This window comes from Ruegeria sp. BH6 (assembly GCF_056538105.1).
In genome coordinates this window covers 168,622-556,732 of sequence record NZ_JBQFSR010000002.1, presented here as the reverse complement: position 1 = coordinate 556,732, position 388,111 = coordinate 168,622, and the positions used below count along the sequence as shown (strand labels likewise).

403 protein-coding genes, 2 tRNA genes and 2 riboswitches (1 of these 407 cut by a window edge) are annotated in these 388,111 nt (G+C 58.3%); of the genes, 207 read left to right on the top strand and 198 right to left on the bottom strand.

Features of this window, described 5'->3' with window-relative positions:
- On the bottom strand, nt 1–535 hold a 535-nt coding region (locus ACR0B8_RS08025; protein WP_480658015.1), incomplete at its 3' end, for a PLP-dependent aminotransferase family protein.
- A 168-nt stretch (nt 536–703) separates the two neighbouring features.
- Between ACR0B8_RS08025 and ACR0B8_RS08020 the strand changes: the two genes are divergently transcribed.
- Nucleotides 704–1,465 carry an NAD kinase gene (locus ACR0B8_RS08020; protein WP_226688238.1) on the top strand — a complete coding sequence of 254 codons (762 nt, stop codon included), beginning with the start codon at nt 704–706 and terminating at the stop codon, nt 1,463–1,465.
- 258 nt (nt 1,466–1,723) lie between these two features.
- Here ACR0B8_RS08020 and ACR0B8_RS08015 read toward each other — a convergent pair whose 3' ends face one another.
- From ACR0B8_RS08015 to ACR0B8_RS08005, 3 genes are all read right to left on the bottom strand, one after another.
- Complete coding sequence (locus ACR0B8_RS08015; RefSeq protein WP_226688239.1) at nt 1,724–3,163, bottom strand: amidase family protein; 1,440 nt, start codon at nt 3,161–3,163, stop codon at nt 1,724–1,726.
- Nucleotides 3,164–3,257: 94 nt separating this feature from the next.
- A complete protein-coding gene (prpE, locus tag ACR0B8_RS08010; RefSeq protein WP_226688240.1) occupies nt 3,258–5,147 on the bottom strand; it encodes a propionate-CoA ligase PrpE in 1,890 nt (629 codons plus the stop codon).
- A gap of 434 nt (nt 5,148–5,581) precedes the next feature.
- The gene (locus ACR0B8_RS08005) at nt 5,582–7,855 is read right to left on the bottom strand and encodes an NADP-dependent malic enzyme (RefSeq protein ID WP_170349321.1); all 2,274 of its coding nucleotides are present in this window, start codon (nt 7,853–7,855) and stop codon (nt 5,582–5,584) included.
- 180 nt (nt 7,856–8,035) lie between these two features.
- Between ACR0B8_RS08005 and ACR0B8_RS08000 the strand changes: the two genes are divergently transcribed.
- The 7 genes from ACR0B8_RS08000 (at nt 8,036) to upp (ending at nt 14,429) form a co-directional block, all read left to right on the top strand.
- Complete coding sequence (locus ACR0B8_RS08000; RefSeq protein ID WP_226688241.1) at nt 8,036–8,734, top strand: hypothetical protein; 699 nt, start codon at nt 8,036–8,038, stop codon at nt 8,732–8,734.
- Nucleotides 8,703–9,800, top strand: a complete 1,098-nt coding sequence (locus ACR0B8_RS07995) for a cupin domain-containing protein (RefSeq protein ID WP_480658018.1) — start codon at nt 8,703–8,705, stop codon at nt 9,798–9,800. The genes ACR0B8_RS08000 and ACR0B8_RS07995 overlap by 32 nt, the downstream gene beginning before the upstream one ends.
- Before the next feature lie 104 nt (nt 9,801–9,904).
- Nucleotides 9,905–10,297, top strand: a complete 393-nt coding sequence (locus ACR0B8_RS07990; protein ID WP_170359280.1) for a cytidine deaminase — start codon at nt 9,905–9,907, stop codon at nt 10,295–10,297.
- 4 nt (nt 10,298–10,301) lie between these two features.
- Nucleotides 10,302–11,609 carry a thymidine phosphorylase gene (locus tag ACR0B8_RS07985; RefSeq protein ID WP_480658258.1) on the top strand — a complete coding sequence of 436 codons (1,308 nt, stop codon included), beginning with the start codon at nt 10,302–10,304 and terminating at the stop codon, nt 11,607–11,609.
- Entirely contained in the window at nt 11,606–12,817 is a 1,212-nt protein-coding gene (locus tag ACR0B8_RS07980; protein ID WP_226688243.1) for a phosphopentomutase, read from the top strand. The genes ACR0B8_RS07985 and ACR0B8_RS07980 overlap by 4 nt, the downstream gene beginning before the upstream one ends.
- A complete protein-coding gene (locus ACR0B8_RS07975) occupies nt 12,814–13,800 on the top strand; it encodes an adenosine deaminase (RefSeq protein WP_170349315.1) in 987 nt (328 codons plus the stop codon). Before ACR0B8_RS07980 ends, ACR0B8_RS07975 begins: the two co-directional genes overlap by 4 nt.
- A complete protein-coding gene (gene upp / locus ACR0B8_RS07970) occupies nt 13,797–14,429 on the top strand; it encodes a uracil phosphoribosyltransferase (protein WP_226688244.1) in 633 nt (210 codons plus the stop codon). The genes ACR0B8_RS07975 and upp overlap by 4 nt, the downstream gene beginning before the upstream one ends.
- A gap of 1 nt (nt 14,430) precedes the next feature.
- Here upp and ACR0B8_RS07965 read toward each other — a convergent pair whose 3' ends face one another.
- On the bottom strand, nt 14,431–15,447 hold the full coding sequence (locus ACR0B8_RS07965; protein ID WP_170359276.1) for a hypothetical protein: 1,017 nt from the start codon (nt 15,445–15,447) through the stop codon (nt 14,431–14,433).
- Between the two features lie 150 nt (nt 15,448–15,597).
- On the opposite strand from ACR0B8_RS07965, the gene ACR0B8_RS07960 reads away from it, so the two are divergent.
- The 3 genes from ACR0B8_RS07960 to ACR0B8_RS07950 all read left to right on the top strand — a co-directional run bounded on the left by ACR0B8_RS07960 (nt 15,598) and on the right by ACR0B8_RS07950 (nt 18,115).
- Nucleotides 15,598–16,524, top strand: a complete 927-nt coding sequence (locus ACR0B8_RS07960; RefSeq protein ID WP_170359274.1) for a DMT family transporter — start codon at nt 15,598–15,600, stop codon at nt 16,522–16,524.
- Nucleotides 16,521–17,183, top strand: coding sequence for a sulfotransferase family 2 domain-containing protein (locus ACR0B8_RS07955; RefSeq protein ID WP_226688245.1), 663 nt, complete (start codon nt 16,521–16,523; stop codon nt 17,181–17,183). The genes ACR0B8_RS07960 and ACR0B8_RS07955 overlap by 4 nt, the downstream gene beginning before the upstream one ends.
- A 149-nt stretch (nt 17,184–17,332) precedes the next feature.
- Nucleotides 17,333–18,115, top strand: a complete 783-nt coding sequence (locus tag ACR0B8_RS07950) for a Hint domain-containing protein (protein WP_226688246.1) — start codon at nt 17,333–17,335, stop codon at nt 18,113–18,115.
- 66 nt (nt 18,116–18,181) lie between these two features.
- Here the strand turns inward: ACR0B8_RS07950 and ACR0B8_RS07945 are convergent, their stop codons facing one another.
- The 8 genes from ACR0B8_RS07945 to ACR0B8_RS07910 form a co-directional block, all read right to left on the bottom strand.
- A complete protein-coding gene (locus tag ACR0B8_RS07945; RefSeq protein ID WP_226688247.1) occupies nt 18,182–20,383 on the bottom strand; it encodes a 3-hydroxyacyl-CoA dehydrogenase NAD-binding domain-containing protein in 2,202 nt (733 codons plus the stop codon).
- The gene (locus ACR0B8_RS07940; RefSeq protein ID WP_170359268.1) at nt 20,376–20,864 is read right to left on the bottom strand and encodes a cupin domain-containing protein; all 489 of its coding nucleotides are present in this window, start codon (nt 20,862–20,864) and stop codon (nt 20,376–20,378) included. The genes ACR0B8_RS07945 and ACR0B8_RS07940 overlap by 8 nt, the downstream gene beginning before the upstream one ends.
- Nucleotides 20,864–22,075: an acetyl-CoA C-acetyltransferase gene (locus tag ACR0B8_RS07935; RefSeq protein WP_170349305.1), complete on the bottom strand. Its 1,212-nt coding sequence runs from the start codon at nt 22,073–22,075 to the stop codon at nt 20,864–20,866. The genes ACR0B8_RS07940 and ACR0B8_RS07935 overlap by 1 nt, the downstream gene beginning before the upstream one ends.
- Before the next feature lie 11 nt (nt 22,076–22,086).
- The gene (locus ACR0B8_RS07930; protein WP_170359266.1) at nt 22,087–22,725 is read right to left on the bottom strand and encodes a glutathione S-transferase family protein; all 639 of its coding nucleotides are present in this window, start codon (nt 22,723–22,725) and stop codon (nt 22,087–22,089) included.
- A 277-nt stretch (nt 22,726–23,002) separates the two neighbouring features.
- Nucleotides 23,003–23,215, bottom strand: coding sequence for a hypothetical protein (locus ACR0B8_RS07925; protein ID WP_170349301.1), 213 nt, complete (start codon nt 23,213–23,215; stop codon nt 23,003–23,005).
- 55 nt (nt 23,216–23,270) lie between these two features.
- The gene (locus ACR0B8_RS07920; RefSeq protein WP_480658023.1) at nt 23,271–25,052 is read right to left on the bottom strand and encodes an acyl-CoA dehydrogenase C-terminal domain-containing protein; all 1,782 of its coding nucleotides are present in this window, start codon (nt 25,050–25,052) and stop codon (nt 23,271–23,273) included.
- Nucleotides 25,053–25,098: 46 nt separating this feature from the next.
- Complete coding sequence (locus ACR0B8_RS07915; RefSeq protein WP_170349298.1) at nt 25,099–25,500, bottom strand: MerR family transcriptional regulator; 402 nt, start codon at nt 25,498–25,500, stop codon at nt 25,099–25,101.
- Nucleotides 25,501–25,789: 289 nt separating this feature from the next.
- A complete protein-coding gene (locus ACR0B8_RS07910; RefSeq protein ID WP_170349296.1) occupies nt 25,790–26,158 on the bottom strand; it encodes a MerR family transcriptional regulator in 369 nt (122 codons plus the stop codon).
- A 113-nt stretch (nt 26,159–26,271) separates the two neighbouring features.
- Here ACR0B8_RS07910 and ACR0B8_RS07905 point away from each other — a divergent pair, with 113 nt between their 5' ends.
- Genes ACR0B8_RS07905 through ACR0B8_RS07895 form a run of 3 tightly spaced genes read left to right on the top strand, consistent with a single transcriptional unit; the run spans nt 26,272 to nt 28,532 of the window.
- Nucleotides 26,272–26,691 (top strand): PaaI family thioesterase, encoded by a 420-nt coding sequence (locus ACR0B8_RS07905; protein ID WP_170359262.1) that lies wholly within the window; start codon nt 26,272–26,274, stop codon nt 26,689–26,691.
- Nucleotides 26,691–27,209: a PaaI family thioesterase gene (locus ACR0B8_RS07900; protein WP_170359260.1), complete on the top strand. Its 519-nt coding sequence runs from the start codon at nt 26,691–26,693 to the stop codon at nt 27,207–27,209. The genes ACR0B8_RS07905 and ACR0B8_RS07900 overlap by 1 nt, the downstream gene beginning before the upstream one ends.
- Nucleotides 27,210–27,212: 3 nt before the next feature.
- Nucleotides 27,213–28,532 carry an MATE family efflux transporter gene (locus ACR0B8_RS07895; protein ID WP_170359258.1) on the top strand — a complete coding sequence of 440 codons (1,320 nt, stop codon included), beginning with the start codon at nt 27,213–27,215 and terminating at the stop codon, nt 28,530–28,532.
- Here the strand turns inward: ACR0B8_RS07895 and arsC are convergent.
- From arsC to ACR0B8_RS07875, 4 genes are read right to left on the bottom strand one after another with little or no spacing between them, the layout of a single operon-like run.
- The gene (gene arsC / locus ACR0B8_RS07890; protein WP_170359346.1) at nt 28,529–28,870 is read right to left on the bottom strand and encodes an arsenate reductase (glutaredoxin); all 342 of its coding nucleotides are present in this window, start codon (nt 28,868–28,870) and stop codon (nt 28,529–28,531) included. The two genes, ACR0B8_RS07895 and arsC, sit on opposite strands and share 4 nt — an antisense overlap.
- The gene (locus ACR0B8_RS07885) at nt 28,867–29,925 is read right to left on the bottom strand and encodes a quinone-dependent dihydroorotate dehydrogenase (RefSeq protein ID WP_170359257.1); all 1,059 of its coding nucleotides are present in this window, start codon (nt 29,923–29,925) and stop codon (nt 28,867–28,869) included. The genes arsC and ACR0B8_RS07885 overlap by 4 nt, the downstream gene beginning before the upstream one ends.
- Nucleotides 29,922–30,353 (bottom strand): DUF1330 domain-containing protein, encoded by a 432-nt coding sequence (locus ACR0B8_RS07880; protein WP_170359255.1) that lies wholly within the window; start codon nt 30,351–30,353, stop codon nt 29,922–29,924. The genes ACR0B8_RS07885 and ACR0B8_RS07880 overlap by 4 nt, the downstream gene beginning before the upstream one ends.
- Nucleotides 30,350–30,688 (bottom strand): DUF952 domain-containing protein, encoded by a 339-nt coding sequence (locus ACR0B8_RS07875; protein ID WP_170359253.1) that lies wholly within the window; start codon nt 30,686–30,688, stop codon nt 30,350–30,352. The genes ACR0B8_RS07880 and ACR0B8_RS07875 overlap by 4 nt, the downstream gene beginning before the upstream one ends.
- 109 nt (nt 30,689–30,797) lie before the next feature.
- Between ACR0B8_RS07875 and ACR0B8_RS07870 the strand changes: the two genes are divergently transcribed.
- Nucleotides 30,798–32,375 carry a bifunctional metallophosphatase/5'-nucleotidase gene (locus tag ACR0B8_RS07870; RefSeq protein ID WP_226688249.1) on the top strand — a complete coding sequence of 526 codons (1,578 nt, stop codon included), beginning with the start codon at nt 30,798–30,800 and terminating at the stop codon, nt 32,373–32,375.
- Nucleotides 32,376–32,438: 63 nt separating this feature from the next.
- Here the strand turns inward: ACR0B8_RS07870 and ACR0B8_RS07865 are convergent, their stop codons facing one another.
- Entirely contained in the window at nt 32,439–34,091 is a 1,653-nt protein-coding gene (locus ACR0B8_RS07865) for a tetratricopeptide repeat-containing sulfotransferase family protein (RefSeq protein ID WP_170359249.1), read from the bottom strand.
- 55 nt (nt 34,092–34,146) lie between these two features.
- On the opposite strand from ACR0B8_RS07865, the gene ACR0B8_RS07860 reads away from it, so the two are divergent.
- Both ACR0B8_RS07860 and mnmH read left to right on the top strand, forming a co-directional pair.
- The gene (locus ACR0B8_RS07860; RefSeq protein WP_170349278.1) at nt 34,147–34,812 is read left to right on the top strand and encodes an SOS response-associated peptidase; all 666 of its coding nucleotides are present in this window, start codon (nt 34,147–34,149) and stop codon (nt 34,810–34,812) included.
- Nucleotides 34,813–34,856: 44 nt separating this feature from the next.
- Nucleotides 34,857–35,909: a tRNA 2-selenouridine(34) synthase MnmH gene (mnmH, locus tag ACR0B8_RS07855; protein ID WP_170359247.1), complete on the top strand. Its 1,053-nt coding sequence runs from the start codon at nt 34,857–34,859 to the stop codon at nt 35,907–35,909.
- Here the strand turns inward: mnmH and selD are convergent.
- The 7 genes from selD to ACR0B8_RS07820 are packed head-to-tail and all read right to left on the bottom strand — an operon-like array spanning nt 35,900 to nt 43,989.
- Nucleotides 35,900–38,059 (bottom strand): selenide, water dikinase SelD, encoded by a 2,160-nt coding sequence (gene selD, locus ACR0B8_RS07850; RefSeq protein WP_226688250.1) that lies wholly within the window; start codon nt 38,057–38,059, stop codon nt 35,900–35,902. The two genes, mnmH and selD, sit on opposite strands and share 10 nt — an antisense overlap.
- Before the next feature lie 5 nt (nt 38,060–38,064).
- Nucleotides 38,065–38,448, bottom strand: a complete 384-nt coding sequence (locus tag ACR0B8_RS07845; RefSeq protein WP_170349275.1) for a Na+/H+ antiporter subunit G — start codon at nt 38,446–38,448, stop codon at nt 38,065–38,067.
- A 10-nt stretch (nt 38,449–38,458) separates the two neighbouring features.
- Nucleotides 38,459–38,728, bottom strand: coding sequence for a K+/H+ antiporter subunit F (locus ACR0B8_RS07840; protein ID WP_058282485.1), 270 nt, complete (start codon nt 38,726–38,728; stop codon nt 38,459–38,461).
- Nucleotides 38,725–39,222 (bottom strand): Na+/H+ antiporter subunit E, encoded by a 498-nt coding sequence (locus ACR0B8_RS07835; RefSeq protein WP_170349274.1) that lies wholly within the window; start codon nt 39,220–39,222, stop codon nt 38,725–38,727. The genes ACR0B8_RS07840 and ACR0B8_RS07835 overlap by 4 nt, the downstream gene beginning before the upstream one ends.
- Complete coding sequence (locus ACR0B8_RS07830; protein WP_170359243.1) at nt 39,222–40,766, bottom strand: monovalent cation/H+ antiporter subunit D; 1,545 nt, start codon at nt 40,764–40,766, stop codon at nt 39,222–39,224. Before ACR0B8_RS07830 ends, ACR0B8_RS07835 begins: the two co-directional genes overlap by 1 nt.
- Entirely contained in the window at nt 40,763–41,122 is a 360-nt protein-coding gene (locus ACR0B8_RS07825; RefSeq protein ID WP_170349272.1) for a Na+/H+ antiporter subunit C, read from the bottom strand. Before ACR0B8_RS07825 ends, ACR0B8_RS07830 begins: the two co-directional genes overlap by 4 nt.
- Nucleotides 41,122–43,989, bottom strand: a complete 2,868-nt coding sequence (locus tag ACR0B8_RS07820) for a monovalent cation/H+ antiporter subunit A (protein WP_170359240.1) — start codon at nt 43,987–43,989, stop codon at nt 41,122–41,124. The genes ACR0B8_RS07825 and ACR0B8_RS07820 overlap by 1 nt, the downstream gene beginning before the upstream one ends.
- A gap of 212 nt (nt 43,990–44,201) precedes the next feature.
- Here ACR0B8_RS07820 and ACR0B8_RS07815 point away from each other — a divergent pair, with 212 nt between their 5' ends.
- Both ACR0B8_RS07815 and ACR0B8_RS07810 read left to right on the top strand, forming a co-directional pair.
- Complete coding sequence (locus ACR0B8_RS07815) at nt 44,202–44,675, top strand: rhodanese-like domain-containing protein (RefSeq protein WP_170359236.1); 474 nt, start codon at nt 44,202–44,204, stop codon at nt 44,673–44,675.
- The gene (locus ACR0B8_RS07810; protein ID WP_480658028.1) at nt 44,672–45,487 is read left to right on the top strand and encodes a CE1 family esterase; all 816 of its coding nucleotides are present in this window, start codon (nt 44,672–44,674) and stop codon (nt 45,485–45,487) included. The genes ACR0B8_RS07815 and ACR0B8_RS07810 overlap by 4 nt, the downstream gene beginning before the upstream one ends.
- Here ACR0B8_RS07810 and mdoH read toward each other — a convergent pair whose 3' ends face one another.
- The 7 genes from mdoH to ACR0B8_RS07775 form a co-directional block, all read right to left on the bottom strand.
- Nucleotides 45,488–47,356 carry a glucans biosynthesis glucosyltransferase MdoH gene (mdoH, locus tag ACR0B8_RS07805; protein WP_226688251.1) on the bottom strand — a complete coding sequence of 623 codons (1,869 nt, stop codon included), beginning with the start codon at nt 47,354–47,356 and terminating at the stop codon, nt 45,488–45,490.
- Nucleotides 47,353–48,852: an OpgD/OpgG family glucan biosynthesis protein gene (locus ACR0B8_RS07800; RefSeq protein WP_480658030.1), complete on the bottom strand. Its 1,500-nt coding sequence runs from the start codon at nt 48,850–48,852 to the stop codon at nt 47,353–47,355. The genes mdoH and ACR0B8_RS07800 overlap by 4 nt, the downstream gene beginning before the upstream one ends.
- A complete protein-coding gene (locus tag ACR0B8_RS07795; RefSeq protein ID WP_170505392.1) occupies nt 48,849–50,066 on the bottom strand; it encodes an OpgC family protein in 1,218 nt (405 codons plus the stop codon). Before ACR0B8_RS07795 ends, ACR0B8_RS07800 begins: the two co-directional genes overlap by 4 nt.
- A gap of 32 nt (nt 50,067–50,098) precedes the next feature.
- A complete protein-coding gene (locus ACR0B8_RS07790) occupies nt 50,099–51,469 on the bottom strand; it encodes a tetratricopeptide repeat protein (protein WP_226688253.1) in 1,371 nt (456 codons plus the stop codon).
- Between the two features lie 181 nt (nt 51,470–51,650).
- Nucleotides 51,651–52,835 (bottom strand): CaiB/BaiF CoA transferase family protein, encoded by a 1,185-nt coding sequence (locus ACR0B8_RS07785; protein WP_226688254.1) that lies wholly within the window; start codon nt 52,833–52,835, stop codon nt 51,651–51,653.
- Nucleotides 52,822–54,441 (bottom strand): thiamine pyrophosphate-binding protein, encoded by a 1,620-nt coding sequence (locus ACR0B8_RS07780; protein ID WP_226688255.1) that lies wholly within the window; start codon nt 54,439–54,441, stop codon nt 52,822–52,824. The genes ACR0B8_RS07785 and ACR0B8_RS07780 overlap by 14 nt, the downstream gene beginning before the upstream one ends.
- Before the next feature lie 79 nt (nt 54,442–54,520).
- The gene (locus tag ACR0B8_RS07775) at nt 54,521–54,979 is read right to left on the bottom strand and encodes a DUF302 domain-containing protein (protein ID WP_170349262.1); all 459 of its coding nucleotides are present in this window, start codon (nt 54,977–54,979) and stop codon (nt 54,521–54,523) included.
- Between the two features lie 141 nt (nt 54,980–55,120).
- Between ACR0B8_RS07775 and ACR0B8_RS07770 the strand changes: the two genes are divergently transcribed.
- Nucleotides 55,121–55,465 (top strand): DUF1636 family protein, encoded by a 345-nt coding sequence (locus tag ACR0B8_RS07770; RefSeq protein WP_226688257.1) that lies wholly within the window; start codon nt 55,121–55,123, stop codon nt 55,463–55,465.
- Here ACR0B8_RS07770 and ACR0B8_RS07765 read toward each other — a convergent pair.
- The 9 genes from ACR0B8_RS07765 to cbiE form a co-directional block, all read right to left on the bottom strand.
- Nucleotides 55,462–55,956, bottom strand: coding sequence for a hypothetical protein (locus tag ACR0B8_RS07765; protein WP_170359223.1), 495 nt, complete (start codon nt 55,954–55,956; stop codon nt 55,462–55,464). The two genes, ACR0B8_RS07770 and ACR0B8_RS07765, sit on opposite strands and share 4 nt — an antisense overlap.
- Nucleotides 55,957–56,023: 67 nt before the next feature.
- Entirely contained in the window at nt 56,024–56,722 is a 699-nt protein-coding gene (locus ACR0B8_RS07760) for a CbtA family protein (RefSeq protein WP_226688259.1), read from the bottom strand.
- 4 nt (nt 56,723–56,726) lie between these two features.
- Complete coding sequence (locus ACR0B8_RS07755; RefSeq protein ID WP_170349258.1) at nt 56,727–56,897, bottom strand: CbtB domain-containing protein; 171 nt, start codon at nt 56,895–56,897, stop codon at nt 56,727–56,729.
- A gap of 36 nt (nt 56,898–56,933) precedes the next feature.
- A riboswitch (cobalamin riboswitch) is annotated at nt 56,934–57,140 on the bottom strand.
- A 43-nt stretch (nt 57,141–57,183) separates the two neighbouring features.
- Nucleotides 57,184–57,927 carry a precorrin-6A synthase (deacetylating) gene (cobF, locus tag ACR0B8_RS07750; protein WP_170359219.1) on the bottom strand — a complete coding sequence of 248 codons (744 nt, stop codon included), beginning with the start codon at nt 57,925–57,927 and terminating at the stop codon, nt 57,184–57,186.
- Entirely contained in the window at nt 57,920–58,648 is a 729-nt protein-coding gene (gene cobA, locus ACR0B8_RS07745) for a uroporphyrinogen-III C-methyltransferase (protein ID WP_170359217.1), read from the bottom strand. Before cobA ends, cobF begins: the two co-directional genes overlap by 8 nt.
- Nucleotides 58,645–59,961: a cobyrinic acid a,c-diamide synthase CobB gene (locus ACR0B8_RS07740; RefSeq protein ID WP_170359215.1), complete on the bottom strand. Its 1,317-nt coding sequence runs from the start codon at nt 59,959–59,961 to the stop codon at nt 58,645–58,647. Before ACR0B8_RS07740 ends, cobA begins: the two co-directional genes overlap by 4 nt.
- Nucleotides 59,954–60,748, bottom strand: a complete 795-nt coding sequence (gene cobM / locus ACR0B8_RS07735) for a precorrin-4 C(11)-methyltransferase (RefSeq protein WP_170349254.1) — start codon at nt 60,746–60,748, stop codon at nt 59,954–59,956. Before cobM ends, ACR0B8_RS07740 begins: the two co-directional genes overlap by 8 nt.
- Nucleotides 60,745–61,113 carry a cobalamin biosynthesis protein gene (locus ACR0B8_RS07730; RefSeq protein ID WP_170349253.1) on the bottom strand — a complete coding sequence of 123 codons (369 nt, stop codon included), beginning with the start codon at nt 61,111–61,113 and terminating at the stop codon, nt 60,745–60,747. Before ACR0B8_RS07730 ends, cobM begins: the two co-directional genes overlap by 4 nt.
- Entirely contained in the window at nt 61,110–62,309 is a 1,200-nt protein-coding gene (gene cbiE / locus ACR0B8_RS07725; RefSeq protein ID WP_226688260.1) for a precorrin-6y C5,15-methyltransferase (decarboxylating) subunit CbiE, read from the bottom strand. Before cbiE ends, ACR0B8_RS07730 begins: the two co-directional genes overlap by 4 nt.
- On the opposite strand from cbiE, the gene ACR0B8_RS07720 reads away from it, so the two are divergent.
- Nucleotides 62,308–63,057: a cobalt-precorrin-6A reductase gene (locus tag ACR0B8_RS07720; RefSeq protein WP_170359212.1), complete on the top strand. Its 750-nt coding sequence runs from the start codon at nt 62,308–62,310 to the stop codon at nt 63,055–63,057. The two genes, cbiE and ACR0B8_RS07720, sit on opposite strands and share 2 nt — an antisense overlap.
- Here ACR0B8_RS07720 and cobJ read toward each other — a convergent pair.
- The 8 genes from cobJ to ACR0B8_RS07680 form a co-directional block, all read right to left on the bottom strand.
- Entirely contained in the window at nt 63,030–63,782 is a 753-nt protein-coding gene (gene cobJ / locus ACR0B8_RS07715; protein WP_170359210.1) for a precorrin-3B C(17)-methyltransferase, read from the bottom strand. The two genes, ACR0B8_RS07720 and cobJ, sit on opposite strands and share 28 nt — an antisense overlap.
- On the bottom strand, nt 63,779–64,507 hold the full coding sequence (locus tag ACR0B8_RS07710; protein ID WP_170349249.1) for a precorrin-2 C(20)-methyltransferase: 729 nt from the start codon (nt 64,505–64,507) through the stop codon (nt 63,779–63,781). The genes cobJ and ACR0B8_RS07710 overlap by 4 nt, the downstream gene beginning before the upstream one ends.
- The gene (locus tag ACR0B8_RS07705) at nt 64,504–65,133 is read right to left on the bottom strand and encodes a precorrin-8X methylmutase (RefSeq protein ID WP_170349248.1); all 630 of its coding nucleotides are present in this window, start codon (nt 65,131–65,133) and stop codon (nt 64,504–64,506) included. Before ACR0B8_RS07705 ends, ACR0B8_RS07710 begins: the two co-directional genes overlap by 4 nt.
- Nucleotides 65,133–66,272, bottom strand: a complete 1,140-nt coding sequence (gene cobG, locus ACR0B8_RS07700) for a precorrin-3B synthase (protein ID WP_480658036.1) — start codon at nt 66,270–66,272, stop codon at nt 65,133–65,135. Before cobG ends, ACR0B8_RS07705 begins: the two co-directional genes overlap by 1 nt.
- Nucleotides 66,269–69,562, bottom strand: a complete 3,294-nt coding sequence (gene cobN, locus ACR0B8_RS07695) for a cobaltochelatase subunit CobN (RefSeq protein WP_480658038.1) — start codon at nt 69,560–69,562, stop codon at nt 66,269–66,271. Before cobN ends, cobG begins: the two co-directional genes overlap by 4 nt.
- A 3-nt stretch (nt 69,563–69,565) precedes the next feature.
- Nucleotides 69,566–70,621 (bottom strand): cobalamin biosynthesis protein CobW, encoded by a 1,056-nt coding sequence (gene cobW / locus ACR0B8_RS07690; protein WP_170359201.1) that lies wholly within the window; start codon nt 70,619–70,621, stop codon nt 69,566–69,568.
- The gene (locus ACR0B8_RS07685; protein ID WP_480658040.1) at nt 70,618–71,007 is read right to left on the bottom strand and encodes a DUF1636 family protein; all 390 of its coding nucleotides are present in this window, start codon (nt 71,005–71,007) and stop codon (nt 70,618–70,620) included. Before ACR0B8_RS07685 ends, cobW begins: the two co-directional genes overlap by 4 nt.
- Nucleotides 71,008–71,091: 84 nt before the next feature.
- Nucleotides 71,092–71,300, bottom strand: a riboswitch (cobalamin riboswitch).
- A gap of 72 nt (nt 71,301–71,372) precedes the next feature.
- Nucleotides 71,373–72,257, bottom strand: coding sequence for a LysR substrate-binding domain-containing protein (locus ACR0B8_RS07680; RefSeq protein WP_170359198.1), 885 nt, complete (start codon nt 72,255–72,257; stop codon nt 71,373–71,375).
- Between the two features lie 102 nt (nt 72,258–72,359).
- Between ACR0B8_RS07680 and ACR0B8_RS07675 the strand changes: the two genes are divergently transcribed.
- Nucleotides 72,360–73,316 (top strand): NAD(P)-dependent oxidoreductase, encoded by a 957-nt coding sequence (locus tag ACR0B8_RS07675; protein ID WP_226688267.1) that lies wholly within the window; start codon nt 72,360–72,362, stop codon nt 73,314–73,316.
- Nucleotides 73,317–73,360: 44 nt separating this feature from the next.
- Here the strand turns inward: ACR0B8_RS07675 and ACR0B8_RS07670 are convergent.
- Nucleotides 73,361–73,434 (bottom strand) — tRNA-Cys (locus ACR0B8_RS07670).
- A gap of 228 nt (nt 73,435–73,662) precedes the next feature.
- Between ACR0B8_RS07670 and ACR0B8_RS07665 the strand changes: the two genes are divergently transcribed.
- The 3 genes from ACR0B8_RS07665 (at nt 73,663) to ACR0B8_RS07655 (ending at nt 76,784) form a co-directional block, all read left to right on the top strand.
- The gene (locus ACR0B8_RS07665) at nt 73,663–74,316 is read left to right on the top strand and encodes a protein-L-isoaspartate O-methyltransferase family protein (RefSeq protein WP_226688798.1); all 654 of its coding nucleotides are present in this window, start codon (nt 73,663–73,665) and stop codon (nt 74,314–74,316) included.
- Between the two features lie 96 nt (nt 74,317–74,412).
- Nucleotides 74,413–75,831, top strand: coding sequence for a TolC family outer membrane protein (locus ACR0B8_RS07660; RefSeq protein WP_170349192.1), 1,419 nt, complete (start codon nt 74,413–74,415; stop codon nt 75,829–75,831).
- A gap of 74 nt (nt 75,832–75,905) precedes the next feature.
- The gene (locus ACR0B8_RS07655; RefSeq protein ID WP_170547909.1) at nt 75,906–76,784 is read left to right on the top strand and encodes a hypothetical protein; all 879 of its coding nucleotides are present in this window, start codon (nt 75,906–75,908) and stop codon (nt 76,782–76,784) included.
- A gap of 3 nt (nt 76,785–76,787) precedes the next feature.
- On the opposite strand, the gene ACR0B8_RS07650 is transcribed toward ACR0B8_RS07655, so the two are convergent.
- A complete protein-coding gene (locus ACR0B8_RS07650; protein WP_170349191.1) occupies nt 76,788–78,245 on the bottom strand; it encodes a cobyric acid synthase in 1,458 nt (485 codons plus the stop codon).
- A 61-nt stretch (nt 78,246–78,306) separates the two neighbouring features.
- Here ACR0B8_RS07650 and ACR0B8_RS07645 point away from each other — a divergent pair, with 61 nt between their 5' ends.
- Nucleotides 78,307–78,876 (top strand): cobalamin biosynthesis protein CobQ, encoded by a 570-nt coding sequence (locus tag ACR0B8_RS07645; protein WP_226688268.1) that lies wholly within the window; start codon nt 78,307–78,309, stop codon nt 78,874–78,876.
- Between the two features lie 63 nt (nt 78,877–78,939).
- Here the strand turns inward: ACR0B8_RS07645 and ACR0B8_RS07640 are convergent, their stop codons facing one another.
- Complete coding sequence (locus ACR0B8_RS07640) at nt 78,940–79,260, bottom strand: DUF6280 family protein (protein ID WP_008757056.1); 321 nt, start codon at nt 79,258–79,260, stop codon at nt 78,940–78,942.
- Between the two features lie 218 nt (nt 79,261–79,478).
- On the opposite strand from ACR0B8_RS07640, the gene efp reads away from it, so the two are divergent.
- Entirely contained in the window at nt 79,479–80,042 is a 564-nt protein-coding gene (gene efp / locus ACR0B8_RS07635) for an elongation factor P (RefSeq protein WP_170349189.1), read from the top strand.
- A gap of 58 nt (nt 80,043–80,100) precedes the next feature.
- Here the strand turns inward: efp and ACR0B8_RS07630 are convergent, their stop codons facing one another.
- Both ACR0B8_RS07630 and ygfZ read right to left on the bottom strand, forming a co-directional pair.
- On the bottom strand, nt 80,101–81,045 hold the full coding sequence (locus ACR0B8_RS07630; RefSeq protein ID WP_226688269.1) for an ABC transporter transmembrane domain-containing protein: 945 nt from the start codon (nt 81,043–81,045) through the stop codon (nt 80,101–80,103).
- 104 nt (nt 81,046–81,149) lie between these two features.
- Entirely contained in the window at nt 81,150–81,887 is a 738-nt protein-coding gene (gene ygfZ, locus ACR0B8_RS07625; protein WP_170359188.1) for a CAF17-like 4Fe-4S cluster assembly/insertion protein YgfZ, read from the bottom strand.
- 73 nt (nt 81,888–81,960) lie between these two features.
- On the opposite strand from ygfZ, the gene ACR0B8_RS07620 reads away from it, so the two are divergent.
- From ACR0B8_RS07620 to ACR0B8_RS07610, 3 genes are all read left to right on the top strand, one after another.
- On the top strand, nt 81,961–82,635 hold the full coding sequence (locus tag ACR0B8_RS07620; protein WP_226688270.1) for a TIGR04283 family arsenosugar biosynthesis glycosyltransferase: 675 nt from the start codon (nt 81,961–81,963) through the stop codon (nt 82,633–82,635).
- A 1,037-nt stretch (nt 82,636–83,672) separates the two neighbouring features.
- Entirely contained in the window at nt 83,673–84,512 is an 840-nt protein-coding gene (locus tag ACR0B8_RS07615; protein WP_170349185.1) for an EamA family transporter, read from the top strand.
- 72 nt (nt 84,513–84,584) lie between these two features.
- Nucleotides 84,585–85,355 carry an alpha/beta hydrolase gene (locus ACR0B8_RS07610; protein ID WP_170505422.1) on the top strand — a complete coding sequence of 257 codons (771 nt, stop codon included), beginning with the start codon at nt 84,585–84,587 and terminating at the stop codon, nt 85,353–85,355.
- A gap of 18 nt (nt 85,356–85,373) precedes the next feature.
- Here the strand turns inward: ACR0B8_RS07610 and ACR0B8_RS07605 are convergent, their stop codons facing one another.
- From ACR0B8_RS07605 to ACR0B8_RS07585, 5 genes are all read right to left on the bottom strand, one after another.
- On the bottom strand, nt 85,374–85,655 hold the full coding sequence (locus tag ACR0B8_RS07605; protein WP_170505424.1) for a hypothetical protein: 282 nt from the start codon (nt 85,653–85,655) through the stop codon (nt 85,374–85,376).
- Between the two features lie 263 nt (nt 85,656–85,918).
- Nucleotides 85,919–86,524, bottom strand: coding sequence for a hypothetical protein (locus ACR0B8_RS07600; protein ID WP_170577610.1), 606 nt, complete (start codon nt 86,522–86,524; stop codon nt 85,919–85,921).
- Nucleotides 86,525–86,852: 328 nt separating this feature from the next.
- Complete coding sequence (locus ACR0B8_RS07595; RefSeq protein WP_170577612.1) at nt 86,853–87,908, bottom strand: serine hydrolase domain-containing protein; 1,056 nt, start codon at nt 87,906–87,908, stop codon at nt 86,853–86,855.
- A gap of 41 nt (nt 87,909–87,949) precedes the next feature.
- Entirely contained in the window at nt 87,950–89,908 is a 1,959-nt protein-coding gene (parE, locus tag ACR0B8_RS07590; protein ID WP_170359176.1) for a DNA topoisomerase IV subunit B, read from the bottom strand.
- A 132-nt stretch (nt 89,909–90,040) separates the two neighbouring features.
- Nucleotides 90,041–90,871, bottom strand: coding sequence for a class I SAM-dependent methyltransferase (locus ACR0B8_RS07585; RefSeq protein ID WP_170349179.1), 831 nt, complete (start codon nt 90,869–90,871; stop codon nt 90,041–90,043).
- A gap of 134 nt (nt 90,872–91,005) precedes the next feature.
- Between ACR0B8_RS07585 and ACR0B8_RS07580 the strand changes: the two genes are divergently transcribed.
- From ACR0B8_RS07580 to ACR0B8_RS07570, 3 genes are all read left to right on the top strand, one after another.
- Nucleotides 91,006–91,614, top strand: a complete 609-nt coding sequence (locus ACR0B8_RS07580) for a carboxymuconolactone decarboxylase family protein (RefSeq protein WP_170359175.1) — start codon at nt 91,006–91,008, stop codon at nt 91,612–91,614.
- 135 nt (nt 91,615–91,749) lie between these two features.
- On the top strand, nt 91,750–92,673 hold the full coding sequence (gene ppk2, locus ACR0B8_RS07575; RefSeq protein ID WP_170359173.1) for a polyphosphate kinase 2: 924 nt from the start codon (nt 91,750–91,752) through the stop codon (nt 92,671–92,673).
- Between the two features lie 106 nt (nt 92,674–92,779).
- Nucleotides 92,780–94,132: an MATE family efflux transporter gene (locus ACR0B8_RS07570; RefSeq protein ID WP_254429489.1), complete on the top strand. Its 1,353-nt coding sequence runs from the start codon at nt 92,780–92,782 to the stop codon at nt 94,130–94,132.
- Between the two features lie 8 nt (nt 94,133–94,140).
- Here the strand turns inward: ACR0B8_RS07570 and ACR0B8_RS07565 are convergent, their stop codons facing one another.
- Nucleotides 94,141–94,542, bottom strand: a complete 402-nt coding sequence (locus ACR0B8_RS07565; protein ID WP_170549590.1) for a hypothetical protein — start codon at nt 94,540–94,542, stop codon at nt 94,141–94,143.
- Nucleotides 94,543–94,556: 14 nt separating this feature from the next.
- Nucleotides 94,557–95,759, bottom strand: coding sequence for a pyridoxal phosphate-dependent aminotransferase (locus ACR0B8_RS07560; RefSeq protein WP_480658048.1), 1,203 nt, complete (start codon nt 95,757–95,759; stop codon nt 94,557–94,559).
- A 90-nt stretch (nt 95,760–95,849) separates the two neighbouring features.
- Between ACR0B8_RS07560 and ACR0B8_RS07555 the strand changes: the two genes are divergently transcribed.
- The 3 genes from ACR0B8_RS07555 (at nt 95,850) to ACR0B8_RS07545 (ending at nt 97,071) form a co-directional block, all read left to right on the top strand.
- Nucleotides 95,850–96,242 (top strand): helix-turn-helix domain-containing protein, encoded by a 393-nt coding sequence (locus ACR0B8_RS07555; RefSeq protein WP_170349173.1) that lies wholly within the window; start codon nt 95,850–95,852, stop codon nt 96,240–96,242.
- A 29-nt stretch (nt 96,243–96,271) separates the two neighbouring features.
- A complete protein-coding gene (locus ACR0B8_RS07550; protein ID WP_170359163.1) occupies nt 96,272–96,496 on the top strand; it encodes a succinate dehydrogenase assembly factor 2 in 225 nt (74 codons plus the stop codon).
- Between the two features lie 77 nt (nt 96,497–96,573).
- Nucleotides 96,574–97,071 (top strand): MarR family winged helix-turn-helix transcriptional regulator, encoded by a 498-nt coding sequence (locus tag ACR0B8_RS07545; RefSeq protein ID WP_413247476.1) that lies wholly within the window; start codon nt 96,574–96,576, stop codon nt 97,069–97,071.
- Here ACR0B8_RS07545 and ACR0B8_RS07540 read toward each other — a convergent pair whose 3' ends face one another.
- From ACR0B8_RS07540 to ACR0B8_RS07530, 3 genes are read right to left on the bottom strand one after another with little or no spacing between them, the layout of a single operon-like run.
- Complete coding sequence (locus ACR0B8_RS07540) at nt 97,072–97,782, bottom strand: DUF1194 domain-containing protein (RefSeq protein ID WP_226688274.1); 711 nt, start codon at nt 97,780–97,782, stop codon at nt 97,072–97,074.
- Nucleotides 97,779–98,483 carry a DUF1194 domain-containing protein gene (locus ACR0B8_RS07535; protein WP_170349170.1) on the bottom strand — a complete coding sequence of 235 codons (705 nt, stop codon included), beginning with the start codon at nt 98,481–98,483 and terminating at the stop codon, nt 97,779–97,781. The genes ACR0B8_RS07540 and ACR0B8_RS07535 overlap by 4 nt, the downstream gene beginning before the upstream one ends.
- Nucleotides 98,480–98,908 carry a VOC family protein gene (locus tag ACR0B8_RS07530; RefSeq protein ID WP_170349169.1) on the bottom strand — a complete coding sequence of 143 codons (429 nt, stop codon included), beginning with the start codon at nt 98,906–98,908 and terminating at the stop codon, nt 98,480–98,482. The genes ACR0B8_RS07535 and ACR0B8_RS07530 overlap by 4 nt, the downstream gene beginning before the upstream one ends.
- 175 nt (nt 98,909–99,083) lie before the next feature.
- Between ACR0B8_RS07530 and thyX the strand changes: the two genes are divergently transcribed.
- Entirely contained in the window at nt 99,084–99,995 is a 912-nt protein-coding gene (thyX, locus tag ACR0B8_RS07525; RefSeq protein ID WP_170375946.1) for an FAD-dependent thymidylate synthase, read from the top strand.
- Between the two features lie 156 nt (nt 99,996–100,151).
- Here the strand turns inward: thyX and ACR0B8_RS07520 are convergent, their stop codons facing one another.
- Complete coding sequence (locus ACR0B8_RS07520; protein ID WP_010439113.1) at nt 100,152–100,358, bottom strand: cold-shock protein; 207 nt, start codon at nt 100,356–100,358, stop codon at nt 100,152–100,154.
- Nucleotides 100,359–100,409: 51 nt separating this feature from the next.
- Here ACR0B8_RS07520 and ACR0B8_RS07515 point away from each other — a divergent pair, with 51 nt between their 5' ends.
- Genes ACR0B8_RS07515 through ACR0B8_RS07505 form a run of 3 tightly spaced genes read left to right on the top strand, consistent with a single transcriptional unit; the run spans nt 100,410 to nt 101,301 of the window.
- Nucleotides 100,410–100,550 (top strand): hypothetical protein, encoded by a 141-nt coding sequence (locus ACR0B8_RS07515; protein ID WP_170349167.1) that lies wholly within the window; start codon nt 100,410–100,412, stop codon nt 100,548–100,550.
- A gap of 23 nt (nt 100,551–100,573) precedes the next feature.
- A complete protein-coding gene (locus tag ACR0B8_RS07510; RefSeq protein ID WP_170375945.1) occupies nt 100,574–100,891 on the top strand; it encodes an ArsC/Spx/MgsR family protein in 318 nt (105 codons plus the stop codon).
- 41 nt (nt 100,892–100,932) lie between these two features.
- The gene (locus tag ACR0B8_RS07505; RefSeq protein WP_170349165.1) at nt 100,933–101,301 is read left to right on the top strand and encodes a hypothetical protein; all 369 of its coding nucleotides are present in this window, start codon (nt 100,933–100,935) and stop codon (nt 101,299–101,301) included.
- Nucleotide 101,302: 1 nt separating this feature from the next.
- Here ACR0B8_RS07505 and ACR0B8_RS07500 read toward each other — a convergent pair whose 3' ends face one another.
- The 5 genes from ACR0B8_RS07500 to thrS all read right to left on the bottom strand — a co-directional run bounded on the left by ACR0B8_RS07500 (nt 101,303) and on the right by thrS (nt 105,996).
- Nucleotides 101,303–101,830: a DoxX family protein gene (locus ACR0B8_RS07500; RefSeq protein ID WP_170349164.1), complete on the bottom strand. Its 528-nt coding sequence runs from the start codon at nt 101,828–101,830 to the stop codon at nt 101,303–101,305.
- The gene (locus ACR0B8_RS07495; RefSeq protein WP_226688275.1) at nt 101,827–102,588 is read right to left on the bottom strand and encodes an HvfC/BufC N-terminal domain-containing protein; all 762 of its coding nucleotides are present in this window, start codon (nt 102,586–102,588) and stop codon (nt 101,827–101,829) included. Before ACR0B8_RS07495 ends, ACR0B8_RS07500 begins: the two co-directional genes overlap by 4 nt.
- Nucleotides 102,585–103,442, bottom strand: a complete 858-nt coding sequence (gene bufB / locus ACR0B8_RS07490; protein WP_170359150.1) for an MNIO family bufferin maturase — start codon at nt 103,440–103,442, stop codon at nt 102,585–102,587. The genes ACR0B8_RS07495 and bufB overlap by 4 nt, the downstream gene beginning before the upstream one ends.
- Nucleotides 103,443–103,512: 70 nt before the next feature.
- Complete coding sequence (locus ACR0B8_RS07485) at nt 103,513–103,815, bottom strand: BufA1 family periplasmic bufferin-type metallophore (RefSeq protein WP_170349161.1); 303 nt, start codon at nt 103,813–103,815, stop codon at nt 103,513–103,515.
- Between the two features lie 222 nt (nt 103,816–104,037).
- Nucleotides 104,038–105,996 carry a threonine--tRNA ligase gene (gene thrS, locus ACR0B8_RS07480; RefSeq protein ID WP_170349160.1) on the bottom strand — a complete coding sequence of 653 codons (1,959 nt, stop codon included), beginning with the start codon at nt 105,994–105,996 and terminating at the stop codon, nt 104,038–104,040.
- A 192-nt stretch (nt 105,997–106,188) separates the two neighbouring features.
- Between thrS and ACR0B8_RS07475 the strand changes: the two genes are divergently transcribed.
- The 5 genes from ACR0B8_RS07475 (at nt 106,189) to ACR0B8_RS07455 (ending at nt 109,792) form a co-directional block, all read left to right on the top strand.
- A complete protein-coding gene (locus ACR0B8_RS07475; RefSeq protein ID WP_170359148.1) occupies nt 106,189–106,938 on the top strand; it encodes an alpha/beta hydrolase in 750 nt (249 codons plus the stop codon).
- On the top strand, nt 106,938–107,930 hold the full coding sequence (locus ACR0B8_RS07470; RefSeq protein ID WP_170359146.1) for an alpha/beta hydrolase: 993 nt from the start codon (nt 106,938–106,940) through the stop codon (nt 107,928–107,930). Before ACR0B8_RS07475 ends, ACR0B8_RS07470 begins: the two co-directional genes overlap by 1 nt.
- Entirely contained in the window at nt 107,930–108,358 is a 429-nt protein-coding gene (locus ACR0B8_RS07465) for a VOC family protein (RefSeq protein WP_170359144.1), read from the top strand. The genes ACR0B8_RS07470 and ACR0B8_RS07465 overlap by 1 nt, the downstream gene beginning before the upstream one ends.
- Before the next feature lie 17 nt (nt 108,359–108,375).
- The gene (locus tag ACR0B8_RS07460) at nt 108,376–108,990 is read left to right on the top strand and encodes a hypothetical protein (protein WP_226688799.1); all 615 of its coding nucleotides are present in this window, start codon (nt 108,376–108,378) and stop codon (nt 108,988–108,990) included.
- An 85-nt stretch (nt 108,991–109,075) separates the two neighbouring features.
- Nucleotides 109,076–109,792: an alpha/beta fold hydrolase gene (locus tag ACR0B8_RS07455; RefSeq protein ID WP_226688277.1), complete on the top strand. Its 717-nt coding sequence runs from the start codon at nt 109,076–109,078 to the stop codon at nt 109,790–109,792.
- Here the strand turns inward: ACR0B8_RS07455 and ACR0B8_RS07450 are convergent.
- Both ACR0B8_RS07450 and phaZ read right to left on the bottom strand, forming a co-directional pair.
- The gene (locus tag ACR0B8_RS07450) at nt 109,783–110,343 is read right to left on the bottom strand and encodes a DUF6151 family protein (RefSeq protein WP_226688278.1); all 561 of its coding nucleotides are present in this window, start codon (nt 110,341–110,343) and stop codon (nt 109,783–109,785) included. The genes ACR0B8_RS07455 and ACR0B8_RS07450 overlap by 10 nt on opposite strands.
- Before the next feature lie 28 nt (nt 110,344–110,371).
- Nucleotides 110,372–111,643, bottom strand: a complete 1,272-nt coding sequence (gene phaZ / locus ACR0B8_RS07445) for a polyhydroxyalkanoate depolymerase (protein ID WP_170349154.1) — start codon at nt 111,641–111,643, stop codon at nt 110,372–110,374.
- A gap of 114 nt (nt 111,644–111,757) precedes the next feature.
- Between phaZ and ACR0B8_RS07440 the strand changes: the two genes are divergently transcribed.
- The 4 genes from ACR0B8_RS07440 to ACR0B8_RS07425 all read left to right on the top strand — a co-directional run bounded on the left by ACR0B8_RS07440 (nt 111,758) and on the right by ACR0B8_RS07425 (nt 115,598).
- On the top strand, nt 111,758–113,560 hold the full coding sequence (locus ACR0B8_RS07440) for a PHA/PHB synthase family protein (RefSeq protein WP_226688279.1): 1,803 nt from the start codon (nt 111,758–111,760) through the stop codon (nt 113,558–113,560).
- Nucleotides 113,561–113,691: 131 nt separating this feature from the next.
- Nucleotides 113,692–114,138: a phasin family protein gene (locus tag ACR0B8_RS07435; RefSeq protein ID WP_170349152.1), complete on the top strand. Its 447-nt coding sequence runs from the start codon at nt 113,692–113,694 to the stop codon at nt 114,136–114,138.
- A gap of 135 nt (nt 114,139–114,273) precedes the next feature.
- Entirely contained in the window at nt 114,274–114,828 is a 555-nt protein-coding gene (gene phaR / locus ACR0B8_RS07430) for a polyhydroxyalkanoate synthesis repressor PhaR (protein ID WP_170375923.1), read from the top strand.
- Nucleotides 114,829–114,932: 104 nt separating this feature from the next.
- On the top strand, nt 114,933–115,598 hold the full coding sequence (locus tag ACR0B8_RS07425) for a trypsin-like serine peptidase (RefSeq protein WP_480658054.1): 666 nt from the start codon (nt 114,933–114,935) through the stop codon (nt 115,596–115,598).
- A gap of 6 nt (nt 115,599–115,604) precedes the next feature.
- Here ACR0B8_RS07425 and ACR0B8_RS07420 read toward each other — a convergent pair whose 3' ends face one another.
- Nucleotides 115,605–116,819: a DegT/DnrJ/EryC1/StrS family aminotransferase gene (locus ACR0B8_RS07420; RefSeq protein ID WP_480658056.1), complete on the bottom strand. Its 1,215-nt coding sequence runs from the start codon at nt 116,817–116,819 to the stop codon at nt 115,605–115,607.
- A gap of 228 nt (nt 116,820–117,047) precedes the next feature.
- Between ACR0B8_RS07420 and ACR0B8_RS07415 the strand changes: the two genes are divergently transcribed.
- Nucleotides 117,048–118,016: a formylglycine-generating enzyme family protein gene (locus ACR0B8_RS07415; RefSeq protein WP_480658058.1), complete on the top strand. Its 969-nt coding sequence runs from the start codon at nt 117,048–117,050 to the stop codon at nt 118,014–118,016.
- Nucleotides 118,017–118,190: 174 nt separating this feature from the next.
- Here ACR0B8_RS07415 and ACR0B8_RS07410 read toward each other — a convergent pair whose 3' ends face one another.
- The 6 genes from ACR0B8_RS07410 to ACR0B8_RS07385 form a co-directional block, all read right to left on the bottom strand.
- Nucleotides 118,191–119,495 (bottom strand): NAD(P)/FAD-dependent oxidoreductase, encoded by a 1,305-nt coding sequence (locus tag ACR0B8_RS07410; RefSeq protein ID WP_480658060.1) that lies wholly within the window; start codon nt 119,493–119,495, stop codon nt 118,191–118,193.
- Between the two features lie 8 nt (nt 119,496–119,503).
- On the bottom strand, nt 119,504–120,862 hold the full coding sequence (locus ACR0B8_RS07405; protein ID WP_170349147.1) for a glutamine synthetase family protein: 1,359 nt from the start codon (nt 120,860–120,862) through the stop codon (nt 119,504–119,506).
- On the bottom strand, nt 120,862–121,542 hold the full coding sequence (locus ACR0B8_RS07400; RefSeq protein ID WP_170410363.1) for a type 1 glutamine amidotransferase: 681 nt from the start codon (nt 121,540–121,542) through the stop codon (nt 120,862–120,864). The genes ACR0B8_RS07405 and ACR0B8_RS07400 overlap by 1 nt, the downstream gene beginning before the upstream one ends.
- A 58-nt stretch (nt 121,543–121,600) precedes the next feature.
- A complete protein-coding gene (locus ACR0B8_RS07395) occupies nt 121,601–122,920 on the bottom strand; it encodes a glutamine synthetase family protein (protein ID WP_226688283.1) in 1,320 nt (439 codons plus the stop codon).
- Nucleotides 122,921–123,057: 137 nt separating this feature from the next.
- Nucleotides 123,058–125,244: a xanthine dehydrogenase family protein molybdopterin-binding subunit gene (locus tag ACR0B8_RS07390; protein WP_480658062.1), complete on the bottom strand. Its 2,187-nt coding sequence runs from the start codon at nt 125,242–125,244 to the stop codon at nt 123,058–123,060.
- Between the two features lie 3 nt (nt 125,245–125,247).
- Nucleotides 125,248–125,712 carry a (2Fe-2S)-binding protein gene (locus tag ACR0B8_RS07385; RefSeq protein ID WP_170359124.1) on the bottom strand — a complete coding sequence of 155 codons (465 nt, stop codon included), beginning with the start codon at nt 125,710–125,712 and terminating at the stop codon, nt 125,248–125,250.
- Nucleotides 125,713–125,851: 139 nt separating this feature from the next.
- On the opposite strand from ACR0B8_RS07385, the gene ACR0B8_RS07380 reads away from it, so the two are divergent.
- The 5 genes from ACR0B8_RS07380 (at nt 125,852) to ACR0B8_RS07360 (ending at nt 130,040) form a co-directional block, all read left to right on the top strand.
- Nucleotides 125,852–126,454 (top strand): TetR/AcrR family transcriptional regulator, encoded by a 603-nt coding sequence (locus tag ACR0B8_RS07380; RefSeq protein WP_170349142.1) that lies wholly within the window; start codon nt 125,852–125,854, stop codon nt 126,452–126,454.
- Between the two features lie 154 nt (nt 126,455–126,608).
- Nucleotides 126,609–127,634 (top strand): tRNA dihydrouridine(20/20a) synthase DusA, encoded by a 1,026-nt coding sequence (gene dusA / locus ACR0B8_RS07375; protein ID WP_170349141.1) that lies wholly within the window; start codon nt 126,609–126,611, stop codon nt 127,632–127,634.
- A 39-nt stretch (nt 127,635–127,673) separates the two neighbouring features.
- On the top strand, nt 127,674–128,498 hold the full coding sequence (locus tag ACR0B8_RS07370; RefSeq protein WP_170359122.1) for a sulfite exporter TauE/SafE family protein: 825 nt from the start codon (nt 127,674–127,676) through the stop codon (nt 128,496–128,498).
- A complete protein-coding gene (locus ACR0B8_RS07365; protein WP_170359120.1) occupies nt 128,495–129,277 on the top strand; it encodes a hypothetical protein in 783 nt (260 codons plus the stop codon). Before ACR0B8_RS07370 ends, ACR0B8_RS07365 begins: the two co-directional genes overlap by 4 nt.
- 34 nt (nt 129,278–129,311) lie before the next feature.
- Complete coding sequence (locus ACR0B8_RS07360; RefSeq protein ID WP_170359118.1) at nt 129,312–130,040, top strand: SpoIIAA family protein; 729 nt, start codon at nt 129,312–129,314, stop codon at nt 130,038–130,040.
- A gap of 250 nt (nt 130,041–130,290) precedes the next feature.
- Here the strand turns inward: ACR0B8_RS07360 and ACR0B8_RS07355 are convergent, their stop codons facing one another.
- From ACR0B8_RS07355 to ACR0B8_RS07340, 4 genes are read right to left on the bottom strand one after another with little or no spacing between them, the layout of a single operon-like run.
- Complete coding sequence (locus tag ACR0B8_RS07355; RefSeq protein WP_170359116.1) at nt 130,291–130,524, bottom strand: DUF1289 domain-containing protein; 234 nt, start codon at nt 130,522–130,524, stop codon at nt 130,291–130,293.
- Between the two features lie 18 nt (nt 130,525–130,542).
- Nucleotides 130,543–131,007, bottom strand: a complete 465-nt coding sequence (ruvX, locus tag ACR0B8_RS07350) for a Holliday junction resolvase RuvX (protein ID WP_170349136.1) — start codon at nt 131,005–131,007, stop codon at nt 130,543–130,545.
- Entirely contained in the window at nt 131,004–132,224 is a 1,221-nt protein-coding gene (gene ccmI, locus ACR0B8_RS07345; RefSeq protein ID WP_170359114.1) for a c-type cytochrome biogenesis protein CcmI, read from the bottom strand. The genes ruvX and ccmI overlap by 4 nt, the downstream gene beginning before the upstream one ends.
- Before the next feature lie 26 nt (nt 132,225–132,250).
- Nucleotides 132,251–132,421, bottom strand: coding sequence for a hypothetical protein (locus tag ACR0B8_RS07340; protein WP_170349134.1), 171 nt, complete (start codon nt 132,419–132,421; stop codon nt 132,251–132,253).
- Here ACR0B8_RS07340 and ACR0B8_RS07335 point away from each other — a divergent pair.
- From ACR0B8_RS07335 to ACR0B8_RS07315, 5 genes are all read left to right on the top strand, one after another.
- Nucleotides 132,420–133,664, top strand: a complete 1,245-nt coding sequence (locus ACR0B8_RS07335; RefSeq protein ID WP_170349133.1) for a sarcosine oxidase subunit beta family protein — start codon at nt 132,420–132,422, stop codon at nt 133,662–133,664. The two genes, ACR0B8_RS07340 and ACR0B8_RS07335, sit on opposite strands and share 2 nt — an antisense overlap.
- Nucleotides 133,665–133,740: 76 nt before the next feature.
- Nucleotides 133,741–134,070 (top strand): sarcosine oxidase subunit delta, encoded by a 330-nt coding sequence (locus ACR0B8_RS07330; RefSeq protein ID WP_170349132.1) that lies wholly within the window; start codon nt 133,741–133,743, stop codon nt 134,068–134,070.
- 43 nt (nt 134,071–134,113) lie between these two features.
- Entirely contained in the window at nt 134,114–137,128 is a 3,015-nt protein-coding gene (locus tag ACR0B8_RS07325; protein ID WP_226688288.1) for a sarcosine oxidase subunit alpha family protein, read from the top strand.
- Nucleotides 137,121–137,687 (top strand): sarcosine oxidase subunit gamma, encoded by a 567-nt coding sequence (locus tag ACR0B8_RS07320; RefSeq protein ID WP_226688289.1) that lies wholly within the window; start codon nt 137,121–137,123, stop codon nt 137,685–137,687. The genes ACR0B8_RS07325 and ACR0B8_RS07320 overlap by 8 nt, the downstream gene beginning before the upstream one ends.
- A 204-nt stretch (nt 137,688–137,891) precedes the next feature.
- Nucleotides 137,892–138,320, top strand: coding sequence for a hypothetical protein (locus ACR0B8_RS07315; protein ID WP_170396284.1), 429 nt, complete (start codon nt 137,892–137,894; stop codon nt 138,318–138,320).
- A gap of 65 nt (nt 138,321–138,385) precedes the next feature.
- Here the strand turns inward: ACR0B8_RS07315 and ACR0B8_RS07310 are convergent, their stop codons facing one another.
- Together ACR0B8_RS07310 and ACR0B8_RS07305 are read right to left on the bottom strand one after the other, a co-directional pair.
- Nucleotides 138,386–138,835 (bottom strand): hypothetical protein, encoded by a 450-nt coding sequence (locus tag ACR0B8_RS07310; RefSeq protein WP_226688290.1) that lies wholly within the window; start codon nt 138,833–138,835, stop codon nt 138,386–138,388.
- A gap of 40 nt (nt 138,836–138,875) precedes the next feature.
- Nucleotides 138,876–139,637, bottom strand: a complete 762-nt coding sequence (locus ACR0B8_RS07305; RefSeq protein WP_480658066.1) for an FkbM family methyltransferase — start codon at nt 139,635–139,637, stop codon at nt 138,876–138,878.
- 101 nt (nt 139,638–139,738) lie between these two features.
- Between ACR0B8_RS07305 and ACR0B8_RS07300 the strand changes: the two genes are divergently transcribed.
- The 3 genes from ACR0B8_RS07300 to ACR0B8_RS07290 all read left to right on the top strand — a co-directional run bounded on the left by ACR0B8_RS07300 (nt 139,739) and on the right by ACR0B8_RS07290 (nt 141,877).
- Nucleotides 139,739–140,338, top strand: a complete 600-nt coding sequence (locus ACR0B8_RS07300) for a superoxide dismutase (protein ID WP_113789565.1) — start codon at nt 139,739–139,741, stop codon at nt 140,336–140,338.
- A 3-nt stretch (nt 140,339–140,341) separates the two neighbouring features.
- Nucleotides 140,342–141,220: a metallophosphoesterase gene (locus tag ACR0B8_RS07295; RefSeq protein WP_480658068.1), complete on the top strand. Its 879-nt coding sequence runs from the start codon at nt 140,342–140,344 to the stop codon at nt 141,218–141,220.
- A gap of 207 nt (nt 141,221–141,427) precedes the next feature.
- The gene (locus ACR0B8_RS07290; RefSeq protein ID WP_170359099.1) at nt 141,428–141,877 is read left to right on the top strand and encodes a host attachment family protein; all 450 of its coding nucleotides are present in this window, start codon (nt 141,428–141,430) and stop codon (nt 141,875–141,877) included.
- A 44-nt stretch (nt 141,878–141,921) separates the two neighbouring features.
- Here ACR0B8_RS07290 and ACR0B8_RS07285 read toward each other — a convergent pair whose 3' ends face one another.
- The gene (locus ACR0B8_RS07285; protein WP_170359097.1) at nt 141,922–142,473 is read right to left on the bottom strand and encodes an LOG family protein; all 552 of its coding nucleotides are present in this window, start codon (nt 142,471–142,473) and stop codon (nt 141,922–141,924) included.
- Nucleotides 142,474–142,599: 126 nt separating this feature from the next.
- Between ACR0B8_RS07285 and ACR0B8_RS07280 the strand changes: the two genes are divergently transcribed.
- The 4 genes from ACR0B8_RS07280 (at nt 142,600) to ACR0B8_RS07265 (ending at nt 146,775) form a co-directional block, all read left to right on the top strand.
- The gene (locus ACR0B8_RS07280) at nt 142,600–143,946 is read left to right on the top strand and encodes a LysM peptidoglycan-binding domain-containing protein (protein ID WP_226688291.1); all 1,347 of its coding nucleotides are present in this window, start codon (nt 142,600–142,602) and stop codon (nt 143,944–143,946) included.
- A gap of 79 nt (nt 143,947–144,025) precedes the next feature.
- A complete protein-coding gene (locus ACR0B8_RS07275) occupies nt 144,026–145,831 on the top strand; it encodes an ABCB family ABC transporter ATP-binding protein/permease (RefSeq protein WP_217356004.1) in 1,806 nt (601 codons plus the stop codon).
- Nucleotides 145,832–145,895: 64 nt separating this feature from the next.
- Nucleotides 145,896–146,300, top strand: a complete 405-nt coding sequence (locus tag ACR0B8_RS07270; RefSeq protein ID WP_170359090.1) for a DUF2147 domain-containing protein — start codon at nt 145,896–145,898, stop codon at nt 146,298–146,300.
- 151 nt (nt 146,301–146,451) lie between these two features.
- Nucleotides 146,452–146,775, top strand: coding sequence for a hypothetical protein (locus ACR0B8_RS07265; RefSeq protein WP_480658071.1), 324 nt, complete (start codon nt 146,452–146,454; stop codon nt 146,773–146,775).
- A gap of 46 nt (nt 146,776–146,821) precedes the next feature.
- On the opposite strand, the gene ACR0B8_RS07260 is transcribed toward ACR0B8_RS07265, so the two are convergent.
- Nucleotides 146,822–150,598: an efflux RND transporter permease subunit gene (locus ACR0B8_RS07260; RefSeq protein ID WP_480658073.1), complete on the bottom strand. Its 3,777-nt coding sequence runs from the start codon at nt 150,596–150,598 to the stop codon at nt 146,822–146,824.
- On the bottom strand, nt 150,595–151,827 hold the full coding sequence (locus ACR0B8_RS07255; protein WP_170359084.1) for an efflux RND transporter periplasmic adaptor subunit: 1,233 nt from the start codon (nt 151,825–151,827) through the stop codon (nt 150,595–150,597). Before ACR0B8_RS07255 ends, ACR0B8_RS07260 begins: the two co-directional genes overlap by 4 nt.
- A gap of 224 nt (nt 151,828–152,051) precedes the next feature.
- On the opposite strand from ACR0B8_RS07255, the gene ACR0B8_RS07250 reads away from it, so the two are divergent.
- The 5 genes from ACR0B8_RS07250 (at nt 152,052) to ACR0B8_RS07230 (ending at nt 157,460) form a co-directional block, all read left to right on the top strand.
- Entirely contained in the window at nt 152,052–152,723 is a 672-nt protein-coding gene (locus ACR0B8_RS07250; protein WP_170359082.1) for a hypothetical protein, read from the top strand.
- Between the two features lie 39 nt (nt 152,724–152,762).
- On the top strand, nt 152,763–154,085 hold the full coding sequence (locus ACR0B8_RS07245) for a PQQ-like beta-propeller repeat protein (protein ID WP_226688295.1): 1,323 nt from the start codon (nt 152,763–152,765) through the stop codon (nt 154,083–154,085).
- Between the two features lie 48 nt (nt 154,086–154,133).
- Nucleotides 154,134–155,597: a ribosome biogenesis GTPase Der gene (der, locus tag ACR0B8_RS07240; protein ID WP_170359077.1), complete on the top strand. Its 1,464-nt coding sequence runs from the start codon at nt 154,134–154,136 to the stop codon at nt 155,595–155,597.
- Between the two features lie 165 nt (nt 155,598–155,762).
- Nucleotides 155,763–156,749 (top strand): fatty acid desaturase, encoded by a 987-nt coding sequence (locus ACR0B8_RS07235; protein ID WP_170359076.1) that lies wholly within the window; start codon nt 155,763–155,765, stop codon nt 156,747–156,749.
- Nucleotides 156,750–156,845: 96 nt separating this feature from the next.
- A complete protein-coding gene (locus ACR0B8_RS07230; protein WP_170359074.1) occupies nt 156,846–157,460 on the top strand; it encodes a helix-hairpin-helix domain-containing protein in 615 nt (204 codons plus the stop codon).
- A gap of 58 nt (nt 157,461–157,518) precedes the next feature.
- Here ACR0B8_RS07230 and serS read toward each other — a convergent pair whose 3' ends face one another.
- Complete coding sequence (serS, locus tag ACR0B8_RS07225) at nt 157,519–158,811, bottom strand: serine--tRNA ligase (protein WP_170375861.1); 1,293 nt, start codon at nt 158,809–158,811, stop codon at nt 157,519–157,521.
- A gap of 71 nt (nt 158,812–158,882) precedes the next feature.
- Nucleotides 158,883–160,547 carry a mechanosensitive ion channel family protein gene (locus tag ACR0B8_RS07220; RefSeq protein WP_480658076.1) on the bottom strand — a complete coding sequence of 555 codons (1,665 nt, stop codon included), beginning with the start codon at nt 160,545–160,547 and terminating at the stop codon, nt 158,883–158,885.
- A 201-nt stretch (nt 160,548–160,748) separates the two neighbouring features.
- Between ACR0B8_RS07220 and yajC the strand changes: the two genes are divergently transcribed.
- The 10 genes from yajC to ACR0B8_RS07170 all read left to right on the top strand — a co-directional run bounded on the left by yajC (nt 160,749) and on the right by ACR0B8_RS07170 (nt 167,659).
- Nucleotides 160,749–161,036, top strand: a complete 288-nt coding sequence (gene yajC, locus ACR0B8_RS07215) for a preprotein translocase subunit YajC (RefSeq protein WP_058280646.1) — start codon at nt 160,749–160,751, stop codon at nt 161,034–161,036.
- A 33-nt stretch (nt 161,037–161,069) separates the two neighbouring features.
- Nucleotides 161,070–162,731 (top strand): protein translocase subunit SecD, encoded by a 1,662-nt coding sequence (secD, locus tag ACR0B8_RS07210; RefSeq protein ID WP_425080423.1) that lies wholly within the window; start codon nt 161,070–161,072, stop codon nt 162,729–162,731.
- A gap of 1 nt (nt 162,732) precedes the next feature.
- Nucleotides 162,733–163,701 carry a protein translocase subunit SecF gene (secF, locus tag ACR0B8_RS07205; RefSeq protein WP_170349109.1) on the top strand — a complete coding sequence of 323 codons (969 nt, stop codon included), beginning with the start codon at nt 162,733–162,735 and terminating at the stop codon, nt 163,699–163,701.
- 19 nt (nt 163,702–163,720) lie between these two features.
- The gene (locus ACR0B8_RS07200; RefSeq protein ID WP_170376122.1) at nt 163,721–164,440 is read left to right on the top strand and encodes a TSUP family transporter; all 720 of its coding nucleotides are present in this window, start codon (nt 163,721–163,723) and stop codon (nt 164,438–164,440) included.
- Between the two features lie 9 nt (nt 164,441–164,449).
- Nucleotides 164,450–164,803, top strand: coding sequence for an Mth938-like domain-containing protein (locus ACR0B8_RS07195; RefSeq protein WP_170359064.1), 354 nt, complete (start codon nt 164,450–164,452; stop codon nt 164,801–164,803).
- A 66-nt stretch (nt 164,804–164,869) separates the two neighbouring features.
- Nucleotides 164,870–165,484 (top strand): heme ABC exporter ATP-binding protein CcmA, encoded by a 615-nt coding sequence (gene ccmA / locus ACR0B8_RS07190; protein WP_226688298.1) that lies wholly within the window; start codon nt 164,870–164,872, stop codon nt 165,482–165,484.
- Nucleotides 165,481–166,137 (top strand): heme exporter protein CcmB, encoded by a 657-nt coding sequence (ccmB, locus tag ACR0B8_RS07185; RefSeq protein ID WP_170359060.1) that lies wholly within the window; start codon nt 165,481–165,483, stop codon nt 166,135–166,137. Before ccmA ends, ccmB begins: the two co-directional genes overlap by 4 nt.
- Before the next feature lie 61 nt (nt 166,138–166,198).
- Nucleotides 166,199–166,972, top strand: coding sequence for a heme ABC transporter permease (locus ACR0B8_RS07180; RefSeq protein WP_170359058.1), 774 nt, complete (start codon nt 166,199–166,201; stop codon nt 166,970–166,972).
- Nucleotides 166,969–167,127: a heme exporter protein CcmD gene (gene ccmD / locus ACR0B8_RS07175; protein WP_170349104.1), complete on the top strand. Its 159-nt coding sequence runs from the start codon at nt 166,969–166,971 to the stop codon at nt 167,125–167,127. The genes ACR0B8_RS07180 and ccmD overlap by 4 nt, the downstream gene beginning before the upstream one ends.
- Nucleotides 167,120–167,659, top strand: coding sequence for a DsbE family thiol:disulfide interchange protein (locus tag ACR0B8_RS07170; RefSeq protein WP_170349103.1), 540 nt, complete (start codon nt 167,120–167,122; stop codon nt 167,657–167,659). Before ccmD ends, ACR0B8_RS07170 begins: the two co-directional genes overlap by 8 nt.
- 76 nt (nt 167,660–167,735) lie before the next feature.
- On the opposite strand, the gene acnA is transcribed toward ACR0B8_RS07170, so the two are convergent.
- Nucleotides 167,736–170,426, bottom strand: a complete 2,691-nt coding sequence (gene acnA / locus ACR0B8_RS07165; RefSeq protein ID WP_170359056.1) for an aconitate hydratase AcnA — start codon at nt 170,424–170,426, stop codon at nt 167,736–167,738.
- Nucleotides 170,427–170,644: 218 nt separating this feature from the next.
- On the opposite strand from acnA, the gene ACR0B8_RS07160 reads away from it, so the two are divergent.
- On the top strand, nt 170,645–171,346 hold the full coding sequence (locus ACR0B8_RS07160; RefSeq protein ID WP_480658080.1) for a DUF1223 domain-containing protein: 702 nt from the start codon (nt 170,645–170,647) through the stop codon (nt 171,344–171,346).
- Here ACR0B8_RS07160 and ACR0B8_RS07155 read toward each other — a convergent pair whose 3' ends face one another.
- The 4 genes from ACR0B8_RS07155 to purB all read right to left on the bottom strand — a co-directional run bounded on the left by ACR0B8_RS07155 (nt 171,347) and on the right by purB (nt 175,754).
- Entirely contained in the window at nt 171,347–172,270 is a 924-nt protein-coding gene (locus ACR0B8_RS07155; protein ID WP_170359053.1) for a lysophospholipid acyltransferase family protein, read from the bottom strand. It abuts the gene before it with no gap.
- Between the two features lie 97 nt (nt 172,271–172,367).
- On the bottom strand, nt 172,368–173,459 hold the full coding sequence (locus tag ACR0B8_RS07150; RefSeq protein WP_480658082.1) for a flagellar motor switch protein FliG: 1,092 nt from the start codon (nt 173,457–173,459) through the stop codon (nt 172,368–172,370).
- A gap of 68 nt (nt 173,460–173,527) precedes the next feature.
- A complete protein-coding gene (locus ACR0B8_RS07145; RefSeq protein ID WP_170359048.1) occupies nt 173,528–174,070 on the bottom strand; it encodes a tetratricopeptide repeat protein in 543 nt (180 codons plus the stop codon).
- A gap of 379 nt (nt 174,071–174,449) precedes the next feature.
- Nucleotides 174,450–175,754, bottom strand: coding sequence for an adenylosuccinate lyase (purB, locus tag ACR0B8_RS07140; RefSeq protein WP_170359046.1), 1,305 nt, complete (start codon nt 175,752–175,754; stop codon nt 174,450–174,452).
- Nucleotides 175,755–175,842: 88 nt separating this feature from the next.
- On the opposite strand from purB, the gene ACR0B8_RS07135 reads away from it, so the two are divergent.
- The 5 genes from ACR0B8_RS07135 (at nt 175,843) to ACR0B8_RS07115 (ending at nt 178,309) form a co-directional block, all read left to right on the top strand.
- A complete protein-coding gene (locus ACR0B8_RS07135) occupies nt 175,843–176,175 on the top strand; it encodes a hypothetical protein (RefSeq protein ID WP_170349096.1) in 333 nt (110 codons plus the stop codon).
- Nucleotides 176,172–176,594 carry a DUF6314 family protein gene (locus ACR0B8_RS07130; RefSeq protein ID WP_170359044.1) on the top strand — a complete coding sequence of 141 codons (423 nt, stop codon included), beginning with the start codon at nt 176,172–176,174 and terminating at the stop codon, nt 176,592–176,594. Before ACR0B8_RS07135 ends, ACR0B8_RS07130 begins: the two co-directional genes overlap by 4 nt.
- A 76-nt stretch (nt 176,595–176,670) precedes the next feature.
- Nucleotides 176,671–177,258 carry a biotin transporter BioY gene (locus ACR0B8_RS07125; protein ID WP_170359042.1) on the top strand — a complete coding sequence of 196 codons (588 nt, stop codon included), beginning with the start codon at nt 176,671–176,673 and terminating at the stop codon, nt 177,256–177,258.
- A gap of 139 nt (nt 177,259–177,397) precedes the next feature.
- Entirely contained in the window at nt 177,398–177,958 is a 561-nt protein-coding gene (locus ACR0B8_RS07120; RefSeq protein ID WP_226688302.1) for a hypothetical protein, read from the top strand.
- Nucleotides 177,959–177,970: 12 nt separating this feature from the next.
- The gene (locus ACR0B8_RS07115) at nt 177,971–178,309 is read left to right on the top strand and encodes a hypothetical protein (RefSeq protein WP_226688303.1); all 339 of its coding nucleotides are present in this window, start codon (nt 177,971–177,973) and stop codon (nt 178,307–178,309) included.
- 10 nt (nt 178,310–178,319) lie between these two features.
- Here the strand turns inward: ACR0B8_RS07115 and ACR0B8_RS07110 are convergent, their stop codons facing one another.
- Nucleotides 178,320–179,534 (bottom strand): bifunctional alpha/beta hydrolase/OsmC family protein, encoded by a 1,215-nt coding sequence (locus tag ACR0B8_RS07110; protein ID WP_226688304.1) that lies wholly within the window; start codon nt 179,532–179,534, stop codon nt 178,320–178,322.
- 235 nt (nt 179,535–179,769) lie between these two features.
- On the opposite strand from ACR0B8_RS07110, the gene ACR0B8_RS07105 reads away from it, so the two are divergent.
- Nucleotides 179,770–179,961 (top strand): hypothetical protein, encoded by a 192-nt coding sequence (locus ACR0B8_RS07105; protein ID WP_170349091.1) that lies wholly within the window; start codon nt 179,770–179,772, stop codon nt 179,959–179,961.
- A gap of 4 nt (nt 179,962–179,965) precedes the next feature.
- Here ACR0B8_RS07105 and dddP read toward each other — a convergent pair whose 3' ends face one another.
- Nucleotides 179,966–181,309, bottom strand: a complete 1,344-nt coding sequence (dddP, locus tag ACR0B8_RS07100) for a dimethylsulfonioproprionate lyase DddP (RefSeq protein WP_170349090.1) — start codon at nt 181,307–181,309, stop codon at nt 179,966–179,968.
- Nucleotides 181,310–181,431: 122 nt separating this feature from the next.
- Here dddP and ACR0B8_RS07095 point away from each other — a divergent pair, with 122 nt between their 5' ends.
- On the top strand, nt 181,432–182,172 hold the full coding sequence (locus ACR0B8_RS07095) for a heme-dependent oxidative N-demethylase family protein (protein ID WP_170359031.1): 741 nt from the start codon (nt 181,432–181,434) through the stop codon (nt 182,170–182,172).
- A gap of 36 nt (nt 182,173–182,208) precedes the next feature.
- Here ACR0B8_RS07095 and ACR0B8_RS07090 read toward each other — a convergent pair whose 3' ends face one another.
- From ACR0B8_RS07090 to ACR0B8_RS07070, 5 genes are all read right to left on the bottom strand, one after another.
- Nucleotides 182,209–183,120, bottom strand: coding sequence for a hypothetical protein (locus ACR0B8_RS07090; protein ID WP_226688305.1), 912 nt, complete (start codon nt 183,118–183,120; stop codon nt 182,209–182,211).
- A 199-nt stretch (nt 183,121–183,319) separates the two neighbouring features.
- Nucleotides 183,320–184,114 (bottom strand): lytic murein transglycosylase, encoded by a 795-nt coding sequence (locus tag ACR0B8_RS07085; protein WP_170396233.1) that lies wholly within the window; start codon nt 184,112–184,114, stop codon nt 183,320–183,322.
- 54 nt (nt 184,115–184,168) lie between these two features.
- Nucleotides 184,169–184,447 (bottom strand): hypothetical protein, encoded by a 279-nt coding sequence (locus ACR0B8_RS07080; RefSeq protein ID WP_170349086.1) that lies wholly within the window; start codon nt 184,445–184,447, stop codon nt 184,169–184,171.
- Between the two features lie 139 nt (nt 184,448–184,586).
- Nucleotides 184,587–185,993: a type I glutamate--ammonia ligase gene (glnA, locus tag ACR0B8_RS07075; protein WP_170410281.1), complete on the bottom strand. Its 1,407-nt coding sequence runs from the start codon at nt 185,991–185,993 to the stop codon at nt 184,587–184,589.
- A 27-nt stretch (nt 185,994–186,020) separates the two neighbouring features.
- Entirely contained in the window at nt 186,021–186,359 is a 339-nt protein-coding gene (locus ACR0B8_RS07070) for a P-II family nitrogen regulator (protein WP_058280621.1), read from the bottom strand.
- A 169-nt stretch (nt 186,360–186,528) separates the two neighbouring features.
- Between ACR0B8_RS07070 and ACR0B8_RS07065 the strand changes: the two genes are divergently transcribed.
- The 3 genes from ACR0B8_RS07065 (at nt 186,529) to tig (ending at nt 191,073) form a co-directional block, all read left to right on the top strand.
- Entirely contained in the window at nt 186,529–188,130 is a 1,602-nt protein-coding gene (locus tag ACR0B8_RS07065; protein ID WP_226688306.1) for an NAD(P)H-hydrate dehydratase, read from the top strand.
- A gap of 303 nt (nt 188,131–188,433) precedes the next feature.
- Entirely contained in the window at nt 188,434–189,558 is a 1,125-nt protein-coding gene (locus tag ACR0B8_RS07060; protein ID WP_170359019.1) for a porin, read from the top strand.
- A 183-nt stretch (nt 189,559–189,741) separates the two neighbouring features.
- Nucleotides 189,742–191,073, top strand: a complete 1,332-nt coding sequence (gene tig, locus ACR0B8_RS07055; RefSeq protein WP_170359017.1) for a trigger factor — start codon at nt 189,742–189,744, stop codon at nt 191,071–191,073.
- Between the two features lie 100 nt (nt 191,074–191,173).
- Here the strand turns inward: tig and ACR0B8_RS07050 are convergent, their stop codons facing one another.
- The 6 genes from ACR0B8_RS07050 to rpsF all read right to left on the bottom strand — a co-directional run bounded on the left by ACR0B8_RS07050 (nt 191,174) and on the right by rpsF (nt 194,932).
- Nucleotides 191,174–192,022, bottom strand: a complete 849-nt coding sequence (locus ACR0B8_RS07050) for an acyl-homoserine-lactone synthase (protein WP_170349081.1) — start codon at nt 192,020–192,022, stop codon at nt 191,174–191,176.
- 96 nt (nt 192,023–192,118) lie between these two features.
- Complete coding sequence (locus ACR0B8_RS07045; protein ID WP_170349080.1) at nt 192,119–192,820, bottom strand: helix-turn-helix transcriptional regulator; 702 nt, start codon at nt 192,818–192,820, stop codon at nt 192,119–192,121.
- 239 nt (nt 192,821–193,059) lie between these two features.
- Complete coding sequence (locus ACR0B8_RS07040) at nt 193,060–193,500, bottom strand: lytic transglycosylase domain-containing protein (RefSeq protein ID WP_170349429.1); 441 nt, start codon at nt 193,498–193,500, stop codon at nt 193,060–193,062.
- Nucleotides 193,501–193,690: 190 nt separating this feature from the next.
- Nucleotides 193,691–194,311, bottom strand: a complete 621-nt coding sequence (rplI, locus tag ACR0B8_RS07035; protein ID WP_170349079.1) for a 50S ribosomal protein L9 — start codon at nt 194,309–194,311, stop codon at nt 193,691–193,693.
- A gap of 12 nt (nt 194,312–194,323) precedes the next feature.
- The gene (gene rpsR, locus ACR0B8_RS07030) at nt 194,324–194,551 is read right to left on the bottom strand and encodes a 30S ribosomal protein S18 (RefSeq protein WP_005982441.1); all 228 of its coding nucleotides are present in this window, start codon (nt 194,549–194,551) and stop codon (nt 194,324–194,326) included.
- A 27-nt stretch (nt 194,552–194,578) separates the two neighbouring features.
- Nucleotides 194,579–194,932, bottom strand: coding sequence for a 30S ribosomal protein S6 (gene rpsF / locus ACR0B8_RS07025; protein WP_170349078.1), 354 nt, complete (start codon nt 194,930–194,932; stop codon nt 194,579–194,581).
- Between the two features lie 304 nt (nt 194,933–195,236).
- Here rpsF and ACR0B8_RS07020 point away from each other — a divergent pair, with 304 nt between their 5' ends.
- Entirely contained in the window at nt 195,237–195,746 is a 510-nt protein-coding gene (locus ACR0B8_RS07020) for a hypothetical protein (protein ID WP_226688309.1), read from the top strand.
- A 126-nt stretch (nt 195,747–195,872) separates the two neighbouring features.
- Entirely contained in the window at nt 195,873–196,445 is a 573-nt protein-coding gene (locus ACR0B8_RS07015; RefSeq protein WP_170349076.1) for a YceI family protein, read from the top strand.
- Nucleotides 196,446–196,500: 55 nt separating this feature from the next.
- Here the strand turns inward: ACR0B8_RS07015 and ACR0B8_RS07010 are convergent, their stop codons facing one another.
- Entirely contained in the window at nt 196,501–197,727 is a 1,227-nt protein-coding gene (locus ACR0B8_RS07010; protein WP_170359013.1) for a cytochrome b/b6 domain-containing protein, read from the bottom strand.
- A gap of 170 nt (nt 197,728–197,897) precedes the next feature.
- On the opposite strand from ACR0B8_RS07010, the gene fabD reads away from it, so the two are divergent.
- The 7 genes from fabD (at nt 197,898) to mltG (ending at nt 204,229) form a co-directional block, all read left to right on the top strand.
- Nucleotides 197,898–198,836 carry an ACP S-malonyltransferase gene (gene fabD, locus ACR0B8_RS07005; RefSeq protein WP_170349074.1) on the top strand — a complete coding sequence of 313 codons (939 nt, stop codon included), beginning with the start codon at nt 197,898–197,900 and terminating at the stop codon, nt 198,834–198,836.
- Nucleotides 198,837–198,876: 40 nt separating this feature from the next.
- A complete protein-coding gene (gene fabG, locus ACR0B8_RS07000; protein WP_170359008.1) occupies nt 198,877–199,614 on the top strand; it encodes a 3-oxoacyl-[acyl-carrier-protein] reductase in 738 nt (245 codons plus the stop codon).
- Nucleotides 199,615–199,823: 209 nt separating this feature from the next.
- Nucleotides 199,824–200,057: an acyl carrier protein gene (locus ACR0B8_RS06995; RefSeq protein WP_008756330.1), complete on the top strand. Its 234-nt coding sequence runs from the start codon at nt 199,824–199,826 to the stop codon at nt 200,055–200,057.
- 138 nt (nt 200,058–200,195) lie between these two features.
- Complete coding sequence (locus ACR0B8_RS06990) at nt 200,196–200,735, top strand: GNAT family N-acetyltransferase (protein ID WP_170359006.1); 540 nt, start codon at nt 200,196–200,198, stop codon at nt 200,733–200,735.
- Nucleotides 200,736–200,854: 119 nt separating this feature from the next.
- A complete protein-coding gene (locus tag ACR0B8_RS06985; RefSeq protein ID WP_170349071.1) occupies nt 200,855–201,598 on the top strand; it encodes a 1-(5-phosphoribosyl)-5-[(5-phosphoribosylamino)methylideneamino]imidazole-4-carboxamide isomerase in 744 nt (247 codons plus the stop codon).
- Between the two features lie 204 nt (nt 201,599–201,802).
- On the top strand, nt 201,803–203,068 hold the full coding sequence (fabF, locus tag ACR0B8_RS06980) for a beta-ketoacyl-ACP synthase II (RefSeq protein ID WP_170349070.1): 1,266 nt from the start codon (nt 201,803–201,805) through the stop codon (nt 203,066–203,068).
- Nucleotides 203,069–204,229 carry an endolytic transglycosylase MltG gene (gene mltG, locus ACR0B8_RS06975; protein ID WP_480658090.1) on the top strand — a complete coding sequence of 387 codons (1,161 nt, stop codon included), beginning with the start codon at nt 203,069–203,071 and terminating at the stop codon, nt 204,227–204,229. It abuts the gene before it with no gap.
- 39 nt (nt 204,230–204,268) lie between these two features.
- Here the strand turns inward: mltG and ACR0B8_RS06970 are convergent, their stop codons facing one another.
- Complete coding sequence (locus ACR0B8_RS06970) at nt 204,269–205,525, bottom strand: DEAD/DEAH box helicase (protein ID WP_170359002.1); 1,257 nt, start codon at nt 205,523–205,525, stop codon at nt 204,269–204,271.
- A gap of 296 nt (nt 205,526–205,821) precedes the next feature.
- Entirely contained in the window at nt 205,822–206,358 is a 537-nt protein-coding gene (locus ACR0B8_RS06965) for a winged helix-turn-helix transcriptional regulator (protein WP_170359000.1), read from the bottom strand.
- Nucleotides 206,359–206,397: 39 nt separating this feature from the next.
- Here ACR0B8_RS06965 and ACR0B8_RS06960 point away from each other — a divergent pair, with 39 nt between their 5' ends.
- From ACR0B8_RS06960 to ACR0B8_RS06870, 19 genes are all read left to right on the top strand, one after another.
- Nucleotides 206,398–206,772 (top strand): VOC family protein, encoded by a 375-nt coding sequence (locus ACR0B8_RS06960; protein WP_170358997.1) that lies wholly within the window; start codon nt 206,398–206,400, stop codon nt 206,770–206,772.
- Nucleotides 206,773–207,206: 434 nt separating this feature from the next.
- The gene (locus tag ACR0B8_RS06955) at nt 207,207–208,577 is read left to right on the top strand and encodes a DNA-packaging protein (RefSeq protein ID WP_170359340.1); all 1,371 of its coding nucleotides are present in this window, start codon (nt 207,207–207,209) and stop codon (nt 208,575–208,577) included.
- Between the two features lie 80 nt (nt 208,578–208,657).
- Complete coding sequence (locus tag ACR0B8_RS06950) at nt 208,658–209,191, top strand: hypothetical protein (protein ID WP_170358995.1); 534 nt, start codon at nt 208,658–208,660, stop codon at nt 209,189–209,191.
- Nucleotides 209,192–209,401: 210 nt separating this feature from the next.
- On the top strand, nt 209,402–210,571 hold the full coding sequence (locus tag ACR0B8_RS06945; protein ID WP_226688312.1) for a phage portal protein: 1,170 nt from the start codon (nt 209,402–209,404) through the stop codon (nt 210,569–210,571).
- Nucleotides 210,564–210,782, top strand: a complete 219-nt coding sequence (locus ACR0B8_RS06940) for a GTA head formation protein, RCAP_rcc01685 family (protein ID WP_058280601.1) — start codon at nt 210,564–210,566, stop codon at nt 210,780–210,782. Before ACR0B8_RS06945 ends, ACR0B8_RS06940 begins: the two co-directional genes overlap by 8 nt.
- Nucleotides 210,783–210,808: 26 nt before the next feature.
- On the top strand, nt 210,809–211,354 hold the full coding sequence (locus tag ACR0B8_RS06935; RefSeq protein WP_226688313.1) for an HK97 family phage prohead protease: 546 nt from the start codon (nt 210,809–210,811) through the stop codon (nt 211,352–211,354).
- A gap of 34 nt (nt 211,355–211,388) precedes the next feature.
- Nucleotides 211,389–212,567, top strand: a complete 1,179-nt coding sequence (locus tag ACR0B8_RS06930; protein WP_226688314.1) for a phage major capsid protein — start codon at nt 211,389–211,391, stop codon at nt 212,565–212,567.
- Between the two features lie 176 nt (nt 212,568–212,743).
- Nucleotides 212,744–213,343, top strand: a complete 600-nt coding sequence (locus ACR0B8_RS06925; protein WP_170410248.1) for a head-tail connector protein — start codon at nt 212,744–212,746, stop codon at nt 213,341–213,343.
- The gene (locus ACR0B8_RS06920; protein WP_226688315.1) at nt 213,340–213,678 is read left to right on the top strand and encodes a phage head closure protein; all 339 of its coding nucleotides are present in this window, start codon (nt 213,340–213,342) and stop codon (nt 213,676–213,678) included. Before ACR0B8_RS06925 ends, ACR0B8_RS06920 begins: the two co-directional genes overlap by 4 nt.
- Nucleotides 213,675–214,088 carry a DUF3168 domain-containing protein gene (locus ACR0B8_RS06915; protein ID WP_226688316.1) on the top strand — a complete coding sequence of 138 codons (414 nt, stop codon included), beginning with the start codon at nt 213,675–213,677 and terminating at the stop codon, nt 214,086–214,088. Before ACR0B8_RS06920 ends, ACR0B8_RS06915 begins: the two co-directional genes overlap by 4 nt.
- Before the next feature lie 20 nt (nt 214,089–214,108).
- On the top strand, nt 214,109–214,522 hold the full coding sequence (locus ACR0B8_RS06910; RefSeq protein ID WP_058280596.1) for a phage major tail protein, TP901-1 family: 414 nt from the start codon (nt 214,109–214,111) through the stop codon (nt 214,520–214,522).
- Nucleotides 214,523–214,526: 4 nt separating this feature from the next.
- Nucleotides 214,527–214,847, top strand: coding sequence for a gene transfer agent family protein (locus ACR0B8_RS06905; protein WP_226688317.1), 321 nt, complete (start codon nt 214,527–214,529; stop codon nt 214,845–214,847).
- Entirely contained in the window at nt 214,844–215,053 is a 210-nt protein-coding gene (locus ACR0B8_RS06900) for a rcc01693 family protein (protein WP_226688318.1), read from the top strand. Before ACR0B8_RS06905 ends, ACR0B8_RS06900 begins: the two co-directional genes overlap by 4 nt.
- Nucleotides 215,040–215,702: a phage tail tape measure protein gene (locus ACR0B8_RS06895; RefSeq protein WP_170349055.1), complete on the top strand. Its 663-nt coding sequence runs from the start codon at nt 215,040–215,042 to the stop codon at nt 215,700–215,702. The genes ACR0B8_RS06900 and ACR0B8_RS06895 overlap by 14 nt, the downstream gene beginning before the upstream one ends.
- 16 nt (nt 215,703–215,718) lie before the next feature.
- The gene (locus ACR0B8_RS06890; protein WP_480658095.1) at nt 215,719–216,351 is read left to right on the top strand and encodes a phage distal tail protein, Rcc01695 family; all 633 of its coding nucleotides are present in this window, start codon (nt 215,719–215,721) and stop codon (nt 216,349–216,351) included.
- Nucleotides 216,351–217,238 (top strand): DUF2163 domain-containing protein, encoded by an 888-nt coding sequence (locus ACR0B8_RS06885; RefSeq protein WP_226688320.1) that lies wholly within the window; start codon nt 216,351–216,353, stop codon nt 217,236–217,238. Before ACR0B8_RS06890 ends, ACR0B8_RS06885 begins: the two co-directional genes overlap by 1 nt.
- Complete coding sequence (locus ACR0B8_RS06880; protein WP_226688321.1) at nt 217,235–217,681, top strand: NlpC/P60 family protein; 447 nt, start codon at nt 217,235–217,237, stop codon at nt 217,679–217,681. The genes ACR0B8_RS06885 and ACR0B8_RS06880 overlap by 4 nt, the downstream gene beginning before the upstream one ends.
- A complete protein-coding gene (locus ACR0B8_RS06875) occupies nt 217,681–221,643 on the top strand; it encodes a baseplate multidomain protein megatron (RefSeq protein WP_226688322.1) in 3,963 nt (1,320 codons plus the stop codon). The genes ACR0B8_RS06880 and ACR0B8_RS06875 overlap by 1 nt, the downstream gene beginning before the upstream one ends.
- A gap of 8 nt (nt 221,644–221,651) precedes the next feature.
- The gene (locus tag ACR0B8_RS06870; RefSeq protein ID WP_170349050.1) at nt 221,652–221,948 is read left to right on the top strand and encodes a DUF7742 family protein; all 297 of its coding nucleotides are present in this window, start codon (nt 221,652–221,654) and stop codon (nt 221,946–221,948) included.
- On the opposite strand, the gene ACR0B8_RS06865 is transcribed toward ACR0B8_RS06870, so the two are convergent.
- Complete coding sequence (locus ACR0B8_RS06865; protein ID WP_170375790.1) at nt 221,929–222,267, bottom strand: TraR/DksA family transcriptional regulator; 339 nt, start codon at nt 222,265–222,267, stop codon at nt 221,929–221,931. The genes ACR0B8_RS06870 and ACR0B8_RS06865 overlap by 20 nt on opposite strands.
- 84 nt (nt 222,268–222,351) lie before the next feature.
- On the opposite strand from ACR0B8_RS06865, the gene cysE reads away from it, so the two are divergent.
- Nucleotides 222,352–223,161, top strand: coding sequence for a serine O-acetyltransferase (cysE, locus tag ACR0B8_RS06860; protein ID WP_170358963.1), 810 nt, complete (start codon nt 222,352–222,354; stop codon nt 223,159–223,161).
- A 7-nt stretch (nt 223,162–223,168) separates the two neighbouring features.
- Here cysE and ACR0B8_RS06855 read toward each other — a convergent pair whose 3' ends face one another.
- The 7 genes from ACR0B8_RS06855 to ACR0B8_RS06825 form a co-directional block, all read right to left on the bottom strand.
- On the bottom strand, nt 223,169–223,408 hold the full coding sequence (locus tag ACR0B8_RS06855; protein WP_170358960.1) for a hypothetical protein: 240 nt from the start codon (nt 223,406–223,408) through the stop codon (nt 223,169–223,171).
- A gap of 154 nt (nt 223,409–223,562) precedes the next feature.
- The gene (locus ACR0B8_RS06850; protein WP_170358958.1) at nt 223,563–224,867 is read right to left on the bottom strand and encodes a pyruvate dehydrogenase complex dihydrolipoamide acetyltransferase; all 1,305 of its coding nucleotides are present in this window, start codon (nt 224,865–224,867) and stop codon (nt 223,563–223,565) included.
- Between the two features lie 14 nt (nt 224,868–224,881).
- Entirely contained in the window at nt 224,882–226,252 is a 1,371-nt protein-coding gene (locus tag ACR0B8_RS06845) for a pyruvate dehydrogenase complex E1 component subunit beta (RefSeq protein ID WP_226688323.1), read from the bottom strand.
- Between the two features lie 15 nt (nt 226,253–226,267).
- Entirely contained in the window at nt 226,268–227,257 is a 990-nt protein-coding gene (gene pdhA / locus ACR0B8_RS06840; RefSeq protein WP_170349044.1) for a pyruvate dehydrogenase (acetyl-transferring) E1 component subunit alpha, read from the bottom strand.
- A 166-nt stretch (nt 227,258–227,423) separates the two neighbouring features.
- Complete coding sequence (locus tag ACR0B8_RS06835; protein ID WP_170349043.1) at nt 227,424–227,723, bottom strand: FtsB family cell division protein; 300 nt, start codon at nt 227,721–227,723, stop codon at nt 227,424–227,426.
- 132 nt (nt 227,724–227,855) lie between these two features.
- A complete protein-coding gene (locus ACR0B8_RS06830) occupies nt 227,856–228,200 on the bottom strand; it encodes a lysozyme inhibitor LprI family protein (protein ID WP_170349042.1) in 345 nt (114 codons plus the stop codon).
- 64 nt (nt 228,201–228,264) lie between these two features.
- Complete coding sequence (locus ACR0B8_RS06825) at nt 228,265–229,461, bottom strand: phosphoglycerate kinase (RefSeq protein WP_170358954.1); 1,197 nt, start codon at nt 229,459–229,461, stop codon at nt 228,265–228,267.
- Between the two features lie 132 nt (nt 229,462–229,593).
- On the opposite strand from ACR0B8_RS06825, the gene ACR0B8_RS06820 reads away from it, so the two are divergent.
- Both ACR0B8_RS06820 and ACR0B8_RS06815 read left to right on the top strand, forming a co-directional pair.
- Nucleotides 229,594–230,100, top strand: a complete 507-nt coding sequence (locus tag ACR0B8_RS06820) for a peptidylprolyl isomerase (RefSeq protein ID WP_170349040.1) — start codon at nt 229,594–229,596, stop codon at nt 230,098–230,100.
- Entirely contained in the window at nt 230,093–230,641 is a 549-nt protein-coding gene (locus ACR0B8_RS06815; protein ID WP_170358952.1) for a peptidylprolyl isomerase, read from the top strand. The genes ACR0B8_RS06820 and ACR0B8_RS06815 overlap by 8 nt, the downstream gene beginning before the upstream one ends.
- Nucleotides 230,642–230,684: 43 nt before the next feature.
- Here the strand turns inward: ACR0B8_RS06815 and aqpZ are convergent, their stop codons facing one another.
- The 6 genes from aqpZ to ACR0B8_RS06785 form a co-directional block, all read right to left on the bottom strand.
- Nucleotides 230,685–231,371 carry an aquaporin Z gene (gene aqpZ, locus ACR0B8_RS06810; RefSeq protein WP_170358950.1) on the bottom strand — a complete coding sequence of 229 codons (687 nt, stop codon included), beginning with the start codon at nt 231,369–231,371 and terminating at the stop codon, nt 230,685–230,687.
- A 122-nt stretch (nt 231,372–231,493) separates the two neighbouring features.
- Nucleotides 231,494–232,315 (bottom strand): M90 family metallopeptidase, encoded by an 822-nt coding sequence (locus ACR0B8_RS06805; protein ID WP_480658099.1) that lies wholly within the window; start codon nt 232,313–232,315, stop codon nt 231,494–231,496.
- Between the two features lie 97 nt (nt 232,316–232,412).
- Nucleotides 232,413–232,913: a bactofilin family protein gene (locus ACR0B8_RS06800; protein WP_170349036.1), complete on the bottom strand. Its 501-nt coding sequence runs from the start codon at nt 232,911–232,913 to the stop codon at nt 232,413–232,415.
- Nucleotides 232,903–234,228: a DUF5930 domain-containing protein gene (locus ACR0B8_RS06795; RefSeq protein WP_170396172.1), complete on the bottom strand. Its 1,326-nt coding sequence runs from the start codon at nt 234,226–234,228 to the stop codon at nt 232,903–232,905. The genes ACR0B8_RS06800 and ACR0B8_RS06795 overlap by 11 nt, the downstream gene beginning before the upstream one ends.
- A 180-nt stretch (nt 234,229–234,408) precedes the next feature.
- On the bottom strand, nt 234,409–235,248 hold the full coding sequence (locus ACR0B8_RS06790; RefSeq protein WP_226688324.1) for a ferritin-like domain-containing protein: 840 nt from the start codon (nt 235,246–235,248) through the stop codon (nt 234,409–234,411).
- A 61-nt stretch (nt 235,249–235,309) separates the two neighbouring features.
- Entirely contained in the window at nt 235,310–235,771 is a 462-nt protein-coding gene (locus ACR0B8_RS06785) for a peroxiredoxin (protein WP_226688325.1), read from the bottom strand.
- A 68-nt stretch (nt 235,772–235,839) separates the two neighbouring features.
- Here ACR0B8_RS06785 and ACR0B8_RS06780 point away from each other — a divergent pair, with 68 nt between their 5' ends.
- The 4 genes from ACR0B8_RS06780 (at nt 235,840) to ACR0B8_RS06765 (ending at nt 242,376) form a co-directional block, all read left to right on the top strand.
- Nucleotides 235,840–239,226: a YhdP family protein gene (locus ACR0B8_RS06780; RefSeq protein ID WP_226688326.1), complete on the top strand. Its 3,387-nt coding sequence runs from the start codon at nt 235,840–235,842 to the stop codon at nt 239,224–239,226.
- A 31-nt stretch (nt 239,227–239,257) separates the two neighbouring features.
- Entirely contained in the window at nt 239,258–240,304 is a 1,047-nt protein-coding gene (gene queA / locus ACR0B8_RS06775) for a tRNA preQ1(34) S-adenosylmethionine ribosyltransferase-isomerase QueA (protein ID WP_170359338.1), read from the top strand.
- A 112-nt stretch (nt 240,305–240,416) separates the two neighbouring features.
- The gene (locus ACR0B8_RS06770; RefSeq protein ID WP_170349031.1) at nt 240,417–241,688 is read left to right on the top strand and encodes an MFS transporter; all 1,272 of its coding nucleotides are present in this window, start codon (nt 240,417–240,419) and stop codon (nt 241,686–241,688) included.
- Between the two features lie 109 nt (nt 241,689–241,797).
- Entirely contained in the window at nt 241,798–242,376 is a 579-nt protein-coding gene (locus ACR0B8_RS06765) for a DUF924 family protein (protein WP_480658103.1), read from the top strand.
- Here ACR0B8_RS06765 and ACR0B8_RS06760 read toward each other — a convergent pair.
- Nucleotides 242,373–242,807 carry a hypothetical protein gene (locus ACR0B8_RS06760; RefSeq protein ID WP_170358937.1) on the bottom strand — a complete coding sequence of 145 codons (435 nt, stop codon included), beginning with the start codon at nt 242,805–242,807 and terminating at the stop codon, nt 242,373–242,375. The two genes, ACR0B8_RS06765 and ACR0B8_RS06760, sit on opposite strands and share 4 nt — an antisense overlap.
- A 216-nt stretch (nt 242,808–243,023) precedes the next feature.
- Here ACR0B8_RS06760 and lpdA point away from each other — a divergent pair, with 216 nt between their 5' ends.
- Nucleotides 243,024–244,418 (top strand): dihydrolipoyl dehydrogenase, encoded by a 1,395-nt coding sequence (gene lpdA, locus ACR0B8_RS06755; RefSeq protein ID WP_170358935.1) that lies wholly within the window; start codon nt 243,024–243,026, stop codon nt 244,416–244,418.
- A gap of 144 nt (nt 244,419–244,562) precedes the next feature.
- On the opposite strand, the gene ACR0B8_RS06750 is transcribed toward lpdA, so the two are convergent.
- Entirely contained in the window at nt 244,563–245,948 is a 1,386-nt protein-coding gene (locus tag ACR0B8_RS06750; RefSeq protein ID WP_170358934.1) for a M20/M25/M40 family metallo-hydrolase, read from the bottom strand.
- 320 nt (nt 245,949–246,268) lie between these two features.
- Between ACR0B8_RS06750 and hemA the strand changes: the two genes are divergently transcribed.
- The 3 genes from hemA (at nt 246,269) to ispG (ending at nt 250,025) form a co-directional block, all read left to right on the top strand.
- Nucleotides 246,269–247,492 (top strand): 5-aminolevulinate synthase, encoded by a 1,224-nt coding sequence (gene hemA / locus ACR0B8_RS06745; protein WP_170358931.1) that lies wholly within the window; start codon nt 246,269–246,271, stop codon nt 247,490–247,492.
- A gap of 128 nt (nt 247,493–247,620) precedes the next feature.
- Nucleotides 247,621–248,832: a helix-turn-helix domain-containing protein gene (locus tag ACR0B8_RS06740; protein WP_170349025.1), complete on the top strand. Its 1,212-nt coding sequence runs from the start codon at nt 247,621–247,623 to the stop codon at nt 248,830–248,832.
- A gap of 71 nt (nt 248,833–248,903) precedes the next feature.
- Entirely contained in the window at nt 248,904–250,025 is a 1,122-nt protein-coding gene (gene ispG / locus ACR0B8_RS06735) for a flavodoxin-dependent (E)-4-hydroxy-3-methylbut-2-enyl-diphosphate synthase (protein ID WP_480658105.1), read from the top strand.
- A 21-nt stretch (nt 250,026–250,046) separates the two neighbouring features.
- On the opposite strand, the gene ACR0B8_RS06730 is transcribed toward ispG, so the two are convergent.
- The 4 genes from ACR0B8_RS06730 to ACR0B8_RS06715 form a co-directional block, all read right to left on the bottom strand.
- The gene (locus ACR0B8_RS06730; protein WP_480658107.1) at nt 250,047–251,117 is read right to left on the bottom strand and encodes an agmatine deiminase family protein; all 1,071 of its coding nucleotides are present in this window, start codon (nt 251,115–251,117) and stop codon (nt 250,047–250,049) included.
- Between the two features lie 196 nt (nt 251,118–251,313).
- Complete coding sequence (locus tag ACR0B8_RS06725) at nt 251,314–252,201, bottom strand: FkbM family methyltransferase (RefSeq protein WP_480658109.1); 888 nt, start codon at nt 252,199–252,201, stop codon at nt 251,314–251,316.
- Nucleotides 252,202–252,391: 190 nt separating this feature from the next.
- On the bottom strand, nt 252,392–253,150 hold the full coding sequence (locus ACR0B8_RS06720; RefSeq protein WP_226688329.1) for a DsbA family protein: 759 nt from the start codon (nt 253,148–253,150) through the stop codon (nt 252,392–252,394).
- Entirely contained in the window at nt 253,147–254,529 is a 1,383-nt protein-coding gene (locus ACR0B8_RS06715; protein WP_170349020.1) for a M48 family metalloprotease, read from the bottom strand. Before ACR0B8_RS06715 ends, ACR0B8_RS06720 begins: the two co-directional genes overlap by 4 nt.
- Here ACR0B8_RS06715 and ACR0B8_RS06710 point away from each other — a divergent pair.
- From ACR0B8_RS06710 to ACR0B8_RS06685, 6 genes are all read left to right on the top strand, one after another.
- Nucleotides 254,528–255,691 (top strand): pyridoxal phosphate-dependent aminotransferase, encoded by a 1,164-nt coding sequence (locus ACR0B8_RS06710; protein ID WP_480658112.1) that lies wholly within the window; start codon nt 254,528–254,530, stop codon nt 255,689–255,691. The genes ACR0B8_RS06715 and ACR0B8_RS06710 overlap by 2 nt on opposite strands.
- A gap of 66 nt (nt 255,692–255,757) precedes the next feature.
- On the top strand, nt 255,758–256,978 hold the full coding sequence (locus ACR0B8_RS06705) for an N-acetylmuramoyl-L-alanine amidase (protein WP_480658113.1): 1,221 nt from the start codon (nt 255,758–255,760) through the stop codon (nt 256,976–256,978).
- Between the two features lie 95 nt (nt 256,979–257,073).
- The gene (locus tag ACR0B8_RS06700) at nt 257,074–259,560 is read left to right on the top strand and encodes a penicillin-binding protein 1A (protein ID WP_170549366.1); all 2,487 of its coding nucleotides are present in this window, start codon (nt 257,074–257,076) and stop codon (nt 259,558–259,560) included.
- Nucleotides 259,561–259,650: 90 nt separating this feature from the next.
- On the top strand, nt 259,651–260,775 hold the full coding sequence (prfB, locus tag ACR0B8_RS06695) for a peptide chain release factor 2 (protein WP_170349016.1): 1,125 nt from the start codon (nt 259,651–259,653) through the stop codon (nt 260,773–260,775).
- Nucleotides 260,776–260,947: 172 nt separating this feature from the next.
- Nucleotides 260,948–262,348: an amidase gene (locus ACR0B8_RS06690; protein WP_170358913.1), complete on the top strand. Its 1,401-nt coding sequence runs from the start codon at nt 260,948–260,950 to the stop codon at nt 262,346–262,348.
- 25 nt (nt 262,349–262,373) lie between these two features.
- Nucleotides 262,374–263,156, top strand: coding sequence for a DUF2189 domain-containing protein (locus ACR0B8_RS06685; protein ID WP_226688332.1), 783 nt, complete (start codon nt 262,374–262,376; stop codon nt 263,154–263,156).
- A gap of 2 nt (nt 263,157–263,158) precedes the next feature.
- On the opposite strand, the gene ACR0B8_RS06680 is transcribed toward ACR0B8_RS06685, so the two are convergent.
- The 3 genes from ACR0B8_RS06680 to ACR0B8_RS06670 form a co-directional block, all read right to left on the bottom strand.
- A complete protein-coding gene (locus ACR0B8_RS06680; RefSeq protein WP_226688333.1) occupies nt 263,159–263,911 on the bottom strand; it encodes a helix-turn-helix domain-containing protein in 753 nt (250 codons plus the stop codon).
- 290 nt (nt 263,912–264,201) lie between these two features.
- Nucleotides 264,202–264,762: an acetolactate synthase small subunit gene (ilvN, locus tag ACR0B8_RS06675; RefSeq protein ID WP_170349013.1), complete on the bottom strand. Its 561-nt coding sequence runs from the start codon at nt 264,760–264,762 to the stop codon at nt 264,202–264,204.
- Between the two features lie 59 nt (nt 264,763–264,821).
- Nucleotides 264,822–266,573 (bottom strand): acetolactate synthase 3 large subunit, encoded by a 1,752-nt coding sequence (locus tag ACR0B8_RS06670; protein ID WP_480658116.1) that lies wholly within the window; start codon nt 266,571–266,573, stop codon nt 264,822–264,824.
- A 425-nt stretch (nt 266,574–266,998) separates the two neighbouring features.
- Here ACR0B8_RS06670 and ACR0B8_RS06665 point away from each other — a divergent pair, with 425 nt between their 5' ends.
- Together ACR0B8_RS06665 and ACR0B8_RS06660 are read left to right on the top strand one after the other, a co-directional pair.
- Nucleotides 266,999–267,844, top strand: a complete 846-nt coding sequence (locus tag ACR0B8_RS06665; protein ID WP_170349011.1) for a HalD/BesD family halogenase — start codon at nt 266,999–267,001, stop codon at nt 267,842–267,844.
- A 48-nt stretch (nt 267,845–267,892) separates the two neighbouring features.
- The gene (locus ACR0B8_RS06660; RefSeq protein ID WP_170349010.1) at nt 267,893–268,276 is read left to right on the top strand and encodes a bleomycin resistance protein; all 384 of its coding nucleotides are present in this window, start codon (nt 267,893–267,895) and stop codon (nt 268,274–268,276) included.
- A gap of 79 nt (nt 268,277–268,355) precedes the next feature.
- Here the strand turns inward: ACR0B8_RS06660 and ACR0B8_RS06655 are convergent, their stop codons facing one another.
- Together ACR0B8_RS06655 and ACR0B8_RS06650 are read right to left on the bottom strand one after the other, a co-directional pair.
- Nucleotides 268,356–269,003: a response regulator transcription factor gene (locus ACR0B8_RS06655; protein ID WP_170349009.1), complete on the bottom strand. Its 648-nt coding sequence runs from the start codon at nt 269,001–269,003 to the stop codon at nt 268,356–268,358.
- The gene (locus ACR0B8_RS06650) at nt 269,000–270,433 is read right to left on the bottom strand and encodes a cache domain-containing protein (RefSeq protein WP_170349423.1); all 1,434 of its coding nucleotides are present in this window, start codon (nt 270,431–270,433) and stop codon (nt 269,000–269,002) included. The genes ACR0B8_RS06655 and ACR0B8_RS06650 overlap by 4 nt, the downstream gene beginning before the upstream one ends.
- Before the next feature lie 231 nt (nt 270,434–270,664).
- On the opposite strand from ACR0B8_RS06650, the gene ACR0B8_RS06645 reads away from it, so the two are divergent.
- The 3 genes from ACR0B8_RS06645 (at nt 270,665) to ACR0B8_RS06635 (ending at nt 275,179) form a co-directional block, all read left to right on the top strand.
- Nucleotides 270,665–271,750 carry a TRAP transporter substrate-binding protein gene (locus tag ACR0B8_RS06645; RefSeq protein ID WP_170349008.1) on the top strand — a complete coding sequence of 362 codons (1,086 nt, stop codon included), beginning with the start codon at nt 270,665–270,667 and terminating at the stop codon, nt 271,748–271,750.
- Nucleotides 271,751–271,871: 121 nt separating this feature from the next.
- Entirely contained in the window at nt 271,872–272,807 is a 936-nt protein-coding gene (locus ACR0B8_RS06640; protein WP_170358909.1) for a TRAP transporter small permease subunit, read from the top strand.
- Nucleotides 272,808–272,824: 17 nt separating this feature from the next.
- Nucleotides 272,825–275,179: a TRAP transporter large permease subunit gene (locus tag ACR0B8_RS06635; RefSeq protein ID WP_170358907.1), complete on the top strand. Its 2,355-nt coding sequence runs from the start codon at nt 272,825–272,827 to the stop codon at nt 275,177–275,179.
- A gap of 134 nt (nt 275,180–275,313) precedes the next feature.
- Here the strand turns inward: ACR0B8_RS06635 and ACR0B8_RS06630 are convergent, their stop codons facing one another.
- From ACR0B8_RS06630 to ACR0B8_RS06615, 4 genes are all read right to left on the bottom strand, one after another.
- Complete coding sequence (locus ACR0B8_RS06630) at nt 275,314–275,703, bottom strand: VOC family protein (protein ID WP_226688335.1); 390 nt, start codon at nt 275,701–275,703, stop codon at nt 275,314–275,316.
- Nucleotides 275,704–275,709: 6 nt separating this feature from the next.
- Nucleotides 275,710–276,534 (bottom strand): arginyltransferase, encoded by an 825-nt coding sequence (locus ACR0B8_RS06625; protein WP_170349004.1) that lies wholly within the window; start codon nt 276,532–276,534, stop codon nt 275,710–275,712.
- 75 nt (nt 276,535–276,609) lie between these two features.
- A complete protein-coding gene (locus tag ACR0B8_RS06620; RefSeq protein ID WP_170349003.1) occupies nt 276,610–277,041 on the bottom strand; it encodes an RDD family protein in 432 nt (143 codons plus the stop codon).
- Between the two features lie 66 nt (nt 277,042–277,107).
- Nucleotides 277,108–277,530: a DUF2852 domain-containing protein gene (locus ACR0B8_RS06615; RefSeq protein WP_170358903.1), complete on the bottom strand. Its 423-nt coding sequence runs from the start codon at nt 277,528–277,530 to the stop codon at nt 277,108–277,110.
- Between the two features lie 152 nt (nt 277,531–277,682).
- On the opposite strand from ACR0B8_RS06615, the gene ACR0B8_RS06610 reads away from it, so the two are divergent.
- The 5 genes from ACR0B8_RS06610 to ACR0B8_RS06590 are packed head-to-tail and all read left to right on the top strand — an operon-like array spanning nt 277,683 to nt 282,897.
- Nucleotides 277,683–278,072 carry a nuclear transport factor 2 family protein gene (locus ACR0B8_RS06610; protein ID WP_170358901.1) on the top strand — a complete coding sequence of 130 codons (390 nt, stop codon included), beginning with the start codon at nt 277,683–277,685 and terminating at the stop codon, nt 278,070–278,072.
- A complete protein-coding gene (locus ACR0B8_RS06605) occupies nt 278,069–280,858 on the top strand; it encodes a [protein-PII] uridylyltransferase family protein (protein WP_480658119.1) in 2,790 nt (929 codons plus the stop codon). Before ACR0B8_RS06610 ends, ACR0B8_RS06605 begins: the two co-directional genes overlap by 4 nt.
- Nucleotides 280,845–281,117: a hypothetical protein gene (locus tag ACR0B8_RS06600; RefSeq protein WP_170358897.1), complete on the top strand. Its 273-nt coding sequence runs from the start codon at nt 280,845–280,847 to the stop codon at nt 281,115–281,117. The genes ACR0B8_RS06605 and ACR0B8_RS06600 overlap by 14 nt, the downstream gene beginning before the upstream one ends.
- Nucleotides 281,118–281,155: 38 nt before the next feature.
- Nucleotides 281,156–282,358 (top strand): RSP_2647 family RNA methyltransferase, encoded by a 1,203-nt coding sequence (locus ACR0B8_RS06595; RefSeq protein WP_226688337.1) that lies wholly within the window; start codon nt 281,156–281,158, stop codon nt 282,356–282,358.
- Nucleotides 282,355–282,897, top strand: a complete 543-nt coding sequence (locus ACR0B8_RS06590; protein ID WP_170358893.1) for an RSP_2648 family PIN domain-containing protein — start codon at nt 282,355–282,357, stop codon at nt 282,895–282,897. Before ACR0B8_RS06595 ends, ACR0B8_RS06590 begins: the two co-directional genes overlap by 4 nt.
- A gap of 53 nt (nt 282,898–282,950) precedes the next feature.
- Here ACR0B8_RS06590 and ACR0B8_RS06585 read toward each other — a convergent pair whose 3' ends face one another.
- Nucleotides 282,951–283,640, bottom strand: coding sequence for a M48 family metallopeptidase (locus tag ACR0B8_RS06585; protein ID WP_170358891.1), 690 nt, complete (start codon nt 283,638–283,640; stop codon nt 282,951–282,953).
- Nucleotides 283,641–283,895: 255 nt separating this feature from the next.
- On the opposite strand from ACR0B8_RS06585, the gene ACR0B8_RS06580 reads away from it, so the two are divergent.
- Nucleotides 283,896–284,249, top strand: coding sequence for a hypothetical protein (locus ACR0B8_RS06580; RefSeq protein WP_170358889.1), 354 nt, complete (start codon nt 283,896–283,898; stop codon nt 284,247–284,249).
- A gap of 61 nt (nt 284,250–284,310) precedes the next feature.
- On the opposite strand, the gene ACR0B8_RS06575 is transcribed toward ACR0B8_RS06580, so the two are convergent.
- The 5 genes from ACR0B8_RS06575 to ACR0B8_RS06555 form a co-directional block, all read right to left on the bottom strand.
- A complete protein-coding gene (locus ACR0B8_RS06575; RefSeq protein WP_170358887.1) occupies nt 284,311–285,495 on the bottom strand; it encodes a vWA domain-containing protein in 1,185 nt (394 codons plus the stop codon).
- 3 nt (nt 285,496–285,498) lie between these two features.
- Nucleotides 285,499–285,669, bottom strand: a complete 171-nt coding sequence (locus tag ACR0B8_RS06570; protein ID WP_170348993.1) for a hypothetical protein — start codon at nt 285,667–285,669, stop codon at nt 285,499–285,501.
- A 3-nt stretch (nt 285,670–285,672) separates the two neighbouring features.
- On the bottom strand, nt 285,673–287,034 hold the full coding sequence (locus ACR0B8_RS06565) for a DUF2927 domain-containing protein (protein WP_226688800.1): 1,362 nt from the start codon (nt 287,032–287,034) through the stop codon (nt 285,673–285,675).
- The gene (locus ACR0B8_RS06560; protein WP_367647774.1) at nt 287,034–287,483 is read right to left on the bottom strand and encodes a GNAT family N-acetyltransferase; all 450 of its coding nucleotides are present in this window, start codon (nt 287,481–287,483) and stop codon (nt 287,034–287,036) included. Before ACR0B8_RS06560 ends, ACR0B8_RS06565 begins: the two co-directional genes overlap by 1 nt.
- 116 nt (nt 287,484–287,599) lie before the next feature.
- Entirely contained in the window at nt 287,600–288,445 is an 846-nt protein-coding gene (locus ACR0B8_RS06555; RefSeq protein WP_170358883.1) for an AAA family ATPase, read from the bottom strand.
- A gap of 370 nt (nt 288,446–288,815) precedes the next feature.
- Between ACR0B8_RS06555 and dksA the strand changes: the two genes are divergently transcribed.
- Nucleotides 288,816–289,238, top strand: coding sequence for an RNA polymerase-binding protein DksA (gene dksA / locus ACR0B8_RS06550; RefSeq protein WP_170348990.1), 423 nt, complete (start codon nt 288,816–288,818; stop codon nt 289,236–289,238).
- A gap of 71 nt (nt 289,239–289,309) precedes the next feature.
- Nucleotides 289,310–290,461: an FAD-dependent monooxygenase gene (locus ACR0B8_RS06545; protein WP_226688339.1), complete on the top strand. Its 1,152-nt coding sequence runs from the start codon at nt 289,310–289,312 to the stop codon at nt 290,459–290,461.
- 4 nt (nt 290,462–290,465) lie between these two features.
- Here the strand turns inward: ACR0B8_RS06545 and xth are convergent, their stop codons facing one another.
- Entirely contained in the window at nt 290,466–291,245 is a 780-nt protein-coding gene (xth, locus tag ACR0B8_RS06540) for an exodeoxyribonuclease III (RefSeq protein ID WP_170348988.1), read from the bottom strand.
- Between the two features lie 60 nt (nt 291,246–291,305).
- Nucleotides 291,306–291,629 (bottom strand): HesB/IscA family protein, encoded by a 324-nt coding sequence (locus ACR0B8_RS06535; protein ID WP_170348987.1) that lies wholly within the window; start codon nt 291,627–291,629, stop codon nt 291,306–291,308.
- 76 nt (nt 291,630–291,705) lie between these two features.
- On the opposite strand from ACR0B8_RS06535, the gene ACR0B8_RS06530 reads away from it, so the two are divergent.
- Complete coding sequence (locus ACR0B8_RS06530; protein WP_480658123.1) at nt 291,706–292,872, top strand: deoxyguanosinetriphosphate triphosphohydrolase; 1,167 nt, start codon at nt 291,706–291,708, stop codon at nt 292,870–292,872.
- On the opposite strand, the gene ACR0B8_RS06525 is transcribed toward ACR0B8_RS06530, so the two are convergent.
- The gene (locus ACR0B8_RS06525; RefSeq protein ID WP_170375714.1) at nt 292,849–293,400 is read right to left on the bottom strand and encodes a putative pterin-binding protein; all 552 of its coding nucleotides are present in this window, start codon (nt 293,398–293,400) and stop codon (nt 292,849–292,851) included. The genes ACR0B8_RS06530 and ACR0B8_RS06525 overlap by 24 nt on opposite strands.
- Before the next feature lie 134 nt (nt 293,401–293,534).
- Here ACR0B8_RS06525 and argS point away from each other — a divergent pair, with 134 nt between their 5' ends.
- From argS to ACR0B8_RS06495, 6 genes are all read left to right on the top strand, one after another.
- A complete protein-coding gene (gene argS / locus ACR0B8_RS06520; protein WP_480658125.1) occupies nt 293,535–295,280 on the top strand; it encodes an arginine--tRNA ligase in 1,746 nt (581 codons plus the stop codon).
- An 88-nt stretch (nt 295,281–295,368) separates the two neighbouring features.
- The gene (locus ACR0B8_RS06515) at nt 295,369–296,433 is read left to right on the top strand and encodes an SPOR domain-containing protein (protein ID WP_480658127.1); all 1,065 of its coding nucleotides are present in this window, start codon (nt 295,369–295,371) and stop codon (nt 296,431–296,433) included.
- Complete coding sequence (gene nagZ, locus ACR0B8_RS06510) at nt 296,430–297,437, top strand: beta-N-acetylhexosaminidase (protein WP_170358873.1); 1,008 nt, start codon at nt 296,430–296,432, stop codon at nt 297,435–297,437. Before ACR0B8_RS06515 ends, nagZ begins: the two co-directional genes overlap by 4 nt.
- Nucleotides 297,427–298,221 (top strand): segregation and condensation protein A, encoded by a 795-nt coding sequence (locus tag ACR0B8_RS06505; RefSeq protein ID WP_170348981.1) that lies wholly within the window; start codon nt 297,427–297,429, stop codon nt 298,219–298,221. Before nagZ ends, ACR0B8_RS06505 begins: the two co-directional genes overlap by 11 nt.
- Entirely contained in the window at nt 298,214–298,870 is a 657-nt protein-coding gene (gene scpB / locus ACR0B8_RS06500; protein WP_170348980.1) for an SMC-Scp complex subunit ScpB, read from the top strand. Before ACR0B8_RS06505 ends, scpB begins: the two co-directional genes overlap by 8 nt.
- 64 nt (nt 298,871–298,934) lie before the next feature.
- Complete coding sequence (locus tag ACR0B8_RS06495; RefSeq protein WP_170358871.1) at nt 298,935–299,156, top strand: hypothetical protein; 222 nt, start codon at nt 298,935–298,937, stop codon at nt 299,154–299,156.
- On the opposite strand, the gene ACR0B8_RS06490 is transcribed toward ACR0B8_RS06495, so the two are convergent.
- From ACR0B8_RS06490 to ACR0B8_RS06455, 8 genes are all read right to left on the bottom strand, one after another.
- Nucleotides 299,157–300,236: a 2'-deoxycytidine 5'-triphosphate deaminase gene (locus ACR0B8_RS06490; protein WP_170358869.1), complete on the bottom strand. Its 1,080-nt coding sequence runs from the start codon at nt 300,234–300,236 to the stop codon at nt 299,157–299,159.
- A gap of 61 nt (nt 300,237–300,297) precedes the next feature.
- Nucleotides 300,298–300,374, bottom strand: a tRNA-Pro gene (locus tag ACR0B8_RS06485).
- Nucleotides 300,375–300,435: 61 nt separating this feature from the next.
- Nucleotides 300,436–301,044, bottom strand: coding sequence for a MerR family transcriptional regulator (locus ACR0B8_RS06480; RefSeq protein WP_170348977.1), 609 nt, complete (start codon nt 301,042–301,044; stop codon nt 300,436–300,438).
- 18 nt (nt 301,045–301,062) lie between these two features.
- Nucleotides 301,063–301,365 carry an integration host factor subunit alpha gene (gene ihfA, locus ACR0B8_RS06475; RefSeq protein ID WP_008755922.1) on the bottom strand — a complete coding sequence of 101 codons (303 nt, stop codon included), beginning with the start codon at nt 301,363–301,365 and terminating at the stop codon, nt 301,063–301,065.
- 96 nt (nt 301,366–301,461) lie between these two features.
- A complete protein-coding gene (locus tag ACR0B8_RS06470; RefSeq protein ID WP_170358866.1) occupies nt 301,462–302,433 on the bottom strand; it encodes a beta-ketoacyl-ACP synthase III in 972 nt (323 codons plus the stop codon).
- Nucleotides 302,434–302,454: 21 nt separating this feature from the next.
- Complete coding sequence (gene plsX, locus ACR0B8_RS06465) at nt 302,455–303,543, bottom strand: phosphate acyltransferase PlsX (RefSeq protein ID WP_170358864.1); 1,089 nt, start codon at nt 303,541–303,543, stop codon at nt 302,455–302,457.
- A gap of 23 nt (nt 303,544–303,566) precedes the next feature.
- The gene (gene rpmF / locus ACR0B8_RS06460; RefSeq protein ID WP_008756996.1) at nt 303,567–303,773 is read right to left on the bottom strand and encodes a 50S ribosomal protein L32; all 207 of its coding nucleotides are present in this window, start codon (nt 303,771–303,773) and stop codon (nt 303,567–303,569) included.
- A gap of 206 nt (nt 303,774–303,979) precedes the next feature.
- Nucleotides 303,980–304,516, bottom strand: a complete 537-nt coding sequence (locus ACR0B8_RS06455) for a YceD family protein (RefSeq protein ID WP_226688342.1) — start codon at nt 304,514–304,516, stop codon at nt 303,980–303,982.
- 85 nt (nt 304,517–304,601) lie between these two features.
- Between ACR0B8_RS06455 and ACR0B8_RS06450 the strand changes: the two genes are divergently transcribed.
- The 3 genes from ACR0B8_RS06450 to ACR0B8_RS06440 all read left to right on the top strand — a co-directional run bounded on the left by ACR0B8_RS06450 (nt 304,602) and on the right by ACR0B8_RS06440 (nt 307,761).
- Entirely contained in the window at nt 304,602–305,078 is a 477-nt protein-coding gene (locus tag ACR0B8_RS06450) for an outer membrane protein assembly factor BamE (protein ID WP_170348973.1), read from the top strand.
- 98 nt (nt 305,079–305,176) lie between these two features.
- Nucleotides 305,177–305,911: a GNAT family N-acetyltransferase gene (locus ACR0B8_RS06445; protein WP_226688343.1), complete on the top strand. Its 735-nt coding sequence runs from the start codon at nt 305,177–305,179 to the stop codon at nt 305,909–305,911.
- Nucleotides 305,912–305,952: 41 nt separating this feature from the next.
- Nucleotides 305,953–307,761, top strand: a complete 1,809-nt coding sequence (locus ACR0B8_RS06440) for an ABC-F family ATP-binding cassette domain-containing protein (protein WP_226688344.1) — start codon at nt 305,953–305,955, stop codon at nt 307,759–307,761.
- On the opposite strand, the gene ACR0B8_RS06435 is transcribed toward ACR0B8_RS06440, so the two are convergent.
- Both ACR0B8_RS06435 and ACR0B8_RS06430 read right to left on the bottom strand, forming a co-directional pair.
- Nucleotides 307,758–308,309 (bottom strand): sugar O-acetyltransferase, encoded by a 552-nt coding sequence (locus tag ACR0B8_RS06435; RefSeq protein ID WP_170358858.1) that lies wholly within the window; start codon nt 308,307–308,309, stop codon nt 307,758–307,760. The two genes, ACR0B8_RS06440 and ACR0B8_RS06435, sit on opposite strands and share 4 nt — an antisense overlap.
- A gap of 9 nt (nt 308,310–308,318) precedes the next feature.
- Nucleotides 308,319–309,074, bottom strand: coding sequence for an SDR family NAD(P)-dependent oxidoreductase (locus tag ACR0B8_RS06430; RefSeq protein ID WP_170358856.1), 756 nt, complete (start codon nt 309,072–309,074; stop codon nt 308,319–308,321).
- Nucleotides 309,075–309,283: 209 nt separating this feature from the next.
- Between ACR0B8_RS06430 and ACR0B8_RS06425 the strand changes: the two genes are divergently transcribed.
- Entirely contained in the window at nt 309,284–310,273 is a 990-nt protein-coding gene (locus tag ACR0B8_RS06425; RefSeq protein ID WP_226688345.1) for a hypothetical protein, read from the top strand.
- Between the two features lie 84 nt (nt 310,274–310,357).
- Here the strand turns inward: ACR0B8_RS06425 and tyrS are convergent, their stop codons facing one another.
- Nucleotides 310,358–311,611 (bottom strand): tyrosine--tRNA ligase, encoded by a 1,254-nt coding sequence (gene tyrS, locus ACR0B8_RS06420; RefSeq protein WP_170358852.1) that lies wholly within the window; start codon nt 311,609–311,611, stop codon nt 310,358–310,360.
- Between the two features lie 92 nt (nt 311,612–311,703).
- The gene (locus ACR0B8_RS06415) at nt 311,704–312,969 is read right to left on the bottom strand and encodes an MFS transporter (RefSeq protein WP_480658131.1); all 1,266 of its coding nucleotides are present in this window, start codon (nt 312,967–312,969) and stop codon (nt 311,704–311,706) included.
- Between the two features lie 243 nt (nt 312,970–313,212).
- Between ACR0B8_RS06415 and ACR0B8_RS06410 the strand changes: the two genes are divergently transcribed.
- From ACR0B8_RS06410 to ACR0B8_RS06400, 3 genes are read left to right on the top strand one after another with little or no spacing between them, the layout of a single operon-like run.
- Complete coding sequence (locus ACR0B8_RS06410; RefSeq protein ID WP_480658262.1) at nt 313,213–314,274, top strand: anhydro-N-acetylmuramic acid kinase; 1,062 nt, start codon at nt 313,213–313,215, stop codon at nt 314,272–314,274.
- Between the two features lie 39 nt (nt 314,275–314,313).
- Nucleotides 314,314–315,063 (top strand): hypothetical protein, encoded by a 750-nt coding sequence (locus tag ACR0B8_RS06405; RefSeq protein ID WP_480658133.1) that lies wholly within the window; start codon nt 314,314–314,316, stop codon nt 315,061–315,063.
- 2 nt (nt 315,064–315,065) lie between these two features.
- Nucleotides 315,066–315,680 (top strand): hypothetical protein, encoded by a 615-nt coding sequence (locus tag ACR0B8_RS06400; RefSeq protein ID WP_480658135.1) that lies wholly within the window; start codon nt 315,066–315,068, stop codon nt 315,678–315,680.
- 8 nt (nt 315,681–315,688) lie between these two features.
- Here the strand turns inward: ACR0B8_RS06400 and ACR0B8_RS06395 are convergent, their stop codons facing one another.
- Both ACR0B8_RS06395 and ACR0B8_RS06390 read right to left on the bottom strand, forming a co-directional pair.
- On the bottom strand, nt 315,689–316,579 hold the full coding sequence (locus tag ACR0B8_RS06395; protein WP_480658137.1) for a fatty acid desaturase: 891 nt from the start codon (nt 316,577–316,579) through the stop codon (nt 315,689–315,691).
- A gap of 3 nt (nt 316,580–316,582) precedes the next feature.
- Nucleotides 316,583–317,002, bottom strand: coding sequence for a cupin domain-containing protein (locus ACR0B8_RS06390; protein ID WP_170358841.1), 420 nt, complete (start codon nt 317,000–317,002; stop codon nt 316,583–316,585).
- A gap of 87 nt (nt 317,003–317,089) precedes the next feature.
- Here ACR0B8_RS06390 and ACR0B8_RS06385 point away from each other — a divergent pair, with 87 nt between their 5' ends.
- From ACR0B8_RS06385 to ACR0B8_RS06350, 8 genes are all read left to right on the top strand, one after another.
- Nucleotides 317,090–318,508 carry a protein adenylyltransferase SelO gene (locus ACR0B8_RS06385; protein WP_226688349.1) on the top strand — a complete coding sequence of 473 codons (1,419 nt, stop codon included), beginning with the start codon at nt 317,090–317,092 and terminating at the stop codon, nt 318,506–318,508.
- A 155-nt stretch (nt 318,509–318,663) separates the two neighbouring features.
- The gene (locus ACR0B8_RS06380) at nt 318,664–319,029 is read left to right on the top strand and encodes a cupin domain-containing protein (protein WP_170396078.1); all 366 of its coding nucleotides are present in this window, start codon (nt 318,664–318,666) and stop codon (nt 319,027–319,029) included.
- Nucleotides 319,030–319,068: 39 nt separating this feature from the next.
- Entirely contained in the window at nt 319,069–319,779 is a 711-nt protein-coding gene (locus ACR0B8_RS06375; protein WP_226688350.1) for an endonuclease/exonuclease/phosphatase family protein, read from the top strand.
- Nucleotides 319,780–319,852: 73 nt separating this feature from the next.
- Nucleotides 319,853–320,266: a Fur family transcriptional regulator gene (locus ACR0B8_RS06370; RefSeq protein WP_170396076.1), complete on the top strand. Its 414-nt coding sequence runs from the start codon at nt 319,853–319,855 to the stop codon at nt 320,264–320,266.
- Nucleotides 320,267–320,399: 133 nt separating this feature from the next.
- Nucleotides 320,400–321,281, top strand: coding sequence for a DMT family transporter (locus tag ACR0B8_RS06365; RefSeq protein WP_226688351.1), 882 nt, complete (start codon nt 320,400–320,402; stop codon nt 321,279–321,281).
- A gap of 145 nt (nt 321,282–321,426) precedes the next feature.
- The gene (gene eno, locus ACR0B8_RS06360; RefSeq protein WP_170396072.1) at nt 321,427–322,704 is read left to right on the top strand and encodes a phosphopyruvate hydratase; all 1,278 of its coding nucleotides are present in this window, start codon (nt 321,427–321,429) and stop codon (nt 322,702–322,704) included.
- Nucleotides 322,705–322,743: 39 nt separating this feature from the next.
- Nucleotides 322,744–323,250 carry a GNAT family N-acetyltransferase gene (locus ACR0B8_RS06355; protein ID WP_170358835.1) on the top strand — a complete coding sequence of 169 codons (507 nt, stop codon included), beginning with the start codon at nt 322,744–322,746 and terminating at the stop codon, nt 323,248–323,250.
- 182 nt (nt 323,251–323,432) lie between these two features.
- Entirely contained in the window at nt 323,433–323,600 is a 168-nt protein-coding gene (locus ACR0B8_RS06350; RefSeq protein ID WP_165590747.1) for a hypothetical protein, read from the top strand.
- Here the strand turns inward: ACR0B8_RS06350 and ACR0B8_RS06345 are convergent.
- From ACR0B8_RS06345 to mazG, 3 genes are all read right to left on the bottom strand, one after another.
- On the bottom strand, nt 323,597–324,046 hold the full coding sequence (locus ACR0B8_RS06345) for a GNAT family N-acetyltransferase (RefSeq protein WP_170348955.1): 450 nt from the start codon (nt 324,044–324,046) through the stop codon (nt 323,597–323,599). The two genes, ACR0B8_RS06350 and ACR0B8_RS06345, sit on opposite strands and share 4 nt — an antisense overlap.
- A complete protein-coding gene (locus ACR0B8_RS06340) occupies nt 324,043–324,984 on the bottom strand; it encodes a nucleoside hydrolase (protein WP_170358833.1) in 942 nt (313 codons plus the stop codon). The genes ACR0B8_RS06345 and ACR0B8_RS06340 overlap by 4 nt, the downstream gene beginning before the upstream one ends.
- 63 nt (nt 324,985–325,047) lie before the next feature.
- Nucleotides 325,048–325,905, bottom strand: coding sequence for a nucleoside triphosphate pyrophosphohydrolase (mazG, locus tag ACR0B8_RS06335; protein ID WP_226688801.1), 858 nt, complete (start codon nt 325,903–325,905; stop codon nt 325,048–325,050).
- Between the two features lie 66 nt (nt 325,906–325,971).
- On the opposite strand from mazG, the gene ACR0B8_RS06330 reads away from it, so the two are divergent.
- From ACR0B8_RS06330 to ACR0B8_RS06315, 4 genes are all read left to right on the top strand, one after another.
- On the top strand, nt 325,972–327,135 hold the full coding sequence (locus tag ACR0B8_RS06330) for a M20 aminoacylase family protein (RefSeq protein ID WP_480658142.1): 1,164 nt from the start codon (nt 325,972–325,974) through the stop codon (nt 327,133–327,135).
- 12 nt (nt 327,136–327,147) lie between these two features.
- Entirely contained in the window at nt 327,148–328,116 is a 969-nt protein-coding gene (gene speB, locus ACR0B8_RS06325; RefSeq protein ID WP_170348951.1) for an agmatinase, read from the top strand.
- A gap of 77 nt (nt 328,117–328,193) precedes the next feature.
- The gene (gene speB / locus ACR0B8_RS06320; RefSeq protein WP_226688353.1) at nt 328,194–329,141 is read left to right on the top strand and encodes an agmatinase; all 948 of its coding nucleotides are present in this window, start codon (nt 328,194–328,196) and stop codon (nt 329,139–329,141) included.
- Nucleotides 329,142–329,204: 63 nt separating this feature from the next.
- On the top strand, nt 329,205–329,609 hold the full coding sequence (locus ACR0B8_RS06315) for a DUF1499 domain-containing protein (protein WP_480659798.1): 405 nt from the start codon (nt 329,205–329,207) through the stop codon (nt 329,607–329,609).
- On the opposite strand, the gene ACR0B8_RS06310 is transcribed toward ACR0B8_RS06315, so the two are convergent.
- The gene (locus ACR0B8_RS06310) at nt 329,535–329,837 is read right to left on the bottom strand and encodes a hypothetical protein (protein ID WP_226688355.1); all 303 of its coding nucleotides are present in this window, start codon (nt 329,835–329,837) and stop codon (nt 329,535–329,537) included. The genes ACR0B8_RS06315 and ACR0B8_RS06310 overlap by 75 nt on opposite strands.
- Nucleotides 329,838–329,899: 62 nt before the next feature.
- On the opposite strand from ACR0B8_RS06310, the gene prfA reads away from it, so the two are divergent.
- The 3 genes from prfA (at nt 329,900) to ACR0B8_RS06295 (ending at nt 332,628) form a co-directional block, all read left to right on the top strand.
- Nucleotides 329,900–330,955 (top strand): peptide chain release factor 1, encoded by a 1,056-nt coding sequence (prfA, locus tag ACR0B8_RS06305; RefSeq protein ID WP_170358823.1) that lies wholly within the window; start codon nt 329,900–329,902, stop codon nt 330,953–330,955.
- Complete coding sequence (gene prmC, locus ACR0B8_RS06300; protein ID WP_170375656.1) at nt 330,952–331,794, top strand: peptide chain release factor N(5)-glutamine methyltransferase; 843 nt, start codon at nt 330,952–330,954, stop codon at nt 331,792–331,794. Before prfA ends, prmC begins: the two co-directional genes overlap by 4 nt.
- A gap of 243 nt (nt 331,795–332,037) precedes the next feature.
- Nucleotides 332,038–332,628, top strand: coding sequence for a DUF4167 domain-containing protein (locus ACR0B8_RS06295; protein WP_170348945.1), 591 nt, complete (start codon nt 332,038–332,040; stop codon nt 332,626–332,628).
- A gap of 55 nt (nt 332,629–332,683) precedes the next feature.
- Here ACR0B8_RS06295 and rsmA read toward each other — a convergent pair whose 3' ends face one another.
- The 5 genes from rsmA to lptG all read right to left on the bottom strand — a co-directional run bounded on the left by rsmA (nt 332,684) and on the right by lptG (nt 339,068).
- On the bottom strand, nt 332,684–333,526 hold the full coding sequence (gene rsmA, locus ACR0B8_RS06290) for a 16S rRNA (adenine(1518)-N(6)/adenine(1519)-N(6))-dimethyltransferase RsmA (protein ID WP_226688356.1): 843 nt from the start codon (nt 333,524–333,526) through the stop codon (nt 332,684–332,686).
- 73 nt (nt 333,527–333,599) lie between these two features.
- Nucleotides 333,600–334,565, bottom strand: coding sequence for a 4-hydroxythreonine-4-phosphate dehydrogenase PdxA (pdxA, locus tag ACR0B8_RS06285; protein WP_226688357.1), 966 nt, complete (start codon nt 334,563–334,565; stop codon nt 333,600–333,602).
- Complete coding sequence (locus ACR0B8_RS06280) at nt 334,562–335,815, bottom strand: peptidylprolyl isomerase (RefSeq protein WP_170358812.1); 1,254 nt, start codon at nt 335,813–335,815, stop codon at nt 334,562–334,564. Before ACR0B8_RS06280 ends, pdxA begins: the two co-directional genes overlap by 4 nt.
- Nucleotides 335,806–337,968: an LPS-assembly protein LptD gene (locus tag ACR0B8_RS06275; RefSeq protein ID WP_170348941.1), complete on the bottom strand. Its 2,163-nt coding sequence runs from the start codon at nt 337,966–337,968 to the stop codon at nt 335,806–335,808. The genes ACR0B8_RS06280 and ACR0B8_RS06275 overlap by 10 nt, the downstream gene beginning before the upstream one ends.
- Nucleotides 337,968–339,068, bottom strand: coding sequence for an LPS export ABC transporter permease LptG (lptG, locus tag ACR0B8_RS06270; RefSeq protein WP_170348940.1), 1,101 nt, complete (start codon nt 339,066–339,068; stop codon nt 337,968–337,970). The genes ACR0B8_RS06275 and lptG overlap by 1 nt, the downstream gene beginning before the upstream one ends.
- Before the next feature lie 240 nt (nt 339,069–339,308).
- On the opposite strand from lptG, the gene ACR0B8_RS06265 reads away from it, so the two are divergent.
- The 3 genes from ACR0B8_RS06265 to ACR0B8_RS06255 are packed head-to-tail and all read left to right on the top strand — an operon-like array spanning nt 339,309 to nt 342,320.
- Nucleotides 339,309–340,775, top strand: a complete 1,467-nt coding sequence (locus ACR0B8_RS06265; RefSeq protein ID WP_226688358.1) for a leucyl aminopeptidase — start codon at nt 339,309–339,311, stop codon at nt 340,773–340,775.
- Nucleotides 340,776–340,779: 4 nt separating this feature from the next.
- Nucleotides 340,780–341,238 (top strand): DNA polymerase III subunit chi, encoded by a 459-nt coding sequence (locus tag ACR0B8_RS06260; RefSeq protein WP_170358808.1) that lies wholly within the window; start codon nt 340,780–340,782, stop codon nt 341,236–341,238.
- Between the two features lie 35 nt (nt 341,239–341,273).
- Nucleotides 341,274–342,320: an aldo/keto reductase gene (locus tag ACR0B8_RS06255; RefSeq protein WP_226688359.1), complete on the top strand. Its 1,047-nt coding sequence runs from the start codon at nt 341,274–341,276 to the stop codon at nt 342,318–342,320.
- A 67-nt stretch (nt 342,321–342,387) separates the two neighbouring features.
- On the opposite strand, the gene ACR0B8_RS06250 is transcribed toward ACR0B8_RS06255, so the two are convergent.
- Nucleotides 342,388–343,374 (bottom strand): GlxA family transcriptional regulator, encoded by a 987-nt coding sequence (locus tag ACR0B8_RS06250; RefSeq protein ID WP_170348936.1) that lies wholly within the window; start codon nt 343,372–343,374, stop codon nt 342,388–342,390.
- A 132-nt stretch (nt 343,375–343,506) separates the two neighbouring features.
- Here ACR0B8_RS06250 and bcoG point away from each other — a divergent pair, with 132 nt between their 5' ends.
- The 3 genes from bcoG (at nt 343,507) to ACR0B8_RS06235 (ending at nt 346,986) form a co-directional block, all read left to right on the top strand.
- Complete coding sequence (gene bcoG / locus ACR0B8_RS06245; protein ID WP_170358802.1) at nt 343,507–344,424, top strand: 3-dehydrocarnitine:acetyl-CoA trimethylamine transferase BcoG; 918 nt, start codon at nt 343,507–343,509, stop codon at nt 344,422–344,424.
- A gap of 340 nt (nt 344,425–344,764) precedes the next feature.
- Nucleotides 344,765–346,231 carry a carnitine 3-dehydrogenase gene (locus ACR0B8_RS06240; protein WP_170358800.1) on the top strand — a complete coding sequence of 489 codons (1,467 nt, stop codon included), beginning with the start codon at nt 344,765–344,767 and terminating at the stop codon, nt 346,229–346,231.
- The gene (locus ACR0B8_RS06235; RefSeq protein WP_170396033.1) at nt 346,228–346,986 is read left to right on the top strand and encodes an SDR family oxidoreductase; all 759 of its coding nucleotides are present in this window, start codon (nt 346,228–346,230) and stop codon (nt 346,984–346,986) included. Before ACR0B8_RS06240 ends, ACR0B8_RS06235 begins: the two co-directional genes overlap by 4 nt.
- Before the next feature lie 92 nt (nt 346,987–347,078).
- On the opposite strand, the gene ACR0B8_RS06230 is transcribed toward ACR0B8_RS06235, so the two are convergent.
- Nucleotides 347,079–347,261 (bottom strand): hypothetical protein, encoded by a 183-nt coding sequence (locus tag ACR0B8_RS06230; RefSeq protein WP_170348931.1) that lies wholly within the window; start codon nt 347,259–347,261, stop codon nt 347,079–347,081.
- A gap of 82 nt (nt 347,262–347,343) precedes the next feature.
- The gene (locus ACR0B8_RS06225) at nt 347,344–348,210 is read right to left on the bottom strand and encodes a helix-turn-helix domain-containing protein (RefSeq protein ID WP_170375620.1); all 867 of its coding nucleotides are present in this window, start codon (nt 348,208–348,210) and stop codon (nt 347,344–347,346) included.
- A gap of 107 nt (nt 348,211–348,317) precedes the next feature.
- On the opposite strand from ACR0B8_RS06225, the gene ACR0B8_RS06220 reads away from it, so the two are divergent.
- From ACR0B8_RS06220 to ACR0B8_RS06210, 3 genes are read left to right on the top strand one after another with little or no spacing between them, the layout of a single operon-like run.
- Entirely contained in the window at nt 348,318–348,521 is a 204-nt protein-coding gene (locus tag ACR0B8_RS06220) for a DUF2061 domain-containing protein (protein ID WP_170348929.1), read from the top strand.
- The gene (locus ACR0B8_RS06215; protein WP_480658148.1) at nt 348,514–349,398 is read left to right on the top strand and encodes a fatty acid desaturase; all 885 of its coding nucleotides are present in this window, start codon (nt 348,514–348,516) and stop codon (nt 349,396–349,398) included. Before ACR0B8_RS06220 ends, ACR0B8_RS06215 begins: the two co-directional genes overlap by 8 nt.
- Nucleotides 349,399–349,418: 20 nt before the next feature.
- On the top strand, nt 349,419–350,321 hold the full coding sequence (locus ACR0B8_RS06210; protein ID WP_480658150.1) for an EamA family transporter: 903 nt from the start codon (nt 349,419–349,421) through the stop codon (nt 350,319–350,321).
- Here ACR0B8_RS06210 and ACR0B8_RS06205 read toward each other — a convergent pair.
- From ACR0B8_RS06205 to ACR0B8_RS06190, 4 genes are all read right to left on the bottom strand, one after another.
- Entirely contained in the window at nt 350,318–351,676 is a 1,359-nt protein-coding gene (locus tag ACR0B8_RS06205) for a DEAD/DEAH box helicase (protein ID WP_170348926.1), read from the bottom strand. The genes ACR0B8_RS06210 and ACR0B8_RS06205 overlap by 4 nt on opposite strands.
- A 186-nt stretch (nt 351,677–351,862) precedes the next feature.
- On the bottom strand, nt 351,863–352,801 hold the full coding sequence (locus tag ACR0B8_RS06200; RefSeq protein WP_226688363.1) for a glycosyltransferase family 2 protein: 939 nt from the start codon (nt 352,799–352,801) through the stop codon (nt 351,863–351,865).
- Nucleotides 352,794–353,558 (bottom strand): hypothetical protein, encoded by a 765-nt coding sequence (locus ACR0B8_RS06195; protein WP_170410119.1) that lies wholly within the window; start codon nt 353,556–353,558, stop codon nt 352,794–352,796. The genes ACR0B8_RS06200 and ACR0B8_RS06195 overlap by 8 nt, the downstream gene beginning before the upstream one ends.
- Nucleotides 353,559–353,602: 44 nt before the next feature.
- Nucleotides 353,603–355,210 carry a peptide chain release factor 3 gene (locus tag ACR0B8_RS06190; RefSeq protein ID WP_170375608.1) on the bottom strand — a complete coding sequence of 536 codons (1,608 nt, stop codon included), beginning with the start codon at nt 355,208–355,210 and terminating at the stop codon, nt 353,603–353,605.
- A 109-nt stretch (nt 355,211–355,319) separates the two neighbouring features.
- Between ACR0B8_RS06190 and ACR0B8_RS06185 the strand changes: the two genes are divergently transcribed.
- From ACR0B8_RS06185 to ACR0B8_RS06150, 8 genes are all read left to right on the top strand, one after another.
- Nucleotides 355,320–355,682, top strand: a complete 363-nt coding sequence (locus ACR0B8_RS06185; RefSeq protein WP_226688364.1) for a nuclear transport factor 2 family protein — start codon at nt 355,320–355,322, stop codon at nt 355,680–355,682.
- Nucleotides 355,683–355,755: 73 nt separating this feature from the next.
- Nucleotides 355,756–356,535, top strand: a complete 780-nt coding sequence (locus tag ACR0B8_RS06180; RefSeq protein ID WP_226688802.1) for an SDR family oxidoreductase — start codon at nt 355,756–355,758, stop codon at nt 356,533–356,535.
- A 3-nt stretch (nt 356,536–356,538) separates the two neighbouring features.
- On the top strand, nt 356,539–357,651 hold the full coding sequence (locus tag ACR0B8_RS06175) for a DNA alkylation repair protein (protein WP_226688365.1): 1,113 nt from the start codon (nt 356,539–356,541) through the stop codon (nt 357,649–357,651).
- A 100-nt stretch (nt 357,652–357,751) separates the two neighbouring features.
- The gene (locus tag ACR0B8_RS06170; RefSeq protein WP_480658154.1) at nt 357,752–358,822 is read left to right on the top strand and encodes a methyltransferase domain-containing protein; all 1,071 of its coding nucleotides are present in this window, start codon (nt 357,752–357,754) and stop codon (nt 358,820–358,822) included.
- Nucleotides 358,823–358,867: 45 nt separating this feature from the next.
- Nucleotides 358,868–359,989: an ABC transporter ATP-binding protein gene (locus tag ACR0B8_RS06165; protein WP_170358774.1), complete on the top strand. Its 1,122-nt coding sequence runs from the start codon at nt 358,868–358,870 to the stop codon at nt 359,987–359,989.
- Nucleotides 359,990–360,110: 121 nt separating this feature from the next.
- Nucleotides 360,111–360,893 carry a 5'/3'-nucleotidase SurE gene (surE, locus tag ACR0B8_RS06160; RefSeq protein ID WP_170358772.1) on the top strand — a complete coding sequence of 261 codons (783 nt, stop codon included), beginning with the start codon at nt 360,111–360,113 and terminating at the stop codon, nt 360,891–360,893.
- Complete coding sequence (locus ACR0B8_RS06155; RefSeq protein ID WP_170348917.1) at nt 360,890–361,540, top strand: protein-L-isoaspartate(D-aspartate) O-methyltransferase; 651 nt, start codon at nt 360,890–360,892, stop codon at nt 361,538–361,540. Before surE ends, ACR0B8_RS06155 begins: the two co-directional genes overlap by 4 nt.
- 63 nt (nt 361,541–361,603) lie before the next feature.
- Nucleotides 361,604–362,767 carry a peptidoglycan DD-metalloendopeptidase family protein gene (locus ACR0B8_RS06150; protein ID WP_170358770.1) on the top strand — a complete coding sequence of 388 codons (1,164 nt, stop codon included), beginning with the start codon at nt 361,604–361,606 and terminating at the stop codon, nt 362,765–362,767.
- A gap of 41 nt (nt 362,768–362,808) precedes the next feature.
- On the opposite strand, the gene ACR0B8_RS06145 is transcribed toward ACR0B8_RS06150, so the two are convergent.
- Complete coding sequence (locus ACR0B8_RS06145) at nt 362,809–363,480, bottom strand: helix-turn-helix transcriptional regulator (RefSeq protein ID WP_170358768.1); 672 nt, start codon at nt 363,478–363,480, stop codon at nt 362,809–362,811.
- 21 nt (nt 363,481–363,501) lie between these two features.
- Nucleotides 363,502–363,807 (bottom strand): hypothetical protein, encoded by a 306-nt coding sequence (locus ACR0B8_RS06140; RefSeq protein ID WP_170358766.1) that lies wholly within the window; start codon nt 363,805–363,807, stop codon nt 363,502–363,504.
- A 219-nt stretch (nt 363,808–364,026) separates the two neighbouring features.
- Between ACR0B8_RS06140 and ACR0B8_RS06135 the strand changes: the two genes are divergently transcribed.
- The 4 genes from ACR0B8_RS06135 (at nt 364,027) to ACR0B8_RS06120 (ending at nt 366,540) form a co-directional block, all read left to right on the top strand.
- The gene (locus ACR0B8_RS06135; protein WP_170348913.1) at nt 364,027–364,242 is read left to right on the top strand and encodes a twin-arginine translocase TatA/TatE family subunit; all 216 of its coding nucleotides are present in this window, start codon (nt 364,027–364,029) and stop codon (nt 364,240–364,242) included.
- A gap of 6 nt (nt 364,243–364,248) precedes the next feature.
- Nucleotides 364,249–364,707 carry a Sec-independent protein translocase protein TatB gene (gene tatB / locus ACR0B8_RS06130; RefSeq protein WP_170348912.1) on the top strand — a complete coding sequence of 153 codons (459 nt, stop codon included), beginning with the start codon at nt 364,249–364,251 and terminating at the stop codon, nt 364,705–364,707.
- On the top strand, nt 364,704–365,579 hold the full coding sequence (gene tatC, locus ACR0B8_RS06125) for a twin-arginine translocase subunit TatC (RefSeq protein WP_170358764.1): 876 nt from the start codon (nt 364,704–364,706) through the stop codon (nt 365,577–365,579). Before tatB ends, tatC begins: the two co-directional genes overlap by 4 nt.
- Nucleotides 365,580–365,697: 118 nt before the next feature.
- The gene (locus ACR0B8_RS06120) at nt 365,698–366,540 is read left to right on the top strand and encodes an ATP-binding protein (RefSeq protein WP_226688370.1); all 843 of its coding nucleotides are present in this window, start codon (nt 365,698–365,700) and stop codon (nt 366,538–366,540) included.
- Nucleotides 366,541–366,601: 61 nt separating this feature from the next.
- On the opposite strand, the gene ACR0B8_RS06115 is transcribed toward ACR0B8_RS06120, so the two are convergent.
- From ACR0B8_RS06115 to alr, 11 genes are all read right to left on the bottom strand, one after another.
- Complete coding sequence (locus ACR0B8_RS06115; protein WP_170348909.1) at nt 366,602–367,246, bottom strand: SDR family NAD(P)-dependent oxidoreductase; 645 nt, start codon at nt 367,244–367,246, stop codon at nt 366,602–366,604.
- A 41-nt stretch (nt 367,247–367,287) separates the two neighbouring features.
- Nucleotides 367,288–367,536, bottom strand: coding sequence for a hypothetical protein (locus tag ACR0B8_RS06110; protein WP_170348908.1), 249 nt, complete (start codon nt 367,534–367,536; stop codon nt 367,288–367,290).
- Nucleotides 367,537–367,802: 266 nt separating this feature from the next.
- Entirely contained in the window at nt 367,803–369,326 is a 1,524-nt protein-coding gene (purF, locus tag ACR0B8_RS06105; RefSeq protein WP_170348907.1) for an amidophosphoribosyltransferase, read from the bottom strand.
- 631 nt (nt 369,327–369,957) lie between these two features.
- A complete protein-coding gene (locus ACR0B8_RS06100) occupies nt 369,958–370,563 on the bottom strand; it encodes a CvpA family protein (protein WP_170348906.1) in 606 nt (201 codons plus the stop codon).
- 42 nt (nt 370,564–370,605) lie between these two features.
- A complete protein-coding gene (gene radA / locus ACR0B8_RS06095) occupies nt 370,606–371,967 on the bottom strand; it encodes a DNA repair protein RadA (protein WP_170396014.1) in 1,362 nt (453 codons plus the stop codon).
- A gap of 121 nt (nt 371,968–372,088) precedes the next feature.
- Nucleotides 372,089–372,691 carry a DNA repair protein gene (locus ACR0B8_RS06090; protein ID WP_226688372.1) on the bottom strand — a complete coding sequence of 201 codons (603 nt, stop codon included), beginning with the start codon at nt 372,689–372,691 and terminating at the stop codon, nt 372,089–372,091.
- Between the two features lie 329 nt (nt 372,692–373,020).
- Nucleotides 373,021–373,473 carry a paraquat-inducible protein A gene (locus tag ACR0B8_RS06085; RefSeq protein WP_170396011.1) on the bottom strand — a complete coding sequence of 151 codons (453 nt, stop codon included), beginning with the start codon at nt 373,471–373,473 and terminating at the stop codon, nt 373,021–373,023.
- The gene (locus ACR0B8_RS06080) at nt 373,470–373,928 is read right to left on the bottom strand and encodes a hypothetical protein (protein ID WP_170358756.1); all 459 of its coding nucleotides are present in this window, start codon (nt 373,926–373,928) and stop codon (nt 373,470–373,472) included. The genes ACR0B8_RS06085 and ACR0B8_RS06080 overlap by 4 nt, the downstream gene beginning before the upstream one ends.
- A complete protein-coding gene (locus ACR0B8_RS06075; RefSeq protein ID WP_170358754.1) occupies nt 373,925–374,671 on the bottom strand; it encodes an ABC transporter ATP-binding protein in 747 nt (248 codons plus the stop codon). Before ACR0B8_RS06075 ends, ACR0B8_RS06080 begins: the two co-directional genes overlap by 4 nt.
- A complete protein-coding gene (locus tag ACR0B8_RS06070; RefSeq protein WP_170358752.1) occupies nt 374,668–375,450 on the bottom strand; it encodes an MlaE family ABC transporter permease in 783 nt (260 codons plus the stop codon). Before ACR0B8_RS06070 ends, ACR0B8_RS06075 begins: the two co-directional genes overlap by 4 nt.
- Nucleotides 375,447–376,481 (bottom strand): alanine racemase, encoded by a 1,035-nt coding sequence (gene alr, locus ACR0B8_RS06065; protein ID WP_170358750.1) that lies wholly within the window; start codon nt 376,479–376,481, stop codon nt 375,447–375,449. The genes ACR0B8_RS06070 and alr overlap by 4 nt, the downstream gene beginning before the upstream one ends.
- Nucleotides 376,482–376,695: 214 nt before the next feature.
- Here alr and ACR0B8_RS06060 point away from each other — a divergent pair, with 214 nt between their 5' ends.
- Nucleotides 376,696–377,235: a GNAT family N-acetyltransferase gene (locus ACR0B8_RS06060; RefSeq protein ID WP_254437175.1), complete on the top strand. Its 540-nt coding sequence runs from the start codon at nt 376,696–376,698 to the stop codon at nt 377,233–377,235.
- 1 nt (nt 377,236) lies between these two features.
- On the opposite strand, the gene ACR0B8_RS06055 is transcribed toward ACR0B8_RS06060, so the two are convergent.
- From ACR0B8_RS06055 to ACR0B8_RS06045, 3 genes are all read right to left on the bottom strand, one after another.
- Nucleotides 377,237–378,727 (bottom strand): replicative DNA helicase, encoded by a 1,491-nt coding sequence (locus ACR0B8_RS06055; RefSeq protein ID WP_170348898.1) that lies wholly within the window; start codon nt 378,725–378,727, stop codon nt 377,237–377,239.
- A gap of 223 nt (nt 378,728–378,950) precedes the next feature.
- Nucleotides 378,951–379,631: an orotate phosphoribosyltransferase gene (locus ACR0B8_RS06050; RefSeq protein WP_480658159.1), complete on the bottom strand. Its 681-nt coding sequence runs from the start codon at nt 379,629–379,631 to the stop codon at nt 378,951–378,953.
- A 142-nt stretch (nt 379,632–379,773) separates the two neighbouring features.
- Entirely contained in the window at nt 379,774–380,955 is a 1,182-nt protein-coding gene (locus ACR0B8_RS06045) for an ammonium transporter (RefSeq protein WP_480658161.1), read from the bottom strand.
- 340 nt (nt 380,956–381,295) lie between these two features.
- On the opposite strand from ACR0B8_RS06045, the gene ACR0B8_RS06040 reads away from it, so the two are divergent.
- Entirely contained in the window at nt 381,296–381,703 is a 408-nt protein-coding gene (locus tag ACR0B8_RS06040) for an SET domain-containing protein-lysine N-methyltransferase (protein WP_170549197.1), read from the top strand.
- A 130-nt stretch (nt 381,704–381,833) separates the two neighbouring features.
- A complete protein-coding gene (locus ACR0B8_RS06035; RefSeq protein ID WP_226688377.1) occupies nt 381,834–382,934 on the top strand; it encodes a hypothetical protein in 1,101 nt (366 codons plus the stop codon).
- A gap of 17 nt (nt 382,935–382,951) precedes the next feature.
- Here the strand turns inward: ACR0B8_RS06035 and ACR0B8_RS06030 are convergent, their stop codons facing one another.
- From ACR0B8_RS06030 to ACR0B8_RS06020, 3 genes are read right to left on the bottom strand one after another with little or no spacing between them, the layout of a single operon-like run.
- The gene (locus ACR0B8_RS06030) at nt 382,952–383,428 is read right to left on the bottom strand and encodes a CinA family protein (RefSeq protein WP_170358739.1); all 477 of its coding nucleotides are present in this window, start codon (nt 383,426–383,428) and stop codon (nt 382,952–382,954) included.
- Nucleotides 383,425–383,922 carry a phosphatidylglycerophosphatase A family protein gene (locus ACR0B8_RS06025; protein ID WP_170348892.1) on the bottom strand — a complete coding sequence of 166 codons (498 nt, stop codon included), beginning with the start codon at nt 383,920–383,922 and terminating at the stop codon, nt 383,425–383,427. Before ACR0B8_RS06025 ends, ACR0B8_RS06030 begins: the two co-directional genes overlap by 4 nt.
- Nucleotides 383,919–385,049: a bifunctional 2-C-methyl-D-erythritol 4-phosphate cytidylyltransferase/2-C-methyl-D-erythritol 2,4-cyclodiphosphate synthase gene (locus ACR0B8_RS06020; protein ID WP_170358737.1), complete on the bottom strand. Its 1,131-nt coding sequence runs from the start codon at nt 385,047–385,049 to the stop codon at nt 383,919–383,921. The genes ACR0B8_RS06025 and ACR0B8_RS06020 overlap by 4 nt, the downstream gene beginning before the upstream one ends.
- A 184-nt stretch (nt 385,050–385,233) precedes the next feature.
- Between ACR0B8_RS06020 and dusB the strand changes: the two genes are divergently transcribed.
- The 3 genes in view from dusB to ACR0B8_RS06005 are tightly spaced (at most 17 nt apart) and all read left to right on the top strand, a layout consistent with a single transcriptional unit that may run on beyond the window.
- On the top strand, nt 385,234–386,217 hold the full coding sequence (gene dusB, locus ACR0B8_RS06015) for a tRNA dihydrouridine synthase DusB (protein WP_226688378.1): 984 nt from the start codon (nt 385,234–385,236) through the stop codon (nt 386,215–386,217).
- Nucleotides 386,214–387,281 (top strand): two-component system sensor histidine kinase NtrB, encoded by a 1,068-nt coding sequence (locus ACR0B8_RS06010; protein WP_170348889.1) that lies wholly within the window; start codon nt 386,214–386,216, stop codon nt 387,279–387,281. Before dusB ends, ACR0B8_RS06010 begins: the two co-directional genes overlap by 4 nt.
- A gap of 17 nt (nt 387,282–387,298) precedes the next feature.
- Nucleotides 387,299–388,111 carry the 5' portion of a response regulator gene (locus tag ACR0B8_RS06005; protein WP_170358733.1) on the top strand. 555 nt of this gene lie beyond the right edge of the window, so only the first 813 of its 1,368 coding nucleotides appear in the window; it begins with the start codon at nt 387,299–387,301; its stop codon lies off the right edge, out of view.

The following is a 388,111-nucleotide window of genomic DNA, read 5'->3' as shown; positions in this document are numbered from 1 at the left end:
TGATCAGCTTGGGCTGGTGCTCTTTCGCCAGCGCCTCGACCTGATCATAATCCAGCATGTTGTCTTCCTTGCGGACGCCGTACTGCACCGCATTGAACCACTTGCCCGACTGGTTGGGGCGCGCGCCGTGGGTCAGGTGACCGCCGGCATCCAGGCTCATGCCCAGAATGGTGTCGCCGGGTTGGATCAGCGCCTGGAACACGCCCTGGTTGGCCTGGCTGCCCGAGTTCGGCTGCACGTTGGCGAAGTCACACCCAAACAGCTGCTTGGCGCGGTCGATGGCCAGGTTTTCAGCGATATCAACGAATTGGCAGCCGCCGTAATACCGCCGACCAGGATAGCCTTCGGCGTATTTGTTGGTCATCACCGAGCCCTGCGCCTCCATCACGGCGGCAGAGACGATGTTCTCGGACGCAATCAACTCGATCTCGTCGCGCTGGCGGCCCAGCTCAGATGTGATCGAGCCAAAAAGCTCAGGGTCACGGTCGGATAGGGATTGGGTGAAAAAACCGGTGTCACGAAGGTTAGCGTTCATGGGGGCTCCACAGGGCTGGGTAAGAATCTTGCGGATTTCCTATCGGAAACGATTCATATGCAAAAGCTGTAAAGCGACGATTTGGCCCGCTACGGCGTCAAGTCTGGCCTATTGGGGAAAGGTATGTTTGTTTCGGAACCAAATGTACAACACCGGAAACCGGAAAAGATGACAAAGAGAATCGCCTTTCTCGCAAGCGACGTCAAAGTGGCGCAATCTGCACGGGAAAGCCTTGTGAAACGGTATGGCAATGCAGCGCCCCGAGATGCGGATGTAGTGGTCGCGTTGGGGGGCGATGGATTCATGTTGCACACACTGCACAACATGCAGCATCTGGACACGCCCGTTTATGGCATGAATCGCGGCACCATCGGGTTCTTGATGAATGAATTCCACAAGGACGATCTGTTGGATCGTTTGGCAGCGGCTGAAGAAGAGGTGATCAACCCGCTGGCGATGCAGGCCATGGATCAATCCGGCAAAATGCACGAAGCGCTTGCGATCAACGAGGTATCGCTGCTGCGGGCCGGTCCGCAGGCCGCGCGGTTGAAGATCAGTGTCGATGGTCGGGTGCGGATGGATGAGTTGGTCTGCGATGGGGCCTTGCTATCTACGCCCGCCGGATCAACGGCTTACAACTATTCGGCGCACGGGCCGATATTGCCTATTGGGTCGGATGTTCTGGCCTTGACGGCGATTGCCGCGTTCCGTCCACGCCGTTGGCGTGGGGCCCTGTTGCCCAAGATCGCGAAGGTTCGTTTCGACGTGCTGGACGCGGATAAACGTCCAGTCATGGCTGACGCGGATTCTGTTTCCTTTCCGGATATAGACTGGGTTGAGATTCGCTCGGAACCCACGATCCAACACCGTATTCTTTTCGATCCCGGGCACGGATTAGAGGAGCGTTTGATCTCGGAGCAGTTCACCTGATCTCTCAAAAGTGAACTTTTTCGAACTTGTGTGATCCAGTTCACAGGCGTTTGACTCACCCTTTGGTAATCTTAACTTGCCCGGAGAACACGCCAAGGTGGGAGTGAGTGGCCACCAGACGGCGTTTTCGAATGATTGCGCAGTTTTCGCGCCGGCGAGGGTAGGTGGTGCTACGCTCGTTGTCAGATTTCCGGGCTTATTTAAGCAAGCGGACCTCGGGTACAAGAACCCGGGGTCTATTTTTGTGATTGAGCGTATTCAAGCGCGTTCTTCCATATTTTGCCATAGCGGCAGGCACATATGACCCACGCGCGCTTCGATCGCGGCGGCGGCGTCAACTGCCATGTCCTCGCGCCACTGACGTGCAGCGATCTGGATATTGATCGGTTGCGGCCCTTGCGGCAATTCGGCCAGACGCGCCGGCACACTAGCGGCAGGAAGCCCCAGGAAGTTCATTGCGTAGGAATAGACCGCACAACCCAGAACCTCATGCACGCCTTCGGGCCCTTCGGTGTCCCGGTCAGGTTTGAAGAAGGGCTGCGGCAGGAAGGGTGACAGGACCAAAGGGTAATCCTGCATGAACAACGACCATTCCCGCGCATAGTGGCTGCGTTTTGCCATTACCTGCAGCAGTTCGGTGCCGAGAATGGGCGGAAACTCCTGAAAATAAACGTCAAAGATATCACGTATGGTTTCAGATCCGGCGGCCTCGATATCGCTTTTCAAAAGGGTCAGAACTTCGCCCATCAGCGCACGGTACCCGGTTCGGCCACAGTCGAATACGTCCGGCGGCGAGACCTCTTCCACCTGATAGCCCGCGTCATTCAGCGCATCGCGCGCGGTGTCCAGGGCCCTGTCGACCTCGGGATGCAGCGCATAGCCAAAGGTGTCTTTGGTGAAGGCTACCTTGATAGGGCCATCCATCGGCGCACCGCGCCAAGGCATCGGGACGTGAAACGGATCACGCGGGTCTGCTGCAATCAGGCTGGGCATCGACAGGTGAAGGTCGGCAGCAGAGCGAGTGATCAGCCCTTGTACTGACATGGATTGCGCCAATAGTCCGCGCTCGGTTTGTTGGCTTGGGTTCCAGGCAGGCACGCGGCCCAGGCCGGGCTTTACGGTAACCCCACCGTTGGCGGCGGCTGGAAACCGCAAGCTGCCGCCAATGTCGTTGCCATGCGCCAACGCCCCGATTCCGGCCATTACGGCAGCCCCTGCGCCCCCTGACGAGCCGCCGGGCGAGATGTGCCGACCCCAGGGGTTCTGCGTGCGCCCATGCAGCGGGTTGTCTGTGTCAGCGCGGAACGAAAACTCGGGCGTGTTGGTGCGCCCAATCACCACCGCCCCGGCGTTTTGCAAGTTACGGACAATCGGCGCATCATCAGGCGCAATCACGTCTTTCAAGGCCACAACGCCATTTGAGGTGGCATGGCCCTTTTGATCGACATTGATTTTTATTGTGACTGGCACCCCGTGCAGCGGACCGGTTTGTGCGCCCTGTGTCCGCTTCTGGTCAAGTGCGCGTGCGCGCTCCAGCGCCTCGGCGCTCAAGTCCTCGACCACTGCGTTCAGGCCGGGGTTGGCCTGATGCATTCTGTCAACGGCGCTTTGCACCGCGTCCTCTGCGCTCAGATCGCCACTGCGGGTCAGGGCGGTCAGGTCGGTGGCGGTCAGACGCCAGATATCCGTATGTGTCATGGGGCCTCACTGTCTTGAGCAGACAGTAGGGGCCTTGTGTCCGGTTGCAAGGGAAAGCCGTGCAGCGGGCGACCAAAGGCCGCCCGAGGCTTGGCTACTGCGCAAAGCCGATGGATTTCAAAGCCACGGTAATTTCGTCCAGAATGGTCGGATCATCGATGGTTGCGGGCATTTTGAATTCCTTGCTGTCGGCAATCGACACCATTGTCCCGCGCAGAATTTTTCCGGATCGGGTCTTGGGCAGGCGATCCACCACAACGGCTTGTTTGAACGCCGCCACCGGGCCGATCTTTTCGCGCACCAGCTTGACCACATCCTGCACCACCTCGCCGTGGTCGCGATCGCAACCCGTGTTGAGACACAAGAAGCCTACTGGCATCTGACCCTTGAGCTGATCCGAAACACCGATCACTGCGCATTCGGCGACGTCAGGGTGGGCGGCCAGAACCTCTTCCATCCCGCCAGTAGACAGGCGGTGACCAGCCACGTTGATCACGTCATCGGTGCGTGCCATGATGTAGAGGTATCCTTCCTCATCAATCATGCCCGCATCGCCGGTTTCATAGTAGCCGGGGAATTGGTTGAGGTACGAGCTTTTGAACCGCTCTTTCGCATTCCACAGGGTTGGTAGTGTACCCGGGGGTAGCGGCAGCTTCACAGCAATCGCACCCAGTTCGCCGGGCTTCATCGGATGGCCACCTTCGTCCAGAATCTGCACGTCATAACCTGGCATCGGCTTGGCGGGAGACCCTAGCTTGACCGGCAATTCTTCGATCCCCAGCGGGTTTCCGGCAATAGTCCAGCCAGTTTCCGTTTGCCACCAGTGGTCGATCACCGGCACTTTCAGCGCGTCCTGTGCCCACTCGATCGTATCGGGGTCGGCGCGTTCACCGGCCAGAAACAAGGCGCGCAGGTTGGACAGGTCGTATTTTGCGATCAACTCACCCGAGGGATCCTCGCGCTTGACAGCGCGAATGGCGGTGGGGGCGGTGAAGAAGCTTTTGACCTTGTGTTCGGAAATCACCCGCCAGAAGGTGCCCGCATCGGGGGTGCCGACAGGTTTGCCTTCGAATACAATCGTGGTGTTGCCATGGATCAGCGGGGCATAGCAGATATAGGAGTGCCCCACGACCCAACCCACATCCGACGCCGCCCAAAAGACGTCTCCGGGGTCGACGTCATAGATGTTCTTCATCGTCCAGTTCAGTGCCACCAAATGACCAGCGGTGGGGCGCACCACGCCCTTGGGTGCGCCGGTGGTGCCCGAGGTATAGAGGATATAGGCCGGATCGTTCCCATCCACAGGCACACATTCCGCAGGTTCGACCCCGTATTGGAAGCCATGCCAGTTAAAATCACGCCCCTCGATCAATTGCGCCACTTCCTGTTCACGCTGGAAAATCACGCAGAAATCGGGTTTGTGGCTGGCCATGTCGATGGCACCGTCCAGCAACGGTTTGTAGTGAACCACGCGGCCTGGCTCCATCCCGCAGGACGCGGCGATAATTGCTTTGGGCTTGGAATCGTCGATCCGCACCGCCAACTCGTTGCTAGCGAAGCCGCCGAACACCACTGAATGCACGGCCCCCAAACGGGCGCAGGCCAGCATCGCCTCAAGCGCTTCGGGGATCATCGGCATATAGATGATGACCCGGTCGCCTTTTTCGATACCCTTCGCCCGCAATGCCCCTGCCAACGTGGCCACGCGGTTGCGCAGCTCGACATATGAAATCTCGCGCTTGGTGTGGGTAATCGGACTGTCATAGATGATGGCCGTTTGCTCGCCTCGGCCACTTTCGACATGGCGGTCTACTGCATTCCAGCAGGTGTTGACCTTGGCATCGCAGAACCATTCATAAAGCGGCGCGTTCTCGTCAAACAGAGCCTTGGTCGGAGGTTGAACCCAATCGATCCCTTTGGCGGCCTCCATCCAGAACCCTTCTGGGTTGTTCTTCCAGCTTTCATATACGTCCTGATAGGCCATGGCGCCCTCCTCCAACACAGCTTTTGGAATGTGTTAGGCATCCTTAGCAAACCGGGCAAGCCGTGCAGCAGATGGCGCGTCAGTTTATCGCAAAATATTTGCAACTTCGGTCACATTGCTATGCAAATTTTTGCAAAATGCGTGCTTTTGAAAGGTTTGTTGGCAGGCGTGTAACGGTTTTGCAAATGTGCAAACTCTACCATGCAAATCATGCGCTACGCAGGAATCAACTTGGCTGGCGTTTTGGCGGGGCATAGGGTCCTGTTCCTTGGGCCGTCTCTGGCAAGTACCTAGTATAAAAGACACGGCGACACAGCATCAAGCGACGCGATGGCATCTGCAACACTGGTCGCAATACCATAACGTTTCCTGTGCACCGCGTAGCAATGACAGGGCTCTTTAGTCCTGTTCTACAGTTCGACCGGGGGGGCGAACTAGCCGTAATGCGTGACCGGAGTGCCGCCAATCGCGGCCATGTTCAGCAATCCACGCGCGGTGATGGACGGGGTCACGATATGTGCCTTGTTTCCCATGCCCATCAGGATCGGCCCAACCTCTAGCCCGTCTGCTTTCATCTTCAGAATATTGCGCACGCCACTGGCCGCATCCGCATGAGCAAAAATCAACACGTTTGCGGCACCTTCTAGACGTGAGTTCGGGAAGATCCGCTCGCGCAGTTCTGGATCCAAAGCGGTGTCCAGGTTCATCTCGCCCTCATAGATGAAATCGCGGGGTTCGCTGTCCAGGATCGCAATGGCATCGCGCAGTCGCCTGCCGGACCCTTCGGCCTGATTGCCGAATTGCGATTGTGAGCAGAAGGCGATCTTGGGCTCGATTCCGAAACGGCGCACATGGCGGGCCGCACCTATTGTGGTCTCGGCCAGTTCTTCAGGGGTGGGCAGTTGCCGCACATGGGTGTCTGCGATGAATAGGGGGCCATCTTCCAGGATCATCAGCGACAGGGCGCCATGGGGGCGCAAGTCGCCATCGTTGAGAACCTGCTCCACGTAGTTCAAATGCCAGCGGAATTCGCCGAACGTGCCGCAGATCATGCTGTCGGCTTCGTCGCGATGCACCATGATGGCCCCGATGGCCGTGTTGTTGGTGCGCATGATCGCCTTGGCCTGATCTGGGGTGACGCCGCGGCGTTGCATGATCTGGTGGTACGAGGACCAATAGTCGTAATAGCGTGGGTCGTCATGTGGGTTGACGATCTGAAAGTCTTGACCCGGACGTACCGCCAGCCCCAGCCGTTCACAACGGGTCTCGATCACTTCGGGGCGGCCAATCAGGATCGGGGTTTCGGTGGTTTCCTCAAGAATGGCCTGGGCCGCGCGCAGCACCCGCTCGTCCTCGCCCTCGGCAAAGACGATCCGGCGCGAGGCGACCGATGCGGCCTCAAAAACCGGGCGCATCAGCAGGGCGGATTTGAACACGGATTGGTTCAGGCGCTCTTTGTACGCCTCGAGATCGGCGATCGGGCGCTTGGCCACGCCACTTTCCATCGCAGCTTTGGCAACGGCCGAAGAGACCACACCAACAAGGCGGGGGTCAAAGGGCTTCGGGATCAGGTAATCCGGCCCGAATGTCAGTTGCTCACCCTTATAAGCTGCTGCGGCTTCGGCGCTGGTGGTAGCGCGGGCCATTTCCGCGATACCCTCTACGCAGGCAATTTGCATCTCGTCATTGATCTCGGTCGCGCCTACATCCAAGGCACCGCGGAAGATGAATGGGAAACACAGAACATTGTTGACCTGATTGGGAAAGTCACTGCGCCCGGTGGCGATGATGGCATCCGGGGCCACCTCGCGCGCGGCTTGTGGCAAGATTTCCGGTGTCGGGTTCGCCAATGCGAAAATGATTGGGCGCTTGGCCATTTTTTCGACCATTTCCGGCTTAAGGACGTTAGGGCCGCTGAGGCCTAGGAACAGGTCGGCGTCACCGATCACGTCGTCCAGAGTGCGCAGGTCGGATTTCTGCGCGAATTGATCCTTATGCGGATTCATATCTTCGGCGCGGCCCTCATAGACCAGCCCATGAATGTCACACAGCCAGATGTTCTCGCGCTTTACGCCCAGTTTGACCAGCATGCTAAGGCACGCGATCCCTGCCGCTCCGCCGCCGGTCGAGACAACCTTGATGTCCTCGAATTTCTTCCCTGAAACGTGCAGTGCGTTTCTGGCAGCGGCGCCTACCACGATGGCGGTGCCGTGCTGATCGTCGTGAAAGACCGGAATGTTCATCCGCTCACGGCACAGCTTCTCGACGGTAAAGCAATCGGGTGCCTTGATGTCTTCCAGATTGATGGCGCCAAAGGTCGGTTCCAGCGCGCAAACGATATCAGCCAGCTTTTCAGGGTCGGGCTGATCGACCTCAATATCAAAACAGTCGATCCCGGCGAATTTCTTGAACAGAACGGCCTTGCCTTCCATCACCGGCTTGGATGCCAGCGCGCCGATATTGCCTAACCCCAGAACCGCTGTCCCGTTCGAGACGACCGCCACGAGATTGCCGCGTGCCGTATAGTGTTCGGCCTCAGCCGCGTCAGCCTTAATCTCAAGGCAGGCCTCGGCCACGCCAGGGGAATACGCGCGGGCCAGATCACGGCCGTTTGCCATGGGTTTTGTCGCCTTGATCTCCAACTTTCCGGGCTTTGGATAGGCATGGTAATCAAGCGCGGCCTGCCGCAGGCTGGGTGTGTCGGACATGGCGTCTCAGCTCCGTTTTCAAATTTGATTTAGCCTTAAACTATTTTTTTCTGCTTGGCTACGTTGTGCGACTTAATTCGGCAAACAAGGCCGTTTTGTCGCTGTGGTTGCTTTCCGTGGCAAAAGACTTAAACTCCCGCGACTTTCGAACACACCCCCTTCTGGACCGAGAATAACAGCATGCGCTCTAAAGAAAACGGCGAGGTTGATAAGACCCTATCGCTGAATACCGGCAAGTTTGGAACTGAACATTTCGCGTTTCGCGCAGCCCTTGTTCTGGCCGTGTTGGTATTGTGTGCGATTTCTGTGTGGCCGATGCAGGCCGAGGCATTCAACCAGGAAGGCGGTCTGATCGAAACAGGTTCGGCCGCGGCATTGCTGGTGGCTGGTATCGCCGCATTGGTACGGTATCGCGGGATCAGCCGGTTATACATCGGCGTGGTTCTGCTGCTGTTGGCGGAACGAGAGCTTGAGGCTGATATTTATGCCGTAGACAGTGTTCCGTACTTCATTCTGCACGGGATGGATGTTCTTCTGGATATGACGATTGTGCGTGTAACCTTGGCGGTGATCGTGCTGGGCGGGGTCGTCTGGCATGGGGTGCCAAATGGGTGGCGGGCACTGAAAGAACGGGCGCCATTTCTGCTGGTGTTCTTTCTGGCGGGTATGTGTGCTGTCGTGGCGCAGGGTCTGGAAGAGGTCAGCAGCGCCTTGGGTGACCAGATGACGACCATCATGGCAACTCGCCTATTCGTGCTGGAAGAAACGCTGGAGATGTTCTTTTCGATTGGCATTTTGGCCGCCGTTCTGATCGGATGGCCAAAATCCAAACCCGATGGAACATCAGATGAGCAAATCCCAAACTCGGACATGCGCTGAAATCCGCCTGCCCACGCAGGAACTGCGCAACGACATCCCGTTTTATACAAAGGTTCTGGGGATGCGGATGGACATGATCTATCCCGCCGACGATCCGCGCACCGCCGTGTTTTCCGGCCACGGCCTGCGTGTGCGGATCGAAAAAGACGCGCCCGAGTCCCCCGGCACGTTGCGCATCCTGACATACAACCCGGATGAATTTGCAGGTGGCCAGCGCAATCTGGTGGCCCCCAACGGCACACGGATCGAGATTGATGAGTTGAACCCGCCAATGGTCATGCCGGAAACGGTGCATTCTTTCGTGGTGCGCCGGCTCAAGGATCAGGCCCCGTGGATCATCGGGCGGGCCGGAATGCACTACCGTGATTTGGTGCCAGACCGGTTGGGCGGATCGATCATCGCCAGCCATATCCGCATTCCTGACGGCGGGCCGGTGCCGGACATGGTGCATTTTCACAAGGTCGGCTTTCAGCTGATTTTCTGCATCCACGGATGGGTGGATGTGGTTTATGAGGATCAAGGCGACAAGATGCGCCTGACCGCGGGCGATTGCTTTATCCAGCCGCCTGAAATCCGCCACCGCGTGCTTGAGGCCTCGGACAATGTGCAGGTGATCGAAATTGGTGTCCCCGCAGAACACGTCACCGAAATTGATCATGAAATGGATCTGCCCACGCCCCATTACCGCCCTGACCGGGAATGGCAGGGTCAACGGTTTGTCTTCAATCAGGCCGAAGGGGCCGAATGGGCCCCGTTCCGCCTGCCGGGTTATATCTGCCGCGACACAACGATTGCCGAGAACACCAAAGGCGTTGCCGGGGTGCAGGTCGTGCGCAAGGGGCAGGGTGATCCGGTTTGGGCTGCACACAACACCGATATCCATTTTACCTTTGTCATGGGGGGCGAGGTCACGTTGGAGGGCGAAGGCCGTAATCCCTATCGGCTGGAGCAGGGCGACGCCTTTGTCATCCCACCCGGCATGCGCACACGTCTGTCCGACCCGTCCGAGGATATTGAACTGCTCGAGGTCACCTTGCCCGGTACGTTCAACACAACGCTGGACTAAGAGGATTTTGGCCCAGGAATCTGCTGTCCGGGGCTTCAACTCCCCGGTCGGTTTCATTTAGGGTATGACTTTCTGACCAGATGATCAAAAATTGGGGAATCGCCATGACTTTGAAAGATGCAGCTCTGTCTGTCCGGGAAAAAGCCTATGCACCCTATTCCAATTTCAAGGTTGGCGCAGCGATCCGAGCTGCGTCGGGCCAGGTATTTGCGGGCTGTAACGTCGAAAACGTGGCTTATCCCGAAGGCACCTGCGCCGAGGCTGGTGCCATCGCTGCTATGGTCGCGGCAGGCGAACAGGAATTGACCGAAGTCTACGTGGTTGCCTCCTCGCCGCAGCCGGTGCCGCCCTGTGGGGGGTGCCGACAGAAACTGGCCGAGTTCGGCAATCGTGACGTCAAGGTGACCTTGGCTAGCGTCGATGGCGCCGAACTGGAAACCACCATCGGTGACCTTCTGCCGGGTGCATTTGACGCCTCGCACATGGCGGATGTCTGAGGTTATGGACGCCCGTTCGATCATTGCCAAGTTGCGCCGCGAACAAGTGCCCAGCGCGGAGGAACTGACCTGGTTCGCGCAGGGCCTTGCCGACGGTGGTGTCAGCGACGCGCAGGCCGGGGCCTTTGCCATGGCCGTCTGCATGGGTGGGCTGGGCGCGCAGGGCCGCGCCGATCTGACGGTGGCGATGCGGGACAGCGGAGACGTTCTAAGCTGGGATTTCGATGGCCCGGTAATCGACAAACACTCGACCGGAGGGGTCGGCGACAGCGTCAGTTTGGTGCTGGCCCCAGCGCTGGCCGAATTGGGGGCTTTTGTCCCGATGATCTCAGGCCGTGGGTTGGGTCATACCGGCGGTACGCTGGACAAGCTTGAGGCCATTCCGGGCGTCAGTACCCAGATCGGGCAGGATCGTCTGACCCAGATCCTGCGCGATACCGGCGCGGCCATTGTCGGCGCGACCGGGCAGATCGCGCCTGCGGACAAACGGCTTTATGCGATCCGCGACGTAACGGCGACGGTGGAAAGCCTGGACTTGATCACCGCGTCGATCTTGTCCAAGAAACTGGCGGCGAGCCCCGAAGCTTTGGTGCTGGACGTCAAGGTGGGCAGCGGCGCGTTCATGAAAACGCTGGAAGACGCCCGCAAGCTGGCAAAGGCCCTGACGGAAACTGCAAATGCAGCAGGGTGCCGGACGTCGGCGGTGATTACGGACATGCACCAACCTTTGGCTCCGGCGCTGGGCAATGCGTTGGAGGTGGCCGAGGTGATGAATGTCCTGACCCACGACCATTACGCTCCATTGGCTGATATTTCGGCGGAACTGGGCGGGGTTTTGATGGCCGATGCCGGTATGTTCGCAACCGCCGATGAGGGGCGCGACAAGATCACCGGTGTGATCCGCGATGGCCGTGTGGCAGAACGGTTCGGCCGTATGATGGCCGCCGTGGGCGGGCCGCTACAGTTTGTAGACAACTGGTCACGCTACCTGCCCGAAGCAAGCGTGATCCTTGAAATTCCGGCACCGGATGCGGGCTACATTGCGGCAATCGACGGTGAGGCGCTGGGCCTCGCCGTGGTCGCCTTGGGTGGTGGGCGGCAGGTCGAAGACGACGTCATCGACCCCGCGGTTGGCCTGTCGGGCATTGTTCGTCTGGGGGACAAGGTCGACAAAGGCACCCCCTTGGCCGTGGTCCACGCAGCCCGCGAAGACGCGGCACGACAGGCGGCCGACACGGTCCTGCGGGCCATCACGATAGGCAAAGACACAGCCATGACGCCAACGCTTGTGCATGAAAGGATCAGGCCGTGACCCGTGCCTTTCTGGTGGTGATGGACTCGGTGGGCATCGGCGGCGCGCCGGATGCGGACCGCTTTTTTAACGGAGAAACCCCCGATACCGGGGCCAACACGCTGGCCCATATAGCTCAGGCCTGCGCTGACGGGCGGGCGGAAGAGGGGCGCTCAGGACCACTGCACCTGCCGAATCTGGATGCGCTGGGATTGGGGGCCGCGGCGCGCCTGGCCTCGGGCGCAGAAACGCCCGGATTGCAGGTCACTCCCGCAGGTCTATGGGGCTGCGCGCGCGAGCATTCACCGGGCAAGGATACGCCTTCGGGACATTGGGAACTGGCCGGGCTGCCGGTGCCATGGGATTGGTACTACTTCCCGGATAAAACGCCGTCATTCCCGCCTGATTTAGCGCGTGCCGCCGCCGAGGCCGCCGGAACCGGCGGCATTCTGGGTGATTGTCACGCATCGGGTACAGCGATTATCGCCGAACTGGGGGCCGAGCATATGCGGACCGGTTGGCCGATCTGCTACACCTCGGCCGACAGCGTGTTTCAAATCGCGGCGCACGAGGAAAGCTTTGGCCTCGACCGTTTGCTGGAGATGTGCAAGGCGCTGGCACCCCGTCTGCACGAAATGAAAGTTGGGCGCGTTATCGCGCGACCCTTCGTCGGATCGCCAGAAGACGGGTTCACCCGCACCACTAACCGCAAGGATTTCGCCATCCTACCACCCGCGCCGGTTCTGACCAACTGGGCACAAGATGCCGGTCGGCGCGTGCATGCGGTGGGTAAGATAGGTGACATTTTCTCGATGCAGGGGATCGACACTTTACATAAGGGCTCGGATGCCGAATTGATGGGGCATTTGTCCGATCTGGTTGATGACGCCGAAGAGGGCAGCTTGACCTTCGCCAATTTCGTCGAGTTCGACAGCCTTTACGGCCACCGTCGCGACATCAGCGGCTATGCCCGCGCGCTTGAATGGTTCGATCGTGAAATCGGCTTGATCCTGCAAAAGCTGCGCCCCGGAGATCTGATGCTGCTGACCGCTGATCACGGTAACGATCCCAGTTGGATCGGCACGGACCACACGCGCGAACAAGTGCCTGTTCTGATCGCAGGGCAAGGTGCAGGTCAGATTGGTGCGATCAATTTCGCCGACGTCGCCGCCAGCATCGCACACCACCTGAATATTCCGGCACAAGGGCCAGGGAAGAGTTTTCTATGACCGTCGCAGACTTGCCAAAGATCGAGCTACACCTGCATCACGAAGGCGCGGCCCCGCCCGCCTTTATCCGCCAGTTGGCGCATGAAAAGCGCATTGACCTGAGCGGAATTTTCAAGCCCGACGGTAGCTATGACTTCCGCGATTTCGCCCATTTTCTCAGCGTCTATGAGGCCGCTTGCGAAGTATTGAAAACGCCCGAGGATTTCCGCCGTCTCACCCTAGCGATCCTCGAAGAAAGCGCGGCGAATGGTGTAGTGTATTCCGAAACCTTCCTGAGTCCTGATTTCTGCGGTGGCGGGGATTTGGATGCTTGGCGCGATTACCTGAGTGCTATTCAGGACGCGGCGGACGAGGCTGAGCGCAAGTTCGACATCACCTTGCGTGGCGTCGTCACCTGTGTCCGCCATTTTGGGCCGGAGCAGGCCAAGATCAGCGCTCATTGCGCTGCAGAAACCGCCGGAGATTGGATTACGGGTTTCGGCATGGGTGGTAATGAGTCTATTGGCACGCAGAGCGATTACAAATGGGCCTTTGACTGCGCGCGCGAGGCCGGGTTGCGCCTGACCACCCACGCCGGAGAGTTCGGCGGCCCCAAAAGCGTGCGCGATGCGATCCGCGATCTGGGGGTGGAACGGATCGGTCACGGTGTCCGTGCCATCGAAGACCCGGACCTGATCCGCGAACTGGTCGACCGCGAGGTTACGCTCGAGGTTTGCCCAGGTTCAAATGTGGTTCTGGGCCTGTTTCCCGGATTTGACGCTCACCCGATTGCGAAACTGCGCGATGCTGGCGTCAAAGTCACCGTTTCCACCGATGACCCGCCGTTTTTCCATACCACCATGCGGCGTGAATATGAGATGCTGGGCAAAGCCTTCGGTTGGGAGGCCGAGGACTTTGCCGCCCTGAACGACACGGCCCTTGCGGCTGCCTTTTGCGATGATGACACCCGCGCGCGGGTCAAGAAAAGACTGGAGAGATCATGAGCGAACACCTGACCGTCGTTGACCACCCGCTGGTGCAGCACAAACTGACGCTCATGCGGGACAAGGGCACGTCCACTGCCGTTTTCCGGCAGTTGCTGCGCGAGATCACGCTGCTGCTGGCCTATGAGGTCACGCGCGAGCTGAAGCTGACTACCCGCCACATCGAAACCCCGATGGAGGAGATGGACGCCCCCATTCTGGCCGGCAAGAAACTGGCGCTGGTGTCGATCCTGCGCGCCGGGAACGGGATGCTGGACGGGGTGTTGGAATTGATACCCTCGGCCCGCGTTGGGTTTGTTGGTCTCTACCGGGATGAGGAAACGCTGAAACCGGTACAGTACTACTTCAAAGCCCCCGAAGGGCTGAAGGACCGTCTGGTCATCGCCGTTGACCCGATGCTGGCTACCGGCAACAGCTCGGCCGCAGCGATTGATTTGCTGAAAGAGGCCGGGGCCACGGATATCCGGTTCCTGTGCCTGCTGGCCGCACCCGAAGGCGTGGAGCGCATGAAAGAATCCCACCCGGATGTCAAAATCGTCACCGCGGCATTGGATCGGGAATTGAATTCAAAAGGCTATATCATGCCTGGTCTCGGCGATGCGGGTGACCGGATGTTTGGCACCAAGTAAGCTATTCGCCGCAGATATTTTGCAGCCGGACCCAATCGCGGTCCGGCAGTACCTGTTGCAAGGGGCGGCCCGCCATCGGGTCGGCCTCGATCAGGCCCAGAACCGTCTCACCCGTGACATCCACGGCATAGGCGTATGGTGTCGACGGTAGCGCGGCCTGGGCGAACACTTCTAACAGATCATCCTCGGGCAGAGACGGGCGCGGTTCGGACAGAACCTGTTCGGTGTAAGCGTCGATATTCGCCGGCGTCAGCTCTCCGGTCGTCAACAAGCGGAAAGCTGTTGTGGCGCCGGTGCGGTCCAGCAGATCATCCAGCGGGTCCTGCGCCTGCGTGCGGGCACGTTCGGCGATGACGTAGCCAGCTGCGACCGATGGGTCCTCGTGATCTTCGACCAGCGCCCGGTTCAGCAAAACGATCCCACCCGGCAGGCTAAGGCTTGTCTGCACGCCTGCGGGCAGAATGACGATTTTCCGAACGCCGGTGCGCGCGGCCAACTGATCAAGCGCTGCCTGCGCATCTTCGGACGTACAGGCCCGCCCCGAGACCCGCTCGATCCGCTGCAGGATGGTATTCCCGATATCCGCGCGTTTGATGTCAGGCACAACCGAGACGACATGGTTTTGCAGCGCAGCCGGCATCCAAAGCAGCAACAGCGCGGCAACGGCGGCCACCACACCCGCAACACTGAGCCAACGCAACCGGCCGGGATGCGGTCGCGCCCGGTCGATGGCGCGCTGCAGGCGGTCGATGGCCTCAATCATCGTGGTCTCGGTTTCCTCCAGCTCCAGCGTTTCGTCCGGGTCACCATCGGGGTTGAACAGTGCCGGAAAATCGCCGGGGTTCTGGCGCACCAACGCGGCCAGGGACCAATGAGTCAGCGCCTGTTCGTTGAAGTCCGAGATCGTCAGCGTGGCCTCACCAATCGACACCACCACCTCGCGCCGCTGCACATCGGGCGAGGGACGCCACAGACCGGTCGCTTCGATCCGCTGGTACTGTTTAAGTGCTGTCTTCAAGGTGAGGAATGCTCGTACTTATTTTGTTTCAGCTTAGCATGGTAAAATCCAAAGGCGCAAACCTGTTGCGCGCCGATTTGTAATTGTGCTGTATATCGCGACGCGCGGCAGATCAGAGTGTCACGCACCACTTTGCTACTGGGGTGCAAAATGCAGGCAGATACTCAGACCTCACCGATATTGGCCTCGGTCCTGATGGTCAGCGCCATGGCGATCCTTGGGGTCATCGACAACGTGGTGATCTTATTGGCCGAAACGATCGGCCTGTGGCAGTTCCACCTGATCCGCGCCCTGATGATGCTGCCTCTGATCGTCGTCCTGTCTTTGTTGGGAATGGGCAGCTTGCGCCCGCGGCGTTTGGGGCCAGTTATTCTGCGCAGTGTGCTGATTACACTGGCTTTGCTGTTCTATTTTGCATCACTGGCGCTGATGCCGATTGCGCAGGCACTGGCGGGCCTGTTCACATCCCCGATTTTTGTGATGTTGATCTCGGCACTGGCAATGGGGCAGAGGATCGGCCCCTGGCGCATTCTGGCAGTTGTAATCGGGTTCTCGGGGACCTTGTGCGTATTGCAACTCAACCCTTATGAGTTTGACGCCAAGACGCTGCTACCAGTGGCAGGAGGGTTATTTTATGCCCTCAGTTCCCTCGTCACACGCAGCCACTGCGCACAGGAAAGCACAGTCGCCCTGTTGGCGGCCATGATTATCACGCTTGGGCTTGCTGGGGCGATTGGGTTGGCTGTGTTCTCGTTCGTGCCACATTCCTTCCCCGACGGGTTCGTGACGCGCGGTATGGTCTGGCAGATGCAACCCGCGTTGATCTGGGTCGTCATACAGGCGGTCGGCTCAACCATTGCAGTCTTCATGTTGATCAAATCCTATCAGATCGGTGAGACCTCTTATGTAGCTGTGTTCGAATATTCGGTGATGATTTTCGGCCCGCTATTCGCCTGGGTGGCACTGAGTCAGACGATTGGTGTCATGCAAATTTTGGGGATTGGCTTGATCGCGGCAGCGGGTGCGTTGCTGGGCTGGCGCTCAAAGCGCGCGGCCGCGCTGGGAGAGGCGGCGTGATCATCTCGCGCGGGCGCGGCTATGTGTTCGTTCATATTCCCAAAACCGGCGGCACGTCTTTGGCGCAGGCGCTGGAAGCACGGGCGATGAAGGATGACATCCTGATTGGGGATACTCCCAAAGCTGTGAGGCGCCGCAATCGGGCCAAGGCGCTGAAGGGCAGGGGACGGTTATGGAAACATTCGACCCTTACCGACATTGACGGAGTTCTGTCGATCCCTGAATTGCAGGCTCTGACCACTTTCACCATGGTACGCAACCCGTGGGATCGGATCGTCAGCTATTTTCACTGGCTGCGCGCGCAAGGCTTTGACCACCCGGCGGTTTCGCTGGCAAAGGCTCTGACTTTTGACCAGTTTGTCTTGCACCCCGATACGACGCAGTCATTCCGACGGAACCCGGCGCGGCACTATATGACCCGTGCGGATGGAGTCGAACAATGCCGGTTCTACATTCGGCTGGAATACTTCGATCAGGACGCGGCCCCATTGTTCGACCATTTGGGTTTTCACCTAAGCCTACCCAGGCTCAATCGATCCGAGCGATTGGAAGATTACCGCGAGTATTATTCGGATCAGACCGCCAATGCTGTGGCCGAAGCCTGTGCTGAAGACATCGCTAGATTCGGCTATGCATTTGATGCGATTGACCTCGCATAGTTTCCAATTCGAGCCCAATTTTATTAATTTTCGCGGTGTTGTTTGGGTGTAGGTCGTTTATCGACCCCGAAATGTCCCAAATCTGGCCGTAATATGTCAAAAATAAGTCATCCCACTTAATCCTGTGTTAATCATCGAACGAAGTTGTAGTGAGTAAAGAGTGGGTTCGGTTCTTGTTGAAAGTAGAGAGTGTCATTGATTTTGCAGAGCGTTCTGAGTACCAGGGCACCGCTGAACCGCAGGCCGCGTTGAACGCACGCCGGGGCGGTCTGGTACATGGAACCAAGGTTGCAACCAAAGGTGGATGGAAGCTGGTAGAAGAGCTTCAGGTTGGAGACCTCATTCGTACATTGGACAATGGTTTCAAGGCGATAAATCGCATTGCGACGGATTGCATTACGGTGCCGCCCGATGAAACCAATGCCGATAGCATGCCGGTGCGCATACCTTCACATGCGGCCTACAATGGTCGGCCGGTCTGGCTGATGCCGGAACAGGGCGTGGCGTTGGATAACACCAAGCTGGACCATGATCCGATCGCGCTGCCGGTCAGCCTGCCTGTTGTTTCGGCAAGGTTGCTGAGCGGCATGTTTCGCATCACTTCGAATGTGCCTGCGTCCTGTTTCGATATCAGCACCCTGTTCTTCGATCAGGATGAGGTGATCTATATCGAGGGCGGCTTCCGGGCCTTCTGCCCCTCGGGGCGTTTTGGATCACGTAATGTCCATGGTAGGGCGTCATATAAGGTTGTCTCGGCCGAGGCCGCTGCGGATTTAATCTATCTGACCGGAAGACGTCGCGATATTGCCGTTCTGGCAAATTCACTGGGCTCGCTGCCTGCACCGATCTTTGATCACCCGATTGTACCGACCAGACCGGCCAGAGGCGCACGTCGTCCTGGGCGCCCGGGACGGCCCGTCATGATGATCTGACTGGGAAGCTGTATCTGAGACTGCAAAGTAACGCTGGCGCATGGGGGCATGCGCCAGCGTTTTTCTTTAGGCGGCTTTTGCTTCGGGGTTGAAGCGGCCGTAGAAGGATTGGCCTTTCTCAGCCATCTCACGCAGCAGCGGTGGGCAGGCGAAACGTTCGCCATAGGCCTCGGCCAACTGATCACAGCGCTCGGCCGCGTACGGCGTGCCGATGATGTCCAACCAGCTGAGCGGACCACCCGACCAAGGCGCAAAGCCCCAACCAAGGATCGCGCCCACGTCACCTTCGCGAATGTCTTCCAGAACACCTTCTTCCAGCGCGCGGACCGCTTCCAGAACCTGTGCGAACATCAGACGTTCCTGCACTTCGATCAGGTCAGGCTGGTCTTCCGCATGGGGATATTTCTCTTGCAGGCCTTTCCAGTATTCGACGCGCTTTCCCTTGTCGTCATAGTCGAAGAAGCCCGCATTTGCCTTGCGACCCAGACGACCCTGTTCTTCCATCCAGAAGATCAGATCGTCCGAGGGGCTTTCCGGGTAGGCATCGCCCATCGCCGCCTTGGTCGCGCGGGCAATCTTGGCCCCCAGATCGATCGAGGTCTCATCGGTCAGCTGGATTGGCCCCACCGGGAAGCCTAACTGACGTGCGGCATTGTCGATCAGCACAGGGTTTACACCCTCAGCGATCATCCGAACCCCTTCGTTGATGTAAGGAATGATGCACCGGTTGGCATAGAAGAAGCGCGCATCATTGACCACGATCGGCGTCTTCTTGATCTGACGTACATAATCCAGCGCCTTGGCCACCGCGCGATCCCCGGTTTCCTTGCCCTTGATGATTTCGACCAGGAACATCTTCTCGACCGGTGAGAAGAAGTGGATACCGATGAACTGTTCAGGCCGCGAGGATGCTTTGGCCAGATCGGTGATCGGCAGAGTCGAGGTGTTCGAGGCAAAGATACAATCCTCGGGGATGATCGCCTCGACCTTCTGGGTCATCTCGGCCTTCACGCCCGGGTCTTCGAAGACAGCTTCGATGATCAGATCGCAGCCCTTCAGGTGATCAAGATCCGGGGTCGCGGTGATGCGATCCAGCATGGCCTCTTTCTTTTCAGCCGTGACCTTGCCGCGCTTCATACCCTTGTCCAGATAGCTCTCCGTATAGGCCTTGCCCTTTTCAGCGGCTTCCTGATCGCGGTCGACCAGAACCACTTCCATACCTGCTTGAGCGCTGACCAGTGCGATACCAGCCCCCATCATACCAGCGCCCAGAACACCGACCTTTTTCACGCGCTGATCGGGCACATCCTTGGGACGCACCGCGCCTTTCTCCAGTGCCTCTTTGTTCAGGAACAGCGACCGGATCATTGCCGACGATGACGGGTTCATCAGGATCGAAGTGAACCACCGCGCCTCGATCCGCAGGGCGGTGTCGAAATCGACCAGTGCACCTTCGTAGATCGAACTCAGCAATGCTTTGGCTGCCGGGAAAGCACCCTGAGTCTTGCCGTTCACCATGGCGTTGGCACCGACGAATGTCATGAACCCGGCAGGGTGATAGGGCGCACCACCGGGCATTTTGTAGCCCTTGGCATCCCAAGGCTTGACCAGATCGGCGTCCTTGGCGTTCAGAACCCACTCTTTCGCCACAGCAACCGGGTCGTCCGACACAGCGTCGATCAGCTGCGCGCCTTTGGCCTTGGCCGGGTCCATCATCTTGCCTTCCAGCAGGACCGGGGCCGCTGCCATCGCGCCAACCATACGGCTGAAACGCATGGTGCCGCCGCCACCGGGGAAGATGCCAAGCATGATTTCCGGCAGACCAATCTTGGCCTTGGGGTTCGAGGTCATGACGCGGTGGTGACAGGCCAGCGCGATCTCGGTCCCGATACCGGCGCAGGTGCCGTTGATGGCACAGGCGATCGGCTTGCCGCCCTTCTTGGTCTTGGGGTCCATGCCCGCCAATTCCATCTTGCGCAGGATGTGGTGGCCGCCCATGACGAAGTCGAACAACGCTTGCGCTGGTTCCTCGCCCGCTTCCTGACGGATGGTGGCCAGCGTGTTCAGGTCCATACCGCCTGCGAATGAGCCTTCTTTGCCCGAGGTGATGACGATACCTTTGATCTCGTCATCGTTCAGGGCCTTATCGATCAGTTGGCTGACCTCCTGAAAGGCCTCGCGCGTCAGCACGTTCATGGATTTGCCCTGGGCATCCCAGGTAACAAAGGCGACGCCGTCCGCGTCTTTGCTCAGAGTGAAATCAGTCATTGTCATCTCCAATCTGGTCAGCCGTCAGCGGGCTGCCATCCTTGCGGGTGAAGGCGAATCCGTTCTCGTCATCCTTCACCATCATGTCTATGTCGCTGTAATAGCCGGTCTCGGTCGGGGTCCGTGTGCCCACCACCAGAAAGGTCGCGGGCGCACCGGTTTTGTTCACAAGGTGGTGGCCGTTGGCCTCACCTGCTGGCCAAGCGGCGCAGTCGCCGGGCTGCATTTCATGCTCGCCATCGTCATCTATCAGCACGCAGGTGCCGCTGAGCATGATGGCAAACTCGTCCTGCTTCATGTGGTAGTGACGCAGCGAAGACATGCCCTGCGGTTCCAGCCGCACGATGTTGACACCGTATTGGGTCAGCCCGCCCGCATCGCCCACACGCTGCACAAAACGACCGGCGGTCGCCTGCGCCAGTTTGCCGGGATAAGACGAGCCCCCCTTGAACGGGATCTGTGAGAGGTCCAGCTTGGGCATCAGACACGCTCGATAATGGTTGCCGCACCCATGCCGGATGCAATGCAGAGCGTGGCCAGACCGGTTTCCTTGTCCTGACGCTCCAACTCATCCAGCAACGTGCCGATGATCATTGCACCGGTCGCGCCCAGTGGGTGACCCATCGCGATTGAGCCGCCGTTTGGATTAACCAGAGCAGGGTCAACGTCAAAAGCCTGCTGGAACCTCAACACGACCGAAGCGAAGGCTTCGTTCACTTCGAACAGGTCCAGATCGCTAATCTTCATGCCATTGTCGGCCAAAATCTTCTCGGTCACCGGAACCGGGCCGGTCAGCATGATGGTCGGATCGGTACCGATCTTGGCAGTTGCCTTAATGCGCGCACGCGGTTTCAGGCCGTATTTCTCACCGAATTCCTTGTTGCCGATCAGAACAGCGGCAGCGCCGTCCACAATGCCCGAGCTGTTGCCCGCGTGGTGGATGTGGTTGATCCGCTCAAGATGCGGGTATTTCAGCATCGCCACTTTGTCGAAGCCGGGCATCTGCTCACCCATCATCGCGAAGGATGGGTTCAGCGAGCCGAGGCTTTGCATATCGGTTCCGGGGCGCATGTACTCGTCGCGGTCCAGAATGGTCAGGCCGTTCTGGTCCTTGATGGTGATGACCGATTTCTCGAACCGGTTGTCTTCCCATGCCTCTGCTGCACGTCTCTGCGATTCCACCGCCAGCGCGTCGGCGTCGTCGCGGCTGAAACCATACTCGGTCGCGATGATATCGGCCGAGATACCCTGCGGCACGAAATAGGTGTCCATCGCCAGCGTCGGATCAACGGCAATCGCGGCACCGTCACTGCCCATGGCCACACGGCCCATCATCTCAACACCGCCTGCGATATAGGCTTCGCCAGCGCCGCCCTTGACCTGGTTTGCCGCCAGGTTCACGGCTTCCATGCCGGATGCGCAGAAGCGGTTGATTGCCAGACCGGGGATCGACTGATCCAAATCCGATGCCAGAACCGCCGAACGTGCCAGACAGCCGCCTTGCTCCATCACCTGCGTAACGTTGCCCCAGATCACGTCCTCGACGGCGTGACCTTCGAGGTTGTTACGCTCTTTCATCGCGTTCAGGGTCAGGGCGGACAGGCGCACCGAGGTTACCTCGTGCAGGCTGCCATCCTTGCGGCCCTTGCCGCGCGGAGTGCGCAGGGCGTCATAAATGTAAGCTTCGGTCATGGGTCTTCTCCTTAAGCTCGATCCGACGGTTTGCCGGGCATCAGGTCATATGGGTGTTTCCAGCCGGGCTGTTCCGACAAGCGGGTCAGCCAGGCGTCGATATGGGGCCAGTCGGCGCGATCAAAGCCGAATGGTTCGGGGTAATAGAGGTAGCCGCAGCAGCTGATGTCGGCGTTGGTCACGCCATCACCGACGATCCAATCACGGCCGTCCAAATGGTCGTTCAGGATTTGATAGGCCGCTTTCAACCGACCTTGGTTAAAGGCGATGACATCCGGGTTGCGGTGCTGTTCAGGCAAGAAGTTGATCAGAAAGCGGGTCATCCCGGCCATCGAACTGAGCTTGTGATTGTCCCACAGAACCCAACGGAAAATCTCGTAATTCTCGTCGCGATCCTTGCCGCCGAACTTGCCAGATTTCTCGGTTACATAGGCCTGAATGGCACCGGATTGCGTGGTGCGGAAATCGCCATCGATCAGAACGGGTGCTTCGCCCATCTCGTTGACGTCGGCACGGTATTCGGGTGTGCGGGTCTGGCCGTTGAAGAAATCGACAAAGACAGGCTCCCAGTCCAATCCTGACATCTCAAGCGCCAGCGCGGCCTTGTAGGAATTTCCGCTTTCGCCGAAACAGTGCAGTTTGATAGTCATGCGATCACCCCTCCCGTGGTGTGCGTGGTCAGGTCGGATTCGAGTATTTTTGAAAAGATGAAGACTTCGCGTTCACTATTTATCAACCTTGTTCCTTTGATATGGCCGAGCGGTACAGGCTGGAGAGCCGATGACCGTAAAAGGTGAAGTCGTTCCTGTCCTGATGGTGAGTGCGCCCGGTGGCAGGGACGCATCACATTTTCATCTTTTCAAAAATACTCCCGCCGGAGGCGCCCAACCTCGAGTTGAGCGCGTGCAAATATCTGTTGCGCTTTAATCATCGCTTGCGCGCCTCAAGCTCAGAATTGAATTCGCGCAGCCTTCGGGTCAGCTTGTCCTCATTGATCACACTGTTGAAATTCTCGAACAGAAAGGATAGCGCCTCACCTTCGTCCAACCCGGCCTCGCGCGCAAAGCCGCGCAGTTTGCGATAGCTGTCCTCGGTCATAGCGACCGGAAAGCGGCGGGTCAGGCGAAAACGTTTTGGCATTGTCTCTCTTTCGAAAGTCCGGCCTCGGGGGTAGGACCCCAAGGCCGGGCTATGTTCAGAAGTTGGCGGCCTTCAGCGACATGACCGTTTCTGCGCCGGTCTGGATGCGCGCCAGATGCATGCCCGTGGCGGGCAGGCGGCGCGCCATGTAGAATCGACCGGTGTTGAGCTTGGTCTCGTAGAACTCTTTGTCCGACGCACCACCATCCAGCGCGTCCTGCGCCGCCTTGGCCATCTGCGCCCACATCAGGCCCAGGCAGACATGGCCGAACATGTGCATGAAGTCGTACGAACCTGACAAAGCGTTATTGGGGTTCTTCATCCCTTCCTGCATAAAATACATGCCGGCAGCTTGCAGATCCTTGGACGCGGCCTTCAGCGGTTCGATGAACGCTTTATCATAAGCCTCATCCTTGCCGCCGTTTTCCTTGCAGAAGGTTTTCACCATCTCGAAAAACGCCATGACGTGCTTGCCGCCGTCCTGCGCCAGCTTACGACCGACCAGGTCCAGCGCCTGAACGCCATTGGCACCTTCGTAGATCATCGCGATGCGGGCGTCGCGGGTGTATTGCGACATACCCCATTCTTCGATGTATCCGTGGCCGCCATAGACCTGCTGCGCCTGAACGGTCATGTCGTAGCCTTCGTCCGTCAAAAAGCCCTTGATAACCGGCGTCAGCAGCGAGATCAGACCGTCCGCGTCCTTGTCACCTGAGCGGTGCGCCTTGTCGATCATCGTCGCGCCCCACAGGATGAACGCGCGGGCCCCTTCGGTGAAGCTTTTCTGATCCATCAGATTGCGGCGAATATCGGGATGAACGATCAGCGGATCGGCGGGACCGTCCGGGTTCTTCACCCCGGTCACATCGCGACCCTGCAGGCGGTCCTTGGCGTATTCCAAGGCGTTCTGGAACGCAGCCTCGGCCTGAGACAGACCCTGCATGCCGACACCCAAACGCGCCTCGTTCATCATGGTGAACATGGCGCGCATGCCCTTGTGTTCTTCGCCCAGCAACCAGCCGGTGGCCTCGTCATAGTTCATGACGCAGGTCGAGTTGCCGTGGATGCCCATCTTCTCTTCGATCTTGCCGACCGAGACGCCGTTGCGCTCACCCAGTGACCCGTCTTCGTTCACGATGAACTTGGGCACGATGAACAGCGACACGCCCTTGATACCCTCGGGACCGCCGGGAATCTTGGCCAGCACCAGATGGATGATGTTGTCGGCCATGTCGTGATCGCCGGCCGAGATAAAGATTTTCTGGCCGGAAATCTTATAACTGCCATCGCCCTGCGGTTCTGCTTTGGTGCGCATCAGGCCCAGATCGGTGCCGCAATGCGGTTCGGTCAGGTTCATGGTGCCGGTCCATTCGCAACTGACCATGTTGGGCAGGTACTTGTTCTTCTGCTCGTCCGAGCCATGCGCCAGAATGGCCGAGGCCGCGCCATGGGTCAGGCCCTGATACATTGTAAAGGCCTGGTTTGCGCCCGAGAACATCTCGCCCACAGCCGTGCCGATGACGTAGGGCATGTTCTGCCCGCCATACTCTTCGGGCATGTCGAGGCCGGTCCAGCCGCCTTCTTTCATCTGCTCGAACGCGTCCTTGAAGCCTGTGGGCGTGTACACGATGCCATTTTCCAACCGGCACCCTTCGGTGTCACCCACCACGTTCAGCGGGTGCAATACGTTGGTCGCGACCTTGCCGGCCTCTTCCAGAACGGCGCCGGTGAATTCGGCTTCCAGCTCACTATAACCCGGAATATCCGAGTCTGAGATTTTCAGAACATCGTGCAGAATGAACTGAGTGTCTTTTGTAGGCGCGTTATAGACGGGCATTTGAAGCTCCCTTAAATTCAGATGTCCGGGGATTGGGCCGCCAGAGTTACTCGGCGGCTTTGTTCTCGTTCTTCATCGAGGCGATGACTTTTTCGCCCCAGCGCAGCTGTTCTTTCAGATCGTCAATGGCTTGCGTCAGCTCTTCGCGGCGGGCTTCCATATCTGCCAGACGTTCCCGTGCGATTTCAAACGTACGGGTCATCTGGGTCATTTGCTGGTCGCCCACATGGTACAGGTCCAGTAGCTGCCGGATCTCTTCCAGGCTAAAGCCAAAGCGCTTGCCGCGCAGGATCAGTTTAAGGCGCGCCCGGTCACGTTTGGTGAACAGACGTTTCTGGCCCTCGCGGATCGGAAACAAAAGTTCCTTGGCCTCGTAAAATCGCAAAGTGCGCGGCGTGACATCATATGTCTCGCACATTTCACGGATGGTCATCAGATCTTCGGTCATGGTTTCAGCACTCTTGTCACTGGCGTCTATCAAAGTCAGTTGCGCAGTTGATGCGCACGTTACAACACGTAGATGACGTTCACGTAATGCAAACGCTACGTCACTATGAAAGTTGACGTAGCATCCTCTCGCGTCAAGGTACGGTTAACGCCCAATTGAAAACGTTACGTAACGGAATTTAGCTGTGGGGCGGGGGCTGACGCCTAACGGTCAGACAGTAATTCTGACGCAGCGCTGCGCTTGCAGAATGTTCTAAAGGTTAAAAATGGCCAGTTGATCCTGTCGAAGATCAACCCAGAGATTTAGCGGTCTGGTCGCGCAGGCGTTGGAGTTCTTCCATCGCCTCGTCCAGTTGCTGACGCTGTTTTTGCAGTTCAGGCATCTGCCGGTCGGCCAGTTTTATAAACTCGGCCATTTGCGCCTGATCCCCCTGATCTTCATAGATCAGCAGCCACTGGCGAATCTCTTCCAGCGAGAATCCAAACAGGCGCCCACGCATGATCAGTTTCATCCGCGCGCATTCCCGCGGCCCATAATAACGCGAGCGGCCTTCGCGTTCGGGCTGCAGCAGTTCGATATATTCGTAATAACGCAAAGTGCGCTTGGTTACGTCGAACTCTTCGCACATCTCGTTTAATGACAAACGGTTGTCAGTCATTTGTTGTCTCCTCAGCAGCAAACTAGGGCGTCGTGGCGGCAAGCGCAACAGGCGGTCTTGCTCTTTTGCAAAGCGCAGGCTCATAAAGGACGGAATCCAAAGGACACGCATACATGGTCGACAAAGTAGAGATTGCCCGCCAGTTCATTGAGGCGATTCCGCATGCCAACGCACTTGGTCTGAAATTGACGACCATCAGCGATGGCGAGGCTGAAATTTCAATGCCGTATAATGCGGATCTGATCGGAGACCCCAGAACTGGCGTTATCCATGGCGGCGCTGTGTTTGCCGCCCTGGACACATGCTGTGGGGCGGCCGTTATGTCCCATCCGTCTGCTCCGGGCGGGACGGCCACAATTGACCTGAGAATTGACTATATGCGCGCGGCGACGCCGGGGCAGAGCATTACGGCGCGTGCGACCTGCTATCACATTACGCGCAATGTTGCTTTTGTTCGGGCGACCGCGATGGACGACGATCAAGAACGCCCGGTCGCAACAGCGGCAGGCGCCTTTACGGTGGAGGGATTGTAATGGCGCGTCCCCGACCCGAACCCATGCAGGTGGTCAAGCAACGTCGCGACGCGGCCCTGAAGGCGATTGTCGACGGAGTTCCTTACATCCGCTTTCTCAATATCACCTTCGACCGACGCGGCGATGAGCTGACTGGGGTGCTGAACTTTGACGACAAGCTGATCGGAAATCCATTGCTGCCCGCGCTGCATGGCGGGGTTACAGCCGCATTTCTTGAGGTGACGGCCGTCATCACGCTGAGTTGGGAACACTTCTTTCCCCGCATCGAAAGCGGTGAGATCGACGCCGAAGATTTGTTCAAAGCCGATGCGGTGAGATTTCCAAAAACCGTTGATTTCACGGTTGATTACTTACGCTCTGGCCTGCCGCGGGATGCTTATGCGCGCGCCTTTGTCAGCCGGTCCGGCAGGCGCTATGCCTCGGTCCGGGTCGAGGCCTGGCAGGACAATCACGCACGACCCATCGCCCAGGCCACGGGGCATTTCCTGATGCCGCAGCCGAAAGCGGAAAGAGAGTAACCCGTGACGCAGCACGCCTCGGCACCCCTGACACATACGCGGGTGTTGAAAATCGCCGTTCCGATTGTGCTGTCGAATGCCACGGTTCCGATACTTGGCGCTGTGGATACCGGTGTAGTCGGTCAGATGGGGTTGGCTGCGCCCATCGGGGCCGTCGGTATGGGCGCGGTTATCCTGTCCGCGATCTATTGGATCTTTGGCTTTCTGCGCATGGGCACGACCGGTCTGGCGGCGCAGGCGCGCGGGGCAGGGGATACGGCGGAAACCGGTGCGCTATTGATGCGCGGGCTGCTGTTGGGCGGCGCGGCGGGGCTGTTCTTTATTCTCACACAAGTCGGGCTGTTCTGGGGGGCGTTTGCCCTGTCACCCGCCAGCCCCGAGGTTGAGGCGCTGACGCAGGATTACCTGCAAATCCGCATTTGGGGTGCCCCGGCAACCATCGCGCTTTTTGCCGTTACGGGTTGGCTGATCGCGATAGAGCAGACACGGGGCGTGTTCCTCCTGCAGGTTTGGATGAACGGGCTGAACATCTTGCTGGACTTGTGGTTCGTGCTTGGGTTGGGCTGGGGCGTCGAAGGCGTAGCCCTAGCTACCCTGATCGCGGAATGGACCGGGCTGGCGCTGGGCCTGTATCTGTGCCGCGAAGCGTTCACAGGGAACCAATGGCGCGACTGGCCACGTATTTTCGACGCAGCGCGATTGCGCCGGATGATGCAGGTGAATGCTGACATCATGATCCGATCTGTTCTGCTGACGGGCGCGTTCACGACATTTCTGTTCGTTGGGTCCGATCTGGGAGACGTTAACCTGGCTGCCAATCAGGTCTTGCTGCAATTTCTTGAGATCACCGCATTTGCCTTGGACGGCTTCGCCTTTTCCGCCGAGGCTCTGGTCGGCAGTGCCGTGGGCGCGCGGAACCGGTCTCAGGTCCGGCGGGCGTCAATCATGGCGTCCCAATGGGGCGTAGGTGGGGCGTTCCTGCTGGGGGCTGTGTTCTATTTGGCCGGGCCTGCGCTGATCGATCTGATGTCAACCTCGGCCGAGGTGCGCGCGGCGGCGCGAGACTATCTGATCTGGGCCGCGCTGGCCCCGGCAATCGGGGTGGCAAGCTGGATGTTCGACGGCATCTATATTGGGGCCACCTGGACGCGTGCGATGCGCAACGCGATGGTTCAATCAGTTGCGATCTATGTGGCGGCCCTGTTCCTACTGGTGCCGGCCTTTGGTAACCACGGCTTGTGGGCCGCGCTGATGGTTCTGAACATCGCGCGCGGCGTCACCATGGGCTGGCGCTATCCCAGGCTGGAGGCACAGGTGGCCTAAATCAGCGTCAGTAGGTTTTCGGGTGGGCGTCCGATGGCAGCCTTGTCACCTGCGATTGCCAGAGGGCGCTCGATCAAGATGGGGTTCTCGGCCATTGCGGCGATCAATTCATTAGCAGGGGTTGATTTGGTCAGACCCAGTTCTTTGAACTGTTTCTCACCCGTGCGCATCATGTCTATGGCGTTGACGCCGAGTTTGCCCAGCACTGTACGCAGCTCTTCGGTCGAGGGTGCGTCTTCCAGGTATTTCCGAACCTCGACCTGCGCGCCATTCTCTTCCAGCAGAGCCAGCCCGGCGCGGGATTTCGAACAGCGCGGGTTGTGCCAATATGAAATCAAAGCCAATCCTTTCGTTTACTTCCAACTGCTTGCGCGACGTTGTTGAATCCATCTCGTTCCAGCAATTTATCGAGACCTTGCGCGATATCTGCGGCCAGAGAAATACCGCCATACACCAACGCGGTATAAAGCTGCACGGCGGATGCCCCGGCGCAGATCTTGGCATACGCCTGTTCCGCGTTGCTGATACCGCCCACGCCAATCAGCGGGATTTTGCCCTGGGTCAGCTGGCTCAGCTGTGCCAGAACACGTGTCGATTTTTCGAATAAGGGCGCGCCGGACAGGCCGCCGGTTTGACCCTTATGCCCACTGCGCAGCCCATCGCGGGACAATGTAGTGTTGGTTGCAACCACCGCGTCAACGCCTGTTTCCTTCGCCACATCGGCGATGTCCTGCAATTCGGCCTCGGTCAGGTCAGGGGCAATTTTCAGGAAAATGGGTAAAGGCCGGGACAGACCGTTGCGAGTTTCGATCACGCCGCCCAGCAATGCGCCAAGCGCGGCCTTGCCCTGCAGGTCCCGCAGTTTCTCGGTGTTGGGGGATGAGACATTGACCGTGGCGAAATCCAGATGCTCGGCGCAATGGGCCAACACCTTGGCAAAGTCTCCGGGGCGGTCGTCACTTTCCTTGTTCGCACCTAGGTTCAACCCGATGATCGCATTCTTGGGACGGTCGGCCAGACGGCGCGCCATGACCTCCATGCCTTCGTTGTTGAAGCCAAAGCGGTTGATTGCGGCCTTATCTTCGGTCAGGCGGAACAAGCGAGGTTTGGGGTTGCCGGGCTGCGGGCGTGGTGTAACAGCGCCCACTTCGATAAAGCCAAAGCCTGTGCGTGAGAGGGGGGTCAAAACCTCTCCATTCTTGTCAAACCCCGCAGCCAGACCGACCGGGTTGGGCAGGTCCAGTCCAGCTACGTGAGTTTTCAGCCGCGGCGATATGACCGGCCCGGGCATCGGGGCAAGCCCGGCCTTCAACGCCTTGATCGACATGCCATGGGCGGCTTCGGGGTCCATCTTGTGCAGGACCGCCAGCCCCAGTTTCTCGGTCAGTTTCATCCGAAAGTCTCTCCACCTTTGGCCGGGGCGCAGCGGATCAGGCGCGAAGTTGCAACCGCCGCCTGCCTGTGAATAACCGCAGCCTGATAATCCGGGTCGGTCACCATTTCCAAAAACGCATGTGCAGTCGGATAGCGGGCGATAAATACCTCATCCCAATCTTCGTCCTGCGGGCCGATCAGAGTGGTCTGAAACGCGCCGCGCCACAGGATCGACGCCCCAAGGCGCGCAATAATCGGGGCGGTTTCCGCGCCGTAATTTCGATAAGCCTGCGCGCCGGTCAGCCCGGCATCCGCCAGTTCGTGGCCCGTCGGGTATTCGGCCAAGTCGCGAAACTTGACCAGATTCAACATCTCGATCGGATGATCACGGTCCAGGGCCTTGAACGCTTCAAACTGGGTGCGGTCAGGGTCGACGAAAGACCTCATTCCATCCCCTCGGGGAATTGGTGGGCTTGCCCGTCAAAGGGCAGGGGGCGCGACCAGACGACATCTGTCATGCGGATCTGCCGGTAAAGATGCGGGAACAAGGCGTCACCGCGCGAGACCTCCCATTTCAGATCATCGCCCATGGCATCGGCATCGCAGGCCAACAAGGTCAAACCTTCGACACCGGCAAAGTGTTTGGCTGCGGTCTCAGCCGCCTGTTGGGCGGTCGAGAAATGGACATATCCGTCAGACACATCAATCAGTGCGCCGTCCGAGGCACCCTGATCCTGCAGTGCGGCCCATTCCTCGGCCCTGAATATCTTGTAAATCAGCATGAGGTGGTGATGCCCCGCGTGACGGGCAGAATCAAGACGGATTTCCCCCTTTGACTCTTCTTGTTGGCGGGCGCACCATCACGCCAAACAAAAAACAAGGAGTATGAAGATGTTCACCCGCTTTTTGGCGTCTGCTGCAGTTCTGGGCCTAACCGCAGGTATGGCCGCAGCCGATTATAAATTGACGATTCTGCATACCAACGATTTCCACGCGCGTTTTGAGCCGATCAACAAATACGACAGCGCTTGCGATGAGGAAGACCAAGCAGAAGGCAAGTGTTTCGGCGGTTCGGCCCGGTTGGTTACTGCGGTGAATGACGCGCGCGCGCGGGCCGAAAACTCGATCCTGGTCGATGGTGGGGATCAGTTTCAGGGTTCGTTATTCTACACCTATTACAAGGGCAAGGTCGCAGCCGAGTTCATGAACAAGCTGGGGTATGACGCGATGACCGTGGGCAACCACGAATTCGACGATGGCCCCGAAGTGCTGCGCGGTTTCATCGACTCGGTGGAATTTCCGGTATTGATGTCGAACGCGGATATTGCCGACGAAGAGTTGCTGATCGACAAGATCAAGAAATCGACTGTCATCGAAGTGGGCGGGGAAAAGATCGGCCTGATTGGCCTAACACCGGAAGACACGCATGATCTTGCCTCTCCTGGTCCAAATATCAGCTTTTCTGATCCGGCCCCCGCAGTGCAGGCCGAAGTGGACAAGTTGACCGGCGAAGGCGTTAATAAAATCATCGTTCTCAGCCATTCTGGCTATGGTGTTGATCAACGCGTAGCGCAGGAAACCAGCGGGGTGGACGTAATTGTCGGCGGTCATTCGAACACTTACCTGTCGAACGTGTCCGACAAGGCAGCGGGTCCGTACCCGACCGTGGTCAACGGTGTCCAGATCGTCCAGGCCTATGCTTATGGTAAGTTTCTGGGTGAGTTGAAGGTAACCTTCGACGATGACGGCAACGTGCTTGAGGCGGTTGGCGAGCCATTGATCATGGACAATACCGTGACCGAGGATCAGTCCGCGTTGGACCGTATCGCCGAACTGGCCGTACCGCTGGACGAAATCCGCAATAAGGTAGTGGCGAATGCAGCAGACGCCATCGAGGGGGACCGTTCTGTCTGTCGTGTTCAGGAATGTGAGATGGGCAACCTGGTCGCTGACGCCATGTTGGCACGTGTTGCCGATCAAGGCGTGCAGATTGCGATTGCCAACTCAGGCGGGCTGCGGGCCTCAATCGACCCGGGCGAAGTAACCATGGGCGAGGTGCTGACGGTGCTACCATTCCAGAATACCCTGTCTACCTTCGAGATCAGTGGTCAGGGGGTGATCGATGCGCTGGAGAACGGCGTAAGCCAGGTCGAAGATGTAAAGGGCCGCTTTCCGCAGGTTGCGGGTCTGACATTCATCTGGGATCCAATGGTTGCGCCGAACGAAGGGCGCGTGTCCGAGGTCATGGTTGCCGAGGGTGATGGTTTTGCGCCAATTGACCCGGCAGCGACATATCTGGTTGTGACCAACAATTATGTCCGCAACGGCGGCGACGGGTACAACATGTTCGAAGGCGACGACAAGAATGCCTATGACTTTGGTCCGGACCTGGCAGATGTCACGGCTGAGTACTTGGCTGAAAATGCGCCCTATCAGCCTTATCTGGACGGCCGTATCAAGCAGAAGTAACTCTGCGACATAGCAAAGAAAAAGGCCGCATCCCTGATGCGGCCTTTCGTGTTTCGGGCGCACTCAGCCCAAATCGTATTCGGGCCAGAGCGCGGGATCGAACCCGTCAAGCATGGGGCGTAGATGTTCGGACACGCTCTGCCATCCACCAATGGATTTGGTCGAGATCTTATTGCGGACCTGATCGATACTGGCCGTTCTGACCTGCTTGGTGTTTTTCTCGGGATGCATCATGGTTTCGTTCCATTCGATATCGCAGAACGCAGCAACCTGTTGGCTGTAGGTTTTCGGATCGGCCACTAATTTTTCATAAGGAACGGTCAGTATGCGGTCACCGAACACGGTATCCCAATGTGCCATATAGCGGCGGTACATATTCGCCGAATGAGCAATGGCTGTCAGGTTCGACGCATAACGCATCCCACCAGCCGGGAACCGCCGGATCCATTTCGACAACCCCACATCACGGGGGTCACGTAGCATGTTGATGATCTTTGCATTGGGAAAGGCCGCCAACAAGAAACCAACAAGCTGATAGTTGTGTGGCATTTTGTCAACGAACGCGACCGATCCGTCAGGAATCGGTGGCATCAGTTCGCGGAATTGCTGCGCAAATTCAGTGGCTTTTTCAGCGTCAAAACGCTGATTGCCCAATTGGAATTCATGCGACAGGTCAGACGCCAACGTCAACTCACCACACCCGGCGATATCGGGCGCCGAACTTAGCATCATCTCCATCAACGTGGTGCCCGAACGGGGCTGACCCAGAACGAAGATCGGAACTGGCCCATCGCTTAGTCCGGCTGCCCGTAAATCGGTTCCAATGGGGAACAGACCGGTGATCTGGTTCAGCTTTTTCTCTTCCTCAGCGGCGTCGTACGGGTTGCTATCGTGTTGTACCTTGTTGGCTCGCACAAATTGAGGCATGGCGGCATTTAGATCGTCAATTACCGAGATCAGGTGTGCCTTGGCGAACTCCAACTCTTGATAGTCTTCGTCCTTGTTGGCGATTGCGGTCTCGACCGCCTCCATCAGTTTCGGGCCGTCATCCTTGGAGGTTACAAGGGACAACTGCAGCAAAGCGCTCATGTTTTCGGGATCTGTTTCCAGAATACGCTGCAAGATTTCCTTTGACCCGTTTTTGTCACCGCTTTGGTGCAGGTTCACGGCCTTTGCGAAAGCAATCTTTATGTTTTCCGGTTCCAACTCAAAGGCGCGAGAAACATCGCGCGAGTGGTCCTCGACAAATCCAATTTTCGAATAGGCACGAGCCCGTTTGCCCAGAAGGTTCACATCGTCGGGCTCGGCTTGCAGCTTCTTGCTCGCATGTTCAATGACCAGGCGCCAGTTGCTGCCTTTCAGGTGAATCTCATCCAGGACGCGGTTCAGTTCTTTGTTGTTTGGGAACTGTTCCAGCTTTTGTTCAGTATATTCCAGCGCCCTGGGGATCTGTCCGGTCTGCATAAGCGCATTTGCCAGGTTTTCCACGAATTGAGGGTCGTCTGGCTTTATTCGTGACGCTTCTACGAAATGCGGAATAGATTTCTTGTATTGCTTCATTTCGGTCAGCACAAAGCCCGAGATGGCGTGGAAATCAGAATCCTTGGGGAATTTCTTAACGCCCAACTGTGCCTTCTTCAGCGCCTGTTGCAGCTTGCCTGCTTCCAAAGCAGCCACCGCCTTGCCTTTGAGGGTATTCGCTGTTTGATTTTGCATGTGACCCCGTGACACCCTGTGCCTGTATGAAACGATTATTGATGGTTCTTTACCCATGTGCGGACGGTTTGCAATAACCCTTCCAAATGACGCAATGGCGCAGCTGTTTTCAGCACGGCCTGCAAACACGTTGCCTGCTGTGCCGAACTTCAATGTTTGCCCGACAAATCAAGTGCATGTGGTGCGCGTTGGCGAAGGCGGACGCCAGTTGGATTCGCTGCGCTGGGGGTTCCTGCCGCATTGGTACAAGACTGAAACCGCCGGTCCTTTGCTGATCAATGCGCGTGCCGAAACTCTGGCCGAAAAGCCTGCATTTCGCGCCGCCTGCCGCGAACGACGCTGCCTGATCGTGGCAACAGGGTTCTATGAATGGACCAAAACTGAACAGGGAACACGTCTGCCATGGTACATCCACCGCAAAGATGGCGCACCGATTGCATTTGCCGGGGTCTGGCAGGATTGGGGCTTTGAGGGTACGCAGCAGGGCACTTGCGCCATCGTAACAACACCGGCAAATCGCCACCTCAGCGCCGTTCATCATCGGATGCCACTGATCCTTGAGCCTGACGATTGGCCTTTGTGGTTAGGGGAGGCGGGGAAAGGCGCGGCACGTTTGATGCAACCCGGGGCCGAGGGAGTCTTGGAGTTCTACCGCGTTGATCCAGCAGTGAATTCGAACCGGGCCAACGGGCCGGACCTGATTGAACCTGTCCCGGCGTGACTGGGCGCCTTTTCATTTCAAAGATCGCAGGATAGACCGTTGGCATGGCTTTGAAATTTACTGATCTGCCCGGCCTTTATGCGCATGATTTTGACACTGTGATCGACGTGCGCAGCCCTGCTGAATTTGCAGAGGATCATCTGCCCGGCGCCATCAACCTGCCAGTGCTTAATAACGATGAACGCGCGCAGGTAGGTACGATCTACGTGCAGGAAAGTCCGTTTCTGGCCCGCAAGCTTGGCGCAGCGCTGGTGTTTCGGAACGCGGCAAATCACATCGAACACAGCCTGTCGCACCACGAGGGCAGTTGGAAACCTTTGGTCTATTGCTGGCGTGGGGGTCAGAGGTCGGGGTCATTCACATGGATGTTAAAACAGATCGGCTGGCGGGCCGAAGTGGTCGATGGCGGATACCGAGCCTATCGCCGATTGGTGAATCGCTACCTCTATGACGATCCATTGCCGCACCGGTTGGTGGCCCTCGATGGGTATACGGGCACAGCCAAGACTGACCTGCTGCTGCATTTGAAGGCGCGCGGCGTTCAGGTTCTGGACCTCGAAGACCTAGCCAACCACCGGGGATCTTTGCTAGGTGACATGCCGGGCGGGCAGCCCAGCCAGAAAGCCTTCGAGTCCGCTCTATCTGCCGCATTGTGCGGCTTGGACCCAGCGCGCCCGGTGGTTGTCGAGGCTGAATCCTCCAAGATCGGGTCGCTGATCCTGCCGCCAAGCTTGTGGACCGCGTTGCGGACGGCACCGCGGATTCAGGTGTCCGCTTCCCTTAAGGCGCGTACCGCTTATCTGGTCAAGGCTTACGACGATATCCTCTCGGATACCGAGCGCTTGCGCGATCGCCTGACTCCGCTACGGTTCCATCGAGGACACGATGTGGTGGAAGGATGGCTAGCGCTGATCGATGCGGGGGATAAACGGGCGCTGACGCGGGCGTTGATGGAACAGCATTATGACCCGGCCTATGCCAAATCCTCCAAAACACGCGCCGTCAAGATTATCGCGCAAATCGACGTGGCGGCGCTGGACGATGCGGGCCTGAACGCCGCAGCCGTTCGGGTTGAAGAAATTCTGGGTCAGCTCTGAAGCCGCAAACCCGGAGTGTCAGTCAGATGCCCGATGATGATCGCCGGATAGCACGCGTGCCTTAGCTGTTCGCACAATTCGTGCGCCTGATCGGATGCGACGGCGGCCAGTAATCCCCCAGCAGTTTGCGGGTCAAACAGCAGGTCGGCCTTGTCCGAGGATGGAATGCCCGGAACGATTGCGCGGTTGTCCTCGAAGATTGTCGACCGGACACCTTGAGCGGCCAATTCCAGCGCGCCAGTCATCAGAGGGATCGTGTCCAGATCCAAGACTGCACCACAATCCGAGGCTTCGCACATGCCCATCAGATGCCCGGCCAGTCCAAATCCGGTTACATCCGTCATCGCATGTGCCCCGGCCAGAATGCGCGATGCTGCGCCTTGCGGCTGAACCATTTGCCGTAAGGCATCGGCCACCCAACTACCATCAGCTTGCCCCGCCATTTCAGCGGCCATCAACACCCCGCTGCCCAGGGGTTTTGTCAGGATCAATGCATCCCCAGGACGTGCCCCGGACAAAGTGATCGGGTCTTTGTCGCACAGTCCGGTCAGAGTGAAGCCGATGGTCATCTCATCCCCGAGTGAGCTGTGACCGCCCACGATTTCTGCCCCGGCGTGGCGGATGACCTCGGTGGCCGTCGTCATGATCTCGGACAAGGTGCGGTGCTGCAATTGCGGGGACATACGCGGCAGGATGATCGTTGCCGTCGCCGCCTGTGGGTTGGCCCCCATGGCCCAGATATCCCCCAGTGCGTGAACAGCGGCGATGCGCGTCATCAGCCCTGGGTCATCCGTGAATCCGCGCAGGTGGTCCGAGGTCATCACTTGCCGCGCTCCGCCGGTTGTCAGCAGGGCGGCGTCGTCCCCGGGCAAGGGGGTGATGTCGTCCCGGTTCGGCTTTGGCAGGCCACTCAGAACTGTTTGCAACGCGCCGCGTCCAACCTTGGCCCCACAGCCGCCGCACATGGGTTTTTCCCCCAGGGTTTCTTGCATGCCCGCTGCATGGTGGCGCGGTAGGGCGGGGCGTGCCATCTGGGGCAGGTTGCGGAATTTATTTATGAAGCTCTGGTCGATATGGTTCTTCCATCGCCACATCACAGGCCCGCTGAACGAGGTTCCAAGACGTTCGGCCAGTGCCGATTTACCACCCAAAGAGATCAGTTTTAGGTAGTCTTTCTGCGGCTGATATCGCCGCATCTTCCCGGCCCCCAGAGCGACCCGCAGATTGTTGAACAGGACCGGAGCCTCTCGGACCGCATAGACACCGGCCTTGGGACGAGGGTTATCGGCAAGATGGGCGCAATCTCCGGCGGCAAAGATCGCCGGATCGCTGGATTGCAGATGGGCGTCCACGCGGATGTAGCCGTCATGCAGATCAAGGCCCGTCTGGGTGATCCAGTCATAGGGGCGGGCACCGGCAGCCCCGGTTATAAATTCGGCGGGAACCTTGCGGCCATCCTCTAGCAGAACATGATCCTGTTCGATGCGTGAAATCGCGGCATGCTCGATCAGCTCAATCCCCAGATCGGCCATCGCCTTACGAATGGTCGCGCCCGCCTTGGTCCCCGTCGCTGCCAGGGCCCGGGCATTGTCGATCAGTGTCACCTGCGCCGTGCGGGTTTTGGCGCGAAGGGCATGAGCCATGGCCATAACCAGTTCTACCCCCGCGACCCCACCGCCGATCACGGCGACTGAGGCGGGGCCGCTGCCGTCCAGATACTCCGCCCACCTGGAGGCAAACGGTCCCAGCGGCTTGGCGGGAACTGCATGGTCAGCAAATCCGGGCAGGGCCGGCATGTCCGAGGTGATCCCCACATTGACCGACGCCACATCGAAGGCCACGGGTGGTCGGCCAGGCACGTGTATCTGACGCCGGTCGATGTCGATACCATCAACCGGGCCCAGGATCACGCGCGCACCGGCAAATCGGGCAAGGCGCACCAAATCAATGTCCAGCTCCCAACGCTGGTAATGTCCGGCGACGAAGCCTGGTAGCATACCGGAATAGGGGGCATTGGCACCGGGGTTGATCACCGTCACCCGCGCACCGGGCAAAGGGTTCATGCCCCATTTCCGCAGTACAAGCGCGTGGGTATGCCCGCCGCCTATCAGAACCAGATCACGGGTCAGGGGCAGCGGAGGGTGATGCATGGAATTCAGGTCTTTGTGTGGTCTGGTACGTCTTCGACCTGCTCAACCGCGTGAGTGGCCCAAAGCTCATCCTCACCCGCATCTGGCAGATCATCGGGCTTTTCATGGCGATGAATATGCCATTTGGCAATGAACAGGGCCGTGATCGGCGCAGTCAGGAACAGGAAAAGGGTGATCAGCAGCTCGTGCAGGGAAATATGCTGCTCGATTACTGCCGAATGAAAGATCGACGCCAGCAGCACACCACCCACACCTAACGTCGTCGCTTTGGTTGGGGCATGAAGACGCGACATCGGGTCCTTCAACTTTATCATCCCATACGAGCCCACAAAACCGAATATGCCGGATACGATCAGAAAGAAGGCGACTAGAAACTCGATTATGAACATTGGGGCGCCCTCACTCGATGATATTGCCGCGCAGCATAAAGCGCGCATAGGCTACGGTTGAGACAAAACCCAGCATGGCGATGATCATGGCGGCCTCGAAAAAGATCTCGGTCCCCAGAGCCAGCCCGTAAAGAATCATCAGCGCAATTGTGTTGATGACCATCGTGTCCAGCGCCAGAACACGTGTGCCCACACCCTCGGCCGAGATGATCCGATATAGGCACAGCATGATGGCCGCCCCGAAACAGGCGAAGGCAAACCAGATCGCAATCTCGATCATTCGAAAATCTCCTTCAGACGGCGCTCATAGCGTTGTTTGATCTGGTCGCGCACCTCATCCACGTTGGGCGCATCCAGGCAGTGAACCAACAGGTTGTGGCCTTGCGCCGACAGATCGCAACTGACCGTTCCGGGGGTCATGGTGATGGTTCCAGCCAATACAGTGATCGCTTCGGGGGTGCGCAGTTCAAGTGGGATACAGACCCAGTTGGGCTGTCGGTCGGCATCGCGTTTGAACAGGATGATACGGGCCACGGTGATATTGGCCATCACGATATCCCACAGCACCACCAGCATATACTCGATGATCATCGGCCAGTTGCGCAGTTTGGGTCTGTCGGGCCAGTAGGGCTGAGTAATGAAGGGAATGATAATCCCAAGCAGCAACCCGAACACCAGAGAGTTCAGTGAAGGCGAATTCGCCAGAAGCATCCACACCAGCGTCAGCAGGATCGTCAGATGCGGGTGGGGGAATATACGATGCAGAAGTCTCATTATTCCTCTCCTCCCAGAACGGCTGAGATGTAGTTTTCGGGTGTGAACAACTGTTCAGCTGTTTTGCCAGCGTAAGTCAGGGCAGGGCCCGCGAACAAGGTCAGCATCACAAGCCCCATGACCAAGCCAAAAATGGCGGTGAAGGCCAGTCCAGGGTTTGGTTCGGGTGCGGGCAGGGCTGGTGCTTCCTCGTCATCTTCCACCTCGGGCGCCGGGTTGTGTTGTGCGTCATGGCTTTTCCAGAAGATCAGCGTGCCTGCGCGCGCCAACCCGACGATCGTCACGAACGACCCGATCAGGATCACTGCCCAGATTGCGTTTGCATCCGGTGCGTCGCGCGCCGCATCCAGCACTAGGAGCTTGCCGATGAAACCCGACAGTGGGGGCATTCCCGCCATCGCGATTGCCCCAACAAAGAACAGGGCCGAGACCAGCCCGCTTTGCGCCATCGGGGCCGTTGGCGCGATGGCCCCGCCCCGGCGTTCCATCACTAGGTCAGCCACCAGGAACATCAGCGCCGTGGCAAGGGTCGAATGAAAGATGTAGTACAGCGCGGCAGTTGTGGCCGTTTCGGTAAACAGTGAAATTGCGATCAACAATGTGCCCATTGATGCGATGGCACAAAAGGCCGTCATCCGTGCGATGTGCTGCGAGCCCAGAATACCAATGGCACCCACGGCCAGCGTTAGAAGCGCGGCAGGTTGCAGCCAGTCGCCCAGCAATCCTTGCGTTACAGCCACATCGGGCCCAAAGACCAGCGTATCGACGCGTAGGATTGAATAGGCACCCACCTTGGTCATGATCGCAAACAGTGCGGCGACGGGCAAAGGTGCATTGGCGTAACTGGCAGGCAACCAGAAATGCAGTGGCAAGACGGCCGCCTTGATACAAAAGACCAACAGCAACAAAACCGCTCCAACCCGCAATAGGGCGGTATCCTCGGGCGGAATTTCGGCGACTCGAACAGCCAGATCGGCCATGTTAAGCGTTCCGGTCACGGCATAAAGCGTGCCGAGCGCAAACAGGAACAAGGTCGAGCCCAACAGGTTATAGGCCACATATTGCACCCCGGCCTTCAGCCGGACCGACCCGCCCCCATGCGTCATCAAGCCGTAGGAAGCGATCAGCAGCACCTCGAAGAAAACGAACAGGTTGAAGGCATCGCCCGTCAGGAAGGCACCGCAGACGCCCATGAGCTGAAAGTGAAACAGCGCGTGAAAGTGTTTGCCCCTGTCGTCCCACCCGGACGCAATAGCGTATAGCACAATGGGCAAGGCGAGCAGGGCGGTCAGCAAGACCATCATCGCAGACAGGCGGTCTAGCACCAGCACGATGCCGAAGGGCGCAGGCCAATCGCCCAGCTCATAGACCAGAATATCGCCACCTGCGGCCTGCGCGGTGATGGTCAGGGCAATCCCCAGCAACGCCACTACACCGGCGACCGAGAAGATGCGCTGCAGGTCCAAGTGATATCGCAGGACCATGATGATGAACGGGGCCAGGATCGCGGGCAGGACGATCGGCGCTACGATCCAGTGGTTCATGCGTCTTCTCCCGCGCCGTCGACGCTGTCTTGTGCGGTCATGTCGATATGGTCATCCTTCGACGACAGATAAGCGGACAGCGCGATCATCACGATCACCGCCGTCATACCAAAGGAAATCACGATGGCCGTCAGCACCAGCGCTTGTGGCAACGGGTCGGTATAAGGAACCTCTTCGTATTTGTTCAGAACCGCAGGCGCATCCAGCGCCAGCCGCCCGGTGGCGAACAGGAACACGTTCACCGCGTAGGTGATCAGCGACAGCCCCAGAATGACAGGGAATGTGCGGCGGCGCAGGATCAGGAAAATCCCGGCGGCGGTCATGATGCCTACGGCTGAGGCTACGAGCGCTTCCATCAGGCCTGCTCCTTCTTATCTTCGTCTTTCGATTCGTCCCGTAGCGGGTTGATATCCATCGGGAACTCTTGCGCCATGCCCGGCTGCCACGCGAACCGCGACAGGCTGTCCAGCGCCAGCATCACCGCACCCAGCACGGCCAGGAACACGCCGGTGTCAAACAGGATGGCGGTGGCCCATTCGAACTCTTCCAGGGGTGGCCAATGGAGATAGCCGAAGTCGCTGGTCAGGAACGGGCGTTCGTTGAACCATGCTCCAATCCCGGTGGCGGCAGCGATCAGAACACCCCAGCCGATGGTGCCGTGATAGTAGAACCGCTGTCGTTCGATGGCCCATGTGTAGCCACTGGCCATGTATTGCATCAGGAAGGCAATCGCGACGATCAGACCGGCAATGAACCCGCCCCCCGGCTGGTTATGGCCGCGGAAAAAGATATAGGCGCCAACCATCAGGGCAATCGGCATCATCACGCGGGTTGCCACAACCATCATCAGCGGATGTGAATCCCCTGATTGCGGCCAGTGCGGCTTGCGGTTCAACAGATAGCTGCGGACGTTGGTGCCCAGAACGGCCTCGGTCAGGGCAAAGATGATCAGGGCGGCGATGCCCAGCACGATGATCTCGCCAAATGTATCAAAGCCCCGGAAGTCCACCAGGATCACGTTGACCACATTGGTACCGCCACCGCCTTTGTACGAGTTGGCCAAGTGGAACTCGGAAATCGTGGGAAAGGCAAAATCCCGCAGCATCAGCGCATAGATCAGCGCGCCGGTGCCAAGGCCGGCCACCACTGAAATCGCCGCATCCCGCCAACGCCGCGCCGCGCTGCTGTCCCACGGTGTATCCGTGGGCAGGAAGTTCAGCGACAGGAGCAACAGGATCATCGTCACCACCTCGACCGAGATCTGGGTCAACGCCAGATCCGGGGCCGAAAGATAGTTGAACGCCATCGAAACGATCAGGCCTACGACGCCGATCAGCACCAGCGACAGCAGACGATTGCGGTGGAACCACATGATCGCCAGCGTCGCGCCCACCAGGCAAGTCCAGCCGATGAACGGAATGATCTGAATGGGCAGGGGCTCGCGCGTTTCGGGGCCTATCGTGCCGGTTGAATAGGCGTAGTAGCCAAGCCCGACGGTGAACGCGACAAGGATGATGGCGTACCGGCTGATCACACCATTATGTAATGTGTCGGTGATCCAGCGGCTGAGTGCGGTAAACGCGCCGATGACAGCCTCGAAGATGACCTTCGCTTCGGGGCGGGGCAGGGCGTTCCACAGCTGTTCGCCACGACGGTGTAGCGCCAGCAGGAACAGACCGCCTAATGTGGCTACGGCCGACATGTAAAGCGCGGGCGTAAAGCCATGCCAGAGCTTCAGTGAGTAGTAGGGCAGCTTCTCTCCACCAATTACGGCGCTGGATACAACCGCGACCAGAGGCCCAACGAGCGCGGCCGAATACAGCCCGATCAGCACAACCAGCACCACCAGGAAGGCTGGAGCCAGCCACATACCGATAGGCGGATCATGCGGGTGGTGCGGATAATCGTTGCGCTGCGGGCCAAGGAAGACATGCCCGACAAAGCGGAAGGAATAGGCAGCCGAGAACAGTGCCGCCAGCAACGCCAGACCCGGTACCAGATAGTGCGAGTGCAGCCAGGTGGTGTGGACTGTCTCCTCAAGCATCATTTCTTTGGACAGGAAGCCATTCAGCGGAGGCAGACCGGCCATGGACAGCGCGGCAATCGTTCCGATGGTAAATGTGATCGGCATCAACTGACGCAACCCGCCCAGACGTTTGATGTCTCGGGTTCCGGTTTCGTGGTCCACGATCCCGGCGGTCATGAACAGAGCACATTTGAAGGTGGCGTGATTGATAATGTGGAATATCGCCGCCACAACTGCAATCTTGGTGCCAAAGCCCAGCAGCATCGTCACCAAACCCAGATGCGACACGGTCGAAAACGCCAACAGTGCCTTAAGATCGTCTTTGAACAAGGCAATGCAGGCCCCGATCAACATGGTCACCAGACCTGTGGTCGCCACGATATAGAACCACGCATCCGTCCCCGCCAGAACCGGCCACATCCGGGCCATCAGGAACAGTCCGGCCTTCACCATTGTGGCTGAGTGCAGATAGGCAGAAACCGGCGTCGGTGCCGCCATCGCATGTGGCAGCCAGAAATGGAACGGAAACTGCGCCGACTTGGTAAAACAGCCCAACAGGATCAGGACCAGCGCGGGCATGTAATACGGTGAGGCTTGGATCAGCTCTTTGTTTTGCAGGATGACGCTTAGGTCATATGAGCCCACGATATTGCCCAGAATCAGCATCCCCGCGATCATCGCCAGTCCGCCGCCACCGGTGACGGCAAGCGCCATCCGTGCGCCCTGACGTCCCTCGGGCAGATGTTTCCAATACCCGATCAGCAAGAATGAGCTTAGCGAAGTAAGCTCCCAGAAAATAAGCAAAAGAAGGATATTGTCTGAGAGAACGATCCCGACCATCGCGCCCTGAAACAGCAGCAGATAGGTATAGAACTGCCCCATCGGATCTTCGCGTGACAGGTAAAACCGCGCATACAGGATGATCAGCAATCCGATCCCCAGGATCAGCAGGGCAAACAGAAACCCAAGACCGTCCAGCATGAAATTCGCGTTCAGCCCCAGCGCCGGTATCCAGTCGAACCGCGCCGTGACAACCTCTCCGCGCATGACCGACGGAATGTGAATCAACAGCCCCATAAGCGCCAGAAAGGTGGTCAGCCCGGCGGCTGATGCTGCTGCGTTTCGTCCTGCCCGGATCAGAAGGGCTGGGAATACAGCTCCGAGGAAGGGAAGGGCCGCGATGAGGAATAGGGACAAGTGCGATACTCCGATCTGGGCGGTCAAATGTAGTACTGGTTTTTAAGGATAATTTTCTAACTGTCCAGCTATTGCAAGTTTTACCCGCAGTCCTATCGCCATCGATTGGGGTGCGAAACAATGACGCGATCTTGATCTGCCGGTTGAAATTCAACGCGGATTCGAAATTCGGGCTGTGATAAGCACATCCCATCGGATCAGGAGAGAGCTGCGTGGCAGACAAAGCAAACCGAACACGCCGATGGGTTCTGTTGGGCGGTGGCGCCGTCATCGTTGCTGGCTTTGCTGTTCGGGAATATCGTTTGATCCCGCAAGATTACGCGGGTGACAGGCTGAGTGTTCAGGACGCGTATCAGCAAGCGGTGTCTGGGGATGTGTTGTTGGTCGACATTCGCACGCCGCGGGAATGGCAGACCACGGGCGTTGGCCAGGGAGCGCATCCGTTGGATATGCGCCGCGATGATTTCGAACAGGCGCTGGCACAGCTGACCGGCGGTGATCGGAACGCGCCTGTTGCATTGATTTGCGCGCGTGGGGTCAGGTCGGCTCGGCTGAGCAACAGATTGACCGAGGCAGGGTTCACAAACATCATTGACGTCCCAGAGGGTATGCTGGGGTCCGCCGCAGGGCCGGGATGGGTACGGGCCGGTTTGCCGGTTGAACACAATACAGGAGAGACAGGATGATCCGGGCATTTTCCTTGGCAGCGGGTTTGACATTCGCCGGGCAGGCGGGGTTGGCGGCTTGTGCCGATCAGGAAGGCATGTGTGAGACGGCTTCGGGTGGGTACCACATCGAATTGCCCGTAGCGGATAACCCACCGTTGGTTGTCTTTCTGCATGGCTATGGGGGTTCGGCAACCGGTATTTTGAAAAACCGCAGCATGGTCGAGCCTTTGCTGGCGCGCGGTTATGCGGTCATGGCCCCCGAAGGGTCAGAACGAAATGGCCGCCAAAGCTGGAACTTCTTTCCAGGTTGGGAGGGGCGGGATGAAGCCGCCTTTCTGACCGAAGCGGTACAGGATGCCTCGGACCGTTTCGGTGTGGACGCGGATCGGGTGGTTCTGGGCGGTTTCTCGGCCGGGGCGTTCATGGTGTATTACCTGGCCTGCGCGGCACCCGATACGTTTTCGGCCTATGTACCGGTGTCTGGCGGTTTCTGGCGACCGCATCCCGAAAGCTGCGAAGGTCCGGTACGGATGTTCCACACCCACGGCTGGACCGACAATGTGGTGCCGTTAGAAGGACGCATTCTGGGCGGTGGCCGGTTCCATCAAGGCGATATCTTTGCCGGGCTGGAAATCTGGCGGGTTGCCAATGAATGCGTCGATACCAAGCCCAGCGGTTTTTCAACCACCGGTCAGTTCATGCGACGCAGATGGAGCGGGTGTGCCGAAGGCGGCATGCTGGAATTCGCGCTGTTTCCCGGTGGCCACTCAGTGCCCAAGGGTTGGGCGGACATGATGGTGGACTGGTACGAAGGCCTGCCGGGCGGCTAATCACTCGGCAGGGGTCATGACCGTCTTACCCTCGATCAGGCGCTTCAGTTCGTTCCGATGACGCCGGGCGGATTGCGTGATGGCGGGCTCGTGAAAATCCTCTTTCATCCCGACCATGCGCCGCGCGGTACCAGCTGACACACCGCTGAGTGCGGAGAGAGGGATCGCCAGCGCAAGGCTGATGGCAATCGGGGCGAGCCAGATCGACACCAGACCGGACAGGATGCCCACACTCAGTGCGATGCCACTGATGGTTTCCAGCATGTGGCACAAGATCAGCGTTTGCAGGCTATAGCTGCCACCATCCCGCGCCTGCGGAGACCAACCTTTTTGCAGACCAAGCGCCGTCCGGAATACTGCGATCATCTGTTGCACCATCAGGATCGGAGCGTAAAGGATCGACAGGATGACCTCGGCCAGAAACGACGTCAGGAATTTGGAACCGCCGCCGAAATCCGCATAGCGCACTCCGCTGAGGGGCAGCGCCACTACGCCCAGCACCTTGGGGGCCAGCAACATCGCATACATCACCAGAATGATCAGCACATGGCGGGTTTCCGACATCTCGGGCCATTGCGGGAACAGCGGGTTGTCGGGGCTGAAATAATGCAGGACCGAGGCATCCTCGCCCTGACCGATCAGCGCCCACATCACCAGCAAGGCGAACCACAGCGGCGACATTAGATAGCCCACCGCCCCGTGGAACATGTGGAACCGCGACACTGCCCGGAACCCGGCAGACCCCAGCAGCTTCAGGTGCTGCAGGTTGCCCTGGCACCAGCGACGGTCGCGTAGCGCATGGTCGATCAGTGTGGGCGGTGTTTCCTCGTACGAGCCGCGGATGCGCGGCAGGAACCGCACGCCCCAACCGGCGCGACGCATCAGACCGGCCTCGACGAAATCGTGGCTCATGATCAGCTTTTCCTGACCATTCAGGCTGAGCAGTTTTGGTAGACCAGCGCAATTGGCGAAGGCCTTGGTGCGGATAATCGCGTTGTGACCCCAATAGTTGCCCTCTTGCCCACACCAGCGCGCCAGACCTTCGGCGAATGCAATGCCATACACGCCGTTGGCAAACTGCTGCATCCGGGCAAAGACCGATTGCGCGCCGATCAGTTGCGGATAACTTTGGATCAGGCCCGCGCCAGAATCGCGCGCCAGTGAATCCGTCAGGCGTAGGATGGCACGGCCCGTCATCAGACTGTCGGCATCCAGCACCAACATCGCATCCCAATCCGCGCCCCAACGGCTGACCCAGTCGGCGATGTTACCGACCTTGCGGTCCGTGTTTTCTTCGCGACGGCGGTAATACAGTTCTAGACCCGGGGCCAGCGTCGTTCGCAGTGCCTCGATACTGGCCTGTTCCTGTGCTGCGATCTCGGGGTCGCGGGTGTCGGACAGGATAAACATGGCATAGTGGTGTTGACCACCCCGCGCCTGCAAATCCTCGAGCATCGTGCGGGCATTGCCCAGCACGTTCCACGGCACCTCGTTATAAACCGGCATCAACAGCGCCACGCGCAAGGGCTGTGGACGGCCCTCGCGTTTGGGCTGTTCCTGCCGCGACAGGGAAACCATGCCTAGCAGCACGGTGCAGACCGTGAAGGAAATCCAGAAGAAGTTGAACGAGATCAGCGCCAGCAGGATGGCTTCGATCAGGTTGATCCCTTCGGCCCCAAACCAGTCGCTCATTACCCACAGCAGGCCTAAAGTCGCGGCCATCGCAGGCGAAAACGCCAAGGCGCGCCAGAACCCGACTGAGGGGCGCTGACCCTCGGGCACTTGCGCGTCACGGAAGCCCGCGCTGAAATCTTGCGCGGGCATGGCCAGCGGTGCCTCGGGCGGCATGATATGCAAGTCTTCGGTCATACGGTCCAACGGTAGAGCCAGACCTCAGAGGCAGGCTGTTTGTCTTTCAGCAACTGCGCGCGCAGTTCCACGTGGTTCCTGTCACCCGGCTGGAAGGAAAAGGCCAGTCGCAGCCCGCCGGTGTCCGGGTTGCTTTGCAGCACGCCCTCGGACGTTTCGGCGTGGGGTGAGTTGACGAAGATCGTCATCGCCTCGGGGTCTTCGAACAGCTCAGAGGGTTCAAAGTCGATGACGGCCAGGCGCCCTTCGCCAAAGGTGTTTTCACCCATGGCGGTGTTGATCACGCGCGGCATCGGCGTACGCTGCGGCTCGTCCCCCCAGATCAGACGGTAGGACAGGTCGACCTGGCTGCCCGCTGCGTATGGCTCCATCGGACGCCAATAGGCGACGATGTTGTCATAGATCTCCTGATCTGCCGGAATCTCAACCAGCGTTACAGTACCTTTGCCCCAGTCGCCCTTCGGTTCGACCCAAAGGCCGGGGCGTTTGTGGTAATTCGCCTCAAGATCCGCGTAGTCCGAGAACTCGCGTTTCCGCTGCATCAGGCCGAACCCGCGCGGGTTCATGTCAACGAAGGACGAAATCTGCAGACGCGTCGGGTTTGCCAACGGTCGCCACAAAACTTCTCCGGCACCGTTGCGGATCAGCAGACCGTCGCTGTCGTGGACGGCGGGGCGGAAATCGTCGAACCGGCTGTGATTGGTCTGGTCGAACAAGAACATCGAAGTGCCCGGCGCGATTCCGACATGTGTTAGCTCTTCGCGCGGGAACAGGGTGGCCTCGATATCCATGACGCAGTCTGCGCCTGCGGTGACGTTGAACCGATAGGCACCTGTCACGCTGGGGCTGTCCATCAGCGCGTGAACCACCATGTCACGCTGGCCAGGTATTGGGCGCTCCAGCCAGAAGCGGATGAATTCGGGGAATTCCTCACCATCCGGATCGCCGGTTTTCAGCGCCAGACCACGGGCGGAGAGGCCGTAAACCTCGTGCAGGCCGATGGCGCGGAAATAGCTGGCACCCTGCCAGACGCAGAACTCGTCGGTTTTGCCGGGGCGATGCATCTCGGTGCGTAGGCGCAAACCGGAAAAGCCCAGCGTGTCGTCGATCGGAAGTTCAGGCACATCCTCGGATTTGTCGAACATGCTCAGATCAAACGCGACCGGCGTTGCGAAACCATCCTCGACCGTCGACACCTTCACGGTGCGCGGGAAGTATAAGCCGGGTGTGAAGAAATCGACGTTAAAGGGCGTCTCGGTTTCAAACCACAGCGCCCGGTCCAGGCGGAACCGGATCGAGCGGTATTGCTGATAGGTCAGGTCCTGCCATTCCTGGGGCACCATTTCGCGTTCCGCATAGGGGCGGCTGGCAAGATCCCGGGCCATCGCGATGACGTCATTGCGGTCAAAGGGGGTTTCCCCGCCGGTGGCAAATGTGGCAGGCGCAAAGGCAAGCGCCGAAGTCGAGGCCAGAAATGCACGACGTGTAAAATTCATTTCTTTGACTTCCAAGGTTGTGATTTGAACCAAGCGGCCATGTATGCCACCCCGATGATCATCGCAAAGCCAATCATGTTAGCGATGAACACACTGGCAACATCCCGCCCACTCAGGTCCAGTCCGACGCCGATAAGCCGTGCTGCTGCCATGGAAAAAACGAAAACCGCCAGCGATTGCTGCCCGACTTTGGTGATCACGGTCAGCAGGAATTGCCAAATTTTGGCCGCCGCGCCGTGACCGGTGGCGATCAGGCGATGGCCGTGTTCTCCCGCAACGACCCAGCCCAGATAGGCCAGCGACAGGAAGTGCAGATACCGGAACAGGCCAAAATCGGTCTTGTCGCGGAACTCTTTCGTAACGGGCCAAACTTTTCGGATTTCGTCGGCCAGATCGGGGGCTGCTGCGTTGATCCATGTGAACACTTTCCATGAGCCAAACGGCATCGAGAAGATCAGGAACAGCGCCGCTGCCCAGATCAGCGTTTTCGAGACCGGGGGGGCGGGAATCCAGCCGCGCATGAAAGCAAAGCCGGTGAAGAACAGCAGCTGCCAGCCAAAGGGGTTGAAGAACCACTGTCGATCCGACCACGGCTCGGCCGGCAAGTCCAGAACGTCGGTCTGCGCCACGAGCCACAGCGTGACTGAGGCCAAGGCAACCGCCCAGAACCCAATCCGTGACAGGCACATGACCAGCGGCATCATCGCCAGAACCACCAGATACATCGGCAGGATATCGAAGTAATTGGGCACGTAGGTCAGGGTGAACAGCCCGACGATCTGCGGTGCAGGATCGTTAAAGAAATGCTGCAGATTCAGCGAAGAGATATAGTTTTTTTCGAACAATCCGCTTTCATTCAGCGCGGCCATGGACATGGCGACAAAGAAGAACAGTGCGATATGTGCCCAGTAGACTTGCCAGATGCGGAACGCCACGCGGGCGGTGCCCAACCACCAGCCCTTGCGCAGGAACGCCCCGCCGAAGGCGATGGCCGAGGCCATGCCGGAACAGAACACGAAAATTTCGGTCGCGTCGGAAAAGCCGAACCGCGCGGGGATCCATTTGGCCCAGGGGTCATTGGGGATATGTGCGATCAGGATGATGAACATCGCGATGCCGCGGTAAAAATCCAGGCGCGGATCACGCACACGGGCAGGGGCGGCCGCCGAGGCGGCCACAGGCGCAAAATCAGAAGCGGGCGATGCAGTCGCCATACGTGTTCTGTCCTTCTTGGTCTTTGTTTTTGTTATTCAGCCGGGACGCTTTGTGCGTCTCCGTTGTCGCGGGCCGCGTCGATCAATGCGCGGCGCGCAAGTGCGTAATTGTCCTCGCCTCCGGCCCGTTTGGCGCGGCGATCGTCCAAGATGCGCTCGACAGCATCCAGACGGCCCGCGCGCAGGCCCGAATCAATGGTGATGCGCTCGAATACATCACGTTGGGCGTGGCTGCCACCTACCAGTTGCATGCCATTGCGCGCGCTCGACAAAAAGTCGAATGCGGCGGCGTACTGCCCCTCACCAAAAGCCTCAAGCCCTTTGGAGGCTGCAATACCCGGGTCGGACATGCGGACCGGAGTATCGCCTTGATTGCGTTGCGCGTCTTTCTGGATGCGCTGCAACATCTTGCTGGTCGCTTCGTTGCGGTTATCACCAGTCAATGCCAGCAGATAGTGAAGGTCGGCGAAGACCACGCAGCCATCCTCGGTCCGGGCCGCGCTGAGATCGGCCAGCTCTTCCCAGCGATTGCCTACGTCGACGCCTTCCAGCTCTAGGCGCGACAGCAGTGAGGTCGCGTTCGAGATATCGCGGTAATCGTCCGTTTTGTCCTGGCGAACGTGGGTATCGTACAGCTCCATCACCTGGTCGACCTGACCGAGGTCCAGATGCATCAGTGCCTTGTGCCACCAGACGTGATAGCGGAAGTTGTTGCAATGGGTCCAAGCATCCTCGCGTCCGGCCAACCAGTCCAGACCCAATTGCGCATTGCCCTGCATCTCGTGCACGTGGGCCACCGCATGCAGACCCCAGGCATCATCCGAAACCATCCAAAGGGCTTGGCGCCCGGCAATCTCGGCCTTTTGGTATTCGCCCGTTTCCTCCAACGCGAAAGCGTGACAGCCCAGAAGATAGCCACGTCCTGGGTGATCCGGTTCATAAGCGGCCAAGACCCGCTCGATTGACCGGCGCATACCGGTCGGGTCACCCAGAACGAACCGGGTTGCGTGGCTGAGTTTCATCGCCAGAGTATCCTGCGGATGGGAGCGCAGAATCTGCTCAAATTTTTTAATCGCCTGCGAGGGCAGATCTTCCAGATACAGGCCAAGCGCCTCGACATACATGCGCTCACGTTCAGAGATCGGTTGCCGTTCCATCGCGGCTTTGGCCTCTGACAAGGCCTCGACCGCGACCGCCGTCATCTCACGCCGGCCCAGCAGAACCATGAACAGCCCCTTGATGGCGTGACCCAGGGCAAAGTCGGGCTCAAGCTCCAGCACCTTGCCCAGATGTTGCGGAGTAATGGCCGCATGCGCCATGAACCCAAGCAGAACACCGTTCCACGCCTCGACGCTTGCCGAATGGCTGAGGGTGTTCATCTGTCCGAAAACATCCTGTTTCATGCGATTGGTCCGATCCAATTTTAATTTTCTACACTATTCGATGTAGCAGAGACTCTGACGGCGTCGTATCAGTATCGCCTCTGCTCTCGAATTGGTGAAAAGCCGTGTGTGTAAAACGTGAAAAAAACCGCCGATTCAACGGCATGTTTCAGCAACATGCCGCCGAAACGGACACAGTGTTTCAATCTTCGAATGGATTTTTGGCGTTCAAAACGGCCTGAGTGTCCGCCCCGAATTCGGGCGGGGCAGCGCGATAGGTGACCGGAGTGCGTGACAATTTCAGCGGATTCCCGATCAGCTGCACCGGCCCTGGTGCTGCCTGCATGGCGATCTGCATTTGTCGAGCCGCGACCTGATCCGAGGCAAAAACCTGATCCAAAGTCCGCACCGGGCCGACGGGTACTTTGCGGTCTTCCAGCTCGGCGATAACGGTGGCAGTGTCATGGGCTTGAACCGCCGGGCGCAGAACTGCGTTCAAAGCGTCGCGATTTTCCAGGCGCGCCGGGTTGGTCGCAAAGCGCGGATCATCGGCCAGCTCGGGCCGCCCGATAAAGTCGCAGAAACGGCGGAACTGTCCGTCATTGCCCACGGCCAGAATCACATGGCCATCCGAGGTTTCGTAAACGTCATAAGGCACAATGTTGGGATGCCCGTTGCCCCGCCGTTGCGGAACATTGCCCGAGGTCAGGTAATTGACGCCCTCGTTGATCAACCAGGCAACTTGTGAGTCGACCAATGCCAGGTCGATCTGCTGGCCTTCGCCGGTTTGATCCCGGTGGCGCAGAGCGGCTAGAATGCCAACGCAGGCATACATTCCGCACATCACATCAGCGATGCCAACACCCACCTTCATTGGTGCGCCTTCGGGGTCGCCGGTCAGCGACATGATCCCGCCATAACCTTGCGCCATCAGGTCATAGCCGGGCTTGGACGCATTCGGCCCGGTCTGGCCATAGCCCGAGATCGAGCAATAGACGAGGCTCGGGAACTCCGGCGATAGCGTGGCGTAATCCAGCCCGTATTTCGCCAGCCCGCCGGGTTTGAAATTCTCGATCAGGACATCGGCATGCGATGCCAGCCGTTTGATTTCAGCCTGGCCTTCGGGCGTAGTGATGTCGATGGCGACGGATTTCTTGTTGCGGTTGGCCGACATGAAATACGCACTCAGGTCCGAGCGGTTGCCCTGAGCGTCTTCAACGTAAGGAGGGCCCCATTGCCGGGTATCATCGCCGCCACTGGCCGGGTTTTCGATCTTGATGACGTTGGCGCCCAAATCGCCCAGCAGCTGCGTACAGGTTGGCCCAGCCAGAATGCGGCTGAGATCCAGCACCTTGACGCCTTTCAGCGGTCCCTCAGATCCGGCCATCATATCCTCCACGCTCGATTTCTGCAGCGATGACAGTAAAGCGGTCGGCTTTGACCGCCTGCTCCAGCGCCGACCGCAGTTCTGCGCGGTTGCGGACGGTATGTCCATAGCCACCAAAGGCTTGCCCCATGGCGGCAAAGTCGTGGCGGTCGAAATCCACGCCCATATTGCCCATCTGACGCTGGCGCTGTTTCAACTCGATCAGCGCAAGACTGGCGTCGACAAAGACCAGAAAAATCGGATTGCAGCCCATCTCGGCTGCGGTCGACAGCTCTCCGGCAACCATCAGAAAACCAGCATCGCCCGAGAAACTGATGACCGGGCGGTCAGGCTCAGCCAGTTTCAGGCCAATGGCCATCGGTACGGCGCAGCCCATGGTACACAGGGCCGAGGATTGGATCAGCCCGCGTTCTTCGTGGCACTCCCACATCTGGCTCAGCAGGATGCGATGCGCGCCGCTGTCAGCGGTGGCCAGCGTATCAGCGGGCAGGGCGGCGCGAGATTCGGCGATCACGGCCGCCGGGCCCCAGTCATCATCCACGGGGAAGGCCTGCGCTAGCGCGGCCTTAACTTGCGCGGGTTCACCACCCGGCCACGTCGCTCGGGCGGGGTTCCCCTTGGCGATGGCTTCTAGCGTGGCGCCCGTGTGGGCGACCAGATTCAACCCGGCTTGATGCATGTAATGATCGTTGACGACGGCCGAGATATCGATGACGCGCTTTTCCTCGGGGTCCCAGATCTCGCGCCAGCCAGGGCGCATTTCAATCGGGTCATACCCCAGACACAGCACCAGATCGGATTGTTCGACCAACGGCACCAGATGCTTGTCGGCCAAGGGCGACAAACCTGCGCCGCCCAGGCACAAAGGATGATCCTCGGGCACGACGCCCTTAGCTTTGTAGGTGGTCACGAAGGGGATTTTGAAATGTTCCAGAAACGCCTGCACCACATTGCGCGAGTCGTCATAAAGCACGTCCAGACCCACGATCGCGATGGGGCGTTCGGCCTCGGTCACCCAGCGGCGGGCTTTCTCAACACAGTTCCCTTCGGGCGCGACCGCAGCGGGTTTGACCAGACGGCGGCGTTTGCTCCCGGATACGCGCGTATCCGCGACCGAGATCGGCACGTCAATATGAACCGGACCGGGGCGGGGCTGTGTGGCCAGCGAAACCGCTCTGTCAGCAACCACGTCTGCGCCTTGGGCCGTCAGCGTGAACGTGCCCTTGGTGATCGAGCGGTAAACCTGCGCGTGATCCATCACCTGATGAGTATAGGTCAGTGCCTCATCCGCATCGACACAGCCGGTCAGAACGATCATCGGCACCCGGTCCTGCAGCGCGTTGGCCACAACGTTGATCCCGTTCATCGCGCCGGGGCCCAGAGTGGCCACCAGAATAGCAGGCGCGCCATCACGGTGGTGAACCGCCTCTGCCATGAAGCCGGCGGCGTTTTCGTGTTTGGTCAGGTGAAAGGTGATCCCAACCTGTTCCAGAGCATCCACCAGCGTCAGAACCTCTCCGCCTGGCATGCCAAAAGCGTAGCGGCATCCGGCCTCGTATAGTCTTTGGGCCAAAAGGTCAGCCGCGCGGGGGGAGAGGTCCTGCATTCGTTATGCTCCGAAGTTTTCGTTGCTCAGCAGATTGCGGAGGACGTAGCCAGACGCAAGCAGGTTCACGTCAGTGTGACTATTTGGCTGCGGATTCCGCCACTGACTGAAACTTTGTGTCAAGTTCTTGGGCAATATCGCGCAAAGGCTCTCCGCCCTCGTACACATAGGGGGCAAAGACAAAGCTGGGCGTTTTGTAGGACAGGGTGGCGGTGCCGTCGTCGTTCTCAGTCACGTAAAAACGAATGGGCGCTTCGATCATTGCACTGACAGAGGTTTCCAGAACGCGCACGGCATAGTCGTTGTTGAAGGCACCGATCACCAGATTGCCGGGTATAGTGATGCCACGGGCCGCAGCCGCCTTGGTCGGACCAGCCTGCGTGACCACGATCAACCCGTTTTCCTTCACCGCAGCCTTCGTATCCGCGACCAGTTCCTCATAGCTTTTGACGGTTGGATACACTGCCCAACCCGACAATGGTTCCTCGGCCCGGACAGGCAGGGCGAGAAGACAGAGCAAACCCAAAAGCGTGCGCATGACGGTGCCTCGTTCAATGTGACTGTCTGAGTGATGCCAGAAATTCGAGTTCCGCGCACGCACATTTCCGTGCGTATTCAGGATTGCGCCGACGTCCAGAAAGCCGCAGAAACATGCAAACCATCAAACACGAGGCCACACGTGGACCCGATACGCCTATTGATTTGCAGCAGTTGTGCGGGAACGCGTGACCGAGTGGCCGAGAGGCAGGCCGTGGATAACGCGCTGGTGCGTGCAGGGCTGAATGGTCGGGTCGTCATCTCTGATCACGCCTGTTTCAGTGGCTGCGCTGAGCCGACCGCATTGGCATTGCAGGCCGCAGGACGGGCGTCTTACGTGTTTTCGGGGGTCGATATCGTTACCGATGCCGAAGACATCGTCGCGACCTGCAAAGCCTATTTGGACAGTCCCGCAGGTTGGATCGAAGACGCCCGACCCTGCGGGCGACTTCGGATGTGTTTGCGCGCGCGGATACCGGCGCTTTAATCGACCTGAACGGTCACGGCAGCGCTGACCGGTACGTTGTCGACCGTCAGTGCGCTGTGGCTGTTTGCGTTCAGCGAAACCGAAACCTCGACCTCTCCCTTCGGAAGGTCGGGGATGTGTATCCAGTTGCCGTAGAGCCGGGCTAGTTTCTCGCCATTGATGTAAACATGCGCGTGGCCTTCGCCGTCTACGTCGGCTGTTGACGCGTTTTCCGGGGCAAACCGGAAATTCTGCGGCATGACGTGCAGGTTCCACCCGGCCATCGGGTCCTGGGTCAGCGCGATTGCAACGCTGGGGGCGTCCGCCCCTGCGGGCAGGTTTACCGTGGTCGAATGGTCATGGGCCATCGCTTCGGCATGCGCGCCGCCGTGATGGGATGGATCGCCATGATCGTGGCCGTCAAACGTGACGCCATTGGCTGCCGCTAGCACAAAACCAGCACCACCACCGAACACAAGGCCGATTGCAAAAAGGGCAAGTGAGCGTGCCATTTTTTCTTTCCTTTAGGGCAAAAAGAAACGCGCCGGGCAGAACCCGGCGCGTCATTATATAAGAGGATCAGGCCGCTGCTTCGACGCGTTTGCCTTCGCTTTGCCAGAAATACCCGGCAAAGGCACCGACCAGAACCCAGGCCACCAGACCGATGCCAAAGGCGCGAGCGGCGAACAGAGCGCCGATCTCGGTCGGGACGGGGCCGGTGAACACATCCGGTTCGGGCGCACCGATCAGATGGGGTGCCAGCAACAGGGCTGCTGCGATCACATAGCTGATCAGGTTGCCGCCAAACGCAATCAACCACAGCGCAACAAGCGCAGCACCAACAGTGGCAAACCACCAGACCTGTCGGGCATAGACGTCAGCCGCCGCTACACCAGGCACCTCTGGTGCCAGGGTAAAGCCAGGCGCCAGATGAAAGGCGATGAACCCAGCCAGACCCCAAAGCACGCCGGTGCGGCCATCAATCGTGTGGCCCTGGCCTTCGGCCACGGACATCAGGGCAACCATCAGCAGCGCGTAACCGGTATAGGTCAGCATGGTGAAAATGACGCTCAGCGCGTCACGGGTCAGTTCCGAGAACATGTCCGGTAATTCGGGATGCGCCGAAACGGCTTCGGCTCCGAAGTGCACCAACTCGCCGGATTCGTACAGCTCCGCGTGCAACAAAACAGGTTGCACAAAGACCAACTGCAGCAAGGCGGCTATCAGCCCCGCTGCAGCACCAGCGAACAACGCGCTGGTCAGTATACGACTGAACATGGTCTTAGTGGCAGGGGAAGCCGGTCGCGTGGCGCACGTCGTGTGCTGCGTCATGCAGCGCCGCGGCCTGTACGTGACCGGTCAGGGTGATGATACCCAGACCCAGAACCACCGCGAACATGACCGGAAGGATACCAGCGCGCGAGGCGGATGCTGTTTGCGTTTGTGTTGCCATCTTTTATTCTCCTTTGCCGCCGCACCCGACGGCCGGTGTTTCAATTGTCGCCTGGCAGGTCTCCTGGCTTGCGGGTCGATGCCTCTGTTCGCCTTCCCCCTGAGAACAGGAGTGGCTGGTTGAACAGGGGCTCTCCGCTTACAGTCGCGGGGGCGGCTGTGGATTTGGCTGCCATGGCAGTCGCACCACATTCCCTCTTAGCATCCGGATGTCTCCGGCAGGACCAGACGCGTTCATTTAGCCTCTATGGTGCCGCTGGTGCAATCGTCATTTGCGACCTTTTAGGTCAGATCACGCGCTTTTTCAGCAAATAGATATCCATGATCCAGCCATGATCGGCACGTGCCTTGGCGCGGGTGTCCAGAATCTCCTGCGCCACATCGGTCAAAGCGCCTTTGATCAGGATTTCCTCTTTCATGCCGACATAGGCACCCCACCAGATGTCATAATCGGCCATGTCCAGGGATTGAAACGAACACTCGCCATCCAGCATTACCGCTGCTTTCGAGGCATTTGCCGGCCAGCCTTCATCCCTGATCCGCCGTCCGGTGGTCACAACATAAGGCGCGCCCAGATCATTGATCGGGATGGCGTGTGCGGCCGTCAATGCCTGCAGCGCGGTGATGCCAGGGATCACCCGTGTCGTGGGCTCAGGGTCCAGCCGCGACGCGATTCGCAACGAGCTGTCATAAAGCGACGGGTCGCCCCAGATCAGCAGCGCCACTTGTCGCGCATTCGGGTGGGCCGCAATCGCCTCGTGCCAGCGCACTGCAATGGCATCATGCCATTCGTCGACCCCGCGCAGATAACCATCATCGGCCCGACGCTTGGGAATGTCGAAATAGGCGATCTGCGGCGGAGTGTCAGTCACAGCTGCAATGATCTCTTCGCGCAACCCGGCCAGATCAGCCTTGTTCTCGCCCTTGTGCGGGATCAGGATTAGGTCTGCATCGCGGATGGCATTTGCCCCTTGCAAGGTCACGTGATCCGGGTTGCCAGTGCCAATTCCGATCAGAGACAACTCAAACATCGTCGAACTCTGCCAACGGGCCATACAGGATCAGCGCCGGGGCTGTGCCGATCTCGGCCTCCAGCTTTTGCGACAGCGCGCCAATTGTTGCACGGTGCAGGCTCTGGTCGGGAGTCGATACGGATTCGGCTATCAGGGCTGGTGTTTCCAGCGGCAGGCCATGCTCATGCAGTGCATTTACCAACAGGGGAAAGGTCCGCTTGCCCATGAACACCACAGTCGTTGCATCCGGATCGGCCAGCGCGGGCAGGTTCAGATCTTCGGGCAGTTTGCCACTGACATCGTGGCCAGTGACAAATTGCACCCGCCGCGCAGTGAGGCGTCGTGTCAGGGGTATTCCTGCTGCTGCCGCCGCCGCAACCGCCGAGGGGATGCCAGGGATGATTTCATATTCGATCCCGGCCGCGCGCAGGGCAACCAGTTCTTCCTCCAGTCTGCCGAACAACCCGCCATCACCAGATTTCAATCGCACCACGCGAGCACCGGTCTTGGCGTAATCCACCAACAGGCGGCTTACGTGATCCTGCTTGGGTGAGGGTCGCCCGGCCCGTTTGCCCACGCCCACCAGATCTGCATCGTCATGCGCATGACTAAGGATTGGGCCGCTGCTGAGGTCATCAAACAGCACCGCATCTGCTTTTTGCATCCGGTCGACTGCCTTCAGGGTCAAAAGCTCAGGATCGCCGGGGCCGGAACCTATGAAGGATACGAAACCGCTCATGCCGAGGCCTCGGCGATCAGGTGAAAGAACGTACCGGAGACGTTTCCTCGCACAGAACCTGTTTGCGGCCCTTCAGCACCTTCAGCATCAAACACCCGCGCCAGCGGTGCGTCCGGCTGTTCTACGATCGAAGAATAATGGAATTCATGCCCCCGCAGAGCCGTGTCAGCTGCAAAACCGGGCATCGGGGCCAGCAATTCTGCGCGCCGATATCCCAGATTGAACTTGCGCTTTTCATACGAGGTCACCAGCCCCAGCAGGCCTGCCATCTGATGTCGCTCGCCGTCTTTGTCGATCAAGGCCTGTCCCAGCGCCATGTATCCACCGCATTCCCCATGCACGGGTTTGGATTCAGCGTGTTTGCGCAGTCCGGTCTGGAACGTGTCGGCGGCAGCCAGTGTGCCCGCATGCAATTCCGGATAGCCACCGGGCAGCCAGACCAGATCGGCATCGGAAGCAGGTGCCTCGTTCGCCAGAGGTGAAAACGGCAGAATTTCTGCACCCGCCGCGCGCCAGCCTTCCAGCAAATGCGGATAGGTAAAGGAAAACGCGGCATCGCGGGCCAGCGCAATCCGTTGCGCCGGAGGGCGCGGCAACGCGGCTGACGACGGCCCATTGGGGCCTGAGGAGGCCGCCACCTTGACCGCCTCAAGATCCACATGTTCGCGCAGAAACGCGGCATAGCCGACAATTGCGCTTTCCAGATCAGGATGCTCGACCGCCTGTATCAGGCCCAGATGGCGTTCCGGCAGGGTCAGATCACCGCGCCGGGGTAAAACGCCCAGAACCGGCAGACCCGCGCGCTCCATACCCAGACGGGTCAGACGCTCGTGCCGGGGGCTTGCGCAACGGTTCAGGATCACACCGGCAAACGGCAGGTCGGGGTTGTACATCCGAAACCCCAGTGCAGTTGCCGCCGCTGATTGCGCCTGACCGCCCACATCCAGCACCAGCACCACAGGCCAGCCCATGCGCTGGGCAGTTTCGGCGCTGGACCCGTGCCCCAGCTCGCCCGGCTTGGCGACGCCGTCAAACAGCCCCATCGATCCCTCGGCGACCACGATATCCGCACCCTCAGCCTGCGCCGAAATCGCACTCAGCAACGGGTCACCCATAGCCCAACTGTCTAGATTAAACGAGGCCCGCCCGGCTGCTGCCCGGTGAAAGGCAGGATCAATGTAGTCCGGACCGCTCTTGAACGGTTGCACGGTCAGCCCATCCTCGGCCAAGGCCCGCAACAGGCCCAGCATGACCGTTGTTTTACCAGTACCCGACGATGGAGCCGAAATCAGAAGACCCGGGGGGTTAGTCATCACCGTGGCTCCAGCTTGACCACGGGCTATCGGCGCTTTGGGGGCGATAGCGACGGTCGTAATCCTTTGAATACAGGCAGCTTTCATCGAACCCTTCGCCTGCCAGCGCCGGACCCACCATGATCAGTGCGGTGCGCGAGATGCTTTCATCCAGCGCCTCTTTCAAGGTGTCCAGCGTGGCGCGGATGATCCTTTCATCCGGCCAACTGGCGCGATACACCACGGCCACCGGGCAGTCCGCACCATAGGCTGGGGTCAGATCGGCAATCACCTTGTCCAGATTGCCGATCGACAGGTGAATGGCTAAAGTCGCGCCGGTGCGGGCAAAGTTCTCAAGCGTTTCCCCTTCGGGCATCGAGGACGCGCGGCCCGGCGTCCGGGTCAGCACCACAGATTGTGCCAGTCCAGGCAGGGTCAGCTCGGTTCCCAGTGAAGCCGCCGCAGCAGCAAAGGACGGCACGCCCGGTGTCACGCTGACCGGGATGCCCATCTCTTTCAGCCGTCTGATTTGTTCACCCATCGCTGACCAGACCGACAGGTCGCCGGAATGCAGGCGCGCCACATCCTGACCAGCCTGATGTGCGGTCTCGATCTCGGCCATGATCTGATCCAGATCCATCGACGCGGTGTTTATGATCTTTGCGTCCTCGGGACAGTGACCAAGGATTTCCTCGGGCACCAGCGACCCGGCATATAGGCATACCGGGCAAGACGCGATGATATCACGTCCGCGCAGGGTCAGAAGGTCGGCAGCGCCCGGTCCGGCGCCAATGAAATGAACAGTCATGTTTGTCCTCCGATGGCTATGGCGCAGGTGGCCAGCCGGTCGTCTGAGATTTGTCTGGGTGAGGTCAGCCGCGCGCCGGACCCGGCAGCGGCAAGGGCGGATGCTTCGGCCACGCTGCCGGTGCCATACGTGGCGCGGCTGCGGTTCGAGCAGGTGAGCGTGCGCTGCCCGGCCAGATCGGCAGGGGCGACGAAATGCAAGGGCAGTGCGATGGCCGAGGCGAATTCGATCAACGCAGGATGGCCGTCTTTGTCCGCCACCGTGGCCAGCGCATCCACGCGCTGCCCATCGCTGGCCCGATCAAAGGCCGCCCGCAAGCTGTCCAACGTGGCCGTAGATGAGAATCCCAATCCCGCGACGATCATAGGGTGACGCTCCACTGCACCACCGGATAAGCGGACTTCCAGCCGCGCCGGGGACCAAGCGCCGAGGCTTGCGCCAACTCGATCCGCAAAAGCTCTCCGCCCAGCTTGTTCTGCCAGTGCCCCAGCAAAGCCTCGCTTTCCAAAGTCACCGCGTTGGCGACCAGCCTTGTGCCTTTGGGTAGGGCGGCTTGCAGCCATTCCATCAGTTCGGTGCTGAGACCACCGCCGATGAAAACCACGTCCGGCAAGGTCAGACCACCCAGTGAGCCCGGAGCAGTGCCGTGCACAACATTCAATCGGTCCTGGCCCAGCGTATCAGCGTTGCGCCGAATGCGTTCGGCGCGATCTGCGCGGGGTTCGATGGTTGTGGCCGTCAGGGTCGGGTCACACATCAGCCATTCGATGCTGATCGAACCCGTGCCGCCGCCGATATCCCAAAGGTGTTCGCCCCGCTGCGGAGCCAATGCCGACAGAGTTAACGCGCGTACGGGGCGCTTGGTGATTTGACCATCGGTTTCGAATATCTCATCCGGCTTGCCCGACGCCTTTGGAAAGGCGCGACCTTCGCCTGCAACTTCAAGCCCGACGCAGACCGGATGGTCGAATCCGCCCAGCAGCGCTTCGGTCAGCGATACGCTGCGCGCCCGTTCTCGAGGGCCGCCCAGAGCCTCCATCACATGCAGGCGGGTGTCGGGAAATCCAGTTTCGGTTAGGTAGGTCGCCAGTTCCGCCACCGCCTTGCCGTCCCGCAACAGCAGGATGGCGCGTACCCCCGGTGCCAGATCAGGACGCAACCGGGTCAGCGGGGCTGCGTGCAGGCCGAAGGTCAGCGTGGTCTCTAGCGGCCAGCCCAATCGCGCAGCGGCCAGCGAAAAGGTCGATTGGCCGGGCAGGGCAGTCCATTCGCCAGCCTCGAAATTGCGCGCGATAACTGAACCTGCACCAAACCAGAAGGGATCGCCCGAGGCGAGAACCACAGTCGGACGGCCCCGAAAGCCGGCCAGCATCGGAAGGCCATCGGAGAAAGGCACAGGCCACTCAACCCTTTGCGCACCGGCCTCGGGGATCAGCGACAGGTGCCGTGGTGGGCCCATGACGATTTCGGCGCGTTCCAGCACTTGACGGCTTGCCGGTGGCAGGCCATCCAGTCCATCTTCGCCCAAGCCCAGAACGGTCAGCCACGGAGCTTTAAGCATGACACACCTCCTGATCCTTGGCGGTACGACCGAGGCCAACGCGCTGGCTAAGGCGGTGACCGCGCAGGGCGTTCCGGCAACCTATTCCTATGCCGGACGGGTCGATAACCCCCGCCCGCAACCCTTGCCCGTGCGTGTCGGTGGTTTTGGCGGCGCGCACGGGCTGGCGCAGTACCTTTGCGATCACGCGATCACCCACGTGATCGATGCCACTCATCCCTTTGCCGCACAAATGAGCCGGAACGCCATTGCCGCCTGCCGCGATACCGGGCTGCCGCTGGCTGCGCTGACCCGTCCGGCCTGGACGGCGCAAGACGGGGATCGCTGGCAGTACGTTCCCGATATCGGCGGCGCAGTGGCTGCCCTGTCCGGCCTGGCGCAACGTGTCTTTCTGGCGGTAGGGCGGATGCACCTTGAGGACTTCGCCGCCCAGCCCCAACACCACTACCTGCTGCGGCTGGTGGATGAACCCGGTAAATTGCCCTTGCCGAATTGCGATGTGGTTGTGTCGCGCGGGCCGTTTACCGAAGCGGGTGACCGGGCGCTGATGCAACGCCATGAAATCGAATTGGTCGTGTCCAAGAACGCAGGCGGCAGCGGCGCACGCGCCAAGATTGATGCCGCGCGGGCGTTGGGCCTGCCCGTACTGATGATCGACCGTCCGATCCTGCCACAACGACACGAACTGACGAGCGTAACGCAGGTTTTGGACTGGCTGGCTCATTCCGGTGTGAACCTCGGGGTGTAGACGATCGGGGCGCTGTTGCGATCAATCACACGAGTCAGGGATGATCCCACGATAACCACCGTCTGCATGTCCGCCATATCCGGCGTTGCCTCGGCCAGTGTCGAAACCCGGATCGCCTCATCCGCGCGAGATACGGCGCGGGCGAACAGGATCAGACGTTCGGGCTCACATTCCTCGCGCAGGATTTCCAGCGCCTTAACAAAGCCTTCGGGGCGGGATTTTGAGCGCGGGTTGTAAAACGCCATCGCGAAATCACCCTGCGCCGCCAATCGGAGACGTTTCTCGATCAGCGACCAGGGTTTCAGATTGTCGCTGAGGTTGATGGCACAGAAATCATGCCCCAAAGGTGCCCCAGCACGCGCCGATGCGGCCAGCATCGCGGTGATGCCCGGCAGCACGTCGATGGGAATTTCGCGCCATTCGACAGGGCCATTTTCCAGTGCTTCAAACACGGCGGCCGCCATGGCAAACACGCCTGGATCGCCCGAGGACACAACGACCACGCGTTTCCCCTCGGCCGCCATCTGCAACGCGTGCTGCGACCTGTCAATCTCGACCCGATTGTCGCTGGCGTGCAGCGTCAGGCCGGGGCGTTCGGCCACGCGCGCGACGTAAGGGATATAGCCGACGATATCCGTGGCCTCGGCCAATGCGGCGGAAACTTCGGGCGTTACAAGGTCCTCGTTTCCGGGGCCGAGTCCCGCGATCTTGACCCAACCGCTCATGGCCGCCGCCCCTGACCATGCACGATGATGATCGAGAAGTAGGGGGTGACCTTGTCACATGCCTCGGACAGTTTCGTCACGGTCTGGTTCGGCATCTGAGCGTATTCGACGATCCATGCTCGATCATACAGGCCAGCCGTTTTCAGGGCCCGTTTCACCTTTTCGATGTTGCGCCCGATCTTCATCACCACCAAAGCATCGGTCTGCGCCATGCGTTCCGCCAGAGTATCTTCGGGGAGTGTGCCGACCAGAACGGTCAGGACATCATCGCCCCACGTGATCGGGTCACCGGTTGCCGTCCACGCGCCGGACATACCGGTGATGGCGGGAACAACCTCGACGTCAGCTTCGTCACGCAAGCGGCTGTAAAGATGCATGAAAGACCCATAGAAAAATGGGTCACCTTCACACAAAACCACCACATCCTCACCTTCATCCGACAGGGTTTTTAAATGCGCGGCGCAGTCTTTGTAGAAGGCAGACAGCAGCTCGTTATAACGCGGATCGGTTAGGGGGATTTCGGTGGTGACGGGATATTCCATCGGAAATTCCACAGCATCGCCGGGGATCATGCCATTGACGATCTTGCGTGCCTGACCGCTGCGGCCAGGTTTGCGGAAAAACGCCACGTGGCGCGCATTGCGCAGTAGACGGTCGGCCCGAACGCTCATCAGGTCCGGGTCGCCGGGGCCAAGGCCGACGCCGTATATCTTGCCCGCGCTCATTCCGCGCGGCTCGCGATGGCGTTGACGGCGGCGACGGTGATGGCGCTGCCGCCCAGACGACCTTTGACGATACAGGATGGCACCGGTTGCGCCGCCCACAAAGCGTCCTTGGATTCGACCGCGCCGACAAAGCCCACCGGGCAACCGATGATGGCTGCAGGACGCGGGCAGTCGGGATCTTCCAGCATGTTCAACAGGTGGAACAGGGCAGTCGGAGCATTGCCGATGGCCACAACAGCACCTTCAAGATGCGGGCGCCACAACTCCAGCGCTGCGGCCGAGCGCGTGTTGCTCATCTCAGCGGCCAGCGGACGTACGCGTTCGTCATGCAGGGTGCAGATTACCTCATTGTCGGCGGGCAGGCGGAACCGGGTCACGCCCTCGCTGACCATACGCGCGTCACACAGGATCGGCGCGCCGTTTTCCAAAGCGGTGCGGGCAGCAGAGACGAAACCGGGCGAGAAATGCACGAACTCTTCCAGCCCGACCATCCCGGCGGCATGGATCATGCGGACGGCAACCTGCTCTTCGTCGGCGTCGAACCGGGCCAGATCGGCCTCGGACCGAATGGTGGCAAAGCTTTCCTTATAGATCGCTGCGCCATCGGTTTCATATTCATAGGGCATCAGGTCAGGTCCATGGTCATAAGTGTTTCGGGGGTCAGCCCGCGTTGGCAGGGCTCATCCCCTGCGCGGCCGTGTTTGACAAGGTCAAATCGCCCATCGCGACCGACCAAAGTGACATCCGCTGTTCCCATTCGGGCGCATCCTTTTGAGCAGCCCGAGACATGCAGGCTGCCTTCCACATGCGGTGCCAGCGCTCGGGCGACAGCACGGGTTTCTACCTGCGCCTGCGGGCAGAACGGTGCACCGGTGCAGGCGTCGGTGGTCATCAGCGGATCGGTGCCATCTGTGACAAAGGCCGGGGCCGGGATCGCCGCCCCGCCTTCCAGCAGGAACAGCCGCCAGGGGGTCACCCGCAGGGCGGAAGCGCCTGTGTCCTCGATCAAGCTGAACAGACGCCGCGCAGGCAGTTGCCCGAATGCTGCACCATAAAGTGTGCCCAGTTCACAAATGCCAGGTTGTAGCGGTGAGCCAACAGCGTTGGCTGGGCTGCCTTGCCATTCCAGAGGCAAAGCTTGTGCTGCGACCACGCGGGCCATGCGGCGATTGTCCGAGGTTTGGTTTTCGGCAAACCATTCAGCCAACGCGATAAGCTGGTCTATGGCTTCGACTTCTGAGACGGCGCGCCCCGTCTCGCATCCATCGGCGCGAAGGATCAGGCCCTCCGCGCCGGTCTCCAGCCGGATATCCGCAGAATCCGCGGCCATCAGACGGGCCGGGCCAGTGTCGATGGCAAAACCGAATTTCGCAGGCACGGCGGGCAGGTCTGCCAGTCGATGGATCAAAGATTGCGTCAGCCGCGCGGTCAGATCGCCCGTTTCGTAAAGCGGTGAAACCAGAATGTTGCGGCGTACTTCGATGCCCGACTCGGCGTCCAAAAGATCCAGCGCGGAAAGCTCAGAAAGCAACGATTGATGATCGGCCTCTTTCACGCCACGTAATTGCAGGTTGGCTCGGTTGGTCAGGTCGATGGTGCCATTGCCAAACCGCTCGGCCAACTCGCACAAGCCCAAAGCCTGCGTCGCATTCAGACGTGCCAACCGGGGGCGCACCCGCACCACCAGTCCGTCGCCCGACATCATCGGACGATGGGCGCCGGGGCACCAGCCCTGAACAACAGGTTTTGAGGTGGGGGCGCTCATCCCAACCCCTCCAGATCCGCGCGGATCGAGTTCCGGCGTGTGTTCCACAACCCCGCGTCAAGCAATGCGCGGAACCGGTCCTGCATGGCTTGATGTGCTTGCGGATTGGCCTCTTGCAGGAAGGCGTCAACCTCGGCGTCACCCAGTGTGGCATCGTGGTACAGATCGAACAGGTGCGGAGCGACTGTGCCGGACAGGTGGGCAAAAGACGCCATATGGTCCAGCGTCGCCGCGATCTCTGCGGCCCCGCGGAACCCGTGCCGTTGCATCGCTGCAATCCAGCCGGGATTGGCAGCGCGGGCATGAACCACGCGGCTGATTTCTTCGGGCAGGGTACGAGCACGGGGAGTGTCGGGGTTGGTATTGTCGAGGTGGTACAATTGCGCGCTGCCGCCGGTGACGGTCTTGGCAGCGGCAAACCCGGCCTCGTGCGTGGCATAGTCGTTGGCCAGCAGCAGGTCGGTCTCGGTCAGGTCCTGCAGGTGGACAAAGCTGTCGGCATTGGCGACGCGTTCGGTGATGCCGGTGACATCCTGCGCGATATGGTCGCCCTCCAACGCAAAAGAGCTTGCCTGCAGCCATGCTTCACCCGCCTGCGCGCGGGCTTCATCGGTATAGATTTCAGACAGTTGCGTCATATTCACGCCATAGCTGCCGGGCGCGGGGCCAAAGACTCGCGCGGCAGGGGCTTGCCCGGCATAGGGGTTCCAATCCGGGGCTTCATCACGGTCAGACAAGGCACGGACGGCCTGACCGAACAGTGCCGAAAGCGTCGGGAACACGTCGCGGAACAGGCCCGATACGCGCAGGGTCACATCTAGGCGAGGGCGGCTGAGATCGGTGATTGGCAGCACTTCGATGCCTGACACTCGCTCGGACCCCTTGTCCCAGATTGGCTTGACGCCCAACAGGTGCAGCGCCATGGCGAATTCTTCGCCTGCCGTGCGCATGGTGGCCGAGCCCCATAGGTCGACGATCAGGCCCTTGGGATAATCACCTTCCTCTTGCAAATGCCGCCGCACCAGCTCTTCGGCCAGCTTCACGCCTTGGGTATAGGCGGCGCGGGTAGGAACCGAACGCGGATCGGTGGTATAGAGGTTCCGACCGGTAGGCAGCACATCCGACCGCCCACGATAGGGTGAGCCGGACGGTCCGGCCTCGATCCGTTTTCCCGCCAGCGCGTCAAGCAGAGCCCTGCGTTCCGCACGGACGGAAGAGGCGGGGTCAAAATTACCGGTGACCTCAGGCGTGCGACCAAAGATGTGCAACCCGTCACCGAACTGGCTTTCCTTGATATCGCAGACAAACCGGTCGATGCGGGTGATTGCCTCGGCAGTGCAGGTGGCCTGATCCAGACCTAGGTCGTTTTCCAACCCGATGGCCTGCGCCTCATCCCGGATATCTTCTTGCAGGCGGTCCCGGCGCTTGGGGTCCAGCCCGTCGGCGTTCGAAAACTCGTCCAGCAGGGATTCCAGCCGCACCATCCGGTCGGGCGTGCCGCTTTCCTTCATCGGGGGTGGGATATGACCCAGCGTGACCGCCCCGATCCGGCGCTTGGCCTGCGCGGCCTCGCCGGGGTCATTGACGATGAAGGGGTAGATCACCGGCAGATCGCGGATCAGCGCCTCGGGCCAGCAATTCGCCGACAGGGCGACCGATTTGCCAGGCAGCCATTCCAGCGTGCCATGCGCGCCGATATGGATCAGCGCATCCGCACCCAACCCTCTGCGCAGCCACAGATAAAAGGCCACATAGCCGTGGCGTGGGGTGCGTGAGAGGTCGTGGTAATCATCCTCGCGCAACTCGGGCGTGCCGCGTTCGGGTTGCAGCGCGATCAGGGCCTTGCCACGACGCAAAGCGGTGAAATTGAAAGCGCCGTCTGCTAATGCTGGATCATCCTCGGGCCGTCCCCAAACGGTTTCGAGGTCCCTGCGCAATTCATCCGGCAGATCGGCCAGCGCCGCCAGATAATCCGCAAGCGGCCACGATACCCTTGCATCCATAAGGGTTTCGGTAATGGGTTGGGCGGGGGCGGTGTCGTACCCTTCGCCCTGCAGATCGGCCAACATCGCCTCGGCTGAGGCCAGCGCGTCCAACCCCACAGCATGGGCCATCTGCCAGTCCTTACCAGGGTAAGTGGACAGCACCAGCACCGGGGTTTGATCGACCTTGGGCTTGTCATGCAAAGCTAGCCACCCGGTCACCCGGTCGATGATGGCCTCGATCCGTTCATCTTCGGCCCGGTGGGCAAATCGCGAGTATTCCAGATTTGGGTCACGTTTCCCGGGTTCTTTGAATGAGGCGATGCCCGCCGAAATCCGCCCGTCTACCTCGGGCAACACCACATGCATGGCAAGGTCGGCGGGCGAGAGGCCACGTTCCGCCTCGGCCCAGGCCTTGCGGCGTGCAGTTGACAAAGCGACCTGAAACACAGGGACATTGGCCGCGTCCAGCGGAGATGTGCCAGACGCGCCCTTGCCCGAGAATGAAGTGGCGTTGATGATGGCCGACGGCTGCATTGCTACGATATTTCCGCGCAACCACTCGGCGGCGGTTGGGGCTTTCAGCGACGGCGCGAACAGGCCCACGGCTTCGAAACCGCGCGCGCGTAGGTTACGGATCAGGGCCGCGACCGGGGCGGTGTCCGCCGAGGTCAGGTAAGCGCGGTAGAAACTCACGAGAATGCGTTTTGCATCGCCCGTGAACGCCTTTTCCACTGGGATCACGCCACGATCCGGGCACCAGGCGCCGCACTCGGGGATGGTTTTGGCCCCCATCACAGGGCCTGCATAAAGCCCCGCAGCCAGCGCCATCTGTGCCAGCGCGGCCTGCGCAGCAACTTCGCCGCCGGTATCGCACAGATGCGCCAGCCGCCGCAGAGTTGAAACGGGTAGGGTGGAAAAGTCGTCCAACCGCGTATCTTCGCGCCCATCCGCTGGCAGGACAGCCAGCGCGATGCCCTTGTCTTGCGCCAGCGCCAGAACCTGCTGCAGGCCATAGGACCAATAAGGCACGCCGCCGATCAGGCGGATCAGAATGCCTTTCGCACCTTCCAGAGTTTGTTCGACGTAGGTATCGACGGACAGAGGGTGTTTCAGCGCCGTCAGATTGGCCAACCGCATCGTGGGCATCCGCCCCTCAGCTCCGCCACCGCGATGCCAGCCTGCCGCGAAAGCTCCGAGGTCGCTGTCCGAAAAGGACAGCACCACCAGATCCGCCGGGCTTTGGCCCAGATCGGTCGGGGTCTCGGTTTCCTCGAGCCCGTGGCTTTCGCGGAAGACGACGTGCATGGCTTACTCGGCGGCCTCGGTCACACCCACGAGGATCTCGCGGATCGCGGCCTCTTTGATGTCGTCATGTTCGGCAATCACCACCAGACGCGAGCGGCGCTCTTCGCCGGGTTCCCATGGGCGGTCGTACTGATGTCGCACGCGTGCGCCAACCGCCTGGACCAACAAGCGCATCGGTTTGCCCTGGACAGCGGCGTAACCTTTGACCCGCAGGATGTTCAGCTCATTTGCCAAGCGTTCGATATTGGCAACCAGTGCTGCCGGATCGGTCTGTTCCGGCAACTCGACGATAATGCTTTCGAAATCGTCATGTTCATGATCGTGGTGGCCATCGTGGTGCGACGGGCGTGCATCCATGTCATCCTCGGCGGCAGCCTCAAGCCCCAGTACGACGCGCACGTCCACAGCGCCTTCGGCAACTTCGACGACGGGCAGGGGGCGCGGAGCCTCGGCTGCGATCACTTCTTTGGCCTTTGCCACGCCTTCCGGACCAGCCAGATCGGGCTTGGTCAGCAGGATGATGTCGGCGCAGGAGATCTGATCCTCGAAAACCTCGGACAGGGGTGTTTCGTGGTCGATCGAGTCATCGGCCAGGCGCTGGGCGTCCACAGCCTCGACATTCGGGGCGAAGCGACCGGCGGCGACAGCCTCGGCATCGGCCAGAGCGATCACGCCGTCCACGGTGATTTTCGAGCGGATATCGGGCCAGTCAAACGCTTTCAACAGCGGCTTGGGTAGGGCCAGGCCCGAGGTTTCGATCAGGATGTGATCAGGGCGCGGCTCCAGTGCCATCAGCGCCTCGATGGTCGGAATGAAATCATCGGCCACGGTGCAGCAGATGCAGCCATTGGCCAGTTCCATGATATTTTCCGCCGGGCAATCGGGAATGGCGCAGGATTTCAGAATGTCGCCATCCACACCCACATCGCCAAATTCATTGACGACAACGGCCAGACGCTTGCCCTGCGGGTTCTGCATTAGATGTTTGACCAGCGTGGTTTTGCCCGAACCCAGAAAGCCGGTGATCACAGTGACGGGGAGTTTTTCGAGGTTGCTCATTTCAGGGCTCCAATCGGGGGAATACGGGCCGCACAGTTTTTGCGGAAATGTTCGGGACGTTCGCGCCATTTGACCAGACCGTCATCGGCGGCGAGGTACTTGGTGACGCCTTCGACGATGGTGTCGACATGGTCGGTTTCGTTCAGGTTTTCGTACACAAAGGTCCAGCGGGTCGGTCCGCCGCGCAGCACTATGGAGCAACCCTGATCGCAATTTGACAGGCACTCGACCGGCTTCAGCACGATACCTTCGGGCAAATCGGCGTCTTCCAGTGCCTTGTGCAGCAGGGCACCTGGACGTTGCGCATCGTCTTCAATCGGCAGGCCACGCCGACAGGTCGTGCAGACCAGCAGCTCGACTGGTGCAGTCTCGGTCACGTCTCTCATCCCCCCAAAATCCTCTTTGCAGGGGACGGGGTTTCATGCGGGCCACGTCTGCACATGGACCCGACACCGGATCACCCCGTCCGGTTTCAACTTCGGGTGCTGGCAGGTCTCCCGGCTTGCGGATGTCGGGGCGTTTGCCCCGGCAGATGTCCCGCCTTCCCGGCCTTGCGGGCCAGTGGCATTGGGCACCCTCTCCGGTCACGGTCGCGGGGGCGGCTGCGTTTGACGGTTGCCCGCTGACGCATTCCCTTTTCATCCATCCGAAGATGGACACCAACGCATGCGACATGCGGCACGGGCAGGGGGCTTGTCAAGCACGAGGCGCATGGTGAAATCGTTCAAACCAAAAAAGCGACCAGCCTGGGTCAATCCGCGGCATGCGAGGCCAGCCTCTCGCGCAGCCAAGCGCAAAACAACCCTGCCGCAGCGGTCGATTGCGTAGCGCCTAGTGTACTGATCAGGTAATGCGACTGGGCAAAGGGAATCGCAGGTCCCGCAATTGCAATCGGCACAGCCTGCCGGATCGCATTCCTGGCGAACCGTTCCAGAACCGTTGCATAGCCCGCCCCGGCCATCACAAGTTGCAGCGCTGCGACCGAGGTGTCCACCGAATGTCGGGGCGGCTGGTCCGAAAGCGAGAGCCCGTTGGCCTGAAAGTACCGCGCCCAGTTGTCTTCGTATCCAAGGATATGAATCAGAGGGCCTTGCCGCAGTACGTTCAGGGTCGCGGGCGAGTCCCCGGCCCGGCATACCGGTACCAGCATTTCGTCTGTCAGCTTTTCGGACTGAACGCTGGGCCAATCGCCATAACCCAACCGGATTTCCACATCCACATCGCCGGGGGCCACGCTGTCATTCCAGATGTGCGAGACAAGGCGTACGGGGATCTCGGGGTGGCGAGCGGTAAAGTCGGGCAGTTCCGCCGCGACCCAATAGGTGGCTGTCGATATCGCCGCACGGATTGTCAGGGTCTGGCGAGAGGCAGGGCCGAACAGGCTGTTGGTGGACAGGGCGATGTCACCAAGCGCACGCCGCACAGTCAACGAATAAGACTGCCCCAGCTCAGTCAGTTCCAACCGCCGGGCATTCCGGGTGAACAGCTTTTGCCCAAGCTCGGCCTCAAGCGACCGGATATGCAATGAGACCGCCGTCTGCGTCAGGCCCAGCTCTTTTGCTGTGGTGGTAAAATTCAGATGCCGCGCGGCGGTTTCAAAGCTGCGCAACCATGTGGGGTTTGGAAGGCGATCCATATATCACCAAATTATTTTGACCATAATTGGCATTATTAATCATTTTCGTTTCTAACAGACAACACTGATACTCGGCCCGAATACGACCGTCAGGAGGGAAACATGAAAGTCGGATTTATCGGTTTAGGAAATGTGGGCGGCAAACTGTCCGGCTCGCTTCTGCGCAACGGGATTGACCTGACGGTCCACGACCTTAACCCCGATTTGGTGGCCGAGTTTGTGGCCAAAGGGGCCGAAGCCGCGGAAAGCCCGGCGCAGATGATGCGGGACTGCGATGCCGTTATAACCTGCCTGCCGTCCCCGACGGCCTCGGACGCAGTGATGCAAGATATGCTGCCCGAGGTCGGGCCGGGCAAGATCTGGATGGAGATGTCGACCACCGACGAAGCCGAGGTTAAACGACTGGGCGCCATGGTGATCGAGCGTGGAGGCGCGGCTGTGGATTGCCCGGTTTCGGGCGGGTGCCACCGGGCGGCCACTGGCAATATCTCGATTTTCGCCGGATGTGATCGCGAAACCTTTGAGCGGATTCTGCCGTTTTTAACCACGATGGGGCGGCGCGTGCTGCACACGGGGGAGTTGGGCTCAGCCTCGGTCCTAAAAGTTCTGACCAACTATCTGGCGACCGCCAACCTGATCACCTGTGCCGAAGCGCTGGTAACGGCCAAAGCGGCCGGGATGGATTTGAACACCACTTATGAGGCGATAAAGATTTCGTCGGGCACTTCATTCGTGCATGAAACGGAAAGCCAAGTCATTCTGAACGGGTCCCGCGATATCTCTTTCACCATGGACCTTGTCAAAAAGGACATTGGACTGTTCCAAGACGTCGCCGACCGCGCCGGAGTGCCCTTGGAAATCAACCCGGTAATGATCCGCATCTTCGACGACGGTATCGCCCGCTATGGTGAACGCGAACTGTCACCGAATATTATCAAGCGGTTGGAGGACGCGACCGGGCTGGATATCACGGCGCCCGGTTTCCCGACCGAGATGCACGATGATGAACCGGAAGAGCCGGGTTATGAAGTTATCCCACAGAGAGGTCAGGCCGAATAGCGCACACCGAGCGCAGTTGAATACCGGTTAGATAATCAAAGAAGTGGAGGCGAGTACCGGAATCGAACCGGTGTACACGGATTTGCAATCCGCTGCGTCACCACTCCGCCAACTCGCCTTTTCAAGTAAAATCAAATACTTGCTGTGGTGTGGCAGGCGTTTTAACACCTTTCGTCAGGGGCGTCCAGTGGGTTGATTGCAAAAATCCACCTCCATGTGTTGCGGCATGGCGCGGCGCGACACCAAGTCTCTGCGATCTGGTGAAACTTTCGACGTTGCAGCCGTTGCCGGTTTCTTCTGGATGTGGCAAAAGCCGGGAACACTAGGGAAAAACATGGGCGATCCAATGACAGATTTCGCAACCCGGCGCCGCACGATGGTCGATACGCAGATCCGACCTTCGGATGTAACGAAATTCCCCATCATTGACGCCATGCTGACCGTTCAGAGAGAGAATTTTGTACCTGACGCTCAGCGTGAAGCGGCTTACGCCGAAGGCGTGATCGACCTTGGTGGCGACCGTTGCTTGCCCGAACCGCGGACATTGGCCAAAATGCTGGATGCGCTGAATATCTCGAATGACGAGGCTGTTTTGGATATCGCCCCGGCTCTGGGCTATTCCACTGCGGTTGCCGCGCGTATGGCGCAGTTGGTGGTTGCCGTGGAAGAAGATGAAGATATGGCCGCCGAAGCGCAAACGATCTTGATGGAAGCAGACGCCGACAACGCGATTGTACATGTTGGGCCGCTGGTGCAGGGCGCGACCGAACACGGCCCCTATGACGTCATCATGATACAAGGCGGGGTTGAGCAGGTTCCCGAGGCATTGATCGCCCAGTTGAAGGATCACGGACGCATTGCCTGCCTGTTCGTCGAAGGAGAGCTTGGAACCGTTCGGATCGGGCATAAATCCGGCGGTCGGGTGACGTGGCGTCATGCATTCAACGCCAATGCCCCGGTTTTGCAGGCATTTTCCGCCGAGTGTGCATTTTCGCTATAATTTCATCGCTTATTTTTCTGCGACCTTGATTAGTTGAAAACATCGGCGCAAACTACGCTCAGGGCAGCGTAATTTTGATTTGAGAAGGATTTCGACATGCGTTCAAGGACAGGGGGAAAGCTAACAAAGGCGATGGCGCTGACGGCGGGACTCGCGCTCAGTGTTGTACCAGGGCGTGCGGTATGGGCTGATAACCTGACCGACGCGTTTATCGGGGCTTACAATACAAGTGGGCTGCTGGAACAGAACCGCGCCTTGTTGCGCGCGGCTGATGAAGACGTCGCAATCGCGCTGTCGGCGCTGCGCCCGATCATCAACTGGGCGGTCGAGGTCAGTCAGAATTACAATCGCAACAGCACGAGCGCTGGTGTTGTGCGGGATGAGCCAGCCAACTTTTTCACCGGCCTCACCCTGAGCCAGCTGATCTATGATGGCGGCTTCTCGGTTCTGGGCAAGCAATCGGCGCAGGAAACGGTGCTGGCCACACGGCAAACCTTGCTGGACGTCGAACAGGACGTCCTGTTTCGCGGCCTGAACGCGTATTTGGGTGTTCTGCTGCAAGAAGAAACTGTTCAGATTCGCCTGAACAACGTGGATGTGTCTGCCGAAGAATTGCGCGCCTCTCAGGACCGCTTTGATGTGGGTGAGGTGACCCGGACGGACGTCGCGCTGTCCGAAGCACAGCTGGCCAGCTCGCAAGCGGATCTAGCGGTTGCGCGCGGTAACCTGAGCATTGCGCAGGCGGAATATGTGAACGCCGTGGGCAAGGCGCCAGGCCGTACTGCCGGTCAACCAAGCCTGCCGAACCTGCCGCGATCCGAAGGTGAAGCCGTTAGTCTTGCACAGCGCAACCATCCGGCTATTCAGTCAGCGCAACATCAGGTGCGGGCGCTGGATTTGTTCGTTCAACAGCAGCGTGCCAACCTTGGTCCGAATGTCAGGCTGAATGCGGATGCGGGCCTGCGCGAAAGCTATGACAACGATGACAGCCTCGAAGATGCGACTGTCGCGTTGCGCTTTGAACAGCCGATCTATGCCGGTGGCCGTCTGGCCGCCACGGTCCGTCGGGCAATGGCAACACGCGATGCGTCGCGCGCCAATTTGCTGAACGTGCAAAAGGATATCACCCAGGGGGTCGCGGACGCCTATGCAGCTTACCAGGCCGCCAGCGCCAGCCTAAGGGCGTCTACGGAACGGGTTCGGGCCTCGCAAGTGGCGTTTGACGGTATCCGCGAAGAAGCAACCTTGGGTGCGCGGACCACGCTGGACGTGCTGAACGCGCAGCAGGATCTATTGGACGCGCAACTGGCCGAGGTTGCATCGCGCACCGAACGGTCGCGTGCCGCTTATCAACTGCTGGATGCGCAGGGTTTGCTGACGGCTGAACGTCTGGGTCTGGCTGTCCAGATTTATGATCCAACCCTGTATTACAACTTGGTTAAAAAGGCTCCGGCGCAGATCAGCAGACAAAGTCGAGACCTGGATCGCGTCCTCAAAGCGTTGCGTCGCGACTAAGGGCCAATACTACCTGTTGTTAGGACCGGTTTGTTTAGCTACACTCGATCCCGAGGATAGAGCGGTAGAGAACAATGACGGATAAAGTCGTAAAAGCGGGAATCGAGGACGTCTTGTCCTCGATTAAGCGTCTGGTCACCGAAGAAGATCGTAAAATTCCGGGTGTTATGGCGTCATCCAACACGCGAAAGCCCGGCAGGCTGGTTCTGACCGACGCATTGCGAGTCGGTGAAGTGGCCGTGAAAGAGAAGCCTCAGCCAGAAAAAGCGGAACCGATTTACAAGGCCGAAGATTCTGTCAAACCGATGCTTCTGCGGGCTTGTGATATCGTGAAACATGCCGAACCCGCGGTCGAACAGCAAACCACGACTGAGCCAGAGGACGGCCTGACCGGCAGTCTGAGCGCCAAGATCGAAGCGCTGGAAACCGCAATTGCCCGAACCGAAGATCAGTGGGAGCCGGACGGCGACAGCGAAGATGCTTATTCCGGCACGCCGACAAAGCCGCTGGAGTGGGCGGCGGAGGTCGAGACACCGGCAAAACCGCTGGAGTGGGCCGCAGAAGATGAGTTCAACATCACCTACTCGGCAAAGATCAGCCAAGCTGAAACGATACTCGAAGACGTTGACACAGCCACAAAGGCAACCTTCGTCCGGGACCCTGCGGTCGTGGCGTCTGCGCAGGCGGTGAAATCAGAAGCAAAAGAACTGCACGTGCGGCCATCTGGCAAAAATGCGCAGACTGCAGGCAAAGACTTGCCAGTGATGAACACAGCTCCTCTGGCTACCGGACAAGGCGCGCTGACCTTGGACGAAGACGCACTGCGCGGTCTGATCGCGCAGGTCGTTCGGGAAGAGCTGCAAGGCGTTCTGGGCCAGCGTATCACTCGCAACGTTCGCAAGATGGTGCGGCGTGAGATTTACCGCGCACTGGCCGAGCGCGAGGTCGATTAACCCTTAGGGCCGCTTCGGCGGCCGGGCCATACCCAGCAGGCGATCCAGGTCCATATGCTGTTCCAGATGGTCCGCCAGCGCGTCCAGCGTATCCTCGACCCCATCCTCATATGACAGGTCCGATTCTGCGCCCAACTGCTGCAGGTAGCGGGCGCGGAAAGCGTCAGAAGAAAAGATGCCGTGCAGGTAGCTCCCGCGGATGCGGCCTGTGCTGTCAGCAGCACCTTCCGGCCGCTCTTCGATCTCAAGCCAGGCGCGATCGCAATCGGGACCTTCGGTTCGGCCCATGTGAATTTCATACCCGGTGACTGGCTCATGTCCCGGAATGGTGCGTGCCGTGCGCAGGGTGACCTGCTTTTGGCCTGCCATCAGGGTGGTCACGTCCAACAAGCCCAGCCCGTCAACAGTGCCGGGTCGGCCATCGACGCCATCGGGATCGGCGATGGTTTTGCCCAGCATCTGATAGCCACCGCACAGGCCCAGCACATGGCCACCCCGGCGAACATGGGCATATAGGTCGATATCCCAGCCCTGCGCCCGGAAATAGGCCAGATCGCCGATGGTGGATTTGCTGCCGGGTAACAGCACCAGATCGGCATCACCCGGCAAAGGACGCCCGGCTGGGATGATTTCAACGCTGACCCCCGGTTCGGCGGACAGCGGATCAAGATCGTCGAAATTCGCCATGCGTTCCAATTGCGGGACAACCACTTTGCAGGCCCCGCCACTGTGCGAGCGGATGTCCATCATATCCTCAGCGGGTAATTTCCAGGCGTCATGAAACCACGGAACTACGCCCATGCATGGCCATCCTGTACGGGTGGCGATGTCGTCACGTCCCTCATCAAACAGGGAGACGTCGCCTTTGAACCGGTTGACGGCGAAACCTGTGATCATCTCAAGATCACCGGCATCCAAAACCGCCTGCGTGCCAACGATTTGCGCAATGACTCCGCCTCGGTGGATATCGCCCACCAGAACGACCGGTACATCAGCGGCACAGGCAAAGCCCATATTAGCAATGTCGCCCTTGCGCAGGTTGGTTTCAGCCGGGCTGCCGGCACCTTCTATCAGCACCAGATCGGCATCGCTGCACAGCCGGTCAAAGCTTTCAAGCGCGGCATCCAACAGCTTGGACTTGTCTTTGCGATAGTCGCCCGCCTTCATCGTGCCTGCACGCTGGCCCTGAACAATGATCTGAGCGCCGGTGTCCGTTTCCGGTTTCAACAGAATCGGGTTCATATCCGTATGGGTCGGACGCTTGGCAGCACGTGCCTGCAGGGCCTGGGCGCGGCCAATCTCGCCACCATTCTCGGTCACGGCGGCGTTGTTGGACATGTTCTGCGGCTTGAACGGCGCCACTTTCAGCCCGCGCCGCGTATAAGCGCGCGCAAGCCCGGCCACCAAAACTGATTTTCCGACATTGCTGCCGGTGCCCTGAATCATGATGGCGCGAACCATGGTCGTCTCCTATACGTTAGGGCGCAGATGACCTGATTTGACACCAAAGGGAAAGCCCCGGATGAACACGCCCGCGCATCTTTTGATCGGCGCTGCCGCTTTTGCGCGGCCTGCGCGGGGGGCCATTCTGTGGGCTGCGGTGCTGGGCTCGGTTCTGCCCGATCTGTCGCTGTACGTCATGGCTGGGGTGTCCTTGCACGTCTTGAGCATCCCGCCACAGGTTGTCTTTGACGAACTATACTTCTCACCAGCCTGGCAGACGGTGTTTGCCATCGACAACTCGTTCATCCTATGGGGGCTGGCGTTGATGCTTGGGCACTGGCGAGGATGGCGGTTTGTGACTGTTACTGCATCCGCAGGGCTGCTGCATCTGTCGATGGATTTCCTGCTGCATGCCGGTGACGGTCGGCCGCAATTCTGGCCGCTGAGCGATTGGGTCTTCCACAGCCCGGTCAGCTATTGGGACAGTTCGCATCACGCCCTTTGGGTGGCACCTGTTTCCGTCGTCATATGTGCAACGTCTTATGTGGTGCTATGGAACAGGGGGCTGTCAGCGCCCGCCAAGCTATTCTTTACCGCATTGTTGGGGGCCGAGATTTGGGTTACCCGCCAATGGCTGCTGCTTTTCTGACCCGGAAATAGAAAAACGCGCCCGGAAAGTGGGCGCGCTTTTTCCTGCAGATGTCGCCTTGGTTTAAGCGGCTTCTGCCTGCTGAGCGGCATTACGACGCTCGCTTTCTTCACGCGACAGCGCGACCGAGGTACGCACGCCACGACCAACGAACTCCATCAACCCGCCGACAACCCGCTCGTTGGGGTCGATACCTGCGCAGGACAGCACCTCGCGGCCATCGCGCGAGCGGGCCCAACGGGCGATCTGTTCCGGGCCGTTGCCGTATTTCTTGTCATCGGCAATAGCGTCGTCCAGTGCAGCCAGCACAACGGCTGCGAAAAGTTTGCGTGCACGATTGCCTTGCTCATTGTTAAAGGCAGTGCCGTCAACGAAATCTCTCATCTCGTCTTCCTTGTTGTTCTTGCTCTTGCATTTTCGGCGTGACGGTCCTTATGACCTATTAGATGTGATTCGGATACAGCTAAAATGCATAGTTGCGTTGCGTCATTTGCATAGCTTGCTGCAAGTGCAGCACTAGGTCTCGTTGTCTTGTCAGGTGTGGTTACGCCAGATATAGGGACGGGAACTGACGCATCAACCGTTTGTGAAGGATTTATGTGATGCCCAAGATAAATGGGAACGAAATTCGCCCCGGCAACGTGCTTGAGCATAACGACGGGCTGTGGGCTGCTGTTAAGGTCGACCATGTAAAGCCCGGTAAAGGCGGTGCTTTTGCGCAAGTCGAACTGCGCAACCTGCGCAATGGTTCGAAATTGAACGAACGTTTCCGTTCGGCAGACAAGGTCGAACGTGTGCGCCTTGAACAGAAAGATCAGCAGTTCCTGTACGAATCTGACGGCATGCTGGTGTTCATGGATTCTGAGACCTATGAGCAGATCGAACTGCCCGCCGAATTGCTGGGCGAACGTCGCCCGTTTCTGCAGGACGGCATGACCATCGTGGTCGAATTCTATGAAAGCGAAGCACTGAACGCCACATTGCCGCAAAAAGTGACCTGCAAGATCGTCGAGACCGAGCCGGTGGTCAAAGGTCAAACTGCTGCAAACTCGTTCAAGCCAGCCATTCTGGATAACGGCGTCAAGGTCATGGTACCGCCCTTCATCGGTCAGGATGAGATGATCGTGGTGAACACCGAAAGCATGGAATATTCCGAACGCGCGTAAATCGGTGCTTTGGCGAAACACGAAAAGACCGCGACGGCAGGGGCCGCGCGGTCTTTTTTTAGTGCAGTTTTCTGGGTCGGCGATACCGTTCGGGATTGGGGCCGAATAGTTCCAGCATCAATTCATATTTGATGCGGTTGGCACTGACTTGTCGGTAAAAGGCGATCAAAAAGGCCGTGGGGCCCTGAATGCGGCCAAGACCGCTGGTGGCGGCGACCACGGTGCCCACATCCGTTTTGCCATTCAGAACTAGGTACCCGCCCAGCATCAGAACACCTACCGTGCCTGCGCCATTAATTACGCTCAGCAGAAATTTGGCGGACAGCTTCCACAGGAACATGCGGCGGCGCGTGTTGTAGATATCGTCGAACTGAGCCTCGATATCGCGCGCCACAGCGTCAATGTCTTCGGTCGTCAGCCTGTCGGTAGAGCTGCGCAATATGCGGACCCGCTCGGCCACGAAGATGTTCACCTTTCGCTGCGAGACCAGCACAATCACGATCTGCGGCACGATCATTGAAAAGGCGATCATGCCCAGCCCGGGTTGCGTTGATGAGATGTAGCCAATGACGCTGATCAGCGTGCCGATCTGCACAACCGGATCTGAAAAGGCGCCACCGGCGAACTTTCCCAACTCCTCGGCCTCGGCGGAAATAGCCGTGGTCATGGTTCCCGAGCGCATTTTCTCACCGGTTTCACTCAGGTCCGATGAGCGCACCAAAAGCCGCTGGCGGATCATGCGGATCAGATCCTCGCCCAGCGTCCCGGCGCGATAGCCCAGCAGCCACTTTAAGGCGAGGCTCAGCAGGATGACCGACATCATACCTGCACCCAGATATAGCAATCGCTCGGTGCTGATATCGTTCGAGGTCAGATGGTTAACGATATCGCGCTGAAACTCTAATGGCACCGCAGCAAGGCCTGCGATGGCGATGGACAGGACAATAAGAATGATTTGCCGTCCGGCGCTGGCACGCCAGATCGCAGCGTATAACTTAAGCATATGCGCATCCATTCAGTGGACTGACCGCAGTGTGGCAGCGCCCCGAATGGGTTCAAAGGGTACCGGGCCGCGCAACGGTTCAGCCGTGCCGGAATAGCAACATGTTAGGCGTCAAGCGTGACGGTGGCCTGGGCGGCCTGCATATCGTCGTTGGCGCGGTCAAACCTCAGATAGGCGATCCCCTGACCGTTCGATTGGGTGAACAAGGTACCGGCCGATTTGCCGCCCGATGTGATCTCGGTCCCAACGGGCGCGGTGCCATTGACCCGAACGCTACGCAGCCCTTTGCGCAACTCGGTCTTATGCTTCATCCGGGCGGTAACTTCCTGCCCTACATAGCACCCTTTTTTAAAATCGACGCCGTTCAGGCCCTCGAATCCAGATTCAAGGATATAGCTGTCGGGGGTCAGCTCGATACCGGTTTCCGGAATGCAGTGTCGCACGCGGATAGCGTCCCAATCCGTACCATCGTCGCCTGCGGCCTCGACCGTATACGCCCGCCACCCCATATCTGGATGGCGCGGGTCGGGCAGGGCGCCTGCGGGTGCCGGGCCTGTGCCGCGTTGCAGATTCAGGCCGCTATCTTCGATCGAAACATCGGCGCGCAGCTTGTACATGCCCAGCCGTTTGACGAACCCGTCGGCGATATCCTCGGCGACATCCAGTAGCACCGTATCGCCGTCGCGTTTCAGAAAGAAATCCGCCAGATACTTGCCCTGCGGAGTCAGCAGCGCGGCATAGACCAGCCCCTGATCCAGCCCGGAAATATCATTGGTGACCAGCCCTTGAAGAAAGCTGTCAGCGTCCGACCCGCTAAGGCGCAGAATACGGCGATTGGGCATGGGGTGGTCCTCGTCTTTTCCCTTGGCCCCGTGATATAGGAGATTGCGTTGCCATGACCAGAGGATATCCGCCTTGCCAGCACCAATCAGCATCGTCATTCCGACCCTGAACGCGGCTGAGGCTTTGTTGGACTCCTTGCCCGCTTTGATGGAGGGTTTGCACACGGGGTTGGTCCGAGAGCTGATCGTTACCGATGGCGGTTCAACCGACCAGACCCTTGAAATTGCAGAAGAGGCAGGGGCTGAGATTGTGACCGGGCCGCCCTCACGCGGGGGGCAGTTGCTGCGGGGCTGCGCGGTAGCCAAAGGTGAATGGCTTTTGGTCCTGCACGCCGATACCGTCCTGCAAGAAGGGTGGAGCAAGGACGTGGGAGAGCATCTGCCCACGGGCAACCCCGCGGCTTTTCGTCTGACCTTTCAGGCCAGCGGGTTCTGGCCAGCCTGGGTTGCGGGCTGGGCCAACATGCGCAGCCGGGTGTTTAGCTTACCTTATGGTGATCAGGGGCTTCTGGTGTCACGTCGCGCCTATGACAAAGCCGCAGGCTACCCGGACCAGCCGTTGATGGAGGACGTGGCGCTGGTGCGCGCCTTGCCCCACATCACCCTGTTGAACACCCGCGCGGTTACGAGCGCGGACCGCTATGCACGGGCGGGGTGGGTGCGTCGGGGGGCACGGAATCTGTGGACCCTGACACGATATTTTCTTGGGGCTGATCCGGAACGCTTGGCGCAGGCGTACCGACGCTGAGCGTTGTGCGCAGTTCGACAATGGATTTGCCCAACCGGAAGGGCGCGGCAAAGCTGACCAGACACAGGGCGACGATTTGCAACACCAGTATATGCGCGTTTTCCTGCAGGTATTCCCATTCGTCTTTTAGCTTTCCGACCTGTTCAACCAGGTCATCATAGCTTTGGGCAAGGATCAGATAATCCCCGGCAATGGCGGGCACTTTCCGGCGCATGTTGTCGATCGCAACCTGTGTTGCATCGTCCAGCGTGGTGAAAACAAGGAACTGATCGATGCTGAACGCATCGGCCTTGGCGGCCATAGCGCGAATTTCCTGCTGTTCATCTTTCGCTTGCCCACCAAGCAGGAAATGCAATCCCTGCAGCGGCGCCACTTCATTGGTCACAGCGATGAACAAAGGCAGGTCAGCATTACTGGCTGTTGAGGCCGAAAGGAATTCAACCTTTTCGCACAAAACGGCGGTGTCCGGGTCATAGGCCGGATCGCAGAACCGCAGTCGGAACCGCGCGGCGTCGCGGGCAAAAGCAAGCGTCGCGGCATAAGCCACATCGATTTGCCGGTCCAACCGCGAACTGTCCGAGGTGTAGAGTCCGGCCAGAACCGCCACCAGTGCGCCGATCCCGCCCAGAACGACCCAGACAAGGTCGGCCAGCTTCCATGCCCGGTGCCCGGCCGGTTTGCGAAATAGAAACGCGGTGCCAACCGAGCCAATAATAAAGAACAAGATCAGCAGGGTCAGTTGATTTTCGGTCACAAATGTCATGACACCAAAGTGACCGCGCGCCAGCGCGCTGGCAACACTCCTCACGTTCAGTTGTAGAGATTTCGCATCAATAGGGCTTGGCCTGCAGGGCAGCTATCTTGCGCTGGTCAACGGCACAATCACCGCTTCCTCCTGCGGTGGAAACCCAAACAGACTCACCGAAAACATTCTCAAAACACTGATCGAAGCTGCGTTGTGATCGGCCTCAACCTGTGCAAATAACTTGGCCGGTCCGATTTGCAGGACAGTTTCTTCCTTTACGAAAGGTTCGGATGTGACCCTGTTTGTCATTGCCATCATTTTGACGGCGGCGGTGTTGCACGCGGTTTGGAATGCGATTGTCAAAACCGCGGCTGATCGGACCACCACTCTGGGTCTGGTGGCGTTGGGGCACGTCATTCCAGCAACGGTAATGATCCTGTTGCTGCCACTGCCCAGTGCCGAAAGCTTTCCATACATCCTGATCTCAACCGTGGTGCATTTCGGCTATTATTTCATGCTCGGCAAAGCCTATCAGCACGGAGACTTAAGTGTCGTATATCCAATTGCCCGCGGTATCGTTCCGGCGCTTGTATCGCTGTGGGCGATGCTGTTGGTGGGCGAGGTGCTGCCGCTGCAAGCGTGGGGTGGGATCGCGCTGATCGCGGTTGGTATCCAGCTCAGCAGTTGGAAGGCATTGCGCTCTGGTGTGGGCCGTTGGGCCCTTGGATTTGCGCTGGGTACGGGCTTTTGCATCTCGATATATTCGGTCGTGGACGGTATTGGCGTGCGCTTGTCCGGCAATACGCTTAGCTACTGGGCCTGGGGTGCGTTTCTGCATCTGTTTATCGCGGGGTTTGTTGGTATCCGTCGACGGAAGACCCTGGCTGAATTGCCTGCCAAAGTCTGGATGATCGGCATTCTGGGCGGGCTTGTTTCGATGACAGCCTATGGTCTGGTGCTTTATGCCAAGAACTTCGCACCGCTTGGTGCAGTTTCGGCGCTACGGGAAACCTCGGTAATATTCGCGGCGCTGATCGGGTTTGTTTTCCTGAAAGAGGGGAACTGGATGCGGCGGCTTGGTGCAGCGGTTCTTATGGCTGTCGGAGTGGCGCTGATAGGCCTGTCCGTCTGATAGGCCTGCGACACAGCCTTGCTGAAGTCGCCCCCGATCTCTCATAGTAGCGAGAGAAAAGGGAGCGTTTTCATGACCAAAGAGATTGTTCTGATCCACGGTGCCTTTGCAGGGCCATGGTGTATGCAGGATTATGCCGGGTTTTTCCGCGACAGGGGCTGGACGGTACACACCCCCGCGTTGCGCTATCACGGCGGGGACTCAAAGGCCGAACCCGACCCGCGCCTGACCGATACCAGCGTGATGGACTATGCCAACGACATAGCAGAGTTCGTGCAAGGGTTGGACAGCAATCCGGTTCTGTTGGGCCACGCCATTGCCGGAGTTGTGGCGCAGCAGGTGGCCTCACGCGGGTTGGCCAGTGCGATTGTCCTGATCAACCCGAACGCGCCTTGGGGCACCTTGCCCGAAACCGATGACGAACGCGCCATCCCGCGTGCGTTGATGGAGGGCGGGGCGTTCTGGAAACAACCCATGCGGGTCGAGTTCGACCTGATGGCCCCCTTCGCGCTGAACAAAATGCCCGAGGCGCAACAGCACGCGGTGTTCGACCGTTTGGGCGCCGAAAGCGGGCGGGTGATGTTCGAGATGTTTTTTTGGATGTTCGACGATCACCACGCGATGAAGGTCGATATCGACAAGGTCGACTGCCCGGTGCTGGTCGTATCAGGGGCCGAGGACAGGGCGGTGAACCCCAACACCTGCCGCGCACTGGCCGATTTGTATGGTGACCGAGCGACTTTCATGCCCGTCGAGAACCACGCGCATTTCTTGTTTATGGAGCCCGGCTGGGAAAAGCCCGCCGCGCAGATCGCGGACTGGCTGGAGCAGAAGGTGGGCTAGCCCGCCCACCTTAAGCGTTCAGTTATTGGTCGAGAACGTGCTCTGCGGTTTCCACTTCATCGTGCCGTCGTCCTCACGGTGACAACGCAGCAGGCGTTCCTGGATCGTGCTGACCGTCTGGGTAACGGTGTTGTCGCCAACCAGCAGAACAAACGCGTCCTGCGAATAGGCCATGCCGTTGTAGTAGCAGAACTTGGTCTCGGCCCCGTCCGGAATGGGGGATGCGGTGGTCAATGTCTGCTGCGCGGTCGCTTGGCTGGCCAGCAGCGCAACGGCCAGCCCAAGGGTTAGTGTTTTCATGTCGTCCTCCCGTTCGAAAATCTGTAGTTGGTTTCATTGCGTCTTGGACGCTCGGAACCTCAAATGTCGTTCTTGAATGACGGATTGAGGGTAAGTGTGAACGAGATCAACGGGTTAGGCAAGGGGTGTGTTTGTGGGACGCTTGTGGAGAGGTTCCGGGTAATCCACTCAATGCGTGATGCAAGGCAACAAACAAGCACCCGACCCGCCCCCTAGGATGGGAGTGAAGGATGTGGGCGTGGCGCTGTCAATGTGCAACCCCTTTAGTGTTTTCCCGTCCAACTTGCGTCAATGGAAACGATGCGATTGTCTTTGGTCAACCGGATATTGAAGGCGTACCCGCCGATTCCGTAGGCGTTGGCAAAAGTATGGAAAAGCAGGCTTTTGCGCGCCATGTACTGGGCTTTGAATTCCTCCCCGCTCCATTTGGCCGAAAGGGTTTGCATCAGTTGAGTTTCGAATTCCAGTTTGTAGCTTTCGGAAAACGATCTATTCGGCCCATTTACGCTGAAGCCATGGTAATCAAACCAGTCTTTTAGAGGCCCTACGTCCCCTAAACTGCGCGCGATACGAAAAACACAGACTTCGGCAGCGTGATCGAACCTCACTCGATCCCAGTCGACTAACAGGAGGTTCGGGTTTTCTTTGGACTGCTCACTTCTCACAAGACAATCGCGTACGTCGGAAAACTTGCGTATGGATCGCCGATGACTTCGCCACTTGTTGCTGTTTTCGTCGACGACATACCCGGAAGACATGTAGGGATCGGTGGCTTGATTGGCTAAATGACTAAATTCGATTACACAGTTTCTGTTTGGGCGGCAATGCTCCCAAGTATCCTCTAAAGTGCTTTCTGACAGCGCGACCAAAGCACTGCCGAGCAAAAAAATAGTGTTGCACAAACATTTAAAGAAATTAGGAACTTCGCCACCTACTTCACCGACACAACTGAAAGGTTGATGAGCTTGATGTATTCAGCCTAAAGGCGGGGAAAAATGTTGCCAGTCAGGTATACCCGACCGTAGAGGTGAGTAGTTTCAGATTGTAGAGTGACCCATCGAATTTTGAGGAAGAACTGGACCTCATCTTCAAACATCCAACTCCTCTAAAAACCGCGCGTTCTCCTGAATGTACTGGAACCGCAGTTCGGGCTTTTTGTCCATTAGGTGCATGATCTTTAAGCGGTCAATCTAGGTCTCATATATTCGATTTATTCATTATATACAGCGCGTTATGCAGCGACGTAAACGCTTCACTTGGCTCAGCAGGAGAGGCGTTGAACAACACGACAACGGTCTCTCCGTCCGAAAATCGAAAGACGGTTGTGAAGATGCCTCGGACCCCGCCCCAATGGGTCAGGTGCTGGCCGTTATCTTCCGGCCAGACATGCCAGCCCGATGCGTAGAAATCACTTTTGTCGTCCTGTGATGCCGTCGCCTCGAAAAAGGGTTGGGGCGTCGAGGCCATGGCCCAGACCGCCTCGGCAGTGCCGATTGCCCCACCAGCGACACCCAAGCCTGAAAGCCAGCCTTGATCGTCCTCAGAACTCAGAACGCGGGTCCAGCCTTCGTTGCGAAGTTCCCAATTAGCCCCGGCGGGCCCCTCCAAATGAATATCGGCGACCTGCTGCAGGGCGTCTTCAACGTCCGCCCCCAGCAGATCGGTTAGAAGGCAGAAGCCAACATTCGAGTACGCCGTCTTGCTGCCCGGCGTGTGATCCAACGGCATGGTTTGCCACACGGTCCGGGCCACTTTGGCGCAACTGGCCGACCAGTCGAGGCCAAGCCGATCGGGCGCGAAGATCGGATCGAAACTGATAGTTCTATCGAACCCACCCGTATGCGCCAAAAGCTGCCGCGCCGATACTTGTGCGGCCCGCGGGTCATGCGGCGGGGGCAGGTCGGCAAGCTCGGCTATGGGACGATCTAGGTCGATTTGGCCACGTTCCTCGGCTTTGATCAGTGCTCTGGCCGCGATGGGTTTTGTGACCGAGGCCAGGCGAAATGGCTGGTCGGTTGACATGGGCGTGTTCTCAATCGGGTCGGACACGCCGAAGGCTACGATTTTGGGCTCTGCATCCGAGGGGCCGTAGGCCAGCACAGCCCCCGGAATATTATGTGTCGGAAGAAAGGACTCGACGATGTCTTCAACAGTGGCCGGTTCGCGGTAGCGACCCGCGAACATCACAATCACACCAGCGAGAACAAGAATACCAGTTGACCAGCACAGTCTTGCCTTACGTGATTTGAACATTTGGCCTCTGCACTGATTGATGTCTTTCGCGTTCGATCGTCTTAGACGTCCAACTCCTCCACAAACCGCGCGTTTTCCTGAATGTACTGGAACCGCAGTTCGGGTTTTTTGCCCATCAGGCGCTCGACCAGATCGCCGGTCTCGCCGGGTTCGTCCTCGTCGATGGTGACGCGGATTAGCTTGCGCGAGGCCGGGTCCATCGTAGTTTCTTTCAGGTCCTTAGCGTCCATTTCGCCCAGACCCTTGAAGCGTGACACGTCGATCTTGCCCTTGCCGCCCAGACCTTTCTCAAGCCATTCGTCGCGCTCGGCCTCGTCCAGGCAATAGACGCGTTTTGCGCCTTGGGTCAGGCGGTAGAGGGGCGGGCAGGCCAGATACAGGTGTCCCGCGTCGATCATCGGACGCATCTGGGTGAAGAAGAACGTCATCAGCAGCGAGGCGATATGCGCCCCGTCCACATCTGCGTCGGTCATTATGATGACCTTGTCATAGCGCAGGTCGTCGACGTTGAATTTGGTGCCAAGCCCCACTCCCAAAGCCTGCGTCAAATCGTTGATCTCGGCATTGGTGCCCAGTTTCGAACTGGCCGCGCCCAACACGTTCAGGATTTTGCCGCGCAGGGGCAGCAGGGCCTGTGTTTTGCGGTCCCGGCCCATTTTGGCGGACCCGCCCGCCGAGTCCCCCTCGACGATGAATAATTCCGTGCCGTCACGTGTTGAACTAGAGCAGTCCACCAGCTTGCCGGGAAGACGAAGTTTCTTAGTGGCGGACTTGCGTTGTGTTTCCTTCTCGGCCCGTCGGCGCAGGCGTTCCTCAGCCCGCAGGATGAGGAAGTCCAGAATGGCGCCAGCGGATTTCGTGTCGGCAGCCAGCCAGTTGTCGAAATGGTCGCGGACCGAATTCTCGACCAGCCGCTGTGCCTCGACCGTGGCCAGACGGTCTTTGGTCTGACCCACGAATTCAGGTTCACTGATGAAACAAGAGACCAGCGCACAGCCGCCGGTGATCAGGTCGTCGCGGGTGATCTGACCGGCTTTCTTGTTGTTGATCAACTCGCCATAGGCTTTGATCCCCTTGAGGACCGCGGCCCAGAACCCCGCCACATGGGTGCCACCCTCGGGCGTGGGCACGGTGTTACAATAGGACTGGATGAACCCGTCGCGTGAAGGCGTCCAGTTGATCGCCCATTCGACCTTGCCGGGGGTGCCGAATTTCTCGTTAAAGTCCACGGTGCCAGCAAAGGGTTGCTCGGCATAGGTGGACGAGCCATTCATCGTCTCTTTCAGATAATCCGACAGACCACCGGGAAAGTGGAAACTCGCTTCGGTCGGGGTTTCGCCATCGTCGATGGCGGACTTCCAGCGGATTTCGACGCCCGAGAACAGATAGGCCTTGGAGCGGATGGATTTGAACAGCCGCGCCGGTTTGAATTTGTGATGGCCGAAAATCTCGGCATCGGCGTGGAAAGTGACTGTGGTGCCGCGTCGGTTCGGGGCCGCGCCGACCTTTTCCACCGGGCCTAAAGGAATACCGCGTGAGAACCGTTGTTCGAACAGCGTTTTATCTCGCGCCACCTGCACGACCATCGAATCCGACAATGCGTTTACCACAGATGCGCCCACGCCATGCAGACCGCCCGAGGTCTGGTACGCCTTGCCCGAGAATTTGCCACCCGCGTGCAGGGTACACAGGATTACCTCTAGCGCCGATTTGTCCGGGAATTTCGGATGTGGATCGATCGGGATCCCGCGTCCGTTATCCCGCACGGTCAGGGCGTAGTCGGCGTGCAGTTCAACTTCGATCCGGTTGGCATGGCCCGCGACGGCTTCGTCCATCGAGTTGTCGAGGATTTCGGCCACCATATGGTGCAAAGCGCGCTCATCAGTGCCGCCGATATACATACCGGGGCGTTTTCGGACCGGCTCAAGACCTTCCAGTACCTCAATCGAAGAGGCGTCGTAAGTGGTGGTCGCGCTTGGCGTCAACAGATCGTCGGGCATCGGGGCTGCTCTTGTTTTTAGGTTGAGACCCATTATGGCAGGTGATGTGGTCCGGGGGAAGAGGGGCGCGAGGTGTTGTGGGCGATTGGCTGTGATCTTGATGGTTGACACCCCTGCACGAAGCCGAAGTTATTAAGGTTTTTCCGCCGTCAATCGTACCCCGCCGATCCTTCTTTGTTTCACGTCGCTGACAAATTGCGCGTACATTTTCAGGAAAGTATCCCCCTTGGACGGGTTGCCAGCGCGTTCGGCCTCGGCATCCAAGGTTTGATACATGCTAAGCCGACGCGCCAGAATTTCGCCCCAGGACGCCGTTACATCGTTGGCCGAGGCAACCGAGAATCCAGTTTTTTTCAACACAGTTTCGTATTCGGGAATGCTCAGCAGGGACTGGCAGGCAAAACGTTGGTGGTACAATTCCATCTCATCATCGGGCAGGGGCTCATGCATCACCCAATCGGTAAAGGCGAACCGTCCGCCAGTGCGCAGAACGCGGAACACTTCGGATAGGGCTTTGAGCTTGTCGGGGATATGCAAGAAGGATTCCTGACTGACCGCCGCATCGAAATGCGCATCGTCAAAGGGTATGTCCATCGCACTGCCCAGAATTGGATGCACCTGATCCTGTAGTCCGACAAGCGCGTTCAGTTCCTTGGCACCGTCGACGCGGTTGGGGCTGATATCGAGACCAGTGACGTCAACGTCATGCTCAGAGGCGTACCATCGCGCAGGTCCACAAAGCCCGGCACAAACATCCAAAACGCGATCACCAGATTTCATCCGGACCTTGTCCGCCAGTCGGGCGTTGGCATTCAGGCCGTCATAGTGATCCTGATCATAAGGGTAGAGCTCTTGCGGGGTCACATCCTCAAGCGATCCGCGAAGGCTTGTCAGCTTGGTCAGAATATGCGGCGCGGAAATTGGGTGGTTGGCATAGAACTCAGTGACAGTTTTCTCCGCCATTTCCATGAGATACTCCCTTACTTGCGTTTCGTCAGCTTAGCCTGACATGGTGGGGCGATCCAGTTTTGTCTCAGAAGGATACGAGTGCGAAACTGGGAGGCGAAGACGCGACACGACAACAGGGCGAGGACCATATGAGCTGGATTAAGACTGTTCCATTTGACGAAGCCACCGGCAAGCTGAGAAAGCTTTACGAGCGGGTCACCGGGCCTGACAACAACGTGGACAACATAATGATGGTGCATTCTTTGCGGCCGCATTCGATGGAAGGTCACATGGCGCTGTACAAGAACGTCCTGCATCACTCGGCCAATAAAGTACCGAAGTGGTTTCTTGAGGTGCTGGGGGTTTGGGTCAGTTCCCTGAACCAGTGCAGCTATTGCGTCGAGCATCACTTTAGCGGGTTGCAGCGGTTGTTGGCAGACGCGGAACGGGGCGATGCCATCCGCGCCGCGATTGAGGCCGGAACGCCGGATTCTGCACCTCTGGACGACGCCCAGATCGCTGCTATGTGCTATGCGCGCAAGCTAACCGAAGCACCTGCGCAGATGGTTCAGGCTGATGTTCGCGCCCTGCGGGACGCCGGGTGGGACGATGGCGAGATCCTCGAGATCAATCAGGTCTGCGCGTATTTCTCATACGCGAACAGAACGGTTCTTGGGCTTGGATGTTCTACCACAGGCGACGTTCTGGGTCTTTCACCCAACAACTCGGATGATCCGGCGGATTGGGGGCATAGCTAGAAATCTGCCGCAGCGTGTTGAACATCATTAGTGGAAAATTTCCCACGCTACGGCTCAAAAATTTGACCCGTGTCAAAGCGAAAATCTGCACCTTTTGCTAGACGTTCCTGCGGATAGTGAAAAAGGAAAAATTGAATGGAAGCAGCGGCACAAATTGAACAAAAACAATCCTCTGTCAAAATTGTCCCAACACCCAATCCTGAGCCATCGCAACCCAGCCCCGAGCGAATTCGGCAGGCGTTCGAAAGCGGCAAGTATCCCTATGATCGCAAGATGGCGCGGGGCAAGTACGAGGCGCAAAAGGCGCAATTGCAGGCCGAATTGCTTAAGGTGCAGCTTTGGGCGCAAGAGACGGGGCAACGCTTTGTTCTGCTGTTCGAAGGGCGTGATGCAGCAGGCAAAGGCGGTACGATCAAGCGGTTTATGGAACACCTGAACCCAAGGCAAGCCCGCGTCGTGGCCTTGAACAAGCCGACCTGGGAAGAGAAAGGCCAGTGGTATTATCAGCGCTATGTTCAGGAACTGCCTACGGTCGGTGAAATGGTGTTCTACGACCGCTCTTGGTACAACCGTGCGGGCGTTGAGAGGGTCATGGGCTTTTGTTCGCCCAACGAGTACCTTGAGTTCATGCGACAGACGCCCGAGTTGGAGCGGATGTTGGTCCGCTCGGGTATTCAGCTCTACAAATATTGGTTCTCGGTCACGCAGCCGGAACAACAGCGCCGCTTCAAAAGCCGGGAAACCGACCCGTTGAAGCAATGGAAGCTGTCGCCCATCGACAAGGCGAGCCTGGATAAATGGGACGACTATACCGAAGCGAAAGAGGCGATGTTCTTCTATACCGACACCGCCGACGCGCCTTGGACCATCGTCAAGTCGAACGACAAGAAACGTGCGCGTCTGAACTGTATGCGCCACTTTTTGTCGACGCTGGATTACCCGGACAAGGACCACAATATCGTGGGCCAGCCCGATCCCATGATCGTAGGGCAGGCGCATCACGTCATTCATCAGTCCGAGCATATTTTGGGCACCTCCCTGCATCCTGACGCGCGATGAACCAAGCGGCCAATTGCCGGCAGCACTAGTCTCACCTTGAAATTTCACTGATCACCTCTTGTCCCGGCCTCAGGCCGGGCATAAGGCTGGTGAAATGAATAAGGTAATGACATATCGCGCCCACTTCCGGGCCATTGCAGTTCTGGGTCTGCCGCTGGTCGGCGGGCATCTGGCGCAGTTTGCCATTGGTTTGACCGATACGATCATGCTGGGCTGGTACGGGGTCGAGGCTTTGGCCGCAGTGACGCTGGCCAGTAGCTTTTATTTCGTGCTGTTCCTGTTTGGCGGCGGTTTCGGACTAGCGGTGATGCCCATGGTGGCGACTGCGGCCGCCGAAGAGGATGAGACCAGCATTCGCCGCTCGACCCGTATGGGGGTGTGGCTGTCCTTGTTATACGCCGTGCTGGTTATGCCTTTGCTGTGGTGGTCCCACCCGATTTTGATTGCTGCAGGGCAAGATCCGCAGGTGGCTGAAACCGCATCGCAATATCTGCGTGTTGCGGGATGGGGACTGTTCCCGGCGCTGGTGGTTATGGTGCTGAAATCTTATCTGGCCGCTTTGGAGCGCACGCAGATCGTTTTGTGGATCACTGTGACGGCCGCTGTCGTCAACGCACTGACCAACTATGCGCTGATCTTCGGCAATTGGGGTGCGCCCGAACTGGGCGTGATGGGGGCGGCAATTGCCTCGGTGGTGACGCAGATGGTGTCGCTGGTTGCGGTCGTGGTCTACGCCGTGCGCGTATTGCCCGAACATAACCTGTTCCAACGGTTCTGGCGCCCGGATTGGGAGATGCTGTACAGCGTGCTGCGTCTTGGCATTCCCATTGGATTTACATTGCTTGCCGAGGTGTCGCTGTTCGCCATGTCCGCCTTCATGATGGGTTGGATCGGGCCGGTGCCGCTGGCGGCGCATGGGATTGCGCTGAATCTGGCCTCGGCCACGTTCATGGTGCATCTGGGGTTGTCTAACGCGGCCACGATCCGTGCGGGGAACGCCCTTGGGCGCAAGGATCGACCACATCTGGAAAAAGGTGCGAAGGCGGTGACCGTGATGTCTCTGCTGGTGTCTGTTCTGACGATTATCTTGTTTGTGACCTGCGCCGAGCCGCTGATTTCTGTGTTTGTCGAACCCGACGATCCGCAGCGCCCGCAAATCCTGGCCATCGGAACGGGCCTGCTGGCCATGGCCGCTTTGTTCCAGTTGGTCGACGGGGCACAGGTGATTGCACTGGGCCTGTTGCGCGGATTGCAAGATGCCAAGGTGCCGATGGTAATGGCCGGGCTCAGCTATTGGGTGATTGGGATTCCGGCGTCGTACTACTTTGGCTTTATACAGGGGATGGAGGGTATCGGCATCTGGCTGGGCCTTGTGCTGGGGCTTGCCTGTGCGGCTGTCCTGCTGATGGCCCGTTTCTGGATGCGCTCGGTTCAGACCGTAGGGGTGCCTGCGGAATAGCCGCGCCTTCAGCCTTTGCTTAGCCGATCCGCCTTTTTGCGCACCAGTACGGAGCGTAAGTCGTGCATCGCCAGCAACAACCGGTCGGTGACATCCTCAAGCTGTTCGTCCGACGCCTTGGATTGTGCCCATTGCGTGGTCAGATTCAGATAGTCGACCGCGCGGTGAATGTCGTCGATATCCCGTTGCGCCAGCAGGGCTTTGCGCGCGTCCATCCAACGTACGATTTCCGCCTGATCCGCCGCTGTCAGGGTGCGCTGGCCCTGTGGCTTGACCTCGCCATTGCGGATGTTGATGACCGCGATCTGATCCATCTCGATCCGCCGTTGACGGTTTTCGGTATCGATCCGAAAAACCGCTGCGCCATTCTCGCGGACACGAAAGTAGTATTCAGGCAGTTCTGCGGTCATCAGGGGCCTCCGGATCAGGTCAGGGACGCGCAAAAGCGCTGGATGCGGGTGCAGGCCTCGGTCAGCGTCTCGTCCGAGGTCGCATAGCTGACCCGGAAATTCGGTGACAGGCCAAAGGCCGCGCCAAATACAACGGCCACGTCGGCCTCTTCCAGCAGAGCGGTGGCGAAGGCCTCATCCGAGTCAATTCTGGTGCCGGCCGGAGTGGACTTGCCGATCAGTCCTGCGATCGACGGGTAGACATAGAACGCGCCCTCGGGCGTGGGGCAGGTGATACCGTCGATCTGGTTCAGCATGTCAACCACCAGATTGCGGCGACGTTTGAACGTCTCGTTGTTCGGGGCCAGGAACGCTTGCGTTCCGTTCAGCGCCTCGACCGCCGCCCATTGGCTGACCGAGCATGGGTTCGAGGTCGACTGTGATTGAATCTTGCGCATGGCGGCGATGATCTCGACCGGTCCCGCCGCATAGCCAATGCGCCAGCCGGTCATAGCATAGGCTTTCGATACGCCGTTGCAGGTCAAGGTACGGTCATAGAGGCCCGGTTCGATCTCGGCCGGAGTGCAGAATTCGAACCCGTCATAGGCCAGATGCTCGTACATGTCGTCGGACATGATCCATACATGCGGGTGGCGCATCAGTACATCTGTCAGGGCCTTCAATTCCGAACGGCTATAGCCCGCCCCCGTAGGATTCGACGGCGAGTTGAAAATGAACCACTTGGTCTTGGGCGTGATCGCCGCCTCAAGCTGTTCGGCGGTCAGTTTGAAGCTGTTTTCGAGCGTCGTCTCGACCACGACTGGCGTACCTCCGGCCAGCAGAACCATGTCCGGGTAACTGACCCAATATGGCGCGGGGATAACAACCTCGTCCCCGTCGTTCATAGTTGCCATCAGCGCGTTATACAACGTCTGCTTGCCGCCAGTCCCGACCGAGATTTGTGCGGGCGTGTAATCCAGCCCATGATCACGCTTCATCTTGGCGCAGGCGGCTTGTTTCAATTCGGGAATTCCGTCAGGGGCGGTATACTTAGTCTTGCCCGCTGCAATGGCTGCAACAGCCGCGTCCTTGATGTTCTGTGGCGTGTCGAAATCGGGTTCACCCGCGCTCAGGCCGATCACATCACGCCCCGCCGCCTTCAACTCGGCTGCTTTGGCGGTCATCGCGATGGTTGGTGATGGTTTTACGCGTGACAGTGTCGCAGACAGGAAAGTCATGATGGCCTCAGTTTGTATGTTCAACCTGTCTGTCATAGGGTGCGCCCGAATGACGATCAAGCAGTATGAGGCCGAGACATGGAGACCCTGATGACCGACGAAAATGACTGGTATAGTCCAGAGGCAGCGACATTCGGGGACCGGCTGGCAGGCGCGCGCGAAGCCGCTGGTATGACCCAGACCCAACTGGCGCGTCGGCTGGGTGTCAAAAAAGCGACTATTGTGGCTTGGGAAAACGATCTGTCCGAACCGCGTGCCAACCGTTTGTCGATGATGGCGGGTATGATCAACGTTTCGATCATGTGGTTGCTGACCGGCGAAGGCGAAGGTATGGACGCCCCCGTCGAAGACGGCGAGGTCAATATCGAGCTGGCGGATGCGGTGGCCGAGCTACGCGCAATCCGGGGCGAGATGCGCGCCAGTGCCGAACGGGCCGCGCGGCTTGAGAAGAAGCTGCGCTTGATGTCGGAGCAGGGAAAGTGACCGAAACACGGGAAGTCAGGATCAAACGCATGAAAATGCGGTCCATGCGACGCGGGATCAAAGAGATGGATTTGATCCTTTCGGCCTATGCCGAACGTAATCTCGACGCGATGGATACAGCGGGTCTGGATCAGTTCGACGCGCTGCTACACGAAAATGATCAGGATCTGTATCAGTGGGTCACCGGGCAGGCCCAGCCGCCCGAGGGGTTTGTCCATCTGGTTTCGGATATCGCGCAGACCTTTCAAAAATAAAGAAAATCCAGCTTAACCGATTCTTGGGGATTTCGATTCATGCTGCCTGAAACTGCGCGACTGAATCGGAGGATCGGATGAGTATGGAAATGCAGGTCTCCGCGCCGGAAACCAAGGGTTTCATGACCAGCTATCTTGAAGCGCTCGCTTTGGTCGAGCGGCTGCACCGTCTGCTACTGGACGTTATCAAGGATGAGTTCGAGCGGGTGGGCGTGTTGGAAATCAACGCCGTTCAGGCCCTGCTTCTGTTCAATATCGGCGATCATGAGGTGACGGCGGGCGAGTTGAAAAGCCGTGGCTATTATCAGGGCAGCAACGTCAGCTACAACCTCAAGAAGTTGGTCGAAATGGGCTATATGCACCACCAAAGGTGTGAGATCGACAGACGCTCGGTCCGGGTTCGGTTAACGCCACGAGGACGCGAGATTCGGGATATCGTGACCGAGCTGTTCTCGCGCCATGCCGAGGGGCTGCAAACCCGTGGTGTGCTTGGACTGGAGGGGATAGACGACATCACAACCTCTCTGCGCCGGGTGGAACGGTATTGGACGGACCAGATCCGGTATATCTACTGATCAGGGGCGCGCATCGGACAGGATCAGCCCTTCAAGCTCTCGGATCAGCTTGCGGGTCATGGCGTCCTCATAAGCGTCAAACCCCAGGGCAACCTCGACAAAGGCATCTGGCCCCAGGATGACCCAGGCGGTGTAATAGGCAGACAGCTCTCCAACCTGCACATAGCGTTTGTCGCCGTGGCTGGGATCATCCGCGCCGATGACCAGGCCGTTAATGGTGATGCCCGAAGCTTCAAGCGCGCTTTTGGCGTCGCGCGGGTGAGTACCCAGATTGTGTTTGCCGTCGCCGGACAGATCGAGTGTTTGTTTCCAGCAACTTGTTTGGTTGGACAGCAGGTCAGCCCCAAACAGCATCGCTGAGCCAACAGCCGTACCTTGCGGGGCGGCACTGCGCTTGGTTCGGTTCAGTAGAAAGGTGATCTGTTCAAGATCGTTAACAGAACGTATGGCGATCCAGTCTTGCAACAGACGTTGATGGCCCGGCTCGCTCCACTCGAAAATCGCCAGCCGCACAGGGGCAGCAGGGTTTGACAGCAATAGCTGGACCACTTCAGGACGCTGCAAAGCAGCTGCCACACCGTCAAGTTGCAGCCGGTATTCGTGACTGTCCACCGAACCAGAAACATCCAGCCCCAGCGCCAGAGCTTGTCGGCACTCTGCCGTGGCCGAACCAGCGAACAAACTAATGACAAATGCCAATAGTCGCGTCATCTGGGCGCGAAGTCCTGCAGCACGCCGATTTGCAAGCTTGTCAGTTCACGTTCCAGCTTCCGCCGCATGGCGCGTTCGAAATCCTCGAACCCCTGTGCGACTTCTAGAAATGCGCCAGGCCCGTACAGAACATTGTTTTCGAAGTAGGGAATCAGATGAACTTCGCCCTCGAAATCGGCAGCATTGATAACCAGCCCGTTGACCACAATGCCCTCGAACGGAAAGTGGCGATAAGCGGATGCAGGTTGGAAACCATCATTATTTGCGCCGTCCCCAGACAGGTCGATGGTCTGAAACAAACATGGTGGTGCTTGCTGCATCAGGGTCGCACCAAAAGCCAAAGCTTGCCCCATGGCAGTGGCCGAGTCACCGTCAGATCGGACTGAACGCTGTATGGTCTCTGCCGCCGTTAGCAAATCAGCTTGCGTGTTGATCATCGTCCAGTTCAGGATCATGCGCTGGGTCGAGCGGCTGCCCCACTCATACACAGCCAATGCCACGGGCAAAGGAGAGGAAAAGAACGCCTCGGTCACCTCAGGGGCGATCAGGGCAGCGGCCAGGCCCTGCCGCTGCAGGGTATCCTCGGTTGCATCCACCGAGCTTGAGATATCCATAGCCAACGCCAAGGCCAGGCGACAGGTTTCGGCCCGAAGCGGGCTGGCCAGTCCGGCCAGTCCCAGTGCTGTCAGCCATCGGATCACCAGTGTCCGGTGCTTTCCATGCTGACCCAGGGTTCGGCGGCTTCCAGCGCGTCACCGTTCTGTAGCAACTCGACCGAGATATTGTCGGGCGACCGTACAAACGCCATACGGCCGTCGCGGGGCGGGCGGTTGATCACCACACCATTGTCCTGCAAGTGCTGGCAGACCTCGTAAATATTGTCGACGCCATAGGCCAAATGCCCGAAATGCCGACTGTCGCTGGGCAGCGCATCGTCACCATCCCAATTGTGGGTCAGCTCAATTGGGCGATCCTCTTGCCCTGGGGGCGCCATGAAGATCAGCGAAAACCGCCCCGCCTCGCTGTCATAGCGGCGGGTTTCCTTCAGGCCCAGCAACTCAAAAAACGCCATCGACTTTTCCAGATCCTTCACGCGGATCATGGTGTGAAGATATCTCAGCCCCATTGTGGCTTCCTTTCCGTTCAGGTGATGGGCTGCAGCTTAGCGCGCGGAAAATGCGTGTCGAGGGGCAGGGCGGACACAATTTTGAAAATGCACCGCTGGGTGTACATGTCGCGGTTCCGGTCGGGGAATTGCCGATATATAGTGGTGGGCGACTCATTGCTGGAAAGGAACTTTTATGCCGCTGTCCTCTGACCAACTGGCCGAGATCGAAGCGCAACGGGCGCAATCGCATCCAACACGCCGCGTTGTGGCTGCGGGTATGGAAGATCACCTTTATACCGCTCATCAGGTGCTGGACCACGGCTTTGTGCGCGTGATCGACTATATGGGTGACGACGCGGCGATCTGTCAGGCGGCGCGGGTGTCGTATGGCAAAGGCACAAAATCGGTGCAGAACGATGAGGGTCTGATCCGCTATCTGATGCGTCACTGGCATTCGACCCCGTTCGAGATGTGCGAGATCAAGCTGCACGTCAAGCTACCTGTCTTTGTCGCCCGGCAGTGGATTCGTCACCGCACGGCAAATGTGAACGAGTATTCCGCGCGCTATTCGATTCTGGACCGCGAGTTCTATATCCCCGCACCCGATCACGTTGCCGCGCAGTCCGAGGTAAACAACCAAGGCCGGGGTGATGCGTTGCAAGGGGAAGAGGCCGCGCGAGTTCTGGATATCCTCAAGGCCGATAGCGCCCGGTGCTATGACAACTATGAATCGATGATCAACCAAGACGGCCAACAGGGTCTGGCGCGTGAACTGGCGCGGATGAACCTGCCCGCGAATATCTATACGCAGTGGTATTGGAAGGTTGATCTGCACAACCTGTTCCACTTCTTGCGCCTGCGTGCCGACCCGCATGCGCAGTACGAGATCCGGGTCTATGCGGATACCATGTGCAAGATCGTCGCCGACTGGGTACCCTTCGCCTACAAAGCGTTCGAGGATTACCGGCTGGGCGCGGTGAACCTTTCGGCTCAGATGGTCGACAGCCTGCGCCGGATGCTGGCCGGGGAAAATGTCACGCAGGAAAACTCGGGCATGACCGCACGGGAATGGCGCGAGTTCGAAGCGGTCATTCGCAAAAGCTGATCTCGCGCATTGCGCATTATTGTGATGGAAAAAGCTAATCCTCTCGCGCCTAAGCCGACCCGGCGCGAGGGTAAGGTTTCTAACCTTTGAATATTGGTCAACGGCCGGAAATTGGCCGTTGGCCTGTTTTGATCACCCGCAGCATGCGGGACTGTTTTACAGTGGCTTTAAATCAGATGCCATTTGTCGGCCGTCGCGTCCGTCTTCCAACTCATACGAGACTTTCTGATTGTCAGCGAGCCCGGTCAGACCGGACCGTTCAACGGCCGAGATATGAACAAATACGTCCTTGCCGCCCTCATCAGGGGCAATAAACCCGTAGCCTTTCGTGGTATTAAACCATTTCACGGTGCCAGTTGGCATTTCCCGTGTCTCCTTCTACTTACGCGTTGTCCCACATAATTGGTGGGGGCAGTGATTGACGTCGCCGCAATTGATCACCGTATCGCCGTAACGATACAGCGCGAATTGCGAGTTTCGTCTTTTTCAACATTGCATGGTGAAGTAAAAAATCAAGAATTTCTGAAACGTGCAGGCAAATTTGCTGAAAATTGAACCAGATACAGGAGACACCTGAAATGCGCCTTTATGGTCTGAAAAACTGTGACACGTGCCGCAAGGCTTTGAAATCACTTCCAGATACTGAGTTTGTCGACGTTCGGACCGATGGCGTACCCAAAGCGATGCTGACGCAGGCGCTGGATCGCTTCGGCGAGGCTTTGCTCAATACCCGTTCGACAACCTGGCGTGGATTAGACGATGCACAACGCGCGCGGCCTCCGCTGGAACTGCTGGCAGATCACCCGACCCTGATGAAGCGCCCCCTGATCGAGCAAGACGGAACCCTGTATCTGGGATGGACGGCGGAAACGAAGGCAGGGCTTGGCGTTGCGTGATCTGATGACTATCTGAATTGACGCAAGTTAGAGGATTTTGAATGCGTAACGCTGCTATGATTTTGGGTGTCATCGCCGGATTGATCGGGATGATCGTGGGCTTTTTCGGCTATGGCTATGTCGAACTGATTGATCGGTTTGGTGAGATCGACGGGCTGGCCGAGCAGGTGGACAACGCGCAACTCATACAGTTCGCGTCGATCATTGCGCCGCTATTGGCGATTGCTGGCGGTGCAATGGCCCATGCACGGGCCCTGATCGGAGGGGTCTTGTTGCTGATCTCAGCGGCCGGGATGTATTACGCCTTTGGCTTTAACGTGTTCACTATGTTCCCGGTGGCATTTGCGGGTGTTGCGGGCCTCCTTGGACTGGCCGCGGGTAAACCGGACGAGCCCAAGGCGCATTTCTAGATCACTTGATGTGCAGGATGCGATCAACGGACAGCGGCCCTGCGCCGTTGATCACGATCACTGCCAGCAGGAAGGACCAGAGTGTCCGATCATCCAGCAGGCTTACGGCGTTGGTGAAGTAGCTGCCCAATTCCGTACCGTGGCCCGTGACATCTACGATCGTCTGAACCCAGACAAATGCCAGCATACCCAATGCTGCGAACCGCGACAGAAGGCCGATCACGATCAGCGTAGGTAGAAGAAACTCAGCCCAGGTCCCCGCAACAGCAATGGCCCAATGCATGATCCCCAATTGCGAGCTGTCATAGCTGACGGCTTCCATGGCTTTGGGGAAAATCTGCACATAGGCACCGTCGGACGGGAACAGGAACCCAAAAAATCCGCTACCTAGTTTGGTGGTCGCCGAATTCCAATAATACACCAGCAATGTTGCCGCAAAGACCAGCCTGGCCAAGGTCGGTGTCAACCAGCCAGAGGTCATCTCTAACCGTCCCAGGGTGTTGTTGTGCAATGAGATCAGGGCAGTCATGTTGCCAGCCTTTCGATAGTCACAGAGGTTATTGCGCCGCCTTGTAAAAGCAGCGCCAGAGTGGCCCCAAGGTCAAATTCGGGGAAATGGTTTGCAGTATCTTCAAACGCGCCACCAATGGTTTGCCCGGCCTGAAGGCCCGCAATCCAGTGCGCGCCGCCTTCGGGCAGCAGATGTGGAACCGGGTCATACTCGGCCCGGGTGATCAGAACGTCTTGGGCGGCGGGATCGGGTTTGGGGGCGTTGTCTTCGGTGTTGAAACGCCAGATCGAATAAATCGGCCAGTCCGAGCGCAGAACCCGCATCGACGGGGCAAATCCCAGCCGCGCCCGCATGATGTCTTCGGGCGGAACAGCCAGTGCGTCCGCTGGGGCTGGTTCGCTGTCAGCGGCGTGATAGGAACGGCGCAAGGCAAGCTCTAATTGCGCCACGTCAGGCAGGTATCCAATATGCGAGAGCTGCTCCATTCCGGCAAGAAATTCGGGGAATTCTTCACCGTAAAACATCATCAACGGCGATGAGGGGGGATGTTTGCGCAGGAAAATACCCGACAGCCCATCCATGTTCTGAGCCCCCAGCAATTTGGTGATGACCGGAAATGCCTGATGCATCGCTTCGGTCAGCGACACCGCCACGTTGTTGCGATACACACTGAACCGCCGCCCGGCAGGTTGTGCGACCGCGTCCAGCAGTCCTTTGGGGATGGCGGCTGACGGGTTCATCAGCGCGGCGTGAAAACTTTCTTGCGAAACGCTCATGCCGGGACGCGGTCCAGGGCCGCTTGCGCACGGTCTGCTTCGGCCCGCAGCACGGGCCATTCTGGAACGTCCGTGTCCCACTCGACCAACACGGGTTTGGGGCCAGATCGCTCTAGCACGTAGTCCAGCAGCGCCCAAACCGGATCAACGACTTCACGCCCATGGCTGTCAATCAGCAGGGGGCGACCATGGTCGTCCTCATCCTCATCATGCCCGCCTAGATGGATTTCCCCTACCTTCTCAAGAGGGTAGGCATCGATATAGCCCTGCGGAGAGAATTCCAGATTGGTGGCTGAGACAAAGACATTGTTCACATCCAGCAGCAGGCCGCACCCAGTGCGACGTGCAACTTCGCGCAGAAAATCGGGCTCGGACCAGGTGCTTTCTTCGAACGCCAGATAGCTGGACGGATTCTCCAACAACATTTGGCGACCGACGGTTTCCTGTACCTGATCGATATGCTCGCAAATGCGTGCAAGCGAGGCATTAGTATAGGGCAGGGGCAGTAGGTCGTTCAGAAAATGGCTGTCATGGGTCGACCATGCCAGATGTTCCGAGAAACTGGCCGGTTTCAGCCAGCCAACCAGGTGTTTCAATCGTGTCAGATGGTCGGCATCCAGCGGGCCTTCGCTGCCGATGGACAGGCCAACCCCATGGACCGAGATCGGAAACTTTTCCGAGAGATGGCGCAATTGCGCCAGCGGACGACCACCGTCACCCATGTAGTTCTCGGCGTGAATTTCCAGCCAGGCAACTGGCTGTGCGTGTTCAAGGATCTGTGCGAAATGCTGCGGCTTGTACCCGACGCCGGGTGCCAGAGGCAGGCGGTTCGAACGGAGTGTGTCATCCAACATTTGGCAGCTCCTTGTTCTAGAAGTAAGGGGCGGGCGAAGTCGCCCGCCCCCTGACTAGCTTAGGCCAGACTTATGCCGGCAGATCGCGGTCCTGAGCTTCCAGCGAGCCTTTGCGCGGTGTGCCGTCAGCCTCGGCCGGCAGTTCGATATCGGCGCAGGTACCTGCATCGACCAGAGTCCAGGCGTTGCCCTGATAGTCTACGGTCGAGGTGCCCGCGCAGGTTGTGCCGGGGCCCGCGGCGCAGTCGTTCTGACCGGCCAGCGAAATGCCATAGCATTTCTCTTTGGCTTGTGCGGTGGCAGTTGTGGCTGCGCCCGAAACGGCAGCTGCGACTGCGGTTGCGATAACCAGTGATTTTGCGGTGTTCGACATCTCGGTAATCCCTTTTGATGACTGCGTATGTCTGCTTGTGACAATGACAAAGGTAGTGGCTTGCGGCCCAGAGTTGAATTCACGAGCCCGTGTCTCACAAGCCCGTCAGGGCGCACAATGCCCCCTTGTAAGTTAATATACTGTTTTTGAATAAGAAAAGAGGAAATATTTCAATTCGGCCCCAAAAGCGGGGCCGAATTCATGGCAATTCCATGCCGAATGTTACAACAGATCCGGCGGTGTCGCGGCCTGTGAAAGCTCATTTGTTACAGCTTCAAGCGATTGAACCTGCGTTTGTTTTTCGCCCAGCCGGCGAACGCTGACGGTGCGTTCGTCAACTTCGCGATGACCGACGGCCAGAATGACCGGAACCTTGCCGACCGAATGTTCGCGAACCTTGTAGTTGATCTTTTCGTTGCGGATGTCTGCCTCGGCGCGGACACCGGCGGCCTTGAGCGTCTCAACCACTTCGGCCACATAATCATCGGCTTCTGACGTGATCGAGGCGACGACGACCTGACGCGGGGCCAGCCAGAACGGCAGCTTGCCTGCGTGTTCTTCGATAAGAATGCCGATGAAGCGTTCGAACGAACCCAGCGTAGCCCTGTGCAGCATGAACGGGCGGTGCTTGGCGCCGTCGGCACCGATAAAGCTGGCATCCAGCCGCTCGGGCAGGTTGGGGTCCACCTGCAGGGTCCCGCATTGCCATGTCCTGCCGATCGCGTCGGTCAGAGTGAACTCCAGCTTGGGTCCATAAAACGCGCCTTCGCCTTCTAGCAGCTCATACTCATATCCGGCGGCCTTACAGGCATCGCCCAGCGCCTTTTCGACCAGGTCCCAGCTTTCATCCGACCCGATCCGTTTTTCCGGACGAGTAGACAGTTTGATCGTCCAGTCATGGAAGCCCAGATCGGCATAGACCTTAGACAGAAAGGCAATGAACTTGGCGGTCTCGGATTCGATCTGATCCTCGGCACAGAAGATGTGACCATCATCCTGTGTGAATCCACGCACGCGCATGATTCCGTGCAGCGCGCCCGAAGGCTCATAACGGGCACAAGACCCGAATTCAGCCATCCGCAACGGCAGATCACGATAGGATTTCAGGCCCTGATTGAACACCTGCACGTGACAGGGGCAGTTCATCGGTTTCAGCGCGTTGATTGCCTTTTCGCGGGCATGTTCCTCGTCGACTTCGACGATGAACATATTTTCCTGATACTTGTCCCAGTGGCCCGAGGCCTCCCACAGTTTGCGGTCGACAACCTGAGGCGTGTTCACCTCGACATATCCATCGCGCTCCTGCATCCGGCGCATATAGTCCTGTAGGGTGGTGTAGATTTTCCAGCCGTTCGGATGCCAAAAGATTTGGCCGGGGGCCTCTTCCTGCATGTGGAACAGGTTCATCTCGCGGCCCAGCTTGCGGTGGTCGCGCTTGGCGGCCTCTTCCAGCATATGCAGGTGAGCTTTCAGCTTTTCCTTGCCGGTGAAGGCCACGCCATAGATACGCTGCAGCATCGCGCGGTCGCTGTCACCGCGCCAATAGGCTCCGGCGATGGACATCAGCTTGAACGCATCGCCTGGAACCTGACCGGTATGCTGCAGATGCGGGCCGCGGCACAGGTCCTGCCAGTCGCCATGCCAATACATGCGGAGCGGCTCGTCGCCCGGAATGGCGTCGATCAGTTCGACCTTATAGGGCTCGTCATTGGCGGTGTAGAAATCGATCGCACGCTGACGGTCCCAGACTTCGGTGGTCACGGGGTCGCGCTTGTTGATGATTTCCTTCATCTTTTTTTCGATCAGGCCAAGGTCTTCGGGCGTGAAAGGTTCCGCCCGATCAAAGTCATAATACCAGCCATTTTCGATGACGGGGCCGATGGTGACCTTGGTATCGGGCCAGATTTCCTGCACCGCGCGAGCCATGATGTGCGCCAGGTCGTGGCGGATCAGTTCATTAGCCTGAACCTCATCCTTCATGGTGTGAATGGCGATATCGGAATCGGATTCAATGGGCCATTGCAGGTCCCAGTGCTGGCCATTCACCGTGGCCGAGATGGCCTTTTTCGCCAGCGAGGTCGAGATATCGGCAGCCACCTGCGCGGGCGTTACGCCTGCGTCATAAGAACGTGCATTGCCATCGGGAAAGGTGAGTGAGACGGATTTTGCATCCAGGGCCATATCGGCTCTCCTCGTCGGTTTGGCGCCCACTGAACGCCCGGTTGCGGGTTGTGTGTGCGGCTCATGTGGCAGGTGCAGCAAAACCTGTCAAGTGTCGATGGGAGCAGGACTGACGCTGCGAGACTGCGAAAATCGGGAATTGCGACCACTGGTCTGCCGTGCATGATGTGATGCAAATGGAAAGAGGGTTTCATGGCAGCTACGGAATTTCTGATCACCGCAAAAGACCGGCGGTTGGCCTATCACAAAAGTGAAGGCCATGGCCCGACCGTCGTTTTTCTGGGCGGACTCAAATCTGACATGGAAGGCACCAAAGCGGTGCATCTGGAAGACTGGGCACAGGCGCGCGGGCAGGCGTTTTTGCGGTTCGACTATTCCGGTCATGGTGAAAGTTCCGAGAAATTCACCGATGGCTGTATTGGCGATTGGCACGAAGATACGATTGAGGCTGTGGCAGCCTTGACCGAAGGGCCGTTAATCGTTGTCGGATCATCCATGGGCGGGTGGCAGGCGCTGTTGCTTGCCAGAACGATACCCGAACGGATCGCTGGTATGGTGACCATTGCCGCCGCGCCTGATTTCACTGAGGACGGCTATTGGGCGTCGTTCAGCGCCGAACACAAGGCTGCGCTAGATAGTGTTGGGCATGTGGAACTGCCCTCGGATTATATGGAACCCTACATCATCACCAAGCGGATGATCGAAGACGGGCGGCAACGGTTGGTGCTGCGCGACGCGCTAGACCTGCCTTTCCCGGTGCGCTTTCTGCAGGGCACGGCGGATACGGCGGTGTCCACCGAAACGGCTGTCCGGTTGCTGGAACACGCCAGTGGGCCAGATATGCGTTTATTGCTGGTCAAAGACGCAGATCACCGGTTCTCGGACGGCCCCTGTCTGGGGTTGATCGAAAATGCGGTGCTTGAGGTGATGGAGGCCAGCTGATGCAGCGCTTTGGGTGGTTTCTTGGGCGTCTGCTGCTGGCACTGATTGTTGTCGGTGGCCTGATCTATTGGTTCGGGCCGCGTGAACAGGTCGACCTGCATCCCCGCTTTGATCCGCGCAAATTCGGCGAAGGGGTTCAGGTCTACTTTGAAAGCACAGAATCCGCCCATGACGACATCGTGCCCGGAGTGGAAAAGCGCGTGGTCTGGCAGGACGGGTTCAAAGAACAACGCACGCCCGTTTCGGTTGTCTATGTGCATGGCTTTTCGGCCTCGTCCGAGGAAATCCGTCCGGTGCCGGATAAGGTGGCCGACGCTCTGGGGGCCAATCTGGTCTATACGCGCCTGAAGGGACATGGTCGCGATGGCCCGGCAATGGCCGGAGGGACGGCTACGGGCTGGATGCAGGATATGGCCGAGGGGTTGGCCGCGGCGCGGGCCGTTGGCGACAAGGTTGTTGTCATCTCAACCTCGACCGGCGGAACGCTGGCCGCAGCAGCAGCGTTAGATGAAGAACTGAGCCAAGACGTGGCGGCTTTGGTCTTTGTGTCTCCGAATTTCGGGGTGAACACACCGGGCGCGTGGATTCCCGGCTTGCCCTGGGCGCGGAAGTGGCTGCCCTTGGTGATGGGGGAGGAACGGGATGTCTCTGGCCCGGACCCGGAGGTAAACACCTATTGGACCTCGGTTTACCCGTGGGAGGCTGTGGTGCCGATGACCCTGTTGGTCGAGGCTGTCTATGCGTTGGACTTCTCGAGCGCGCAGATTCCGGCGCTGTTTTGGTTTTCGGATGACGATCAAGTCGTGCGGCCCGATCTGACGCATAAAGTGGCCGAAAGATGGGGTGGACCGAAGACGGTCAATCTGGTGACAATGGGGCCAGGGGATGATCCCGCGTCGCATGTGATCGCGGGTCGGCTGATGTCCCCGGGGCAGACGGACGCGACTGTTGCAGGTATTCTGGACTGGCTGAGTGAGCAGGGGATCGAATAGTGGACCAGCGAGTAAGCTTGATCACAGTTGGGGTGGATGACCCCGAGCTTGCCGCAGGGTTCTATGAGGACATGGGTTGGAAACGGGTCAGCAGCCCCGACGGGGTAATTGCCTTTGACCTTATCGGTCAGACTTTTGGTTTGTACCCGTTGTCTGCATTGGCTGAAGAGATCGGAGTTGACGTTGACACTCTGGGCCATGGTGCGCTGACGCTCAGCTACAATTGCCGGTCAAAGGGCGAGGTTGCGCAGGTGTTGGACAAGGCCGGGGAAGCCGGAGCCGAGATTTTGAAACCGGCATCTGATGTTTTCTGGGGCGGGCATCACGGGTATTTCCGCGCCCCCGATAGGACGATCTGGGAAGTGGCCTTCAATCCTTTCTCTGCGCTTGCACCGGACGGTGCCTTTTGCTGGAACGGGTATGGGTAATGCGCAAGCCGGGCAGCATGTGGAGCCTTGAAACGCTTGGGCGTGTACGTCTGTCCCGGCATTTCTTCATGCGGGAATTCCTGTATTCTGAGATTGGAAATTTCCATGAAAAGCAAAACCTTCCAGTTAATCCTGACCTTGCCATCGAAACGGGGCGCGCCTTTTGCCAGACCCTGCTGGACCCGCTTGAGGAAACCTTTGGACGTATCGCGGTCCGGTCCGGGTATCGATCACCCTCGTTGAATCAATTCGGGAATGAGAACCGATTGAACTGCGCCCGCAACGACAACCCGTTGGAATGCCATATCTGGGATCGGGGCGAAGGGGATGCCCGGATCGCCGGGGCGTCAATCGTCATCCCTTGGTTCGCCGATCAATACGATGCGGGACGTGATTGGCGTGATTTGGCGTGGTGGATGCACGATCATCTGGACTATTCCGAAATCTGGTTCTTTCCCAAACTCTGCGCCTTTAATCTGGTGTGGAGGCCACACCCCCATCGCCGGATCGACAGCTATATTGCGCCGCGCGGGTGTTTGCTGCGCGCCGGGGCTGAGCCGGGCGAAGACCTAAAAACCCGTCGCAACCGATATGCAGATTTCCCGCCTTTCCGGGACATCAAATATCCCTGAAGTTTAACTTGCCCGAACCTGCAAAACCCCTCATCCTGAGTGCAAAGAGCATTGCTTATAAAGTTGAAGTGTTGCGAGGCCCCGCGTGATCGAGCCGCTGGTTTTACTGCCTGAAATGATGTGCGACGCACGGTTGTTTGAACCCCAGATCAACAGCTTGTCGCGGCACCGCGCGGTTATGGTTGCACCGATTTCACTGGGCGAACGTATCGAAGAGATTGCGTCGTCCCTTCTGGACCAACTGCCGCGACGATTTGCGCTGGCTGGGTCGGGTATGGGGGGCGTGGTGGCGCTGGAACTGGTTCGGCGCGCGCCGGATCGGGTGTCGCGTCTTTGCCTGATGGCGACGGATGCGCAGGCCGATACACCTCAGACCGCGGCGGCGCGCGAAGAGTTGTTGGTCGCCACGAAAATGGGTCGGCTGGAAGAGGTGATGCGTCGGATAATCAGCTCGAACACGTTGGCACCGGGACCGCGGCGCATACCCATTCTGAACGATTTGGTCGCAATGGCGCTGGATCTGGGGCCCGAGGTGTTCGAACGTCAGATTCGCGCTCTGCAACGGCGTCCCGATCAGCAAAGTGAGCTGAGGCGCATCAAGGTGCCAACACTGGTTCTGTCCGGCGCGCATGACACCCTTACACCGCTACGCAAACATACCTTTATGTCCGAACTGATACCGGGTGCCGATTTGAAAGTTATTGACGAGGCCGGGCACCTGCCGACGCTCGAAGCGCCCGATTTCGTGAATGACGCGCTGACACAATGGCTAAGCGCACCCGCTCGCGCAGCTTACGTGTAGAATTTCGCGCGCTCAGTCTTGCTGAGTATCGTCGGTGCGACCACAGGTTTGCCGTCGCCTAGGTCAAAAAACGGCGTGTTTCTCCAGCTTCCGGACAGCCACGATTTGCTGAGGCGCGTCAGCATCCCAACCGCTGCATAGCGCAGTTTTTCATGCGATTGCTTGCCGTTCGGCTGCGGAACAAAGCCACGGGTTGTGATCGGACCAAGCCCGCTTGGATCGGAGATGCGCTTGACGTCGAACCCCGCAAAAGGAAACTTCGCGGTCCGCGCGGTAGTCGCCAGCGGCGCATTGCAGCAACTGGAATACCACCGCAACATCCCTTTGGGGCTTAGCTGCATCAGCGCAAGTTTTTCCGAGCCCCCTTCGAAGCAGATCTCCTCTGGGCTCATCTGTAGGATGTTGACAGGGCCGGGGGATGGATCGGGTTGACCGAAGTACAGCTGTGCTGCGCGGCAGTCGCGGCAAAAGCAACCGACATGGGTGCCCGAATGCACTCCTTCAGCGGTGATATGCCCGTGCAAAGTACCGCATTCGCAGGAGAAGGGCATTGGGTGGGCCGCTCTCCCGCTCATTTTGTCAGGCGATCTTGTTCTTATTGGCGGCCCGGCGTTGTGGTTTGCGGGCGTTGGCGGTCATGAAGTCGATCACCAGTGGCCGGATATTGTCACGCCAGCTGCGTCCGGCGAAAATGCCATAGTGCCCGGCTGCTGGTTCAACATGACTGGCCTTCTTTGATGCGGGCAAACCGGTGCAAAGGTCCAACGCCGCGATACACTGGCCGGGGGCCGAGATATCGTCATTTGCGCCTTCAACCGTCTTGACCGCAACATTGGTGATTTTGCCGATGTCCACCTTGTGGCCCGCGACGACGAATTCGTTCCGGGCAATTTCGCGGTTCTTGAACACACGCTCAACCGTCGACAGATAGAATTCGGCGGTCATGTCCATAACGGCCAGATATTCATCGTAGAAACGGTTATGCGCATCATGGTCCGAAGCTTCGTCTTGCATAACGCGCTGAATCTGCTCTGAGAACGCTTTGGAATGACGCTCTGCGTTCATCGACATAAAAGACGCCAACTGCAACAGGCCGGGGTAGACCATGCGGCCAACGCCTTTGTACTTGAAGCCGACACGCTGGATCATGGTCTCTTCCAGCTGCCCCATGGTGACGCGGCGGCCAAAATCGGTCACATCGGTCGGGGTGGCATCGGGGTCTACCGGTCCACCTATCAGGGTCAGCGTGCTGGGTTGCGCTTTGGGCTCAACCTCGGCCAGATAGGCCGTGGCGGCCAGAGTCAGCGGTGCAGGTTGACAAATCGCCACCACATGAGTGTCGGGACCAAGTTCTTTCATGAAATCGACAAGATAGAGTGTATAGTCCTCTACATCGAACTTGCCTTCGGAAACAGGAATGTCGCGCGCGTTATGCCAATCAGTGATATAGACTTCGCAATTCACCAGCAGGCTTTTCACCGTCGAGCGCAACAACGTCGCATAATGCCCGGACATCGGCGCCACCAGCAACACCTTGAGGGGCTGTTCCTCGCGCCCATTGACCCGGAAATGCACCAGATCACCAAAGGGACGTTCGACAACGGTCGTGATATCGACCAGATGGTCTTTGCCATCCTCGCATGTAAAAGTGCGGATGCCCCAGTCCGGTTTGACGATCATCCGTTGGAAAGTACGTTCGGTGACATCACCCCAGGCAGCCATCATACTAATTGCGGGGTTGGGAATCATGGAAAACGCGGGGTAGGATGCGATTGCGCTGGCAGTTGCGCCCATCCATTGGTTGGTGTTGCGCATCGTTTCCATCAGGTCGTATGTCATCATGTAGCGCATGGAAAAAGGGGCCTCCTAGATGTCAGCCAATAAGATTGGACCATTCGCCGCTTTGCCCCCCGACACCCACGACGTTATTCTGCGTAGCAGCGAGGTTAGGGGGGAATTGTTAAAATGACAACAAGTGAAGATCAGATGCCAGAACTGACCGAAGAAAACGTTGAACGCCTTAAAGAAAATATGGAAAAGGTCGAGGCGCTTTCGAAGCGGCTGATCGAAGTCATGTCGGCCAAAAAGCCTCATACCCCCGCTTTGGATGGCCCGAATCAAGAGCTTTTCGCACGAGCAGCAACAGCTTATTGGGCCGAAGCTTGGCAAAATCCGGCAAAACTGCTGGAACAACAGATAGAATACTGGGGCAAGTCGGTATTGAACTTCGCCGAAGCCCAAAAAGCAATGACCACGGGCGAGGCTGACGATGACCAGCCCAAACCCCAGGATAAGCGTTTTTCCAACCCCTTATGGGAAACCAACCCCTATTTCCGTCTGATCCGGCAGCAATACCAGACCAACGCAGAAGCCATCGCGCAGGCCGTGGCCTCGGTTGAGGATCTGGATGCCAAGGACAAACGCCGCCTCAAATACTTCTCGCAGCAGATTGTCGACATGATGTCCCCCACGAATTTCCTGGCGACCAATCCAGACGCTCTGCAAAAGGCGGTTGAGACCGAAGGGCAGTCATTGATCAAAGGGCTGGAAAACCTTGTCTCGGATCTTGAGGCCAATGACGGCGAGCTGGTTGTCAAACTGGCCGATGAAAGCGCGTTTGAGGTCGGCGGCAATCTGGCGACCACTCCGGGTGATGTGGTCTATCGCAATCGTATGATGGAACTGATCCAGTACAAACCCGCGACTGAAACGGTGTATGAAACACCAATCGTGCTGTTCCCGCCCTGGATCAACAAGTTCTATATCCTTGACCTTAAGGCCCAAAACAGTCTGATCAAATGGATCACTGAAAAAGGCTATACACTGATTGTGGTCAGTTGGATCAATCCTGATGAAAGCTATGCGGATGTTGGGATGGAAGATTATATCGAAGATGGCTTTCTGACCGCGATCGAAGAAACTAAGAAAATCTGCAAGGTCAAGCAGGTGAACGCGATTGGCTATTGCATTGCTGGTACTACTCTAAGTTTGACCCTGGCGTTGCAGAAGCAGCGCGGCGACAAGTCGATCAAATCGGCCACCATGTTTACTGCGTTGACGGATTTTTCCGAACAGGGCGAGTTTACGCCATTTCTGCAGAACGACTTCATTGACGGGGTTGAGGCAGAGGTAAACAAAGAAGGCATTCTGCGCTCATGGATCATGGGGCGCACCATGTCCTTTCTGCGCTCGCGCGATCTGGTCTACGGTCCAGCCATCCGCAGCTATATGCTGGGCGAGATGCCGCCAGCCTTTGATCTGCTGTACTGGAATGGGGACGGGGCCAACCTGCCTGCCAAGATGACGGTGCAATACCTGCGCGGGCTATGCCAGCGCAATGAGTTCGCCGAAGGCGGTTTCGAACTTCTCGGGCACAAGCTGCATGTCAGTGACGTGGACGTGCCGTTGATGGCGATCACCTGTCAGACGGATCACATTGCTGCTTGGAAAGACTGCTATCGTGGTGTGCAAAAGATGGGGTCACGTTCCAAGACTTTTGTCGTCTCGGAATCCGGTCACATCGCAGGCATCATCAACCCGCCCAGCAAGAAGAAATACGGCCACTACACCAACCCCGATCTGAAGGTGGACGCGGACACCTGGATGAAAGAGGCCGACTTCCACGAAGGTTCGTGGTGGCCCCTGTGGGAGGCCTGGTTGAAGAAGCGATCCGGCAAGCAGGTTCCTGCCCGCGATACCGGCGATTCGGATCACCCACGGCTTGTGCCAGCACCCGGGACCTATGTGGTGGCCGATCCAAACAACTGATTTCATTTTGAAACTTAAGATTTTCTGCAATGCAGCAAGAAAAAACTTGCAATGCTGCATTGCAGCAATCATATTGTCCTCAAGCTGATGAAAGCCGGGGTGGGCCCGGTTCGGCAAAAAGGATTAGGACAATGGCAAAGACTCAAGACTTTACCGCGACCCTGAAAGACATGATGGGTGCATTCCCCGTTGACACCACCGCTCTGGAAGGTGCCTTCAAATCGACCGCTTCGCTGAACGAAAAGCTTTCCGGTGTTGCTCTGGAAGCAGCAGAGAAGTCGGCTGAAATCTCGAACAAATGGACCAAAGACACACTGTCCAAGCTGACCGAGATGTCGAAAGCAAAGGCCGAGCCTGCTGAATACGCAAAAGCCGCAACCGACTTCGCAAGCGCGTCGGCTGAAGTTGCTGCTGAAAACATGGCTGCTTTCGCTGAAATCGCGAAAAAACTGCAGACTGAAACCGTCGAGCTGCTGATGGCTGCTGGTAAAGACGCTGCTGAAGAAGCAACCGTTGCTGTTCAGAAAGCCACCAACGACGTGACTGCTGCTGCCAAAAAAGCTGCAGCCACCAAGTAAAATTTGGGCGCGAGGCGCACCCACTCCTCCCATTTGGTGCAATCGCGCAGGGCAGGTCTTAGGACCTGCCCTTTCTTTTTGTTCTGCGGTCGCATAATCTCTGCTGCAACGCATCATCCTTGGGGAGGGCAAACGGTGCCAGAACAAGAAAAACCGCTGTTGATCAAGCGCTATGCAAGCCGCAGGCTGTATAACACCGAGACCAGCGACTATGTTACGCTCGAAGATATCGCGACCTTCATCCGCGATGGGCGCGAAGTGCAGATCATTGACCTGAAATCTGGCGACGATCTGACCCGGCAATATCTACTGCAAATCATCGCCGAACACGAAAGCCGGGGTGAAAATGTGCTGCCGGTCAACGTTCTGAACGATCTGGTGCGCAGCTACATGATTCCAGGCGGCGGGATGATGCCGCAATTCCTGCAAAGTTCATTTGAAATGCTGCGCGAAAGCCAAAGCAAGATGATGGAGAATATGAATGCCATGAACCCGATGTCGCAGATACCGGGTTTCGAAGCCATGCAGGCGCAGCAACAGGCATTCCTCAAGGCGATGACCGGGGGGTTGTCAGGCAATTGGTCAGGCCCAGAAGAAGGTGAAGATGCCAATCCGGAATCGAAAGAAGATCTGGATGACATCAAAAAGCAGCTGGCTGAGTTGCAGAAAAAGCTCTCCAAGTTGAACTGACGTCTGTTGTGTTGCGCTGGCTGGTCCTGAGTGTTGCGGTGCTTTGGGCCCACCCGGCGCTATCACAGGGCGTTTTTTCAGAAGGCTGGTCTGCGGTTTGCACGATGGGCACCCAATCTGATGAAGGGTGCGATGCCATTCGTGCGCGCGAGATCTTGGATGCCGATCAGCCCCCATGGCGTGCCATTGGGCGCCTCAATTTCGCCAGCAGGGATCGGCGGTCACATTGTACTGGCGTATTGGTGTCTGACCGGCTGGTCCTGACTGCTGCGCATTGCCTGTACAATTCCCCACGCAAACGCTGGATACCGCCCTCTAGCATCCGGTTTGCCGCTGGCTATCAACGCGGAGAGGCCGCGGCCGTTGCGGGTATCGATGGGTATAAGTTGCATCCGGAACAAGGCGCTGACGGGGCGTTCGACGACCGTACCGAATTGGACTGGGCAGTTCTGGAATTGACCGAGCCTATTGGTCAAACGGTTGGTTATCTGCCGTTGGCACCTGCGTTGACGCCTTCGTCGTTTGTTGCGGGGTATCCCGGTCTTCGGCCTCATGTCCTCAGTCGGACTTTGACCTGTGCGCCGCTCCCCCTTGAAGGTGGAATGGTCTTGTCGCTGTGCCCGGTCATGATGGGAGATTCCGGTGCGCCGCTTTTAGTGGACACGCCGACCGGCCCCCAAGTCGCGGCGATCCTGTCGCGTGTGGGTGTAACCCCCGAGGGGATTACAGCCCTGTTTCTGTCGACCGAGGTGTTTGACCTCGATCCGTAAGCCTTATCAAGTTCCGTAGACGGGAACCGGACCGGTCACCTCGCCGACCGAAGCCAGCAGAATATCGGCGATCACGTCTAGTTCTTCCTTGGTCAGCCGTACAGGCAGACGGACGTCGCACGCTTTCATCAGCATGTCCCGTGTCTGCGGCAAGTCGAACTTCTCGGGCAGGAATTGCCAGTTCCAGAAGGCGCGGGCGTTGTCTTCGCTCAGGCCGAAAACCTGAACTTTGACACCGCGTGCCTCTGAAGCCGCCGCAAAGGCGCGGATTTCGGCCTCATTCATTCCGACCAGATTGAACTGGATCGAATCCGGTGCCCGACGTTCGGGTGTCAGGGGGGCAGGGACGTCGATATGGGACGAGGTGTTCAGCCGCTCGGCCACATAGTCGTGGTTCGACAAGCCATCCCGCACGCGCCGCGCCAGCTCGGGGATCTGCGGTCGGATCACGGCAGCGCTCAGGTTGCTCATCCGCAGGTTGTACAGCGGCAACTGGTTCTGCCAGCGGGCAAAGGCTTGCTCCAACTCGGGCGAGTTGTCGCCATGCGGGGTTTTGTGCTTCTTCCAGTTGTGCTCATAAGCGCCCGACATGATCACGGCCTGGGCCACCAGGTCGGCATCGTCGGTGATCAGGATGCCGCCTTCCCCCGCGTTGATCATCTTGTAGGACTGGAATGAAAAGCACCCCACCTTGCCGATGGTGCCAATGTTCTGCCCATGCCAGGTTGTGCCCAGCGAATGAGCCGCATCCTCGATCACCGGGATGTCGCGTTCGTTGCACAGCGCCATGATGGCATCCATGTCGGACGTGTGGCCGCGCATATGGCTGATGATTACGGCCTGTACGCCGTCCAGCTTGGTGGCGAAATCTTCCATGTCGATGCGATAATTCTCGCCGACCTCACACAGCACCGGAATGCAATCCGCATGCACGACAGACGAGGGCACGGCAGCAAAGGTAAAGCCGGGAATCAGAACCCGTGCATCTCGCGGCAAGCCCAACGCTTTGATAGACAGGAACAATGCGGCCGAGCACGATGACACGGCCAACGCGTATTTCGTACCCAGCAGGGCGGCAAATTCCGCCTCGAGCAAGGCCACCGGCGCATCCTGCGGCGCGGTATAGCGGAACAGGTCGCCCGACTGCATCAGGGCGTCGATGGCTTCTTTTGCAGCTGCGGGGATGGGTTCGGCGTCATGAACGTTTGGAGGAAGCGTCATATTTGATTTTCCCAAATTCTAACTTTGGGAAAGATAAAGCTAAATGGGGGGCAATAAAACCCCTCAATCGCCATGTTGGCGAAATTTCACCAATCCTTCATAGTCGGAAGGTCGCAGGTCAGCCTGCGACAGGTCCCAAAAAGTATTTTGAGCTTGCAACTTCGGGGGCAGTAAGGTGCCAATGACCCAACCTTTACGCTTTTTTGTTTGATGGGTTGGATCACGGCTTTGACATTCGCACGTTTCACTTGCCTTTGGGCGCTTTCAACGTTCGCTTCGGCAGTATGTGCGGAATATGTGCTTTCGGATGGCACTGAAGTTGCACCGCTTGATGTGTTTCAGGAATGCGATGTTTGTCCTGAAATGATCGTCTTACCCCTTGGTGAATTTACGATGGGAGGACCGATCGGAGACTCGATAAACGGGTTGGTCATGCTAGATGGCAAATTGGCTATGGTCGACGTCGGGCATCCGGCCATTGGTAAAGATGAACGACCGTTGCATCGCGTTGAAATCGATATTCCCATCGCCATGGCGCGCAACGAAATCACCTATGATCAATGGATGGCTTGTGTCCACGATGGCGGGTGCGGCGGGTATTCTCCAAACAATGTGATCTTAAAACTAAATGAGAACCGGAAGCACGTCAGAATCCCAGTGTACGACGACCATCCCGTTGTCAACGTGTCCTATCTTGATGCGCAGGCCTATGTCGAATGGCTCAACGAAAAGGTTGGCGTTCAAGCTTACAGGTTACCCACCGAGGCAGAGTGGGAATATGCAGCCCGAGCAGGAACGCAGACACGTTTTGCGCAAGGGGATGAGCTGACATCTGAGCAAGCGAATTTCTATGGGCGCGGAACGGAACGACTAAGCGGCGTTCCGCGGCCGGATTTGCTCTCTCGGATGCTTCCAGTTCCGGTGGACGAATTGGATGCGGCCAACGAATGGGGGCTACGGCATATGTCTGGGAACGTCAACGAACAGACGCGGTCCTGCTACACCAATGAATATGCTGGCTGGTCCACCTCAAGTGAATGGTTGCACCAAAGCGAAGTTGAGAGTTGTAAGCGCGTATCTCGAGGGGGTGCATTCAACACAGGAATGGACTCAGTCCGCGTGGCGTCTCGAGGCTCAGGATCTGAAACTCATCGTAGCCAGTATTCCGGTTTTCGCGTTGTTCGCCAAATGAACTGAAATTGCTACATTGGTCTAGTTTTAGGAAAATTCTGCGAAATGGAATCATACAGGCGGCCTTGACGCGTCCAGTGCTTGGGGGCGTTAATCGAAAACCGATGTATACTTCGCGATTTGCCGAACTGAGTAATGCAAATGAGGACAAGCAAGCATTCGAGCTGGTGTTCTTCGCCCTCAAAACCCCAACCGATCCCGCAGCGCAAACCACGTCATTGCCAGAACCAGCAGCGGGCTGCGCAGGGCGGAGCCACCGGGAAAGGGCAGGGCGGGGACGCGGGCCATGGTGTCAAAGCCTTCGGCTTGTCCTTGGACAGCCATTGCCATCAGCTGACCGGCATGGGTGGCCGTGCCGACACCGTGGCCGGAATAGCCCGAGGCGGACAGGATATTCGGTGCAACCCGCGCCAGATAGGGCATGCGACGCATGGTGATGGCCAATGTGCCGCCCCAGGCATAGTCGATCTTCACATCCTGCAGATGCGGGAAGATCTCTGTCATCGGTTTGCGCACTTTGGCGGCAATGTCGCTAGGGAAGCGATAGCCATAACTCTCACCACCGCCAAACAGCAGGCGACCATCCGAGCTGAGGCGGAAGTAATTCACCACGAATTTCGTGTCGGCGACCGCAACGTCCTGCGTCAGGACGCGGGCGGCGTCGGCCCCCAATGGCTCGGTCGCCGCAATGAAGTTATTGATCGGCATGACCCTTGAGGCCACCTTGCGATTCAGATCGCCAAGGTAGCCGTTGCAGGCCAGAATAACGTGGTCGGCACTGACCGTTCCGTTCGCCGTCTGCACCTTGGCGGGTTGGCCTTCGTCGATACCGGTGACCTCAGTGCCCTCAAAGATACGCACCCCGGCCTTTACCGCGGCTTGTGCCAGACCCAAGGCAAAGTTCAACGGATGCAGATGTGCCGCACCCATGTCCAGATATCCCCCTTTATACGAGGGCGATGGGCACAGCACGTGGCCGGCGGTTTCATCCAACAATTCGATCTGATCGTAACCGTAACGGCCGGATAGATGTGCGGCATGTTCGTGCAGGTCTTGCTGCTCGCCTGCGCTGAGGCCTAGAACGGCAACGCCCGGTTTCAGGTCGCAGTTGATCTGGTGCTTAGCGATCAGCGATTTGACCAGATCTTTTGCGTCCTCTGCCAGATCCCATAGCTTGGCCGCATCATCGTTTCCAACCAACCGCTCGAGGTCTTCCTGGTCCATGCGCTGGGCGCTTCCCAACTGACCACCGTTGCGACCGGACGCGCCGAACCCCACACGGTGCGCCTCAAGCAGCACCACGTTGAGCCCGGCTTCGGCCAAATGCAGCGCGGCGGACAGGCCGGTGTAGCCTGCACCGACGACACAGACATCGGCTGTCTCGTCTTTGCAGAGTGCCGGAAACCGACCCACCGAGTTGGCCGTCGCCGCATACCAACTGGCCGGATACTCGGCCTTGCGGTCGTTGGAATAGAGCAGGTTCATCGCGTACCTCAGACGTTCAGCAGCAGATGCTCACGCTCCCACGGAGAGATCACCTGCAGGAATTCCTCGTATTCTGCGCGTTTGACGATGCTGTAGACGCGGGCGAATTCTGGGCCAAGGACCTCATGCAGGGCGTCGGCCTCATCAAACAGGTCAAGCGCGCTGCCCATAACCTGCGGGATATCGCCTTCGCCTTCATAGGCGTCGCCATAGAATTGACGGCGGGGACGTTCCTGCTGTGTCAGGCCGAGATAGCCACAGGCCAGCGACAGCGCGATGCCCAGATAAGGGTTGCAGTCCATCCCGGCGATACGGTTTTCGACCCGCCGCGCCTCAGGCCCGGACAGGGGTACGCGGATACCGGTGGTGCGATTATCACGCGCCCATTCCAGATTGATCGGTGCGGCGTGGTCTTTCACGTAGCGACGGTAGGAGTTCACGTAAGGCGCCATCACGGCCAGCCCGGCGGGCAGGTGGTTCTGCAGCCCGGCAATGAAGTTATAGAACGCATCTGTCTCACCGCCCTGTGGACCAGAGAATATGTTTTGCCCGGTCTCGGTATCGATGATCGAGTGGTGGATATGCATGGCCGAGCCCGGCTCATCCTCGATCGGCTTGGCCATGAAGGTGGCAAAGCAATCGTGACGCAAAGCGGCCTCGCGGATCAGGCGTTTGAAGTAGAACACCTCATCCGCCAGCTTGACCGGATCGCCGTGCCGCAGATTTATTTCCAGCTGACCCGCGCCGCCTTCTTGCGTGATGCCGTCGATCTCGAATCCCTGGTGTTCGGCGAAATCGTAGATGTCGTCGATCACTGGACCGAACTCGTCCACCGCCGTCATCGAATAGGCCTGACGAGCCGCCGCCGGACGGCCCGAACGCCCCATCATCGGCTTGATCCCCTGCGCCGGATCGACATTGCGGGCGACCAGAAAGAACTCCATTTCAGGCGCGACAATCGGCTTCCAGCCCTTGTCGTGATACATCTGCACCACCCGTTTCAGCACGTTGCGGGGGCTGAAGGGGATCGGCTCTCCATCCCGGTCATAGGCGTCGTGGATCACTTGCAGTGTCCAGTCGCCCGTCCAGGGCGCGGCCGAGGCGGTCGAAAAGTCAGGCTTGAGGATCATGTCCCGTTCGATAAACCCGTCCTCGCCGGCGGCCTCACCCCAATCACCTGTGATGGTCTGGTAGAAAACGCTGTCGGGCAGGTGGAAATAGGCCTGCTTTGCAAATTTCGAGGCGGGCACAGCCTTGCCACGGGCGATACCGGGTAAGTCCGAGATGATGCATTCAACCTCATCCAGCCGTTGGCCGTCGATATAAGTTCGGGCTGCCTGTGGCAGTTGATCTTTCCAGTCGGCCATCAGGCCCTCTCTTTCTTCAGAAACTCGGCCATCAACTGCCCGATCTTCGGATTGTCATTCTGGGCGGGCAGGCGGTTGGCTGCCGCCTCCATCAGTGCATCGGGCACAACGCCTTTCCCGCGCGTGTTCATGAGGCCCTGAATGAAGGCATCGCCGTATTCCGGATGCGCCTGCACCGTCCAGACGTTGTCGCCATAGGCCACCATCGCGTTACGGCAGAAAGTGTTTGTGCCCAACACGCGCGCGTCTTCGGGCAAATCAATCACTTGATCCTGATGCCAGGCGTTCAGCGTTATGGTCTGGCCGTCATATTCATAGTCCGTGCGTCCAACGGCCCAGCCGCCTTTGAATTTCTCGACTTTCCCGCCAAGTGCCTGCGCAATGATCTGGTGGCCGAAACAGACACCGATCAGGGGGCGTCCGCTTTGGCGAATGGCGCGGATCAGATCTTCAAGAGGCGGTATCCACGGGTGGTTCTCATACGCGCCGTGGCGCGAGCCAGTGATGACCCAGCCATCGGCCTGAAGCTCATCTTTTGGGAACTGCCCGTCCACGACGGCGAAGGTTTCGTAGGTAAAGCCATTGCCGTCCAGAAGCGCGCGAAACATCGCGTCATATTCGTCGAACTGGTCCTGCAATACGTCAGGAGGGTGGCCGGTCAGTAGGATGCCGATTTTCATGGGTCACCAAATTTGATCAAATTTATTCTAGCCCACCGGGTTCACGTGGGCAAGAGGGTCATACCGCTTCCAGATAGCTTAGCCAGTGTTCTTCCACCGGGCGGTCGGCAAAGCGGCGCATTTCCTGCCGCTTGGTCATGGCGAAAAAGCGGATCAGATCGGCGGGGAAGATGCGCGCTACGTTCGGGTCGGTTTCGAACGCGGTAATGGCTGCACCCCAATCTGCCGCCAGGTGCGGCAGGCTGTCGATCTCATATGCATTGCCCGAGATTGGGGCGGGGGGTTCGGTCTCGTCCTCGATCCCGTTCAGCGCGGCACCCAGCACGGCCGCCAGCATCAGATAAGGGTTGATGTCGCCGCCCGCGACGCGATGTTCGATCCGCCGCGCGGCAGGGGCACCGCCGGGAATGCGAAGGGCGGCGGTGCGGTTTTCATAGGCCCAACTGGCACCGGTCGGGGCGTGCGCGCCGGGTATAAGGCGCGTGTAGGAATTGCCGTGGGGCGCAAATATCAGCGTGCAGCCCGGCATCGCCGACAGACATCCGGCAACGGCCCAGCGCAGCAGATCAGTGCCCTCAGGCCCGCCATTGTCGAATACGTTTCGGCCTTCCTCATCAACGACCGAAAAATGCACGTGCATCCCGTTGCCCGCGTCATCGGCGTACGGTTTCGACATGAATGTGGCCGTAAACCCATGTTTGCGGGCAAGGCCGCGCGTCAAGGTCTTGAAAAGCCACGTATCATCGGCGCAGCGCATGGCATCCTGATGGTTCAGGTTGATCTCGAACTGGCCAATGCCGCTTTCGGATATCGCTGTCTGGGCTGGTATGCCCATGGCTGCGCATCCGTCGTAGAGATCGGTGAAAAACGCGTCGAACGCGTCCATCTCAGCCATGGACAAAACTGCCTCATCCGCCAGCCGCCGATCTGTGACCGGGTTGATTGGAGGCTGCGGCTGGGGGCCGGATGCGTCCAGCAGAGTGAACTCCAGTTCGGTCGCTGCGATGACAGACCAACCGCGCTGGGCATAGCGTTCCAGCACAGCGGCCAGCGCGTGCCGGGGATCCCCAGCAAAGGGCACACCTGCGTCGTCATGCAAGCACATCGGGACCAGTGCGGTGTCTGCTTCCAGCCAAGGCATCGGCACCGGCCCGCGGTCCGTCGGCAGCAGCATTCCATCGGCGTCACCGGATTCAAAGACCAGCGGGCTGCCGTCGATATCCGCGCCCCATAGATCCACGTTCAACGCGGAAAAAGGCATCCGCACCGCGCCTTTGGTCAGCTTGTCGGCATATGAGGGCGGCACTCGCTTGCCGCGCATCTGACCGTTCAGGTCACAGGCAGTAACGCGAAAACTGTGCAGGGCGCTCAGGTCCATCGGGGTCTCCATCCTTCGAGTTACCCGAGATGTAATAGGTTAAACGCGCCTTGTCACTAAATTTGATCAAATTATTGCCGCAGTGGTTTTGCAGCAAGTTGCTCCGCGCCAGAGGGGGACGGCGCGGAGCAGGGGCTTTAAACGAAGCTGACGCCGTTTTCAGCCATTGGCAGTTCGGCTACATGCGTGCCTGACAATGCGTTGATTGCATTGGCCAACGCCGGGGCCGAGGGTGGGGTGCCCGGTTCGCCAACACCTGTGGGTGCCTCGGCTGATGGAACGATATGTACGTCAATCGCGGCGATGTCGCCAATCCGCAGCGGCTCATAATCCGGGAAGTTGAATTGATCCACAGTGCCATCTGTCAGCGTGATCTGATCGCGCATGACATGTCCGATGCCGTAACCGATGCCGCCTTCCATCTGCGCGCGCACCACATCGGGGTTCACCGCAATGCCACAATCGACAGCACAAGTGACCTTTTCGATCTTGATGCCGTTTTCCGGATCGCCCGATACCTCGACAACCTGAGCGGCATAGGAACCAAAGGACTTGTGAACTGCGATACCCTGCGCGCGACCTGCAGGCGCGTTGCCCCAGTTGCCTTTTTCAGCCGCCAGTTTCAGAACCGTAGCTTTGCGTGCCTGATCCGGGTTGCTGGCGTCGGCAAGGTGCGACAGTCGGAACTTCACCGGATCGCGCCCTGCGGCTTCGGCAACTGCATCCATCATCGTCTCCATGACATAGCCGGTGTGGGTGTGGCCCACAGAGCGCCACCACAGTACCGTCGTTGCCTTCGGCGTGTCGGTCAGCCCAAGCGCCATTCCGGGGATGGCATAAGGACTGTCGGCGATACCTTCGATCGAGCTGTGGTCGATCCCGTCATGCACCAGAACGGATTCAAACGGAGTGCCCTTGATGACCGATTGGCCAGCTACCTGATGTTGCCAGCCAACGATGTCGCCATTGGCATTCAGTCCCACACGGACCTTGTGACCAAAGGCAGGGCGGTAATAGCCGCTGCGGATGTCATCCTCACGCGTCCAGACCAGCTTAACCGGGCGCGAGCGGTCGGTGACCACAAAGGCCAGCGCTGCCTCGACTTGGTAATCCGCATCAGGTGTCGCGCGACGCCCGAACGACCCGCCTGCCAGCATCGTCTTGATGTGAATCTTTTCGGGCGGCAGTTGGAAGATTTGCTGATACGCCATGTGCGGGCCGGTCGGCATTTGCGCACCGTCATGCAAGACGATGTCGCCCTCGGCGGTTTGTTCGATGGTGCAGTTCAGAGGCTCCATCGGAGCATGCGCCAGCAGCGGGAAGTAAAAGGTCTTTTCGATGACCTTGTCTGCCCCGTCGATTGCTGCTGCGACTGCTGCGAAGTCCGCATTGTTCACGTTATAAGTTGGTTCGGCATCCAGTGCGGCCATGATCTCGGCCTTGATCTGATCCGAATGGCGGGTTTCCGCGCCCGACATATCCCAATCAACCTCAAGCGCGTCACGCGCCTGGATCGCGGCCCAGGTGTTTTCAGCGTAAACCGCGACCCCTGCCTGATTGGGCAGAACGGCGGCTGAGATATAGCCTTTGACTTCTTTCGACGCGCTGTCGTCAAAGCCGTTGGCGATACCGCCTTTTGACTCAGGGCGCTTGATCATGGCGACCATCTGGTTTGGCAGCTGAACGTCCATGGCGTACATGGCCTGACCGTTGCCTTTGATGGCGGAATCCTTGCGGCGCACGGATTCGTTGCCGATCAGACGGAATTCCGATGGGTCTTTCAGGCCCGGCTCAGCGGGCGCGTCTAGCTGAGAGGCCGCAGCCACAAACTCGGCAATCGGGGCGGATTGGTCGCCCGCTTTGACGATGCCTTCGTCGATGGTGATACCCGCGGCATCCACGCCCCAGCTTTGGGCGGCGGCGGCGATCAGCATTTCGCGCGCGGCGGCACCAGCCTGACGATATTGCATCCACGAATTCGCCATCGCGGTCGACCCGCCGGTGCCCTGAAAGGGGCCGAACAGAAGGTTGTTGTAAACCTGCGCGTTAGATGGCGCGAATTCGTAGTTGATCTGATCCATGCGAAGACCGATTTCTTCGGCGATCAACGTCGGCAGGCCGGTTGCGGGGCCCTGACCTTTTTCAAAGTGTTTGACGATGGCCGTCACTGTGCCATTCGCATCAATCTTGACGAAGGGGTTGAATTGCGCAGTCTCGGATGAGGTCGCAGCCAGCACGCCATCGGCACGCGCACCAACCAGCAGAACAGCACCGGCAGCGGCGGCCCCTTTCAGAAACCCACGGCGAGAGGTGTTGATGGTCATAGATCAGGCCTCCAGAATTTCGGACGCGCGCTGAATGCCGGCGCGAATGCGTTGATAGGTGGCGCAGCGGCAGGCATTGCCGTGCATGTAATTGTCAATCTCTTCGACGGATGGGGTGGGATTTTCGGACAACAGCCCAACGGCCGACATCACCTGACCCGATTGGCAATAGCCGCACTGAACGACGTCCAACTCAACCCAGGCCTGCTGAACGGCGGCGCCGATCTTGTCATTGCCGACGGCCTCGATTGTGGTGATCTCGGCATCTTCGACGTCTTCGATATAGGTCTGGCACGAGCGTACGGGCTCGCCATTCAGGTGTACGGTGCAGGCACCGCACGAGGCGACGCCGCAGCCGAATTTGGTTCCAGTTAGTTTTAATTCATCCCGGATTACCCACAGCAAGGGCGTGCCGGGTTCGGCGTCAACCGTGTGGGTTTCGCCATTCAGTTTCAATGTCAGTGCCATGAGGGGACCTTCCGTGTTGGGCTGGTTACCTGAGTCGGTAAACTGGCGCGTTTACTAGTGGCACAGAATATCGCCATTGTAAACTCCTGCGTTTACCTAGGATTTGACCGCCCCCTGTCAATAGGTCTATAGCTCTGACATGACCGAATGCAGCGCACCGAATGCGACCAAATACGCGCAGATCATCGAAGCTGCTGTGGCCGAGTTCCAGGACAAGGGCTTTGCCGCAGCCAGCATGGATCGCATCTCGGCGCAGGCCGAGGTGTCTAAGCGTACGCTGTATAAGTATTTCGAAAGCAAGGAAAACCTGTTTCGCTCGATTGTGATCGAGCTGTCCAGCCGCTTTGCCGAAGTGGTCGAAATCCGGTACAAAAAAGGCCGTGATATTCGCGAACAACTGACCGAACTGGCCTGGGCCGAAGGGCGCATCCTGATGATGCCGGATGTGATGGCGATGTCCCGGATGGTGATCAGCGAAACCTTGCGCAGCCCGGCCCTTGCTGCCGAGGCGACAGGCAAACTAGACAAAACTGCCGCCTTCATCGGCATGATGCGGGATGCAGCCGAGGACGGGCAATTGCGGATCGACGATCCGGAACAGGCGGGGCGCGAATTCATCGGCCTGATCAAAGCGCGCGCATTTTGGCCCCTTTTGTTCACCGGGTCTGTGCTGAGCGAGGCCGAAATGGCCGAAACCATCGAAAACAGCGTCGAAATGATGATCAGCCGTTATGCGGTGTAAGGGTCAAAACCCGTCACATATCATCCGCCCTGGCTGAGATTCGTCACGAAACTGACAATTTGGCATTCCGAGTGGCACTCGATCCCGAAATAGTGCTACAGGGCTGTTCTGAAATGATCCCCTGAGGAACAAGGCCAAGACGGGCGCGGAAAGTATGTCGAATTTAGCAGAAAACACAGCCCTGAAAGGGGGTGGACTTAGGCGCGCGGCCCGTCTGTCCGTTGCCCCCATGATGGACTGGACGGATCGGCACTGTCGCTATCTGCACCGGCTGCTCAGTGGGCAGGCGTTGCTTTACACGGAAATGGTGACGGCCCCAGCGCTGGTGCGCGGTGGGGCGATGCATTTGCTGAGATACAGCCCTCAGGAACACCCCGTAGCGCTGCAACTGGGCGGGTCCGACCCAAAAGAATTGGCGCAGGCAGCGCAGCTTGGGACCGAGGCGGGCTATGATGAAGTCAACCTGAACTGCGGCTGCCCTTCGGATCGGGTGCAGTCCGGCACGTTTGGGGCGGTTTTGATGAAGGACCCGGGCCGGGTTGCCGAATGCGTATCTGCTATGTGTGAGGTTGTGGATGTTGACGTGACGGTCAAATGCCGGATCGGCGTGGATGAACAAAACCCCGAAGAGGTTCTGCCAACATTTCTGGACCAAATCCGCGCGGCCGGTTGCGAACGGGTGACAATCCACGCGCGTAAGGCTTGGTTGCAGGGTCTCAGCCCCAAGGAAAACCGCGATATTCCGCCTTTGGATTATGATCTGGTTCACCGGATGAAGGCGGCATTTCCCGATCTGCATATCTCGATCAATGGGGGCATTACCTCTCTGGATCAGGCGCGAACGCATCTTGAGGCAGGGTTGGACGGCGTCATGATCGGGCGCGCGGCCTATCATCAGCCGACCGACATTTTGGCGGAAGCCGACCCGCTGATCTACGGCACCGGGCAGGCCGCTGATCCCGTCGAAGTTGTGCAGAAAATAGTTCCCTATGTCGAGGCTCACCTTGTCGAAGGGGGCCGGTTGCACCAGATCACTCGTCATATGCTGGGCTTGTTTGCCGGTCGCCCCGGTGCGCGGGCCTGGCGGCGGGCCTTGTCCGAAGGCGCGGTGCATGAGGGCGCGGGCCCCGAGGTGATGTTGCAGGCACTGGAGCGCGTGGCGCCTCTGGTCGAGGTTTGAGCGGATCAAGTTACGGCCACAGGCCGCTATGGGGGGAAGATGCCCGAGACGATGTTGCTGGCCCAGATGCTGGGCCTTTTGCTTGTAATCGGGGCGCTGGCCGGTGTGCTGGCCGGATTGCTGGGGGTTGGCGGGGGTATCGTGCTGGTGCCCGCCTTTTTCTATGCCTTCCAGACGCTTGGATATGGCGGCCCGCAGTTGATGCAGCTGTGTCTGGCGACCTCTTTGGCGACGATCATCGTGACCTCTTTACGATCGGTGCTGTCGCACAACAAAAAAGGCGCAGTGGATTGGGATATCCTGCGCGGCTGGGGGCCTGGGATTGCGGTCGGCGCGATCATCGGCGTTCTGGTGGCCTCGGCGCTGCGGACCGAGGTTCTGCAGATTTTGTTTGGCGTGCTGGGGATGGTCATCGGGGCCTATCTTGGGCTAGGCAAATCTGAATGGCGGTTGGGTGACGCCATGCCCAAAGGGATCAAACGTGCCGTACTGTCGCCCCCCGTGGGCTTTCTTTCGGTGTTGATGGGGATCGGAGGCGGCAGTTTCGGCGTGCCACTGATGAGCCTTTACAACACGCCCATTCACCGCGCCGTGGCAACTGCTGCCGGTTTTGGCGTGATCATCGCGGTGCCTTCGGTTCTGGGCTTTCTGTTTCTGGACGTTCCGCCGGAACACCGCCCGCCTCTGACCATCGGGGCGGTCAATCTGGTCGCATTTGGTATCGTTGTCGCCATGACGACAATCACCGCACCGTTGGGGGTAAAGCTGGCTCATGCGATGAACCCCAAACCCCTCAGACGCGTGTTTGCGGTGTTCCTGACGCTGGTCGCCCTGAACATGCTGCGTAAGGCACTGGGGTTATGAGCGATTTTCACGAAAATGGCTGGATCAGGTTCCCCTTCGATCCGGTGCTGGCCGAGTGGGTAGGGCACGCGCTGCCCGCTGCCCGTGCATCTGTCACTGACCCAGCCCATGCCCAATGGCTGGATTGTGAGGGGACATGGTTTATTGGCGTCGACGCGTTGGACAATGACCCGCGGGGCAGGGTTGGGCAATCGGGGGTGTTGTCCGGCCAGGCCATGGATTTCATCACCGATCAGTACGGAGAACTGCCGCTACACAAGGGGCAGGTCTCGGTCATCTACCCCGGCTATCCACGCCCGCGACAGGGCGAAAGCGCCAGCGCCGGGCAGTATCGGTTGAAGCGGGACGCGGCACATGTGGACGGGTTGCGGCCCGCGGGACCGGATCGGCGGCGGCGCGTGGATGAGCCGCATGCTTGGATATTGGGCATTCCTCTGAACGATGCCAGTATTGATGCCGCCCCCATGGTGCTGTGGGAAGGCAGTCATAAAATCCTGCGCGCCGCGTTCAAACACGCGCTGGACGGGCACCCACGCAATAGTCTGCATCAGGTGGATATAACCGAGGCGTATCAGGCTGCGCGCCGCGAAGTTTTCGACACTTGCCCACGCATCGAATTGCCCGCCAAACCCGGTGAGGCCTACCTGTTGCACCGTCATTGCCTGCATGGGGTGGCCCCATGGGGCGCCAATGCTTCGGCCGGGGCGGATGGACGCATGATCGCCTATTTCCGCCCCGAGTGCGCCGGGGGAGTAGCCGAATGGATCGAATCCGCCTAACCTCCTGCCATTATTCGGATTTGGAGGTTTTTTGATGATTACAGTCCACAGGAATTCGGACGGAGCATTGCTGGAAGTCGAACTGTCCGGCGAGGTGACCAGTACTGATTACAGCGAGGTTCTGGTGCCCGCTATCGAGGCCGCATTGACCGAACATGAAAACGTGCGTCTGCTGGCCGTCGTTCAGCCGGAATTCAAGGGTTACGATCTAAGTGCCGCTTGGGCCGATACAAAGCTGGGGCTGAGCCACTGGCGCGGATTTGATCGCATTGGCGTGGCGGCGGATCAGGGTTGGGTAAAGACCAGTATCCGCCTTGCTGCCCCGATCCTGCCATGCCCGGTGCAAGTCTTTGCGCTTTCCGAACTGGAGGCCGCCCGACGCTGGATGCGCGAATCTTTGGGGTCGATTCACGTGGTTGATCTGGGTGGGCCGTGCATTCAGATCAGCCTCTTGGGAAAGCTGGACCCCGACGAATTCAGCCGGGCGGAACGGGACCTCGATAACCTGTTGCAAGCCAAGGAGGGGTTCCGGTTGTTGATCGACTTGCGGGAATTTGACGGCTGGCAGGGTCTGTCAGCGCTGGCATCGCATTTCAAACTGGTTCGGAAACATGCCGGGATGCTGGATCGCGCGGCCATCGTTGGGGACAAAACGTGGCAACATATGGCGCAACGGGCGGCCAGTCATGTTCTGGGCACGAGAACTCAGTTCTTTGCATCTGAGGATATCGAAAATGCCAAATCCTGGCTGGCTGCCGGGTAGGCCAAGATTAAACCTGACGCTTACGTCAGGTCATGCTAGGTCAGGCTTTGTTTTTCTTGATTGAATGGTCAAAAAACGATTAGCAATGCCTTGTTCTTCCGCGTAACCACTTCGGAGGAACCTGAAAACTGAAGCGCGTCGCTGTGGGTTGCCACTCACTCACCACAAGTGTTCGAACTTGATCCCCCTCGAAGTTCAGACCAACCTGCAGCGGCGCAGATTCAGTCCATGTCCAGGATCTGGATAGAATTTAAGACTTTTTCAGGCGTGCGGCACGACCACCCCGGCGTTTGGTCAGCTGGGGTTTGCGTGAGGGCAGGTTTTCCATGATCTCAGCACGCTCGTTGCTGTCCATTTTAGACCAGCGCGAGATTTCGTCGATCGTGCGGTAGCAACCGGTACAGATACGTTCGGTCGGGTGAACGACGCAGATCTGGATACAGGGGCTTTCGACCTCGTTCCTTTTCCAAACCATGTTCGTCATTGCCGTATCCCGTTGCAACTAAAGAAAGCGCAGCCTGTCCAGCGCCCCTTGCAGAATATAACCAGCCGCGACGTGATCGATAACCTGTCCGCGACGTTTTCGTGTCGTATCCGCCTCAAGCAGTGCCTTTTCGGCCGCAACCGTGCTGAGCCGTTCGTCCCAGAACCCGATGGAAACCTCGGTCAGCCGCGACAGGTTTCGGGCAAAGGCGCGGGTGGATTGGCAGCGCGGACCTTCGGTTCCGTCCATGTTTTTTGGCAGACCCAGAATGACACCGCCAATCTCGCGGTCAGCGATCAGTTCCAGCAATCGCGCGGAATCCAGGGTGAATTTTTTGCGCCGCACGGTCTCCAACGGGCTGGCCACACCGCGCATCCGGTCCGAGACGGCGACCCCGATGGTTTTTTCGCCCAGATCCAGACCCATCAGCGCAGTCATCGGCGGCAGGGCGGCAGCAAATTCTTCGAATGCGTCGTGAATCATTGTGCAATTCCGGCCTGCAATGCGGCGGCGTCGATCAGTTCGATGGCATCGGCATTTCCGGCAAAGACTGCCATAGCCTCGTTTTTGATGTCGATGGCCCGCTGACCTTCGCCCAACACGCCAAGGGCTGCAATCAGACGCGCCCATTCCTCGGGTGAACCGCCCTCAGAGGCCAGACGTTCAGACAGTTGGTTGACCATGCCCTTGATCATTTCTTGCCGTTCTTCCGGTGTCAGTTCGGCTGCGGCGTCGACGTCACCCTGACTGGGGCCGGGGGCAGCAGGTATTTCAGGCGCGTTGAATACCCCGGCGCGGAAAGCCAGCTCGTCCAATTGGGCCCTAATGGCTTCGGCCCATGGCGCGCCGACAGGGGCATCGCGGAGGGCATCGACCCAGACCCGGTATCCAACGTCGGGGCGTCCGATCTGCACCATCATCTGCCCTAGATAGTATTGCGCCGGCCCATGGCGCGGGTCGCGTTTCAGCGCCTGCCTCAATGCCTCTTCGGCCTCGGGCGAAACATAGCCGCCCACGGACAGGATCATCATCTCGGCCAGATGGGAAAAGGCATCGGCGGGGATATCGTCGCCAGACAGCTCGATCACACGTTGCTGGGCTGCGTAAGCGGCGGGAAAATTGCCTGCATTCGCCTCGTGTTGAGCCAGCAGGATATGGCCTTGCAGATCATCGGGGCGTGCTGCAACAGTCTCGCGCAACTGATTCAGAAGATTGGCATAACTCTCATCCAGCTGCGGCAATTGTGCGGGCGGGGCGGCTGCTTCGGCTTCGGCCTGGCTGGGGCGTTCGGCACGCAGAGTTTCGGCTTGCTCCAGCCGCAGCGACAAGGGCTGATCCGGCAGCCCCGCGGCACCCATCTGGCGATACATCCAGATCGCACCGCCCACGACGACAAGCGCGATGACAGCAAAGGCGGTAACGCTGGCCCAGCGAGGAGGTCCGGCGCGATCAACCCCGGCCTGCATCTGCGCGTCGGCGGCCAGAATGCGGCGTGAGATTTCCGTGCGGACCCGGTCTGCGTCGGCCTCGCCGATAACGCCACGGGCCAGATCCTTGTCCACGCCCGCCAGCTGCTCGCGATAGACACGCAGATCATATGCCGCCGCAGGCTCACGTGTTTTGCGGCTGCGGAGCAGGGAAAAGCCCAGGAACAGGGCAATCAGCAGTGCGGTTAGAATGGTGACGACCAGGAACGACATGGTTTCTCCGATATGGCTGCCCTGACTTAGACCTCTCGGCGGGGCGACAAAAGGGACAAATGGCCGCGAGAGGACGTCATGTCGCAATAAAAGGGCGGATGTCGCAATAGTTCGATATTGTGGCGCTGTGCGGCAGGGGTAAAGTGTTCGCGCACGGCATATCTGCGCCAATCACCGAACCGGATGGATTCGCTCATGAAACACTACTCAGCCTTTGCTGTGGCGCGGGAGGCCCTGCGCTATCACACCGGATGGGAGCGCGCGTGGCGCTCGCCCGAACCGAAAAAGCGGTACGACGTTATAATCGTCGGCGCAGGGGGGCATGGTCTGGCGACCGCCTATTATCTTGGCAAGAATTACGGCATCCAGAACGTCGCCGTGATCGAAAAAGGCTGGTTGGGTGGTGGCAATACAGGTCGGAATACAACCATCATCCGGTCGAACTATCTGCAGGATCCGTCGGCGGCGATCTATGAAAAGGCGCGTGGCCTCTATGAGGACCTGAGTCAGGACCTGAACTATAACATCATGTTCAGCCCCCGCGGTGTGATGATGCTGGCGCAGACACAGCACGAAATCCGCGGTTATCAGCGCACCGCCCATGCCAATGCGCTGCAGGGCGTGCAGACCGAGTGGATTGGGCCAGAGCGTGTGAAACAGCTGGTCCCGATCATCAATATTGACGGTCCGCGCTATCCGGTTCTGGGGGCTCTGTGGCAAGAACGCGGTGGCACCGCGCGGCACGATGCTGTGGCGTGGGGCTATGCCCGCGCGTGTTCGGCCATGGGCATGGACATCATCCAGCAATGCGAAGTCACAGGTGTGCGTTCTCAGGACGGCCGTGTCGTTGGCGTAGATACCACCAAAGGCGCGATTGACTGCGAAAAACTGGGCATCGTGGTCGCAGGCCATTCAGGTCAGCTGGCCGAGATGGCAGGCTTCCGTCTTCCGCTTGAGGCGATCGCCCTGCAAGCGCTGGTATCTGAACCGATCAAGCCTTGCATGGACGTGGTCGTGATGGCCAACACCGTGCACGGTTACATGTCTCAGTCCGACAAGGGTGAGATGGTGATTGGTGGCGGTACTGATGCCTATAACAACTTCACTCAGCGCGGGTCCTTCCACCATATCGAGGAAACCGTCCGCGCGTTGGTCGAGACCTTCCCGATGATTTCGCGTCTGAAGATGCTGCGCCAGTGGGGTGGTATCGTGGATATGACCGGTGACCGCTCGCCCATCCTGTCGAAGACGCCGCTACAAGGCTGCTTCATCAACGGTGGTTGGGGCACAGGTGGCTTCAAGGCAATCCCGGGGTCCGGCTGGGGGATGGCGCAGTTGATGGCCACCGGCCATTCGCCGCTGACCGAAGCGTTTTCGCTGGACCGTTTCAAAGAGGGCCGCTTCATCGACGAAAGCGTTGCCGCCGGGGTGGCGCACTAAGGGCGCTGCTCGAGGTTGCCCACAAACAGAATTCAGGTCGGCCATTGTGCCGACCGACCGCCAAAAGGATGAACACATGCTGATCCTGAATTGCCCGTATTGCGGCGTCGACGCCGAAGAAACCGAACTGGCCGCTGGAGGCGAGGCGCATCTGAAGCGTTTCGGTCCGGGCTCGTCGGATGACGAGTTCCACGACTACCTGTTTATGCGCGAAAACCCCAAAGGCGTCCATTTGGAACGCTGGCGCCACGCAAATGGCTGTGGCAAGTGGTTCCACGCCGCGCGCTGTACCCAGACGCTTGAGGTGTTTGGCACGTATTCCGCACAGGTCACCGAACCTCCGAAAGAGATTAAGGATGCCATCTCGGCCAAGCGCCCCGGCTGGACTTGGAGAGAGTTCGAATGACCCGCGTCACCACCCGTAATTCCGCCTGCGAAAGGTCCGCAACATGAGCACCCGTCTCGCAAAACAAGGCCGGCTGATTGACCGGTCGAAACAGGTCACCTTTACCTTCAACGGCACCTCGATGCAGGGGTACGAGGGCGATACGCTCGCCTCGGCCCTGCTGGCCAATGATCAGATGATGATGGGCCGGTCGTTCAAGTATCACCGCCCGCGCGGCGTTGTCGCCAGCGGCGCGGAAGAGCCGAACGCACTGGTCGGTCTGGGGCAGGGCAACCGGTTTGAGCCGAACCAGCGCGCCACCACGACCGAGTTGTTCAACGGTCTGACCGCGATTTCACAGAACCACTGGCCGAACCTTGAATTCGACATCGGGGCGGTGAACACGCATCTGTCTCGCTTTCTGCCGGCTGGCTTCTACTACAAGATGTTCATCCACCCCAAGCCGTTCTGGAAATACGTTTATGAGCCGTTCATCCGCCAGTCGGCCGGTCTGGGCAAAGCGCCCGACAAAGACAACCGCGACGCGGACACCTATGAGCATTTTTATGCCTTCACCGATGTTCTGGTAATCGGCGGCGGTGTGGCCGGTCTGCAGGCCGCAAAGGCGGCGGCTGCGTCCGGTGCCAAGGTGATGCTTATCGAACAAACGGCACACTGGGGCGGTCGCGCTCCGGTCGATGGGGGCACCGTTGATGGCGCACCTGTGGATAAGTTCGTGGATCAATTGGTTTCCGAACTGGAAACAATGGACGGCGTTACCATGCGATTGCGCTGCATGGGCGCGGGTGTCTATGACCACGGTTATGTGCTGGGATATGAGCGTCTGACTGACCATACTCCGGGCATTCAGGGCCCACGCCACCGCCTGTGGCGCATCCGTGCCAAGCAGGTTGTGACCGCAACCGGTGCAATTGAACGTCCGCTGTCTTTCGCGGGCAACGATGTCCCGGGTGTGATGCTCGCTTCGGCCATGCGCGACTATGTGGTGAACTGGGGTGTCACCCCGGGCGAGCGCGTGATCGTTGCCACCAACAATGATGATGGGTATCGCACCGCGATCATCCTGAAACAGGCCGGAGTGGACGTCCTGCGCGTGATAGATGCACGTGCCGCTGCGGGCCCGATGGCCGAAGAGGCGCGTCAGCTCGGTATCCGGGTGGACCCCGGAAAAGCTGTCGCCAAAGTCAAAGGTGGCAAGCGCGTCAAAAAGGTCGCGATCTGCAATCAGGAAGGTATCGGTGGCGCTCGCGAAGAAGTTGAGTGCGATGCCGTTGCCATGTCGGGTGGCTGGTCTCCGGTCGTTCATTTGTGGTCGCATTGCGGTGGCAAACTGATCTGGGACGACGCGAACGCCCATTTCCGTCCTGACCCCGAACGTCCACCGCTGGGCGCGAACGGCGAGGGCTTTGTCGTAGCTGCCGGTTCCGCCAACGGCCCGCTGGCGCTGGGCGATGTTCTGGCTGACGCACAAACCGCAGGTGAGGCCGCAGCCAATGGCGCGGGTTTCAAACCCAAAACAGCCGACGCGCCGAAGGGTGAAACCACGGCCGAGGCCGCGATGGAGCCGGTCTGGTTGATGCCCGCCAATGCCGAGGTTCAACTGCGCATGAAGTCCTGGCTGGATTTCCAGAACGACGTCAAAGTGTCCGACGTCCAACTGGCGGCGCGTGAAGGCTATGAAAGCGTTGAACACACCAAGCGCTACACGACGCTGGGTATGGCCACGGATCAGGGTAAGTTGAGCAATATCAACGGTCTGGCGATCCTTGCTGATGCGTTGGAGTCCGAGATTCCGAAAGTCGGTACCACCACATTCCGTCCACCGTATACTCCGATCTCGATGGGGTCGATTGGCGGCGAAGCGCGGGGCGACGTGTTCCAACCGATCCGTCAAACCCCGATGCACGACTGGCACGACAAAAACGGTGCCGATTGGGAGCCGGTCGGCCACTGGCGCCGGACCTATGCTTATGTCCGCCCAAGTGAATCCGTACATGACGCGGTGAATCGCGAGGTCAAGAACACGCGCGAAAACCTCGGCCTGCTGGACGCATCGACGCTGGGCAAGCTGATCGTCAAAGGCCCGGACGCAGGCAAGTTCCTGGACATGATGTACACTAACATGATGTCCACGCTGAAGGTCGGCAAATGCCGCTATGGCCTGATGTGTTCGGAAAATGGCTTTCTGATCGACGACGGCGTTGTTGCCCGCATCGACGAAGATACCTGGCTGTGCCACACAACCACCGGCGGAGCGGAACGTATCCACGGCCATATGGAAGAGTGGCTGCAGACCGAATGGTGGGACTGGAAAGTTTATGTCGCCAACGTGACCGAGCAATACGCTCAGGTGGCCGTTGTCGGCCCCAACGCCCGCAAGGTGTTGGAGAAGCTGGGCGGTATGGATGTGTCCAAAGAGGCGCTGCCGTTCATGGAGTGGCGCGATGGCAAGATCGGCGACTTCGACTGCCGTGCCTATCGCATCTCGTTTTCGGGCGAGCTGTCCTATGAGATCGCCGTTCCTGCCTCGCAGGGGCAGGCATTCTGGGATGCTTTGGTCGAGGCTGGGCAGGAGTTCGGTGTGATGCCTTATGGCACCGAATGTCTGCACATCCTGCGGGCCGAGAAGGGCTTTATCATGATCGGGGATGAGACCGACGGCACCGTGATCCCGCAGGATCTGGGGCTGCATTGGGCCCTGTCCAAGAAGAAAGAGGACTATCTCGGCAAACGCGCCCATTCGCGCACCCATATGGCCGATCCGGACCGCTGGAAACTGGTGGGGCTTGAGACTGTGGATGGTTCCGTTATTCCTGACGGTGCTTACGCAGTAGGCGACGGCGTCAACGCCAACGGTCAGCGTAATATGATCGGTCGCGTTACCTCGACCTATTACTCGGCCAATCTGGGCAAAGGCATCGCCATGGGCTTGATCAAGCACGGACCCGACCGGATGGGTGAGATCGTCGAGTTCCCGGGTACCGACGGCAAAACCTATAAAGCCAAGATCGTGGACCCGATCTTCTATGACAAAGACGGGGAGAAGCAGAATGTCTGAACCCATCAGCGCACTGAATCACGCCGGCTATGACGGTATTGTCAAAGTCGAGGAATGTGGCCTGCAGGGTATGATCACCCTGCGGGGCGACCTGTCCGATAAAGTGCTGGTCAAAGCGGTCAAGGATGCCACAGGCCAGAAAGTACCCGGCCAGCGTGAATCTCTGGTCAATGGCGACACCGGCGTTTGCTGGATGTCCACGGACGAATTGCTGGTGCTAGTGCCGTATGCCGAGGTGGAGGCCAAGTTGGCCGCAATGGCAAACGCGCTTAGCGGCGCACACGCGTTGGCGGTCAATGTCTCGGACGCGCGGGCCGTATTCCGCATCTCGGGCGCCGGCGCGCGCGAGGTGGTTGGCAAATTGGCCCCGGTCGATCTGTCGGTCGATGCGTTCCAACCTGGCCAAATCCGCCGCTCGCGCTTGGCGCAGGTGGCAGGGGCGTTCTGGATGGACGACGCCGAGACCTTCCGTGTTGTCTGTTTCCGGTCGGCTGCGGATTACGTGTTCAAACTGCTCAAGGTTGCGGCGCAGCCAAGCAGTGAGGTTGGGTTTTATTGACCTCATAAACCCCGCAGAAAAGTTACAAATAACAGCCGCCTTTCCCAAAAAAGGCGGCTGTTTTCTTTTTCATCTTGCGCAACAATTCGATGCCCTTTTATGAGAGAGGTGCAAAGGCAGTCTCCCCTTAAGATTGTATTGAATTTTAAGTGGGATAAGGCTGCAAGCTATAGTGTTATTGGTAAAACTTGAAAGCGTAAGACGATGAAGAAAGCGATAGCCGCCTTGGCTTTGACCTTGGCTGCAACCACAGCGAAAGCTGAAGTCGTCACCTATGACTGCAACTTGCACCGGATGGAAGAAGGATGGATGGCCGAGCGTGTGATCCTGAGTGTTGATGCGGAAAACAAGCGTGCGCGGGCTTATGACGCCTACATTCATCACTATGATGATAAGCAGCCTAAAGATGTGAAATTCAAAACAACCCGCAAGGGCGAATACAGGCTCATGTGGAAAATGAAAATCCCCGCCAGAAATAACGGGCTTGTGTATGTAAGCTATACAGCCACACTGAACCCGGAAAAACAGCGTCTGGACATGATCGCAAGATTTCCTCAAGCCAATGCGCTTAACCGGCCATCGGGTTTCGGAGAGTGTTCAATAAACACGATCGAGTCGCTTTACGCTTCCTGAGTTCTGCAAGCTCGCTGGTTTTGTATACTCAAAAAAAAAATCCCCGGAAATCCCGGGGATTTTTTTTAACTTTCAACGCTGCAAGTGCCAAGACCGCAAGGTTTGTTAGCGGCGTTTGTACTGACGAAAGACATACGAACTTTGAGGCTGTTATCAGCGGGATTTAGGTTTGCCTGATACTTGACACGCAAATTACCACCGGCAGAAGCGCGTCGTGTTTCGGTCCAGACCATCCGAACACCCTTGTTGCCACGGCTTTTGTATTTAGTGTCGATCCATTCAGGTCTGCTCGCTACCTTTGCCCAGCCGTCTTCGGCGTCCACTTGAAAGGCATAGCTCCGCGCGATCCAGCCGTGGCTGTCCTGTTTGGTCATTTTGCAATTGTAGGTAACTGTTTCCGCCATGGCGCCGTGTGCAAAAAATGCGGCCAAAGCAACAATGCTGAGATATTTAATATTTTTCCGATTTCCTTGTATCCGTGTACAGGAAATTTCAAAAACAGGCAGAAAGAACAAGAGGTTCCAGGCAGTTATTCAGAACGTTTTTGGGATACTGTCAATTGCGCAACAACAGTGTTTTGTATTGCGCAAGAGCGTTCGGATTCAATAGTTGTTCCGTTGTAATTGGTTGGGAGTTTTCGTCAGCGACCGCGGAATAGAAACCCAAAAGATCCAACAGGTTTTTCGTCTTCTCCAATCGATTATCCGTTGCCAATAGCGGGGCGTGCAGTGATAGCAGCAGGGCGGGGCGCTGTTTCTTCAACCAGGCAATTAGAGTGGGCAATACGAAGTATTCGGCCCCTTCGATATCCATTTTGACCAGAGATACGCCGGACAGGTCATTTGCGGCCTCAAACTGATCCCATGCAATTGTCAGGGCGTCGCTGCCATGCGTGCCGTCATGCAGTAAGGAACTGGTAGAATCGCCCGGCTCGCCGCGTACCGAGGCCATGCGGGCCACGCCGAACTGGTTGGACAGCGCCACCCCAAAGGCCGACACGTTGTGGATGTCGTTCAGGTCCAGATTCCACGCCAGATACCTGAATGCAGTCGGGTCGGGCTCAAAACACCACACGTGCCGGGCGCGGCGGGCACCGTAAAGTACGGTGGGGCCGATCCAGGCGCCGATATCCAGATAGTCGCTGTCGGACGAGAGATATTCGTCGAGAATGGCGAAAGTTTCGGGCTCCCACGCACCGGCTGAGGCTTTGCGCCAGAATTTCGAATGATAGGGGTCCAGATGAAACGGCTCGCCATTCAGGCTGCCTGCATAGTACCCGCGGGCGCGGTAAAACATCTTGCGCGCCTGTGTCAGCATCGCGGACCTCCGGGTTTTATTGTCACGGGCCTTGACCTATGGCGACTGTCAAAGCATTTAACCTTGGGAACCGCAACTTACATTTATAACAGGGGGCCGACATGGCTTTTGAACTTCCTGATCTTCCTTATGCACATGACGCGCTGGCAGCCAAGGGAATGTCCGCAGAAACGCTGGAATATCACCACGATCTGCACCACAAGGCATATGTCGACAACGGCAACAAGCTGATCGCCGGAACCGAGTGGGACGGCAAATCGCTGGAAGAGATCATCGTTGGCACCTACGACGCAAACGCAGTCGCGCAGAACGGCATCTTCAACAACATCAGCCAACTGTGGAACCACAACCAGTTCTGGGAAATGATGGGCCCCGGAGGCAACGCCATGCCTGGTGAGTTGGAAAAAGCCCTGACAGAGAGCTTTGGCTCGGTTGACGAATTCAAGTCGCAGTTCAGCGCTGCTGGTGCTGGTCAGTTCGGTTCGGGCTGGGCGTGGCTGGTCAAGAACGCGGACGGTTCGCTGGCTGTAACCAAGACCGAAAACGGCGTGAACCCGCTGTGTTTTGGTCAGACAGCGCTGCTGGGTTGTGACGTCTGGGAGCACTCGTATTACATCGATTTCCGCAACAAACGCCCGGCTTACCTGTCGAACTTCCTCGACAATCTGGTGAACTGGGAAAACGTTGCATCGCGGATGTAATCCTTGAACCGCAGAAGGTTCATAAAGGGCCTGCTGGCGACTACGCTGGCAGGCCTGTTTGTTGCAGCCTATGGGTTTTTTATCGAGCCCTCGCTGCGATTGCGCGTGCGCAAGTGGCGCGTGCGGCGCAAGGATTGGACAGCGCAGCCGCTACGGATCGCGGTTCTGTCCGATCTGCACGTTGGTGAGCCTTATGTCGGCCTTGATCGTGTCCGGCAGGTAGTGCGGCGTACCAATGCACTGGCCCCCGATCTGATCTTGCTGTTGGGGGATTATGCGGGCCACTACGACGGCATCACCGCTAAAGTCGAAGCTGATGATCTGGCTCCGGTTCTTGGACAGCTTGAGGCGCGCAGCGGAGTTTATGCTGTTCTCGGAAACCACGACTGGTGGGATGATGAGGATGCCCAACGGCGTGGCGGTGGGCCGAACAAATTCGCCACCGCGTTTCAGGGGCAGGGCATCAAAGTGCTGTCCAACGAGGCCATGCGCCTGGACGATTTGGGCATCTGGCTGGCCGGGCTTGAGGATCAACTTGCCTTCAGACGCAATGGCAAGCTTGTGGGTCTGGATGATCTGCCGGGAACCATGGCGCAAGTGACCGACGACGCGCCCGTGGTAATGATGGCGCATGAGCCTGATATCTTTCCCGACATCCCGGAAAATGTGGCGCTGACTTTGTCCGGCCACACGCATGGTGGGCAGGTGCGGCTGTTTGGTTGGTCGCCGGTGGTGCCGTCCAAGTACGGAAATCGTTATGCCTATGGGCATGTACACGAAGACGGACGCGATTTGGTCGTGTCTGGTGGGATCGGGTGTTCGATCCTGCCCGTTCGTTTTGGTGTAACGCCCGAAATCACGGTGATCGAACTGTCAGCCTGACAGGAGAAAACCCGCCTATGAACAAAGTTTCATACTGAGACGGGTTTGCACGCAACCTCGCAGTGCCTACCTTGGGTGTGGCGGAGGGAGAGAACCGCTAACCATATGAAAATGCACAGGCAACGCGCCGGAAACCTATGGTTGCGTCGGGGTAAACCTATGCCTGTTAATTGAGGGATGGCCGTAGAAACATGACAGGAGATCACGATGGTCGCACTTGAACAGGGAACCTGGGTTGTTATTGCCGATGGGGAAAAGGCGTTGTTCGTCGAGAACATCACCGATGCCGAAGACCCCAATCTGGTGGTTGTTTCGGTGGAAGAACAGGATGGGGTTAGCCGACCCACCGACCGGGCCGGGCGGCGCTTTGATACCGGGCCGAACCAGAAATCGTCGGTTGAAGAGCCGAACTGGAAAATCCACGCCAAATCCCTTTTCGTGCAGGATGTTGCCAATCTTCTAAACCGTAAGGGATTGAAAGGGGCCTTCAATCGGTTGGTTCTGGTTGCCAGCCCGCATGTGCTGGGCCTGTTGCGCCGTCGCCTGCACAGCGAGGTACTTGCCAAGGTCGTGGCCGAGGTGGACAAGACCCTGACCAACCACCCAATGCACAAGGTCGAAAAGCTTCTGACCAGCCGCCTGAACCCGGCAGTTTAGCCGATTTATTCCCCGGTGGGTGGTCTCAGCCGTCCGTCTACCGGTCAGGTCAGGAATCCGCGCAGTGTCGACATCGCCGAGGCCGGATCATCAACCCAAGTGATGTAATCCGCCAACGACTCATCCGCGAACCCCTGACCGATGACGCGCTGCACCAGCTCGTGCAGCGCGTCCCAGTAACCATCCACGTTCATGACCAGAATGGGTTTGTCATGCAGGCCCAGCTGCCGCCATGTCAGCGCCTCGAACAGCTCATCCAGCGACCCCGGACCGCCCGGAAGCACGACCACAGCATCTGCATTCATGATCATGACCTTCTTGCGCTCGTGCATCGTTTCGGTGACCACAAAGCGGGTCAGGTCGGTTTTGCCGACCTCGCGTTTCAGCAGGTGAACGGGGATCACACCGAATGTGTCGCCGCCAGCGGATTGCGCAGCACGGGCAACTTCGCCCATCAGGCCGACATCCCCGGCGCCATAGACCAAACGCCAGCCTTCTTGTGCCAGCATCGTTCCAAAGGCCCTTGCGGCTTCGGAATAGGCGGAATTTGCGCCATTGCGTGACCCGCAATACACACAAACAGATTTCTGAGACATCGTGAACACTCTCCGGGGTTGTGCCTGGGCTTTTGACCCCTGATAGCGGGATTGATAGATTGGCTCAACCGCCGGGCAGAATGTGTTGAAGGCACGGCACTTGCGCTGCGGAGTGAAAGGAAAAGAATGAACGCCGAGTCGGGAAGCGGAAGCTCTGGCACCTTCACCTGGGGGGTGATCGCCGGTATCGCAGTTTTAATCGGAGCGGGTGGATTGTACTGGTCCGGTATGGTCGGGGGGGACTCGGAAGAACCGGCACCAGAGGTCGAAGTCGCAGTTCAGACCCAGGAGGACAGCGCTGAGCCCGCTGAGCAACCTGCCGAAAGTTCCACGCCACCTGCCGCAGAAGATGAGCAAAGCGTCGAGGCTGCGACCCCACCTGCTGCCGAAGAGGCGGTGCCTGAAACACCGGCTGAGGAAGAGACAGCCCAAGCTGAGCCGCCTGTGAAACCGCTGTTGGATCAAATTTTTGTTGAATCGGACGGCAATACGGTTCTGTCAGGTTCTGCCGAACCGGGTTCCGAGGTCAATGTGCTGCTGGACGGAGAAGCGGTGCATAGTTTCACGGTCGATCCTAGCGGTCAGTTTGCCGAATTCGTTTCGATTCCATTCGCCGATACAGCGCGCGGTTTGACGTTGGAGACGCAGGGCGATCAACCGGTGCGCTCGGACGACTACGTGATTGCTGCACTGCCCGAACCTGAAGCTGCGGATGACGCTGTTTCTGTCGCGGATACGGCTGAGGATGCAACGCAAGAACCCGAAGTGGCGCAGGCGACCGAAACGGATCAGGCGGCGTCGACCGACACGGTTGCCACTGACTTGCCCTCTTCCGACACGGCTGAAACTGACGCGTCGTCGTCCGAAGATCAAACGGAACAGGTTGCCGAGGCTCCGGCTGAGGACACGCCGGAGCAACATGTCGCTATCCTGCGGTCTGGGGAGGACGGGGTTGAACTGGTGCAAGGTCCAACAAGCCAACCGCAGGAACCGGAACAGATCGCACTCGACACCATTGGGTATTCCGATGCTGGCGAGGTTGAACTGACAGGCCGGGTACCGGATGGATCGGCTGTGCGCCTGTATTTGGACAACCGGCTGGTCGATGATCTGTCCCCGGCCGATGACGGCAAATGGCGCAGCGAGTTGGACGGGGTCGACCCCGGCGTCTACACCCTGCGCGCTGACGAGATTGCACCGGATGGTACCGTCGTTAGCCGTATTGAAACGCCATTCAAACGTGAGGCCACCGAAGTGCTGCGCGCCGCCGAGGCGACGGATAACCCTGAGGCAGCAGAGGATGCCCCGCCGATCCGGTCGGTCACTGTGCAGAAGGGTGACACGCTCTGGGCCATTTCCCGCGAACGGTTTGGCGACGGTGTTCTTTATGTGAAGCTGTTCGAGGCCAACCGGGCTGCTATACGTGATCCGGACCTGATCTATCCCGGGCAGATCTTCACGATCCCCCAATAAGCTTTAGCCTCTGGCCCCTGCGGGGGCGGGGGGCTATCTCTGACCGCAGACCAGGAACGTGATGAGACGATCAGCCCCGATGCATTCAGACGATATGCCAGAAACGAACGAGCGCCGCTCAGGTTGGCGAACGATCCGCAAGGTATCACCATACCTCTGGCCCGAGGACGAACCTTGGGTCAAACGCCGTGTTGTGTTGGCAATGGGAATGTTGGTTCTGGCCAAGCTAATCGCGGTTTACACGCCAATTTTGTACAAGGGCGCGGTCGACGGTCTAGCCGGTGAGGGCGTGCCGCCCCTGGCGCTGGGTGCGGTAGGATTAACCGTAGCCTACGGTGTTGCACGGATGATGACCGTGGGATTTCAGCAGTTGCGCGATGCGGCTTTTGCCCCGGTCGGGCAGCGGGCCTTGCGGGCGCTGGCGCTGGAAACCTTCCGGCACATTCATCAATTGTCGATGCGCTATCACGTGACGCGCCGAACCGGCGGCCTCAGCCGGATCATCGAGCGCGGCGTGAAGGGCGTAGAATTCCTGCTACGGTTCCTGTTGTTTTCCATCGGACCGCTGATCCTGGAATTGCTGCTGGTCGCGATCATCCTGATGTGGCTGTTCGATGTCTGGTATCTGGTCGTCGTCGCGGTGACCATTGCGCTTTATATCTGGTTCACCTTCGCGGTGACTGAGTGGCGCGTTAAATTGCGGCGCGAGATGAACGATCAGGATACTGAGGCCAACCAGCGCGCCATCGATAGTCTACTAAACTTTGAAACCGTCAAATATTTCAACGCCGAACAGCGCGAAGCTGAACGCTATGATGTCTCGATGAAAGCCTATGCTGGCGCGGCGCTGAAAACGGCTTATTCGCTGGCCTTCCTGAATTTCGGGCAGTCTTTTCTGATCACCTGCGGACTGATCGGCGTGATGGTTCTGGCCGCCATCGGTGTGCAGAATGGTACGCTGACCGTGGGTGATTTTGTCATGGTCAACGCCTACATGATCCAGATCACCGTGCCGTTGAACTTTCTGGGCACGGTGTATCGTGAAATCCGTCAATCGCTGGTCGATATGGGGCAGATGTTTGATCTGCTGGAACAACCTACCGAGGTAACAGACAAGCCCTGCGCGCCGAACCTTGCGATCAATGGCGGCGAGGTGACGCTGGACAACGTGCGGTTTGGGTATGATGCGGATCGTGAAATCCTCAAGGGCATCTCACTGACCGTTCCGGCGGGGCAGACCGTGGCTATCGTCGGGGCTACCGGCTCGGGCAAATCCACCATCGGACGGCTGCTGTTCCGATTCTATGACGTGACCGGCGGAGCTTTGAGGATCGACGGGCAGGATGTGCGCGACGTGACCCTGAACAGTCTGCATGCCGCCATCGGCGTGGTGCCACAGGATACGGTGCTGTTCAACGATACGATCCGTTACAACATCGCCTACGGCCGCGATGGCGCCACTCAGGAAGAGGTCGAAGCCGCAGCCAAGGCAGCCCAGATTCACGAATTCATTGTAACTCTGCCCGAAGGGTATGACACCAAGGTCGGTGAACGTGGCCTCAAGCTGTCAGGTGGTGAAAAACAGCGTGTCGGCATTGCGCGCACGCTGTTGAAGAACCCGCCTATCCTGCTGCTGGACGAGGCGACCTCGGCACTGGATACGGACACCGAGCAGGACATCAAGGATGCTTTGGCGCGGGCCGGAGAGGGGCGTACGGTTCTGACCATCGCGCATCGTCTCAGCACCATCGCCGAGGCCGACCGTATCGTTGTTTTGGAGCAAGGCGAGATATTGGAGCAGGGCACCCATGATGAGCTTCTGCAACGCGAGGGTCGTTATGCGCAACTGTGGAGCCGTCAGCAATCGGATGCGCAGGCTGCCTGAACCGAAACCGGCCTCCGACTGGACTATGTGATATACTGAATGGGTTTTTGGAGGAGTTGTTTTGATGCGCAGATTGAAAAGAACCTCTGTTGTTCCGGTCGTTATTGCCGTGCTGATGCCAGTGATGGCGGCGGCTGATCCCATTGTCGGTGTCTGGAAAACCGAACCGGATCGCAAGAACTTGATTTCGCATATCCAGATATCTGCCTGCGGAGACAAGTTCTGTGGTCAGATTCAATCGGCCTATGACAAATCTGGGAAAGAGGTGCAGACCCCCAACATCGGCAAAAAGCTATTCTGGGATGTGGCCAGCGAAGGGGGCGGTAAATATGGCGGCGGTGATTTCTGGATTCCCATGGTCAATGTGGATGTGGTGCCGCAAATGACGCTGAGCGGTGACACCTTGACCGTGCGCGGATGCGAGCATGTTGTGTGCGGGCACCAGAAATGGACACGTCTGTCCAAGTGACCCGCTCCTTCTGACAAGATTTGTTGCAACTAAGTCTTGCGCTACGACCAGCACTCTGACTGTGGGTGATTGCCGATTGACCGATGATATTGCTCCGTTATGACGGCAGTACCAACCGAGTGGTGTTGGGCAATAAATCAGGGAAACACTAATGAAGAAGTTCTTTGCTGCGCCGATCGTTCTGGCGTCGCTGTTTGCGTCGACCGCCTCCGCCGAGGATCTGGTATTTTTGCTGGGTAATGAAAGCAGCGTCGATCTGGTCGAATTCAATGTCTCGGCAAGTGCGTCCAGTAAATGGGAAGCAAACTTGCTGCAAGGCGATTACATCGCGCCGGGATACGAAGCAGACGTGTTGATTGCTGACGGTCTGACCACCTGCGTCTATGATATTCGCGGCGCGTTTTCCGACGGGTCCAGCGCCGAGGATTACGGCGTAGACCTGTGCGATCTGGGTGAATACGTCTTTACTGACTAAGCCTGTCTGAAACGAAAAATGGCGAACCGTTGGGCTCGCCATTCTTTTATTCTGCCGCTTTTAGGGGTGATCCCGGCGGATGTTCGGGCGCTTGGGCATCTTTGGACGCAGGGGGCGTTTCGTCGCCCCAGACCACCTCGGTCGCTTGTGCCTGACGGACGGCTTTGCCAATCGCCATATCCTGCGCCAATTGGCTGGATCGACCGGATGTCGCGCGCGCCAGTGCCCGGCCCAGCCATATCGTGTAGGTTGAAACCCAAACGCGCAACGCCAACAGTGAAGGCGTCACGATCAGCGTCAGAACCGTCGCAATGCCCAATCCGAAGACCACCGCCGTTGCCAGCTGCTTCCACCACAACGCGGTGGGGCTGTTGATCGAATAACCACCATTGATGAAGTCCAGCGACAGGCCGAACATCATGGGTGTCAGACCAGCCATCGTGGTCAATGTGGTCAGCAGAACCGGACGGATACGCGCCTCTGCCGTGCGGATGATGGCTTCGATCCGGGGCATGTAGCGGCTATATTCCTGATAGGTGTCGATCAAAACGATGTTGTTGTTCACCACGATCCCTGCCAGCGCCACGATGCCAGTGCCGGTCATGATGATCGAGAACGGTTGCCCCATAACGATCATTCCGATCAGAACCCCGGTGGTCGACAGAACAACCGCCAGCAGCACCAGTACCGAGTTGTAGAACGAGTTGAACTGCGCCAGCAGGATCACGAACATCAGGCCCAAAGCACCCAGGAAAGCGCTTTGCAGGAAGGCCCCGGATTCCTCTTGATCCTCCTGATCGCCGGTCCACTCCCAGGCTATCGTGTTCGAGAAGGGGCTGGTGTTCAGCCATTCCGTCAGCACTGCGATCCGTTCATTCGGGTTGACCAGCGCGAACCGCGCCCCTTCTTCCGCAATAGCTGTGCGCAGGTCCTCGACGGTTTCGGCACCGGTTAGTTGGAACAGCTCAAATACCGTGCCATCGGAGCTGGTGATGGTTGTCCCGTTGGCGTCCGCGCCTTCTTCGACCGCACGCACAACGGCCAGTCTCTGTTCGGTTCCGTCAGGGCCGTCGACTACCACCTTGGACAGGCCCGGCTCGACATCTGCTTTGACGTCATAGTAACGCTGCTGGTCGATCCGGTTGATCTCGGCCAGCTTGGCCACCGGTTGGCGGGTGACAAAGTTAGACAGCGGCACTAGCCCGTCAGGGGTGCGGACCTTGAGCGAATCCAATGTGGACAAAACTCGGTCCTGTTCAGGCAGGCGCACGCGAATCTCGACTTCTTCATCGGTGTTGTCCGGACGCATCTCGCCGAGAAGAATGCCACGGGTGACCAACTGTACCATTGCTCCAACCGTGGCGACATCAGCCCCGAAACGTCCGGCCTTGGCGACGTCCACGTCGATCTGCCAGTCGATGCCGGGCAGGGGCATGGTGTCTTCGATCTTGATCAGACCGGGCGTTTCGTCAAACACAGCCCGCGCGGCTTCGGTCGCTGTGGTCAATTCCTCCCAACCGTCGCCTTTGATACGCAGATGCACAGGTTTAGCTGAGGCCGGACCCTGTTCCAGCGGCAGGATTTCCACGATGAAACCAGGCAGTTTGGCAAGTTCTGCATTCAACTCGTCTAGAACGAAATCACCGTCGTACTCCGGGGCGATGATTTCGCGATCGAACAGACCGAAAAACGCGGGTTCGGTCAGCGTTGGGCGGTCCTCCCACGGAGTGATTTCGAACTGCACACGACCGACGGTATCCGCCGGAGCTTCGGCACCGCCGTTGTTCTGGTTCAGGCCGCCTTCACCGGCAAAAGCGAACACGTTGGTTACGGCTGGGTGTGCCCCGATCACCTCTTCGGCGGCCAGCACCATCGCGTCTTTTTCCTGCAATGACAGGTTGCCCCGGGCCCGGACATAGGCGGTGGCCTGTTCCGGTTCGGTTTCGACAAAGAACTCAACGCCCTTGGATTCATTAGGGTACCAGATGAAGGCCACAAAGAATACAGATGCAAACACGACCATCAGCGAGACAACAGGCATGATCGGGTTGCCGACCAGGAATTTGACCAGGTAGCCGAACACAGAGTGTTCACGCGCTGTGTGGACTCGTTCTTCTTTTTGCCGCTCGATTTTGGCGGCACTCAGGGTCACCGACCCTGCAAAGCCACCGAAGACGAACAGCAAGGCACCCGACAGCACGCCCCCGGGCAGCAGATAGTCAGGGTTCAGCATCTGCATCGCGCCCAAGAAGATCATGTACAGTGATGGGGGGACCATAATTGCGCGAACCCACCACGGGGCCACACTGCGCAGCCATTTCGAAGTTCGATCGAACGTGCGGCTCATTCGTCCGGATACGCCGCCGACGACCGGCAGATAGATCAGTGCCACGATCAGCGAAGAGGACAGAACGAAGATCAACGTGATCGGCAGCATCTTCATGAATTCGCCGGGCACGCCGGGCCAGAACAGCATCGGCAGGAAGGCACACAGTGTCGTCGCGGTCGAGGACACGATGGGCCAGAACATCCGCTGCGCCGCCTCGACATAGGCGTGCATCGGGCCGATGCCTTCTTTGATGCGCTTGTCGGCGTATTCAACCACAACAATTGCACCGTCGACCAGCATCCCCACCGCAAGGATCAGCCCGAACATCACCATGTTCGAGATGGTGACGCCCATGACCGCAAGAAAAGCAAAGCTCAGCAGGAACGAGGTTGGGATTGCAAACCCGACCAACAGCGCAGCGCGCGTACCCAGCGAGGCCAGAACGACGATCATCACCAGCGCGATCGCGGTTAGGACCGAACCTTCAAGCTGACGCACCATCGAATCGACAATGCGGCTTTGGTCGTTCGAGGTGCCAACATCTACGGCGGCCTGCAGTTCGGCGGGCCATTTCTCTTGTGCTGCTGCAAGAGTCGCTTTGACGTCGTCCACTGTGTCGATCAGGTTGTAGCCTTTGCGTTTGACCACCTGCAGGGCCACCGTGGACTGGTTGTCAAACCGCGCGGTGCCTTCGCGGTCTTCGAAAGTATAGTTGATCTGCGCAAGCTCACCCATCGTCACCACGCGGTCGCCATTGACCTTGACGGGTAGGCTGTAGACATCTTCAGCGGTTTTGAATGAAGACGGGATTTTGACCGAGAAAGTGCCTTGTGCTGAATCCACCTCACCAGCAGCGATCAGTTGGTTGTTGTTTTGTACAACTGTGATCAATTCGTCGGCCGAGACGTTGTAAGCCTCTAGCCGGAGCGGATCGATAATCACCTCGAGCAATTCGTCTCGGTTGCCCGCAATCCCGGCTTCAAGCACTGAATCCAATGATTCAAGATCGTCCTGCAAGTCTTTGGCGATACGCGCCATTGTTCGCTCGGGGACTGCGCCAGTTAGGTTGACGATGACGATAGGGAATTCCGAAAAGTTAATCTCGAAAAGCGAATACTGCTCAGCCCCTTCAGGGAAATCGGCCTGAGCGCTGTTCATCGCGTCGCGTACATCCGCCATGATCGCGGTCTTATCCCAGCCGAATTCGAACTCCAGCGCGATACCGGCATACCCTTCGGCAGCAGTGGCGGTCATTTCCTTGAGACCGTCCAGATCTGCCAGTTCGGTCTCCATCGGCTTGATCAGAAGGTTCTCAGAATCCTCGGCGGAAATGCCGGGAAATTGGACCGAGACGAAAAGCGCCGGGATTTCGATATCCGGTTCACCCTCTTTGGGCAGGCTGACATATGCAAACCCGCCGACAATCAGCGAGATCGCGATGAAGGCCAACACCATACGGGCCCTGTGGGCGGCCCATGCAACCAATCCTGTCATTGTGCAGCTTCCTGGTAGGTTGGTTCGACCTTAACGCCTTGCGTCACGAATTCCTGGCCGATCACAATGACATCAGAGGTTTCCGGTAGCCCATCAACCCAGACGCCTTCTGCGGTGTCGCGCAATAGCAGAATCGGCATGAATTCCACGATCTGGTCAGCGCCGACCGTGCGCACACCGATCTGCCCTTCGTTGTTCAAGGTCAGGGCGGATTGCGGCAGCAGATGGGCCTTTGCCCCGTCGGCGGCTATACGGATATTGGCCGTCTGACCATCGCGAATGGCCAGTTCCGGGTTTGGAACGGTGATTTCAACTTCGAAGGTGCGGGTCGTTTCATCCGCCGACCTGCTCAGAAAAGTCACGCGGCCTTTGACCTCAAGACCCGTGATCAGGCGCGCCGATGCTTCCGAACCGACGATGATCTTGTTTACATCCGTTTCGGGCACGAACCCCACCAGCTTGATCGGGTTCAATTGAATCACGGTCGCACACAGCGATCCGGGCTGCATCAGGCTGCCCAGTTCGGCGGTATCGCTTTCCAGCAGGCCCTTGAATGGGGCTTCGATGGTCTGACGGTCAATCTCGCGCTGGGCGGCTTTAACCTCGGCAGTGGCGGCTTCGATCCCGGCGCGGGTGGCCTCTAGTCCGGCCTCGGCGGTTTTGACGCCCGCTTCGGCAGAGCGCATCGCGGCTTCGCTGGAAATCCGTCGCGTTTCCGACCCGAACCCGGTTTCCGACAGTTTCTGTGCGGCCGTCAGGTTGATTTGCGCCTCAGCAACCAGGGCATGCGCCTCTTCCAGGCGAGCTTCGGCCTCGGGGATGCGGCTTTCGGCTTCAAGTTTGGCGGCCATAGCCTCGGCCAGGCTGGCGGGGCGGGTGCCTGGGTCAAGCTCGCACAGCAGGTCGCCCGCTTCGACGAACGCACCCTTGCGCTTGGGTTCCGAAATCACGGTCGACGTTGTTTCGGCCAGAACTTCGACCTGGCGATTGGCTCTGGTCTGGCCGCGCAACAACACGGCGCTGTCAATTTCCCGTGCGGACGAGCGCAAGACGACCACACCGATTGCATTCTGCGCCGTCTGGGGATCGGATACAGATTCTACTTTGGATGACGTATCTGTTTCAGAGTCGCCGCGACCGGCAAATGCAAACAATGCGTCGCGTTCAAAGACCAAAAGGAATAACGCGGCAATCACCAGAATCGCATTCACGAATGAAATCAATCGCATACGGGGCCTCTCTTAAAATTCTTTGCCGATTGTCCTTCGGCGTGCATGTTTAAAAATGGGGGCAGGCACGCGCGTTTTCTACACTAAACTGAATAGTTCGGTTCACTTTTTTTCGCAAGGGCAGCGTGACGCCGCGAAAATGTGCGAATTCCGGCCCTTGGCTTGGCAAGGTCGCCGGGGTATGACATGGCGCCATAGAAAATGTGACAGCCCAGGGAGCAGGGATGAGCGACGTCGACAGTTTTATTGATGAGGTGACCGAAGAGGTTCGCCGTGATCGCCTGTATCTGCTGCTGCGTCGTTGGGGTTGGATCGGCGTTCTGGCCGTGGTTCTCATCGTTGGCGGGGCCGCGTTTAACGAGGTTCGCAAGGCCCGTACCACCGGTCAGGCTGAAAAGCTGGGTGACGAGATTCTCAGCGCGCTCGCGCAGAATGACTCGGCCGAACGTGCAAGCAGCCTGGCCAGCATTGATGCGGTAACACCCGGCGGTGATGCGGTTCTGAACATGTTGTTGTCTTCGTCGCAGGTTGAGGCCGGGTCGCGGCAAGAGGCTGTGGACAGCCTGAACGCCATCGCTGTTCAGGGTGATCTGCCGGAAATTTATCGTGCGATTGCTACATTCAAGGCGCTGCTGCTGCAAAGTGACACTTTGCCCGTGGCGGATCGCCGTCAGCAGTTCGAGGCGCTGTCTGCGCCGGGCGCACCGCTGCGCTTGTTGGCCGAAGAACAACTGGCACTGATTGATGTCGCCGAGGGGAATGCGGACGCAGCAATCGAGCGTCTACAGGCGATGCGGCAGGACGCCGAGATTAGCGTAGACCTTCAGCAACGCGCCGCGCAACTGATTGTCGCGCTTGGCGGCGAACCGGAACCACTGGTGGCCCAGCAGGGCTGAACCGGCGGCAATTAGAATGACAGGCGAGTTCGGAGTATCATGGTGACAAGTCTTTTCTCCCGCATTGGATTGACGGCTGCGGCCCTATCGCTGAGTGTTCTTGCCGCATGTGAGGAACCCGAGGTCATCCTGCCAGGTGCCCGTGAAGACATTCGGCCCACCTCTGACAACGTGACTTTGGTAACCCAGGGTTCGAAACCGATCAGCCTGCCTGCGCAAAAAGCCAACGCCAATTGGTCGCAAAGCGCCGGGACGCCCGCATTTCGCACCGGCAACGCGGCACTGCGCGCGACGCCTCAGCGTGTGTGGTCGACCTCGATCGGGGATGGGGATTCACGCAAGCGTCGCATCACCGCAGAACCTGTTGTGGCCGGTGGCCTGATTTATACGCTGGATGCAGGCGCGACCGTTTCCGCGGTTACACCGCAGGGACAGGTGGCCTGGAGCAAGAATCTTATCCCGGTCAATGATGGCGACGCGGACGCGACCGGCGGCGGATTGGCCTATGCCAATGGTGTGCTTTACGTGTCGTCCGGGTTTGGGCGTCTGACGGCGTTGGATGCGAAAACTGGGGCGATCAAATGGCAAAAACGCCTGAATGCCCCAGGAAACGGCGCACCTTTGGTCAATGATGGTTTGTTGTATCTGGTAGCAGGTGATGAAACCGGCTGGGCCGTGAACACCAAGGACGGTCGCATCGCGTGGCAAGTTCAGGGTACGCCAAGCGTGGGCAATGTTCTGGGGGCTCCGGCCCCTGTGATTGCACAGGAGTTTGCCGTCTTTGCCTTTGGTTCGGGTGATATTTCCGCGTCTTTCCGCAAGGGTGGTATCGGGCGCTGGAACGCTTCGGTCGCGGGCGGGCGTCGGGGGCGTGCGGCCGCACAGATCGTGGATGTGACCGGTGGACCCATGGTAGTAGGCGATACGATCTATATCGGCAATCACTCGGGCCGCACCGTGGCATTTAACGCCACCTCGGGCGAGCGGATCTGGACGGCGGATGAGGGGGCTGTGGATACGGCATGGCCTGCTGGTGATAGCCTGTTTCTGATCAGTGACCGCAGTCAGTTGGTCCGGCTGAACAGAGCAGACGGTTCGATCATCTGGGCGCAGGATTTGCCCGGTTTTGTCAAGGACAAGCCCAAACGCCGTGGTCCAATCGTTGCGCACTATGGCCCGATCCTGGCCGGTGGGCGCATCGTTGTCGCGTCGAATGACGGTTTCCTGCGGTTCTTTAACCCGGTCGACGGCACGCTGGTCAACAGCGTCGAAGTTCCCGGCGGCGCCACCACGGCCCCGGTAGTGGCCGGGCAGACGTTGTATGTCGTTTCGACCAAAGGTGATCTACACGCTTTCCGTTGATCGCAAGATGCGCTAAAGGGCGCGTCTGAGTCTTGAAAGTTGAGTATCATGTCGCTAACCCTCGCCATCGTGGGGCGCCCGAATGTGGGCAAATCCACTCTGTTCAACCGCCTTGTGGGCAAACGCTTGGCCTTGGTCGACGACCAGCCCGGCGTGACGCGCGACCTGCGCGAGGGCGAAGGGCGTCTGGGCGATCTGCGCTTTACCGTAATCGACACAGCGGGTCTTGAGGACGCGACCGATGACAGCCTACAGGGACGGATGCGACGGCTGACCGAACGCGCGGTGGATATGGCCGATGTCTGCCTGTTCATGATCGACGCGCGGGTGGGGTTAACCCCAACGGACGAGATGTTCGCCGAGATCCTGCGCAAACGCTCGAAACATGTGATCCTTGCCGCCAACAAGGCCGAAGGAAGCGCGGCCGATGCGGGTGTGCTTGAGGCGTATAATCTGGGTCTGGGTGAGCCCGTGCGCCTGTCGGGTGAACATGGCGAGGGGATGACAGACCTTTATGCGCAACTCATGCCGCTGGCAGATGCCGCGGCTGAGCAGGCCGAGGATGATGCTCCGCAAACCGATATCGAACTGGACGAAGACGGCGAGGGCGAGGCGCCGCTGATCACAGCCGCCAAGCCGCTGCAGGTTGCGGTAGTCGGGCGGCCAAATGCCGGTAAGTCCACACTGATCAACAAGATCATCGGCGAAGACCGCCTGTTGACCGGCCCCGAGGCTGGTATCACCCGCGATGCGATCAGCCTGCGGATTGACTGGGCCGATCCTGATGGCGACAGCACCCCGATGCGGATTTTCGACACGGCGGGCATGCGCAAGAAGGCTAAGGTGCAGGAAAAGCTGGAAAAGCTTTCGGTGTCCGACGGTCTGCGCGCCGTAAAATTTGCCGAGGTCGTGGTGGTGTTGTTGGACGCAGCCATTCCGTTTGAACAGCAGGACCTGCGCATTGCTGATCTGGCCGAGCGCGAAGGCCGCGCCGTCGTTGTCGCAGTTAACAAATGGGATATCGAAGAGAACAAGCAGGAAAAGCTGCGCGATCTGAAAGACTCCTTTGATCGTCTGTTGCCGCAATTGCGTGGCGCACCGCTGATCACCGTATCTGCCAAGACTGGTCGGGGGCTGGAACGTCTGCGCGCTGCCATCCTGCGTGCGCATGACGTTTGGAACCGTCGTGTACCCACAGCAGCACTGAACCGCTGGCTGACGGCCATGCTGGAGCAGCACCCGCCGCCAGCCCCGCAGGGCCGCCGGATCAAGCTGCGCTATATGACTCAGGCCAAGACCCGTCCCCCTGGATTTGTGGTGATGTGTTCACATCCCGACAAGATGCCAGACAGCTACACCCGCTATTTGGTGAATGGCCTGCGCGAGGATTTCGATATGCCCGGGTCGCCTATCCGCCTGACATTGCGTGGGCAGGGTGACAAAAATCCCTATAAGGGGCGACGCAAGAAAAACGCGGGCGCTCTGGCCAAACATCTCAAGGGTCGCGCGTAACTGCGCCAATTTTCAGCACTTTCGGCTGAAAGGCGTGACAGTCCCGCTGCCGCAGGCTAGCATTCGCCTGTGTGCATCTGTTTTTTGTGCGCGCTGCTTGATTACAAGCAAAACGCAAATAGTTTCGTGGTGATATTAATTGGGCCAAACGTGGGGACAGGCTGAATGAATTTGCGGGAATATACGCGACAATATGCGGTACAGGACAATCGGCTGGCCGCGCTAAGCTATTTGGGGACCTTCGCCGTTTATTTCGCGTCGCTGACGCTGGCAATTATCTATGTCGACCGCTGGTACATCATGATCCCTGCCGGGATCGTCTTTGCCTTTTCAGCTGTGCGTCTTTACGTTTTGCAACATGATTGCGGCCACCATTCCCTGTTTGAGACCCGCGAACAGAATGAATGGGCCGGGCACGGTTTGTCGCCCTTCACCTTTGCGCCATTCGAAGTGATGAAGCAGAACCACAACCTGCACCATTCGGGGATCGGTAATTTGGAACACCGCGAAACGGGTGAAATCCACACCATGACCCTGCGGGAATGGAACGCTGCAGACTGGAAGAAGCGATTGTTCTACCGGCTTTACCGCAACCCGTTCATTCTGGTTCCGGTTGGTGCGCTTTTCACCTACTTCATTCGCTACCGCTGGCCCAAAAACACGGTACGGTTTGGTGTGACCGGAGTTCTGCTGCACAATCTGTCGATCGTGATCTTCCTGGGGTTGCTTTATCTGATCGCGGGCACGACCGGTATTCTGGTCTGGCTGGTGTTCTCGTTGCTGGGGGGGATGCTGGGTGTGTTCCTGGTCTACCTGCAGCATAATTTCGAAGATACGTATTGGGACCGCCGTCCGGACCTTGATCCGCAACTGGCAGCCTTGCAGGGGTCTTCTGCTTTGGATTTTGGTTGGTGGTTCGACAATGCGGTGGCGTGTATCACGCTGCACGACATCCACCATTTCAACGCCCGTATTCCATCCTATCGGCTGCGGGCGTGCCACTATAACCTGCCGCCTGAATTCACCCCGCGTCGGATCAAGTTCCCCGAGGCGGTGGCGGCGCTGAATTTGAAACTCTGGGACGAAGATGCCAAGCGTCTCGTGCCATTCCCCAAAGAGGATAGAACCGGCACTCTGGCTCACGGCAGTTGACGCAAAGACGTCGCCGAAACTGCTCGCCGATTAGCAGGCGTCTGTGCCCAGTGTGCATTCAATTGAAAATGTAGGGAGAGAAAGGAAGGCTTAGTAATGACCGCAGTGACCGACGTTAAGGGTGTAGGAAAGGCGCTTGGGCAGGCGCTGATCGCCAATGGGTACAAAACCGCAGAAGCCCTTGCCAAAGCCAACCCTGCCGACCTGGTCAAGGTTCCACGAATTGGTGCCTCTAGCGCGCCTCTGTTGATCGCCGCGGCGAAAGAGGCGATTGCAACCAAGCCCGCGGCGAAAGCGGCTGCGGCAAAACCTGCAGCCAAAAAGCCAACTGCGGCCAAGACTGCCAGACGTGCGCCCGCGCGCAAACCTGTGACGCGCAGGCCCGCCGCCCGGAAAACCGTTGCAGCCGCCGCTGCCGAGAAACGTGCCGAAGAGGCCGCGCGCAAAGCTGCCGAGGAAAAAGCCGCCGCGGAAGCCAAGGCGCGCAAGAAGGCGAAAGCCAAGGCCAAGGCCGAAAAGGCCGCCAAAAAGCTGCAAGAAATGGAGGCCGCGATCTCAAAGGCCAAGGACAAGGTGAAGGCCAAGGCCAAGAAGGACAAAAAGTCCAAGAAGGACGGTAAGAAAAAAGATCAGTCCAAGAAGGACGGCAAGAAAAAAAATCAGTCCAAGAAAGACAAAAAGAAGAAGGGTAAGAAAAAGACGAAGAAGTAATCCTCCTTCGCCCTACGTTCTGCAAGACCGGCACAACGCAACGCGGGTGCCGGTTTTTTTATGCCAGCGTGCCGTCCAGCTGCAGTGTTCGTTTGCCGCCCAGGTATGGCGCCAGCACTTCGGGCAGGGTCACGGTGCCATCCTCGTTCTGTCCATTTTCCAGAACCGCAATCAGGCAGCGTCCAACCGCCAGCCCAGAACCGTTCAGGGTGTGGACATATTCCGGCTTACCGCCACCTTCGGGGCGGAAACGTGCGTTCATGCGGCGGGCTTGGAAAGCACCGGTTGTCGAGACCGAGCTGATCTCACGGTACGTGTCCTGCCCGGGCAGCCAAGCCTCAATATCAAAGGTGCGGCGCGCGCCAAAACCCATGTCACCTGTACACAGAACGACGGTGCGGTAGGGGATGCCCATCTGCTCCAACAGGTCCTCGGCACAGCGCAGCATGCGTTTCTGTTCCTCATCCGACTTGTCGGGATGTGTGATCGAGACCATTTCGACCTTTTCAAACTGGTGCTGGCGTAGCATCCCGGCGGTGTCCTTGCCCGCGCTGCCGGCCTCGGACCGGAAACAGGCCGTGTGGGCGGTCATGCGGATGGGCAGGGCGGTTTCGTCCAGAATGTCACCGGCCACTGAATAGGTCAGCGTCACTTCGGATGTGGGGATCAGCCACCAGCCATTGGTGGTCTGATAGCTGTCATCGCCGAATTTCGGCAGTTTATCAGTGCCGTACATCGCCTCATCGCGGACCAGAACCGGAGTCTGCATCTCGGTCAGGCCGTTCTTGTCGATATGTGTGTCCAGCATGAACTGGGCCAGCGCACGGTGGATACGCGCGACACCCTTCGACAGGTTTACAAAACGGCTACCGCTGGTCTTGGCGGCGGTCTCAAAGTCCATCGCAGCGGCGACGGCGGGAATGTCGAAGTGTTCTTTCGGAGCAAAATCGAGTTCGCGCGGGGTGCCCCAACGGTTCACCTCGACATTGTCGTTCTCATCCGCACCTTGCGGCACATCCTCGGCGGGCAGGTTGGCGATGCGTGCCAGTTGGTCGGTTAGCAGCGCGTCCAGATCCTTAGCCTCGTTCTGCATGCGGGCGATTTCGGTCTTTTTCTCAGACACCAATGCGCGCAGACGCTGGAATTCATCCTCGTCCCCGCGCGCTTTGGCGGCACCGACCTCTTTGCTGGCCTTGTTCTGCTCCGCCTGAGCGGTTTCGGCGGCCAGAATCTTGGCCCGGCGGCTTTCGTCCAGCCGCAGCACATCTGACGACACCGGCGCATCCCCACGGCGCGCCAGGGCGGCGTCGAAGGCGTCAGGGTTTTCGCGAATGGCGCGGATGTCGTGCATGGTTCAGATCCTTAATGCGTGAATCACTAGGATCGCTTATGCACCATCTGAAAGGCAGGGTGTAGCACCGGTTACGACTTATCGGTGTCCTCGTGTGTTTCATGCGCCAGATGCCCGTCCCATTCTTCGGCGGGTATCTTCGGTTCGGGTGGATCGGCCATGTAAGACGGCGTCATGATCTGCACGTTGTTTTCGTTGAACACTGCCACGATGTTGCGGTGCAGATCCGAGCGGATTTTGGGGATGATACTGCCCCGCGTCGTATAGCCATTGATCTGATAATTTATCGCGTAGTCGGCCAGTGCAGTCCACAACACGAATGGCTCGGGCTTGGCTTTGATCCCCTTGGTGCGCTTGGCGGCTTCGATCAGCATTGCCTCGACCTTCTCAGGTGGCTCCTCGTATCCGATGCCGACTGTGGTGTGCAGTAACAACCCACTACCATCTGTTTTCTTTGAATAATTCACGACATCCGAATTCATCAATTGCGCATTGGGAATCGATATCAGCTCATTTTTGATGGATTTCAGGTGGGTTTCCATTAGCTTGATCTGCACCACATCGCCAATGTGGTCCCCGATCTGAATACGGTCCCCGATCGAGGTTGAGCGGCGGTAGATAACGAATAATCCAGCCAGCATGTTGGACACGACCGAATTCGCCCCCAGCGATAGCATAGCGCCAACCAATATGGTCAGGCCCTGAAACGCGGCCGAGTCCGACCCCGGAATGTAAGGAACGGCGAAAACCAGCGCGATGAGGATGACGACGACGCGGGCGATATTGAAGGTCGGGTTGACCCAGTGCTTCTCGAAATCGCCCATATCGAACGACCCGGCCTCAACGGCATCAAAGAACACGCGCATGCCCTTGATGATGTACATCGTGACCCAGGCGATCAGGGCCAGCATGATCATGTTGGGGATGTAAGAGAGAATGCCTTTGAAAATCAGCAGAACCGGTTCGGTCAGGTAGGTCAGTAGCAATTGCGCAAAATAGCGGGTTTCGGCAAAGGCGAGCAGAACAAAGGACAGGTAGTAGTAGAAGCCCAGGAAGAAGATAATGAGCAGAACGAAATTCAGACCATACCTGACCAGTGCGGCAATCGCCTCGGCCTGAACACTTTTGGCAGTGGCGGTTTCCACATCCCGCAAGTGGCGTTTGACAAATTTTAGCGTGCGCCGCCTGATCCTGCGATGCATCCACAGGATCGCAACGATGAAAACGGCAAACCCAAGGGTCCACGCGGCGGCTTCGATCGCGCCGGATACGCGGGCCTGTTCCGTGCGATTAGCCCGATAGCCAAGGATGGCTTCTTCGATGGCCTGACCGTGTAGGAAGCTGAGAACATCCAGCTCCATCTGGTCCAGATCAGCATCTGCCACGGTCACAATGGACACGATCACACCATCCGCGCGAATTCGGATGCCAAGCTCGGTCTCTTCGAATGAAATGTCGACCGAGGGGTCTTCTGAGGCCTCGGCAACCTCGATGATCTTGTTCTGGACACTTTCCGCCCGTTCCGGCGCGGGCAGGGCGCTAGAGCCGCGCAGGAAGAACAGCATATCGCCGTCCACGATGACGGGGGCTTTGAAACTGTCTGTTTCCTCGACCTCTGGTTCAACGATATCGGCGGGCGTTTCCTGTGCCCCAAGCGGTGCTGCAAGACACAAAATCAAGGCCAGCAATGACAGCAAAAGCGTCAACGATTGGAATGGTTTGTAACGAGCTGTCATTGTCCCTCCTCAGGTTTGACTATAGCTGAGTTCAAGCCTCTGCCTAGGACATATCTGCAACGCTTTGACGCGAGTTCATGCGTTGGGATCAGGTTCAGGTGGGTCACAGCACCGCCTTTGCTTGCAAAGGCGCATCTCAGGGCATAGGTTCCCGCCAAATTTGCGGAACCGTGCCGCAATCCAAAGCAAAAGGAATATCCCATGGAAGGTGGCGCATTCGCCCAGTTTCTCCCGCTGATCCTGATCTTCGCGATCATGTATTTCCTGCTGATCCGTCCGCAGCAGAAGAAGATGAAGCAACATCAGGCCATGGTCGAGGCCGTGCGCCGGGGCGATCAAGTTGTCACCCAGGGCGGTCTGATCGGCAAGGTGTCGAAAGTCAAGGAAGGCGAGAACGAAGTCGAGGTTGAACTGGCCGAAAACGTCAAGGTTCGCGTGGTCAAGTCGACTATTGCGCAGGTTCTGAATAAGACCGAGCCGGCGAAGTAACTTCGCGCGACAATTCCTTGAAAAGGCAGGGTAATGCTGCAAATTAATACCTGGAAGCGGGTTCTGATCTGGTCGGTCTGCGTGATCGGTCTGCTGATGGCCCTGCCGAATGCGTTTTACACGCGCGTCGAGCAATCCAACGATGCCAAGGCCGCAATTGAACTAGGTATCGACACCCCCGAGATGCAGGCACAGGCGGCGCAATGGCCCAACTGGTTGCCATCGTCGCTGGTCAATCTGGGCCTCGATCTGCGGGGCGGTGCGCATCTGCTGGCCGAAGTGAAGGTCGAAGATGTTTACGAATCCCGGATGGAGGCGATGTGGCCGGAAATCCGTGACGCGCTACGCGATGAACGCGCGACTGTTGGTACGATCCGCCGACAGGATTCGGCACCGGATGAGATTCGCGTTCGCATCAGCCAGCCCGAGGGCATGTCCCGCGCGCTGGAGGTTGTGCGCGGTCTGGCCCGTCAGGTGCAGACGCTGACCGGAGTGGGGGCTACCGATATCGAAGCCCGCGCCGATGGTGACACCATCGTCGTGCAGTTGTCTGAGGCCGAAAAGCTGGCCTCGGATGATCGCACCGTGCGGCAGGCTCTGGAAATCATCCGCCGCCGGATTGACGAGGTCGGTACGCGAGAGCCTACAATTCAGCGTCAGGGTGCAGACCGTATCCTGATTCAGGTGCCGGGCATTGGCAGTGCAGGTGAACTGAAAGAGATCATCGGCACCACCGCTCAACTGACATTCAACTCGGTCGTCAGTCGCGGCACCGACCCGGACGCTGTTCCGGGGATAGGGCAAGAGGTCGTCCCGTCCATTGACGAAGATGGCGTTTATTACATCATCGAATCCGCCCCGGTTGTGACGGGTGAGGAACTGGTCGACGCGCAGCCCTCGTTCGACCAGAACGGTCGCCCGGCAGTCAGTTTCCGGTTCAACACATCCGGCGCACGCAAGTTTGGCGACTACACGCTGGAAAACATCGGCGCGCCCTTTGCGATTGTATTGGATGACGAGGTGATCTCGGCCCCGGTGATCCAAAGCCATATTCCGGGCGGGTCGGGTATCATCACCGGTAACTTCACCGTTGAAGAAAGCACCAATCTGGCGGTCCTGTTGCGAGCGGGTGCATTGCCTGCGGGGCTGGAGTTCCTTGAAGAACGCACCATCGGTCCTGAACTGGGGCAGGACAGCATCGATGCTGGTAAGGTGGCAACCATCGTGGCCTTTGTCGCGGTGCTGACCTTCATGGCGCTTAGCTATGGTTTGTTTGGCGTGTTTGCCAACATTGCGCTGATCATCAACGTCGGGCTGCTGTTCGGTCTGCTGTCGCTGATCGGGGCCACGCTGACCCTGCCGGGTATTGCGGGGATTGTCCTGACGGTCGGTATGGCGGTGGACGCCAACGTGCTGATTTTTGAGCGTATCCGCGAAGAACTGAAATCCGCCAGAGGCCCGGCGCGTGCCATTGAGCTGGGTTATGAAAAAGCCCTGTCGGCTATTCTGGACGCAAACGTTACCACTTTCATCACCGCCGTGATTCTGTTTGCCATGGGCAGCGGGCCGGTGCGCGGGTTCGCGATTACGCTGGGCCTGGGTATTCTGACTTCGGTCTTTACCGCGATCTTCGTGACGCGTTTGATGATCGTGATGTGGTTCGAACGCCGTCGTCCGAAAATGATCGAGGTTTGACATGAGACTGAAACTCGTACCCCAGAACACCTCTTTCGATTTCTTCAGCCGCTGGAAGGTCTGGCTGGGTATCTCGGCCCTGATGATGGTCGTGGCGTTTACGTCTTTCATGCTGCAAGGGCTGAACTTCGGTATCGATTTCCGTGGCGGGACCACGATCCGGACCCAATCCGCACAGGAAATCGACGTCGGTGCCTATCGCGACGCGATCTCTCCGCTGGAGCTGGGCGACGTGAGCATCACCGAGATTTTCGACCCTACCTTTGGGCCGGATGAAAACGTCGCCATGATCCGCATTCAGGCGCAAGCCGATGCCGAGGCCGTCTCGGCCGCGACGGTTACCGCCGTGGAAGAGGCGCTGAAGGTGGCAGCGCCGGATATAGAATTTGTGTCCGTCGAATCCGTCGGCCCAAAGGTCTCCGGCGAGTTGATCCAGACCGCCGTGATCGCGGTGGTTTTGGCGATTGGCGCCGTGCTGGTCTACATCTGGCTGCGCTTCGAATGGCAATTCGCTTTGGGAGCAGTTGCCGCGTTGGTCCATGACGTGATTCTGACCATCGGTATTTTCTCGGAACTACAGATCCGGTTCGATCTGGCCATTATCGCGGCGCTTCTGACCATCGTGGGTTATTCGCTGAACGACACTGTGGTCGTCTTCGACCGCGTGCGTGAGAACCTGCGGAAGTACAAGAAGAAAGATCTCAAAGAGGTTCTGAACATCTCGATCAACGAAACGCTCAGCCGGACGGTGATGACCTCAGTGACCACGCTGCTGGCGCTGATTTCGCTTTACGTGTTGGGTGGGGATGTGATCCGCGGTTTCGTCTTTGCGATGATCTGGGGTGTGATCGTGGGAACCTATTCTTCGGTCTTTGTGGCTTCGACCATCTTGCTGTGGCTGGGGGTCAAACGCGACTGGTCCAAGCCGTCCAATACGGCGGGCAATCAGTTTGCCAACATCGACGCCTGATATATTCGGCCAGTCCCCAATGGGGCTGGCCGTTATCATTTTTGCGGCTTTCCTCGGCGGAGTTGTTCGCGGGTTTTCCGGATTCGGCACCGCACTGATTTTCCTTCCTCTTTCCACACCCTTCCTTGGTCCATTCGGAGCCATCATCGGCCTGACCATAATGGATATCTTCGGCCCATTGCCGAACCTGCGTCGCGCTTGGCATGTTGTGCATCGCAAGGATCTGTTGCGGCTGTTGGTGGGCTGTGCGCTGTTGCTTCCTGTAGGGTTATGGGTGCTGACCAAGGTTGAACCCGAGGTTTTCCGCTATGCCGTCAGTCTGCTGGCGCTGTTTATGCTGGCCGTGCTGATCCTAGGCTTGCGGTATCACGGCCATGTTGGTCGGGGGATGGTTGCGGGAATAGGTGCAGCGGCCGGGTTTCTGGGCGGCGTGGCGGGCTTGCCCGGCCCGGCGGTAATCCTGTTTTACATGTCGCGCCCCATACCGGTCGAAGTGATCCGCGCCACGATTTTATTGTTCCTGTTCGGGTTCGATTTCCTCCTGCTTGGGTTCCTGACCGGGATGGAGCGGATCACTTGGGCGGCGGCGGCATTGGGCCTTGCGTTGGCCGTGCCGAATTTGCTGGGCAACTGGCTAGGCGGTTGGTTGTTCCGGCCCGCGTATGAAAAGCTGTATCGCGCTGCGGCTTACCTGGCGATTGCGGTTGCGGCCTTGTCGGGCCTACCGCTTTGGGGCTAGAACACGGCCATGCGCCTGAATGAGATTTCCTATACCAACGCAGTCCCGGTTGACGGGTATGGCCCGGGCTTTTTTCGGATCGGTGGGCAGGTTTATGAGGGAGCCGTTCTGACAGGTCCCGCCGGAACCACGACCTGGAACGGGTATGAGGACAACGCGCCGCTGCTGGAACTTTCCGATACCGTGGACGTTTTGTTCATTGGCACCGGGGCTGAACTGAATCACATTCCTGCTGATCTGCGCACGGCCCTGGAAAATGCCGGGATCGGAGTTGAGATCATGAACTCTCCGGCTGCGTGCCGCACGTATAACGTGCTGTTGTCCGAAGGGCGGCGCGTTGCGCTGGCCTTATTGCCGGTCTGATCTGTCGGCAGGGCCTGCGTCAAATCTCACCTTTTGCGCCTGACGGCAATGAGATAAGCGGGACCCATGACACTGACTGTGACCGATCTGGCCGTCGCCCGTGGCGGCGTTCCTGTGCTTGAAGGGCTGAGCTTTGCTCTGCCGCCGGGCAAGGCGTTGATTCTGCGCGGGCCGAACGGGATCGGTAAGACGACCTTGCTGCGCACACTGGCCGGATTGCAGCCGCCGCTGGCGGGGCAGATTGACGGGGCTGAGGATCAGATCGCATATGCCTCGCATTCCGACGGGTTGAAGCCGACATTGACGGTGGTTGAGAATCTGACCTTTTGGGCCTCGGTCTTTGGCACTTATGAAATTCAGCCCGCGCTAGACGCCTTTGCGCTGAACGAATTGTCTGATCGCCATGCTGGCAACCTGTCGGCCGGGCAAAAACGGCGGTTGGGTCTGGCGCGCATGCTGGTCACGGGGCGGCCAATCTGGATGCTGGATGAGCCCACCGTATCACTGGACCGTAATGCAGTGCAGATGTTCGCTGATGCCGTTCGCGCGCATCTGGGGCAGGGCGGTTCGGCCCTGATCGCCACTCATATCGACCTTGGCCTGGACGGAGAAGTTCTGGATGTCGGCCGCAACAAGGCGAAACCCAAACCCATAGAAGATTTCGACGGAGGCTTCCTGTGATCGCCCTGTTGCTGCGTGACCTGAAACTGGCCTTCCGCGCGGGCGGGGGGTTTGGTCTCGGTCTGGCTTTTTTTCTGATCGTGACCGTTTTGGTGCCATTTTCAGTAGGGCCGCAATCCTCGCTGCTGTCGACCATCGCGCCGGGTGTTCTGTGGTTGGGCGCGCTGCTGGCCTGTCTGTTGTCGCTGGACCGCCTGCTTGCACTGGATTGGGAGGACGGCTCGCTTGACCTATTGGCCACCGCGCCGCTGCCGTTGGAAGCGGTAGTAACCATCAAGGCGCTGGCCCATTGGCTAACCACTGGCCTGCCACTTGTTCTGGCTGCTCCGTTTCTGGGCGTGTTGCTGAACCTGCCGGTGCTGGGGTTTTTCTGGCTGGTCGTATCGCTGTTGATCGGCACCCCGGCAATGAGTGTCATCGGCACTTTTGGCGCGGCCCTGACCGTGGGCCTGAAACGTGGCGGATTGCTGCTATCCCTGCTGGTCCTGCCGCTGTACGTGCCGACCCTGATCTTTGGGGCCGAAGTCGCGCGCCGTGGGGCGACGGGGATGGAAACCCAGACCCCGCTGTTGATGCTAGCGGGGATCACCGCCGCGACAATCGCCCTTTTGCCCTTTGCCAGCGCAGCGGTGCTGCGCATTAACCTTCGCTGACGTGGTCAAACTTTGACTGATGTCAATTGAGAACGAACCCGACTCGGACTAGATAAGGCCCATGTCTATCGCAGCCAAAGCCAACGCCCTCTGGGAATACGCCAATCCGCGCAAGTTCCTTGCCACCAGTGAACGGGTGATGCCGTTTTTCTGGGCATCATCGCTTGCCTGCATCGTGGTAGGGCTGGTGTGGGGGTTCTTCTTCACACCGGATGACTACAAGCAGGGATCGACGGTCAAGATTATCTATCTGCATGTGCCTGCTGCGCTGATGGCAATCAATTGCTGGCTGATGATGCTGGCGACCTCGCTGGTGTGGCTTGTGCGGCGCCACCATGTCAGCGCGCTGGCGGCGCGTGCAGCGGCCCCTGTGGGTATTGTGATGACCCTGATCGCGCTGGCGACCGGGGCGATCTGGGGGCAGCCAATGTGGGGCACCTGGTGGGCCTGGGATCCGCGCCTGACCTCGTTCCTGATCCTGTTCCTGTTCTATCTGGGCTATGTCGCACTGTGGGAAGCTATCGAAGACCCTGATACGGCGGCCGATCTGACCTCGGTCCTGTGTCTGGTCGGGTCTGTCTTTGCGCTGCTCAGCCGCTATGCCGTGAATTTTTGGAATCAGGGGCTGCATCAGGGCGCATCCGTGATGCGGGCCGCCGCCGTGACAGGGGCGGATACCGAAGAGAAGGTCAGCAATATCTATTTCTACCCACTTTTGTTGTGCATCATCGGGTTTGTACTGCTGTTCATTGCTCTTGTTTTGTACCGCACGGGCACGGAAATTCGCGCGCGCCGGGTCAAGGCGCTGTTGGCGCGGGAAAGGGTAAGCGGATGATCCCTGATCTCGGAAAATATGCCGATACGGTTCTCTGGTCCTATGCGGCCTCGATCGGATTGCTGGCACTGCTGATTGTGTTCAGCATCGTACGTGGCCGCAAGGTTCGGGCCGAGATGGAAAAGGTCGAGCAAAGGATGACGCGCAATGGCTAAAATCTCACCCCTGATGATTGCGCCGCCGCTGATTTTTGGTGCTTTCGCCGTTCTAGCGGGCATCGGCATGTTCCGCGATGACCCCAACGCGTTACCGTCGGCCCGCGAAGGCCAACCCGCGCCGCCGGTGGTCCTGACGGAATTCGCGGGCAAGACAGGGTTTGATGATGCCACGCTGCGGGACGGAGAGGTCAAGCTGGTCAACTATTGGGCCAGCTGGTGCGCGCCGTGCCGGGTTGAACATCCCAACCTGCAGGCCCTGTCAGATGAGGGCATCCCCGTTTACGGCATCAATTACAAGGATCAACTGGCAAACGCCGAAGCCTTCCTGACCGAACTGGGCGACCCCTATGCCGGAATCGGCCGGGACGAGCAGGGGCGTATGGGATTGGACTGGGGCGTTTATGGCGTGCCCGAGACCTATGTGATCGATGGTGAGGGCACGATCATCCTGCGCTTTGCCGGGCCGATAACTCAGCGCGTGATCGAAAGCACGATCCGTCCGGCGTTGGAAAAAGCGGCAGGCAACTAAAGCCGCGATGGTTTAACCAAATGAGAAATGAAAAAAGGCGTCCAATCGGACGCCCTTAATTTTATAGCGCGCAGATTTAACCAGCTTTCGCCAAGTTCCGCAGCACATATTGAAGCACACCGCCGTTTTCGACGTATTCGATCTCGGGCGCGGTATCTATGCGGCACTTGAGGGTGATGGTCTTTGTGGTGCCGTCGCCATAGGTGATAGTGCAGGGCACCTCTTGCAATGGTTCAACCTTATCCAGACCATCAATCGAGACCGTCTCATCCCCCTTTAGCCCTAGAGATTTCCGGGTGTCGCCGCCGGTAAATTCGAAGGGGATCACGCCCATGCCAACCAGGTTAGACCGGTGGATGCGCTCAAAGCTTTCGGCGATCACGGCCTTGATGCCCAGCAACGCGGTACCCTTTGCCGCCCAATCGCGTGAGGACCCGGCGCCGTATTGCTGCCCCCCAAAAACCACAAGCGGAACGCCCTGTTCCTGATAGGCCATCGACGCGTCGTAGATCGAGGTCTGCTGACCGTCCGGACCTTTGGTATAACCGCCCTCGACGCCATCCAGCATCTCGTTTTTGATGCGGATATTGGCGAACGTGCCGCGCATCATGACCTCGTGATTGCCTCGGCGCGAACCATACGAGTTGAACTCGCGCGGCTGGACCTGACGCTCTGTCAGGTACTTACCCGCAGGCGAGGTTGCCGCAAAAGACCCCGCAGGTGAGATGTGGTCGGTGGTGACCATGTCGCCCAGAATGGCTAGAACCTTGGCGCCGTCGATGTTCGAGATGGTACCCGGTTCGGGGCTCATTCCCTGAAAATAGGGCGGGTTCTGGATGTAGGTCGAGGTCGGCGGCCAGTCATAGGTTTCCTGTTGCGGAACTTCGACCGCCTGCCATTTGTCGTCGCCTTTGAACACGTCGGCATATTTCGACTGAAATGCCTCGCGGGTGACGGTTTCCTGCACCAGATCGGCGATTTCCTTCTGGTCGGGCCAGATATCTTTCATGAACACATCATTGCCGTCCTTGTCCTGACCGATCGGTTCCGAGGTCAGGTCGATATCCATGGTGCCCGCCAGCGCATAGACCACCACCAGCGGAGGGGAAGCCAGATAGTTGGCGCGCACATCCGGCGAAATCCGACCCTCAAAGTTGCGGTTGCCCGACAGAACCGAGGTGGCGACCAGATCGCCCTCGGCAATCGCTTCGCTGATTTCCTTCTGGATCGGACCCGAGTTACCGATACAGGTGGTGCAGCCATAGCCCACAAGGTTGAACCCGATGGCGTCCAGATGCTGTTGCAGCCCTGCAGACTCAAGATATTCGGTCACAACCTGCGATCCGGGAGCCAGCGAGGTCTTGACCCAAGGCTGACGGTTCAGGCCCAGTTCATGCGCCTTTTTCGCCACCAGACCGGCCCCGATCATCACATAGGGGTTCGATGTGTTGGTGCATGAGGTGATCGAGGCGATTACCACCTTGCCCGATTCCATAGTGTAGTCTTCGCCTTTGACCGCGACTTCCTTGGCCATCGGGCGTTTGAAGGTCTCAGCCATTTCCTTGGTGAAAGCGGCTTTGGCGCCAGTCAGCGCGACATAGTCCTGTGGACGTTTCGGACCCGATATGGCCGGAACGATAGTGCCCATGTTGAGCGACAGGGTGTCCGTGTAGATCGGGGCGTAGTTTTCATCCCGCCACAGGCCGTTTTCTTTGGCGTAAGCCTCAACCAGCGCCAGGCGATCCTCGTCGCGTCCGGTATTGCGCATATAGCGCAGGGTTTCGCCATCAATCGGGAAGAAACCGCAGGTCGCGCCGTATTCCGGTGCCATGTTGGCAATGGTCGCGCGGTCAGCCAATGGCAGGCGATCCAGGCCGCTGCCGTAGAATTCGACGAATTTACCGACGACGCCCTTCGCGCGCAGCATTTCGACCACTTTCAGAACCAGATCGGTGCCGGTAGTGCCCTCGACCATCGCGCCGGTCAGCTCGAAGCCAACAACCTCGGGGATCAGCATCGAAATCGGCTGGCCCAGCATCGCGGCCTCGGCCTCGATCCCGCCAACGCCCCAGCCCAGAACGGCCATGCCGTTGACCATGGTGGTGTGGCTGTCGGTGCCGACCAGAGTATCGGGATAGGCAACTTCCTCTCCGTTCTGGTCTTTGTCGCTCCAGACGGTTTGGGCCAGATATTCAAGGTTTACCTGATGGCAGATGCCGGTGCCAGGTGGCACAACGCGGAAATTGTCAAACGCCGACTGCCCCCATTTCAGAAACTGATAGCGTTCCATGTTTCGTTCATATTCGCGATCCACGTTCATCTGGAATGCGCGCGGATTGCCAAACGCATCAATCATGACTGAGTGGTCGATGACCAGATCCACCGGGTTCAACGGATTGATCTTTTGCGCGTCACCACCCAGCGCCTTGATCCCGTCACGCATTGCGGCCAAATCAACGACGGCCGGAACGCCCGTGAAGTCCTGCATCAATACGCGGGCAGGGCGATAGGCAATCTCGCGCGGGTTTTTACCACCATTTGCGCCCCATTCGGCAAAGGCTTTGATGTCATCAACCGAGACAGAAAACCCGTCATCCTCAAACCGCAGGATGTTTTCCAACACCACTTTCAGTGCCGCAGGGAGTCTGGAAAAATCACCTAGACCGGCCTCTTGCGCGGCGCGAATCGAGTAATAGGCAATGGACTTGCCGTTCACGCTCAGGCTGCGGCGTGTCTTGGCGCTATCCTTTCCAACGGAAATGGGCATTGTTGGCCTCCCTTTCAAAATATTGGGTTTGGGGATTTGCTGATTGTTTTCTGGAGCATGATTGCCGTGCATTCAAGGCTTAGATACCTTGACTTCTAAATTGTATGCTAACGTATACAATTCAAGGGCGATTGTTTTAAATCTCAAGAAACCTTGATTGGCGGTTGAGCGTCGATCCGTTTAAACCGGATAAGCACCCCAAAAGCCCGAGATTTCATATGTTCAGAATTGCTCCTGTCACTGTGTTTGTTTCCCTGTTTCTGGCCACCTCAGCCGTGGCCGAGAATGACCCGGTTGTGGTCGAACTGTTCACATCACAAGGGTGTTCGTCCTGCCCGCCAGCCGATGAGTTGATGCATGATCTGGCACAACGTGACGATGTGATCGGACTGGCCCTGCATGTGGATTATTGGGACTATATTGGTTGGAAGGACGAATATGCCGATCCCAATCACACCCTGCGTCAGCGCGCCTATGCGCGTCAGGGCGGGCGGTCGATGATCTACACGCCGCAGATGGTTATCAACGGTCAGCAGGATGTGGTCGGTGCAAAGTCGCAGGAGTTGGAGTATCTGATCGATGCCCATCTCAAAGCTGCGCCCGAGGCCGAAGTGGTGGCGACCCGTTCGGGCAACGATGTCAAGGTCGATGTGACGCCGGTCGAACTGCCAGAGGGTGAGCTTTTTGACGTGCGCGTGGTGCAGTATGCGCCGATGCGCCATGCCTCGATCCGCAGAGGAGAGCTGGCAGGGCATGAGCTGGACTATGCAAATGTTGTAGATACCTGGCAGGTCGCCGGGCAGTGGGACGGGGTGGCGCCGCAGAAGTTTTCGGCGGTGTTGACCTCGGACCTGCCAGCGGTCGTACTTTTGCAGAAGGTTGGGCATGGCCCAATCGTTGCCGCCACCAAGGTAAAGTGATCAGGGCATATCCTCGGGCTGAACGCCAAGTCCGTTCCAGGCTTTCCAGCGTCGGTGAATCCAGAACCATTGTCCCATGTGCTGCCGTACCACGGCCTCAAGATCATCATTGGTGAACTGGGTCATGGTCTTGGCGTCAGTATGCGGAACCGGGTTATGCAGGACGATTTCGAAATCAATGCCATTAGGCTGGCGGATCGCATAGCACGGGATCAGTTCGGCTTTGTATTTCATCGCCAATTCGGCGTTCAAGACGGATGTCACGGCCGGTTTGCCAAAAAACGTCAGCTCTTCCCCGCCGTGGGCGTGCAGGTCTGAGACGATGGCAATGATACCGCCGCTCTTAAGGGAGCGCACCATTTCAACCATGCCGCGGCGGCCCTGTTCGAACATCGGCGCGCCGGTTTTGTAGAACGCGTCGACATACATGTCGTTAAAATAGGGGTTTGCCATGCGACGATAGAGGCATCCAATGGGCTGTCCACTGCGGGTTTGCAGGGCGATCCGCGCTGCCAGGTAGTGACCGAAATGCGCGGTTATCATCATGACGGGTCGCCCTTCGGCCACGGCGGCGTCAAAGGCAGCAATGCCGGGGCCGGACACCTTGGCGCTGGCCTGCCGTTCCGTGAAGCCTTCTGGCGAAAAGTGCTCCATGATGGCGCGACCTGCATTGTCGGGTACAGCACGACAGATGCGTTTTACCTCGGCGTCCGACAGGTCGGGGCGGGTGAGTTTCAGGTTGCTGCGCACGCGCTTGGTGAACCCGACCAAAGGGGCAAGCCCGCGTACGATGGCCCCCATCGTTGCGATACGCCGTTCATACGGCAACAGCCGCATTGCCCCGATTACACCTTTCAGAAACAGGCCGGTGACATAATATTTTCGAAGCGCCCCGCGGCTTAGTTCCGACTTTTCGACGGGCATAATCTGGTCTCACCGGCTGTTGCATTTTGCCGGGTCAGACATACAAGGCACATTCCGCGACCACAAGCATTCCTATGGCTTAAGTCGTGGTGCTTGCCTATTCCTCATCTTCTTCTTCGATCAGGGCGATCGTTCCTTCGTCAACCAGGGCACGAATAGCGCCAACAATCTGTGTCATGGCCTTTTCAGCCTCGGGCTGCTTGACTTTGCTGCGTTCGCCGATTTCTTCGCGTAGGTTGTCGGCCATTCGCGATGAAATGTTGGACAAAAGGAATTCGGTTGTATTTTGGTCATCCTCAGCAGTGGCCCCGGCCAACGCGGTGACCAGATCGGCCTGATCCACACTGCGGAGAACCGCCGGGACGTCGCGTGACAGAATACGGGCTGGGATATGCGCAAAGGTAAAGATCGAACGGCGCACGACGCTGGCGAAATCCGAATCCTCTTCGTCTAGCGCGGTCAGCAACCCGTCTCGGGTTGAGGCCGCCGACTGGTTCAGAATTGCGCCCACGCGCGCCCCGGGACCATCCGCAAACGCCTGCGACGGCCTTTGGTCCAGCTGAGCCGCCAGCGACCAGCCGATGCGTTCCACCGCCTCGGGTGTGACATTGGCGGTTTTCGAAATCGCATAGGTGATCTGACGGGCAACAGGACCGGGCAGGTTTCCCAAAAGCTGCGCGGCCTTTGCGGTATCCAGTTTTGATAGCATCACGGCGGCGATCTCGGTGCTTTCTGCTTGTGCCATGGCAGCCAGGTCTTCATTTGGTACCTCGCGCAGCCGTTGCCAGGGATCACCAATCTGGCGCACTCCGGCCACCTTACGCAGCCGCGCGGCTGTAGCTGGGGCAATCTTACCATCCACCGCGTCCAAAGCACCGGCCAGACCGTGCGGGAAAGAAAGGCCGACGCTGTCCAGCGCCTGTGCAAACTCCTGCGCCACTGCGTCCAATGTTACACGATCCACTAGCCCCATCTCACCCAGCTGATGGGTCAGTTTTTCCTGCAAATCGTCGGGAAGGTCTTCCAGCGGGATATCCGCGCCTTCATTCAGCAGCAGCCGCACGACCACGGCGGCCTTCTGTCGGTTGCTGAGCGCGCGAGGAATGACGCGAGGCGCTTCACTGTCCGCCTGATTTGTCACCGGAGCCGCCCCCGGTGCCACCTGTATCAAAGTGTTTGTATCCTGCATCTGCCTGCGGTGCCATAGTTGCGTTCCACAGGCAGATTACGGAGAGTCGGGTAAAGAAAGGCTGAAGCTTAGTAGTTATAGGTCAGCCCGGTGCGGATTGCCTCGCGCAGCGACGCCTCGGCCCAGCTACCTTCACCACCGCGCGCCTTGATCTCGCGCCATTGTGCAATTGCCAAATCGGTTTTCCCTTCGGCCACAAAGCCCTGACCCATATAGCTGCGTGCTAGGATATTGTCGGGGTTGGTTTCGATGGCGTTGGAATAAAAGACATTGGCCAGCTCAAGCTCACCCATTTTGCGATAGGTAAAGCCCCAGTAGGTCTGCACACGATCATCGTTTTGATCCATGATGCGCAGAATATTCTGAGCGTTTTCTAACTGGCCGTCATATGCCAATTCCCGCACGGCTTCATACAGCTCATCTTGGGTGAAGTTGGTCTTGTCCGGCTTGACACAGCGCCCGGCATCCTTGTCGTAAACGCGGCCAAACAGGCATTTCTTGGTTGTGTTCGTTGGCTTGGGTGCGGCGCCGCTTCCACCGCCCGCAGCGTATGCCGCCGGTGCAAAGACAAAGGCCTGAAGGGCAATAGCTGAAACTAATACAAGACGCATTTTCCTACTCCGTTCTCTGGGCTGCTCTGATCAAGCATAGTGCGATCTGATAAAAAGCTAACAATCGCGCCTTCGCTTTTATTCACAAGTAGGAAATATAATTCTCAGCTGTTTACGATTTTCGCGCAGGTTTGGGTTTCGGAATCCCAATATGTCCCTTCTGCGCAGGACTGGGTTTGCTTGGAATGGCCAGTACAGGCCAAAGCGACCGAAGCTGAAAACGTAAGGGCCAAGGCGCAGAGAATGGTGCGTATCATGCTATTTCTCCCGTTCGGAAATATACGCGCACCATAGCTGATTTTGACCCGTCTGGCAAAAGAGCAGGGCCCGGATCGCGTTGTGCGAACCGGGCCCTTTGAACTGACTGAACGGTCAGGGTTTATTCGCCAAACACGCGGGCAAAGATCGTGTCGACGTGTTTGGTGTGGTAACCGAGGTCGAACTTCTCTTCGATTTCATCAGGGCTCAGCGCTGCGGTGACATCAGCGTCGGCAAGCAGTTCTTCTTTGAAGTCGGTGCGATGCTCCCACACTTTCAACGCGTTGCGCTGAACCATGGCATAAGCATCTTCGCGGCTGACCCCTGCTTGCGTCAGCGCCAGCAGAACCCGCTGGCTCATCACCAGACCGGGGAACTTGTTCATGTTCTCCAGCATGTTCTCAGGGAAGATCAGCATCTTGTCGACCACGCCGGTTAGGCGGGCCAACGCAAAATCCAGCGTGATTGTCGCATCCGGGCCGATCATGCGTTCGACCGAGGAATGCGAGATATCGCGTTCATGCCAGAGCGCTACGTTTTCCATCGCTGGGATCACCGCCGCGCGCACCATGCGCGCCAGACCGGTCAGATTCTCCGTCAGCACCGGGTTTTTCTTGTGCGGCATGGCCGAGGAGCCTTTCTGGCCCATCGAGAAGAACTCGGCCCCCTCCAACACCTCGGTCCGCTGCATGTGGCGGATTTCGATGGCGATGTTTTCGATGCTGCTGGCGATGACGCCAAGGGTCGCAAAGAAGGCCGCGTGGCGGTCACGCGGGATGACCTGCGTGCTGATCGGTTCAGGCACCAGACCTAGCTGATCGCAGACATGCTCTTCTACGCGAGGGTCGATATTGGCGAAAGTGCCGACCGCACCACTGATCGCACCGGTGGCGATTTCGGCACGGGCGTCGCGCATGCGTGACAGGTTGCGGTCCATCTCGGCATAGAATCGGGCAAAGGTCAGACCCATTGTGGTGGGTTCCGCATGGATGCCGTGGCTACGACCGATGCGGACGGTGTTCTTGTGTTCGATCGCGCGGCGTTTCAGGGCGGCCAGCAGGCTTTCGAGGTCAGCAATCAGCAGGTCCGCGGCGCGGGTGAGCTGTACGTTCAGGCAGGTGTCAAGTACATCCGAAGAGGTCATGCCCTGATGGACAAAGCGTGCCTCTTCACTGCCGACATGCTCGGCCAGATGGGTCAAAAAGGCGATAACGTCGTGCTTGGTGACGGCCTCGATCTCATCAATGCGGGCCACGTCGAATTCCACGTCCTTGGCCTTCCACACCGCCTCGGCGTTTTCGCGCGGGATGACGCCCAGATCAGCCATGGCGTCGCAGGCGTGGGCCTCGATCTCGAACCAGATGCGGAACTTGGTCTCGGGCGACCAGATGGCAACCATATCGGGGCGGGAATAACGTGGAATCATTGGCGGTGAGACCTTTTTGTGTTTGGGATAGAGCGTTGGCGCGGGGTTTAAACCCAGCCGCACAAGGGAACAAGGCACGAGTGCAAGTATGAGACGGTTTGCCCTGATTTTGGCCGTTTGGCCCGGTTTTTTGGCCGCGGAAGAGTTCCGGACACTGACCGGAGACGAGATTCTGGATGCCCTGACCGGCCAGAAGCTCGATTACGGGGACGGCGTCTGGCAGACATTCGATGAAACGATGCTGACGCAGTATTACTCGGGTCGCCCAAGCGCGGGCCGTTGGGCGGTGCGCGAGGATCGGTATTGCTCGGTCTGGCCGCCATCTGATTTGTGGGCCTGTTATGACGTTCAGAAAAAGGGTGACGTGATCCGGTTCGTCGATGACAGCGGAGGCACCACCGACGGGACCTATGCCGAATGACCCAGCCGCGCAGCCTATCCGAGTTCGAAGGGAGCTGGAGTCTGAGCCGAACCATAAACGACGCGCGGGCAGGGCAGTTCGTGCAAGCCGAAGGTCACGCGGTTCTGCGCCCGGCTGAAAATGGGTTAATCTATGATGAAGAGGTCACGCTGCGCATTCCGGGTCAGGCCGAGATGACAGGCACCCGGCGCTACCTGTGGCGGGATGCAGGCGAAGGGATTGCGGTTCATTTCGAAGACGGACGGTTTTTTCATACATTGAAGCTGGAGCATTCGCAGTCTAGGGATCATCATGATTGTCCGCCAGATAGCTATGATGCGGTCTATGATTTCTCAGCCTGGCCGGTTTGGTCCGTCCGCTGGACGGTGAACGGACCGCGAAAAGCCTATGAAATGAAAACCGAATACCGCCCTCGATAGCGCAATCATCTTGAAGTCTCGATGTGAAATGGGCCATCCTGTGCCCCAATTTCCATCCGAACGTGGAGAAACGAAAATGACTACAAATGTTCTGGCCGAAGCAATCGGTCCGCGCGAGGGCACAGCGCTGCGCGTGAAACAGGTGGCCTTGGTCGCGGTGGGTATCGTTACGCTGGCGATTGCCGCAAAGATTAAGGTTCCGATGTGGCCGGTACCGATCACCATGGGTACCTTTGCCGTTCTGACCATCGGTACCGCCTATGGTGCGCGTCTGGGTCTGATCACCATGCTGGGCTATCTGTTGATCGGCGCGCTGGGTTTTGACGTCTTCGCCGGGTCCTCGGCCGAGAAATTTGGGCTGACTTACATGATGGGCGGCACTGGCGGCTATCTGGTCGGCTACCTGATGGCTACCGTACTACTGGGCGCGTTGGCCGCGCGCGGTTGGGATCGCTCGGTCGGGAAACTGGCGCTGGCGCTGGTGCTGGCAAATGTACTGATCTATGTGCCCGGCCTGCTTTGGCTGGGTCAGCTCTATGGTTGGGATAAGCCGATCCTGGAATGGGGTCTGACGCCCTTCCTGATGGGGGATGTGATCAAACTGGCGCTGGCCGCTCTGCTGATCCCCGGCCTGTGGAAACTGGTTGGCGACGCCCGCAACTGATTTCCGAATAACTTTGTGAATGACACCGCGCCCAAAGCAATCCGGGCGCGGTTTTTTGTGGCCTATTCCAAGAGATGCTGGACAAAACCGGCCACCGCAGTCCAAGCTGCATTCAACGAAAACATCAGGTTATTTAGAAATGAGAATTTTTACTGGCTCGACTCTGGCCGCCTGTGCCGCCCTGTGGTTAGGGGCTGTGACACCGGCGTCTGCGGATACTCCTGTCACATACACCGAAGCAGGGCGCGCCCTGTTTGGCTTTTCGGTGCCCGACTATTGGGTCGTACGAACGGGCGGCCCGCGTGAGATTGAGGATACTGAACTGGGTGATCTTCGCGCTGTCGCACGTGTCATGGCCATACGGCCTTTGACCGATGACAACGTCTGGATGGGGTTCGTTTCACCTGCTGGCGTAAAGTCAATTAAGGATGGACTGCAATATCTTGAAGATATTGATAAGTTTCTTGTAAAAGATCCCGAAGTTACCAACACGTCCGACACACGAATTGGCGGTTTACCGGCGCGGGTGATCCGGGGGACCGGTACCCGCGACGGGCGTGGCATTAACTTTACGGCCTCGGTCATTGACCTGCCAAACAGTCGCGTGGCCGTTGTTGTCGCGATCCTGCGCAATGGCGCTGATCCGGCATATGTTGACGACCTGAATGCCGTTTTCGCGTCGTTTCGGGCCTCGCAGTAAGGAGATGTGCTGATGATCACAAAACGTATCAAACGTACAATCCTTGCGCTGGGGCTTGGGGCTGCAGGTTTTACGCTCTCTGCATGTGATGGTGTTTCAGTTGGTGTCGGCTATGGATACGGTTACGACCCGTTTTATGACTCGATGCTGTGGAATGACTACTATCGACGCGATGTTGACGTAGATATTGACGTCGACCGGCCTCCGCGGCCGAAACCGCCTGCTGGCAAACCTCCGGCAAGACCAAAGCCGCCGGTTGCAAAACCACCTGCGCGACCGCGTCCGCCAGTGGCGCGACCACCCACAGCCAGACCGCCGATCCATCGCCCGGCGCCACGACCGCGCAGATAGTTTCAGAGGGTCAGGTCAGAAGTTCCGTAGTGATATGGGCTGACCCTTCCAACGTTCTGTGTACAGGGCATTTATCTGCAATCTCCAGCAGCCGGGTACGCTGTTCCTGATCCAGCGGTCCTTCCAAGCGAATCTTGCGACGGAACACGTCGATCTTGCCGTCTCCTGCAAGACCGGCATCCTGACCATGTACTTTGTTGTGGCAGACATCGACCGAGATACCCGTCAGTGGCCACCGCTTGCGCCGCGCATACATGCGGATCGTCATCGACGTACACGCCCCCAGACCCGAGGAAACAAAGCCATAAGGCGACATGCCCCGATCCGTACCGCCATAGGATTCAGGCTCGTCCGCAACCGCGTGATGCCGGGGGCCGGATTGGATATCCTGCAAATACCCGGAGGGATCAACTTCGGTCACGCGCACCACGCCCTCGGGCGCGCCCGGCGGCGGTGCCGGTGGGCAGAGTGTGACGTATCGCTTGACCCATGCGGCGATCACATCCGCCGCGTATTCCGCATCCGAGGCACGCGTGATCAGGTGATCGGCATCGTCCAACGTAACAAAGCTTTTGGGATGTTTGGCAGCAAGAAAGATGGTGCTGGCATTGTCGATGCTGACGGTTTCATCCCGGGGGGCGTGCAGGACCAGGAGGGCAGCTTTAAGGTCGCCAATGGCAGGAGACAGAGCCGTTTCTGAAATGTCGTCGACAAAAGCCTTGCCGATGCGGAACGGGCGACCACCCAGCATAACCTCGGCTGATCCCTCCTGTTCGATCTGGGGCAGTGCAGCCTCAAAATGGTGCGAGACATGTCCAGGATCGGCTGGTGCGCCCAGCGTGACTACTGCCTTGACGCTTGGGATACCTGCGCGCGCACGTAGAACGGCAGCCCCACCCAATGAGTGACCGATCAGCAAGGCGGGAGCCATGTTTCGCCCGGCCAGATAATGCGCGGCGGCAATCAGGTCTTCTACATTCGAGGAAAAGGTGGTGTTCGCGAACTCTCCGCCCGAATGGCCCAGACCGGTGAAGTCAAAACGCAACACAGCAATGCCCATAGCCGCCAGACGCGCAGCAATACGGCGGGCGGCGGGAATATCTTTGGAACAGGTAAAACAATGCGCAAACAACGCGGTCGCAAGTACCGGTCCATCCGGCAAATCAAGGCGCGCAGCCAGCTGGTTGCCGTCGTGACCGGCAAAAGTGATGCGTTCGGTGGGCATGACAATTCCTTACTTATCGGGATGGCCCCAATAGTGTGTGCTTCGGTCTGGGCACTCAACCCCATTGTAAGAAGCGTCACGGGAAGGTGAGGGGAATACAGATATTTGGGTTGGATTCTTGGGAGAATTCTAGGTTCAATATTTGTGATGCTTGATCAATCAAATATTCGTTTTAATTATTTCTCTTTGATGTCCATCTTGCAGACGTCACACACAGTCAGCCAAGGAGGCTCAAATGGCACATACTGCATCCGCCCCGCGTGGCGTTGTTATTCGTCCCGATCTTTTGATCATCATTGCCCTGACCGGAATTCTGGGGTTCTCTGTGGGGCAAAATTGGCCACAGGCGGCACCGTCTACAACCGAAGCCGCCATCCCACACGAGGACTGGCATGGTAACGTCCGCCGCTCAACCTGGCCGGACTAATCCTTTATGTCAGACCCATAAGCTGAGGATCAAACGGGTATGTGCTGAGGTTTTCATACCCGTCCTCGGTGATTAGCACCTGATCTTCCAGCTTGATCGAAAAATCGCCCCCGACCTCGCCACAGGCGGCTTCGACACACAACACCATGCCGGGCTCAAGCGGATAGTCGTATGAGCCCGCAACCGCCTTGTCCGGATAGGCAACCAGAGGCCATTCATCACAAAGACCCACGCCATGCATCAGGCAGCCGTATTTTTGCGCCTGAAACTTGTCGTCCAGCTTGTGTGCATTGGCGGTCAGTTCCGGAATCATCACGCCGGGTTTCAACATCTCCATATTGGTCATGATGTGTTCATGGGCGTGCTGCATGGCATAAACCATGTCAGGGCGGGGTTTCTCATCCCCGATCCACCACGTGCGCGAAATATCGATGCAGATACCGTAAGATCCGATCAGATCGGTATCAAAGGCGATGATTTCGTTCTTTTGCGTGATGCGTGGGCCGCATTCCTGAAACCAAGGATTGGTGCGCTGCCCCGAGGCCAGCAGGCGGGTTTCGATCCATTCCCCACCGCGCCGGATGTTTTCGGCATGTAGTACGGCCCAGATGTCGTCCTCGGAGGTCTTGCCGTCACCCACATTGGCGCGCGCGAACTTCTCCATCTCGGCCACCGCGGTTTCACAGGCGTGATTGGCACAGCGCATGGCCAGGATCTCATCCGGGCCTTTTACGGCGCGGGTCTTTTCGGTGACCTCTTCACCCTCCATGATCTCGAACCCTTGCGCCTCAAGCGCGCGTAGGCCGTGCAACATGATCTTGTCGACGGCCAGACGTTTGTTGCCATCGCCATGTTCGTCGATCAGCAGCCGTACCTCGTTCGAGAACACGTCGGCCTGAACATCCACCTTGTCACCACGGTCAAAATAAAACAGGTCCGCTCCCGAGCGTTGTTCACGTACCAGAGGATTGAATTTCGACAGGAAGGGAGAGTTTTTATAGTCCCAGATCACCATGTAGCCATCGGCACACAGCAGCACGGCGCGGAACGGGTTATGGGTGTTCCACAACTGCATATTGGTGCTGTCCGTGGCATAACGGATGTTAAGCGGATCGAACATCAGCAGCCCACCATAGCCACGATCGACGATGGCCTTCGTCAGGCGCTTCCACCGGTATTCCCGCATCCGCGCCAGATCGGGCAGGGCAAGCCCGGCGGCTTCCCATTCGGCAAAGGCCAGCTGCGTCGGCCCGATCTCAATCCGATCATTCTCGTTCGGGGTGCCGTCGCCAAGCGTAGCGCCCTTTGCCGGGTCAATCTTGCGGGTGTCGCGATAGTGCTGGTTCATAGTGGGTCTCCCTGCCTGCGGTCGAGCGTGGAGAATCATTTCCCCAGCGTCTTGAAGGTTTGCGACCGGGCATCCGTCGCTTTTTGACCGACAATCCAGTAAACTGGTGTTAGGTCAAAGGCATGACGATCCTCCAGACCTCAATTCCTTATAATCCGCTTGCCCCACGTCCTTTGCCCGGCATCCAACCGGGCAGCATGGATGATTGGCTGCATTGTGATGATGTGTTTGCCGCGCAGATGCAGCGGCGCACGACGTTGTTGGCCGAAAGACGGGCAGAGGTTCTGGCGCTGGACCCAAGTGCCGAACCTGCGGCACAAGAGCTGTTGGACCTTGTCCTAAAGCACGCTTACCCTGGGTGTTTGGACCGGGTCATACGCCCGGACGGGCAGGGTGTTGAAATCGACCGCTCCAACCCCATGGATATGCTGTGTCGTCTGGTGCAGGAAGATTTCTGCATCCTTCAAAAGCACGGGGATGAACACGTTCTGACCGGTGCCATCCTGTGCTTTCCCGCCAGTTGGCGTTTGTCTGAAAAATTCATGCGCCCCTTGATCGACATTCATGGGCCCGTCGCCAGCTATGATGCCGATATCGCCCGCCGCGTGCAGCGCCTGTTTGATGGAATACAATCTGAACGTCCGCTTTGGCGCTTCAATGCCTTGTGGTACGAGGACGCGGAACTGCACCAACCCCGCAGTGCCAGCGCACCGCGTGATGTCCAAGAACCTGGGGACGCACAGTATCTGCGCAGCGAACGACAGACGCTATTGCGTCTGCCTGAAACGAAGGCCGTGGTCTTTTCAATCCATACTTATGTGCTTGAGGCAAAACACCTGCGCAAAGCGGAAAACCCCGCCTAAGTGGCGGGGCTTCCAAGGAGGGTCTTCGGTTTAGTGCTACATGCCAAACGCGTTTGCGACACCGGCAATTGCCCCGCTTGTGCTGAGAGCGGAGATTGCGACGGAGTAGGCAAGTACCTGAGTATTAAGGCGAAAATCTTCACCTTTGATCAGGTTCACTGCGGCCAGAGAGACCGCGATCGGAACTGACACGCTTGCCACGGCCCCGGTCAATCCCCAACTGGACAGTCGCAGGATATCGCTGGGCTTATCGTGGTCGAGGGGGGGCGTATCTTCGTCCCGATCAGTAGGCTGCTCGATAGGTTCTGTCCGGAAAGCGATGCTGAGCAACTGCTCATCCGACAGCTGGATCGGCCGGGCTGCTGGTTTCAGCGCCTCTTTTTGTGGCTCATCCAGGTCTTCTTCAGTAATGGCCAGCCCCGCGAACGGGCCTGTCACTGCCTCGAAAATCTGTTGTCTGTTGCGTGGTTTGGAAGGCGTCAGCGTGTTGAACGCGCTCATGAACTGTTCCACGGTCAGAACTGTGTTGGGCGACAGCCATTCGACGCGCTGCGTCGCGCAGATATCAACCATCCGATACAGGATGACCACCAACATAAGCTCTGAGATTTCACTGTCATCCAGCAGCGCTGATACCGGAGATATTGTAATTGCCAAACGGCTCTGCGGAAGGGTCACGATCGGCCGATGGGCGGTCTTTAACCCGGCGGCACGGTCCAACCGCTCAAAACGGTCTTCTGCTCCGGTCGCCTGAGTTTCCAAAGTCAGGCGCACCAGATACTGGCTGGAAACGATGCTGGCTTCGGTTGCGCTTAGCATGGTCTTACGCTCGACCAGATGGCCATAGTCTTCCAATGTCGTGGCGACGATGGCACCGAACCGCTCGATCGCGCCGTCGGTCTCACCGTCGAATTGAAGACCACCATGATAGCTGTGCTTCGTAGTCACTGCGCTGTCCCTTGTCGCATCCTGTCTTACCAAACAGGTTAACAAGCGATATGGGGCAGAATTTGGCAGAAATGGAAAAAAATCCAAAATTGGCAAGATTGATTACTCTATGGAAACCTAGACATTTTAGGGGCCAATTAATGTCTGTGGCAACAATGTGGCCGGATTGGGGTGTGCAGGCGCGGATTTGTGGCAGGTCTCAGCCGTCGATTCGGGTTGCCATAATCGCAATGGATTGCTGATAGACCGTGGCCGCGTTCCATTGCTGAATTACAGCGAAATTGGGCTGCCCCGGCTGATAGCCACGCCCCGGTTTCCACCCTTTTTGGCGTAGAAAATTGGCTGTTGAGGCCAGCGCGTCTGTCATATTGTAGAAATCGACCTGGCCGTCGCCGGTTGCATCGACCCCATAGGTCAACGCATTGCCCGGCAGGAATTGAGTGTGCCCCAATTCGCCATGTTTGGCCCCTTGAGTTGCCGTCGTAATACTGCCTTGATCGACCAGTTTTAACGCACCGATGGCATGAGGGATAAAGAAGTCAGAACGGCGACAATCGTAGGCCAGTGTTGTGATCGCAGAAACAACCTGACTGTCCCCCATGAAATTTCCGAAACCCGTTTCCATTCCGTGAATGGCGATAAGCACTCCGCTGGGGACGCCGTATTGGCGCTCCAGCGCGGCATAGAACTGTGGGTTGCGGGCCTTGCGCTTGCGTCCTTGTGACACGATCGCGTCGGCGCCGCGTACCCGCATGAATTTGTCCAACGAGTACTTAAAGCTTTTTTGATTGCGGTCCGCCGCGATTGTACGGGTGGCGTATTGGCTTTGCGCCAGCGCCTGCAATCCCTTCTTTTTGACGCCCGCGCGTTTAGCCTGTTTGGCAAAGTCCTTCTTCCAGACCTCAAACCCGCTGCTGGTATTGCCGCAAGGGGCGCTGGCCGCAATTGTGGGCAGAGCCAGCGTAAGGGTCAGTAAAATTGCAAATCGCTTCATGAAAAGAATCCCTAAATAAGCTAATTCCAACCGACCCCGCGATCCGAGTGGCACTTATAATGCACGCTGCAGATCCTCGGCCGTCAGGACGGGCTGAATTTCGATATTGGCGTTCAATGCGGCAAACAGGGGCTCGTTGATTTTCGGCATGCGGGCCTGATCGCTTTCCTCGAAAATGACAATGCCCATGCGTTTTCCGTGTTCCAGCGCAAAATAGGCGGCCTCGGCATTGACGTCTTTCACAAGCGCTTCGATGGCTTTTCCCAGCGATCCGTCCCGTTCTGCTTGATTGCCTTTTTCAACCGGTATTGTGAATTTCAACATCAACCGCATCGCGCCCTCCCAAAATCCTCTGATCAATACTTTGGGACGAGGCTCGGACGTTCGTGCGTGTCAGTCAAGATGTGTTATCCTGAACGGCAAAAGGGCGCCCGGTAGGACGCCCTTTTCTTTTCTTAAGTTCAACCGCCGCTTAGCAGCTGTAGTACATGCCGTACTCAACCGGGTGCGGAGTATGCTCGTAGGTTTCGACCTCTTCCATCTTCAGTGCGATGTAGCCGTCGATCTGGTCTTTGGTGAACACGTCGCCTTGCAGTAGGAAGTCGTGATCCGATGCCAGAGCTTCCAGAGCTTCACGCAGGCTGCCGCAAACGGTCGGGATGTCGGCCAGTTCTTCGGCAGGCAGATCGTACAGGTTCTTGTCCATGGCTTCGCCCGGATCGATCTTGTTCTTGATGCCGTCCAGACCGGCCATCAGCAGTGCGGCAAACGCCAAATAAGGGTTCGCAGCCGGATCGGGGAAGCGGGCCTCGACGCGCTTGGCTTTCGGGCTTTCGGTCCACGGAATACGGACGCAACCCGAACGGTTACGGGCCGAGTAGGCGCGCAGAACAGGAGCTTCGAAACCTGGGATCAGGCGCTTGTAGCTGTTGGTCGACGGGTTGGTGAAGGCGTTCAGGGTCTTGGCGTGCTTCAGAACACCACCGATGAACCACAGGGCTTCGTCCGACAGATCAGCATACTTGTCGCCAGCGAAGAGCGGCTTGCCGTCTTTCCAAATCGACATGTTGACGTGCATACCGGTGCCGTTATCGCCTGCGATCGGCTTCGGCATGAAGGTCGCCGATTTGCCGTAGGCGTGGGCAACGTTATGGATGATGTACTTGTATTTCTGCAGCTCGTCAGCCTGTTTAGTCAGGCTGTCGAAGATCAGACCCAGCTCGTGCTGGCACGAGGCAACCTCGTGGTGGTGCTTGTCGACCTTCATGCCCAGACGCTTCATGGTCGACAGCATTTCCGAACGCAGGTCCTGTGCTTCGTCAATCGGGTTGACCGGGAAGTAGCCCCCCTTGACGCCCGGACGATGGCCCATGTTGCCCATCTCGTACTCGGTGTCGGTGTTCCACGATGCGTCGGTTGCATCAACTTCGTAGGATACTTTGTTGATAGTGTTAGAGAAACGAACATCGTCGAACAGGAAGAACTCGGCTTCGGGGCCCATATAGGCCACGTCACCGATACCCGATGCCTTCAGGTATGCTTCGGCTTTCTGAGCGGTGCCGCGCGGGTCACGCTCATAAGCTTCGCCAGTGTCGGGCTCAACAACCGAGCAGTGTACGCAGATGGTTTTTTCAGCGTAGAACGGATCGACATACGCGCTTTCGGTGTCGACCATCAGCTTCATGTCCGATGCTTCGATTGATTTCCAGCCCGCAATGGACGAACCGTCGAACATAAAGCCTTCTTCCAGGAAATCCTCGTCAACCTGATCGGCCATCAGGGTCACGTGCTGCAACTTGCCGCGCGGGTCGGTAAAGCGAACATCGACGTATTCGGCGCCTTCGTCCTTGATCAGCTGAAGAACTGCGTCCTTGCTCATACTCTTATTCCTCTATTGGGTGTTCGATTACAGGGCTTCCGAACCGGTCTCGCCGGTACGGATGCGAATGGCTTGTTCAACGGGCGAGACAAAGATCTTGCCGTCGCCAATCTTGTCGGTTTTCGCGGCGGACACGATGGCCTCGATGGCGGCGTCAACCTGGTCATCGTCCAGAACGACCTCGATCTTCACCTTGGGCAGAAAGTCGACCACGTATTCAGCGCCGCGATAGAGCTCGGTGTGACCTTTCTGTCGACCGAACCCTTTGACTTCGATCACGCTGAGGCCCTGGACACCTACGTCCTGCAGCGCCTCTTTCACTTCGTCCAGTTTGAACGGTTTGATGATCGCTTCGATCTTCTTCATCCCGGGCTCCTATAACTCTTGTCAGAAAGGCACTGATCACGTCTAAGATCGGTCGGCAATCTGATTGCGAAAATGGCCGGGCCCTTGTGGTGAGAAATTAAGCGGTGGGTGAAATTTTGATCGATTTGCACAAAAAGTAATCAGAATTGAATCGTCAGGGGAATTTGAGATGACGGAATTGCTGACAGCCGCACAGATGCGGGCCATCGAACAAGCCGCGATTGAGTCTGGCGAGGTGACCGGGCTTGAGTTGATGGAACGGGCCGGGCGCGGCGTTGTCGAGGCTATTTTCGAAGAGTGGCCAGAGCTGTCGAAAACCTTGGGTCGAGCCGTGGTATTGTGCGGTCCGGGAAATAACGGTGGTGATGGGTTTGTCGTTGCGCGGTTGCTGAAAGAGTGGGGTTGGGAGGTCGAGGTTTTTCTATATGGAGATCCGCAGAAATTGCCGCCGGATGCTTGTCAAAACTATGAACGCTGGGCTGACATAGGAGGCGTCGAACCACTTGATGGACAGTTGGAGCCTTCGACGCTCAAGGCCAACGTGATTGTTGATGCCCTATTTGGCACAGGGCTTACCCGCCCCATATCGGATCTTGGTCTCCTTATGCTTGACCTGCATGACAGTCAGGGGCTTGGTGCAGCTATGGAGGTGGCGCAAAGACCCGACTGGTGTCCGCTGATTGTGTCAGTTGACCTGCCAAGTGGTTTGTGCAGCGACAGTGGTCGTGCTTTGAGCACGCCGGATTTCGTAGGACTACCAGCCAAATTAGAGGCAATGTCTTGCGCTAGCGATCTTACTGTCACCTTTCACAGTAAAAAGCTGGGTCACACGCTGGCTGATGGGCCTGAATTGTGCGGACGTGTTGTCGTTAAGGGGATCGGGCTAAAAGTGTCCAAGAAGGATGAGTGTGTATCTGAGGTGCATGCCGGTTCTGGTCGGAGAGGAGGTAAAGAGAGTACATCGCACAAATACTCCCACGGCCACGCTCTGATCCTTTCGGGTGGCGCAGGTAAAACCGGTGCCGCTCGATTGGCGGCGCGCGGGGCTTTGCGGATTGGGGCAGGGCTTGTGACGTTGGCGGTGCCTCCGGCGGCTCAGATGGAGGTCGCTGCGCAGGTCACAGCCATCATGTTGCAGAGGATCGAGGGGGCGGATGGCCTGACACAAGTGCTGCAGGACGAGCGGCTCAACGCATTGTGCCTTGGCCCCGGGGTGGGGCTGGAGCGTGCGCGGGAAATGGTGCCAGCGGCTCTGAACGCCAAGCGCGCGACTGTACTGGATGCGGATGCATTGACGGTTTTTGCGGATGACCCGGCAGCCTTGTTCACGCAATTGCATGAAAACTGCGTTTTGACACCACATGGTGGTGAGTTTACGCGGTTGTTTCCGGATATTGCCGAAAAGCTGTCGGCGCCCGCAACCAAAGGCCCGGCCTATTCCAAGGTGGATGCAACACGCGAGGCCGCCAAGCGGGCAGGGTGCGTGATCTTGTTCAAAGGGCCGGACACGGTGATCGCGGCGCCGAACGGACAGTGTTCGGTCAATGCAGCAGTCTACGACCGTGCGGCCCCTTGGTTGGCTACGGCCGGGTCCGGCGATGTTCTGGCTGGTTTTATCACCGGGCTGCTCGCGCGTGGGTTTGCCCCGATGCAGGCCGCTGAAACAGCGGCTTGGTTGCATGTGGAATGCGCGCGTGCGTTTGGCCCGGGGCTTATCGCTGAAGACTTGCCCGAGTTGCTTCCTGAAGTTTTCAAACAACTTAATATATGATTATTAGGCGAGATTTGGCCGATCCACCCGATCTTCGGCAGCATTTGGCCGACGGGTTTGCGGTGTCATCAAATCGAGTGTTTGCCAGACGCATAGCCGGGCGTCAGAATTCTCTTGGAGGGGGTCTCCGGCTGCGGTCTTCCTGCAGATAATGCGTTGATTAAAATAGGAATTACTTCTGACTTTCCTGCTCTGAGTGGCGGACATGCAATACTTTGAAAGTATCGCAAGAGGCCTCTGGAGCCATGGCGACATGCGCGCGATTGATGAGCAACGAAAGCCGGAATTTTCAAGGTGAATGAAATGACCCAGAAACTAAAACTGTTCTCTATAGCTGCGATGTTGGTTGCGACAACGGCAATTCCCGCGGCAGCGGAACTGAAATACAACAACAACAGTGGCGGTTACGTTCTGTTGTACGGACAGCTCGATCCGGTGATCGTCTCGGTCGATGACGGCGAGGAAACGGAAACGCGCTTGCTGGACAATGACCTGTCCAACAGCCGCGTCGGCCTGCGGCTGATGCAGCCCTATGGCAGCAATGAATTCATGTTCCGTTTTGAAACCGGACTGGGTCTGCCGAGTACGGGAACGGCCAACCAGAATGGAACCAACAATGACGGATGGTCACGGGAAGACATCCGACATGTCGATTTCTCGTTAAAAGGGGGATACGGCAAGTTCTCGGCCGGGCAGGGGAGCATGGCGTCGGACGGTGCGGCCGAGGTTGACCTGTCTTATGTTGGAACGGCTTTGTATTCCTTTACGAACGACGAAAACGGTGCGTTTTTCTATCGCGGCACGGACGGTGTACTAAGCGGTATCACCGTCGGTGACTCGGCCAGTAACTTTGATGGCGCTCGCCGTGGCCGGATCCGTTACGACACCCCCGACTTCAACGGTTTCTCAGCGGCAATTGCCTATGGTCAAAACATTCTGTCCAGCAGCGACGATGATGACTACTACGACATCGCGGTTTCTTACGGCAATACTTTCGCAAATGGCGTGGAGTTTGCCGCAAGCGTGGCCTATGCGGTGCGGGATTTCGACAATAGCTCGGGTGAACGCAAAGACACGATCGGGTCCGCTTCGGTTTTGCTGCCCAGCGGTTTCAGCTTTACGGCGGCTTTGGGTACGCGTGACGACACTGCCACCGGTGCCAGCGACCCGGACTATTGGTACACCAAACTGGCCTATGAAGGGGACTGGGTGTCCTGGGGGAAAACCGGTGTCGGAATCGACTATTTCGATGGTTCGGATTTCGAAAACGACGGGTCCAGCACAAAATCTTGGGGTGTCGCTGTCGTTCAGCGGATCGACAGCATCAACACTGATGCGTACTTGAAATATCGCAACCATGACTTCGACGATACGGTCGACTTTGACAAGAACGAAGCCTGGGTTCTGGGGGCGCTCTGGAAGTTCTGATCCCGACCTTCTTGGGAATAGGCGCCCCGGGGCAGTCCGGGGCGTTTTTTTGTTCAAATCGACGGCAAAACAAGGCTGATCCGGGCTTTGCCCCCTTGCACGCGGGCGGCTTGGCAAATAGAAGGCGTCAAATTTGCCCGGCGCGCCGTTTTGCGCGCCCCGAATCCTATGGGGACTACCATAATGCAGGTTACCGAGACGCTGAACGAAGGTCTGAAACGCGGCTACAACATCGTTGTGACCGCAGCCGAGCTGGACGACAAGGTTAACGAAAAACTGACCGAAGCACAGCCTGAAGTCGAGATGAAGGGCTTCCGCAAAGGCAAGGTGCCGATGGCCCTGCTGAAAAAGCAGTTTGGTCAGCGCCTGCTGGGCGAAGCGATGCAGGAAAGCATCGATGGTGCCATGAACAAGCACTTTGAAGACAGCGGTGAACGCCCTGCACTGCAGCCCGACGTCAAGATGACCAACGAAGATTGGAAAGAAGGCGACGACGTTCACGTCGAGATGTCTTATGAGGCGCTGCCGGAAATCCCCGAAGTTGATCTGAAATCGGTCGAGCTGGAAAAGCTGATTGTCAAAGCAGACGATGAGGCCGTCGAAGAAGCGCTGAAAAGCCTGGCAGAAACCGCGCAGGACTTCAAAGCGCGCCGCAAGGGGTCCAAAGCCAAAGACGGTGATCAGGTTGTGATCGACTTTGTTGGCAAAGTGGACGGCGAAGAATTCGAAGGTGGTTCGGCCGAAGACTACCCGCTGGTTCTGGGCTCGAACAGCTTCATCCCCGGCTTTGAAGAGCAGCTGGTCGGTGTGAAGGCCGAAGAAGAAAAAGACGTGAACGTCAGCTTCCCAGAAGAATACGGCGCCGAAAACCTGGCCGGTAAGGACGCTGTTTTCACCTGCACGGTGAAAGAAGTGAAAGAGCCGGTTGCTGCCGAGATTAACGACGAGCTGGCCACCAAGTTCGGTGCCGAAGATCTGGCTGGTCTGAAAGCTCAGATCGCTGAGCGTCTGGAGGCAGAGTATTCCGGTGCGTCGCGTGCGGTCATGAAGCGCGCGCTGTTGGACGCGCTGGACAAGATCGTTTCCTTCGACCTGCCGCCGTCGTTGGTTGAAGCCGAAGCCAAGCAGATCGCTCACCAGCTGTGGCACGAGGAGAACCCGGAAGTGGAAGGCCACGACCACGCCGAGATCGAGCCCACCGACGAGCACAACAAACTGGCCGAGCGCCGCGTGCGTCTGGGCCTGCTGCTGGCCGAGCTGGGTCAGAAGGCCGAGGTTGAAGTCACCGATGCCGAGATGACGCAGGCGATCATGAACCAGGCGCGTCAGTACCCAGGTCAGGAACGTCAGTTCTTTGAGTTCGTGCAGCAGAACGCTCAGATGCAGCAGCAGCTGCGCGCGCCGATCTTCGAAGACAAAGTCATCGACTACATCGTTGAACTAGCTCAGGTTGCCGACAAAGAAGTCAGCAAAGACGACCTGCAGAAAGCCGTAGAGGCACTGGAAGAGGAGTAATCCTCTTCCGCCCCCTGGCCACGGGGCACAAAAAAAGGCGGAGCCGTCTGACAATCAGACGGCTCCGGTGGGTGGCTTTTGATCTTATGAGGTGAGGGGGTCAGGCCTCATGAGCAAAAGCACGGGGGGTACTCAGCAGAGCAGTCTTTTGCTCTGGCGTGAAACGATCTGACAGCGCTTCGATCAGTTTAAGCACGTCTTTGACTTCGTCTTTCGATTTTGCTGAATGCATCTGTTCGACGAAGTATTTCTCAAGCTCGGTCAGCGGTTGGTGATCGACATTAGCGGGTTTTTCGGCCTTGCCGAGCGCGAACAGACTCAGCGCCTGTTCTTCGGTCAGGAAGACGTCATGTTCGATTCCCGCATAGTCCCGAATGCCCGAAATTCGTTCATCCGAGCAATCCATCAACGCCGCCATCGCAACCACTTTGCCCATTGGTTTTGCACTACCGAGGTAATCATACGGGGCATTGCCCGACCGTTGCAGAACACGGTTCATAATTGGGTCAATCACAGCGATCGAGTCCAGTACGCCTGCGGTTTTGGCGTATTCGAACGAGCCGATCATGACCTCACTGGTCACATAGGACACTGAATTTTTGCCGCGCCCTTGGCCCAGTCGTTTGGTGTCGACACAGAACCGGGTCGCTTCCCAGACCTGTGAACTGCGCAAGGGCGGTTCACCGTCCAGAATAGAATTGAAGACATCCGCAAGCATGTGTGGACCTGTGGTCTGCAACAGGCGCATACACCCAACGACTTCCCCCTCGTCGTTGATGCTGACCACGTGTGCAGGATTCAGGTCGTCGAACATATCGCGTTCACGGCCGTCTACTATGTTGACCTCCCAGCCCAAACGATCGCCGAACACGCGGGCTCGTAGTTTGAACATTTCGTCCAGGACATCACTAAACATATGCTGGTTGATACCATCAATTACGATGATCATTTCCATCCCCCTACAGTCTGGTTACCGTGACTCGAGAGTTAACCATGTCGCGGGCGGAAACTATTGGGGGTTTCCCGTATTTTTTCGATTTTTTGCTTATCCTGGGGCGATTAAGCCCAAACCTATCGCCCGGCCAATGGCCTGAGGCGTGGTTAACGCGCCCAGTTTTTCGCGGCCAGAGCGCATGTGAACCTCGACGGTTCGGTGGGAAATCGACAAAATATCACCAATATCTTGCTGCGATTTACCCTCAGCGACCCATTGAAGGATCTCTTTTTCGCGTGTCGAAAGGGCGGGCAGGTACAATGCTTTGGCCAGAACCCCGGACTGCATAACCGTATCATGCGCATGCACAGCGGCCATTTGCAGGTCGCCCATAACTTCTCTTTTGAGCGACTCCCATTCAGCATCTGAACAATCGCGGGTCACGCTTAGTATTCCGCATTCGCCGTAAGGGCCGCGGACAGGAACGGTTAAACCACGCGGGGTAATGCCGAAGTCATGTGCATCGCGGAAAACGGCATTAAATTTTTCGTCGTGATTGAAACGGCCCCAATCGACCGGTGCAATGCTGAGAACCGACTGGTAAATTGTTGGATCAAAATGGTGGTATCCATGGCTGCCGTAATGGATTTTCCATTCGTCAGGGTAATTCGCATACCCCTGAACGTCACCTTTCACAGGATTTAAAGTGGCATAAGACGCATAGTCAAAGCCGAGTTCCTCGCAGACCGAGTTGATTATGTCTGCGGTCGACTTTTCCTGTTGGTCGAGCGCGGCCAAGTCTATGAGTTTCACCTGTCCAACCTTTTACATAGCGCTTTCCACCCCCCGAAAGCGCACAGTCTGTCCGTATTCAAGCCTACGTTGCGTCAACCGAGGTATTAAGCGCAAGGGAATTGTTAATATCGCACAGGCATAATGCGTACTTAGAGCAACAGAACTGTGTGAATCTGGGGTATTTGGGTGGAATTCCGCCGATTCTGACGCGAATTGGCATCGGATGTTTACGTTCTTTGTACAAGTTGAGCGGGAATTCATTCGGGTACAAGCCCAGTTTCAACCAGCATTCCGCGGGCTTTGGCTTCGGGCCAATACCCTTTAGCGTACAGGAAGATTGCCCTTTGCTGATCGCCATCCGAAAGCAACCAGGCGCCGCGCAGATACTTTCCGGCAAATTCCAGATTGGCATCGGCGTCCAGCAGCCCCTGTGCATTTCCGCTGTAGCCCATAGAGCGTGCCGTCGCAGGAAGGATTTGCAACAGTCCATAATAAGGCCGGTTCACAGCCCACGGGCGATGAGTGCTTTCCCGGATCGCCAGCTTGTGCACAAGCTCGCGGGGGACTTCGTAGTGATCCGCCCACTTATTGATCGAGGCCCGTAACTCAGGCGTTTCGTTGGGGTAGAGAGGGGGATCGAATGCGTCTTGCGACACCGTCTCCGGCCCTCCGCAAGCAGCGAAGGGGATCATCAGCATCATGGCCAGAGCGCTGCGGCGCAGGTAAGCGGTCATCTGTGTACTCCAAATTTCAGGGCGCGATGATAGGAAACGAGTGCCCATCTGCAAGCGTAGGCTTGAGATGTGGCCGAAATTTGCCCGTTTTGCGTGTGCATGAAAAAAGGCCGCACAAATCGGTGCGGCCTTTTCGAAATTCGATTGAACCAGATCAGGCTTTGGCTTCGTCTTCTTCAGCCGGAGCTTCTTCGGCAACCAGCTCTTCATCTTCCGAAGCAGCGGAACCGATATCGTCGAACAGTTCGGCGATTTCGAATTCAGCAGCGGCTTCTTCTTCAGCAGCCAGTTCCTGGATCGATTTGCCCGACGCCTGCAGTTCGGCTTCTTCTTCCGAACGGGCGACGTTCATCTTGATTTCAACTTCGACCTCAGGATGCAGTTTGACTGCGAGCGAGTGCAGACCCAGTTCCTTGATCGGTGCGATCAGGGCAATCTGTTTCTTGTCGACGGTGAAACCAGCCTCGGTTGCTGCGTCTGCGGCGTCACGCGGGGTGACCGAACCGTACAGAGCGCCGGCATCCGATGCCGAGCGAATCACGATGAACTGCTGACCATCCAGCTTTTCAGCCAGTGCTTCAGCTTCTTTTTTGGTTTCCAGGTTGCGGGCCTCAAGCTGCGCTTTCTGGGCTTCGAACGAGGCGACGTTTGCCTCGGACGCGCTCAGCGCTTTGCCTTGAGGCAGCAGGAAGTTGCGGGCGTAGCCGGGCTTGACGTCAACGACGTCGCCCATCTGACCCAGTTTCGCAACGCGTTCCAGAAGGATAACTTGCATGTCAGTCTCTCCTTACTTCACGGCGTAGGGCAGCAGGGCGAGGAAGCGGGCGCGCTTGATAGCACGGGCCAGTTCACGCTGCTTTTTCGCCGAAACGGCGGTGATGCGGGAAGGTACGATCTTGCCACGCTCAGAGATGTAGCGCTGCAGCAGACGGGTGTCTTTATAGTCGATCTTCGGCGCGTTGTCGCCCGAGAACGGGCAGACCTTGCGGCGGCGGAAAAATGGTTTTGCGGCCATGGTTTATGTCCTTTCGTCAGGCGTTGATCAACGGCGCTCGCGGCGGCCTTCGCGCTCGTCGCGCTTCTGCATCTGGACCGAAGGGCCCTCGGCATGCTCGTCGACCTTGATGGTCAGAACGCGCATAACATCATCATGCAGGCGCATCAGGCGCTCCATTTCCTGAACGGCGCCAGCGGGGGCGTCAGTCTTCAGGAACGAATAGTGACCCTTGCGGTTTTTGTTGATTTTGTAGGCCATTGTCTTAACGCCCCAGTACTCGCTTTCGACGACGTTACCGCCGTTGTCCGCCAGAACGGTGCCGAAATGTTCGACAAGGCTTTCTGCCTGCGCGTTGGACAGGTCCTGACGCGCGATCATTACATGCTCATACAGCGGCATGTGTACTCCTGTTTCTATCAAGGCGCATTTCATAGGCGAGGCCATTTTTCCTTCGCGACCCTGCCACGAGAGGCTGCGCGATTCATAAGATTTGCGAAGGATGGCCTCATATACACGTTTGAGCGCGAGGGGCAAGCCCCGCCACAGACGCCTTGGCGGTGTCGTGCTATTAACATCCAATTAACATTGCGCTGCCCAATTCCTGACGCTTTTCGGCTCAAAGTTGTTTTTCATACCGGGGACTATCCGGAACTACCGGACCCAGAACGGCAACCTGAAAAACAGGGTGAGAGAGATGACCGCGATGAATACGAATGCATTCGAAGAGTCCGCAACCTCAGCGAACTATGAGAAATCTGTACCAGTTCTGATCACCTTTGCACCGAACTGGAAGGTTCGGATGGTACTGGCCCGCGTCCTGGGCGCCTTTCTGATCGTGATGGCGTTTTCCATGTGGTTGGTGGCCGGTTCCGCAATGGCCGCCGAAGTCTGGCCAATCAAGCTGGCTGCGTCACTTATGTTTCTGCTGGTCGGGGTTAGCCTGCTGACGATTCAGCTGCTGGATGCCCGCCCGGATGCTTATTTCGATCCGATCCGCCGCGAGGTTCGGGTTCTGCAAAAGAACGAAAACGGCCGCCCGCAGACCGTTCTGCGCCGCAGCTATGACACCTTGGGTGGTGCTCGCTTTGCCGACGATCAGGTCGAATTGTACGATGTCGATGGCAGCCTGCTGATGAAACTGCCGCTGCAATCGGCGGATGTCAGCCGAGCGCTCAAGGGGCAACTCAGTGGAAGCGTAACAATCTTCGCGTGAAATTTATTCTGTTCATCTAGGAACAGAAACTGTTAGAGAATAATACTTGTGTGCTGCCCTTGGGCAGCACATTTTTGTTATCGAGCAACCCATTCGGGTTGCATCCATAATTTTTCGGAGATTGTTATGAAATCCACCCTTCTTGCTGCTGCACTGGCCGTTTCGGCAACTTCGGCGTTTGCCAGCGCCGAGAAATACGTTTTGGACCCCAGCCACAGCCAGGTCGTCTTCAGCTATAACCACCTGGGTTATTCCACCACGACCGGCATGTTCTCGGGCTTCGAAGGCGAGATCATGTTTGACCAAGAAGACCCTGCGGCATCCAGCGTTTCTGTTTCGATGCCCGTGATTGAAATGATCACCGGTTGGAAGCCACGCGAAGATCACTTCATGACCGAAGATTTCTTTGGCGCCGCCGAAGGTGACCTGGTCACCTTTACTTCGACTGGTATCGAAGTCACCGGTGAAAACACGGCCAACATCACCGGCGATCTGACCATGAACGGCGTGACCAAGTCGGTCGTTCTGGATGCCAAGTTGAACCAGGTGTCCGAACACCCAATGGCGAAAAAGCCGTGGGCGGGTTTTGACGCGACCACCACGCTGGTACGTAGCGATTTCGATCTAGGACAGTTTGCGCCTTTTGTCGGTGACGAAGTCGAAGTCCGGATCTCGGTCGAAGCAGTTAAGGCTGAATAAGTCGCTCGCGATCTTCTGAACAAAACCGCCGAGGCACGTCGCCTCGGCGGTTTTTTTATTCGGCTCGTTGCGCGACCAGTTCCACAGAAACTGCAACCACAAAGGCCAGCGAGTCCTCGCCGGGCATGGATTTGCCAACATCAAAATCCAGCCGGTTCAATTCCAACACCCCGGACATCGCGGCGGTGTTGTCCTGAAGATCAAGTGTGAAAGGCAGCACCACATCCATAGTTTTGTCGCGGATGGTCAGCGGACCGCGGGCCTCGTACCCGGTGTCGGTCTTGTAGAGGTCGGCCTTGAACTGGGCGGTCGGGAATTGGGTGCTGTCAAAGAAATCGGCCCCCATGGCCTGATCCGTAACCGTTCCAAGGCTCAGCGAAGGGATCGCGATTGTGACGTCAACTGTACCGGCTAGGCCCGGCTCAGATGGGTCTTCAAAGGCAATTGCTGCGGTCCAATCGGCGAATGTGCCGGTCACCGGGCTGCCCAGTTGGGTAATGGTAATGGACAGTGTGCCTTCTTGCACCTGCCAGTCCGATTGCACTTCAGACAGTTCTGCGGTGTCGGTTGCGGCGGCGGAGTGATCCGAGAATACGCCCGTGGACCAACCACCCAACAGGACCGCACCCCAAATAGCCAACGCAGCAACAGCGGGTAGGGCAGAGTGATGTTGGTCTGGGGGCTGAGGCACGTCTGAACGGCCGGGCAGCATACGGCGTAGAGTGCTGTCCTTGTCGACCACGTGGTGCTTTAGGGCACCTGCAATGTGCAGGATCAGTGATCCCGCCAGAACCAGAATGAACAGCCAGTGCAGGCCCGCCGTAACCTCGGCGACATAGGGTGACTTGGGTACGAAGGGCAGATTTTGCCCAAAGGGCCACAGGATCGGGGCGAAACCTTCCGCTGCGGCATGGTGCAGCCAGCCAGTCAGGGGAACCAGAACCAGCGAGGCATAGAGCATCCAGTGTACGACCTCGGCGGCGAAGGCTTCGGGTTTGTTGTCTGCGTTCAACAGGCCGGGCTTGGTCTGGGTCATCGCCCATAAGATGCGGGCCAGCGCGACAAAAAAGACGGTGACCCCGACTGTTTTATGGAGCGAGAACAACTGAACCGCCCGAACAAGGTCCTCTTCGGTGGTGGGGATGGACGGATCATAGATTGCGTGGGCCAGATTGTTGGCGAACCATCCCAGCGGCAGGGCGGTAAAGATCAGCAAGGCGGTCAACCAGTGAAAGGTCTTGGCCACACTGCCATAGCTGGAAAAGGTGTTGGTCGAGGGCATTGGTTGCTCCGTACTGGGGTGGCTGCGTTCAACCTAAAGCCATGGGATCAGGACGCAATAGCGAGCCACGCACAGCAAAAGTGCCAGATTGCAGAGGTCAGGCAGTGCTTGTGCCGCGCCCGCGCACGGTTTACACCCCGCCGCAACCTAACGTCATCCAAGAGGTCGCAATGACACGCGCATTCGTTTTTCCGGGGCAGGGTGCCCAAACTATCGGGATGGGCAAGGCTCTGGCCGAGGCTTATCCGGCTGCTCAGGCTGTGTTCGACGAGGTCGACGAGGCGCTGGGTGAAAAGCTGAGTAGCCTGATCTGGGAAGGTGATATAGCGGATCTGACGCTAACGCAGAACGCGCAGCCTGCGCTTATGGCGACGTCAATGGCGGTGATGCGCGCGCTGGATGCCGAAGGTGTTTCGGTTACTGACGCAGCATTTGTAGCCGGTCACTCGCTGGGTGAGTATTCCGCGCTGGCCGCTGCTGGAGCTTTGTCGGTTGCCGATACTGCCCGCCTGCTGCGCACCCGTGGTCAGGCCATGCAAAGCGCCGTGCCGGTAGGCGAAGGCGCAATGGCTGCCATTTTGGGCTTGGATTTGGACGCCGTCCGCGTCGTGGCCGAGGAAGCCGCGCAGGGCGAAGTCTGTCAGGCCGCAAATGACAATGATCCGACACAAGTCGTGGTTTCAGGCTCCAAAGCCGCCGTAGAGCGTGCTGCCGAGATCGCTAAGGAAAAAGGTGCCAAGCGCGCAGTGATGTTGCCGGTTAGCGCGCCGTTCCATTGCGCTCTGATGCAGCCTGCCGCAGACGTAATGGCAGAGGCGCTGTCAGAGGTTGAAATCAAGGCACCTGCTGTGCCGCTGGTGGCCAATGTGCGGGCCGAGGCGGTCTCGGATCCTAGCCTGATCCGTCAATTGCTGGTCGAGCAGATCACGGGTTCGGTTCGGTGGCGTGAAAGCGTGCAATACATGGCGGCGCAAGGCGTGACCGAGACATGGGAGATTGGCGCAGGTAAAGCGCTGTCAGGTATGGTCCGCAAGATTGATCGGGCCATTGCGGGCAAGGCCGTCAGTACGCCGGAAGACGTGCAAAAGGTCATTCAGGCTGAATCGTAAGTTGAAAACGTCGCAACGGACGCACCAAGAGGGAAACCGAATGTTTGATTTGACAGGTAAGAACGCGCTGATCACCGGCGCTTCGGGTGGTATCGGGGGCGATATCGCACGCGCACTGCATGGCGCGGGTGCCACTGTGGGGTTGTCTGGTACGCGGGTCGAACCGCTGCAAGCACTGGCGGATGAGCTGGGTGAGCGCGCGCATGTATTGCCTTGCAACCTGAGCGACCCCGAAGCAGTTGCAGCGCTGCCGAAGCAAGCCGCCGACGCGATGGGATCCGTGGACGTTCTGGTGAATAACGCGGGCATCACGCGGGACAATCTGTTTATGCGGATGTCGGATGACGAATGGCAAAGCGTGATTGACGTGAACCTGACTGCCACAGCAAAGCTGTGCAAAGGCGTATTGCGCGGCATGATGAAGGCGCGTTGGGGTCGGATCATCAACATCTCGTCCGTGGTCGGCGCGACCGGCAATCCGGGTCAGGTCAATTATGCCGCGTCCAAGGCCGGTATGGTCGGTATGACCAAGTCGCTGGCCTATGAGGTCGCAAGCCGCGGAATCACGGCAAACGCAGTGGCCCCGGGATTCATCACAACTGCGATGACGGATAAGCTGACCGACGATCAGAAATCGGGAATTCTGGGTCAGGTTCCAGCTGGTCGTATGGGCGAGCCGTCAGAAATTGCTGCGGCAGTTCTGTACCTTGCAAGCCCTGAAGCGGGATATATCACAGGAACGACCTTGCATGTGAACGGTGGTATGGCCATGTTGTGAGCGCACACCGGGGCAGGCGCGAAAGCGTTTGCGTCGGGCGTTGTCTGTGCTATAGGCGGCGCATGTATGCGGGGGTCGGCCAGTGGGTCGGCCTTCTACTTTCCCGGCAATCGGGAAACCAAACCGCCCGGACCGGGCAAAATCAAGCCAGCCTGAGCGGGCAAGGGCAGAACCGGGCGCTACGCCCTGAAATGGAATGAGGAATAGACATGAGCGACGTCGCAGATCGCGTTAAAAAGATCGTTGTTGAGCACCTGGGTGTTGAAGAAGACAAAGTGGCAGAAAACGCTTCCTTCATCGACGATCTGGGCGCAGACAGCCTGGACACTGTTGAGCTGGTCATGGCCTTTGAAGAAGAGTTCGGCATCGAAATCCCCGATGACGCAGCCGAGACCATCCAGACCTTTGGCGACGCCGTCAAATTCATCTCTGAAGCGTCCTAAGCGTTTCAAATCCTTAAAAGCGGCGCTTCCGGGCAACGGAGGCGCCGTTTTTTATGCTCGAAACAAATTCACTCTTGCTTGACGCTTTTCCGCTAAGCACTGTCTGAATAGAGGCAATTTTTTCCGAGCGGGCAGGGCATGATACGATCCACCCCGACGATAAACACGGCGCGCTTGATGCTTTGCGCCATGCGTCCCGAAGATTTTAACCGGTTCGCCGAGATCTGGCGCAACCCGTGCATCGTGCGGCATATCGGTGGCAAACCAAGGTCGCGTGGTGAGGCGTGGGATTCATTCCTGCGCAATGCCGGGCACTGGCAGATGGCCGGGTTCGGGCATTGGGCGGTTTTGCAGCAATCGAATCGCCAGATGATCGGTCAGGCTGGTTTTTTCTACGGCAACCGCTCGATGGGTGAAGATTTCGACAGTTACCCCGAAGCCGGATGGATTTTGGTACCCGAAGCGCAGGGGCAGGGTTTGGGCATAGAAGCGGCCCAAGCGGCGCATGATTGGTTCGACCGCATCATGCCTGGGCCCTTGGTTGCAATGGTAAATTCGGCCAATGCCGTCTCGCAGAAACTGGCTGAGAAGCTGGGATATGTGCCGATGCGCGAAGATAAGTACAACGGGTCTGATGTTGTATTGCTGCGCCGGAATGGCCCTCCGAAACGTCACTAGTTTTCAATCGCGGCAATGCCGCAAAATGTCCTCAGTTTGCCGAAACTGGTAAAATCCGGGATCGGTCCGGTGTGTATGGTACACTGGATTGACATGCGATTGAGCGAAGGAGCGGGCTCATGAGGATTTACCCTACTATGGAACTGCAGAACGGCCGGTGCGTGACGCTGGACAAGGGCCGTCTGGACAATGCCATGATCTGGCACGTGGACCCGGTTGAAACAGCGCGCAGCTGGTCGGCCGCCGGGGCCGAATGGATGCAGCTGACGGATTTCGACGCGATCGAAGGCCGTGACACCAATGCCGAGCTGGTGGAGGAAATCATCCGCTCGGCTGAAATGCCGGTGCAATTGGCCGGTGGGATGCGCGCGCGCGAACATGTCGAACATTGGATCGACAAAGGGGCCGGGCGGGTCGTCATCGGTACCTTGGCTGCGCGCGACCCGATCTTGGTAAAGGAATTGGCCAAGTTTTATCCGGATCAGATCGTTCTGGCGGTTGATGTCTGGCAGGGCTTTGTCATGACCGAAGGTTGGCGCAGTCAAAGCGCCTTTACCCCCGAAGCCTTTATCGAAGCGTTCGCGGACACCCCGTTCGCGGGTATTGTGGTGACGGATATCGACAGTGACATGGAAGATGTCGAAGCGCAGTTGGGGCTGATCTCGGGTCTTGCGGAAAAGTCCCGTACCCCCGTTATCGCCAGCGGTGTGGTGCGCACGGCGGACGATATCTCGCGCTTGGCCTATATCCACAACATCTCGGGCGCGATTGTCGGGCGGGCGCTGTTCCGCAAATCGCTGAGCCTGGAAGATGCGCTGGAAGTTGCCAAAACCGCGCACGAGCCAGTGGCGCAGTTCCAGTAAAAGACAAGTCACCCGGAAATCGCCTTTTGCCCCGTGCGGGCAGAAGGCGGTTTTTCATTTCTGAACCCTTCCAAGGGTGACAGGCGGATTTTCTATCGGTTTTGGCGGGATGATGCCGGAAGGGATTGCGCCGTGGCTCTTGCCCCCGGCCCCCACGCCGGGGTATGAGCGGTTCTCAAATAGGAAGCAGGCAAGAGGCATTTCATGCGCAGAGTCGTTGTAACCGGTCTGGGATTGGTCACTCCGTTGGCCAGTGGGGTCGAGGAAAGCTGGTCACGGCTGCTGGACGGAGAATCCGGCGCGGGCCCGATCACGCAGTTCGATGCTGAGGCGAGCGGGGTCACCACGACCTATGCCTGCGAAGTGCCCCGTGGCGATGGTACGAACGGTACGTTCAATCCCGACGATTGGATGCCACCGAAAGAGCAGCGCAAGATTGAGGACTTTATCCTGTATTCCATCGCTGCGGCTGATATGGCCTGCCAGGATGCGAATTGGCTGCCTGAGAATGAAGAAGATCGCCTGCGCACTGGGGTTCTGATCGGCTCGGGTATCGGTGGGCTGGGTTCTATCGCGAACACGGCCAATCTGATCCGTGACAAGGGTCCGCGCCGCGTGTCGCCCTTCTTTATCCCTGGCGCGCTGATTAACTTGGCCTCGGGTCAGGTCTCGATCCGTCATGGGTTTAAAGGGCCGAACCATTCGGTTGTTACCGCCTGTTCGACCGGAGCACATGCCATTGGCGATGCCAGCCGTATCATCCGTGCCGGTGACGCGGATGTCATGGTTGCAGGTGGCGGCGAGGGTTGCATCTGTGAGATTGGCATTGCGGGCTTTAACGCGTGCAAGGCGCTGTCGACCAAGTATGCCGACGACCCTAAGAAAGCCAGCCGCCCTTATGACGTCGACCGCGACGGGTTCGTAATGGGTGAAGGCGCAGGCATTGTCGTGCTGGAAGAATACGAACATGCCAAGGCGCGCGGTGCGAAGATTTACGCCGAGGTTCTGGGCTATGGCATGTCCGGTGACGCCTATCACATCACCGCACCGTCCGAGGACGGCGACGGGGCAGAGCGTTCCATGAAAGCCGCACTGCGCAGTGCCGGGCTAGAGCCAAAGGATCTGGATTATATCAACGCGCATGGGACTTCGACCATGGCGGATACGATCGAGCTGGGCGCGGTGGAGCGTCTATTGGGCGATCATGCGGGCAACGCAACCATGTCTTCAACCAAATCGGCCACGGGTCACTTGCTGGGCGCGGCTGGCGCGATCGAGGCGATCTTCTCGATCCTGGCGATCCGCGATCAGGTGGCTCCGCCGACGATCAACCTGGACAACCCGGCGGTTGAGACACCGATTGACCTGGCGCCGAATGCCAAACGCGAGCGTGAGATCAACGTGGCCTTGTCGAACTCGTTCGGGTTTGGCGGCACCAATGCCAGCGTGATCTTCGGAAAGGCCAGCTAAATGTGGCGGGCTTTGGCATCAAACGCGCTGACCATCCTGGTGGTCGGCCTGTTTCTGATCGGCGGTCTGATCCTTTGGGGGCAATCGCAGTACAAGGCCGAAGGCCCGCTGGAAACCGCCATGTGCCTACAGGTGAAAAGCGGCTCGAATATGACTCGCGTCAGCCAGCAGCTTGCAGATGAGGGTGCCATCAGCAGCGCCATGATCTTCCGGATGGGTGCGGATTACACTGACAAGGCGCAGCAGCTGAAAGCGGGCAGTTTTCTGGTTCGCGAAGGCGCATCGATGGCGCAGATCATCGACGATATCACCAGCAGCGGTGCCAGCACCTGTGGATCCGAGATTGAATATCGCGTTGGTGTCACACGGGTACAGACCCGCGTGCGAGAGCTGAACCCGGCCACCTTGGAGTTTGTCGAAATTGCGAGTTTCGAGGCTGGTGAAGAGGAAGCCCCTGCTGAATACGTTGAAAAACGTCAGGACTCCGATACGCGGTATCGTGTTTCGGTGGCTGAGGGCGTGACCTCTTGGCAGGTGGTCGAGGCGCTTAAGGGCATTGACGCCCTGACCGGTGAGGTGTCCGAAATTCCGGCCGAGGGCATGTTGGCGCCCGACAGCTATGAGCTGGCCCCAGGTGATGACCGGGCCGCTGTGTTACAGGACATGCAGACGAAGCAACAGTTGCGGATCAACGCGGTTTGGGAAAGCCGGCAGAACGATTTGCCGATTAGCAGCCCAGAGGAGATGTTGATCCTTGCCTCGATTATAGAGAAAGAGACCGGCGTTCCACATGAGCGCGGCCAAGTGGCCAGTGTGTTCGTGAACAGACTTGAAAAAGGCATGAAGCTGCAGACAGACCCGACAGTGATCTATGGTGTCACCAAGGGACAAGGTGTGCTAGGCCGTGGCCTGCGCCGCAGTGAGTTGCGCCGTGCAACCCCTTGGAATACTTATGTGATTGACGGTTTGCCGCCCACGCCGATCGCCAATCCTGGCCTCGCGAGCCTTGAGGCCGCAGTGGCCCCAGACAGTACAGACTATGTGTTCTTTGTTGCAGACGGAACTGGCGGGCACGCGTTTGCGGAAACTCTGGAAGAGCACAACCGCAACGTCGTCAAATGGCGAGAAATAGAAGCTGAGAGAAACAGCTCGAGCAACTAAGAAAAGGGCCGCGTCAAAAAACGCGGCCCTTTCTTTTTCTTATGCAGCGGGACGTCTGCGGGGGCGGCGACGTTTTGACGACGCAGGTTTCGACGTCGAATTCGCTCCGTGCGGTTTGCGCCCCCGGAACCCACCACGATTGCGCGGTTTTTTGGGCTCGGCGTATTCAGGCATGGTACCGCTGGCGACCGGAATTTCGATCTTCATCAGCTTTTGAATCTGCAGCAGCTGGTCCAGCTCATCGGGCGCGCAGAAGGCAATGGCTTCGCCTTCACGACCGGCACGGGCCGTGCGGCCAATGCGATGGACATAATTGTCTGGCACCTCGGGCAGGTCATAGTTGATCACATAGGCGACGCCGGGAATGTCGATGCCACGTGCCGCCACGTCGGTGGCAACCAGTACATTGATCTCACCGGCGCGGAACGCCTTGATTGCGCGATCGCGCTGTCCTTGGCTTTTATTTCCGTGGATCGATGCCGCGTTGAAGCCATCGGCCACAAGGCCTTTCATCAGCTTTTCTGCGCCGTGTTTTGTGCGGGCGAAGACCAACGTCAGGGCGTCCATGTCAGCGGACAGAATTTCGCGCAGTTTTTGCGGCTTTTCTCCTCGGCTGAGGAAATGCACAGACTGCGTAATCTTGTCTGCCGCCTTACCCGGAGGTGAAACCTGTACCCGCTGCGGGTTGGTCAGGTAGGATTGGCTGAGTTCCTCCATCTGCTTCGGCATGGTGGCGGAGAACAACATGGTTTGACGCGGTGTGCCCAGTGCAGGTGCGATTTTACGCAGGGCGTGGATAAAGCCCATGTCCAACATCTGGTCAGCTTCATCCAACACCAGATGACGCACTGAACTGAGGTCAACGGCACCGCGTTCCATCAGGTCGATCAGGCGGCCCGGCGTAGCGACCAGAATATCAGTGCCTCGCGACAGGAACGAGATCTGTTTGCCAATGGATTGTCCGCCAACCACAGTGGCCACGCGCAGTTTCGTCTTTTGCGTCAGATTGCGCAGGCTTTCCGCGATCTGGTTCACCAGTTCGCGGGTGGGGGCGAGGATCAAAGCCTTCACCGTTTTCGGCGCAGGTTTGCCCGGTTGCGCCAGCAGATGATCAATCAGAGGCAAGCCAAAGGCCAAGGTCTTGCCGGTGCCAGTCTGGGCCAGCCCAAGAATATCATGCCCGTTCAGCGCCAGCGGAATGGCCTGGTTTTGGATCGGCGTAGGTTGGGTAAAATTGGCGCGTTTCAGCGCGTCGTTCAGGGCGGGCGCGAGGCCCAGCATGTCAAAGTCGAACAAATAACTATCCTTTGCAGCCCTCGGTATTAACCCAAAGGCAAGTCGTCACGGGCCGCATCTGCGACCGGCAGGGGTTGTACGAGACCTCGGGAAATGCAGGCGGCTCCTGCACCATCCGGTCGTCGCATCAAGAACCCTGCGTGATGGGGAACTATGGGTGGATCGGGCGCTGTGGGGCTGTTGATGGCCCGATTGCTCACGCGGCAGCGCTGTTTCATGGGCACATGCGGGTTGAGAGGTCGAATGTCAAGCTATTGGGCAGGGTTTTCTATGTCCTGTACGACGGTGTTGCTTGATTACTGACCCAACCCGACGGCCTGATGGATGGCAAAACCGGTTTTGACCGCGCGATAGGTCGGGAAGGGCATCCGCCCCGAGGTCTCAATATCGCGCTGGATCCAGTCGTGATCCTCTAACTGATGCAATGAGGCGGATAAGGCACGATCGGTGATGGTGATCAGATCCGACCTGATCGCCGAAAAGCGATGCGGGGTGCCGGTTAGGGCCAGGATAGGAACGGTCCACGACTTTCGAAGAAGCTTGTGCGTGGCGTCATCCGGGGCAACCTGAATGATCGCGCTGGCGATACGCGCGGCTTGGGTGCCTGCGGGGGTGAGGCGAAATTCGGGGCGTAGGGGATGGCCATGGCCGGGGTTACGCTCGAGCAGTTCGAGTTGGACGAGGTGATCGAGACTGGCCGCGAAGGCCGTTCGACTGGCGCTGGTTGCGGCGAGTAAAGGGGCTTGTCGCCCAGAAACACCGGAATGCATCAGCGCCAGAATGTTCAGTGACCATGCGCGGGAGGTGAGCTTGACAAGTAGAGTTATGTCCATAAAGTATAGTAACTATATTTAAATACAAAGGAAAGTTCCATGCCGCATGTTTCGTTAAAAAACACGATCACGTTTGCGATTTCAGTCAGGGATCGTCACGTCAGTGCGGATTGGTATCGTGACATGCTTGGGTTCGAACTTACCCATCACATCGATGAAGCCGGGTGGAGCGAAATGCGCACCAACGTGGACGGAGTGACATTGGGTCTGGGAGAACAGGCCGAGCCGTCACCGGGCAATTGCGTTCCGGTCTATGAAGTTGGTGATATTGCCACGGCGCGTGGTGCGCTGGAAGCTGCCGGGGTGGCGTTTGATGGCCCGACGGAAACGATCGAGGGGATGGTCAGCACGGCCACATTCTATGATCCGGATCGCAATGCGATGATGCTGGCGCAAGATTTGACGGGCGGTTAATCTTAACACAGCGTACGATTGTTGTTGCGTTCGATGTTGCGTAACACATTGACTTTGCGTTCTTAATCACGTAGAAGTTATGTCATGCTAGAAGAAGTGGGCGACGGCCCCGGGGCGACCCGGTGGCCGTTTTTCGTTTCTCTCGTGCGGAGAAAACTCACGCATGAGGTCACAGGCAAACATGACTTTGATTACCCCGGAAGAGCGGATTTCTCAGACGGCTGACTTGTTGCAGTCCCTTGAAAGATCCATTCGCGATCTGCGCCAAGCAGCGGAAGAACTGCGCCAGCAGATTGGTGCCGGGGAGGATGCAGACCTTGCCGGAGCAGGCAAGCAACTGGGGCAGCTAGAGGGGCTGATCCGAAGTTGTCAGAAAGTGGAGACAAGCTTTGTCGAACAACATCACAGACAAGCCGGAATTGCCCAAGGAGGGTATGCGCTCGACCTTGAGCGCGCTCGATTTGAAATCGGGTGCAGGTTGGCTCGCCTCCGCAGATGCTGCGGTTCGGGAGAGATTTCTGAGTGAGATCGGGGAGGGGGGGCTGTGTGCCCTCCCTTTCCTGTTTGAGTTTTGGGCGCTGCCGCATCAGTTGCCGCCCGAGGGTGATTGGCGATCCTGGGTGATCATGGGCGGACGTGGCGCGGGCAAGACACGGGCTGGATCCGAATGGGTGCGGTCGATGGTCGAGGGGGCGAAACCGCTGGATCGGGGTGAGGCCCGCCGTGTGGCTTTGGTTGGAGAGACCTTCGATCAGGTGCGCGATGTCATGATTTTTGGTGACAGCGGGATATTGCGATGTTCGCCCCCGGACAGGCGACCCAGTTGGAAGGCATCTGAACGCAAGTTGATCTGGCCCAATGGGGCTGAGGCACAGGCATTTTCGGCAAATGATCCCGAAGGGTTGCGGGGACCCCAGTTCGATGCAGCTTGGGTGGATGAACTGGCCAAATGGAAAAAGGCCGGGGAAACCTGGGATATGCTGCAATTTGCGCTGAGATTGGGTGAGCGGCCGCGGGTCTGTGTGACGACCACGCCGCGGAATGTGAAGGTTTTGAAGGAGTTGCTGGCGTCGCCTTCAACGGTGCACACGCACGCGCCGACCGAGGCGAACCGGGCAAATCTGGCCGCATCGTTTCTGGACGAAGTGCGCGCGCGCTATGCAGGCACGCGGCTGGGACGGCAGGAGTTGGATGGCGTATTGCTGTCGGATGCCGAGGGGGCGCTCTGGACCGGTTCGATGCTCGAGGCGGCACGGTGCGCGCAGGTGCCCGAATTGGATCGCATCGTGGTGGCGCTGGACCCGGCTGTGACGTCTGGTTCAGATGCGGATGCCTGCGGGATCGTGGTCGTGGGGGCTCAGGTGCAGGGGTCGCCCGAGGAGTGGCGCGCCTATGTGCTGGCCGACCGCACGGTGCAGGGTGTTGGCCCGGCGGGCTGGGCGCAGGCGGCGATTGACGCGATGGATGAGTTCGGGGCCGAACGGCTGGTGGCCGAGGTCAATCAGGGCGGGCAACTGGTCGAAGAGGTTGTGCGGCAGGTGGACCCTCTGGTGCCCTATCGCGCGGTTCGGGCCTCCCGCGGCAAGGTCGCCCGGGCCGAGCCTGTAGCGGCGCTGTACGAACAGGGGCGTGTGGCGCATGTCTCGGGGTTGGATGCGCTGGAGGAACAGATGTGCCAGATGACCGCGCGGGGCTTTGAGGGGCAGGGCTCGCCCGACCGGGTCGACGCGCTGGTCTGGGCGCTGCATGAGCTGGTGGTGGGGCCTGCGGGGGCGTATCGGCGGCCTAGGGTGCGGAGTTTGTAGCCGCAGCGAATAGGGAACATTGACTGCACTCCCGAATAGGTTGCAGATGCGCAGAAGTTTTTCATGCGTAGGAGCAAATTGTGACCGCTGGTTCTTCTACCCTTTCGCTGTCAGGTCTACCTATCGGCTTTGAGGCCACAGGTGCCGATGCACTATTGGAACTGTTTCGCAAAGAACGCGACCCGGACCTCTGGCATTTATGCGTGACCAAAATGAACCCTGATACGGGGGCGGTCTATTCGCTGGGTACTTGGCTGATTAAACAACCCGACGTCGATAGAGCGACAGTCATGTTTTTGTTGAACATGTTTTATTGGGGCGTCGAACGCAACGGTGAACAAATTTATCCCGTTTACGCCGGCGATAACAACCACGAACGGGAGGCTTTCGATCTTGCTATTGATCGTCTACGTCGTGACGATTTTTCTCGCGCAGAACTGAACACTCCAAGACTTTTCAAAGCAAACGAAGTCGAGGCAAGAGACTTTGAACCCAAAGTGCTTTTGAACGGTCAATCGGGACGTGAGCCCAAAACACCTTGGAAGGTGTTTGATGAACAGGCAGTGGTATATGATCCTCATGATACCATCATCTCAAAGTATGCGATGTACTAATAGTCGCTCAACCCAAACTCTAGAAAACCCGAAAAAATGGCAGCGGGGCACCGCTGTCATAAAAGTTATTGCATTGAGTTAATCAGCCCAAGCCGTATTCACTAAGACCCGTTGCCCAAACCCCGTACGCCCCATTCCCGCGGCTTAAACTTCTTTCCCTCATAAATCCTTTCAACAAGCCGGGCAGAGCGGCGGCAGAAAGGAGCACAGATGGTATTCGATTTCTTGCGTCGTGGATCGGCTGGCGAGGCGCCCGAGGTGAAGGCGAGCGCGGCGGGGCCTGTGGTGGCGTGGCAGACGGGCGGGCGCGTGGCGTGGAGCCCGCGGGACGCGGTATCGCTGACGCGGACGGGGTTTTCGGGGAACCCGGTGGGGTTTCGCTCGGTTAAGTTGATTGCCGAGGCGGCGGCGGCATTACCACTGGTGTTGCAGGACCGTGAACAGCGCTATGAGACGCATCCGATGTTGACCCTCATGCGTCGTCCGAACGCAGCGCAGGGGCGGGCCGAGTTGATGGAGACCGTGTTCGGTCAGCTACTTCTGTCCGGCAACGCCTATATCGAGGCGGTACAGGCCGAAGACGGGCTGCCGGTTGAACTACATGTGCTGCGCTCGGACCGGATGAGCGTGGTGCCGGGCGCGGATGGCTGGCCCAAGGCGTATGACTATAGCGTCGGTGGCAAGACGCATCGTTTTTCGGCTGAAGTCATCTGTCACATAAAGTCCTTTCACCCGCAGGATGACCACTATGGATTTTCGCCGATGCAGGCGGCGGCTATGGCGATTGATGTGCATAACAGCGCGTCTCGGTGGTCGAAATCGCTGTTGGATAATGCGGCGCGGCCTTCGGGGGCGCTGGTGTGGAAAGGCGATGGCCATGGGGTGATGGCCGAAGATCAATTCCGGCGTCTGTCAGACGAGATTGAGCAGAACTATCGCGGGGCGCGCAATGCTGGTCGTCCGATGGTTCTGGAAGGGGGGCTGGATTGGAAGCCGATGGGCTTTTCCCCTTCGGACATGGAGTTTCAAAAGACCAAGGAAGCCGCCGCCCGCGAGATCGCGCTGGCCTTTGGGGTCCCGCCAATGTTGCTGGGAATTCAGGGCGACGCGACCTATTCGAACTATCAGGAGGCCAACCGGGCGTTTTATCGCCTGACCGTTCTGCCCCTGGTGACGCGGGTGGCGGCGGCAGTGTCAGAGTGGCTCTCGGGCTTTTCTGGCGAGGATTTGATGCTGAAACCCGATCTGGATCAGGTGCCCGCGTTGGCTACCGAACGTGATGCGCATTGGGCCCGCGTCAGTCGTGCCGATTTCCTGACAGATGCCGAGAAGCGGTCTTTGCTGGGGTTGCCGGCACTGGCGGAGGATGCGGATGGCTGAAGGGTATCCGCCATTCGATTGCGCGCCGGGCTTGCGTCTGGCTGCGCATGAACGGGTGGCCGAGATTCAGCATGCGCACCTGTGCAAACGGTTGGATCAGATCGAAGAAATGATGGAGCGGTTAGAGCGCCGGTTGTGGCTGACGGTCTACGGTGTGGCCGCAGTGATCCTGGCACAGGCGTTTCAGTCGTTTTTGTCGGTAACACCATGAGTTCAGAGGCTTACGAGGAGTTGTTCATGGATTTGGAGCATAAGTTTGCGCGGTTCGGCGATGGGCTGTCTGTGTCCGAGGATGCAGTGATCGAAGGTTATGCCAGCCTGTTCGGTCAGGTCGATCAGGGTCGTGACGTGGTGCAGAAAGGCGCCTATCGCGCGTCCCTGGACGGGCTGTTGAAGGCCGGTCAGCGGGTCAAGATGCTGTGGCAGCACGACCCGGCGCAACCAATCGGCGTTTGGGACGAAGTGCGCGAAGACGATAAGGGCCTGTGGGTCAAGGGTCGTCTGCTGGAAAGCACACAAAAGGGTCGCGAGGCGGCGGAGTTGATCCGGGCGGGTGCCATGGACGGTCTGTCGATTGGCTATCGCACTAAGCGAGCCGTGAAGAATGGCAAGGGCCAGCGGGTCCTGACGGAACTGGAGCTTTGGGAGGTATCGCTTGTGACTTTCCCGATGCTGCCCAGTGCGCGGGTGGCGGCAAAGGGGGCGACCCTGGATGCCGAAGAAACCCTGCGCAGTATTGCCGAGGTGTTCAACGACGCCCGGCAGGAGCTGGCGCGACCCTAGCGCGCCTCAAACCCACCCAAGAATGGAAGTGCTGATGAGCAAGACCGAGACCCCGGCCTTGACCGGAGAGGGTGCGCCCCTGGTTCAGGAGGTGAAGCAGGCGATGGCTGGCTTCGTGAATGAATTCAAGGGCCTGAAGGCTGAAGTGAAAACCAAACTGCAACAGACAGAAGAGCGACTGACTATGCTGGATCGTAAATCAACCATCGCGGCACGCCCGCATCTTGCTGCCTCGATCACCGAAGGCGCACCGCACCAAAAGGCTTTTGACGCTTATGTGCGTTCGGGTGACGATGACGGCCTGCGTGGGCTGGATATGGAGGCCAAGTCGCTGACCAGTGCGGTCAACAGCGATGGCGGTTACCTAGTTGATCCGCAAACCGCCGAGATCATCAAATCGGTGCTGAAATCCACCGCCTCGATCCGTTCGATCGCCTCGGTCGTGAATGTCGAAGCGAACTCGTTCGATGTGCTGATCGACCACACCGATGTGGGTGCGGGATGGGCGGATGAGGCCTCGAACGCGAACGAGACTGCGACTCCATCGATTGACCGCATCTCAATCGCGCTGCACGAGCTGAGCGCGCTGCCCAAGGCCTCGCAGCGCCTGTTGGATGACAGCGCCTTTGACGTCGAAGGTTGGCTGGCCGGTCGTATCGCTGACAAGTTTGCCCGCGCCGAGGCGTCGGCGTTTATCAGTGGCGATGGTGTCGACAAGCCGAAGGGCATTCTGGATCACGCCAAGGTTGACAATGACGTATGGGAATGGGGCAATATCGGCTACGTTCCGACAGGCATTGATGGCGGTGTTGAGGCGGATGCCATTGTTGATGTTGTCTATGCGCTGGGCGCGCAGTACCGGGTCAATGGTACTTTCGTGATGAATTCCAAAACTGCCGGCCTGATCCGTAAGTTGAAAGACAGTGATGGTCGCTTCCTGTGGTCTGACGGACTGGCCGCCGGTGAGCCCGCGCGCCTGATGGGTTATCCGGTGCTGATTGCCGAGGACATGCCGGATGCAGCCTCTGACAGTTTCTCGATCGCTTTTGGTGATTTCCAGGCAGGATACACCATCGCCGAACGCCCCGATCTGCGCGTTCTGCGCGACCCGTTCAGCGCCAAACCACACGTCCTCTTCTATGCGACCAAACGCGTCGGCGGCGACGTGAGCGACTTTGCCGCAATCAAACTGGTGAAATTCGGCACTGCCTAAGCGGTGGCGGATCCGGGGGCTGGGTAACCGGCCCCTCGGGCGGCGGGTACGGGCCGGGGTGAGATCCCCTGCGTTGTCTAGCTGCTCCCCTCCGTCCGAGCAACGTGGGGCGGCGCGTGCCTGCCAATTTCCTGAAGTGACGACCCCGGAGGGGGCCGAGATTGCGGAGTGAATGGATGATGTTGATCGAAGAAACCGCCATCGCGGACGCGGCGTTGCCGGTAGATCAGTTCAAGGCGCATCTGCGTCTGGGCGCGGGCTTTGACGAGGGCAGTGTGCAGAACGAGGTGTTGAACGGTTTCCTGCGGGCGGCGATCGCTGCGATCGAGGCGCGCACCGGCAAGGTGCTGATTGAACGCGAATTTTCTTGGAGCCTGAGCGAATGGCGCGATGCTGCAGGCGAGGTGTTGCCGGTAACCCCGGTGGTGACTGTGGGCGCGGTGACAATCCGCGATGCGGCGGGTTTGGAAAGCACAATTGCGCCCGATGCCTATCGGCTGGAACAGGACAGCCAGCGCCCTAGGCTGCGCCCAAAGGGCGCAATGTTGCCGAACATTGCGACAGGCGGCTCGGTGAAAATCACCTTTGCTGCAGGGATGTCGGCAGATTGGGGTGGGCTACCTGCTGATCTGGGTCAGGCAGTTTTGTTGCTGGCCGCGCATTACTACGAATACCGCGACGAGACTGCTTTGGGTGCTGGTTGTATGCCTTTTGGCGTAACCAGCCTGATCCAACGCTATCGCGTCGTGCGCTTTGGCGCAGGGGTGACGCAATGAAGGCGCCGCGATTGAACCGAAAGCTGGTTCTCGAAGCGCCAATCCGAACTGCCGACGGCGCAGGTGGGTACATCGAAACATGGGCCTCGTTGGGTACGGTTTGGGCTGAAGTCACTGCACGCAGCGGGTCCGAGCGTCAGGTGGCCGGGGTGCCAGTTTCGCGCGTGGGTTACCGCATCGTTGTGCGGGGTGCGCCCGAGGGGTCATTGATGCGCCCGTCGCCGGACCAGCGTTTTGCCGAAGGCATACGCCGTTTTGTTATTCGCGCGGTCGCCGAGCGTGACCCGCGTGGCCAGTACTTGACCTGTTTCGCGGACGAAGAGGTGGCGGCATGAGCTATGGCGTTTCAGCGGCCTTGCAGGCTGCGGTGTATAAGCAACTTTCAGGCGATACGCAGGTCAGCACGCTGTCGGGCGGCGCGATCTATGACGCGGTGCCAGCAGGGGCGGTGCCCCAGACTTATGTGACGCTGGGCCCGGAAGAGGTGCGGGATGCCTCGGACCGATCGGGCGCTGGTGCCCTTCATCGGTTCACGGTGTCGGTGATGTCCGAGGCCGCCGGGTTTGGCGCAGCCAAGGCCCTCGCGGGGGCGGTGTGTGACGCGCTTGAGGGCGCGGCATTGACCCTGAATCGCGGGCGATTGGTGGGGCTGTGGTTCGAACGCGCCTCGGCCCGCCGCACGGGAACCGGCGGTGCCATCCGCCAGATCGACCTGAGATTCCGCGCCCGCGTGGAAGATGACTAAGCAATCAACGGAGAGAGCATATGGCTGCCCAGAACGGAAAAGACCTATTGGTCAAAGTGGATATGAACGGCTCGGGCCTGTTCGAGACCATCGCGGGGCTGCGGGCCACGCGGGTCAGTTTCAACGCGGAAAGTGTGGATGTCACCAGCCTGGAAAGTCAGGGTGGTTGGCGCGAGCTGTTGTCGGGGGCCGGGGTGAAGTCCGCTGCGATCTCGGGTTCGGGCGTATTCAAGGATGCAGGCACCGACGAACGCGCACGACAGCTGTTTTTTGACGGTGAGACACCGAACTTTCAGGTGATCATTCCCGATTTCGGCATCGTTGAAGGCGCGTTTCAAGTCACCGGCATCGAATATGCGGGGTCGCACAATGGCGAGGCGACCTATGAGATGAGCCTGGCCAGCGCCGGCGCTTTGGCCTTCACGGCACTGTAATCCTATGGCCAATCCGTGGACGGGCGAGGTGGCATTGACCATCGATGGAGAGCGGCGGGTGCTCAAGCTGACGCTGGGTGCTTTGGCGGAATTGGAACAACAGCTGGGCACCGGGTCTTTGGTGGAACTGGTGCAGCGCTTCGAAGGTGGGGCCTATTCCAGCGGTGATGTGCTGGCATTGATCGTGGCCGGGCTGCGAGGCGGGGGCGCCGTTGTCGCCCGATCGGATTTGCTGCGGGCCGAGATCGATGGCGGGCCGATGGCTGGCGCCAAGGCTGCGGCTGAACTGCTGGCACGGGCCTTCATGGTACCGGGTGACGCATGAGCGGGTTCGACTGGCCCGCCCTTATGCGGGCCGGTTTCGTCGGCCTGCGCCTGACGCCGGATCAGTTCTGGCGTCTGACACCGGCTGAATTGCGACTGATGTTGGGGCAAGGGGCCGGGATGCCATCGATGAACCGGGCGGGGTTGGACGCTTTGCTGGCGGCCTATCCGGACAAGCAACAAGGAGAGCGTGATGACGGATCGTGACGGGTTGGATGACCTGCAGGAACGGGGTGAGGCGCTGGGCGACTCGTTGGGGGATGCGGCGTCCATGGCTGCGGCATTCGACAATCAGATGAAGCGGATCAGCGCAGCCTTTGAAGAAACCGGCAAGGACGTCGCCACGTTGGAGCGCGGCATGTCCGGCGGTTTGCGCAAGGCATTTGACGGCGTGGTACTGGACGGCATGAACCTGTCGGATGCGCTGGATGTGCTGAAAAACTCGATGATCCGCACGGCCTATTCGGCGGCGATCAAGCCTGTGACCGATCACTTTGGCGGCATGCTGGCCAATACGGTTGGTGGTCTGGTGCAGGGAATTTTGCCCTTTGCCAATGGCGGCAGCTTTTCGCAGGGCCGGGTGATGCCCTTTGCCAATGGCGGTGTGGTCAGCGGCCCAACGACATTTCCGATGCGGGGCGGCACTGGACTGATGGGCGAGGCCGGCCCCGAGGCGATCATGCCTCTGGCGCGCGGGCCAGATGGCAAGTTGGGCGTGCGGACATCCGGCGGAGGGCGCGCAGTGAACGTGGTGATGAATATCACAACGCCGGACGTGCAGGGGTTCAGACGCAGTCAGGGTCAGATCGCCGCTCAGATGAGCCGCGCCTTGGGTCGCGGCAATCGCAACAGGTAACACGAGGGAGCAGCTCATGAATTTCCACGAGGTAAGATTTCCCGCCAGCCTGAGCTTTGGTTCGGTCGGCGGCCCCGAGCGGCGCACAGATATCGTGACGCTGGCCAACGGGTTCGAAGAACGCAACACGCCCTGGGCGCATTCCCGTCGCCGCTATGACGCCGGGCTGGGGATGCGATCATTGGACGATATCGAGACGCTGGTTTCGTTTTTCGAAGCCCGTCAGGGGCAGATGTTCGGTTTTCGTTGGAAAGACTGGTCGGATTATAAGTCCGGGGCTGCGACAGCAGACGTGGCAATGGATGATCAGGTCATTGCTCGTGGTGACGGTACAAGCACCGAGTTTCAGCTGGTCAAAACCTACAGCTCGGGCGGGTTCAGCTATGTCCGCCCAATCGTCAAACCGGTTTTGGGTACCGTGCGGATCGGCCTGGAACAGGATCAAATGCGCGAAGGCGTAGATTTTGAAGTGGATCTAAACAGCGGTCTGATCACGTTTACTGCGCCGCCGCCTGAAGAGGTGGAAGTCACCGCCGGGTTTGAGTTTGACGTCCCGGTTCGTTTTAACACCGACAAGATTCAGACCAGTGTCGCTAGTTTTCAAGCGGGCGACGTACCCAACGTTCCAGTGGTCGAGGTACGTGTCTGATGAGCGGTGATAAGCAAGGGTTGCACACCCATCTGCAAACAGGGTTGACCACAACCTGCCGATGCTGGGCGATCCGGCGTGAGGACGGGCAGGAATACGGTTTCACCGATCATGACATGGAACTGAGCTTTGACGGGATGACCTTCAAGGCCAGCACGGGCCTGACGGCCACGGCTATCGAACAAGCCACCGGACTGTCCGTCGACAACTCTGAGGCCATGGGGGCCTTGTCCGATGCTGCGGTCACAGAAGAAGACATCGAAGCGGGGCGGTTCGACAATGCTCAGGTCCGGGCGTGGCTGGTCAACTGGGCCAGGCCTGAACAGCGTTTTCTGCAATTCAAAGGCTCGATCGGTGAGATGCGCCGCGCAGGTGGCGCATTTCACGCCGAATTGCGCGGTTTGACCGATCTGCTCAACCGACCGATGGGCAGGGTTTACCAGAAACCTTGTACGGCAGTTCTGGGGGACGGTGATTGCAAGTTCAATCTCGGCGCGCCAGGGTATCAGGCCGAGGCTGAAGTGGTCGCTGTAATTGCCGGCACTGTCCTGCAATTGAAAGGGGCAGAAGCACCGGATGAAGCCTGGTTCAGGCGGGGCAGATTGGATGTTTTGTCCGGGTGGGCAACCGGGTTGTGGGCCGCAATCAAACAGGACGACCGGATCGTGGGTGGGCGCAATGTTACGCTTTGGTCCGGGATCAGCGGCGGCCTGGCCGTCGGGGATCGGGTAAAGCTGACAGCAGGGTGCAACAAAAGTATGCGCACCTGCCGGAAAAAATTCAATAACATCATCAACTTTCAGGGGTTTCCTGACCTGCCCGGTGAAGACTGGGTAATGGCGGTGCCCAAGCAAGGCAATCCTAACACTGGGGGAAGCAGACGATGAGCGGCCATAGGCAGGATATTGTCGACGAGGTGCGCGACTGGTTGGGAACACCTTACGTGCATCAGGCTTCGGTCAAAGGGGTGGGTACGGATTGTCTGGGCCTTTTGCGTGGTGTGTGGCGCGCGCTGCTGGGGCACGAACCCGAAACGGTGCCGAGCTATAGCATGGACTGGTCAGAGCCGCAGGGCGAAGAGCGCATGTGGGCAGCGGCCCGCCGTCACCTGATTGAAACGAACCCCAGTACTGCGAAGGCGGGCGATGTTTTGTTGTTCCGTATGCGCGATGGGCGTGTTGCCAAGCATGTAGGTATCGTCAGCGAAACCGCACCCGCGCTGCGGTTTATTCACGCCTATTCCGGCTATGGGGTTGTCGAAAACACGCTTAGTGATCCCTGGCGCCGCCGGGTGGTCGCCTGTTTTGAATTCCCGCTGGAGGATATGTGATGGCTACAATAATTCTGTCTGCGGCAGGAGCCGCGATCGGCGGAGCGATTGGCGGCACTGTTGCGGGGCTGTCGACCGCGGTGATCGGCCGCGCCATTGGGGCAACGCTGGGCCGGGTCATCGACCAGCGGTTAATGAGCCAGTCGGTCATGGGTGGCGGCAGCGAAGTGGTCGAAACCGGGCGCTTGGACCGTTTCCGCCTGACCGAATCCGGAGAGGGTTCTCCGGTCGCTACGGTTTTCGGGCGTATGCGGGTGGGTGGTCAGGTTATCTGGGCGTCGGATTTTCTGGAAACCAAAAGCACAAGCACAACCTCGCAGGGTGGCGGAGGTGGCAAGGGATCTCCGAAATCGCCCGAAGTCACAACAACCACGCACAGCTACAGCTATTCGATTTCTCTGGCCATTGCGGTAGGGGCGGGGCAAATTTCGGACGTCCCGCGCATTTGGGCGGATGGAGAGGAACTGGAGATCTCAACCCTGAACATGCGTATCTATCAGGGGAACGACCATCAATTGCCGGACCCTCTGATCGAAGCCATTGAGGGCGCAGGCAACGTTCCGGCCTATCGTGGCACGGCTTATGTTGTGATTGAAGATTTGCAACTGGCGCCGTTTGGAAACAGGGTGCCGCAATTTTCATTCGAAGTCGTACGTCAAGAACAGCCGGGATTGCCGGATACGCCGGATGCCCTGTGCAAGACCATCCGGGGCGTTGCTCTGATGCCGGGCACCGGTGAATATGCAATGGCCAGCGAACAGATCAATTACACCAAAGGGCGTGGGCAAAGCTGGGCGGCGAATGTAAACTCTGCCTCAGGGAGGCCGGACCTGGTGACCTCGACCCGGGCGCTGCAACGTGAGTTGCCTTCCTGCGAGGCGGCCTCTTTGATCGTGTCGTGGTTTGGCGACGACTTGCGGTGCGGGCAATGTCAAATTCAGCCCAAGGTTTTGCGCAAAGACATCGAAGGCAAGAACATGCCCTGGCGTGTGGCAGGTGTGACCCGACAGACCGCCCAAGCTGTCCGGTATGAAAATGACCGTCCCGTCTATGGCGCAACCCCTGCGGATCAATCCGTAGTTCAGGCAATCCGGCATATGAAAAGTATTGGCAAACGGGTTATGTTTTATCCGTTTATCCTGATGGATCAATTGCAAGGCAACGGTTTGCCAGACCCGTGGTCGGATGCCGCCAACCAGCCGCATTTGCCTTGGCGGGGGCGCATCACGCTTAGCACCGCGCCCGGTAGAAAAGGATCACCGGATAAAACGGCAACGGCCGACGCGCAGGTGGCCGCGTTCTTTGGACGCGCACGCGCTAGTGACTTTGCCGTTGGCGATGGCGAAGTGACCTATAGCGGCCCTCAGGAATGGGGTTTGCGCCGCTTCATTCTGCATTATGCGGCATTGTGTAAAGCTGCTGGAGGGGTGGAGTCTTTTTGCATCGGTTCCGAAATGCGCGGGCTGACCCAAATCCGAGGTCTGACCGGCTTTCCAGCAGTTTCCCAAATGCAAGCCTTGGCCGCCGAAGTGCGCGAAATCTTGGGGCCAGGCACAAAAATCGGGTACGCATCGGATTGGAGCGAGTATTTCGGCTATCAGCCGAATGATGGAACCGGGGACCGTTATTTTCACCTTGATCCACTGTGGGCAGATGAAAACATCGATTTCGTCGGCATCGACAATTACATGCCCCTGTCGGATTGGCGGGATGGCGAGGATCACGTGGATCTGAAGGCCGGCACAGACGCGATCTATGACCTCGACTACCTTCGAGGCAATATCGAAGGCGGAGAAGGCTATGACTGGTATTATGCCTCGCCGGAAGAGGCCGAAGCCCAGATAAGAACGCCGATCACGGATGAGGAGCATGATGAGGCATGGGTCTGGCGTTACAAGGACCTTCGCAATTGGTGGTCGAACCGGCATCACGAACGCATTGGCAGTGTGCGTCAATCGAACCCGACCGATTGGGTGCCTGGCTCAAAACCTATCTGGTTTACGGAACTGGGTTGCTCGGCCATCGACAAAGGAACCAATCAGCCGAACAAGTTTCTTGACCCGAAATCCTCGGAATCCAGCCTGCCGAAATACTCTTCCGGTCGGCGCGATGATTTCATGCAGGTGCAGTACTTGAAAGCGATGTATGGCTACTGGTCTGATCCGGCAATCAACCCGCTTTCGGATCAATATGATGGTCAAATGGTTGATATGGCGAACGCTTATGTTTGGGCATGGGATACGCGTCCGTTTCCAACGTTTCCGAACCTGCGAAGCCAGTGGAGCGACGGGGCGAACTATCCCCGAGGTCATTGGTTGAATGGACGGTCAGGCACGCGGACTCTGGCCTCTGTGGTCACTGAGATCTGCCACGGTGCCGGAGTAACGGATATCGACGTGTCGCGTCTGGATGGCGTCGTACGGGGCTACCTGGTTCAAGATATCTCCAGCGCACGCGCGGCATTGCAGCCCTTGATGCTGCGTTATGGGTTTGATGCGATTGAACGGGATGGTGTGCTGCTGTTTCAGATGCGCGACGGTCGCAAGGTGGTCGGTTTGGATACAGACGATCTGGCAGACAGCTCTGATATCGAAGGCCGCGTGGAATATCGCAGAGAAGCCGAGGCCGAAATGACAGGCCGCGTTCGGTTGCGCTTTGTACAATCGGACGCCGATCATGATGTAGTGTCTGAAGAAGCCATCTTGCCGGACACTCGAACGCATTCGGTGGCCGTGAACGAGATGCCTCTATCGCTGACACGCGCCGAAGGCCGCCAAACCGCTGAACGCTGGCTAAGCGAGGCGCGAGTCTCACGCGAGACAGCGCGCTTTGCATTGCCGCCGTCGATGTTGCATCTGGGGGCGGGTGACGTCGTGAGGCTGACCAAAGACGGGCAGAGTGCACGTTATCGCATCGACCGACTAGAACAGGCCGATCTTCAACTGGCCGAGGCAGTGCGCATCGAACCCGGCGTCTATGCGCCATCTGATCTGCCTGACGATCAAGTTTCGATCAAACCCTTTGTGGCACCGGTTCCTGTTTTGCCTGTGTTCATGGATTTGCCGCTGCTGACCGGCTCAGAGGCACCGCATGCCCCATACCTTGCTACTTCGGCCAACCCATGGCCCGGCAGTGTTGCCGTCTATTCGGCGGCCAGTGACGAAAACTATGCTCTGCAAGAGGTGATCTCAGGGCAAGCGGTAATTGGATTTACCGAAACCCCGCTGAGGCGGGCAAGCGCCGGTGTCTGGGATGAAGGAATGCCGCTGCGCGTCAATCTGGTTGATGGCCTGCTGGAATCGCGCCCTCGGGATGCGTTGCTGAACGGGGCCAATCTGGCCGCGATTGGTGATGGAACACCCGGCAATTGGGAGCTGTTCCAATTCGCCGACGCCACGCTGCAAGAAACGGGCATCTATACATTGTCCGGTCGCTTGCGCGGTCAGCTTGGGACGGATGCGATCATTCCCGATGTCTGGCCCGATGGGTCGATGTTCGTCCTGTTGGATCAGCGTGTTTACCAAACCGGCTTGTTGCGGTCCGAGCGGCGCGTGAGTAAGCACTACCGCATTGGTCCGGCAACGCGCGGGTATGATGATCCGTCCTATGTACATCTTGTCCAGGCGTTCGACGGCAACGGGTTGCGCCCATACGCACCGGTGCATCTGAAGGCGATGGGAACAGCCGCGGGTGATCAACTTTCGTGGATACGTCGAACCCGGCTGGATGGGGACGATTGGGCGGGGATCGAGGTTCCGCTGGCCGAGGAAAGCGAATCCTACCTTCTGCAAATACGAACCAACGGGACCCTGGTACGGGAACAGATCGTGAGCGTTCCAAACTGGACCTACACGTCAGCAATGAAAGCAGACGATGGGATCAACGGGCCTTATGAAGTCCACATTGCACAGGTTTCAGCCAGCTACGGGCCGGGACTATTCGCCCAAGTGGCAGTCGGGTGATCCACTGAATGCGCCCTATCCTGCATGGAGATGTCGCGGCGGCGGCGCGGGCCTTGCTGGCCGCGCTGCCGCAGGATCGCGACCGCCTTTGTACACGTCTCATCCAAGAAGCTGCGCTGGCCGACCAATATGTCGGCCAGACGGGTAATCTTCATCCATTGTTCGGGAATGGATCTTTGATGGCAGCCGCGCGAAACAGGCGGCTGGCGGATGAACCCGGATTTGATGATGTGCAATATTGTCGCTGTTTCGAACTGGTTTTGCAGCATCTGATCCGGTTTCAGATCAGCCGGACGCACAACTGACGCATTTCGTGGCGGCAAGGTTCAGATTCAATCGACCGCCAGGAATCTCATCGCCGCAATCTTCGCAATACCCGAATTCTCCGTCATGTATGCGGTCCAGGGCGGCTTGTAACCGGTGCGTTTCGATATCCCGATTGGCCTGTTGTGCCTTGGCCATCGCCTGATTCTGCAGGGCATCCATTCTGCTAAGGCGGCCGACGGCCTGCTGATCAAGCTCAACAATGGCCTGAGCCTGCTTTTCCGCCGCGGAATGTTCTGAAAGTTCAGCCAATCTTGCCTGAATTTTCGCTTCATAGCCTGCCAAATCTGTTTCATTCATTTTCGTTACTCTGCCGATCACGGGTTTGCGTTTGGCGTTTTTCCCACTAAATGGCATTCTAGGCGCAGCAAAGGATCAAAAGCCATGTTGGAAAAGCGCAGTCAGGTTACTCCGGTCGACCCGGTTTGGAATCGTATCACGACCGAAGCTCATGCAGCGGTCGAAAGCGAACCATTGATGGGTGGTCTGGTTCACGCTTGCATCCTGCACCACCGAAGCCTTGAGCGGGCCCTCTCATACCGGGTGTCGGCCAAACTGTGTTCGAACGAAATGTCGATGATGGTACTGCGTGAAATCGTGGATGAAGCCTATGCGGATGACGCTTCGCTGCTTGAAGCGGCCCGTGCGGACCTGATGGCAGTCTATGAACGTGATCCGGCATGCCACCGATTGTTGCAGCCGATCCTTTATTTCAAAGGCTACCAGGCGATGCAGGCTTATCGCGTGGCGCATTGGCTGTGGAAAAAAGGGCGTCACGATCTAGCGTATTTCTTCCAGATGCGCTCGTCCGAGATTTTCGGGATCGACATTCACCCTGCTGCGAAAATCGGCAAAGGCATCATGATCGACCACGCCCATTCGATTGTCATTGGTGAAACAGCTATTGTCGGTGACAATGTCTCGATGCTGCATTCCGTGACACTGGGTGGGACAGGCAAGGAAGAAGAGCAGCGCCACCCGACCATCGGTAACGGTGTGCTGATCGGGGCCGGGGCCAAGGTTCTGGGCAACATTGTGGTCGGCCATTGCAGCCGTATCGCAGCGGGGTCTGTGGTTCTTCAAGAAGTTCCTGCATGCAAGACCGTGGCAGGTATTCCCGCAAAGATCGTCGGCGAGGCTGGGTGCGATCAGCCCTCGATCTCGATGGATCATATGCTGGGCAAAGACCAGTAATTCAACCTTAGTTCGAGCGGTTTTTCTTTCTGTTCAACCGCTCGATCCGCTTTTCCTCGCGGCGCTTTTTGCGCGCCTCGATACGTTTGGCGCGCTCAGCTTTGCGCTTGGCGACTTCGGCGGGATCCGGGTTATAGGTCGAGTTCTCGCCCGGATAGCCGTTGGGTTTTGCGATCGCAGCAACGGGCAGCGACGTCGCCAACAATGAAACCACTAGAAAGCACTTGGCCGAGTTCACGAGGGTCATGGGGCACCTTTGCATCAGAACTATCAATGCAATCAAGGTGGTCTGTTGCGTGTGTCTGAGCAACTATCGCAGCGATCACGACTGCTCACAACATGGCAGTGATTTGGTAGGCCACGCCAGGGAATGATCCGGCGTGACCTGCGTTCAAAAGGCTTTACGCCAGCATAACCATGGGGTTTTCAAGATTATCGACGATGGCTTGCAGCAATTCCGCACCCAACGCGCCATCAATGACCCGGTGATCCACCGACATGGTGACCGACATGACTGTGGCAACGGTAAGTTCGCCATCGCCGCCGACAACCGGTTTCTTGACGCCCGAGCCCACGGCCAGAATGCCGGCGTGAGGCGGGTTCACAATGGCGTCGAAGTTGTCGATGCCGAACATACCTAGGTTCGAGATGGCAAATGTGCCGCCCTGATACTCGTGCGGTGCCAGTTTGCGTTCACGGGCGCGACCCGCAAGGTCTTTCATCTCGGTCGACAGGGCCGACAGGGATTTGGTGTCGGCATCCTGCAGAACCGGTGTGAACAGGCCACCCTCAATAGCAACCGCAACGGCCACATCCGAAGGTTTCAGTTGCAGAACCCGGTCTTCCGCCCAGACGGCATTGCATTGCGGTACTTGCTGCAGGGCGTTGGCGACGGCCTTGATGATGAAGTCGTTGACGCTCAGCTTTACACCTCGGCCTTCCAGCTGTTTGTTCAACTGGCCGCGGAATTTGAGCAGCGCGTCGAGCTTGATATCGCGGCGCAGGTAGAAATGCGGGATGGTTTGCTTGGCCTCGGACAGGCGCGCGGCGATGGTCTTGCGCATACCGTCCAGCTTGACCTCTTCATATTCCCGCCCTTCGTACATGCGGGCCACGGCATCTGCCGAGGGACCAGCCGGTGCCGCAGCGGGTACGGGGGCAGTAGCAGGGGCCGAAGCGGCAGCAGTGGCCGGAGCAGCCCTGGCGCTTTCGACATCTGCCTTGACGATACGGCCATGCGGACCGGACCCTGCGATTTGCGTCAGGTCCAGACCTTTTTGTGCCGCAATCCGGCGGGCCAGCGGAGATGCAAAGATACGACCGCCATCCGCCTTGGCCGGAGCAGCTGGGGCAGGGGCGGGCGCCTCGGACACCGCTGGCGCGGCGGCCTCGTTGCCCGCGGCGGCTGCGGGGGCAGCCGCGGGTGCGGCGATGGGCGTGGACGCGATATCATCGGCGCTTTCGCCATCGTCCAGCAGAACTGCGATGGCGGTGTTGACCTTGACCCCTTCGGTGCCTTCGGGGATCAGGATCTTGCCGATGGTGCCTTCGTCGACGGCTTCGAACTCCATCGTGGCCTTGTCGGTTTCGATCTCGGCCAGCAGGTCACCGGACGAGACGGTATCGCCTTCCTTGACCAGCCATTTAGCAAGCGTGCCTTCTTCCATCGTCGGTGACAGGGCGGGCATCAGAATTTCTGTGGGCATCTATCTGTCGCTCCTTACCGGTAAGTCACTTGTTTGACAGCGGCGATCACCTCATCGGTGGTGATCAGAGCCAACTTTTCAAGGTTGGCGGCGTAGGGCATTGGCACATCCTTGCCGGTGCAATTAATAATGGGCGCGTCGAGGTAGTCGAACGCCTCCTGCATCACTACGGACGAGATGTAGCTGCCGACCGAACCTTGCGGCCAGCCTTCTTCTACGGTCACCAGGCGGTTGGTTTTCATCACTGAGTTGATGATCGCGCCGGTATCCATGGGGCGGATAGTGCGCAAGTCGATCACTTCCGCGTTGATGCCTTCCTCGGCCAGCTTGTCGGCTGCTTCCAACGCGAACTGCATGCCGATGCCAAAGCTGACGATGGTCACGTCCGAGCCTTCGCGCCAGATACGGGCTTTGCCCAAAGGGATGGCCAGGTCATCGACCTGTGGCATATCGAAGGAGCGGCCATAGAGGATTTCGTTTTCCAGGAAGACCACAGGGTTGGGATCGCGGATCGCTGATTTCAGCAGGCCTTTGGCGTCGGCTGCAGAATAGGGCATCACTACCTTCAGGCCGGGGACCTGCATGTACCATGCGGCATAGTCCTGAGAGTGCTGTGCGGCCACGCGGGCAGCGGCACCGTTAGGGCCACGGAACACGATGGGGCAGCCCATCTGACCACCGGACATATAGAGCGTCTTGGCGGCCGAGTTGATGATCTGGTCCATCGCCTGCATGGCGAAGTTGAAAGTCATGAACTCGACAATCGGTTTCAACCCGCCAAAGGCAGAGCCAACCGCGATACCGGCGAAGCCATGCTCGGTGATCGGGGTGTCGATTACGCGCTTGGACCCGAATTCGTCCAGCAAGCCTTGGGAAATCTTGTAAGCGCCCTGATATTCGGCGACCTCTTCGCCCATCAGGTAGACATCTTCGTCGCGGCGCATCTCTTCGGCCATGGCGTCGCGCAGGGCTTCGCGGACCGTTTCAGATTTCATCTCGGCGTCGGCAGGCCAATCGGGTGACAGATCAACAACTGGTGCTGCCGGCGCCGTGGATGGAGCGGGGGCCTCAACCGCCGCTGGGGCGGCCTCGGCCACCGCTGTGGCTGCAGGCGTAGCCGCGGGCAGGGCCGAGGCGTCTTCGCCTTCCTCGATCAGAACCGCGATTGGGGTGTTAACCTTGACCCCTTCGGTGCCTTCCGCGATCAGGATCTTGCCGACGATGCCTTCATCGACCGCTTCGAATTCCATTGTCGCCTTGTCGGTTTCAATTTCGGCCATGATGTCGCCGGAAGAAACGGTATCGCCTTCCTTGACCAGCCATTTGGCCAATGTGCCCTCTTCCATCGTGGGCGAGAGTGCGGGCATGAGAATTTCGGTTGCCATGTCTTAATCGTCCTCTCAGGCGTAGATATCTGTCCAGAGCTCATCCAGCGACGGCTCGGGGCTTTCTTTCGAGAATTCGGCGGCCTGGTTGACGATCTCTTTGATCTCTTTGTCGATCGCCTTCAGATCCTCCTCGGTCGCGTGTTTGCCGGTCAGCAACAGCTCGCGCACATGTTCGATCGGGTCGCTTTGTTCACGAACCTTCTGAACCTCTTCGCGGGTGCGGTACTTGGCCGGGTCGGACATCGAGTGGCCGCGATAGCGATAGGTCTTGATTTCCAGAATGTAGGGGCCTTTGCCTGCGCGGCAGTGCGCGACGGCTTTTTCACCTGCGGCTTTAACCGCTAGAACATCCATGCCGTCGACCATTTCGCCTGGTATCCCAAAGGCTTGACCTCGGTGGTAGATGTCAGCGGAAGACGTCGAACGCGCCTGAGCGGTGCCCATGGCGTACTGGTTGTTCTCGATCACGAACACCACCGGCAGTTCCCACAGCGCGGCCATGTTGAAGGTCTCATAGACTTGACCCTGGTTCGCTGCGCCATCACCGAAATAGGTGAAGGTCACGCCACCGTTTCCCTTGTACTTGTCGGCAAAAGCCAGACCTGCACCCAATGGCACCTGCGCGCCAACGATACCGTGGCCGCCGTAGAAGTGCTTCTCTTTCGAGAACATGTGCATTGAGCCGCCCTTACCTTTGGACAACCCACCTTCGCGCCCGGTCAGTTCGGCCATCACACCACCCGGCTCCATCCCACATGCCAGCATGTGGCCGTGGTCGCGGTATGAGGTGATGCGCTTGTCACCTTCCTTGGCTGCGGCCTCAAGGCCCACAACGACAGCTTCTTGCCCGATATACAGGTGGCAGAACCCGCCAATCAGGCCCATGCCGTAAAGCTGACCTGCTTTTTCTTCGAATCGGCGGATCAAAAGCATTTCGCGGTAGTAGGTTTTAAGCTCTTCCGCAGAAACATTTGGTTTCTTTGTGGTTTTTCGCGCAGCCATCGTGGCGATCTCCCCCTTCCGGACAGATAGTTTAGCGTTAAACTATCTCATAAAGCATTTCCGGCAATCTGGCGAGAGTAAATATGACGCATCGTCATTTCGCGCGGCTTCAGGCCGGGGGAACCTTCGGGCAAAGTTGGATTTCCAAGAAAAATGGCGGTCCGGCTTAGCGGATGACAATTTCGTCCGAACGGATCATGCCAAGAACCGAGCGGGCCTGCTGATCCAGCAGATCGAGGTCCAAATAAGTGTCGGACAAACGGCGGGTCAGGTTATCCATCTCGGCGATCTCGGCCTTAAGCTTGGCCAGGTCTTGTGACAGGGCGTCCCGTTCCGCTGCAATCTCGACCCGTCTGAATAGGCCATAGTCGCCCTGCACGGCGGCGAAGGTGAAATACACACCCAGCATGAAAGCCACCATGAAGAATACAACTGCGCCCAAACCGGGCCGATGGGAACGGGACACTCTGTTTACCGCCGTATGAAGTCTGCCTCAAAAACGTGCCCTTTGCGGGCATCTGTTCGCACTATGTCACAGGTGATTCGGCTTGTGAATCCCTTGATTCGCACTTTTTCGCGAATGGTCGGATTAAGTTTCTCAGCGCGCAGACTTTAGGATCTGATTGCGCGTCAGGGTTTGTTGTTCCATGCAATCCCAATAGAACATGGGCGCCGCGCTGCCGTCACTATCCAGTTCCGGGTCGCAGGCTGCGTCGCGCGCTTTCAGCCAGGCGCGCTGTTCGTCCAATAGGGCCTGACCGTTTCCACGTGCGTCGGCCATTGGTTTGACCTCAGCCCAGATACGGTTCAGTTCGCGATCAGCGATTTCCCACTTTTCCTTGGCGCAGAAATTGGCGTCGAGTTGCGTTTGCCCTTCGCAGCTGGATTGTGCCGCAGAGTAGGCAGGTATCAATATGGTGACCAGGCAGACTATGAACCTCATGACAAAATCTCCGATTCAACAAGGAGAGACTACCATGAGGCCCGAAATGCGACCAATTTTGACCTTACGCCTGACCTTCTAGGGCGGCGACGCCGGGCAGGGTTTTACCTTCCATCCATTCCAGGAACGCGCCGCCAGCGGTCGAGATATACGAGAAATCCTTGGCCGCACCGGATGCATTCAGCGCTGCGACTGTGTCACCGCCGCCAGCGACCGAAACCAGCTGTCCCGACCGTGTCAGCGCCGCCGCTTTTAGGGCCGCTGCGTTGGTGGCGGTGTCAAAGGGTTCGATCTCGAACGCGCCCAGCGGACCGTTCCAGATCAGGGTCTGGCTCTGACCAAATATGTCCGTAATGGTCGTTACGCTTTCAGGACCAGCGTCCAGGATCATTCCGTCTTCGGTGCATTGATCGGCTGGCAACACCTGATGTGGGGCATTTGCCTCGAATTTCTCGGCGACCACAACGTCCGAAGGCAGTACGATCTTACAGCCCGAGGTTTCAGCCTTGGTCAAGATCTCGGCTGCGGTGTCCTTCATCGCTGTTTCCGCCAATGATTTGCCAACGCTAACTCCCTGAGCGACCAAAAACGTATTCGCCATACCGCCACCGATCACAAGGTAATCAACCTTGTCGATCAAGTTGCCCAGCAGCTCTAGCTTGGTTGATACCTTTGCCCCCCCAACAACCGCTGTCACAGGGCGCTTGGGCGCACCCAGTGCGCCTTCCAGCGCCTCAAGCTCGGCCTGCATCAAGCGGCCAGCACAAGCAGGCAGTAGCCGCGCGATGGCCTCGGTCGAGCTGTGGGCGCGGTGGGCGGCTGAGAACGCGTCGTTGCAATAGATGTCGCCCAGTTTGGCCATGCCCGCGGCCAGATCGGCGTCGTTCTTGGTTTCGGCGGCGTGAAAGCGGGTGTTCTCCAGCAGCAGCACCTGACCGGGCTTCAGGGCTTCGGCGGCCAGATCAGCCTCGGTGCCGACGCAATCTGCGGCGAATAGAACTTCGGTGCCAAAGGCGGCTTCAAGCGTGGGGATCAGTTGTTTCAGCGACAGGTTCTCGCGCCGCTCGCCACCAGGGCGACCGAAATGGGCCAGCAGGATAGGCTTGCCCCCGGCTGCGAGGATATCGCGAACGGTCGGGACGATACGCTGAATACGGGTCGCATCGGTCACAACCCCGTCAACGACCGGCACGTTGATATCGACGCGCACCAGCACGCGTTTGCCGTTCAGGTCCATATCGTCCAGAGTTTTCCAGCCCATCGCTCTATCCTTGCCATTACAACAGATTCAGGCGGTTCTTTTCCTGCATTTTGCCTTCAGGTCAATGCGTCACTTGGCATTCACGCGCGTGGCGCATAGGTATTTGCGCAAGATAAACGACAGGAGGGCCTCATGGCCGAGATCAAGGATCCCGAAAACACGATCATCATGGAACTGAAAGACGGCAATGTCGTCATCGAGCTGCTGCCGGATGTTGCCCCGCAGCACAGCGCCCGGATGAAGGAACTGGCGCGTGGTGGTGAGTATGACAACGTGGCCTTCCACCGTGTGATCGACGGTTTCATGGCGCAAACCGGCGACGTGCAGCACGGCGACATGGAAGACGGGTTCAACCTGCGTATGGCGGGCACTGGCGGCTCGTCTTTGCCGAACGTCCCGGCAGAATTCTCGAAGCTGCCACATGACCGTGGCACCTTGGGTGCGGCCCGTTCGCAAAACCCGGACTCGGCCAACTCGCAGTTCTTCATCAACTTCAAAGACAACCACTTCCTGAATGGCCAGTACACCGTTTACGGCCGCGTCATCGACGGGATGGAGCATGTAGATGCCATCGTGCGTGGCGAGCCGCCTGCAAGCCCCGACCGCATGATCAGCGTCAAGGTTGCGTCTGATGTATAAGCTGGCCGCCGCTTTTGCCCTGCTGGCCAGCCCTGCGCTGGCCACGGGCCTGCAGATCGAGATCGAAGGTGAGGGCGCCAACGGCACCGTCACCGTTGACCTATTTGATGACATCGCCCCCAAACATGTCGAGCAGATCAGTGCTCTGGCCTCTGAGGGCAAGTATGACGGCGTGGTGTTCCACCGTGTCATCGACGGTTTCATGGCGCAGACCGGAGATGTTGAATTCGGCCGTATCGGTGGCGACATGCGTCGTGCCGGAACCGGTGGATCTGATCGCCCCGATTTGCCTGCCGAGTTCTCGGATTTCAACTATGACCGCGGTGTCGTCGGCATGGCGCGAGCGCAGGATCCAGACAGCGCGAATTCGCAGTTCTTCATCATGTTCGAACCGGGTCCGTTTCTGAACGGCCAATACACGGTTGTCGGTCAGGTCACTGACGGCATGGACGTGGTGGACGCGATCAAGCGCGGCGAAGGCCCGAACGGCGCAGTGATCGGTCAACCGGACGTGATGAAAAAAGTCACTGTCACCGAATAATAAAAAAAGCCCCGATGCGCATCGGCATCGGGGCTTTTTTGTCTCAGTCGTCACCCATCATTTGCCAAATCAGCGCCCCGATGGCTGCGCCGATAAGTGGGGCGACCCAGAACAGCCAGAGCTGCGCCAGCGCCGGGCCGTCAGCAAACAGGGCCACGCCGGTAGAACGTGCCGGGTTGACCGACGTGTTGGTCACCGGGATCGAAATCAGGTGGATCAGGGTCAGGCAGAGGCCAATCGCGATCGGAGCGAACCCGTCAGGTGCAAAGTTGGATGTTGCGCCTAGTATGACCACAATGAAGAACGCGGTCATCACGATCTCAATCACCAATGCGGACATCATTGAATAACCTTCGGGTGACGCCTCGCCGTACCCGTTCGAGGCGAACCCGCCAACACCTTCGAACCCTGGTGCGCCGCTGACGATCAGGTACAAAACGGCCGCAGCAGCAATGGCGCCGATCACCTGCGCGATCCAATAGGGGATCAGTTCTTGCGCCGGGAACCTGCCACCGATCATCAAACCAAGGCTGACCGCCGGGTTGAAATGCCCGCCCGAGATATGTCCAACCGCGTATGCCATGGTCAGAACCGTCAGGCCGAAGGCAAAGGAAACGCCCAACCAGCCGATGCCTACGTCAGCAACGCCAGCCGCCAGAACGGCGCTGCCACACCCGCCCAGTACCAGCCAGAATGTGCCGAAGAACTCGGCCATGAGTTTAGGTGCCATGAAAATCCCTCCTGAAAACACTGGTTTAAGCGTAATTCAAAAATTACAATTTGTGCAATGTCAGGATAAGGAGAAAATTCTCCAACTGTGTTCAGGGATGACTTTTGACGTCCCTGTTGGCTTCATTTCTTTGCGTTGTCCCAACTGGCTGGATCAAGTCGAAACAGCTTTGACAGCTGTTTATAAACATCGGGAACAGCGGCCTTGAGCTGCCGGGGCTGTTCAAAAAACACCTCGACCGACACGGCAAAGAACTCTTCGTGACCCACGGCACCATAAGGATCGATAACCGTATGTTGGCCATGCTCGACTGCGCGGACATGGGAGTCATAGGCTGTCAGGAAAACACGTTCCCACTCCGCAAAGCTCTGACCGTCGCTCAGGATCGGAACGCCGTTGGTGCCCCCAGACAGGTCATCGACCTGATGCGCAAACTCGTGCAGGACGACGTTCTGCCCATCGTGATCATTCGCGGCGCCTTGCTTGCTGTGTGACCAGGACAAAATGACCGGCCCGCGATCCCAGCTTTCGCCGGTGCGTACGATCTCTTTTTCACTGACGACATAGCCATCCTGCCGGCGCTGACGTGATTTGAAGGCGCTAGGATAGATCAGGATGGTTGTCAGGTGATCGTACCAGAGGTCGCTGTTAACCAGCAGCAGACTGGCTTGCGCGGCTATGGCCAGCTCCATTTCTTCGGTGACCTCCAGCCCGTCGCAGCCGTGGAACTCCGCCTGGTCCAGAAAAAGGTTCACCTTGCCGTCCAGCTTGGCCCGCAGATCGGCGGGAAGGCGGCGGATCAGTGGTACTTGCTGCTCGATCAGCCTGCGCTGGTGGTCGGTCAAGGGCGTGGCCAGCAGGGCCTGCCGCGCTTGGGACTTTGACCAGTGGCGGTACAGAAAGAAGCCCGCAATCAACAGAAGGATAGAGAAAAAGATCAACATGTCAGAACCCTATACCGACCACAGCAACCGGCAAGGGCAAAAGAAAAACGCCGCAGGCTGACCCGCGGCGTTTGCTTATTCAAATTTAGGGGCAGTGTTACTGCTTGACCTCGGCCGCTGGGTTGGCGCCCGACTTGCCGCTGCGGCCAGGATTCAGCGGGTCGTCCTGACGCTGCACCGAACCTTCGAAATGCGCGCCGCTTTCGATGGCGATGGTCTTGTGAATGATGTCGCCTTCGACACGGGCAGACGAGGTCAGGCGCACCTTCAGGCCACGCACGCGGCCCACGATGCGGCCGTTGATCACGACGTCATCAGCGGTGACTTCGCCCTTGATGGTCGCGGTTTCGCCGATGGTCAGCAGGTGTGCGCGGATGTCGCCTTCTACTGTGCCTTCGACCTGGATGTCGCCCGTGGTTTTCAGATTGCCTGTGATGTGCAGATCCGAGGACAGAACCGATGCCGGAGGTTTGGGCTTGGGCGCGGTGCTGGCCTTGGTTTCCGCCGGTGCAGGGGCAGCCGGTGTCGCCGGAGCAGCAGGTTTTGCTGTCTCGGGGGCGTCGGATGCGGGCTCGTTGATTTTGCTCTTAGAAAACATTTCTCGCAGCCTTAATGTAAGTCATTGGATTTCTTGGCACACCGTCGACGCGAACCTCATAGTGCAGATGCGTGCCGGTAGACCGTCCAGTGCTACCCATATCAGCAATATGATCCCCGCGCGAGACCCTTTGGCCAACCTTGACCCGGATCTTGGTATTATGAGCGTAAAGAGTCTCAACCCCGAACGCGTGCTTGATTTTCACCAGCCTGCCGAACCCGGATTGCCAGCCCGCATGGGTGACGATTCCGTCGGCGGTGGCAAAGATGTCGGTTCCGTGGGCACCGGCAAAATCCGCCCCATTGTGCATGCGCCGCCCCCCGGTTTTTGGATCCCGTCGCGTGCCAAAGCCGCTGGTAAAGCGCACCACATCATGCACCGGGCTGGCAAAGGGGGCTTTTTCGGCGGCAATGCGGTACAGGTTCAGCTGGTCCATCTGTTGCAGCAACACATTTGCGCGGATTTCGTCGGGGGTCAGGTCCTCTCCGCGCGTGCTGAATGAGATGGGGGTGAGGGGGCCACCCATGCCGCTATAGCCGCGGCGGACTTCTTCGATAATACGGTCGGTGGGCATACCGGCCTGGCGGAACATTTTGTCCAGAGGCTCAACCGAGATAATCATCGCCTCTTCCAGTTGGCGGAAAATCTCGTCGCTGCGTTCCTGCATCAAACGGATTTCCAACTCAAGATCGTCGCGCTGTGCCAAAGCATCCTGTGCATCGGCGGCGATTTGGTCGCGCTCTTGTGCCGTCCGGACCAGAGCGTCGGTCATGAAATTCATTTGTTCCGGGTCGCCTGCAGCGGTCATATAAATGTCGCCGTCATCGGTCTCGACCTGCATGCTGGCCAGCTCGGTGCGGGCCTCTTCGCGTTGTTTCATCGTGGCGCGCAGGGTGGTCTGGATGACCTCGATCCCGGTCTCAAGCTCGCGGCGGCGGTTTTCCGACGCCAGCAGCTCCGATTGCATCGCCGATATCTGTTCCAGCGCCGCGTTGAACCGGTCTTGCGCGGCCAGCGCTTCTTGCGCCCGGGCATCCCGTTCCGTCGACAGGATGTTCAGACGGTCTTGATAAGTTGCCTGATCCCGCTTGGCTTGCTCGCGGAAATTACCCGATCCGATGCTGTCCATCAGCAAAATCGCCGTAGCGACTGTGGTCCAGCCAACAAACACCGCAACGCCGGCGACGGCGAATATCTGCGTTTCCGAGCTGAGCCGGATAAACCGCGTGTCGTTGTCAGATTTCAGAAAAACCCGGCGTTCGGGAAAATGCCGCTCGAGCAGTGAGTGTAACTTAATTGCCAGACGTGTTCGCACGCGTCTTCACCTCTCATCCCCAAGATTCGGGACCGGTCGTGAGTGATAGCCGTCCCTTTGGCGAAGTGCATAGAGGGCACGCGTGATTTGGGCAAGTTTGTAAACTAGTTCACACATGAAACCGCGTTATTCCCGCCAAATCTCGGCGGGAAATTGCCGATAACATCAATTTGCGCGCGTTTATTGCGCCGAGCCGGGCGCGGGCAGCTCCTCGGTCAGGGGCCAGTAGAAATCAGGCGGCAACCCGGCCTCGGCGCGTTTTTCTTCGTTGAAAGGTGGCTTCAACACGCCGTGAAAGTACCGGCGAACCAATTGGTGAAACACATCCTTGGGATCGGCATTCTCGCGCCCACACAGGAAATGAAACCATTTCGAGCCATAAGCCACATGCCCAACCTCTTCGGCATAAATGACTTCCAGCGCAGCGATAGCTTTTTCGTCCTTGGCCTTGCGGAATATGTCGATCATGCCGGGGGTCACGTCCAGCCCGCGTGCCTCAAGCACCATGGGAACCACGGCCAATCGACCCATCAAATCTTCGGCGGTGTCCTCGGCCGCGCGCCACATCCCGGCATGGGCGGGCAGAGCGCCATAGTTGCTGCCCATGGCCTCAAGGCAATCGCACACCATCTCGAAATGACGCGATTCCTCTTCGGCGCATTTAACCCAGTCGTCATAAAACCCGACAGGCATAGGTACATGACCAAAGCGGGCGATGATGTCCCAATGCAGATCGACGGCGTTCAACTCGATATGCGCGACGGCGTGTAGCAGGGCGATACGGCCCGCTTCTGTACCCGGTTTCCGTTTCGGTACCTCGCGCGGGGAAAGCAGTTCAGGCTGATCCGGGCGCGCGGGTTGCAGCGGTGGCGTAGCGGTGCCGATCTCGATCTCTGGCGCGTCACCGCTGCGCGATGCGAACCACGCGGCGGCATGACTTTTGGACAGGGTGGTTTTTTCCCGACCATCCGCCGTTGTCAGAACCTCAGTCGCCATCTGGGTCAGCGTTTTGGGCACCATGTTTCTCCGCTTGATTGCACGCGCGGCTCTTAGACCGGATGGCGCGCTTGGTCGAGGGGCGTTACATCGCCCGTACGGCTTCCAGCACCTCATCCACGTGACCGGGCACTTTAACCTTGCGCCAGATCTTGGCGATTTTGCCATCGGCATCGATGATGAAGGTCGAGCGCTGAATGCCCATCGATTTCTTACCGTACATATTCTTTTCAACCCATACGCCATAGTCCTCGCAGACCGACGAGCCCTCATCCGACAACAGCGGAGTGGTCAGATTGTGCTTGGCGACAAACTTGTCATGCTTGGCGACGCCGTCCCGCGAGATGCCGAAAACGTGAGCGCCCGCGTCACCAAAGGCTTGAAGTTGTTCCGAGAAACCGATGGATTCCTTGGTGCAGCCCGGCGTATCATCACGAGGATAGAAGAACAGAACGACGGTGCCGCCGCGCAGGGCTGACAATGTGACCTCGCCGCCTCCGTCGCGGGGCAAAGTGAAATCAGGGGCGATGTCTGAAACGTCGGGCATTGGAAACTCCGCTAAAGTTTTTTAAGGGCTGCTCGACATCATAGGGCGGCGCGGGCGGGTTGGAAGACGTGGATAGAAAATTGGTGCAGCACGAAGACAAAAGTGCGTCGCAGCCCAAAAAGCCCCGGCGTCGCCGGTCCCGTCGTCGTATTGCCGCGCATTTTTCTGGTTGGACGGTCCTGTCGCTGGGGCTGTTGGTCTTTGCGGGCTGGTTTTTTCTGATCGGCCAGAATCTTCATGCACCCGAATGGTTGCGAAAGCAGGTTGAACAGCGCCTTGAACACAGCCTCGGAGGGCTGAAAATCCGGTTTGGCGACGTCAACTTTATCGTGAACGAGGAATGGCGTCCCCGTCTGCAGCTGAGCGACGTGACGATCAGCGACGCAGCCGGGCAGCAGATTGCGCAGGTTTCGGACCTGCGCACCCGATTGTCGATGCGCGGGCTTTTACGGGGTCAAATCCGCCCGCGCCGCATCATCCTTCGCGATGCACAGATCGCGCTGACCCGGGGCCTGGACGGGGCATTGTCGCTGACAGTTGGTTCGGGCAGCGCCCCTGTGCAGCAAGCACCGGACCTGGCCCAACTGATCGAGCAATCGGATGATGTATTCCTGTCGCCTATCCTGTCCGGGTTGCGTTCGGTCGACTTGGAATCGCTGACGCTGGATTATCAGGATCTGCGCCTTGGGCGGGCCTGGGTATTCGACGGTGGGCATATCACTGTGACCCGCACCGGCGATGAAATGCATCTGGCCACGGGGTTTTCCGTGCTGACCGGGCGCGACTATGCAAGCTCGATCGAGGCGAACTATACCAGTGTTCTGGGTACGCCACAGGCGCGGTTCGGCATTTCGATCACCGACCTGCCAGCCGAAGACATCGCCAGCCAAAGTCTTGCCCTGTCGTGGTTGCAGGTTCTCAAAGCACCGATCTCTGGGGCGTTGCGCGGTAGCATTGACGACAAGGCGGCGTTGGGGCCGCTGTTTGCAACGCTAAACCTTGGGGCAGGCGCGGTGCAGCCCACGCAGGAAACGCGCCCCATTCCATTCGAGTCCGCCAGAACCTACTTCACCTACAACCCCACGCGGCAGGAGCTGGACTTCAACGAAGTCTCGGTGGTGTCCGCATGGGGCGCGTTTCATGCCGAGGGCAAGGCGTTCCTGCGTGGAATTGAAAACGGTGCGTTAGAAAGCCTGACCTCGCAGCTGAGCCTCAGCAACATCAACATCAACCCGGCCAACCTGTTTCCAGAATCGCTGAACCTGGCACGCGCCGAACTTGATATGAAGATGAAATTGGCCCCGTTCGAATTGCGGTTGGGTCAGATCATGGTCGAAGACGCCAACTATCGGTTGCTGGGTTCTGGCAAGCTGATCGGCGAACCCGAGGGTTGGGCGGCGCAACTGGATGCGCATCTGGACAGCATGAACGGGGATGAGCTGTTGAACTACTGGCCTGAACGCCTGGCGTCAAAACCACGGCTTTGGGTCCAAGAGAATTTGTATGAAGGGCGGTTCTCGGACGTTGACTTTGCTTTGCGGCTGCGGCCAGACAGCAAACCAGATATCTATCTGGATTTCGGTTTTGACGAGGCAAAGATCAGGTTCGCCAAGACCCTGCCGCCGCTTGAGAACGCACAGGGACAGGCCAGTCTGATCAATCACCGTTTCACCGCCACCGCTGAATCGGGTGTTGTCATCGCGGATGAAGGGGGCGCAGTTGATGCCACGGGCACGTCCTTCATCATCCCCGATACCGAGATCAAGGGGATTTCCCCGTCGATTACCCGGATCACGGCCAAAGGGAGTGCGACCGCTGCGTTGTCGCTGCTTGATCGCCCGCCGCTCAGCTTGCTAACCAAAGCGAACCTGCCGGTTGATCTGGTCGAAGGTACTGTAAATCTTGCCGGAACATTGTCGCTGCCAATGAAGAAGGGGTTGAAATTCGAAGACACCGAATTCCACTTTCTTGGTGATATCGATAATGTAGAAAGTGACAAACTGGTTCCTGGCTTTTCGGTCAGCGCCGACCAGCTTTCGCTTGAAGGCAACCAAACCGGCGTTAAAATTTCCGGCGAAGGATTGTTTGGCGATGTTCCCATCCAAGCTGCTTGGCGACAACCGATCGGTGGAACCGAAGCGCAGCGCAGCGAATTGACGGGCCAGATCGAATTGTCCCCCCGATTGATGACCGAGTTGAATGCCGGGTTGCCTCGGGGGATGCTGACGGGGCAGGGCACGGCGGATATTGCGCTGGGTATTGGCGCAGGTACTCCGCCAAAGCTGACCGCATCGTCCGATTTGAAAGGCGTCGCGCTGGCTATTCCCGAACTGGGCTGGCGCAAGGGGACGGGCACGCCCGGCACGATGACGCTTGAGGCCACGCTGGGGGACAACCTGCGAGTGGACGAACTCAAGCTGGATGCAGCCGGATTGCGCACCACTGCGTCGATCTCGTTCAACGACGGAAATTTCGACCGAGTTCAGTTCAGCTCGTTTGATCTGGGCAATTGGCTGGCGGTTCCGGCCGAGCTGGTCAATCGAGGTGGGGCAGTGCCGGATATTCGGGTGCTGGGTGGCGTGATGGATCTGGGGCGCGCGACTTTTGGCAGTGGCGGCGGCGGTAGTGGTGGCGGTTCCGGTACCGGCCCCCGAATGGACGTGACATTGGACCGTTTGCAAGTAACCGAGACCATAGCCCTGACCGGGTTCAAGGGCGCGTTTCAAACCACCGGCGGTGTCAACGGCGCCTTCACCGCCAACGTAAACGGGGGCGCGTCTGTTCGCGGGCAGGTCTCTCCACGTGCGGATCGCAGCGCGGTGACGCTGACCTCGGATGACGCGGGGGCGGTACTGCGGTCTGCGGGCATGATCACACAGGCGCGAAGCGGGTCTCTGAACGTGCAACTGGAACCGGTTGCCGGGCCCGGCAACTATGACGTGATCGCGAAAATTACCAATACATACATCAAGGATGCCCCGGCCATGGCCGCGCTGCTGAACGCCATCAGCCTTGTTGGTCTGGTCAATGAAATGGCCGGGCAGGGCATCTTTTTCTCGTCAATCGAAAGCCGGATGCGCATCACCCCGACCGAAGTCAAAGTCCTCAGCGGCAGCGCGGTAGGTCCGTCGATGGGTTTGTCCTTTGACGGCACCATCAACACGGTTGCCGGAACGCTGAACCTGCGTGGCGCGATTTCTCCGATCTATCTGGTGAACGCGATTGGCAGTGTTTTCACTAAAAAAGGTGAGGGCGTCATCGGTTTCAACTATACCCTGACCGGACCGTTGCGGGACCCGAAAGTGTCGGTCAATCCGTTGTCTGGGCTGGCACCACTGTTTCTGCGAAACCTACTGAGGGCTCCAGCACCCACGGTGTCCGATGGGCCAAATGCACAGCCGATAAAACCGGATGAGCCGAAACGAACTTTCGGGGCACCACCATCAGACCGTTGAATTGGGAAGTGGGGCGCTGTATGGCGCGGCCATGAAACTCAGCGACTTTGATTTCCACCTGCCCGAAGACCTGATTGCCACACGCCCGGCGAGCCCACGCTCGTCTGCGCGGCTGCTTGTGGCCAATGGTGAAACGGTAACGGACGCCCATGTGTTTGATCTGCCGGATTGGCTGAAACCCGGTGACCGGCTGGTGCTGAACGATACGCGCGTTATCCCCGCGCGCCTGAACGGTCGCCGCCATCGCGACACCGCACAGGGGCCGGTCTCGGCCGCGATCGAAGCGACCTTGCTGGACCCGCAGGCTGACGGCACATGGGCGGCGCTGATCAAACCGTTGAAAAAGGTCAAGCTGGGTGAAGACATAAAGTTTTCCGATGACCTCAGCGCCACGCTGGACCGGGTCGAAGATGGCCAGGCTTATTTGCGATTCAACCTGACGGGCGAGGATTTCGATGCCGCGCTGGAACAGGCCGGCGCAATGCCGTTGCCGCCCTACATTGCGGCCAAACGCCCGGCGGACGAACAAGACAAGACCGATTATCAAACGATCTGGGCGCGCAATTCAGGTGCCGTCGCGGCCCCCACGGCGTCACTGCATTTTGATCAGGCGCTGATGCAGGCACTTGAAGGCCGCGGCGTCGCCATCAGCCATGTAACCTTGCATGTGGGGGCTGGGACCTTCCTGCCGGTCAAAGTCGAAGACGTGACCACCCACAAGATGCACGCCGAATGGGGCAAGGTCAGCGCCTCGGCCGTCGAAGAAATCCGCGCCACCAAAGCCGCCGGAGGGCGGGTGATCCCCGTGGGCACCACCGCCCTGCGCCTGATCGAAAGCGCCGCACGGTCCGGGCAGATCGAGCCGTGGGAGGGTGATACTGATATCTTCATCTATCCCGGTTTTGAATTCCACGTCACCGACGCGTTGATGACCAACTTCCATCTGCCGAAATCCACCCTGCTGATGCTGGTTTCGGCACTGATGGGGCAGGACCGGATGCGTGATGTCTACGCGCATGCGATTGAACAGAAATATCGTTTCTTTTCCTACGGAGACGCGTCGCTTTTGATCCCATAAGGGGCGCGTTGTCGGGATCGTCTACCTGCAATGTCGTAGACAAGCGCGATCAGAGCCGTTTTTCATATAAAAACGAATCCATAATACAGGTCGGCATTTTTCGGAGGCCCCAATGATTCAGGTCCTGTCCAGCGCGTGGGCGCTTCTTCTTGGTATGGGCTTGCTAATGGTCGGCAACGGCCTGCAAGGCACGATCCTGGGAGTTCGGGGCGAGATCGAGGGCTTTTCGACCCTTGAGATGTCGTTCGTAATGTCAGCGTATTTTATGGGTTTTCTGGGCGGTTCGCGCCTTGCACCGGAAATGATCCGAAGGGTCGGACACGTTCGGGTGTTTGCTGCACTGGCGTCTTTCATTTCGGCCGTCATGATCCTTTACCCGTTGATGACCAATCCGTTTGTCTGGATTCTGGGTCGCTTCGTAATTGGGTTCTGCTTTTCCGGCGTGTATGTCACCGCCGAAAGCTGGCTGAACAATGCGGCCAGCAATGAAAATCGTGGTCAGGCCTTGTCGCTGTACATGATCTTCCAGATGACTGGCATCATCACTGCCCAAGGGTTGGTCTTGTTGGGGGACCCAGCTGGTTTCGACACTTTTGTTGTCGCATCTATTTTGGTTTCGATTTCTTTTGCTCCCATTCTTTTGTCAATTTCACCAACACCAGCATTCGATACTACCAAACCGATGACACTGCGCGAGCTTTTCAAAAGCTCACCTTTGGGCTGCGTCGGCATGTTCCTGTTGGGTGGTGTGTTCTCGGCTCAGTTCGGTATGGCGTCGGTCTACGGTGCCCGCGCAGGCCTGACTCTGGTTGAAATTTCGACCTTTATTGCTGCGTTCTATATCGGTGCCTTGGTGCTTCAATACCCGTTGGGCTGGATGTCGGATCGCATGGATCGGCGCTTCCTGATCATGTTGGTTGCAGGAGTGGGGACGTGTGCAGCATTGGCGGGCATGTTGTTCGGAGTCACTTTTCCAATCCTGCTGGGCGCGGCCTTCGTGATCGGAGGCATGTCGAACCCGCTGTATTCGCTGTTGATTGCCCACGCGAACGATTTTCTGGATCATGAAGATATGGCCGCAGCCTCGGGTGGTTTGCTGTTCATCAACGGTCTTGGCGCGATTGCCGGCCCGCTGATCACCGGCTGGCTGATGGGGGACAGCGTCTTTGGCCCGCAGGGGTTCTTCCTGTTCATCGCCGCGTTGCTTGCGACGATGGCTGTTTATGCGCTGTACCGAATGACGCAGCGTGCGGCGATCCCGGTGGATGAGACCGGCACCATGTCTCCTGTCTACGCGACAGCCTCGCCAGTTGCGGTCGAAGTGGCGCAAGAGGTTGCCATTGAAGCCGCCGAAGCCGAGGCCGAAACGCAAGATGTTGCCTAAGACACAAGAATATGTCGCGAATGTTGCAATTTTTTACTGTTACAATCCTGAAAAACATCCTTAAATGACCTTACGTCCCTGGGGAGGGCAACACGACGGAGTTAGGGCAATGGTAGGGCCTGAAGAAGTATTGAGTTATTGGTTAGATGAGATTGGTCCCAAGGGTTGGTATCTACAGGACGATGCCTTGGACGCAGAAATTCGCGAACGGTTTTTGACCACCTGGGAAGCCGCGAATGAAGGCAAATTCTCTCTTTGGTTGACGTATCCTAGTGGGTCACTGGCCTACATCATTTTGATGGACCAGTTCCCGCGCAACATGTTCCGCGGCAGCGCCAAGGCTTTTGCGTCAGATCGCGCCGCATTGTCGGCCGCGAAATGTGCGGTGGACAAGGGGTGGGATCTCAAGATCGACGAACCAGCGCGGCAGTTCTTTTACCTGCCGATGATGCATTCGGAAAATCTGTGTGATCAGGAACGCTGTGTCCGTTTGATGTGCCAGAACATGAGTGACAGCGATAAAAGCAATCTGCTGCACGCACGAGCACATCGTGAGGTGATACGCAAATTTGGGCGTTTCCCTTATCGGAACGAAGCACTGGACCGTCCGATGACCGAACACGAAGCCGCCTATGTCGACATGGGTGGATATGGTTCGACGGTACGCGAATTGCAGGCGTCCCTCTAGTACTGCGGCACGCAACCTCGAATGGCAATAATTCGGTCGGCGACCACGTCGGCCGATTTCTCTATGGCGGAATTGATCAGCTTGTCCGGAGAGTCGGTCAACTCGGCAATGCTGGCTTGCGCGCCTTGCATTCTTTGTTCCAGATTATCCAGTTTTACCAGCGCCGTGGATATCCGCAGTCTTTCGGCAATATCTGTGACTGAGCCGCTTGATTGCACCTCGGCAAGATCATTGCGTAGCGCCGCAAGTTCCCCCCGAACGCCGAGAATTTCGTCCTTCAAGGGCGCGATAAACTGGACTTTTTCCGAGAAGACCGTGGTGACGCCCTCGACTGTCGATGCCAGTTTCCAGCCTAGAAATAAGCAAAGAGCCACGAGGATGAGTGTCGCGTTGAGCAATGCAAGCAGCAGATCTTTAAGTGTTTTGGCCATGGTAAGCCTCTCGAATGATTTGCGTTTATGAAATGGCGGGCGAACCCGACATCTATGTTCTAGCCATTGAAGGATGCCCGGTATAGGCTGAAAACCGCATAAACTGATACCGATGATCCCACGTCGTATTTGTCGCGGGATTGGTGTGTTGATGCGTTTCGAAAATTAGTTTAATGGTAAACTAAATTTTCAACCGTCCTGCGCCGAGAGGGAAACATGGCTGCACAATCTTTTGATCTGATCGTAATCGGCGCTGGTCCGGGCGGCTATGTCGCTGCCATTCGTGCGGCGCAGCTGGGCCTTAAAACGGCCGTGGTTGAACGTGAGCATCTGGGCGGCATCTGCCTGAACTGGGGATGTATCCCTACCAAGGCACTGCTACGTTCGTCCGAAGTGTTTCACCTGATGGAGCGCGCCAAGGATTTCGGCCTCAAGGCGGACAAGGTCGGATACGATCTTGATGCTGTCGTTAAACGCTCGCGCGGTGTGGCGGCGCAGCTTTCAGGCGGCATCGGTCACTTGCTGAAAAAGAACAAAGTCACCGTGGTGATGGGGCAAGCGACGATTCCTGCTAAGGGCAAAGTCTCGGTCAAAACCGAGAAAGGAACCGAAGAGCTGACGGCCAAAAACATCGTATTGGCCACCGGCGCACGAGCGCGTGAATTGCCGGGGCTTGAAGCTGATGGCGATCTGGTCTGGACCTATAAGCACGCGCTGCAACCGCCGCGGATGCCCAAGAAACTTCTGGTCATCGGCTCGGGCGCGATTGGTATCGAATTCGCCAGCTTCTACAACACGTTGGGCGCTGACACGACCGTTGTCGAGGTGATGGACCGCGTGCTGCCGGTAGAAGATGCCGAAATCAGCGGGCTGGCCAAGAAAGCCTTTACCAAGCAAGGCATGACCATCATGGAAAAAGCGATGGTCAAGCAGCTGGATCGGGCCAAGGGCAAGGTCACCGCGCATATCGAAGTGAAGGGTAAGGTTGAAAAGCACGATTTCGATACCGTGATCTCGGCCGTGGGGATCGTCGGGAATGTCGAAGACCTTGGGCTTGAGGCTTTGGGCGTGAAAATCGACCGCACCCATGTTGTAACGGATGAGTTCTGTCGCACCGGAGTTGATGGTCTCTATGCGATTGGTGACATCGCGGGCGCACCGTGGCTGGCGCACAAGGCAAGCCACGAAGGCGTCATGGTCGCCGAACTGATCGCAGGCAAACACGCGCATCCCGTAAAGCCCGAAAGCATCGCCGGCTGCACCTATTGTCAGCCGCAAGTGGCTTCGGTCGGATACTCCGAGGCAAAAGCCAAAGAGTTGGGTTACGACATCAAAGTCGGTCGTTTCCCCTTTATCGGAAATGGCAAGGCCATTGCGCTGGGTGAACCCGAAGGTCTGATCAAAACAGTATTTGACGCCAAAACCGGCGAATTACTGGGGGCCCACATGATCGGTGCCGAGGTGACCGAGCTGATTCAGGGCTATGTGGTTGGTCGTCAGTTGGAAACCACGGAAGAAGACCTGATGAACACGGTCTTCCCGCATCCGACACTCTCAGAGATGATGCATGAAAGCGTTCTGGACGCTTATGGAAAGGTCATCCACATGTAATCTGCGGTGGGTGGGGACTTTGCCCCCCGCCGCCCGTTCCGGGCGACTCCCCCGAGATATTTATAGCCAGATGAAGCAAGGGATCCTTAACTTCATCTGGCCGAATACACCTCAGAGCGCGAGGCAGAGCTTCGCTTGGACTCATCAGCGCGTCAGCGCGTCCAGAATGCGAGCCCAGGACCGGATGCCTTTGTGAAAGCTTTTCACGTCGTATTTTTCGTTCGGCGAGTGAATTGCATCGTCATCGTTGGCAAAGCCAACCAGCATCGAATCCAACCCAAGTTCAGTATTGAAATAACCGACGACGGGGATCGAACCACCCATCCCGGTGAACACGGCTTCGCGCCCCCATTCGTCCGACAGGGCGCCGCGGGCGGCTTCGAACTCGGGGCGGTCCAGATTCATAACCGAAGCGGGGGACCCGTCTAGATCATTGTCCCAGTCGACCTTGGCGTCGGGTGACAGACGCTCTTGCACATGTTTGCGGATTTTGGTGCGCAAAGCGTCAGGGTCCATGTCACCGACCAGACGGCAGGTGATCTTGCAGTGTGCCTGCGACGGGATCACGGTTTTCGAGCCTGCACCATTGTAACCGCCCCACAACCCGTTAACCTCGAGCGTAGGGCGCGCCCATTGCTGTTCCAGCGTCGAATACCCTTTTTCGCCATGGGGTTGCGAATAGCCGACCGAGCTTAGGTACTCGACCTCGTCAAACCCACAGTTTTGCCACTGGCGCAGTTGCTCGGCGGGCACTTCGTGAACGCCTTCATAGAACCCCTCGACCGCAACACGGCCGGTTTCGTCGTCATAGAACGAGGCGATGATCTTGGACAATTCCCGCAGGGGGTTCAGGCCGGGGCCGCCGTAATGGCCCGAATGCAGATCGATGCGGGGGCCAGTGATAGTGAATTCATCCTTGAGCATGCCGCGCAGTTGCGAGGAAATTGACGGTACGCCGCGAGATACCATCGAAGTGTCGCACACCAGTGCCAAGTCAGCTTTCAGCTCGGCCGCGTTTTCCCGCAGGAAAGGCACCAGGGACGGCGATCCTGATTCTTCTTCACCCTCGAAGAAAAAGGTGATGCGGCAGGGCAGGGAGCCATTGACGGCCTTCCAGGCCCGGCAAGCTTCGACAAAGGTCATTAGCTGGCCTTTGTCATCTGACGACCCGCGCCCACGAATGACAGGGCCGTTGTCGGTGTCTTCAATCGCAGGATCGAACGGGTCGCGTTTCCACAGCTCAAGCGGATCAACGGGTTGCACGTCATAGTGCCCGTAAAACAGCACATGCGGTGCGTTGCTGTCCTCTCCGACATGGCCGACGACCATGGGGTGGCCGGTGGTTTCACGCTTTTCCGCTGCGATGCCAATACTTTGTAGGTCAGCGACCAACCAGTCCGCGGCTTGATCCACTTGCGCGTCATAGGCCGGGTCGGTCGAGATGGATGGGATGCGCAGCAGCGCCATCAGGCGATCGATTGAGGTTTGCAGATCAGTGTCGATGCGGTTCAGAACGGCGTCCAGCGACATGGGGTTCTCCTGCTTTCAAGATTTGGCAGAACCTATCAGCGCAATCGGCGCCGTCCAGTGCGCTTTGGCGGGAATATGATATAATATCGGAAACTCCGAGTGGCGCCTGCGTCGTTTCCTCGCGCCCGATGGCCGTAACTTTACTTGTCGATGCGAGTGCGAGGGGATATTTGATGCAAATCAAATGTGTGATCCCAATGTTGTCTATACGTACGGGGCACAAGGGAACGCATTGGCGTATAATCGGATTCGTCCGGTGAGAGCGTCAGAAATTTTGTCCGGCTACAAATGCAAGGGGTCGGGCATGTAAGGAGATGCCGGTGGACTATACTGCTCAGCTCGATACAGCGATTGCCAAGCTGCATGATGAAGGACGTTACCGCACCTTCATCGACATCGAACGTCGCAATGGTCATTTCCCGCATGCGGTGCGGACCCGCCCGGACGGGTCGCAGCAGAATATCACCGTGTGGTGCGGCAATGACTATCTGGGCATGGGCCAGCACCCGGTTGTTCTGAACGCAATGCACGAAGCCGTTGACGCAGCCGGCGCCGGTTCGGGCGGGACCCGCAATATATCGGGGACGACCGTCTACCACAAAAAGCTTGAGGCCGAGTTGGCCGATCTGCATGGCAAAGAGGCCGCGCTGCTGTTCACCAGTGCTTATATCGCCAATGACGCGACGCTCAGCACTTTGCCGAAATTGTTCCCCGGTCTGATCATCTATTCGGACGAGTTGAACCATGCCTCGATGATCGAGGGCGTGCGCCGCAATGGTGGGGCCAAGCGTATCTTCCGTCACAACGATGTTGCCCATCTGCGCGAATTGCTTAAGGCCGACGATCCCAAAGCCCCCAAACTGATTGCGTTTGAATCCGTTTATTCGATGGACGGCGATTTTGGTCCGATAGAAGAGATTTGTGATCTGGCCGATGAGTTTGGTGCGCTGACCTATATCGACGAGGTCCACGCAGTTGGCATGTACGGCCCGCGCGGTGGCGGCGTGACTGAGCGCGATGGCCTGGCGCATCGTATCGACATTATCAATGGAACCCTTGCCAAAGCCTTTGGCGTAATGGGCGGTTATATCGCCGCCAGCGAGAAAATGTGCGATGCCGTGCGTTCTTATGCACCGGGCTTCATCTTCACCACCTCGTTGCCGCCTGCAGTGGCCGCAGGGGCAGCGGCCTCGGTCGCTTTCCTAAAAACGGCGAGCGATCTGCGTGAGCAGCATCAGACACAGGCCAAGATCCTTAAGCTGCGGCTCAAGGGGCTGGGCATGCCATTGATCGATCACGGTACACATATCGTGCCGGTGATTGTTGGAAATCCGGTACACACCAAGATCCTCAGCGACCGGCTGCTTGATGATCATGGCATCTATGTTCAACCGATCAATTTCCCCACTGTCCCGCGCGGAACCGAGCGTCTGCGCTTTACCCCATCTCCGGTACATGGGCCTGACGAAATGAACCGTTTGGTACAGGCGATGGACGAACTTTGGTCACATTGTGCGCTAAATCGCGCCGAACTTGCCGGTTAACCTCACGCTAAAGTGTGCAACGCGTTTGCCGCGTGTTAAGCTTAGGCTAACAAAAGTATCGGACGAATCGTTAATGGGATGATTCGCCGTTAGCGCGAAACGCGCGCAGGCAGAATGGGGCAGCAGGGATGATTGGGCGCAGATCTCAGCGCGATTCCAAGGACGAAGCCGACGTCAGGCCAAAGGGTTTTGACGATTACGAAGTGCGGCTTGGTGACAGGATGCGCGGCGAACGGGCAACGATGGGCAAGTCCCTGTTGGATGTTCAGCGCGAGTTGCGGATCAAAGCCAACTACATAGCTGCCATCGAAGACGCCGATCCTGACGCGTTCGACACACCCGGCTTCATTGCCGGGTATGTGCGTTCTTATGCCCGGTATCTGGGGATGAACCCGGATGAGACTTTTGCTGCCTTCTGTAAGGAAAGCGGGTTCGAAGTTGCGCATGGCATGTCGGCCGAGGCTTCGGTTGTTCGCAAGCCCACGGGCGCGGTTCCGGCGCGCGGTCCGATGGGGCGTGATCCGTTTACCTCGCCCAACACGCCATACATTCCCGGTCGCGAATCCCTTGTCAGCCAGATTGAACCGCGGGCTATCGGCTCGTCACTGGTTCTGGTCGCAGTGATCTGCGGCATTGGCTATGGCGGCTGGTCGGTGCTGAACAAGATTCAGCAGGTACAGGTAAGTCCGGTCGAACAGGCCCCGGTGGTTCTTTCCGATCTCGATCCGCTGGATGCGGCGCGCGACAGTGCCGAAACAGAGGTTGCCGTTGCGGCCACCCCCAGCGCCGAGGCGTTGGACCGTCTGTATCGCCCACAGGCGCTGGACGTTCCTGTTCTGGTCGCCCGTGACGCTCCGATTTCTACCTTGGACCCGCGCACTGTGGGCACCTTCCTGCCACAGGAATTGCCAAAGGTTGAGGTCGCCGAGGTCCACACTGTCGAACGCCCGGCCTTGCCGCAGGTGGTCGAGCAGATCGACACCACCTTGAAAATTGTCGCCGTGAAACCAGCCTGGATGCGGGTCACCGCAGCTGATGGAAGCGTGATCTTCGAAGGCACCCTTGGCACGGTTGAACAAGGTAATGTGTTCGAGGTTCCGCTAACGGAAGAGCCGCCTCAACTGCGCGCGGGTGCTTCGGGTTCGGTGTTCTTTTCGATGAACGGCGAACATTACGGACCGGCGGGCGCGCCGGGGACCGTCGCCAAAGGCGTTGTTCTGTCCAAGGACGCGGTTGCCGAAACCTACGCGGTTGCCGATCTTGAGGCTGATCAGAACAGCGCGCTGAAACAATTGGTGGCTGAACTTCAGGCACAGGTTTCAGAAGACCCCGCCGAGTGATCTAGCCATTGCGGTGTCCTGGCAGGCGGACTATCTAAAGACGCAACTTAGGTTGTCTTGGACCCGTCCTCATGTCGCTCAATCACGTTCGCCCGTGGCGCAATATCTACCGCCGCAAGTCCCGTCAGATCATGGTTGGGGATGTAGCTGTCGGTGGTGACGCACCCATTGCCGTTCAGACGATGACCAACACGCTGACAACCGATGTTGCGGCGACCGTGGCACAGGTGCAAGCCGCTGCCGAGGCCGGTGCCGATATCGTACGTGTGTCTGTCCCGGATGAGGCGTCATCAAAAGCCCTGAAAGAGATCGTGCGCGAAAGCCCGGTGCCGATCGTCGCTGACATTCATTTCCATTATCGCCGTGGGATTGAGGCTGCCGAGGCTGGTGCTGCCTGTTTGCGGATCAATCCGGGCAATATCGGTGACGAAAAGCGCGTGAAAGAGGTCATCAAGGCGGCGCGCGACCACAATTGCTCGATCCGGATTGGCGTGAATGCGGGCAGTCTGGAAAAGCAGCTGCTTGAGAAATATGGCGAGCCTTGCCCCGAAGCGATGGTCGAAAGCGGGCTGGAGCATATCCGCATCCTGCAGGACAACGATTTCCACGAATTCAAGATCAGTGTGAAGGCCAGTGACGTATTCCTATCCGCCGCTGCCTACCAGGGTATTGCCGAGGCCACCGACGCCCCCATTCACCTAGGGATAACCGAGGCAGGGGGGCTGGTGTCCGGCACCATCAAATCGGCCATCGGGCTGGGTAACCTCTTGTGGATGGGTATTGGCGACACAATCCGTGTCAGCCTGTCTGCCGATCCGGTCGAAGAGGTGAAGGTGGGTTATGAGATCCTGAAATCTCTGGGCCTTCGCCATCGCGGCGTGAACATCATCTCATGCCCGTCCTGCGCGCGGCAGGGCTTCGACGTGATCAAGACGGTCGAGGCGCTTGAGCAGCGGCTGGAACACATCAAGACCCCGATGAGCCTGTCCATTATCGGCTGCGTGGTCAACGGCCCGGGTGAGGCCTTGATGACCGATGTCGGCTTTACCGGCGGTGGGGCTGGGTCGGGTATGGTCTATCTGGCGGGCAAGGCCAGCCACAAGATGTCCAACGACCAGATGATCGACCACATCGTTGAAGAGGTCGAAAAGAAGGCAGCCGAGCTTGACGCCGCGCAGGAAGCGGCAGAATAACTTAACCTCGGGTGGGCAGTTTTAGATCGCAGGCATCTGCTGTGTTGCACAGTGAATCCCGCCGCCAGATTGCCCTAATACGTCCACGTTCAGGGCAACGACCTCGCGCCCAGGATAGTGGCGAGCAATTGCATCTTGCGCTAGTAGGTCGGTTTCAATATCGCCGAACTCAGGCATGATCACACCATTATTGCACACATAATAGTTCACATAAGACGCGACGAAATCCAGGTCTCTGATGCGCGGTGAATGGGGCTCTGGGATCACCTCGATTTGCAGCCCTTCGGCGGCCAATCGGTCATGTGTATCCAGTGCAGCCAGATGAAACGGGTCCCGCATGTCGGGCTCATCGGGCAGGTTCATCAAAACGCGCCCCGGCCCCGTGAAACGAGCCAAAGAGTCGATATGGTAGTCGGTGATATCTTCGCCCCATACCCCCGCGGACCAGATCATGCGATCTGCTCCGTAGGCGGCCAGCAAGCGCGTTTCGATCTGGTCCCGCGATAGGCCGGGATTGCGGTTCTTGTTCACCCATGAGCTTTCATGCGCCATGAGCAACCCGTGCCCGTCCTGTTCAACCCCTCCAGCCTCGCCTTGTAAACCGCTTGGCAGCAGGGACAGGTCCAAGTGTCCCGCTACGCGACCAGCGATGCGCGCGTCATGCGTATGGACCTGCTTCTTGCCCCAACCATTGAATTGAATCTGACGGATCGCCAACTGACCGCTTTCATTAACGACGAATACCGGCCCAGAGTCGCGACACCAAAGATCTTCGGTCGGAATGTCCCAGAGTTCGATGGATGGCGAGAGTTTTCGCTTTGCCGATGCATGCTCAGCCGCAGAAGCCAGCATGACCACGGGCTCAAATGCGGATATGGCGTTGGCTATGTCGGCGATGACCTGTTGCGTGTCTTCCAGATGGGCTGCATCCCAATACACCCGTCGGCTGTTAGGCCATTGCATAAAGGTGCGCTGATGGCGGGTTTCCTCGGCGGGTACAAAATAGCCCAAGTCCGGTTGCGATGCAGAGTGATTGGACCAACCCATCAATCCCAGCGCGCCTCCGGTCAGGATCAAATGCCTTCTGTTCATGGCAATCTTATATCGGTTCCCGGACGTTAAAGCACGTCATCGTTTCATGGCCCGAAAGTAGTTAGGGTTTTGGACCTTCCGAATGACGCAGTGTAGGCTGGCCACTGCGAAGGCTGGCAGGGTCGAACCCTTAGGGTCAAAGGCATTGGCATTTCGCAATACCTCTGATCCGGTTTCCCCGACATAGCGGATGACCTTACTCGGCGGATGAGTGCTTTGCGTGCAGATCAAACCATCCGACAACCACAGCAAACAGGTTGTCAGGGGCGATACTAGAGGCGAAATTCAGCCCTTCCTGAACTTTTACGGCATCTTCGTAAGACATCCATTTTCCAGGGATGTCTTCACCGAATACTCCGGATGCACTGGTTTTGAACTTGTGATCGGGAACTGGCCCGTGCGGTGACGCAGGCGAGATGGTTTGGTACTCGACATATTTCTGGTTTGAAAACTTGAACCTGTCATACCCGTTCTTATGCAACGTCTCGAGCATATCCAGACTGCCATTCTCAACCGACACATATTTAGGCAGGATGGGCAGATCCATAATTTGCGAAAGTGCAACGCTGTCAAAGCCTTCGATGTCGATCTTTACATAAAGGATCTGATCGGATACCGGTCCCAGCTCTTTCGAAAGATCAACCGCCGGAACAACGATCTTTTCGGCCCCGTCCTTCCGGCTTCCGATCCGCTCATTGACCGAGCTCCAGGCCGAATTGAATTTGTTTACGTAGAAAGTGACTTCATCCGATGTGCCGTCGGTTACAGCAAAATTTCTGATATCGACGCCGTCCACGCCCAGGTCTTCGAAATGCTTGGCTACCGCAGCGCACAAATCTGGGATGGCCTCTACGGCGATGACGTTGAACCCTCTTTTACGGTAATAGACTGTGTCTTTTCCGTCATTCATGCCGATGTCGACGATAATGCTTTCGCGGGCTTCGGGATACAAAGATTGAACTGAAGTTTCGTCTTCCTTAGGCAATGGCTTGGCAATCGGTTTTTTCTTGCCACGCAGAACACGACCTGCTTCGCGTACGCTTCGCGCCGCGCGGGACAGTCCAGATTTCTTGTTATCGCTCATGCGTGCCTCTGACTTTGGATAAATTACTTTAGCGTGTTCAATGCCCGAGACCAAAATCTCGTTCAACACAAAAATTTGGATTTCAAACCTTGATAGGTTTGCGCGGCAATAGGTTGCTGAACAAGTCCGACCTATTGCCCGGATACTTGCGTCAGAAGCGAGAGGGGGGGCGGGTGAACCGCCCCTTTACTCAGCCTTGTTCAGCGCGCACGCCTTTGGCGATTTGAAGCATTTGATCCGCAGGCAGGAAACCGCGCAGCATTTCAGTGCCCAAAACAAACGACGGAGTTCCCGAAATCTGCATCCGTTGTGCAAGGGCGCGGGTGCGGGTGATCTCATCGGTCACCTGATCGCTGTCCATCGCCGCGACGATTGCATCGCTGTCCAGACCCAAACCATCGGAAATGCGACGCAGAGAAACCTCGGTTGGTTCGCCGCCAAATTCCAGCAGCGCGTCATGAACTTGTTTATATGCGTCGTCGCCGGCCACATGTTTGGTCGCCACCGCAAAGCGCGAAGACAGGACCGAAGCTTCGCCCAGGATCGGGAATTCCTTGATCACCAAACGGATATTGCCGTCCTCAGCCAGCAGGTCGGCCACTTCGGGCACCGCACGGCGGCAATAGCCGCAGCGGTAGTCCATGAATTCGACCAGAGTAATGTCGCCTTCTGGATTGCCACCCACCCAGCTATAGCCGTCATTGAACAGTTCTTCGGCATTGGCGGCCACTAGTTCTTGGTCAGCGGCGGCCTCGGCAACCGCGTTGCGTTGTTCAAGGATGTTGATCGCCTCGATGATCACTTCGGGGTTCTCCAGCAGATATTCGCGCACCTGGGCGCCGAATTCTTCCTTTTCCGAGGCGCTAAGCGCGTTCAAATCCAACGCGTGCGCAGGGCCAGTGATCAAGGAAAGCCCCAGTAGGGCAGGTGCTGCATGTCTGAGGATCATTTCCGTTTCCTTTTTGCTTTCTTAGCGCGTTCCGAGGCAATCAGCACATCCTGCGCCCTTTGCCAACCCGGAGAGCCTTCGGGCAATTGCCCTAAGGCCCGTTTTGCGTGAATACCCGCGTCGGCCAACCGGCCGCGCAAGGCATATCGTTCAGCGGTCACGACCGAAGCCATGCCATTATTGCCGACCTTTGCATATGCGACCCCGAGGTCCTGCATCAGTCGGGCATTTCGGTAATCTCTTTGACGTGCCTTTACAAGCATTTGCAAGGCGTTCTTTGTCTGACCTTGCGCCAGCAATGCACGCCCGTACCCAGCCAGAATCAACGCGTCATTAGGGGCCATTTCAACAGCTTTGCCATAGGCTTTCACGGCGTCTTGCATTTGCCGGTTTTCCAGTAAAATCTGGCCCTTAAGCTCATAGTAAAACGGATCATTTGGGCGAATGGCCAGGGCGCCATCTATCGCGGCGCGGGCGTTGGCCAGATCATGGTTCTGATGATAGGCCGATGCCTCACGCATCAGGCGGATGTCTTGCGCGTCTTCCTCTTTTGCGCGTCGCATGGTCCATGTTGGGGATCGGAGGAAAGCCGACAGCTTACCCTTGACCCGCGCGAACCAATAGTCGGCATTTGGGTCCGATTTGGACCAGTCGCCAGATTGCGCTAGAAACCTTTCGGCCACGCGCAGGCGCTCGCGGCTGGTGGGGTGCGACCGCATATAGGGGTCTTGGTTGACCGCGTTTAGTAACTCTTGACCTGCGAATTTTCGATGCAGTTCAACCATCCCGATGGGCGAGATACCGGCCCATCGGAGGTAACTGGCGGCGCTTTGGTCGGCCGAGGATTCTTCGGCGCGGGTATGTCCCAGAAAACTGCGCAGGGCAGCACTTTGGGTTCCTGCGGCAATGCCTACTGCGGCCTCACCACCTCCGGCGGCAGCGGCAATTAGGGCCAGCGCAGTCCCTAACCCCGCCTTGCGTTGCGCCGCGCGCAGGTTTTGCGTCCGCCGGGCCAGATGGCCATTGGCGATATGCGCGGCCTCGTGCGCGATCACGGCCTGCAGCATTTCAGGGCTTTCGACGGTCAGGATCAGCCCGTAATTCAGGTAAATCGCGCTGTAATCGATGACAAAGGCGTTGAACGTGCGGTCATTGACGACAAATATCTTGACCCGATTGGTGTTCAGTCCGGCCGCACGCAGGATCGGAAAGGCCAGTTCGCGCAGCCCATGTTCGATATCGGGGTCTCGGATCAGGCCCTGAGCGTTTGCCGGAACAAGGCTTGCCATCCATGTCACTGCCACCAGCAACAGGGTCGGGATTGACGCCACCCTGGATAAGCGTTCAAAAGCCATGGCTGAAACATGGGAGATTGGCATGAGAAACTCAACCCGGTCCGGGGTCGATCCCTTTATCGTGATGGACGTGATGGAGGCCGCGCGCCGCGCCGAAGAGGCCGGGCGCCACATAATCCATATGGAGGTCGGCCAGCCCGGCACCGGTGCGCCTAAGGGGGCTGTTAAGGCTCTGGGGAAGGCCATGGAGCAAGCCCCGTTGGGCTATACGGTCGCGTTGGGATTGCCTGAGCTGCGGCAACGGATCGCACGTCTGTATGGCGATTGGTATAATGTTGATCTGAACCCCGAACGCGTTGTGATTACTCCGGGATCTTCTGGCGGATTTCTACTGGCTTTCACCGCGCTGTTCGACAGCGGTGACCGCGTCGGCATCGGCGCGCCGGGCTATCCGTCTTACCGGCAGATTCTGAAAGCACTGGGTTTGGTGCCGGTTGACCTGCCCACTGCGCCGGAAAACCGCCTGCAACCGGTGCCCGCAGATTTCGCAGGGCTTGATCTGCAGGGGCTGATGGTCGCGTCACCTGCCAATCCGACCGGTACCATGCTGGATCATGCGTCAATGGGCGCGCTGATCGAGGCCGCGCACGGGCAGGGGGCCTCGTTCATCAGCGATGAGATTTACCATGGTCTGGAATATGAGGCCAAAGCCGTCACTGCGCTGGAACTGACGGACGAGTGCTATGTGATCAACTCATTCTCGAAATATTTCTCGATGACCGGCTGGCGTGTTGGCTGGATGGTGGTGCCCGAGGATCAGGTGCGCGTCGTCGAGCGTATCGCCCAGAACATGTTCATCTGTGCGCCCCATGCCAGCCAGTTGGCAGCACTAGCCGCGATGGATTGCGACGCGGAATTGCAAGCCAATCTGGATGTTTATCGCCGCAATCGCACTTTGATGTTGGACGGTTTGCCCAAGGCCGGCTTCACCAATATCGCGCCGCCTGACGGGGCGTTCTACGTTTACGCCGATGTCTCGGACCTGACCGAACACAGCCGTGCCTTCGCGGCCGAGATTCTGGACAAGGCCGGGGTGGCCGTGACGCCGGGGTTGGATTTTGACCCAGTGCGCGGGCACCACACGCTGCGGTTTTCCTATGCGCGATCAACTGCGGATATCGAGGAAGGTCTGATGCGGCTTCAGCGTTTCATGGTTGAACGCGGTGCGATCACAACTCCGGCGTAACCCGTTCACAAATTAGCTTCGGTCCGCTAGTCTGACCGTCAAACGATCTCGGGAAAACTTGAGGCCATGAGCAGGATTTTCTACGCCATCGCGCTGATCTGGGCGCTGAGCAGTGCTGCGCTCGCACATGATTTCAGCGCGCTTGCGCGGGTTTTGCCCGACGATAGCCGCATAACTAAAGATGGCCGCGCCGGAGTTCGCGTTGAACTTGGCCTCAGTCAGGGCGTTCCTTACCGTGTCTTCACACTGCGCGATCCGTACCGTGTCGTGCTGGATTTTCAGGAGGTCGACTGGACCGGCCTGGACGCCGACACTTTCCTGCAAACCGACCGGATCAGTGGTGTGCAATTCGGCGCCTATGTTCCCGGCTGGTCGCGCATGGTGTTGGAGCTGGGCGCACCACTGGCCGTTGATACCTCTGACTTGAGGGTGGATCAGGTCAATGGAACAGCGCACCTGTCGCTTGGTCTGAGCGGCACCGATTTCGACAGTTTCGCGGCCAGCGCCGGGGCGCCGCGCCAGCCAGGATGGGACCTGCCGGAACCGTCGGTGACGCCTGCCAAGCCCGGTCCAAACGGAACACGCCCTTTGCTGGTGATGCTGGACCCAGGCCACGGCGGTATTGATCCGGGGGCCGAGGTCGCGGGATCTAACGAGAAGACCCTGATGCTGACCTTCGCGCGCGAGTTGCGGGAAACACTGCTTCGGGCCGGGGGATATCAGGTGGTGATGACCCGTGTGGACGACCATTTTGTCAGCCTCGAACGGCGCATAGCTCTGGCGCATCGGGCGGGTGCGGACGTGTTCATCTCGCTTCATGCCGATAGTCTCTCCGAGGGTCGCGCGCATGGTGCGGCGGTCTATACACTGTCCGACGATGCCTCGGACGTTGCCAGCCACAAATTGGCCGAACGTCACGATAGGGGCGATCTGATCTCGGGCGTGGACCTCAGCGGTGCCGACGACCAGGTGGCCGACATCCTGCTGGATATCGCGCGGCAAGAGACCAAACCACGCACCGACGCGTTGGCGCGGGCCGTGGCCGACGGGATGACGCAGCAGGGCGGGCCAATGAACAACAGACCGATCCGCACGGCATCTTTTTCTGTACTTAAGGCGGCGGATATCCCGTCGATTTTGGTCGAGCTTGGGTTTCTGTCCAGCCCCAGAGATCTAAAAAACGTCACGAATCCAGAATGGCGCAAACGGATGGCGCGCGGAATCCTGACCGGGCTGGAGCAATGGCGGCAGGACGATCTGGTTAAACGCGCCCTGATTGGGCAGTGACCCTGCGGCGCAAACCGGCTAAAATTGGCCATCGTGTTTTGACCCTGCGCCGGGGCACCACTATATAGGCGGCAGCGCGAGTAAAAGGCAGTAACGTGATCCGTTTCATTCTTTCGTTTTTCGGGGCGATCTTCAGCCTCGTCACCCTGGGTATCTTCATGGCTGCGCTGGTGATCGGCGCGGTGTTCTGGATGTATGGGCGTGACCTGCCCAGCCATGAATCGCTGGCGCAATACAAGCCGCCGACGATCAGCCGGATTTATTCGGGCGAAGGTCAACTGATCGACGAGTTCGCGCAGGAACGCCGCTTGTTTACCCCGTCCGAAGAAATTCCCGACCTGGTGAAGCAGGCGTTCATCTCGGCCGAGGACAAGAACTTTTACACGCATCAAGGCTATGACCCGCGCGGCATCATCGCTGCCGGTGTCGAGGCTGTGAAATCCAAGGGTGAAAACGTGCGTGGTGCGTCCACGATCACGCAGCAGGTGATGAAGAACTTCCTGCTGTCCGGCGACCGCCGGGCCGAGCGCAAGATCAAGGAAATCATCCTCGCCACCCGGCTTGAGGATACGCTGGACAAGGAACAGATTCTCGAACTTTATATGAACGAGATCTTTCTGGGCCAGAACTCGTATGGTGTGACGGCTGCGGCGCAGACCTATTTCAACAAGACGTTGCAGGAACTGGCCCCGCATGAGGCGGCCACACTGGCCGCAATGCCCAAAGCGCCGTCCGATTACCATCCAGTTCGCCAGAAAGAACGCCTGCTGGCGCGCCGTGATTATGTGCTGCGCGAAATGCACCAGAATGGCTATATCGATAAGGCGACCTATGAGACCGAGGTCGACCAGCCGCTGCGCTCGGTCCAGAATGGCGATTTCGAAAGCTTCCGCACTGCGCTGCCGCCACGTGACTATTTCACCGACGAAATCCGCCGCCAGCTGAGCGAGGATTTCGGCGAGGGTGAGTTCTTTACTGGCGGTTTTACCGTCCGCGCCTCGGTGGACGAAGAGATGCAGGTTGAAGCGGCCAAGGCTCTGCGTACCGCGCTGCAGAAATACGACCGCTCACGCGGTAAATGGCGCGGCACGAAAGAAGTGATCGCCGAAGATAAACTGACCGATGAAGCCCAGTGGCGCGAGGCGTTGGCGATCTTGGAAATCCCGCGCGACGTAGTGCTGCCAACGCGGTGGTATCCGGCGGTGGTTTTGAACGTGGCCGATCAATCCCTAACGGTCGGTATCGAGAACGGCCCAGCCGACGGCGTTGTGCCCCGTTCCGATATCAAATGGATGCAGGGCGATTTCGCCGCCAATTTCAAACGTGGTGACGTCATCCTGGTCATGGCCGGCGAAGAAGGTCAGTGGTCGGCGCGTCAAATTCCCGAAGTACAGGGCGGATTTGTCGCGATGGACGTGAATTCGGGCCGTGTTCTGGCAATGCAGGGCGGTTTCTCGTATCAGGATACAGTGTTCAACCGCGCCACGCAGGCGCAGCGCCAGCCGGGGTCCAGCTTTAAGCCTTTTGTTTACGCGGCGGCACTGGACAGTGGTTATAGCCCAGCAACAATCGTGGTGGATGCCCCGATCGAGGTGAACACGCCGCAGGGTTTGTGGCGGCCCAAGAACTCGACAAACAAGTTCTATGGTCCGACGCCACTGCGCACCGGGATCGAGCAGTCGCGGAACCTGATGACGATCCGTCTGGCGCAAGAGGTCACGATGCCGGTTGTCGCGGGCTACGCTGAGCGTTTTGGTGTTTACGATCGGATGGGTGCGTTCCTTGCCAACTCGCTGGGGTCCGAGGAAACCACGTTGTACAAGATGGTCGCGGCTTATGCGATGTTCGCCAATGGTGGCGAACGGGTCGAGCCCACTCTGGTCGACCGAATTCAGGACCGGTTCGGCAAGACGATTTACCGACATGACGACCGTCAGTGTGTGGACTGTAACTCTAGCTGGCTGGAGCCGGACGAGTCGCCCACGATCGTGACCGATCGCTGGCAGGTTATGGATGCGATCACCGCGTATCAGCTGACGTCGATGATGAAGGGCGTGGTGGATCGGGGAACTGCGTCGAGCGTCGTTAATCTGCCCGTGCCCACAGCGGGTAAAACCGGTACGACCAACGAATCCAAAGATGCGTGGTTCATCGGCTTTACGTCCAATATCGTGGCCGGCTGCTATATCGGGTATGACCGCCCGCGCCCGATGGGGCGGGGGGCCTATGGCGGCACCATGTGTGGCCCGGTTTTCCAAAGCTTTATGGAAAAAGCTGTCGAGAAATATGGCGGCGGTCCGTTTGAAGTGCCCGAGGGTGGCCACTTTATCAAAATCGACCGTTTCAGTGGCGCGCGCCTGCCTGCGGATGCGACCGGGGATTATGTCGTTGCCGAGTATTTCCGCGATGGCGTCGACGGCTTTATTGACCGCGTGTATGACGGCGGCTTTGCGGTTGGTTCGGACCTGCCGCTGTTCGAAGAGGTCAACACCGGCCGTCAGGTGACCACATCAACCGGGAATACCGTCACTGTTGGCCCCAATGCCAGCCAGGGTGATCTCTCGACCGGTGGGCTTTACTAATAACCGATATGTTTCGGGGCTCCGCTGTCTTGTGGTGCCCCGAACCTCTTGCTATCACGCAGGCCTGATTGAGCAAGTTGGGACAAGACCATGCGCGCCGAAACCCAGAATACCGTGGCGGAAATTGAAAAGTCGCTGGAGCTGCTGGCGCAGCGTATGGACTATGAAACTGCGCCCCACCGCCTTGAGGAATTTAACGCGCGCGTCGAGGACCCCAACCTTTGGGACAACCCCGAGAACGCGCAGAAACTGATGCGCGAACGTCAGATGTTGGTTGATGCCATCGAAACCTATGAAACCATCAAAACCGATCTAAGCGACAATATCGAATTGATCGAACTGGGCGAGATGGAGGAGGACGAAGAGGTTGTCACCGACGCCGAAAACGCCATCAAAAGCCTGAAGGCCAAAGCCGCCAAGAAAGAGCTGGAGGCGCTGCTGGATGGCGAGGCTGATGGCAACGATACGTTCCTCGAAATCAACTCGGGCGCGGGTGGCACGGAAAGCTGCGACTGGGCCTCGATGCTGGCGCGGATGTATGTGCGTTGGGCCGAGAAAAAGGGCTATACCGTCGAGCTGCAATCCGAGACCTCGGGTGAAGAGGCGGGGATTAAATCCGCCGCCTACAAGATTTCCGGTCATAACGCCTATGGCTGGTTGAAGTCTGAAAGTGGTGTGCACCGGTTGGTGCGGATTTCACCGTATGACTCGGCGGCTAAGCGGCATACGTCGTTCAGCTCAGTTTGGGTCTATCCGGTGGTCGACGACAATATTGAGATCGAGGTGAACCCCTCGGACATCCGTATCGATACATACCGGTCCTCGGGCGCGGGTGGTCAGCACGTGAACACCACTGACTCGGCGGTTCGGATTACGCACATTCCGACCGGGATCGTTGTGACCAGTTCCGAGAAGTCGCAGCACCAAAACCGCGATATTGCGATGAAGGCGCTGAAGTCGCGCCTGTATCAGCAAGAGCTGGATCGCCGCAACGCGGATATCAACGCTGCGCACGAGGCCAAGGGCGACGCGGGCTGGGGCAACCAAATCCGGTCCTATGTCCTGCAGCCTTATCAGATGGTCAAGGATCTGCGCACCAACCATGAGACATCAGACACCAAGGGTGTGCTGGATGGTGATCTGGATGGGTTCATGGCAGCCACACTGGCGTTGAACGTGGCGGGCAAAAGCCGGTCCGAGGCGCAGGGCGACTAGGACGGACAGGGGCTTTGCCCGGTCTCCGCAAGCGGAGCCTCCCCCGATATATTTTTAGCCAGATGAAGCGGATCCCGGTTTTCTGTGGGAACGGAAAAGATTCATTTAAACAGTGGGTTTAAATGGGGGGATGCCCCGGCTAGGTTGACCTTGCAAAAGGGACGAGCCTGGGATGAATCTGAGCCAAGCAACTGCAAGTGACCTGTTGAACGCGCTGACGGACCGGCAGGTGTCGGCGCAAGAGGTGATGCAGCAAACGCTGGAGCGGATTGGCGGGGTCAACGAGGCCGCGAACGCCATTGTGGCTTTGCGCGAGCGGGATGATTTGATGACCGAGGCCCGCGCTTTGGATTCTGGTCCAATCCGTGGCCCCCTGCATGGATTGCCGATTGCGGTCAAAGATCTGGTGAACGTGGCGGGGATCGTAACGTCGCAGGGATCTCCGATTTTTAGGGATCACATTGCGCAAAGGGATGATCTGATTGCCGCGCGGATGCGGGCGGCCGGGGCGATCCTGATCGGCAAGACCAATGTTCCCGAATTCGGGCTGGGGTCCCATACTTTTAATCCGGTCCATGGCGCGACGACGAACCCTTATAATCCGGCCCGGACCTGCGGCGGGTCATCCGGCGGCGCGGCGGTGGCGCTGGCGACCGGGATGGTGGCGCTTGCGGATGGGTCAGACGCGATGGGCAGCCTACGCAACCCGGCGGCCTGGAACAATGTTTACGGGTTTCGGCCAAGTTGGGGGCGGGTGCCGTCGGAACCGGTAGGTGATGGCTTTCTGCATCAGCTGTCCACGCTTGGCCCGATGGCGCGCAGCCCCGAGGATCTGGGCCTGTTGCTGGACGTGATCTCAGGGCCGGATGTGCGGCAGCCTTTTGGTGGGGCCACCCCCATAGTGTCGCCGGTGCAGGCGGCAGACATGCGCGGCGTGCGGATTGGGTGGCTGGATGACTGGGGAGGGGCTTATCCATTTGAGGATGGCATACACGCGCAATGTGAAAGTGCTTTGAATGTGTTCACTCAGCTGGGGGCCGAGGTCATCCCCGTTGCGCCGCCATTTGAGGCTGAGCGCCTTTGGGAGAGTTGGATAACCCTGCGATCCTGGAGCGTGGCCGCAAGCCTTGCGCCGCTTGCAGATCAACGTGACGTGCTGAAAGACACGGCGCAATGGGAGTTGGCCCGAGGGCAGACTCTGACGGCGATGCAAGTGCATGAAGCCAGCGTCATCCGGTCCGAATGGTTTCGATGCCTGGCAGAGTTAATGCGTGATTATGATGCCATGGTGTTGCCGTCTGCGCAGGTTTGGCCCTTTGAGATTGAGACGCCATACCCAACGGAAATTGCGGGGCGAGGGATGGATACCTATCATCGGTGGATGGAGGTCATGGTGCCAGTCAGCCTGATCGGCTTGCCCTGCCTGTCAGCACCGGCGGGTTTCGGAGCCAAAGGATTACCGATGGGAATTCAGGTGTTTGGTCCACGCGGCTCCGACGCCCGCATCCTGTCGATTGGCGCAGCCTATCACGCCGCCACCATGTGGCCGCAAAAACGACCGGCCCAACCGTAGGGTCGGCAAGGGAGGAGGACAGAACATGGACAAGCCATTTGGTGTTCCGGAAATGGGGCCGGTGAATTTGGGGATGTTGCGCGAAGCCCTGCGCCGGGCCTGGACAGACTTTCGTCGGGCTCCGGTTTTTGGGCTTCTGTTTGCGGGGTTTTACGTGCTGGCCGGTTGGTTCATGGCCTGGATCACCTTGCAGACGAGCACGTCGTACTGGTTGGTTCTGGCTGCTATCGGGTTTCCTTTGCTGGGGCCCTTTGCGGCGGTGGGGATGTATGAAGTCTCGCACAGGCTGGAGCAGGGTGAGACCTTGGAATTTAAGTCCATTTTCGGAGTGGTGGTGCAGCAGGGGCGCCGTCAGTTGCCCTCGATATGCGCGATTATTGTGGTGATGTTTTTATTCTGGTTCTTTCTGGGCCACATGATCTTTGCCCTGTTCATGGGGTTGTCGACGATGACAAACGTGTCGACATCGTTAGAGGTGTATTTGACCGCCAACGGGTTGACGATGTTGGCTGTGGGAAGCGTCGTGGGTGCTGTGTTTGCGACGGTGCTTTATATGATCACCGTACTTTCCATCCCCATGCTGTTGGACCGAGAGCTGGATTTCGTGACCGCTATGATCGCCAGTTTCAGCTATGTCCGTGATCATTTCAGCGTCATGTTGTTGTGGGGAATCTTTATCGCCATCCTGACTTTTCTAGCCATGATTCCGTGGTTTTTGGGCTTGTTTTTTGTGCTGCCGCTGTTGGGGCATGCTAGCTGGCATTTATATCGGCTGATCACTCAAGCGTCGGGCGAAAACGCTGCGTGACGTCAGCTTGCCGCTTGCTGTAGCGAGCGTTCTGCACGGCGGGCTGTTCGCGCCGCTGCCAGAACGGCCGAAGGGTCTTCGCCCAGATGACGCAGTAGAATGCGCCGGGTCGTTGTCTCGCTGGCGGTCGTTCTGGACAAACAGATAGCCACCCCGCGCCAACGGTCCGAATGCTCATCGGTCCCGCGCGTTACCAGATAAATACGGCTGTTTTGCGAGGCTCGGCTGGACATCAGGATATAAATCTGCCGGCCAGCACAGGCGGCGATGCCTTGCACTTCACGTTCTGTCGGAGCGGCGCTCGGCATGCCAGGGCGCGGCTCATAACCACGCACCAGCGTGCATTGCGGCAACCGGCGCGCGTGAATCAACCGATGACGCGAGGGCTTAGGATCATCCAGTTCGGTCTCCGTCGCATAGTAGAACCCCGCCGGAAACAGGTTCTCGGTCAGTGTTGTGGGGCCCGAGCCCAGAAAATCTGTAAGGGCAGACGCTGCGGGATGTGTCGGAGAGCGGTCGATCTCGTCCAGCGGGCGCAGCAGAATACGGGCGTCCACTTCGAAAAACCGGCAAATCCGGTCAAGTACGTCAGGTCTTGGAAAACTCTCGCCACCAAGGTATCGGTTGAATTGCGTCCGGTTGACGCCCAATTGTCGGCAAAGTTCTGATACTGATGTATATTGCTGCGCAAGTTGTCTGAGATTGGCGCCGAACATCCTGCGCAATTCGTCCGGGTTGCGGATGTCTTTGGTCATAGGTGTCCCAGGTTCTCGCGACTTGTTTTATAGTACGCAACATGTTCGACCTGACGGTCGACATAACGCACATATCGTACAGATGACACGAACGGGCGCATCCCAACGCCACGTCACCCCCAGAGGCTAACGTCCAATCTTACAAACGCAATAGGCTTTATCTTGTTTTGTGTGATCTTTTTGGGCGCTTTGGCGCCAATAAACGTTATTCGGCCAGTTTTAGCTTACAAGGCAGCATGACAGGCCAGAGTTCCCCCACCCATGCGCGAGCCGACAGGGTGGGGTAAATGTTACTCGCCACGCAGCAGGGCCGCAACGCCAGTGCGGGCCACTTCGACCAGACCCAGAGGGCGCATCAGATCGGCAAAGGCGTCGATTTTGTCCGGGGCTCCGGTGATTTCAAAAATGAAAGAGTTCAGCGTGCTGTCGACCACGTTGGCGCGGAAGATATCGGCCAGACGCAGCGCCTCGACCCTTTTGTCGCCTGCGCCAACCACTTTGATGATCGCCAGCTCCCGCTCGACCGCGTCGCCTTCGACGGTCAAATCATGCACGTCGTGAACGGTGACGATACGACCCAGCTGCGCCTTGATCTGCTCGATCACTTGCGGCGTACCGGTGGTGACGATGGTGATACGGCTCAGATGCCCGGTGTGATCGACCTCGGCTACGGTCAGGCTTTCGATGTTGTAACCTCGGCCCGAGAACAACCCGATCACACGGGCTAAGACACCGGGTTCGTTTTCGACCAGAACCGCAATCGTGTGGCGCTCCTGCACGTCCGAAAAGGTCGGGCGTAGGTTATAGGCAGAATGGCGGGTAGAACCTTTTTTGATATGTAGGGCAGACATTTACGTCCCTTTCATCATCCTTGTGGTGTTGGGCGCGCCGCCGCGCCCAACAAATTTCGTCAAACCAGAACCGAGCCTTTGGAGTCGATCACGCCCTGCGTTTCGGCCTCGCCCAGCAACATCTCGTTATGTGCCTTTCCAGACGGGATCATTGGGAAGCAGTTCTCGTGCTTTTCCACCAGACAGTCAAAAATCACCGGACCGTCATAGTTGATCATCTCCATGATCGCGTCATCCAGATCGGCAGGGTCAGAACACAGGATGCCTTTGGCGCCGAACGCCTCGGCCAGCTTGACGAAATCGGGCAGGGCCTCGGACCACGAATGCGAATACCGCTCGCCATGCAGCAGCTCCTGCCACTGACGGACCATGCCGAGGCGTTCGTTGTTCAGGATGAACTGTTTCACGGGCAGGCGGTACTGAACAGCCGTGCCCATTTCCTGCATGTTCATCAGCCACGACGCCTCACCGGCCACGTTGATCACCAGCGCGTCCGGGTGCGCCATCTGCACCCCAACAGAGGCCGGGAAACCATAGCCCATCGTGCCCAAACCACCCGAGGTCATCCAGCGGTTGGGGTCTTCGAACCCAAGATACTGCGCCGCCCACATTTGATGCTGACCGACCTCGGTCGTGATGTAGCGGTCGTGCTTTTTGGTAAGCTCTTCAAGGCGTTGCAGCGCATGTTGCGGTTTGATGGTCTTTTCGCTGTTGGTGAATGCCAGGCAATTCACCTTGCGCCAGTCGCTGATCTGCGCCTGCCATTTCTTGACGGCAGCCGCATCGGTTTTGCGCCCGCGCGACTTCCAGACCTTGAGGATATCCTCAAGCACATGTGCCACGTCGCCGACAATCGGGATGTCCACGCGGATCACCTTGTTGATCGACGAGGGATCAATGTCGATATGCGCCTTTTTCGAGTTCGGCGAGAACGCATCAATCCGTCCGGTGATCCGGTCGTCGAACCGTGCGCCAACGTTGATCATCAGGTCGCAGTCATGCATGGCCAGATTGGCCTCGTACAGGCCGTGCATCCCCAGCATGCCCAGCCAGTTCTCGCCCGAAGCCGGATAGGCGCCCAACCCCATCAGGGTCGAGGTGACCGGAAAGCCCGTCGCATCAACCAATTCGCGCAGCAATTGGCTGGCAGCAGGGCCCGAGTTGATGACGCCGCCGCCAGTGTAAAAGACCGGCTTCTTTGCGGTCTCGATTGCCGCAACCAGTTCGGTGATCTCTTCCAGATCGCCTTTCAGAACCGGTTGGTAGTGCGATGTTGACGGTTTTGGCGCGGTATATTCACCCGAGGCAAACTGAACGTCTTTGGGAATATCGACCAGCACCGGCCCGGGGCGGCCCGAGATGGCGACGTGAAATGCCTCATGCATCGTCTCAGACAGCGAATCCGAGTCCTTCACCAGCCAGTTATGCTTGGTGCAAGGGCGGGTGATACCGACTGTGTCGGCCTCTTGAAAGGCGTCCGAGCCGATCATGAAGGTCGGAACCTGCCCAGTCAGAACCACAATCGGGATCGAATCCAGCAGCGCATCGGTCAGGCCGGTCACCGCGTTAGTGGCGCCGGGGCCAGAAGTCACCAGTGCAACGCCGGGTTTGCCGGTTGACCGGGCATAGCCTTCGGCGGCGTGAACCGCGCCCTGTTCGTGGCGCACCAGAACGTGCCGAATGTCGTTTTGCAGAAAGATCTCATCATAGATCGGTAGCACGGCGCCACCGGGGTATCCGAATACCGTGTCCACGCCCTGATCCTTGAGGGCCTGAACTACCATTTTTGCGCCGGTCATCTCACGTGTCATCTGCTTTGCTCCGTTCGCGACATGTGTCTTGCGTTTAGCATAAAAAAAGCCCCCGAGATTTTTCGGAGGCGCATGGGTTCGATTATGGTTTACCGTTACCGGCCCATGCGCGTGTTTCCTACGATTACGACTAGCGCTTTCATCGCCAGAGGCTCCTTTTCAGCTTGGCAGGGACATTATGGGCGGGCGAAAGGGGCGTCAACAGGCAATCGTACCAATTTTGTAACCTGAGATGCAGATTTTGCGACATTTTATTGCGCAGATTGCCGCAGGTTGGGAATTTCCGCGAATTTCTGCCCGCTCATGATGATTTGGGCTGGCAAATGGCAGGTCTGAAAGCGTCAAGGCAATGTCCAAAATTGACATGAGCGACCCGGTTCTGTGCGGCACGCTGGTCTCAGTTGAACAGATAAGGGAGGCGAAGAATGTTGCAAGACCTCATAGATCTAGGGCGGTATCCGATCGATCGGCCCGGGTCGCGGGGCTATGATCAGACGATTGCAGATGTGCGGAAAGAACTTGATCAAGACGGCTGCGCGGTTCTGCCAGGATTTGTGCATGAGGACGGTTTGGAGTTGCTGGTGCGCGAGGCGGATGAGGTTGCCCCACAAGCGCATCGCTCTTTCAACAGGACCAACGCCTATTTCACTAAGGATGATCCGCGCTTTGGGATCGGGCATCCGATACGCCGTTTTTATGACCGCTCAAACGCCTTTGTTCCCGCAGATAATTTCCCCACGTCGGGTCCTTTGCGGCGGATTTACGAATATGAATGGTTCATGCCTTTTGTCCGTGACGCATTGGACGAGCCCGAGGATCGGTTCTTTCGCTATGATGATCCGCTGGCAGATGTGATCATTAACGTGGTCGAAGAGGGGCAGGGCTTTCCCTGGCATTTCGACACCAACAACTACACCGTTACGCTGGCCATTCAGAATGGAGAAGTCGGGGGCACCTTTGAATATGTGCCGAACCTGCGCACGGCCGAGGATGAAAACTTCAAGTCCGTGGCCTCGGTTCTGGACGGAGACAGGGCACGGGTGCGAGAGCTAGAGTTGCAACCGGGGGACCTACAGATTTTCAAGGGACGGTACGCGCTGCATAGGGTGGCGCCAGTTACGGGTGCGCGCACCCGATATGTTGGGATTTTCTCGTTCGTTGAAGCCGAAGGGATGTGCGGCGGGGTTGAACGCACACGACAACTTTATGGGCGTGTGTTACCGCATCATCATGCGCGAGAAGGGATGCGAAAGGATCAATTGCTGGACTGAAAAAATCTGGGGTTAAAATAAAGAGGTTTTCAGCGACCGGAGGGTCCGATGCCTAAGATTATACAGCTTACGCCATTTGTTCTGTGTTCTTCCCTGCAAAAGCAGATTGATTTCTACTGCGACCGTTTGGGATTTTCTTGCGGGTTTCGGCAGGACAATTACGCCTTTTTGTCACTGGGGTCCGTGGCCATACGGTTGTTGGAATGCCCACCACGCGATGATGGTCGCCCGTTGGGAGAAGATCAGTCGTTTTACATAGACGTCGACGAGATCGACGATTTGTACGACAGTTTGCTGCCGGGATTGGCTGATCTGCCCGAAGGGCGCGTGCGCCCGCCGTTTGATCAACCCTATCTGCAGCGCGAGTTTCACGTTATCGACGAAGACGGGACGTTGGTATTCTTTGGACAGGATATCAGCCCGAGGGGGTAGGCCCTCCCGCCCGTTGTCAATACACCTGCGGCGCATCTCCTCCGGTTAGGCCGGGCAGCGCTGCGCGCTGCGGGCGTGTTTAGAAACCGGGGCTGGTGCCTTGCAGGACACCGTGTTCCAGCGCGTATCGGGTCAGGCCCGCAGTGGATGAGATACCCAGTTTGCGTTTGATGTTCTTGCGGTGAGTTTCCACCGTGCGCACAGAGATTTCCAAGGTCTGCGCCACCTCTTTGTTGGACTTTCCCTGCGCCAGTTCCAGCAGGATGGTCTGCTCACGGCCGGTCAGCGCCTCACGTGCGCTGTCTTGTTTGGGCTGCAGCGACCCGCTGGCACCGGTGCAAAGGTACTGTTCGCCGCGCATCACCGCGTCGATGGCCTGTTTGATCTCATCCGTCGGTACGTCCTTGAGGACATAACCCTTGGCCCCGTGGTTCAGTGCGGTCGAAATGTATTCGGGGCTGTCATGCATCGACAGGATCAGGATGCGGGTCTCGGGCAGGCGCTCCAAAATCATCTCGGTGGCGCTGAGCCCGCCTAGGCCAGGCATGTTCAGATCCATCAGGATCACATCGGGGGACAGATCGGCAACTTGATCAACGGCTTCTTGCCCGGTGCCTAGTGTGCAGACCACTTCGATGTCGGGATAGCTTTCAAGGATCGACTGAATCCCTTCGGCCACCATCGGGTGGTCATCCACGATCAGGACCCGGATCGACTGTGCGCTCATGTACCGGCCTTTCGGTTCGGAGTTGCGTCTTCCTGCGGCGGAAGCAAGTGGCTAAGCGGCAGGGTAACCTCGATCACGGTGCCGCCGTGCGGGCTGCGTGATGACAGAATACGCAGTGATCCGTCAAGCTGTTCGATGCGTTCCTGCATGTTGCGCAGCCCGATCCCGGTGCTGACGCCTTCAGCCTCGCGGGGCAGGCCGCGACCATTGTCGGTGATGCGCATGGTGGCACCCTTTTTGTGACCGCGCAGATCAATTGTAACATGCGTTGCGTCGGCGTGGCGTTCGATATTGGTCAGGGCTTCTTGTGCGATACGGTAAAGGGCGATCTTGGCGTCCTGATCCAACCGGTTTCGAAACACGACGGTCGAGAATTCGGTCTCAATCCCCGTACGCTCGCGGAAATCGTCGGTCAGCGCCTTCACTGCGGGGCCAAGGCCCAGATCGTCCAGCACACCTGGGCGCAAATCGCGGCTGATGCGGCGCACCTCGGTGATTGCGGTGCCGAGATGCTCGATCCCCTTGTCCAATGGGGCGTGGGCCCCGTCGTCATCGCCCCGCGCAAGCCGCCGCCGGGCATTGTCCAGCGCGTAGCGTACACCGACGAGAATCTGGCTGATCCCGTCATGCAGTTCGCGCGCCACTCGGCCCCGCTCTTCCTCTTGCGCGTCGAGAACCCGTTGCGTCAGTTCCTTCAGTTTGGCATCCGCCAGCCGCCTTTCCCGGAAATTCAGGAGCATGCCGGATGCAAAAACGACCAGCACTGCCGCCAAAGTAATTCCGCCGATATAATAGAATGTCCGGCGTACGCGAGCTTCGACCTCGGCCCGGGCGGCGGCGATCGATGCGACAACATCGTCAATGAACACCCCGGTTCCAACAGCCCACTGCCAGCTGGGAAAGCTGGTGACGTAGGTGATCATCTGTGCCTCTTCCCCGGTCGAAGGTTTAGGCCACAGATAGGTGTGATACCCCGCACCTTGTCGGGCGATCCGGATCAGTTCGTCCACGACTGGTGTGCCCTCACTGTCGGTCAGGCCGCTCCAGTTCTTGTTGATCAGGTCGGTTTGGCGCGGGCTGACCAGATTGGTACCGTCATAGTCATAGACAAAAAAGAACCCGTCATCGCCGTAGATCATTGCCGACAGGATTTGCGCGACCTGATCCTTGGCCGCCTGATCATCGGGTTGGGCCGAGCCGTAGACAAAGTAAAATCCGTTGCGAGCTTGGGTGACATAGTTGCGCAGTTCGGCCTTTTTGGCTTCGATCAGCTGTGCCTCAAGCTGATCGATTTCACGTTCGGCCAGTTTGCGCGACTGATGCGCGACGAGAATGGCAATCGCCGCCACGGCCACAATCAGCGGCAGTGTTGCCAGCAGCGACAGCTTTTGCGCGTAATTCGGTCGAAAGACGTTGCGGAATCTCCCCATATCTCTGCGATAGGCAAATTTCACAAAAAAAGCAAAGTCGGACCGTTCAATGCCGGGAATAGGTAGGTGCCGAGTAAAAAATCGCGGTGAATCCAGCGGTTTGACCCAACGAATGACCGTTTCTACGTAGTAGTAGGTATTTTCATCTTCAATTGCATGGATATGATCCGCCCCATCGACAACGATCAACTGCCCCAAGAGGCAGACCATGACTTTGGGAGGACTGACTATATGGATCGTCGTTCATTTTTGAAAACCACGGCACTAGGCAGCAGCGCGGCCGCAGCTACCGCGCTGGCAGCACCGGCATATGCGCAGGGCAAGCGGACCCTGACGATGGTGACATCATGGCCGCGTGGCTTTGCCGTTCTGGATGACGCAGCCAGCTATATGGAGCAGATGGTCGGCGAGATGTCCGACGGTCAGCTGACCATCGACAAGAAGGCCCCGGGTGAACTGGTGGGCGCGCTGGAAGTGTTCGACGCCGTGTCGTCGGGCCAGGCTGACATGTACCACTCGGCCGACTACTACTTTATCGGTCAGCACCCCGGTTACGCTTATTTCACCGCTGTGCCGTTTGGTGGTACCGCGCAGGAACTGACCAACTGGTACTACCATGGCGGCGGCGAAGAGCTGCACGACGAGCTGGGTCAGATCTTTAACCTCAAGGGCCTGCTGGCCGGTAACTCGGGCTCGCAGTCCGGTGGCTGGTTCCGTAACGAGATTAACTCGGCCGCAGACTTCAACGGTCTGAAGTTCCGTATGCCTGGTCTGGGTGGCAAGGTGCTGGGCAAACTGGGCGCCTCGGTTCAGAACATCCCCGGCGGCGAACTGTATCAGGCGCTGTCTTCGGGTGCGCTGGACGGTCTGGAGTGGGTTGGCCCGATGGCGGACGAACGCGCCGGCTTCCAGGAAGTTGCCAAGGTCTACTACACTGCGGGTTTCCATGAGCCGGGCTCGGGTCTGGCCGCATCGGTCAACCTGGATGTCTGGAATGACCTGACACCGGCACAGCAGGCAATCCTGCGCTATGCGTCGATGGCCACAACCCACTATCAGTTGGCTGAAACGCTGGCCAACAACGGTGCCGCACTGGCGCGTCTGCAATCGCAGGGCGTTAAAACGCTGCAATTCTCGGACGACGTCTGGGACGCGTTCGGCCAGGCATCCGCCGAGGTCATGGACGAGAACATGAATGACGAGTTGTTTGCCAATATCCGCGGTTCGTTCGAAGAGTCGCTGGCGACGTCGGCCTCGTGGATCAACAAGTCGGATGGATACTACGTCCAGCAGCGCGTTCGCGTTCTGGGTGGCTAAGTAGGCGCCGGAAATCTCAGAGGCCTCACGAAAGTGGGGCCTCTTTTCAATACAAATTCTCTGAATCCTGCGACCCCTGCTAAGGTGAAAGTCACAGATATTCAGCTGAGTGAGGGACATCATGGACGACAGCAGCTCGGTTGGTTTGACCGACGCTCTTGCCGCAGTTGGCGGCGGGATTGTCTGGGTTCTGCAAAATCTGGCCCAAGCCTTCTACAACATTGGCTACGCACTGACCCATCCAAGCCTCTGGCTGGATTGGTCCGATAAAGAAGCTGTCATGCGCTTCGTCTACTATGGCGGATCGGTTGAGTTCTTCTTTGCCGTTTTTGCAGTTTTTCTGGTTATCACAATCATCGGCATGGTCCGCAATAACTTCATGTGGGGGTGTGTGCGCGGACTTGAGGGGTTCACCAACACGCTGGGCCGTTTCTTTGCCTGGGCTGGTCTGCTGATGGTGCTACAGCAAATCATCATCGTGATCATGCAGCGGATTTTCACCCGCCCCGACATCGTGATCGCCTTTGGCATTCCGCTGCAATACGACATCAGTTGGTATGCTGAAATGTTGAAGTTTTACAACGCTTTGGTGGTGTCTCTTTGTGTAGGGTACACCTTTGTGCAGGGCGGGCATGTGCGGGTTGATCTATTCTATGCCCCGGCACGGTTCGGCACCAAAAAGGTGATCGACATGCTGGGCTCGGTGTTCTTCATGATGCCGCTGGCGGTGCTGGTCTGGATGTATGGCTGGTACTTCATGTGGCGGCACCTGATCGTGCCGAAACCCTCGGCCAGTGACACGCTGGAGCGGCTGCTGCTGAAATCGAAGGCGATGCGCTGGAATGTCGAAACCATCGGCTTCAGCCCCAACGGTTTCACTGCGTATTTCCTGTTCAAGATCATGCTGGTGGCCTTTGCCGGGCTGGTCTTCCTGCAAGCAATAGCATTCCTGTACCGGTCGTATCTTGAATACGTGGAAGGACCGGACAGTGCCGGAAAATACCTCGACAAAGACAGCCTTGGCGAGGGTGAAGAAGCCTTCGAAGGCGTACATTAAGGACGGAGACCAAGACTATGCTATTCGGACTTGATGGCGTCGAGATAGGCCTCATAATCGTATTTTTCTGCCTTTTCGGAGGCATCCTTTCCGGGTTCCCGGTGGCTTTTGCCATCGGTGGGGCTGGTATCATCTCATTCGGGATCATCGCGGCATTGGACAGTGCCGGGTTGCTGGTGCATCAGGCCATCGACTCGGGCACGCAGGCCTATCGGGATCTGGTGAATTCGGGCGTCAAACCTGACACCATATCTGTTTTCCGATACCCGGAATTGCCAACCATAGGCGAGCCGGTCTTCCCCTCTGGCTGGGAAACTGCGCTGGACCGCAACGTCTCGTTCATTGTGAACCGTATCAACGAACGTGTTCTGGCCGGGCAATCCATCGAAACCCTGTTGGCCGTGCTGATGTTCGTCCTGATGGGCATCACGTTGGAGCGTTCAAAGATCGCCAACGATCTGCTGACCACAATGGCGCGTGTTTTTGGCCCGTTGCCGGGTGGTCTGGCCGTGTCGATCGTGGTTGTGGGCGCGTTTCTGGCGGCCTCGACCGGGATTGTGGGCGCGACCGTTGTGACCATGGGTTTGCTGGCTCTGCCGACCATGTTGCGAAACAACTACTCGCCTGAACTGGCAACCGGTGTGATCGCGGCCTCGGGGACGTTGGGGCAGATCATTCCGCCCTCTATCGTGATCGTTCTGCTAGGCACGTTGGCTGGTGATTTGTATTCGACCGCACAGGAAACCCGCGCGGTTGAGGCCGGGTGTACCGACGCGCTGACCTATCTGGGTGAGCCTGCGGTGGTCTCAGTCGGCACATTGTTCCAGGCGGCCTTGCTGCCGGGGATCATGCTGGCCTTGCTGTATGCGCTTTATGCCTTCGGCTATGCGTTGATGAACCCCGAAAAAGCCCCGGCCGTGGAACTGGGCGGCGGTGGCGGTGAACCGATCACGCGCGGTGAAGGCCTGACGTGGCTGCTGGGCGCGCCCGTCGCGCTGATTGTGGGTGCCGTTCTGCTGGGCAGCACGGGTGTGATCGGCAGCCAGAACATCACTGTCTCGGCCTTTTCGGATATCGGCGAGGGCGCTTCGCTGCGAACCAACGTATCTGAGGAATGCAAGGTCTCGATGATCGAACTGCACGGTCAATCCGCCTGGGATCAGGCCGTGGCCGAGCAGCAAGCATTGGATGAGGCGGGCGGTGTTTCTCAGGCTCAGCGCCTGACCGAAGAAGAGCTGGCCGCTGCGCAGGAGGCCAAGATTGCCGCTACTGCACCCATTGGTACTGGTGTCGCGGTTATAGTCGTGCTGCTGGGTCTGACCTTGCTGTTTGGCCGCGGCATTGCGCCGTCGCAGTCTACACAACCACTGATCATCGGATCCATCGGCCTGTTGTTGATGGTGCTAGTAGATGTGCTGCTGATCGCGCCGACGACCTCGTCAGGGGTGGCCTTCGTGATCATGGCGATACCCTTTGCGCTGGCGATCTATGGCTGCAAGTTCGCGGCTGAACGCTGTGCCACCAACGATCTGATCCGTGTGGTCTTTCCACCGTTGGTTCTGATCATCGCGGTGCTGGGGTCGATTCTTGGCGGAATTACCAACCCGACACCGGCGGCGGCGCTGGGTGCGGGCGGGGCGATCATGCTGGCGGCTTATCGCAAGCTGCAGGACCAGGGGCGCTCGGGGAAGGTGATCATCTGGTCAACTTTCGCCGTCATCATCTGCATGCTGATGGGCATAAATTTCGATCTGCGCATCAATCAAGGCGATGTCTCGGTCGAAAGCTGGATCGCCTTTATCTTTGCCTACGCGGCTTACCTCTATGCGCTGTTCGGTCTGATCTTTGCCTGTTGGGTTCTGTTCTCAAGCGGGGTTCTAACCCCTGTGGTGCGCGAGACGGCCAAGGTAACGTCGATGGTCTTTACCATCCTGATCGGATCGCAGCTGTTGAACCTGGTGGTGATCTCGTTTGGCGGCGAGCATTACATTCAGCAGTTCCTGCGCAGCTTTGACAACGAGTTCACGGTCTTCCTGATCGTGATGTTGGTGCTGTTCATTTTGGGCTTTGTGTTGGATTTCCTCGAGATCATCTACATCGTGATCCCCATCGTGGGCCCGGTGATCTATGGCGGGTCGTTCGATCCGAAATGGGTGACGATCATGGTGGCGGTGAACCTGCAGACCTCGTTCCTGACGCCACCGTTCGGGTTTGCGTTGTTCTACCTGAGGGGGGTTGCACCGAAAGAGGTGACGACGGGCCATATCTATCGTGGGATCATACCATTTGTGATCATTCAGGTGGTGGGGATTGGTATCCTGTGGTCCTTCCCGTCGATTGTGACCATCGTGCCGGATCTGATCCCGAATTGATTGGTTACTGTGATCCAACGGAAAAGGGGGCCAATTGGCCCCCTTTGCTTTTTTGGATTGTTGTATGGGCCAGCCCCTTCTTGGCCTGCGGTCAATTCAACCCCGAGAAATTTTTTTGGCCAGATGAAGGCAGATCAGGTGAACTGAATCAGGTCCCAGCGATTTCCGAACGGATCGCGCCAGACGGCGACCCAACCGTAGGGTTCTTGTCTGGGGTCTTCTTCGAAATGGACGCCTTTGGACAACATTTCGGCGTGATCGCGTTCGAAATCATCCGTTTGCAGAAAGAAGCCAACGCGGCCTCCAGTCTGATTGCCCACGGCGGCGATCTGGTTTGGACCGTCTGCCTGCGCCAGCAACAGTGACCCGCTATCTGATCCTGGAGGAGACACCAGCACCCAGCGTTTGCCACCGCCCAGGTCAACGTCTTGCGTCAGAGCGAAGCTGACTTTTTGGGTGTAGAACGCAATAGCTGCATCGTAATCCGGCACCACAAGGGTGACGGCGTATAGTGTTTGGCGCATGGAAGTTTAGCCCTTGGTCGGGTGGCGGTCGGGCAGTTGAATACTGGCGACCTGCTCGGCAATCGGTGCGGTGGATAGCGGGTGGTGCTTGCCGTCCGCCAGTTCAGACGGATTGTTAATACGCTTCCAATTGCCTTGGATATAGGCTTCGAGCCCTGAAAACCGCGCCTTGTACCCCATCTTGGGGCTGCCTGGTACCCAGTAGCCCAGATAGACGTAGGGCAGGCCAGCCTCGCGAGCGATGTCGATGTGATCGAGGATCATGTACGTTCCCAGAGAGCTTTGCGGCTGTTCAGGGTCATAGAAGGAATAAACCATGCTAAGCCCGTCATCCAAAACGTCAGTCAGGCTGACGGCGATCAGCTCTCCGTTTTCGGGGTCGGCATATTCCACCACGCGGCTGCGGATCGGAGTTTCTTCGATCATTGCGGCGAATTCGAACACATCCATATCGGCCATACCGCCATCGGCGTGGCGTGTGTCCAGATAGCGGCGGAACAGCTCGTATTGCTCATCAGTTGCCCAAGGCGAGTTTGCACGGCGCTGTAGGTAGGCATTGCGTTTGGCCGTGCGCTTTTGGCTTTTGCTGGGGCGAAAAGCCGACACATCGATGCGGGCCGACAGACAGGCTGCGCAATCAGTGCAGGATGGGCGGTAAAGCACATTCTGGGATCGGCGAAACCCCTGTTGCGACAGGGAATTGTTCAGCTGATCGGCACCTTCGCCCTGTAGGGCGGTGAACAACTTACGCTCCATCCTGCCCTCAAGGTAAGGGCAGGGTTGCGGGGCCGTCACATAAAATTGCGGCGCGATGGGCAGCGTGTGTCGCATGAAGGTTCCGTGTTTCCTGACACAGGATGATAACAACGGTTCCCTGAGCCGCCAAGTGATTCAATTGGCAGATATTTAAGCCCGCTGGTTGATCATGACCGTGCCAAGGAACGAATCCGTCAGGCCCTGACAACGTGCGCTGGTCAGCATCATGATGACCGAGATGATCTGAACCACGAAAAACGCCATGCTGATGAAATACCCGGCGGTATGGGCCACGGCTTTGCCCATATCCAGACGGGACCCGAATGCGTCCCGCAATTCAATGCCCATGAAACGCATGCCCAGTGTCGCCGATCCGTTGGCGATGGTAACAACGCGGTAAACAAAGCTGATGACGCCATAGATCAAGGGCAGAAACAACAGCCCCGCGCCGAATGTCAGGAAAACCGGCACGATGCACAGCAGCGAAATGAAGGCGATATCAAACAGCCACGCGACAAAGCGTTTGGTTGCTACCGACTGGTAGAACTCGGGCTGGGTATCAGGGTCGGGCAGGTGGGTCATGTTGTAATATCCGGATATTGTTCGGAAATTACCCTGTCCCGGATGGCGGGACAGGGCAAGCTTTGATCAGGCGCGCTCGCCGTTTTCGGACTCGTCGTGGTTTTCGCGGGCGCGTTCGTCCATGAACTGGTCGAATTCAGCCTTGTCCTTGGCGTCACGCAGGCGGCGCAGGAAGGCTTCGAAGTCCTGCTGTTCACGTTCAAGCCGCGCCAGAGTGTCCGCCTTATAGGCATCAAACGCGCTGTTGCCCGAGGGTTTCATGGCGCTCATGTGACTGTGCCAGGATTTGCGGCGGCTGCAGGATTTGCTGAACATGCGTTTGCTCCAGATCATGTAGGCCAACAGGGCCAGGCCAACGGGCCAGAAGAAGATGAAACCAAGGACCATGACGGCGATCCAGGCGCCTTTGCCTTTGTCATCAAGCCAAGTTTCGATGCGGTGCAGCCATCCCGGATTTTCTGGGACGGCGGGGTCGGACAGTGCGGTCATTTGGGGTCTCCGGGGTTGATGTAAATCGTTTTCACATTGATAAGATGGGAAGCAGATGTCTGGTTGCAAGGGGTCGATGTGAAAAAGATTTACATTATGGGTCGGGGCCGAGTTTGGTTGACGTCACCCAGAGAACAAAGCAGTTTGCAAAAATGTCTGTCGAAGAACGAAAAACCGCCCCGTCACTTGCCGAAATTCTGGAACTGGAAAAGCAAGTCTGGACTGCACTAGTTGAAGGCAATGCCTCGGCCGACCGGGCGTTGCTGAGCGCGGATTTTCTGGGGGTCTATCCCACCGGGTTCGCCAACCGCGATGATCATGTCGGGCAATTCGCTGATGCGCCAACGATGTCGCGGTACGAGTTGAGCGAGACAAAACTGCGGGTTCTGAACGCTGATATTGTCCTGTTGTCCTATCGTGCCGATTACCAACGCCCGGACAGTGATGCTTGGGAGGCGATGCTGATCTCTTCCCTGTGGGAGCGCCGCCATGACGTCTGGGTCAACAGTTTCAGTCAAGACACTCCATTGGAGGCGCAATGACCGGTCCGCTGACCATCCACCGTGTTCCGCGGGCGTTTGATGCATCGCTGGGTGATGAAGCGCTGAATGCGGTATCTGGTATCACGCCTGAACAAGGGGAGCTGATTGCAGGGACGGCGGGTTCGAGTCCATACCTAAAGGGATTGATCGAACACGAACGCGATTGGTTGCCGTCGGCCTTGCAAGAGCCCGATCAGGCTTTTGCGGATGTGATGGATGCAGCGCGTGCCTTACCACCGGATCAGTTGAAATCCGGTTTGCGGCAAGCCAAGCGGCGCATGGCTTTGCTGACCGCGCTGGCCGATCTGGCGGGCGCGTGGCCGTTAGAGAAAGTGACCGCTGCGCTGACGGATTTCGGCGCGCTGGCTGCGGATGTTGCCGCCAAGGCCGAGATCGCGGCACTGATCCGGCGCGGCAAGCTGCCGGGGATGACCGAAGACGATGTGGAAACCGCTGCCGGGATGATCATTCTGGCCATGGGCAAGATGGGCGCGCACGAGCTGAACTATAGCTCGGATATCGACCTGATCGTTCTGTTTGATGAGACCCGCTTTGACCCCGATGATTTCTTCGATGCGCGTCAGGGGATGGTGCGGGCCACGCGCAATTTTTGCGCCACGCTCAGCGACAAGACCGCTGATGGGTATGTGTTCCGCACTGACCTGCGATTGCGTCCCGATCCGGCGGTGACCCCGGTCTGTTTGGCGACCGAGGCGGCCGAGCGGTATTATGAAAGCCTTGGCCGCACCTGGGAAAGGGCAGCTTATATCAAGGCGCGCCCATGTGCCGGTGACATTGCCGCCGGGCAACGCTTTCTTGATGCATTGCGCCCCTTTGTCTGGCGCAGGCATCTGGATTTCGCCGCCATTCAGGACGCCCATGACATGCGCCTGCGCATTCGTGAGAACAAAGGTACCGGCGGCACGCTGACCATTCCCGGCCACGATATGAAGCTAGGGCAGGGTGGCATTCGTGAGATCGAATTCTTCACCCAGACCCGCCAGTTGATCGCGGGAGGTCGCGACCCTGACCTGCGCGTGCGCGGCACGGTGCCCGGTCTGGCTGCATTGGCCGGAAAAGACTGGATACCGCAGGACGTGGCCGAAAAGCTGACCGACCACTACCGCTCCCACCGCGAGGTCGAACATCGCATTCAGATGGTTCACGATGCTCAGACCCATAAGGTGCCCCAATCACCGGATGGGATCGAACGCGTTGCCTGCCTGATGGGGATGGAAAGCGCCGAGTTGACCGCAGATCTGACCCGCCGTCTGACCGAAGTGCATGAGCTGACCGAGGGGTTCTTTGCCCCAGGATCTACGACGCCCGCACCTGCCGGTGAGGCCGATTTTGACCAGAATGTCCTGGCCCGCTGGACCACCTATCCAGCGCTACGCTCGCAACGCGGCGCGCGGATCTTTGAACGTCTCAAGCCCGAGCTGCTCTCGCGCCTGTCGAAAACTGCAAAACCGGACGAGGCACTGCGGGCGCTGGACGGTTTTCTTGCAGGGTTGCCAGCAGGTGTGCAGCTGTTTTCCCTGTTCGAGGCTAATCCCCACCTGATCGACCTGCTGGTCGATATCGTGGGCACCTCGCACGCATTGGCGGCGCATCTGTCCCATAACGCCGCCGTGTTTGACGCGGTGATTGGGGGCAGTTTCTTCAGCGACTGGCCAGGGCAAACGGCACTTCAGTCTGATCTTGAGCAGGCGCTGCAGCAGGAAACGGACTATGAAACGCAGCTGGATTTCGCACGTCGCTGGTGCAAGGAATGGCATTTCCGTATCGGTGTACATCACCTGCGCGGTCTGATTGACGGTGTGCAGGCCGGACAGCAATATGCCGAACTGGCCAGTGCTGTTATAGCCGCGATCCTACCTTGCGTGACCGAACAATTCGCCAAAAAGCACGGACCTGCGCCGGGGCGCGGGGCGACTGTACTGGGTATGGGATCGCTGGGGGCAGGGCGGATCAACTCGCAATCCGATCTGGACATGATCGTGATCTATGACCCGCTGGATCAGGACATGTCGGACGGTCCGCGCCCTCTGGCCACGCGCACCTATTACGCCCGGTTCACACAGGCGCTGATCACGGCGCTCTCTGCTCCGATGTCGCAGGGGCGGCTTTATGAGGTCGACATGCGCTTGCGCCCGTCTGGCAATCAGGGGCCGGTGGCGACCAGCTGGGCCAGCTTCACCAATTACCAGCGCAACGAAGCCTGGGTGTGGGAGCATTTGGCCCTGACCCGTGCCCGCGTGGTCGCAGGCGACGCAGGGCTGGCGCAGGATATCGAAACCTTTCGCACTGAATTTCTGTCTCAGCCACAGGACAGTCAGAAAGTGCTACGCGAAGTGGCCGAGATGCGCGTGCGTTTGGCAGCGGCCAAGGCCCCAGCGGGGATATGGGATGCCAAGAACGGTGCCGGGCGGATGATGGATATCGAGTTAATGGCTCAAGCTGGAACACTGTTGTCCAGTGTCACACAGCGCGACGTGTATTCCGGGTTGGACGGTACTGTCGCTGCCGGTTTGCTGGACGTCGCTCAGGCGCAAACGCTCAAAGAGTGCTACGATCTATGCTGGTCCGTGCAATGCGCCACCAGGCTGTTGTCGGGCAAGGGGATCGAGGCGGACAAGATCGGCGAGGGCGGCGCGGCTTTCCTGTGTCGGGCCACCGGTTTCGAACAGGTCGAACACCTGCAAGGCGCACTGCAAGACAGCTACACCGCCGCCGCCGGAATTATCGGTCGCGTGCTTGAGGAGGGGCAGGATGCCGCGCAATGACGATCCAAACGATCACAAGGGCCTGATCCGCGAGGCGTACCGCATCGACGGTATCACGCTGCCCGAATGCCGCAGCATTTTTCTGGACTGGGCGCTGAGCCTGCCAGCGGATCGCGATCAGACACAGGCCCTGACCGCACTACACGCTATCTATGCCGAGCAAGAGGCCGATCATCCCATGACACAGGTGCTGGCCGAAGGGCTACAATCGGCTCAGACACCCAAGAGGCGCGGCGGCTGGCGCTCTCGTCCCCGCTAGGGCTTTTCCCCCGGCGCGTTCACCACTATGAGGGCGTCATGACCCAAGCCACCGACCGCCCCCGTATCCGCCTGAAACCCAAAGCCAACGCGCGCGGCCTGCGCCATGGCTTCCCGTGGGTCTATGCCAACGACATTGTCACCGACCGGCGTACACGCAAGATACCGGTTGGCGCTTTGGCCGTGCTGGAGGATGACAAACGCGCGCCCATTGCGTTGGTCGCCGTGAACCCCGAGTCGAAAATCATGTGCCGCGTACTGGATCGCGACCTTGATGCCGATCTGAATGCTGAATGGTTCGAATCCCGCCTGCGCTGCGCTTTGGGCATGCGCGAACGCCTGTTTGACGCCCCCTATTACCGCCTGATCCACGCCGAAGCGGATGGCTTTCCCGGCGTGATCATCGACCGCTTTGGTGATGCCTGCGTGATCCAACCCAACGCCGCCTGGGCCGAGGCGCATCTGGAAACGCTGACCGACGCGTTGGTTGCTGTGACGGGTGTGACAACTGTGCTGAAAAATGCCTCGGGCCGCACTCGGGGACTGGAAGGGCTGGATGATGAAAACCAGACCTTGCGTGGAACTGCGCCTGACGCTCCGCTGCCGGTGCCAATGAATGGCGCGACCTATATGGCTGATCTTACCGGAGGCCAGAAAACCGGCCTGTTTTACGACCAACGCCCCAACCATGCATTCGCTGCACGGCTGGTGCAGCCGGGTGCGCAAGTGCTGGACGTGTTCAGCCATGTGGGCGGTTTTGGTCTGGCGATGCTGGCTGGCGGCGCGGCGCAGGCCCTGTCTGTCGATGGTTCGGCTGCGGCGCTGGACTTGGCGACGAAGGGTGCCGAGGCTTCGGGATGCGCGGATCGATTTGAAACCCGTCAGGGCGATGCGTTCGAGGTGCTGACCAAATTGGGCGAAGAAGGCGCGCAATTTGACGTGGTCATCTGTGATCCACCCGCTTTTGCGCCGTCGAAACAAGCCCTGGACGCGGGCCTGCGCGCTTATGAGCGTATCGCACGGCTGGCCGCACCCTTGGTAAAACCGGGCGGCTATCTGGGGCTTTGTTCTTGTTCACACGCGGCCGATCTGGGTAGGTTCCGCGACGCGTCCTCGCGCGGGATTGGTCGGGCAGGGCGGCAGGCACAACTGATCCACACGGGGTTTGCCGGCCCCGACCACCCGCAACTGCCGCAATTGGCTGAAAGCGGGTATCTCAAAGCCGTGTTTTACCGGCTGTGAAGGCAGTTCTGGATACCTGCGTCATCTACCCCACGGTGATGCGAGAGATGCTGTTGGGCGCTGCCAGATTGGGTCACTTCACGCCGATCTGGTCTCCTCGTATCCTCGAGGAATGGGCCCGCGCCACCCGCAAACTGGGCCCGGAAGGTGAGGCGCAGGCCCGTGCCGAAATCGCCCTGACGCAGGCGCAGTGGCCTAAGGCCGAACGCGCGGCCAATCCGGGGCTTGAACAACGCCTCTGGCTGCCCGATAGCGCCGATATTCACGTTCTCGCCACCGCCGTTGAGGCCTCGGCCGATGTTATCGTCACCGTGAACGCCAAGGATTTCCCAAGAAACATCCTGTTGGAAGAAGGGCTTGAACGCCGCGATCCTGACGGCCTGCTATATGGGTTCTTGCTGGACGACCCCGACGGCATGGCGGAACTCGCCGACTGTGTTTTAGCCGAAGCCAACCGGCTGTCCGGTGATCAATGGACCTTGCGCGCGCTGATGAAAAAGGCCCGTCTGCCAAGGTTGGGCAAGGCGCTCAGCCATTAGGCCGTATCCAACTTCATCTGGTTAATAATATCCCGGTGGGGCTGGCCCCGAAGCTAACCGCCCGCGCCCCAACGCTGCTCAAGGGCTTCCAGCGCTGCAATCCGCTCATCCGTTTTGGGATGGCTCATCAGCCAGGCCGGAGTAACACCCGCGCGCTGTTGTGTCAGGTCTTCCAACTTGTGAAACAGCGACTTTTGCGGCCCAATCCCGATCCCGGCCTTGGTCAGCAGAGCGGCGGCATATTCATCCGCCTCATATTCATCGCTGCGCGACAGGCGCGAGGCCAGCAGGTGGGTCAGCATATTGGCAATCCACGCGCCGATGAAGGGAATGAACCGGTTCAACAGCATCATCAAAGCCGCCCGCAATGCGTTCTGGCCGGAAAAATCGATCATCCGCCGCCGCGCATGCCCCAGCGCAACATGTCCCAGCTCATGTGCAATAACGCTGGCCATTTCCTCGGCCGAAACCTCTCCGTTACGGAACTTGCGATAAAAGCCGCGCGTAATGAATATCCGCCCGTCAGCAGCCGCCAGACCGTTCACCGGGTCGATCTCGTAGATGTAAACCGGGACCCGGTCGATCTCGAGCGCGGCGGCCAGCCTGTCAGTCATGCGTTTCAGCACCGGATCAGCCAGTTCGGTCGATTTCGCATCCAGCTCTCGGTGCGTTCGCCAGACGGAAATCCGGTACATCACAAAGGCATAAGCAATCGCCAATAGGATCGGGGTCAATCGAAGCATGCACTAGATATGGCTCTGAGTGGGGGAATAGGCAACCAGCCTTAAACATTTGTGCAGTAAACAGAGCGGACGTCCAATTTTTGTCGAAGTTCCCGGATAGCGGGAAAACGGTGTAAGAAATTCACTAGGATTCAATTGATTATGAAGAAGTTTTGTTTTCGCGCGTACAGAGCTTGCCTAAGATCAATGGGATTATACGGGCTTCTATTGTGTTTCATGGCTGCTTGGACACTGACTTTCGGTTGGTCTCAGGGAATGAGTATTGGACCGATGGCTTTGGCCACGCTGATTACACTCGGTTTCAGTGTAGCAATGACCAATTCAAAACTAACGCCGAATTGGTTGGCTGATCCGGATGGCATTGTAAAAGCACTAATCGTCTTTGTGGGTTCAGGCCCACTTATGCTTGTTTTTGGCGTGGCGGCCATCGCTGTCATTGGACCATTGGGGTTTGAAACACAGTTGGGTAAATCGCTGTCCATTCTGATCGCGTTTCCCGCTTTGGTGTTGGGAACTGTGATGGGTTGGGCGGGCCTGTTCTACGGGATTTTGCCCAACAAAGACCAATCCGTCCCGCCAACGCGGCCAAGTTTTCCTCTGCCGGAGTAACCCACCGAAAACGCAATCCTGCGCGACCTGCGTCAATCGCGCACGAGCAGTTGATCCTGAGTTAACGCGTCAATTCCTTCATTCCCTGCTCCAGTCCGGCTAGGGTCATCGGCACCATGCGATCCTCAAAAATTTCCTGAATCATGCCGATCGAGTGGGTGTATTCCCAGTATTTCTCGGGCACCGGGTTGATCCACAGGTTTGACGGCCATTGCTCGCGGGCGCGTTGCAGCCAGACCTGCCCGGCCTCTTGGTTCCAGTGCTCGTTGGCGCCGCCTGGATAGGCGATCTCGTAGGGGCTCATCGAGGCATCGCCGACAAAGATGCATTTGTAGTCCGAGCCATAGGTGCGCAGCACCTCATGCGTGGGGGTCTTCTGATCCCAACGGCGGCGGTTGTCGCGCCAGACGCCTTCGTACAGGCAATTGTGAAAGTAGTAGTACTCCAGATGCTTGAACTCGGTCCGGGCGGCCGAGAACAGTTCTTCGACCACTTTGATATGCGGGTCCATTGAGCCGCCGACGTCCAAAAACAGCAGCACTTTGACAGCGTTGTGGCGTTCGGGGCGGGTTTTCACATCCAGATAACCATGTTCGGCTGTGGCTTGGATGGTGCCGTCCAGATCCAGCTCTTCCGCCGCTCCTTCACGCGCCCAGCGACGCAGGCGTTTCAAGGCGACCTTGATATTGCGCGTGCCCAGTTCAACCGTGTCGTCCAGGTTTTTGAATTCACGCTTGTCCCAGACCTTGACCGCACGCTGATGGCGGCTCTCGTCCTGACCGATGCGTACGCCTTCGGGATTATATCCATAGGCCCCGAACGGAGAGGTGCCAGCGGTGCCGATCCATTTGTTGCCACCCTGATGGCGGCCTTTCTGATCCTTGAGCCGCTCGCGCAGCGTCTCCATCAGTTTGTCGAATCCGCCCATGGCTTCGATTTCGGCTTTTTCTTCTTCCGAGAGGTGTTTTTCGGCCATCTTTGCCAGCCAATCGGCGGGAATGTCGACTGCTTCAAGAACCTGTTCAAAGCTGATCTCGTCCAGCCCTTCAAAACTGGCGGCAAAGGCGCGGTCGAACTTGTCGATGTTGCGTTCATCTTTAACCATCGACACGCGGGCGAGGTAATAAAACGCCTCGACATCATATGTGGCCAGACCCTTTTTCATACCCTCAAGAAAGGTCAGGTATTCGCGCAAGGATACGGGAATGCCCGCTTTTCTGAGATTTTCGAAAAAGGGCAGGAACATGGGTCAGACCACAAAACGTATGAGTATAAGGGACAGAACAAGACCGACCAATGCAAAGGCAATGCCATACCCGGCTGCATATTGCGCCATGTCGGCGCCGGTGCCGTTGCGCTTGCGCGCTGTCATCGCCCCAAGGATTGCCCCCAATATCGCCATTCCCAGAATTACGACCATGCGTTATCCGCCTCTGTTGTTGGGGGATCCTTCCGCAACTTCCTGATTAAGCGACCGGACCACCGTTTCCGAGCCGAACCCGTAACGTGCCCATCCCAGACTGTCCAGCCTGACAGAGCGTGCCTCAGCCGTCCGGCCCGCCTGATTGAGGGCTTCGGATTTCAGAAGCAACAATGTCGCCAGTTGCGAGGCATTTTCGGCCCGCATCATCACGTCGATGGCCTTATCCAATTCGGGCAGGGCTTCGGGGCCTTTGCCTAGTGCTAGTGCGAAAGCGGCAGTCTGTGTAGTGATATAGGCCTGATGGATTTCGGTGCCGGGGGTTGCGCGCAAGTATTGCAAAGCGGTCTGATAATTGCGCAGCGCGTCCTGCGGTTTGTCGAACTGACCCATCCGCCCCATCAGGTAATAGGGATAGGCGCGGCGATGATCGGTCCAGCCCTGTTCCTGACCGATCCGCGCGGCCTTTTGCGCGGCCCGCAGGCGCCGTTGCGTATTCAGTTGCGGGCGCAGGGATTTTTGAACCGCATTGATCCATTCACGCGGCGTTTCAGATAGCGGCTGCATTGGTATGTTCTCGCCACGCGGGTTCAGGCGTCTCAGAATACCGGGTAGGGCGGCCTTAACCTGTTCGCTTGTCATTCCGCTGCGCAGTTCGGGCGCGTAGGCCGTGCGCAGGATCAGCATGTCGAACCCAGTAAGGACAGTATGGATATTGTCATCGTTGAACACTGAATCCGGCAGATGATACAGATCGTTCAGCGGCCCTAGTGACTGCGCAATCTCTTCATGCAGGCAATCGCGTTTTTCCTGCGGGCTGACGTCGTATGGAATAAAGATGCCCAGACGTTCGCGGCTGCGCAGCCGGCTCCAGCTGCTTATCTGTTTGCGCCGGTTACGGCGGTACTCTTCAAAGCTCGAAGAGTTCGGCACCACGAAACAGGCCGCTTGTGGCAGAATTTCGTGGATCTCTGCCTGACTGACGGCCTCGATGGTGATGTTGGCTGTGCCGTCCGAAATTTGTTGAATGTCGATTCCGGCCTCGCGGCGCAGGCGGGTCAGCAATTGGGTCAGGTCGCGCTGCATCGAGGGCGTAGGTGAGCCGGTCAGACGCACGGTGATCGGCGTTTCAAACCGCGTGAATACCGGCAGTTTCGCGCCCCCTTCCAACGCGAAATGCAACGATACGAAATCCGCCGCGATATTGGCGTTCGACCGGCCCGGTGGCATCGGGAACGCGCGGGTGAAAGTCTTGGCCGGGGGCAACGTCTCTTCAATCGCCTGCACGCGGGTAGGTACTTCGGTCGTCTCAACCGCTGCGCAGCCTGCCAGCGCCACACCTGCAACAAGGGCCACCCATCGCATCATGGGCGCTGATACCGGATAAAGGGCGTCTGTTTGCCGATGCGATCATAAAGTTTGCGGGCGGTGTGGTTGAAATCCTGCGTCAGCCAATAGACTGACGGCGCGCCCTGTCGGTCGGCCTCATCATACACCGCCTGAATCAGGGCGCGGCCGACACCTGTGCCGCGCGCCTTGGGGCGGGCGAACAGGTCTTGCAAGTAGCACACGGATTCAACCTTCCACGCGTGGCGGTGGAAAAGATAGTGGGTCAAACCAACAAGGCGCCCGTTTTGTTCCGCAACAAAGCATGAGAAATCGTGCGGATCATCGCCCAGCAATCGTGCAAAGGTGCTGTCATAGATCTCATCTGCGACCGTTGTTTCATAAAACGCCAGATAGTCGCGCCACATGTCGGACCATTCAGCGCGGTCTTCAGGCCGCAAGGCGCGGATAGTCAAAGTGTCAGTCAATCACAGGGTCCCATCTGATCCGGTTATAGGTAGCCCAGATAAACCGGACCGCCACCTGCAATGCTGACAGCCAGACCTGTCCAAAGCAAGCAGCGATAACCAGATGTTCAACAGGTTTAGCGTTTGCTGCGCGCCATAAAGGCCAGTCGCTCGAACAGATGCACGTCCTGTTCGTTCTTCAGCAACGCACCGTGCAGCTTGGGCAAAGCGTTCGCACCATCGCGTTTCAGGTCTTCGGACGTCAGGTCTTCGGCCAACAGCAGTTTCAGCCAATCCAGCACTTCGGAGGTTGAGGGCTTTTTCTTCAGCCCCTGCGTTTCGCGGATTTCATAGAATTGCGTCAGGGCAGTGGTCAGCAACGCATCTTTGATACCGGGGTGGTGGACCTCGACGATCCGGCGCATGGTCGCCTCGTCAGGGAAGCGGATATAGTGGAAGAAACAGCGGCGCAGAAACGCGTCGGGCAGCTCCTTTTCATTGTTCGAGGTGATGATGACGATGGGGCGGTGTTTGGCCCGGATGGTTTCACCAGTCTCGTAAACATGGAACTCCATCTTATCGAGTTCCTGCAGCAGATCGTTGGGAAACTCGATATCCGCCTTGTCGATCTCGTCAATCAGCAGAACAATCTTCTCGTCGGCGTCAAACGCCTGCCACAGCTTGCCCTTACGGATGTAGTTGGACACGTCATGCACGCGTTCTTCACCCAGCTGACTGTCACGAAGCCGGCTGACCGCATCGTATTCGTACAGACCTTGTTGCGCGCGGGTGGTGGACTTCACGTTCCACTCGATCATGCGCAGCCCCAGTGCACCTGCCACCTGTTTGGCCAGTTCTGTTTTGCCCGTGCCGGGTTCCCCCTTGACCAGCAGGGGGCGTTCCAGCGTCACGGCAGCATTCACCGCAATGGTCAGGTCATCGGTGGCAACATATTCGGCGGTGCCTTGGAAACGTGCGGTCATGGGCCCCTCGTTTGGTTTTGCGCAATCTGTGTTGTTCGGGTTACAGAGAGGCGATGATTTTGACAAGCGGGCCACGGCGTCGCGGGATCAGATTTTCGTAACGACTCCAATCCCTTTTGTGTGATTCGACGTCCGGCGAGTGCCGTATCTGTTGGGGATTGCCAAATTTTCGCCTGACAATTTCCACAGTATAACAAGGTTTTGTTGTTATTTGTCTCATATTTAGACATGCCGGGGACGTGACGTATTAAGACGACGTTTGTGTAGTGACATTCGTGCGTGCGTCGGATACATGCACCGCAGAAGGGAGTGCCAAATGTCAGGTCAAACAACAGCAACCGACGTTACTGGCCATACCGAGGGAGCAAAAATGAAGCAGGAAGTTTTTCTGCCGGAGGATTATCGCCCGGCCGAAGATGAACCTTTCATGAATGACCGTCAGCTTGAGTATTTTCGCCGCAAGCTGCTGGATTGGAAGAATGAACTATTGGCGGGCAGCCGCGACACGATCGAAGGGCTGCAGGACAACACCCGTAACATTCCGGACGTTGCAGACCGCGCAAGCGAGGAAACAGATCGCGCGCTGGAGCTGCGGACCCGCGACCGTCAGCGCAAGCTGGTTGCCAAGATCGACTCGGCCCTGCGTCGCATCGAAGAGGGCGAGTACGGCTATTGCGAAAAGACGGGCGATCCAATTTCGCTGAAACGTCTGGATGCGCGTCCAATCGCGACCATGACGCTTGAGGCACAGGAACGTCACGAGCGTCGCGAAAAGGTCCACCGCGACGATTGATCGCTGGAACTTTGGTAATAATTCAATCGCCGGGGCCTGTTGCTCCGGCGTTTTTGCGTTAAGCCGGTGCCATGGATATCAACGGTCTGAAATTCAATGTCATCGGCGGCGGAATAGGGGGACTGGCAGCCTCTTTGGCACTGCGGCAACGCGGGGCGCAGGTCACGGTTCTTGAGCAGGCTCCGGCCCTGACTGAGGTTGGCGCAGGATTGCAGATCAGCGCCAACGGCATGGCGGTTTTGCGGGCGCTGAATGTGTTAGGGGATAAGCCCGAGGGCGGGCAGTTATCGCACGGCACAATTCTGCGAGATTATCGCAAAGGTCGAGTAATAAGCCGTATTCCCGCACCGGCAGCCGGACCGACCTACTATTACCATCGCGCGGATTTGCTGGATCTGTTGCGCCGGGTGGCTTTAGAGGCGGGCGTTACTATCCAGCTGGGCGCGCAGGTGGCGCAGGTTCTCCAACATCCGGCAGAGGCGGAAATCGTTCTCAATGACGGCGAACGCTTGCGGTGCGACTGTGCTATCGCGGCGGACGGGGGCCGCAGCACCATACGTCCGACCCTGAACGGGCCAGAGGCCCCTCAGTTTACGCACCAGATTGCCTGGCGTGCGACTATCCCCTTGTCAGAACGAGAGGAGATGCCTTGCGCCTCACTGACAATGGGGCCTGGACGCCACGTCGTCACCTATCCGCTGCGCGATCAGCAACTGATGAATGTGGTGGCAATTGAGGAGCGCTCGGACTGGCAAGAGGAAGGCTGGCGACTGCAAGGCGATCCGAATGATCTGCGCGCGCGTTTTGCCGATTTCGGGGGGCCAGTGGGTGATATTCTGTCTGACGTGACCGAAACCCATCTTTGGGCCCTGTTCCTGCGGCCTGTGGCGCAAAGCTGGCAGAACGGGCGGTTGGCGCTGCTTGGTGACGCGGCGCATCCTACCTTGCCGTTCATGGCGCAAGGCGCCTGTTTGGCGTTAGAGGATGCGTGGATTCTAGCCCGCACCTTCGAAGAACAACCCGATGTGACACAAGCTCTTGCTGCCTATGAAACCCGCCGTCGCCCAAGGGCCAAACGGGTTGTGGCTGCCGCCGGAGCCAACGCGCGAAATTTTCACCTGCGCGGTCCCATGCGACTGGCGGCACAGATGGTGCTGATGGCCGTTGGACCAAGGCTTTCGAAAAAATACGAGTGGATCTACGCCTACGAACCGACCGCATGATTGATTACAGGTCGAGCTGAACCCAGACTGGCACGTGGTCCGACGGTTTCTCATGCCCGCGCACGGCTGCATCAATCTGGCAATCTTGCATCAGATCGGCAGCCTGAGGTGTCAGCAGAAAGTGATCGATACGAATGCCATCGTTTTTGTTCCACGCACCCGCCTGATAGTCCCAGAATGAGTAGTGACCAGGTCCTTGCGTGCGGGCCCGAAACGCTTCGGTAAAGCCCAGATTGAGGATTTTGCGAAACGCCGCACGGCTTTCCGGTCGGAACAAGGCATCCTCGCGCCAGGCATCCGGGCGGGCGGCATCTTCGGCCTGTGGGATGATGTTGTAATCTCCCGCCATAAGTGCCGGTTCTTCGCTGGCCATCAGTTCGCGCGCCCGATGATACAGCCGTTCCATCCAGGCCAGCTTATAGTCGTATTTCGGTCCGGGTACCGGGTTGCCGTTGGGCAGGTACAACCCGCAAATCCGCAACGCTTGCTTGCCGATCACGGTCGCTTCAATCCAGCGCGCCTGTTCGTCCTCATCATCGCCGGGCAGGCCACGGGACACATCCTCAAGTGGAAGTTTTGATAAGATGGCGACGCCGTTAAAACTTTTCTGGCCGTGGGTTTCGACGTTATAACCACGTTCCTCGAATATCTCGCGCGGGAAGTTTTCATCGACCGACTTGATTTCCTGCAAGAGGACGACGTCAGGTTGTGCTTCGTCAAGCCACCGGGGCAGAGCTTCGGCCCGCGCTTTGATGCCGTTGATGTTAAACGTGGCGATTTTCATGCGCGATCCTCCGGCTGACTGCCGGTTGATCTATCCCTCAACCACGCGGGCAGGGCAAGGTCACATTGAAAAAGACGTACCGCAGCCGCAGGATGAGGTCGCGTTGGGGTTTTCGATCACAAACCGCGCACCGATCAGTTCCTGCGTGAAATCGATCACTGCATTTTCCAGAAACGGCAGAGAAATCGAATCGACAATGACCTTTTGGCCTTTGCCTTCCAGCACAAGATCGTCGTCTTTGGGTTCGTCCAGCGCGATTTCGTATTGAAAACCGGAACATCCGCCGCCTTCCACTGCGACGCGTAGGGCCTGACCCTGATCCGCTGCGCCAATCTCGGCCAGACGGTCAAAGGCGCGTTCTGTGACTGTGGGGGGCAGATTCATGCCGGTCTCCAAAGGTTTATTTCCTTTACGCCTTACAATATAGAAATTGCAAGGACAGGCGACAAGGATAAGGCCTTTGGACAGAGCAGGTTTTGCCTCGGATCCAGGCCGCGCAAGGGGGCGGCTAGTACCTGAGGAGGAAAGCAGTTTCCGATCATGCTTTCAGCGCGACCGGGATCGGATCATTCATGCCAGCGCGTTTCGGCGGCTGAAACACAAGACACAGGTGTTTGTTGAACATGAAGGCGACAGTTACCGCACGCGCCTGACGCATTCTATCGAAGTGGCACAGGTGGCGCGCACGATTGCCGGGGCTTTGGGATTGAACCCCGAACTGACCGAAGCCGTGGCATTGGCGCATGATCTAGGGCACACGCCCTTTGGTCATACCGGAGAGGACGCCTTGCACGCTTTGATGGAGCCATACGGCGGCTTCGATCACAATGCGCAGGCCATTCGGATCGTCACCAAGTTGGAACGCCACTATGCCGAATTCGACGGCTGCAATCTGACATGGGAATGTCTAGAAGGCATAGCCAAGCATAATGGGCCTGTGACAGGCGAATTGCCGTGGGCGCTGGCCGAGTGCAATGGCGGTTTTGACCTTGAACTGCACACCCATGCCAGTGCCGAGGCACAGGTGGCCGCGCTGTCTGACGATATAGCCTATAACAATCATGATCTGTTGGATGGGCTCAGGGCCGATCTGTTCACGGACGCGGAAATTCAGCAATTGCCCATCGTCGGTGATTGCTATGCGGAAGTGGACCGCAAGTACCCTGGTCTGGACCCGTATCGGCGCAGGCACGAAGCATTGCGTCGCGTGTTTGGGGTGATGGTTTCGGATGTGATCGACACCTCGCGCGACCTGATCGCTGAGTCTGGCGCGCAAACGGTCGAAGATATCCGGCATCTGGGTTATCCGGTGATCCAGTTCTCGGCGGTGCTTTGGGCGCAACTTAAAGAGATCCGCGCCTTCCTGTTTTCGCGGATGTATCGTGCGCCCAGCGTCATGAAGGTCAGGGCCGAAGTGTCTGCGGTCGTTGAAAAATTATTCCCGATCTACTTGAACGATCCCAAACAAATGCCAGCCCATTGGCACGGCGATATAGAAGCGGCCCGGGATGAGACGGTGCTGGCACGGATTGTGTCGGACTACATTGCAGGTATGACCGACCGCTTTGCCTTGCAGGATCACAAAAGGCTGACGGGGCGGTCGTCACTCGATGCCGATATAGGCTAGCGCCCAAACCTGTTGCCCGGATTGCTCGTCCGCCAGATCAGCATCATCTGTGGGCGGAAAAACGATCATCGTAGGGCCATAGCCGCCGATCCCCATCGGACTGCCATCCGCATGGGTTGCCACGATGGGTTGGTGCGCCTGAATACTGTCCCATGGGATTTCGGACTGGTATCCATCCATCGCCATTGGTTTGGCAGTCTTCCCTTCGGCCCCTGCCATGACCATCACATCCGACAAAAGCGGACCAGAGAAGGCGACGTCGCGCTGATTGTCTTCGGGGCCGTAGGCAATTGTGATCTCCACTTGCGCTAGACCGTCAAGCATCGCGGCGTCAAATCCGGCGCCGCCGCTGTGCTGCACTTCGAGATAGCCCAACAGACCACCGTCATTTTCACCCCGAGCCGGTAAGTTGGTTTCCGTCACCGCCCCGCCCAGCGTCAGAAGAACATGGCCCTGCGGCGCGGGCATATCGGCCCAGACCGGGATCGAAGTGGTCAGGACGAATGCAAGGGGCAGGGCAAGACGCATGGAACGATCTCCGAGGTTAGGAATTTCCTGTGACCTTAGCCCGGTTTACCGCTAATCCAAGCGGAAACCGATCGCTTCCATTGACCTTGCCGCTTTGCGTGGTAAACCGCCGGACAAGCAAAAGGACATCCGAAATGAACCTGTTTTCCGAGATCCGCGGTCTTGTACTGGACGCGCTGGCACAGATGCAGTCCGAAGGCGCGCTGCCCGAGGGGCTGAGCTTTAACAATGTGGCGGTCGAACCACCGCGCGATGCCGCGCATGGCGACATGGCGACAAACGCCGCGATGGTGCTGGCGAAGCCGGCCAAGATGAAGCCGCGTGACATTGCCGATGTGTTGGCCGGAAAGCTGGCGGCGGATGACCGGATCACCAGTGCCGAGGTTGCGGGGCCGGGCTTTTTGAACCTGCGGTTGGCGCCTTCGGTTTGGCAGGGTGTTCTGGCGGCAGTGTTGGAGAAAGGCACGGACTATGGCCGCTCGACTATGGGGCAGGGGCAAAAGGTCAACGTGGAATATGTGTCGGCCAACCCGACTGGGCCGCTGCATGTTGGCCATACGCGGGGCGCGGTGTTTGGCGATGCGCTGGCAAGCTTGTTGGCCTATTCCGGCCATGATGTGACCCGCGAATACTATATTAACGACGGCGGTGCGCAGGTCGACGTGTTGGCACGCTCGGCCTACGAGCGCTATCGCGAAGCCAACGGGTTGAGCCCCGAGATTGCCGAAGGCTTGTATCCGGGCGACTACCTGATCCCAATCGGCGAAGCGCTGAAAGAGAAATACGGCGACAGCCTGATTGACAAGCCGGAAAGCGAATGGCTGGACGATCTGCGCGAGTTCTCGACCGACGCGATGATGGACCTGATCCGCGCTGACCTGAAGGCGCTGGGCGTAGAGATGGATGTGTTCTTCTCGGAAAAATCGCTCTATGGGACGGGCCGGATCGAGGCCGCGCTGGAGTCGCTGACCGAAAAGGGCCTGATCTATGAAGGCGTTCTGGAGCCGCCAAAGGGCAAAAAGCCCGAGGATTGGGAGCCGCGCGAGCAGACCCTGTTCAAGTCCACCGAACATGGCGATGACGTCGATCGCCCGGTGAAGAAGTCGGACGGCAGCTGGACCTATTTCGCCCCGGATATTGCCTATCACTATGACAAGGTGACCCGTGGGTTTGATGCTCTGATCGACGTGTTTGGCGCGGACCACGGCGGCTATGTCAAACGGATGAAGGCAGCAGTATCGGCGCTGTCTGATGGCAAAGTGCCGCTGGATATCAAGCTGACCCAGCTTGTGAAGCTGTGGAAGAACGGCGAGCCATTCAAGATGTCCAAGCGGGCCGGGAACTTTGTCACCCTGCGGGATGTGGTCGATCAGGTTGGGCCGGATGTGACCCGCTTCGTGATGCTGACTCGTAAGAACGACGCGCCCCTGGATTTCGATTTCGACAAGGTGCTTGAGCAGAGCCGCGAGAACCCCGTGTTCTACGTGCAATACGCTCATGCCCGCATCATGAGCGTGCAGCGCCGCGCCGCCGAGGCAGGGATTGTCGCTGATGACGTGACCCTTGCGGGTGCGGACCTCAGCAAGAACGATCACGCCTCGGAACTGACCGTGGCCAAGAAGCTGGCTGAATGGCCTCGTTTGGTTGAGATCGCCGCGCGCACGAATGAACCGCACCGGGTTGCCTTCTACCTGTATGAGCTTGCAGGAGACTTCCACGCGCTGTGGAATAAGGGCAACGACGAGACTCAACTGCGTTTCATCCAGGATGGCGATGTTGCCACAAGCCAGTCAAAAATCGCATTGGCCCGCGCCGTTTCTGTTGTGATTTCAGCGGGCTTGGGTATTCTTGGCGTTACTCCGGCGCAGGAGATGCGGTAACAAACACCGCCCGAAGCACCGGTACGAGGTAGGCAAGAAATGACCCGCGCGCCTTATTTTCTGGCGTGAATCGGGCGGTGAGGCGGACATGGCACGTTACGATTACTCGGGGCAGATGCGCCCCGAGCAGATGCATTACACGAATCAACCACATCCTCAGGATGGGTATGACTATTCCGACGACATGCAAGGGTATGAAGAAGCGCCGCGCGCGGCGGGTCTGGGTCGTATCGTAAACGCGCTGGGCGCGGTTGCGTCCCTGGCATTGGTCGCTGGCATTGGTGTTTGGGGTTACAAGCTGGTGATGCGCGATGTTAGCGGCGTACCGGTCGTACGTGCCATCGAAGGGCCCATGCGCATTCAGCCAGAAAGCCCCGGTGGAACACCTGCCGATCATCAAGGACTGGCCGTCAACACAGTAGCCGCGGTCGGAACTGCTGCACCACCGGCGGATCGTCTGATCCTTGCGCCGCGCCCGGTGTCCCTGTCGGATGAGGACACGCCGGTTGAGCCTCTGAAGCCCACCCCGGCCGTGCATGTGGTGCAGGAAGAGATTTCTGGTCAGGAGGCTGCGCAATTGCGCCAGGGTTCGGTAGACGCTCTGGTCGCCGAACTGGCTGGCGATGCGGCACAATTCGACCAACCGACCGAGCAGGGCGTGCAACTGGCCTCTTTGGTCGTGCCCGAAGAAGAGCCCGCGATTGACCCCGCTGATCTGGCCGCACAGTTGCCCGATCCGGAACTGGCCGCACTGCCGGGGGTTCGCCGGTCTTTGCGTCCCAACACGCGCCCGGCCCGTTCTTCACCCAGCGGGATCACCACCAGCAGCAGTACTGAAGACGCGATCAACGCTGCGGTCAAAGCTGCTGTGGGGCTGGATATTGACCCGGACACATTGTCCAAAGGCACGCGCATGGCCCAGCTTGGGGCCTATGAAAGCACGGATGTAGCGCGGGCTGAATGGGATCGCCTGAATGGCCGTTTCGGTGAATATATGGATGGAAAACAACGTGTTATCCAGAAAACCTCACGTGGTGGTCGAACCTTTTATCGTTTGCGGGTTCTGGGATTTGACGACCTGAGCGACTCGCGTCAGTTCTGCGCTGCCCTCGAAGCACAAGGCGCCGATTGTATCCCGGTGGCCGCTCGGTGAGTTTCGGCGCGGCAATCACTGATGCCGAAGGCTTGCGCCTGACGCCCGAAGAAAAAAGTCTGTTTCAAGAAATGAACCCGTTTGGGTTCATTTTGTTTGCCCGCAACATCGATACCGCCGATCAGATCCGCGCCCTGTGCGACGACTTCCGCGAGGCTGTGGGACGCAATTGCCCGATCACCATTGATCAGGAAGGCGGCCGCGTGCAACGGCTGCGCGCACCACTGGCGCGGGAATGGATGCCACCGCTGGATCATGTCGCGGGCGCGGGGGATCAGGCTGAACGCGCCATGTATCTACGCTATCGCCTAATCGCGAATGAGCTGTTTGAGCTGGGGATCGACAGCAATTGTGCCCCGATGGTGGATCTGGCGCGTGATGATACGCATGCCTTTCTGAAGAACCGCTGCTATGGATCTGATTCAACAACAGTTTCCGGGATCGGAAAGGCGGTTGCCAAGGGGCATCTGGATGGTGGTGTTCTGCCAGTGATCAAGCACATGCCAGGCCACGGCCTGTCCACGCTGGACAGCCACCACGACCTGCCACATGTCGATCTGACGCAAGACGCATTGGAAGAGACCGATTTCGCGCCGTTCCGTGCCTTGAACGACCTGCCGATGGGGATGACGGCGCATTTGGTTTATGACCGGATCGACCCACAACCGGCTACGATTTCACCCACAATGATCGGTCTGATCCGCGAAAAGATTGGGTTTGATGGCCTGATCATGACCGATGATATCTCGATGAAGGCCCTCAGCGGCGCACCCGAGGAGATTGCCCGTCAGGCGCTCAACGCCGGATGCGACTTGGTTTTGCATTGCAACGGCTCGTTTGAAGCCCGCGCCAAAGTGCTGGAAGCTGCCGGAGAAATGACCGAGCAGGCCGAGATACGCGCAGAAAAGGCGCTGGCAATGCGGCAAAAGCCTGCGGAACTTGACATCCCCGCGACTGAGGCGGAACTATCTGCCCTAATGGGCGGGCAGGTATATGAACGATAACCTTTTCAGCGAAGACCCGGTCTCGGTCGCGGATCGCCTTGCGGCCGAAGCCTTGATCGTTGACGTCGACGGGTTCGAAGGCCCGTTGGACGTGTTGTTGACCCTGTCGCGGACACAAAAGGTCGACCTGCGGAAAATCTCGGTTCTAGCGCTGGCGCAGCAATATCTGACTTTTGTTGAAAAAGCCCGGGCTCTGCGGATTGAATTGGCAGCTGACTATCTGGTTATGGCGGCGTGGCTGGCCTTTTTGAAATCCCGCCTGCTGCTGCCCCCTGATCCGGATGACGAGGGTCCGTCAGGTGAAGAACTGGCCGCGCATCTGGCGTTTCAGCTAGAGCGCTTGCAGGCCATGCGTGATGCTGCGGCCCGCTTGATGGCGCGGGACCAGCTGGGCCGCGATTTCTTCAAACGCGGGCAGGGCGAGGATGTCACCCGCATCCGCACTGTGACTTATTCGGCAACCCTGCTGGATTTGATGCAGGGGTACGCTCGCATCCGCACACGCGACGAATTCCGCCCCTTCGTGATGGACCGTGACGCCGTGTTCACGATGGAACAGGCGCTGGAGCGGATGCGCCCCCTGATCGGCTTTGCGGGCACCTGGACGGATATGGAGACCTATCTGCCCGATGGTTGGGACGCGGACCCTGTCCGCAAACGCTCGGCCACGGCGGCGACCTTTGCGGCCTCGCTGGAATTGGTGAAAGAAGGACATATGGAAATCAAGCAGAGCGAGACCTTTGCCCCGATCCATCTGCGCAAGAGGACTGACACACGTGACTGACGCCCCCGAAGACGAAGGCACCGGCACCCTGTTCGAAGCACCGCCGCTGGCAGAGCAAGAGCGCATGGTCGAGGCCGTGCTGTTCGCCAGCGCCGAACCGGTGACTACCTCTGATCTTGAGGCCCGGATGCCCCATGGCAGCGACGCGGCGCAAGCGGTTGAAATGCTTCAGAAACGCTATGAAGGACGCGGTGTGCGGGTGGTCAAGGTTGGCGAGGCCTGGGCCATTCGAACCGCCCCCGATCTGGGCTTTTTGATGCAAAAAGAAACAGTTGAAACCCGCAAACTGAGCCGTGCGGCCATCGAAACGCTGGCTATCGTGGCCTACCATCAACCCTGTACGCGGGCTGAGATTGAAGAAATTCGCGGTGTTTCGGTCTCACGCGGGACGATCGACCAACTGCTGGAAATGGAGTGGATCAGGTTAGGCCGTCGCCGAATGACACCGGGCCGTCCGGTGACATTTGTGGTGACGCCGCATTTCCTGGACCATTTTGGGCTTGAGAACGCTCGCGACCTGCCGGGGCTCAAGGAACTGCGCGCCGCTGGCCTGCTGGAAAACCGGCCACCGCCGGGCACCATCCCACTGGGTGAGGGGCGCGAAGAAGAGCAGGATGAAGATCAGACCGAACTGTTCGAGGAAGAGTGATCAAACGACCCTTTTGGTGTCACACAATTCGCCTATGTTGAGGGTCAGAAAACGGAGTTGAGCAATGAATGCCAATCGGATGATCGACATGATCGTACGTCAGGTCATGCGCCGCCTTGTCAGTAAAAGCGTTGACAAGGGCTTTGATATGGCAAGCCGTATGGGTGGTAAGAACGAACAGCCCGGCGAGGCCAACCGTGCCAACAATAAAGGCCCACGCCCATCCCAGAACCTGAAACAAGCGCAACGAATAACCCGTCAAGCGCGCCGGTTCATGAAGTTCTGATCAGCTAACTGCCTTGAAATGCTTGGACAATTTCAAGCCTTGTCCTTGGTAATTTGAGGCGATGCCAGCCCCGTACAGCTGGGTGGGCATTTCGGCCATTTTCTCATAGACCAGCCGACCGACGACTTGACCGTGCTCCAACACAAAAGGTGCCTCATGGCAGCGCACTTCAAGCACTCCACGTGATCCAGCGCCTCCGGCGGCGGCGTGGCCGAAACCGGGGTCGAAGAAACCTGCGTAATGCACCCGGAATTCACCCACCATGGCTAGATACGGCGCCATCTCGGCGGCATAGAGGGGCGGGATGTGGACGGCCTCGCGGCTGACCAGGATGTAGAAGGCGCCCGGGTCCAAGATGATGCGGCCATCGGTGGTGCGGACCTCTTCCCAGTATTCCTGCGGGTCGTATTCTCCGATCCGGTCCAGATCGATCACTCCGGTATGCGGCTTGGCGCGATAGCCCACCAGATCGGTGTCGGGCAATTGCAAGTCGACCGAAAAACCTAACCCGTCCTGAATCACTGCAGGACCGTCAACCAAGGGCGAGTCACTGTGCAACGCGGTCAGTTCTGCATCGCTAAGCACGGCCTGACCTTGGCGGAAGCGAATCTGATTGAGCCGCATCCCCGGACGTACCAGCACCGAGAAGGAACGCGGGCAAATCTCCGCGTAAAGCGGGCCGGTATAGCCCGCGGGCACGCGGTCGAACTCGGTGCCACCATCGGTGATGGTGCGGGTCAGCAAGTCCAGCCGCCCGGTCGAGCTTTTGGCGTTAGCCACAGCCGTCACGGTTTCGGGCAGGGCCAGCGATTCCATCAGCGGCACCAGATAGACGCAGCCTTTTTCCAGAACCGCACCATCCGTGATGTCGATGCGGTGCATCTCGAACTCAGACAACCGATCCGCGACGGATCGGGTTTCGCCGGCCAGAAACGAGGCGCGAACACGGTAAGCCACTGTTCCCAAGCGCAAATCAAGGCTGGCAGGCTGAACCTGCGCAGGGATAACCTCGGGGTTGGCGGTGATTTCACCGCGCGCGATCATCGCTTCGATTTGCTGATTTGGGCATACACCTGTCATTCCGATCCCCCTTGATGCCAGAGCGGGATCTGGCCTGTCTGCCATAAACGTCGGTATGATTTGGTCGGGCTAGCAGGACTCGAACCTGCGACCTTCCGTCCCCCAGACGGACGCGCTACCAGGCTGCGCCATAGCCCGACGTTGAGGTGTTCATAAAGACTTTCCCGGCAGGGGCAAGAGGAAATCATCGCCTTTTTTCTTATCCCGCCGTTCGGTTTTCAATGCGGTTAAGAACGGCGCGCAGGTCCTTTGCCACCGGGGCAATCTGTTTCAGCAGATCGTCATCGAAATCGGTGCGATTCCATGCCTGCGTTGCGATTCCACCCAACAGGGGGGCCTCATCCAGAAACTCCGGTGTGGGTTGCGCCGCGACCGGCTGCGGTTTCGGTTCAGCAGGCTCCACCTTAGGGGCCTCAGCAACGGGTGCAGCGTCGTCCAGATTTAGGTTGATCTGTTCGCTTGTCTCGACTGGCTTAGAAGAGAAGGGCACAACTACACTGTCGTTAGCGGTGGCGTCCGGTTTGGCCACCTCGTCCAACCCTTGCGAAAGCGCGGAAACATGCGCCACGCCCTGTTCGCGCAGGATACGCTGAACGCCTTTGATGGTTATCCCGTCCTCGTGCAGCAGTTTCTTGATACCGCCCAGCAGGCGCATGTCGTTGGGACGGTAGTAACGCCGCCCTCCGGCACGCTTTACCGGTTTGACCTGATTGAAACGGCTTTCCCAGAATCGCAGGACATGAGCCTGAACGCCCAGCCAGTCCGCAACTTCACTGATCGTGCGAAAGGCGTCGGGGGACTTGCTCATAACCGTGTCGTCCTGATCTTACTTACGGTTCCCTGCGGCGACGCGATCCTTCATCAGGTGCGACGGGCGGAACGTCAGAACCCGGCGGGGTTGAATCGGAACCTCTTCGCCGGTTTTGGGGTTGCGGCCGATGCGGGCAGTTTTGTCCCGAACGCTGAACGTGCCGAATGACGAAATCTTCACCTGCTCACCGCGCACCAAAGCGTCGGACATGTGGTTCAGAACGCTTTCGACCAGCTGCGCACTTTCGTTGCGTGACAGGCCAACCTCACGAAAGACGGCCTCGCTCAGATCCATTCGGGTCAGTGTTTTATCGCCCATACCATTTCCCCTGTTGATACCGCAGAATACGGTGAGGGGAAATTCGCTGTCAATATCAATGAATTGCAAGTCTGCGTGTAAGCCGAATTGCGCCGGTTACCAGCGCAGCACAACCGCGCCCCAGGCCAGACCGCCGCCGATGGCCTCGGTCACAAGCAGATCGCCCTGCTTGATTTGCCCGCGCTGTTTGCCGACGGACAAGGCAAGAGGAATCGACGCGGCCGATGTGTTGCCATGGTCCTGAACGGTGACGACGACGTTTTCCATCGGCAGGCCCATTTTCTTGGCGGTGCCCTGAATAATGCGGATATTTGCCTGATGGGGCACAATCCAGTCGACGTCAGTGTTGCTGAGGCCAACGCTTTGCAACGCGGTTTCCGCCGTTTTGGCCAGTTTTTCGACCGCATGGCGGAACACCTGATTACCTTGCATCCGCAGATGTCCGGTCGATTGGGTCGACACACCGCCATCGACGTAAAGCAGGTCCTTGTACCGGCCGTCTGAATTAAGGTCGGTCGCCAGAATGCCACGATCCTGCGCACTGCCTTCGCCCTCTTGCAACTCCAACACTAGCGCACCAGCGCCATCACCGAACAGCACGCAGGTGGACCGGTCCGTCCAGTCCATGATTCGCGAGAAGGTTTCGGCCCCGATGACCAGAACGCGCTTGGCCTGACCGGATACGATCAGGGCGTTGGCATTGGTCAGCGCAAAGACGAACCCGGCGCAGACGGCTTGAACGTCAAAGGCAAAGCCTTTGGTCATGCCCAACTGTGCCTGCACCATGGTTGCGGCAGATGGGAAAGTCAGATCGGCGGTCGAAGTTGCCACAATGATCGCATCGATATCGTCAGCCACTAGCCCCGCATCGGCCAGCGCGGCCTCGGCCGCTTTGGTGGCCAGATCGGACGTTGTTTCGTTTTCGGCGGCGAAATGGCGGCGCTCGATACCCGAGCGGGTCTTAATCCACTCATCCGTTGTATCGAGCGTCTTTTCAAACTCGGAATTCGGAACGATGCGCTCTGGCAAATAGTGTCCGACACCAACGACAACTGAACGGCCTGCCATGCTTGGGTACTGCCTTTTTTGTTATTCGCCAGCCTTTGGCGGCGTGTGGGCGGCATCTTGTGCAAGCTCGGCTGTCGATGCAACCCGTGCCGCCAATTTTTCGGCGAAACCAGACTGGGCCAGGGTAAAGGCCAGTTTGACTGCTGCCGAGACTCCGATGGCATCCGCGCCACCATGTGATTTGACCACGGTTCCGTTGAGGCCAAGAAAAACGCCGCCATTTACTTGGCGCGGGTCGATACGCTTTTTCAAACGATTTAACGACGTGATCGCCAGTACCGAAGCGAGGCGTGACAGCGGTGAATACTTGAACGCTTTGCGCAACAGGTCGCCAATCAGGCTGGCGGTGCCTTCGCCGGTCTTAATGGCGACGTTGCCGGTAAACCCATCAGTGACAATGACATCCGCCTTGTCGCCGGGAATGTCGCTGCCTTCAACGAAACCGACAAAATCGAAATTCGCCTGCTCTGCGAATTCCGTGATCATAGCATGTGCTTCTTTAAGCTCGGCGCGGCCCTTGTGTTCTTCGGTGCCCACGTTCAAGAGACCGATCCGAGGACGTTCCAGCGCCATGCCGTTGCGCGCATAGGATGCGCCCATCAGCGCATATTGCAGCAGGTCCTTGGCGTCGGCGCGCACATCCGCGCCCACATCCAGCATCACGTTGAACCCCTGCGGGTTGCGCGATGGCCACAGAATCGCAATCGCCGGACGGTTTACACCCGGCAATTTGCGCAACCGCATCATCGACAGCGCCATCAGTGCGCCGGTGTTGCCGCAGGAAACGGCGCCATGCGCCTCACCTTGCCGCACTGATTCCAGCGTTGACCACATCGAGGTCTGCTTGCCGCTGCGGACAACCTGACTGGGCTTGTCCTCCATCGTGACTACATCGGGGCAATCACGAAAAACGACGCGCCCCTGCAGGACACGCCGTTTGGCAACAAGTTTGCGCAGCGTAGGCTCAGGCCCGTGCAGAATAAACGCGATATCGGGATTTTTTATTGCCGATTTGGCAATGCCCGCAACCACAGTCGCGGCGCCCGAGTCTCCGCCCATAGCGTCAACCGAGATGGTAATCCGTCCGGCGTGCGAGGGCTGTTCAGTCATTCCTTGCCTGCGCTTTTAAAGGCTTAGGCCGCGTCTTCGTCCAGGTCGATTTCGTCGGCCTGTGCGACGACTTCGCGGTCATCGTAGTGGCCACAGGACGCGCAGACGTGGTGCGGGCGCTTCAGCTCGCCGCAGTTGGGGCATTCGTTCGGGTTTGCAGCAACCAGAGCGTCGTGTGCGCGGCGGTTGTTGCGACGCGACTTGGAAACTTTGTTCTGTTGGACGGCCATGGTCTCAACCTTTGTCTACTGAGGGCCAACAGATTCGCTGTGGGCCGGGTTTCATTCTTTGTTTATCTCGTGGTTTGACGCGCGTTTAGGGGACGATCCCCGCAATGTCCAACCCAAATTCCGATGAGCGCGCGAAAATACTGCGATTCTCGACATGTTCAAGCGATTTTTCTGAGGGCCTGATATGACAGGAAAACAGACCTATGTCACTCGTCTTTTTTCAGCGCGTCGCGCAGACTGGCCAGACCGGCAAAGGGCTTGACGTCTTCGTCTGTCATGGCCTGTTTGCCCGGCTCGGTATAGTCGGCCTGTCCCAGTTCGGCACCGTCTTTACGTGGGTATTGGGGCAGGGCCAGCGACAGGGCCTCGACCATGACAAGCGCTGGGTCGATCTCAGCACCAAGCTGTTCGGTTTCATCACCTTCGGGAATTTCAAACTCGGGCTCTTCTGGATCAACCCAATCGGCCACATAGATTCGCGCGACCGGGATGTCGATGCGGGTGGTCACCGGTTCCAATGTTACCACGCAGGGCTGAATCACTGTAGCCCCCAGTTTTCCGTTCAATACCCAGTCGCGCTTGCCCTGTGCCCTTACGTCACCCACAAAGCTGAGCTTGCGTAGGCCAAGCAAGCCCAACTCGTCCCTGATAGCCTCCAAAGCCTTGGCGTCTGGGCGCAACTCAAAGGGGGTTGGTGCATTTTGGGGCAGATCGGCCACCCGCAGAGATGTCTGGTTGCTCATTCGTGACCCTTTCCTGTGTTGAACCGGGGCTGCGGTTTGATGTAAGCGGATAGGGTCCGTAACGGGCCAAGGCAAGAGGGTGTGAATGTTGAAGGTTGTGAACAGGTTGAAACCGGCGTCGAAAACGCTTGTCTTTGCGGCCTGTCTGGCAGCGGCTGGTGCATGTTCGCCGGTCTTCAAGAATCACGGATATGTCCCAACGCCCGAGGATCTGGCCGAGGTCAAAGTGGGTGTGGACACCCGCGACAGTGTGATCGAGGCGGTCGGCGCCCCCAGTTCGTCCGGCGTGATCCGCGATTCCGGGTTCTATTACGTCCGGTCACGCATTCGTCATTACGGCCCGAAAAAGCCCGAAGTGGTCTCGCGTGAGTTGGTGGCGATCAGCTTTGATGACCGGGGCGTGGTTCGGAATATCGAACGGTTTGGGCTTGAGGATGGTATTGTCGTCACGCTGGATCGCCGGATTACCGAGTCCACGATTCAGGGTCAGGGCTTTATCCGTCAGCTGTTGGGTAACATCGGTAACTTTAACCCGGCCAATATTCCCGGCACGTCACAGTAATTTATAGCCACATCTTGCGATGGTCATGCGGCAGTCACACATTGTGTGATAGGGGCATGGCAAGAGGAAACAGGTCAGCAACCGCGGAGGATGCGACCATGGCACTATTGCTTGGTAAGGGGCGGTATCGCGCCCGGCTGGCGCAGTCGCGGCAGGACCTGGCGGCGGCACAGCAGCTGCGGATGTTGGCCTTTGGGACAGAAAAAATCGATCAGGACGATTTCGATTCGGTCTGTGCCCATATTCTGGTCGAAGATGTGCGCGCAGGCGGGCAGGTGGTCTGTTGTTTCCGCATGCTGACCATGGCGGATGGCACTGAAATCGGCCGCAGCTATTCGGCGCAGTTCTATGATCTTTCGGCGCTTACGGGGTTTAGCGGTCGGATGGTTGAGATGGGGCGGTTTTGCGTTCATCCGGACTGGACCGACCCAGACATTCTGCGTGTCGCCTGGGGTGCAATGACGGCCTATGTAGATCAGAATAATGTCGAGATGCTGTTTGGCTGTTCGTCCTTCGCTGGGACCGAAACCGAGGAGTATCTGGATGCGTTCGCGATTCTAAAGCACAGGCATCTCGCCCCAAAACGTTGGCTGCCACGGGTCAAGGCACCGGATGTATTCCGCTTTGCCACGCGTCTGCGTCGCAGGCCGGATGTGAAAAAGGCGATGTTGCGGATGCCGCCTTTGCTGCGTACTTATCTGATGATGGGCGGCTGGGTCAGTGACCATGCGGTCGTCGATCGGCATATGAACACGCTGCATGTGTTCACCGGGCTTGAGATTGGTGCGATTCCCCCGGCAAGGAAACGTTTGTTGCGAGCGGTGGTTCGGTAATCCCCGTTGACCCCTTGGCCTTGCCGGTTTAGCTGGCGGGCATGGCGAGAATTCCTTTGTTGCAGATGTCCGGCATTTCCCTGACCTTTGGGGGTGATCCGGTGTTTTCGGGGCTGGACCTGGTGGTGCAGCCGGGCGATCGTGTCGCGTTGGTGGGGCGCAATGGGTCCGGCAAATCAACCTTGATGAAAGTGATGGCCGGTCTGGTCGAGCCAGACCAAGGCGACATTGTGATTCCGCCTGGAAAATCTGTAGGTTACATGGAGCAGGACCCAACCATGGAAGGGTTCGCGACGCTGGGCGACTATGCCTCAAGCGGGTTAGAGCCAGGTGAGCTGTACAAGGTTGAACGTGCCGGAGAGGGGCTGAAATTCGACCCGTCGCGCCCGGTCGAAACGGCCTCGGGCGGCGAGCGGCGACGCGCGGCTTTGGCCAAGCTGATGGCCGAGGCGCCAGACCTGATGCTGCTGGACGAGCCGACCAACCACCTGGATATCGAAGCCATCGCCTGGCTCGAGCGTGAGCTGGGCGCGACGCGGGCTGCGTTTGTTCTGATCTCGCACGACCGCGCGTTTTTGCGGGCATTAACCCGAGCCACGCTGTGGATTGACCGCGGAATGGTGCGGCGACAGGAACAGGGGTTCGACGCATTCGAAACTTGGCGTGACAAAGTTTGGGATGAGGAAGATCAGCAACGTCACAAGCTGAACCGCCTGATTAAATCCGAGGCGAAATGGGCTGTCGAGGGCATCAGCGCACGACGCAAGCGCAATCAAGGCCGCGTGCGCGCCCTGCAGGCGTTGCGGGCCGAAAAGGCGGCGCAAATCAAACGCCAGGGCTCGGCCGCTATGGCGCTTGAGGCAGGGCCAAAATCCGGACGAAAAGTTATCGAAGCCAAAGGCTTGTCCAAGTCCTTTGATGCGCAACAGATCGTGCGGAACTTCGACCTATTGGTGCAACGCGGTGATCGGGTGGCTTTTGTCGGACCCAATGGTGTAGGCAAGACGACCCTGCTGAAAATGCTGCTTGGACAAGAGCAACCGGATGAGGGGTCGGTGACCCTGGGTACCAATCTTGAGGTTGCGGTGTTCGATCAGACCCGCGCGCAACTGGACCCGGAAATGAGCCTTTGGGATAGTCTGACCGGCGACCCCGAGATGCGGGTTTCCGGCAAGGCTGATCAGGTGATGGTCGGTGGCCAACCCAAGCATGTGGTCGGCTACCTCAAGGAATTCCTGTTTGACGAACGGCAGGCCAGAGCGTCGGTTAAATCCCTGTCAGGGGGCGAAAAAGCGCGATTGCTGCTGGCCAAGCTGATGGCCAAATCCTCGAACCTGCTGGTGCTGGACGAACCGACCAACGATCTGGATGTCGAAACACTGGATCTGTTACAGGAACTGCTGGACGATTATGACGGCACCGTTCTGCTGGTCAGTCACGACCGGGATTTCCTGGATCGCGTCGCCACTACGACCATCGCGATGGAGGGCAATGGCCGCGCAATCGTCTATGCGGGTGGGTGGTCGGACTATATTGCACAGCGAGGGGACGTTGCGGAAAAGAAGGTAGAAAAATCAAAACCCTCAAAGCCAAAGGTCAAGCCGGAAAGTCAGGCGAAATCGGGTCTGTCTTTCTCGGAAAAACACCGGCTTGAGAAACTACCCGCCGAAATCGCCCGGCTTGAGGCCGAGATCGGCAAACTGGAAGACCTCATGTCCGATCCCGAATTGTTCACTCGCGAACCGGTTAAATTCCAGAAGGCGACCGAGGCGTTGGTCGAGCGGCAGGAAAAACTGGCCGCAGCCGAGGATGAGTGGCTGATGCTCGAAGAAAAGGCCGAAGGCGTTTAGGACTGTTTCAGCGCTCGGGCAGGGTTTCCAACGACCGTTTCTTCGGCCGCGACGTCTTTGGTCACGACGCTGCCCGCACCGATGGTGGCATTGTCGCCGATGGTGATGCCGGGCATCAAGATGGCTCCACCGCCCACCCAGACATTCCGCCCAATCGTCACTGGCAGGCCGATTTCTAGACCCTGCGCTCGCTCAACCGGGTCTTTGGCGTGTTGGGCGCAATAAACCTGAACGTGCGGTCCGAACATCGTGCCGTCTCCGACCCTCACCGGCGCGGTATCCAGAACCACGCAGCCTGCGTTGAAGTAAACGTGCTGGCCTAGATGGATGTTCAACCCATAGGCGCAGTGAAAAGGAGCCTCGAGAAAGCAATCCGACCCGACGTTGCCGAACAACGCAAGCAATTCCGGTGCTATCGCACCGCGGGTATCCGGCGGACAGGTGTTATGCGCGTGAACCGCGCGTCGGGCCTGTGCGCGCAGGGCATCCAATTCCGGATCCAGACAGCAATACCACTCTCCGGCCTGCATCTTTTCGCGTTCGGTCATGAAACTGACCTAGCGCATTCGCAGGGCACCGTCGATGCGGATGACCTCTCCGTTCAGGTATCCCATCTCGACGATAAACCCGGCCAGTCGCCCGTATTCACGCGGATCACCCAGACGGGCCGGGTTGGGGACGTCAGCGGCCAGTTGCTGCTGTACCTCTTCTGGTAGACCGGCCAGCATCGGGGTCATGAAGATACCGGGGGCGATGGCCATCACCCGTATCCCGGTCGAGGCCAGATCGCGGGCCATCGGCAGGGTCATCCCGACCACTCCACCTTTTGAGGCCGCATAGGCCGCTTGTCCCTTTTGCCCGTCAAAGGCCGCGATAGATGCGGTATTGATGATCACACCGCGTGCGCCGTCGGGCTCAGGGTCATTCTTTGCCATTTCAACCGCAGCCAGGCGCGAGACGTTGAATGTGCCCACCAGATTGATGTCGATGGTGCGTTGAAAGGCGTCCAGTGGGTGGGGGCCGTCTTTGCCCACCGTCTTGATGCCATAAGCGATTCCGGCGCAGTTCACGGCGGCTGTGATCTGGCCCATATTGTTCATCGCCTGATCGATCGCTGCGGCCACGGATTCCTCGTTCGTCACGTCCGTTTCAGCAAAATGCCCTCCGATCTCCTCCGCGACCTGAGTGCCACGGACGGCGTCGCGGTCCAGAATAGTGACCTGTGCGCCGCGCTCGGCAAAGTGGCGTGCGGTTGCTTCGCCCAGCCCCGAAGCACCGCCAGTGATGATCGCGGATGTGGTGGACAATTGCATGGCGGCGGTCTCCTCTCAGGATATGAACGAATGTTCAGTTAATCTGAGGATTTAGGTGATGTCCACAATTCGGACGAGATTTTTCAAAGTTTTATGCCGTTTCTCAAGCGATTCTCAGAGGAACTTTAACTGCGCTTAATGCGCAAGTCTCACATCGGTACCTATCAATTTGACGCGTCGAGGGGGCGCCGAACAAGGAGACAAGTGTTATGCGTAAGAGTTTGAAAGTCGGAATTCCTGTGCTGGTAACAGCACCTTTTCTGACTGTGATGGCGGTAAGCAGCGCCGCAGCTGCGCCAGAGGTGTGCAACTGGAAAACCGCCCGGGATGCTGCAAATCGGGGGGATTATCAGGCGCTGTGTGATTGTCAGCAGGTGACACCCAGCTTTCTGGAACGCCTGCAACAACGGTCGGATTTCGCGACCACATTGCGCAACACAACGGCGCAATGCTCAGGATTGGCTTCGTTGTTGACCGACCAGCCAACGGGTTCGATTGGTGCATCGGGAAATCCAGGCGAGGCGCGGGGAAATGATCAGTTTGCCGGTCTTGATTCAGATAACGGAGGTGGTTCCGGGTCTGGCGGCGGAGGCGAAGGTGGTAACCCCGGCAACGGCGGCGGTGGCCCCGGTGACGGTGGCGGCGACCCCGGTGATGGTGGCGGTGATCCCGGTGATGGTGGCGGTGATCCCGGCGACGGTGGTGGTGATCCCGGTGACGGCGGCGGTGACCCAGGCAACGGCGGCAACAACGGCGGCGGCAATGGCGGCAACAACGGCGGCGGCAATGGCGGCAACAACGGCGGCGGCAATGGCGGCAACAACGGCGGCGGCAATGGCGGCAACAACGGTGGTGGCAACGGCGGCGGCAACGGTGGCAACAACGGCGGCCCCGGTAATGGTAACGGAAACAACGGGAATTCCGGCAACGGCGGTGGCAATAACGGCGGCTCTGGCCCCGGCACCGGAAACGGTGGCGGCAATAACGGCAATGGCAATGGCGGCGGTGGTCACGGCAATGGGGGCAGCAATGGCGGCGGTCACGGCGGAGGCAAAGGCGGCCACGGCGACGGTAAAGGAGGCCATGGCGGTGGCAAAGGCGGCCACGGCGACGGTAAAGGCGGCGGCAAAGGAGGCCATGGCGGTGGTAAGGGTGGCCACGGCGACGGTAAAGGCGGCGGCAAGGGCGGCAAGCGTTAACCGCGCCGATGTGAACCTACACCTTTGAAAAGGAAAACGGCCACCCAACGGGGTGGCCGTTATTTGTAATGGGCGGGGCTGTGATCAGCCCAATTGCACCAGCGCGTGCCGCTTTTTACCAGCACTCAGTTTGATGGGCGAGGACAGCGCGCCCGCGTCAATCATCAGCCCTGCATCGGTCAGCGGCGCGTCATCCAACTTGGCGCCATTCTCGGCAATCAGGCGCTTGGCCTCTTTGCCCGATTTGGCCAGACCCGATTTCACGATGACCTGCACGATGGACATTCCGTCGCCCAGCTCATCCGCGCTGAGAGTCAGGGTCGGAAGATCGCCACCCACGCCGCCCTTTTCGAACACTTCACGCGCGGTTGCTTCGGCCTTGGCTGCGGCTTCGGCCCCGTGCAGCAGGGTGGTGATTTCGTTCGCCAAGCGGATTTTGGCTTCGTTGATCTCGGACCCTTGCAGCCCGCCCAGGCGCTCGCACTCATCCACCGGCATTTCGGTGTAGAGCTTCAGGAACCGCCCGACATCCGCATCGGTGGTGTTGCGCCAGAACTGCCAGAATTCGTAGGGCGAGCGCATCTCGGCGTTCAGCCACACGGCACCGTCCTGAGATTTGCCCATCTTCTTGCCGTCGCTGGTGGTCAACAGGGGCGAGGTCAGGCCAAAGATCTCATGATCCAGCACGCGGCGGGTCAGGTCGATCCCATTGACGATATTGCCCCACTGATCCGAGCCGCCCATCTGCAGAACGCAGCCATAGCGGCGGTTCAGCTCAAGGAAATCATAAGCCTGCAGGATCATGTAGTTGAATTCGAGGAAGCTGAGCGATTGTTCTCGATCCAGCCGCGATTTCACGGACTCAAACGAAAGCATGCGGTTGACCGAGAAGTGCCGCCCGATGTCCCGCAGGAAATCGAGGTAGTTCAGGTCGTCCAGCCACTCGGCATTGTTCAGCATCAGAGCTTTGTTTTCGGCGTCACTGTCATAGTCGATAAAGGCCGAGAACACCTTTTTGATGCCCGCGATGTTTTCGTCGATCTGTTTGGGACCCAACAGGGGGCGTTCATCCGCGCGGAACGACGGATCGCCCACCTTGGTTGTGCCGCCGCCCATCAGGGTGATCGGCTGATGGCCGGTTTTCTGGAACCAGCGCAGCATCATGATTTGGATCAGGCTGCCCACATGCAACGATTTTGCCGTCGCATCAAAGCCGATATAGGCCGGCTTGCACCCACTGATCAGCGCTTCGTCAAGGCCCTGATAATCGGTGCAGTCGGCGAGAAAGCCGCGCTCGATCATCGTGGCGATGAAATCCGATTTGGGGTGGTAGGTCATATCGTGCCCTTTGGGTTGATGTTGCGGGGCACTGTATAGGCGTCGCTTTGGGCAAGGAAAAGCCACCATTTCCAAGAAAAACGTGGGCAGTGTCAGCTTTTGACCGGAGGCAGGCGCAACGCATAGAGCATTGCGATCAGGTTCAGCGCGACCAGTGCAAAGATCGGGGTGATTGGATCGTGCAGATGTGCCACCGCGCCCAGGATCGCAGCAAAGACCATACCGATCAGTCCGGCACTAACATCGCCAAGGGCGACCAGGTAGGGACGCTCCTGTTCCGATGTTTTTTCAATGATATAGAGATAGCGGCCATAAATGACACCATTCCCGCCCAGTGACAGCAGCAGGATGACCAGCGCATAAACCCAGACGTTCTGCGCATAGCCAAGGAATGTGAAGGCCAGCGCCAGTATGGCTGAAACTGCCGAGATCAAGCACCCCAGCCACATCACCGGCTTGACCGAGATCCGACCGCTGAGCCAACCCCACAGGATCGAGCCCAGCACCATACCAAGACTGGCGGCCATCACGAAATAGCTGAGTGAGTGTTTGGTGCCCACGTGAAAGGTCGCAGCGTGGATCGTGTAAAACGGCATGGCCAGCTCAACCGAGACAAAGATCAGACGCGCCGTTAGAAACTTGCGATACCACGAATAAGCCATGCCGGTTTTGAAACCGGTCACCAACTCAGCCAGCGGTTTGGGTTTGCTTTTGGGTGCGGGGGCACGGGCTTGCTCTTGTTCCAGCAGCCGGACACCGGCAAAGCTGACGCCGGCGGCGAACATGGCGACGACGCCGCACCACAGGACGACGATGTGGCGCTGCATTGGTTCATCCGAGGCCAGCAGATCGCGCGTCACCCAGACCACAAGAATGGCCAGAATGCCTGAGATTGTGGCCTGTGCAAACACCATCCGATTTCGTTTCGCCTCGGGCACCGAGATGCCATAGATTTGGCTGGTACCCAGACTGGTGATCCCTTGGCACAGTCCCATTACAACCGCGGTTGTCAGAAATAGTAACACAATCAAAAGATTGGGAAGGTTTGTTGCGAACAATGCCACGACCGACAGAATGGCGGCCGTCAGGATGTTGGGTGCGTAAACCGCCAGTTTCGCGCGGGTCACCCGATTGATGAACGGAGACATGAAAATCTCGGCAATCAGGCGCGATCCGGTCACGAAGGGCAGCAACAGGCCCGCGAAAAACGTAGGCGCCCCCAAGGCCAGATACAGGAAGGGCAGCACCAGATTGGGGTTCACCAGCTGTCCGCCAATTGTGGCCAGCGAACCTGACCAAAAGATAAGCTGGTAATTGCGTCCCTGCGCGGGCTGGTTGGGTGTCTGTGTGTCCGTCATGGTCGTCCGTTTGGGGTGCAGTTGGTCGCAATGCTTACTCAGGCCGTGCGCCGGTGCAACCGTCCCGTCGCTCGTGTTGTGGTTGCAGGCGCGCAGGTTGTAGCAAAAAAGCACGTGGACCGCGTGATGTGACTTGCCTAGTGGGGCGATGAACAGGCAGGTTGAGCGCCATAAAACAAGATAAATGAGGTGAGCGTGAACCGGGCCATCAGGAAAGGCGGGCCGATCAAAGCCCTGGGTGCAATGTCTGGCACGTCGCTGGACGGTGTGGATGCTGCGGTGGTGGAAACCGATGGGCATCACATCATCGGTTTTGGCCCAAGCGGCTATCGCGCCTATACCGAGGCCGAGCGCAGCGATCTGCGCGCGGCGCTGGGTCAATGGCACGGCCCGGACGTGGACAAGGCGGCTGAGCTGGTCACCATTGCGCACGCCGAGGCGCTCTCGGAGTTTGAAGAGGTCGACCTGATCGGCTTTCACGGGCAGACTCTGGCGCACGAACCACATGGGCGGGGTACGTTACAAGTGGGCGACGGCGAGGGGTTGGCGCAGGCTTTAGGCGTGCCGGTCGTCTGGGATTTCCGCAGTGACGACGTGGCGATGGGGGGGGAAGGTGCGCCCCTAGCACCATTCTTTCACTTTGCCTGCGCCAAATGGATCGGGGCGACCCAGCCGCTGTGTTTTTTGAACCTCGGCGGGGTGGGAAACCTGACTTATGTGGACCCCGGCTTTGACGGCCCGGAAGCGCCCGGAGCTCTGCTGGCCTTTGACACCGGTCCCGCCAATGCACCCGTTGATGACCTGATGCAGGCGCGTCTGGGCCTGCCGATGGACCGCGATGGTGCGGTTGCGCGTGGCGGCACGGTCGAGATGGGCGCGCTCGAACTGTTTCTGGCCGAGCCTTACTTTACCCGAATGCCCCCTAAGTCTCTTGACCGGAACGACTTTGCCGAGATGATCCGGTTGGTTCAGGAGCTAAACGACGCCGACGCGGTTGCCACACTGACCGGCATGTGTGCGGCGGGCGTGCTGCAGGGGATGGAACATTGCCCCAAACCGCCTGCGCGTCTTCTGGTCACTGGCGGCGGGCGGCATAACCCGGTGCTGATGGAGATGCTGCGCGTCGCACTGGACTGCCCGGTCGAGCCGGTCGAAGCGGTAGGGTTGGACGGCGACATGCTCGAGGCACAGGCCTTCGCCTATCTCGCAGTACGCGTGGCACGTGGGTTGCCGACCTCATGCCCTGGAACAACCGGTGTCAAGGCGCTGGTTGGCGGTGGGGTGGTGAGTACGGTGGCGGGGTAAGACCGTTTCTACCAGAGATCAGAAATTGGATTTTTTTTAGTGACGTTACACAGAAATTACTATGTCTTTTGCTTTGTGCTTGCTCTTTCGTTTTCTGTGGGGGCGGTGCTGTCCGATGAGGCCAAGATCCACCTCGTGGCAAACTCCGGGAAAAAACGGCTGACACCTGTGACAACGGGGGGCACATACAGCTGTACTGTTCCGGCAACGCCCGCAGTAATCGAGCTTTTTGAAGATGTTGGACCGGCATACAGAATTGATCTGAAGCAGTTCGTGAAAACAGGGAAAAAAGACAGAGCCGTCGTGGTGCGCCGCGCTGGAAAGATTGAGCCGGACCGAACGGGGCCAAGCTGGAACAGCTCGGTCTCATCAGCTCGGTTTCCGCAAGCGTTCCTGAAAGAAGAACAACTTAAAGAAGACAATCGCCTGCTGCTGAGCGGAGCATTGTTCTTTTGCGACTATATGGGGTTCCCAGAGTTTATGGGGGCAGAGCTCACCTTATCGGGAAAGGTTGGAGAGTTCACCGTGGATCACCACAAGACGCTTCCACCGGGATCAGCTGAACTGGCCCTGACATTTCAAAGCCAACAACATATTGACTTGGATGAATATCAGGTTAAACCGCCAGGGCGTTTTGGCGGCGAAAACAGTATGAGCCCCGTTATCGGCTCGATGAGAATCGAGTACAGGGAGAGTGCCGTTCGTTTTCATATTGAGAACACTGAGGTGCAAGTTCCCGTAGAGCTGCGAATCCGTGGTTGGTTCGGTAATCTAAAGGCAGAAAACTAGAAATGGCACGTGTCCTCATTGCACTTTTCACCCTGCTGTTGACCGCTCTTGGCACCGTCGCCAATGCGCGTAATTGGTATTTGGACTTTAGTACCGGTGGCGTCATCACCATGATCATGCAACCGGCTGATCACGCATGCCCGGATTATTTTCAGCCCGTTCACATGTCCACCGAATTTGATGAGTACGAAGAATTCGCGGTGAAGTACCAAGGCTCAGAGCTCTTCGCTCAAAATGAGAGCGATAAGAAATTGGCGCAGAGCAATCCGAATTTGGTGATGCAGATGACGGTAACCGGCTGTGCGTTTCGAAGCCATTTTATACCGACGTCTGGGGAAGTTCTGTTTTCGGGAGATTTGGGCGTGGGCCGGGTCGAGAGTGTTAGGTTTGCCTTCGCGGGAGAACAGCGCCCCGGTGATCAAGAACTGAGTATTTCTTACACGGCATATCTGAGTAATGCGGCTCTAGTGCCACGGCAAAAGAAAGGGGCGATAGGAGAGCTGAAGTTTCATTTCATCTGGCTTCCAACTCCCTTGGTTGCACCGGTACACGATGGTGATACCGTTCGGACAGGCCGTGCAGCTATCAGGGTATTCGTACATCCAACCGATCATTGAACAGCAGATCAGCTCTTGAGTGCGCGTGTGTAATCGCCCGCAAACTTCGAGTATCCATCCGAGGTCGTCTTTAGATGAGCCTGGGTCCATCTGTGCAGCGCTGGTAACCGATGGAACGGCACATTGGGAAAAGCGTGGTGTTCGGCGTGGTAGGGCATGTTCCAGGCCAGAAACCGGACGATGCGGTTGGTGAAAGTGGTGCGAGAGTTCTCGAGCATATTGGCGACTGAGGGGCAGAGGCCATGTTCGGCTAATAGATAGAGGCGCAAGAAGGGTTGCGCGATCAGCACCGGTAGAATCCATAGCCAGAACAATACTGAAGAATAGAGCAGGCTGAGACCGACAAGGACGTAAAGAACCAGCAATAGCCGCGCCTCAATACGCATGGCGTGGTGTTGGCGGGCAGGCAGGTAGGGCGCGTTGATCCGGCCAAAAGCGTTTTGCATCAGAACCTTTGCCATCCCGGTCCAATACGGCCAGCCGCTTAGGTAAATCAGCAGGTCCCGCCAATTCCCGGGTCGCGGTTTACCACCCAGCTCCGGGTCTTTTTCCGGGTGGTTGGTCCATTTGTGATGGGCCAGATGGAAATACCGAAACCACGTAAAGGGCAGGGCGATAGGGATCGAAACCAGATGCCCGATGACATCGTTCAACCAGCCGCTGCGAAACGGTGTCTTGTGCGTACACTCGTGGCTGAGCGTAAACAGGAAAACCAGAAGGATGCCTTGGGGAAGGATAAACAGAGGCCAAAGCGGCACCCGCAATGCGATACAGGCAGAGGTGCCCGCCAGTACTATGCCATACGCCGCCAAATGCTTCAGCCCGGCCGCATTGGATCGTTGCTGAAGGCTGTCTTTCGCCTCGGGCGGGATCGACGCTATGAGGGCGCGGTGATCCATGACCTACCCGCGCGCGATGTCGAACCCCGGCGCGGCCAGCACAAAGCCGTCGAATTCGAATCCGGGGGAGACAGTGCAACTGACCAGTGTGTAGTCCCCGGTCGATTGCGCTGATTGCCAGTGGTTCTTGGGTACAACCAATTGTGGCGCGCCTTTGGTCAGGTCGGTGGTCAGCAAGTGATCGGTGGCAGGGCCGTCATCGGTGGCGCTGAGGGACAGGGTCAGTGGCGCGCCGGCATGATACAGCCAGATCTCGGTCGCATCGACGCGGTGCCAGTGGCTGTGCTCACCTGCTTGCAGCAGGAAATAGATACAGGTGCCGGTGGCGCGGCCTTGGTTGTCGGCTCGCCAAGTTTCGCGGAACCAACCGCCCTCGGGGTGGCGCTGCAACTGAAGGTGGTCGATGATCTCTTGCGCGGTCATTAGGGCCTCTTGCTTGGTTGTGGTGATTATGCACGCAGGCGTGCGATCCGCTATGGTATTTACGTGTATCCACCATATGTTTGCCGCATGACCTTGAATATCCCGTTTGACAACAGCTATGCCCGTCTTCCCAACACTTTTTTCGCCCGGCAAGTGCCGGTGCCGGTGCGCGCTCCGCGTTTGATTGCGTTTAATGAAGATCTGGCCCGCGTTCTGGGGGTTACTCCGGGCGATGTGCAGGAAATGGCCGAGGTTTTCGCTGGGAATGCCCTGCCTGAAGGGGCCGAGCCGATTGCTCAGCTTTATTCCGGCCATCAGTTCGGCACCTACAACCCGCAGCTCGGCGATGGGCGTGCGGTATTGCTGGGTGAGACGATCGGAACAGACGGCGTGCGGCGGGATATTCAGTTGAAGGGCTCGGGACAGACCCCGTTCAGCCGCCAGGGCGATGGCCGCGCGTGGCTTGGGCCAGTTCTGCGCGAATACGTGGTATCCGAGGCGATGCACGCGCTGGGCATCCCGACCACCCGTGCGCTGGCTGCGGTTGAGACAGGAGAGATCGTCTTGCGCGAAGGCCCGATGCCGGGCGCGGTGCTGACTCGCGTTGCGCAAAGCCATCTGCGCGTGGGGACGTTTCAGGTGTTTGCCGCACGACGGCAGGTCGACAGCTTGAAGCGGCTGACCGAATACGCCATCGCCCGACACTATCCGCAGGCCGAAGATCCAATGGGCCTGCTGCGCGCGGTCCGGGACGCGCAGGCGCGGCTGATTGCGCAATGGATGAGCGTCGGGTTTATCCACGGGGTGATGAACACCGACAATTTCTCGATCACTGGCGAGACCATCGACTATGGACCTTGCGCCTTCATGGACATCTATCACCCGAATACGGTCTTCAGTTCAATCGACCGGATGGGACGATATGCCTATTCCAATCAGCCGGACATCGCCGTGTGGAACCTGGCGCAATTGGCGACCTCTTTGATTCAGCAGGTCGAGGACCCCGAAGCCGCCGTTCAAGAGGCCACTGAGATCGTGCATGCAATGCCGGGACTGATCCAACAGGAATGGCTGGCCCGCTTCCGCGCCAAGATCGGTTTGACGACCGAGGATAAGGGCGACGAGGCGTTGATCACCGATCTGCTGACTCGGATGGCGCACAACAGTGCCGATTTCACCAATACGTTCCGTGCGCTGGGCAGTGACAAGGCCCGCAATCAGTTCGTGAACCCCGAAGCTTATGATGAATGGGCCGACGGATGGCAGGCTCGGCTGGCCCGTGAAAATGACCCGCAGACGGTGATGAACGCCGCCAACCCGGCCTTTATCCCGCGCAACCACCGGGTCGAGCAGATGATACAGGCTGCTGTCCAAGGCGATTTTGCCCCGTTCCATCGGTTAAATGCGGTGCTTGCCCGCGCCTATGAGGATCAACCCGACGCAACCGACCTGACACATCCGCCGGCCGAAAGCGAAGTGGTCCACGCGACGTTCTGTGGGACATAGCGAATATCAAAACTTGAACGTCTAGTTTTTAAGCTGTCTAGTGGGCGTTCTTCTGAACATAATGCCAAGCGACTTACCATCGGCACATAATGCTGCATAATGGACGCAACCGGGGGAACTGCAGATAAAATCAGTTTTGTTTTAGGGAGCATAAAATGCGCTACGCCATTTTGTTGGAAGACGCGGACGGAGTGTCTTATTTTGAAAATCGTGAGATTGATTTCGAGCTCAAGACGTTTGCCCCCCCGGCCGCACCGTTTCTGGTCTCAAAAGAGGTCGATGCCGCGCGTATTGCCTTCTTGTCATTGCCTGCTGGGTGGAAAGGGGTTCAACACCGTTCCCCGAAACCCCAACTTGCGACGGTTCTGTCCGGTACGTTCCGTGTTCAGGCGGGGTCGGGCGAAATACGTGATTTCAAAACGGGTGACTTGTTTTGGGCCGAAGATGTCAAGGGAACAGGCCATAGCTCATCCGCAGAAGGGGGTGAGCCCGCCAACCTTATGATTACACAATTTAAATAGGGGCCGGGTGGCCGAGGAACCTTTGATGTCAGACACAGGATGCTAATGACCAAACCATCAACCCTGCGTATCGCCAGCTATAACATTCAGAAATGTGTGGGGCTGGATTTTCGGCGGCAGCCCCAGCGTATCATGCAGGTCATCGAGAGCATGCAGGCTGATATCGTGGTGTTGCAAGAGGCCGACAAACGCTTGCCGCCCCGACCTGCCGCCTTACCACATTTCATGTTGGATGAGGCCGGCTGGCAGATCGTTGATCTGGGTGGGGCCGGCAGTCTGGGCTGGCATGGAAACGCTGTGATCTGGCGCGGAAATTCGATTCAGGTTCGGCAGGCCGGGCACCACGATCTGCCTGGGCTGGAGCCGCGGGGAGCCGTGCGTGTGGAATTCGACACCCAAATCGGGCCGCTGCGCGTGATGGGGATGCATCTGGGCCTGTTGCCCGCATCCCGGCGGCAGCAGATCACGCACATCCGCCGCTTTGACGATGATCTGGACAACATGCCCACCGTCTGGGCCGGGGACTTCAACGAATGGTCGCGCCAGCCTGTGTTGGACCATTTGGCCCCGGATATGCGCTTTTTGGCACCGGTTCCAAGCTTTCCGGCCGCACAGCCCCTGGGGGCCCTTGACCGCATCGCGCTGGGCGCAGGGCTTGAGGCGGTCGTCCACGGCGTGCACGACGCACGGCCTGCGCATATTGCGTCCGATCATCTGCCGATCTGGGCGGACCTGAGACGGGTGGCCTAGGCCGCAATTCCCCTGTGGCGCGATCCGCGCAGACGTACTAAGACAGAATCCCGAACTACTCTGAGGGTCACTTATGTCCGATACGATCATCGCCCGCTGTGAATCAAAAGGTCTGCGCATGACCGGCCAGCGCCGCACAATCGCGCAGGTGCTGCAACAAAGTGAGGATCACCCGGATGTTGAGGAACTGTATGCTCGTGCCTCGAAAGTGGATTCGGGCATCTCGATTGCCACGGTCTATCGCACTGTCAAACTGTTCGAAGAAGCGGGAATTCTTGACCGGCTGGAATTCGGTGATGGGCGCGCGCGGTATGAAGATGCTGAGCGTGATCATCATGACCATTTGATCGACATGCAATCCGGCAAGGTGATCGAATTCGTCGACCCCGAGATCGAAGTGTTGCAGGAAAAGATCGCGGCCAAGCTGGGGTATAAGCTGAAAGGCCACCGGCTGGAACTGTACGGCGTGCCGCTGGAACAGGACTGACTCATCACAAAACGCGAACGACAGGCGCACGGGAATTCATGCTTTCCGGGCGGATAATGCTTGCCTGAACGGCTTTCTTGCGATTTTGCTGAGAAAAGCGGCATTGGGGCCGCAGGATTCAACGGACACGGTCATGAACAACGTACACGGCATTTTGTTGGTCGTCGGCGCGATGGCGGCTTTTGCGCTTGAGGATATGTTCATCAAGCATCTGTCGGTGACAGTGCCGACCGGTCAGATCATGGTTGTGTTGGGTGTGATCTGCAGCCTGGCCTTTGTCGTGATGTCGTTGGCCACGCGCAAACGTATCCTTGATCCGGTGGCGTGGCAGCCGCTGCCTCTGATGCGCGCCGGGACCGAAGCGGTTGGGGCGCTGAGTTTTGTGACCGCGCTGTCTCTGGTTGATCTGTCCACCGTGGCTGCTGTGTTTCAGGCGATGCCGCTGGCCGTCACCATGGGGGCCGCGCTGTTTCTGGGCGAGCATGTCGGTTGGCGACGGTGGAGCGCGATTGGCATCGGCTTCATCGGCGTGCTGATGATCATCCGCCCCGGGCTGGCCGGGTTTCAACCCGAGTCGTTGTTTGTCGTGGCCAGTGTGCTTGCCATCGCCGCGCGCGACCTGATCACCCGTAAGCTGGATGTTCGCGTGGCCTCGTCCGTGGTCGCCCTGCAGGCCTATGTCGCCGTGGCATTTGCTGGCGTGGCGTTGATGGTGTTTTCCGCACAACCCGTTGTGCCTTTAAATACTTGGCAGATCGGTCCCTATCTGGGTGCCGTTGGCTTTGGTTTCCTGGGTTATTACGGCATCGTCATCGCCATGCGGATTGGTGAGGCTTCGGCCCTGACGCCCTTCCGCTATACCCGGCTGATCTTCTCGATCGCCGCGGGGATGCTGATGTTCGGCGAACGCCCGGACCTGATGACGCTGGCCGGGGCCACGTTGATCATGGGGTCGGGCATGTACACCTTTATTCGCGAACGCCGTTTGGCCCGTGAACTGGCAGTTGCAGCCTGACGGATCGTCGCACGTTGGCGCAAACAGGTAATTGTTAGCCCTAAAGGACCGGAAATATACATGTTAGCGATAACATGACTGGTTTACTTTTTGCCCGGTGATGGTATGAGGCGTGCAACTGATTGCAGCCACAGGAACGGGCCTCATGAGCACCATTATCGACATCCACGCACGCGAAATTTTGGACAGCCGGGGCAACCCGACCGTTGAGGTCGACGTGATTCTGGAAGACGGAACCATGGGCCGCGCCGCTGTGCCCTCGGGCGCGTCGACCGGCGCTTATGAAGCAGTGGAAAAGCGTGACGGTGACAAATCGCGCTATTTGGGCAAGGGCGTGCTTGAAGCCGTCGCCGCCGTGAACGGTGAGATTGCAGAAGAACTGGTGGGATTTGACGCCACCGAGCAGGTTGCCATCGATGGCGCCATGATCGAACTGGACGGAACCGAGAACAAGGGTCGGCTTGGCGCCAATGCCATTCTGGGTGTTTCGCTGGCCACGGCTAAGGCAGCGGCGGATTTCACCACGCAGCCTCTGTATCGCTATGTGGGTGGCACCTCGGCTCGTGTTCTGCCAGTGCCGATGATGAACATCATCAACGGGGGTGAGCACGCGGACAACCCGATCGATATTCAAGAATTCATGATCATGCCAACTTCGGCCGCAAATATCCGCGAAGCCGTGCGCATGGGGTCCGAAGTTTTCCACACCCTCAAACGCGAACTATCGGCTGCTGGTCTAGCCACCGGCGTAGGCGACGAGGGCGGCTTTGCCCCCAACATCGCATCCACCCGCGAGGCGTTGGATTTCATCCTGCAGTCCATTGAAAAGGCTGGCTACAAACCCGGTGAAGAAATCCACCTGGCGCTGGACTGCGCTGCCACTGAATACTATCGCGACGGCAAATACGTTCTGTCGGGTGAGAATATCTCGCTAACCTCCGAAGAAAACGCCGAGTATCTGGCGGCGCTGGTCAAAGACTATCCGATCATCTCAATCGAAGACGGCATGTCCGAAGATGACTGGGACGGCTGGAAGGCGCTGACCGATGCCATCGGTGACCGTGTTCAACTGGTGGGCGACGACCTGTTCGTGACCAACCCCGAACGTCTGGCTGAAGGGATCGACCGCGGCTGCGCCAATTCGATGCTGGTCAAGGTGAACCAGATCGGCTCGTTGACCGAAACCCTGCGCGCCGTCGATATGGCGCACCGCGCGGGTTATACCAACGTGATGTCGCACCGTTCGGGCGAGACCGAGGATGCCACCATCGCCGATCTAGCCGTGGCGACGAATTGCGGTCAGATCAAAACCGGCTCGCTGGCGCGATCGGACCGGTTGGCCAAGTACAACCAATTGATCCGTATCGAGGAATCGTTGGGCGAAGTTGCCGAATACGCCGGGGCTTCGATCCTTAAGCGCTGAGTGTTAATCTGATCCTCGTACCTTATCGAGGATCGGCAGTTGCTTAGCATCATAGAACCCAGAACGCCGGACCACTTTGATGCGGTCCGGCGTTTGTGTTGGGAATACCGCGATTTCCTCCTGACGCTGGATGAAAAGTCGCAACGTATTGTTCAAACCATCTATTCGCAGGATAAATATGCCCGTGTGATGGAGGCCATCGAGGCCGAACACAGCCCGCCGAACGGTGGCGCGCGTCTTGCGCTGGTCGGTGATCAGCCCGTTGGATGTGGCATGTTCCACACGATCGAGCCGGGCGTGGCCGAGATCAAGCGCGTATTCGTTCAGGACAGCGCCCGCGGTACGGGGGCAGGTCGTTCCATCATGCTGTCTTTGATCCAGCAATGTCGCCAGCAGGGGTTTGACCTGATCCGCATGGACACTGGCAAACCCTTGCAGACAGCGACCCGACTGTACCTCTCAATGGGGTTCGTTCTGCGGGACGCATACGCCGAGATTCCGGAAATCGCCGAGGGTCATCTGCTGTTTTTCGAGATGAAATTGTAGCGGAACGGATAAGAAAGACCTTTTTGCCGAATTATTTTGCGCCGCTTTCTCGTTGTTAACGTGTGGAAAAAACATAACCCTAAATATTTCTCAGCATAATTCGCGTTATGTGTGAACTTTTTCCTATTTGTCTCAATTTGAGCTGGCCTATTGTGACTGGATTACAGAAAAGGGGGTACACCATGACTGGTTCGAAATTCCTTCTCGTAGTTTCAGTGATCAGCACTGTATTTTTGGCGGCCTGCTCGGGGCCGGGGACTTATCCGGTATCGGGGATGCAGGCGTCGTCCACTGACCCGGTGATGGATATGGACATTCCTGGATTCGATATGGGCGTTGAGGCGCGCTAAAGCGGCTTGCTCATCAGCACATAGCGGTCTCGTGCTTTGAAACCGGTGCGCAGATACAGTCTTTGTGTGGCTTCATTGGTCCGGTCGACCTCAAGATGCAATGCGGTCAATCCTGCCCCGGCAAGGGCTTTGGGCAAGTCCAGCAGGACTTCGGTGGCGATCCCGCGACCACGAACTGCGGGGCGGATGTAGATCTCGTCGACAAAGCCGTCCATACCGCCAAATTCGACCGACCAGCCGAAGGTCAGCACGATATAGCCCAGCGGCGCGCGGCCGGGTCCGATCAGATAGACGCACCCGTGGGGGATGCCCTCAAGAAGCGGGGCCAGAGCCTCGCGACGTTGATCGGCGTCCTGTTCAATTCCGGCCTCGGCGTGAAAGGCCGCGACCAGCGACATCAGGCGATCCAGATCTGTGGGACGGGCGAGTTTCAGCGCGGCGCTCATAGGCGGGCCAGCCTTTCTGTTAGCAGGTCAAAGAATCCATCAGCGTCGATTTCCCCCATGAACATGGCATTGGGGGGATGATCCGTCACGCGCCACCAATCAGCGACGGTCATACCAAGGGTCAGGTCGGATTGCGTTTCGATCTGCACATTGACGTGACGGCCCGAGAACAGTTCGGGCCGGATCAGATATGCGGTCACGCAGGGGTCGTGCAGCGGCGCGCCCTCTGAGCCGTATTTTTCTTTGTCGAAGCGTTCGAAGAAATCTGTCATTTCGGCAACCGCATGGCCGACTTTTGAATCGAGTGCACGGAACGCATCGTTGCGATGTTTCGTGACTAAGGCGTCATGGGTGACATCCAGCGGCATCACGACGATGTGAACGCCAGATTTAAACACAATTTCAGCGGCTTCCGGGTCAACGTAAATGTTGAATTCAGCGGTGGGTGTGATGTTGCCCACCTCAAAATACGCCCCGCCCATCAGCACGATTTCCTGCACGCGCTCGACGATATCGGGCGCTTTCTGAAAGGCCGTGGCGATATTGGTCAAGGGCCCCAGCGGGCAGAGCGTCACCGTCCCCGGTTCCTGCGCGCGCAGGGTGTCGATGATGAAGTCGACCGCGTGCCCATCAGCCAGCGGCATCTCCGGATCGGGCAGGACAGGGCCGTCCAGCCCGGTCTTACCATGCACATGCTCCGCGGTGACCAAAGCGCGGTTCAACGGACGGTCGCATCCAGCGTAAACGGGGATATGCGTATGCCCGGCCAGTTCACAAACAATCCGCGCGTTTTTGGCGGTCAGTTCCAGCGGCACATTCCCGGCAACAGCTGTGATGCCCAGCACGTCGATCTCATCAGGGCTGGCCAACGCCAGCAAGATTGCGACAGCGTCGTCCTGACCGGGGTCAGTGTCGATAATGATCTTGCGCGGTGCCATGATTTGCCTCCGGGGTCTTGAAGCGCGGACACTCGCAAGTGTCACCCCACTTGTCCAGCGGTTTCAGGCCTCGGTCGCGGCGTCCACAGGCGGGAGTTTGCCATTGGCGCGGTGCTCTTCGATCTTCACCTCATCCCACAGCGCATCCATCTCGGCCAAATCACTTTGCGACGGCGTTTTTCCGCGCGCGGCAAGACGTGCCTCGACCTGTTCGAACCGCCGCGTGAACTTGGCGTTGGTACGGCGCAGGGCGGCTTCGGGTTCGATGCCCAGGTGACGGCCCAGATTGACCATCACGAACAGCAAATCTCCAAACTCGTCCTCTAGCGCATCGGCATCCATGCTGTTGCGGGCCTCTTCCAGCTCAGCTGCCTCTTCGGTGATTTTGGCAAGCACATGGCTGGCATCGGGCCAGTCGAATCCCACGCGGGCGGCGCGTTTTTGCAGCTTATGGGCGCGCAACAGGGCAGGCAGGTTCGCGGCCACACCGTCCAAAGCGCCTTTTTGTTCCTTGCCCTCACGCTCGGCTGCCTTGATGGTTTCCCAATCCACCGTTTGCTGTTCCGCAGATTTGTCGCGGGATTCGTCACCGAACACATGCGGGTGGCGGTCGACCATCTTGTCCGACATGGTGCGCACCACGTCCTGAAAAGTGAAATGTCCAGCCTCTTCAGCCATTTGCGCGTGGAAGACGGACTGGAACAGCAGGTCACCCAGCTCACCCTTCAGCTCGTCATAGGCGTTGCGTTCGATGGCATCGGCGACCTCATAGGCTTCTTCGATCGTATAAGGGGCGATGGTGGCGAAATCCTGTTCGATATCCCACGGGCAGCCTGATTCCGGGTCGCGCAGGCGGCGCATGATTTCCAGCAAACGCTCGATACCCGCTTCGCTGTCGTGGATCAGAGGATTTTCGGCCATTGCGAACCCTTTCGTTCCGGTGTCAGATGCATCCATTCCGCAGTCAGGATCAGGAGTCCACCCCAGATGCCCGTCGTCAACCGAATTGCAGATTTCTCTGCCGATATGGCCGCATGGCGCCAGCACCTGCATTCGATCCCCGAACTGGAGTTCGAATGCTATGAAACATCGGCCTTCGTAGCAGACCGACTGCGCGAGTTCGGTGTGGATGAGCTGCATGAGGGTATTGCCAAGACGGGCATAGTGGCAATCATCAATGGGCAGGGTGAGGGGCCGACCATCGGCTTGCGCGCCGATATGGACGCCTTGCCGATCCCTGAGGAGACGGGCGTATCTTACGCGTCCAAAAACCCCGGCAAGATGCACGCCTGCGGGCATGACGGGCACACCACGATGCTCTTGGGTGCGGCACGCTATCTGGCAGAGACGCGGAATTTCCGCGGTCGCGTGGCGCTGATCTTTCAGCCCGCCGAAGAAGAGGGCGGCGGGGCTGGTGTCATGGTCGAAGAGGGGATCATGGATCGGTTCAATATCTCTCAGGTCTATGCGCTGCACAACGCGCCCGGTTTTGCCGAAGGGTCCTTTTACACCACGCCGGGGCCAATCATGGCGGCAGTGGACACGTTCGAGGTTCATATTCAGGGCGTCGGAGGCCACGGCGCCATGCCGCATGAAACACGCGATCCGGTGATGGCGGCCTGTGGTATCGCGCAAGCGATACAGACTATTGTCAGCCGCAACCACTATGCGCTGGATGATCTGGTGGTCTCGGTCACGCAAATCCACACGGGAACGGTGAACAATGTGATCCCTGATACGGCCTTCATCAACGGTACAGTCCGGACGTTTGACCCTGCTGTTCAGAAGATGGTGATAGAGCGGATGGAACAGATCGTGCAGGGACAGGCGACCTCGTATGGGGTCTCGGCGCGGCTGGACTATGAAAAGAACTATCCCGCCACGATCAACGACGCCGAAATGGCTGGTTTCGCAGCCGATGTCGCGCGCGACATCTCGGGCGCTGACCGGGTAACCGCCAACGCAGGGCGTGAGATGGGGGCCGAGGATTTTTCTTATATGTTACAGGCTCGGCCCGGCGCATATCTGTTCCTGGGGCAGGGTGAGGGCGCAGGACTGCATCACCCCAAATACAACTTCAATGACGAGATTGCGCCGGTTGGCGCCTCGTTCTTTGCACGGATCGTTGAAAAGGCGCAGCCTTTGGGCTGATGGGGGGAAGACATGGCACTGGAAGACGCAAAAAATCAGGTGGATGAGGCATTCACCAATCCGGACCTCAAAGGGTTGTCATTTGAAAATACGTTCGGTGGTGCGACGTCATTCCTGCGGCGGCTCTATACTAAAGAGCTGAAGGGCGTAGATATCGCCGTGACCGGCGTGCCGTTCGATCAGGCCGTGACCAACCGCCCTGGTACCCGTCTTGGCCCCCGCGCAATTCGCGAGGCCAGCGCGCTGCAATCGCCGGATGCACCCTATGGTTGGCCCTTCGACGCGCTCAGCGAATTGGCAATCGTGGATTACGGAGATATGGCCTATGACTACGCCAATATCCCGGCCTTTCCCGATACGTTGACGGATCATATCCGTACTATTCTGGCGGCCGACGTGGCCTCGGTTTCGTTGGGCGGAGATCACTATATCAGCTTTCCGATTCTAAAAGCCTATGCAGAGAAGTACGGGCCAATGTCGCTGCTGCAATTCGATGCGCACACGGACACATGGGCCGATGACGACATGTCCCGCGTCGATCACGGGACGATGTTTTACAAGGCGGTGAAATCGGGGATCGTGGACCCTAAACGCTCGGTTCAGGTCGGAATTCGCACTACGAATGAGGACACGCTGGGCGTCAACATCATAGACGCGCGCGAGGTGTATGAATCTGGTCCTGCCGCCGTGGCGCAAAAGATCAAGGGTATTCTGGGCGACAGCCCCGTTTACCTGAGTTTTGACATCGACGGTCTGGACCCGGCCTTCGCCCCCGGCACCGGCACGCCCGTCTGGGGTGGGCTGACTTCGATACAAACGCAGATCATCCTGCGCGACATTGCCGGGATCAACATCAAAGGGGGGGACGTGGTCGAGGTCTCTCCGCCTTTTGATACGTCCGGTGCCACGGCGATTGCGGGCGCGCATGTGGCGACGCAGATCATTTGTCTGCTGGGGTGGAATAAGCTGGTCTCGGATTAGTTCAACAGGCTTAACCATTGGTTAGCCATCTTTCCGATATCAGGTTAACCAAAAGGCCGGACGGGAGAATGACGGGCATGACAGAATATAACCAACCCATCAGCGGCAATGATCTGGCCCGGTTCTCCGGCCCAAACACGTTTATGCGCCTGCCGCAGGTGGATTCGCTTGCCGGGCTGGACGTGGCCGTGCTGGGCATTCCGATGGATATCGGCACCTCGTGGCGGTCGGGCACGCGGTTCGGACCCAAGCAGATCCGCAGCGAAAGTGCGATGATCCGGCCCTATAACATGGCCACGTTTGCGGCCCCGTTCGACAGCCTTCAAATCGCGGATATCGGCGATCTTGCGATCAATACATTCTCGCTGGCCGACAGTCTGAAAATCATCAAGGAAAGCTATGATGCCATCCTGGCACAGGGTGTGACGCCAGTGGCAATGGGGGGCGATCACTCGATCACCCTGCCGATCCTGCGGTCAATCGCTGCCAAACACGGGCCGGTGGCACTGGTCCATGTCGATGCCCATGCAGACGTGAATGATGAGATGTTTGGTGAAAGAGAAACGCATGGCACGGTTTTCCGCCGCGCCTACGAAGAGCGGCTGATCGTCCCTGATAAAACCTTTCAGATCGGCATTCGCGGCTCGGGCTACGCAGCATCGGATTTTACCGAGGCTAAGGGCTGGGGCTTTCGCCAATTCCCTGCTTGGGAGCTGTGGCAGCAAAATCTGACCGTGACAGGTGCCCAGATTCGCAAAGAGATCGGCGAGCATCCGGTTTACATCTCGTACGATATCGACAGCCTGGACCCCTCTATCGCCCCAGGCACCGGCACGCCCGAGATTGCCGGGCTGACCACGCCACAGGCGTTACAGCTAATCCACGCGCTGGCGGGTATGAATGTGGTGGGCTGTGATCTGGTCGAGGTTTCCCCTCCGTATGACGCTACCGGCAACACCGCACTGACAGCGGCGAACCTGCTGTTCGAGATGTTGTGCATTCTACCTGGCGTGACGTCACGATAGGGGCAGTGGCGCCTTGCCACGACCAGCGATCCGAATATTGTTTTGCAAAGCGATGGGATCGGGATGAAAAGAATGTTGTTTTGGGGATTGGTTGCCTGCTTGATCGCCATGGCTGCCATTCGCTTAGCCCCATCAGACCCCAATCGTTGGCACGTCGCTCCTGTCGGAGACACGGATCGCGATATGCCGGGCGGCGTGTTTCGGGGGATCGAAAGTTACCCCGACCGTTTTGCGCGTCTGCATGAAATCGTGACAGATACTCCCCGAACCTATGTGCTGGCGGGATCCGTGCGAGAGGGGATGGTCACTTACATAACGCGCAGTAAAGTATTTGGCTTCCCAGATTACACCACGATTCAGCAGGATGGAGACACTCTGCGCGTCCACGGTCGGTTAAGATTCGGTCGGCGAGATTTCGGGGTAAACCGAAACAGGGTCGATGGCTGGCTGGCTGCTTTGCAGCCCTGAGGACAAACACCCCTCTTGCACTTCGCGCCACATGGGGACGTTCAGGGACATTTGGCACTGGGCGGTGAACATGCGGCCGTCGACTTGTAGGCAGATCATCTCACCCAACTCGATGCGCGTTCCGGATTTGTCGGTGCAATAGCAGTCCTGTACCTTGCCTCCGGGACCGACCACATCGGCCATGGCCGGGGCTGCGCACAACAAAATAACAAGTGCCAAACGTGTCATAGCGTCAGCTTAGCACAGGGACGGCCCTTGACCAAAGCGCCGGATTAAGAGACACCGCGCGGATGATCCCCGAAGAACGCCTTGAACAGATAACTCAGCGATTCCAGTATCTCGAAGCAGCCATGGCAGATGGCGCCTCGGGCGGGGATATTGCGGCCTTGGCCAAGGAGTATTCTGATCTGAAGCCGGTCGTGGATCAGATCATGGCGTGGCGTCAGCTGGTCGCCGATCTGGCCGAGGCGGAAACGATGCTGGCCGATCCCGACATGAAAGAGCTGGCCGAGGAAGAAATCCCTGAGCTTCAGGCCCGTATCCCGCAGGCTGAACAAGCCCTGCAACTGGCGTTGTTGCCGCGGGACAAGGCCGATGCGCGTCCAGCGATGTTGGAAATCCGCCCGGGAACGGGCGGGGATGAGGCTGCGTTGTTCGCGGGCGATCTGCTGCGCATGTATCAACGCTATGCCGAAGCGCGCGGCTGGCAGTTTGAGATCATTGAAGAGCAAGCCTCGGACCTTGGCGGTATTAAAGAGGTAGTGGCCCACATCAAGGGCGACAATGTCTTTGCCCGCATGAAATACGAATCCGGTGTACACCGCGTTCAGCGAGTACCCGAAACCGAAAGCGGTGGGCGGATTCATACCTCGGCAGCCACCGTGGCGGTTCTGCCCGAGGCCGAGGATGTGGACATTCAGATCGACGCCAATGACATTCGCATCGACACAATGCGCAGTTCGGGCGCGGGCGGGCAGCACGTTAACACGACGGATTCGGCTGTGCGGATCACACACCTGCCCAGCGGTCTGGTGGTGACGAGTTCCGAGAAGTCTCAGCACCGCAACCGTGAAATAGCGATGCAGGTCCTTAAAACGCGCCTGTATGATCTTGAACGCCAACGGATCGACAGCGAACGATCCGCTGATCGCGCCAGTCAGGTAGGCTCGGGCGACCGGTCCGAGCGGATCAGGACGTATAATTTTCCGCAGGGGCGGATGACGGATCACCGCATTAACCTGACACTCTATAAGCTGGATCAGGTGATGCAGGGCGATCTGGATGAGGTGATCGACGCGCTGACCGCTGACGACCAGGCCCGCCTGCTGGCCGAGATGGCACAATGATCGCTGCGTTGACAGCCGCCCAGGCCATGGTTGCCGCCACCGCCCGCTTGCGCGCTGCTGGAGTCGATGATCCGGCACGAGATGCGCGGGTTTTGCTGGCCCATGCCGCGCGGATAGAGGCCAGCCGAGTCACGTTGATTGCGCCCGAGGAACTGTCGCCCGAGATTGCCGAACGGTACGATCACCTGATCTCGCTGCGGGCTATCCGCGTGCCGGTGTCGCACTTGCTGGGAGAGCGCGAGTTTTATGGTCGCAGGTTCCGTGTCAGCCGAGATGTGCTGGACCCGCGCCCTGAAACCGAAACTCTGGTCGAGGCGGCGTTGAGCGAACCTTTCGATCATGTTCTGGACTTGGGCACAGGCTCTGGCTGTATCTTGATTACTCTGCTGGCCGAGCGCACCAGTGCTTCGGGTATCGGTGCGGATCTAAGCGAATCCGCCTGTCTGCAAGCCAGCGCCAATGCGGTGCAGCATCAGGTGCAGGACAGGGTCGAGATTTTACGCTCGGATTGGTTTGAAAATATCGAAGGGTTGTTTGACCTGATTGTTGCAAACCCGCCCTATATTTCGCTGGAGGAGATGCAGGACCTGTCCCCCGAGGTGCGTGAACATGAACCGCGCATGGCACTGACGGACGAAGGGGACGGGCTGGGCGCATACCGCCATATTGCCGCCTCGGCCCCGGATTTTCTGATGCCCGGCGGGCGGATTCTGGTTGAAATCGGACCGACACAGGGTAAGGCCGTTGCAGCCCTTTTCCAAGCGGCTGGGCTAGTTGATGCAGGCGTTATCCCCGATCTGGACGGTCGAGATCGTGTTGTTGTCGCCAGAATGCCGTAAAATTGGCGCAAGATGAGGCTGAAATGCGCCGATCAATGTAAAAAAGCTGCGAATTTTTGGACAAACCTCTTGTCTGTAGGCGCTGGACATGCTTACTCAGAGTTAGTCGGAGAGGTTGACGCTGTTTCAGCGGGCCCCTGACGCCAAGCCCAAAAAAGTCGACATCGCGTGACGGCTAATGCCATTGAGCAGTGCAGGACGCGACTTGATCGGCACCGAATGACAAGGCTGACGTAAAGTACGATGAGATCTTCTAAATCCCGCTCGCGGGCCAAGAATAACCGCAATCGCCCCTCTGGCGGCAACGTTGTTAACCGGGTTTTCGATAGTTCAGGCCCCGAAGGCAAGGTGCGCGGCACGCCCCAGCAGATCATTGACAAATACAACCAGCTGGCGCGCGACGCCCAGCTAGGTAACGACCGTGTGGCAGCTGAGAACTTTCAGCAGCACGCCGAGCATTATCTGCGTCTGCTCAGCGAAGCGCAGCGCGAAATCGAAGCGCGCCGCGAAGAGCAGGAGCGCCAGAATCGCGAACGTCAGGCCGAGCGTGACCGGGAACGTGCCGAACGACAGGAGCGCGAAGCGGCCCGTCAGGCCGATCCCGCCGAGGCACCGCAACCCGACGTGATGGATTTCGGAGCCGAAGCTTCCGCCCCCGAATCCGGTCTGGTCGAGACCCCGGAAAGCAAAGATGCCGCCCCGGTGGTCGATGCGCCCGAGAAATCGGAGAAGAAAGAAAAACCTGCACGCCGCCCGCGTGCGCGCAAGCCCAAGGCTGCACCGGTTGAGGATGCCCCCAAAACGGATGGGGATGCGCCAGAAGCGGCGGAATAAATAAACCTCCGAAATTGCGAAAGCCCTGGGATGGTCCGGGGCTTTTTCTTTGCTTTCAGCCTTTTTTGACTTCGCGCGCTAAAGCACAAAACGCCTCAAGCGGGACCTGTTCGGCCCGTTCGGTGGGCTGGATACCAGCTGCGAGCAACCTGTCTTCGATATCCGATGCAACACCTTTTAACGATGCGCGTAGCATTTTCCGGCGCTGGTTAAAGGCAGCCGCGACGACGCGTGACAGTGTGGCAGCATCGGCCGGGTAACGCGGCTCGGGCAGGGCGGTCAGATGAACAACGGCGCTTGAGACTTTGGGGGGTGGGGTAAACGCGCCGGGCGGCAATGACATTGCGATCCGCGCCTCGGCCCGCCATTGGGCGAGGATGGCGAGGCGGCCATAGGCCTTGCTGCCAGGTTGGGCGACGATACGCTCGGCTACCTCACGCTGGAACATCAGGGTCAGGCTCTGCCAGAAGGGCGGCCACTCCGGCGGGGTAAGCCAGCGAACCAGCAACTCGGTGCCGACATTGTAGGGCAGATTGGCTGCGATGCGAATCGGTGAAGTCAGATGCGCCAGCGGGTCAATTTCAAGAGCATCGCCGTTGATCACCTCAAGCCGACCGGGGTAGGCGGCTGCGATATCGTTCAGAACCGCGATGCAGCGTGTGTCTTTTTCCACCGCCACGACCTTGCGTGCGCCCTCTGACAACAACCCACGGGTCAGGCCTCCGGGGCCGGGGCCAATTTCCAACACGTCGCATTCCGTAAGATCTCCGGCCTGACGCGCGATCTTGGCCGTCAGATTCAGGTCCAGCAAAAAATTCTGCCCTAGCGACTTGCGGGCCGAAAGCTGGTGGGTCGCGATAACTTCGCGTAGCGGAGGGAGATTGTCGATTGCACTCATGATCCGGTTGCCGTGACGCGGGGCGCGCCGATGATTTTGCCTTTGGTTGGGGTATTTTCAGCCAACAGAAGGGTCAAGCGCTTTGTGCCATGCGTTGGGCCAGCTTCAGTGCTTCGATCAGGCTGGTGGGTGTGGCGATGCCTTGGCCTGCGATATCCAGTGCGGTGCCGTGATCGGGTGAGGTGCGGATAAAGGGAAGGCCAAGCGTCACGTTGACCCCGCGATCGAAATCCAACGTTTTGATCGGGATCAGTGCTTGATCATGATACATCGCAATCGCTGCGTCATAACGGGCGCGCGCAGCGGCGTGGAACATCGTATCGGCAGGGTGTGGCCCGGTAACGGTATAGCTGTCGTCAGGGAGGTCGGCGATCAGGGGCGCGATCCAGTCCAACTCTTCATGGCCCATCTTCCCGCCTTCACCAGCATGGGGGTTCAGACCCGCGATGGCAATACGAGGATGCGCGATACCGAATTGATTGCGCAGTCCTTGGACGGTGATTGCGATGGTGTCGCGCAGCAGGTCCGGGGTCAGGGTCGAAGGCACCTGGGACAGCGCGATATGGATGGTTGCGGGCACCACACGCAATTGCGCGCTGGCCAGCATCATGACCACCCGGTCCCGACCGGCGAGGGCGGCGAGAAATTCGGTATGGCCGGGATAAGCGAAGCTGGCGCCGTCGATTAGGGCTTTCTTGTGGATCGGCGCGGTACAAAGCGCCGAGGCCGCACCGGATTGCACCAGCGAAACACCGCGTTCAATAGCGGCGATGACTGAGGGCGCGTTGGCCGGATCGGGTTGGCTGGGGACATTGGGCGCCGGAAAATCCAATTGCAGAACCGGCAGCGCCGAGGCGCTGATTTTAACAGATTCGGACGGGTCAGTTATGCGAACAACCGGCGTTCCCGGCGGCAAGTGGGTTGCATCACCGATATAGAAGAACGGACATGTGTCGCGAAGGCCCGACCACGCTTTGGCTGCGATTTCCGGGCCTATTCCGGCCGGGTCACCACAGCTGAGCGCGATTGGGGATGTCATTGCTCGACAATGTTTGCTTCGGCGCGCAGCTGTGCCACAAGGCTGTTAGCAAAAGCCTCGAGACGTTGTTGCGTCAGCGCGTTGGCAACGTCCACTCGTGATGTCTCTTCGCCCAGATCTCGGGTGCGGGTGCAGAGCATTAGGAACATCAGGGTCTGGCCGTTGTTGCGGGTCAGCGTGGTGGACACCTCATTCAGGTCAAGCTTGGCAAGCTCCAGCGCTACGTCACGCGGAATCTCACCGGGGCTGGCCTGAATCCGTTGCAATACTTCTGGTGGTTGGTCCTTGGCGATGCCGTAGAGGTCATCGCAGGTGTCAATTTCTTCTCTGAGTTTGGCCGCCCGTGCCAGGGTTTCAGCACTACGGCCACCGGCCATATTATAGATCGCGTAGTCTATCTCGGAATAGTTGGTCGCGCTGGTCGCGACCTCACGCAGTCCGCGCATCTGGAACAGCGCAATGGCGTTGGGCAACGAAAGCGGCTGTGTGATCTCTCCGTCCTTCAAACCCAGGATCACCGGTTGCAGTGCTGGCGGCAGGCTGGTGAGGCTCAGCCAGTCAAGTCGTCCACCATTATCGCGGGTGGCTGCCGCTGAGTATTGTGTGGCTGCGGCGGAAAACGAGTCAAACCCCTGCAGTTGGGCAATCTCTTGGGCAAGCAGATCAGCCTGGGCAATGGTTTGCTGGTTCACTGGGATAATGATTTCGGACAGCAGCACCTGCAGGCCACCGCTGTCAGTTTGACCCAGGGCGCGGTTGATCTCGTCCTCGGACGGGCGCGCCTGTGACAGGAAACGCGCACTGACATAGTCGCGCCAAGCAACCTGATCGGCCACGAAATCCCGAACGGTTTCGCGATCAACACCCTGATCAGCGAGCAGTTGCAGGAACCGGTCAGTCGACAATTGCCCACGCGCGGCAAATTCGTCGATGCCGACCTGAATGTCTTCGGGGGCTGCCTGGATTCCGGCCTCGCGCATAATCTGGCGACGCAGCCTTTCGTCGATCAGCGCATCACGGACTTCGGCGTCGGACGCACCGGGGGCACCCAGTGCGGTCAGGAATTGTTGCCGTTGTGACAGCTCGTACCAGGTGATGATGTCTTGATTGACTTTGATCGCCGGGGAAAACAGGCTTTGGGCACCAGCTTGTGGCGACGTCAAAGCCAGCGCAGCCCCGATCAGCATTGGGGCGACCGGTTTAAGCCAACCGGAGCGGAGGAAACTGGTGAAACCTGAAATCAACTGCATCTTCTCTTGTACTGTTGGCCGCCACTGTTAACGGAGTACCCCGTCAAGGCTACGGTAAAGCCGAATTCTGTCGAAGGCTCAATACTTGATGATGAAGTAAAGCGCCTACTGACATTCATGTTAACCTGTACGCATTCATTCTGATACGTCACCCCCAACCCATAGCGGATCGGTTCGGATTCGCTTAGGTCATAGCGCGCCAGGGCCCGTGTGTTCCAGTTCTGATCCACCCGGTAACGTCCGGTCAACCGAACTTCGGAAATCTCGTCGTCGATACCTTCAGCCGGGTCCGGCTCTTGCCAGCCATAGCTTCCGGTGAAGCCGACCCGCGGCTGTTGCCAGCCGACCCGCAGTTCGGCTTTGGAAAAGCTGAAATCTCCGTTCAACAAGCCACGGCCGGCCAGACGCCAGCCGTTATTGGTTTGAATCTGACCTGCCAGCAGCAAGTCTGAGGTTGTCCCCTGCAAGCCCGAGGTCAGGTTGAAACTGGGGTCAGCATCTGCACGGTACACCTGACCTATCGTGGCAAGAGCCCGCCAGCCGCCGGCTGCATAGCGGGACCAGTTCAGGCCCACAACGCCGGTCACGCCGTCTTCGCGCCGGTCGGGGGCTGGAAAGCGGGACAGGGACAGCAAGTTACCCTGATCGAATTCCTGAAACGTACTTTCGTCATTTGGCACGTCATCGTCCGAGACATGAGTCCAGCCGATCTGGGCAATCGGTTCCAATATCTGCGTCGCCCCTGATGACTCGCGCTTGCGCATCGGATAACGCAGCGTCAAAGCCGCACGTGGCGTGGTGCGCGTTACGTTATCGGGAAAATCGCTGTCGTGACGAATGTTAAACGCATCGACCGACGCACCGGCCCGCACCTCGGCCCGAAGGCCCGACGCAAAAGTCCAGTCGCGCAGCCATTCGGCATCAAAGGTGGCACGAGCAACGTCCCGCCCGACGATATCCTCGTCGCTGGTACGTTCATGCGCGTGAGTAACAAAACCCAACCGAACCTCGCCGCCCACAGAGGTCGGGAACAGACGCTTTTCATAATACAGATCAAAGATCCGTGACGGGATTTCGTCCTGTTCCTCGCTATCGCGCAGGGTTTTATAGTGGGTAAAACTGGTACGGAACGCCGTGTCGCGTTTGATCCGTTCCAGCGCAACTTCGCTACGCAGCCGATCCAGATCTGGCAGGCCATAATCGGCCAGATAAGCATCGTCTGACGTTGTTCTGATGTTGAAAAGGAACCGATAACCGTCGTTCAGGTTGAACCAGCCATTGGCAAACAAGTATCCACGATCTTCACCCGGCTGCAGATCATCGCGGGTATAGGCGCCCTCAAGCTGGATTCGCCCCCTTTTAAAGGCCTGTCGATAGCGAAACCCAAGTGTATTGGTCTTTGACGAGACATAGGGCGTCAGTGTCAGATCCTTGTGGTCACCCAGCTTGATGAAATACGGCACCTGGACGCCAGTGCCCAACTGCGAGGTGGTTCGGATCGACGGTACCAAGAACCCGGTGGCCCGCTCGAGCGTCGGGTCCGGCAGTCGCAGATAGGGGAAATAGAACACTGGCACATCCAGCACCCGAAGCTGCGCCCCTTCAAAATAGAGTTGCCGTTCCAGTTGATCATGCGTGACCTTGCGGGCGCGGATCTGCCAGATCGGCGGTTTGCCATTCGCGCAGACATGGCACGAGGTGGCCGAAACTTTGCTGAACTGCGTATACCTGCCCGCCGCGCGCGTGGCCTGAACCGAAGCAATCTGCACCTGCTGGTCGAACACCATCCGCGCGCCGATCAGCAGGCCATTCTGAATACCGTCATCCAGTTCGGCCGAGTCCGCCAGGATTGTCGTATCACCGGCCTGATCGATACGGATTGGCCCCTCAAGTGTCAGCGCGCCGGTATCGCGGTCATAGGTGATGCGGTCAGCGGTGATTTTGATGTCACCCTGAAAAGCTTCGACATTGCCTTCAGCCACCAGCACGCGTTCGGGTGTGATGAAGATTTCGTCAGCCACCAGCAGGGCGGGCTGGTCCTCTTGCTGGGTATCCTGCGCCGGGCCAGGGGCTGATTGGGTCTGGGCGGCGGCACCTGTTGGCATTGCCAGAGCCACAGCGCCGGACAGCAAAAGACTTGATATGAGCCGCATCAGCCGTCCTCCGCATGGAGAAGAAGGCCAAGGGAAAGAAGAATGGCTGCAAAGGGCGGAGCCCAGGCTGCGACGAAGATTGGCAATTGACCGTTTTCTCCGAGTATTTGGGCAAAGTTGCGAACGAAGTAGATTGAGAATCCCAAAAGCACTGCGGACAGAACCGCGATGCCGGTACCGCCAAAACGGACATGGCGCATGGTAAAGGCCGCGCCGATCATCACCATGGCCACCAGAAAAAGCGGTCGCGCAAGTTGAACTTGCAACCAGACTTCATATTGCTTGGTGGAAAAACCGGCCTCGCGGAGGTCACGGATAAGCTGTGGCAAGTCGTAGACGGATACGGAATCCTGCTGGCCCAGCGTGTCCAGAATGCGTTGGCGCGTCAGCGTGGTGGGAATTTCGATGCGCTGATGTGTTTGAGCCGTCGCCTCGGGGTTCATATCATCCGCCAGAGACCAGATCTTGGCATTGTGCAATATCCAAGACCCGTTCGACAGCTGTGCCCGATTGGCATTGATTTGCTGTGTTGGTTTACCATCCGGCGAAAATGTAACGATCGTTACGCCGGTTAGTTCCAACGCATCCGCATTTGTGGTGCCGCGCGCGTGGATGACCGATTGCCCATTTTCCGAACCCTGCCGCAACCAAAGCCCCTCGCTGGTGATCGACAGCGCCGAGTTGCCTTTGTCTTTATAGGCATCAGACAGGCGTCGGTACTCCTCGGACGTGGCGGCGGTGATCGGGTTCAGCAAGGCCACCGCGAGGGTCCCAATGATCAATGCCAACGTGACCGGAGCCAGCAGCGCCCGGATACCGGATCGCCCAATGGCGCGTGTCACCACCAGTTCGGAATTGCGCGCCAAGCCGATGAACAATGCAATGGTGGCAAGGATAACCAGCAAGGGCAGCATCTCGCTGATCGCTGCGGGTGAGTTCAGCAAGGTCAGGTGCAGCAGCGTGCCAAAGGACAGCCCCTCTGAGTTGAACCGGCGGGCTTGTTCGACCAGATCGATCAGAATCAGCAGCGTTAGAAAAATGCCGCCAATGACCAGAAAGCTTTGCATGAACCGGCGGGCGAAATAGCGGTCGAGGATCACGATTGTGCCTCCGCCTTGATCCGGCAGCAGGTGAAATCGGCACCGAAAAGGCTAGAATCACCTTCGCCTGCGCGAATGCGCAACGGCATATGCCTGCCCTGTCTCGCCAATTCGTTCTCCCCCGATCCTGCCGGAATTTTTCCGCGACTGTAATGCAATTGGCACGCGGGGAAAACTGCTATCTGGTCAAGCCGCGCGGTGCGGGCTAGGTCTTGGGGAACAGTTTTTGAGGAGTTCGCAATGAGCAGTCTTGTCCCGATCCGGTTTCAGCCCTTTGATACGGATGCAATGGCGCAAGCCGAAGGCCGGGTGGCGGTAATCATCCCATCGGACGGCAAGATGAGCCCCGCGGTGCGTCGGGCCAACCGTCTGACCCGTGGCGCGGTGGCGCGTCTGGTGGAAAGTTCCCGGTTTGAAAAGGTAAAGACGGGCGATGTGATCTCGATGGCCTGGCCTGGTGGAATGGCGGCCGAGGCGCTGGATATCGTGATCCTGCCCCGCCGTCCTGATCCGGCCGAGGCCCGCAAGGCGGGCGCGGCGCTGGCCAAGCTGGCAGGGGGCAAGGACGTGCTGGTGATGGCAGGCAATCAGGTCCGGACCGAAGATCTGACTATGGGCATCGTGCTGCGCACCTATGATTTCGACGCGCACAAGACCAAAGAGGCGGAAGAGGTTGGCACCGTCACCATCAGTCACCAGAAACCCGACGAGGTCGAAGCCGCCTTTGCCCCGCAATACGCCGTGGCCGATGGGGTGCGGATGACACGTGATCTGACTAACGAGCCTGCAAACGTCCTGACCACCACTGAATTCGCCGACCGTTTGGCCGAGATGGCGGAGCTAGGCCTTGAGGTTGAAGTTCTGGAAGAGGACAAACTGGCCGAGTTGGGCATGCGAACGCTGCTGAGCGTCGGGCAGGGTTCGGTCAGCCCCTCGAAGGTTGTGGTGATGCAGTGGAACGGCGGCGACAAAGACGACGCGCCGCTGGCTCTGGTGGGTAAGGGTGTCGTGTTCGACACCGGTGGTATCTCGCTGAAGCCCGCAGGCGGCATGGAAGACATGACCATGGATATGGGCGGTGCGGGCGTTGTCGCTGGCACCATGCGTGCGTTGGCCAAGCGCAAGGCCAAGGCCAACGTGGTCGGTCTGGTCGGACTGGTCGAAAACATGCCGTCCGGCAATGCCAGCCGTCCGGGCGATGTGGTTAAGTCGATGAAGGGCGACACGGTCGAGATCATCAACACCGACGCCGAAGGGCGTTTGGTTCTGTGCGATGTGATGTGGTACACGCAAGAGCGGTTCCAACCGGTGGGCATGATCGATCTGGCCACGCTGACCGGCGCGGTAATCATTGGTCTGGGCCACGAGAATGCCGGTGTATTTTCCAACAATGACACGTTCTGCGATGCCTTCCTGAAATCGGCCAAGGCCGAGGATGAAGGTGCGTGGCGCCTGCCGCTGGGCGAAGGGTACGACAAACAGTTGAAGTCGCGCATTGCTGATATGAAAAATGTCGGCGGTCGCCCGGCAGGCTCGATCACAGCGGCGCAATTCCTGCAGCGTTTTGTGAAAGAAGAAACGCCTTGGATTCACCTCGATATTGCGGGTGTGGCCTCGGTGTCGTCGGAAACATCCTATGCGCCCAAAGGGGCAACCGGCTGGGGTGTACGCGCGCTCAGCCGTTTGGTGCAGGATAACTTCGAGTAATCGTATGGGGGCCGTCTATTTCTACCACCTGACCCGTCAGCCCTTGGAACACACCTTGCCGGTGCTGCTGGACAAGGCGCGGCAGGCTGGGTGGAAGATTGCCGTGCGGGGCACAGATCCGGCACGGATGGACTGGCTGGATGAAAAGCTGTGGCTGGGGCCCGAGGACGGGTTCCTGCCACATGGGCGCGAAGGTGGCCCGCATGACGCGGCGCAGCCTGTTTTGCTGACGACCGGGCCAGAGGCAGCCAATGAACCGGCCTGTGTCATGGCCGTGGACGGCGCGCCGGTAAACGCCGACGAGGTGGCTTCGCTGGAGCGTGTCTGCATCCTGTTCGATGGCAATGATGATATGGCTGTCCAGCAGGCGCGCGGCCAGTGGAAAGCACTAACTAGCGCGGGTTGTTCGGCGCAATACTGGTCCGAGGAATCGGGCCGGTGGGAGAAGAAGGCCGAGGCTTAAGAGGCTGATCTTAAAAGCTTTCCGGAGACTGACAAATGGAAACAAGACCATTAGGCCGCACGAGAATTTCGGTGACAGACTTATGTCTGGGTACGATGACCTTTGGCACACAGACGTCCGAGGCGGATGGTCACAAGCAGTTGGATATGGCGCTGGCAGCCGGGATCAATTTCGTTGATACGGCCGAGATGTATCCGGTGAACCCGATCGCAAGGGAAACCGTCGGTCGGACCGAAGAGATTCTGGGCAGCTGGAACGCTGCCAACCCGTCCCGTCGTGCAGATTACGTACTGGCAACCAAACACTCGGGGGCAGGGTTCGCCCACGCCCGCGATGGTGCGCAGATTTCGGGAAAGACGATCCCCGAAGCGATCGAAGGCTCACTGCGGCGGCTGCACACGGATTGCATTGATCTCTATCAGTTTCACTGGCCGAACCGGGGCAGTTACATGTTCCGCCAGAACTGGAATTATTCACCCTCGGGACACAACACCAACGAAGTATTGGACAACATGCAGGATTGCCTTGAGGCCCTGCAAGTACAGGTCGACAAGGGCAATATCCGCGCCTTTGGCCTGTCCAACGAAAGCGCTTGGGGTACGGCGCAATGGCTGCGGATTGCCGAGCAGATGGGCGCGCCGCGTGTGGCCTCGGTTCAGAATGAGTATTCGATTCTATGCCGGCACTTCGATACGGATATGGCGGAACTCAGTGTGCATGAAGATGTGGGCTTGATGGCCTTTTCTCCCTTGGGGGCGGGATTTCTGACCGGCAAGTATCAGGGTGATGCGGTGCCCGTCGGATCACGTATGTCGCTGGTGCCCGAGATGGGCGGGCGCACCGGTCCACGCGTGTTTGGTGCCGTGGCGGCTTATCTGGAGATTGCTGAGCGGCATGGGTTGGACCCGGTGCATATGGCACTGGCCTGGTGTCGGACGCGGCCGTTCGTGATGTCCGCTATTTTCGGCGCGACCTCGGTGGCACAGCTGGAGCATATCCTGGCCGGTAAGGACTTGCGGCTGTCCGATGAGGTCGTGGCAGAAATCAGTCAGGCGCACCGAACGCATCCGATGCCCTTTTAGGGGGCTCTGCCACCTACGCGCTGCGCGCGCGCCCCGAGATATTTTTAGCCAGATGAAGAAGATCCCGTCAGTGATGGGTGGGCTGGATGCGTTCCTGCCGCAGGTCACGGGCCGAGAGGCCGTGTGCGGTGCGGAAAGCACGTGCAAAGCTGGATTGTGAGGCGAACCCCGTAGCCAGGGCCACATCCATCAGCGGCATGTCGGTGTCGGTAACCAGGCGGCGGGCCTCGGCCAGGCGTAACTGCAGATAGTGGTCTTGCGGCGTTGTGTTCAGGCGCAGGCGAAATTGCTGCTGCAGGGTGCGGGGGCTGGTGCCGAGGGTTTCGGCGATGTCCGCCAGTGGCAGCGGCTCGTCCAGCGAAGATTCCATCAAGGTGTTCGCCTTGGCCGTCAGCGCCGTATGGCGGTGTGGGGCACCGGTCCGGCTTTGCGGTTTTGTGGGCTCGGGCGCACCGTCGTACAGGAAAAGACCCGAGACGCGGGCAGCAAAACCGGCACCGTGGCGGGCGGCGATAATGTGCAGCATCATTTCGACCGCTGGGATAGCGCCACCTGAGGTCAGGCGATTGCCGGATACGGTGAAACGATCGGGGCGAACGTCAACATCGGGGAATCGGGTGGCGAAATTGTCCAAGTCTTCCCAGTGAGTTGTGGCGGCGTGTCCATCCAGCAGGCCAGCCTCGGCCAACAGCCAGGGGCCTCCGTCGATGCCCGCCATGGTGGCACCAGTGCCCGCAATACGGCGCAGTCCGGCCAGCAGACTGGGTGTGGCGTGTCGGGCCAGTTGGAACCCCGCGACAACGATCATCAGATCGCAACTTTGCAACCGTGCCAGCGGAACACCCGGTACGTTCAGTGCGCTGGTCAACATTGCAGGCTCTGTCGTGGCGGTCACGTAGTCCCAATCGAAAGCAGGACGATCCGCCAGACGGTTGGCAGCCCGCATCGGATCAACGGCCGAGGCGAAGCTGAGCGTGTTGCATTCGTCCAGAACCAGCACGGCCGTTTTCAGGGCGCGATGTTCGGGTTGGAGTATGTTTTTTGCGGATTTCATCAAGTTCGATTCGCATTCTGGCAAGTGTTTCCACAAGGCTGCGTCAGAGTCGGGGGTGAACGCAAATCGGAATCCGTGGAGAAGCCTGGGGAAAACTCACGGCAAAACCGGGTATAACTTGGGGAAAACACAATGCCTCTGGAAATGAACCGCGAAGTCTTCATCACTTGCGCCGTGACCGGCTCGGGAGGGACACAGGATCGCAGCCCACATGTGCCGCGCTCACCCAAGCAAATCGCCGACAGTGCGATTGCCGCAGCCAAGGCCGGGGCGGCGGTGGTGCATTGCCATGTACGCGACCCTGAAACCGGTGTACCCAGCCGCCGTCTGGACCTGTATCGCGAAGTCACGGACCGCATTCGCGAGGCTGAGGTTGACGTCGTTCTGAACCTGACCGCCGGGATGGGTGGGGACATGGTGTTTGGCCCAACCGAATCTCCGCTGCCGCTGCGCGAGGACGGGACTGATATGATCGGTGCAGCCGCGCGGGTCGAACATGTTGCGGAATGCCTGCCGGAGATCTGCACGCTGGACTGCGGCACCATGAACTTTGCCGAAGCCGATTACGTCATGACCAACACGCCGGGCATGCTGCAGGCGATGGGTCGGATGATGACACATTTGGGCGTGAAGCCCGAGATCGAAGCCTTTGACACCGGCCATCTGTGGTACGCCAAGCAGCTGGTGAAGGATTGCGTGCTGGACAGCCCGGCATTGGTGCAACTTTGCATGGGCGTGCCGTGGGGCGCGCCGGATGACTTGAACACCTTCATGGCGATGGTCAACAACGTGCCGGATGACTGGACGTTCAGCGCGTTTGCTCTGGGCCGCAATCAGATGGCTTATGCCGCGGCGGCTGTATTGGCGGGCGGCAACGTGCGCGTCGGGCTTGAGGATAACCTGTGGCTGGACAAGGGCGTGCTGGCCGAGAATTGGCAACTGGTCGAACGCGCCGGGACTATCATCGAGAACATGGGCGCGCGGGTGATCGGCGCGCAGGAAGTGCGTGACAAGTTGGGGCTAGTGAAGCGGGCGCCAGTGGCGAAGTGAAGCCGTTCTGGTTGGTGTGTCTGATTTGTGCCGCGCCACTGAGTGCGGAAACTCCTGATGCTGTCGATGAGTATTTGGCGACCCAGACGGGGCTGTGTGCACAATTGAAGGAAAACGTCTTGTCGGTACCATTTTGGATACATCGGCACAGCCTGGGTGGATGTCGCGTGAACAGCGTACAGCCACTTTCGGCGACCTATGCTCTTGACGTGGTTTGCGAAGATGAAGGTGTAGTCTTGCTAAACGAGACTTGGGAAATGGAACAGTTGGGCAAAACGAAATTCACAATACGTGACGCTGTCGGAGGGATCTTCGGCACTTTGGATTGTAGTGAGGAACAATGACAAAAACAGCAGCGATCATTGGCGGCGGCGTCATCGGCGGCGGGTGGGCCGCTAGATTTCTACTGAACGGCTGGAACGTCCGGGTGTTTGACCCGGACCCCGAGGCCGAGCGTAAGATTGGTGAGGTTCTGGACAATGCGCGCCGCTCGTTGCCGGGGCTGAGCGATGTGCCATTGCCGACCGAGGGATCTCTGACGTTCTACGAAGATATGGCGGAGGCCGTGCAGGGTGCCGCCTGGATACAGGAAAGCGTGCCTGAACGGCTGGACCTGAAACTGAAGGTCTACAAGGGGTTGCAGGAGGCTTGTGATCCAGATGCGATCATAGGCTCCTCGACCAGCGGCTTCAAACCGTCCGAATTGCAGGAGGGCGCGTTGAGGCCCGAGCAGATCGTGGTGACGCACCCGTTCAACCCAGTCTATCTGCTGCCGTTGATTGAGCTAGTCCCAACCGGCAAAAACTCGGCCGAGATGGTTGCCAAGGCGCAAGAACTGCTGAAGTCCGTCGGGTTTTTCCCGCTGCACATCAAGAAAGAAATCGACGCGCATATCGCTGACCGATTTCTTGAAGCCGTTTGGCGCGAGGCATTGTGGTTAGTCAAAGACGGCATCGCCACGACCGAAGAGATCGACGAGGCCATCCGCATGGGCTTTGGCATTCGCTGGGCGCAGATGGGCCTGTTTGAAACCTATCGCGTGGCCGGAGGTGAGGCCGGGATGCGGCACTTCATGGCTCAGTTCGGGCCAGCGTTGAAATGGCCGTGGACCAAGTTGATGGACGTGCCGGACTTTACTGATGAACTGGTCGACCTGATCGCGGATCAGTCGGACGCGCAGTCGGGCATGCACTCGATCCGCGAGCTGGAGCGGATCCGTGACAACAACCTTGTGGGCATGATGCGCGCGCTCAAAGCGCAGAATTATGGAGCAGGCGCAGTGCTGAACCAGCATGACGCGCGGTTGAAACCCGGCGCGTTGCCGACGCTGGAACAGGCAGACCTAAGCCAGCCGATCCTGACATTGTCGCGCGCGGTACCGCTGGATTGGACCGACTACAACGGCCACATGAACGAGGCGCGGTATCTGGAAGCCTTCGCTGCCGCGACCGACCGGTTCATGGAGATCATCGGCTGCGACGCGGATTACATAACCTCGGGCGGCAGCTATTTCACCGCTGAAAACCACATCCGTTATGTCGACGAAGCACACGCAGGCGCCAAGATCGAAGTGCGCACGCAGATGCTGTTGGGGCAGGGCAAGAAACTGCACGTGTTCCACAGCATGTATGAGGGCGACAAGCTGCTGGCCACGGGCGAAAGCTTCCTGCTGCATGTCAGCCTTGAATCTCGCCGCCCCAGTGCACCGTCGCCGGAAATCGAGGCCGCCATGGCGCGGATCGCTGAGGCGCAGGCCGGGTTGCTCTACCCCGAAGGCGCGGGCGCCGCGATCCGGAAACCCGCATGACCCGGCGGGTTCTGATTACGGCTGGCGCCTCGGGCGTTGGCCGTGCCATGGCCGAAGCATTTGATGATGCAGGCTATGGTGTTTGGATCACGGATATTGACGAGGCTGCTTTGAATACGGTGCCGGATCACTGGGAGGCTCGTCGCGCAGATGCCGCAAGTGAGTCCGATATGAGCGCCGTTTTTCAGGATATCGCAGCCGAAGGTGGATTGGATGCGCTGTGCGCCAATGCAGGCACGGCAGGACCGACAAACGCGATCGAGGATATCGGGTTGGCAGATTGGCGGTCCTGCGTTTCGGTCAACCTCGAGGGCGCTTTTCTGGCCGTGAAACATGCAGTCCCTTTGATGAAGACCGCGCAGGCGGGCAGCATCACCCTGACGTCGTCAACTGCTGGTCAATACGGGTACCCGTACCGCGCGCCATATGCAGCGGCGAAATGGGCGGTGATTGGCCTGATGAAAACCCTTGCGATGGAACTTGGCCCCCACGGTATTCGCGCAAATGCGATTTGTCCTGGAGCGGTTGAAGGCCCACGGATGGAGGGTGTGCTGGCGCGCGAAGCGGCCGCAAAAGGTATGACCCGCGATCAGGTCTATGCGGGGTATGCCTCGGGTACCTCGATGGGGCGCTTTGTTGAAGGTCACGATATCGCAAACATGGCCGTGTTCCTCGCCTCGGATGCGGCGCGGCTTGTTTCGGGGCAGGTTATTGCCGTGGATGGGCACACGGTGAATCCAGATCCGAAAATCTAACTCGGTTTAGAAAACACACAGAACCCCAATGCCCTGGCGCAATAAGGGCATTGGTAATCGGCTTGGGGCAGGGCTTTTTCGAAACGCTGAAGCTAGCCCTGATTTGGCCCGCGAATTTGGCGGATGGTCTGGCGGACAGCTTGCCAGTCTAGCGCTTCCTGTCTATTTCCGGCGGCTTCACATTCGCGCATCTTTTGTGCGGCTTCCGCCTCGGCCCGGTCGCCGTGAACAGTATATAAGGCCCGTGCGTATTGAGCGGTCTGTAGTGCGTCCATTCCTGTCGTCCTCCGTCTGTGATCGGAATACCCGAAGGTTCGCGCCGAACGACGATAGCACAAGACAGGCTTAGGTGCATCCTTAGTGGTCGGAAATTTGCGAGCGCAGCCGTTTAAGGTGTTCTGAGAAGTCGCGCGCAGTCAGGTCAGCCTCGCGTACCAGTCGGTCGAAATGGCGGGTGAAGGTTTCGATCCGATCACGATCCCGAAAGGCCATATAGTGGCTGCCGGCGTAGAAAACACAAAGCAAAGGACCGAAGATCGTGACCGGAGCGGAATAAAGCCGTTTTGCGTCAAACAGATAGATTCTAAGACGCGGGTAAAGCTGTTGGCAAATCTCCAGCAGATGGTCGATCTGTTCCAGCCGGATTTTGGGACAAAGACCGTCGTAATAGCCCCGCGCATGGACGAAACTATCGATTTCATACAGCGGCATGGCGATTTCATAGTCGGATTGCGCGCTGCGCATCCACATCAGCCGGTCAGCCGAGGCACCGATGGCCTGATCCGCCGTCCGCCCCAGATGCGGGGCATATTCCCACTCCAGCACCGCGCGGGTCTTTAACATGTCGGGCAAAGTCGCTGGAACATAACGGATTTTGTACCCTGCGGCTTCTTGATGCCACTCAAAGATGCGCTCATCCACCAGCGCACGTGGTGCTTCGGTCATTGTCAGCGAGCTGGCCAACAATTCCGCTGCGCTTTCGGGTCGGTCGGACAGGCTCAGAAGCCAATCCGCCGAAACCCCCAGCGCCGAGGCGCAACTGCCTACCACATGTGCATTTGGCAAGCGCGCGCCTTCACCCGTCAAAAGCTGCGATACGGTCGAACGGTCCACCGCAATCTGACGCGCCAGCGCGCTTTGACTGACGTGTCGCTCCTCCATCGCCCGGGCTAGGCGAGTACGGAACTGTGCCGCGCGGTCTCTTTTGTCGATTTTTTCCTGCATTTGTTTAAAAATATCACAGTTGATGAGTTTTGTTAATCATATTCAGAATTTTCAACGGATGCCGTGACCCGTAATTTTGAAGACACAACAATAATATGGGTGACGGAATGGAAACACGGCGCAGATCAGTCGTGAAAGCGGTGCTGTGGAATGCGATGGGCTTGCTGGTGATGACACTGGTCGGGCTGGTCGCGACTGGCTCGGCGGCTGTGGGCGGGACACTGGCGATTGTAAATACGGCCATCGGATTGACGATGTACGTTATTTACGAGCGCGTCTGGGCCAAAATCTCATGGGGGCGCAATGTCTAGGCCCGCAGCACCCGAATGGGGCACGTTCGCCCTGATCCTGGCTTGCTATGGGGCGTGGTTGGCGGTGATTTTCCTGATGCCGGTTTGGCTGGCAATTCCGGTGATGGGTCTGGTTGCGGCGCTCCATTCCTCGTTGACGCATGAGGCGCTGCACGGCCACCCGTTTCGTACAAATTGGCTGAATGAGGGCCTGATGGCGCTGCCTCTGACCCTGTTCATCCCGTATCAGAGGTTCCGCGACCTGCATCTGGCCCATCACCGGGATGAGACGTTGACCGACCCCTATGACGATCCTGAAACCAACTATCTGGATCCACAGGTCTGGGGCGCATTTGCCGGGTGGCAGCGATGGCTGCTGTCTGTGAACAACACGTTGTTGGGGCGCATGGTGCTGGGTCCGGCAATTGGCCAATTCATATTCACGCGGAATGAATTGCGCGGTGCGTTGCTGGGCGACCTTGGCATCCTGCGGGCCTGGGCGCTGCATCTGGTTGGGGTGGCCTTGGTTCTGTGGGTGGTTGGGCACTCGGCAATGCCGATTTGGGCGTATGTTCTGTCCGCCTATATCGGGCTGGGGCTGGTGAAGATCCGCACCTTCCTTGAACATCGCGCGCATGAAAATCCGCAGGCCCGTACTGTGATTATCGAAGATCGTGGGTTGCTGGCTTTTCTGTTTTTAAACAACAACCTGCATGTGGTTCATCACATGAATCCTGGTGCGCCGTGGTACCGCCTGCCTGCGCTATATCGCGCCAGCAAAGATCGGTATCAGACCCGGAATGAGGCTTATGTCTACCGGTCTTACGCGCAGATCTTTAAGGCGTATTTCCTGCGGGCCAAGGATCCGGTGGAACATCCTCTCTGGCCAAAGCCTTGATTTAGCGACACAAGGGGGCCATGAGTTTATGGATTCCCATAACAATCGCTGCCGCCTCGTTCCAGACAGTGCGGTTCATGCTGCAAAAATCCCTCAGCACCGTAAAGCTAAGTGCGGCCGGGGCGACGTTTGCCCGGTTCGCGTATTCGATGCCACTGGCGCTTTTGGGGCTGATTGTGGCGCTGCAAGTGACTGGCTTCAGCGTGCCGCCGCTGACGGGGTGGTTCTGGGTATACGCTGTCATCGGTGGCACCGCGCAAATTCTGGCAACGATCTGCGTGGTCGCTTTGTTCAAGCAACGAAATTTTGCGGTTGGGATTACCTTTAAGAAAACCGAAGTAATTCAGACCGCAATTGTCGGTTTTCTGGTGCTGGGCGATCAGATCTCGTACGGGGGTCTGGTTGCGATCTTGCTGGGATTGATGGCGGTGCTTTTGCTGTCCAAATCACCCGGAGGCGACGGGGCGTGGTGGAAACATCTGACCAACCGGGCGTCGCGCCTAGGGTTGGGGTCAGGCGTATTGTTCGCCTTTTCCGCCGTCAGTTACCGGGGTGCGTCGCTTGAACTGGGTGATATCGACGCGTGGTTTCGCGCTCTGATCACTCTGGCCGCGGTTGTGACGTTCCAGTTCCTCAGCATGGCGCTATGGCTGCTGTGGCGCGACCGGACCGAACTGCTTGCGGTGTGGCAGACACGTCGAACAGGGGTGTTTGTCGGTTTGACCAGTCTGGGCGGATCGTTTTGCTGGTTCTTTGCGTTCACCTTGCAGAACGCGGCCTATGTCAAAGCGCTGGGGCAGGTCGAACTGTTGCTCAGCCTGTTCGCATCGATCCTGTTTTTCCGCGAGACCATTACCCGGCGTGAGATCGCCGGGATGGCGTTGTTGGGGTTGTCGATCCTGGCGCTGGTGCTGGCGATTTAACCAGCACGGCGCTCGGCAAAGCTTAGGGCAATGAAGCTGGGCAGGTGATCGCCCATGCCCACAACCGCGTTGCCGTTATCCGAACGACGGCCACGACCTTTAGGTTCTTTGTCCTTTTTGCGGTCGCTCTTTTTGCCTTCGCTCTTTTGCGTGTCGGCAGACTTGGTCTTTTTCTCAGGCTTCTGCGTGTCGGCTTTGGGTTCGTCCTTGACCGGATTGTCGAGCTTTGGAATGTCCTTCTGGATCAGCTTTTCAATCGCAGCCAGCGCTTTTTCGTCACGACCCGAACAGATAGTAATCGCCTTGCCATCGCGCCCGGCACGACCGGTGCGGCCGATGCGGTGAACGTAATCCTCGGGGTGGCCGGGGACGTCGAAATTGAAAACATGGCTGACCGACGGGACATCAAGTCCACGCGCAGCCACGTCCGAGGCAACCAGCAACCGCAACGAGCCGTCGCGGAAACCGTCCAGCGTTTTCATCCGCTGTGATTGGTCCAGATCGCCGTGGATCGCGGCGGCGTCATAGCCGTATTTCTTTAGCGACTTTGCGCAGATATCAACGTCTGTCTTGCGGTTACAGAAGATGATCGCGTTGGTGCATTTTTCACCCTCGGCATCGATCAGTGCGCGCAAGACTTTGCGCTTGGCGCTGGCCTCTCGATCGCGACGGCCGCCTTTGAACATGACCACGCCCTGTTCAATGGTTTCCGAGGCGGTCGCCTGTCGGGCAACCTCGACCCGCGCGGGGGCGGACAGGAAAGTGTCGGTGATGCGTTCAATCTCGGACGCCATGGTGGCCGAAAAGAACAGCGTCTGGCGGGTGAACGGCGTCAGCGAGAAGATGCGCTCGATATCGGGGATAAAACCCATGTCCAGCATCCGGTCAGCTTCGTCCACGACCATGATCTGCACGCCGGTCAACAGCAGTTTGCCGCGTTCGAAATGGTCCAGCAGTCGGCCGGGAGTTGCGATCAGAACATCGACGCCACGGTCGATCAGTGCGTCCTGTTCCTTGAAGCTGACGCCTCCGATCAACAGCGCCTTGGTCAGTTTCAGGTGTTTGCTATAGGTGTCGAAATTCTCGGCGACCTGTGCAGCCAGTTCCCGTGTCGGGCACAGCACCAGCGACCGTGGCATCCGCGCGCGCGCGCGGCCCCGTGCCAGCATTGTGATCATCGGCAGCGTAAAGCTTGCAGTTTTTCCCGTGCCGGTCTGGGCGATCCCCAATACATCGCGACCTTCCAGCGCAGGTGGAATTGCGCCTTCTTGGATCGGGGTGGGGGATTCGTATCCGGCTTCCTCAATGGCTTTGAGGACCTTCGGGTTCAGGTTCAGTTCGTTAAATTTTGTCATGTAAGTCCGGTTCATGCGGACATTAGACCTGGCCCGCGCGTCAAAGGTGTGCCGGGCCCGGATGGCCATACGCTGCATTGCGCAATTTCGGCTTGGAGGGGGACATAACAAAAACACCGGGTATGGTCAAATGAAGACCTCTTTAAGGTTTTTACTGTGCTCGCTCTGCGGATTTCTCGCAACAATTCAGTCACTTCCGGGAAAGTGTTTCCTGACTTTTTCGTCCAAATCCAGGGGCCGATATCGGATCAGGTCATGTTGTTCCAGACGGGTTCTCACGTCGGGGTCTGCACCGCTGATTTCGTCAAAAAATGCACGCAGCCCATCCATGCCGCCTTCGGCCTCGATCCAGCTGAGTAATTCGTTCATGTTCATGCCGCCCCGTTCACGTGGAACATTCAGGGACATTCCTGGCTGATACGAGCCACGCGCCAGGCGAAATCGAAGGTGAGCCTTAAAATGTTCCCAGTCGGGGGCGTGCCGATGGCACAGCTCCAACCCCGGCAATTCGAACTTGCAGGGCAAGAGCGTTTTTTCCTGGAACAGGTTGTGAATACGAAAACTCAGTTTCTTCAGGCCCGTCCGGACGATCAGCTTACCCTGCAAATGGCTGAAGAACCCACCCAAAACAAAGGCGCCATAACGCGGGTACAGCGATTGTACGAGGGCGTCACGGTGGGGGGTCTTTGGAAGATGCGCCTTATAAAGATCCGTACCACCGCCCACGGCTTCGATCGGGCGGACACGTACAGCAGGGATGTGGTCGGGAACATCGGTCAGTTGCTGGGGAATGGGACGGTCCGTCCACAGAAACTCGTCCATGTCGATATGGGCCAACCAATTCAGATTGGTCTTGCGATAGGTGAATGACGCATTTGCGGTCTGACGGTTTTGATGCCGTTCGGGCCGTTCACGCTTGCGGCTGGCCCAGAAGGCCTCATCGCATGTTTGCACGTCGACCTTCGGATGCCGAACCAGGGCATCGAAAGCTTTGGAATTGGGTTCATCCAGATAGATGTGCAGCCGGTCGACCTCAAGATCGAGGTGATAGGCAACAAATCGCAGGATATCCGGGGCAGGGCCCCGAACCGTTGAAACAATGCCCCAGCCAGAGCCGTCAGTCATCAATGTGATCCAACAGGGACTGCCGGGTCTTGTAGTGCTGGATACGCCCAAAAATGCTGCGCGGGTCGTACATCACCAGTTTCAACATCCGGTACCCCAGCGGGCGCAACACCGCGTCGTTTTCTGCATGACGCCAAAGGCGTGCCAAAAGGTTGCGATCCAGATCGCCATTCCTTAGCGAATAGCCCGCCATGCCGAATGCCAATGGAACGTCGTGGTGTTTTTCACCCTGCGTCTCAAAGGCTTGATCGTTTGGACGAAGGGATACCCGACGCTCGCTATCATGCAGCTTGATCAGATCGTACAACAGGTACAGACCCTGTCCGCCCAAGCGCTGATCCAGTGTTTCGCCATGGTCGGCGAATGTGGTTGCCGAGGAAATAAGCCAACGCACAGGCAGGTCCCGCGCCAACTCTGAACCCTTTTCCCGCCACATCCGCAGAAACAGCGCCCGTGCCTCAGCCGGTGACGGATGCCGGCGCAGCAATGCGATGCACATTGCGTGAACAAGATGCAGCAGCGATTGGCCAGTAAATTCCTGCTGCAGCGCGTGGTACTTCCTGCGCGCGTCCTGCTTGTGGTCAAAGCTGGCGTCCGGGTCAGGTTTTTCTACGGGTGTTTGGGCAAGTTCACTCAGATCAACGTCCGGCGGCGGCAGTACCCGTTGTGGATCGCGATAAGGAACTTCTTTGCGTTCCAGATGGCGCATCACCGAATAGAAGCCGCCGGGATAGTTTTCCTGATCCAAATCCGCCATGCTTCGGAACCCTAGAGAACGGTGCCCAAACTACAAGACCCGGATCAAACCATCATTTCCTTAGTCGCTGTCAGGTTCAGCTCGGGGTAGTCGCGCACGACCCGGTCGATATCCCATTGCAAGCGCGTCAGATAGACGATGTCGCCGTCATGATCATGGGCGATGTGCTGTTTATTAGCGTTGACGAACTTTTCAACCTCGGCCTTGTCACCGCTCACCCAGCGGGCAGAGGTGAACTGCGACGCCTCGAACCGGACGGGCAGACCGTATTCCATCTCAATCCGGCTGGCGAGGACTTCGAACTGCAGCGCGCCAACGACGCCGACGATATAGCCCGAACCAATCGACGGCTTGAAAACCTTGGCTGCGCCTTCTTCGGCAAACTGCATCAGGGCTTTTTCCAGATGCTTGGCCTTCAGCGGGTCGGCTGCCCTGACAGTTTGCAGCAATTCCGGTGCGAATGACGGGATCCCGGACACACGCAGCGCTTCGCCCTCGGTCAGGGTGTCACCGATGCGCAGCTGACCGTGGTTGGGGATACCAATGATGTCTCCGGCCCAGGCCTCTTCGGCCAGTTCGCGGTCAGAGGCCAGAAACAGCACGGGGTTCGAAATCGCCATCGGTTTCTTGGATCGCACGTGTGTCAACTTCATGCCGCGCTTGAAATGACCGCTTGCCATGCGGACGAATGCAACCCGGTCGCGGTGCTTGGGGTCCATGTTGGCCTGCACCTTAAAGACAAAACCGGCGACCTTCTTTTCATCGGGCGCAATTTGTCGGGGTTCAGCGGACTGGACCTGCGGCTGCGGGCCATAGGCGCCGATACCTTCCATCAGTTCCTTGACCCCGAACGAGTTGATCGCCGAGCCGAACCAGATCGGAGTCATGTGCCCCTCAAGAACCGCCTGCGGGTCCAGAGCAGGCAGCAGCTCGCGCGCCATCTCGACCTCTTCCAGCAGCTTGTCCAGCAGATGCTCGGGTACGTGTTCGGCCAGTTTGGGGTCGTCCAGACCGTTGATCTGAATGCTTTCAGCTACCTTGTTGCGGTCGGCGCGGTCCATCAATTCCAGTCGGTCGCGCAGCATGTCATAGCAGCCGATGAAATCGCGACCCACGCCAATCGGCCACGCAGCGGGCGTGACGTCGATGGCCAGCATCTCCTGAATTTCGTCGATGATCTCGAACGTATCGCGGCTTTCGCGGTCCATCTTGTTACAGAAGGTCAGGATAGGTAGATCGCGCAGGCGGCAGACCTCGAACAGCTTCTGTGTTTGGCTTTCCACACCTTTTGCACCGTCGATCACCATAACGGCGGCGTCCACTGCGGTCAGCGTGCGATAGGTGTCCTCGGAGAAGTCCGAGTGACCAGGCGTGTCCACTAGATTAAACCGAAAGTTCCCGTAGTCGAACGACATTGCCGATGCGGAAACCGAAATACCGCGATCCTTCTCCATTTGCATGAAGTCCGACCGGGTCCGCCGCGCCTCACCCTTAGCGCGCACCTGACCGGCCATCTGAATGGCGCCCCCGTACAACAGGAACTTTTCAGTCAGCGTCGTCTTGCCCGCATCCGGGTGCGAGATGATGGCGAATGTCCGGCGTCGGGCAATCTCGGGCGGCAATACGGGTTGGTTGGTGGCGGTATCAAGCATGAACGCGCGTATAGGCGGGGAATCCTGCCGAAGCAAGACAAAGGGGGTGTTCAGAATCGTATGGTTATGCCAAAAAGAACAAATAGTGAACAAAAGATGGAGAGGATCAATGAATTTGAAAGAAATCGCAGACGAACTGGTCGCTGGGTGTCGTGAGGACCGGGCCAAGGAAAACCTAAACAAATTATACGCGCCTGATGCCGTTTCGGTCGAAGCGCAAGTGATGGAAGGCATGGGGCGTGAAACGCACGGCGTCGAGGGCATCCGCGGCAAACACGAATGGTGGGAAGGCGCGCATGAGGTCTCGGGCGCGTCGGTCAGTGAGCCTTATTTGCATGGCGACGATCGCTTTGCCGTAATTTTCGAAGTGCAGGGCAAGGTTAAGGAAAGTGGCGAGACCTTCGATATGAAAGAGGTCGGTATCTATCACGTCGCCAATGGAAAAATCGTGCGCGAAGAGTTCTTTTACTGAAGCTTTGTGACTTCTGGTCTTCCCTGTCTGGCCGGTGCTAGACATGCGGGCAACAACAGATGGGGAGGATCAGATGGATCTGGGAATTCGCGGAAAGCGCGCGCTGGTTTGTGCAAGCTCAAAAGGGCTGGGCTTAGGCTGTGCCGAGGCGTTGGCCGAAGCTGGGGTTGATCTGGTGATGAACGCGCGCGGGGCCGAGGCGTTGGATGCCGAAGCTGCTCGTTTGCGGTCCGAATATGGCGTCGATGTGAAAACCGTGGCTTGCGATGTGACCTCGGTAGACGGACAGGCGCAAGTTATCGAAGCCGCGCAGGGCGTTGATATACTTGTGACAAACGCCGGTGGCCCGCCACCCGGACTGTGGTCGAATTGGGATCGTGACGATTTCATCAAGGCGCTGGATGCAAATATGCTGACACCGATTGCCTTCATGAAAGCCTTGTTGCCGGGGATGATGGACAAGGGCTGGGGCAGGGTGGTCAACATCACGTCGCAATCCGTGCGTGCACCGATCCCTGCTTTGGGTCTGTCGAACGCGGCGCGGACTGGTTTGACCGGCTATGTCGCTGGTACAGCGCGACAAGTCGCACCGCGTGGAGTGACGATCAACAACCTACTGCCGGGCATTCACGCGACGGATCGCGCGGAGTCGCTGGATGGTGGCGTGGCTGCACAAAAAGGAATTTCCATGGATCAGGCGCGCGCCGAACGCGCCGAGACGATCCCTGCACGTCGGTATGGGACGCGGCAGGAATTCGGCGCGGCCTGCGCGTTTTTGTGTTCGCAACACGCCGGCTTTATCGTCGGGCAGAATATACTGCTGGACGGTGGCGGAACCAATCTGACGATGTGAGTCATGGCACAGAACTTCTCGCTCAAAGATCAGTTGTTTAATGCGGAAAAGACCTGTTTTTTAGCGGACCTTTTCGCCGATGCTGATCCATCCTTTGATGCCAAGGCATTCGAGGCGCAGGTCATGTCGCGGCTGCTGGAGCTTGAACTGAAAGAGCGCATGGCCTGGATCGCCGACTGCCTGCAACAGGCCGTACCCGGAGAGCTGCCGACTGTCGCGCCAACCCTTCTGCGCGCACTGCCACCGCCTTTGGACCCAACCAAAACAGATGATGATTTCGGTGATTTCATCTTTGCGCCTTTGGGGGATTGGATCGTTTCAGTGGGGTTGGAGTATCCTGATCTGGCTTTGGACGTGCTTGAAGAACTGACCCAACGATTTTCGATGGAGTGGGCCATTCGCCCATTCCTCAACCGCTATCCGGATCAGGTCTTGGCGCGGATGGAACTATGGTGCGGGCATGACAGCTATCACGTGCGCCGTCTGGTCAGTGAAGGCACACGACCACGGTTGCCTTGGGGGCAGGCGGTAGGGCTGGAGCTGACCGACCCGCTGCCATTGTTGGACCGGCTGCATAGTGACCCAACACGCTATGTTACGCGGTCTGTGGCGAACCATCTGAACGACATCACCAAGAAAGACCCTGCGCTGGTGCTGGACCGGTTACAGGAATGGTCCGAAACCGGGACACAGGATCGGGACGAACTGTGCTGGATGACCTCACATACGCTGCGGGGGCTGGTGAAGGCAGGCCATCCCGGTGCCATGAAGATGTTGGGCTTCGATCCCGAGGTCGAGATAACCGCAAGCGTGCAGGTAAACCAAGAGGCGCGGATTGGTGGGGCGCTCGAGTTCGATGTCTCGCTGAACGGTGCGGGGGATCAACCTGTTCTGGTCGACTATATCATTCACTTTCAACGCCCTGGCGGCAAAACTTCGGCCAAGGTGCATAAGCTGAAGCAGGCGACCTTGCGCGGTGGTGCGCTGAGTCTGACCAAGAAGCACAAGCTGAAAGGCAATGCGACCACGTTCAAGCTGGTTCCCGGCGCACATCGGCTAGAGATTCAGGTGAATGGGCGGGTTCGCGCCTCGGTCGATTTCGACCTGCTGAGCTAGGGCAGGACCCTCACGCTTTTGTCAAAATTGGTAGCAGTGGTTGCACAGGCGGCAGTGCTGCATTAGCTGCGAAGCAGCCAGTGAGGAAAGGGGTGCTGCGATGAAGCATGAATCAGTGCAGAATTACTATGGCGAGGTCCTTCAGGGCAGCGCGGATTTGCAAACCAACGCTTGCTGTACTCCCGATGACATGCCGGACCATGTCAAAAAGATCCTCTCAAAAATTCATGATGATGTGCTGACGCGCTACTATGGTTGCGGCCTGATCGCGCCGCTGGATTTGGAAGGGATGAGCATCCTTGATCTGGGTTGCGGGGCTGGTCGCGACGTTTACGCTCTGTCGGCGATGGTGGGTGAAAAGGGTCGCGTGGTCGGGGTCGACATGACGCCGGAACAGCTAGACGTCGCCCGCGCGCATCAGGATTTCCACGCGCAGGCCTTTGGTCATGCCGCCAGCAACGTAGAATTCCATCACGGCTACATCGAAAAGCTGGATGAGCTGGACCTGGAACCTAGTTCCTTCGATATCATTGTCTCGAATTGTGTGATCAATCTGGCCACCGACAAAGAGGCCGTCCTTCGCGGTGCCCATCGTCTGCTGAAAGAGGGTGGTGAGATTTATTTCTCGGACGTCTACGCCGACCGTCGTGTTCCGCAGGCCATGGCCGAAGATGAAGTCTTGTACGGCGAATGCCTGTCCGGCGCACTGTACTGGAACGATTTTCTGTCGATGTCGCGCAAGGCGGGGTTCGGTGATCCACGCCGCGTCACGCACCGCCCGCTGACCATCGAGAACCCTGTGCTGGAAGAACGCGTCGCACCGCTGAAGTTCCTGTCGGCGACTTATCGACTGTTCAAACTGTCCGTACTGGAACCCGCTTGCGAGGATTACGGGCAGGCCGTCATCTACAAAGGCACCATCCCGCACGCGCCACATCTGTTCGAACTAGATGACCACCACGCGATCGAGACAGGCAAGGTGTTTCCGGTCTGCGGCAATACATGGATGATGTTGAACGATACCCGTTTCGCGCGGCATTTCGACTTTATCGGTGATTTCTCTACGCATTATGGCGTCTTCGATGGTTGCGGCGGCGAAAGCCCGTTTGAAGCCACCGGCGCGATCACGAGCGCGTCGACCGGCGAGGCTACCTCGGGCGGCTGCTGCTGATCACTTGCACCGGACGGGCGGGGTTGCTATCCCCGCCTAAGACCGATGAATTTGATCGGGAAAAGGCAACGAGGCCCATCGGTGACAATAGACGTAACTCCTCCTCGTCTGGAAATTCGCAATCTTAACGCACGGTACGAGGGGCGGGTTGTAGTTGACGACGTCTCTTTGACGGTTGAAGCAGGGAAAGTGACTTGCCTGCTTGGGCCTTCGGGGTGCGGCAAGTCGACCACGTTGCGCATGATCGCCGGGGTTGAGATGCAGGAGTCCGGTGAGATCTATGTCGACGGCAAGCTGATCTGCGACACCGTGTTCCGGGTTCCGCCCGAACGCCGCGAGATCGGCCTGATGTTTCAGGATTTTGCGCTGTTTCCGCATTTAAGTGTTGCCGACAACGTGGCCTTTGGCCTGACGGGGCATAAAGAAGAAAAGCGCGCGCGCGTTGATGAGTTACTGCGCAAAGTTGATCTTATCCACTTCATCGACCAATTCCCGCATCACCTGTCCGGGGGCGAGCAACAACGTGTCGCTCTGGCCCGCGCACTGGCCCCGCGTCCACGGATCATGCTGATGGACGAGCCGTTCTCTGGCCTCGACAACCGGCTGCGCGACGGTATTCGGGATGAGACGCTGGCGATCCTCAAGGAAGAAGATGCCGCCGTTGTGTTGGTGACGCACGAGCCCGAAGAGGCGATGCGCATGGCTGATGAGATCGCACTGATGCGCCGCGGCAAGATCGTGCAGCAAGGTGCGCCATACAACGTCTATACCCGTCCGGCTGACAAAGCGGCTGTGGCATTTTTCAGTGATGTCAACGTGTTACAAGCGCAAGTGAATGGAGCGTTGGCCGATACACCCTTTGGTCAGTTTCTAGCGCCGGGTATTCCCGACGGCACAGATGTTGAGATTGTATTCCGGCCACAGCACGTGCGGTTGGACTTTGACCGCAATGGCAAAGGCCCGCTGCCGACGGCAACCGATGGCGTTGCGGCCCGCGGCACGGTCGAGAGAGCGCGGTTCTTAGGCAACGAAAGCCTGGTCGAGTTCCGCATGGACCATGATGGTTCCGTTCTGAAGGCCACGGTGCCGAATGTTTTTGTACCAAATCCGGGACGGGTCATGTGGCTGACCATTCGCCGGGATCGGTGCTTTGTTTTCCCCATTTAGGGCCTGAAAACGTAGTTTAGGCTCAAGTGGTGCGCGAAAGCCTCAGATTGCAGGCGTGCTTTGCTTGCCGCCGCGCGGGGGCGGGTCTATCAAGGTCAAAACGCTGCGGTGGATGGGGCAAATGCGTATTCTTCTGACCAATGATGACGGCATCAACGCGCCGGGCCTGATCACGCTTGAGGCGATTGCCGCCGATCTGGCTGGGCCCGACGGAGAAGTCTGGGTGGTTGCACCTGCGTTCGAGCAATCGGGTGTCGGCCATTGCATCAGCTATACCCATCCGATGATGGTCGCCAAACTGGGTGATCAGCGTTTCGCCGCCGAGGGCTCGCCCGCCGATTGTGTGCTGGCCGGTCTGCACGACGTGATGAAGGACGCGCCGCCCGATTTGGTGTTGTCTGGCGTGAACCGGGGCAACAATTCGGCGGAAAACACGCTGTATTCCGGCACTGTCGGTGGCGCGATGGAGGCCGCGTTGCAGGGTATTCCGGCGATTGCCCTGTCTCAATATTTTGGTCCGCGTAATCTGGGGCTGGACGATCCGTTCGAGGCCGCGACCCGGTTCGGGGCGGGGCTGGTGCGGAAAATATTGGACGCGACCCCGGCCGAGCAGGGCGATTACCGTCTGTTCTACAACGTAAATTTCCCGCCCGTGCCCGCGGACGAGGTTCTGGGCACTCGGATCGCACCGCAAGGATATCGCCGCGATACGCATTTCTCGGTCGAGCCGCACAGTTCGCCCTCTGGGCGGCGGTTCCTGTGGATCAAGGGTGGGTATCAGCACAATCCAACCGCGCCGGGCACGGATGCGGCGGTTAATCTGGCGGGCTACATCTCGGTCACGCCGATGCGCGCGGATCTGACGGCGCATGACGCGCTTAAGGCATTGAAGACAATCGAATGACCGGACCAGATCCAGAAACAATCATGCAGTTCCTGTTTGCCCTGCGATCGCGCGGGGTGACGGATGCGCGTGTGCTGGCCGCCATGGAGCAGGTCGACCGTGGCCGCTTTGTCAAAGGTCTGTTTGCCGAGCGCGCATATGAGGACACACCTTTGCCGATTGCCTGCGGGCAGACGATCAGCCAGCCGTCAGTTGTGGGGCTAATGACACAGGCGCTGGACGTACGCCCGCGCGATACAGTGTTAGAGGTCGGTACAGGCTCGGGCTATCAGGCGGCGATCCTGTCCAAACTGGCGCGCCGGGTCTATACGGTCGAACGACACAAGCGGCTGGTGCGCGAAACCGGCGCGCTGTTTCGCGAGCTGGGACTGACCAATGTCACCGCGATGCTGTCGGATGGCTCCTTTGGTTTGTCCGAACAGGCCCCGTTTGACAGGATCATTGTGACGGCTGCGGCAGAAGACCCGCCAGGGCCGCTCTTGGCGCAGCTTAAAATCGGCGGTATCATGGTTTTGCCGGTGGGACAGTCGGATGCGGTTCAGACCCTGATCCGGGTCAGGCGGACCGAGACCGGTCTGGACTATGACGAATTGTTACCCGTTCGTTTCGTGCCCTTGTTAGAAGGGCTTGGCAGGGACGGGGCGTAAAAGAATATTCTGCAACATGCGCCGGAACCCCGGAAAACACGGGCAGGCGTTGAGGACAGTACAATGAGAGCAGTTTCCAAATCAGCGATGCTCCGCTGCGTGACAGGTGTGGCGGCTTTGGCGATTCTGGCAGGGTGCGAAGGCCCGCTGGACTACGATCTGCGCGGGCAGGTCGGCGGATTTTCGACCGCAGATGCCGCGCGCGGGGTGACCGCGAACCGGCCAGCACCGGATGCGCGCGGGGTCATCACCTATCCGAACTATCAGGTGGCCGTTGCGCAACGCGGCGATACGGTCGCCTCGGTTGCTGCCCGCGTCGGTTTGCCCGAGGGAGAGTTGGCCGTGTTCAACGGTCTCAAGCCGACGGACAAATTGCGCGACGGCGAGGTTATCGCCCTGCCGCGCACGGTCAGTTCGACCAGTTCAGTGGATATCGCCTCGATTGCCGGAACCGCGATTGATGAGGCGCCGGCAGATGGCTCGGTTAGGACATCGACGTTGGCGCCCGCCCAACCTGCGGCCGCGCCTGCACCGGCCCCTGTGGCATCGGGGCCCGAGCCGATCCGTCACCAGGTCAAACGCGGCGAGACAGCTTATACCATTGCACGGCTTTACGACGTGCCAGTGGATGCGCTGGCCGAATGGAACGGTTTGGGGTCGGACTTTACTGTGCGGGAGGATCAGTTCCTGTTAATCCCGATCAAGAACCAGCCTGCTCCAAGACAAGCGGCTGTGCCCGCCAGCAATGTGACACAACCCGGCCAGGGCTCGCCCACGCCGACACCGCCAAGTGCCACGCAACCGTTGCCGGACGAGGTGATCTCTCCGGCCACACCTGCGCCCGACGTGACGGCCGAGGCTCCGACAAACCAAAGTAATTCTGCCCTGGGATTGCCAGTTACCGGGACGATCATTCGTACCTATGACAAGGGCAAGAATGAAGGGATCGACATCGCCGGACAGTCGGGAGCTGCGGTAAAGGCAGCCGAAGCCGGGACCGTTGCGGCGATCACCGCAGATGCGGATCAAGTGCCGATCATAGTGGTTAAACACAACAGCGACCTGCTGACCGTCTATGCAAACGTTGACAAGATCACGGTAAAAAAGGGCGACCGCGTGCGCCGAGGCGAACAGATTGCATCCTTGCGTGGCGGCGACAATTCCTATGTCCATTTCGAGGTGCGCAAAGGGTTCGAATCCGTCGATCCGGAACCTTATCTGAAGTGATTGGAATGGCCCATTTCGGGCCATATACCTGACAGCCGGGTTTAGGCGTGCGGGTCGAAATCGCTTAGTGTTTTGCCGGGCTCGTCAGCGAAGATTTCCGGTAGGGGTGAGACAGCTTCGATCAGGTCGATGCGAAACACGCGGAACCCTTCGCGCAACTCACACCATGCGGTAAGGGTCCAGACGCGGCCCCAGTACTCCATATGAAGAGGGCGAATGGTGCGGTCTGTCAGAACGCCGTCGATACGGCGATAGGACAGGTGCAGTTTCTGCCGGGTTTTGATCGCGGACCGAATCGGAGCCATATGCGCCAGCCCCCGCGCAGCGTCGGCAAAGGGGTAGACGGCGAATTTCCACGTGTCCGCCTCGGCCACGACCTGGGTGGGCAGTACAGCGTCAATCTTGTCGGCCAGGGTTTCTGCGGCGGCCTTCAGATCGGGGTCTGCGGCCTCGGCCACGATGGCCATGCCGAGGTTCAGCGCTTCAAGCTCGGCCGGGGTCAGGTTCAGCGGGGGCAGAGTGATTTGCTCGCGGACCATATAGCCTACGCCACGCTCACCCTCTACCGGAACACCCGAGGCCACCAGCGTGTCCATATCGCGATAGATTGTACGAACCGACACTTCGAGCCGGTCCGCAATATCCTGCGCGCGGTGCAGTTTGCCGTCGCGCAGGATCTGAATGATGTCGAACAGACGATCAGAGCGGCGCATGACACGCCGCCCGGACCGCGTTTATGCGGTCATGTTCCATAGCACATTCTCGTGGCGCATCTGGACGCTGTCGGGTTGGATCGCGGCCATCAAGGCCGGGGCAAAGGTTTGCTGCGGGAATTGCGCCGCTGCGTCCTTGGCGGCCTTCATATCCGTCCAGATTACATAGTCGGTCCAGCGGCCATCTTCACCCTGGCTTAGCTGACGGTGGGCAAAACCCGGGGCGTTGCGAACGAACGCCTCGGACGCCTGGCTGAGTTTGACGAACTCTTCCGGTGTTGTCCCGTTGGCGAGGGTGAAGGTGACGATTTCAGCAACATGGGTCATTTGATTCTCCGTTGACCAGGTTTCGATGCCCTGTACCTAATGTCCTTCAACTGACATAAACCTGTCAGTTGTGAAATGCCAGCCTGCAAAAATTGCGTGATCGGATCAATTTTGGGCGCGGAATTGATCTGGCGCACTTTTGCGCAGGGCCATGCAGGCGTAGACACAGACCCAGATCACATTCCCGGCGCAACGCGTCGACGTACAAGGAGAAGAGACATGCTCAACAATATCGGCCTTCCCGGTCTGCTACTGATCGCCGTTGTGGTGCTGGTGCTGTTTGGCCGCGGTAAAATCAGCTCGTTGATGGGTGAAGTGGGCAAGGGCATCACCTCGTTCAAGAAGGGCGTCAAAGAAGGCGCGGACGAGCTGGAGCAGGACGCTGCCGAAGTGGCCAAGGACGTCACGCCCGAGACCGACAAAGACAAGGCCTAAGCGCAGATGTTTGATCTGGGTTGGACCGAGCTTCTGGTCATTGGCATTGTTGCCCTGATCGTTGTGGGGCCAAAGGACCTGCCGGTTCTGTTTCGCAATGTTGGCCGCTGGGTTGGCAAGGCCCGTGGTATGGCGCGCGAATTCAGCAGCGCCATGAACGAGGCCGCGGATCAGGCAGGTGTGAACGAGATCAAAAAGGGTCTTAACGCGGCCGCCAATCCCGTCAGCACCGCCATGGACAGCGTTAACGAGGCGGCGCGGGACGTTGCCAAAAGCATCGATCCCACCAAGTTCGACCCCGACAGCGAAACCGGTAAGCTGGCCGCAGAACGGGCTGAACAAGCCAAGAAGATTCAGGCCTCAACTGCCCGTGCTGCGGCTGAGCGCAAGGCCAAAGAAGCAGCAGATGCGCTAGCCAAAGCCGAAGAGGCCGAGGCCGCGCTGAAGACTGAAAGCAAGACATGACAAAGACCGACGAGATCGAAGACAGCTCGGCCCCGCTGATCGAGCATCTGGCGGAACTGCGCACGCGGCTGATCCACTGCGTCGTGGCGTTTTTGGTCGGGATGATCATCTGTTTCACTGTGGCCACGCCGCTTTTCAACTTCCTGACTAACCCTTTGTGCGAAGTTTTGGCCGAACGCGGGCAGGATTGCGGGTTGATCTTCATCTCGCCGCAAGAAGGGTTCTTCGTTGCTATCAAGGTCTCGCTGCTGGGTGGCTTTATCTTGGCCTTCCCATATATCGGGATGCAGATGTGGCGCTTCGTGGCGCCGGGCCTCTACCGATCGGAAAAGAACGCGTTCCTGCCATTCATGCTGGCCTCGCCCTTCATGTTCCTTCTGGGGGCAAGCTTTGCGTTCTATGTCGTAACACCACTGGCTTATGACTTCTTCCTCGGGTTCCAGCAATTTGGTGCCGAAGGAGAGGCAGTGGTCGAAGGCGCAACCGCGGCTCCGCTGAGCGTGGTGTTCCAGGGCTCGGCGCAGGAATACCTGAACCTGACGATCAAGTTTATCGTGGCCTTTGGCCTGTGTTTTCAACTGCCCGTTTTGTTGACCCTTATGGGTAAGGCGGGGCTGGTTACGGCCGAAGGGCTGGGCTCGGTTCGGAAATACGCAGTGGTTGCCATTCTGGTGCTTGCCGCGCTGGTGACACCGCCTGATGTGATTACGCAGGTTATTCTGTTTGTGGTGGTCTACGGCCTGTATGAGATTTCGATCTTCCTAGTCGCCCGGGTCGAAAAAAAGCGCGAAGAGCAACTGCGTGCCGACGGCTACTATGACGACGAAGAAGAATCCGACGAAGAGATCGTGCGGGAAGAAGACAACAAGTAACCCCGCTGAAAACCATGCAACAGGCGCGCCTAACCGGCGCGCCTTTTTAGTGTCTGGCCCTTGTTGCGCCGCTTCGAACATGGTTTGAACCGCGCAAGACATGACGCCGGAGGCCCCAATGGACGACCAAGCCCTGAACCGTATCGCCGACGCGCTGGAACGGATGGCACCAGCCCCTTTGGACGCGCCCGATTTCGCGGCTGCCCCGGCATTTGTCTGGCATGTTGAACCGGATCGGCTGGAGCCCGTCACGCAGGTCAACCGCGTCGATCTGGATTTGCTGGTGGGCATCAACCGGTCCCGCGATACTCTGCTGGACAATACGCGCCGATTTGCTGCCGGCTTCAAAGCAAATAACGCGTTGCTTTGGGGCGCGCGGGGGATGGGGAAATCCAGCCTCGTCAAAGCCGTTCACGGCACGCTGCAGATGGATTTCCCAGATCTGAAGCTGGTTGAACTCCAGCGCGAGGATATGGGCTCAGTCGCCCGCCTTCTGAATCACCTGCGTGCCGCACCGCACCGGTTCATTCTGTTCTGCGATGACTTATCGTTTAGTCATGACGACCAGCACTATAAATCGCTCAAGGCAGTGCTGGACGGGGGTATCGAAGGGCGCCCGGAAAACGTCGTATTCTACGCCACCTCGAACCGCCGCCACCTGATGCCGCGCGATATGATCGAGAATGAACGCTCCAGCGCGATCAATCCGTCTGAGGCGGCCGAGGAAAAGGTTTCACTGTCTGATCGGTTCGGCCTGTGGTTGGGCTTCCACCCTTGTGATCAGGACGAATACCTAGCGATGATCGACCGCTATTGCGGGGCATATGGCGTGTCGGTTGACGCTGAAACCCTGCGTGCCGAAGCCATCGAATGGCAGGCAACGCGGGGCGCGCGGTCGGGCCGCGTGGCTTGGCAATTCTTCGTCGATCTGGCCGGGCGCAACGGCGTGCACATCGCCTAACCCGCCCGCTTCATCTTTTCCCAAATACTCATGCCGGAGGCATGGCCCAAAGGGCCATTCCTTACAGCAAAGATAAAATCCGAGCGGCTTCGTCTGCCGTGCTGGTCAACGCATCGCGATCCTCACCGGGATGGAATCGCGCACGTACGGCGGTTGGCATCGGGGCAGGTTCGACAATTGAAACCCTCGGGCCGGTGCGTTTGGTCTCTTGTGCCCAGCCACGTGCCAGCGCCATCTGCGCCGCCTTGGTTGCACCGTAGATGCCGTAAAACTTCTGACCGGCTTTCGGATCGTCAAAGAACACGGCATGGCCGGTTTCACCCAACAGGGGGGCAATATAGGGGATCAGAACTGACGTCGCCGTGGCGTTGGTATTTACGGCCTTGGTCCACTCTTTCGGGTCGATGAAATGCGTGGGTGTCAGGGCCGAGGTGTGAACGGCCGTGTGCAGCCACAAATCCACCTTGCCCCAGCGATCATGGATGCCCCGGCACAACGTCGCCATGGCGTTGGGGTCGGCGATATCCATCGGTGCCAGGGTTGCGGCACCGCCTTTGGCCCGAATGCGGTCATCCAGTTCTTCCAGCCCGCCGGTGGTACGGGCGACGGCGACAATGTGATATTCGGGCGCCAGTGCCTCGGCCAGGGCAGCGCCCAACCCACGAGAGGCCCCGGTGACGAGGGCAATTTTGGTCTGATCGGTCATGACAGGGGTTTGAACCCCCGCACGCAGGGCGTCAAGACAGATTAACTGCCGGGTATGACGATCCGCTTGGTCTGGCCGCTTTGTCGCAGCATTACGCCGTCGGCATCAATTGCAACGATGGTGCCCGAAGACACGCGGCTGCCCAGCTTGACCTCTTTCACACGTCCCGAAGACATACGCATAAGGGCCCGCATGTCCGATTTCGGGCCAAAGACCCCCAGAACAGACAAAGAGCTTTTTTTCAGCGCGCCTTTTTGCGTGGCCGCGCTTTTGACAGTGGCGTTTGACATGTATTCCGGCCTGACCACAGCGGCCCGACCCCTTGATTGAGTGGTTGGCAACCTGCGGGCTACCAAACCGGATCAGAAAGGAAAAGCCCGGTTGGCCGTGCACTTCCCAAGGGGATTCGGCATTGCGGCGAAGCCCTTGCGATTGCAATTTCTTCACCGATGGGTTGTGGCGGAAATCTACCGATGCGGCCTGCCAGGCAGGCAGAAAAAGGCCCGCATCACATCGGTGAAACGGGCCAAAAAGCAAGGTCGATTCGGATCAAATCCTATCCCGAGGCCAGCTTCGCGCTGTTCCACGAGCCGCCCGGAACTTGCATATCTGCGCGTTTCTTGCTGACCCGATTACTGTTTTCGAGACTGTCCAGATAGTCATCGCTGACGCTGCCGGTGATGTAATTGCCGTCGAAACAGGAACAGTCAAAGGCTTCGATCTCGGGGTTGCCTTCTTTGGCCGCCCAGATCAGGTCGTCGAGATCCTGATAGAACAGGGCATCTGCGCCGACTTCCTGACGGATTTCTTCGATATCTTTGCCATTGGCGATCAGTTCATGCTTGGTGGGCATGTCGATGCCATAGACGTTGGGGAATTTTACCGGCGGTGAGGCGCTGGCGATGTACACTTTTTTAGCCCCGGCTTCGCGGCACATCTGCACGATCTTCTTGATTGTATTGCCGCGCACAATGGAATCGTCGATCAGCAGAACGTTGTGATCGCGGAACTCCAACGGAACGGCGTTCAGCTTGCGGCGCACCGATTTCTGGCGCTCTTCTTGGCCGGGCATGATGAAGGTTCGCCCGACATAGCGGTTTTTGACCAGACCTTCGCGGTATGGAATGCCGGTGGCCTTAGCGACCTCAAGCGCCACGGGGCGGGCGCTGTCGGGCACGGGGATGATGCGGTCGATCTCAAGCCCTGCGGCTTGGATCTGGCGGGCCAGCGTCTGACCCATGCGCATCTGGGTTTTGTAAACCGAAACGCCATCTAGCAGCGAATCCGGGCGGGCCAGGTAGACATATTCAAAGATACACGGGGTCAGTTGGCCTTCGACCGCCTGGAAGGTGTGCATGTTTCCATCCAGATCAATCAGAATGGCCTCACCCGGGTTAAGGTCGCGCAGCTTTTCAAAGCCGTTGATGCCAAAGGCCACATCCTCTGAGGCAAAGGCGTAATCGTCGCCGTCGCCGTCCACATCGCGCTTGGCGACGGAAAGAGGACGGATGCCATAAGGATCGCGGAACGCCAGCATGCCGACACCGGCAACCAGACAGATTACCGAATAGGCGCCTTGGATTCGCTCCATCGTCATCTTCACACCGGCAAAGATGTTGCGGATCGGTTCGCCGTTGCCGTTGACCTTGATCGCATCGGCAACCTTGTCGGCCAGCACGTTCAGCAGGATTTCGGAATCCGACGTGGTGCGCAGGTGACGGCTGTATTTGGCGGTCACCTTCTCACGCTGTTCGGCGGTGTTGGTGATGTTGCCATTATGAACCAGATAGATGCCATAGGGCGCGTTCACAAAGAACGGCTGCGCCTCGGACGCGCTGAGCGATCCTGCGGTCGGGTACCGCACATGACCCATGCCGATCTTACCCAGAAGGGTCTCGGCGTCTTGTGCGTTGAACACGTCCTTGACCAGACCATTTGCCTTCTTTTCACGGAAGAAGCCGTCGTTATAGGTGACGATCCCCGAGGCATCCTGACCCCGGTGCTGAAGCATCAGCAGCCCGTCATAGATTTCCGCAAAGACATCATGTGTCCTGCTTGCGATCCCTAAAATCCCACACATGTACGGGCTCCAATTTCCATGACGTTTTGACTAGCGGTGATGATCTGAACGTCTGCATGGGTATGCCAGTGCGCCTTGTTTCCATCCCGGCTGATGATGCAAACGCGCCAATGTCACGAGGGCAAGCGCGAGAGAAAACAGGTACAGCAAGATCGGTGGCTCCGATTCCATGTCAGTTCGGCCTCCACATAATGCCTAATGCGCCCTGTGTCATCAAAGGATCACATTCACCAATCGTCGCAGGTGCGTTTTATGAAAGGTGACTGGAATAGGTGACATATAGGCATGCTTGTGCTGTCATGGTGCAAGTAGCGGTTTTTTTACCTGGTGTATGAGTTTCGATAGGACGTTAGCCATGTGGGAACACAAGCAAGGAAGAAAAAAGGAAGACCCGGTAAAACGCCGGTGCCATCGTTGCCGTGGCATGGGCCGGTCGCCTTGTCCGATTTGCAACGGCTCAGGCGAGGTGATCAAAAGCCGCGATATCCACGGCAAACCCATTATGGGCCGCTGCGAGGGGTGCTTTGGCCTGAAGAACACCCGATGCACGGTTTGCGGTGGAGAAGGTTTTTTAACTGAATACGTCTGAAAGGCAGCCAAGAAAAAAGCCCGGTCAATGCCGGGCTTTTTCTTATTCAGTTGCGGTCGGTGCCGTGGTTTCCGATGCCTCTGGCGCCTCGGTGCCGGCGCCACAGCTTGCCACCAGCTCTTCATATTGTTGGGTGACCCAACCCAGCCATTGCTCGGGGTTTTGTTCTTCGATGCGGTCGCTGAATTGTTCGAACACTTTGGCGGAACGGCTTTCGTCGACCATCGTATAAGATTGACCGGTCATAACAGTGTCATAGACAAAGAAGGCGATAGCCACCAACAGGATGCCGCGCGCGATGCCAAAGAATAAGCCAAGCGCCTGATCCAACCCGCCAATGGCCGAGCGTTGCACGATCGATGAAAACAGCGGAGTAAAGATGCTGACCACGATCAGAGCGATCGCAAACACGGCGGCAAAGCCGGTGATCACCGACAATTCGCAGCTGTCGCGCAGGAAATCTCCGACGACCGGGATCTCTTTCACCAGCGGAACGGCCTGGGGTGCAAAAATAAAGGCCAGTACGGCGGCTGCGACCCAGCCCGCGATGGCCAAAACCTCACGTAAAAATCCGCGTGAATAGGCCAGCAGGCCTGACACGACGATGATCAGGGCAACCACCCCGTCGATAATTGTAAAACCTTCCATGGCCCTCGCCTGTACTTTTTTTCAGCCCCTCAAGGCGTTACCTTAACCTGCTCCGAAGGTTTCGCCAACAAACCCCACCAAATCAGAGGGTCGGGTGAGTGTCAGACCTGCCACAGTACCGGTTTTGCCGCCCGCCGGAGCGATTGCCGATGTGAAACCAAGTTTTTGGGCTTCTTTCAACCTGTTTTCTGTCTGTGGGGCCGGTCTAAGTGCCCCGGATAACGAGATTTCTCCAAAAATCACCGTATCAGCGGGCAGAGCTGTGTCTTCTCGGGCACTCAGCAATGCGGCCGCCACGGCAAGGTCGGCGGCCGGTTCGCTGATTTTCATTCCTCCGGCGACGTTCAGGTAAACGTCCAACCCGGCAAAGGGGATGCCACAGCGCGCTTCAAGAACGGCAAGGATCATGGCCAGCCGCCCACTATCCCATCCGACCACGGTACGGCGGGGTTGGGAATGCGGGGACGGTGCCACAAGTGCTTGCAATTCCACCAAAACAGGGCGGGTACCCTCAATTCCGGCGAAAACGGCCGAACCGGGGCTAGGGGTGCCGCGTTCCGACAGGAACAAGGCCGAGGGGTTTGTGACCTGCGCCAACCCTTTGCCGGTCATTTCGAACACGCCGATTTCATCAGCGGGGCCAAAACGGTTTTTCACGGCGCGCAAGATGCGGAACTGATGGCCACGTTCACCTTCGAAATAGAGCACGGTGTCGACCATGTGCTCGACCACGCGGGGGCCTGCGATCTGGCCTTCCTTGGTGACATGGCCGACCATGATGATTGATACGCCGTGTCGTTTCGCAAACGTGGTCAATTCATGCGCTGCGGCCCGGACTTGTGACACTGAGCCGGGGGCGCTGTCCACATTATCGGCCCACATGGTCTGAATCGAGTCGATGATGGCCAGACCGGGCTTTTCAGCCTCAAGCGTCGTCAGGATGTTGCGTAGGTTGGTCTCAGCCGCCAGTTGAACCGGCGCGTCCTCGAGCCCCAGACGGCGGGCCCGCATTCGAACCTGCGCGCTGGCTTCTTCGCCGGAAACATAGATGGTTTTGACGCCCGCACGGGAAAAGCGCGCCGCGGCCTGCAGCAGAAGGGTGGATTTACCGATGCCGGGGTCGCCGCCCACCAGCAGGGCCGAGGCGGGAACAAGGCCACCGCCAAGCACGCGGTCCAGTTCTTCAACCCCGCAAAGCGTACGGGGCGGGGGTGTTTCTTCGGTCGACAGATCGGTAAGTGCGATGGACTGGCCGCGTTTGCCGCCCAAGGATTTCTTGGCGGGACCCGCCGAAAGGGGTACGTCCTGCGAAATGGTGTTCCACTCGCCGCATGCGTCACAACGCCCGGACCAGCGCGAATGCGACGCGCCGCAGGCCGTGCAGGAGAAAGTCGTTTTTGCCATGCGGCCTTGGTGCCCGAGGATCGGCGGTTCTTCAAGCCCTTGCAAGGCATTCATCTGCACCGGTGGGGTGCCGCGTCCTCAGGCCCGATGGGCCATTGTCCGCGGCAAAGGCGCCAAGCGCCTATTCCGCCGCGCGGGGCGGGGACATGGCGACCACGCTTGAGGCTTTGGTCGAGCTGTCCTTGGGAGGTGTTTGCAACTGAGCCGACAGTTCGGGTAACAGCTCAAACAGCTCATCCCGCAGGCGGGCCAGTTGTGACTTGGCGATGGTTTCTTCCATTTCGACATCGCGCGTCCATTGGCGCAATTCGTTCTGGATCACTTGGGCTTCTTCGAGACGCTTCTGGAACAGCTCAATCTCTTCCTGACGTTGTTGTAGGAAGGTTCGGGCGCGATTGATCCGCACGTCGCCATAGGTTTCGGCCAGTTCGTGGCTGATCTGGCTCATCTGTGCGGCCAGTTCCAGGATTTCGGGCTCGAGTGTCTGTAGGTCAGGGTGCTGGCGCAGAAAGGCCATACGTTCTTTGACCGCGTCAAACTCGGACGACATCATGAACAGGCCGCCACGGTCCGCTGCGTGGGCCATTTGATAGGCGTCTGATATGTCGTGCATGTTCAGGGCAAATTTGCGGTGATTGTTTTCCAATGCCATCATTCGGGCATTCGCTGGCAGATAGAATGCCAGCATGAGAATCAGAACGGTCAGGCCGATCTGGATAAACATCCCGGCGTCTTGCACTGGCCCACCGCCGAAACCGGCTTGCATGGATAACCAGGGCAATACACCCAAGGCAGATAATAATGTGGCTGAAACGGCGAACAGGGCTGCCGCGCAAATGAGGAAAAAAGTCAGTCTTAAAAAGGCATTCTGAAATTGCAATGTAATGTTATGGAGGGCAGTCATGTTCGACGAACTCCTTCTAGAACCGGTACACACCAGGCCCAAGCGGAGAGCATCCAAAACACACAGATTGATCCGCTACGGACCCGAAAACTACAAATTGTCACTGCTCGAAATACTAAGATGATACTCAGATGAGTGTTTTCAATCAATTACATCTGAGTATTTCGTGATCTGCGTGTCATTTCGGTAATGTGGCCCAACGCGAGCGAGGCCAGAATGCAAGCCGTGAACAGGTACAGACCCCATGCAGTTTCGATGGTCGCGTACGAGATGCCTTTGGCCAGAGTGATATAGAGCGCGATCAGAAAGATGTCGGCCATGGCCAGCTTGCCGAGGATGTTCAGAGCGGGTTGGACGCGGGCATCCAGCAGGTCCCACTGTATCAGGGCGGTGCCGATGGTTTTGATGTAAGGCGCGACGAGGGCGAAGATGGTGACGATCAGCGCCAGAAAGACGTCGGATTTCCATAGGGATTGCAGGCCAGTGATGACGCTGATTTCGCTGAGGCCGAAGATCGGGAGTAGCCCCGCACGCATAAGAGGGGCGAACCACGCGATTGGGTAAAGGATCAGGAGGGAGAGGGTGGCGAGGCGGAGTATCATGGTAAAATGCGGGGAAGTAAGAAAAGCAAACCTATTGCGATACTACCAAAATCAAACTCCCGCATACTTCCAGACCAACGTTTTTGGAAATTCCTTCGGACGTTGAAACCTAGGAGAATGAATAGTACCCCGACACCCATATCCAACAATGGGTCGTCGAGCTTATTCATTAGAAACGACATAACGAAAGCAACGACCGCCAAGACAACGAGCCCCAGACCAGTCTGAAACGGAGACGTTTCCATTGCCGCTTCGGAGTACTTTTCTTCAGCGCCCCAGCCAAACTTTTGCCTTCTGAACGCGGCGATGGCGTCTGTGTAGCTTTCACCGGAGTCAGAGGTTTGTTTGAAACCGGGAATAAGGCCGGACAATATAATGCCAAGACCAAACAAATAGGAAAAACCAATCTGTTTAATGAAAGTCGCCAGGTCGCCAAATGTCGTAACTTCGATCACCGCACTGCCTCAATCGGCCCCTCTGCACTCCCACTGATGAACTGCTCTACATAAGGATCACCCGACGCATCCATCTGACTCACTGGGCCGGTCCACTGGATGACGCCTCCGTGCAGCATGGCTACGTTGTCGGCAATCGCGCGGACGGAGCTCATGTCGTGGGTGATGGTCATCGCGGTGGCGCCCATCTCGGTCACGATCTCGCGGATCAGATCATTGATGACGCCGGACATGATCGGATCGAGGCCGGTGGTGGGCTCGTCAAAGAAAATGATCTCGGGCTCGGCGGCGATGGCGCGGGCGAGGCCCACGCGTTTTTGCATGCCGCCTGACAGTTCGGACGGGAAACGGTCGGCCACGTCGGATTTCAAACCCACGCGGCGTAGTTTCTCGATAGCGATTTCGCGGGCGTATTCCGGCGGGCGCTTCAACGGTCCGCGCAGCAGGCGGAACGAGACATTCTGCCAGACGGGCAGTGAGTCAAACAAAGCCGCGCCCTGAAAGAGCATCCCGAACCGGGCCAGAAACTTATCCCTATCGCCCTTAGTGGCGTCTTTGCCATCTACATAGATCATGCCGCTGTCAGGCTTGATCAGGCCAAGGATGCATTTCAGCGCCACTGACTTCCCGGTGCCCGAACCGCCGATGATGACCATCGAGGTACCCTTGGGGATCTCAAGGTCCATGCCCTGCAGAACCCGATTGTCCCCAAAGGCCTTTTGTACGTTCTCCATCCGGATCATAGCGAGAAGAACACCCCTGTCAGAATGAAGTTTGTGGCCAGAATCATGATAGCAGCGGATTCGACCGAGGATTTGGTGGCGCGGCCCACACCCTGCGCACCGCGGCCCGAGTTCATGCCGTAAAAGCAGCCCATGACCGCCGCGATCAGGCCGAAGGTTGCGCCCTTGGCCAGCGACGACATGATGTCATGGGCCTCAAGGAAATTGACTGTGTTCAGCAGGTAGGTCGCCGGATTGAAACCCAAATTTTGGGTCGCAACGACATAACCGCCTGCGATGCCAATGATATCTCCGATCCCGACCAGTAGCGGCACGGTAATCAGCGCGGCCAGAACGCGCGGGGCCGTCAGGTATTTCATCGGATGAGTGGACAGGGTGACCAGCGCGTCGATCTGCTCGGTCACTTTCATGGTGGCGATCTCGGCTGCGATGGACGAGGTCACGCGGGCGGCGATCATCAGGCCCACCAGCACGGGCCCCAGTTCGCGCACCATACCGATGGCAACGATCTGCGGCACCACGGCCTCGGCGTTGAAACGAGCGCCGCCAGCGTAGATCTGCAGCGCCAGCGCGCCACCAGTGAAAATGGCGGTCAGGCCGACGACAGGCAGGGACAGCCAGCCGATGTTCATCAGCGCGACGATAAATTCGCGCGGGTAGTAGGGCGGACGAAAAATGTGCGAGATCGCATCAATCGTAAACAGCGCGACTTTACCAAAGGTGGCAAACAGCGCCAGGACCGCACGGCCCAACCCACCCAGCAGAGAAAGAGGATTCATTCCACGTAACCCCGTGAATAACGCGCGCCAAGCGAAGTGAGGATTTCATACCCGATGGTGCCTGCGGCCTCGGCCAGGTCATCGACTGTCTGGTGACCGTTCAGGATGCGCAGGCGTTCTGGGTCTTCGGGCAGGTCAGTGACGTCAATGGTGACAAGGTCCATCGATATGCGACCGACCACTGGGCAGGGTTGGTCCCCGGCAAATGCGTCGATACCGCCGCCAATGGCCCGGTGCAGCCCGTCCGCATACCCTGCGGCCACGGTTGCGATTCGTGATGGGCGTCGGGCAACCCAGCTACCGCCATAACCGACGGTTTCACCAACTTCGACCGCGCGCACCTGAATGACGGGCAGATCGACGGTTACGACGGGCTTGGCGTCGGCAAATGGCATGCCGCCATAAAGACCAACGCCCGGACGGCAGAAATCAAAGTGGAATTCCGAGCCCATCAGCGTGCCCGCCGTTGCCGCCAGCGACCGTGGTGCGGTAACACCATCGGTCATATCGCGGAAGGTCTTTAGCTGTTGACGGTTCATCGGGTGGTCGGGCTCATCCGAGCAGGCCAAATGCGATATAACCACCTGTGGGTTCTGGCTTTCCATCTCAGACCTCAGCGCGGCCCAATCGGCGGGTTCAAGGCCCAGACGGTTCATTCCACTGTCCAGTTGAACTCCGAATGGGTGACTCGGCATGGCCTGTTGCAGGCGTTTGTACTGTTCCGGAGAGTTGATCAAAGGAATCAGGTTGTCAGCAAAGTGCAGCCCGTTGTCACCTTCCATGAACCCTGAGAAGACAAAAATCTGGGGTTCGGGGCCAACGGCTTTGCGCACGGCGGCGCCTTCTTCTGCGGCGGCGACAAAGAATTTGCGAACGCCTTCTTCGGCCAGGGTCGCAGACACCGGTCCGGCACCAAGGCCGTAGGCGTCAGCTTTGACCACGGCGCCAGTCTCGACATCCGTTTTTGCATTGAGCGCCCGCCAGTTGCTGGCGAGCGCCTGAAGATTGATCGTTAAACGTGCGGTACTCATGGTGCTGTTCATGACATTGGATTGCGGCAGGTCAAGGGGGTAGGTGGCAATTCTTGTGCTTATCGCGGTGTTCCTACGCAGCTTATGGCCGGTATCGCAAGATCATGGCTAAAAAAGGCTCGGACAAGGGCAGCCGAACTCTCGTCATTGTGTCCGACCTGTGATCAACTCGGCGAATGAAACGGGACCGTTGATCCACCTGAAAGGGGCCGTAATGCTGAACCTGACCGCCGACTACCGGGCCCGGGCTGCCGAACTGCCCGGCTTGTTTCTGGACGTCTTCACCGCCTCAGAGGGCGAAGGAGAGGGGCGTGCGGTTGCTGCCTTGGTGGATGACCTGCTGCTTTCAACACCCGATGGAGATCTTTTGGGCGTTTTGGCTTTGGACGACCGCAATCTGGCAGGTTGCATCCTTTTCTCGCGGCTCAACTATGATCAGGACCCGCGCCAGGTCTTTCTGATGTCACCGGTGGCCGTGCGCGCCGACAGGCAAAAGTTGGGCATTGGTCAAAAACTGATCGGCTTTGGATTGGAACAACTGCGCCATAACGGGGTTGATTTTGCAGTGACTTACGGTGATCCGGCATATTATTGCAAAACCGGGTTTCAACCGATCGCACAAACATTCGCACAACCGCCCAAGCCGCTGAGCATGCCACATGGTTGGCTTGGACAATCCTTGACTGGCGACGATGCGCCGCTTATGGGCCCGTCCCGCTGTGTCAGCGCATTCAATAAGCCTGAGATGTGGTAGGTCAGTAGCCTTCGATCTGGCCGTCCTGTTGCCAGGGTTTGACTAAGTTACCGAACCGGGTGAACTGAGCCTCGAACGACAGCTCGACCGTGCCGATGGGGCCGTGACGCTGTTTGCCGACGATAACTTCGGCTTTGGCGTGCAGGCGCTCCATGGCCTGTTTCCACTCTTCCATCTTTTCCAGCTCGTGATCGCCGGGTTTTTCGCGTTCCTTATAATATTCCTCGCGGAACACGAACATCACCACGTCGGCATCCTGTTCGATCGAGCCCGATTCCCGCAGGTCAGACAATTGCGGGCGCTTGTCGTCGCGGTTTTCGACCTGACGGCTCAGCTGTGACAGGGCGATGACCGGGATATTCAGTTCTTTGGCGATGGCCTTCATGCCCATCGAAATTTCGGCAATCTCGTTAACCCGATTTTCGGCCATGCCACGGCACAGCTGCAGATAGTCGATGACCAGCAGGTCCAGCCCATGCGTCCGCTTCAACCGCCGGGCGCGGGCGGCCAACTGAGAGATCGGCAGGGCCGGGGTGTCGTCGATGAACAAAGGGCAGGCTTCCAGATCCTTGGCCGCGTCGACAAAGCGGCGGAATTCGGATTCCGTCATGTCACCCTGACGAATTTTGTGGCTGGAAATCTCGGAGGCTTCGGCCAGAACCCGGCCCGCCAATTGCTCGGCACTCATCTCAAGCGAGAAGAAACCCACAACGCCACCGTCAATCGCGCCTTCGGTGCCATCCGGCTTGGTGCCGCGCTTGTACGCCTTGGCCACGTTGAACGCCACATTGGTCGCCAACGAGGTTTTCCCCATCGACGGACGACCCGCAAGAATAATCAAGTCGGACGGATGCAGCCCGCCCAACTGTTTGTCCAGGTCGGCCAGACCGGTAGAAATTCCCGCCATGCCACCACCACGTTGATACGCTTCGTTGGTGACGTTGACGGCTTCTGTGACCGCCTTGAGGAAAGATTGGAAACCCTGTTCGGTCTGGCCCTGCTCGGATAACTGATAAAGTTGCTGTTCAGCCTCGACGATCTGTTCTTTGGGCTCGCTGGATACATCCACCCGCGCCGCCTTGTCAGAGATATCCCGACCCAGCCGGATCAACTCGCGGCGAATAGCCAAGTCATAGATCATCTGGGCGTAGTCATGCACAGCAAACGCGCTGATCGAAGCCCCGGCCAGCTTCACCAGATAGGCGGGGCCGCCCAGTTCCTTCAGACCTTCATCTTCGGCCATAAAGGATTTCAGCGTGACGGGCGAGGCCAGCGCATTCTTGGCGATGCGATTGGCCGCAACCTCGTAGATGCGGGCGTGGACCGGATCATAAAAATGCTCGGACCCGATGATCGAGGCCACCCGGTCATAAAGATCGTTGTTGGTCAGGATCGCACCCAGAAGCTGTTGTTCGGCTTCAATGGAATGCGGCATTGTTTCGGCGTTCTGAATCTTCGCCGCTGCCTGCTCGATGCTGCTTATCTCGTTCATTTTGTCCCCGCTGCCCACGGTGTTATTACACGCGACACCGGCGTGTCGGCTATCTGGAAATACTTGTGGGTAACTATGGGTAACGCCTTGGGATAAGTTTTGAAGACGCCATAGTTCCAGAATGGATTTGGTCTATTATGTAGGATATCACGCAGATGTCACTATATATTGTTTCCCCAAAGCCGATTCTCAGACGTTTATCCCCAAGTAATCCACAGCAAGTTTACGTGGATTTATTCGCATCCTGCCACTTGCGCGGGTCGTTCAGGAAGGCCTCGACACCATCAAGTGTTTCTTGGTCAAAGGCTTTCTGCGCTTTGGCCTCTGCCAAAACATCCCACCATGTGCAAAGGTGATGCAGCTTCACGCCATGATCGCCCAGCGTTTTCTCGGTTTCAGGGAAAATGCCATAGTAGAAGATCACGGCTGTGTGTCCGCAGGTTGCGCCGGTTTCACGGATCGCATCCACAAAGGACAGCTTTGAGCCGCCATCGGTCGTCAGGTCCTCGACCAGCAATACACGCTCACCTTCGCTCATGGCGCCTTCGATACGGGCGTTGCGGCCATAGCCTTTGGGCTTTTTGCGCACATAGGTCATCGGCAGAGCCATACGCTCGGCGACCATGGCGGCAAACGGGATGCCGGCTGTCTCACCACCTGCGATGTTATCAAACGCCTCAAAACCCGCATCACGCATTACCGTGACCGTCAGGAAATCCATCAAGGACGAGCGGATGCGCGGGTACGAGATCAGCTTGCGACAATCGATATAGGTCGGGCTGGGCAGACCCGAGGCCAATGTGAACGGTTCGCGCGAGTTAAAGTGGACGGCCTTGATCTCCAGCAGCATCCGCGCGGTCAGGCGGGCGATTTCGGTGCTATCGGGGAAAGAGCTGGGGATCATGGTGCAACCTCGGGACAAAATGACATTGCGGGCTGATAGCCTGTCCATTGGGCCAGAGTCGAGAGGGCTGAGCCGCAAAAGAAAAGCGGACCCGCAAGAGGTCCGCTTTGCGCCCTTGCGGGCCGCGCAGGCTAAGGTGGGCTTAGCTGCTCATATCATAGGCCCGTTCACCGTGTACCGACAGATCGAGCCCGTTTGTCTCGGTTTCTGCGTCTACGCGAAGCGGGGTGATAAGTGCAACCAGTTTGATCAACACAAAAGTGACAACTGCCGTAAAGGCACCCACAATCACCAGCCCGCCAATCTGGGCAGTCCAAGCGCCCAAACCGAATACGGCGATCATCAGCGTGCCAAAGATGCCGCCCACGCCGTGAACGGCAAAGACGTCCAGCGTGTCGTCGATCTTGGCGATGTTGCGGATGACGTTGACCGCCTCCTGACATAGGACACCTGCGACTGCACCGATGATTAGCGCCTGCACCGGATCGACATAGCCCGAGGCCGGGGTGATCGAGGCCAGACCGGCGATTGTGCCGGTGACCAGCCCCACCATCGAGGCTTTGCCGTATTTGATGCGTTCGTACAGCGCCCATGTCAGTGACGCGGTCGCCGCCGAGATATGCGTGACAGTCATCGCCATCGCCGCACCACCATCAGCGACCAGTTGCGAGCCGCCATTGAAACCGAACCAGCCGACCCACAACATCGCGGCACCAATCATGACAAAGCCGGGGTTGTGCGGCGGCGTCGTGCGATTGCGGCGTGGTCCAAGTGCAATGGCGATGATCAGTGCAGCCAGACCGGCGGTTTCATGGACAACGATGCCACCCGCAAAGTCGCGGACACCCACCTCACCAAGAATGCCACCATCGGTCAGCATGCCGCCGCCCCAAATCCAATGCACCACGGGCGCGTAGCACAGCAACATCCACAGGGCTGAGAATGTCAGGACAAACCCAAACCCCACACGTTCGACATAGGCCCCAACGATCAGGGCTGGGGTGATGATGGCAAAGGTCATCTGGAAGGCAAAAAACAGGACTTCTGGCAGGGTGCCCGACAGGCTGTCGGCGTCGACACCGTTCAAAAACGCTTTGCCCAGCCCGCCCCAAAGGCCCGACCCACCGTCGCCAAATGCGATGGAATAGCCTGCGACCAGCCACAGGATGCTCATCAAACAGGCGATGCTGAAACAGTGCATGAAGACGCTCAGCACGTTGCGGGCGCGCACTAGGCCGCCGTAGAACAGGGCCAGGCCCGGCAATGTCATGAACAGGACTAGGGCGGTTGCCACTATGATCCAGGCGGTATCGGCTCCATTCATCAGCCGGTCTCCTTTTTTGCGTCTTTTACGTGCGTGGAAGGGGTTGAAGCCGACAGCAGTCGCGGAAAAAAGAGGCAGACGCGGTTTTAGCGCCTGATTAACGGGCTTTTGGCCAAGCGGTGATAAAACAGGCACCTGATGGTGCTGGATGCCCAAAAATTAAACAACTTGGGAAAGGTGCGTTGGCGCAGATCTACTGGTGTCATTAGGGAAACCGACGTGTAAGCGGGTGTCAGGCCCGCCAACGTATGACCCATTAGAAAGCGACCTGCGCTAAGGGATTGCTTGTCTTGGTTGAAAGCGGCTTCTAAAGTCGGTTGCGACGACAGGAGGGGCCGGAATGACGGTGGAGTTGGCAGGACCACGCATCCAGAATTTGGATAAAGTCCTGGAGGGCATCAGTGACATTCACGGCACAGGCTTGTTTGCGCGGTCCGATATCCAAACCGGCGCGGTTTTGGGGTATTTGGACGGCCAAATCGTCGATTATGATCGTCATCCCACGGTTCGCGATCTGGAGTGGAACGGGGTTGGCGGAAGCAAGGTACTCTGCCGCCCATTTGCCACCCAATACGCTTTGATTAACCATTCGTTTACCCCCAATCTTTCAATACTCAGAACCGATTGGGCCATTGTGGCCTGCAAGGATATTCGTGAAGGAGAAGAATTGACGCTTGATTACCTCGAGCATGGCGTTCCCGAAACCTATCTAAATTCTCCACACGGAAATTACCTGCGTAACAATTGAAAATATGTTCACTCATCATCTTATTCATCCAGTGCATCTGGAAACCGAGACCCGTATCCGGCTGTCCTCTGTCATTCGAGAAATTGTCCTTTTAAGACCAGTGCTTTGCGGTAAAGCGGCCGAGGAGATCTTGGAGAACAGGCTTAACGCAAACCATACTGATGAATTACACGCATTCTCTGGCAACGCCTTCACAAAAAGTCTGACTGAACTGCGTCGCAATGCCTGCCTTGAGTGGGATCTGTCGGATCTGGTGACATCCCCGGAACCCCATTGCGACGCGTGGTATTTCAAACTTCTGCTGATGGTTTCTGGTGATATGTGTCTGGTCTATGGCGCGAGTTTCTCGGATCTTGCGCACTTGCCCGAAAACCCGCGGCCTTACTACCGCGACCACACGCTTCCCGAAGTTACAGAACTGGTCGACGCACTGGTTTCCGTTTTGCAGCTTCGCGTTGGATCGCGGCTTGAGGCTGATCTGGACACATCCATTCAAGTCGTCCTTGGTGGGGTGGACACGGCACCATTCCATGAACGCCTTTCGAAGTTGTTCGAAGAGGAAGGGCTGGTATTGGAAGAATGCGAGATGTCGGCGGCAGAAAATGGGGATTGGACCATCTACGGAGGCTGGAGTTATTCCGCCATCGTTCGCAAAGACCTGGCCGAGGAATTCTATTTCGTTGCGCTGATGTTCAGGTTGCAGCTGGACTGGATCAAAGCGCGCCGTATTCGCAACAAGATCGTCAATACTGCGGATGAGCGCGCCGAATCCTATCACGGAAGCAAAATTGGCGAACTCAATACCGCCCTAAATGAGTTAATCTTTTTCCTACAGGTGGCCCGTCAAAGGCGGGCTGATTACCGGGCGAACCTGAAGCCCTGGCTTGCCCGGTGTTACGATTCGACCAACACGCGCTGGCAAATCGAAGATAACTTTGACAGCCTTTACAAAGCGGCCTGTGATTTTCGGAATTATGTCGGTTTTATCAGCGACGAAAAATCCAAGCTGCAACTCGAGATACAGTCAAAACTGCTGTATTTCATCGCCGGTCTGGACACATTGGCGATATCTTCTTTTGCCATGACGTTGCTGTCTTTTCGGCGCGGTGACAGCCCTGTGTTGCCCGGCTGGATTCACCAATATGGCCCAAAGCTGCTGTTGTTTCTTGTGGCGTCGAATGTCGTTCTTTTGCTGGTGATTTTCGTGCTGGGCTTCATTCGAAAAAGATAAGCAGTTTTGGCGCCACATTAAGAAAACGCGACAAGCCCTTGTGCTAGCAGTGCCAAAGCATGATCTCTCGCGGCCACGCGCACGTTGTCCCGACCCAATGCACCAAATTCGACGGTCTCGGTCAGCGTAGAATGGCCTTTCGCGGCCAATCCAAAACAAACACGGCCTTCGGGTTTGAATTCAGAACCGCCGGGGCCCGCGATACCGGTTACGGAAACCGCCAATTGCGCGTCGGAGTGCGCCAGGGCACCGTCCGCCATTTCACCCGCAACCTGTTCCGAAACCGCCCCATGTGCGACCAGTGTTTCGCCCTGAACCCCCAGCATTTGCTGTTTCGCGGTGTTCGTGTAGGTGACAAACCCACGCTCGATTACGGCTGAACTGCCGGGGATATCGGTCAGCGCCGCCGCCACCATACCGCCGGTACAACTTTCGGCGGTGGCGATCATCACGCCCTTTGACTTGGCGCGGTCGAGGATTTCGGCAACGGTCACAAGCCCAGAACTCCGTGCGAGATACCGGCGAGGATCAGAACTCCGACCCCGGCGAGGATACCGGCAATGACATCGTCCAGCATGACACCCATTGCGTCGTCGCGCCGGTCGGCCCAGCCAACAGGGCCCGGTTTGGTGATGTCGAACAAGCGGAACAGCACGAAGCCGGCAATCCAGCCCGGCCAAAGTGCCGTGATTTCAATCCCGTGCGCCCAGGAGGGATAGGAAATTGCCCAAAGCGCGATGAACTGCCCGGCGACCTCGTCGATGACAATCTCGGACGGATCGTGATTGTCCTGGCCTGCCGTCATTACGCGCGTTGCCCAGAGACCGCCAAAGAACGCGGCCAGTGTGGCGATCACCAACAGCGGAAAGCCACCCAGTGTATGCAGAACCCACGCCAGCGGCAGGGCGGCCAGTGACCCCCATGTGCCGGGCGCAGGTCGCAGATAGCCCACGCCGCAGACAGTTCCGATCAGTTGCGCGGCGGTCATGATTTCACCAGACAAACTGTGGCGAGTGAGGCAATCCCCTCGCTTCGGCCAGTGAACCCCAGCCGTTCCGACGTCGTTGCTTTGACCGAGACCTGATCCGCGCTTAGGTCCATGATCCGTGCCATCTCGTTGCGCATGGCAGGCGCATGGGGGCCGATTTTGGGGTATTCGCAAACCAGTGTGCAGTCGACGTTCGAGATTTTGTAGCCCATCTGCCCGGCCAGTTCGACCGCATGGCGTAAGAAAATCTCGCTGGCAGCACCCTTCCATTGCGGGTCTGAGGGGGGGAAGTGCTGGCCAATGTCGCCCTGCGCCAACGCGCCATAGATGGCGTCAGTGACGGCGTGCATGCCCACATCCGCGTCTGAATGACCTTGCAGGCCGCGATCATGCGGCACCTTCACACCACACAGGATCACGTGATCCCCATCGCCAAACCGATGCACGTCATACCCGTTGCCCAGCCTTACATCCATATCCGTTCCCAATATGCGTTCCGCCCGGGCAAAATCCTCGGGCCGTGTGATTTTGATGTTATCCGCATTGCCCGGCACGATGGCCACGTCCAGCCCGGCGGCACGGGCGACCTCGACATCGTCGGCAGCGCCTCCAGGGTGGGCCGCGTGGGCCGAGGCGATGGCGTCATAGTGAAAACCCTGCGGCGTTTGCGCAGCGAACAGCCCGGTCCGGTCCTGAGTTCCCGTCACGATAGAACCGTCCCCGGTCCAGAGCGCATCAGTGACCGCCAACCCCGGCGCGGCAGCAGGGTGGGTTTCCAGTGCTTCCAGAACCTGTTGAATGGTCTGAAAGTCAACACAAGGCCGCGCTACGTCATGGATAAGAACGCGATGCACCCCATAGGGCAACAGCACATCAAGTCCGTTGCGCACCGATCCGGCCCGGTCACTACCGCCCTTGGCAAGGATCAGATCAGAGTTTTCGAACTCGGCCCATGCGTCCCTGTCATCTTCGGACAAGACAAGCACTATCTGGTCGACTTGCCCTTGAAATTGATCAATCGTCCAATCCGCAACGCGGCGCCCTGCCAATGGGCGCCACTGCTTTGGTGTTCCTCCTCCGGCGCGCAAGCCGCGTCCTGCGGCGACGATGATGGCGGCGGTGGTCATGGGGGCGTTCTCTCCGGTGGTTTGAGGCAATCTTTAGGGTGCGGTGAATGCAGAGGCAATCACCCACGTAAAGTTGCCTAAAAAATAGGCATATGATGATTTAGCGGGCTTGAAGGTCGCCGTTTTGTTGTTCATATGCGCTCAATTCGATATCAAAGCCGCAACTGCCCAAGGATTAAGCACGTTGACTCTGCTCCTCGCTGACAAAGCCCTGAACCCGCCGGTCTTGCTGGCACCGATGGCCGGAATCACCGACCGTCCGTTTCGCGATCTAGTGATGCGTTTTGGCGCGGGCATGGTCGTGAGCGAAATGGTCGCCAGCCAGGAGATGGTTCAGGCCAAGCCTGGCGTGCGGGAGCGGGCCGAACTTTCGGCAGATGTTGAGAACACCGCCGTTCAACTGGCGGGGCGTGAAGCGCATTGGATGGCCGAAGCCGCCAGGCAGGTGGCCGATCGCGGGGCGCGGGTGATCGACATCAACATGGGCTGCCCGGCCAAGAAGGTGACGAACGGTTATTCTGGGTCAGCCTTGTTAAAGACGCCGGATCACGCACTGACATTGATCGAGGCGGTTGTCGAAGCCGTTAATGTTCCGGTGACTCTGAAAACCCGACTGGGCTGGGACGACAACCTGCTGAATGCGCCCGACGTGGCGAGACGAGCCCAGGATGCGGGTATTTGTATGGTCACGATCCATGGCCGTACCCGTTGTCAGTTCTACAAGGGCAGTGCCGATTGGCGGGCGATCCGCGCGGTGAAGCAGGCGGTGTCGATCCCGGTTATCGCGAACGGGGATATCGTGGATACGGACGCCGCGCGTGTTGCGCTGGATCAATCCGGCGCGGATGGAGTGATGGTCGGACGTGGGGCGCAGGGCAAGCCGTGGTTGCTGGCGCAGATTTGTCATGATCTCTATGGCGCAGCCGCGCCGGAAGTTCCGGCGGGTGACGACCTGATCGAAATGGTACGTGCGCATTATCAGGCGATGCTTGGGTTCTACGGGTCCGATCTGGGCCTGCGCGTCGCGCGCAAGCATCTGGGCTGGTACATGGATGAGGCCGGCACGCCCGCCACCCTGCGCCGTTCCGTTCTGACTGCGCGCGATACCGACGAGGTGTTACGCCTGCTGGGTGATGCGCTGAACACAGATGCAGAGGCGGCGGCATGACCTCGGATCAGGATATTTGGACCTCGCTGCCGGTTCCCGCTTTCATCATCAACGCCGAAGACCGGATTGCCGATGTGAATTCGGCTGGCGAAGGGTTTCTGAACGCATCGCGCAAAGCTGTTGTCGGGCATCCGGTCTGGGATCAGATTGCCGTGGATGCCCCGCTGGAAGAAGCGTTTGAGCGCGCGCGTGAACATGGCACGCCCCTGTTCGTGAACGATGTGGATGCAGGGTCGGGCAACCGGGCCCCGCTGCAATGCGCATTGCAGATTGCGCCTTTGGTCGGGCATCCCGGATCGATGATCATGATCATCTCACCGCGTGAACTGGCCGGGCGAATGACCTTGGGCAATACGGTGAAATCGGCAGCGCAGTCCGCCATCGGCATGGCCGAGATGCTGGCGCATGAGATCAAGAATCCACTGGCCGGGATCACCGGCGCGGCGCAATTGCTCAGCATGAATATCCCGCCGCAAGACCTAGAACTAACAGATCTTATTGTCGCTGAAAGTCGCCGCATCGTTAAGTTGCTGGAACAGGTCGAGCAATTCGGAAACCTGCAACAACCTGATTTCAAACCGGTCAATGTTCATGACGTCCTCGACCGCGCGCGCCGGTCGGCGCTGCTGGGGTTTGGCGCGCATATGAAAATTATCGAGGATTACGACCCTTCGTTGCCGCTGGCCTACGGAGACCCGGATCAGTTCCTGCAGGTGGTGTTGAACCTGCTCAAGAACGCCTCGGAGGCCGCTGACCCCAAGGGCGGAACGATCCGCTTGCGCACCTATTTCGAACACTCCTTCCGGCTGCGACGCAATGACGGGTCGGGACATTCTCTGCCGCTGCAGATCGAAATCATCGACGATGGCCCGGGTCTGCCCGAGAAGATACGTGGGGATATTTTTGATCCCTTCGTTTCAGGCAAGGAAAACGGCACCGGCCTTGGGCTGGCGCTGGTCAGCAAGATCATCTCGGACCATGACGGCTGGATTTCAGCCGACTCGGTGCCGGGCCGCACGGTGTTCCGCATCTCGCTGAGGCGGGCACCAAAAGACGCAATGTAAAACAAGGAGAGCACCCGATGGATGGTACAGTACTGGTTGCAGATGACGACCGCACGATCCGCACTGTTCTGACGCAGGCCCTGACGCGGGCGGGGTGCAAAGTACACGCGACCTCGTCGCTGACCACGTTGATGCGCTGGGTTGGCGAAGGCAAAGGCGACGTCGTGATCTCAGACGTGGTAATGCCGGACGGTAACGGGCTGGAGATGCTACCGAAAATCTCGCAAGATCGACCCGGTTTGCCGGTCATCGTGATTTCGGCCCAGAACACGATCATGACGGCGATTCAGGCGGCTGAGGCGGATGCCTATGACTACTTGCCCAAGCCCTTCGATCTGCCCGATCTGATGAAGCGGACCGCTCGGGCGCTTGAGCAGAAGCAACATGTGCAGACCGAAGCGATCGAAGTTTCCGAAGATCGCCCGGAAGAACTGCCCCTTGTTGGGCGTACGCCGGTGATGCAGGCGCTGTACCGGTTGGTCGCCCGGGTGATGAATACCGATTTGTCGGTGATGATATCTGGGGATAGTGGCACAGGTAAATCATTGATTGCACGCGCTATTCATGACTTCTCGGATCGGCGCACATTGCCGTTTGTAACCGCCACTGCGGCGGACCTGCGCGATCTGGAAGGGCCCGCACGCATCATGGCGCGCGTACGTGGCGGCACACTGTTGATCGATGAGATTGCTGATATCGAAGACGAATTGCAGGCACGCATCGTGCGTATGATGGATACGCCCGGTGATCACGTTCCGCGCTTCATGGCCACCAGCCAGTCGGACCTGACCGAAGCGATGGAGAATGGGCGGGTGCGCCAAGATCTGTAT

Excerpts from the sequence above, each read along its gene's own strand:
- ACR0B8_RS08020 (WP_226688238.1), top strand. The coding sequence starts at position 704 with ATGACAAAGAGAATCGCCTTTCTCGCAAGCGACGTCAAAGTGGCGCAA.
- ACR0B8_RS08015 (WP_226688239.1), bottom strand. The coding sequence starts at position 3,163 with ATGACACATACGGATATCTGGCGTCTGACCGCCACCGACCTGACCGCC.
- prpE (WP_226688240.1), bottom strand. The coding sequence starts at position 5,147 with ATGGCCTATCAGGACGTATATGAAAGCTGGAAGAACAACCCAGAAGGG.
- ACR0B8_RS08005 (WP_170349321.1), bottom strand. The coding sequence starts at position 7,855 with ATGTCCGACACACCCAGCCTGCGGCAGGCCGCGCTTGATTACCATGCC.
- ACR0B8_RS08000 (WP_226688241.1), top strand. The coding sequence starts at position 8,036 with ATGCGCTCTAAAGAAAACGGCGAGGTTGATAAGACCCTATCGCTGAAT.
- ACR0B8_RS07995 (WP_480658018.1), top strand. The coding sequence starts at position 8,703 with ATGAGCAAATCCCAAACTCGGACATGCGCTGAAATCCGCCTGCCCACG.
- ACR0B8_RS07990 (WP_170359280.1), top strand. The coding sequence starts at position 9,905 with ATGACTTTGAAAGATGCAGCTCTGTCTGTCCGGGAAAAAGCCTATGCA.
- ACR0B8_RS07985 (WP_480658258.1), top strand. The coding sequence starts at position 10,302 with ATGGACGCCCGTTCGATCATTGCCAAGTTGCGCCGCGAACAAGTGCCC.
- ACR0B8_RS07975 (WP_170349315.1), top strand. The coding sequence starts at position 12,814 with ATGACCGTCGCAGACTTGCCAAAGATCGAGCTACACCTGCATCACGAA.
- upp (WP_226688244.1), top strand. The coding sequence starts at position 13,797 with ATGAGCGAACACCTGACCGTCGTTGACCACCCGCTGGTGCAGCACAAA.
- ACR0B8_RS07960 (WP_170359274.1), top strand. The coding sequence starts at position 15,598 with ATGCAGGCAGATACTCAGACCTCACCGATATTGGCCTCGGTCCTGATG.
- ACR0B8_RS07945 (WP_226688247.1), bottom strand. The coding sequence starts at position 20,383 with ATGACTGATTTCACTCTGAGCAAAGACGCGGACGGCGTCGCCTTTGTT.
- ACR0B8_RS07940 (WP_170359268.1), bottom strand. The coding sequence starts at position 20,864 with ATGCCCAAGCTGGACCTCTCACAGATCCCGTTCAAGGGGGGCTCGTCT.
- ACR0B8_RS07935 (WP_170349305.1), bottom strand. The coding sequence starts at position 22,075 with ATGACCGAAGCTTACATTTATGACGCCCTGCGCACTCCGCGCGGCAAG.
- ACR0B8_RS07930 (WP_170359266.1), bottom strand. The coding sequence starts at position 22,725 with ATGACTATCAAACTGCACTGTTTCGGCGAAAGCGGAAATTCCTACAAG.
- ACR0B8_RS07925 (WP_170349301.1), bottom strand. The coding sequence starts at position 23,215 with ATGCCAAAACGTTTTCGCCTGACCCGCCGCTTTCCGGTCGCTATGACC.
- ACR0B8_RS07920 (WP_480658023.1), bottom strand. The coding sequence starts at position 25,052 with ATGCCCGTCTATAACGCGCCTACAAAAGACACTCAGTTCATTCTGCAC.
- ACR0B8_RS07915 (WP_170349298.1), bottom strand. The coding sequence starts at position 25,500 with ATGACCGAAGATCTGATGACCATCCGTGAAATGTGCGAGACATATGAT.
- ACR0B8_RS07910 (WP_170349296.1), bottom strand. The coding sequence starts at position 26,158 with ATGACTGACAACCGTTTGTCATTAAACGAGATGTGCGAAGAGTTCGAC.
- ACR0B8_RS07905 (WP_170359262.1), top strand. The coding sequence starts at position 26,272 with ATGGTCGACAAAGTAGAGATTGCCCGCCAGTTCATTGAGGCGATTCCG.
- ACR0B8_RS07900 (WP_170359260.1), top strand. The coding sequence starts at position 26,691 with ATGGCGCGTCCCCGACCCGAACCCATGCAGGTGGTCAAGCAACGTCGC.
- ACR0B8_RS07885 (WP_170359257.1), bottom strand. The coding sequence starts at position 29,925 with ATGAAACTGACCGAGAAACTGGGGCTGGCGGTCCTGCACAAGATGGAC.
- ACR0B8_RS07880 (WP_170359255.1), bottom strand. The coding sequence starts at position 30,353 with ATGAGGTCTTTCGTCGACCCTGACCGCACCCAGTTTGAAGCGTTCAAG.
- ACR0B8_RS07875 (WP_170359253.1), bottom strand. The coding sequence starts at position 30,688 with ATGCTGATTTACAAGATATTCAGGGCCGAGGAATGGGCCGCACTGCAG.
- ACR0B8_RS07870 (WP_226688249.1), top strand. The coding sequence starts at position 30,798 with ATGTTCACCCGCTTTTTGGCGTCTGCTGCAGTTCTGGGCCTAACCGCA.
- ACR0B8_RS07865 (WP_170359249.1), bottom strand. The coding sequence starts at position 34,091 with ATGCAAAATCAAACAGCGAATACCCTCAAAGGCAAGGCGGTGGCTGCT.
- ACR0B8_RS07860 (WP_170349278.1), top strand. The coding sequence starts at position 34,147 with ATGTGCGGACGGTTTGCAATAACCCTTCCAAATGACGCAATGGCGCAG.
- mnmH (WP_170359247.1), top strand. The coding sequence starts at position 34,857 with ATGGCTTTGAAATTTACTGATCTGCCCGGCCTTTATGCGCATGATTTT.
- selD (WP_226688250.1), bottom strand. The coding sequence starts at position 38,059 with ATGCATCACCCTCCGCTGCCCCTGACCCGTGATCTGGTTCTGATAGGC.
- ACR0B8_RS07845 (WP_170349275.1), bottom strand. The coding sequence starts at position 38,448 with ATGTTCATAATCGAGTTTCTAGTCGCCTTCTTTCTGATCGTATCCGGC.
- ACR0B8_RS07840 (WP_058282485.1), bottom strand. The coding sequence starts at position 38,728 with ATGATCGAGATTGCGATCTGGTTTGCCTTCGCCTGTTTCGGGGCGGCC.
- ACR0B8_RS07835 (WP_170349274.1), bottom strand. The coding sequence starts at position 39,222 with ATGAGACTTCTGCATCGTATATTCCCCCACCCGCATCTGACGATCCTG.
- ACR0B8_RS07830 (WP_170359243.1), bottom strand. The coding sequence starts at position 40,766 with ATGAACCACTGGATCGTAGCGCCGATCGTCCTGCCCGCGATCCTGGCC.
- ACR0B8_RS07825 (WP_170349272.1), bottom strand. The coding sequence starts at position 41,122 with ATGGAAGCGCTCGTAGCCTCAGCCGTAGGCATCATGACCGCCGCCGGG.
- ACR0B8_RS07810 (WP_480658028.1), top strand. The coding sequence starts at position 44,672 with ATGATCCGGGCATTTTCCTTGGCAGCGGGTTTGACATTCGCCGGGCAG.
- mdoH (WP_226688251.1), bottom strand. The coding sequence starts at position 47,356 with ATGACCGAAGACTTGCATATCATGCCGCCCGAGGCACCGCTGGCCATG.
- ACR0B8_RS07800 (WP_480658030.1), bottom strand. The coding sequence starts at position 48,852 with ATGAATTTTACACGTCGTGCATTTCTGGCCTCGACTTCGGCGCTTGCC.
- ACR0B8_RS07795 (WP_170505392.1), bottom strand. The coding sequence starts at position 50,066 with ATGGCGACTGCATCGCCCGCTTCTGATTTTGCGCCTGTGGCCGCCTCG.
- ACR0B8_RS07790 (WP_226688253.1), bottom strand. The coding sequence starts at position 51,469 with ATGAAACAGGATGTTTTCGGACAGATGAACACCCTCAGCCATTCGGCA.
- ACR0B8_RS07785 (WP_226688254.1), bottom strand. The coding sequence starts at position 52,835 with ATGGCCGGATCTGAGGGACCGCTGAAAGGCGTCAAGGTGCTGGATCTC.
- ACR0B8_RS07780 (WP_226688255.1), bottom strand. The coding sequence starts at position 54,441 with ATGCAGGACCTCTCCCCCCGCGCGGCTGACCTTTTGGCCCAAAGACTA.
- ACR0B8_RS07775 (WP_170349262.1), bottom strand. The coding sequence starts at position 54,979 with ATGCGCACGCTTTTGGGTTTGCTCTGTCTTCTCGCCCTGCCTGTCCGG.
- ACR0B8_RS07765 (WP_170359223.1), bottom strand. The coding sequence starts at position 55,956 with ATGGCACGCTCACTTGCCCTTTTTGCAATCGGCCTTGTGTTCGGTGGT.
- ACR0B8_RS07760 (WP_226688259.1), bottom strand. The coding sequence starts at position 56,722 with ATGTTCAGTCGTATACTGACCAGCGCGTTGTTCGCTGGTGCTGCAGCG.
- ACR0B8_RS07755 (WP_170349258.1), bottom strand. The coding sequence starts at position 56,897 with ATGGCAACACAAACGCAAACAGCATCCGCCTCGCGCGCTGGTATCCTT.
- cobF (WP_170359219.1), bottom strand. The coding sequence starts at position 57,927 with ATGTTTGAGTTGTCTCTGATCGGAATTGGCACTGGCAACCCGGATCAC.
- cobA (WP_170359217.1), bottom strand. The coding sequence starts at position 58,648 with ATGAGCGGTTTCGTATCCTTCATAGGTTCCGGCCCCGGCGATCCTGAG.
- ACR0B8_RS07740 (WP_170359215.1), bottom strand. The coding sequence starts at position 59,961 with ATGACTAACCCCCCGGGTCTTCTGATTTCGGCTCCATCGTCGGGTACT.
- cobM (WP_170349254.1), bottom strand. The coding sequence starts at position 60,748 with ATGACTGTTCATTTCATTGGCGCCGGACCGGGCGCTGCCGACCTTCTG.
- ACR0B8_RS07730 (WP_170349253.1), bottom strand. The coding sequence starts at position 61,113 with ATGATCGTCGCGGGATTGGGATTCTCATCTACGGCCACGTTGGACAGC.
- ACR0B8_RS07720 (WP_170359212.1), top strand. The coding sequence starts at position 62,308 with ATGACACACCTCCTGATCCTTGGCGGTACGACCGAGGCCAACGCGCTG.
- cbiE (WP_226688260.1), bottom strand. The coding sequence starts at position 62,309 with ATGCTTAAAGCTCCGTGGCTGACCGTTCTGGGCTTGGGCGAAGATGGA.
- cobJ (WP_170359210.1), bottom strand. The coding sequence starts at position 63,782 with ATGAGCGGTTGGGTCAAGATCGCGGGACTCGGCCCCGGAAACGAGGAC.
- ACR0B8_RS07710 (WP_170349249.1), bottom strand. The coding sequence starts at position 64,507 with ATGAGCGCGGGCAAGATATACGGCGTCGGCCTTGGCCCCGGCGACCCG.
- ACR0B8_RS07705 (WP_170349248.1), bottom strand. The coding sequence starts at position 65,133 with ATGCCCTATGAATATGAAACCGATGGCGCAGCGATCTATAAGGAAAGC.
- cobG (WP_480658036.1), bottom strand. The coding sequence starts at position 66,272 with ATGAGCGCCCCCACCTCAAAACCTGTTGTTCAGGGCTGGTGCCCCGGC.
- cobN (WP_480658038.1), bottom strand. The coding sequence starts at position 69,562 with ATGCACGTCGTCTTCCGCGAAAGCCACGGGCTCGAGGAAACCGAGACC.
- cobW (WP_170359201.1), bottom strand. The coding sequence starts at position 70,621 with ATGAGCAACCTCGAAAAACTCCCCGTCACTGTGATCACCGGCTTTCTG.
- ACR0B8_RS07685 (WP_480658040.1), bottom strand. The coding sequence starts at position 71,007 with ATGAGAGACGTGACCGAGACTGCACCAGTCGAGCTGCTGGTCTGCACG.
- ACR0B8_RS07680 (WP_170359198.1), bottom strand. The coding sequence starts at position 72,257 with ATGGATCGCCTTCCAAACCCCACATGGTTGCGCAGCTTTGAAACCGCC.
- ACR0B8_RS07675 (WP_226688267.1), top strand. The coding sequence starts at position 72,360 with ATGAAAGTCGGATTTATCGGTTTAGGAAATGTGGGCGGCAAACTGTCC.
- ACR0B8_RS07665 (WP_226688798.1), top strand. The coding sequence starts at position 73,663 with ATGACAGATTTCGCAACCCGGCGCCGCACGATGGTCGATACGCAGATC.
- ACR0B8_RS07660 (WP_170349192.1), top strand. The coding sequence starts at position 74,413 with ATGCGTTCAAGGACAGGGGGAAAGCTAACAAAGGCGATGGCGCTGACG.
- ACR0B8_RS07655 (WP_170547909.1), top strand. The coding sequence starts at position 75,906 with ATGACGGATAAAGTCGTAAAAGCGGGAATCGAGGACGTCTTGTCCTCG.
- ACR0B8_RS07650 (WP_170349191.1), bottom strand. The coding sequence starts at position 78,245 with ATGGTTCGCGCCATCATGATTCAGGGCACCGGCAGCAATGTCGGAAAA.
- ACR0B8_RS07645 (WP_226688268.1), top strand. The coding sequence starts at position 78,307 with ATGAACACGCCCGCGCATCTTTTGATCGGCGCTGCCGCTTTTGCGCGG.
- ACR0B8_RS07640 (WP_008757056.1), bottom strand. The coding sequence starts at position 79,260 with ATGAGAGATTTCGTTGACGGCACTGCCTTTAACAATGAGCAAGGCAAT.
- efp (WP_170349189.1), top strand. The coding sequence starts at position 79,479 with ATGCCCAAGATAAATGGGAACGAAATTCGCCCCGGCAACGTGCTTGAG.
- ACR0B8_RS07630 (WP_226688269.1), bottom strand. The coding sequence starts at position 81,045 with ATGCTTAAGTTATACGCTGCGATCTGGCGTGCCAGCGCCGGACGGCAA.
- ygfZ (WP_170359188.1), bottom strand. The coding sequence starts at position 81,887 with ATGCCCAATCGCCGTATTCTGCGCCTTAGCGGGTCGGACGCTGACAGC.
- ACR0B8_RS07610 (WP_170505422.1), top strand. The coding sequence starts at position 84,585 with ATGACCAAAGAGATTGTTCTGATCCACGGTGCCTTTGCAGGGCCATGG.
- ACR0B8_RS07605 (WP_170505424.1), bottom strand. The coding sequence starts at position 85,655 with ATGAAAACACTAACCCTTGGGCTGGCCGTTGCGCTGCTGGCCAGCCAA.
- ACR0B8_RS07595 (WP_170577612.1), bottom strand. The coding sequence starts at position 87,908 with ATGTTCAAATCACGTAAGGCAAGACTGTGCTGGTCAACTGGTATTCTT.
- parE (WP_170359176.1), bottom strand. The coding sequence starts at position 89,908 with ATGCCCGACGATCTGTTGACGCCAAGCGCGACCACCACTTACGACGCC.
- ACR0B8_RS07585 (WP_170349179.1), bottom strand. The coding sequence starts at position 90,871 with ATGGCGGAGAAAACTGTCACTGAGTTCTATGCCAACCACCCAATTTCC.
- ACR0B8_RS07580 (WP_170359175.1), top strand. The coding sequence starts at position 91,006 with ATGAGCTGGATTAAGACTGTTCCATTTGACGAAGCCACCGGCAAGCTG.
- ppk2 (WP_170359173.1), top strand. The coding sequence starts at position 91,750 with ATGGAAGCAGCGGCACAAATTGAACAAAAACAATCCTCTGTCAAAATT.
- ACR0B8_RS07570 (WP_254429489.1), top strand. The coding sequence starts at position 92,780 with ATGACATATCGCGCCCACTTCCGGGCCATTGCAGTTCTGGGTCTGCCG.
- ACR0B8_RS07565 (WP_170549590.1), bottom strand. The coding sequence starts at position 94,542 with ATGACCGCAGAACTGCCTGAATACTACTTTCGTGTCCGCGAGAATGGC.
- ACR0B8_RS07560 (WP_480658048.1), bottom strand. The coding sequence starts at position 95,759 with ATGACTTTCCTGTCTGCGACACTGTCACGCGTAAAACCATCACCAACC.
- ACR0B8_RS07555 (WP_170349173.1), top strand. The coding sequence starts at position 95,850 with ATGACCGACGAAAATGACTGGTATAGTCCAGAGGCAGCGACATTCGGG.
- ACR0B8_RS07550 (WP_170359163.1), top strand. The coding sequence starts at position 96,272 with ATGAAAATGCGGTCCATGCGACGCGGGATCAAAGAGATGGATTTGATC.
- ACR0B8_RS07545 (WP_413247476.1), top strand. The coding sequence starts at position 96,574 with ATGAGTATGGAAATGCAGGTCTCCGCGCCGGAAACCAAGGGTTTCATG.
- ACR0B8_RS07540 (WP_226688274.1), bottom strand. The coding sequence starts at position 97,782 with ATGACGCGACTATTGGCATTTGTCATTAGTTTGTTCGCTGGTTCGGCC.
- ACR0B8_RS07530 (WP_170349169.1), bottom strand. The coding sequence starts at position 98,908 with ATGGGGCTGAGATATCTTCACACCATGATCCGCGTGAAGGATCTGGAA.
- thyX (WP_170375946.1), top strand. The coding sequence starts at position 99,084 with ATGCCGCTGTCCTCTGACCAACTGGCCGAGATCGAAGCGCAACGGGCG.
- ACR0B8_RS07520 (WP_010439113.1), bottom strand. The coding sequence starts at position 100,358 with ATGCCAACTGGCACCGTGAAATGGTTTAATACCACGAAAGGCTACGGG.
- ACR0B8_RS07510 (WP_170375945.1), top strand. The coding sequence starts at position 100,574 with ATGCGCCTTTATGGTCTGAAAAACTGTGACACGTGCCGCAAGGCTTTG.
- ACR0B8_RS07505 (WP_170349165.1), top strand. The coding sequence starts at position 100,933 with ATGCGTAACGCTGCTATGATTTTGGGTGTCATCGCCGGATTGATCGGG.
- ACR0B8_RS07500 (WP_170349164.1), bottom strand. The coding sequence starts at position 101,830 with ATGACTGCCCTGATCTCATTGCACAACAACACCCTGGGACGGTTAGAG.
- ACR0B8_RS07495 (WP_226688275.1), bottom strand. The coding sequence starts at position 102,588 with ATGAGCGTTTCGCAAGAAAGTTTTCACGCCGCGCTGATGAACCCGTCA.
- bufB (WP_170359150.1), bottom strand. The coding sequence starts at position 103,442 with ATGTTGGATGACACACTCCGTTCGAACCGCCTGCCTCTGGCACCCGGC.
- ACR0B8_RS07485 (WP_170349161.1), bottom strand. The coding sequence starts at position 103,815 with ATGTCGAACACCGCAAAATCACTGGTTATCGCAACCGCAGTCGCAGCT.
- thrS (WP_170349160.1), bottom strand. The coding sequence starts at position 105,996 with ATGGCCCTGGATGCAAAATCCGTCTCACTCACCTTTCCCGATGGCAAT.
- ACR0B8_RS07475 (WP_170359148.1), top strand. The coding sequence starts at position 106,189 with ATGGCAGCTACGGAATTTCTGATCACCGCAAAAGACCGGCGGTTGGCC.
- ACR0B8_RS07470 (WP_170359146.1), top strand. The coding sequence starts at position 106,938 with ATGCAGCGCTTTGGGTGGTTTCTTGGGCGTCTGCTGCTGGCACTGATT.
- ACR0B8_RS07460 (WP_226688799.1), top strand. The coding sequence starts at position 108,376 with ATGTGGAGCCTTGAAACGCTTGGGCGTGTACGTCTGTCCCGGCATTTC.
- ACR0B8_RS07450 (WP_226688278.1), bottom strand. The coding sequence starts at position 110,343 with ATGCCCTTCTCCTGCGAATGCGGTACTTTGCACGGGCATATCACCGCT.
- phaZ (WP_170349154.1), bottom strand. The coding sequence starts at position 111,643 with ATGCGCTACATGATGACATACGACCTGATGGAAACGATGCGCAACACC.
- ACR0B8_RS07440 (WP_226688279.1), top strand. The coding sequence starts at position 111,758 with ATGACAACAAGTGAAGATCAGATGCCAGAACTGACCGAAGAAAACGTT.
- ACR0B8_RS07435 (WP_170349152.1), top strand. The coding sequence starts at position 113,692 with ATGGCAAAGACTCAAGACTTTACCGCGACCCTGAAAGACATGATGGGT.
- ACR0B8_RS07425 (WP_480658054.1), top strand. The coding sequence starts at position 114,933 with ATGGGCACCCAATCTGATGAAGGGTGCGATGCCATTCGTGCGCGCGAG.
- ACR0B8_RS07420 (WP_480658056.1), bottom strand. The coding sequence starts at position 116,819 with ATGACGCTTCCTCCAAACGTTCATGACGCCGAACCCATCCCCGCAGCT.
- ACR0B8_RS07410 (WP_480658060.1), bottom strand. The coding sequence starts at position 119,495 with ATGAACCTGCTCTATTCCAACGACCGCAAGGCCGAGTATCCGGCCAGT.
- ACR0B8_RS07405 (WP_170349147.1), bottom strand. The coding sequence starts at position 120,862 with ATGGCCGACTGGAAAGATCAACTGCCACAGGCAGCCCGAACTTATATC.
- ACR0B8_RS07400 (WP_170410363.1), bottom strand. The coding sequence starts at position 121,542 with ATGAAAATCGGCATCCTACTGACCGGCCACCCTCCTGACGTATTGCAG.
- ACR0B8_RS07395 (WP_226688283.1), bottom strand. The coding sequence starts at position 122,920 with ATGGACCTGAGCGCCCTGCACAGTTTTCGCGTTACTGCCTGTGACCTG.
- ACR0B8_RS07390 (WP_480658062.1), bottom strand. The coding sequence starts at position 125,244 with ATGACCATCAACACCTCTCGCCGTGGGTTTCTGAAAGGGGCCGCCGCT.
- ACR0B8_RS07385 (WP_170359124.1), bottom strand. The coding sequence starts at position 125,712 with ATGGCACTGACATTGAAACTGAATGGCGAAACCCACACGGTTGACGCC.
- ACR0B8_RS07380 (WP_170349142.1), top strand. The coding sequence starts at position 125,852 with ATGACCGAATGCAGCGCACCGAATGCGACCAAATACGCGCAGATCATC.
- dusA (WP_170349141.1), top strand. The coding sequence starts at position 126,609 with ATGTCGAATTTAGCAGAAAACACAGCCCTGAAAGGGGGTGGACTTAGG.
- ACR0B8_RS07370 (WP_170359122.1), top strand. The coding sequence starts at position 127,674 with ATGCCCGAGACGATGTTGCTGGCCCAGATGCTGGGCCTTTTGCTTGTA.
- ACR0B8_RS07365 (WP_170359120.1), top strand. The coding sequence starts at position 128,495 with ATGAGCGATTTTCACGAAAATGGCTGGATCAGGTTCCCCTTCGATCCG.
- ACR0B8_RS07360 (WP_170359118.1), top strand. The coding sequence starts at position 129,312 with ATGATTACAGTCCACAGGAATTCGGACGGAGCATTGCTGGAAGTCGAA.
- ACR0B8_RS07355 (WP_170359116.1), bottom strand. The coding sequence starts at position 130,524 with ATGACGAACATGGTTTGGAAAAGGAACGAGGTCGAAAGCCCCTGTATC.
- ruvX (WP_170349136.1), bottom strand. The coding sequence starts at position 131,007 with ATGATTCACGACGCATTCGAAGAATTTGCTGCCGCCCTGCCGCCGATG.
- ccmI (WP_170359114.1), bottom strand. The coding sequence starts at position 132,224 with ATGTCGTTCCTGGTCGTCACCATTCTAACCGCACTGCTGATTGCCCTG.
- ACR0B8_RS07335 (WP_170349133.1), top strand. The coding sequence starts at position 132,420 with ATGAAACACTACTCAGCCTTTGCTGTGGCGCGGGAGGCCCTGCGCTAT.
- ACR0B8_RS07340 (WP_170349134.1), bottom strand. The coding sequence starts at position 132,421 with ATGAGCGAATCCATCCGGTTCGGTGATTGGCGCAGATATGCCGTGCGC.
- ACR0B8_RS07330 (WP_170349132.1), top strand. The coding sequence starts at position 133,741 with ATGCTGATCCTGAATTGCCCGTATTGCGGCGTCGACGCCGAAGAAACC.
- ACR0B8_RS07325 (WP_226688288.1), top strand. The coding sequence starts at position 134,114 with ATGAGCACCCGTCTCGCAAAACAAGGCCGGCTGATTGACCGGTCGAAA.
- ACR0B8_RS07320 (WP_226688289.1), top strand. The coding sequence starts at position 137,121 with ATGTCTGAACCCATCAGCGCACTGAATCACGCCGGCTATGACGGTATT.
- ACR0B8_RS07315 (WP_170396284.1), top strand. The coding sequence starts at position 137,892 with ATGAAGAAAGCGATAGCCGCCTTGGCTTTGACCTTGGCTGCAACCACA.
- ACR0B8_RS07305 (WP_480658066.1), bottom strand. The coding sequence starts at position 139,637 with ATGCTGACACAGGCGCGCAAGATGTTTTACCGCGCCCGCGGGTACTAT.
- ACR0B8_RS07300 (WP_113789565.1), top strand. The coding sequence starts at position 139,739 with ATGGCTTTTGAACTTCCTGATCTTCCTTATGCACATGACGCGCTGGCA.
- ACR0B8_RS07290 (WP_170359099.1), top strand. The coding sequence starts at position 141,428 with ATGGTCGCACTTGAACAGGGAACCTGGGTTGTTATTGCCGATGGGGAA.
- ACR0B8_RS07285 (WP_170359097.1), bottom strand. The coding sequence starts at position 142,473 with ATGTCTCAGAAATCTGTTTGTGTGTATTGCGGGTCACGCAATGGCGCA.
- ACR0B8_RS07280 (WP_226688291.1), top strand. The coding sequence starts at position 142,600 with ATGAACGCCGAGTCGGGAAGCGGAAGCTCTGGCACCTTCACCTGGGGG.
- ACR0B8_RS07275 (WP_217356004.1), top strand. The coding sequence starts at position 144,026 with ATGCATTCAGACGATATGCCAGAAACGAACGAGCGCCGCTCAGGTTGG.
- ACR0B8_RS07270 (WP_170359090.1), top strand. The coding sequence starts at position 145,896 with ATGCGCAGATTGAAAAGAACCTCTGTTGTTCCGGTCGTTATTGCCGTG.
- ACR0B8_RS07265 (WP_480658071.1), top strand. The coding sequence starts at position 146,452 with ATGAAGAAGTTCTTTGCTGCGCCGATCGTTCTGGCGTCGCTGTTTGCG.
- ACR0B8_RS07260 (WP_480658073.1), bottom strand. The coding sequence starts at position 150,598 with ATGACAGGATTGGTTGCATGGGCCGCCCACAGGGCCCGTATGGTGTTG.
- ACR0B8_RS07255 (WP_170359084.1), bottom strand. The coding sequence starts at position 151,827 with ATGCGATTGATTTCATTCGTGAATGCGATTCTGGTGATTGCCGCGTTA.
- ACR0B8_RS07250 (WP_170359082.1), top strand. The coding sequence starts at position 152,052 with ATGAGCGACGTCGACAGTTTTATTGATGAGGTGACCGAAGAGGTTCGC.
- ACR0B8_RS07245 (WP_226688295.1), top strand. The coding sequence starts at position 152,763 with ATGGTGACAAGTCTTTTCTCCCGCATTGGATTGACGGCTGCGGCCCTA.
- der (WP_170359077.1), top strand. The coding sequence starts at position 154,134 with ATGTCGCTAACCCTCGCCATCGTGGGGCGCCCGAATGTGGGCAAATCC.
- ACR0B8_RS07235 (WP_170359076.1), top strand. The coding sequence starts at position 155,763 with ATGAATTTGCGGGAATATACGCGACAATATGCGGTACAGGACAATCGG.
- ACR0B8_RS07230 (WP_170359074.1), top strand. The coding sequence starts at position 156,846 with ATGACCGCAGTGACCGACGTTAAGGGTGTAGGAAAGGCGCTTGGGCAG.
- serS (WP_170375861.1), bottom strand. The coding sequence starts at position 158,811 with ATGCACGACATCCGCGCCATTCGCGAAAACCCTGACGCCTTCGACGCC.
- ACR0B8_RS07220 (WP_480658076.1), bottom strand. The coding sequence starts at position 160,547 with ATGACAGCTCGTTACAAACCATTCCAATCGTTGACGCTTTTGCTGTCA.
- yajC (WP_058280646.1), top strand. The coding sequence starts at position 160,749 with ATGGAAGGTGGCGCATTCGCCCAGTTTCTCCCGCTGATCCTGATCTTC.
- secD (WP_425080423.1), top strand. The coding sequence starts at position 161,070 with ATGCTGCAAATTAATACCTGGAAGCGGGTTCTGATCTGGTCGGTCTGC.
- secF (WP_170349109.1), top strand. The coding sequence starts at position 162,733 with ATGAGACTGAAACTCGTACCCCAGAACACCTCTTTCGATTTCTTCAGC.
- ACR0B8_RS07200 (WP_170376122.1), top strand. The coding sequence starts at position 163,721 with ATGGGGCTGGCCGTTATCATTTTTGCGGCTTTCCTCGGCGGAGTTGTT.
- ACR0B8_RS07195 (WP_170359064.1), top strand. The coding sequence starts at position 164,450 with ATGCGCCTGAATGAGATTTCCTATACCAACGCAGTCCCGGTTGACGGG.
- ccmA (WP_226688298.1), top strand. The coding sequence starts at position 164,870 with ATGACACTGACTGTGACCGATCTGGCCGTCGCCCGTGGCGGCGTTCCT.
- ACR0B8_RS07180 (WP_170359058.1), top strand. The coding sequence starts at position 166,199 with ATGTCTATCGCAGCCAAAGCCAACGCCCTCTGGGAATACGCCAATCCG.
- ccmD (WP_170349104.1), top strand. The coding sequence starts at position 166,969 with ATGATCCCTGATCTCGGAAAATATGCCGATACGGTTCTCTGGTCCTAT.
- ACR0B8_RS07170 (WP_170349103.1), top strand. The coding sequence starts at position 167,120 with ATGGCTAAAATCTCACCCCTGATGATTGCGCCGCCGCTGATTTTTGGT.
- acnA (WP_170359056.1), bottom strand. The coding sequence starts at position 170,426 with ATGCCCATTTCCGTTGGAAAGGATAGCGCCAAGACACGCCGCAGCCTG.
- ACR0B8_RS07160 (WP_480658080.1), top strand. The coding sequence starts at position 170,645 with ATGTTCAGAATTGCTCCTGTCACTGTGTTTGTTTCCCTGTTTCTGGCC.
- ACR0B8_RS07155 (WP_170359053.1), bottom strand. The coding sequence starts at position 172,270 with ATGCCCGTCGAAAAGTCGGAACTAAGCCGCGGGGCGCTTCGAAAATAT.
- ACR0B8_RS07150 (WP_480658082.1), bottom strand. The coding sequence starts at position 173,459 with ATGCAGGATACAAACACTTTGATACAGGTGGCACCGGGGGCGGCTCCG.
- ACR0B8_RS07145 (WP_170359048.1), bottom strand. The coding sequence starts at position 174,070 with ATGCGTCTTGTATTAGTTTCAGCTATTGCCCTTCAGGCCTTTGTCTTT.
- purB (WP_170359046.1), bottom strand. The coding sequence starts at position 175,754 with ATGATTCCACGTTATTCCCGCCCCGATATGGTTGCCATCTGGTCGCCC.
- ACR0B8_RS07135 (WP_170349096.1), top strand. The coding sequence starts at position 175,843 with ATGAGACGGTTTGCCCTGATTTTGGCCGTTTGGCCCGGTTTTTTGGCC.
- ACR0B8_RS07130 (WP_170359044.1), top strand. The coding sequence starts at position 176,172 with ATGACCCAGCCGCGCAGCCTATCCGAGTTCGAAGGGAGCTGGAGTCTG.
- ACR0B8_RS07125 (WP_170359042.1), top strand. The coding sequence starts at position 176,671 with ATGACTACAAATGTTCTGGCCGAAGCAATCGGTCCGCGCGAGGGCACA.
- ACR0B8_RS07120 (WP_226688302.1), top strand. The coding sequence starts at position 177,398 with ATGAGAATTTTTACTGGCTCGACTCTGGCCGCCTGTGCCGCCCTGTGG.
- ACR0B8_RS07115 (WP_226688303.1), top strand. The coding sequence starts at position 177,971 with ATGATCACAAAACGTATCAAACGTACAATCCTTGCGCTGGGGCTTGGG.
- ACR0B8_RS07110 (WP_226688304.1), bottom strand. The coding sequence starts at position 179,534 with ATGCCCACCGAACGCATCACTTTTGCCGGTCACGACGGCAACCAGCTG.
- ACR0B8_RS07105 (WP_170349091.1), top strand. The coding sequence starts at position 179,770 with ATGGCACATACTGCATCCGCCCCGCGTGGCGTTGTTATTCGTCCCGAT.
- dddP (WP_170349090.1), bottom strand. The coding sequence starts at position 181,309 with ATGAACCAGCACTATCGCGACACCCGCAAGATTGACCCGGCAAAGGGC.
- ACR0B8_RS07095 (WP_170359031.1), top strand. The coding sequence starts at position 181,432 with ATGACGATCCTCCAGACCTCAATTCCTTATAATCCGCTTGCCCCACGT.
- ACR0B8_RS07085 (WP_170396233.1), bottom strand. The coding sequence starts at position 184,114 with ATGAAGCGATTTGCAATTTTACTGACCCTTACGCTGGCTCTGCCCACA.
- ACR0B8_RS07080 (WP_170349086.1), bottom strand. The coding sequence starts at position 184,447 with ATGCGGTTGATGTTGAAATTCACAATACCGGTTGAAAAAGGCAATCAA.
- glnA (WP_170410281.1), bottom strand. The coding sequence starts at position 185,993 with ATGAGCAAGGACGCAGTTCTTCAGCTGATCAAGGACGAAGGCGCCGAA.
- ACR0B8_RS07070 (WP_058280621.1), bottom strand. The coding sequence starts at position 186,359 with ATGAAGAAGATCGAAGCGATCATCAAACCGTTCAAACTGGACGAAGTG.
- ACR0B8_RS07065 (WP_226688306.1), top strand. The coding sequence starts at position 186,529 with ATGACGGAATTGCTGACAGCCGCACAGATGCGGGCCATCGAACAAGCC.
- ACR0B8_RS07060 (WP_170359019.1), top strand. The coding sequence starts at position 188,434 with ATGACCCAGAAACTAAAACTGTTCTCTATAGCTGCGATGTTGGTTGCG.
- tig (WP_170359017.1), top strand. The coding sequence starts at position 189,742 with ATGCAGGTTACCGAGACGCTGAACGAAGGTCTGAAACGCGGCTACAAC.
- ACR0B8_RS07050 (WP_170349081.1), bottom strand. The coding sequence starts at position 192,022 with ATGATCATCGTAATTGATGGTATCAACCAGCATATGTTTAGTGATGTC.
- ACR0B8_RS07040 (WP_170349429.1), bottom strand. The coding sequence starts at position 193,500 with ATGCTGATGATCCCCTTCGCTGCTTGCGGAGGGCCGGAGACGGTGTCG.
- rplI (WP_170349079.1), bottom strand. The coding sequence starts at position 194,311 with ATGCAAGTTATCCTTCTGGAACGCGTTGCGAAACTGGGTCAGATGGGC.
- rpsR (WP_005982441.1), bottom strand. The coding sequence starts at position 194,551 with ATGGCCGCAAAACCATTTTTCCGCCGCCGCAAGGTCTGCCCGTTCTCG.
- rpsF (WP_170349078.1), bottom strand. The coding sequence starts at position 194,932 with ATGCCGCTGTATGAGCATGTAATGATCGCGCGTCAGGACCTGTCCAAC.
- ACR0B8_RS07020 (WP_226688309.1), top strand. The coding sequence starts at position 195,237 with ATGAATACGAATGCATTCGAAGAGTCCGCAACCTCAGCGAACTATGAG.
- ACR0B8_RS07015 (WP_170349076.1), top strand. The coding sequence starts at position 195,873 with ATGAAATCCACCCTTCTTGCTGCTGCACTGGCCGTTTCGGCAACTTCG.
- ACR0B8_RS07010 (WP_170359013.1), bottom strand. The coding sequence starts at position 197,727 with ATGCCCTCGACCAACACCTTTTCCAGCTATGGCAGTGTGGCCAAGACC.
- fabD (WP_170349074.1), top strand. The coding sequence starts at position 197,898 with ATGACACGCGCATTCGTTTTTCCGGGGCAGGGTGCCCAAACTATCGGG.
- fabG (WP_170359008.1), top strand. The coding sequence starts at position 198,877 with ATGTTTGATTTGACAGGTAAGAACGCGCTGATCACCGGCGCTTCGGGT.
- ACR0B8_RS06995 (WP_008756330.1), top strand. The coding sequence starts at position 199,824 with ATGAGCGACGTCGCAGATCGCGTTAAAAAGATCGTTGTTGAGCACCTG.
- ACR0B8_RS06990 (WP_170359006.1), top strand. The coding sequence starts at position 200,196 with ATGATACGATCCACCCCGACGATAAACACGGCGCGCTTGATGCTTTGC.
- ACR0B8_RS06985 (WP_170349071.1), top strand. The coding sequence starts at position 200,855 with ATGAGGATTTACCCTACTATGGAACTGCAGAACGGCCGGTGCGTGACG.
- fabF (WP_170349070.1), top strand. The coding sequence starts at position 201,803 with ATGCGCAGAGTCGTTGTAACCGGTCTGGGATTGGTCACTCCGTTGGCC.
- mltG (WP_480658090.1), top strand. The coding sequence starts at position 203,069 with ATGTGGCGGGCTTTGGCATCAAACGCGCTGACCATCCTGGTGGTCGGC.
- ACR0B8_RS06965 (WP_170359000.1), bottom strand. The coding sequence starts at position 206,358 with ATGGACATAACTCTACTTGTCAAGCTCACCTCCCGCGCATGGTCACTG.
- ACR0B8_RS06960 (WP_170358997.1), top strand. The coding sequence starts at position 206,398 with ATGCCGCATGTTTCGTTAAAAAACACGATCACGTTTGCGATTTCAGTC.
- ACR0B8_RS06955 (WP_170359340.1), top strand. The coding sequence starts at position 207,207 with ATGCGCTCGACCTTGAGCGCGCTCGATTTGAAATCGGGTGCAGGTTGG.
- ACR0B8_RS06945 (WP_226688312.1), top strand. The coding sequence starts at position 209,402 with ATGGTATTCGATTTCTTGCGTCGTGGATCGGCTGGCGAGGCGCCCGAG.
- ACR0B8_RS06940 (WP_058280601.1), top strand. The coding sequence starts at position 210,564 with ATGGCTGAAGGGTATCCGCCATTCGATTGCGCGCCGGGCTTGCGTCTG.
- ACR0B8_RS06935 (WP_226688313.1), top strand. The coding sequence starts at position 210,809 with ATGGATTTGGAGCATAAGTTTGCGCGGTTCGGCGATGGGCTGTCTGTG.
- ACR0B8_RS06930 (WP_226688314.1), top strand. The coding sequence starts at position 211,389 with ATGAGCAAGACCGAGACCCCGGCCTTGACCGGAGAGGGTGCGCCCCTG.
- ACR0B8_RS06925 (WP_170410248.1), top strand. The coding sequence starts at position 212,744 with ATGATGTTGATCGAAGAAACCGCCATCGCGGACGCGGCGTTGCCGGTA.
- ACR0B8_RS06920 (WP_226688315.1), top strand. The coding sequence starts at position 213,340 with ATGAAGGCGCCGCGATTGAACCGAAAGCTGGTTCTCGAAGCGCCAATC.
- ACR0B8_RS06915 (WP_226688316.1), top strand. The coding sequence starts at position 213,675 with ATGAGCTATGGCGTTTCAGCGGCCTTGCAGGCTGCGGTGTATAAGCAA.
- ACR0B8_RS06910 (WP_058280596.1), top strand. The coding sequence starts at position 214,109 with ATGGCTGCCCAGAACGGAAAAGACCTATTGGTCAAAGTGGATATGAAC.
- ACR0B8_RS06905 (WP_226688317.1), top strand. The coding sequence starts at position 214,527 with ATGGCCAATCCGTGGACGGGCGAGGTGGCATTGACCATCGATGGAGAG.
- ACR0B8_RS06900 (WP_226688318.1), top strand. The coding sequence starts at position 214,844 with ATGAGCGGGTTCGACTGGCCCGCCCTTATGCGGGCCGGTTTCGTCGGC.
- ACR0B8_RS06895 (WP_170349055.1), top strand. The coding sequence starts at position 215,040 with ATGACGGATCGTGACGGGTTGGATGACCTGCAGGAACGGGGTGAGGCG.
- ACR0B8_RS06890 (WP_480658095.1), top strand. The coding sequence starts at position 215,719 with ATGAATTTCCACGAGGTAAGATTTCCCGCCAGCCTGAGCTTTGGTTCG.
- ACR0B8_RS06885 (WP_226688320.1), top strand. The coding sequence starts at position 216,351 with ATGAGCGGTGATAAGCAAGGGTTGCACACCCATCTGCAAACAGGGTTG.
- ACR0B8_RS06880 (WP_226688321.1), top strand. The coding sequence starts at position 217,235 with ATGAGCGGCCATAGGCAGGATATTGTCGACGAGGTGCGCGACTGGTTG.
- ACR0B8_RS06875 (WP_226688322.1), top strand. The coding sequence starts at position 217,681 with ATGGCTACAATAATTCTGTCTGCGGCAGGAGCCGCGATCGGCGGAGCG.
- ACR0B8_RS06870 (WP_170349050.1), top strand. The coding sequence starts at position 221,652 with ATGCGCCCTATCCTGCATGGAGATGTCGCGGCGGCGGCGCGGGCCTTG.
- ACR0B8_RS06865 (WP_170375790.1), bottom strand. The coding sequence starts at position 222,267 with ATGAATGAAACAGATTTGGCAGGCTATGAAGCGAAAATTCAGGCAAGA.
- cysE (WP_170358963.1), top strand. The coding sequence starts at position 222,352 with ATGTTGGAAAAGCGCAGTCAGGTTACTCCGGTCGACCCGGTTTGGAAT.
- ACR0B8_RS06855 (WP_170358960.1), bottom strand. The coding sequence starts at position 223,408 with ATGACCCTCGTGAACTCGGCCAAGTGCTTTCTAGTGGTTTCATTGTTG.
- ACR0B8_RS06850 (WP_170358958.1), bottom strand. The coding sequence starts at position 224,867 with ATGCCCACAGAAATTCTGATGCCCGCCCTGTCACCGACGATGGAAGAA.
- ACR0B8_RS06845 (WP_226688323.1), bottom strand. The coding sequence starts at position 226,252 with ATGGCAACCGAAATTCTCATGCCCGCACTCTCGCCCACGATGGAAGAG.
- pdhA (WP_170349044.1), bottom strand. The coding sequence starts at position 227,257 with ATGGCTGCGCGAAAAACCACAAAGAAACCAAATGTTTCTGCGGAAGAG.
- ACR0B8_RS06830 (WP_170349042.1), bottom strand. The coding sequence starts at position 228,200 with ATGAGGTTCATAGTCTGCCTGGTCACCATATTGATACCTGCCTACTCT.
- ACR0B8_RS06825 (WP_170358954.1), bottom strand. The coding sequence starts at position 229,461 with ATGGGCTGGAAAACTCTGGACGATATGGACCTGAACGGCAAACGCGTG.
- ACR0B8_RS06820 (WP_170349040.1), top strand. The coding sequence starts at position 229,594 with ATGGCCGAGATCAAGGATCCCGAAAACACGATCATCATGGAACTGAAA.
- ACR0B8_RS06815 (WP_170358952.1), top strand. The coding sequence starts at position 230,093 with ATGTATAAGCTGGCCGCCGCTTTTGCCCTGCTGGCCAGCCCTGCGCTG.
- aqpZ (WP_170358950.1), bottom strand. The coding sequence starts at position 231,371 with ATGGCACCTAAACTCATGGCCGAGTTCTTCGGCACATTCTGGCTGGTA.
- ACR0B8_RS06805 (WP_480658099.1), bottom strand. The coding sequence starts at position 232,315 with ATGTTGATCTTTTTCTCTATCCTTCTGTTGATTGCGGGCTTCTTTCTG.
- ACR0B8_RS06800 (WP_170349036.1), bottom strand. The coding sequence starts at position 232,913 with ATGTTTTCTAAGAGCAAAATCAACGAGCCCGCATCCGACGCCCCCGAG.
- ACR0B8_RS06790 (WP_226688324.1), bottom strand. The coding sequence starts at position 235,248 with ATGGTGCCCAAAACGCTGACCCAGATGGCGACTGAGGTTCTGACAACG.
- ACR0B8_RS06785 (WP_226688325.1), bottom strand. The coding sequence starts at position 235,771 with ATGCCCGACGTTTCAGACATCGCCCCTGATTTCACTTTGCCCCGCGAC.
- queA (WP_170359338.1), top strand. The coding sequence starts at position 239,258 with ATGAAACTCAGCGACTTTGATTTCCACCTGCCCGAAGACCTGATTGCC.
- ACR0B8_RS06770 (WP_170349031.1), top strand. The coding sequence starts at position 240,417 with ATGATTCAGGTCCTGTCCAGCGCGTGGGCGCTTCTTCTTGGTATGGGC.
- ACR0B8_RS06765 (WP_480658103.1), top strand. The coding sequence starts at position 241,798 with ATGGTAGGGCCTGAAGAAGTATTGAGTTATTGGTTAGATGAGATTGGT.
- ACR0B8_RS06760 (WP_170358937.1), bottom strand. The coding sequence starts at position 242,807 with ATGGCCAAAACACTTAAAGATCTGCTGCTTGCATTGCTCAACGCGACA.
- lpdA (WP_170358935.1), top strand. The coding sequence starts at position 243,024 with ATGGCTGCACAATCTTTTGATCTGATCGTAATCGGCGCTGGTCCGGGC.
- ACR0B8_RS06750 (WP_170358934.1), bottom strand. The coding sequence starts at position 245,948 with ATGTCGCTGGACGCCGTTCTGAACCGCATCGACACTGATCTGCAAACC.
- ACR0B8_RS06740 (WP_170349025.1), top strand. The coding sequence starts at position 247,621 with ATGATTGGGCGCAGATCTCAGCGCGATTCCAAGGACGAAGCCGACGTC.
- ispG (WP_480658105.1), top strand. The coding sequence starts at position 248,904 with ATGTCGCTCAATCACGTTCGCCCGTGGCGCAATATCTACCGCCGCAAG.
- ACR0B8_RS06730 (WP_480658107.1), bottom strand. The coding sequence starts at position 251,117 with ATGAACAGAAGGCATTTGATCCTGACCGGAGGCGCGCTGGGATTGATG.
- ACR0B8_RS06725 (WP_480658109.1), bottom strand. The coding sequence starts at position 252,201 with ATGAGCGATAACAAGAAATCTGGACTGTCCCGCGCGGCGCGAAGCGTA.
- ACR0B8_RS06720 (WP_226688329.1), bottom strand. The coding sequence starts at position 253,150 with ATGATCCTCAGACATGCAGCACCTGCCCTACTGGGGCTTTCCTTGATC.
- ACR0B8_RS06710 (WP_480658112.1), top strand. The coding sequence starts at position 254,528 with ATGAGAAACTCAACCCGGTCCGGGGTCGATCCCTTTATCGTGATGGAC.
- ACR0B8_RS06715 (WP_170349020.1), bottom strand. The coding sequence starts at position 254,529 with ATGCCAATCTCCCATGTTTCAGCCATGGCTTTTGAACGCTTATCCAGG.
- ACR0B8_RS06705 (WP_480658113.1), top strand. The coding sequence starts at position 255,758 with ATGAGCAGGATTTTCTACGCCATCGCGCTGATCTGGGCGCTGAGCAGT.
- prfB (WP_170349016.1), top strand. The coding sequence starts at position 259,651 with ATGCGCGCCGAAACCCAGAATACCGTGGCGGAAATTGAAAAGTCGCTG.
- ACR0B8_RS06690 (WP_170358913.1), top strand. The coding sequence starts at position 260,948 with ATGAATCTGAGCCAAGCAACTGCAAGTGACCTGTTGAACGCGCTGACG.
- ACR0B8_RS06685 (WP_226688332.1), top strand. The coding sequence starts at position 262,374 with ATGGACAAGCCATTTGGTGTTCCGGAAATGGGGCCGGTGAATTTGGGG.
- ACR0B8_RS06680 (WP_226688333.1), bottom strand. The coding sequence starts at position 263,911 with ATGACCAAAGACATCCGCAACCCGGACGAATTGCGCAGGATGTTCGGC.
- ilvN (WP_170349013.1), bottom strand. The coding sequence starts at position 264,762 with ATGTCTGCCCTACATATCAAAAAAGGTTCTACCCGCCATTCTGCCTAT.
- ACR0B8_RS06670 (WP_480658116.1), bottom strand. The coding sequence starts at position 266,573 with ATGACACGTGAGATGACCGGCGCAAAAATGGTAGTTCAGGCCCTCAAG.
- ACR0B8_RS06665 (WP_170349011.1), top strand. The coding sequence starts at position 266,999 with ATGTTGCAAGACCTCATAGATCTAGGGCGGTATCCGATCGATCGGCCC.
- ACR0B8_RS06660 (WP_170349010.1), top strand. The coding sequence starts at position 267,893 with ATGCCTAAGATTATACAGCTTACGCCATTTGTTCTGTGTTCTTCCCTG.
- ACR0B8_RS06655 (WP_170349009.1), bottom strand. The coding sequence starts at position 269,003 with ATGAGCGCACAGTCGATCCGGGTCCTGATCGTGGATGACCACCCGATG.
- ACR0B8_RS06650 (WP_170349423.1), bottom strand. The coding sequence starts at position 270,433 with ATGGGGAGATTCCGCAACGTCTTTCGACCGAATTACGCGCAAAAGCTG.
- ACR0B8_RS06645 (WP_170349008.1), top strand. The coding sequence starts at position 270,665 with ATGGATCGTCGTTCATTTTTGAAAACCACGGCACTAGGCAGCAGCGCG.
- ACR0B8_RS06640 (WP_170358909.1), top strand. The coding sequence starts at position 271,872 with ATGGACGACAGCAGCTCGGTTGGTTTGACCGACGCTCTTGCCGCAGTT.
- ACR0B8_RS06635 (WP_170358907.1), top strand. The coding sequence starts at position 272,825 with ATGCTATTCGGACTTGATGGCGTCGAGATAGGCCTCATAATCGTATTT.
- ACR0B8_RS06630 (WP_226688335.1), bottom strand. The coding sequence starts at position 275,703 with ATGCGCCAAACACTATACGCCGTCACCCTTGTGGTGCCGGATTACGAT.
- ACR0B8_RS06625 (WP_170349004.1), bottom strand. The coding sequence starts at position 276,534 with ATGCGACACACGCTGCCCATCGCGCCGCAATTTTATGTGACGGCCCCG.
- ACR0B8_RS06620 (WP_170349003.1), bottom strand. The coding sequence starts at position 277,041 with ATGACCCACCTGCCCGACCCTGATACCCAGCCCGAGTTCTACCAGTCG.
- ACR0B8_RS06615 (WP_170358903.1), bottom strand. The coding sequence starts at position 277,530 with ATGACCGCACTGTCCGACCCCGCCGTCCCAGAAAATCCGGGATGGCTG.
- ACR0B8_RS06610 (WP_170358901.1), top strand. The coding sequence starts at position 277,683 with ATGTCTGTCGAAGAACGAAAAACCGCCCCGTCACTTGCCGAAATTCTG.
- ACR0B8_RS06605 (WP_480658119.1), top strand. The coding sequence starts at position 278,069 with ATGACCGGTCCGCTGACCATCCACCGTGTTCCGCGGGCGTTTGATGCA.
- ACR0B8_RS06600 (WP_170358897.1), top strand. The coding sequence starts at position 280,845 with ATGCCGCGCAATGACGATCCAAACGATCACAAGGGCCTGATCCGCGAG.
- ACR0B8_RS06595 (WP_226688337.1), top strand. The coding sequence starts at position 281,156 with ATGACCCAAGCCACCGACCGCCCCCGTATCCGCCTGAAACCCAAAGCC.
- ACR0B8_RS06585 (WP_170358891.1), bottom strand. The coding sequence starts at position 283,640 with ATGCTTCGATTGACCCCGATCCTATTGGCGATTGCTTATGCCTTTGTG.
- ACR0B8_RS06580 (WP_170358889.1), top strand. The coding sequence starts at position 283,896 with ATGAGTATTGGACCGATGGCTTTGGCCACGCTGATTACACTCGGTTTC.
- ACR0B8_RS06575 (WP_170358887.1), bottom strand. The coding sequence starts at position 285,495 with ATGTTCCTGCCCTTTTTCGAAAATCTCAGAAAAGCGGGCATTCCCGTA.
- ACR0B8_RS06570 (WP_170348993.1), bottom strand. The coding sequence starts at position 285,669 with ATGGTCGTAATTCTGGGAATGGCGATATTGGGGGCAATCCTTGGGGCG.
- ACR0B8_RS06565 (WP_226688800.1), bottom strand. The coding sequence starts at position 287,034 with ATGCGATGGGTGGCCCTTGTTGCAGGTGTGGCGCTGGCAGGCTGCGCA.
- ACR0B8_RS06555 (WP_170358883.1), bottom strand. The coding sequence starts at position 288,445 with ATGACCGCACGTTTCCAAGGCACCGCCGAATATGTTGCCACCGATGAC.
- dksA (WP_170348990.1), top strand. The coding sequence starts at position 288,816 with ATGAAGCAGGAAGTTTTTCTGCCGGAGGATTATCGCCCGGCCGAAGAT.
- ACR0B8_RS06545 (WP_226688339.1), top strand. The coding sequence starts at position 289,310 with ATGGATATCAACGGTCTGAAATTCAATGTCATCGGCGGCGGAATAGGG.
- xth (WP_170348988.1), bottom strand. The coding sequence starts at position 291,245 with ATGAAAATCGCCACGTTTAACATCAACGGCATCAAAGCGCGGGCCGAA.
- ACR0B8_RS06535 (WP_170348987.1), bottom strand. The coding sequence starts at position 291,629 with ATGAATCTGCCCCCCACAGTCACAGAACGCGCCTTTGACCGTCTGGCC.
- ACR0B8_RS06525 (WP_170375714.1), bottom strand. The coding sequence starts at position 293,400 with ATGCGTCTTGCCCTGCCCCTTGCATTCGTCCTGACCACTTCGATCCCG.
- argS (WP_480658125.1), top strand. The coding sequence starts at position 293,535 with ATGAACCTGTTTTCCGAGATCCGCGGTCTTGTACTGGACGCGCTGGCA.
- ACR0B8_RS06515 (WP_480658127.1), top strand. The coding sequence starts at position 295,369 with ATGGCACGTTACGATTACTCGGGGCAGATGCGCCCCGAGCAGATGCAT.
- ACR0B8_RS06505 (WP_170348981.1), top strand. The coding sequence starts at position 297,427 with ATGAACGATAACCTTTTCAGCGAAGACCCGGTCTCGGTCGCGGATCGC.
- ACR0B8_RS06495 (WP_170358871.1), top strand. The coding sequence starts at position 298,935 with ATGAATGCCAATCGGATGATCGACATGATCGTACGTCAGGTCATGCGC.
- ACR0B8_RS06490 (WP_170358869.1), bottom strand. The coding sequence starts at position 300,236 with ATGACAGGTGTATGCCCAAATCAGCAAATCGAAGCGATGATCGCGCGC.
- ACR0B8_RS06480 (WP_170348977.1), bottom strand. The coding sequence starts at position 301,044 with ATGAGCAAGTCCCCCGACGCCTTTCGCACGATCAGTGAAGTTGCGGAC.
- ihfA (WP_008755922.1), bottom strand. The coding sequence starts at position 301,365 with ATGGGCGATAAAACACTGACCCGAATGGATCTGAGCGAGGCCGTCTTT.
- ACR0B8_RS06470 (WP_170358866.1), bottom strand. The coding sequence starts at position 302,433 with ATGGCAGGCCGTTCAGTTGTCGTTGGTGTCGGACACTATTTGCCAGAG.
- plsX (WP_170358864.1), bottom strand. The coding sequence starts at position 303,543 with ATGACTGAACAGCCCTCGCACGCCGGACGGATTACCATCTCGGTTGAC.
- rpmF (WP_008756996.1), bottom strand. The coding sequence starts at position 303,773 with ATGGCCGTCCAACAGAACAAAGTTTCCAAGTCGCGTCGCAACAACCGC.
- ACR0B8_RS06455 (WP_226688342.1), bottom strand. The coding sequence starts at position 304,516 with ATGAGCAACCAGACATCTCTGCGGGTGGCCGATCTGCCCCAAAATGCA.
- ACR0B8_RS06450 (WP_170348973.1), top strand. The coding sequence starts at position 304,602 with ATGTTGAAGGTTGTGAACAGGTTGAAACCGGCGTCGAAAACGCTTGTC.
- ACR0B8_RS06445 (WP_226688343.1), top strand. The coding sequence starts at position 305,177 with ATGGCACTATTGCTTGGTAAGGGGCGGTATCGCGCCCGGCTGGCGCAG.
- ACR0B8_RS06440 (WP_226688344.1), top strand. The coding sequence starts at position 305,953 with ATGGCGAGAATTCCTTTGTTGCAGATGTCCGGCATTTCCCTGACCTTT.
- ACR0B8_RS06435 (WP_170358858.1), bottom strand. The coding sequence starts at position 308,309 with ATGACCGAACGCGAAAAGATGCAGGCCGGAGAGTGGTATTGCTGTCTG.
- ACR0B8_RS06430 (WP_170358856.1), bottom strand. The coding sequence starts at position 309,074 with ATGCAATTGTCCACCACATCCGCGATCATCACTGGCGGTGCTTCGGGG.
- ACR0B8_RS06425 (WP_226688345.1), top strand. The coding sequence starts at position 309,284 with ATGCGTAAGAGTTTGAAAGTCGGAATTCCTGTGCTGGTAACAGCACCT.
- tyrS (WP_170358852.1), bottom strand. The coding sequence starts at position 311,611 with ATGACCTACCACCCCAAATCGGATTTCATCGCCACGATGATCGAGCGC.
- ACR0B8_RS06415 (WP_480658131.1), bottom strand. The coding sequence starts at position 312,969 with ATGACGGACACACAGACACCCAACCAGCCCGCGCAGGGACGCAATTAC.
- ACR0B8_RS06410 (WP_480658262.1), top strand. The coding sequence starts at position 313,213 with ATGTCTGGCACGTCGCTGGACGGTGTGGATGCTGCGGTGGTGGAAACC.
- ACR0B8_RS06400 (WP_480658135.1), top strand. The coding sequence starts at position 315,066 with ATGGCACGTGTCCTCATTGCACTTTTCACCCTGCTGTTGACCGCTCTT.
- ACR0B8_RS06395 (WP_480658137.1), bottom strand. The coding sequence starts at position 316,579 with ATGGATCACCGCGCCCTCATAGCGTCGATCCCGCCCGAGGCGAAAGAC.
- ACR0B8_RS06390 (WP_170358841.1), bottom strand. The coding sequence starts at position 317,002 with ATGACCGCGCAAGAGATCATCGACCACCTTCAGTTGCAGCGCCACCCC.
- ACR0B8_RS06385 (WP_226688349.1), top strand. The coding sequence starts at position 317,090 with ATGACCTTGAATATCCCGTTTGACAACAGCTATGCCCGTCTTCCCAAC.
- ACR0B8_RS06380 (WP_170396078.1), top strand. The coding sequence starts at position 318,664 with ATGCGCTACGCCATTTTGTTGGAAGACGCGGACGGAGTGTCTTATTTT.
- ACR0B8_RS06375 (WP_226688350.1), top strand. The coding sequence starts at position 319,069 with ATGCTAATGACCAAACCATCAACCCTGCGTATCGCCAGCTATAACATT.
- ACR0B8_RS06370 (WP_170396076.1), top strand. The coding sequence starts at position 319,853 with ATGTCCGATACGATCATCGCCCGCTGTGAATCAAAAGGTCTGCGCATG.
- ACR0B8_RS06365 (WP_226688351.1), top strand. The coding sequence starts at position 320,400 with ATGAACAACGTACACGGCATTTTGTTGGTCGTCGGCGCGATGGCGGCT.
- eno (WP_170396072.1), top strand. The coding sequence starts at position 321,427 with ATGAGCACCATTATCGACATCCACGCACGCGAAATTTTGGACAGCCGG.
- ACR0B8_RS06350 (WP_165590747.1), top strand. The coding sequence starts at position 323,433 with ATGACTGGTTCGAAATTCCTTCTCGTAGTTTCAGTGATCAGCACTGTA.
- ACR0B8_RS06345 (WP_170348955.1), bottom strand. The coding sequence starts at position 324,046 with ATGAGCGCCGCGCTGAAACTCGCCCGTCCCACAGATCTGGATCGCCTG.
- ACR0B8_RS06340 (WP_170358833.1), bottom strand. The coding sequence starts at position 324,984 with ATGGCACCGCGCAAGATCATTATCGACACTGACCCCGGTCAGGACGAC.
- mazG (WP_226688801.1), bottom strand. The coding sequence starts at position 325,905 with ATGGCCGAAAATCCTCTGATCCACGACAGCGAAGCGGGTATCGAGCGT.
- ACR0B8_RS06330 (WP_480658142.1), top strand. The coding sequence starts at position 325,972 with ATGCCCGTCGTCAACCGAATTGCAGATTTCTCTGCCGATATGGCCGCA.
- speB (WP_170348951.1), top strand. The coding sequence starts at position 327,148 with ATGGCACTGGAAGACGCAAAAAATCAGGTGGATGAGGCATTCACCAAT.
- speB (WP_226688353.1), top strand. The coding sequence starts at position 328,194 with ATGACAGAATATAACCAACCCATCAGCGGCAATGATCTGGCCCGGTTC.
- ACR0B8_RS06315 (WP_480659798.1), top strand. The coding sequence starts at position 329,205 with ATGAAAAGAATGTTGTTTTGGGGATTGGTTGCCTGCTTGATCGCCATG.
- ACR0B8_RS06310 (WP_226688355.1), bottom strand. The coding sequence starts at position 329,837 with ATGACACGTTTGGCACTTGTTATTTTGTTGTGCGCAGCCCCGGCCATG.
- prfA (WP_170358823.1), top strand. The coding sequence starts at position 329,900 with ATGATCCCCGAAGAACGCCTTGAACAGATAACTCAGCGATTCCAGTAT.
- prmC (WP_170375656.1), top strand. The coding sequence starts at position 330,952 with ATGATCGCTGCGTTGACAGCCGCCCAGGCCATGGTTGCCGCCACCGCC.
- ACR0B8_RS06295 (WP_170348945.1), top strand. The coding sequence starts at position 332,038 with ATGAGATCTTCTAAATCCCGCTCGCGGGCCAAGAATAACCGCAATCGC.
- rsmA (WP_226688356.1), bottom strand. The coding sequence starts at position 333,526 with ATGAGTGCAATCGACAATCTCCCTCCGCTACGCGAAGTTATCGCGACC.
- pdxA (WP_226688357.1), bottom strand. The coding sequence starts at position 334,565 with ATGACATCCCCAATCGCGCTCAGCTGTGGTGACCCGGCCGGAATAGGC.
- ACR0B8_RS06280 (WP_170358812.1), bottom strand. The coding sequence starts at position 335,815 with ATGCAGTTGATTTCAGGTTTCACCAGTTTCCTCCGCTCCGGTTGGCTT.
- ACR0B8_RS06275 (WP_170348941.1), bottom strand. The coding sequence starts at position 337,968 with ATGCGGCTCATATCAAGTCTTTTGCTGTCCGGCGCTGTGGCTCTGGCA.
- ACR0B8_RS06265 (WP_226688358.1), top strand. The coding sequence starts at position 339,309 with ATGAGCAGTCTTGTCCCGATCCGGTTTCAGCCCTTTGATACGGATGCA.
- ACR0B8_RS06260 (WP_170358808.1), top strand. The coding sequence starts at position 340,780 with ATGGGGGCCGTCTATTTCTACCACCTGACCCGTCAGCCCTTGGAACAC.
- ACR0B8_RS06255 (WP_226688359.1), top strand. The coding sequence starts at position 341,274 with ATGGAAACAAGACCATTAGGCCGCACGAGAATTTCGGTGACAGACTTA.
- ACR0B8_RS06250 (WP_170348936.1), bottom strand. The coding sequence starts at position 343,374 with ATGAAATCCGCAAAAAACATACTCCAACCCGAACATCGCGCCCTGAAA.
- bcoG (WP_170358802.1), top strand. The coding sequence starts at position 343,507 with ATGCCTCTGGAAATGAACCGCGAAGTCTTCATCACTTGCGCCGTGACC.
- ACR0B8_RS06240 (WP_170358800.1), top strand. The coding sequence starts at position 344,765 with ATGACAAAAACAGCAGCGATCATTGGCGGCGGCGTCATCGGCGGCGGG.
- ACR0B8_RS06235 (WP_170396033.1), top strand. The coding sequence starts at position 346,228 with ATGACCCGGCGGGTTCTGATTACGGCTGGCGCCTCGGGCGTTGGCCGT.
- ACR0B8_RS06230 (WP_170348931.1), bottom strand. The coding sequence starts at position 347,261 with ATGGACGCACTACAGACCGCTCAATACGCACGGGCCTTATATACTGTT.
- ACR0B8_RS06225 (WP_170375620.1), bottom strand. The coding sequence starts at position 348,210 with ATGCAGGAAAAAATCGACAAAAGAGACCGCGCGGCACAGTTCCGTACT.
- ACR0B8_RS06220 (WP_170348929.1), top strand. The coding sequence starts at position 348,318 with ATGGAAACACGGCGCAGATCAGTCGTGAAAGCGGTGCTGTGGAATGCG.
- ACR0B8_RS06215 (WP_480658148.1), top strand. The coding sequence starts at position 348,514 with ATGTCTAGGCCCGCAGCACCCGAATGGGGCACGTTCGCCCTGATCCTG.
- ACR0B8_RS06210 (WP_480658150.1), top strand. The coding sequence starts at position 349,419 with ATGAGTTTATGGATTCCCATAACAATCGCTGCCGCCTCGTTCCAGACA.
- ACR0B8_RS06205 (WP_170348926.1), bottom strand. The coding sequence starts at position 351,676 with ATGACAAAATTTAACGAACTGAACCTGAACCCGAAGGTCCTCAAAGCC.
- ACR0B8_RS06200 (WP_226688363.1), bottom strand. The coding sequence starts at position 352,801 with ATGACTGACGGCTCTGGCTGGGGCATTGTTTCAACGGTTCGGGGCCCT.
- ACR0B8_RS06195 (WP_170410119.1), bottom strand. The coding sequence starts at position 353,558 with ATGGCGGATTTGGATCAGGAAAACTATCCCGGCGGCTTCTATTCGGTG.
- ACR0B8_RS06190 (WP_170375608.1), bottom strand. The coding sequence starts at position 355,210 with ATGCTTGATACCGCCACCAACCAACCCGTATTGCCGCCCGAGATTGCC.
- ACR0B8_RS06185 (WP_226688364.1), top strand. The coding sequence starts at position 355,320 with ATGAATTTGAAAGAAATCGCAGACGAACTGGTCGCTGGGTGTCGTGAG.
- ACR0B8_RS06180 (WP_226688802.1), top strand. The coding sequence starts at position 355,756 with ATGGATCTGGGAATTCGCGGAAAGCGCGCGCTGGTTTGTGCAAGCTCA.
- ACR0B8_RS06175 (WP_226688365.1), top strand. The coding sequence starts at position 356,539 with ATGGCACAGAACTTCTCGCTCAAAGATCAGTTGTTTAATGCGGAAAAG.
- ACR0B8_RS06170 (WP_480658154.1), top strand. The coding sequence starts at position 357,752 with ATGAAGCATGAATCAGTGCAGAATTACTATGGCGAGGTCCTTCAGGGC.
- ACR0B8_RS06165 (WP_170358774.1), top strand. The coding sequence starts at position 358,868 with ATGAATTTGATCGGGAAAAGGCAACGAGGCCCATCGGTGACAATAGAC.
- surE (WP_170358772.1), top strand. The coding sequence starts at position 360,111 with ATGCGTATTCTTCTGACCAATGATGACGGCATCAACGCGCCGGGCCTG.
- ACR0B8_RS06155 (WP_170348917.1), top strand. The coding sequence starts at position 360,890 with ATGACCGGACCAGATCCAGAAACAATCATGCAGTTCCTGTTTGCCCTG.
- ACR0B8_RS06150 (WP_170358770.1), top strand. The coding sequence starts at position 361,604 with ATGAGAGCAGTTTCCAAATCAGCGATGCTCCGCTGCGTGACAGGTGTG.
- ACR0B8_RS06145 (WP_170358768.1), bottom strand. The coding sequence starts at position 363,480 with ATGCGCCGCTCTGATCGTCTGTTCGACATCATTCAGATCCTGCGCGAC.
- ACR0B8_RS06140 (WP_170358766.1), bottom strand. The coding sequence starts at position 363,807 with ATGACCCATGTTGCTGAAATCGTCACCTTCACCCTCGCCAACGGGACA.
- ACR0B8_RS06135 (WP_170348913.1), top strand. The coding sequence starts at position 364,027 with ATGCTCAACAATATCGGCCTTCCCGGTCTGCTACTGATCGCCGTTGTG.
- tatB (WP_170348912.1), top strand. The coding sequence starts at position 364,249 with ATGTTTGATCTGGGTTGGACCGAGCTTCTGGTCATTGGCATTGTTGCC.
- tatC (WP_170358764.1), top strand. The coding sequence starts at position 364,704 with ATGACAAAGACCGACGAGATCGAAGACAGCTCGGCCCCGCTGATCGAG.
- ACR0B8_RS06120 (WP_226688370.1), top strand. The coding sequence starts at position 365,698 with ATGGACGACCAAGCCCTGAACCGTATCGCCGACGCGCTGGAACGGATG.
- ACR0B8_RS06115 (WP_170348909.1), bottom strand. The coding sequence starts at position 367,246 with ATGACCGATCAGACCAAAATTGCCCTCGTCACCGGGGCCTCTCGTGGG.
- ACR0B8_RS06110 (WP_170348908.1), bottom strand. The coding sequence starts at position 367,536 with ATGTCAAACGCCACTGTCAAAAGCGCGGCCACGCAAAAAGGCGCGCTG.
- purF (WP_170348907.1), bottom strand. The coding sequence starts at position 369,326 with ATGTGTGGGATTTTAGGGATCGCAAGCAGGACACATGATGTCTTTGCG.
- ACR0B8_RS06100 (WP_170348906.1), bottom strand. The coding sequence starts at position 370,563 with ATGGAAGGTTTTACAATTATCGACGGGGTGGTTGCCCTGATCATCGTC.
- radA (WP_170396014.1), bottom strand. The coding sequence starts at position 371,967 with ATGGCAAAAACGACTTTCTCCTGCACGGCCTGCGGCGCGTCGCATTCG.
- ACR0B8_RS06090 (WP_226688372.1), bottom strand. The coding sequence starts at position 372,691 with ATGTTTATCCAGATCGGCCTGACCGTTCTGATTCTCATGCTGGCATTC.
- ACR0B8_RS06085 (WP_170396011.1), bottom strand. The coding sequence starts at position 373,473 with ATGATACTCCGCCTCGCCACCCTCTCCCTCCTGATCCTTTACCCAATC.
- ACR0B8_RS06075 (WP_170358754.1), bottom strand. The coding sequence starts at position 374,671 with ATGATCCGGATGGAGAACGTACAAAAGGCCTTTGGGGACAATCGGGTT.
- ACR0B8_RS06070 (WP_170358752.1), bottom strand. The coding sequence starts at position 375,450 with ATGAATCCTCTTTCTCTGCTGGGTGGGTTGGGCCGTGCGGTCCTGGCG.
- alr (WP_170358750.1), bottom strand. The coding sequence starts at position 376,481 with ATGAGTACCGCACGTTTAACGATCAATCTTCAGGCGCTCGCCAGCAAC.
- ACR0B8_RS06060 (WP_254437175.1), top strand. The coding sequence starts at position 376,696 with ATGCTGAACCTGACCGCCGACTACCGGGCCCGGGCTGCCGAACTGCCC.
- ACR0B8_RS06055 (WP_170348898.1), bottom strand. The coding sequence starts at position 378,727 with ATGAACGAGATAAGCAGCATCGAGCAGGCAGCGGCGAAGATTCAGAAC.
- ACR0B8_RS06050 (WP_480658159.1), bottom strand. The coding sequence starts at position 379,631 with ATGATCCCCAGCTCTTTCCCCGATAGCACCGAAATCGCCCGCCTGACC.
- ACR0B8_RS06045 (WP_480658161.1), bottom strand. The coding sequence starts at position 380,955 with ATGAATGGAGCCGATACCGCCTGGATCATAGTGGCAACCGCCCTAGTC.
- ACR0B8_RS06040 (WP_170549197.1), top strand. The coding sequence starts at position 381,296 with ATGACGGTGGAGTTGGCAGGACCACGCATCCAGAATTTGGATAAAGTC.
- ACR0B8_RS06025 (WP_170348892.1), bottom strand. The coding sequence starts at position 383,922 with ATGACCGCCGCGCAACTGATCGGAACTGTCTGCGGCGTGGGCTATCTG.
- ACR0B8_RS06020 (WP_170358737.1), bottom strand. The coding sequence starts at position 385,049 with ATGACCACCGCCGCCATCATCGTCGCCGCAGGACGCGGCTTGCGCGCC.
- ACR0B8_RS06010 (WP_170348889.1), top strand. The coding sequence starts at position 386,214 with ATGACCTCGGATCAGGATATTTGGACCTCGCTGCCGGTTCCCGCTTTC.